The sequence below is a fragment of the Mesorhizobium sp. W067 genome, assembly GCF_054719525.1.
Genome location: NZ_JBTTII010000001.1, coordinates 785,830 through 1,241,166 on the forward strand (window position 1 = coordinate 785,830; position 455,337 = coordinate 1,241,166).

The 455,337-nt window shown below is 62.9% G+C and carries 435 protein-coding genes, 1 tRNA gene and 11 pseudogenes (1 of these 447 only partly in view); 252 read left to right on the forward strand and 195 right to left on the reverse strand.

Annotation, left to right across the window (positions count from 1 at the left end):
- The 6 genes in view from ACYG97_RS03840 to ACYG97_RS03865 are tightly spaced (at most 41 nt apart) and all read right to left on the reverse strand, a layout consistent with a single transcriptional unit that may run on beyond the window.
- Positions 1-757, reverse strand: the 5' portion of a protein-coding gene (locus ACYG97_RS03840) for a phosphatidate cytidylyltransferase (RefSeq protein WP_027048767.1). The gene continues 173 nt to the left of window position 1, outside the view; the window shows 757 of its 930 coding nt (coding positions 1-757); its start codon is at positions 755-757; its stop codon lies beyond the left edge, outside the window.
- A gap of 39 nt (positions 758-796) precedes the next feature.
- Complete coding sequence (locus tag ACYG97_RS03845; RefSeq protein ID WP_031262250.1) at positions 797-1,465, reverse strand: lysophospholipid acyltransferase family protein; 669 nt, start codon at positions 1,463-1,465, stop codon at positions 797-799.
- Positions 1,466-1,468: 3 nt separating this feature from the next.
- Positions 1,469-1,903 (reverse strand): hypothetical protein, encoded by a 435-nt coding sequence (locus tag ACYG97_RS03850; RefSeq protein WP_023693832.1) that lies wholly within the window; start codon positions 1,901-1,903, stop codon positions 1,469-1,471.
- Between the two features lie 10 nt (positions 1,904-1,913).
- Positions 1,914-3,263, reverse strand: a complete 1,350-nt coding sequence (locus ACYG97_RS03855) for a phosphatase PAP2/dual specificity phosphatase family protein (protein ID WP_050590393.1) — start codon at positions 3,261-3,263, stop codon at positions 1,914-1,916.
- 4 nt (positions 3,264-3,267) lie between these two features.
- Positions 3,268-5,049, reverse strand: coding sequence for a bifunctional alpha/beta hydrolase/class I SAM-dependent methyltransferase (locus ACYG97_RS03860; RefSeq protein WP_031262253.1), 1,782 nt, complete (start codon positions 5,047-5,049; stop codon positions 3,268-3,270).
- 41 nt (positions 5,050-5,090) lie between these two features.
- Positions 5,091-5,693, reverse strand: a complete 603-nt coding sequence (locus tag ACYG97_RS03865; RefSeq protein ID WP_023733961.1) for a CDP-alcohol phosphatidyltransferase family protein — start codon at positions 5,691-5,693, stop codon at positions 5,091-5,093.
- A gap of 238 nt (positions 5,694-5,931) precedes the next feature.
- On the opposite strand from ACYG97_RS03865, the gene ACYG97_RS03870 reads away from it, so the two are divergent.
- From ACYG97_RS03870 to ACYG97_RS03880, 3 genes are read left to right on the forward strand one after another with little or no spacing between them, the layout of a single operon-like run.
- Complete coding sequence (locus ACYG97_RS03870; protein WP_023733962.1) at positions 5,932-6,933, forward strand: sugar phosphate isomerase/epimerase family protein; 1,002 nt, start codon at positions 5,932-5,934, stop codon at positions 6,931-6,933.
- Positions 6,930-7,805: a MurR/RpiR family transcriptional regulator gene (locus ACYG97_RS03875; protein ID WP_023730361.1), complete on the forward strand. Its 876-nt coding sequence runs from the start codon at positions 6,930-6,932 to the stop codon at positions 7,803-7,805. The genes ACYG97_RS03870 and ACYG97_RS03875 overlap by 4 nt, the downstream gene beginning before the upstream one ends.
- On the forward strand, positions 7,802-8,692 hold the full coding sequence (locus tag ACYG97_RS03880; protein WP_023733963.1) for a ribokinase: 891 nt from the start codon (positions 7,802-7,804) through the stop codon (positions 8,690-8,692). Before ACYG97_RS03875 ends, ACYG97_RS03880 begins: the two co-directional genes overlap by 4 nt.
- 141 nt (positions 8,693-8,833) lie before the next feature.
- On the opposite strand, the gene ACYG97_RS03885 is transcribed toward ACYG97_RS03880, so the two are convergent.
- Together ACYG97_RS03885 and ACYG97_RS03890 are read right to left on the reverse strand one after the other, a co-directional pair.
- Positions 8,834-9,334, reverse strand: coding sequence for a hypothetical protein (locus ACYG97_RS03885; RefSeq protein WP_245260826.1), 501 nt, complete (start codon positions 9,332-9,334; stop codon positions 8,834-8,836).
- 95 nt (positions 9,335-9,429) lie between these two features.
- Complete coding sequence (locus ACYG97_RS03890; protein WP_023733964.1) at positions 9,430-10,377, reverse strand: LysR family transcriptional regulator; 948 nt, start codon at positions 10,375-10,377, stop codon at positions 9,430-9,432.
- A gap of 106 nt (positions 10,378-10,483) precedes the next feature.
- Here ACYG97_RS03890 and ACYG97_RS03895 point away from each other — a divergent pair, with 106 nt between their 5' ends.
- Entirely contained in the window at positions 10,484-11,494 is a 1,011-nt protein-coding gene (locus tag ACYG97_RS03895; protein WP_023733965.1) for a zinc-dependent alcohol dehydrogenase family protein, read from the forward strand.
- 184 nt (positions 11,495-11,678) lie between these two features.
- Here ACYG97_RS03895 and ACYG97_RS03900 read toward each other — a convergent pair.
- The 3 genes and pseudogenes from ACYG97_RS03900 to ACYG97_RS03910 all read right to left on the reverse strand — a co-directional run bounded on the left by ACYG97_RS03900 (position 11,679) and on the right by ACYG97_RS03910 (position 15,520).
- Positions 11,679-14,064, reverse strand: a pseudogene (locus ACYG97_RS03900) (xanthine dehydrogenase family protein molybdopterin-binding subunit).
- The gene (locus ACYG97_RS03905; RefSeq protein ID WP_023733966.1) at positions 14,061-15,044 is read right to left on the reverse strand and encodes an FAD binding domain-containing protein; all 984 of its coding nucleotides are present in this window, start codon (positions 15,042-15,044) and stop codon (positions 14,061-14,063) included. Before ACYG97_RS03905 ends, ACYG97_RS03900 begins: the two are co-directional and overlap by 4 nt.
- Complete coding sequence (locus ACYG97_RS03910) at positions 15,041-15,520, reverse strand: (2Fe-2S)-binding protein (RefSeq protein WP_023733967.1); 480 nt, start codon at positions 15,518-15,520, stop codon at positions 15,041-15,043. The genes ACYG97_RS03905 and ACYG97_RS03910 overlap by 4 nt, the downstream gene beginning before the upstream one ends.
- A 434-nt stretch (positions 15,521-15,954) precedes the next feature.
- On the opposite strand from ACYG97_RS03910, the gene ACYG97_RS03915 reads away from it, so the two are divergent.
- Positions 15,955-16,572 carry a TetR/AcrR family transcriptional regulator gene (locus ACYG97_RS03915; protein WP_023709407.1) on the forward strand — a complete coding sequence of 206 codons (618 nt, stop codon included), beginning with the start codon at positions 15,955-15,957 and terminating at the stop codon, positions 16,570-16,572.
- Positions 16,573-16,581: 9 nt separating this feature from the next.
- On the opposite strand, the gene ACYG97_RS03920 is transcribed toward ACYG97_RS03915, so the two are convergent.
- Positions 16,582-18,678 carry an alpha/beta fold hydrolase gene (locus tag ACYG97_RS03920; RefSeq protein ID WP_033004015.1) on the reverse strand — a complete coding sequence of 699 codons (2,097 nt, stop codon included), beginning with the start codon at positions 18,676-18,678 and terminating at the stop codon, positions 16,582-16,584.
- Positions 18,679-18,812: 134 nt separating this feature from the next.
- On the opposite strand from ACYG97_RS03920, the gene ACYG97_RS03925 reads away from it, so the two are divergent.
- On the forward strand, positions 18,813-19,175 hold the full coding sequence (locus ACYG97_RS03925; protein WP_023733969.1) for a hypothetical protein: 363 nt from the start codon (positions 18,813-18,815) through the stop codon (positions 19,173-19,175).
- Between the two features lie 24 nt (positions 19,176-19,199).
- On the opposite strand, the gene ACYG97_RS03930 is transcribed toward ACYG97_RS03925, so the two are convergent.
- From ACYG97_RS03930 to ACYG97_RS03940, 3 genes are all read right to left on the reverse strand, one after another.
- A complete protein-coding gene (locus ACYG97_RS03930; protein ID WP_023727043.1) occupies positions 19,200-19,505 on the reverse strand; it encodes a hypothetical protein in 306 nt (101 codons plus the stop codon).
- A gap of 14 nt (positions 19,506-19,519) precedes the next feature.
- The gene (locus ACYG97_RS03935) at positions 19,520-22,069 is read right to left on the reverse strand and encodes a caspase family protein (RefSeq protein ID WP_023733970.1); all 2,550 of its coding nucleotides are present in this window, start codon (positions 22,067-22,069) and stop codon (positions 19,520-19,522) included.
- Between the two features lie 242 nt (positions 22,070-22,311).
- Positions 22,312-23,547, reverse strand: a complete 1,236-nt coding sequence (locus tag ACYG97_RS03940; RefSeq protein WP_023733971.1) for an ROK family protein — start codon at positions 23,545-23,547, stop codon at positions 22,312-22,314.
- A gap of 166 nt (positions 23,548-23,713) precedes the next feature.
- Here ACYG97_RS03940 and ACYG97_RS03945 point away from each other — a divergent pair, with 166 nt between their 5' ends.
- The 3 genes from ACYG97_RS03945 to ACYG97_RS03955 all read left to right on the forward strand — a co-directional run bounded on the left by ACYG97_RS03945 (position 23,714) and on the right by ACYG97_RS03955 (position 27,604).
- Positions 23,714-24,370: an SGNH/GDSL hydrolase family protein gene (locus ACYG97_RS03945; RefSeq protein WP_023733972.1), complete on the forward strand. Its 657-nt coding sequence runs from the start codon at positions 23,714-23,716 to the stop codon at positions 24,368-24,370.
- A 158-nt stretch (positions 24,371-24,528) separates the two neighbouring features.
- Positions 24,529-25,674, forward strand: coding sequence for a sugar ABC transporter substrate-binding protein (locus ACYG97_RS03950; RefSeq protein ID WP_032905967.1), 1,146 nt, complete (start codon positions 24,529-24,531; stop codon positions 25,672-25,674).
- Positions 25,675-25,783: 109 nt separating this feature from the next.
- On the forward strand, positions 25,784-27,604 hold the full coding sequence (locus tag ACYG97_RS03955) for an ATP-binding cassette domain-containing protein (protein WP_198029703.1): 1,821 nt from the start codon (positions 25,784-25,786) through the stop codon (positions 27,602-27,604).
- 18 nt (positions 27,605-27,622) lie between these two features.
- Here the strand turns inward: ACYG97_RS03955 and ACYG97_RS03960 are convergent, their stop codons facing one another.
- From ACYG97_RS03960 to ACYG97_RS03970, 3 genes are all read right to left on the reverse strand, one after another.
- Positions 27,623-28,627: a zinc-dependent alcohol dehydrogenase family protein gene (locus tag ACYG97_RS03960; RefSeq protein WP_023733974.1), complete on the reverse strand. Its 1,005-nt coding sequence runs from the start codon at positions 28,625-28,627 to the stop codon at positions 27,623-27,625.
- Between the two features lie 48 nt (positions 28,628-28,675).
- On the reverse strand, positions 28,676-28,948 hold the full coding sequence (locus ACYG97_RS03965; protein ID WP_023695475.1) for a hypothetical protein: 273 nt from the start codon (positions 28,946-28,948) through the stop codon (positions 28,676-28,678).
- Positions 28,949-29,034: 86 nt separating this feature from the next.
- On the reverse strand, positions 29,035-29,787 hold the full coding sequence (locus ACYG97_RS03970) for a DUF899 domain-containing protein (RefSeq protein WP_023733975.1): 753 nt from the start codon (positions 29,785-29,787) through the stop codon (positions 29,035-29,037).
- 389 nt (positions 29,788-30,176) lie between these two features.
- Here ACYG97_RS03970 and ACYG97_RS03975 point away from each other — a divergent pair, with 389 nt between their 5' ends.
- Together ACYG97_RS03975 and ACYG97_RS03980 are read left to right on the forward strand one after the other, a co-directional pair.
- Positions 30,177-31,397, forward strand: a complete 1,221-nt coding sequence (locus ACYG97_RS03975; protein ID WP_023733976.1) for a hypothetical protein — start codon at positions 30,177-30,179, stop codon at positions 31,395-31,397.
- Positions 31,398-31,426: 29 nt separating this feature from the next.
- Entirely contained in the window at positions 31,427-32,059 is a 633-nt protein-coding gene (locus ACYG97_RS03980) for a Vgb family protein (RefSeq protein WP_023733977.1), read from the forward strand.
- Positions 32,060-32,111: 52 nt separating this feature from the next.
- Here ACYG97_RS03980 and ACYG97_RS03985 read toward each other — a convergent pair whose 3' ends face one another.
- Positions 32,112-32,417 carry a hypothetical protein gene (locus ACYG97_RS03985; protein WP_023689804.1) on the reverse strand — a complete coding sequence of 102 codons (306 nt, stop codon included), beginning with the start codon at positions 32,415-32,417 and terminating at the stop codon, positions 32,112-32,114.
- Positions 32,418-32,695: 278 nt separating this feature from the next.
- On the opposite strand from ACYG97_RS03985, the gene ACYG97_RS03990 reads away from it, so the two are divergent.
- Positions 32,696-33,040 (forward strand): hypothetical protein, encoded by a 345-nt coding sequence (locus tag ACYG97_RS03990; RefSeq protein ID WP_023733979.1) that lies wholly within the window; start codon positions 32,696-32,698, stop codon positions 33,038-33,040.
- Between the two features lie 37 nt (positions 33,041-33,077).
- Here ACYG97_RS03990 and ACYG97_RS03995 read toward each other — a convergent pair whose 3' ends face one another.
- Positions 33,078-33,809, reverse strand: coding sequence for a DUF2270 domain-containing protein (locus ACYG97_RS03995; RefSeq protein WP_023733980.1), 732 nt, complete (start codon positions 33,807-33,809; stop codon positions 33,078-33,080).
- 240 nt (positions 33,810-34,049) lie between these two features.
- On the opposite strand from ACYG97_RS03995, the gene ACYG97_RS04000 reads away from it, so the two are divergent.
- Complete coding sequence (locus ACYG97_RS04000) at positions 34,050-36,332, forward strand: cation:proton antiporter domain-containing protein (protein WP_023733981.1); 2,283 nt, start codon at positions 34,050-34,052, stop codon at positions 36,330-36,332.
- Positions 36,333-36,361: 29 nt separating this feature from the next.
- Here the strand turns inward: ACYG97_RS04000 and ACYG97_RS04005 are convergent, their stop codons facing one another.
- Positions 36,362-37,570 carry an MFS transporter gene (locus ACYG97_RS04005; RefSeq protein ID WP_023733982.1) on the reverse strand — a complete coding sequence of 403 codons (1,209 nt, stop codon included), beginning with the start codon at positions 37,568-37,570 and terminating at the stop codon, positions 36,362-36,364.
- Between the two features lie 247 nt (positions 37,571-37,817).
- On the opposite strand from ACYG97_RS04005, the gene ACYG97_RS04010 reads away from it, so the two are divergent.
- Positions 37,818-38,246 (forward strand): VOC family protein, encoded by a 429-nt coding sequence (locus ACYG97_RS04010; RefSeq protein WP_156936038.1) that lies wholly within the window; start codon positions 37,818-37,820, stop codon positions 38,244-38,246.
- A 95-nt stretch (positions 38,247-38,341) separates the two neighbouring features.
- On the opposite strand, the gene ACYG97_RS04015 is transcribed toward ACYG97_RS04010, so the two are convergent.
- Positions 38,342-38,929 (reverse strand): dihydrofolate reductase family protein, encoded by a 588-nt coding sequence (locus tag ACYG97_RS04015; protein ID WP_023685903.1) that lies wholly within the window; start codon positions 38,927-38,929, stop codon positions 38,342-38,344.
- A gap of 135 nt (positions 38,930-39,064) precedes the next feature.
- On the opposite strand from ACYG97_RS04015, the gene ACYG97_RS04020 reads away from it, so the two are divergent.
- Positions 39,065-39,481, forward strand: a complete 417-nt coding sequence (locus ACYG97_RS04020; protein ID WP_023685902.1) for a winged helix-turn-helix transcriptional regulator — start codon at positions 39,065-39,067, stop codon at positions 39,479-39,481.
- Between the two features lie 450 nt (positions 39,482-39,931).
- Positions 39,932-41,035, forward strand: coding sequence for a flavin-containing monooxygenase (locus ACYG97_RS04025; protein ID WP_023733983.1), 1,104 nt, complete (start codon positions 39,932-39,934; stop codon positions 41,033-41,035).
- Between the two features lie 20 nt (positions 41,036-41,055).
- On the opposite strand, the gene gcvA is transcribed toward ACYG97_RS04025, so the two are convergent.
- A complete protein-coding gene (gcvA, locus tag ACYG97_RS04030; protein ID WP_023733984.1) occupies positions 41,056-41,955 on the reverse strand; it encodes a transcriptional regulator GcvA in 900 nt (299 codons plus the stop codon).
- Between the two features lie 131 nt (positions 41,956-42,086).
- On the opposite strand from gcvA, the gene ACYG97_RS04035 reads away from it, so the two are divergent.
- Entirely contained in the window at positions 42,087-42,791 is a 705-nt protein-coding gene (locus ACYG97_RS04035; RefSeq protein WP_023705118.1) for an SDR family oxidoreductase, read from the forward strand.
- A gap of 31 nt (positions 42,792-42,822) precedes the next feature.
- Here the strand turns inward: ACYG97_RS04035 and ACYG97_RS04040 are convergent, their stop codons facing one another.
- The 7 genes and pseudogenes from ACYG97_RS04040 to ACYG97_RS04070 form a co-directional block, all read right to left on the reverse strand.
- Positions 42,823-43,725 (reverse strand): carbohydrate ABC transporter permease, encoded by a 903-nt coding sequence (locus tag ACYG97_RS04040; protein WP_023673469.1) that lies wholly within the window; start codon positions 43,723-43,725, stop codon positions 42,823-42,825.
- 1 nt (position 43,726) lies between these two features.
- A complete protein-coding gene (locus ACYG97_RS04045) occupies positions 43,727-44,626 on the reverse strand; it encodes a carbohydrate ABC transporter permease (RefSeq protein ID WP_444849008.1) in 900 nt (299 codons plus the stop codon).
- Between the two features lie 141 nt (positions 44,627-44,767).
- Positions 44,768-46,093: an ABC transporter substrate-binding protein gene (locus tag ACYG97_RS04050; protein ID WP_023693796.1), complete on the reverse strand. Its 1,326-nt coding sequence runs from the start codon at positions 46,091-46,093 to the stop codon at positions 44,768-44,770.
- A gap of 39 nt (positions 46,094-46,132) precedes the next feature.
- Positions 46,133-47,218 (reverse strand): annotated as a pseudogene (locus tag ACYG97_RS04055) (ABC transporter ATP-binding protein).
- A gap of 194 nt (positions 47,219-47,412) precedes the next feature.
- Complete coding sequence (locus ACYG97_RS04060; protein ID WP_023733985.1) at positions 47,413-48,003, reverse strand: DUF922 domain-containing Zn-dependent protease; 591 nt, start codon at positions 48,001-48,003, stop codon at positions 47,413-47,415.
- Between the two features lie 53 nt (positions 48,004-48,056).
- Positions 48,057-49,331, reverse strand: a complete 1,275-nt coding sequence (locus ACYG97_RS04065; RefSeq protein WP_023733986.1) for a D-tagatose-bisphosphate aldolase, class II, non-catalytic subunit — start codon at positions 49,329-49,331, stop codon at positions 48,057-48,059.
- Entirely contained in the window at positions 49,331-50,311 is a 981-nt protein-coding gene (locus ACYG97_RS04070) for a tagatose kinase (RefSeq protein ID WP_023689812.1), read from the reverse strand. Before ACYG97_RS04070 ends, ACYG97_RS04065 begins: the two co-directional genes overlap by 1 nt.
- A 210-nt stretch (positions 50,312-50,521) precedes the next feature.
- Here ACYG97_RS04070 and ACYG97_RS04075 point away from each other — a divergent pair, with 210 nt between their 5' ends.
- Positions 50,522-51,151 (forward strand): glutathione S-transferase family protein, encoded by a 630-nt coding sequence (locus tag ACYG97_RS04075; RefSeq protein ID WP_023733987.1) that lies wholly within the window; start codon positions 50,522-50,524, stop codon positions 51,149-51,151.
- A gap of 147 nt (positions 51,152-51,298) precedes the next feature.
- Positions 51,299-51,547: a hypothetical protein gene (locus ACYG97_RS04080; protein WP_031201948.1), complete on the forward strand. Its 249-nt coding sequence runs from the start codon at positions 51,299-51,301 to the stop codon at positions 51,545-51,547.
- 30 nt (positions 51,548-51,577) lie between these two features.
- Here the strand turns inward: ACYG97_RS04080 and ACYG97_RS04085 are convergent, their stop codons facing one another.
- From ACYG97_RS04085 to ACYG97_RS04110, 6 genes are all read right to left on the reverse strand, one after another.
- Positions 51,578-52,075 (reverse strand): GNAT family N-acetyltransferase, encoded by a 498-nt coding sequence (locus ACYG97_RS04085; RefSeq protein ID WP_023733988.1) that lies wholly within the window; start codon positions 52,073-52,075, stop codon positions 51,578-51,580.
- Positions 52,076-52,085: 10 nt separating this feature from the next.
- The gene (locus ACYG97_RS04090) at positions 52,086-53,102 is read right to left on the reverse strand and encodes an ABC transporter permease (RefSeq protein WP_023673479.1); all 1,017 of its coding nucleotides are present in this window, start codon (positions 53,100-53,102) and stop codon (positions 52,086-52,088) included.
- Positions 53,099-54,730, reverse strand: a complete 1,632-nt coding sequence (locus ACYG97_RS04095; RefSeq protein ID WP_460221556.1) for a sugar ABC transporter ATP-binding protein — start codon at positions 54,728-54,730, stop codon at positions 53,099-53,101. The genes ACYG97_RS04090 and ACYG97_RS04095 overlap by 4 nt, the downstream gene beginning before the upstream one ends.
- A gap of 166 nt (positions 54,731-54,896) precedes the next feature.
- Positions 54,897-55,844 carry a substrate-binding domain-containing protein gene (locus tag ACYG97_RS04100; RefSeq protein WP_023733990.1) on the reverse strand — a complete coding sequence of 316 codons (948 nt, stop codon included), beginning with the start codon at positions 55,842-55,844 and terminating at the stop codon, positions 54,897-54,899.
- A 404-nt stretch (positions 55,845-56,248) separates the two neighbouring features.
- The gene (locus tag ACYG97_RS04105; RefSeq protein WP_023733991.1) at positions 56,249-57,256 is read right to left on the reverse strand and encodes an aldo/keto reductase; all 1,008 of its coding nucleotides are present in this window, start codon (positions 57,254-57,256) and stop codon (positions 56,249-56,251) included.
- A complete protein-coding gene (locus tag ACYG97_RS04110) occupies positions 57,253-57,609 on the reverse strand; it encodes a hypothetical protein (RefSeq protein ID WP_156937200.1) in 357 nt (118 codons plus the stop codon). Before ACYG97_RS04110 ends, ACYG97_RS04105 begins: the two co-directional genes overlap by 4 nt.
- 45 nt (positions 57,610-57,654) lie before the next feature.
- On the opposite strand from ACYG97_RS04110, the gene ACYG97_RS04115 reads away from it, so the two are divergent.
- The 16 genes and pseudogenes from ACYG97_RS04115 (at position 57,655) to ACYG97_RS04190 (ending at position 76,051) form a co-directional block, all read left to right on the forward strand.
- A complete protein-coding gene (locus tag ACYG97_RS04115; RefSeq protein ID WP_023673483.1) occupies positions 57,655-57,879 on the forward strand; it encodes a hypothetical protein in 225 nt (74 codons plus the stop codon).
- A 117-nt stretch (positions 57,880-57,996) separates the two neighbouring features.
- Positions 57,997-60,483, forward strand: coding sequence for a DNA ligase D (gene ligD, locus ACYG97_RS04120; RefSeq protein WP_023733992.1), 2,487 nt, complete (start codon positions 57,997-57,999; stop codon positions 60,481-60,483).
- Between the two features lie 272 nt (positions 60,484-60,755).
- Positions 60,756-61,661 carry a non-homologous end joining protein Ku gene (gene ku, locus ACYG97_RS04125; RefSeq protein ID WP_023685883.1) on the forward strand — a complete coding sequence of 302 codons (906 nt, stop codon included), beginning with the start codon at positions 60,756-60,758 and terminating at the stop codon, positions 61,659-61,661.
- A complete protein-coding gene (locus tag ACYG97_RS04130; protein ID WP_023699156.1) occupies positions 61,658-62,785 on the forward strand; it encodes a tetratricopeptide repeat protein in 1,128 nt (375 codons plus the stop codon). The genes ku and ACYG97_RS04130 overlap by 4 nt, the downstream gene beginning before the upstream one ends.
- A 7-nt stretch (positions 62,786-62,792) precedes the next feature.
- Positions 62,793-63,155 carry a hypothetical protein gene (locus ACYG97_RS04135; RefSeq protein ID WP_155923794.1) on the forward strand — a complete coding sequence of 121 codons (363 nt, stop codon included), beginning with the start codon at positions 62,793-62,795 and terminating at the stop codon, positions 63,153-63,155.
- Positions 63,145-63,792, forward strand: coding sequence for an alpha/beta hydrolase family protein (locus tag ACYG97_RS04140; RefSeq protein WP_023689822.1), 648 nt, complete (start codon positions 63,145-63,147; stop codon positions 63,790-63,792). The genes ACYG97_RS04135 and ACYG97_RS04140 overlap by 11 nt, the downstream gene beginning before the upstream one ends.
- 7 nt (positions 63,793-63,799) lie before the next feature.
- Positions 63,800-64,570, forward strand: a complete 771-nt coding sequence (locus ACYG97_RS04145) for an exodeoxyribonuclease III (protein WP_023689823.1) — start codon at positions 63,800-63,802, stop codon at positions 64,568-64,570.
- Positions 64,571-64,676: 106 nt separating this feature from the next.
- The gene (locus ACYG97_RS04150; RefSeq protein WP_023733993.1) at positions 64,677-66,287 is read left to right on the forward strand and encodes a WD40 repeat domain-containing protein; all 1,611 of its coding nucleotides are present in this window, start codon (positions 64,677-64,679) and stop codon (positions 66,285-66,287) included.
- Between the two features lie 80 nt (positions 66,288-66,367).
- Positions 66,368-67,750, forward strand: coding sequence for an SEL1-like repeat protein (locus tag ACYG97_RS04155; protein ID WP_156936036.1), 1,383 nt, complete (start codon positions 66,368-66,370; stop codon positions 67,748-67,750).
- Positions 67,751-67,981: 231 nt separating this feature from the next.
- Entirely contained in the window at positions 67,982-69,988 is a 2,007-nt protein-coding gene (locus ACYG97_RS04160) for an amidase (protein WP_023733994.1), read from the forward strand.
- A gap of 79 nt (positions 69,989-70,067) precedes the next feature.
- The gene (locus ACYG97_RS04165; protein ID WP_023733995.1) at positions 70,068-70,604 is read left to right on the forward strand and encodes an isochorismatase family protein; all 537 of its coding nucleotides are present in this window, start codon (positions 70,068-70,070) and stop codon (positions 70,602-70,604) included.
- 32 nt (positions 70,605-70,636) lie between these two features.
- Positions 70,637-71,102: pseudogene (locus ACYG97_RS04170) on the forward strand (GFA family protein).
- Between the two features lie 266 nt (positions 71,103-71,368).
- Positions 71,369-72,382 (forward strand): LacI family DNA-binding transcriptional regulator, encoded by a 1,014-nt coding sequence (locus ACYG97_RS04175; protein ID WP_023733996.1) that lies wholly within the window; start codon positions 71,369-71,371, stop codon positions 72,380-72,382.
- Entirely contained in the window at positions 72,379-73,896 is a 1,518-nt protein-coding gene (locus tag ACYG97_RS04180) for a sugar ABC transporter ATP-binding protein (protein WP_023733997.1), read from the forward strand. The genes ACYG97_RS04175 and ACYG97_RS04180 overlap by 4 nt, the downstream gene beginning before the upstream one ends.
- Positions 73,896-74,948: an ABC transporter permease gene (locus ACYG97_RS04185; RefSeq protein WP_031199588.1), complete on the forward strand. Its 1,053-nt coding sequence runs from the start codon at positions 73,896-73,898 to the stop codon at positions 74,946-74,948. The genes ACYG97_RS04180 and ACYG97_RS04185 overlap by 1 nt, the downstream gene beginning before the upstream one ends.
- 119 nt (positions 74,949-75,067) lie before the next feature.
- Positions 75,068-76,051, forward strand: a complete 984-nt coding sequence (locus tag ACYG97_RS04190) for a substrate-binding domain-containing protein (protein WP_023689831.1) — start codon at positions 75,068-75,070, stop codon at positions 76,049-76,051.
- A gap of 226 nt (positions 76,052-76,277) precedes the next feature.
- Here the strand turns inward: ACYG97_RS04190 and ACYG97_RS04195 are convergent, their stop codons facing one another.
- From ACYG97_RS04195 to ACYG97_RS04205, 3 genes are all read right to left on the reverse strand, one after another.
- A complete protein-coding gene (locus tag ACYG97_RS04195) occupies positions 76,278-79,361 on the reverse strand; it encodes an ATP-binding protein (protein WP_156937201.1) in 3,084 nt (1,027 codons plus the stop codon).
- Between the two features lie 97 nt (positions 79,362-79,458).
- Positions 79,459-81,417 carry a hypothetical protein gene (locus ACYG97_RS04200; RefSeq protein WP_023734000.1) on the reverse strand — a complete coding sequence of 653 codons (1,959 nt, stop codon included), beginning with the start codon at positions 81,415-81,417 and terminating at the stop codon, positions 79,459-79,461.
- 48 nt (positions 81,418-81,465) lie between these two features.
- Positions 81,466-82,092: a nuclear transport factor 2 family protein gene (locus tag ACYG97_RS04205; RefSeq protein WP_023734001.1), complete on the reverse strand. Its 627-nt coding sequence runs from the start codon at positions 82,090-82,092 to the stop codon at positions 81,466-81,468.
- Between the two features lie 269 nt (positions 82,093-82,361).
- Here ACYG97_RS04205 and ACYG97_RS04210 point away from each other — a divergent pair, with 269 nt between their 5' ends.
- On the forward strand, positions 82,362-83,429 hold the full coding sequence (locus ACYG97_RS04210; protein ID WP_084023748.1) for a M35 family metallo-endopeptidase: 1,068 nt from the start codon (positions 82,362-82,364) through the stop codon (positions 83,427-83,429).
- 318 nt (positions 83,430-83,747) lie between these two features.
- On the opposite strand, the gene ACYG97_RS04215 is transcribed toward ACYG97_RS04210, so the two are convergent.
- Complete coding sequence (locus ACYG97_RS04215) at positions 83,748-84,584, reverse strand: SLC5/6 family protein (protein ID WP_023734003.1); 837 nt, start codon at positions 84,582-84,584, stop codon at positions 83,748-83,750.
- Positions 84,585-85,343: 759 nt separating this feature from the next.
- Here ACYG97_RS04215 and ACYG97_RS04220 point away from each other — a divergent pair.
- The 4 genes from ACYG97_RS04220 (at position 85,344) to ACYG97_RS04235 (ending at position 87,163) form a co-directional block, all read left to right on the forward strand.
- The gene (locus ACYG97_RS04220) at positions 85,344-85,499 is read left to right on the forward strand and encodes a DUF1127 domain-containing protein (RefSeq protein WP_023671409.1); all 156 of its coding nucleotides are present in this window, start codon (positions 85,344-85,346) and stop codon (positions 85,497-85,499) included.
- A 140-nt stretch (positions 85,500-85,639) separates the two neighbouring features.
- Positions 85,640-85,813 carry a hypothetical protein gene (locus tag ACYG97_RS04225; protein ID WP_023689840.1) on the forward strand — a complete coding sequence of 58 codons (174 nt, stop codon included), beginning with the start codon at positions 85,640-85,642 and terminating at the stop codon, positions 85,811-85,813.
- Between the two features lie 173 nt (positions 85,814-85,986).
- On the forward strand, positions 85,987-86,691 hold the full coding sequence (locus ACYG97_RS04230) for a Crp/Fnr family transcriptional regulator (RefSeq protein ID WP_023734004.1): 705 nt from the start codon (positions 85,987-85,989) through the stop codon (positions 86,689-86,691).
- A 283-nt stretch (positions 86,692-86,974) separates the two neighbouring features.
- Positions 86,975-87,163 carry a hypothetical protein gene (locus ACYG97_RS04235; RefSeq protein ID WP_023671412.1) on the forward strand — a complete coding sequence of 63 codons (189 nt, stop codon included), beginning with the start codon at positions 86,975-86,977 and terminating at the stop codon, positions 87,161-87,163.
- Between the two features lie 22 nt (positions 87,164-87,185).
- Here ACYG97_RS04235 and ACYG97_RS04240 read toward each other — a convergent pair whose 3' ends face one another.
- A complete protein-coding gene (locus ACYG97_RS04240; protein WP_023734005.1) occupies positions 87,186-87,926 on the reverse strand; it encodes a sulfotransferase family protein in 741 nt (246 codons plus the stop codon).
- Between the two features lie 267 nt (positions 87,927-88,193).
- Between ACYG97_RS04240 and ACYG97_RS04245 the strand changes: the two genes are divergently transcribed.
- Entirely contained in the window at positions 88,194-89,411 is a 1,218-nt protein-coding gene (locus tag ACYG97_RS04245; protein WP_031262270.1) for an aminotransferase-like domain-containing protein, read from the forward strand.
- A 49-nt stretch (positions 89,412-89,460) separates the two neighbouring features.
- On the opposite strand, the pseudogene ACYG97_RS04250 reads toward ACYG97_RS04245, so the two are convergent.
- Positions 89,461-90,537, reverse strand: a pseudogene (locus ACYG97_RS04250) (IS256 family transposase); the annotation flags it as partial.
- Positions 90,538-90,734: 197 nt separating this feature from the next.
- The gene (gene yghU / locus ACYG97_RS04255; protein ID WP_023730411.1) at positions 90,735-91,604 is read right to left on the reverse strand and encodes a glutathione-dependent disulfide-bond oxidoreductase; all 870 of its coding nucleotides are present in this window, start codon (positions 91,602-91,604) and stop codon (positions 90,735-90,737) included.
- Positions 91,605-92,035: 431 nt separating this feature from the next.
- On the opposite strand from yghU, the gene ACYG97_RS04260 reads away from it, so the two are divergent.
- Positions 92,036-92,947: a S1C family serine protease gene (locus ACYG97_RS04260; protein ID WP_023671416.1), complete on the forward strand. Its 912-nt coding sequence runs from the start codon at positions 92,036-92,038 to the stop codon at positions 92,945-92,947.
- Positions 92,948-93,135: 188 nt separating this feature from the next.
- Here ACYG97_RS04260 and ACYG97_RS04265 read toward each other — a convergent pair whose 3' ends face one another.
- Complete coding sequence (locus ACYG97_RS04265) at positions 93,136-93,750, reverse strand: hypothetical protein (protein WP_023730413.1); 615 nt, start codon at positions 93,748-93,750, stop codon at positions 93,136-93,138.
- Positions 93,751-93,918: 168 nt separating this feature from the next.
- Here ACYG97_RS04265 and ACYG97_RS04270 point away from each other — a divergent pair, with 168 nt between their 5' ends.
- From ACYG97_RS04270 to ACYG97_RS04295, 6 genes are all read left to right on the forward strand, one after another.
- A complete protein-coding gene (locus tag ACYG97_RS04270) occupies positions 93,919-94,509 on the forward strand; it encodes a YdeI/OmpD-associated family protein (protein ID WP_031262508.1) in 591 nt (196 codons plus the stop codon).
- Positions 94,510-94,935: 426 nt separating this feature from the next.
- Complete coding sequence (locus tag ACYG97_RS04275; RefSeq protein WP_023707116.1) at positions 94,936-96,144, forward strand: ABC transporter substrate-binding protein; 1,209 nt, start codon at positions 94,936-94,938, stop codon at positions 96,142-96,144.
- A gap of 2 nt (positions 96,145-96,146) precedes the next feature.
- Positions 96,147-96,950 carry an ABC transporter ATP-binding protein gene (locus ACYG97_RS04280; protein WP_352792485.1) on the forward strand — a complete coding sequence of 268 codons (804 nt, stop codon included), beginning with the start codon at positions 96,147-96,149 and terminating at the stop codon, positions 96,948-96,950.
- Positions 96,947-97,651 (forward strand): ABC transporter ATP-binding protein, encoded by a 705-nt coding sequence (locus ACYG97_RS04285; RefSeq protein WP_023734718.1) that lies wholly within the window; start codon positions 96,947-96,949, stop codon positions 97,649-97,651. The genes ACYG97_RS04280 and ACYG97_RS04285 overlap by 4 nt, the downstream gene beginning before the upstream one ends.
- Positions 97,652-97,826: 175 nt before the next feature.
- Positions 97,827-98,714 carry a branched-chain amino acid ABC transporter permease gene (locus ACYG97_RS04290; protein WP_023671423.1) on the forward strand — a complete coding sequence of 296 codons (888 nt, stop codon included), beginning with the start codon at positions 97,827-97,829 and terminating at the stop codon, positions 98,712-98,714.
- A gap of 1 nt (position 98,715) precedes the next feature.
- On the forward strand, positions 98,716-99,702 hold the full coding sequence (locus ACYG97_RS04295; RefSeq protein WP_023707120.1) for a branched-chain amino acid ABC transporter permease: 987 nt from the start codon (positions 98,716-98,718) through the stop codon (positions 99,700-99,702).
- Here ACYG97_RS04295 and ACYG97_RS04300 read toward each other — a convergent pair.
- Genes ACYG97_RS04300 through ACYG97_RS04315 form a run of 4 tightly spaced genes read right to left on the reverse strand, consistent with a single transcriptional unit; the run spans position 99,696 to position 104,278 of the window.
- The gene (locus ACYG97_RS04300; protein ID WP_023734719.1) at positions 99,696-100,640 is read right to left on the reverse strand and encodes a Csu type fimbrial protein; all 945 of its coding nucleotides are present in this window, start codon (positions 100,638-100,640) and stop codon (positions 99,696-99,698) included. The genes ACYG97_RS04295 and ACYG97_RS04300 overlap by 7 nt on opposite strands.
- A gap of 14 nt (positions 100,641-100,654) precedes the next feature.
- Positions 100,655-103,066 (reverse strand): fimbria/pilus outer membrane usher protein, encoded by a 2,412-nt coding sequence (locus tag ACYG97_RS04305; RefSeq protein WP_352914364.1) that lies wholly within the window; start codon positions 103,064-103,066, stop codon positions 100,655-100,657.
- A complete protein-coding gene (locus ACYG97_RS04310) occupies positions 103,038-103,760 on the reverse strand; it encodes a fimbrial biogenesis chaperone (RefSeq protein ID WP_031262512.1) in 723 nt (240 codons plus the stop codon). The genes ACYG97_RS04305 and ACYG97_RS04310 overlap by 29 nt, the downstream gene beginning before the upstream one ends.
- A 26-nt stretch (positions 103,761-103,786) precedes the next feature.
- Positions 103,787-104,278, reverse strand: a complete 492-nt coding sequence (locus ACYG97_RS04315; RefSeq protein ID WP_023734722.1) for a Csu type fimbrial protein — start codon at positions 104,276-104,278, stop codon at positions 103,787-103,789.
- A gap of 819 nt (positions 104,279-105,097) precedes the next feature.
- On the opposite strand from ACYG97_RS04315, the gene ACYG97_RS04320 reads away from it, so the two are divergent.
- The 3 genes from ACYG97_RS04320 to ACYG97_RS04330 all read left to right on the forward strand — a co-directional run bounded on the left by ACYG97_RS04320 (position 105,098) and on the right by ACYG97_RS04330 (position 108,455).
- Positions 105,098-105,487 (forward strand): DUF427 domain-containing protein, encoded by a 390-nt coding sequence (locus ACYG97_RS04320; RefSeq protein WP_023734723.1) that lies wholly within the window; start codon positions 105,098-105,100, stop codon positions 105,485-105,487.
- Between the two features lie 151 nt (positions 105,488-105,638).
- A complete protein-coding gene (locus tag ACYG97_RS04325) occupies positions 105,639-106,196 on the forward strand; it encodes an RNA polymerase sigma factor (protein WP_023734724.1) in 558 nt (185 codons plus the stop codon).
- A gap of 144 nt (positions 106,197-106,340) precedes the next feature.
- On the forward strand, positions 106,341-108,455 hold the full coding sequence (locus tag ACYG97_RS04330; RefSeq protein WP_023697759.1) for an EAL domain-containing protein: 2,115 nt from the start codon (positions 106,341-106,343) through the stop codon (positions 108,453-108,455).
- A gap of 37 nt (positions 108,456-108,492) precedes the next feature.
- Here the strand turns inward: ACYG97_RS04330 and ACYG97_RS04335 are convergent, their stop codons facing one another.
- Both ACYG97_RS04335 and ACYG97_RS04340 read right to left on the reverse strand, forming a co-directional pair.
- A complete protein-coding gene (locus ACYG97_RS04335; RefSeq protein ID WP_023685942.1) occupies positions 108,493-108,993 on the reverse strand; it encodes a hypothetical protein in 501 nt (166 codons plus the stop codon).
- Positions 108,994-109,099: 106 nt separating this feature from the next.
- The gene (locus ACYG97_RS04340) at positions 109,100-109,330 is read right to left on the reverse strand and encodes a DUF6894 family protein (RefSeq protein ID WP_023671435.1); all 231 of its coding nucleotides are present in this window, start codon (positions 109,328-109,330) and stop codon (positions 109,100-109,102) included.
- Between the two features lie 284 nt (positions 109,331-109,614).
- Between ACYG97_RS04340 and ACYG97_RS04345 the strand changes: the two genes are divergently transcribed.
- A complete protein-coding gene (locus tag ACYG97_RS04345) occupies positions 109,615-110,334 on the forward strand; it encodes a Crp/Fnr family transcriptional regulator (protein ID WP_023671436.1) in 720 nt (239 codons plus the stop codon).
- A 49-nt stretch (positions 110,335-110,383) separates the two neighbouring features.
- Here ACYG97_RS04345 and ACYG97_RS04350 read toward each other — a convergent pair whose 3' ends face one another.
- Together ACYG97_RS04350 and ACYG97_RS04355 are read right to left on the reverse strand one after the other, a co-directional pair.
- Positions 110,384-110,677 carry a DUF982 domain-containing protein gene (locus ACYG97_RS04350; RefSeq protein WP_023685943.1) on the reverse strand — a complete coding sequence of 98 codons (294 nt, stop codon included), beginning with the start codon at positions 110,675-110,677 and terminating at the stop codon, positions 110,384-110,386.
- A 114-nt stretch (positions 110,678-110,791) separates the two neighbouring features.
- Positions 110,792-110,968, reverse strand: a complete 177-nt coding sequence (locus tag ACYG97_RS04355; protein ID WP_023671438.1) for a hypothetical protein — start codon at positions 110,966-110,968, stop codon at positions 110,792-110,794.
- A gap of 241 nt (positions 110,969-111,209) precedes the next feature.
- On the opposite strand from ACYG97_RS04355, the gene ACYG97_RS04360 reads away from it, so the two are divergent.
- Positions 111,210-111,374 carry a hypothetical protein gene (locus tag ACYG97_RS04360; protein ID WP_023671439.1) on the forward strand — a complete coding sequence of 55 codons (165 nt, stop codon included), beginning with the start codon at positions 111,210-111,212 and terminating at the stop codon, positions 111,372-111,374.
- Here the strand turns inward: ACYG97_RS04360 and ACYG97_RS04365 are convergent.
- Together ACYG97_RS04365 and ACYG97_RS04370 are read right to left on the reverse strand one after the other, a co-directional pair.
- Positions 111,371-111,736 (reverse strand): VOC family protein, encoded by a 366-nt coding sequence (locus ACYG97_RS04365; protein WP_023727100.1) that lies wholly within the window; start codon positions 111,734-111,736, stop codon positions 111,371-111,373. The genes ACYG97_RS04360 and ACYG97_RS04365 overlap by 4 nt on opposite strands.
- 83 nt (positions 111,737-111,819) lie before the next feature.
- The gene (locus ACYG97_RS04370; RefSeq protein ID WP_023734725.1) at positions 111,820-112,377 is read right to left on the reverse strand and encodes an RBBP9/YdeN family alpha/beta hydrolase; all 558 of its coding nucleotides are present in this window, start codon (positions 112,375-112,377) and stop codon (positions 111,820-111,822) included.
- 114 nt (positions 112,378-112,491) lie between these two features.
- Between ACYG97_RS04370 and ACYG97_RS04375 the strand changes: the two genes are divergently transcribed.
- Positions 112,492-112,965 (forward strand): Lrp/AsnC family transcriptional regulator, encoded by a 474-nt coding sequence (locus ACYG97_RS04375; protein ID WP_031262516.1) that lies wholly within the window; start codon positions 112,492-112,494, stop codon positions 112,963-112,965.
- 145 nt (positions 112,966-113,110) lie between these two features.
- Positions 113,111-113,524, forward strand: coding sequence for a DoxX family protein (locus ACYG97_RS04380; protein ID WP_023734727.1), 414 nt, complete (start codon positions 113,111-113,113; stop codon positions 113,522-113,524).
- A gap of 22 nt (positions 113,525-113,546) precedes the next feature.
- On the opposite strand, the gene ACYG97_RS04385 is transcribed toward ACYG97_RS04380, so the two are convergent.
- The 5 genes from ACYG97_RS04385 to ACYG97_RS04405 all read right to left on the reverse strand — a co-directional run bounded on the left by ACYG97_RS04385 (position 113,547) and on the right by ACYG97_RS04405 (position 116,072).
- Positions 113,547-113,852, reverse strand: coding sequence for a hypothetical protein (locus tag ACYG97_RS04385; RefSeq protein ID WP_023671444.1), 306 nt, complete (start codon positions 113,850-113,852; stop codon positions 113,547-113,549).
- A 94-nt stretch (positions 113,853-113,946) separates the two neighbouring features.
- Entirely contained in the window at positions 113,947-114,216 is a 270-nt protein-coding gene (locus ACYG97_RS04390) for a hypothetical protein (RefSeq protein ID WP_023697755.1), read from the reverse strand.
- Positions 114,217-114,329: 113 nt separating this feature from the next.
- Positions 114,330-114,494: a hypothetical protein gene (locus tag ACYG97_RS04395; protein ID WP_023685951.1), complete on the reverse strand. Its 165-nt coding sequence runs from the start codon at positions 114,492-114,494 to the stop codon at positions 114,330-114,332.
- A 72-nt stretch (positions 114,495-114,566) separates the two neighbouring features.
- The gene (locus ACYG97_RS04400; protein WP_023671447.1) at positions 114,567-115,010 is read right to left on the reverse strand and encodes a Ros/MucR family transcriptional regulator; all 444 of its coding nucleotides are present in this window, start codon (positions 115,008-115,010) and stop codon (positions 114,567-114,569) included.
- A 246-nt stretch (positions 115,011-115,256) separates the two neighbouring features.
- Entirely contained in the window at positions 115,257-116,072 is an 816-nt protein-coding gene (locus tag ACYG97_RS04405; RefSeq protein ID WP_023734728.1) for a class I SAM-dependent methyltransferase, read from the reverse strand.
- A gap of 421 nt (positions 116,073-116,493) precedes the next feature.
- On the opposite strand from ACYG97_RS04405, the gene ACYG97_RS04410 reads away from it, so the two are divergent.
- From ACYG97_RS04410 to ACYG97_RS04420, 3 genes are read left to right on the forward strand one after another with little or no spacing between them, the layout of a single operon-like run.
- A complete protein-coding gene (locus ACYG97_RS04410) occupies positions 116,494-116,904 on the forward strand; it encodes a hypothetical protein (RefSeq protein WP_023734729.1) in 411 nt (136 codons plus the stop codon).
- The gene (locus ACYG97_RS04415) at positions 116,897-117,286 is read left to right on the forward strand and encodes a hypothetical protein (protein ID WP_023734730.1); all 390 of its coding nucleotides are present in this window, start codon (positions 116,897-116,899) and stop codon (positions 117,284-117,286) included. The genes ACYG97_RS04410 and ACYG97_RS04415 overlap by 8 nt, the downstream gene beginning before the upstream one ends.
- Entirely contained in the window at positions 117,213-117,923 is a 711-nt protein-coding gene (locus ACYG97_RS04420; RefSeq protein ID WP_023734731.1) for a terminase large subunit domain-containing protein, read from the forward strand. Before ACYG97_RS04415 ends, ACYG97_RS04420 begins: the two co-directional genes overlap by 74 nt.
- 322 nt (positions 117,924-118,245) lie before the next feature.
- On the opposite strand, the gene ACYG97_RS04425 is transcribed toward ACYG97_RS04420, so the two are convergent.
- A complete protein-coding gene (locus ACYG97_RS04425; protein WP_023734732.1) occupies positions 118,246-119,067 on the reverse strand; it encodes a HEAT repeat domain-containing protein in 822 nt (273 codons plus the stop codon).
- Positions 119,068-119,184: 117 nt separating this feature from the next.
- Between ACYG97_RS04425 and ACYG97_RS04430 the strand changes: the two genes are divergently transcribed.
- The 4 genes from ACYG97_RS04430 (at position 119,185) to ACYG97_RS04445 (ending at position 123,487) form a co-directional block, all read left to right on the forward strand.
- Entirely contained in the window at positions 119,185-119,817 is a 633-nt protein-coding gene (locus tag ACYG97_RS04430; RefSeq protein ID WP_156937244.1) for a hypothetical protein, read from the forward strand.
- Positions 119,818-120,190: 373 nt separating this feature from the next.
- Positions 120,191-120,946 (forward strand): phage terminase large subunit family protein, encoded by a 756-nt coding sequence (locus ACYG97_RS04435; RefSeq protein ID WP_023734734.1) that lies wholly within the window; start codon positions 120,191-120,193, stop codon positions 120,944-120,946.
- A 130-nt stretch (positions 120,947-121,076) separates the two neighbouring features.
- A complete protein-coding gene (locus ACYG97_RS04440; protein WP_023734735.1) occupies positions 121,077-121,862 on the forward strand; it encodes a hypothetical protein in 786 nt (261 codons plus the stop codon).
- Positions 121,862-123,487, forward strand: coding sequence for a glycoside hydrolase family 73 protein (locus ACYG97_RS04445; RefSeq protein WP_023734736.1), 1,626 nt, complete (start codon positions 121,862-121,864; stop codon positions 123,485-123,487). The genes ACYG97_RS04440 and ACYG97_RS04445 overlap by 1 nt, the downstream gene beginning before the upstream one ends.
- Before the next feature lie 90 nt (positions 123,488-123,577).
- Here the strand turns inward: ACYG97_RS04445 and ACYG97_RS04450 are convergent, their stop codons facing one another.
- The gene (locus ACYG97_RS04450) at positions 123,578-124,060 is read right to left on the reverse strand and encodes a hypothetical protein (protein WP_023734737.1); all 483 of its coding nucleotides are present in this window, start codon (positions 124,058-124,060) and stop codon (positions 123,578-123,580) included.
- A gap of 137 nt (positions 124,061-124,197) precedes the next feature.
- Between ACYG97_RS04450 and ACYG97_RS04455 the strand changes: the two genes are divergently transcribed.
- The 3 genes from ACYG97_RS04455 to ACYG97_RS04465 all read left to right on the forward strand — a co-directional run bounded on the left by ACYG97_RS04455 (position 124,198) and on the right by ACYG97_RS04465 (position 126,058).
- Positions 124,198-124,656 (forward strand): hypothetical protein, encoded by a 459-nt coding sequence (locus tag ACYG97_RS04455; RefSeq protein WP_156937245.1) that lies wholly within the window; start codon positions 124,198-124,200, stop codon positions 124,654-124,656.
- Positions 124,657-124,754: 98 nt separating this feature from the next.
- Positions 124,755-124,958: a hypothetical protein gene (locus ACYG97_RS04460; RefSeq protein ID WP_023734739.1), complete on the forward strand. Its 204-nt coding sequence runs from the start codon at positions 124,755-124,757 to the stop codon at positions 124,956-124,958.
- Positions 124,959-125,068: 110 nt separating this feature from the next.
- On the forward strand, positions 125,069-126,058 hold the full coding sequence (locus ACYG97_RS04465) for an IS1595 family transposase (RefSeq protein ID WP_023734740.1): 990 nt from the start codon (positions 125,069-125,071) through the stop codon (positions 126,056-126,058).
- Positions 126,059-126,109: 51 nt separating this feature from the next.
- Here ACYG97_RS04465 and ACYG97_RS04470 read toward each other — a convergent pair whose 3' ends face one another.
- Positions 126,110-126,253 (reverse strand): hypothetical protein, encoded by a 144-nt coding sequence (locus ACYG97_RS04470; RefSeq protein WP_023734741.1) that lies wholly within the window; start codon positions 126,251-126,253, stop codon positions 126,110-126,112.
- Here ACYG97_RS04470 and ACYG97_RS04475 point away from each other — a divergent pair.
- The 4 genes from ACYG97_RS04475 (at position 126,252) to ACYG97_RS04490 (ending at position 129,689) form a co-directional block, all read left to right on the forward strand.
- The gene (locus ACYG97_RS04475; RefSeq protein ID WP_023734742.1) at positions 126,252-127,127 is read left to right on the forward strand and encodes a hypothetical protein; all 876 of its coding nucleotides are present in this window, start codon (positions 126,252-126,254) and stop codon (positions 127,125-127,127) included. The two genes, ACYG97_RS04470 and ACYG97_RS04475, sit on opposite strands and share 2 nt — an antisense overlap.
- A 399-nt stretch (positions 127,128-127,526) precedes the next feature.
- The gene (locus ACYG97_RS04480; RefSeq protein WP_023734743.1) at positions 127,527-128,054 is read left to right on the forward strand and encodes a hypothetical protein; all 528 of its coding nucleotides are present in this window, start codon (positions 127,527-127,529) and stop codon (positions 128,052-128,054) included.
- The gene (locus ACYG97_RS04485; protein WP_155924219.1) at positions 127,996-128,190 is read left to right on the forward strand and encodes a hypothetical protein; all 195 of its coding nucleotides are present in this window, start codon (positions 127,996-127,998) and stop codon (positions 128,188-128,190) included. The genes ACYG97_RS04480 and ACYG97_RS04485 overlap by 59 nt, the downstream gene beginning before the upstream one ends.
- A gap of 311 nt (positions 128,191-128,501) precedes the next feature.
- Entirely contained in the window at positions 128,502-129,689 is a 1,188-nt protein-coding gene (locus tag ACYG97_RS04490) for an acyltransferase family protein (protein WP_031262525.1), read from the forward strand.
- A 216-nt stretch (positions 129,690-129,905) separates the two neighbouring features.
- Here ACYG97_RS04490 and ACYG97_RS04495 read toward each other — a convergent pair whose 3' ends face one another.
- Entirely contained in the window at positions 129,906-130,988 is a 1,083-nt protein-coding gene (locus ACYG97_RS04495; RefSeq protein ID WP_460221557.1) for a transposase, read from the reverse strand.
- 245 nt (positions 130,989-131,233) lie between these two features.
- Here ACYG97_RS04495 and ACYG97_RS04500 point away from each other — a divergent pair, with 245 nt between their 5' ends.
- The 5 genes from ACYG97_RS04500 (at position 131,234) to ACYG97_RS04520 (ending at position 137,395) form a co-directional block, all read left to right on the forward strand.
- Positions 131,234-133,042 (forward strand): portal protein, encoded by a 1,809-nt coding sequence (locus ACYG97_RS04500; protein WP_023734782.1) that lies wholly within the window; start codon positions 131,234-131,236, stop codon positions 133,040-133,042.
- A complete protein-coding gene (locus ACYG97_RS04505; protein WP_023734783.1) occupies positions 133,039-133,359 on the forward strand; it encodes a Bbp19 family protein in 321 nt (106 codons plus the stop codon). Before ACYG97_RS04500 ends, ACYG97_RS04505 begins: the two co-directional genes overlap by 4 nt.
- A 329-nt stretch (positions 133,360-133,688) precedes the next feature.
- Positions 133,689-136,295: a hypothetical protein gene (locus tag ACYG97_RS04510; RefSeq protein WP_023734784.1), complete on the forward strand. Its 2,607-nt coding sequence runs from the start codon at positions 133,689-133,691 to the stop codon at positions 136,293-136,295.
- A complete protein-coding gene (locus tag ACYG97_RS04515; RefSeq protein ID WP_460221558.1) occupies positions 136,258-136,872 on the forward strand; it encodes a T6SS immunity protein Tdi1 domain-containing protein in 615 nt (204 codons plus the stop codon). Before ACYG97_RS04510 ends, ACYG97_RS04515 begins: the two co-directional genes overlap by 38 nt.
- Positions 136,873-136,924: 52 nt before the next feature.
- Positions 136,925-137,395, forward strand: coding sequence for a hypothetical protein (locus ACYG97_RS04520; RefSeq protein ID WP_023734787.1), 471 nt, complete (start codon positions 136,925-136,927; stop codon positions 137,393-137,395).
- Positions 137,396-137,516: 121 nt separating this feature from the next.
- Here ACYG97_RS04520 and ACYG97_RS04525 read toward each other — a convergent pair whose 3' ends face one another.
- Entirely contained in the window at positions 137,517-137,834 is a 318-nt protein-coding gene (locus tag ACYG97_RS04525) for a YMGG-like glycine zipper-containing protein (protein WP_023695029.1), read from the reverse strand.
- A 260-nt stretch (positions 137,835-138,094) separates the two neighbouring features.
- On the opposite strand from ACYG97_RS04525, the gene ACYG97_RS04530 reads away from it, so the two are divergent.
- The 15 genes from ACYG97_RS04530 to ACYG97_RS04600 all read left to right on the forward strand — a co-directional run bounded on the left by ACYG97_RS04530 (position 138,095) and on the right by ACYG97_RS04600 (position 153,561).
- Positions 138,095-138,667 carry a hypothetical protein gene (locus ACYG97_RS04530; protein WP_023734789.1) on the forward strand — a complete coding sequence of 191 codons (573 nt, stop codon included), beginning with the start codon at positions 138,095-138,097 and terminating at the stop codon, positions 138,665-138,667.
- A gap of 270 nt (positions 138,668-138,937) precedes the next feature.
- The gene (locus ACYG97_RS04535) at positions 138,938-139,849 is read left to right on the forward strand and encodes a hypothetical protein (RefSeq protein ID WP_023734790.1); all 912 of its coding nucleotides are present in this window, start codon (positions 138,938-138,940) and stop codon (positions 139,847-139,849) included.
- A gap of 45 nt (positions 139,850-139,894) precedes the next feature.
- Positions 139,895-140,884, forward strand: a complete 990-nt coding sequence (locus tag ACYG97_RS04540; protein WP_023734791.1) for a hypothetical protein — start codon at positions 139,895-139,897, stop codon at positions 140,882-140,884.
- 189 nt (positions 140,885-141,073) lie between these two features.
- On the forward strand, positions 141,074-141,676 hold the full coding sequence (locus ACYG97_RS04545) for a phage connector family protein (RefSeq protein WP_023734792.1): 603 nt from the start codon (positions 141,074-141,076) through the stop codon (positions 141,674-141,676).
- A complete protein-coding gene (locus tag ACYG97_RS04550) occupies positions 141,673-144,153 on the forward strand; it encodes a phage tail protein (RefSeq protein ID WP_023734793.1) in 2,481 nt (826 codons plus the stop codon). Before ACYG97_RS04545 ends, ACYG97_RS04550 begins: the two co-directional genes overlap by 4 nt.
- A gap of 249 nt (positions 144,154-144,402) precedes the next feature.
- Complete coding sequence (locus tag ACYG97_RS04555; RefSeq protein WP_023734794.1) at positions 144,403-145,104, forward strand: hypothetical protein; 702 nt, start codon at positions 144,403-144,405, stop codon at positions 145,102-145,104.
- Between the two features lie 2 nt (positions 145,105-145,106).
- Positions 145,107-145,637, forward strand: coding sequence for a hypothetical protein (locus ACYG97_RS04560; protein WP_023734795.1), 531 nt, complete (start codon positions 145,107-145,109; stop codon positions 145,635-145,637).
- Positions 145,638-148,259, forward strand: coding sequence for a hypothetical protein (locus tag ACYG97_RS04565; RefSeq protein WP_023734796.1), 2,622 nt, complete (start codon positions 145,638-145,640; stop codon positions 148,257-148,259).
- 7 nt (positions 148,260-148,266) lie between these two features.
- Positions 148,267-148,581 (forward strand): hypothetical protein, encoded by a 315-nt coding sequence (locus ACYG97_RS04570; protein WP_023808301.1) that lies wholly within the window; start codon positions 148,267-148,269, stop codon positions 148,579-148,581.
- Positions 148,582-148,896: 315 nt separating this feature from the next.
- Positions 148,897-149,133, forward strand: coding sequence for a hypothetical protein (locus ACYG97_RS04575; protein WP_023734797.1), 237 nt, complete (start codon positions 148,897-148,899; stop codon positions 149,131-149,133).
- Positions 149,134-149,314: 181 nt separating this feature from the next.
- Complete coding sequence (locus ACYG97_RS04580; RefSeq protein WP_031262564.1) at positions 149,315-149,710, forward strand: SMI1/KNR4 family protein; 396 nt, start codon at positions 149,315-149,317, stop codon at positions 149,708-149,710.
- Positions 149,707-149,913: a hypothetical protein gene (locus ACYG97_RS04585; protein ID WP_023734799.1), complete on the forward strand. Its 207-nt coding sequence runs from the start codon at positions 149,707-149,709 to the stop codon at positions 149,911-149,913. The genes ACYG97_RS04580 and ACYG97_RS04585 overlap by 4 nt, the downstream gene beginning before the upstream one ends.
- A 453-nt stretch (positions 149,914-150,366) precedes the next feature.
- Positions 150,367-150,564 (forward strand): hypothetical protein, encoded by a 198-nt coding sequence (locus ACYG97_RS04590; protein WP_156937250.1) that lies wholly within the window; start codon positions 150,367-150,369, stop codon positions 150,562-150,564.
- Positions 150,565-151,289: 725 nt separating this feature from the next.
- Positions 151,290-151,442, forward strand: a complete 153-nt coding sequence (locus ACYG97_RS04595) for a hypothetical protein (RefSeq protein ID WP_023734801.1) — start codon at positions 151,290-151,292, stop codon at positions 151,440-151,442.
- Positions 151,443-151,551: 109 nt separating this feature from the next.
- Positions 151,552-153,561 (forward strand): pyocin knob domain-containing protein, encoded by a 2,010-nt coding sequence (locus ACYG97_RS04600; RefSeq protein ID WP_460221559.1) that lies wholly within the window; start codon positions 151,552-151,554, stop codon positions 153,559-153,561.
- Here ACYG97_RS04600 and ACYG97_RS04605 read toward each other — a convergent pair.
- On the reverse strand, positions 153,558-153,881 hold the full coding sequence (locus ACYG97_RS04605; protein WP_156937223.1) for an LbetaH domain-containing protein: 324 nt from the start codon (positions 153,879-153,881) through the stop codon (positions 153,558-153,560). The genes ACYG97_RS04600 and ACYG97_RS04605 overlap by 4 nt on opposite strands.
- Positions 153,882-153,932: 51 nt before the next feature.
- Here ACYG97_RS04605 and ACYG97_RS04610 point away from each other — a divergent pair, with 51 nt between their 5' ends.
- The 6 genes from ACYG97_RS04610 to msrA all read left to right on the forward strand — a co-directional run bounded on the left by ACYG97_RS04610 (position 153,933) and on the right by msrA (position 156,251).
- The gene (locus ACYG97_RS04610; RefSeq protein WP_023734291.1) at positions 153,933-154,625 is read left to right on the forward strand and encodes a glycoside hydrolase family 108 protein; all 693 of its coding nucleotides are present in this window, start codon (positions 153,933-153,935) and stop codon (positions 154,623-154,625) included.
- Entirely contained in the window at positions 154,622-154,825 is a 204-nt protein-coding gene (locus tag ACYG97_RS04615; RefSeq protein WP_023689878.1) for a hypothetical protein, read from the forward strand. Before ACYG97_RS04610 ends, ACYG97_RS04615 begins: the two co-directional genes overlap by 4 nt.
- Before the next feature lie 96 nt (positions 154,826-154,921).
- On the forward strand, positions 154,922-155,161 hold the full coding sequence (locus ACYG97_RS04620; RefSeq protein WP_023734290.1) for a hypothetical protein: 240 nt from the start codon (positions 154,922-154,924) through the stop codon (positions 155,159-155,161).
- Positions 155,146-155,337 (forward strand): hypothetical protein, encoded by a 192-nt coding sequence (locus tag ACYG97_RS04625; protein ID WP_023734289.1) that lies wholly within the window; start codon positions 155,146-155,148, stop codon positions 155,335-155,337. Before ACYG97_RS04620 ends, ACYG97_RS04625 begins: the two co-directional genes overlap by 16 nt.
- 3 nt (positions 155,338-155,340) lie before the next feature.
- Complete coding sequence (locus ACYG97_RS04630) at positions 155,341-155,664, forward strand: hypothetical protein (RefSeq protein WP_023734288.1); 324 nt, start codon at positions 155,341-155,343, stop codon at positions 155,662-155,664.
- A gap of 68 nt (positions 155,665-155,732) precedes the next feature.
- Entirely contained in the window at positions 155,733-156,251 is a 519-nt protein-coding gene (msrA, locus tag ACYG97_RS04635; RefSeq protein ID WP_023734287.1) for a peptide-methionine (S)-S-oxide reductase MsrA, read from the forward strand.
- 19 nt (positions 156,252-156,270) lie between these two features.
- On the opposite strand, the gene ACYG97_RS04640 is transcribed toward msrA, so the two are convergent.
- Both ACYG97_RS04640 and ACYG97_RS04645 read right to left on the reverse strand, forming a co-directional pair.
- Positions 156,271-156,465, reverse strand: coding sequence for a hypothetical protein (locus ACYG97_RS04640; RefSeq protein ID WP_050590411.1), 195 nt, complete (start codon positions 156,463-156,465; stop codon positions 156,271-156,273).
- Positions 156,466-156,521: 56 nt separating this feature from the next.
- On the reverse strand, positions 156,522-157,115 hold the full coding sequence (locus ACYG97_RS04645) for a glycosyltransferase family 25 protein (RefSeq protein ID WP_198029717.1): 594 nt from the start codon (positions 157,113-157,115) through the stop codon (positions 156,522-156,524).
- Between the two features lie 483 nt (positions 157,116-157,598).
- On the opposite strand from ACYG97_RS04645, the gene ACYG97_RS04650 reads away from it, so the two are divergent.
- Both ACYG97_RS04650 and waaF read left to right on the forward strand, forming a co-directional pair.
- A complete protein-coding gene (locus ACYG97_RS04650) occupies positions 157,599-158,540 on the forward strand; it encodes a glycosyltransferase (RefSeq protein ID WP_031262331.1) in 942 nt (313 codons plus the stop codon).
- On the forward strand, positions 158,537-159,559 hold the full coding sequence (gene waaF / locus ACYG97_RS04655; RefSeq protein ID WP_023734284.1) for a lipopolysaccharide heptosyltransferase II: 1,023 nt from the start codon (positions 158,537-158,539) through the stop codon (positions 159,557-159,559). The genes ACYG97_RS04650 and waaF overlap by 4 nt, the downstream gene beginning before the upstream one ends.
- A 70-nt stretch (positions 159,560-159,629) precedes the next feature.
- Here the strand turns inward: waaF and ACYG97_RS04660 are convergent, their stop codons facing one another.
- The 4 genes from ACYG97_RS04660 to ACYG97_RS04675 all read right to left on the reverse strand — a co-directional run bounded on the left by ACYG97_RS04660 (position 159,630) and on the right by ACYG97_RS04675 (position 161,498).
- Complete coding sequence (locus ACYG97_RS04660) at positions 159,630-159,824, reverse strand: hypothetical protein (protein WP_023684343.1); 195 nt, start codon at positions 159,822-159,824, stop codon at positions 159,630-159,632.
- A gap of 567 nt (positions 159,825-160,391) precedes the next feature.
- Entirely contained in the window at positions 160,392-160,862 is a 471-nt protein-coding gene (locus ACYG97_RS04665; RefSeq protein WP_023734283.1) for a GFA family protein, read from the reverse strand.
- Positions 160,863-161,023: 161 nt separating this feature from the next.
- Positions 161,024-161,317 carry a hypothetical protein gene (locus ACYG97_RS04670; protein ID WP_023734282.1) on the reverse strand — a complete coding sequence of 98 codons (294 nt, stop codon included), beginning with the start codon at positions 161,315-161,317 and terminating at the stop codon, positions 161,024-161,026.
- A 13-nt stretch (positions 161,318-161,330) separates the two neighbouring features.
- Entirely contained in the window at positions 161,331-161,498 is a 168-nt protein-coding gene (locus ACYG97_RS04675; protein WP_023734281.1) for a Thivi_2564 family membrane protein, read from the reverse strand.
- Positions 161,499-162,106: 608 nt separating this feature from the next.
- Between ACYG97_RS04675 and ACYG97_RS04680 the strand changes: the two genes are divergently transcribed.
- Positions 162,107-162,460: an HWE histidine kinase domain-containing protein gene (locus ACYG97_RS04680; protein WP_352914460.1), complete on the forward strand. Its 354-nt coding sequence runs from the start codon at positions 162,107-162,109 to the stop codon at positions 162,458-162,460.
- A 208-nt stretch (positions 162,461-162,668) separates the two neighbouring features.
- On the opposite strand, the gene ACYG97_RS04685 is transcribed toward ACYG97_RS04680, so the two are convergent.
- Positions 162,669-162,995, reverse strand: a complete 327-nt coding sequence (locus tag ACYG97_RS04685) for a hypothetical protein (protein ID WP_023727873.1) — start codon at positions 162,993-162,995, stop codon at positions 162,669-162,671.
- Positions 162,996-163,269: 274 nt separating this feature from the next.
- Between ACYG97_RS04685 and ACYG97_RS04690 the strand changes: the two genes are divergently transcribed.
- Positions 163,270-163,506 carry a hypothetical protein gene (locus tag ACYG97_RS04690; RefSeq protein ID WP_023684337.1) on the forward strand — a complete coding sequence of 79 codons (237 nt, stop codon included), beginning with the start codon at positions 163,270-163,272 and terminating at the stop codon, positions 163,504-163,506.
- A gap of 766 nt (positions 163,507-164,272) precedes the next feature.
- On the forward strand, positions 164,273-165,499 hold the full coding sequence (locus ACYG97_RS04695; protein WP_023709703.1) for an anion transporter: 1,227 nt from the start codon (positions 164,273-164,275) through the stop codon (positions 165,497-165,499).
- Between the two features lie 92 nt (positions 165,500-165,591).
- On the opposite strand, the gene ACYG97_RS04700 is transcribed toward ACYG97_RS04695, so the two are convergent.
- A complete protein-coding gene (locus ACYG97_RS04700; protein WP_023734280.1) occupies positions 165,592-166,182 on the reverse strand; it encodes a TetR/AcrR family transcriptional regulator in 591 nt (196 codons plus the stop codon).
- Positions 166,183-166,263: 81 nt separating this feature from the next.
- Here ACYG97_RS04700 and ACYG97_RS04705 point away from each other — a divergent pair, with 81 nt between their 5' ends.
- Positions 166,264-167,148: a crotonase/enoyl-CoA hydratase family protein gene (locus tag ACYG97_RS04705; protein WP_023734279.1), complete on the forward strand. Its 885-nt coding sequence runs from the start codon at positions 166,264-166,266 to the stop codon at positions 167,146-167,148.
- On the opposite strand, the gene ACYG97_RS04710 is transcribed toward ACYG97_RS04705, so the two are convergent.
- The 5 genes and pseudogenes from ACYG97_RS04710 to ACYG97_RS04730 form a co-directional block, all read right to left on the reverse strand.
- Positions 167,124-167,435 (reverse strand): cupredoxin domain-containing protein, encoded by a 312-nt coding sequence (locus ACYG97_RS04710; protein WP_023734278.1) that lies wholly within the window; start codon positions 167,433-167,435, stop codon positions 167,124-167,126. The genes ACYG97_RS04705 and ACYG97_RS04710 overlap by 25 nt on opposite strands.
- 10 nt (positions 167,436-167,445) lie before the next feature.
- Positions 167,446-167,970 (reverse strand): annotated as a pseudogene (locus ACYG97_RS04715) (DUF4142 domain-containing protein).
- Between the two features lie 115 nt (positions 167,971-168,085).
- Positions 168,086-168,754, reverse strand: coding sequence for an RNA polymerase sigma factor (locus ACYG97_RS04720; protein ID WP_023730437.1), 669 nt, complete (start codon positions 168,752-168,754; stop codon positions 168,086-168,088).
- Between the two features lie 103 nt (positions 168,755-168,857).
- Positions 168,858-169,946: an HPP family protein gene (locus ACYG97_RS04725; protein ID WP_023734277.1), complete on the reverse strand. Its 1,089-nt coding sequence runs from the start codon at positions 169,944-169,946 to the stop codon at positions 168,858-168,860.
- Positions 169,947-170,171: 225 nt separating this feature from the next.
- Entirely contained in the window at positions 170,172-171,341 is a 1,170-nt protein-coding gene (locus ACYG97_RS04730) for a cystathionine beta-lyase (protein WP_023734276.1), read from the reverse strand.
- Between the two features lie 458 nt (positions 171,342-171,799).
- Here ACYG97_RS04730 and ACYG97_RS04735 point away from each other — a divergent pair, with 458 nt between their 5' ends.
- The 5 genes from ACYG97_RS04735 to ACYG97_RS04755 all read left to right on the forward strand — a co-directional run bounded on the left by ACYG97_RS04735 (position 171,800) and on the right by ACYG97_RS04755 (position 176,899).
- Positions 171,800-172,828, forward strand: coding sequence for an amino acid ABC transporter substrate-binding protein (locus ACYG97_RS04735; protein WP_023671480.1), 1,029 nt, complete (start codon positions 171,800-171,802; stop codon positions 172,826-172,828).
- A gap of 62 nt (positions 172,829-172,890) precedes the next feature.
- Positions 172,891-174,078 (forward strand): amino acid ABC transporter permease, encoded by a 1,188-nt coding sequence (locus ACYG97_RS04740; protein ID WP_023671481.1) that lies wholly within the window; start codon positions 172,891-172,893, stop codon positions 174,076-174,078.
- 4 nt (positions 174,079-174,082) lie between these two features.
- Entirely contained in the window at positions 174,083-175,240 is a 1,158-nt protein-coding gene (locus tag ACYG97_RS04745; RefSeq protein WP_023705694.1) for an amino acid ABC transporter permease, read from the forward strand.
- An 84-nt stretch (positions 175,241-175,324) separates the two neighbouring features.
- A complete protein-coding gene (locus ACYG97_RS04750) occupies positions 175,325-176,128 on the forward strand; it encodes an amino acid ABC transporter ATP-binding protein (protein ID WP_023734275.1) in 804 nt (267 codons plus the stop codon).
- Positions 176,129-176,233: 105 nt separating this feature from the next.
- Positions 176,234-176,899, forward strand: a complete 666-nt coding sequence (locus tag ACYG97_RS04755; protein ID WP_023727880.1) for a TIGR02117 family protein — start codon at positions 176,234-176,236, stop codon at positions 176,897-176,899.
- A 221-nt stretch (positions 176,900-177,120) separates the two neighbouring features.
- Here ACYG97_RS04755 and ACYG97_RS04760 read toward each other — a convergent pair whose 3' ends face one another.
- Together ACYG97_RS04760 and ACYG97_RS04765 are read right to left on the reverse strand one after the other, a co-directional pair.
- Positions 177,121-178,359 (reverse strand): FAD-dependent monooxygenase, encoded by a 1,239-nt coding sequence (locus ACYG97_RS04760; protein ID WP_023734274.1) that lies wholly within the window; start codon positions 178,357-178,359, stop codon positions 177,121-177,123.
- Positions 178,360-178,378: 19 nt separating this feature from the next.
- Positions 178,379-178,624: a zinc-finger domain-containing protein gene (locus ACYG97_RS04765; protein ID WP_023705697.1), complete on the reverse strand. Its 246-nt coding sequence runs from the start codon at positions 178,622-178,624 to the stop codon at positions 178,379-178,381.
- 233 nt (positions 178,625-178,857) lie between these two features.
- Between ACYG97_RS04765 and ACYG97_RS04770 the strand changes: the two genes are divergently transcribed.
- Both ACYG97_RS04770 and ppx read left to right on the forward strand, forming a co-directional pair.
- On the forward strand, positions 178,858-181,050 hold the full coding sequence (locus ACYG97_RS04770) for an RNA degradosome polyphosphate kinase (protein WP_023734273.1): 2,193 nt from the start codon (positions 178,858-178,860) through the stop codon (positions 181,048-181,050).
- A complete protein-coding gene (gene ppx / locus ACYG97_RS04775; RefSeq protein WP_023697723.1) occupies positions 181,050-182,582 on the forward strand; it encodes an exopolyphosphatase in 1,533 nt (510 codons plus the stop codon). The genes ACYG97_RS04770 and ppx overlap by 1 nt, the downstream gene beginning before the upstream one ends.
- A 256-nt stretch (positions 182,583-182,838) precedes the next feature.
- Here ppx and ACYG97_RS04780 read toward each other — a convergent pair whose 3' ends face one another.
- From ACYG97_RS04780 to ACYG97_RS04805, 6 genes are all read right to left on the reverse strand, one after another.
- Positions 182,839-183,246 (reverse strand): DoxX family protein, encoded by a 408-nt coding sequence (locus tag ACYG97_RS04780; protein ID WP_023734272.1) that lies wholly within the window; start codon positions 183,244-183,246, stop codon positions 182,839-182,841.
- Positions 183,247-183,385: 139 nt separating this feature from the next.
- Complete coding sequence (locus ACYG97_RS04785) at positions 183,386-183,808, reverse strand: DoxX family protein (RefSeq protein WP_023697721.1); 423 nt, start codon at positions 183,806-183,808, stop codon at positions 183,386-183,388.
- 254 nt (positions 183,809-184,062) lie between these two features.
- Positions 184,063-185,460 (reverse strand): class II fumarate hydratase, encoded by a 1,398-nt coding sequence (gene fumC / locus ACYG97_RS04790; RefSeq protein WP_023697720.1) that lies wholly within the window; start codon positions 185,458-185,460, stop codon positions 184,063-184,065.
- A gap of 585 nt (positions 185,461-186,045) precedes the next feature.
- Positions 186,046-187,131, reverse strand: coding sequence for a glycosyltransferase family 10 domain-containing protein (locus ACYG97_RS04795; protein WP_245260853.1), 1,086 nt, complete (start codon positions 187,129-187,131; stop codon positions 186,046-186,048).
- Between the two features lie 4 nt (positions 187,132-187,135).
- On the reverse strand, positions 187,136-187,897 hold the full coding sequence (locus ACYG97_RS04800) for an SDR family NAD(P)-dependent oxidoreductase (RefSeq protein WP_023715188.1): 762 nt from the start codon (positions 187,895-187,897) through the stop codon (positions 187,136-187,138).
- Between the two features lie 130 nt (positions 187,898-188,027).
- On the reverse strand, positions 188,028-188,789 hold the full coding sequence (locus tag ACYG97_RS04805; protein WP_023715189.1) for an NIPSNAP family protein: 762 nt from the start codon (positions 188,787-188,789) through the stop codon (positions 188,028-188,030).
- Positions 188,790-188,874: 85 nt separating this feature from the next.
- Here ACYG97_RS04805 and ACYG97_RS04810 point away from each other — a divergent pair, with 85 nt between their 5' ends.
- Positions 188,875-189,561 (forward strand): TetR/AcrR family transcriptional regulator, encoded by a 687-nt coding sequence (locus ACYG97_RS04810; RefSeq protein ID WP_023715190.1) that lies wholly within the window; start codon positions 188,875-188,877, stop codon positions 189,559-189,561.
- A gap of 18 nt (positions 189,562-189,579) precedes the next feature.
- On the opposite strand, the gene ACYG97_RS04815 is transcribed toward ACYG97_RS04810, so the two are convergent.
- Entirely contained in the window at positions 189,580-190,173 is a 594-nt protein-coding gene (locus tag ACYG97_RS04815; protein WP_023715191.1) for a hypothetical protein, read from the reverse strand.
- A gap of 129 nt (positions 190,174-190,302) precedes the next feature.
- On the opposite strand from ACYG97_RS04815, the gene ACYG97_RS04820 reads away from it, so the two are divergent.
- Entirely contained in the window at positions 190,303-191,427 is a 1,125-nt protein-coding gene (locus tag ACYG97_RS04820) for a metallophosphoesterase (RefSeq protein WP_023734271.1), read from the forward strand.
- 50 nt (positions 191,428-191,477) lie between these two features.
- Here ACYG97_RS04820 and ACYG97_RS04825 read toward each other — a convergent pair whose 3' ends face one another.
- Positions 191,478-191,657, reverse strand: a complete 180-nt coding sequence (locus ACYG97_RS04825; protein WP_023694693.1) for a CsbD family protein — start codon at positions 191,655-191,657, stop codon at positions 191,478-191,480.
- Between the two features lie 171 nt (positions 191,658-191,828).
- Here ACYG97_RS04825 and ACYG97_RS04830 point away from each other — a divergent pair, with 171 nt between their 5' ends.
- The 8 genes from ACYG97_RS04830 to ACYG97_RS04865 all read left to right on the forward strand — a co-directional run bounded on the left by ACYG97_RS04830 (position 191,829) and on the right by ACYG97_RS04865 (position 195,673).
- Positions 191,829-192,482, forward strand: coding sequence for a glutathione S-transferase family protein (locus ACYG97_RS04830; protein WP_023684314.1), 654 nt, complete (start codon positions 191,829-191,831; stop codon positions 192,480-192,482).
- Positions 192,483-192,512: 30 nt separating this feature from the next.
- Positions 192,513-192,842 (forward strand): YciI family protein, encoded by a 330-nt coding sequence (locus ACYG97_RS04835; RefSeq protein WP_023723612.1) that lies wholly within the window; start codon positions 192,513-192,515, stop codon positions 192,840-192,842.
- A gap of 464 nt (positions 192,843-193,306) precedes the next feature.
- Positions 193,307-193,516, forward strand: coding sequence for a cold-shock protein (locus ACYG97_RS04840; protein ID WP_023671502.1), 210 nt, complete (start codon positions 193,307-193,309; stop codon positions 193,514-193,516).
- Positions 193,517-193,809: 293 nt separating this feature from the next.
- Complete coding sequence (locus ACYG97_RS04845; RefSeq protein WP_023671503.1) at positions 193,810-194,034, forward strand: hypothetical protein; 225 nt, start codon at positions 193,810-193,812, stop codon at positions 194,032-194,034.
- Positions 194,034-194,441, forward strand: coding sequence for a hypothetical protein (locus ACYG97_RS04850; protein WP_023671504.1), 408 nt, complete (start codon positions 194,034-194,036; stop codon positions 194,439-194,441). The genes ACYG97_RS04845 and ACYG97_RS04850 overlap by 1 nt, the downstream gene beginning before the upstream one ends.
- 1 nt (position 194,442) lies before the next feature.
- The gene (locus ACYG97_RS04855; RefSeq protein ID WP_023734269.1) at positions 194,443-194,604 is read left to right on the forward strand and encodes a hypothetical protein; all 162 of its coding nucleotides are present in this window, start codon (positions 194,443-194,445) and stop codon (positions 194,602-194,604) included.
- 4 nt (positions 194,605-194,608) lie between these two features.
- Positions 194,609-194,992 (forward strand): YkgJ family cysteine cluster protein, encoded by a 384-nt coding sequence (locus tag ACYG97_RS04860; RefSeq protein ID WP_023709379.1) that lies wholly within the window; start codon positions 194,609-194,611, stop codon positions 194,990-194,992.
- Between the two features lie 69 nt (positions 194,993-195,061).
- Positions 195,062-195,673: a LysE family translocator gene (locus ACYG97_RS04865; protein WP_023689918.1), complete on the forward strand. Its 612-nt coding sequence runs from the start codon at positions 195,062-195,064 to the stop codon at positions 195,671-195,673.
- A 23-nt stretch (positions 195,674-195,696) separates the two neighbouring features.
- On the opposite strand, the gene ACYG97_RS04870 is transcribed toward ACYG97_RS04865, so the two are convergent.
- Positions 195,697-196,689 carry an AraC family transcriptional regulator gene (locus ACYG97_RS04870; RefSeq protein ID WP_023734268.1) on the reverse strand — a complete coding sequence of 331 codons (993 nt, stop codon included), beginning with the start codon at positions 196,687-196,689 and terminating at the stop codon, positions 195,697-195,699.
- A gap of 182 nt (positions 196,690-196,871) precedes the next feature.
- Here ACYG97_RS04870 and ACYG97_RS04875 point away from each other — a divergent pair, with 182 nt between their 5' ends.
- Both ACYG97_RS04875 and ACYG97_RS04880 read left to right on the forward strand, forming a co-directional pair.
- Entirely contained in the window at positions 196,872-197,297 is a 426-nt protein-coding gene (locus ACYG97_RS04875) for a GFA family protein (protein WP_023734267.1), read from the forward strand.
- 56 nt (positions 197,298-197,353) lie between these two features.
- Positions 197,354-197,869: an OsmC family protein gene (locus tag ACYG97_RS04880; protein ID WP_023671510.1), complete on the forward strand. Its 516-nt coding sequence runs from the start codon at positions 197,354-197,356 to the stop codon at positions 197,867-197,869.
- Positions 197,870-197,940: 71 nt separating this feature from the next.
- Here ACYG97_RS04880 and ACYG97_RS04885 read toward each other — a convergent pair whose 3' ends face one another.
- From ACYG97_RS04885 to ACYG97_RS04895, 3 genes are read right to left on the reverse strand one after another with little or no spacing between them, the layout of a single operon-like run.
- Positions 197,941-198,327: a nuclear transport factor 2 family protein gene (locus ACYG97_RS04885; RefSeq protein WP_023697709.1), complete on the reverse strand. Its 387-nt coding sequence runs from the start codon at positions 198,325-198,327 to the stop codon at positions 197,941-197,943.
- Between the two features lie 17 nt (positions 198,328-198,344).
- The gene (locus tag ACYG97_RS04890) at positions 198,345-198,794 is read right to left on the reverse strand and encodes an OsmC family peroxiredoxin (RefSeq protein ID WP_023697708.1); all 450 of its coding nucleotides are present in this window, start codon (positions 198,792-198,794) and stop codon (positions 198,345-198,347) included.
- Between the two features lie 41 nt (positions 198,795-198,835).
- The gene (locus ACYG97_RS04895) at positions 198,836-199,846 is read right to left on the reverse strand and encodes a zinc-dependent alcohol dehydrogenase family protein (protein WP_023697707.1); all 1,011 of its coding nucleotides are present in this window, start codon (positions 199,844-199,846) and stop codon (positions 198,836-198,838) included.
- Between the two features lie 102 nt (positions 199,847-199,948).
- Here ACYG97_RS04895 and ACYG97_RS04900 point away from each other — a divergent pair, with 102 nt between their 5' ends.
- Complete coding sequence (locus tag ACYG97_RS04900) at positions 199,949-200,557, forward strand: TetR/AcrR family transcriptional regulator (RefSeq protein ID WP_023697706.1); 609 nt, start codon at positions 199,949-199,951, stop codon at positions 200,555-200,557.
- 71 nt (positions 200,558-200,628) lie between these two features.
- Here ACYG97_RS04900 and groL read toward each other — a convergent pair whose 3' ends face one another.
- The 4 genes from groL to ACYG97_RS04920 all read right to left on the reverse strand — a co-directional run bounded on the left by groL (position 200,629) and on the right by ACYG97_RS04920 (position 204,937).
- On the reverse strand, positions 200,629-202,284 hold the full coding sequence (gene groL / locus ACYG97_RS04905) for a chaperonin GroEL (RefSeq protein ID WP_023709705.1): 1,656 nt from the start codon (positions 202,282-202,284) through the stop codon (positions 200,629-200,631).
- A 64-nt stretch (positions 202,285-202,348) separates the two neighbouring features.
- Positions 202,349-202,645: a co-chaperone GroES gene (groES, locus tag ACYG97_RS04910; RefSeq protein WP_006203049.1), complete on the reverse strand. Its 297-nt coding sequence runs from the start codon at positions 202,643-202,645 to the stop codon at positions 202,349-202,351.
- 239 nt (positions 202,646-202,884) lie between these two features.
- A complete protein-coding gene (locus ACYG97_RS04915; RefSeq protein ID WP_023734266.1) occupies positions 202,885-203,808 on the reverse strand; it encodes a hypothetical protein in 924 nt (307 codons plus the stop codon).
- Between the two features lie 331 nt (positions 203,809-204,139).
- Positions 204,140-204,937, reverse strand: coding sequence for a class I SAM-dependent methyltransferase (locus ACYG97_RS04920; RefSeq protein WP_023734265.1), 798 nt, complete (start codon positions 204,935-204,937; stop codon positions 204,140-204,142).
- An 82-nt stretch (positions 204,938-205,019) separates the two neighbouring features.
- Between ACYG97_RS04920 and ACYG97_RS04925 the strand changes: the two genes are divergently transcribed.
- The gene (locus ACYG97_RS04925) at positions 205,020-205,889 is read left to right on the forward strand and encodes a hypothetical protein (protein WP_023734264.1); all 870 of its coding nucleotides are present in this window, start codon (positions 205,020-205,022) and stop codon (positions 205,887-205,889) included.
- Here ACYG97_RS04925 and ACYG97_RS04930 read toward each other — a convergent pair.
- The gene (locus ACYG97_RS04930; protein ID WP_023734263.1) at positions 205,886-206,512 is read right to left on the reverse strand and encodes a TetR family transcriptional regulator; all 627 of its coding nucleotides are present in this window, start codon (positions 206,510-206,512) and stop codon (positions 205,886-205,888) included. The two genes, ACYG97_RS04925 and ACYG97_RS04930, sit on opposite strands and share 4 nt — an antisense overlap.
- Positions 206,513-206,682: 170 nt before the next feature.
- Here ACYG97_RS04930 and ACYG97_RS04935 point away from each other — a divergent pair, with 170 nt between their 5' ends.
- Positions 206,683-207,870 (forward strand): MFS transporter, encoded by a 1,188-nt coding sequence (locus ACYG97_RS04935; RefSeq protein ID WP_023734262.1) that lies wholly within the window; start codon positions 206,683-206,685, stop codon positions 207,868-207,870.
- A gap of 79 nt (positions 207,871-207,949) precedes the next feature.
- The gene (locus ACYG97_RS04940) at positions 207,950-208,885 is read left to right on the forward strand and encodes a bifunctional helix-turn-helix transcriptional regulator/GNAT family N-acetyltransferase (protein WP_023734261.1); all 936 of its coding nucleotides are present in this window, start codon (positions 207,950-207,952) and stop codon (positions 208,883-208,885) included.
- A 42-nt stretch (positions 208,886-208,927) separates the two neighbouring features.
- Here ACYG97_RS04940 and ACYG97_RS04945 read toward each other — a convergent pair whose 3' ends face one another.
- On the reverse strand, positions 208,928-209,761 hold the full coding sequence (locus tag ACYG97_RS04945; protein WP_023734260.1) for an AraC family transcriptional regulator: 834 nt from the start codon (positions 209,759-209,761) through the stop codon (positions 208,928-208,930).
- A 129-nt stretch (positions 209,762-209,890) separates the two neighbouring features.
- Between ACYG97_RS04945 and ACYG97_RS04950 the strand changes: the two are divergent.
- The 5 genes and pseudogenes from ACYG97_RS04950 to ACYG97_RS04970 all read left to right on the forward strand — a co-directional run.
- A pseudogene (locus ACYG97_RS04950) lies at positions 209,891-210,099 on the forward strand (iron chelate uptake ABC transporter family permease subunit); the annotation flags it as partial.
- A gap of 126 nt (positions 210,100-210,225) precedes the next feature.
- Positions 210,226-210,696 carry a MarR family winged helix-turn-helix transcriptional regulator gene (locus ACYG97_RS04955; protein WP_023705728.1) on the forward strand — a complete coding sequence of 157 codons (471 nt, stop codon included), beginning with the start codon at positions 210,226-210,228 and terminating at the stop codon, positions 210,694-210,696.
- Positions 210,693-211,910, forward strand: coding sequence for an HlyD family secretion protein (locus tag ACYG97_RS04960; RefSeq protein WP_023734259.1), 1,218 nt, complete (start codon positions 210,693-210,695; stop codon positions 211,908-211,910). Before ACYG97_RS04955 ends, ACYG97_RS04960 begins: the two co-directional genes overlap by 4 nt.
- A gap of 349 nt (positions 211,911-212,259) precedes the next feature.
- Positions 212,260-213,795: a DHA2 family efflux MFS transporter permease subunit gene (locus ACYG97_RS04965; RefSeq protein ID WP_023734258.1), complete on the forward strand. Its 1,536-nt coding sequence runs from the start codon at positions 212,260-212,262 to the stop codon at positions 213,793-213,795.
- 333 nt (positions 213,796-214,128) lie between these two features.
- Positions 214,129-216,747: an EAL domain-containing protein gene (locus tag ACYG97_RS04970; protein ID WP_245260852.1), complete on the forward strand. Its 2,619-nt coding sequence runs from the start codon at positions 214,129-214,131 to the stop codon at positions 216,745-216,747.
- 29 nt (positions 216,748-216,776) lie between these two features.
- Here the strand turns inward: ACYG97_RS04970 and ACYG97_RS04975 are convergent, their stop codons facing one another.
- The 4 genes from ACYG97_RS04975 to ACYG97_RS04990 form a co-directional block, all read right to left on the reverse strand.
- Positions 216,777-217,307 carry a CAP domain-containing protein gene (locus tag ACYG97_RS04975; RefSeq protein ID WP_023671529.1) on the reverse strand — a complete coding sequence of 177 codons (531 nt, stop codon included), beginning with the start codon at positions 217,305-217,307 and terminating at the stop codon, positions 216,777-216,779.
- A gap of 146 nt (positions 217,308-217,453) precedes the next feature.
- The gene (locus tag ACYG97_RS04980; RefSeq protein WP_023734257.1) at positions 217,454-218,086 is read right to left on the reverse strand and encodes a LysE family translocator; all 633 of its coding nucleotides are present in this window, start codon (positions 218,084-218,086) and stop codon (positions 217,454-217,456) included.
- A 155-nt stretch (positions 218,087-218,241) separates the two neighbouring features.
- Positions 218,242-220,215, reverse strand: a complete 1,974-nt coding sequence (locus tag ACYG97_RS04985; protein WP_023734256.1) for a pilus assembly protein — start codon at positions 220,213-220,215, stop codon at positions 218,242-218,244.
- A gap of 187 nt (positions 220,216-220,402) precedes the next feature.
- Positions 220,403-222,292 (reverse strand): pilus assembly protein, encoded by a 1,890-nt coding sequence (locus tag ACYG97_RS04990; protein WP_023694757.1) that lies wholly within the window; start codon positions 222,290-222,292, stop codon positions 220,403-220,405.
- A gap of 337 nt (positions 222,293-222,629) precedes the next feature.
- On the opposite strand from ACYG97_RS04990, the gene ACYG97_RS04995 reads away from it, so the two are divergent.
- Both ACYG97_RS04995 and ACYG97_RS05000 read left to right on the forward strand, forming a co-directional pair.
- Entirely contained in the window at positions 222,630-223,490 is an 861-nt protein-coding gene (locus tag ACYG97_RS04995) for a TIGR01459 family HAD-type hydrolase (protein WP_023734255.1), read from the forward strand.
- Positions 223,491-223,499: 9 nt separating this feature from the next.
- Positions 223,500-224,483, forward strand: a complete 984-nt coding sequence (locus ACYG97_RS05000) for a bifunctional riboflavin kinase/FAD synthetase (protein ID WP_023734254.1) — start codon at positions 223,500-223,502, stop codon at positions 224,481-224,483.
- A gap of 29 nt (positions 224,484-224,512) precedes the next feature.
- Here the strand turns inward: ACYG97_RS05000 and ACYG97_RS05005 are convergent, their stop codons facing one another.
- The 4 genes from ACYG97_RS05005 to ACYG97_RS05020 all read right to left on the reverse strand — a co-directional run bounded on the left by ACYG97_RS05005 (position 224,513) and on the right by ACYG97_RS05020 (position 226,406).
- Positions 224,513-225,067, reverse strand: coding sequence for an HdeD family acid-resistance protein (locus tag ACYG97_RS05005; protein ID WP_023671535.1), 555 nt, complete (start codon positions 225,065-225,067; stop codon positions 224,513-224,515).
- A gap of 128 nt (positions 225,068-225,195) precedes the next feature.
- Positions 225,196-225,609 carry an MAPEG family protein gene (locus ACYG97_RS05010; RefSeq protein ID WP_023734253.1) on the reverse strand — a complete coding sequence of 138 codons (414 nt, stop codon included), beginning with the start codon at positions 225,607-225,609 and terminating at the stop codon, positions 225,196-225,198.
- Positions 225,610-225,621: 12 nt separating this feature from the next.
- The gene (locus tag ACYG97_RS05015; protein WP_023694759.1) at positions 225,622-226,104 is read right to left on the reverse strand and encodes an SRPBCC family protein; all 483 of its coding nucleotides are present in this window, start codon (positions 226,102-226,104) and stop codon (positions 225,622-225,624) included.
- Positions 226,101-226,406 carry an ArsR/SmtB family transcription factor gene (locus ACYG97_RS05020; protein WP_023689559.1) on the reverse strand — a complete coding sequence of 102 codons (306 nt, stop codon included), beginning with the start codon at positions 226,404-226,406 and terminating at the stop codon, positions 226,101-226,103. Before ACYG97_RS05020 ends, ACYG97_RS05015 begins: the two co-directional genes overlap by 4 nt.
- 212 nt (positions 226,407-226,618) lie before the next feature.
- On the opposite strand from ACYG97_RS05020, the gene ACYG97_RS05025 reads away from it, so the two are divergent.
- From ACYG97_RS05025 to ACYG97_RS05035, 3 genes are all read left to right on the forward strand, one after another.
- On the forward strand, positions 226,619-227,422 hold the full coding sequence (locus ACYG97_RS05025) for a MipA/OmpV family protein (protein WP_023734252.1): 804 nt from the start codon (positions 226,619-226,621) through the stop codon (positions 227,420-227,422).
- A 234-nt stretch (positions 227,423-227,656) separates the two neighbouring features.
- On the forward strand, positions 227,657-230,638 hold the full coding sequence (gene ileS, locus ACYG97_RS05030) for an isoleucine--tRNA ligase (RefSeq protein WP_023712763.1): 2,982 nt from the start codon (positions 227,657-227,659) through the stop codon (positions 230,636-230,638).
- A gap of 201 nt (positions 230,639-230,839) precedes the next feature.
- Positions 230,840-231,523: a hypothetical protein gene (locus tag ACYG97_RS05035; RefSeq protein WP_023682973.1), complete on the forward strand. Its 684-nt coding sequence runs from the start codon at positions 230,840-230,842 to the stop codon at positions 231,521-231,523.
- Positions 231,524-231,551: 28 nt separating this feature from the next.
- Here ACYG97_RS05035 and ACYG97_RS05040 read toward each other — a convergent pair whose 3' ends face one another.
- A complete protein-coding gene (locus tag ACYG97_RS05040) occupies positions 231,552-232,004 on the reverse strand; it encodes a nucleoside deaminase (protein WP_023724815.1) in 453 nt (150 codons plus the stop codon).
- 180 nt (positions 232,005-232,184) lie between these two features.
- Here ACYG97_RS05040 and ACYG97_RS05045 point away from each other — a divergent pair, with 180 nt between their 5' ends.
- The 5 genes from ACYG97_RS05045 to ACYG97_RS05065 all read left to right on the forward strand — a co-directional run bounded on the left by ACYG97_RS05045 (position 232,185) and on the right by ACYG97_RS05065 (position 238,844).
- Entirely contained in the window at positions 232,185-234,368 is a 2,184-nt protein-coding gene (locus ACYG97_RS05045) for a pseudouridine synthase (RefSeq protein ID WP_023734251.1), read from the forward strand.
- A gap of 47 nt (positions 234,369-234,415) precedes the next feature.
- Complete coding sequence (gene rsmD, locus ACYG97_RS05050) at positions 234,416-234,970, forward strand: 16S rRNA (guanine(966)-N(2))-methyltransferase RsmD (protein ID WP_023730465.1); 555 nt, start codon at positions 234,416-234,418, stop codon at positions 234,968-234,970.
- A gap of 96 nt (positions 234,971-235,066) precedes the next feature.
- On the forward strand, positions 235,067-236,422 hold the full coding sequence (locus ACYG97_RS05055; RefSeq protein ID WP_023715212.1) for a M16 family metallopeptidase: 1,356 nt from the start codon (positions 235,067-235,069) through the stop codon (positions 236,420-236,422).
- A gap of 188 nt (positions 236,423-236,610) precedes the next feature.
- Positions 236,611-237,987 (forward strand): M16 family metallopeptidase, encoded by a 1,377-nt coding sequence (locus tag ACYG97_RS05060; protein ID WP_031262321.1) that lies wholly within the window; start codon positions 236,611-236,613, stop codon positions 237,985-237,987.
- Complete coding sequence (locus ACYG97_RS05065; RefSeq protein WP_023694766.1) at positions 237,984-238,844, forward strand: patatin-like phospholipase family protein; 861 nt, start codon at positions 237,984-237,986, stop codon at positions 238,842-238,844. The genes ACYG97_RS05060 and ACYG97_RS05065 overlap by 4 nt, the downstream gene beginning before the upstream one ends.
- Before the next feature lie 167 nt (positions 238,845-239,011).
- On the opposite strand, the gene ACYG97_RS05070 is transcribed toward ACYG97_RS05065, so the two are convergent.
- From ACYG97_RS05070 to ACYG97_RS05115, 10 genes and pseudogenes are all read right to left on the reverse strand, one after another.
- The gene (locus ACYG97_RS05070; RefSeq protein WP_023715213.1) at positions 239,012-239,548 is read right to left on the reverse strand and encodes a dihydrofolate reductase family protein; all 537 of its coding nucleotides are present in this window, start codon (positions 239,546-239,548) and stop codon (positions 239,012-239,014) included.
- Positions 239,549-239,660: 112 nt separating this feature from the next.
- Positions 239,661-240,329 carry a 4'-phosphopantetheinyl transferase family protein gene (locus ACYG97_RS05075; protein ID WP_023734249.1) on the reverse strand — a complete coding sequence of 223 codons (669 nt, stop codon included), beginning with the start codon at positions 240,327-240,329 and terminating at the stop codon, positions 239,661-239,663.
- On the reverse strand, positions 240,326-240,784 hold the full coding sequence (locus ACYG97_RS05080) for a GNAT family N-acetyltransferase (protein ID WP_031262320.1): 459 nt from the start codon (positions 240,782-240,784) through the stop codon (positions 240,326-240,328). Before ACYG97_RS05080 ends, ACYG97_RS05075 begins: the two co-directional genes overlap by 4 nt.
- A complete protein-coding gene (locus ACYG97_RS05085) occupies positions 240,784-244,872 on the reverse strand; it encodes a Pls/PosA family non-ribosomal peptide synthetase (protein ID WP_023734247.1) in 4,089 nt (1,362 codons plus the stop codon). The genes ACYG97_RS05080 and ACYG97_RS05085 overlap by 1 nt, the downstream gene beginning before the upstream one ends.
- Before the next feature lie 308 nt (positions 244,873-245,180).
- The gene (locus tag ACYG97_RS05090) at positions 245,181-246,362 is read right to left on the reverse strand and encodes an arabinose transporter (protein WP_156937222.1); all 1,182 of its coding nucleotides are present in this window, start codon (positions 246,360-246,362) and stop codon (positions 245,181-245,183) included.
- A gap of 30 nt (positions 246,363-246,392) precedes the next feature.
- Entirely contained in the window at positions 246,393-246,827 is a 435-nt protein-coding gene (locus tag ACYG97_RS05095; protein ID WP_027049660.1) for a lipocalin-like domain-containing protein, read from the reverse strand.
- A gap of 57 nt (positions 246,828-246,884) precedes the next feature.
- On the reverse strand, positions 246,885-247,901 hold the full coding sequence (locus ACYG97_RS05100) for a zinc-dependent alcohol dehydrogenase family protein (RefSeq protein ID WP_023682961.1): 1,017 nt from the start codon (positions 247,899-247,901) through the stop codon (positions 246,885-246,887).
- Between the two features lie 25 nt (positions 247,902-247,926).
- Positions 247,927-248,322 (reverse strand): (R)-mandelonitrile lyase, encoded by a 396-nt coding sequence (locus ACYG97_RS05105; protein WP_023682960.1) that lies wholly within the window; start codon positions 248,320-248,322, stop codon positions 247,927-247,929.
- A 19-nt stretch (positions 248,323-248,341) separates the two neighbouring features.
- Positions 248,342-248,812, reverse strand: a complete 471-nt coding sequence (locus tag ACYG97_RS05110; RefSeq protein WP_023734245.1) for a cyclophilin-like fold protein — start codon at positions 248,810-248,812, stop codon at positions 248,342-248,344.
- Positions 248,809-249,998 (reverse strand): annotated as a pseudogene (locus ACYG97_RS05115) (MFS transporter). The gene ACYG97_RS05110 and the pseudogene ACYG97_RS05115 overlap by 4 nt, the downstream one beginning before the upstream one ends.
- A gap of 148 nt (positions 249,999-250,146) precedes the next feature.
- Here ACYG97_RS05115 and ACYG97_RS05120 point away from each other — a divergent pair.
- The 3 genes and pseudogenes from ACYG97_RS05120 to ACYG97_RS05130 form a co-directional block, all read left to right on the forward strand.
- Entirely contained in the window at positions 250,147-251,040 is an 894-nt protein-coding gene (locus ACYG97_RS05120; RefSeq protein ID WP_023734244.1) for a LysR family transcriptional regulator, read from the forward strand.
- 662 nt (positions 251,041-251,702) lie between these two features.
- Positions 251,703-253,064, forward strand: coding sequence for a hypothetical protein (locus ACYG97_RS05125; RefSeq protein WP_023734243.1), 1,362 nt, complete (start codon positions 251,703-251,705; stop codon positions 253,062-253,064).
- Positions 253,057-253,229, forward strand: a pseudogene (locus ACYG97_RS05130) (patatin-like phospholipase family protein); the annotation flags it as partial. The gene ACYG97_RS05125 and the pseudogene ACYG97_RS05130, both read left to right, overlap by 8 nt.
- A gap of 47 nt (positions 253,230-253,276) precedes the next feature.
- Here the strand turns inward: ACYG97_RS05130 and ACYG97_RS05135 are convergent.
- Positions 253,277-254,419, reverse strand: coding sequence for a beta family protein (locus ACYG97_RS05135; protein WP_031203010.1), 1,143 nt, complete (start codon positions 254,417-254,419; stop codon positions 253,277-253,279).
- A gap of 9 nt (positions 254,420-254,428) precedes the next feature.
- Entirely contained in the window at positions 254,429-255,715 is a 1,287-nt protein-coding gene (locus tag ACYG97_RS05140; protein ID WP_023734240.1) for an XRE family transcriptional regulator, read from the reverse strand.
- 261 nt (positions 255,716-255,976) lie between these two features.
- On the opposite strand from ACYG97_RS05140, the gene ACYG97_RS05145 reads away from it, so the two are divergent.
- The 5 genes from ACYG97_RS05145 (at position 255,977) to ACYG97_RS05165 (ending at position 262,457) form a co-directional block, all read left to right on the forward strand.
- Positions 255,977-257,035: a LacI family DNA-binding transcriptional regulator gene (locus ACYG97_RS05145; RefSeq protein WP_023734239.1), complete on the forward strand. Its 1,059-nt coding sequence runs from the start codon at positions 255,977-255,979 to the stop codon at positions 257,033-257,035.
- Positions 257,036-257,104: 69 nt separating this feature from the next.
- Entirely contained in the window at positions 257,105-258,343 is a 1,239-nt protein-coding gene (locus ACYG97_RS05150) for an ABC transporter substrate-binding protein (RefSeq protein WP_023689585.1), read from the forward strand.
- Between the two features lie 330 nt (positions 258,344-258,673).
- Positions 258,674-259,594 carry a carbohydrate ABC transporter permease gene (locus tag ACYG97_RS05155; RefSeq protein ID WP_023689586.1) on the forward strand — a complete coding sequence of 307 codons (921 nt, stop codon included), beginning with the start codon at positions 258,674-258,676 and terminating at the stop codon, positions 259,592-259,594.
- Positions 259,594-260,451 carry a carbohydrate ABC transporter permease gene (locus ACYG97_RS05160; protein WP_023734238.1) on the forward strand — a complete coding sequence of 286 codons (858 nt, stop codon included), beginning with the start codon at positions 259,594-259,596 and terminating at the stop codon, positions 260,449-260,451. Before ACYG97_RS05155 ends, ACYG97_RS05160 begins: the two co-directional genes overlap by 1 nt.
- A gap of 38 nt (positions 260,452-260,489) precedes the next feature.
- Entirely contained in the window at positions 260,490-262,457 is a 1,968-nt protein-coding gene (locus ACYG97_RS05165) for a glycoside hydrolase family 127 protein (RefSeq protein WP_023734237.1), read from the forward strand.
- A 1-nt stretch (position 262,458) separates the two neighbouring features.
- Here the strand turns inward: ACYG97_RS05165 and ACYG97_RS05170 are convergent, their stop codons facing one another.
- The 3 genes from ACYG97_RS05170 to efp all read right to left on the reverse strand — a co-directional run bounded on the left by ACYG97_RS05170 (position 262,459) and on the right by efp (position 265,460).
- Positions 262,459-263,259: an endonuclease/exonuclease/phosphatase family protein gene (locus tag ACYG97_RS05170; protein ID WP_023671569.1), complete on the reverse strand. Its 801-nt coding sequence runs from the start codon at positions 263,257-263,259 to the stop codon at positions 262,459-262,461.
- A gap of 81 nt (positions 263,260-263,340) precedes the next feature.
- Positions 263,341-264,801 carry a phospholipase D-like domain-containing protein gene (locus ACYG97_RS05175; RefSeq protein WP_023712778.1) on the reverse strand — a complete coding sequence of 487 codons (1,461 nt, stop codon included), beginning with the start codon at positions 264,799-264,801 and terminating at the stop codon, positions 263,341-263,343.
- An 89-nt stretch (positions 264,802-264,890) separates the two neighbouring features.
- Positions 264,891-265,460, reverse strand: a complete 570-nt coding sequence (gene efp, locus ACYG97_RS05180) for an elongation factor P (protein ID WP_023682947.1) — start codon at positions 265,458-265,460, stop codon at positions 264,891-264,893.
- Between the two features lie 129 nt (positions 265,461-265,589).
- On the opposite strand from efp, the gene epmA reads away from it, so the two are divergent.
- The 8 genes from epmA to ACYG97_RS05220 all read left to right on the forward strand — a co-directional run bounded on the left by epmA (position 265,590) and on the right by ACYG97_RS05220 (position 272,997).
- Entirely contained in the window at positions 265,590-266,636 is a 1,047-nt protein-coding gene (gene epmA / locus ACYG97_RS05185; RefSeq protein ID WP_023712779.1) for an EF-P lysine aminoacylase EpmA, read from the forward strand.
- Positions 266,637-266,838: 202 nt separating this feature from the next.
- Positions 266,839-268,182, forward strand: coding sequence for a TldD/PmbA family protein (locus tag ACYG97_RS05190; protein WP_023712780.1), 1,344 nt, complete (start codon positions 266,839-266,841; stop codon positions 268,180-268,182).
- Positions 268,169-268,975, forward strand: a complete 807-nt coding sequence (locus tag ACYG97_RS05195; RefSeq protein ID WP_023712781.1) for a 3'(2'),5'-bisphosphate nucleotidase CysQ — start codon at positions 268,169-268,171, stop codon at positions 268,973-268,975. Before ACYG97_RS05190 ends, ACYG97_RS05195 begins: the two co-directional genes overlap by 14 nt.
- A 68-nt stretch (positions 268,976-269,043) precedes the next feature.
- Positions 269,044-269,289, forward strand: coding sequence for a DUF4170 domain-containing protein (locus ACYG97_RS05200; RefSeq protein WP_023682943.1), 246 nt, complete (start codon positions 269,044-269,046; stop codon positions 269,287-269,289).
- Positions 269,290-269,294: 5 nt separating this feature from the next.
- Entirely contained in the window at positions 269,295-270,083 is a 789-nt protein-coding gene (locus ACYG97_RS05205) for a lysophospholipid acyltransferase family protein (protein ID WP_023682942.1), read from the forward strand.
- A complete protein-coding gene (gene waaA, locus ACYG97_RS05210) occupies positions 270,080-271,396 on the forward strand; it encodes a lipid IV(A) 3-deoxy-D-manno-octulosonic acid transferase (protein WP_023689593.1) in 1,317 nt (438 codons plus the stop codon). The genes ACYG97_RS05205 and waaA overlap by 4 nt, the downstream gene beginning before the upstream one ends.
- Complete coding sequence (lpxK, locus tag ACYG97_RS05215; protein WP_023734236.1) at positions 271,397-272,425, forward strand: tetraacyldisaccharide 4'-kinase; 1,029 nt, start codon at positions 271,397-271,399, stop codon at positions 272,423-272,425.
- Positions 272,426-272,514: 89 nt separating this feature from the next.
- A complete protein-coding gene (locus ACYG97_RS05220) occupies positions 272,515-272,997 on the forward strand; it encodes a hypothetical protein (protein WP_156933234.1) in 483 nt (160 codons plus the stop codon).
- 60 nt (positions 272,998-273,057) lie between these two features.
- Here ACYG97_RS05220 and ACYG97_RS05225 read toward each other — a convergent pair whose 3' ends face one another.
- Positions 273,058-273,291: a DUF2093 domain-containing protein gene (locus tag ACYG97_RS05225; RefSeq protein WP_023694434.1), complete on the reverse strand. Its 234-nt coding sequence runs from the start codon at positions 273,289-273,291 to the stop codon at positions 273,058-273,060.
- 112 nt (positions 273,292-273,403) lie between these two features.
- Between ACYG97_RS05225 and ACYG97_RS05230 the strand changes: the two genes are divergently transcribed.
- Entirely contained in the window at positions 273,404-274,003 is a 600-nt protein-coding gene (locus ACYG97_RS05230) for a hypothetical protein (RefSeq protein ID WP_023734234.1), read from the forward strand.
- Between the two features lie 17 nt (positions 274,004-274,020).
- Here the strand turns inward: ACYG97_RS05230 and ACYG97_RS05235 are convergent, their stop codons facing one another.
- The gene (locus ACYG97_RS05235) at positions 274,021-274,947 is read right to left on the reverse strand and encodes a LysR substrate-binding domain-containing protein (RefSeq protein WP_023734233.1); all 927 of its coding nucleotides are present in this window, start codon (positions 274,945-274,947) and stop codon (positions 274,021-274,023) included.
- Between the two features lie 91 nt (positions 274,948-275,038).
- Between ACYG97_RS05235 and ACYG97_RS05240 the strand changes: the two genes are divergently transcribed.
- Positions 275,039-275,932, forward strand: a complete 894-nt coding sequence (locus tag ACYG97_RS05240; RefSeq protein ID WP_023734232.1) for a DMT family transporter — start codon at positions 275,039-275,041, stop codon at positions 275,930-275,932.
- Between the two features lie 107 nt (positions 275,933-276,039).
- Positions 276,040-276,801 (forward strand): hypothetical protein, encoded by a 762-nt coding sequence (locus ACYG97_RS05245; protein ID WP_023734231.1) that lies wholly within the window; start codon positions 276,040-276,042, stop codon positions 276,799-276,801.
- 25 nt (positions 276,802-276,826) lie between these two features.
- Here ACYG97_RS05245 and mutL read toward each other — a convergent pair whose 3' ends face one another.
- Together mutL and ACYG97_RS05255 are read right to left on the reverse strand one after the other, a co-directional pair.
- Positions 276,827-278,680 (reverse strand): DNA mismatch repair endonuclease MutL, encoded by a 1,854-nt coding sequence (gene mutL, locus ACYG97_RS05250; RefSeq protein ID WP_023734230.1) that lies wholly within the window; start codon positions 278,678-278,680, stop codon positions 276,827-276,829.
- Positions 278,681-278,954: 274 nt separating this feature from the next.
- The gene (locus tag ACYG97_RS05255) at positions 278,955-279,857 is read right to left on the reverse strand and encodes a LysR substrate-binding domain-containing protein (protein ID WP_023724843.1); all 903 of its coding nucleotides are present in this window, start codon (positions 279,855-279,857) and stop codon (positions 278,955-278,957) included.
- 89 nt (positions 279,858-279,946) lie between these two features.
- Between ACYG97_RS05255 and ACYG97_RS05260 the strand changes: the two genes are divergently transcribed.
- The 7 genes from ACYG97_RS05260 (at position 279,947) to ACYG97_RS05290 (ending at position 287,341) form a co-directional block, all read left to right on the forward strand.
- A complete protein-coding gene (locus ACYG97_RS05260; RefSeq protein ID WP_023734229.1) occupies positions 279,947-281,497 on the forward strand; it encodes a trimethylamine methyltransferase family protein in 1,551 nt (516 codons plus the stop codon).
- 62 nt (positions 281,498-281,559) lie between these two features.
- Positions 281,560-283,209 carry an ABC transporter substrate-binding protein gene (locus ACYG97_RS05265; protein WP_023734228.1) on the forward strand — a complete coding sequence of 550 codons (1,650 nt, stop codon included), beginning with the start codon at positions 281,560-281,562 and terminating at the stop codon, positions 283,207-283,209.
- A 92-nt stretch (positions 283,210-283,301) separates the two neighbouring features.
- Entirely contained in the window at positions 283,302-283,781 is a 480-nt protein-coding gene (locus ACYG97_RS05270; protein ID WP_023734227.1) for a DUF3828 domain-containing protein, read from the forward strand.
- 97 nt (positions 283,782-283,878) lie between these two features.
- Positions 283,879-284,169: a hypothetical protein gene (locus ACYG97_RS05275; RefSeq protein WP_156937221.1), complete on the forward strand. Its 291-nt coding sequence runs from the start codon at positions 283,879-283,881 to the stop codon at positions 284,167-284,169.
- A gap of 75 nt (positions 284,170-284,244) precedes the next feature.
- Complete coding sequence (locus tag ACYG97_RS05280; RefSeq protein WP_050590409.1) at positions 284,245-285,162, forward strand: right-handed parallel beta-helix repeat-containing protein; 918 nt, start codon at positions 284,245-284,247, stop codon at positions 285,160-285,162.
- A gap of 498 nt (positions 285,163-285,660) precedes the next feature.
- The gene (locus ACYG97_RS05285) at positions 285,661-286,578 is read left to right on the forward strand and encodes a right-handed parallel beta-helix repeat-containing protein (protein WP_084023776.1); all 918 of its coding nucleotides are present in this window, start codon (positions 285,661-285,663) and stop codon (positions 286,576-286,578) included.
- A 160-nt stretch (positions 286,579-286,738) separates the two neighbouring features.
- The gene (locus tag ACYG97_RS05290; RefSeq protein WP_023734224.1) at positions 286,739-287,341 is read left to right on the forward strand and encodes a YqhG/Tai3 family protein; all 603 of its coding nucleotides are present in this window, start codon (positions 286,739-286,741) and stop codon (positions 287,339-287,341) included.
- On the opposite strand, the gene ACYG97_RS05295 is transcribed toward ACYG97_RS05290, so the two are convergent.
- Together ACYG97_RS05295 and queF are read right to left on the reverse strand one after the other, a co-directional pair.
- Complete coding sequence (locus ACYG97_RS05295) at positions 287,319-287,600, reverse strand: hypothetical protein (protein ID WP_023734223.1); 282 nt, start codon at positions 287,598-287,600, stop codon at positions 287,319-287,321. The genes ACYG97_RS05290 and ACYG97_RS05295 overlap by 23 nt on opposite strands.
- Before the next feature lie 36 nt (positions 287,601-287,636).
- On the reverse strand, positions 287,637-288,098 hold the full coding sequence (gene queF / locus ACYG97_RS05300; RefSeq protein WP_023682931.1) for a preQ(1) synthase: 462 nt from the start codon (positions 288,096-288,098) through the stop codon (positions 287,637-287,639).
- A gap of 140 nt (positions 288,099-288,238) precedes the next feature.
- On the opposite strand from queF, the gene ACYG97_RS05305 reads away from it, so the two are divergent.
- Complete coding sequence (locus ACYG97_RS05305) at positions 288,239-290,284, forward strand: oxidoreductase (protein ID WP_023734222.1); 2,046 nt, start codon at positions 288,239-288,241, stop codon at positions 290,282-290,284.
- A gap of 225 nt (positions 290,285-290,509) precedes the next feature.
- Here ACYG97_RS05305 and ACYG97_RS05310 read toward each other — a convergent pair whose 3' ends face one another.
- Positions 290,510-290,911, reverse strand: coding sequence for a hypothetical protein (locus ACYG97_RS05310; protein ID WP_245260851.1), 402 nt, complete (start codon positions 290,909-290,911; stop codon positions 290,510-290,512).
- Positions 290,912-291,103: 192 nt separating this feature from the next.
- Between ACYG97_RS05310 and ACYG97_RS05315 the strand changes: the two genes are divergently transcribed.
- Positions 291,104-291,508 carry a MarR family winged helix-turn-helix transcriptional regulator gene (locus tag ACYG97_RS05315; RefSeq protein WP_023672921.1) on the forward strand — a complete coding sequence of 135 codons (405 nt, stop codon included), beginning with the start codon at positions 291,104-291,106 and terminating at the stop codon, positions 291,506-291,508.
- 21 nt (positions 291,509-291,529) lie between these two features.
- Here the strand turns inward: ACYG97_RS05315 and ACYG97_RS05320 are convergent, their stop codons facing one another.
- Positions 291,530-293,596 carry a putative bifunctional diguanylate cyclase/phosphodiesterase gene (locus ACYG97_RS05320; protein ID WP_023724848.1) on the reverse strand — a complete coding sequence of 689 codons (2,067 nt, stop codon included), beginning with the start codon at positions 293,594-293,596 and terminating at the stop codon, positions 291,530-291,532.
- A gap of 311 nt (positions 293,597-293,907) precedes the next feature.
- Between ACYG97_RS05320 and ACYG97_RS05325 the strand changes: the two genes are divergently transcribed.
- The 3 genes from ACYG97_RS05325 (at position 293,908) to ACYG97_RS05335 (ending at position 296,941) form a co-directional block, all read left to right on the forward strand.
- Positions 293,908-295,095: a glycine C-acetyltransferase gene (locus ACYG97_RS05325; protein ID WP_023734221.1), complete on the forward strand. Its 1,188-nt coding sequence runs from the start codon at positions 293,908-293,910 to the stop codon at positions 295,093-295,095.
- 169 nt (positions 295,096-295,264) lie between these two features.
- Positions 295,265-296,299: an L-threonine 3-dehydrogenase gene (gene tdh, locus ACYG97_RS05330; RefSeq protein ID WP_023672918.1), complete on the forward strand. Its 1,035-nt coding sequence runs from the start codon at positions 295,265-295,267 to the stop codon at positions 296,297-296,299.
- Between the two features lie 18 nt (positions 296,300-296,317).
- Positions 296,318-296,941 carry a DUF4304 domain-containing protein gene (locus ACYG97_RS05335; protein ID WP_023694420.1) on the forward strand — a complete coding sequence of 208 codons (624 nt, stop codon included), beginning with the start codon at positions 296,318-296,320 and terminating at the stop codon, positions 296,939-296,941.
- 31 nt (positions 296,942-296,972) lie between these two features.
- On the opposite strand, the gene ACYG97_RS05340 is transcribed toward ACYG97_RS05335, so the two are convergent.
- Entirely contained in the window at positions 296,973-297,410 is a 438-nt protein-coding gene (locus tag ACYG97_RS05340) for a MarR family winged helix-turn-helix transcriptional regulator (protein WP_023734220.1), read from the reverse strand.
- Positions 297,411-297,534: 124 nt separating this feature from the next.
- On the opposite strand from ACYG97_RS05340, the gene hmgA reads away from it, so the two are divergent.
- Genes hmgA through ACYG97_RS05365 form a run of 5 tightly spaced genes read left to right on the forward strand, consistent with a single transcriptional unit; the run spans position 297,535 to position 301,600 of the window.
- On the forward strand, positions 297,535-298,848 hold the full coding sequence (gene hmgA, locus ACYG97_RS05345; protein ID WP_023730502.1) for a homogentisate 1,2-dioxygenase: 1,314 nt from the start codon (positions 297,535-297,537) through the stop codon (positions 298,846-298,848).
- 10 nt (positions 298,849-298,858) lie between these two features.
- The gene (locus ACYG97_RS05350; protein ID WP_023734219.1) at positions 298,859-299,746 is read left to right on the forward strand and encodes an MBL fold metallo-hydrolase; all 888 of its coding nucleotides are present in this window, start codon (positions 298,859-298,861) and stop codon (positions 299,744-299,746) included.
- A complete protein-coding gene (locus ACYG97_RS05355) occupies positions 299,743-300,756 on the forward strand; it encodes a fumarylacetoacetate hydrolase family protein (RefSeq protein WP_023734218.1) in 1,014 nt (337 codons plus the stop codon). Before ACYG97_RS05350 ends, ACYG97_RS05355 begins: the two co-directional genes overlap by 4 nt.
- 14 nt (positions 300,757-300,770) lie before the next feature.
- The gene (locus tag ACYG97_RS05360; protein WP_023734217.1) at positions 300,771-301,067 is read left to right on the forward strand and encodes a hypothetical protein; all 297 of its coding nucleotides are present in this window, start codon (positions 300,771-300,773) and stop codon (positions 301,065-301,067) included.
- Complete coding sequence (locus ACYG97_RS05365) at positions 301,064-301,600, forward strand: DinB family protein (protein ID WP_023734216.1); 537 nt, start codon at positions 301,064-301,066, stop codon at positions 301,598-301,600. The genes ACYG97_RS05360 and ACYG97_RS05365 overlap by 4 nt, the downstream gene beginning before the upstream one ends.
- A 49-nt stretch (positions 301,601-301,649) precedes the next feature.
- Here the strand turns inward: ACYG97_RS05365 and ACYG97_RS05370 are convergent.
- Together ACYG97_RS05370 and hppD are read right to left on the reverse strand one after the other, a co-directional pair.
- Positions 301,650-301,763, reverse strand: a pseudogene (locus tag ACYG97_RS05370) (hypothetical protein); the annotation flags it as partial.
- 122 nt (positions 301,764-301,885) lie between these two features.
- A complete protein-coding gene (gene hppD, locus ACYG97_RS05375) occupies positions 301,886-303,001 on the reverse strand; it encodes a 4-hydroxyphenylpyruvate dioxygenase (RefSeq protein ID WP_023711616.1) in 1,116 nt (371 codons plus the stop codon).
- A gap of 139 nt (positions 303,002-303,140) precedes the next feature.
- On the opposite strand from hppD, the gene ACYG97_RS05380 reads away from it, so the two are divergent.
- Complete coding sequence (locus ACYG97_RS05380) at positions 303,141-303,608, forward strand: Lrp/AsnC family transcriptional regulator (RefSeq protein WP_023734215.1); 468 nt, start codon at positions 303,141-303,143, stop codon at positions 303,606-303,608.
- 215 nt (positions 303,609-303,823) lie between these two features.
- Here ACYG97_RS05380 and ACYG97_RS05385 read toward each other — a convergent pair whose 3' ends face one another.
- Positions 303,824-304,162 carry a protein tyrosine phosphatase family protein gene (locus ACYG97_RS05385; protein ID WP_023672907.1) on the reverse strand — a complete coding sequence of 113 codons (339 nt, stop codon included), beginning with the start codon at positions 304,160-304,162 and terminating at the stop codon, positions 303,824-303,826.
- Positions 304,163-304,369: 207 nt separating this feature from the next.
- Between ACYG97_RS05385 and ACYG97_RS05390 the strand changes: the two genes are divergently transcribed.
- Positions 304,370-304,714, forward strand: a complete 345-nt coding sequence (locus ACYG97_RS05390) for a RidA family protein (RefSeq protein ID WP_023672906.1) — start codon at positions 304,370-304,372, stop codon at positions 304,712-304,714.
- Positions 304,715-304,836: 122 nt separating this feature from the next.
- Here the strand turns inward: ACYG97_RS05390 and hutC are convergent, their stop codons facing one another.
- Positions 304,837-305,577 (reverse strand): histidine utilization repressor, encoded by a 741-nt coding sequence (hutC, locus tag ACYG97_RS05395; RefSeq protein ID WP_023724862.1) that lies wholly within the window; start codon positions 305,575-305,577, stop codon positions 304,837-304,839.
- Positions 305,574-306,926, reverse strand: coding sequence for a formimidoylglutamate deiminase (locus ACYG97_RS05400; RefSeq protein ID WP_023734214.1), 1,353 nt, complete (start codon positions 306,924-306,926; stop codon positions 305,574-305,576). The genes hutC and ACYG97_RS05400 overlap by 4 nt, the downstream gene beginning before the upstream one ends.
- Positions 306,927-307,014: 88 nt before the next feature.
- Here ACYG97_RS05400 and hutI point away from each other — a divergent pair, with 88 nt between their 5' ends.
- The 10 genes from hutI (at position 307,015) to ACYG97_RS05450 (ending at position 327,361) form a co-directional block, all read left to right on the forward strand.
- Positions 307,015-308,250: an imidazolonepropionase gene (gene hutI / locus ACYG97_RS05405; RefSeq protein WP_023734213.1), complete on the forward strand. Its 1,236-nt coding sequence runs from the start codon at positions 307,015-307,017 to the stop codon at positions 308,248-308,250.
- Positions 308,247-309,785 (forward strand): histidine ammonia-lyase, encoded by a 1,539-nt coding sequence (hutH, locus tag ACYG97_RS05410; RefSeq protein ID WP_023734212.1) that lies wholly within the window; start codon positions 308,247-308,249, stop codon positions 309,783-309,785. Before hutI ends, hutH begins: the two co-directional genes overlap by 4 nt.
- Position 309,786: 1 nt before the next feature.
- Positions 309,787-310,599 (forward strand): N-formylglutamate deformylase, encoded by an 813-nt coding sequence (gene hutG, locus ACYG97_RS05415; RefSeq protein WP_023734211.1) that lies wholly within the window; start codon positions 309,787-309,789, stop codon positions 310,597-310,599.
- 25 nt (positions 310,600-310,624) lie between these two features.
- A complete protein-coding gene (hutU, locus tag ACYG97_RS05420) occupies positions 310,625-312,298 on the forward strand; it encodes a urocanate hydratase (protein WP_198020713.1) in 1,674 nt (557 codons plus the stop codon).
- 12 nt (positions 312,299-312,310) lie between these two features.
- The gene (locus tag ACYG97_RS05425; protein WP_023734209.1) at positions 312,311-312,910 is read left to right on the forward strand and encodes a HutD/Ves family protein; all 600 of its coding nucleotides are present in this window, start codon (positions 312,311-312,313) and stop codon (positions 312,908-312,910) included.
- Positions 312,911-313,199: 289 nt separating this feature from the next.
- Entirely contained in the window at positions 313,200-321,779 is an 8,580-nt protein-coding gene (locus ACYG97_RS05430; protein WP_023734208.1) for a GH36-type glycosyl hydrolase domain-containing protein, read from the forward strand.
- A 344-nt stretch (positions 321,780-322,123) separates the two neighbouring features.
- Positions 322,124-323,896, forward strand: a complete 1,773-nt coding sequence (locus ACYG97_RS05435) for a glucan ABC transporter ATP-binding protein/ permease (protein WP_023672897.1) — start codon at positions 322,124-322,126, stop codon at positions 323,894-323,896.
- 172 nt (positions 323,897-324,068) lie between these two features.
- A complete protein-coding gene (locus ACYG97_RS05440) occupies positions 324,069-324,830 on the forward strand; it encodes a heme ABC transporter permease (protein ID WP_023715243.1) in 762 nt (253 codons plus the stop codon).
- A gap of 192 nt (positions 324,831-325,022) precedes the next feature.
- The gene (locus ACYG97_RS05445; protein WP_023715244.1) at positions 325,023-325,694 is read left to right on the forward strand and encodes an outer membrane protein; all 672 of its coding nucleotides are present in this window, start codon (positions 325,023-325,025) and stop codon (positions 325,692-325,694) included.
- A gap of 35 nt (positions 325,695-325,729) precedes the next feature.
- Positions 325,730-327,361: a tetratricopeptide repeat-containing sulfotransferase family protein gene (locus tag ACYG97_RS05450; protein WP_023734206.1), complete on the forward strand. Its 1,632-nt coding sequence runs from the start codon at positions 325,730-325,732 to the stop codon at positions 327,359-327,361.
- A gap of 47 nt (positions 327,362-327,408) precedes the next feature.
- Here the strand turns inward: ACYG97_RS05450 and ACYG97_RS05455 are convergent, their stop codons facing one another.
- From ACYG97_RS05455 to ACYG97_RS05465, 3 genes and pseudogenes are all read right to left on the reverse strand, one after another.
- Positions 327,409-327,705 (reverse strand): addiction module antidote protein, encoded by a 297-nt coding sequence (locus tag ACYG97_RS05455; protein WP_023672893.1) that lies wholly within the window; start codon positions 327,703-327,705, stop codon positions 327,409-327,411.
- Positions 327,698-328,002, reverse strand: a pseudogene (locus ACYG97_RS05460) (type II toxin-antitoxin system RelE/ParE family toxin). Before ACYG97_RS05460 ends, ACYG97_RS05455 begins: the two are co-directional and overlap by 8 nt.
- Before the next feature lie 69 nt (positions 328,003-328,071).
- A complete protein-coding gene (locus ACYG97_RS05465; RefSeq protein ID WP_023734205.1) occupies positions 328,072-329,130 on the reverse strand; it encodes a D-TA family PLP-dependent enzyme in 1,059 nt (352 codons plus the stop codon).
- Positions 329,131-329,280: 150 nt separating this feature from the next.
- Between ACYG97_RS05465 and ACYG97_RS05470 the strand changes: the two genes are divergently transcribed.
- Positions 329,281-329,967 (forward strand): D-lyxose/D-mannose family sugar isomerase, encoded by a 687-nt coding sequence (locus ACYG97_RS05470; RefSeq protein ID WP_023734204.1) that lies wholly within the window; start codon positions 329,281-329,283, stop codon positions 329,965-329,967.
- A 15-nt stretch (positions 329,968-329,982) separates the two neighbouring features.
- Here ACYG97_RS05470 and ACYG97_RS05475 read toward each other — a convergent pair whose 3' ends face one another.
- The 8 genes from ACYG97_RS05475 to ACYG97_RS05510 all read right to left on the reverse strand — a co-directional run bounded on the left by ACYG97_RS05475 (position 329,983) and on the right by ACYG97_RS05510 (position 336,697).
- Complete coding sequence (locus ACYG97_RS05475; protein WP_023689648.1) at positions 329,983-330,159, reverse strand: hypothetical protein; 177 nt, start codon at positions 330,157-330,159, stop codon at positions 329,983-329,985.
- Positions 330,160-330,282: 123 nt separating this feature from the next.
- Positions 330,283-330,666, reverse strand: a complete 384-nt coding sequence (locus ACYG97_RS05480) for a hypothetical protein (RefSeq protein WP_023734203.1) — start codon at positions 330,664-330,666, stop codon at positions 330,283-330,285.
- 77 nt (positions 330,667-330,743) lie between these two features.
- Positions 330,744-331,610 (reverse strand): RDD family protein, encoded by an 867-nt coding sequence (locus ACYG97_RS05485; RefSeq protein ID WP_023734202.1) that lies wholly within the window; start codon positions 331,608-331,610, stop codon positions 330,744-330,746.
- Complete coding sequence (locus ACYG97_RS05490; RefSeq protein WP_023734201.1) at positions 331,597-332,616, reverse strand: stage II sporulation protein M; 1,020 nt, start codon at positions 332,614-332,616, stop codon at positions 331,597-331,599. Before ACYG97_RS05490 ends, ACYG97_RS05485 begins: the two co-directional genes overlap by 14 nt.
- Positions 332,613-333,923: a DUF58 domain-containing protein gene (locus ACYG97_RS05495; RefSeq protein ID WP_023734200.1), complete on the reverse strand. Its 1,311-nt coding sequence runs from the start codon at positions 333,921-333,923 to the stop codon at positions 332,613-332,615. The genes ACYG97_RS05490 and ACYG97_RS05495 overlap by 4 nt, the downstream gene beginning before the upstream one ends.
- A complete protein-coding gene (locus tag ACYG97_RS05500) occupies positions 333,920-334,876 on the reverse strand; it encodes an AAA family ATPase (RefSeq protein WP_023734199.1) in 957 nt (318 codons plus the stop codon). The genes ACYG97_RS05495 and ACYG97_RS05500 overlap by 4 nt, the downstream gene beginning before the upstream one ends.
- Positions 334,863-336,068, reverse strand: a complete 1,206-nt coding sequence (locus tag ACYG97_RS05505; RefSeq protein WP_023734198.1) for a hypothetical protein — start codon at positions 336,066-336,068, stop codon at positions 334,863-334,865. The genes ACYG97_RS05500 and ACYG97_RS05505 overlap by 14 nt, the downstream gene beginning before the upstream one ends.
- The gene (locus tag ACYG97_RS05510; RefSeq protein ID WP_023734197.1) at positions 336,065-336,697 is read right to left on the reverse strand and encodes a DUF4129 domain-containing protein; all 633 of its coding nucleotides are present in this window, start codon (positions 336,695-336,697) and stop codon (positions 336,065-336,067) included. The genes ACYG97_RS05505 and ACYG97_RS05510 overlap by 4 nt, the downstream gene beginning before the upstream one ends.
- Before the next feature lie 144 nt (positions 336,698-336,841).
- Here ACYG97_RS05510 and ACYG97_RS05515 point away from each other — a divergent pair, with 144 nt between their 5' ends.
- Positions 336,842-337,699: a hypothetical protein gene (locus ACYG97_RS05515; RefSeq protein ID WP_031262307.1), complete on the forward strand. Its 858-nt coding sequence runs from the start codon at positions 336,842-336,844 to the stop codon at positions 337,697-337,699.
- 77 nt (positions 337,700-337,776) lie between these two features.
- Complete coding sequence (locus tag ACYG97_RS05520) at positions 337,777-338,646, forward strand: hypothetical protein (protein ID WP_023734195.1); 870 nt, start codon at positions 337,777-337,779, stop codon at positions 338,644-338,646.
- Positions 338,647-338,684: 38 nt separating this feature from the next.
- Here the strand turns inward: ACYG97_RS05520 and ACYG97_RS05525 are convergent, their stop codons facing one another.
- From ACYG97_RS05525 to ACYG97_RS05555, 7 genes are all read right to left on the reverse strand, one after another.
- Positions 338,685-339,038 (reverse strand): hypothetical protein, encoded by a 354-nt coding sequence (locus tag ACYG97_RS05525; protein ID WP_023734194.1) that lies wholly within the window; start codon positions 339,036-339,038, stop codon positions 338,685-338,687.
- A gap of 66 nt (positions 339,039-339,104) precedes the next feature.
- Positions 339,105-339,509, reverse strand: a complete 405-nt coding sequence (locus ACYG97_RS05530) for a hypothetical protein (protein ID WP_023705790.1) — start codon at positions 339,507-339,509, stop codon at positions 339,105-339,107.
- Between the two features lie 173 nt (positions 339,510-339,682).
- Positions 339,683-341,323, reverse strand: coding sequence for an ABC transporter substrate-binding protein (locus ACYG97_RS05535; protein WP_023734193.1), 1,641 nt, complete (start codon positions 341,321-341,323; stop codon positions 339,683-339,685).
- Between the two features lie 268 nt (positions 341,324-341,591).
- Complete coding sequence (locus ACYG97_RS05540; protein ID WP_460221560.1) at positions 341,592-342,650, reverse strand: alpha/beta hydrolase; 1,059 nt, start codon at positions 342,648-342,650, stop codon at positions 341,592-341,594.
- Between the two features lie 3 nt (positions 342,651-342,653).
- Positions 342,654-343,331 (reverse strand): isochorismatase family protein, encoded by a 678-nt coding sequence (locus ACYG97_RS05545; protein ID WP_023734191.1) that lies wholly within the window; start codon positions 343,329-343,331, stop codon positions 342,654-342,656.
- A 337-nt stretch (positions 343,332-343,668) separates the two neighbouring features.
- Positions 343,669-344,973 carry a M24 family metallopeptidase gene (locus ACYG97_RS05550; protein WP_023734190.1) on the reverse strand — a complete coding sequence of 435 codons (1,305 nt, stop codon included), beginning with the start codon at positions 344,971-344,973 and terminating at the stop codon, positions 343,669-343,671.
- A gap of 323 nt (positions 344,974-345,296) precedes the next feature.
- Positions 345,297-346,193 (reverse strand): GlxA family transcriptional regulator, encoded by an 897-nt coding sequence (locus ACYG97_RS05555; RefSeq protein ID WP_352519331.1) that lies wholly within the window; start codon positions 346,191-346,193, stop codon positions 345,297-345,299.
- A gap of 183 nt (positions 346,194-346,376) precedes the next feature.
- On the opposite strand from ACYG97_RS05555, the gene ACYG97_RS05560 reads away from it, so the two are divergent.
- Positions 346,377-346,874 (forward strand): GAF domain-containing protein, encoded by a 498-nt coding sequence (locus ACYG97_RS05560; RefSeq protein ID WP_023698045.1) that lies wholly within the window; start codon positions 346,377-346,379, stop codon positions 346,872-346,874.
- Here ACYG97_RS05560 and ACYG97_RS05565 read toward each other — a convergent pair.
- Positions 346,871-347,905 (reverse strand): YeiH family protein, encoded by a 1,035-nt coding sequence (locus tag ACYG97_RS05565; protein WP_444848994.1) that lies wholly within the window; start codon positions 347,903-347,905, stop codon positions 346,871-346,873. The genes ACYG97_RS05560 and ACYG97_RS05565 overlap by 4 nt on opposite strands.
- A 246-nt stretch (positions 347,906-348,151) precedes the next feature.
- Complete coding sequence (locus tag ACYG97_RS05570) at positions 348,152-350,878, reverse strand: autotransporter domain-containing protein (protein WP_460221561.1); 2,727 nt, start codon at positions 350,876-350,878, stop codon at positions 348,152-348,154.
- A gap of 743 nt (positions 350,879-351,621) precedes the next feature.
- Between ACYG97_RS05570 and ACYG97_RS05575 the strand changes: the two genes are divergently transcribed.
- The 3 genes from ACYG97_RS05575 (at position 351,622) to ACYG97_RS05585 (ending at position 354,045) form a co-directional block, all read left to right on the forward strand.
- A complete protein-coding gene (locus tag ACYG97_RS05575) occupies positions 351,622-352,092 on the forward strand; it encodes a GNAT family N-acetyltransferase (RefSeq protein ID WP_023705797.1) in 471 nt (156 codons plus the stop codon).
- A 13-nt stretch (positions 352,093-352,105) separates the two neighbouring features.
- Positions 352,106-352,489 (forward strand): ACT domain-containing protein, encoded by a 384-nt coding sequence (locus ACYG97_RS05580; RefSeq protein WP_023734188.1) that lies wholly within the window; start codon positions 352,106-352,108, stop codon positions 352,487-352,489.
- A gap of 122 nt (positions 352,490-352,611) precedes the next feature.
- A complete protein-coding gene (locus tag ACYG97_RS05585; RefSeq protein WP_023734187.1) occupies positions 352,612-354,045 on the forward strand; it encodes an aldehyde dehydrogenase family protein in 1,434 nt (477 codons plus the stop codon).
- 62 nt (positions 354,046-354,107) lie between these two features.
- Here the strand turns inward: ACYG97_RS05585 and ACYG97_RS05590 are convergent, their stop codons facing one another.
- From ACYG97_RS05590 to ACYG97_RS05615, 6 genes are all read right to left on the reverse strand, one after another.
- Positions 354,108-355,418 carry an HlyD family type I secretion periplasmic adaptor subunit gene (locus tag ACYG97_RS05590; RefSeq protein WP_023689671.1) on the reverse strand — a complete coding sequence of 437 codons (1,311 nt, stop codon included), beginning with the start codon at positions 355,416-355,418 and terminating at the stop codon, positions 354,108-354,110.
- Positions 355,415-357,151 (reverse strand): type I secretion system permease/ATPase, encoded by a 1,737-nt coding sequence (locus tag ACYG97_RS05595; RefSeq protein WP_023698050.1) that lies wholly within the window; start codon positions 357,149-357,151, stop codon positions 355,415-355,417. Before ACYG97_RS05595 ends, ACYG97_RS05590 begins: the two co-directional genes overlap by 4 nt.
- Before the next feature lie 35 nt (positions 357,152-357,186).
- On the reverse strand, positions 357,187-357,609 hold the full coding sequence (locus tag ACYG97_RS05600) for a hypothetical protein (RefSeq protein WP_023734185.1): 423 nt from the start codon (positions 357,607-357,609) through the stop codon (positions 357,187-357,189).
- A gap of 72 nt (positions 357,610-357,681) precedes the next feature.
- Positions 357,682-361,023: a M10 family metallopeptidase C-terminal domain-containing protein gene (locus ACYG97_RS05605; protein ID WP_023734184.1), complete on the reverse strand. Its 3,342-nt coding sequence runs from the start codon at positions 361,021-361,023 to the stop codon at positions 357,682-357,684.
- Positions 361,024-361,619: 596 nt separating this feature from the next.
- Positions 361,620-361,880, reverse strand: coding sequence for a hypothetical protein (locus ACYG97_RS05610; RefSeq protein WP_245260849.1), 261 nt, complete (start codon positions 361,878-361,880; stop codon positions 361,620-361,622).
- 646 nt (positions 361,881-362,526) lie between these two features.
- On the reverse strand, positions 362,527-363,153 hold the full coding sequence (locus ACYG97_RS05615; protein WP_031262303.1) for a hypothetical protein: 627 nt from the start codon (positions 363,151-363,153) through the stop codon (positions 362,527-362,529).
- A gap of 352 nt (positions 363,154-363,505) precedes the next feature.
- On the opposite strand from ACYG97_RS05615, the gene ACYG97_RS05620 reads away from it, so the two are divergent.
- The 7 genes from ACYG97_RS05620 (at position 363,506) to ACYG97_RS05650 (ending at position 369,029) form a co-directional block, all read left to right on the forward strand.
- Positions 363,506-364,228, forward strand: coding sequence for a helix-turn-helix transcriptional regulator (locus tag ACYG97_RS05620; protein ID WP_023734183.1), 723 nt, complete (start codon positions 363,506-363,508; stop codon positions 364,226-364,228).
- Between the two features lie 83 nt (positions 364,229-364,311).
- Complete coding sequence (locus ACYG97_RS05625; protein ID WP_023734182.1) at positions 364,312-364,959, forward strand: acyl-homoserine-lactone synthase; 648 nt, start codon at positions 364,312-364,314, stop codon at positions 364,957-364,959.
- Positions 364,960-365,043: 84 nt separating this feature from the next.
- Entirely contained in the window at positions 365,044-365,361 is a 318-nt protein-coding gene (locus ACYG97_RS05630; protein ID WP_156937219.1) for a hypothetical protein, read from the forward strand.
- Between the two features lie 548 nt (positions 365,362-365,909).
- Positions 365,910-366,521 (forward strand): hypothetical protein, encoded by a 612-nt coding sequence (locus tag ACYG97_RS05635; protein WP_156937218.1) that lies wholly within the window; start codon positions 365,910-365,912, stop codon positions 366,519-366,521.
- 141 nt (positions 366,522-366,662) lie between these two features.
- Positions 366,663-366,992: a hypothetical protein gene (locus ACYG97_RS05640; protein WP_156937217.1), complete on the forward strand. Its 330-nt coding sequence runs from the start codon at positions 366,663-366,665 to the stop codon at positions 366,990-366,992.
- A 209-nt stretch (positions 366,993-367,201) separates the two neighbouring features.
- A complete protein-coding gene (locus tag ACYG97_RS05645; RefSeq protein ID WP_084023768.1) occupies positions 367,202-368,500 on the forward strand; it encodes a tyrosinase family protein in 1,299 nt (432 codons plus the stop codon).
- A gap of 214 nt (positions 368,501-368,714) precedes the next feature.
- Positions 368,715-369,029 (forward strand): hypothetical protein, encoded by a 315-nt coding sequence (locus ACYG97_RS05650; protein WP_198029715.1) that lies wholly within the window; start codon positions 368,715-368,717, stop codon positions 369,027-369,029.
- A gap of 171 nt (positions 369,030-369,200) precedes the next feature.
- Here the strand turns inward: ACYG97_RS05650 and ACYG97_RS05655 are convergent, their stop codons facing one another.
- The gene (locus tag ACYG97_RS05655) at positions 369,201-369,875 is read right to left on the reverse strand and encodes a hypothetical protein (RefSeq protein WP_156937215.1); all 675 of its coding nucleotides are present in this window, start codon (positions 369,873-369,875) and stop codon (positions 369,201-369,203) included.
- Positions 369,876-370,295: 420 nt separating this feature from the next.
- On the opposite strand from ACYG97_RS05655, the gene ACYG97_RS05660 reads away from it, so the two are divergent.
- A complete protein-coding gene (locus tag ACYG97_RS05660) occupies positions 370,296-370,475 on the forward strand; it encodes a hypothetical protein (protein WP_156937214.1) in 180 nt (59 codons plus the stop codon).
- A complete protein-coding gene (locus ACYG97_RS05665; protein WP_156937213.1) occupies positions 370,475-371,284 on the forward strand; it encodes a helix-turn-helix domain-containing protein in 810 nt (269 codons plus the stop codon). Before ACYG97_RS05660 ends, ACYG97_RS05665 begins: the two co-directional genes overlap by 1 nt.
- A gap of 194 nt (positions 371,285-371,478) precedes the next feature.
- Here the strand turns inward: ACYG97_RS05665 and ACYG97_RS05670 are convergent, their stop codons facing one another.
- From ACYG97_RS05670 to ACYG97_RS05685, 4 genes are all read right to left on the reverse strand, one after another.
- A complete protein-coding gene (locus tag ACYG97_RS05670; RefSeq protein ID WP_023734176.1) occupies positions 371,479-372,816 on the reverse strand; it encodes an HlyD family type I secretion periplasmic adaptor subunit in 1,338 nt (445 codons plus the stop codon).
- Positions 372,817-372,835: 19 nt separating this feature from the next.
- Positions 372,836-374,509: a type I secretion system permease/ATPase gene (locus tag ACYG97_RS05675; protein WP_245260848.1), complete on the reverse strand. Its 1,674-nt coding sequence runs from the start codon at positions 374,507-374,509 to the stop codon at positions 372,836-372,838.
- A gap of 200 nt (positions 374,510-374,709) precedes the next feature.
- On the reverse strand, positions 374,710-383,370 hold the full coding sequence (locus ACYG97_RS05680; RefSeq protein ID WP_460221562.1) for an Ig-like domain-containing protein: 8,661 nt from the start codon (positions 383,368-383,370) through the stop codon (positions 374,710-374,712).
- Positions 383,371-383,380: 10 nt separating this feature from the next.
- The gene (locus ACYG97_RS05685) at positions 383,381-383,917 is read right to left on the reverse strand and encodes a hypothetical protein (protein WP_198029713.1); all 537 of its coding nucleotides are present in this window, start codon (positions 383,915-383,917) and stop codon (positions 383,381-383,383) included.
- 386 nt (positions 383,918-384,303) lie between these two features.
- On the opposite strand from ACYG97_RS05685, the gene ACYG97_RS05690 reads away from it, so the two are divergent.
- The 5 genes from ACYG97_RS05690 to ACYG97_RS05710 all read left to right on the forward strand — a co-directional run bounded on the left by ACYG97_RS05690 (position 384,304) and on the right by ACYG97_RS05710 (position 387,176).
- Positions 384,304-384,849 carry a hypothetical protein gene (locus ACYG97_RS05690; RefSeq protein ID WP_023734171.1) on the forward strand — a complete coding sequence of 182 codons (546 nt, stop codon included), beginning with the start codon at positions 384,304-384,306 and terminating at the stop codon, positions 384,847-384,849.
- Between the two features lie 6 nt (positions 384,850-384,855).
- Entirely contained in the window at positions 384,856-385,053 is a 198-nt protein-coding gene (locus ACYG97_RS05695; RefSeq protein WP_023734170.1) for a hypothetical protein, read from the forward strand.
- Positions 385,037-385,348 carry a hypothetical protein gene (locus ACYG97_RS05700; protein WP_023734169.1) on the forward strand — a complete coding sequence of 104 codons (312 nt, stop codon included), beginning with the start codon at positions 385,037-385,039 and terminating at the stop codon, positions 385,346-385,348. The genes ACYG97_RS05695 and ACYG97_RS05700 overlap by 17 nt, the downstream gene beginning before the upstream one ends.
- A 26-nt stretch (positions 385,349-385,374) precedes the next feature.
- Positions 385,375-386,132 (forward strand): IS5 family transposase gene (locus ACYG97_RS05705; protein WP_155923506.1). Its coding sequence is split into 2 segments (ribosomal slippage): positions 385,375-385,702 and positions 385,702-386,132, totalling 759 coding nucleotides; the frame shifts between segments, so codons are not numbered across the junction.
- A gap of 252 nt (positions 386,133-386,384) precedes the next feature.
- Positions 386,385-387,176 (forward strand): tyrosine-type recombinase/integrase, encoded by a 792-nt coding sequence (locus ACYG97_RS05710; protein ID WP_023734167.1) that lies wholly within the window; start codon positions 386,385-386,387, stop codon positions 387,174-387,176.
- A gap of 47 nt (positions 387,177-387,223) precedes the next feature.
- Here the strand turns inward: ACYG97_RS05710 and ACYG97_RS05715 are convergent.
- Positions 387,224-387,297, reverse strand: a tRNA-Gln gene (locus ACYG97_RS05715).
- Between the two features lie 146 nt (positions 387,298-387,443).
- Positions 387,444-388,391: a lysylphosphatidylglycerol synthase domain-containing protein gene (locus ACYG97_RS05720; protein WP_023734166.1), complete on the reverse strand. Its 948-nt coding sequence runs from the start codon at positions 388,389-388,391 to the stop codon at positions 387,444-387,446.
- Positions 388,392-388,740: 349 nt separating this feature from the next.
- Between ACYG97_RS05720 and ACYG97_RS05725 the strand changes: the two genes are divergently transcribed.
- The gene (locus tag ACYG97_RS05725; RefSeq protein WP_023734165.1) at positions 388,741-390,084 is read left to right on the forward strand and encodes a Ppx/GppA phosphatase family protein; all 1,344 of its coding nucleotides are present in this window, start codon (positions 388,741-388,743) and stop codon (positions 390,082-390,084) included.
- Positions 390,081-390,803 (forward strand): RlmE family RNA methyltransferase, encoded by a 723-nt coding sequence (locus tag ACYG97_RS05730; RefSeq protein ID WP_023734164.1) that lies wholly within the window; start codon positions 390,081-390,083, stop codon positions 390,801-390,803. Before ACYG97_RS05725 ends, ACYG97_RS05730 begins: the two co-directional genes overlap by 4 nt.
- Before the next feature lie 35 nt (positions 390,804-390,838).
- On the opposite strand, the gene ACYG97_RS05735 is transcribed toward ACYG97_RS05730, so the two are convergent.
- Positions 390,839-391,852 (reverse strand): IS110 family transposase, encoded by a 1,014-nt coding sequence (locus ACYG97_RS05735; RefSeq protein WP_050590407.1) that lies wholly within the window; start codon positions 391,850-391,852, stop codon positions 390,839-390,841.
- A 256-nt stretch (positions 391,853-392,108) separates the two neighbouring features.
- Positions 392,109-393,530 (reverse strand): MFS transporter, encoded by a 1,422-nt coding sequence (locus ACYG97_RS05740; protein ID WP_023734162.1) that lies wholly within the window; start codon positions 393,528-393,530, stop codon positions 392,109-392,111.
- A gap of 242 nt (positions 393,531-393,772) precedes the next feature.
- On the opposite strand from ACYG97_RS05740, the gene ACYG97_RS05745 reads away from it, so the two are divergent.
- The 5 genes from ACYG97_RS05745 to ACYG97_RS05765 all read left to right on the forward strand — a co-directional run bounded on the left by ACYG97_RS05745 (position 393,773) and on the right by ACYG97_RS05765 (position 397,146).
- Positions 393,773-394,018: a type II toxin-antitoxin system Phd/YefM family antitoxin gene (locus ACYG97_RS05745; RefSeq protein ID WP_023673036.1), complete on the forward strand. Its 246-nt coding sequence runs from the start codon at positions 393,773-393,775 to the stop codon at positions 394,016-394,018.
- Positions 394,015-394,470 (forward strand): PIN domain-containing protein, encoded by a 456-nt coding sequence (locus ACYG97_RS05750; protein ID WP_023673035.1) that lies wholly within the window; start codon positions 394,015-394,017, stop codon positions 394,468-394,470. Before ACYG97_RS05745 ends, ACYG97_RS05750 begins: the two co-directional genes overlap by 4 nt.
- A gap of 142 nt (positions 394,471-394,612) precedes the next feature.
- Positions 394,613-396,115 (forward strand): IMP dehydrogenase, encoded by a 1,503-nt coding sequence (guaB, locus tag ACYG97_RS05755; protein ID WP_023734161.1) that lies wholly within the window; start codon positions 394,613-394,615, stop codon positions 396,113-396,115.
- 19 nt (positions 396,116-396,134) lie between these two features.
- On the forward strand, positions 396,135-396,704 hold the full coding sequence (locus tag ACYG97_RS05760) for a hypothetical protein (RefSeq protein ID WP_023749016.1): 570 nt from the start codon (positions 396,135-396,137) through the stop codon (positions 396,702-396,704).
- 22 nt (positions 396,705-396,726) lie between these two features.
- Positions 396,727-397,146 (forward strand): MAPEG family protein, encoded by a 420-nt coding sequence (locus ACYG97_RS05765; RefSeq protein ID WP_023673032.1) that lies wholly within the window; start codon positions 396,727-396,729, stop codon positions 397,144-397,146.
- A 63-nt stretch (positions 397,147-397,209) separates the two neighbouring features.
- Here the strand turns inward: ACYG97_RS05765 and rnd are convergent, their stop codons facing one another.
- The 3 genes from rnd to ACYG97_RS05780 form a co-directional block, all read right to left on the reverse strand.
- On the reverse strand, positions 397,210-398,361 hold the full coding sequence (gene rnd / locus ACYG97_RS05770) for a ribonuclease D (RefSeq protein WP_023682426.1): 1,152 nt from the start codon (positions 398,359-398,361) through the stop codon (positions 397,210-397,212).
- Between the two features lie 75 nt (positions 398,362-398,436).
- Positions 398,437-399,681, reverse strand: a complete 1,245-nt coding sequence (locus tag ACYG97_RS05775) for an MFS transporter (RefSeq protein WP_023750462.1) — start codon at positions 399,679-399,681, stop codon at positions 398,437-398,439.
- 104 nt (positions 399,682-399,785) lie between these two features.
- Complete coding sequence (locus ACYG97_RS05780) at positions 399,786-400,991, reverse strand: MFS transporter (protein WP_023734159.1); 1,206 nt, start codon at positions 400,989-400,991, stop codon at positions 399,786-399,788.
- 112 nt (positions 400,992-401,103) lie between these two features.
- Between ACYG97_RS05780 and ACYG97_RS05785 the strand changes: the two genes are divergently transcribed.
- Complete coding sequence (locus ACYG97_RS05785; RefSeq protein ID WP_023734158.1) at positions 401,104-401,862, forward strand: DeoR/GlpR family DNA-binding transcription regulator; 759 nt, start codon at positions 401,104-401,106, stop codon at positions 401,860-401,862.
- Here the strand turns inward: ACYG97_RS05785 and ACYG97_RS05790 are convergent.
- Entirely contained in the window at positions 401,859-402,278 is a 420-nt protein-coding gene (locus ACYG97_RS05790) for a hypothetical protein (RefSeq protein ID WP_023734157.1), read from the reverse strand. The genes ACYG97_RS05785 and ACYG97_RS05790 overlap by 4 nt on opposite strands.
- Before the next feature lie 223 nt (positions 402,279-402,501).
- Here ACYG97_RS05790 and aspS point away from each other — a divergent pair, with 223 nt between their 5' ends.
- On the forward strand, positions 402,502-404,289 hold the full coding sequence (gene aspS, locus ACYG97_RS05795; protein WP_023682421.1) for an aspartate--tRNA ligase: 1,788 nt from the start codon (positions 402,502-402,504) through the stop codon (positions 404,287-404,289).
- Between the two features lie 230 nt (positions 404,290-404,519).
- Here aspS and ACYG97_RS05800 read toward each other — a convergent pair whose 3' ends face one another.
- Positions 404,520-405,710, reverse strand: coding sequence for a hypothetical protein (locus ACYG97_RS05800; protein WP_023734156.1), 1,191 nt, complete (start codon positions 405,708-405,710; stop codon positions 404,520-404,522).
- Between the two features lie 403 nt (positions 405,711-406,113).
- Between ACYG97_RS05800 and parC the strand changes: the two genes are divergently transcribed.
- The gene (gene parC, locus ACYG97_RS05805; RefSeq protein WP_023715387.1) at positions 406,114-408,366 is read left to right on the forward strand and encodes a DNA topoisomerase IV subunit A; all 2,253 of its coding nucleotides are present in this window, start codon (positions 406,114-406,116) and stop codon (positions 408,364-408,366) included.
- A 271-nt stretch (positions 408,367-408,637) separates the two neighbouring features.
- Positions 408,638-409,852 carry an AI-2E family transporter gene (locus ACYG97_RS05810; RefSeq protein ID WP_023715388.1) on the forward strand — a complete coding sequence of 405 codons (1,215 nt, stop codon included), beginning with the start codon at positions 408,638-408,640 and terminating at the stop codon, positions 409,850-409,852.
- Here the strand turns inward: ACYG97_RS05810 and ACYG97_RS05815 are convergent.
- The 3 genes from ACYG97_RS05815 to ACYG97_RS05825 all read right to left on the reverse strand — a co-directional run bounded on the left by ACYG97_RS05815 (position 409,840) and on the right by ACYG97_RS05825 (position 412,232).
- Entirely contained in the window at positions 409,840-410,736 is an 897-nt protein-coding gene (locus ACYG97_RS05815) for a DMT family transporter (RefSeq protein WP_023689526.1), read from the reverse strand. The genes ACYG97_RS05810 and ACYG97_RS05815 overlap by 13 nt on opposite strands.
- 121 nt (positions 410,737-410,857) lie before the next feature.
- Positions 410,858-411,622 carry an arginyltransferase gene (locus ACYG97_RS05820; RefSeq protein ID WP_023673021.1) on the reverse strand — a complete coding sequence of 255 codons (765 nt, stop codon included), beginning with the start codon at positions 411,620-411,622 and terminating at the stop codon, positions 410,858-410,860.
- Positions 411,623-411,761: 139 nt separating this feature from the next.
- Entirely contained in the window at positions 411,762-412,232 is a 471-nt protein-coding gene (locus ACYG97_RS05825; RefSeq protein WP_023673020.1) for an RDD family protein, read from the reverse strand.
- 190 nt (positions 412,233-412,422) lie between these two features.
- Between ACYG97_RS05825 and sthA the strand changes: the two genes are divergently transcribed.
- Positions 412,423-413,811, forward strand: coding sequence for a Si-specific NAD(P)(+) transhydrogenase (gene sthA, locus ACYG97_RS05830; protein WP_023734155.1), 1,389 nt, complete (start codon positions 412,423-412,425; stop codon positions 413,809-413,811).
- A gap of 57 nt (positions 413,812-413,868) precedes the next feature.
- Here sthA and ACYG97_RS05835 read toward each other — a convergent pair whose 3' ends face one another.
- Positions 413,869-414,540, reverse strand: coding sequence for an alpha/beta hydrolase (locus tag ACYG97_RS05835; protein ID WP_245259901.1), 672 nt, complete (start codon positions 414,538-414,540; stop codon positions 413,869-413,871).
- 217 nt (positions 414,541-414,757) lie between these two features.
- Between ACYG97_RS05835 and ACYG97_RS05840 the strand changes: the two genes are divergently transcribed.
- Positions 414,758-415,972, forward strand: a complete 1,215-nt coding sequence (locus ACYG97_RS05840; RefSeq protein WP_023734154.1) for an OpgC family protein — start codon at positions 414,758-414,760, stop codon at positions 415,970-415,972.
- Positions 415,973-415,987: 15 nt separating this feature from the next.
- Here ACYG97_RS05840 and ACYG97_RS05845 read toward each other — a convergent pair whose 3' ends face one another.
- Entirely contained in the window at positions 415,988-417,070 is a 1,083-nt protein-coding gene (locus ACYG97_RS05845; RefSeq protein WP_023734153.1) for a LacI family DNA-binding transcriptional regulator, read from the reverse strand.
- Positions 417,071-417,216: 146 nt separating this feature from the next.
- Here ACYG97_RS05845 and ACYG97_RS05850 point away from each other — a divergent pair, with 146 nt between their 5' ends.
- Positions 417,217-417,360, forward strand: coding sequence for a hypothetical protein (locus tag ACYG97_RS05850; protein WP_023673015.1), 144 nt, complete (start codon positions 417,217-417,219; stop codon positions 417,358-417,360).
- 63 nt (positions 417,361-417,423) lie between these two features.
- A complete protein-coding gene (locus ACYG97_RS05855) occupies positions 417,424-417,567 on the forward strand; it encodes a hypothetical protein (RefSeq protein WP_023673014.1) in 144 nt (47 codons plus the stop codon).
- Positions 417,568-417,606: 39 nt separating this feature from the next.
- On the opposite strand, the gene ACYG97_RS05860 is transcribed toward ACYG97_RS05855, so the two are convergent.
- On the reverse strand, positions 417,607-417,981 hold the full coding sequence (locus tag ACYG97_RS05860; RefSeq protein WP_023673013.1) for a DUF423 domain-containing protein: 375 nt from the start codon (positions 417,979-417,981) through the stop codon (positions 417,607-417,609).
- A gap of 43 nt (positions 417,982-418,024) precedes the next feature.
- A complete protein-coding gene (locus ACYG97_RS05865; protein ID WP_023734152.1) occupies positions 418,025-419,290 on the reverse strand; it encodes a multidrug efflux MFS transporter in 1,266 nt (421 codons plus the stop codon).
- Positions 419,291-419,439: 149 nt separating this feature from the next.
- Between ACYG97_RS05865 and ACYG97_RS05870 the strand changes: the two genes are divergently transcribed.
- Together ACYG97_RS05870 and ACYG97_RS05875 are read left to right on the forward strand one after the other, a co-directional pair.
- On the forward strand, positions 419,440-420,105 hold the full coding sequence (locus ACYG97_RS05870) for a GntR family transcriptional regulator (protein WP_023689520.1): 666 nt from the start codon (positions 419,440-419,442) through the stop codon (positions 420,103-420,105).
- A gap of 109 nt (positions 420,106-420,214) precedes the next feature.
- Positions 420,215-420,448, forward strand: coding sequence for a DUF982 domain-containing protein (locus tag ACYG97_RS05875; RefSeq protein ID WP_245259900.1), 234 nt, complete (start codon positions 420,215-420,217; stop codon positions 420,446-420,448).
- 72 nt (positions 420,449-420,520) lie between these two features.
- Here the strand turns inward: ACYG97_RS05875 and ACYG97_RS05880 are convergent, their stop codons facing one another.
- Positions 420,521-420,679, reverse strand: coding sequence for a hypothetical protein (locus ACYG97_RS05880; RefSeq protein WP_023673009.1), 159 nt, complete (start codon positions 420,677-420,679; stop codon positions 420,521-420,523).
- 178 nt (positions 420,680-420,857) lie between these two features.
- Here ACYG97_RS05880 and ACYG97_RS05885 point away from each other — a divergent pair, with 178 nt between their 5' ends.
- On the forward strand, positions 420,858-421,829 hold the full coding sequence (locus ACYG97_RS05885) for a glycosyl transferase family 90 (RefSeq protein ID WP_023700560.1): 972 nt from the start codon (positions 420,858-420,860) through the stop codon (positions 421,827-421,829).
- A gap of 20 nt (positions 421,830-421,849) precedes the next feature.
- Here ACYG97_RS05885 and ACYG97_RS05890 read toward each other — a convergent pair whose 3' ends face one another.
- Positions 421,850-422,893, reverse strand: coding sequence for an aldo/keto reductase (locus ACYG97_RS05890; protein ID WP_023700559.1), 1,044 nt, complete (start codon positions 422,891-422,893; stop codon positions 421,850-421,852).
- 243 nt (positions 422,894-423,136) lie between these two features.
- Here ACYG97_RS05890 and ppk2 point away from each other — a divergent pair.
- Positions 423,137-424,041, forward strand: a pseudogene (gene ppk2, locus ACYG97_RS05895) (polyphosphate kinase 2).
- Positions 424,042-424,230: 189 nt separating this feature from the next.
- Here ppk2 and ACYG97_RS05900 read toward each other — a convergent pair.
- On the reverse strand, positions 424,231-424,875 hold the full coding sequence (locus ACYG97_RS05900; protein WP_023697456.1) for a dihydrofolate reductase family protein: 645 nt from the start codon (positions 424,873-424,875) through the stop codon (positions 424,231-424,233).
- 108 nt (positions 424,876-424,983) lie between these two features.
- The gene (locus ACYG97_RS05905) at positions 424,984-425,679 is read right to left on the reverse strand and encodes a winged helix-turn-helix transcriptional regulator (RefSeq protein WP_023682403.1); all 696 of its coding nucleotides are present in this window, start codon (positions 425,677-425,679) and stop codon (positions 424,984-424,986) included.
- A 176-nt stretch (positions 425,680-425,855) separates the two neighbouring features.
- On the opposite strand from ACYG97_RS05905, the gene ACYG97_RS05910 reads away from it, so the two are divergent.
- Positions 425,856-426,182, forward strand: a complete 327-nt coding sequence (locus tag ACYG97_RS05910; RefSeq protein WP_023673003.1) for a DUF1330 domain-containing protein — start codon at positions 425,856-425,858, stop codon at positions 426,180-426,182.
- A gap of 140 nt (positions 426,183-426,322) precedes the next feature.
- Positions 426,323-427,087, forward strand: coding sequence for an imm11 family protein (locus ACYG97_RS05915; protein WP_023693251.1), 765 nt, complete (start codon positions 426,323-426,325; stop codon positions 427,085-427,087).
- Between the two features lie 3 nt (positions 427,088-427,090).
- Here ACYG97_RS05915 and hemB read toward each other — a convergent pair whose 3' ends face one another.
- The 3 genes from hemB to ACYG97_RS05930 form a co-directional block, all read right to left on the reverse strand.
- Complete coding sequence (hemB, locus tag ACYG97_RS05920) at positions 427,091-428,146, reverse strand: porphobilinogen synthase (RefSeq protein WP_023693252.1); 1,056 nt, start codon at positions 428,144-428,146, stop codon at positions 427,091-427,093.
- An 88-nt stretch (positions 428,147-428,234) separates the two neighbouring features.
- The gene (locus tag ACYG97_RS05925; RefSeq protein ID WP_460221563.1) at positions 428,235-428,513 is read right to left on the reverse strand and encodes a hypothetical protein; all 279 of its coding nucleotides are present in this window, start codon (positions 428,511-428,513) and stop codon (positions 428,235-428,237) included.
- Positions 428,488-428,739 carry a pyridoxamine 5'-phosphate oxidase family protein gene (locus tag ACYG97_RS05930; RefSeq protein ID WP_245260846.1) on the reverse strand — a complete coding sequence of 84 codons (252 nt, stop codon included), beginning with the start codon at positions 428,737-428,739 and terminating at the stop codon, positions 428,488-428,490. Before ACYG97_RS05930 ends, ACYG97_RS05925 begins: the two co-directional genes overlap by 26 nt.
- Before the next feature lie 179 nt (positions 428,740-428,918).
- On the opposite strand from ACYG97_RS05930, the gene ACYG97_RS05935 reads away from it, so the two are divergent.
- The 3 genes from ACYG97_RS05935 (at position 428,919) to ldtR (ending at position 431,094) form a co-directional block, all read left to right on the forward strand.
- Entirely contained in the window at positions 428,919-429,956 is a 1,038-nt protein-coding gene (locus ACYG97_RS05935) for an enoyl-CoA hydratase/isomerase family protein (protein WP_023734151.1), read from the forward strand.
- On the forward strand, positions 429,953-430,375 hold the full coding sequence (locus tag ACYG97_RS05940; protein ID WP_023734150.1) for a DUF6163 family protein: 423 nt from the start codon (positions 429,953-429,955) through the stop codon (positions 430,373-430,375). Before ACYG97_RS05935 ends, ACYG97_RS05940 begins: the two co-directional genes overlap by 4 nt.
- A gap of 203 nt (positions 430,376-430,578) precedes the next feature.
- Complete coding sequence (gene ldtR, locus ACYG97_RS05945) at positions 430,579-431,094, forward strand: transcriptional regulator LdtR (RefSeq protein WP_023672997.1); 516 nt, start codon at positions 430,579-430,581, stop codon at positions 431,092-431,094.
- Here ldtR and ACYG97_RS05950 read toward each other — a convergent pair whose 3' ends face one another.
- Complete coding sequence (locus ACYG97_RS05950; protein WP_023711543.1) at positions 431,095-431,346, reverse strand: hypothetical protein; 252 nt, start codon at positions 431,344-431,346, stop codon at positions 431,095-431,097. It abuts the gene before it with no gap.
- A 127-nt stretch (positions 431,347-431,473) separates the two neighbouring features.
- Here ACYG97_RS05950 and ACYG97_RS05955 point away from each other — a divergent pair, with 127 nt between their 5' ends.
- From ACYG97_RS05955 to ACYG97_RS06025, 15 genes are all read left to right on the forward strand, one after another.
- Positions 431,474-432,727: a L,D-transpeptidase family protein gene (locus ACYG97_RS05955; protein WP_023711542.1), complete on the forward strand. Its 1,254-nt coding sequence runs from the start codon at positions 431,474-431,476 to the stop codon at positions 432,725-432,727.
- A 183-nt stretch (positions 432,728-432,910) separates the two neighbouring features.
- A complete protein-coding gene (locus tag ACYG97_RS05960) occupies positions 432,911-434,557 on the forward strand; it encodes a Na+/H+ antiporter (RefSeq protein WP_023734149.1) in 1,647 nt (548 codons plus the stop codon).
- A gap of 171 nt (positions 434,558-434,728) precedes the next feature.
- Entirely contained in the window at positions 434,729-436,042 is a 1,314-nt protein-coding gene (gene glyA / locus ACYG97_RS05965; protein WP_023669349.1) for a serine hydroxymethyltransferase, read from the forward strand.
- A gap of 80 nt (positions 436,043-436,122) precedes the next feature.
- Positions 436,123-436,707 (forward strand): invasion associated locus B family protein, encoded by a 585-nt coding sequence (locus tag ACYG97_RS05970; protein WP_023682395.1) that lies wholly within the window; start codon positions 436,123-436,125, stop codon positions 436,705-436,707.
- Positions 436,708-436,845: 138 nt separating this feature from the next.
- Complete coding sequence (nrdR, locus tag ACYG97_RS05975) at positions 436,846-437,340, forward strand: transcriptional regulator NrdR (RefSeq protein WP_023682394.1); 495 nt, start codon at positions 436,846-436,848, stop codon at positions 437,338-437,340.
- A 2-nt stretch (positions 437,341-437,342) separates the two neighbouring features.
- Positions 437,343-438,473 carry a bifunctional diaminohydroxyphosphoribosylaminopyrimidine deaminase/5-amino-6-(5-phosphoribosylamino)uracil reductase RibD gene (ribD, locus tag ACYG97_RS05980; RefSeq protein ID WP_023682393.1) on the forward strand — a complete coding sequence of 377 codons (1,131 nt, stop codon included), beginning with the start codon at positions 437,343-437,345 and terminating at the stop codon, positions 438,471-438,473.
- Positions 438,474-438,485: 12 nt separating this feature from the next.
- Entirely contained in the window at positions 438,486-439,103 is a 618-nt protein-coding gene (locus tag ACYG97_RS05985; protein WP_023682392.1) for a riboflavin synthase, read from the forward strand.
- Positions 439,104-439,345: 242 nt separating this feature from the next.
- Positions 439,346-439,840 carry a 6,7-dimethyl-8-ribityllumazine synthase gene (gene ribH / locus ACYG97_RS05990; protein ID WP_023682391.1) on the forward strand — a complete coding sequence of 165 codons (495 nt, stop codon included), beginning with the start codon at positions 439,346-439,348 and terminating at the stop codon, positions 439,838-439,840.
- Positions 439,837-440,337 carry a transcription antitermination factor NusB gene (nusB, locus tag ACYG97_RS05995; RefSeq protein ID WP_023682390.1) on the forward strand — a complete coding sequence of 167 codons (501 nt, stop codon included), beginning with the start codon at positions 439,837-439,839 and terminating at the stop codon, positions 440,335-440,337. The genes ribH and nusB overlap by 4 nt, the downstream gene beginning before the upstream one ends.
- Positions 440,334-441,551 carry an MFS transporter gene (locus ACYG97_RS06000; RefSeq protein ID WP_023682389.1) on the forward strand — a complete coding sequence of 406 codons (1,218 nt, stop codon included), beginning with the start codon at positions 440,334-440,336 and terminating at the stop codon, positions 441,549-441,551. Before nusB ends, ACYG97_RS06000 begins: the two co-directional genes overlap by 4 nt.
- Positions 441,552-441,729: 178 nt before the next feature.
- Entirely contained in the window at positions 441,730-442,641 is a 912-nt protein-coding gene (gene osmF / locus ACYG97_RS06005) for a glycine betaine ABC transporter substrate-binding protein OsmF (RefSeq protein ID WP_023682388.1), read from the forward strand.
- 316 nt (positions 442,642-442,957) lie between these two features.
- Entirely contained in the window at positions 442,958-444,121 is a 1,164-nt protein-coding gene (locus ACYG97_RS06010; protein ID WP_023682387.1) for an ABC transporter permease, read from the forward strand.
- Positions 444,118-445,056, forward strand: a complete 939-nt coding sequence (locus ACYG97_RS06015) for an ABC transporter ATP-binding protein (RefSeq protein WP_023682386.1) — start codon at positions 444,118-444,120, stop codon at positions 445,054-445,056. The genes ACYG97_RS06010 and ACYG97_RS06015 overlap by 4 nt, the downstream gene beginning before the upstream one ends.
- Positions 445,053-445,820 carry an ABC transporter permease gene (locus tag ACYG97_RS06020; protein ID WP_023682385.1) on the forward strand — a complete coding sequence of 256 codons (768 nt, stop codon included), beginning with the start codon at positions 445,053-445,055 and terminating at the stop codon, positions 445,818-445,820. The genes ACYG97_RS06015 and ACYG97_RS06020 overlap by 4 nt, the downstream gene beginning before the upstream one ends.
- A 260-nt stretch (positions 445,821-446,080) precedes the next feature.
- Positions 446,081-448,222: a sodium-translocating pyrophosphatase gene (locus tag ACYG97_RS06025; protein WP_023682384.1), complete on the forward strand. Its 2,142-nt coding sequence runs from the start codon at positions 446,081-446,083 to the stop codon at positions 448,220-448,222.
- A gap of 77 nt (positions 448,223-448,299) precedes the next feature.
- On the opposite strand, the gene ACYG97_RS06030 is transcribed toward ACYG97_RS06025, so the two are convergent.
- Together ACYG97_RS06030 and ACYG97_RS06035 are read right to left on the reverse strand one after the other, a co-directional pair.
- Positions 448,300-449,298 carry a glycosyltransferase family 2 protein gene (locus tag ACYG97_RS06030; protein WP_023734148.1) on the reverse strand — a complete coding sequence of 333 codons (999 nt, stop codon included), beginning with the start codon at positions 449,296-449,298 and terminating at the stop codon, positions 448,300-448,302.
- Between the two features lies 1 nt (position 449,299).
- Entirely contained in the window at positions 449,300-449,845 is a 546-nt protein-coding gene (locus ACYG97_RS06035) for a dTDP-4-dehydrorhamnose 3,5-epimerase family protein (protein ID WP_245260844.1), read from the reverse strand.
- Positions 449,846-450,145: 300 nt separating this feature from the next.
- On the opposite strand from ACYG97_RS06035, the gene ACYG97_RS06040 reads away from it, so the two are divergent.
- Both ACYG97_RS06040 and ACYG97_RS06045 read left to right on the forward strand, forming a co-directional pair.
- On the forward strand, positions 450,146-450,607 hold the full coding sequence (locus tag ACYG97_RS06040) for an anthrone oxygenase family protein (RefSeq protein WP_023669364.1): 462 nt from the start codon (positions 450,146-450,148) through the stop codon (positions 450,605-450,607).
- Between the two features lie 75 nt (positions 450,608-450,682).
- Positions 450,683-451,240, forward strand: a complete 558-nt coding sequence (locus tag ACYG97_RS06045) for a hypothetical protein (protein WP_023734147.1) — start codon at positions 450,683-450,685, stop codon at positions 451,238-451,240.
- 43 nt (positions 451,241-451,283) lie between these two features.
- Here the strand turns inward: ACYG97_RS06045 and ACYG97_RS06050 are convergent, their stop codons facing one another.
- Positions 451,284-452,198, reverse strand: a complete 915-nt coding sequence (locus ACYG97_RS06050; protein WP_023734146.1) for a LysR substrate-binding domain-containing protein — start codon at positions 452,196-452,198, stop codon at positions 451,284-451,286.
- Positions 452,199-452,406: 208 nt separating this feature from the next.
- Here ACYG97_RS06050 and ACYG97_RS06055 point away from each other — a divergent pair, with 208 nt between their 5' ends.
- Positions 452,407-453,447, forward strand: coding sequence for a helix-turn-helix domain-containing protein (locus ACYG97_RS06055; protein WP_198024959.1), 1,041 nt, complete (start codon positions 452,407-452,409; stop codon positions 453,445-453,447).
- Positions 453,448-453,547: 100 nt separating this feature from the next.
- Here ACYG97_RS06055 and ACYG97_RS06060 read toward each other — a convergent pair whose 3' ends face one another.
- A complete protein-coding gene (locus tag ACYG97_RS06060; RefSeq protein WP_023669368.1) occupies positions 453,548-454,060 on the reverse strand; it encodes an outer membrane protein assembly factor BamE in 513 nt (170 codons plus the stop codon).
- Between the two features lie 115 nt (positions 454,061-454,175).
- Between ACYG97_RS06060 and ACYG97_RS06065 the strand changes: the two genes are divergently transcribed.
- Both ACYG97_RS06065 and ACYG97_RS06070 read left to right on the forward strand, forming a co-directional pair.
- A complete protein-coding gene (locus ACYG97_RS06065) occupies positions 454,176-454,718 on the forward strand; it encodes a ubiquinol-cytochrome C chaperone family protein (RefSeq protein ID WP_023734144.1) in 543 nt (180 codons plus the stop codon).
- 14 nt (positions 454,719-454,732) lie between these two features.
- The gene (locus tag ACYG97_RS06070; RefSeq protein ID WP_023734143.1) at positions 454,733-455,281 is read left to right on the forward strand and encodes a YceD family protein; all 549 of its coding nucleotides are present in this window, start codon (positions 454,733-454,735) and stop codon (positions 455,279-455,281) included.
- The last annotated feature ends 56 nt before the right edge of the window (positions 455,282-455,337 follow it).

The following is a 455,337-nucleotide window of genomic DNA, read 5'->3' on the forward strand; positions in this document are numbered from 1 at the left end:
CGATGAAGGCGACGCCTGCCGCCGCCAGCGGCGAGAACGGCGTCAGGAACGACAGCAGCGCGCCCAGAAGGCTCGATGCCACCAGCCCGCCGACCAGCCCTTCCCAGGTCTTCGAGGGCGAGACGGAGGGCGACAGAAGATGCCTGCCGAACAGCTTGCCGAAAATGTATTGCAGCACGTCGCTGCCTTGCACGGTGATGATCAGGAAGGCGATGAGCAGGAGGTTGCGGCCCTCGAAACCGGGCACGTTGAGGGTCAGCAGCGCCGGCACATGGCTGACGCAGTAGACCGAGATCATGACCGCCCATTGCTGCGCGGACACGCGCTCGAGGAAGCGCTCGGTGTCGCCGTTGAGCGCGGTGACCGCCGGCATCAAGAGGAAGCAGTAGACGGGGATGAAAATGGTGAAGAGCCCGTACCAGGCGGTCCACACCAGCCAGTACTGGAAGGGAATGATGATGCCGAACATGCCGAGCAGCACCCAGTGGTCGCTGCGCCGGCTGTGCGTCAGCGTCACGAACTCGCGCAGCGCGGCAAACGAGATCAGCGCAAACAGGATGGTCATGCCGGTGCGGCCGAAGAAGAAGGCGACGGTGATCGCCAGCACCATCACCCACCAGGCGTTGATGCGCTGGTTCAAGTTGACGAGCGTCGAGGGCAGCGGCTTCGGCGCCCGCCATGAGAGGATACCGGCAACGATGCTCGCCATGGTCAGCACGCAGATCAGGCCGGCCAGCAGGATGACGGTTTCATGCATTGGCGGCAGTGTCATACGAAGTCTCTTTGCCTTGTCATGCTAGTGGTCCCGATCGGGACGCGGGTTGAGCGACAGCAGCGTCTGGCGGGCGCGCTCGAGGAAGGTGCGGCGTTCTTCGCCGGGCGCGATCGCCACCGGCGGACCGAAGACGACGCGGCACAGAAGCGGCACCGGCAGGAACTGGCCCTTGGGCAGCACGCGCGACATGTTCTCGATCCAGCACGGGATGAGTTCGACATCGGGCCGCGCCATCGACAGATTGTAGAGGCCGGAGCGGAACGGCAGCAGATCCGCCTCCGTCGTGTTGCGAGTGCCTTCGGGAAACAGGATCAGCGAGTGGCCGTCGTCGAGCACCGACAGCATGATCGAGATCGGGTGTTGCGTTTCGTCGGTCCACTGCCGGTGGATGAGCACGGACGACAGCATGTCCTGCGCGATGAAGCGGCGCAGCCACGACTTGCCCCAATATTCGGCCGCCGCGATCGCATGGGTCCGGGCGCGCACCTTCTCACTCAGACAGGCCGACAGCAGGATGAAATCACCATGGCTGGCATGGTTGGCGAAGTAGATGCGCTGCCGCTCCGACGGCTGGCTGCCGTTCCAGATTGGTCTGACGCCGGTTACCACCCAGGCCGCCGCCGACAGGCCGACCGACGTCACCGTCTGCAGCAAGGTGAAGGTGTTGGCGCGCAGGTGAAGTTTTGTCATGGCTCAAACAAATGCTGCGAAAAGGGATGCCGCAGCAAACATGGCGAGCGCCATGCGCTGCCTTGTCAGCAGGCGGCGCGTGCCTGCCATGCGATGGTCGAGCGAGCGGCCGCCGGCAGTGGTGGATTTCAGGCGCATGCGCGCCAGCACATCGTCGACCGCGGCACCCCCGGCGGCCTCGCTGGCGTGGCTTGCCATCAGCCGGAACAGCAGCGCATCGAACAAAAGCAAGGCCGAAAGAGCCAGCGTCGCCACGGCGCTCGCCGCCGCGACCAGCCAGGCCGCCGCGGACAGCGCTGTCGTCTGCGGTCCGGCCACCAGGCCGATGACCGGCGCTGCCATCACAGCCGCGACCACCAGCAGGATCGGCCACACCGCCTGCACCATCAGCCCGGCGGCGAATATTTCGGCCTTCTCGGGAAAATTGTCGCCACTCATGCCGGCCAACTCATGTCGGTTCTTCCAGCCCCGGTTCTTCCAGCCCCGGTTCATCCAGCCCGATCTGAAGGTGCACGGGCCTGCCCGACGCGGCGAGTTTCTTGCGCGCCTGTGCAGCTGTGTACGAGCGCCCCGTCACCACCAGCCAGTCGGCGACGACGGCTGCACTGCGCTGGAAGCCGAGCGCGCAGCAGACCAGGACGGTGCCGCGCCGGCGCGCCAGCTCGATCGCCGCCACCGCTCGCTCCAGCCTGTCGTGAGGCGGCGCCACGAGGTCGAGCATCGCGTAGCTGATCCAGCGGCAGGTCACGCCGCGCGGCCGTTCCATCTCGCCGGCAAGGTCGATCACTGTGCCGAAGCGGTTGGCCTCGTCGGCACTCGGAAACCGGCCGAGGAAAACACCGTCGGTGATCTCCGCTTGCGGCGCCAGTTGGCGGGTCCATACCCACACATTGATCCGGGCGCCAAGCCGGTAGGGCAGGAGCAGGATACGGTTGGCCAGTGAGACGCTACCATCGGCTGCCTTCTGGAACACTTTGGCGCCGGCCCCAGCATAGCCGAAGGCGACGATGGCCAGCGCCAATGCCGGCCACAACAGGATGAGAAAATCGGCGGAGACCAACGCGCCCTCGGCAGCGCCGGCCAGGGCAAGGGCCGCCCCCAGCCCGTAATAACCCGCCAGCCGCCGCGCCCTTGGGTCGGCGGTCAACCGAAAACCCCAGAATGGCAGCTCGCCCTTGGACGGAAACAGCCACAGCGCAAACAGGCCGAGCAGGGCGCCGGTCGGAATGTCGATGAAATGATGCTGCCAGGTCGTCAGCACCGAGGCGCCGATGAGAAAACACCAGACGTGCCAGACCGGGCGGAGAATGCCGCCGAGACGGTGACGTGCCAGAACGTGACGCCAATGGTCCCAGATGATCACCAGCAGCGCGATGTGCAGGGATGGCGCCTGGTTGAACGGCTTGTCGAAACCACCGAGCACCGCAAACAGAAAACCCGGCAGGCCGGTGGTTTCCGGCCGCACGAAGGTCGCCGTCAGCGGGAACGCGATGAAGCAGGCGACGGCAATGATCTGCGCCGAGAGATAGCGGCCGGCGAGCCGGTCGACGCCGCGCCTGGTCGTGTTGAGCAACAGCGACAGGCCGTAGAACAGATCGATAGACCAGTAGGGCACGATCGTCCAGGCGACGAACGGGATGGCGTGTTCCCAGGCAAACACGATGCTGCCGACATGGTCGCGCCGCGACGCCAGCCAGTTGGCAAAGCCATAGGTCGAATAGAAGAACGGCGCCAGCAGCGCCAGCCAAAGGGCGGCCCTCAGCACGATATCCAAATTGTGTTCCCGAGCCGGGGCCATGGTCTCAGACGCGCCGAGCGACCGAAACAGTGAAGATGCCCCATTGGTCGATGCGCTGGTCGATCTTCTCGAAACCGGCCGCCGTCACCAACTGGTCCATCTCGCCCTGCGAGCGCCGCCGCATCACCCATGCCTGGCCGCCGCGATGCGAGGTCAGGCTGCGCGCGATCATCTCCAACTGCGGATGCCATGGCTGGTTGGTGTAGACGAGCAGGCTGCCGGGTTGCATGGCGCTGGCCAGCCCGCCGAGCGAGCGGGAAATCATCGTGTTGTCGGCGAACAATTCGTAAAGCCCGGAGACGATGGCGAGGTCCGGCGCCGGCTTTTGCCCGGCCAGCATGTCGGCATCGAAGGCGTCGGCCTGATGGAAGGTGACGCTGGTCGGCAGCTGCCGCTCGGCGATCAGCTTCGAACCCAACCCGACATTGAGCTCGGAATAATCCTGCAGCCGCACGCTTGCTGGCGGTTCAGTGCATTTGGTGACGGCATCGAGCACATAGCGGCCGTGACCGGCGGCGATGTCGAGCATGTGGACGGGACGGCCGGCTGCCTTCAGGCTGGCGGCGGCGTTGCCGATCAGCTCTTCCAGATGCAGCTTGCGCTGGCGGATGCCGCGCCAGCCGATCGCGTCGAGGAAGGTGCGGTCGATCATGCGGCCGATGAAGCCGGTGCCGCGCGCGTCGTTCTCGTAGACATAGTCGAGCGTCGAGCCGGAATCGAAGCCGGTGGCGATGCCAATCTTCATGCCCGAAGACAGCCAGGCGCCCATGCGGATCGAGGCGCGACTCATCGCCCAGAAAATTCCCTTGGGCGACAACAGCGTCAGCGGCGAGGCGAGCCTCTCGGCCTCGTCGCGGGTGTAGCCGGCGCGGTCGGCCTGAAGCAAGTCGATGGTTTTCTCCGGCGTGGCAAATTGCTTTTCGAGGAACGGCCGGATCAAGTCCAGCGCCTGCTTGCGATCGCGCTCGCCCAGCGTGTCGTGGAAGAAGCCGGGCAGCACATGCCGCTCCTTGGCGCTGCTGCCGAGATTGACGAAGAATTCGTGCTGCGGTCCATGCCGCACCACCCAATCGCTGCCGGAGATCAAGAGCTGCGTCGGCACGGTGATGGCGCGCGCGTCCGAGACGATGCGGGCAGCGTGGTCGTAAAGCTCGACCAGGATGTTGGAGGCGATCGGTCGCGTGATCAGCGGATCGGCGTCGAAGGAAGCGATGCGCTCGGCATCATGCGTCAGGAACTTCGCCTTGACGTAGGAATTGACGAAGAAGCGGCCCTTGAGCTTCTGCCACAGCGCAATGCCCTCTTTGGCGAAGGGCACGTAGAGCTTGACCGAAAAGGCCGGTGAAGCCACCACCAGCGCGCGGATGTCGGGCGCATAGTCATGCACCCAGGCAGCGGCCAGCACGGCGCCGAAGGACTGCGCGATCAGCGCGATGTCGCGCTGGCCAAAACCATCCCGGCTGATCTCACGCACCAGGCAGTCGATGTCACGAACCAGGGCGGCAAAGGACGGCGCATAGCCGCGCTCGCCGGCCGAGCGGCCATTGCCGCGCGCGTCCCAGGCGTAGAAGGCATGATCGGGCATGGCGAGTTCGTCGACCAGATGCGCCATGCGGCCGCCATGCTCGTGGCCGCGATGGAACAGAAGGATCGCACCCTTTGGCGTCGACTCGGCGGCCGGCCAGTAGCGGTAGAAGATCTCGGTGCCGTCATGGCTCTTGAACGTGCGCTCCTGCGCGATGCGCTCGAGGCTCGCCGGTGCTCCGGCTGCAATGGTCTGGTGGATCATGGTTTCCCTCTGGCGGTCGGGTGCCTGACGCTTTGGCATCATGCGCCGCCCGCTCTAAGGCCGCCGCGTATCCGGTTGATGGCGGTTACGACTGACAGTGTAGCCATGACCGGAAACACAAACGGCGCGATCCCCGCCACCCACAGGCCGCAAGCGAGGAGAAAGCCGATGACGCCGAGCACCAGGGCTCGGTCGCTCTTGCCGAACGGCCCGGCATAGTTGCGCCCGCTGCCTGCGGCAACGCCAAGCACGCCGGCGAACTCGACAAGCATGGCGGTAATAGCGAAGGCGACGACACCCCAGGCCGGGAACAAGGTGGCAAAGGCCAGGATCAGCGCCAAGTCCGAGACGACGTCGCAGAGTTCGTTGAGATACATGCCGAGTTTTGATGCTTGCCCATGTTCCCTGGCCAGCATCCCGTCAATGGCGTTGAGCGCCATGCGCACGAACAGCACCACCGGCATCAAGAGGAAAACCAGGGGATGGAAGGCAAAGGCCGCGACCACCAGGCCTGTGGCGGTGGAGAGCGCGGCGGCGAGAAGCGTGATCTGGTTGGCGGTGACGCCGGCATCGGCCAGCCGGTCGGCCAGCGGCCGCAGCCTGGCCTGAAAGGCCGGTTTCAGTTGATAAAGCGTTGGCATGTGCGATCCCCCAACCGCGGCTCATGACAGTGTCGGCGAGATTGGTCAATCGGCAGGCAGGGCGCAAGGGCTCGCACCAGTATCCGCACCGTTGCGGGACTCGAAACTCCCGAAATGGATGCTGAGGCGGAGCCGAAGATCTCGGCCAAGCAGGATGTTGCGCGCTACAAACCGTCTCGCAAATGAGAACTTTACAAATATTCGTATTTGTGTGAAGTAAATCACTGAAAGGTCGATCATGACAAACAGTCGCTTCGCCACCCGCCTGAATTCCTTCGCCTCGCGGCCGCAAGCCGAATGGCCTGATCTCACCGGCAAGCCGTCCATGCTGCAGATGGCAGCCCGCGCGGCCAAGGTCGACGGGCTGACCGATCTTGATCTTAATTTCCCCGACCATGTCAGTGAAAAGCCGGCTGAAATCCCCCGAAGGCTCGGCGATCTCGGGCTTTCCATCAATGGCTTTGCCATGCGTTACTACTCCAATCCGGCCTTCAAGCTCGGCGCCTTCACCAATCCGGACCCAGCGGTGCGCCGCGAAGCCATCGACTTGACCAAGGCCGGTATCGATGCGGTGCGCGCGGCCGGCGCCAGTCTGATGACGCTGTGGCTGGGCCAGGATGGCTTCGACTATGCATTTCAAACTGACTATGCGACGCTCTGGCAGCACGAAATCGAGGGGGTTCGTGAAGTTGCCGCGCATGATCCCGGCTGCCAGATCAGCCTGGAGTACAAGCCTAACGAACCGCGCTCCTACTCGCTGATGCCGGATGCGGCGACCACCTTGCTGGCGATCCGCGAGGTCGGCCTACCCAATCTCGGCGTCACGCTCGATTTCGCCCATGTGCTCTATGCCGACGAACAGCCGGCCTTCGCCGCGGCGCTGATCGCTCGCCACAGCAAGCTGCTCGGCGTCCATCTCAACGATGGCTATGCCAAGCGCGACGACGGCCTGATGGTCGGCGCGGTGCACACGCTGCAGACCATCGAACTGCTGTGCCAGATCCGTCGCGACGGCTACGCCGGCGCCATCTACTTCGACACTTTCCCCGACATGACCGGGCTCGATCCGGTGCGCGAATGCGAAGTCAACATCGCCACCGTCAAGCGCCTGCTGCGCGTTGTCGACCGGCTGGAGAAGGATAACCGCCTGTCCGCCGCGATGGCCAGCCAGGACGCCGTGACGTCGCAGGCTATCGTCCAGGAAGCCATGCTCGGGCCGGAGACGAGGGGACGTGGATGACGTTGAGCAATCTCGATCTGAAAGCCGTGGGGCCGCGCATCCGCATGATGATGCCGCATCTCACCCCGCTTGAGGCCAAGGTGGTGGAAACCGTCTTCGGCCGGCGCGGTTTCGACGAGACCATTCCGCTCAAGCAGATCGCCGAGGAGGCCGGCGTGTCGGAGGCGATGGTGGTCAAGATCGCCAAGAAACTCGGCTTCTCCGGCTACCGCGACTTTCGCACCGCCGTCTATGAATACAGCCGCCTGCCGACCGCCGAGATGCACCAGGAACTGTCGGTCGACGACAGCTCGGCCGAGATCGTGCAGAAAGTGTTCCGCACCTCGATCCAGGCGCTGGAGGAGACGCTCGCGATCCTCGACATGGACGATTTCGACCGTGCCGCCGATCTGCTCTACCGCGCCAGGAACCGCGATTTTTATGGCGTCGGCGGCTCCGCCCAGATCGCCCGCGACGTCTCGCACAAATTCCTGCGCATCGGCATCCGCGCGTCTGTCTATGACGACTCGCACATGATGCTGATGTCGGCCTCGCTCCTCGGCGCCGACGACATCGCCGTCGGCTTCTCGCATTCCGGCAACACGTCGGCCGTCATCGACGCCATCCATCTTGCCCGCAAGAGCGGCGCCCGCACGCTGGCCATCACCAACTACGACAACTCGCCGCTGGCCCGGATTGCCGACATCGTGCTGTGCTCGACGGCGCAGGGATCGCCGCTGATGGGCGAGAACGCGGCGGCCCGCATCGCGCAGCTCAACATCCTCGACGCGCTGTTCGTGGCGGTGGCGCAGCGCGACTACCAGGCGGCGGAGCGCAATCTCGGCCGCACCATGTCGGCGGTCACCTCGAAGCGAAAAGACCGCGGCACATGACGGTTCCGCTGGTCACCGTCTTCGGCAGCCTGCACTACGACATTATGGTCGACGCGCCCGACCGTCCGCGCAAGGGCGAGACTGTGACCGGCCATGCCTGGCAGCCGAAATGCGGCGGCAAGGGCGGCAACCAGGCGGTCTCGGCGGCACGCGCCGGCGTGCGCGCGGCGATGATCGGCGCCGTCGGCGACGACGATTTCGGCACGGCGCTGCTGGCCAATCTCGATCGCGCCGGCGTCGATCGCCGCTTCGTGCGCGTGGCGGCAGGCGCAGGCTCCGGCATGAGCGTGGCGATCTTCGACAGCGATGGCGACTATGGTGCGGTGATCGTCTCCGGCAGCAATCTCATCCTGGGCGGTGATGACATCGCGGCTGCGGGCGAGGTGGTGGTACAGACGGCAGTGCTGTTGCTGCAGAACGAAGTGCCCGATGCCGCCAACATCGCTGCCGCGCGCGCGGTGAAGGCATCCGGCGGCCGCGTCGTGCTCAACGCCGCACCGGCGCGAACACTGTCGGCCGAATTGACCGCGCTGACAGACATCGTCATCGTCAACGCCATCGAAGCGGAATTTCTCGCCGGTGTTCCGGTCGTCGATACCCTCGCCGGCGCAGCCGAAGCCGCGCGGCGGCTGATCGATACCTACCCCTCGGCGATCGTCACCGCCGGCGGCGAAGGCGTCGCCTATTGCGACCGGACCGGCGCGGCCTTCGCGCTGGCGGCCGTCCCGGTCAAGGTCGTCAGCACCCATGGCGCCGGCGACGAATTCGTCGGCGCCTTCGCGGCAGGCCTCGCGCGTGGCCATCCGATGGAAGCGGCGATCGCCACGGCCAATGCCGCCGCCGCCTCGCTGGTGGCGACACCGGAGGGAAAGCGCAGCTCGCGTTGAAAACTCAGGCCGCATGTTGCGCCTCCAAAACCCGTGCCCCCGTCGATGAGCGAAACGGCAAACCGGGCGCGGCGAGAACCTGCTTGGCTTTGCCCTGACGGAGGCGCGGGACCAAGCTGCGTGGTCGAAAGTCGGGAGCCCTCAGTCCGCTTCGCCGGCCGAACCTTTGCCGCACTGCGCCAGCACCTTACCGATCGCAGCGCTCGAGCCCGTCAGCGGAAAGCTGTTCTCGCCATATTTGTCGGCCGTAACCGTGACGTCGCCCTTGCCGCGCAACAGGCCGAGCAGTGGATCGTCTTTGCTCAGCTCAGCCGTGAAGTAATTATACATGGCTTCGAGGTCGAGCTTTTTGGTCACGCTCTTGTCACCACCCTTGAAGGTGAAGGAAGCGCTGATGCCGGGCTCCAGCTGCTGGCCGGCCGCACCCAGATCGTAGCTCAGCACCGGCTTGTCGAAACAGACGAGCATCAGATGCGCATCGGCCTTCGGTCCGCCGCACACCGAAGCCGTCAGCACGCTGCCGCCTTCGTCTTCTTCCATCTTGGCTCTCCAGTTGCAGGACGCGGCAAAAGCCGGCTGCGCGGCTTGCAGCGCGGCCAGAACGGAACCTGCCATGATGAACTTCGCCAATGCACTTTGCATGATCCCCTCCCAAGCTACATTCAACGAGATCATACAGGACAAAAGGCCTGGTGACAGCGGCATATGCCGTCTTAGCCCCCGGCGCGCCCCATTGATCAAGCCTTTGAGACCGGCCTCGACGTCCAGGGCGGCTCCGGCGCGAAGCGCTTGCCGATCCACTCGGCGAAGGCGCGTGTCTTGGCGGCTTGTCCCTTGGCCGAGGGCATGACGACATAGACCGCGCCTTCGTCGGCCAGCGTCCAGTCCGCCAGCACCGGCACCAGCCGTCCGTCGGCGAGTTCGCGTCCGACCAGCCAGTCGGTGCTCATCATCAGGCCGAGGCCCTGCACCGCGGCTTCGACCAGCACCTCTGCATCGTCGCACACCATCGGCCCCGAGACGTCGACGTTGACGCGGCGTCCCGAACTGTCGGTCATCTCCCAGGTTGGAAAGGTCTGGAAGCCGGAGAAGCCGAGGCAGGCGTGTTCTGTGAGCGCTTCCGGCGCTTCCGGCGTGCCCCGGCGGGCGAGGTAGGAGGGAGCAGCGCACAGCAACCGCCGCCGTGTCGCGATCTTGCGCGCCACCAGGCGCGAGTCCTCCAGCGCGCCGAGACGGACGGCGACATCGAAGTTCTCTGCAACGAGATCGACGAACCGGTTGGAGAACTCGGCCTCGATGCGGACATCCGGGAACGTCGCTAGAAATTGCGGCAGCAGCGGCCCGATCCACATACGGCCAAAGGTTCCCGGCATCGCCAGCCGCAGCAAGCCCCGCGGAGCCCCGCTGGCATGCGCGGAAGCAGCTGCCTCGGCTTCGTCTACCGAGGCCAGGATGGCGCGAACGCGTACCAGGAACTCCGCTCCCGCCTCCGTCAACGATACGCTGCGGGTCGTGCGGTGCAGCAGCCGCACGCCGAGCCGCTCCTCCAGCGATTGCAGGCGGCGTGACAGGATCGTCGGGTCGCGCCCGACGCGCAACGCTGCCTTGGTGAAGGAGCGCGCTTCGGTGATGGCCGCAAAGGCGGCCATTTCGGCAAGGCTGGCGGGGTCGTGTGATTGCTGCATGAAACACAGGACTCATATGTAAAGATTCCGGATTATCTGCTTGTAGCGCAGCAGATAGCTTCACTCAATCCTGACGATCGACCCCTTCAACCGGAATGCGTGAGCCATGAAAGCCATCGAACTGACCGCCGCCAAGCTGGACGCCTTTCGCGCCACCACCATTGCCACGCCTGAACCGCAGCGCGGCGAAGTGCTGATCCGCCAGCGCGCCGCGAGCCTGAATTTCGTCGATGTGGCGGTGGCCAGCGGCAATTATCGTGTGCCCGGCTTTCCGCTCATTCCCGTCGCCGACGGCGCCGGCGAGATCGTCGCGCTGGGGGAGGGCGTTACGGATTTCGCCGTCGGCGATCGCGTCGTTGCCCATGCCAAGCCGCGCTGGATCGGCGGTCCGCCCCGGCCTAACGAGATGACGCAGATGCGCGGAATTTCGCTGCCGGGGTCGCTCGCCGAATATGTCGCGCTGCCGGCCAACTCGCTCGTGCCGGTACCGGCTCGTCTCTCTTTCGAGGCGGCGTCGACCCTGCCGACCGCCGCGACCACCGCTTGGAACGCCGTCCGCGCCGCCGATGTCGGGCCGGGCTCGGTCGTCGTGCTGCTCGGCACCGGCGGCGTCTCCATCTTCACCCTTCAACTGGCGAAAGCCGCCGGCGCAACCGTCATCATCACTTCTTCGTCGGACGAGAAGCTGGAGCGGGCGAAGGCACTCGGCGCCGATCATCTCATCAACTACCGCGTGATGCCCGACTGGGACGGCAAGGTGCTGGAACTGACCGGCGGCCTCGGCGCCGACCTCGTCGTCGAGACCGCCGGCACCGCCACCTTCGCCCGCGCCGTCAACGCCACCGCGCCTGGCGGCACGCTGTTCACCATCGGTTTCGTCACCGGCGCCGAGGCCACGGTCGACCTGCTGCCGATCATCATCAAGGCGCTGAAGGTGGTCGGCAACAACACCGGGTCGGTATCTGACCTTCGCGCCGCCGTCCGCGCCATCGCCGCCGCCCGGATCGACCCGGTCGTCGACAAGGTGTTCAGCCAGGAGCAGGCGGCCGAAGCCTACGCGCACATGGCGGCAGGCGGGCAGCATTTCGGTAAGCTTGTGTTCAAGCTCGACTGGTAGCCGAGGCGGTCGAGCTGCCAATCTCCCCCCTTGAGGGGGAGATGCCCGGCAGGGCAGAAGGGGTCGGTCCGACTGGGCTCGACCTACTGCGGCGGAAGGAGGTTGGCGCTCTACGAGAGGCGACCCCCTCTGTCGCCTTCGGCGACATCTCCCCCTCAAGGGGGGAGATTACGCACGCCGCTTCCTAGATCAACTTCTCCAGCGTGATCGGCAAGTCCCGCACTCTTTTTCCCGTCGCATGGAACACCGCATTGGCGATCGCCGGCGCTACGCCGACGATGGCCAGTTCGCCGACACCCTTGCCGCCGAGCACAGAGGAGTGCAGGTCGGGAATGCCGACCGAGATGACCTCGATATCGCAGATGTCGGCATTGGTCGGCACCAGATAGTCGCCGAGATTGTTGTTGACGATGCGGCCATGCCTGCGGTCGACAATGCCTTCTTCGAGCAGCGCCTGGCCGATGCCCATGATGATGCCGCCCTTCCACTGGCTTTCGGCCAGCTTGGGGTTGTAGAGCCGGCCCGAATCCAGCGCCGATACCACGCGCGACACGCGCACCGTGCCGAAATCCTCGTCGACGCGCACCTCGATGAAATGCGCGCACCAGGAGTGGCGCGAATAGTCGCCCTCGGTGTGCGGCAGTGCCGCCGCGATGGTGGTGTAGTTCTTGTAGCGATCGGCGGCCGTCGAGTTCGCCGGCATGGTGTCGCCTGTCGGTGTGCGGCAGTGCCGCCGCGATGGTGGTGTAGTTCTTGTAGCGATCGGCGGCCGTCGAGTTCGCCGGCATGGTGTCGCCTGTGGCCTCGATGCGGTCGCGGCCGACGCTGGCCAGCAGGTCGGCGATCGAGACATCGGGACCATCGCCGCGCGGCGACCTGATGCGGCCATTGGCGACGACCAGCGTGTTCGCCTGCAGCGCGTGGAAGGGCGAGCGCGAATCGCTGATCGCCAGACCGACCAGCTGGTCGAGCGCCGATGTCGCCGCCTTGTAGACCGCGCCCGTCATCACGCCGGCCAGCCGCGACCCACCGGCTACGCCGGCGCGGGGATACCGGGAATCACCGAGCTTCACCACGACCTGGTCGGCCGCCACGCCGACCGTTTCGGCCGCCGTCTGCGCCAGGATCGTGTAGGTGCCCTGGCCCATGTCGATCGAGGAGCTTTCGACCTCGACCGAGCCGTTGGCAAGGATACGCACGATGGCCTCGCCGTAAGCGCGCCGTACCGGATAGGTGCCGGCGGCGACGCCCCAGCCGATCAGCTGGTTGCCATCGCGCATCGAACGCGGTTTGGGCGTGCGCTGGGCCCAGCCGAAGCGTTCGGCGCCAGCCGCGAAAGCCTCGCGCAACTGCCGCGTCGACCAAGCCTTTTTTGCGTGCGGATCCTGCTCGGCGTAATTCCTCAGCCGGATCTCCAGCGGATCGATGCCGACCTCGTAGGCGAGCTCGTCAATGGCGCTTTCGATGCCGAAGGCGCTAGGGTTTTCGCCCGGCGCGCGCATGGCGCCAGGCACCACCGAATTCACCCGCACGACATTCTGCTTCGAGGAGAAGTTGGGCGTCGCATACATGATCGAGGTGACCACGCCCAACGGCTCGACCCACATGCCGTCGATCGACGTTTCATTGACGCCGCGATGCACGATCGACTGGATTTTTCCGTCACGGTCGGCGCCGATCGTCACCGTCTGGCGGGTCGCGGCGCGGCCGCCATAGCCGGTAAAAGTCTGCGGCCGAGTCATGACCACCCTCACGGGCCGTCCCAGCATCTTGGCTGCGGCAGCCGCTACCGCGCCGTGGCCGAGCGCCAGCGCCTTGGAGCCGAAGCCGCCACCGATATAGGGCGAGACCAGCCGTACATTTTCGAACGGCACGCCGAACCATTCGGCATAGGTGCGGGCCATACCGTCGAGCCACTGGCTCGGTTCCCACACGGTCAGCCGGTCGCCCTCCCAGCGGGCGATGAGGCCATGCGGCTCCATCGGCGCCTGGTATTCGCGCGGCGTGTTATAGGCGCCGCAGACGCGCACCGGGGCAGCGGCGAAAGCGGCCTGCGCATCGCCCCATTCCTTGGTCATGGCGGCGATCGGAATGCCGTCGCCCGCCTTGGCGTCGCTGAGGTCGACGATGGCCGGCGTCTCGTCATAGCTGACCTTGACCAGGGCTGCGGCCGCAACGGCCTGCTCGAAGGTCTCCGCGATGACCGCGGCGACATGCTGGCCCGAAAAGGTGATATCGCGCGCCAGCGGGCAGTAGGGCTTGTCCGGCGGCGGTGTGCCGAACCAGTCCGATGCAGTCTTCAGCGGCATGATGGTGTCCGGCGTCAGCACCTTGAGCACACCAGGTGCCGCCTCGGCGGCTGACGTGTCGATCGAGCGCACCTTGCCTGACGCGATCGTGCTTTCGACCAGAACGCCGTAGGTTAGCCCGTCGAGCTGCTGCTCGACGGCGTATTTTGCCGCACCGGTAATCTTGGCCGGGCCGTCGACGCGCGACAGCCGCCCGCCAACCTGATCGGCAGTGCCGTCCGAAGCGTCGCCGTGCCGTGCCCTCGGGTCGTGAATGGTCATGCCATGGCTCCCGTCTTGAGGATGGCGCGGGCGACGACGCGCGGCGCCAGTTCGATCTTGTAGTGGTTGGCGCCGTGGCCGATGGCCCCTTCCACGGCGAGCAAGCTGGCCGCCCGCACCCTGTCTTCGCTGAGCACCTTGCCCTTCAACGCCGCTTCCACGGCGTGCGCCCGCCACGGCTTCGTCGCGACGCCGCCCAGCGCGACGCGCAGGTCGCGAATGGTGCGGCCATCGGCTTCGAAGTCGATGCCGACCGCGGCGCTTGCAGCGGCGAACTCATAGGACTGCCGGTCGCGAACCTTGAGATAGGTCGACCGACGGGCGGCGGCTGAAGCCGGGATGCTGATGGCCGTGATCATCTCGCCCGGTTGGATGGCATGTTCCCTGTCGGGCGTGGCGCCGGGCAGGAGAAAGAAGTCGTCGACGGCAACCTGGCGTTCGCCAAGATGAACCACGGCGTCGAAGGCGACAAGCGCGGTGGTGAGATCACCGGGATACATGGCGATGCAGGCGTCGCTGGTGCCGAGCACGGCATGGCCGCGGGTGACGCCGCCGATCGCCGAGCAGCCGCTGCCGGGCGAGCGCTTGTTGCAGGCGGAAAAACTCGCGGGATCGCGGAAATAGGGGCAGCGCGTGCGCTGCATCAGATTGCCGCCGATGGTCGCCATGTTGCGCAGTTGCGCGGAAGCCGCCTGCCACAGCGCTTCGGAGACCGCGGGAAAGCGGGTCTTGATCTCGGCATTGTCGGCGACGAGGCTCATCTTGGCCAGCGCGCCGATCATGGCACTGTCAGCGTCGACCTTGATGGCGTCGAGCCCTTTGAGATGGGTGATGTCGACCAGGCTGTCGGGTTCGGCCACGCCGCATTTGGCGAGATCGACCAGCGTCGTACCGCCGGCAAGCAGCATGGCCCCGGGCAGGGCGGCAGCTTGGCGTGCGGCATCGATGCTATCGGCGCGAACGTAGGAAAAATCCCTCATGACGCCACCTCCAGTGCCGCCTGGCGTACGGCGGCAACGATGTGCGGATAGGCGCCGCAGCGGCACAGATTGCCGGCCATGTATTCGCGGATCTCGTCATCCGAGCCGGCATGGCCCTCGCGGATGCACGCCACCGCCGACATGATCTGTCCCGGCGTGCAGTAACCGCACTGGAAAGCATCCTGGTCGAGGAAAGCAGCCTGAACTGCGTTGAGCGTGCCGTCGTCGCCGGCCAATCCTTCGATGGTGGTGATCTCGCGGCCTTCGGCTTGAGCTGCAAGCGTCAGGCAGGCGAGCATGCGCTGTCCCTCGACATGCACCGTGCAGGCGCCGCACTGGCCCTGGTCGCAACCCTTCTTGGTGCCGGTCAGGTCGAGGCGATCACGCAACGTATCGAGCAGCGTGACGCGCGGCTCGATCTGCAGTTCATGGTCGTGCCCGTTGATGATGAGATGGATGGTGGTCAGGCTGGTCATGGGCGTCTGGCTCCAGTTGCTTGACGCCAGGGGAATGAAATGGCGTCCGGGTAGGAGAGGGCAAGGGCGGTGCGCCTAATCTCCCCCCTTGTGGGGGAGATGCCCGGCAGGGCAGAGGGGGGCGCGAAGGAATGCGACGTTCCCGATTTACATGCGTCGAAATAGACCTTTCCAAGCGGGTGTTGGTCGGCGGGACAGCGCTCCCTCTGTCCTGCCGGACATCTCCCCCACGAGTGGGGAGATTGGCAGCTCTGCCGCCCCAACTCTCCAGCGGGCAGGGGATGCTTCAGTCTTCACAATCTCAACACGTGACATACCGGCTCCCCTGATTATATGATAAGACTGCTCCACTAATACGGAGGCGCCTCCGTTTATCTAGTTGGGGGCTTACCCCTTTGGGTTCAAGCCCCCATATATCGACAGTGGAGAAAAAATTGACCGAGCAGTCGCAAGCAATTGCCGACGAGAAGCGCGAAGCCGCAGCGCCAAGGCCGCTGCGCGCCGATGCGCAGCGCAACCGCGACCGGCTGGTCGAGGTTGCGGCAGCGGCCTTTGCCGAGCACGGTGTCGATGCCTCGCTGGAGGAGATCGCGCGCCAGGCCGGCGTCGGCATCGGCACGCTCTACCGGCATTTCCCAACCCGCGAGCATCTGGTCGAAGTGGTCTACCGGCGTGAAGTCGAGGCGCTCTGTGCGGCGGCCGATGACCTCGCCAGCCACCATTCGGCCGACATGGCGCTGGAACAGTGGATGCAGCGCTTCGTCGACTACATCGCCACCAAGCGCGGCCTGGCGGCCAGCCTGCGCATCCTGTTCAACACCAATTCCGCCGTGTTCTCCGACATGTCGGGCCGGGTGTCGCTGGCCTTGCGGCAACTGGTCGAGGCGGCGGTGGCCGAAGGCTCGATCCGCAGCGACGTCGACGCCTCCGATGTGCTGCACGCACTCGGCGGCATCTACTCGGCCCCCGACACCAAGGACTGGCGCGACCGCTCGCGCCGGCTGGTCAAGCTGCTGATGGACGGGCTGCGGTTCGGGGCAGGGAAGAGGTGACCTAGCGGCTCAAGCCGAACCATCGACCGCATAGAACGGAAACGCGCCGGGCAGCCCGCTTGCCGCCATTTCGCCACGCTCCTCGAACCGCAGGCCGGAGCCGACCACGAGATCGCGCACCGTCCTTGATGCGATGATTTCGCCCGGCCGCGCATGGTCAAGCAGACGCGATGACAGTTCGATCGCCGCGCCTGAAAATTGATGGCCCCGCTGCTCGCACTCGCCGATATGCACCGCCGAGCGGACCTCGATACCGGATTGCCGCAAGCGATCGCGGATGGCGATCGCGCACTGGATCGACCGCGTTGGCCGCTGGAACACCGCGAGCACCTTGCCGTCCGATCGGCTGATCTCTCTGCCTTCGGCCGCGAGGAGTTCGCCACGGAGCGCTTCGGCGTGCCGCTCGGCCGGGTCGATGCCGAAAGGCGAGCCCGTCATATCGAGGGACAGCACCGACACAAGCAGCCGTTCGCCTGGGGCCGCCGGCAAGGCGCCGGTGACGAAAGCCTGGATCTCGTCGACGATCCGATCGGAATTCTCGCCCCAGATGACGTGGTCGCGGCCGGCGAACTCAATGTATCGGGCGCCCTCGATGTGCGTCGCCAGGTAACGTCCTTCTTCCCGCTTCACCCAGCCGTCGCCAGTCGTCTGCATGATCAGTGTCGGAACATGGACAGCAGGCAGAATGTCGCGAACATCGATTTCGGCTCCCCAGCGCCACAGGGCGATCGCGTCGGCGGGCGAGGCAGAATTCCTGAGATAGGCGGCGAACCATTCTGTCTCGAACGTGTCGCTCATCAGACTGGGCGCCGCGTTGCTCATATCCGCCGCCGCTCCCCATTCTTTCTCGACGATCGCCAGATCCTCTTCCACCTGCTCGCTTGTCTTCGCCCACGGATAGTCTTGTGACCACCTGCCGCGGGCGTAGGCCCCATTGAGCACGAGTGCCGCTGTGCGCTCGGGATAGGTCGCCGCGAACAGCATGCACATCGGGCCGCCCTCGGAGCTGCCGAAAAGCACCGTGCGCTTCGAGCCAACCGCATCCAGCACTGCCCGCACATCTTCCATCCGCTCTTCCAGGGTCGGCAGACCGACATTGCGGTCCGAGAGCCCGGTGCCGCGCTTGTCCATGCGGATTAGGCGCGAGAAAGTGCCGAGCCGCCGGTGCACATGCGAAAGCCGCGGCGAGCCCCAGGCGTGGTCGAGGTTGGAGACCCATCCCGGCACATGGATCAGGTCGACCGGACCGTCGCCGGTCACCTGATACGCGATGTTGATCCCGGCCGATTTGACATAGTGGGTCGGGGGGGCTGCGAGTTCGTGGCTGAAGCCGGTAGCGTCATCCGCATCGGTCGTGGGTGGCCGTGCCGGCGCCATTGTGCGGCGTGTGCGCAGCGTCTCAAACAATTGCCGCGTCTCCGGCTCCGGCTGCAGCTTGAGATCGCGTAGAAGCGCGGTGCGGCAGTGCTCATATTGCTTCAGCGCGAGATTGGTCCTGCCTTGCGCCGCATAGGCGCGCATCAGGGCACGGTGGACATCCTCCCTCAACGGGTCCATGGCCAGCAGGCGCGCCGCCGCGCGCACGCATGCGGCAGGATCGTTCGTCGCTGCATAATGCGCGACGAGCCTGTCGAGCGCCGCGACGGCCAATGCCCGCAGCCGCTCGCGTTCGATCCTCAGCCAGTCCTCGAATGGCTCCTCCTTCAGGCCGAAGCCGTCGAGCAGGTCGCCGCGGTAGACATTGAGCGCCAGTTCGAGGTCTTCGGGTGCCGGGCTGGCGACCAGCGCCTCGAACCGCGCGACGTCGAAATCAAGGCCGTCGAGATGCAGAGCGACGCTGTTGCCATCGGTGAGGAAGCGGCCGCCGCCGCACGTCTGCATGGCCTTCCTGACAGACGATACCGCTTGCCGCAGGCTCATTCGCGCCTGCGCCTCGCTGTTGATGCCCCAGAGCAGGGTCGCCAGCTTCTCGCGCGACTGCGAATGCCCCGACTGCAGCGCGAGATAGGCGACCATCGCACGCGCCTTGCGGCTGATGGCTGGAACCGTGGCCCCGACGCCGGCAAAGTCGAAACCACCCAGCAGGTGAAGATAAGGTCCGGTCATCGGATCCGCCACGGTCACAGCGCGACGACGATCCGCTCAAGCTCGGTCCATTTCAACACTTATTCCGCCGCCGAGGCGCTTTTCACGATTCCATCACGCAGGTTCCCACGCGTTGCTCACGGCGCTTGAGGAGATTGTTCGCACTGGATCTGTTTTCGCAGGAGGATACCGTGCATCACCCTAGCCCGACCGAGTGGCCCATCTGGCATGACGACCCCGGGCGCGACCGGCAGGAGCTTGGCGCACCATCGCGTCACGATGTTGCGCTGGCCCGCTATCTCGAAACACAACAGGCCCATCGGGCATTGGCGGCTCGCAGACTCGATCCGGCGGCGGTCGTGGCCTCTGCACTGGCAGCGTTCGTCCGCTGCCTTTTCCGTGCAGCGCTGCGCCGAATTGTCCGCTGGCCAACCGATGCCGCGACAGGGATGGACGATTTCGGCTTGACGTTGTCCAAGGCTCATGCGGATCTTAGCAAGACCCTTTGGGGCCGCTGAGTGCAGCGCCCTTGGTCGACGATCTCATCCCCAACCGCCGCCGCCGCCGCCAGCCCCACCGCCTCCGCCGCTACCGCCGAGAGCGGGAATGACGGGCGGCTTTTGCGGGATCTCCTCGGCCGGCTTGATCACTTTGCCGGTGGCCGCCTTCTTGAATCTGACCACCTTTGGCTGGGGTGCTGCGCGAACCACCTTGCGATGTTTCACCGGCGATGCCGGCTCAAACATCGGCGACACCGAGGTGCAGCCCATGAGCCCGGCCAGAACGCCGGATAGAATTATCCCGATGAATGCCTGCCCGAATGTCTGCTTGAATGCCTTGCCCACCATGGCCTCCTTATTGTTCAGAACAAATCCCGACGCGGATTGGCTTCTTCCCAGACCCCCCGGGCCGCATTGACCAGTTGCGTGTCCAGCGAACCGGACGCGGGAATCTTCGACTTGAGCTCTCGACGCAGGGCGTCCAAAGCTGCCGTTTTCGGCTTGGTGCCGAACTGCGCCAGGCCCTTTTTGGCGTCCGGCAGCTCCTTGCGCAGATCGAGCGCGACGGCGAATGCCAGGAAGCGCACCGCGACAGCCTGATCGGCCTTGTCGCCTTTCGCCATTTCAAGCGCCGCGCGATCATAGGCGCTCGACGGATCGCCGCGCGTGGTCGCCAGTTCGAACAGCCTTTGCGCTTCCGCCGGGTCCTGACGCACACCGGCGCCATCCCTGTACATGCGGGCGAGGCTGCCCGGAGCGTAGGGCTGGCCAAGATCGGTGGCCTGCTGGAACAGCGCCTGCGCCGTCTTCGGATCCTTGTCGATGCCCTGGCCGGCGAGGTAATTGCGGCCGAGCAGGTTCATCGAATACATGTCCTGGCGCTGCACCCCCGCTTGCAGGAAGGCGACGGCGCGGGCCGGATCGGCAGGCACGCCATTGCGGCCCTCGGTGAAGATGGCGGCAAGATCGTTCATGGCATAGGTGTGCCCCATGGCCGCCGCCTTGAGCAGCAGGTCGAGGCCCTTGGCCGTATCGCGGTTGACGCCATAACCATTGAACAGCGCGCGTCCCCACGAGGTCATGCCGTAAGGATCGCCCTTGTCGGCGGCAGCCTTGTAGAGAGCGTTGGCCTGGGTGCGGTCTATGGTCGTTCCGGTTCCGGTTGCGTTGAGATAGCCGAGTTCGAAGACGGCGCGCACATGGCCTTTCTTGGCGGCGTCCTCGATGGCTGTCCTGGCCTCTCTAACCTGGCCTGCCGCAAGCAGGGCGCGGCCGAGCTCGTAGTGGAAGCGGGCGACGTCTGGATAGGTTTTCACGGCCGCCTCGCAGGCTGCCACCGCACCGGCGCCGATCTCGTTCGGCAGCAGGCCGGGCACCACCCCTTGCAGGTCGAGAGGCTCGCCGGCGGCGGTATCGCAGGCATCGACCGTCGGCGACAGCTTCATCGTCGCCGGCTTGGCCGAGCTGCTGTCGGCCCGGATTTCGAAGCCGACCTCGACCGGCGCGCCGGCGCCGATCTGCGGCTCGTAACGGAGATGGTCGACTTCACCGGCCAGAAGGCTGGATTGCGGCGACAAGGTTCGATCAGGCAATGACAGCGTTCCCGTTGCCGGATACCCCGTGACCTTCAGGCTGACCGCCGGATCGTCGGTGGGGAAATCCAGATTGAGCGCGACCGGGCCGACGCCGACGGGAATATCAAGCTTGCGGTTCTCGATCGCTTCGGCAGCCCCGGTGATGTGGATGCCGCGATCCAGCACCTGCTGCTTCTGCTCGGCCTCGAGAGAAGCCATGATCTGCTGACCCGCCGCACCTTCGCCGCTCTTGACGCGGAACACGAGTATGCCCTGGCTCCCGCCGCCCCAATTGTCATGCGTGGCATAGGCCAGCATATCCACCTCGTCCTGCGTGGCGGCGCCTTTGGGGACATCCATTTGCAGGCGCGGCAGGTCCTTGCCGGCGATCGGTTCGCCCACCGCGACGTCTTTGCCGTCCAGCACCAGACGGCCCATTGCCGGCGGACGTTCGATGCTGACGCTGATAGCGCCGCCATCGACATCGACCGGCTCCGGCAGGCCGAGAGCGACAGGACCGACCCCCGAGAGCACTACCTTCTCCAGCACTGGCGGCAGCGAAGGCCGGTTGTTGCGGCGCACCAGCACCACGTCATCGATCAGCGAGGAATTTTCCCAGGGCACCTGCATGCCGTTGGTGGCCTGCACGACATCGCGGCGCACCGCCGACATGACCGTGCGGATCTCCTGGTTCGGCGCCAGCGCGCGCCGCGAAAAGGCCGATGAAAACGGGCTGAGGTCGCCGCTGCCGTCATAGGCGACCGCGCCTGGTTCGGTGGCGAAGGCAATCAGCGTGTTGAGCGAGCTTCGCACCTGCGCCAGCCCGGTATTGCCGGCGGTGACAAGCTGGTCGCGCAGCCAGTAATTGTTGCGCGGGAAGGGGTTGTTGCGGCAGGCATCGAGGATGATCACCTGGATCTTCGACTTCGAGCGCAACTGCTCCAGCACGTCGTTGAGCTTGATGGCCTGGACCTCGATATCGGCCGCCTTCTTCAACGAGGCGTCGACCGGTATCAGGAAATTCTCGCCACCGATCTGAAAGCCGTGCCCGGAATAGTAGACGACGGCGAGATCGGCGCCGTCGGCGGCGGCCAGATAGTCCCGGAACTGGCCTTCGAACTGCTGCTTGGTGAGATTCTCGGCGACGAAAACCTCGAAGCCCGCCAGCCGGAACGTGGCCGATACGTCCTGGGCATCCTTGGCCGGGTTCTTCAGCGCCGGAATGTTGCGGTATTCGGAATTGCCGATGACAAGCGCGACCCTTCGATCGGCGCAGGCCTCGAAGCTTGTGAGGCCGGCAAGGATGAAGGCCGCGATGAATCCGCAAAGTCGGAGCATGACAAAACTCCTGGTCGCGGCCTGACGCCGACGAGAACACCGCTTGCGGCATCAAGGTCCGTTGAGAGTATGCAACCTGCCACAGCATAAAGTGAAAGGCCCGTCACCGCCAGACCAGGGCAGGCGATTTCTTTCGGCGTCGACCGACCGCAGGGTGCAAGTAGCACGCGCTTCACGAGCAGGTATGTGACAAGTCTCACAGTTCGCTGTTTGGGGAATGCCTGGTGCCGGCGGCTGCGCGCCTATTCCTTGAAGAGCAGTTCCTTGTCGTTCGAATATTTCACCAGCAACGGAATGCTGGCGCCGCCGATAACGGGGCCGAGATGGCCAAACGTCCCCTCGATGACGGAGAACGGCTCGGGGCGATCGACAAGGATCCGTGCCAGCTTTCTGCGCATGGCCTTGGCGATCTCCTTGCGCACGCCATTCGGTATGGCGCCGTCGATCACCACATTGTCGATGTCGAGCAAGGCAACGGCACTGCGGGCGGCATAGGCAAGCCCGTCCGAAACCTCATCGATCCACGCGGTGAGCGGCTCTCCAAGGCCGCCCCAGTCGTCGGGCGACGACCAGATGCGGCCGGCGCCCTCATCCCCATTGTCCTGGTCGTTGAGCTTGCCGGCCAGCGAATGCAGCGAAGCGACGCGCAGCAACGGGGTCATCCGGTCGCCCTTGCGCCCCGGCGCGGGCACCGGCATGTCGCCCAGCGCCCCGGCCAGCTTGTTGCGGCCGGGGAACAAGTGATGATCGAGCACCAGGCCGCCGCCGATGAAGTGCCCGACATAGGCATAGAGAAAGTCGGCGCGCGATCCGCCGGCGCCAAACATCAGTTCGGCCGCGGCCGACACCGTGGCGTCGTTGTAGAGGAACACCGGCCAGTCGAACGCCCGGTCCAGTTCGGCGCGAATGTCGATTTCCCTCCAGGCATCCAGCCTGCTCGCCGGCACCGCGCCCTCTTCGCTCAGGTTCCACTGATGGAATGGCGAGGCGATGCCAAGACCCGCGATGCGGTCTTGCTCTATCGATCTGTGCTTGCGGCACATGCGCGCGATGGCGCCCTTGGCGAATTTCATCACCTCGACGGGCGTCGGATAGTCGAACAGTGTGCGTTCGAACGCCATCACGTTGCCGACGAAATTGACCAGGGCGACATCGGCGCTGCGATGGTCGACCTTGAGGCCGAAGGCGTACGCGGCTTTCGGGTTCAACGCATAGGGAACCGAGGGTTGCCCCAGCCGTCCGCGCAAAGGCTCCAGGCGCAGCAGCAGCTTGTTGTCGGCGGCGCGGTTGACGATGGTGGTGATGGTTTGCGCGGCCAGCCCGGTCAGCCGCGTCAAATCGGTCTTGGCCAGCTGGCCGTGCCGGCGGATCAGCGAGACGATCAGGCGTTCGTTGTAGACGCGGCTCTCGGCCTGCGTGGTTCCGCCGCTGCGGCCCTCGGCGATCTTTTCGAGACTGAAGAAGCTGGTGCCGGTCACGCTTTCCCCTGCGCAAGGAGGTTGGCCGCAAGGCGAGCCGATCAAAGCGCTGACGTAGCAATGCGGGCACGGCAAGGCAACACTTAAATCCACCCGATGGAAAAATGTAGTTGACGCCGGCCAGCCTGCTGGCGTTCAAAGTATGCAAGCCTGGAGGAGCAATGCCGTGACGCAGACCCGGACCATCATGTGCTTTGGCGATTCCAATACCTATGGCGCCATTCCCACCCTGGCCCGCGTCGGACGGCGCCGCTTCACGCCCGACCGGCGCTGGCCGGGCATCATGCGCCGCCAGCTCGGCAGCGGATGGGATGTGATCGAAGAAGGGCAGGGCGGGCGCACCACCGTGCACGACGATCCGATCGAAGGTCTCCACAAGAACGGGCTCAAATCGCTCCCGGTGTGCCTGGAAACGCATATGCCGCTCGACCTCGTCATCCTTATGCTCGGCACCAACGATCTCAAGCATAGGTTCTCGGTAACCCCGAACGACGTCGCTGATTCCATTGAGATTTTGGCCAGAATTGTCCTGCGCAGCGAAGCTGGCGCCGCGGGCGTGGCGCCCGCGGTCCTGATAGTAGCGCCGCCGCCGATGCTGGAGGTCGACTGGTTCGGCCAGATGTTCCTGGGCGGCGCCGCAAAGTCGATGCACTTTGCCGGCCTGTTCCGCGATGCGGCCCGGCGCGCCGGCGCCGCCTTCTTCAACGCCGGCGACGTCGTCGAATCGAGCGCGGTAGACGGCATTCACCTCGACAGCGACGCGCATCGCGTGCTCGGCACGGAATTGGCCAAAGCCGTCCAGTCGCTGATCGCCAAGGCGTGATCGCGTGGGCGAGCCACCCGACTATCTCTGATTAATTAATTCCACTGGAAAAACTTTTGACTTGCAAGCGGGAAGGTGGGTATCTGGGGAGACTGGGAAGAGTAGCGACCGCGAGGCTTACGAAGCGCGGCAACAATCAACGACAGGGAGGAAGTAAAATGCGATCTGACAGGAACATGATGCTGGCGACGCTGCTCGGCGTTGCCGCTGTGCTCGCGGGCGGTACCATTCTGGCAAGCGCGCAGGACGGCCCGGCCGGGCTCACCAAGCCGGCGGTATTTGCGCCGTTCGATCCGAAGGCGCCGGCCTGCAGCCCACCGCCCGGCCTGAACAAGGTGCTGGCCTTCGCGCAGGATAACGAGCGTGAATTCATGCAGGGCGTCGACCGCGGCCTGGCCGCCGCCGCCAAGGATCGCGGGCTGGAATATCGCCGCGCGCTTGCCAACAATGACGCCGCCAAGGGGGTCGAGCAGGTGCAATTGTTTCTCGCCTCCAAGATCGGCGGTCTGGTGGCGGCGCCCGTGGACCCGGCCTCGATGAGCCGCAGCCTGCAGGAGCTTATCTGGTCGGGCGCCTATGTCGGCACCATCGTGCCGCCGCCAGCCACGTCGCTGCTCAATGCGCCGCAATACGAGACCGGCAAGGTGCTGGCCGAAGCGGCCGCAGCCTACATAAAGGACAAGCTCGGCGGCAAGGCCAATGTCGTCATCCTGTCGCATGACAGCATGGAATTCCTGGCGCCGCGCTTTGCCGCCATGCGCGACATCTTCAAGGCAATGCCCGGTGTCACCATCGTCGCCGACATCTCACCCAATCCCGTCAACAAGGAAGGCGGCTTTGCCACGATGAGCACCATTCTCCAGGCCCATCCCGACGTCGATGTCGTGCTCGGCGCCGACACGGTCGTGCTCGGCGCGCTGGCTGCCCTGGAAGCGGCGGGCAAGGCGCGGCCGGACCAGTTCCTTGGCGGCATCGACGGCGAACCGGAGGCAGTCGCCGCGATCAAGAAAGGCGGCGGTCCCTACAAGGCAAGCATCAGCCTGGCGTCGCCGGTCTTCGCTTATGCCATGGGCCAGCACGCCGCCGACTGGCTGGAGGGCAAGAGCATCCCGCAGGCGATGGATATCCTCCCCGTGGCGCTGACCAGCGACTACATGGCCCAATACGAGGCCGACGTGGCCGATCCGGCCGCGGTCTACAAGGACCCGAAGCGCCGCGACATCTATCTCAGGATGTACGGCAACATCTGCTACGATACGCGCGACCAGTATGTGAATTTCCCCTGGTCATCCGAGGCAAAGTAGCGCCCAATGTGTTGCGCCGGCCGGATCCAGCCGTGGCTGGCCGGCCGGTTCTGATCCTTGAGTCCGGTTGGGCATGATGACAGACAATGTTCGATCCGAGCGGCTGCCGATGCAAGCAGCCTCATCCCTGCTGCCCGGCACCAAGCCGCCCGGCGAGGCCTCGGGCCGCGTCGGCCTTGCCCTGGTTGCGCTGGGGTTGATCGTCGCCTTCTCGCTGTTGAACAAATCGTTCTTCAGCCTCGACAATTTCGTCGTCATCGGCGTCAACTCGACCTCGATCCTGATTGCCGTGCTCGGCACCTCCGCGCTGCTGATCGCCGGCTATGTCGACCTCTCCATCGGCAGCATGGTCGCCTTGATCGGCATCATCACTGCCAAGGTTGCAGTGGCGACGCAGAGCACGCTGCTGGCGATCTGTGTCGGCCTGGGTCTGGGCCTTTTGCTCGGTCTGCTCAACGGTCTGCTGGTGCGCAGGCTGAGCATCTCGCCGTTGATCGTCACGCTGGCGATGCTGGCGCTCTATGGCGGCCTTGCCTTCGTCGTCTCCAGCACCGCGGTCTATGGTTTTCCCGAGGCTCTGCTCGAATTGGGGCGGGGCAAGATCTTCGGCATCCAGTACACCGTGGTGATCGCCGCGCTGGTCTTTGTCGCCGGAGCCTTTGTCCTGACCAGCACGGTCACGGGACTAAGAATCTATGCCATCGGCGGCGACCCACGCGCGGCCGAACTCTGCGGCATTCCTGTGGGACGCACGGTGGTTGGCCTCTACGCCGCCAATGGCTTGCTGATCGGTTTGGTCTCGGTTCTGATCGCCGGTCGTCTCGGCAGCATCACGCCGACCATCGGCGTTCGCTTCGAGCTCGACGTGCTCACCGCCGCGATCCTTGGCGGCGTCGCTTTTTCCGGCGGCTCCGGACGGCCGCTCGGCATCGCCATCGGCGTTGCCACCATCGGCATCCTCAATGCAGGACTGATCTTCGTCGGCCTGCAATCATGGTGGCAATCCATTTCGGTGGGAAGCATGCTGTTGCTGGCGTTGGTGGCCGATCAGGCTGCGATCGGTTTTCGCGGCCGGCGCGCTCGGGCGGCCGCGACCAACTTCACGGTGGCGGACAATGGTGCCGTCGCCTCGGCCGGCCCTGCCGTGACGGCGGGCAATGCAGAAGCCCCGCAAGGTCCGGCATTCTCGATTGCCGGCGCCCGCAAATCCTACGGCGCGCTGACGGCCGTGGAAGAGGCGAGCTTCACGGTCGGCAAAGGCGAGATCGTCTGTCTGCTCGGCGACAATGGCGCCGGCAAGTCGACGCTGGTGAAGATTATTTCGGGCGCCATCCAGCCCGATGCCGGCGCGATGACCCTTGAGAGCCAGCCGATTTCCTTCAGGAGCCCGCAGGATGCACGCGGCGCCGGCCTGGAGACGGTCTACCAGGATTTGGCGCTCTGCCCAAACCTCAGCGTCGCCCACAACATGATCCTCGGGCGTGAGGAAACGCGGCGTTGGCTCGGTGTCTTCCCGGTTCGCGACGACCGAAAGGCCGCCGAGCAGTGTTGTGCCCGGCTTGCCGCGCTGGGCGTCACGCTTCGCGACGAAAACGTTCTGGTGCGCTCGCTGTCGGGCGGCCAGCGGCAGTCCATCGCCATTGCCCGCGCGCTTGCCGATCACGTCAAGCTGATCTGCCTCGACGAGCCCACCGCCGCGCTCGGCGTCAAGCAGACCGCGCAGGTCGTCAAGCTGATCCGTTCGATCGCCGCCAGCGGCACCGGCGTCATCCTGGTCACGCACGACCTGTCGACGGTCAGGGCGCTGGCCGACAGGATCGTCGTGCTCAGCCTCGGCAGGGTGGCTTACGACGGCTCGGCCAGACAGCTGACCGCCGATCAGCTCTGGGGCCTGATGGCAAGCGGGACGCTGGCGCCGGCCGCTGGGTAGGAATGCCGATCGCAGGATCTAAAGCTCGAGGCAGACCTTGCCGAAATGCCTTTGCGCTTCGTAGTGCCTGAAGGCGGCGGCGATATCCTGCAGTGGAAAGCTGCTGTCGATGACGGGCTTCAGGCGGTTGACCTCTATGGCACGGATCATGTCCTGCTGGTCGGCTTTGCTGCCGATGGAAATTCCGCTGATGCGGATCTGGTTCGAAAACAGCGCCGGGATCGAAACTTCTGCAGCAAAGCCGGTCAGGACGCCGATGAGTGCGATATGCCCGCCTGTCCGGCAGGCCGTTATCGACTGCGCCAGCGTCGCCGGTCCGCCGACCTCGATCACATGATCGACGCCGCGTCCGTCCGTCAGTTCCCTGGCCCTGCCGCCCCACTGCGGCACCGCCTTGTAGTTGATGACGCTCTCGGCCCCGAGCCGTCTGAGCTTCTCCAGCTTCTCTTCATCGGACGACGTGGCGATGACCCTTGCGCCGGCGGCCTTGGCAAATTGCAGCGCAAACAATGACACGCTGCCGGTGCCAAGGATCAGCACGGTGTCGCCGGGCTTTACCTTGCCGCATGTCACCAGGCCGCGCCAGGCCGTGACGCCCGTGCAGGTCAGCGTTGCCGCCTCGAGATGCGTATAGCCCGCCGGCGCCCTGGTGAAGGCCTGCGCCGGCATGCACACATACTCGCTGGCGAAGCCGTCGAAACTGTCTCCGGGAATGTCGCGGCTTGTATCGGATCTCATGTCGCCGGCCAGCCACCAGGGGTAGAAAACACTGACGACGCTGTCGCCCGGCTTGAACGTGTCGACGCCGTCGCCGATGGCGATCACCTCGCCGGCGCCATCCGACAGCGGCACGCGGCCGTCGGCGAGCGGCACCTTGCCTTGTACGGCGAAATCGTCGCGCATGTTCAGCGCGCAGGCGCGAATCCTGACCAGCATTTCGCCCGGCCCAGGCCGGGGCTGATCCTCCTCGACCAGGTCGAGCTTGTCCAACCCGCCCGGCGCTCTCAGCCTGACCAGCTTCATTGTCTCTCTCCGACGTAAAGAGCGGTAGAATGGCGGCGGCGGTCCAGCCTATCGCCGGACCGGCCGGCCGGAAATCACGCGCAGCCAGGGCGCCAGATGGACGGCGCTCATCAAGAGATACATCACCGGCATGCCGGTGAGCGGGGAGGCATCGGCCCCCAGGCACGACATGACGCCGTCGCCAGCGTGAATGCAGGTGAGCAGCGCCATCACGGCGAAAACAGGGGCCGCGGCGAGGCATAGCCACTCGGCGGTGCGGAGAGAAACTGCATCGGAGCGTTGAGGGACCTCACTGCCGGTGCCTGTGCCGATATCGCTCATGGTCATAATCCCTTGATGATCAATGCCCGGGTTTCCTGTCCCGTGAGGGACAGGAAACCAAGCTGGATGGGCGCCGCTCCAGGTCCTTACTTGCCGTCCTTGTTGCGGAACGCGGCTTCGCCGGCCGCCGACACTTCCTCCCACGTCTTGTCGGGTGCGGCGTCGTAATTGTCGTGCCAGTTCCACCAGCTGTAGAGCTCGGTCTGCGGATAGCCTTCGGGCGAATCCTCCCAGATTTCCTGGCGGCCGAGCGGCGTTGCGTCGAGGTAGCTCCAGACCGTGCCCATCTGCTCGTCGCCGCGGTTGTTGATGAAGTAGGTGCGATACACTTTCTTGCCGTCCTGGATGAACACGTTGTGGCCGTGCCATTCGTCGACGCCGAAATCCTTGTCGAAACTGTCGGTGATTGTGTACCAGGGCATCTCCCAACCCATCCGCCGCTTCAAGTTGACAATGTCGGCCTGCGGCGCGCGCGAGGCATAGGCAAGGGTGGTGTTGCGGGCGTTCAGATGGGCGAGATGGCCGACCTGGTCGGCGCCGAGCGAACAGCCGCGGCAGGCATGTTCGGGCCAGCCGTGGACGCCGGGTTCGTAGAAGGCGCGGTAGACGATCAACTGCCGCCGGCCCTCGAACAAATCGAGCAGGCTCGCTTTGCCGTTGGGACCTTCAAACACATAGGCCTTGTCTACTTCCATCCATGGCATGCGCCGGCGCTCGGCCGACAGCGCGTCCCTGGCGCGCATCGTTGCCTTTTCCTTCACCAGCATCTTTTCGCGCTCGGCTTCCCATTCCTGCCTTGAAACGACCGGTGGGGTCTTCATTGCCACGTGCTTGGTCATTGCTTGTTTCCTTTGCCAGTTGTTGAGCCGTTGTGGCTTGTCGTTGACTGTTGATCGTGAGGCAGGCTAGGGCCGCGAGGCGGCGAGGGCGGAGTTACAAATGTGACGGCATTTGCAGGCGGGCCACCGCAGCAGGGGTGGCGAGGCCGCACGGTGGGCTCGAAGTCCTCGGAAGCAGGCATGGTCGGATTTTCCCTATTGAGAAGCTTAATACGACTGTCTGAGATGCTCAGGCTAGCGAATGCGAATATTGCCGTCAACGCAGGCCTGGGCGTCTTCAACCAGTCCAGATGGCTAGGTCGCCGTCCGCGGCTTGCTGCTTGGCGGTGGTGACTTAAGTTAGGGCCGGTAAGGGGAGCGGTGGGAGTTACAAATGTGACGGGATTTGCATGGACTCGCTGATCACCGCGGCAGGGCTGGCGCTGGCGGCGGGCAATCCGCTGGCGGCACTCGACCGCGTCGCCTTGCGCGAGGATGCCCCGGCGCTGGCGTTGCGCGGCATTGCCATGGCGCAGCTCGGCGATTTCGATCGCGCCAAAGTACTGTTGCGTAGGGCCGGCCGTGCCTTCGGTCCAAAGGAGGCGGTGGCGCGCGCCAGATGCGTTGTCGCCGAAGCCGAGATCGCGCTTGTTTCGCGTGATCTCGGCTGGCCATCCAAGGCGCTCGACGCGGCGCGGTCGACATTGGAAAAGCATGGCGACCGGCTGAACGCGGCGCATGCCGGGCATCTCAAGGTGCGCCGCCTGCTTCTGATCGGCCGCCTCGACGAGGCTGAAGACGTGCTGGTTGGGCTCGATCCGTCGCCGCTTCCGCCGGCCTCACGCGCTGCGCATGAACTCGCGGTTGCCGGCATCGCCATGCGGCGCCTGAAGACGAAGGCCGCGCGCGCAGCCCTTGAGTGGGCGCGCTATGCCGCCCGCCGGGCCGGCATTCCGGGTCTCATGGCGGAGGTCGACAGCGCCTTCCTGGCACTGGAGACGCCGGCGGCGCGGCTGATCGCAGGCGGCGAGGAGCGCCCGCTGCTGCTCAAGGAGGTCGAGGCACTGCAGGCGTCGCCGGCCTTGGTCGTCGATACGTTCCGCTATATCGTGCACGAGCAGGAAACAACGATATCCCTGGCAACGCGCCCGGTGCTGTTTGCGCTGGCGCGCGCGCTTGCCGAAGCCTGGCCGGCGGATGTGCCGAGGGCGACGCTGATTGCCCGCGCCTTTGGCGGCCGGCATGCCGATGAATCGCATCGCGCCAGGCTGCGGGTCGAGATCGGCCGCCTGCGCGCCGAATTGCGCCCGCTGGCCGGCATCGGCGCGACCAGCCAGGGCTTTGCGCTAAAGCCGCGCGAAGCAGGCTCCGTGGCGGTGCTGGCGCGGCCGATCGAGGAGCGGCACGCCGCGGTGCTGGCCTTCCTGGCTGATGGTGAATCCTGGGCCAGCTCGGCGTTGGCGCTGGCGCTGGGCGCCGGACAGCGCAGCGTACAGCGGGCGCTCGAGCAGTTGGCCGAGACCGGCAAAGTGCAGTCCTTCGGCCACGGCCGGGCGCGGCGCTGGATGACGCCACCGGTCGCTGGTTTCACGACCACCTTGTTACTCCCGTCGCCGCTGCCGAACGGCTAGGAAAGGTGACCATGATCGAGGACCAGGACATGAAACATTCAGCAGCGGAAATCCTGCGCGAATACGGGCCCTTTCCTGATGTCGACACCGTGCACGGCGTGAGCTTCGACGGACAGAATGTCTGGTTTGCGACGGGCGAGCGGCTGACCGCCTTCGATCCGGCAAGCGGTGAGACGCTGCGCTCGATCGATGTCGCCGCCCATGCCGGCACCGCCTATGACGGCCGACATCTGTTTCAGCTCGCCGGGGACCGCATCCAGAAGATCGACCCGGATACCGGCAAGGTGCTCTCCACCATCCCGGCGCCCGGCGACGGCCGCGATTCCGGCATGACCTGGGCCGAGGGCACGCTCTGGGTGGGGCAGAACCGGGAGCGCAAGATCCACCAGATCGATCCCGAGACCGGGAAAATCCTGCGGACCATCGACTCAAACCGCTTCGTCACCGGAGTGACCTGGGTCGATGGCGAGCTCTGGCACGGCACCTGGGAAGGCGACCAGAGTGATGTCCGGCGCGTCGACCCACAGACCGGAAAGGTGCTGCAACGGCTCGACATGCCGGCGGGGCAGGGCGTGTCGGGGCTCGAATCCGACGGCGGAGACCGCTTCTTCTGCGGCAGCGGCCCCGGCGGCATGGTGCGATCGGTGCGTCGGCCGAAGTAAGGCCGTCAAGTATTGGGCCGGCAGCGTATTTCCTGCGGTCATCCCGCCGAGATCATATCCCGGAGCCGTCGAGCAGCGGGACGTCTTCGCCTTGCCACGGACTTGGCATTGAAGCACGGCTCAGATTGGCCGTCGGCAGCGGCATCCAGCATTTCAACTCCGGTTCGGGGTATTCGATCACCCGTCCTGGCGACGAATCGGAAGAGCGCCAGCCCTCCGTGCCGAACTGGTCTGCGCGCGACCAGTAAGCGAGGTCGACCTCGGCCGGCCCCTGTTCCGATGGCCTGACCGTGACCAGGATGCGGCTGCCGTCCTTGGGCGCGCTCGCCATGTGCCGCCAGCGATCGGGTTCGTCCATTCTCATGTCCTCCTGCACGTTGCAGGGATAGTCGCCGCGCTCTTGGCAGCGGTCAACCCGAACTTTGCACGAGATCTGTTTAGTACTCCCGCGCCGTCGGCCGAAACAAGATCTGGTTCATGTCGACCTCGTCGGGCTGGCTCACGGCGAACGCCCCCATGGCGAAAGAATCCGGATGCCGGGCCGCAACAGGAAAATCGAAGCCGGCATGTGAACGGGCTCACATGCCGCCACTGCAAGGAACGCTATGGGACGTCCGGCCATGACAGGGGTTTCGGATGACACTTGCTGATCTGTCTTTTTGTCTCTTCACTATTTTCAATGGCTTGCGCGTGGTGTCCTACCTGCCGCAGATCGTGCGGGTGGCCCGGGACAGGCACGGGGCGTCGGCGATTTCCTACGCGACCTGGCTGTTGTGGACAGGCGCCAACGCCACGACGGGACTCTACGCCCACATCAATCTGAACGATCCCGCTCTGGCGGCGATCAACTGGCTGAACGCCGTATGCTGCGTGCTGGTCATCGCGCTCACCGCCTACAAGCGCCATCGCGCACGGCTTCCAGTTGAGGAAGCCGCAAGCCGGTCGGAAGCGACCGCTCTGATGGTCGACAATGTTTGTTGAAGATCACCGCGGCAGATTGCGCTTTTCGAGGCCGCTCTCAGACATGCACGGTGCCATGCGAAAGCTCGCCCTCGGCGCTTGAGATGAGGAAAGCGGCTGCGAGTAGGCCGACATAGAACAGCCCGACCATGCACACGACATAGATGCCTGGAACCGGGCCGAGCTGCGCCACGCGCGCGGCGTCGAGAAACGACGCGCCCAAGCCTATCGGCGACCCTTCGCGCTGCAGACTGGGCGTCGTGATCTTCAGCACCCACGCCAGCATCAGGATCGTGTACATGAAAATGTAGTTGCGGCGCAGCCGGCGCACCAACGCCGCGCGTTGCGAGATCAGGAAGCGCGGCGAACGCAGGCCTTCGCCGACGATGGCCAGCCAGTTGGAGGCGTAGTCGGGCTGCGGCGAGAAGATCTGCGCGAAATAATAGCGCTCGAACTGGCGCACCCTGGCCCGGTAGACATCGAAGAAACGATAGCGCCGCGCCTCGATCCATAGCAGCAGCGTGGTCAGCAGCATGGCAAAGAGCAGCACCCCGTGATGGGCGCTGGGCGTCGAGAGTGAGACTGAGAGCATGGCGGCGACGACAGTAATCGCCCAGTTGCTGGTACGGTCCAGCCGGTCGCGCCAGCCGGCCATGCGGGCGATTTCGGCGCGGTGGAAATGCGACATGGTGGCCACGAATTCCGATGAGGTGAGCTTCAGCGCGAACGCATCAGAGGCCCGCGGCGCTGCAGCCGCTTCGTCGGTTTTCACGGTCTTGACCTGGGACATCCCTTGCCACGCGCCTCCCAACGCCATGGCCGGCCGAAACGACGCCGGTCATCCCCATCTGCGCAACGCGCAATCGGTTGAAAATGTTCCGTCGCCGGCCCGGGTCTCGGCGGTTTATCCGCAGTCAGATAGGCCCGTTATGCGATTCAGGTAAGGAGGGACCTGCGGCGCGCTAAGGGAGCGTGGCGTGCAACCGATCTCGCCCTCAAAACGTTAATACCGGGCACAATGAGGGGGTGCATGTCCTTCGTGATCAACCGGCGCCGGTCGGTCGCGCTTGCCGCGGCAGCTTTCGCATTCATGCCGGCCGCATCGTTGGCAGCCGAAAAGACCGGCATGTCCAGCGAGGGCATTTTCGTTCTCGAAATCCTCCTTCTGCTTCTCGTCGGCCGCGGCATCGGCGAGTTGCTGGAGCGTCTCGGCCAGCCGGCGGTGATGGGTCAGCTCATCGGCGGCATCCTGCTCGGGCCATCGCTGCTCGGCTGGCTATTGCCGGAAGCAGAACGCGTGATCTTTTCAGGCGACGCCACCCAAAAGAGCATGATCAGCGCCATCGCCCAGCTCGGCGTTTTGATGCTTCTGTTGCTCACCGGGATGGAGACGGATCTGCGGCTGGTGCGCAGGGTCGGCCGTGCGTGCTTTTCCATCTCCGCCGCGGGCGTCGCCGTGCCTTTCGCGCTCGGCTTCACCGCCGCACAGTTCATGCCGGCCTCGCTGCTGGCCGACGGAACCGAGCGCATTGTCGCCGGCCTCTTCCTCGGCACGGCGCTGTCGATCTCCTCGGTCAAGATCGTCGCCATGGTGGTGCGCGAGATGAACTTCATGCGCCGCGATCTCGGTCAGATCATCGTCTCGTCGGCCATCATCGAGGACACGATCGGCTGGGTGATCATCGCCATCACCATCGGCATCGCCACCAAGGGGCGCATCGAGCTCGGCAGCCTTGCCTTCACCATTGTCGGCGTCGCCGCCTTCATGGGGTTTTCCTTCACGATTGGCCGCCGCATCGTCTTCGACGCCATCCGCTGGACCAACGATACGTTCCGCAGCGAATACGCCGTCGTCACCGTCATTCTCGCCATCATGGGCGCAATGGCGCTGATCACCGATCTGATCGGCGTCCACACCGTGCTCGGCGCCTTCGTCGCCGGCATACTGGTTGGGGAATCGCCGATCCTGTCGCGTCATATCGAAGGGCAATTGCGCGGCGTCATCATGGCGCTGTTCATGCCGGTTTTCTTCGGCGTCGCCGGCCTTTCGGCGGATCTCACCGTGCTTGTCGACCACGAGCTTGCGCTACTCACGGCCGCTTTGGTGCTGATCGCCAGCTTCGGCAAATTCGCCGGCGCCTTCATCGGCGCCGAGCTTGCCGGCATGAGCCGCAAGGAAGGCATCGCCGTCGGTTGCGGCATGAACGCGCGCGGCTCGACCGAAGTCATCGTCGCCTCGATTGGCCTGTCGATCGGCGTTCTGTCGCACAATCTTTTCACCATGATCGTGACCATGGCCGTCATCACCACGCTCGCCATGCCGCCGACCTTGCGTTGGGCACTCGGCCGCTTGCCGATGGGCGAGAACGAGAAGAAGCGTCTGGAGCGCGAGGAGATCGACCAACGCGGCTTCATCGCCAATCTGGAACGACTGCTGGTGGTGACCGATGAGGGCGTTGTCGGCCGCTTTGCTGCTTACCTCGCCGGAGTCGTGGGCGCCGGCAGGCCGACGACGGTGCTGCATGCCCGAGGCGAGGGGGAGGAGGCCGAGCCCGGCACGGATGCGAAGCTCGAGCCGATCGAAAAGGGTGCCGAGGACAGCCGCGAGGCCGCCAGGAGTTCGGACGAGGAGCTGGCCCGCGCGGCGCCTGTCACGCGGCGCCACGAGGCCGAGCTTTCGGCCGAAACGGTTGCCAAGGAGGCGCGCAAAGGCTATGGGCTGCTGCTGATCGGGCTCGGCCGCGCGGTCACGTCGAAAGGTGGGTTTGCCCGCCGCATCAACGAGATCGCCGGCGCCTTCGAGGGCCCGCTATGCCTGGTGCTGAAGGCGACCGGCGCCGGCCGCCAGATGCCTGAAGGCGGGAAGATTCTGGTTCCGGTCAACGGCACCGCGATCGCCCGCCGGGGTGCCGAAATGGCACTGGCGATTGCAGCGGTCACGGGTGCGCGGGTCAAGATACTTTATGTCGCGCGCGTCGGCCGCGACGAACCGCGCGACACTGTCTCGCATCGCCGCAGGGAGGCGGTGCTGAAGGATACCGTCGCACTAGCCGACCGCTATGGCGTCGAGATCGAGACGGCCATCCGCAGCCGGGCTGCCGCCGCCGATGCCATTGCCCGCCAGGCCGGCAGGGGGGCGGCGCTGATCGTCATGGGCGTGGCGCGGCGCCCTGGCGAGGAACTCTTCTTCGGCGAGACGACCACCGGCGTGCTGCAGCGCTGCCAATGCCCGGTGGTGCTGATCTCGGACGCCAGGCTCAGCCGCGACGACGAGGGCAGGGAAGAGCTGCGCTCGGGAACGGGGACAGGGTGATGAGTATTTCCCCTCGAGGGAAATTTCGCTCACGTCGCCTGCAGCCTCTCTCGGCCGGGCTGCGGCGGGAAGGCGATGGCGATGCCGGCAGCACCGAGGCCGATCAGCGCCGAGCCGATGAACAGCCAGGAATAGCTGGCATAGGCGTCGAAGATCATGCCGCCGGCGAGCGGGCCGAACGACATGCCGAGGCTGGACAACAGGGTCGCGGCGCCAAGTATCGTGCCGATGATGCGTGGCCCGAAATAGTCGCGCGCCAGAACCGCATAGAGCGGCATGACGCCGCCATATGTGGCGCCGAAGATGATCGCCAGGAGATAGAACTGCTCGAGATTGCCGACGGCGAGATAGGCGGCGATCACCACCGCCTGGATGGCGAGGCCCACGATCAGCACCGGCTTGGCGCCCAACCTGTCGCCGAGCACGCCGTAGAGCACGCGCCCGCCAAGGCCGGCAAGGCCCTCGACGCTGTAGATCGACACGGCTGCCATCGGCGCCACGCCGCACGACATGGCATAGCTCACCATGTGGAAGATCGGCCCCGAATGCGCCGCGCAACAGGCGAAGAAGGTCATGCCCAGCACCAGGAATTGCGGCGAGCGCAGCGCCTGGCCGACTGACATGCCGGGGGCCGCGGCAGGCGCGGGCGCGCTGCCATCCGCTGCCGCGACCGCCGCCGACGGCTGGCGCACCAGGAAGACGGCCGGCAGCAACAGCACCCAGGCCATGATCCCGATGTCGAACATGGCGGTACGCCAGTCATAGGCCGTGATCAGCCAGCGCGCGAAGGGCGAAATGGTCATCGGCGCCACGCCCATGCCGGCCGAGACCAGCGACACGGCCAGGCTGCGATGGGTCTCGAACCAGGCGGTGGTCAGCGCGATCATCGGCGCGAAGAAGGCGCTGGCCGCCAGCCCGACGATGACGCCATAGCTCAGCTGGAAGACCAGCAGCGATTGGGCTCGGCTCGCCACCACCAGCGACAGGCCGAGCAGCACCGCGCCGGCAAAAACCACCGGGCGGGCGCCGACACGGTCATAGATGGCGCCCCAGGCGAAACCGCCTGCACCCATCACCAAGAAATTCAGCGTCATGGCGCTGGAAATGCCGGTTCGCGACCAGTTGGTGTCGAGCGCCATCGGCTCGAGAAAGATCGCCAGCGAAAACATCGCGCCGAGCGCCACACAGGTCATCAGCGCGCCGCACGCGACGATCACCCAACGGTAGGAACTGTTCATGCTCTTCTCCCGAGATCGGTTTCGATGCGGCGCCACTCGCTCCAGCTCCGTTGCGCCGCTTGCGTCCGAAGGACGTTGGCGGGATTTCGAATCCGACAATCCGGTTGCATTTTTTATCCGGTCTGCGTGGAAGTCCATCCGGATATGACAAAAGCAGGGGTGTAAGGCTGCCAAGCGCGCCGACAAGATAGACTGCCGAATTGACGAGCCGCTCCGCGGCACTAGCTTTGTGGTCTCGCGACGGGAGATATCGCTCATGGAACTGCATCGCGGCCGCCTCATCGACCACGTCCAGCTGGTGGTCAGGGACCTCAAGGCGAGCCGGCGCTTCTATGAAGCCGTCTTCAAGGTGCTCGGCATTCCGATCGGCGGCGAGGCCGAGGACTATTTCTGGGCCGACGAGCTGTTCATCTCAAGCCTCGACAGCCGGGCGGCGAAGGGACAGCTGACCGGGCGCCATCATCTGGCCCTCCAGGCCAGGGACAAGGCCATGGTCGATGCCTTCTACAAGGCCGGCCTCGATGCCGGCGGCGCCGACAATGGCGCGCCGGGTGAGCGGCCCTACCACCCCGGCTACTACGCCGCCTTCCTGCTCGACCCCGACGGCAACAACATCGAGGCGGTGTTTCACGGGCCGGCAAAGCGAAGTGCCGCTTCGGTCGAGATCAATTTCTAGCGCAGGTTCACGAGGAGCGGGTTGCGGTGATCCGTCCGGAGTTCTCGTAAAAACAAAGAGTTGAAGCGGTCCACGGATTCAATCGCTGAACTGCTTCACATTGCCGGCGCGTAGCGGTTCACCACCATTCCGCAGGCATAGGCTTTAGAGCCGAGCAGGCGCAATTTCCGGAAGCCGCCACGGTCGAAAATCCGCTCGCCGTCGCCCAGCGCGGCCGGATTGATGAACAGCTGGAACTCATCGACCAACCCCGCTGCAATCAGCGCCGAGGCAAAGCCGGCGCCGCCGAATACCGCCATGTCGCCTTCACCTTCAGCTTTCAGGGCCTTGACCTCGCGCGGCAGGTCGCCGCTGGCAAGCGTCGTGCGCTCCCACCGCGATGCCGCGAGCTTGTCGCTCAGCACCACCTTGCGCGCCTCGACGATGCGCTGCGCAAAGGCGTAGAAGGGATCGCGCTGATAGTTTTTTGCCGCATTGCCCCAATGGGTTAGATAGCCTTCTTCGGCCATCTTGCGGCTGAGCAGAATGGTATCGATGCCGGCGAACACCGCGTTGAAATCCTGCTTCAAGTCGTCGTCCCACGGGCAGTTGGCGCCCCATTCCCAGAGCTGCCAGTGCTCATCGCCGGCCGCGCCGACAAAACCGTCGACCGACATCTGCATCTGCAGGATCAGTTTTCTCATCGTCGTTCTCCTGATTGAGCTCTGGTGTCACCAGCGCCAGGTCAGGCGGCGTTGGTTATTGCTTTACTTTCGGAACCATTGACACGAGAGAAAAATGATGTCAATAGTAAAGTGATTTAGAATGGAAGCATTGAAATGTCGACCAGGGAAAGATCCGGCTGCCCCATCAGCCTGTCGCTCGAACTGCTGGGTGACCGCTGGACGCTGCTGATCATCCGCGACATGATTTTCGCGGGAAAAAGGCACTTCAGGGAGTTCCTGCTATCAGGCGAAGGCATCTCGTCGCGCACGCTGGCCGAGCGGCTGCAGAACTTGCAGGATGAGGGCATCGTCACCAGAAGCGACGACCCCACGCACAAGCTCAAGGCGATCTACAGGCTGACCGAGGCCGGCATCGACCTGTTGCCGGTGCTGGCGACGCTCGGCGCCTGGGGCAGCAAATACCGCAACGCCGACGACAAGCTGGCCAGGATCGCCGACGAACTGGCGGCCGGCGGCGAGGCAGCGCTCGAGCAGATAAAGAAGAAGCTGCGCGCCGAGCATGTCGGCTAGGGAGGAACGCCTCCCTTCGCGCTGGTGGCGGGCTAGATCGACACGACATCGCGCAGCCTCACCCTTCCCATCCCGCAAATCGCTGTGGCCGGAGCCATGTCTGCTTCGGATTGCCATCGCCCGAACCACGGCCTCCTCCAGCCAGCGCGCGGTGGCGGGGGCGGCATGCATGCCGATTGGGCCTATGCCGCCATGCACGTAGAGCTCTTCGACCGCGGTGCGGCCGGCGACAGGCAGCCCGTCCGACAGCATGGGGCGATTGCCGGGATAGACATTCGTCACCGGGGTGAGCCGAGACCGGACAGGATGCGTAGCGTGCGCGCCGCGATGCGAAGGCGTCTCGGCGCTAGCGCGCCGTCCACCTTCTCCAACAAGGGGAGAAGGTGAGGCGCGCCTTGTCCCGCCTGCGCTTCTACGCGTAGCCTAAGGAGCTAGCGGGAGGAGAATCGCTTGGACACCACTGTCGTTATTGTCGGCGCCGGGCCCGCCGGCCTTGCGGTCGGTGCCTGCCTGAAGCGGGCAGGAGTGGATTTCATCCTGCTCGAAAAATCGCAGGAGATCGCGCCCGCCTGGCGGCGGCACTATCGGCGGCTGCATCTGCATACGGTGAAGTCGTTCTCGTCGCTGCCGTTCCTGCCATTTCCCAGGGACTATCCGCGCTACGTGCCGCGCGAACTGGTGGTCCGTTACCTCGACGACTATGCGGAAAAATTCGACCTGCGCCCGCGCTTCGGCGTGACGGTGAAAGCCATTCGCCTCGGGGACGGCGGTTTTCTGGTCGAGACAGAATCGGACAACCTCAAGGCGCGCCATGTCGTCATCGCCAGCGGTAACAATGCCGAGCCGATCGTCCCCCGGCTCCCTGCTATCGAGGCTTTCAAGGGCGAGGTGCTGCACAGCGCCGACTATACGCAAGCGGCGCCCTTTGCCGGCCGCTCGGTGCTGATCGTCGGCATGGGCAACACCGGCGCCGAGATCGCGCTCGACTTGGCGGAAAGTGGCGCGCGTCCGACCATTTCGGTGCGCAAGGGCGTCCACATCGTGCCGCGCCAGCTGTTCGGCGTGCCGATCCAGATGGTCGGCATCGCCAGCCGGCCGATGCCGCAGGCGCTGAACGACTGGATGTTCCCGATCATCCTCGATTTCGCGCTGGGCAAGCTCGAGAAATACGGCATCGTCAGGCCGAAGCAGGGCATCCTGCAGCAGATCGACGAAGTCGGCCGCATCCCGGTCATCGACGTCGGCACGGTCGACGCCATCACCAAAGGCGCCATCAAGATCGCACCCGACATAGCGGGCTTCACCGAGCGCGGCGCTGCGTTCACCGACGGCAGGCAGGAAAATTTCGACGCCGTCATCCTCGCCACCGGCTATCGCCCGGGCTACGAAAAGTTTCTGCCCGTGGAATTGCAGCCGGAGCGCAGTGGCGTCAACGCCCGCGCCTCTCAACTCGGCCTCTACCTCGTCGGCTTCTACAATCCGGTCACCGGTCTGCTACGAGAAATCGGCAGGGAGGCGAAGGCGGTGGCGGCCGACATTGCGCGGCGGCGGTAAAAGGGGAGATCGGCTATCCATCACAGCCGCGCCGCATCGCCCTCATCCAGCAGCCATCGCCGCACGGCTTGCGTCGGTTCTGGGTGCCGTTGCTTGCGCGGCATCACGACATAGAAATCGTGCGTCCCACGCATCTCCGCGTTGATCGGCTGCACCAGCCGGCCGGCGGCAATGTCGGCGGATACGAGAAACCGGCTGGCCAGCGCGATGCCCTGGCCGGCAATGGCGGCGTCGATCGCGAGGCCTGTCTGGTTGAAGCGCATGCGTTTGGCCTCGGCGGCCATCCTCAGGCCGAGCGCCTTTTCCATGAATTCCGGCCATAGATTGTGCGCGTCGTGCAGCAGGACGTGGTGCTGGATGTCGGTCGGCGCGATCTCGTTCGCGCCGGTCGGCAGCAGGGCAGGGCTGCAGATGGCGACGATCTGCTGTGGAAACAAAAGATCCACCATCAGGCCGGCGCCGAAGGGCAGGCGGCCTTGCCTGACCGCAATGTCGACGCCGTCGGCCTGAAAACTCGACAGGCTTTCGCTGGCCAGGATTCGCAAATCGACCAGCGGGTTGTGGGCGACGAACTCCGGCAGTTTGGGGATCAGCCATTTGGTGGCAAAGCTCGGCGTGACGCTGATCGTCAGCCGCGCCGGTTCGGGCCGCAGCAGCAAGGTGGCCTCCGAGATCAGCTCGAAGGCGCGGCGGATGTTGGGCATATAGGCGCGGCCCTCATCGGTCAGCGCCAGGCCGCGCGGCAGCCGGTCGAAGAGTTTTGTGCCGAGATCGGCCTCCAGCCCGCGTATATGCTGCGCCACCGCCCCTTGCGTCACGTTCAGCTCTTCGGCGGCGATGCGGAAGTTGAGATGACGCGCGGCGGCTTCGAAGGCACGCAGCGCATTCAATGGTGGCAGGCTCAGGAAGGCTTCAGGCATGCAGGAGTTTTTCTACAGCTTGATTTCAGGCTTTCTGGTTCGAACCAGATGGCAACACCGTTTATAGCATTGCTCGAAGGTCGGAAACATGGGCTTCAGAGTCCCGCCAACCCGTGCGAAGGAAAATCAAGATGAATGTAGAAAAAGTGGCAGTGGTCGTCGCCGGTGGCAGCGGCATGGGTGCGGCGGCGGCCAAGCGGCTGGCGGCGGACGGGTTCAAGGTCGCGATCCTGTCGTCCTCAGGTAAGGGCGAGGCCTTGGCGAAAGAGCTTGGTGGCCTCGGCGTCACCGGCTCCAACCAGTCGAATGACGATCTGCAGCGGCTCGCCGACCTCACGCTCGAGCGCTACGGCCGCATCGACGTGCTGGTCAACAGCGGCGGCCACGGGCCACGCGCGCCGATCCTCGAAATCACCGACGAGCAGTGGCACACCGGTCTCGACGTCTATCTGATGAACGTCATCCGGCCGGTGCGCATCGTGGCGCCGCAGATGGTCAAGCAGAGGGCCGGCGCCATCATCAACATCTCGACCGCCTGGGTGGTCGAGCCGAGCCCGATGTTCCCGACATCCGCCGTGTTCCGCGCCGGGCTTGCCGCCTACACCAAGATCTTCGCCAACACCTACGCCGCCGACAATGTGCGCATGAACAATGTGCTGCCCGGCTGGATCGACAGCCTGCCGGCCACCGAGGAGCGCCGCGACAGCGTGCCGATGCAGCGCTACGGCACGTCGGAGGAGATCGCCGCGACCATCGCCTTCCTCGCTTCCGAAGGTGCGGGCTACATCACCGGCCAGAACATCCGCGTCGACGGCGGCATCATCGGCGCGATCTGACCGCGCCGGTCGCCTTGCGTGAGCCGGCGCGTCACTCCTTCACCGCGCCGGTCATCGACGAGACATAGTGCTCGACGAAGAACGAATAGAGCACCACCACCGGCAGCGAGCCGATCAGCGCTCCCGCCATCAGCGCCCCCCATTCGTAGACGTCGGAGCGCACCAACTCGGTCAGCACACCCACCGGCACGGTCTTGTTTTCCGAGGACTGGATGAATGTCAGCGCATAGATGAACTCGTTCCATGACAGGGTGAAGGCGAATATGCCGGCGGAGATCAGGCCCGGCACCGACAGCGGCAGCACGATCTTGGTGAGGATCTGCCACCGGCTCGCTCCGTCTATCAGCGCGCATTCTTCCAGTTCGAACGGGATGGAGCGGAAGTAGCCCATCAACAGCCACGTGCAGAACGGCACCAGGAAGGTCGGATAGGTAAGGATGAGCGCGAAGGGCGTGTCGTAGAGCCCGAGGTTGAACACCATCACCGACAGCGGAATGAACAGGATCGAGGGCGGCACCAGATAGGCGAGGAAGATGCCGAGGCCGACCTGCCGCGCCCCGGAAAAGCGCAACCGCTCGATCGCATAGGCGGCGAACACCGACGCCAGCAGCGACAGGAACGTAGCGGCGGTCGAGATGATGATCGTGTTGAGCAGCCAGCCCGGATAGGAGGTCTCGAACAGGAGATAGCGGATGTGCTCCAATGTCGGATGCACCACCCAGAACGGATTGAACTGCGCATAGTCGGTCATTTCGAGATTGGGTTTAACCGCCGTGATCGTCATCCAGTAAAACGGAAACAAAAGCACGAAGACGAACACCAGCAGCGGCAGATAGACCGTCACCACGCGGCGCGGCAGGCTCTGCAGGTAGCCCATGCCGCCTTCGTCGATATCCCCACGTTTCGCCTTCCTTGTCGCGGCCGTCTTGACCATGTCAGTCTCCGCCGCCTTGTTGCCATTTGCGGCGTTGCAGGCCGAAATAGCTGAACAGGATCGCCGCCAGCAGGAACGGGATCATGGCCACCGCGATGGCCGCGCCCTCGCCAAGCTGGCCGCCGGAAATGCCGCGCTGGAAAGACAATGTCGCCATCAGATGCGTGGCATTCACCGGTCCGCCCCGGGTCAGCACGTAGATCAGCTGGAAATCGGTGAAAGTGAACAGCACCGAGAAGGTCATGGTGATGGCGATGATCGGCGTCAGCAGCGGCAGAGTCACATAACGAAACAACTGCCAGCGACTGGCGCCGTCGAGCGTGGCCGCCTCGTAGAGCGACTGCGGAATGGTCTGCAGGCCGGCGAGCAGCGTGATGGCGACGAAAGGAATGCCGCGCCAGACGTTGGCGGCGATAACCGAAGCGCGCGCATTCTCCGGATCGCCGAGGAAATTGATGCGGTGGTCGATCAGGCCCATTTGCTGCAGCGCCCAGGACAGGATGGAGAACTGCGAATCGTAGATCCACCAGAAGGCGATGGCTGACAGTACGGTGGGCACCACCCAAGGCAGCAGGACTATCGCGCGGAAGAACGATTTGAACGGCAGGTTTTCATTGAGAATGAGCGCCAGCCACAGGCCGAGCACGAACTTCAGGATCGAGGCGCTGACCGTGTAGAGCAAGGTGTTGAAGACGGACAGCCAGAAGACGGCGTCACTCCACAGATACTGATAGTTCTCGGTGCCAATGAAGATGCCGGGGCGGCCGATACGGGCATCGGTGAAGCCGAGCCAGACGCCCAGCCCGAGCGGATAGGTCAGGAAGACCAGCAGCAGCGCCGCCGCCGGCAGCATGAAGCCGAAGCCCAGCGCGTTGCGGCTTTCGGAGATCCGCGAAAGCATCGACGGACGCGGCTGGGCGGCAACGGACGGCACGGCCATGGAGGGCTCCTCATCGGGGAATCAGGTCACGGCGTCAATGGCCGCCATGGGATTGTGCGACGGGCCGGGCAGCGCACTAGACGCTGCCCGGCGGTGCCGTGATCAAACGCGGTAGTAGCGGTTGGCGCGCTTCTCCGCCTCCTCCATCGCCTCCTGCGGCGTCGCCTGGCCGGTCACCGCCTTGGCAAACATGTCGACCAGGACATAGTCGGCCATGGTCGCCGCCGAGGCATAGCCGAGCGGCCCGGCATAGCCGTTGGGGCGCAGCGTCGCCGAGGCCTTGGCATAGGCGGCATTGTTCGGGTCGGCCGTCCACACTGGATTGTTGTCGAAGGCCTTCAGCGTCTGGCAGCAATAGCCCGCCGAGGAGGTGATCCAGTCGGTCATCTGCGGATCCTCGAACATGAACTGCAGATAGGCCTTGGCCGCATTGGGGTAGGGCGTGTAGTTGAAGATGACGGCGGTGGTCACCTGGAACAGTTCGACCGATTTCCCGACGGGACCGATCGGCAGGTTGGTGGTGCGGATGTCCTTGGCGATCTCAGCCAGCTTCGGATCGTTGTCCTTGTTGATCTTGGCCGTATTGTAGGCGGAAATGCCGTTGGCGATGACGCCGAGTTCGCCGGCCAGGAAGGCGCGGTTGTTATTGACGTCGAGCCAGCTTTCGGTCCCGGGAATGAAGGTCTTGTAGAGTTCCTGCGCGTATCCGATCGCCTTTAGCGTCTCGGGGCTGTTGATCGCCACCTTGCCGCTCTCGTCGACCATCTGGCCGCCATGGCTCCACAGCAGCCAGTGCGCGTAATTGTTGCCGTCGCCGACGCCGTGGCCGTGCGTGAAGCCGGCCGGATGTCCCTTCGCCTGCAACGCCTTGCAAAGCTCGAGGAAGCCTGCCGTGTCCTTCGGAAATTCGGAGAAGCCGGCCTCCTTCACCCAGCTTTCGCGATAGACGATGGCATTGCCGATCGTGGCCAGCGGCAGGCCGACGAACTTGCCGTCCCGCGTCGCATATTGCTTTGGTCCGTCGTGCCAGCCGCCATATTTCGAGCCCAGATACTCGCCGAGCTCGGTCACGTCGTGCAGCTTGTCGGGATATTGATGCGGGTCGTCGAACCAGACGAACATGAGGTCCGGGCCGGAACCGACATTGGCGGCGACCGCTGCCTTGGGGCGAATGTCCTCCCAGCTTTCCTTGTCGACACGAACCTCGACACCTGTCGCCTCGGTGAAGCGCTTGGTGTTGGCCAGCCATTGATCCTCATCGCCCTTGACGAAGGGCGACCAGCGCAGCAGCCGCAGCTTTGCGCCTTCCTCGGGCTTGTATTTCAAGCCCTCCTGGGCAAAAGCCGGCGAGCCGACGAACCGGCTTCCCAGAGCTCCCGCCGCGGCACCTGCGGTCGTGCGGATTACATCGCGTCTCGTGAATTTCATGGTCGTCTCCTCCGGTTTATCTTCCTTGCTATGCGGTCCTTACCATCCGTTACGCGTTTCAAATCGTGTTCCGGTCTTGCCGTCAAAGAGATGAATCAGGCCAGGCGCGGCAGAGAGCCGTATGGATTCGCCCGGTGTGAAGGCATGGCGTTCGCGGAAATTGGCGACGATCTCGTCGCCGCCGGCGGTGCGGCCGATGATCTGCACTTCCGACCCGGTCGGCTCGACCACCGCGACGGTGACTGGAATGCCTTGGTCTGACGATAGCCGCAAATGCTCGGGCCGTATTCCCAGCACCACCGGATGACCGTTGCCAACCGCCGGCGCGCCGGCCAGCGGCACGGAAATTCCCCCGGCGCCGCGAAAGGACGGAGACCCGTCGGTGACGATCTCGCCCTTGATCAGGTTCATGGCGGGCGAGCCGATGAAACTGGCGACGAAGAGATTGTTGGGCCTGTCGTAGAGCTCCAGCGGCGGTCCGATCTGTTCGACGATGCCGTCATGCATGACGACGATCTTGTCGGCCATGGTCATGGCCTCGATCTGGTCGTGGGTGACATAGACTGTCGTCGTCTTGAGCCGCTGGTGCAGTTCCTTGATCTCGGCGCGCATCTGCACCCTGAGCTTGGCGTCGAGATTGGAGAGCGGTTCGTCGAACAGGAAAACCTGTGGATCGCGCACGATCGCCCGGCCCATGGCGACGCGCTGGCGCTGGCCGCCGGAAAGCTGGCGCGGATATCGCGTCAGCAATGGCACCAGCCCGAGGATTTCGGCGGCGCGCTGAATGCTGGTAGCGCAATCGGCCTTCGAAACACCTTTGAGCATGAGCGAGAACGCCATGTTCTCGGCGACCGTCATGTGCGGGTAGAGCGCCTAGTTCTGGAACACCATGGCAACGTCGCGCTCTTTCGGCGCAACGTTGTTGACGACCCGATCCCCGATCGCGATCTCGCCCCGAGAAATCTTTTCCAGGCCGGCGATCATCCTGAGAAGGGTCGATTTTCCGCAACCCGACGGGCCGACCAGCGTGACGAATTCGCCGTCGTCGATATCCACACTGACGCCATGCAGGACCTCGACGGTCCCGAACGATTTGTAAACATCGCCGATCGCGACAGACGCCATCGATCTCCTCCCGAATGCTTCTTGCGACGCCCCGAAGGAAACCGCTCCTCTCCCGCCTCGCGACCGTCTCCCATTCCCCCAACAGGTCGCGTGACGATCAGACGGTAGCGCTACCAAGCCTGCCTGTAAAGCGGCCATGCGGCCGGTGCTCTTGTCATTCGGAACACCGGGGCAATGACCGGTTCGCCGGCAAACTACCCCCCATTCACAAAAGCCAGCACCAGCTTCTGCAGGTTTCCGCCGGGGCCGAATTCGACCCGGTCGAAGTCGCGGCTCGCCTGCCGCTGAGCCAGCGAGATCTGGGCGAGTTGCCTCGTCAGCTCGGTTCTGATCTTGCTGCAGGCGGGGTCATCAGTAACGGTCAGGCCGACGCTCACCGCCTCGATCTTGCGCACCATCTCGGCGATGGCTGCGCCATGCACTCTCTCGTGGGCGGCGAGCCCGGCGATGAACACCGTCCAGTTCTTCTGGACGGAAGCCGGCAACGGTTCGGCCGGCTTCGGCAAGGTGTAGGTGATGATCAGTTTCGGGCGCGCCGATTTGAGCACGCAAGCGTCGCCTTGCGGCCTGTAGTCCCTGGTCCAGGTCAGCTTGAAATTGGTGTGCGCAATGACCCGACCCTTGCCGAGCAAGGGGCCGGCTTCGCCGATCGCGGCATAGAGTTCCGGGCCGGTCCGCCCTGCGATGGCGTAGGTCTCGACCTTTTCGACCGGCTTCCAGTCGGCGCGTGCCGGCGACGCCAGCAGAGAGGCCGCGAACAGGAGAAAGAACATGACTGGTTTCATGGAAACGTCAGAGACACTGGGCTGAGGCAAAGATCAACCCGGCGCAAATGCACTCAGGTCCCACGGCAGGCCGCGTCATAATCGGCCAGCACCTGATCGACAGCTTCGAGAAGAATAGCCTCGGGATTGCCCGCCGGCCCGAGTTCGGCCGGCAGCGCCGGCAGGAATTGCCGAATCAGCGTTTCGGGAATGGCAACGCCGTCCAGCGCCTTGCGCAGGCGCTCGACGGCCGCGACAGCGGTGGGGTTGCTCCAATAATAGCGGATGCGGTCGCTGTAGCTGTAATGCCGCTGCACATAGAGCTCTGCTTCGTTGCCGTGATAGTGGCTGTGCCAATGGCCGGGTGCTGCCAGCATCGCGCTTTCCATGGTCCGGGCGAGCGACCGGTCGCCATAGTCCCTGGCCATTTCGGAGGCGATCAGGTCGAGCCCGTAAAGCGCCTCGCGCAAGGCGAAGGTCAGGCCGGGGCCGACCTTGAGGATAGGAAAGCCGTTTGCGACCAGCGCGGTCAAAGCCGCACGGGTCTGGTAGTCGGTCGAATGCGCCTCGTAGACGAGCGACGGCTGCTCATCGAGCAAGCCGGTCAGGCCCTTGGATTTTTCGGGCGCGTAGGCGACGACATTCTGGCTGCCGAATTCCACGCCCGGCTGCACCACCACGGCCATGACGCGGCCGAACGCCTCGGTCAGGCCTTCGCGGGCAAAGATCTCCCGGTGAACCTCGATCGTGCGCCGCGCCGCCGCCGCCTCGGTCGGCTTCAACTCGCTGATCGCATGGTCGACTCCGCCGGGGGCGGGGACTTCGGTGCCGATGATGTAGACCGGCAAGGTGCTGCCTGCGGCGTGCGCGGCCGTTTCGGCCGCCTTTGCCAGCCGCGCCGCCCGGGTGGCGATGGTCTCGTCGTCCAGGGCCGCCGGCTCGCCGGCGCAGCCCATCGATGCGTCGAGATGGATCTTGGTGAAGCCGGCCGCGATATAGGCGCCGACCATGGCCTCGGCCTTGTCCATCGCGTGCGCCGCCGGCTCGGCGCGCCACGGGTTCGGTCCCAGATGATCGCCGCCGAAGATGATGCGCGAGGCTTCCAGCCCCTCGCGGCAGGCGATCTCCAGCACGAAGGCGACGAACAGCGCCGGGGTCATTCCGGTATAGCCGCCGAACTGGTTGACCTGATTGCAGGTTGCCTCGATCAGCAGGTTTTTCTCCCTGTCGGCAACGGCGCGCCGTATCGCTGTCTGGATCACCAGCGGATGAGCCGAACAGATGGACGTGATGCCGTAGGGTGCTCCGTTCCGGCGGGCCGCCGCGAGACCGGCAAGGGGATTGGCCATCATCTCGCTGTTCCCTTGATGAATTGATCGAGTCCGTCGAAGCTGGTGACGCCCTCCATCGGGCCGCGCCGGGTGACGTTGCGGGCGCCGGCGGCATTGGCATAAAGCAGCGCCTTGCCGGGCTCCATCCCCTGGCGGCGGCAGGTCAGGTAGGTGGCGCCGAAACAATCGCCGGCGCCCGTGGGGTCGACTTCCTCGACCTGAAAACCGGCGCAGTCGATCCTGGCGCCGTCGGCGCCGAACCAGGAAGAGCCGTCAGCACCGCGCTTCAGCACGATCTCGCCGACGCCCCTGGCAAACAGCGCCGCCACCGCCCGGTGCTCGTCATCGACGCCCGCCGTAGCGAGCAATTCGTCGCCGGACGGCAGCAGCAGGTCGGCATCGTCGATGAGTGCGGAAAACAGTGCGCCGTCGGAGCCGTCGATCAGCTCCTTGCGCACATTCGGGTCGAATGAGGTCGAGCCGCCGCGGGCACGAACCGCCTGCACTGCGTAGCTGACGATCTCCTTCAGCCCTGCCACCGACAGCGTCGATCCCATGATATGCAGATGGCCGGCCCTGTCCGCCAGCAGGCGCGCAGCAGTGGTCAGGTGGATCTGCCCGGCGGCGGATTCGGCGATGTTGTAGACGAAGTCCCTGATACCATCGGGCCGGTAGCGCACGAAGGCGCATCCCGTCGGGAAGCGGTCGCTGATATCGACGGCTGAGACGTCGACGCCGTCGCGCTCCAGCCTGTCCAAGTTGAGCGTGCCGAAATCGTCGCGGCCGACGCAGCCGATAATGCCGGCGCCGCCTCCCAGCCGGGCGACCTGATCGATGAAGATCGCCGGCGCGCCGCTGGGGAATGGCCCGACAAGCGATTGCGGCTCGAGGAAGCCGAAACCCCGTTCCGTCGCCATGATCTCGACCAGGATTTCGCCGGCGACAATCGTTGGCCCCACGGCCTCGGCGGCGATCTCGCTTCGGCGCGAAAGGCTCATGCTTGCGATTCCTCTCACACGCAAACTGATTGCTTGCCCGCGCAGTTATCCGACGCAAGTGTTTATCGGGTAAATCGCACATACAGCGAAGTCAATAAAACTCTACATGCGTATAGTTTATCTGTTTCCGCGCGTACACATTGCAGGATTCGGGTGGCTGGTATCGTGGCACCGTGCAAATCAGGCGTCGACCGCAGCGAAAGGACAGCCATGCTCACGCTTCATGATTATTTGCCGTCGCAAAACGGTTGGAAGGCGAGGGTCGTGCTCGGCCTGCTCAACATTCCCTATGAAAGCCGCCTGGTGTCGATTTTCGAGGGCGAGAGCCACACCGACGCCTTCCTGAAGCTCAACCCGGCCGGCGCCGTTCCTGTGCTCGAACTCGAGGATGGCCGTGCGATCGCCGAATCGAATGCGATCCTCATTTATCTCGCCGAAGGCACGCCCTTGCTGCCGGCGGATCGCTATGTCAGCGCGAAAGTTCTGCAATGGCTGTTCTTCGAACAGTACCATGTCGAGCCGGTCATCGGCTCCCTGCGCTTCTGGACGCTGGCCGGAAGGCTGGAGCGCAACCAGGCGACGCTTCCGGCCAAGCGCGAAGCCGGCGCCCGCACGCTGGCAGCGCTGGAGCGCAGCCTGAACGACACGCCGTTCCTTGTCGGCGACATGCTCACCATCGCCGACATTGCTGTCTATGCCTACGGCCACCGTGCCGAAGATTGCGGCTTTGCGCTGGCGGCTTATCCGGCGGTTCGTGCCTGGACGGGCCGGGTACGCGACGCCATCGGTCCCGGCTATCCCGTGCATCTCTACAGCATCGATCGGCATTCGGCTGCTTGACGGCAAAAGGCGCGCGTTCACCTTGCTTAGTCGAAAAGAAGACCCAGATTCTGCTTTGTCGGCGGCTTTCGCTCGCAATCCGTTGACTGGATGGCCGGATCCCGGCATCAACTCGACGACCTGCCGGCACTTAGCATGGAGGTGACCATGACACGCGACGACATCATTTCGGTGTTGGGGCCGGTAGACGAGGCGGTCATAGCCGACATCGCGCTGACCGGCGCCACCCTTCAAGAACTGCGCGAGGCGTTCGCCTGGCTCGGTGCCGACGAGGCGCTGGTCAACGAGGGCCGCCCCTTGCCGGGAACGAAGGTGGCGCGGCTGATCGAACTCCTCGATATGCCGGACGACGAGGACGGTCCACAGGCGGTGGCGGCGCAGGGGTTAGGGCAGTAGGGCCCTGACTACTGCGGTTTCCCATTCACTTCACGCCCTCGACAGCAGCCGGCGCATGATCAGCGAGGCATGGCCGGCGACGCCGTGCGCGGCCGGGCGGTGTTCGACCACCTCGAAACCGTGCTTGCGATAGAAGGCGATCGCCTGGTCGTTGCCCTCGATCACTTCCAGCGCAATGCTGGGGATGCCGGCATGCGCGACAAGCACCGCGTGCAGCAGGTCGGTGGCGAGCCCGCTGCCGAACTCTGACTTGTCGATGTGCAGCCGGTCGAGCAGGACATCGCCACGATCGTCCATCGCCGCCATCGCGTAGCCGGCGATCGAACCGTCCGGCCGTTCGGCCACGAACGACATCTTGTTGTCGTCCAGAAGTTCGGCTGCCAGCCGCTCGGGCGCATGCTTGTCGTCCGAGAGGCGTGCCGTGGTCTCGGGTCCCAGGATCGGCGAATAGGTGCGCCGCCAGGAGTCTCCCAGCAGCCGCGATACCGACGCTACATCGTTCTCTGTCATCGCCCTGATCTGAACCATGGCCGATCCCTCACCGCCTCACCCGCGACTTCAGCCAACGATCGAAGGCCACGGCCAGGATCAGGATCAGGCCGATGACGATGCTTTGTGTGTAGGAAGAGACATTGTTGAACTGTAGCCCGTTCTGCAGCACGCCGATCAGTGCTGCGCCCACCACCGTGCCGCCGACCGAGCCGATGCCGCCGAATAGCGAGGTGCCGCCGATGACCACGGCCGAAATCACCGTAAGCTCGTAGCCGATGCCGGCCACGGCTTCGGAGGAGTTGAGCCGTGCTGACAAAACGAAGGCGGCCAGCCCGGCGAAGAAGCCGACGATGACATAGACCGAGATCAGAATGCGGTCGACGCGCAGGCCCGAAAGGCGCGCGGCCTCGGCATTGCCGCCGACGGCATAGACGGCGCGGCCATAGCGCGTATAGCGCAGCACGATGTGGCACAGGATGGCCGCCACCGCGAAGATGATCGCCGGCACCGGCACCGGTCCGATGAGCCCGGTGCCGAACCAGCGCATCGAGGCGTCGAAGCCGGAGATCGGTCCGCCATTGGAGATGGTCAGCGTCAGGCCGCGAAACACGGTGAGCCCACCCAGCGTGACGACGAAGGGCGGCACTTTCAGCCGGGTGATGGCAAAGCCCTGGACGCCGCCGGCCAGCGCCCCGACGATGACGGCGGCAAGCAAGGCGGCGAACCAGCCATATCCTTGCGTGCCCGTGGTCGACAGCGACAGCGTGTTGGCGGTGCCGCCCTTGGCCACCACCGCCGCCACCATGCCGCAGAAGGCGAGCAGCGAGCCGACCGACAGGTCGATGCCGGCAGTGAGGATGACGAAAGTCATGCCAAGCGCGATCAGCCCGGTGATCGAGATCTGCCTCAAAATGTTGAACAGGTTGATTGGATCGATGAAGCTCGGCTTCAGCACGGTGAAGATGACGATCAACACCGCCAGGAACATCAGCGGCCCAAAACTCATCAGAAGCCGCGCGATGTTGATGCCGCTGCGCTGGGTCTGTTCGGTGGTGCTGGTCATTGCATCGCGTCCTGCTTGCGGTCGAGCGCCATCAGTTCCATCAGTTTTTCCTCGGTCGCTTCGATGCCCGGCATTTCGCCGGTGATACGGCCGCGCCGCATGGTGACGATGCGATCCGACACCGCCAGCACTTCCGGCAGCTCCGACGAGATCATCATGATGGCGATGCCGCGTGCGGCAAGCTGCACCAGGATCTGGTGCACTTCGGCCTTGGCGCCGACATCGACGCCGCGCGTTGGCTCGTCGACGATCAGTACTTTCGGGTCGCGCGCCAGCCAGCGGGCCAGGATCACCTTTTGCTGATTGCCGCCGGACAGGCCCTCGATGGCCTGCTCGGGCGAGGCCACGCGGATCGACAGTGCCTTGCGATACCCGGCCAGCGCCTCGCGCTCGCGCCGTTCGGCCATGAAGCCGGCCCCATTGCTGTAGCGGCCGAGCGAGGCGATGGAGAAATTGTTGAGAATGCCAAGTGCTGCAAAAATCGCCTGGTGCTTGCGGTCTTCCGGCACCAGCCCGATGCCGAGTTTGATGGCGTCGGCGGGCGAAGCCGGGGCGATCGGCTTGCCGTCGAGCGCAATCGTGCCGGCCGCGATGCGGTCGGCGCCGAAAATGGCGCGGGCAAGCTCGGTGCGGCCGGAACCGACGAGGCCGGCAACGCCGAGGATTTCACCGGCCTTCAGATCGAGGTTGACGCCTTCGAGCACGATGGCATGCGGCGCCAGCGGGTCGCGCACCGTCCGCAGCCCGCGCACCGAGAGCCTGACCTCGCCGGCGACATCGCGCTGCGTCGGCCGCGCGTAGAGTTCGGAGGCGGCGCGGCCGACCATCTTCTCGATGATCTTCGGAATCTGGATCGGCCGGCCGTCGCGGTCGAGATGACCGGCCAGCCTGCCGTCCCGCAGCACGGTCATGCGGTCGCAAATGGCGGACGCTTCCTCCAGCCGGTGGGTGACGAACATGATGGCGACACCGTCCTTGCGCAGCCTGTCCATGATCGACATCAGTTTCTGCACCTCGGTCTCGGTCAGCGCCGAGGTCGGCTCGTCCATGATGATCAGGCGGCTTTCCAGCGACAGAGCGCGGGCGATTTCGACCAGCTGCTGTTCGGCTACCGACAGCGAGGACACCGGCGTCGCCGGATCGATGTCTAGACCGACGCGGGCGATGATCGCGCGCGAGGCGTCCTCCATCCTGCGCCAGCTGACCAGCCCGAGCGGACCGAGCAGCGCGCGGCCGATGAAGATGTTTTCCGCCACCGTCAGCGTCGGGATCAGGCTGAGTTCCTGGTAGATGGTGACGATGCCGTGCCGCTTGGCGTCCTGTGGGCTGGACGGTGCGTAGTCGGCCCCGTCGAAGACGATGCGACCGCTCGACGGCGGCATCACGCCGGACAGGATTTTCAACAGCGTCGACTTGCCGGCGCCGTTCTCGCCGAGCAGGCCAAGGATCTCACTGGGCCGCACCTCGAGCGAAACGTCGATGAGCGCGGTGACGCCGGAAAAATGCTTGGTCACGCCTTCGACGGAAAGGAGCGGGGGCGATGATGCGGTGGGTTCAACGGCGGACAAGCATTGCTCCCGGATTGCGATAGGCAGCGGGACAGCGCCCCCCTCTGTCCTGCCGGACATCTCCCCCACACGGGGGGAGATCAGCAGTTTTGCCGGCAGCACTATTTCTATAACGTTGGCGATTGGCGAAAGCAGACGTGACGGCCAATCTCCCCCCAAGTGGGGGAGATGTCCGGCAGGACAGAGGGGGGCGCGACAGAGCGCGACCTCCACCCGGGCCCTACTCTCACTTCGTCTCGTTCAGCCTCTCTGCCTTGTCGAGATTGTCCTTGCCGATGACGATCGGCGTCAACAGCACCAGCTTCTCCTTCGGCTCGGTCTTGTCCCTGGCGAAGGCGACCGCGATCTGCACCGCCTTGCGCGACTGTTCGCCGGGGAACTGCTCGACCGTGCCGGCGAGCTTGCCGTCGCGCACGGCGACCAGCGCTTCCGGCAGCGCGTCGAAGCCGTAGATCTTGACGTCGGTGAAGTTGCGCGCGGCACAGGCTTCGAGCGCGCCGAGCGCCATGTCGTCATTGGCGCAGATGATGGCGTCCGGCTTGCCGTTGGCGGCAAGCCCGGCCTCGGTCACCGACAGCGCTTCGGCGCGGGCGAAATTAGCGGTCTGCTCGAAGATGATCTGGTACTTGTCCTTGAGCGGATCGAGCACATTGTGGACGCCTTTGTTGCGGTCGATCGCGGGCCCGGCACCCGGCTGGCCCTGCAAATGGAACAGCTTGGCGCCGTTCGGGAACGCCGCCACCATGGCCTGCGCCTCGGCCTCGCCGCCCTTGACATTGTCGGCGCCGACATGGGCGAGAATGCCCTCGACGCCGTCGACGCGGCGGTCGATCGTGACCACGGGAACCCCGGCCTTGACCGCTTCCTCGATCGCCGGCGCCAGCGCGTTGACGTCAAGCGGCGAAATCACGATGGCGTTGACCTTCTGCACAAGTGCGGCCTCGATGTCGGCGGTCTGCTTCGGCGCCGAGTTCTGGCCGTCGCTCTCGGCCAGATTGACGCCTTGCGCCTGCGCCTCCGCCTTGATCTCGTTCAGCATGTGCACAAAGAACGGAAAGCCGAGATTGGGCACCGAGCCCAATATGGTCAGTTTGTCGGCGGCAAAGGCCATGGGCGCGGCCAGCGCCATGGCGCCTGTCGCCACGGTCGACAGCAGGAATTCGCGTCTGTTCATCAGATATCCTCCACATGGATGCAGGAGCCCGAAACCGTTAGCGGCTCGGGATTTTCCTGCGTCGATTCAAAAATGGAGTGTCCTGTGAGCGCCCGAAGGGACGCGACGGCGCTCCAGCCGGTCCACCGCAACGTCTCCTCCGCTCGGCGCCGACCCAGGGATGCTAGCCAAGGAAAATCGATTACGCAAGGTGAGGCGAGGGGCTGAAACTGCTAATCTCCCCCCTGCGGGGGAGATGTCCGGCAGGACAGAGGGGGGCGCTGTCCCGCCGACATTGGCCAATTTCACTTACATCTTTGAGCTAACCTCTACGTAGAATACTTGATGCGGGCGATCCTTCGCGCCCCCCTCTGCCTTGCCAGGCATCTCCCCCACGAGGGGGGAGATTGGCAGCTTAGACGCCTCTACCGATCGATCGTCGTCATCACCCGCTCATTGTAGCGCGGCCCTGAGACCTTGCCCGGCGCAAGGGCCGCGTCGAGCGCAGCTATCTCGGCCGCGTCGAGCGTGATCGCGGCCGCAGCAACATTTTCTTCGAGATACTTGCGCCGCTTTGTCCCCGGGATCGGCACGATGTCGATGCCGAAACCGTCGCCCTTGCCGAGCACCCAGGCCAGCGCGATCTGTGCGGGCTTTGCCCCTTTGGCCGCGGCCACCTCCTGCACCGCAGCCGCAGCCGCGACATTAGCGTCGTAGTTGGCGCCCTGGTAGCGGGGGTCGCCGCGGCGGAAATCGCCTTCCGGATAATCCTCGGCGCGCTTGACGTCGCCGGCGAGGAAACCGCGGCCGAGCGGCGCGAACGGCACCAGGCCGATGCCGAGCTTCTTGAGCAGCGGGATGATCTCCGGCTCCAGATTGCGCTCCCAAAGCGAATACTCGCTCTGCAGCGCCGAGACAGGGTGCACGGCATGCGCACGGCCGATATTCGCCGCGCCCGCTTCCGACAGGCCGAAGAAGCGCACCTTGCCATCGGCAACCAGCCGGCCGACCGAGCCGGCGACGTCTTCCATCGGCACCGCCGGATCGACGCGATGCTGGTAGTAAAGGTCGATATGGTCGGTGCCGAGCCGCTTCAGCGAGCCCTCCAGCGCCTCGCGGATATGGTCGGGCCGGCTGTCACGCTCCGTGCCGACCTGTCTGCCGTTTTCGATGCGGAAGCCGAATTTGGTGGCAAGGGTCACCTCATCGCGCCGGCCCTTCAGCGCCCGCCCGAGCAGTTCTTCATTGGCATAGGCGCCGTAGACTTCCGCCGTGTCGAGGAAGGTACAGCCGAGTTCGATGGCTCGGTGCAGGGTGGCGATCGATTCCGCCTCGTCGGCAGGGCCGTAGGACTGGCTCATGCCCATGCAGCCGAGGCCGATCACCGAGACCTGCAGCCCCTGGCTGCCGAGTTTGCGGGTGCTGAGGGTCATTGCCGTTCTCCTTGGGGCTGAGGAAAACTATAGCGGCCGCTCCTCCAGTTTCCATAGCTGTTCGGCGGAAGAACAGCGCTTCCCTTGACAAAACCCAGCCGCAAGCGCCTTTGCCGGCGGCCATTGGGGGCCATGGGATACCAATGAAGAAGATCTACGAGAAGCCAACGCTGAACCGGCGCCAGCAGCTCTCGCGCGTCACCGCGCTCATAATTCCTTCGGACCACTAACCGAATATTGTCGTCGCCATTGCAAAGTCCGCTGCCGAGGCGCAGCGGTTTTTTGCTGCCGTCGGATCGTAGCGCTGCCAGAAGCAGGCGGTCAAAATTGACAGAGCGGCCGATCTCCAGCATCCTTATGCCGCCGCCATGTCTTGCGGTCTTGTGTATGAGTGAGCCATGGCCAGTTCCGTCACCAGCCAGAATTCCAAGCGCGCCGCGGTGCGCAAGGCGCTCGACCGCCACAAGGTCTACGTCACCGCGCAAAGCTTTTCCGGCGGCGTCTACTCGGCCCGCGTGCTGGTCGACGGCGAGGCCTACTGGGTCGACGAGTTCCGGCTGAGCCAGCTCCAGCAAGGGCTGTCCCCGGCCGAGCTAGACCTGACGCCCGCCTCAGACGATTGAGCGTGATCTCCACATTCTTCGCACCGCGCTGGGAAATTTGAAATGTTGGCGGGACAGCACTGTGCAGGAACGCGGCGCAGGGAAGGTTCGTCCGCCGCCGCCGCTCCCGCCTGACCCATGCCAACCCCGCCAACACTCAAGGCCTATCGCGCCAAGCGCGAATTTACGAAGACGCCGGAACCGGCGGGCGGGCTCATTTCAGGCGACGGCAACCGCTTCGTCGTCCACAAGCATCACGCCACCGCCGACCATTACGATTTGCGCCTGCAGGTCGGCGGCGTGCTGAAAAGCTGGGCGGTGCCGCGCGGGCCCTCGCTCAACCCGGCCGACAAGCGGCTCGCAGTTGAGACCGAGGACCATCCGCTCGAATATATCGACTTCGAAGGCGTCATTCCCGAAGGCGAATATGGTGGCGGTCCGATGATCGTCTGGGACACCGGCACCTGGGCGCCGATGGACGATGTCGACAAGAGTCTGCGCACCGGCGCGTTCAAGTTTCGGCTGGCCGGCGACAAGTTGAATGGCGGCTGGATGCTGACCCGTCTGAAGCCCAAGCCCGGCGAAGACAGCGAGAAGAAAAACTGGCTGCTGTTCAAGGAGCGCGATCTCGCCGCCGATACCGGCCTCGACATCCTGGAAGCGCGGCCGGAAAGCGTGAAGTCCGGCAAGCGGATCGAGGAGCTGGTGGCGCCGCCGAAGAAGCCGGCCCGCCTGCCGCCCAAACCCGGCGCGCTGAAACCCGGCGCGCTGCCCGGCGCTGTCAGGGGCGATCCGCCGTCGCGCATCGAGCCGCAGCTCGCCACGCAGGTGCCGAAGCCGCCGGGTGGGCCAGTGGAAGACACAGGTGAACTCTGGTTGCACGAAATAAAATTCGACGGCTACCGCACCATGGCGCATATCGCCGATGGCGAGGTCAGGCTGATCACCCGCGGCGGCATCGACTGGACGAAGCGTTACGGCGACCTGCCGCAGGCATTCGCCCGGCTGCCCCTCAGCAAGGCGATCATCGACGGCGAAATCATGGTACTCGACGAGAAGGGCATCTCGCGTTTCGCGCTGCTGCAGGATGCGCTGTCGGCGGGTGCGGGCAGCAAGCTCCATTTCTATGCCTTCGACCTGCTGCATCTCGACGGCTGGGACCTCCGCAAGGCGCCGCTCGCAAGACGCAAGGCCTTGCTCGCCGAACTGCTAGCCGGGCAGGGCGCCAACTCCGCCATCCAGCTGAGCGACCATGTCGAAGGCGACGGGCAGGGGCTTTACGATCAGGCCTCGATCCTTGGGCTGGAAGGCGTCGTCTCCAAGCGCGCCAACGCCATCTACCAGAGCGGCCGCACCAAGACCTGGACCAAGGTCAAGGCGCTGGAGACCGGCGATTTCATCATCGCCGGCTACACCGTTTCCGGCGCGGCCGAAGGACTGGCGGCACTCGGCATGGCTGAATTCGCGGATGGCGAACTGCACTATCGCGGCAAGGTTGGCACCGGCTTCGATGCCGCTACGGCGGGCGACTTGCTGGCCCGGCTGCAGCCGCTGCGCGACGGCGCGACAGCCCCCGAGGGTGTGCCGCGCGAGATCATGCGCGAGATGAAATGGGTGCGGCCGATGCTGTCGGCCCGCATCCACTACGCCAACCGAACGGCGGACAATTCGCTGCGCCACGGTGTGTTTCGGGGCCTCCGGGATGTCGGCCTGTCGACGCCGGTGTCGCCGAAGCGCAAGCGGCTGATCGCCGAAGCCGATCTCGCCACCATCTGGGTGACCAATCCGGAGCGGCGGCTGTTCGGCAAGACCGGGCCGACCAAACTCGACATCGCCGTCTATTACGCGCTGGTCGGCGATTTCATGCTGCCGCACATTATGGGCCGCCCGGTGTCGCTGGTGCGCTGCCCGACGGGCCTGCCGAAGGACTGTTTCTTCCAGCGCCACGCCTTCACCGGCATGCCGCCGTCGGTGGTCACTTTTGACGCCACCAACTCCGAAGGTGAAACCAAATCCTATCTGTCGGTCGAGGGAGCAAAAGGCTATCTGGCGCTGGCGCAGTTCGGCGTCGTCGAGTTCCACACCTGGGGCACGCATCGCTTGAGCCTCGACAAGCCCGACCAGATCGTTTTCGATCTCGATCCGGGTGAGGGCATCGCCTGGCGCGAGGTGGTCGAGGCCGCCGTCCACATCAAGGGCGAATTGGAACGGCTCGGCCTGGTGCCGTTCGCCAAGACATCCGGCGGCAGCGGCATCCACATAACCGTGCCGGTGACGCAAAAGCAGAACTGGAAGAAGCTGCACCAGGCGACCAGCGCCATCTCCACGCACCTAGCGGCCACCGCGCCCGACACTTTCACCACCACAATGGGCAAGGAAAACCGCAAGCGCCGCATCTTCATCGACTATCACCGCAACGCGCGCGGCCACACCTCCGCGGCGCCTTATTCGCTGCGCGCCCGCACCAACCTGCCGGCGTCGACGCCGGTGAGCTGGAGCGACCTTGAGACGATCGATGCGCCGCAGGATCTGAACTATTCCTCGCTGCCGGGGTTGTTGGCGACCTCGGGCGACCCCTGGGCGGACATGGAGGATTTCGCGAGGGATTTGCCGGCCTTCAAATAAGGTTTTTCTCCCCATTTCATGGGGGCGAGGAACCCAAGTCCATCGACGCTTCGGACAATTTGAATTATTCTCGGCCTTGGACCTTCAGGGCGACTGGAAGATTTCGCTAGGGATTTGCCTGTATCGTGCCCGGTCGGTGTAGGATTTCCGCAGCACCATTCGTCCTTTGGACGAAGCGCTGCAGTAAGCATGATCCCGAAAAGTGGCAACCGGTTGTCGGTAAGATCATGCTCAGTCTGAAATGTCAGTGCGTGGCCGCGTAGGAGAGTATCATGGCGCCCAGGGCAAGTTGGAAAGGTTACCTCAAGCTCAGCCTCGTCAGCTGTCCGGTCCGGCTCTATCCGGCAACGACGACCAGCGAGCGCATATCGTTCAACCAATTGCACAAGAAGACCCACAACCGCATCAACATGAAGCCGGTCGACCCTGAACTCGGCCTCGTCGAGCGCGCGGACTTGGTCAAGGGTTACGAATACGAGGACAAGCAGTACATCATCATCGATGAGGCCGACCTCGAAGCAGTGCGCATCGAATCCAATCACACGATGAACATCGAGGCCTTCGTCGACGAAGACGAGGTCGACGTCATTTATCAGGATGCGCCGTACTACATGGCGCCGGATGGCGCCATGGCGGAGGAAACCTTCGCCGTGCTGCGCGAGGCAATGCGCAAATCCGGCAAGCTGGCCATTGCCCGCCTTGTCCTGTCCAGCCGCGAGCGCGTGGTGACGATCGGCGCGCGCGAGAACGGCATGTTCGTGTGTACGTTGAGGAACCCGAACGAAGTGCGCGGCACGGCTGAATATTTCGGCAACATCCCGGCTGGCAAGCCGGATCCCGAAATGCTGCAATTGGCCGAAGCGCTGATCAAGCAGAAGGAAACCACCTTCGATCCGAAGAATTATGAGGACCGCTACGAGATCGCGCTGATGACGATGATCCGCGAGAAACTGAAGGGCCATAAGCCGATCATTGCGGCGGCGCCCGAGCGTGGCAATGTCATCAACCTCATGGACGCGTTGAAGGCGAGCCTGTCGCAATCAGCCAAGCCGCCGGCCAAGTCGAAGAGCAAGGCCGACGACGCTGAAAAACCTGCCGCCAAGGGTAAGGCGGGTGCGGCCAAGGAAAACCCGTTGAAGGCCAATCTGCTCAAGGCCGTCGGCAAGAGCAAGGGGTGACGGCGCCGACCGGTATAATCCCGGGCGCCGTCTTCGGCGCCATCGGCGCGCTGGCGGCATTTCCGCTGCGGCTCGCGGCCCGTGAGGTGGAGCGTCAGCACGGCCAGTTGCGGCGCGGCGTCACCAGGCGCACCAGCCATGTTGTGTTCGGCCGAACGCTTATCGCCAAGGCCGGCACGGCGAAGGGCGGCGATGCCGAGATCGAGCGCCGGGTTGCAGCCGAGGGCTCCGCTGGCCGAACACTCCTTAGCGAAAATGGCTTCCTGCGCCTGCTTGGTCTGATGAAGGCGCCGGAGGCGTCTTCGCTGTCCAGGCAGTCTCTCGTCGACCAGTCCAGACTGTCCGGTGCCGACCTCGACCTGCTCAGCCTGTTCGACGCCTTCGAGCACGATTGTGAACCCTACTCGTTCCGCGATCTGATCCTTGCCCGCAAATATGCGGGGCTGGTTGCCGGCGGTGCATCCTGGGGCGCGATCGCGCGCTCCGTGCATCGCTCCGGTCCGGTCGCTTCGCTCACCGCCAAATCGCTCAATGTCGGCTCGCAGCATGGCCGGCCCGATCAGATCTATCTCGAGGATGGCCAGAGCGAACTCGACGGCCAGCTGCTGTTCGATCTCGGCAGCGCAAGCGCCGCCGGCGACGACACGCTGGAAGAATTGTTCGCCGAGGCTGAAAGCGCGGAAGAGGAGGGCCGGCACGACGATGCCGCGGCGCTCTACCAACGCTGCCTCAGCATCGATCCGAGCGACGCCATCGCCGCGTTCAACCGCGCCAATTGCTTGCGTGGCGCCGGTCGCGTGGCCGACGCGGCGCACGACTATGCAAGAGCGATCAAGCTCGATCCGGCGTTCGTCGAGGCCTGGTTCAACCTCGCCGGGCTGATGAGCGACGAAGGCAAGATCGCCTCGGCGCGCCGGCATCTGGTCAAGGCCATCGCGCTCGACAAGAGCTACGCCGATCCGGTGTTCAACCTTGCCCGGCTGGAGTTCGACGCCGGCAATCTGACCGAAGCCCGCCGCCACTGGGTGCGCTATCTCGAACTCGATGCTGACAGCGAATGGGCGCGCACTGCGCAAAAGGGGATACAGTTCGTCGATCTGCAGCTGGCGCGGACGGCGGGGTGAGGCTGCCGTGGATAATCTTGTTCAGATTTCGAGTATGGGATTAACCGCGTGCTTCATCGTTTTGGCGGTGCAGGAGGCCCGCGAGCTGCTCTTCTACTGGAGCAATGGCTGGAATTTTTTCGAAGACAGCAAAATCAATTGGGCCACATATTACAACCGCAGAACTTGGCCATTTCCCCAGCGCCCCGAGGACCGTATGTCGAACAAACAGCGCGTTTGCTTCGGCCGGCCATTCTTCATCGTGCTCGTGGGGTTTTTTGCAGCCATTTTCACCCATGTTACCCTGCATCCGGAGCAGTGGCGTAAGGAAGTTCACGGTTCCAAAACCACCTACCACTATATCGGGGTCCCGCAGCCTGATGCCCACTAGCTTCCTCTTCGACGGCTTTGACACAGCCCCGGTCACCATCGTGCTGGCCCACGGCGCCGGCGCGTCGATGGATTCCCCCTCGATGACCGACACCGCCAAGGCGCTCGCCACAGCCGGCTTCCAGGTTGCGCGCTTCGAATTCCACTATATGGCGGCGCGACGCTATGGCCAGCGCAAGCCGCCGCCGCGCGCCGAGACGGTCAACCCGGAATACATCAAGGCCATCGCCGATCTGAGGGCGAGGGGCGTCGCTGGTCCGCTCATCATCGGCGGCAAGTCGATGGGCGGGCGCGTCGCCTCGATGGTCGCCGACGAGATGTTCGCCAAGGGCGAGATTTCGGGCCTCGTCTGCCTCGGCTATCCCTTTCATCCGCCGGCCAAGCCCGAGCAACTCAGGACAAAACATCTCGCCGACCTCAAGACGCCGACGCTGATCTTCCAGGGCACCCGCGACGAGTTCGGCACGAAAGAAGAGGTCGCGACCTACGGCCTTTCCAAAGCCATCGAGGTGATCTGGCTGGAGGATGGCGACCACGACCTGAAGCCGCGCAAGAGCGTGTCGGGGTTTTCGACCGCCGATCATTTGAAGACGCTGGCCGGGACGGTGAAGGCGTGGACAGGGCGGATCGTTTCCTGATCGCCAAATGAAAATCGCCACCTTCAATATCAACAACGTCAACAGCCGGCTGCAAAACCTGCTGGCGTGGCTGGCGGCAGCCAAGCCCGATGTCGTCTGCCTGCAGGAGCTGAAGGCGCGCGACCTGCAGTTTCCGCGCACGGCACTGGCCGACGCCGGCTATGGCGCGGTGTGGAAGGGCGAGCCGACCTGGAACGGCGTAGCCATACTGGCGCGAGGAGCCGAGCCGGTGCTGACCCGTGACGAACTGCCCGGCGATACCGCCGACAAGCAGAGCCGCTACATCGAGGCGGCGGTGTCGGGCGTCGTCATCGCCTGTTTCTACGCGCCCAACGGTAACCCGCAGCCGGGGCCGAAATTCCAGTACAAGCTGGCGTGGCACGCGCGGCTGGAGGCGCATGCCGCAGAACTGTTCGACACCGGCCTGCCGGTGGCGCTGGTCGGCGACTACAACATCGTGCCCGAGCCGCGCGACATCTACGCCACCCGCTCCTATGACGACAACGCGCTGGTGCAGCCGGAAAGCCGGGCGTCGTTCCAGCGTCTGCTCGAGCAGGGCTGGACCGATGCGCTGCGCAAGAAGCATCCGAAGGAAACGCTCTACACATTCTGGGATTATCGCCGCAACCGCTGGCCGCGCGATGCCGGGCTGCGGCTCGACCACATCTTGCTGTCGAAGAAACTGGCGCGCCGCCTCACCGCTGCCGGCATCGACCGCGATGTCAGAGGTGAGGACGGCGCCAGCGACCACGCGCCGGTATGGGTCGAATTGAAGTGAATTTGGCTGCGTGATCGCGCCCACTTTCGTGGGCGCAGTTTTGCGCTACTTGTTTCGCTGCGGCGGCCGCATGATGAGCAAGGTGCGGCACCGGAGGGGGAGTCCGATGGACAGGTTGGCCGAAAGGCTGTTTGCGCTTCCGCTGCTGGCGGCCGCTTTGGCTTGTCTGGTGCGGGCGTATCTGCTGCTCGGCGACAGAGATTTCAGCTGGAGCGGGATCGACCACATGCTGCACGGCCCAGCCACGCTGCGACCGGTGGTGTTCCTGACCGTCGGCGGGCTTTGCCTGCTTGGCGCCCTGTTGTTCTGGGCCGGACTGCTGCCGGGTCGGCGAAGCCAGCCTGCTGGAACGCCGCTTTTTGGCCGCGACGCCGAGATCGAATCTAAGGGTCGCCCGGGCTGGCGGCGCGCCTTCCTCATGTTGCCGGTGCTCGCCGTTCTGGCGCTGCTGGCCGACCACTTCCCTTGGGCGCGTGACGCCGGCCCGGGCGCTGAGGTCGTCGCCCCGAAGGAGCCCAAAGCCGAGCCGAAGGGCCAGGATATCGCCGGCGTCCCACCGGACTTGGCGACGCCGGCGGTTCCACCGAGTTCCCCGCCGCTCGCCACGCCTCCCGAGCCAACCCCGCCTGAGCAGGCTGCCAAACCGCCGGAACCGGCGCAGCCTACGCCTCCGGCTGCTCCCCCTCGGCCGCCACAAGTCGCAGTCGCTCCGGCGACACCGCCACCGGAGACTGCTCCACCGCCGGCTCCGGCGACACCGCCACCGCAAACCGTCGCGCCGTTGCCGCCGCCTCCGCCGGCGCTGCCGACCGAGCCCGACGGCCATCGCGACGCCGTCGTCTGGCTCGCCGTCTCGGCCGATGGCCGCGACATCATGAGCGCCAGCACCGACCATATGATCAAGCTCTGGGACATCGCCGGCAAGCGGCTGATCCGCAACCTTGGTGAACACAAGGACATGGCGCGCACGGCGCTGTTCATGCCCGACGGCGCAACCGCGCTGACCGCCGGCGACGATGGCGAGATCGTGCTGCGAAAGCTTGCCGACGGCGCGGTGCTGCATGTCTTCTCGTCGGGCGCGAATGGCGGCGTGCGCAAGCTGGCGATCAGCCCGGACGGCAAGCGCGCCGTCAGTGGCCACGACACCGGCAACGTCATCGTCTGGGATCTCGTCAACAAATCGGTGCTGCATGTGATGACCGGACATGACTGGCCGATCAGCACGGTCGCAATCTCGCCCGACGGCACGCGCGCGCTCAGCGGCTCCATCGACGGCACGCTGAAATTCTGGGACGTCGAAAGCGGCAAGCAATTGCGAAGCTGGCACGGCCACGAGCAGGGCACTTACGGCGCTGTCTTCACCGCCGACGGCCATCATGTCGTCACCGGCAGCGGCGACTACACGATCAAGCTCTGGGACCTCGACACGTTTAGGGAATTGCGCCGCTTCGAGGGCCACGAAGGCACCGTCTATACGCTGGCCCTGTCGGCCGACGGCGAGCGCCTGGTCTCCGGCTCGCTCGACGGCACGGCGCGGCTGTGGGATGTCGGCACCGGCGACCAGATCGCCATGTTCGACAGCCGCACCGGCCCGATCTACGCCGTTGCCTTCGCCGCCGACGGCACACTGCTCACCGGCGGCAACGATCGCACCATCAGGGATTGGCCGGCGGCTGGCGGCGATGGCGAGATCCTCTTTGCCGGCGCGGCGCAGTAGCGATATCAAATGCTTTGGATATTCCAGAACAGCCTGGCTTGCGCTATGGATTACTGGTGGCTGCAAATGGATTGGGGACGGTGAGCAACAACGACTGGGCGCCCAAAGTGGATACACCTGTCTACAGCCCGCCCAAGTCGCGTCGCCGAGGGGTCCTTACCGTCGTTCTGGTGTTGCTGGCGGCTTTTGTGCTGCTCGGTCCTGGCCGAAATTGCTATGTGCAGTGGTCGGCCATTAAGAAGATTCAAGCGGCTGTCCTGGCAAAGGATTATCGCGAGCAATTCCATCAGATCTCCGTGCTGGCCGACCTGGGAAATGCTGACGCACAGTACAATCTGGGATTAATGTACTGGCGTGGCCAGGGTATTGCCCAAAATGACAGGCAGGCGACCTACTGGTGGGGCAAAGCAGCCGAGCAAGGAAATGCAGATGCGGCATCCTTGCTCGCCCAGGCCTATTCCCATGGCCGAGGTGTCGAAAGAAACGACCAGCTGGCGTTAAAATTTGCCACACAGTCGGCCGACAAGGGCAACGCGAATGGTTACTATGCCATCGGCACCCTGTACGCGCAGGGCCAAGGTGTTCCGCAAAGCTATGAGCAAGCTCTCTCCTGGTGGCGCAAGGCAGCCGATGGCGGCAGTACCGAAGCTGCCTACTGCATCGGTCGATCCTATTATCTCGGTGAAGGTGTTGAGAAGGACGATCAGCTCGCCGTGACGTGGGTGCGAAAGGCGGTCGACAAGGGTGAGCCGAATGCCCAGTCTCTGTTGGGCACGCTGTATTCGCTTGGCCACGGCGTCGGTCAGGATGACCGCCTGGCCTTCGAATGGTGGATGAAGGCCGCGGTCGCCGGTGTGCCGGAAGCGCAATACTCATTAGCAAATGCGTATGAATTGGGAAAAGGCATCGGCAAGGACGACGCCCAGTCGTTCGCCTGGTTGGTCAAGGCGGCGGAACAGGACAATGTCCGGGCGCAGTCTGCGCTGGCCTATGCCTATGCTACGGGCAAGGGCACTGCCAAAAGTGATGCCGAAGCATCGTCCTGGTGGCTGAAGGCGGCGAGCCAGGGAGACGCTTATGCGCAGGCGAACCTCGGCCTTGCATATTGGACGGGCGTCGGACTGACCCAGAGCGACGCTGATGCCGTTTCGTGGTGGCTCAAGGCCGCAAAGCAGGGGGACGTTTCGTCTGAACTGTACCTGGCTGTTGCCTATGCCCGCGGCAGAGGGATAGCCAAGGATGACAAATCCGCCGAATTCTGGTTGCTGGAGGCAGCCAAGGTGGGAAATGTCGAAGCAGAACTCAACCTTGGCAAGCTTTATTACACCGGGATCGGCGGCAAGCCGAACTATCCGGAATCTGCCAAGTGGTTTTCCACATCGGCAAGCCACGGAAATGCGGAGGCCAGGACCTTCCTCGAAATGATGAAGGAAAAAGGCCAGTTCGACAGCAAGACGCTGTGAGCTCAGGGTCAGGCAACGCCGATGACGTCGGTGAGGTCGTGTCCATAATGGACATCGGCAGCGGATACCAAAACTGTCTTTCATCAGTCAATTTCGGAGGCCACTTATGCCTGCCGGCCATCTCCCCACTTGGGGGAAATCAGCAGCGTCGCCGTCACGCCTTTCGTTTGCGGCGTGACACTCGCATCGCACGATGCGAAGACTCATTTGCCGCTGCATCTCGAGAATCCCATGCCCAACCTCCAGCTCGTCGAAGCCACGATCGCCGACCTGCGCCGGGCGCTGGAGGCCGGCACCGTCACCAGCGTCGAGCTGGTGGGCGCTTATCTCAGGCGCATCGCGCATTACGACCGCCATGGCATCGCGCTCAATGCCGTGCCGGTGCTTAACCCGGCAATGTTCGAGGAGGCGGCGGCGTCCGACCTGCGGCGGCGCAATGGTGCCACCCTCGGGCCGCTCGACGGCATCCCCTACACCGCCAAGGACAGCTATAAGGTGAAGGGCCTGACGGTGGCCGCAGGCTCGCCCGCCTTCGAGCATCTCGTCGCCAATGAGGACGCTTTCACCATTGCCAGGCTGAGGGCCGGTGGTGCTGTGCTGATCGGGCTGACCAACATGCCGCCAATGGCCAATGGCGGCATGCAGCGTGGCGTCTATGGCCGCGCCGAGAGCCCCTACAATGCCGACTATTTGACCGCCGCCTTCGCTTCCGGCTCGTCCAACGGCTCAGGCACGGCCACCGCCGCCAGCTTCGCCGCCTTCGGGCTGGGCGAGGAAACATGGTCTTCCGGCCGCGCGCCGGCGTCCAACAATGCGCTTGTCGCCTACACGCCGTCGCGCGGCGTCATTTCGGTCAGGGGCAACTGGCCGCTGGTGCCGACCATGGATGTGGTGGTGCCGCACACGCGCGGCATTGCCGACATGCTGGAGTTGCTGGATGTGATCGTCGCCGACGATGCGGAGACGCGCGGCGATTTCTGGCGTGTGCAGCCTTGGGTGTCGATCGCGAAAAGCGCTGATCTCAGGCCGCCAAGCTACACTACACTCGCGTTGGAGGGCTCATTACAAGGCAAACGCCTCGGCGTGCCGAAAATGTATATCGGCAGGGATAGCGGCGCTGAACGCCCGATCGAGACCCGCGCCTCGGTGCTCGACCTCTGGCGGCAGGCAGCGCGTGACCTGGAAAAGCTCGGCGCGGAGGTGGTCGAGGTCGATTTCCCCGTCGTCTCGAACTATGAGCGCGACCGTCCGGGCACAAAAACCATGGTCGAACGCGGGCTGGTGCCGGAAGCCTTCGCCGAGCGCGAAATCTGGGATCTCTGCATCTGGGGCTGGGACGATTTCCTGCGCGCCAATGCCGATCCGGCGATCCCCGATCTGGCTGCGGTCGACGGCCCAAAGATTTTCCCGCAGCCGCCGGGCGCGCTGCCGGACCGCTATGGCGATGACGGTTTCGATCTGGCGGACTATGTCACACGCGCCAAACAGGGCGTGACGCCATTGCTGGATATTCCAACGCTGGCGGAAGGTCTGAAGGGATTGGAGGCGACGCGGCGCATCGACTTCGAGGACTGGCTGGACGCGAACCGGCTCGACGCCGTCGTGCTGCCGGCGGTCGCCGATGTCGGCCCGGCCGATGCCGACGTCAACGAGACCTCTGCAGCAATCGCCTGGTGCAACGGCACCTGGGTTGCCAACGGCAATCTGGTGTGGCGTCATCTCGGCATTCCGACCGTCACCGTGCCTATGGGAACGATGGCCGATATCGGCATGCCGGTCGGGCTGACCTTTGCGGGCAAGGCCTATGATGATGCGGAGTTGCTGCGGCTCGCCGGCGATTACGAGCGCGCCACCCAACGCCGCACGGCCCCGCCGCGCACGCCGGCGCTGGTGGGCGATGTCTTTGCGGAACGCGGTGATTTGCGGGTCGGCGCCGCGCCGCCGCCGGCGCTCCGGCTTGTCGCTGAGACGAGACAACAGGGAGACCACGCCGAGATCCTCGTAACGGTCGAACTCGATGCGGATACCGCTGATCTCAAAGTTCACGTCAATGGCGAAGCCATTGTCATGGAGCGAAGCGGCCCAAGCTTTCACGGTCGCATCCTGGTGCCGGCCGGCGAGCACGAAAGAATGCACAGTGTGTGGCGAGGCGCTTACGGCTCGATCGTTACGGCCGTCATCCGGCTGGAGGATGGACGCACGGCTGGTGCTTACGTGGTCGCGGGTGGAATCGGGTGAGGTACATGTAATCTCCCCAAGGGGGAGATCAGCAGCTTCGCCGTCTTGACCCTCCCATCGCCCGCGTTATCTTCGCGCCATGCCAAACCTCGCTCCCCTCATCGTCATCGACCTCCAGACCAACATGTTCGACGGGCGCGTCGAGCCGCCGATCCATGATGCGCCGGGCATCGCCGAGCGTACCCGCTCGCTGATCGGCTGGGCGCGGCGCGAGGGGTGCAAGGTCGCTTTCGTCAGGCATGACGGGCCGGCCGGCGATTCGCTGGCGCCGGGCGAGCCGGGTTGGCCAGTGTGGCCGGAACTCGGCCAGGCCAAGGACGAGCCGACATTCTCCAAGACCGTCCGCAACGCCTTCTCGAATGCCGAGCTTGGCGCCTGGGTGGCCGGGCAGGGGGCCGGCGAAGTCGTGCTCGCCGGAGCGCAGACCGATTTCTGCATCGCCGGCACCGTCAAGGGCGCCCTGGCCGAGGGCCTCGGCGTTACCGTCGTTTCCGATGCCCATTCCACGCTGGACACTGAAGGCGAGACCGCGACCGAGATCATCGCCCGGTACAATGCGGACTTCACCGATGCCGGCGTCACGCTGGTGACGACGAAGGCGCTGACCGGCGACTGAAGCGCCGGCGCTTCGAATACTGGGAGACTGCCGTGCCAACCCTGAAATTGCCGGCCGAAGGCGGGTGCCGCTGCGGACGTGTGCGGCTCAAGATTTCCGCAAAACCGCTTTTGACCATGGCTTGCCATTGCACCGGCTGCCAGCGCATGTCGGCCAGCGCCTATTCACTGAGCGCCGCCATTCCCTCGGACGGCTTCGAAATCATGCAAGGCGAGCCGGTGATCGGCGGGCTGCACGGCGCCTCGCGTCATTACTTCTGCCCGTATTGCATGAGCTGGATTTTCACGCGCCCCGAAGGGCTCGACTGGTTCGTCAATCTGCGCCCCACCATGCTCGACGAGCCCGGCTGGTTCACGCCGTTTCATCGAGACATGGACCAGCGAGAAACTGCCCTGGGTGACGACGCCTGCGGTGCACAGTTACGAGGCGCTGCCGGCCTTCGAGGAATATGAGGGGCTGGTGGCGGAGTTTGCTGAAACCGCGAGTCTCCCCACTTGAGGGAGATGGCCGGCAGGCCAGAGGGGGTCGGTGCGACTGGGCTCGACGTCCTTGCTGCAGATGGAAGGTTGGCGCTTCACGCGCGGCGACCCCCTCTGTCGCCTTCGGCGACATCTCCCCCTCGAGGGGGGAGATAAGCCCCGCTAAAAATTTCCATCGAATCGATTGCGCAAACGTTTCGATCGCCCTAAGCTCCCTTGAAATCCGCCATCAGAGCGGATGGGAAACGCATACTAGGGAGGAGCGCTTGCAGGCGCTGATATGTCTTGCCGACAATGGCTGAAGTGGCGCGGCGCGCCGGCGTGTCGGTGTCGACCGTCTCGCATGTCGTCAACAACACGCGCTTCGTTTCGCTGGAAAAGACGAGGCTGATCAACGACGCCATTGCCGCCATGGGCTACCAGCCCAACGAGCTGGCGCGCTCGCTGAAGGCCTCGACCACCAACAGCGTCGGCCTGGCGATCTCGGCGATCTCCAACCCTTATTTCACCGACATCATCTGCGCGGTCGAGGCCGAATGCGCACGGCTTGGGCTGATGGTGTTTCTGTCGGACACCCAGGAGGATCCCGACCGCGAACTGCAGGTGGTGCGCGCTTTCCATCAGCGCCGCGTCGACGGCGTCATCCTGGCCCCGTCGGGCTCGCCGCAGCGCGCCATCGATTACCTCGCCGACAAGAAGATGCCATGCGTTCTGATCGACCGTTTCGCCGACCAGCGCTTCGATCAGATCGGCGTCGAGAACGAAACGTCGATGCGCGCGCTGATCGACCATGTCGCCTCCTTCGGCCACAAGCGCATCGGCTATATCGCCGGACAGCCGGGCCTGACGACGACGCGCGAGCGCATCGAGGCGTTCCAGGCTTCGCTCGCCGCCAATGGACTTGAAAGCGTGCCGCACTATCTCTCGGCCGAGAATGTCGACACGGCGGCGGCGACCGCATCCACCCACGCCATCCTGTCGCTGCCGTCGCCACCAACCGCACTGGTCACCGGCAACAACATGACGACGATCGGAGCCGTCCGCGCCATCCGCGAAAAAGGCCTCACCATTCCGGGCGATCTGTCGCTGGCCGGCTTCGACGATTTCGAATGGGCCGATTGTTTCGAACCGCGCCTGACGCTGGTCGCGCAGCCCTGCACCGAGATAGGCAGGCAGGCCGCGGCCCTGCTCAGCGCCCGCATCGCGGCGACCGGTTCCGCGCCGCGTTCGGTGCGGCTGCAGGCGACGCTGCGGGCGCGCGCCTCCTGCGGGAGGCCGACCCACACGAGGCTAACATGACCGCGCCGCTGCTGGTGATGACCGGCGCCGTCAAACGCTTCGGCGGCGTGCAGGCGCTGCGCGGCGTCGACTTCGACCTCAAGGCGGGCGAGATCCACGCGCTGCTCGGCGAGAACGGCGCCGGCAAGTCGACCCTGATGAACCTGTTGTCGGGCGTCTACACGCCGGACGAAGGCACGATCGAGATCGACGGCAAACCCGTGCGTTTCAACAACCCGCGTGAGGCGCAAGCGGCCGGCATCGCCACCATCTTCCAGGAGCTCGACCTGGTGCCGTCGCTGGATGTCGCCGCCAATCTGTTCCTCGGCCGCGAACTGATGCGTCCGGGCGGCTTCCTCGACGTGCCGGCAATGCGCCGCGAGGCCAAGAAGCGGCTGGAAGCCATCGAGATCGCCATCGATCCGGCCGCCATGGTGGCGGATCTGTCGATCGGCCAGCGCCAGGTGGTGGCGATCGTCAAGGCGCTGTCTTACGCCTCCCGCGTGCTGATCATGGACGAGCCGACGGCCGCACTCACCGTCGGCGAAGTCAAGCGGCTGTTCGATATCATGCGCAAGCTCGCCGCCACCGGCGTCGGCATCGTCTACATCTCGCACCGGCTGGAGGAAGTGCCCGGCATTGCCGACCGGGTGACGGTAATGCGCGACGGCCGTGTCGCCGGCATCACCGAGCCGCACGCGCCGCAGGCCGAGCTGGTCAGGCTGCTGGTCGGACGTCCGCTGGACGAACTCTATCCGCAACGCGCCAAGGCCGCGGGCAAGCCGCTGCTCAGCCTGAGGAACGCCAGCTTCAAGCTCGCCCGCGACAGCGCCGGCTGGCAGGCGCCGCAAGGCGTTTCGCTCGATGTCCATGAAGGCGAGATCGTCGGCCTGGCCGGCATTATGGGGGCAGGGCGCACCGAACTGTTGTCCGCGCTCTACGGCACCGGCCTGTCCGGCCGCTGGGAGGGCGAGGTCGCTGTCGGCGGCAAGCCGGTGAAACTGGATTCGGTCAGCGCTGCCCGCCACGCCGGCATCGCCTTCGTCACCGACGACCGCCGGGGCTCGGGCCTGATGCTGCGCATGGCCGTCGGCCTCAATCTGGTGATGTCGGTCATATCCCGAATCTCGCCGAACTGGCTGGTCTCGCCGCGCCGCCAGGCCGAGGCGGTGAAGGAATCCTTCGGTCAGTTCGATATCCGGCCGAAGAACCCCGATATCGCCGTCGGCGCGCTCTCGGGCGGCAACCAGCAGAAGGTGGTGCTGGCCAAGGAAATCCTCGGCAACCCGCGCCTGTTGCTTCTCGACGAGCCGACACGCGGCGTCGATGTCGGCGCCAAGGGCGAGATCTACCAGCGGCTCAGGGCACTCGCCGCGCAAGGGCTGGGCATTCTGGTGGCGTCCAGCGAGATGCCGGAGCTGATCGGTCTGTGCGACCGCATCGTGGTGCTGCGCCAGGGGCGCAATGTGGCGGAATTTTTGGGCGGCGTCGACGAGCACACGGTGCTTGCCGCGGCTAACGGCAGGGAGGCCTGATGTCTGACGAGAAGATTTCCGTGGCAGCAAGCCCAGTCACAGCAGCAGCGCAAAAGCATCGCGACCCGCTGGCGCTGATCGTGCGCTTCCAGAGCCTGATCGGCCTGGTGCTGGTGGCGATCGGCGGCATCATCTTCTCGCCGCGCCGCCACGGCGAGATCCTGTTCCTCAACCCCGACAACATCGCCAACATCGTGCGCGCCGTGTCGGAGACCGGCATCATCGCCATCGGCATGACCTTCGTCATCATCACCGCCGGCATCGACCTGTCGGTCGGCGCGGTGCTTGGCCTGTCCAGCGTCGTCACCGCCTCGATGATGATCTCCGGCGGCTTCGGCCTGATCCCCACCATCCTCGCCGTGCTCGCTTTGGGCATCGTCTTCGGCGCCATCCAGGGCACCATCTCGACCCGTTTCCGGCTGGAACCGTTCATCGTCACGCTGGCTGGCCTGCAGGCCGCGCGCGGCTTGGCGCTGGTCGTCTCCGGCAACCAGTACATCAACATTTCCTATGGCGAAGGGCCGGGCCTGGCGCCGCCGGTGTTCGCCGTGCTGGGCGAGCGGCTGTTCAACAACACCGTGCCGGTGGCGACGCTTGTGTTCGTCGTCTTTGCCGCGATCGCCACCATCGTGCTCAACACCACGCGCTTCGGCCGCTATGTCTTTGCCGTCGGCGGCAATGAGCGCGCCGCGCGCATATCCGGCGTGCCGGTGTCGATGGTGAAAATCTCGGTCTACGCCATCACCGGCTTTGCCGCCGCCCTTGCCGGCATCGTCCATGCCGGCCAGTTCAATTTCGGCAGCGCCAATGACGGCATGGGCTATGAGCTGACGGCCATCGCCGCCGTGGTCATCGGCGGCACCAGCCTGTTCGGCGGCGCCGGCTCGATGGTCGGCACCGTTGCCGGCACTATCATGCTGGGCGCACTCGCCAACATCCTGCAGCTCAACAACATCACGCCCGCCATGCAGCTGCTCGCGACCGCCGCGATCATCGTTTTGGCGGCAGTGCTTCAGTCCCTCGTTCGCCGCCGCGAGGGGTTGGGTCGTTAGTGCATGTCGCGCAAAAGGTTTTGCGATGACGACATGCACAAACAAACAAGGAGGAGACGGCAACACGTGAACGTCAAACCAAGGTCTGGCCCCCGGCCGGACGAGGAGGAGAGTGAGTTATGAAAACGACACTAAGAGGATCGACCCTCAAGGCCGTGCTGCTGGCAGGCGCCGGCCTGTGCATTGCAGGCTCCGCTTACGCCGCCGAGCCGCTGGTGAAAGCCTGCGCCAAGGACGGCCAGTTCGTCATCGGCTTTTCGCAGGCCAACAATGCCGAGCCCTACCGCCAGCACGTCAATGACGAGCTGGAGGCGGCGGCCAAGGAAGTGCCCGGCTTCACGCTGCAGATTGCCGACGGCGCCGGCAACGTCAACACGCAGACCTCGCAGGTCGACAATTTCATCACCCAGAAGGTCGACATCCTGCTGATCTCGCCCTTCGAGGCGGCACCGCTGACGCCGGCGGTGAAGCGCGCCATGGATGCCGGCATCCCGGTAATCGAGCTTGACCGCAAGACGGTCGGCGACCCCGGCAAGGACTACACCGCCTTCATCGGCGGCGACAATTTCAAGATCGCCGAGGAAGCCGGAAAGTACACCGCCAAGACGCTGCTGCCCGATGGCGGCGAGGCGGCGGTGCTGCAAGGCCTGCCGAGCTCGACGCCGGCGGTGGAGCGCCTCAACGGCTTCAAGGAAGGCGTGAAAGGCAACCCGAAGGTCCAGATCGTCGCCGAGCAGGCCGCCGACTGGGTGCCGGACAAGGCGCAGGTCGCCTTCGCCGCCATGCTGCAGGCGCACCCTGACATCAAGGTACTCTACGCCTCCAACGACATGATGGCCGCCGGCGCGCTGCTTGCCGCCAAGGGCGCGGGCAAGGACGTCAAGATCATCGGCACCGACGGCCTGCCAGGCCCGGCCGGCGGCATCGAAGCCGTCGCCAAGGGCGACTGGGTCGCAACCTTCACCTACCCGACGGGCGCCAAGGAAGCGATCGAAATGTCGAAAAAGATCCTGCTCGATTGCGCCACCGAGGTGGACAAGACGGTGACGGTGGAGACCACCGCGATCACGGCCGAGAATGCCAAGCAGCTGATGGGGAAGTGAGGGGCGACGCTCAGCACTGAGGTTGAAAGCAAGGCCCCGGGAGGGGCCTTGTTGCGTTGCGGCGAGCTACGGGTGAATGGCCGCTGCCGGCTTTCAGATCAATGCCATCGCTACCCGTAAGCGGACGTTGGTCTGCTTTAAACCGTAAGTTGCGGCTGCGCGGGGATCGTGATGTTGCCGAATCCGCGCTCGTCGAGATTGCCGGCAGAACGTGATGCGTCGTTAATCACTCAATGTCTGCTGCGATGAACCAATCGTTGATCTCCCGCAATTCCGCACGCGCCTCTTCGAATCTACCCTGTGACCGCAATAGCTTTGCCAGACTATTGGTCGCCTGCAACTCCCAACTCCTAGCGCGCTGCTGCCGCGCAAAGGCAATAGCCTCGCGGAAAGAAGCCTCTGCCGCTCTGTCTCCGACTCCATTTGCAAGTTCGATCTCGCCGCGAATGCGAAGCAAGGCAGCTGTAAAGTAATGCTCCCCAATCTTTTCGGCCTCGCGCAGACCTTTCTCGACGGTCTCTGCCGCTATATCGAATTGTCCAGAGTTAATGAAAGCTTTGGCCAGTAAGCCTAAATAACACGATTTGTCGACTTCCTGATCTTCAAGGTCACTCTCGGTCAATGCCATCATATGGCTTCCCACCAGACTGTCATCGAGGCTTGATGCAGCCAAGCCACCAAAAAAGCGCGCCACCCGTGTCCAGAGATTGAAACCGTTTTCCTGCGCTAATGGCAGAAGTTCATCCGCCAGCCGAGCGATATCCCTGCTCTCTTCGCGGAAGGCGAACAACACACACCCGTTTCCCAAGCAGGCGGCCAAGCGATAGGCGGATTGCTGCCGAACGGTCGCCTCCGCCTCGAGGTAGAGTTTCAGCGCTTGACGGCGATACCCCAGAATATGCAAGGTCCACGAAAGGTAGATCATGGCCATACTCGGAAAGTCGCTGCCGACCTCGTCTGCACTGCCCTTGTGGCTGAGAGCGCGCTCAAGATATTGCCGAGCCTCCGCCAACTCACCCTGACAGAACAGACTCATGCCCTTAAACTGCAGACCTATAACGAGCGCGTTTAGGTAGCCGCCCTCCTCGCCGACTCGAATTAATTCATCACTGGCCGCGAGGGCCTTACCAAACTGGCCCGAGTTGAAATGGGTACCGAAAAGCCCGTCGAGTGCCCTAATCGTCGCCTCCAGTTCGCCAAGCTTCCCGCTCAGCGCTATGGCCCGCTGATACGCGGCACTGCCTTCGCCCGTCACGTAGCCGAGCGCAGCGTACAGAACGTCGCCCAGTTCCAGTTCGAAGCGAAGCAACCTGCGGCTACGATCGTCGGAGTCAGGCAAGAGTTTCGCGGCTTCAAGCCCTTTCCTGAAGATACGCACTGCGTCAACTTTCGCCCAAGTCTTGGCGGCCTTCAGCCCTGCCTGCAGCCAGTAGTCAGCGGCGCGATCGAACAGACCGGCGTCGGCGAAATGCTCAGCGAGCACTTCGGGATAGGCAAAGCCCGCGTTGGGGTCGCGCAGCTCGATGCATTCGGCAATCGATTTGTGAATCTGTTGCGCACGTTCGTGCAGCATCGTGCCTCTAGCGGCCTGCTGTAGCAGCACGTGGGTGAACGAAAAGCCTGCTCCGGCCGTCCCTCGCTCGGCTACGATCAGCCCTGTGCGCATCAGCTCACCAACCGCAGCGCGCAACTCCGCTTCAGGCCAATCACAAATTTCGCGCAGCATGTCGAAATCGAATTCGCGGCCGATCGCCGCCGCGACCTGCGCGACTTCCTTGGCGGTCCCCAGCCTGTCGAGACGGGCAAGCAACGAGAACTGCAGAGAGTTTGGAATGTTGTTCGTGAGTGACAGACGCTTGGGCTGCGATACGTCTAGGCGCAACCCTGTTTCGACCACGCTTCGAGTAAGCTCTTCGATATAGAGCGGGACGCCTTCACCGCGATCGAGCACCGCTGCTACGTCAGCAGCGAGCGCATTCGGACTAATGTCATGGACAATCGCTTCAGCGTCCGCTCGGCTGAGCGCTTCAAGCCTGATATGGTGCCCGTCAGGACCGTCGACCCATGGAACGCTTGCGTTGTTCCTGCTCGACACAAGCAAGAGGGCGGGTGTCGAAGCCAGGCTGGCGACGATTTTTTCGAGAAGGTCGCGCGAGGTCGCATCGGCCCATTGCTCATCCTCGAACAAGATCAGGATCGGGGTAGTTCGCGCCAAATAACTGACCAGATCGATGAATGCTTGCTCGGCAATGTTGCGCTGTCGTTCGGCACTTATCCCTTCAAGCCTGTCCGGCATTGTCGTCGGCATCCCGAGCAGGCCTGAGAAGATCGCCAGCGCGATGTCGCTGGACACCGAGCCTATCGACAATCCGTTGCGGAGCTTTCGAAGCTTTTCTTCCGTTGAGTCACCGTCCTCGATCGTTGCAATCCTCTGCAACTCTGCAAGGAATGGATAAAGGGTGCTGTTCTCAAAGGTCGGAGAACATTGCATGGTCAGTTGCGGAAAGCTGCGCAGACGCTGCTGGATTTCGTTGAGCAACCGGGACTTGCCGATTCCCGACTCCCCCGAGACCAACACGGCATTGCCACGCCTGTCGCGCACGACAGTCTCCCAGTGCTCCATCAGCAGTCGCAATTCGGCGTTGCGGCCGCACAGCTTGGTCATACGCGCCCGCTTTGCAAAGCGGGTCGGCACCATGCGCGCCCTTTGCACCTGCCAAACCTGGACTGGCGCGGCGAATCCCTTCAGTTCATGTTTGCCGAACCCGGTGAAATCAACCGCACCGCTTGCGGCCTCGAAGGTCGCCGCGTCGACAAGGATCGTATTCGGCTTGGCCAGTACCTGCAGCCGTGCCGCTAGATGCGCGACGTGACCGAAGGCGACGGTGGATACACCGCTCGGTGCGCCGACGAACTCACCCACCACGACTTGGCCGCTCGCGATACCCATCCTCACTTGCAACGGATATCCCTGATTTGCGGAGATGGTGGCCACCGCATCAACGATCTCGAGCGCGGCCAGCACCGCGAACTCGCTGTCGTCCTCACCAGCTGTTGGATAGCCGAAATAGGCCTGAATAGCATCGCCGATGTAACTAGCCGTCACGCCCTTGCGGCGCCGGACGACGCTGCTGCAGGTCTGTAGAAAGCTCTCAATCAGGTGTTGGAAATCCTCGGGATCCAGGCGGTCGGCATATTCGGTTGACCCCACCATGTCGCAGAACAGGATGGTGAGATAACGCCGTTCCGCAACAGGTTTCGCCGGATTGCCGGGCAAAATGGGGCTAGCCAATGGAACCGGCGTGGTCACGCTCCGGGACCCTCCTTAGTGCGGCGACCATGTAGCACCCAGTCATGTTATCGCAAATCCCGGTGCTCACCAGTCGCTTTCGATCGCGTCAGGTGGTTCATTGAAGCTCGCCACACTGAACATCGGCGTAGATCAAATGGTCTGCCTCGCTAAATGCCGCTTGGCTCTGGTCGAAGCAGAACCGTTTGGGCACCAAACGAACTAAGGTGCGTCGGTTGCATTCACCGGGCAGATCGATCTGGAAGGTGCGCGGCGACATCGACGGCGCCGGATCGCTCCATTTCTTGTGACCAGCAAACGAAACGTTCTCGATCCACAAGCTGGAGCCGGCTGAACCGACTGGACCGGAGATAGCCTCGACGCTGATGCCCTTTGCCTGCTCGATGCTTGGATACTCGCCACTTTGCGGCGGATCCCCGTTTGCCGGAATCGTGCCCGCGCTGACTGCCACATTGATCCTGATATCGTCGCGCTCGGGAACACCACCGTAGCTGTTGCGAAAGGTCCAGCTTAAGCGAAGGACACGCGTCCTGACGTCCTCTCCGGGCGGTGGAGGCAAAACCCGAATCTCGGCATCGGCAAGCGAAGAGCCTTCATCCTGCGCTTCTGGCGCCGGGCAGCGCGTGTAGAGTGGGCGGTAGCCACACTCAGGACCGCCGGCTCCCCACAGACAGTCGCTCAGCTTGCGCCAGTCTTCCAAGCTCAATCGAGGCGTTCCTGAGGACAGGTCATTGCCGGACCCCGGCACCATCCAGGGATGGATGCCGCTGCTGCCGATCGCCCAGTCCGTGCGATGTGCTTCTATGCCGGCGTAGACGGTCTGTTCCTCGTGCAGCTCGAGCAATTGGACCCAGGTTGGCGATGTGACCGCCGGTTCGTACCCGACTGCGTCCGCGGCAAAACGGCGGCCGGTGATTTGTGTGGTAAGCGTGTGGCAGCTTGTGCAGTTTCCGGTCGGATCTTCGACCGTCCTGGCTTGGCTAAGTTCATTGGGATAGGTGCCGGTGTAACCGGAGCCGACCACGCGGAACGGCGCGCCCGGCAACCGCGGTCGGCGCGGTAGAAAATCTCCCAGGCTGAAGGCGGTCGATTTGGAATCGCGGGCTGAACGGAAACCGACCCTGCTCTGTTCAATGTGCGGATCTATCACATAGGGGCTTTTGTTGTCATGGCATGCATGGCACGAGATCTGGAACGTCGGGTCATATATTTTCTCCGCCGCAACCCTTCCGATGTCATCGGAATAGTTGCGCCCGCCTGGCGGAACGAAGGGCTTTGACCAATCGAACTCGCTCCGGTCCTTGCGGCCGTCGAAGAAGATGATTTCTCCGGATTTCCGATTGAACCCGATGGTGCCGAAGACGGAAAATCTCGGATCCGACCGTGTCCAGTAGGGATCGGTGCTGACCTCGTGGCTGATATTGGACTTTCTGCAGAGGAACAGCCATTCCACGTTGCCGCGCACGACCCTTACTGCACGTGAGTTCAGCCCACAGTAGGTTGAGCTGCCAGTTAGCGAAGGCTTGTCGCATCTGGGCAATGTCGCCGTCCATTTCACCACCTCTCCGTTCTCATTGCTGTGCTCGAACTCCAGCGGAGAGCCCGGTTTTGTCGGATTGGGCTTGAGGTCGACGACATTGCCATCAACTTCCAGTGGGATGACCTTCATCTGTGGGCTGCCGCAATCGCCCTCTGGAATAGGACCGAACACCGCCCGCGCTTCATCGCCAGACCTCGTTATGACGTCGGTGCTCTTTGAGGCTGGCGCCCAAAAGATGTCAGGGTTCCATCGCGTAACGGCTTCGGCGAACGCCTTCCCATCGAGTTCAGCGGGAGCGAAAGCGACGCTGCGAGGGCGCAGCGGCTCGAAAGCGGAACTGCCTGGCAATGGTGACGCCGCGCAGTTGCCCGCCTTGCTGCAAATCATGTCGGCCTGATTGGAGCCTTGCCTCTCGCCGGCTCGCGGCGTCGACACGAAAGCTTCATGTCCGATCGTCCCGGACAACAGGAGAAACGCAACGCCGAGGACAGCAGCGATCAGCGCAACAGCACGCATCTCAGCCCACTGGAGCGTGCCAGTGAACCCATGGCCGATCTCTGGGCGTCATCGCTTCTTCGCTGCGACAGAGCCAGCGTCATAGTCAGCGTGGACAGTAAGCGATTGAAATCGCCACATGCCGTCATCGCCCTTTACAACAGACGCGCGGGCATCCGCCGAATAGTCAAGACTCGGTGCCGAAGAGTGGAAGTCCTGCATTGTCACAAGGACTATCGATTTGGTGTTCACCGTCTTGTCGTCAACCACGTCGAACAAGGTGTTGGTCACGAGATGCCGGGTCTGGAGTTTATCGGTTTCCAGTTTCTTAACTATTATTTTCATTTGCACGAGAAGATCATGTGCCGACTCTGGGCCAAGGTCGAGTGTCAGCTCGAGGACACTGCTGCCTGCATCGCAAATCTCATAGTAAGACGATTTAGGTTCCGCAAAGAGGGTGGCGAACGCGGCTGCATTTTTTTCGTCGATCGTCCAGGCGTAGCGGGACAAAAGATCTTGGATTGCCTGACGGTCTTCGGCCGGAGGATTATTATTGACGTTCCAGCCATGAGTAGCCTCTGTTCCACATGAATCAGCCAAAGCAGTGCCGCTGAAAGCAAAACAGAACCCATACGCCAGGGCAAAATACCTCAAAATCGCGCAGACTGTTATTAAGCCTTTCCAACGCTCGCTCATAATGGCCCCCTCGGATGGAGCTTGATGGGAAAGTAGCGGTTCATCTTATACCACGCCAAAAAAGGCGCCAGTGAAAATCGATGTCATTGGAGGCCGGGGATGTCGTATTCCTGAATTTGTGAATTTGTGGTAAGTTGTACTCCCCTGTCTGCAGCAATTTTATTCCTGATTGCCAGATCAGCTGTGGGTGATCCTGGTATGCGTTAGCAAAATAAAAGCTCACGTAGGCGAAACAATAGATTCTAATCGTGGTTACACAGGAGCAAAAAATGCCAAACATTGTTCGAAATATGGTGTTTCTAATTTCAGCTTTTTTTAGTATAGTCCCTTGGGCGTTTGCGCAGCAGAATCAGGAAATTGAGATAGTTCTGCAATCGCGCCTGACTTCTTTTGGAAACGATACCCCACTAATTATTGACTTTACTCTCACGAACCGGTCACGCAGCCCGATCAGACTGCTCAGGTGGACCACGCCGATCGACGGCGTCTCGGGCGAAATTTTTTCAGTAGCGAGAGGGTCGCAGCCAATTCAGTATATTGGCCCTTTGGTGAAGCGAGCAGAACCGACCGAGGCTGACTTTATCAATATCGAACCCGGACAATCGATTTCGGTACCCGTCGATCTGTCATTGTACTACGCCATCTATGAAGCAGGGATCTATGCGGTTACCTATGATACAGAGAGAGTGGGTCTGCTGGTTGGCCCTCAAGGTGCCCTGAGACGCGCCCAGGTTCTGAGCAACGCCGTCACGTTCAGGCTTCTATCCGGTCGAATTCCTCCGGAACGGATACCGCTCTCGGCACCCAAATTCGACCAGTGTGACAGCTCTCAACAGGACGATATTGGCGCTGCGCTGGCGGAAGCAAACAACATAGCCTCGGCTGCGCTGCAGGTTTTGCAGGGCACGCCTTCTGCCCAGCAACCGAATTCCCAACGATATCTGACATGGTTTGGGGCGCATACCGTAGGACTGTACGCGAAGGCCACTGGAAATTTCTCGATGATTGCGGATGCTCTTGCAAACAAAGCAATATCGTTTGGATGTCACGGCAGCCTCTGCGGACCGGGAGTTTATGCGTATGTGTTCCGTGGTCAACCTTATAATATCTTTGTTTGTCAAAAGTTCTGGTCAGCCGCTCTGAAAGGAACGGATTCAAGATCTGGAACGATTGTACACGAAATTAGTCACTTTGAGGTCGTCGTCTTCACAGATGACTATTCCTCTGGTGGTCAAAATACCGCCAAGCTACTCGCGGTTGAAAACCCCCCGCAAGCCACAGAAAATGCCGATAGTCATGAATACTTTGCGGAGAACAACCCGGATCTTCCGATGTGAGGGACACCCAGGCAACTGATCCAGCGTGGATACGGGTGCCGTATTGCCATCAGAAACGAGAAAAGATCACCGAGGGCCGGACACATTGCGATCGCATGGTGAATGTCCGCTATCGCTCCCGCACACCGAAAGCGGTCCGGTCGCTCTCGGCCAAAATGCGACATTCAACTTTCGTCTCGTCCTGTCAGGATTGGGCAAGCCGCCCGCCGGCTGGCTCCGAAATGTAGGATCGAAGTCCTGGGCGCGCATGCTAATGCGGACAACACGAACTGGACCGGTTTGGCAGTGATCCACTGCGCGCGCCAAACCCTGGCCGATTCACGGCGCAGCCGTAAACCCGCACTGCTTCTGTTCCATCTCGATCTGCTTGGTGATGCGGATGGCGTTCTGGGCGTAGGCTTCGGTCACCGAGCCGCTGTTGACGGTCTTGTCCTTCAGCGGGCTGACGGCTGCGCAGAGGTGGAAGACATGCTCGGTGTCGGACTTGGCGGCGCCGTTTTCCGGCGCGATCCAGTAGACGATATCCTGGCCATTGGGGTGTGCCGCGTCCTTCGTCGCCGCGGCCACCGTGGTGGAGTCGGTGGCGATCGCCTGCGCCTGGGCGGCGACTTCGGGCGAACAGGCCGTGGTCGGCTGCCCCGCCTTGATCTGTTCCGCGCAGGTGTTCATGTCATGCGTGTACTGCTCGACCGACGGCGGCTGGTAGCTGACCCCGATCAGCGTCGCCAGCACGGCCAGCACGGCGCCGATGCCGCCGGCGACCTTCTTGCTCTTCGGGTCCATGTTCTTGTCGTTGAGGATCAGGAGAACCAGCGGCAGGAAGGCAATCAGCGTGATGATCGCGCCGAGCTGGTTCTGGACGAAGAACCGGAACGTGTCGGATTCGCGGGCCGGGTCCTTCCTGTTGGCCGCCTTCCAGAGCAGGCTGCCGGCGATGGCGAAGATCGCGATCCCGACCAGGATGCCGATCAGCAGCGGCAGGTTGCCCTGGTCGAATTTGTGCTTGTAGAGCAGTACGATCCCGGCGATCTCGCCGCCAATGGCGATGACCCACGACAGCACGGCGAACAGGCGCAGCCGCGTGGCCCCGGACTTCTGGCCCTGCGTTGCCTGCCAGTCCTTGGTAACGTCTACGGTCGGCTTGTTGTCGGTCATGACCAGATCCCCCGGTATCGACACTTTTGCGGGGCGGCGTCAAAGGCGCCCGGCGCAGCGTCATTGAACGAACGTCGCCTGCCTCGGCGCGAAAGCGCCACGGCAGACCCCATCCTTATTGCGCATGATGGGATTCGTCCATAGCCGAGCGGGCGGACGAGGATGCCGGCGATGGCGCGGAGGAGGGCAGGGCAATCGCATAAGGCGGCGCCAGCCCCACTCCGTCCGCCGCGGCCACCTCCCCCATGTCCATGGGGAGAGGAAAGCCAAGCCCATCAAGGCCGCGACCTCGGTGATTGGCATTTCCTCTCCCTCCGCGGAGCGAGGCAATCGCATATGACAGGTTTGCGCTCTACGAACACCCACCCTTAATCCCTCCCCACAAGGGGGAGGGAGACTTGGTAGGCGCCGATCGCCGCAAATCGCCTGGGTTCCACGCCAGAAAGGGTGGCTTGCGGCAGCGTTCCCTCCCCCTTGTGGGGAGGGTTAGGGTGGGGGTCCTCTTCGTAAGAACTCATATGTGATCGCCTTGCGCCGACGAAGGGAAGGTGGGTCGCCGAACCCGAGGGAGCGCCATATGCGATCGCCCTGCCATAGGTCGGATCACGCCACCGCGGGAACGCAACTAATTTGTATACAAATGTTTCTGGGCGGCATCGGTTTGTGAAGCGCTTCACCGTTGCCGCGCAATCGATCGGTTACAGAGGCGGCGCAAGAGCGGGCCTGAGGCAGCGCTCTGCTGCTGCATGGAGGTAACCGATGTTTGAAAGTCTCAGCAGAATTCGTGCTGCCCTGGCGCGCGCCAGCAAGCACAGGAAGACCGTGCGCGCACTGAACGCGCTGCCGACGGAGATCCAGAAGGACATTGGCTGGACGGAGTCGAGGTCGATCGATGAGATAAGGCTGCCGTTCTAGCGCCGCATCCAGCGTCGCTAATATATCGCTCGCCATCGATTGTCCGGAAGCGTACAGTAAAGCATCGTCGGCCACATCAATGGGCGCTGACGCTTGGGAGCGACCATCGCACTCCTGCCCCGACAGGAGGCATTGGAGCCATGGCGGAGCAACCGAGACAGTCCGGTCTGAGCGCCGAGGCGCTCGCGGCCTTGGCGCGGGAAACCGGCGCCTCCGAGCAGCAGATACAAGAGATCGCATCGCTGATCGGCAACGATCGCTCGTCCATCGTGCGCGAAGCGCGCATGGTTGCGGCTGACCGCCCGAAGCGCTGATCCAGGAAAAAGCTGCTGGATTGATTGATGGGGCGTCGCCCCTGATTTGTCGGTTTTGTACGAAGTACAATGGCTGAATCCGAGTCAGCTATCGTCCAATGACCGTTTGCATTTGGGCAGGGCGCCGACGGCTGGGAGATGACATGTGCTCTTGCCCTTGACGGGAGAGAGCGATGGACCAGTCGGTCAGCAAGGAGAAAAGCGGCCTCTTGCGCCGCATGAACCCGGCCGACTTCGCACTGCTTGCGCCGCATTTGCACCATCGTGTGCTCGATCTCAAAGCCCCGCTCGAAATGGCGGGCGAGCCGGTCGCCTCGGCCTGCTTCCTGGAAAGCGGCCTGGCCTCGGTGGTGGCGAGGAACCGGCCGGGGCTCGACACCGAGGTCGGCATCATCGGCCACGAAGGCATGTCGGGCTCCGCCTTGGTGATGGGCGCCGACTGGGCGCCCCATGATTGCTACATGCAGATGCCGGGCGAGGCGGTGTGCATCGATTCCGAGCCGTTCAAGGCAGCGTTGCAGAAAAGCCCGACGCTTCGCGCCTTCCTGCTGCGCTATGCCCACTACCTGCACGGCCAGACCAAATCCACGGCGCTGAGCAATGCCCGCGCCAAGCTCGAGGATCGGCTGGCCCGATGGCTCCTGATGTGTGACGACAGGGTGGTCGGCCATCAGATCCAGATCACGCATGAGTTCCTGTCCGTCATGCTCGGCGTCAGGCGTCCGGGCGTCACCATCGGCCTGCAGATCCTGGAAGGGCGCGGCCTGATCCGGTCGAGGCGCGGCGAGATCGTCATTCGCGACCGCGATGGCCTGGTCGCCGTCGCCGACGGCTTCTATGGCCAGGCCGAGGCCGAATACGAACGCCTGCTGGGCTGAGCCTGGCACGGGCTGGAAATGGCCGACGCGAATGCCGGTGAAAGCATGTTGCCAGAGCCGCGCCGGCCATTTGCGCCCGTCTGGGGAGAGGCCGCCCGGCAAATCTAGCATCGGCGCAAAAGCGGGCAACGAACCGCAATGGCTTGGTAAAAACCGTACAATCGAATTGTGTTGAACCTTGGTTCGGCAAGAGTATGAATCTGCTGTCGTGACCATGTATAGGGGGCGCTGGCGCCTGAGGCTTCGACAGGCCCGCCAGCCGATGTGAACGGGGAAAACCGAAATGGCAGAACTGCTTTTCGATGTATCCGCCTTCGATTGCGCCATCCTGCGCGCCGCCTTCATCAAATCGGTGATGGAAGACAATGTCCCGGAAAAGCGGTGGCGCGCGCTCGCCGCTTCCCTGGTTCGCGACCTGACCGACCACGAAGACGTCGAGCCGGATCTGCTCGGCTGGATCACGCGCAAGTAGCAATATTCTGACGGTCCGGCGGCTACCCCAGCCACCACCACAGCGCCGCGATCGCCGCAAGCACCGCCGCCACCGACAGCCCCAGCATGATGTAGCTGCCCTTGATGATGTCTCGGATGATCTTCTTCACGCTTTCGCGGTCGTTGAGGTTGGGGAAGGGCTCGTTGGGCAGCGCCACGCCGAGGAAGCCGCAGAGCGGCGCCCAGCCATCGCTGACCTTGAACACCAGAAGCTTCTCCGGCGGCACGGCCGCTATCACCTCCTCGGTGTAGGCGTTGTAGCGCGCCACCGCCTTGGCGCGGTCGTCCATCACGCCGGCAAGCGTGCGGCCCCAGATCAGCCTATGCGACATGTCGCCGAATTTGCGGCCGAACGGCGTCAGCCATTCCAGCACCTTGAACTGCCACAATGTCTCGGTGAAGTGGATGGTGTCGATGGTGCTGTCGTACCAGGCCTCGGCGCCGCGCGGATGCAGCGTCAAAAGCACCTTGGCGTCGGGATAGGCGGCCATCAATTCGCGCCACACGCAGCATCCCGGATTGTCGACCGTCGCCTTGTAGTTGGCAAAGACTTTGGTCCAGTCGTGCTGGGTGCCGGGCGGGCTGTTGGCCACCTTGCGCCAGAAGTCGAGATGGCCCTTGTTGGCCTTGTTGAGGATGACTTCCTGCATGTGATAGCTGGGAAGGCCCAGCCTGTTCAGCGCGGCAAAGGTCGACCATGTGCCGGTGCGGCCGAATCCGGCACCGATGAGCTCAAGCGTCATTTTAACCCCCCTTGTTGAGACCGCTTTTCTTTTTATGCCGGTCCGCTCGGAATGAGGTTGCATCCGCGCCCCTCGGCGCGCAACAATTTTCCCTGTGCAGCGGCCAAAATGTGTTTGCTTTTTCGTCTGGGCCACGCGGAATGAGGGTCTGGCTATTCCAGCGGGTGGGGGAGCCTGATAATAGGTCAGCCAGATTGACCTAATTCGCATGGCCGGAACGGTCATGCTGGACCAGATGCCGTATCCCGGGAGGGGCTCGTGAGTTTGATGGACCTGTTGGCGTCGCGCGCCTCGCGCATGAAGGCGTCGGAAATCCGCGAGCTGCTCAAACTGCTCGACCAGCCCGACATCATCTCCTTCGCCGGCGGCATCCCCGATCCGGCTTTGTTTCCGGCGCAGGCGATCGCCGATGCTTACGCCTCGGTGCTGGGCGGCGCGGAGGCGAGCGCAGCACTTCAGTATCAGGTCTCCGAAGGCTATCTGCCGCTCAGAAAATGGCTGGCCGGCCAGATGGGCAAGCTTGGCATCGCCTGCGACGAGCACAACATCTTCATCACCTCCGGCTCGCAGCAGGCGCTGGATTATCTGGGCAAGCTGTTCCTGTCGCCCGGCGACACAGCGCTCGTGACGTGGCCGACCTATCTCGGCGCGCTCCAGGCCTTCAACGCCTATGAGCCGCGCTACGACCGGCTGACGCCGGATGGCGGCAACATGACGCCGGCCGCCTACCAGGCGGCGGCTGCTGCCCCCTCTACTTTTGCAAAAGAGGGCGGCAAGGTGAAATTCGCCTATCTGGTGCCCGATTTCGCCAACCCGACCGGCGAGACGCTGAACCGCCAGCAGCGCGAGGCGGTGCTCGACCTCGCCGGCGAGCTCGACATTGCCGTCATCGAGGACGCCGCCTATCGCGCGCTGCGCTATGACGGCGAGGGCCAGCCGCCGATCCTGGCGCTCGACTGCGAACGCTCCGGCGGCATCGAAAACGCCCGCACGCTCTATTGCGGCTCGTTCTCGAAAATCCTGTCACCGGGCATGCGCGTCGGCTGGGTCTGCGCGCCGCGCCGCGTCGTCGAGCGGCTGGTGCTGATGAAGCAGGCGTCGGACCTACACAGCCCGTCGATCAACCAGCTGGTCATGCACCGCGTCTCCGAGGCCGTGTATGGCGGCCAGGTGGAAAAGCTGATCGGCGCCTATCGCCAGCGCCGCGACGGCTTGCTTGCGGCACTCGAAGCGGAAATGCCGGATGGCGTCAGCTGGAGCCGACCGGAAGGCGGCATGTTCGTTTGGCTGACGCTGCCCGAGGGTGCGGACGCCACGGCACTGCTCGCCCGCTCGGTCAAGGAAGCCCGCGTCGCCTTCGTGCCGGGCAACGCATTCTACGCCGACGGTTCGGGCCGCAACACGATGCGGATGAGCTTTACGCTCGCAGATGAACGCGCCGTGGGTGAAGGCGTGCCGAGGCTGGCGAAATTGATGAAGAGCTAGGCGCCCTACCTCCCCCTTGTGGGGAGGTCGGTTGTGTGCGTCAAGTTCTGCAAAATGGGGCGGCCATGAAGATGCGCACGACATAGGTGCGCCGGCGGATTTCCTCGTTGAGCCGCTCCAGCATGTTGGTGGACTTGAGGTGCTTGTGATGCTGACGCGGCAGCCGGAAGAAGGTCAGGGTTTGTTCGATGGCATCCTCGGCCCAGCCTGTCAGGCGCGGATAGCGTGCCGACCATTTGGCAAGCCATGCGGCAAGATCAGCCCTGGCCTCTGCGAGATCGCGCCGGTCGTAGAGCCAGCGCAATTCCTGCAGGCAGTCGTCGCCGTGCTTCCTCGGCAGATGATCGAGCGCGTTCCTGAGGAAGTGCACGTAGCAGCGTTGCCAGGCGGCTTCGGGGATCACCTCGCCGATCGCTGCCACCAGGCCGGCGTGATCGTCGGACACAACCAACTCGACGCCCTTGAGGCCGCGCGCCTTGAGGCCGACGAGGAAGTCCCTCCAGGCCGAGCGGCTCTCGCGATTGGCCATCTCCACGGCCAGGATCTGGCGCCTTCCGTCCCAGTCGATACCGACCGCGATCAGCACCGCCTGGCTCATGACAACACCGGCTTCACGCACCTTCTCGTAGCGCGCATCGAGGATGAGGTAAGGAAACGGCTCTTGAAGGGGGCGCCTGGCAAAGGCAGCGAGGCTCTCGTCCAGCCGCTTGTTGATGGCCGAGATCGACGAGGCCGAGAAGGCATGGCCGCACAGTTCTTCCGTGATCGCCTTCACCTTGGGGGTCGACACGCCCTGGACATACATCTCCGCCAGTGTCGCCACCAAGGCCCGCTCGGAACGCTGGTAGCGCTCGAACAGCTCGGTGGAGAAGCGCCCGGCCCGGTCCTGCGGAACCCGCAGCTCGAGCTTGCCGACCCGCGTCACAAGGGTACGGCCGTAATAGCCCGAGCGATAGCCAAGCCGTTCGGGCGTGCGCTCGCTCTTCGAGGCACCCAGCGCCTCGTCCATCTCGGCCTCAAGCACCTCCTGCATCACCGCACGGAGCACTTCGTGCAATCCATCCGGGTTCGAAAGCAAAATGTCTTTGACGGCAGCGCTGGCGGTCTTAACTTCAGTCTTGGTCATGGTGGCGTTCCTTCGCGGGAATCAGGTGACGTGAACAATCACCAGCCTGCCATGACCGCCCCCTCTCAGCGAATTTGCAGAACTCTCAGCACACTACCGGGAGGTCGACCGAAGGTCGGGTGGGGGTGCTTGGCGCCGACCCCCACCCCGATCCGCTTTGCGGATCGACCCTCCCCACAAGGGGGAGGGTAAAAAAGTCACTCCGCCACCACCAATTTATCCTGCGTCTTCGTCTCGAAATCGCTGGCGTCGTGGCGCTCGTGCAGTTGCATGGCGGGGTCGCCGAAGGCGCGGTTGACCATGCGGCCGCGTTGCACGGTCGGGCGGGCGTCGATCGCCTTGGCCCAGCGTTGTACGTGCTCGTAGTCCTGTACCGACAGGAACTCGGCGGAATCATTGTACATGCGGCCGAGCGCCAGGCCGCCATACCAGGGCCATACCGCCATGTCGGCGATCGAATAGAAGGCGCCGCCGAGATATTCGGTCTCTGCCAGCCGCCGGTCGAGCACGTCGAGCTGGCGCTTGGTCTCCATGGCGAAGCGGTCGATGGCGTATTCGAACTTTTCCGGCGCATAGGCGTAGAAATGGCCGAAGCCGCCGCCGAGATAGGGCGCCGAACCCATCTGCCAGAACAGCCACGACAAGGTTTCCGCGCGCGCCGGCTGTTCGGTCGGCAGGAACTCGCCGAACTTTTCCGCGAGATAAAGCAGGATCGAACCGGACTCGAAGACGCGGACAGGCGTCTTGCCGCTGCGGTCGAGCAGCGCCGGGATCTTGGAGTTGGGGTTGACCTCGACAAACCCCGAGCCGAACTGGTCGCCATCGTTGATGCGGATCAGCCAGGCGTCGTATTCGGCGCCCTTGTGGCCGAGCGCCAGAAGCTCCTCCAGCATGACAGTCACTTTGACCCCATTCGGCGTCGCCAGCGAATAGAGCTGCAGCGGATGCTTGCCGACCGGCAGCACCTTGTCATGCGTCGGACCGGCAATAGGCCGGTTGATGCTGGCGAACGTGCCGCCATTGGCTTTCTTCCAGCTCCAGACTTTCGGCGGGGTGTATTCGGTCATGCGGGAAATTCCTTGGGTTTGGCGGGGCGAAAACGACTTGCGCGAGGGCGCGAGACTGATGGCGGAAAAGTCGGCGGAACCTAGATACGGGAACACATAGGTGCAATTCAGAAAGGTTCAACTTGTGTTGAACTATTATCGATGTCGGCGCCGCCCCTCATGGCCCTGCCGGGCACTTCTCCCCGTATAGTGACGGCGAGAAGGACGCTGTCGCCTACTGATTTCGCCAATTGCCAGCGTTGCCAAGAGCGCCGATGTTGCGGCCATCTCCCTTCTCCCCGTCGCTATACGGGGGAGAAGGTGCCGGCAGGCGGACGAGGAGCAGCGCCAGCCTCTGAAATGATTGCCTTGTTGCCTAAGCCCTTGCGCCCTGTGCAGCGCGGCATACCTATAGAGGATACTGCCCACGCATAATCTGCCAGGATGAAAGCATGCCCATCGATCCCGTTTCCCCGCTCTTGCGCTCCGTCGTTGGCGTGCGCGCCATGGTTCCCGACGATGCCTTCACGGCCAATGCCCTGGGCACGCGCCGGGAAGGCAGCGGCGTCGTCATCCGCGGCGACGGGCTGGTGCTCACCATAGGCTATCTCATCACCGAGGCCGAGGAAGTCTGGCTGACCGACCAGGACGGCCGCGTCGTGCCGGCGCATGCGCTGGCCTATGACCAGGAGACAGGCTTCGGCCTGGTGCAGGCGCTGGCGCCGCTCGGCCTGCCGGCGGTGGCGCTGGGTGACGCCTCGAAGGCCAAGATCGGCGACCCCGTGGTGTTTGCCGACGGCACCGGCCGCTCGGTCAAGGCACACATCGTCACCAAGCAGGAATTCGCCGGCTATTGGGAATATCTGCTCGACGAGGCGATCTTCATTGCCCCGGCGCATCCGTCCTGGGGCGGCGCGGCGCTCATCGGCCAGGATGGCAGCCTGCTCGGCATCGGTTCGCTGCTTTTGCAGATGAGCCGCAACGGCGAGGTCGCTGACATCAACATGGTCGTGCCGATCAACCTTCTGACCCCGATCCTCGACGATCTGCTGACGCGCGGCCAGGTGGCGAAGCCGCCACGTCCATGGCTCGGCGCCTTCTCGGCCGAGAGCAACGGTGCGGTCGTGGTGATGAGCGTCGCCGAAGGCGGCCCCGCCGCCAAGGCCGGCCTGCGCCAGGGCGACATCATCTCCGACGTGCGCGATGGCGAGGTCGACGGGCTCGCCGATTTCTACCGCAAGCTATGGCAGAATCCGGCGGGTTCGGAGATTCCTCTCAGGGTCGTGCGTGACGGTCGTGAGACTTGGCTGCGAGTGAAATCCGCCGACCGAAACAGCTTTTTGAAGAAACCGCATCTGCAGTGAAGCCAATCTCCCCCCAAGTGGGGGAGATGCCCGGCAGGGCAGAGGGGGGGCGCGAAGAATCGCGACCTCTCGATCTATTTTCTGACAAGAATCGCGGGATAAACGTGGCTGACACTGGCCGGTGCGTTGGCGGGACAGCGGCCCCCCTGCCGGCCATCTCCCCACGAGGGGGGAGATTGGCTGCCCCCTCAATCCCCGCATACCCTAAAAGGCGTCCCCGTGTCCCACTCCGCGAAGGGCACGACCTGGCCTTCGACAGACACGATACTGTTCACCTTGCTGTCATCATCCTGCGTCTGCATACTTTTGCCCTTGCCGGTCAGCACGTCGTAGTCGCAGCTGCTGTAGACGACAACGGACTGGTATTTGTAATGGTCATAGGCAACGCCGGCGACGACGAAGGCTTCGTTGCGCCAGGCGATGGTCAGCGTCATGTCGGTCCGCTCGCCGGGGCCGATCAGCCCCGGCAGATAGATCTTGATCGAGCCGTTGGGCAGCAAGGTCAACTCCGGTTCGATGCCGGAGCCCTCATAATGCGGCTGGTCGTAGTCGTTCCATTCGCCGTAGACCTGCTCATGCACGACGCCGGCGGGTTTCAGAAAATTGTACTTTTTGTCCCTCAGGAAGAAATGCATGTCCATGGTATCGTCTTCGGGCTCGGTCTCGACGATCATCGCCAGATCGGCGGCGCCGTCGCCATTGAAGTCGCCGGTCAGCGCGGTGATGATTTTCTGGGTTTCGATCGGTTCGGCCAGTGCCGAGGCCGGCAGCAGAAGGATGAGGCCGAGTAACATCGCTCGCATGGCATTTCCCCCGAATTGCAGTCTGCCTTGCCCGGCTGACCAGCAGGAAACTGCCACGGGCGTCGGCTGCGGCGCAAGCCAGTGCGGAATAGTTAGGGATTATCGACGCAGCTGACGGAAACTGGCATCGACAGCCGATACAGCCGGCCCGGCAACAACGAGGTGATGATGGCGCCGTTCAAGGTCGATCCCGACAAGGTTCATGAATTCCCCGATCCCGACAGTTTTTACGCCTGGCTGCGCGAAAATCATGCCGGCGAGAGCGAGGTCTGGATCAAGGTCCACAAGGTCGGCTCGGGCCTCGCCTCGATCACGCCGAAGCAGGCCATCGACGTGGCGCTGTGCTTCGGCTGGATCGACGCGGTACGCAAAGGGCTCGACGACAAGAGCTTTCTGCAGCGCTACACGCCGCGCGGCAAGAAGAGCATCTGGAGCAAGATCAACATCGACAATGTTGCCCGCCTGGTCGCGGAGGGCCGCATGACCGAACACGGGCTGAAACAGGTCGAGGCGGCCAAGGCCGACGGCCGCTGGGACCGTGCCTATGGCTCAGCCATGGAAATCCCCGCCGATCTGCAGGCCGCCATCGATGCCGAGCCAAAGGCGAAAGAGATGCTGGCGAAGCTTTCCGCCCAAAACCGCTTCGCGCTCGCCTTCCGCACCCACAACATGAAGACGGAGGCGGGGCGCAAGAAGAAGATCGAGGCTTTCGTCGCGATGCTGAAGCGCGGCGAGACGATCTATCCGCAGAATCGGTGAGGCGTTCGCTCCTAGTCACTCATAAGCTAGCGCTTGAACACCCCCCTCTGGCCTGCCGGACATCTCCCCCGCAAGGGGGGAGATCAGCAGCTTCGCTGACGGCGCCACCCTGCAACGTCGGCGACTGGCAACGGCGGCAGTGACAACCAATCTCCCCCCTTGAGGGGGAGATGTCCGGCAGGACAGAGGGGGGTGAAGGAACTCGGCCTCCAAGGCTTGTCGTTATGCCTGCACGCCTGCTACGAAAATAGCATTCTCGCCTCGCGAAATGTGATGCTACGGTTCCCGGCGCACCCAGGGCGGAGGGGTTGCCAAGAGGAGAAGTGACGGGCGCTGGCCCGGATTTCAGCGAGAACCGGACGGAACTGTTGAACCATTGCAAGGCCGCCGCGTTTCCCGGCGTCGGCCACAAGGGAGGAACCACCTGTGAAAGCATCCTATCTCGTCTCAGCCGCGCTGCTTGCGGCGACTGCGATGCCGGCGGCGGCCGGCGAAATTTCCGACGGCAAGGTCAAGATCGGCATCCTCAACGACCAGTCGGGCGTCTATGCCGATTTCGGCGGCGAATGGTCGGTCGAGGCCGCCAGGATGGCGGTCGAGGATTTTGGCGGCAAGGTGCAGGGCGCGCCGATCGAGATCGTCAACGCCGATCACCAGAACAAGCCCGACATTGCCTCCAACATTGCGCGCCAGTGGTACGACACCGAGCAGGTCGACGCGATCATGGAACTGACGACATCCTCAGTGGCGCTCGCCGTCCAGGGGTTGTCCAAGGAAAAGAAGAAGATCGACATCGTCACCGGAGCGGCATCGGCCGACCTGACCGGCAAGCAATGCTCGCCCTACGGTTTCCACTGGGCTTACGATACCCACTCGCAGGCGGTCGGCACCGGCGGCGCGCTGGTGCAGCAGGGCGGAGACAGCTGGTATTTCATCACCGTCGACTATGCCTTCGGCTATTCGCTGAAGGAGCAGACCTCAAAGGTTGTTGAGGCAAGCGGCGGCAAAGTGCTGGGCGAGGTGCGTTACCCCTTGGGATCGACGGATTATTCCTCCTTCCTGCTGCAGGCGCAGTCCTCCGGCGCCAAGGTTATCGGCCTTGCCAATGCCGGCCTCGACACCTCCAATACCATCAAGCAGGCGGCCGAGTTCGGCATCGTCGCCGGCGGCCAGCGGCTGGCAGCACTTCTGTTCACGCTTGCCGAGGTGCACGGCCTCGGACTGCAGGCGGCGCAGGGCGTGGTGCTCACCGAAGGGTTTTACTGGGACCGCGACGACAAGAGTCGCGACTTCGCCGGGCGCTTCTTCAAGCGCACCAACCGCATGCCCAACATGATCCAGGCCGGCACCTATTCGGCGGTGCTGCAATATCTCAAGGCCATCGACAAGGCCGGCACCGACGAGACCGAGGCGGTCGCCAAGCAACTCCATGAAATGCCCGTCGACGACATCATCAACGCCAACGGCAAGGTACAGGCCGACGGCTCGATGGTGCACGACATGTATCTCTACCAGGTCAAGAAGCCCGAGGAGTCGAAGAAGGACTGGGATTACTACACCTACCTTGCGACCATTCCGGGCGACAAGGCCTTCATCAAGGCCGAAGACAGCGGCTGCCCGCTCGTCACCAAGTGACGATGGTGCAAGCCGTGGCCGTCCAGCAGGACGGTGCCGAAATCCAGCCGCGGGTGGTGCTTTCCGCCCGCGGCCTGCGGCGCGACTTTGCCGGTTTCGTCGCCGTCAACAATGTCGACCTCGACGTCCATCACGGCCAGATCCATGCGCTGATCGGGCCGAACGGCGCCGGCAAGACGACGATCTTCAACCTCTTGACCAAGTTCCTGCAGCCGAGCAGCGGTAGGATCAAACTGTTGGGCAACGACATCACCCGCACCGCGCCGGCCAGGGTGGCCCGCATGGGTCTCGTCCGCTCGTTCCAGATATCGGCGATCTTTCCGCATCTGAGCGTGCTCGACAATGTCCGCGTCGCCTTGCAGCGGCCGAGCGGGCTCGGCTTCCAGTTCTGGCGCTCGCTGGCCGCGCTTGACCAACTGACTCCACGGGCGCGCGAACTGCTTGCCGTCGTCGGTCTCGACGATGTCGCGCATCGTCCGGCCGGCGATCTCTCCTATGGCAGGAAGCGCGTGCTCGAGATCGCCACCACGCTGGCGCTCGACCCGAAAGTGCTGCTGCTCGACGAGCCGATGGCCGGCATGGGGCACGAGGATGTCGGTGTCATTTCCGGCATCATCCGCTCGCTGGCAACGGACCGCGCCGTGCTGATGGTCGAGCACAATCTCACCGTCGTCGCCGACCTCTGCGACTGGATCACCGTCATGCAGCGCGGCCAGGTGCTCGCCGCCGGCGACTACGCGACGGTGAGCAACGATGAGCGCGTCAGGGTCGCCTACATGGGGACCGAGCAGGGGGACCGAGCATGAGTGAGCCGCTGCTTGCCGTGCGCGATCTCCATGCCTGGTATGGCGAGGGCCATGCGCTGCATGGCGTCAACCTCGACGTTTTTCGCGGTGAGACCGTGACGCTGCTCGGCCGCAACGGCGTCGGCAAGACCACAACGCTGCGCGCCATCATGGGGCTGGTCCGCAAGCGCAGCGGCAGCGTCGCGTTCGACGGCAGCGACCTGATGCGCCTGCCGCTGCATCGTGTTGCCCATCGCGGCATCGGCTTCGTGCCGGAGGAGCGCGGCATCTTCGCCACGCTCACCGTCGACGAAAACCTGATCCTGCCGCCGGTGGTGGCCAAGGGCGGCATGAGCGTCGAGGAAATCTTCGATCTCTTTCCCAACCTCAAGGAGCGCCGCAACAGCCCCGGCACCAAACTCTCCGGCGGCGAACAGCAGATGCTGGCCATGGCCCGCATCCTGCGGACGGGCGTGCAGATGCTGCTGCTCGACGAGCCGACCGAGGGCCTGGCGCCGGTCATCGTCCAGCTCATCGGCGAACTGCTGGCGACCTTGAAAAAGCGCGGCATGACCATCCTGCTCGTCGAGCAGAATTTCCGCTTCGCCGCGCGCATCGCCGACCGCTTCTATCTGATGGAGCATGGCAAGGTGGTGGAGGGTTTTGCCGCAAGCGAGCTTGCCGCTCACACGCAACAGCTGCACGAGGTGTTGGGGGTATGATGACGACAGCCCACGGCAGTACCCCCACCCCGCTGCTGCGCAGCGACCCTCCCCACAAGGGGGAGGGTGGAGGGCCACCGCCCTACCTCCCCCTTGTAGGGAGGTCGGACCGAAGGTCCGGGTGGGGGTACGTGCCGCACAGACGCATCCCGCTTGCAACACCCTCGGTGACGCCATGACCATGATCTTCGGCATCCCCGTCCAGGCCTTGCTCGGCCAGATGCTGGTCGGGCTGATCAACGGCTCCTTCTACGCCATGCTGAGCCTCGGCCTGGCCGTCATCTTCGGCCTGCTGCGGATCATCAATTTCGCCCATGGCGCACTCTATATGCTCGGCGCCTTCATCGGTTACCTGCTGCTCGTCCATCTCGGCATCGGCTACTGGCCGGCGCTGCTCCTGGTTCCGCTCATCGTCGGCGTCTTCGGCATGGCGGTCGAGCGCGTGGCGCTGTCGCGGCTCTACCGCCTGGATCCGCTCTACGGGCTGCTGTTCACCTTCGGACTGGCGCTGGTCATCGAAGGCGTGTTCCGTTTCTACTACGGTGTGTCAGGCAACCCATATGCCGTTCCGGCGCAGCTTGCCGGCGGCACCAATCTCGGCTTCATGTTCCTGCCCAACTATCGCGGCTGGGTGGTGGTGGCCTCGCTCATTATCTGCATCGGCACCTGGCTCCTGATCGAAAAGACCAGGCTCGGCTCCTATCTGCGCGCCGCGACCGAAAATCCCGAGCTGGTGCAGGCCTTCGGCGTCAACGTGCCGCTGCTGCTGACGCTCACCTATGGGCTCGGCGCGGCGCTCGCCGGCCTTGCCGGTATTCTCGCCGCGCCCGTCTACCAAGTCAGTCCGCTGATGGGCTCCGATATCATCATCGTCGTCTTTGCCGTCGTCGTGGTCGGCGGCATGGGTTCGATCCTCGGGGCCATCGTCACCGGCTATATGCTTGGCCTCGCCGAGGGCCTGACCAAGGTGTTCTATCCCGAGGCGTCGAACCTCGTCGTCTTCGTCATCATGGCGGTCGTGCTGCTCCTGCGCCCCGCCGGCCTGTTCGGAAGGGACGCCTGAGATGAGCGAGGCAACCCTTCACCAACAGCGCACCGCCGCCTCCGTGCGGCTGGAGCGGGTATTGCTGGCATTGGCCATACTGGCGCTGATAGCCGCGCCCTTCTTCGTCTATCCGATCTTCCTGATGAAGATGCTGTGCTTCGCGCTGTTTGCCTGCGCCTTCAACCTGCTGCTCGGCTACACCGGGCTGTTGTCGTTCGGCCACGCCACCTTCTACGGCGCCGCCGCCTATTTCTGCGCCTACGCCGTCAAGGCATGGGGCTGGCCGCCCGAGGCCGGCATCCTGCTCGGCACCGCCGGAGCGGCCGTGCTCGGCCTGGTCATGGGCTTCCTCGCCATCCGCCGGCAAGGCATCTATTTCTCGATGATCACGCTGGCGCTGGCGCAGATGTTTTATTTCTTCTGTGTCCAGGCGCCGTTCACCGAAGGCGAGGACGGCATACAGGGCGTGCCGCGCGGGCATCTGTTCGGCATCGTCGATCTCAACGTCACGCTCAACATGTATTTCGTCGTGCTTGCCGTCTTCCTCATCGGCGTCTTCGCCGTCTGGCGCATCGTCAACTCGCCCTTCGGCATGATCCTGCGTTCGATCCGCGAGAACGAGAACCGCGCCATCTCGCTGGGCTATTCGGTCGGCCGCTACAAGCTCGCCGCCTTCGTCATGTCGGCAGCCCTTGCTGGGCTTGCCGGCGCCACCAAGGCGATCGTCTTCCAGTTCGCGACGCTGACCGATGTCACCTGGCAGATGTCGGGCGAGGTGATCCTGATGACACTGCTCGGCGGCATCGGCACCATGGTCGGTCCTGTAGTCGGCGCCGGCCTGGTAGTCGGGCTGGAAAACACCCTCGCCACCTCCGGCTTCCCGGTGACCATCGCCACCGGCCTGATCTTCATGATCTGCGTGCTGGTCTTTCGCCGCGGCATCGTCGGCGAGATTTACGCGCGCTGGCTGGCGCCGGCCAACGGCGAGGAGGCCCGCGATCAATAGGTGATGGTCACCACCACCGTGTCGGTGTAGACGCCGGCCGAGGGCGTCGTCTGCGGCGGCACGCGGCCATAGACGGTGAGCGCCTGGGCCGTACCGGTTCCGGTGCCGGCCACCGTGCTTCCCGGCGTTCCGGCATCACCCCAGGGCTGCGCGCGCGCAATGTCCTTGTAGAGGCCGTAGGTGACCCGCTCGGCCCCCTTCGACATCTTGCGGTTGGTCGGCGTGCCGCCTGTCGTGCCGCCATCCAGGGAAACCGTATAGGCGGTCGACGGCGTGCAGGTCACCGAGACCTGGCCGGTGGCATCGGCATTAGCGGTGAGCACGCCCTTTGAGCCAAAATCGATGTTCTGGGTGGTGACCAGGCAGTTTGCCTGGACCGTGGCGTTGATGGTGAAGGTCGGATCGGGCGCCGTCAGACCGAAGCCGGTGTTGCAGCTGTTGCCGAGCAGGTCGTTCTGGTAGCGAAACTCGACGTGGATGCCCGAAAATATCGACTGATAGGTGCCCGGCGGAACCGCTGACTGGCCGCCGGTCACCCGAGCGTAGATCGTGGCGCTGCCGGATGCATTGCCGATGAGAATGGGCACCAGCACCTGCGGCGGCGGGCGCGATGCATAGGCCCAGGCATAGGAACCCCACACGACGCTCATTCCGGGGTCCGAATAGAGCTGGTAGTTAAGGCTGTTGGCGCCGCTCGCCATCTGCCTGGCTGCCGCCGAGGTAGCACCCCCACTGCCGGCGCCGATATTCGGACAGAACAGGATGCGCACCACGCCGCCGGTGCAATTCATGTTGAGTGTCGCCGTCGCGGTGGCTGCGGTGGCCGACAGCGTGTCGATGAGACCGAAATTCATGTCGGTGACGGTACCGGTGCAGCTCTGCGCCCGGGCCAGCGACGGCAGCAGTACGAGGATTATAACGACTGCAGCGCGCATCATTTGGCCTGGGATTTTCATTGGCACACCACATCCTTGATCGTCACTTGCCGGCCTCGCACCGCTTCGAACGGGAAATCCGCTCGGCACGAGCTGCCGTCCGCCAGACCGACCACCACCGCATTCTGCTTGCCGAGGCCCTTGATGTAGGCCTGCCCATCATAGCCGACGACGAAATCTTCCGTGCCGCCGTCGACGCGGCCGGCAAGCCCGGCTTCGAGCGGCGTGCCGCTCGGGTCGACCAGCGTCACCAGCGCGGCCTGCGCCGCCTCCGACACGCCGAACTTCAGCACGACGCCGTTGCGGTCGGCCGGAACGACAGTCTCCTTGGTGGTCGGAATATCGGCGTCGACGGGCAGGTTCTTCGGGTCTATCGACACCGTGTTCGGCTCATAGGAATTCAGCCCGGTGACCAGGATGCGGCCTTTGCTGTCGGTCTTCCCGACCGGCCGGTTCTGATGCAACACCTCCACGTCCGGCGTGCCGACATCGACGACGGCAAAGGCGTCGTCGATGCGATTGGTGGCGAACACGCCGCCGCCGGCCACGGCGATGGCGCCGTCCATCTGCCCGGTCACGCGAAAATCATTGTCGAACTGCTGGGCGCCGGCCGCGAGGCGCGCAAACGGCGCCCGGTAGCTCACCGCTGCCGAGCGGTTGGGAACCTCGCCTTCGGAGGTGCGCAGCCGCCAGCCGATGCTGCCGTCCTCGGCCCGCTCCGCCTTGGCGAGGTCGGCAGTGACATTGAGGCCGTCAGGGCCTTGCTCGACGCCTGTCGAGGCCGAGATGTCGTCGTTGAACGGGATCGAAATCCCGGCGAACACGCCATAGCTGCTGTCGTCATCGAGATCGGCGAAGGCCGTGGCATAGAGCGTGCTGCGCTTGAAGAATGCCTGGCTGTAGGACAGGCCGACGATCTGGCTGCTTTCGCCCTTGGCGCTCTTCAAATGCGTATAGGACAGGTTGAGGCTGGAGAAATCGATCGGCATCGGCACGCTGAGTGTCACCTGGTCGACAGCGCGCGGCACGCCGGCGCTGAAACGGGTGAAGTCGTCGGGGTCGAGAACCGGCTGCGCCGTCACCGAGGCGATGTCATCATAGCCGCCAAAGGCCCGCTGCATGTGAGCGTTGATCGCCCAGCCATCATAGCCGAATTCGACACTGGCATCGACCAGCGAGCCGGTGCGCCCCTCATGATGGCTGCCGGCCACCGCCACCGACGCCGCGCCATAAGGCCCGAGCGGGAAGGCAGCACCTATGCCGCCATTGATCAGCTCGGCGCCGCCCTCGGCATGGGCTTCCAATGTCAGCCGGTCGGTCACGCCGTAGCGCGCGCTGGCGACGCCCATGACGCGGCCATCATAGTCGTCGGAAGAGATGCCGAAATTGCGCCGCGCCATGCCCGCCTCGACGGAAAAATCGAGCAGTCCCTGACGCAGCATCATGCTGGAGGCATAGAACGGCAAGGTGGCGGTGGTCTCGCGCCCCAGGCTGTCGCGCAGCACCACCTGGGCCTGTCCGGCGCCGGTGAACACCGGCAAATTGGTGACCTGGAATGGCCCGGGCTGGATGTCGCCGGAATAGGTACGCACGTTTTGCGTATAGACCTCGAGCGTCGACGGCACCGCCGCCGTGCCGCCGAAGGACGGCAGCGGCAGCGTCACCAGGTCCGATCGCAGGTGGAAGTTGCGTTGCGCCTGGACGCCGCCGAGATAGACCGGCCGCGTCCACGACAAGCCGCCGGAGACGAAGTCGCCGGCGCGGTAGGTCATCAGCCGGTCGGGGTCGGAATAGCTCCAGGTCGTGTTGAGCCGCGTAAAGCCGCCCAGCTTGCCATCGGAATAGCCGGCGATGAACGACTGGCTGAGCGTGCCATAGGGGCTGAACACGCGCGCATCGAAGCCGCCGGAAACGCCTTGGAACAGCTCGACGTCCTTGTCGAACAATGTGTTGGAGCTGGCAAACAGCGAATAGTTGAGAACCGCGCCCAAGCCCGATTGCGGCGCCGGCCGGTCCTGCAAGCGCAAGCCGAGATCGACCATGCGCGCCTCGCGGCTGTCATCGGCGGCGGTGACGTAGAGGCGCTGGGCTACCTCATCGATCCGAAACGAAACGTCGGCCAACTGGTCGAGCCTGACCAGGCCGCCGGCGTCGGCTATGTCCTCCGGCGGTTTCAGGCCGACCTCCTTCAGCTCTTGCGGCGTCGATGCCAGGCCGCCATCCGGCATCTGGGTGAAGCTGCCGATCAGTTTGGTCGAGACGTCGTTGATGAACACCTCTAGATAAAGGCTGCGGCCGGCTTGCTGGCCAGGGTCTTCAGGGTTCGTCACGGCCGGCAATTCTTGCGCGTTCACCGCCGAGAAAGGTGTGAAAATCGCGAGCGCGACGACTAGCGCGATCCTATTTGCCCTTGACGGCAACTTTGGCATCGAAGGGTCCAAGATCGCTCTGTGCCTTCAAAAGCACGGAGCCAGCGGACAAGGATTTGCTGCTGCCGATCGGCCACTGCATGGTCGCGCCGCCCAGCACATAGCCGACGAGCCCGTTTCGGTTGCCGAGCTTTTTGCCGTTCTGGGTCAGGGATAGGTTGGACAAGCGGAGACGACTTTCACCGGTATTGCTGGCTGTCAGCACAAGACTGCCGCCCTTGCGCGAAACACTCCAGGCGACTGCCGGCGCGGCGGCATCGGCGTCGCGGAAAAACACCGGGACCGAATAGCGCAGCGCGAGCGCGACCGTACCGGCCTTCTTGCGCGACGGGTCGGGTAACTCGTCGACGATGACGCGGTAGCTTTCCTCGGCCCGCACCGGCGCCTTGCTGACGCGCACGACGCGAACCACGTATTGGGCATTGGGTCCGAGTTTGGTCGATGGTGGGCTGGCGACGACGTCCGTAGTCGGCGTCAGCGTCTCGATCCCGCCAGCCTGGCTCCAGGCGAAGACGCGTATCTGCACATTGATCGGCCGCTTGGGGTCATCGTTGCTGAGGTTGAGAACCGCCGAGGCGTCGGGCGAGATCAGCTCGAGACCTGTCGGCGCCACCCTGAGCGAAGCGGCTTGTGAGAGACCGGCGCACAGCAACAGAACAGCCGTGGCTCCGATGCATGAAAGCATGGATCGCATGATCGTCCTCGTGTTGGTATCGATTGTCAGTACGTTATGGTGATCGCAACGGTGTCGGTGTAGAGGCCCGCCGCCGGTGTCGTCTGCGGTGGAACACGCCCGTAGACCGTCAGCGGCTGAATGGCGCCGTTGCCGGTTCCGCCGACCGTGTCGGTGGGGATCGTGGTGCCCCAAAGCTGCGTCCGGGTGCTTTCCCTGTAGATGGTGTAGTCGATCGTCGCCGACGCCGGCCCGGTCATCTTGCGAACAGCAACCGTTGCGCCCGCGCCCGCTCCGGCGCTCAGACCAACATTGTAGGACTTGCCGGTCGTGCATTGCACGTTGATGGTGCTGGTCTGGTCGACATTCGCATCAATGACACCGTGCGAGCCGAAATCGAGATCGCTCGCCGTCTGCACCTTGCATTCGTCGGTAATCGTGATGCGGACATTCATGCTGCCCGTCGCGGTCGCGGCGATCGCGGGCAGGATGGGAAGCAGCGACGCTCCCGTCAGCAGCGCATATTTCAGCAATCTCATGCGTGTTTCCTCCGTCGGGCAGACCGTTCCTCGCAACACAGTCTTGACCCGGATTTCACTCCTACAGCTCCTCCGTTGCATGCTTCGCAAGACATCAACGATACAGTAATGTCAGAAGCGAACTGTGCAATGATTATTACAACTTAGACTCGGATTACGACAGCGAATAACTTCGGTATGTATCGGATAATTTTGGTTAATATTTGGTTAACAGAGATGAAATGGACATTTTTCCGAAGTGAAAGTTCGTCTGTCGAAAATTTATTTTGCTTCTCGTGCCGAAAAGGCGAAAATATCTGGCAAATCATCTTGATTTTGTAGAGTCTCACCTGTCGCCCTTTATTATCGATATTTCGCGGCGTGCACCGGCGCCAAGCAGCCATCGCCATAGCCGCGCCGGTAGCTGTTCGCGCCTGTCCAAGCCTTGCGGTCGTGCTGACAGGGCCGCATTCGCCAAAACCGTGTTCCGCCCGGCCCAAGCATGGCCGTCCCGGCTGAGATAAATCCACCGCCGTCGGATCGCGGCGAAACACATGCGAATCGTTCTTGCCACGCTGGCCCGGATTTCCTTCGGCGGCGCATCGGCCGGACGGGAGATGCGCCTGTTGTCCCTTGGGGCCATGATCCACGGCCGGCAGCCGCGCGGACCGGCTGCCAGACGTCAGAAAAGGAAGAACGATGAAGAAGACCTATGAAAAGCCACAGCTCGAAAAGCGCCAGAAGCTGTCGCGTGTGACCGCTGTCGCCGGCCCATCAGTGACCAGTGAGAGCTGACGCCGTCGACCGGCATCGAACCACCAGCGGACAAGGAGAGCAGTCATGGATCAGCATGCGAACCCGTCACCCGGCTTCAGGCGCAATCCGGGCAAGGTGATCACCGTCGAGCCCTTCAACGGGCGTGTCGTCGTGTTTGCAAACGGCACCATCATCGCTTCCTCGGCAAAAGCCAAAATGGTGACCGAGCCGCCCCATCCCTTCTCCTTCTACATCCCGTTCGAGGACATCGACTTCCGCAAGCTCAGGAAGACGGAGCGGTCGACGCTGTGCCCCTACAAGGGCGACTCCAGCTACTGGAACGTGCTGCCGGCGAGTGAAACCGGCAACGACGCGATGTGGGCCTATGAGCAGCCCTTCGACGAGATGGCCGAGATTCGCGCCCACGGCGCCTTCTATCCCGACCGGGTCACCATCGACGCCACGCCGCGCTAGCGCGTCATGCCTGTCGCCCAAAAGTGCCCAGCGTTTTTGGAGCCGACGACAGGCATGAACAGAGGAATTTTTTCAGATCAGCCAAAGCTGTCCTCACCCGGGGGCGCAGCGGTTTTGCGGCAACGGCATGCCGAAACGAAGACAAAAGGTCATGGACGAAAAGCAGAGAGCAATTCTCGACGAAATCCCGCGCCTGCGCCGCTATGCGCGCTCGCTGCTGCGCGACCGCGATTCCGCCGAGGATCTCGTCCAGGACTGCCTGGAGCGGGCGCTGCTGCGGCTGGACAACTGGCAGACGGGAGAGAGCCCGCGAAAATGGCTGTTCACGATCATGCATCATCTGTTCATTGACCAGATGCGCAAGGTGAACCGGCGTGGCGAGGCCTCGATGCTGCCGCTGGAGGCCGGCGAGGTGCAGGCCTCTCCCGCCGACCAGCTGGAGAACGTCGCCGCGCGCGAGATCATCGACGCGCTGCAGGCGATCAGCCCGGACCGCCGTGCCGCGCTGACCATGGTCGCCATCGAGGGCTTCTCCTATGCCGAGGCCGCCGAGATGCTCGGCGTGCCGGCCGGGACGCTGATGTCGCGCATCGCGCGCGGCCGTGAGGAACTGCGCGGCCTGCTCGAGGACAATGCGCGCCGCCGCGCGATAAGGATCGTCGAGCCAGGCCCGGCCAGGGCGGTTCCAATCAGGGCGCCAATGGCATGACGAGCCCCAATCGCATGATGATGCCTTACGGCATGGTCCGGCACGATTGCAGGCCTTGTCCGCACTGTGGGCGCGGCCACCCGGTAACGCTTTCTTCTCTGCTTGCGTGCATAGTGGCGGCGACGGAGTGAGCGAAACCAGGGCATGGCTGAAGAGAAAATACGCAACGGCGAATTCTGGGCGCTTGCGCTCGAACGCGCTCATCTCGGCGTATGGGATTGGGATATTTTGAGCGGCGACTGTTTCTATTCGCCGACCTGGTCGCACATGCTGGGTTATGAGGATGGCGAGCTTGCCAACAGCGACGACCTCTGGCTGAAGCTGACGCATCCCGACGACCGCCAGCGGGCGCTGGCCAGCGGCGAGCGGCACATTTCCGGCCTGACCGCCTCGATCGAGACCGAGCTGCGCCTCAAGCACAAGGACGGCCACTGGATCTGGGTGCTGGACCGCGGCGGCATTGTCGAGCGTGACGAGACGGGCAAGCCGGTCAGGCTGATGGGCGTGCAGACCGACATCAGCCGGCAGAAAGAGGCGGAAGCCGAACTGGAGCGGGTCAATGTGCGCTTTCGCCTGGCGCTGGCGGCCAGCGGCACCGGCATCTGGCATCACGATATCGACGCCAACAAGAGCTATTGGGACGCCCGCACCAGGGAGATATTCGGTCTGGTCGCCGACACCGACGAGGTGGCCGCCGACCTCTGGCATTCCTATCTGCACCCCGACGACAAGGATGCCGCAGAGCGCGCCCATCTGGCGCCGCTTTCGACCGACGGCGTCGTCGCCGCGCAATACCGCATCGTCAGGCGCGACGGCGAAATCCGTCATGTCGAATCGCTGGTGCGCTTCATCGCGGCGCCCGAGACGGCGGGCCAGATTCTCGGCACCGTGCGCGACATCACCGAGGACAAGAAACGCGAGCGGGAACTCGCCTACGCCGCTCACCACGATGCGCTGACCGGCCTGTTGAACCGTGCCGCCTTCGACCGGCTGCTGGCCGTGCATATCGCCACCGAGCGGGCTTTGCCGCTGGCGGTGTTCTATGTCGATCTCGACTACTTCAAGGCGCTCAACGACTTTGCCGGCCACGCCGCCGGCGACCTGGCGCTGAGGGGTGTCGCCGCCGGTATTCTGGGCTGCCTGCCGGCATCGGCACGTGCCGCGCGCCTCGGCGGCGACGAGTTCGCGCTGCTGGTGCCCAATTGCCAATCGGCCAAGGCCGAGGCGCTGGCGGGCGCCATCCTTGCGGCGGTCCGTGACGCCGACCTCGGACTGCCGGCGACCTCGCGAAAGCTCGCGGCCAGCATCGGCATCGCCTTCGTCGAGGACACCACCACCACGGTTGCCGATGCGTTGGCCTGCGCCGACGACGCCTGCTATGCCGCCAAGGCGGCCGGGCGCAATCGCTTCGCGGTGTTTTCGGCGGACGCGGCGTCGGGCTCCGGCGGCCTCAACGCGGCGCGTGTCGCCGCCGACACGGTCGACGCCATGGATGACGGGCGGCTGAAACTGTTCGGCCAGGAGATCCATCTTCTGGGCCAGCCTTGGCAGGAGAGCCGCCATGTCGAGGTGCTGGCGCGGCTTGCCGGGCGCAATGGCAAGCTGATCCCGCCCAACGAATTCATTCCGGTCGCCGAGCGCTTCGGCATTGCCTCGCGGCTGGACCGCTGGATCATCAGGACAGCGCTTTCGCAGCATGGCGCGGCGATGCGGTCAGGCGCCATCATGCTCGGCTTCAACCTGTCGGCGCAGACGCTGAGCGATCCGCTGCTGTGGGATTTCGTCGACGCCGTCATCGCCGAGACTGGGGCGCCGCATTCCGGCATCGGTTTCGAGATCACCGAGACCGCGGCCGTCACCAACTTCGACGCCGCCGAGCAGTTCGTGCGCAAGGCGCGCGAGCGGCAATGCCGCGTCAGCCTCGACGATTTCGGCGCCGGCATGAGCTCGTTCGAATATTTGCGGCGCTTTCCGGTCGATCAAATCAAGATCGACGGCTCGTTCATCGAGAATATCGCGGAAAGCCGTTTCGACCGCGAGATCGTCTCGGCCATAGCGGGCATCGCCAAAAGTCTCGGCTGCGCGGTGGTGGCCGAAAAGATCGAACAGCAGGAAGCGCTCGACATTTTGCGCGGCATGGGCGTGGCCTATGGCCAGGGTTTTCTGCTTCACCGGCCGGAGCCGCTCGAGGCGATCGTCGCGCGGGCCGGCGAACAGTCACCATCCAGCGGACAGTCACCGGAAAAGCGCTTCGGCTGACGGCTTCTCATCGCCCGAGCTGGCGCGACTTGTCCGGCTAACCGGCGTCGGCCTTTTCCTGCTTTCGCTGCGCCGCCTCCTTCTTGCGGCGCAACACCTCGTCGGTGCCGACAAGGTCCTTCGAGCCGCCGGAAATGGCGGTCGAGACGACGGCGGGCGGATCGCTGGCCGGAAAACTGTCTTCGAGGCCTGATTGCAACTGCTCCTCGAGCGTCTGCGGGTTCTCGGAGCGGCCTTCGGCGCGGCGCTCGCCAACGGCTTCGACATCGCTCTTGGTGTCGGGGTGAGCGCGGGCTTCCGATATCGTCGACACCACCAGCTCGATGGCGAACTCTTTCATCGCCTCGGCTTGCGGCCCATCGACATCAGAGTCTTCGATCAGGCGGATGAGCGACTTTTCCAGGGCGCCCAGTTCCTTGACGCCCTGACACCGCGCCAGACGCTTGGTGAGCGAACCGATCAGCGCCGGGGCAAAGGTCGAATAGGCAAGCCTGCGTGTGTCGTCGACCTGCTCGGGATGAAGCTTTTGCAAGGACATAGATGCCTCCAGTCAATCAGCCGTGCAGCTTCTGCCGCTGGCCCCTCCTTAGGAAACAGAGGGGAGGGCAAGAGGTTCCATACAGTCCTCGACAGGGTCGACGAGTTCAACTCCACAGCGACGCCATGGTCAGTGACGCTTCGAATATCTGCTCCCTGTTCTCGTTCAGCATCTTGACGGTGATCCGCCGGTGGTCGCCCTCCGGTATCTCGTCGCGCGCCACATCGTGCAATATGCGCAGCGCTTCGGCTCCCGCACGCTCCCGGCTGGGAAAAAGCTGCCCCTCTTCATCAATCTGGGTCTCGGCGTTGTACAAGTCGAAGTAGAACCGTTCCATGTGTGCAAGGATCCCTGCGTGAGAACGCTAAGGCGCATCGCGGTTGAAAGGACGCAGGCGACGCGCTTCAGGTCTGTGTTTTTATGCATGTCGTTGTCTCAAAATCGGGGCCATTTTTGAGCGACATGGATTAAATCCCAACCCGCACCCATGGTTCCATGCGACTGTGTCCTGAGCAGATTTCCTGCCAGGAGCCGTCGCCGTGCCGGCCGATTGCAACCGCACCCGATCTCCGGCGTTTGGCTAGGCCACGAATGTCCACGAAATCTCGAATTGGATCCTCGATGCTAGAACCGCTTTATCTCAACCTTGGCCAGCATGACGCTTTGTCCGAGCAGGAAAAGGGGCTGCTGGCCGCCGCCATGACCATCGAGATGGATTTTGCCACCGGTCAGGACATCGTTTCCGAGGGATCGAGGCCAGGCTACAGCACGCTCATCATCGAGGGTCTGGCGGCGCGCTACAAGGTGCTGGAGGATGGCGGCCGCCAGTTCACCTCGTTGCAGGTGCCCGGCGATTTTGTCGATTTGCACGCCTTCCTGCTCAAGACAATGGACCATGGCATTATAGCTTTGTCGCCATGCCGGGTGATCGCCGCCGACCACAGTCGGCTAAGGACGATCACCGAACAGGCGCCTCATCTGAGCCGCTTGCTGTGGCTGGACACGCTCGTCGATGGCGCCATTCACCGGGAATGGATCGTGGCCATGGGCCGGCGGTCCAAGACCTCGCACCTGGCGCATCTTGTGTGCGAGCTGTTCGTGCGGCTCCAAGTGGTCAAGCAGACCAACGGCATGAGTTTCCGGCTTCCTCTGTCGCAGGCGGAACTGGCCGATGTGCTTGGGCTTTCGGTGGTCCACATGAACCGGGTCATCGGCGCGTTGCGCAAGATCGGTGTGATCGGCTGGGCAAATTACATGGTGACCATTCTGGACTGGCAGCAGCTGGTGGAAATCGCCGAGTTCGACCCGACTTATCTCAGCATGAACCGCGAGCCGAGATAGGCTATCCGGCGTTCGCCATGACATCGCAGGCAATCCGTCAGCCGGTCTTTCAACGATGCCCATCCAGCGACGCCAATTCGTCGAGCATGGCAAGGGCGGCACTTGGCTTGGCCGGCTTCAGCAAGCCCTGTTGGGCGGCGGCATTCTGGAAAGCGGCAAAGGCGATGTCCGGGCGGCAAATGCCGTTCAACGCGTCGTCCACCAGCCTGTCGGCCGCCTTGTAGGCCGCCGTCTGCTTGTTCTTCCAAGTTCCGCCTAGCGCCCTCCTGGCGTCGGCGATCGACGACACCGTCATCGCGCTGCCGTCCACGAATCTGATCGTCAGGGGCAGAAAACGGCTCATGCGCTCACCATCCAAACCATTCGCGTCTCGCCCGGATCGATCTCATCACTTGCCTCCTTGAAAACGGGATCGCCATAAACGAGGAAATCACAAACTGGTTGCAGGCCTGGCGAGCTACATGTTGCTTGCCGGCCAGATCGGCCGATGCGGACGATAAGGCGGCCGCGGCGCCGGCTTCAACGGGATGTCGGCGAGCGAGTTGCGGATCGGCCTGAACAGTATCGGCGAAGACGCGGCGCGGCGGTGCAATACCGCGGCCGACAGTTTGGCAATCAGATTTCGAACGTCCATGGGACACCTCGAGCGCGTTGAGAGTCCCCCCATCGGGATCACCTACCACCTCACGCCCAGCATCCGCATTTAACTTTGATATAGGCCGGACGAATACGCGCCGCGCGCAATGTCTGCCGCCGAGATTCTGCCGATCCTCGGCGGCGGCTATTGAGGGCGGCGCCAGGCTGGCGGTCACGCATCCCAGCAGCGACGTCGCAGACGCTGCTGCAACCGGATGAATTTTCGTGCATTCTTGTGCATGGCCACAATGCTTCGAACCGACACGCCGGCAAAATGCTGCTCCTATTGCGGTTCGCGAGAGCATGACTACGAGGATTGTCCGAAGCGCAAAGCAGAGGCGGAGCGGCAGTGGGAAGGCCAGGCAAAGCCCGGCGCCGAATCCGAGGCGACGGCCGAAGCCTAGCTGGGCTCGAACAGCTCGATCACGTTGCCGGACGGGTCTTCACAAAGAATCTGTCGCCCGCCCGGACCTTCGACGATCTGGTTGCGGAACCGCACGCCGGCCTCGCCCATCTCAGTCACGATTGACGGCAATTGCTCGACTTCGAGCACGAAGCGGTTCCATCCGCCCGGCTCGGGTGTCCGGCCGTCCGGCATCGGCCTGGCTGCCGACGCCAGGGGGCCGGCGAGCCAGAGCGAAAGGTCGCCGCGCGTCAGGATGGCCATCGCCGGACCGAATTGCTGCTTCAGCGCGAAGCCCAGATGGCTCGTATAAAACGCGATGGACAGATCGACATCGCGGACCAGATATCGGACGGACACCATTCGCAGGCTCCCTCACAAACGCCCCTCCCGAGAGATAGCTGGCGGGACAAGTCGGGGCAAGCCCGCGCGCACGCTTCGGGCGCCTACGGTGCGATTGCGTGGTCGGCCTGTCTCTCTCTCACGAAGGCCGTCAGCAGCTCCATTCCCGCCGGCCAGTCGCCCAGCCCGCTATTGCTGTTGATGTGACCAAGCGGCCCGGCGATGTGCAGTTCGCTGCCCCATTGTGTGGCTTTCTCACCGGCATAGCCGTTCGGATCATAGGGATCGTCGGTGCTGGCCACGATCAGCGAGGGGAAGCGAAGCGGCCCGCGCGGCGTATCGGCGAAGGGAATTCCGTAAGCGGGATAGACCGGCGAGGCCGGGTCGGGAACCGCAACCAGAAACGCCCCGCCGATCCGACTGCTCGACACCGCCTGCCAATGCGCGACCAGCAGGCAGCTGAGACTGTGGGCGACGAGCACCGGCGGGGTCTGTGCCTGTGACACCGCGACGTCCAGCGCCGCCACCCAGTCGTCGAAATCCGGCAGCTCCCAGCTTGCCGGGCTGAAGCGGCGCATCGCCGGGTCGGCCTGTTGCCAGCGTGTCTGCCAGTGGGCCTCGCCCGATCCGCCGCTGCCCGGCAGAATGATGAAGTCGGTCATGGAAAATCCTGTTTCTTCGCCGCAGATGATGTCCCAATCCTAGGGCTTCTCCTTGTTCGCGGAATGAGAGATCATCGGAAAGCGACGAAGAATTCCGATGGATTGAAGGTGTTCATGGCAAACGGCGATTACCGGCCACGGCTCGACCCCACCGACATGGCAATCATCGAGATCATGCAGGAGGATGGCCGCATCGGCATTTCCGAACTCGGCCGCCGCGTCGGCCTGTCCCAGCCCGCGACGTCGGAGCGGGTGAAGCGGCTGGAGGAGCGCGGCATCATCGCCGGCTACCGGGCCGCGATCGATCCCACCGCCCTCGGTCTCGGCACCATGGCCATGATCCGCCTGCGCACCACGCATGAGCACATCCAGACCTGCCTGAAGAAATTCGCGGCCATGCCGGAAGTGGTTGAGGTGCTGCGGGTGACCGGCGAGGATTGTTTTCTGGTCAAGGTCGTCGTCCCGTCGCCGCCCGACCTCGAAAGCATCGTCGACGCCATCGGCCGCTACGGCGCGGTGACGACCGATGTGGTGCTGCGCGCCGAGCCGCCGAAGCGGTTGGGGCGGGAGCTGATGGCGAAGCTCTGAGCGGGCGGCAATCAGGCTTGCCCGCAAGCGGCGGCCTTTTCAGAAGTTCTGCTTCGCCGGGAAAGAATTTTGCGGGACGATGTCGGATCGGCGGCGTCGCGCCCGTCCTTGGGATGAAACCCGTTGCAAACCTTTGGAGCACATCATGGAAGCCGTTCAATCGCCGTGGCAGACCGCGGCCATTCTCATCGCCCGCCTGACCCTGGCCGCCATGTTCGCGATGGGAGCAGCGTTCAAGTTCATGGATATGAACATGACCGCCGGCTACATCGCCGCCGCCAGCTTCCCGTTCCCGCTGTTTCTGGCCTGGTGCGCCGCGATCCTCGAAACGCTGCTGGTGATCGCCCTCCTGACCGGAGCATTCTTCACACCGGCCGCCCTGGTCGCCGCCGTCTACGTGGTCTTCCTCGGCTTTGCCTTCCACGGTCCGTCGCACTGGACCGGCAACCAGGCCGAGTTCGGCGCCTTCATGTCCCATTTCCCGTTCGCCGCCGGCCTGCTGTTCGCCGGCGTGCATGGACCGGGCAGCGTGCTGGCCTCGAAGCTCGGCCGAGGGTGAGGCCCCGCGTCGGCAGACCGCCTCACATCTGGTCGTTGTAGGGTTCCTTCATCTGGCCGACCATGCGGGCCAGTTTCGAGAAGGACGGCATGTCCGCCTCCGGCTGGCATTGATTGGCCAGTTCCAGCAGTCGGATCGGAAAGTTGACGGCGTCGCGGTTGGACTCCGACATGCCGTCGGACCGCTCCTCGCCGGTTTCGATGGCCTCGGCCTTGCGCAGCGCAATGTCGATATCCTCCACCGTGAGCAGGCCCTTGCGCACCAGTACCTGATTGATCGAGGCGACGGCCATCAGCAGGCCTTCGAGTTGCAGATTGGCGACGTTCATGGCTGTTGCTCCCATTTGGCTCACGCTCAACGCATGAGCCGCTGTTACGATCCGGACGGGGATGCAAGCGATAGGCGTCGGCCGATGGCCTGCGCTACTCTTCCATCCAGCGGCGGCCATATTCGGCCCACAGCGCCTTGACCTCCCGGCTGCCGAGGCGCGGGGCCGAGCCGTCGCCATAGGCGATCGAAACGCCGCTGATGTCGTAATGGGGATGGGCGTCGATGACGAAGCGGATCGCCTCGCCGAGCGGCCTTCTGCCGATGACCGGATCGGCCTGGCCTTGGCCGACGCTGCGAACGCCCGAAACAGTGGCTGGCGCTTGCCGCATCCTGAACACGGATGCCATGGCTGGTTTGTCCATCCCGCTCTCCCCCGATTGGAGTGGAATGATTCCATAAGAGCCAGCTAATGACCAGTCGCTAGACGGCCTGTCGAAGGCTGCGTCTTGTATCCTGCAGCCCGTTGAAGGACTGTTCAGGCCAGCGGATCCGCCGCCGGCGGCCTGGCGGGAAGGCCGAGCCTTGTCCGCTCGCCGTCGGCAAACTCCTCGGCCGCTTCCTGGGCCATGAACAGATGCTGGGTCACCGTGCCATTCTCGGCAACCAGCACCGCCCATTGGCGGCGGTCCACACGTTCCACGCGAACGTCATTGGGCTCTCCGGCCACCACGATCGTCCTCCAGCAGGCGTACGGCACGGAGGGGGCGTGCCTTTACGCCTTGGTCTTGCTCTTGGCCGGCGCCTTGGCGGCCGGGGCCTCGGGTGTCCTGATGCCGAGCCCGAACTCCTTTGCCAGCTCCGAGCGCTTGGCGGCGTAGCTGGGCGCCGTCATCGGATAGTCACCGGGCAGGTCCCATTTGGCGCGATAGGCTTCCGGCGTCATGCCATGGGCGGAGCCGAGATGACGCCGCAGCGACCTGAACTTCTTGCCATCCTCGAGGCAGTAAATGAAATTCGGCGTTACCGAGCGCTTGCGGTTGACCGCGGGCTCAGGCGCAGGTTGCGGCGGAGCAACGGGATTGTCCACGGCCGCGAGCGCTGCATTGACGCTCTCGATCAACGCCGGCAGGCTATCCGGAGGCACTGAATTGTTGCGCACGAATGCCGCGACGATGTCGGCGGTCAGATTTATATTTCGGATTTTGTCCTCAGACATGGCTTCTTTTGCCCCCTTGATGCCAAAGGGCAAATTATCAGACAACATCCGCCGACGGCATGGCACTTTAGAACATATGCATATGACTTGACGCCGGATGTGGTAGCGCTAGCATCGCCGAGTCTCCGATCGATGTCGATGTAGGAATTATTTCCTGACATATCTTGACCGGTGAGGGCAGCTATGCTATAATTTTTTCATGGTGCTGATTTGCGCCAGCAACCCGCCGCGAGGCGGGTTTTTGTTTCATGCCGGCTTGGAAACAATAACGGCCAGTGAGGCGAGTTTTCCCTCGCTCAGGCTGCTTATGTAGTTTTTTCGCCGACGCACGAACTCGGCGCCGAGCACGATCTCATTGGCCTGCTGCTGGGCGGGCGAGGGCACGATGCCGGAATTTGCCCGTTTCAACGCCAGCTCGACATGATCGCCGGTTTCGTCGATGACATCGTCGACCCGGAATCCGGCTGAAGCAAACAGACCCTTCAGGGTCTCGCCGTCGACAAGATGGCTGGCCGCCGACGACACCGCCCAAGGCAAGGGATAGTAAGGCTCGCCGTCCGCCAGCACCGCCTCGGTCCAGACAAGCCTGGCTTTCGGCTTCAGCACGCGCCACGCTTGCCCGATGACCGCCGCCTTGTCAGCGATATTCATGCCGACATAGAAGCAGATTGCCGCGTCGAATGTGTCGTCTGCAAAAGGCAGCCTTGTCGCATCGGCCTCATGGAAACGCACTTTGTCACTGAGGCCGCAGAACTCGGTCAATCGGCGGGATGCCTCGACGAACGCTTGCGTCAGGTCGACGCCGTCGACGCTGCATCCATAGGTCTCGGCAAGGAACCGGGCTGGGCCGCCAATGCCGCTGCCGATGTCCAGAACCCGATCGCCGGCGGAGGGCGCAAGACGCGCGGCATGGTCCTGCGTGGCGATCAGCTCGCGGCCATGAAGCTGGTCGAACGGATAGAGTTGTTCGGCCGCGAGGCTGCCGGCCCTGGCGTCCGGCACAGCCGACAGGATGCGCTCGACGATGCCGCCGCTGCCATAGTGACTGGTCACATTGCTCATTGCGCTCTCCGACGAGACGCAGCATCCCATCGATGCTGCCCTTGCGCAATGCGCGGCCGCGCCAAGACGCGGCTTTGACCGAAGTAGGAATTATTTCCTTTTTTGCATTGACGGGTGAGGGCAGCTTTGCTATGATTTGTCCACCGACCCGCCCACGAGGCGGGTTTTGTTTTCCTGATGCCCACAACGTGCGGATATCGGATGTCGGCGGGCAGCACCCCCCTCTGGCCTGCCGGCCATCTCCCCCTCAAAGGGGGAGATCGGACTGCCGCCTTGCTTTCGCCAATCGTCGGCGCTGCAAATTGGTCGCGACCCTGGAGCTGCCAATCTCCCCCCTTGAGGGGGAGATGTCCGGCAGGACAGAGGGGGGCGTGAAGGAACGCTATCCTCGGTTCATTCTGCCTTATCCGCGAGGCCTCCCTTGTCCAACCGCTATGCCACCATCATCACCGACGATGACGGCCGCGAGGTCGTCAGCGCCATTGGCGTGTTCGAGGGCGCTGCCCCGCAGGCGCGCATCGGCCGTATGGAGCCGGTCGTGCCGGGCGTGCTGATCGGCATGGTTCGCGGTGGTCCCGTCGATGCCATCGGCGGCTTCGGCTTTCCGCGCGGCGCGCACGACGCAAGGGCGATCGCCAGGGCAAGCCTGAAAGCCGCGTCTGCCGGAAAGCGCCACGCGCCGGCCGCTGATGCAGCCCGCAAGGCCGCCCCAAAACGGTCAGGGCCAAAATCGGCACGGCGCAAGTCCGGCAAGATCAAGTCCGGCAAGATCAAGCGGCCGGCGAAGCAGGCAGCGACTGCCGAGCCCGCCGGGATCTCGGATCATGGCTGACCGGACGGCGCCGCGTGCGCGCCCTGACCGCAAGGCGCCTGCCGCCGCCGCTGCCAAGCCGAAGCGGACGAAGAAGACGCTTGGCGATGATTTCCTCGACGCGGTGCGCGCCGACTTCCGCGCCCATGGAGCCGGCGTCATTGCCGCGGTCCGGGCCGACAAGCCCGACCAGTATCTGAAGATCGTGCAATCGGTGCTGCCCAAGGATCTGGCCAAGGATTTGCATGTTTCATCTGACAATCTGGAAGCCCTGAGCGATGACGAGATCCGCCGCCGCATCCGCGGCCTCGAAGCCGTCCTCGGGCCGTTTGGCGACCAGCCTGAAGGCGAGCCGCCACTATCTGGCGCTGCTGCAGGAACTGGACCGCAGGCGCAGGACTAACCAGCTTGCCGCCTACCGGCCTTATCCCAGGCAGGCGCAGTTTCACGCCGCCGGCGCGCAGAACCGGGAACGTCTGTTCATAGCCGGCAACCAGCTCGGCAAGACCAGGGCCGGCGGCGCCGAATGGGCCATGCATCTCACCGGCCGCTACCCCGCGTGGTGGCAGGGCAAGACCTTCGACACCCCCGTCAGGCTATGGGCTGCCGGCGTGACGGGCGAGGGCACGCGCGACAACCCGCAGCGCGTGCTGGTCGGCCCGCCGCAGCAGCAGGCGGCATGGGGCACCGGCATGATCCCGGCCAACGCCATCCTGCACACGACCATGGGCCGCGGCGCCCCGGGCGCGCTCGACAGCATCGTGGTGCGCTGGGGCGGCGGCGGCGACGTGCAGGCCGATGAATCGGTGCTTTCGTTCAAGAGCTATGAGAAGGGCCGCGAAAAGTGGCAGGGCGAAACCCTGCACGGCGTCTGGTTCGACGAGGAGCCGCCGCTCGATATCTATTCCGAAGGCCTGACCCGCACCAACGCCACCGGCGGCATCACCATCGTGACGTTCACGCCGCTGCTGGGCATGAGCGACGTGGTGTTGCGGTTTTTAACGGCGCAGGAGGTTCTCCCTTCCCCCCTTGTGGGGTGAGCAGCTGGTTCGCGAAGCGAATTCGTCGTGCCAGTGGCACGACGAAAGGCCGGCGAACGCCGGGACGCTGCGGAGCAGCGGGGACCCGGCAGGTTGGATCGGCCACCATCCGGCCCCTCGCAGGCTCAGGGCGTTCGAAGCTCGAAAAGCCAAGCAATTGGCTTTTCGTCCGCCACGCGGACCGCTTCTCACCCCACAAGGGGAGAAGGTAAGAGCCGCCACGCCCGGCGCAAATATCGTGCGCGGACAACATCATACGACATTACTTTGAATCAGTTCGGCAGGCTCTACGTCATGTCACGTCCCCGAGATCAGCGGTGCCTCAGGCGATTGCCGGCAATGATGATTGCCATACGGCGTGGTGCGATATCTGGTTGTGCTCGATGCAATCGGTTGCCAGTTTGCTGATTTCAGGATCGGCGGACGCCTGCGCCCATTCGACGAACGCGTCAACAACGACCAACCTCGCCCGGCTGGCCAGCCCCAGGCCGTAACGGCGCACTACCGGCTCTGAATGGTCGAGCATCGCACGGATCATGCCTGATGCATCATCTCGCCATTGCCCGGAGATATCGGCGATCGCCGAAAACGGCGTTTGCGGCCTGAGCAACGCGGCGTGCTGACGCGCAAGCTTTAACTGCCAGTCTTTTGCAAAGCGCACAAATTTGACGGCTCCCATGCGTACACCATGGTGATAATCATCAAGGGCAAACAACGCGTGCGCGAGATGCTGACCATCGTTCCGCGTACTGCATCGCAAGATAGACTCCACGGCATCGAAGCGCGTGCGCGGGTTGCTGTCCCTAAGCAGCGCGGCCAGCTCACCCACCATCGAACTTATGTTCTGGTTTTGAAAGGTGGCAATAAACGCACCCGCCGCTCGCGTCTCAGCATTGGCAGAGGTCAGCAGGAGACGAAGGCTTTCCAACGGCACCGTCTTGCCGAGCTCGCCGAGAAGGTCGTTGGCAAGCGCGCCATCGTCATCATGCGGGGACGACAGCAGCCGCTCCAGCATCTCCTGACCTGTCATGGCATTTGTCGATTTGCCGAGTGGCAGCAGGATCTTACCGCCTTCGCTGAAAAAAAGATGAGCAACCTCGCTGTCCTCGGCGGACAGGCGCATCGCCTCGAATAGATCTGTCATGGCAAAGAGTGGCTGTCCCACCCGCGTAGAGTACAGGCCGCGCAGAATGCACCAGCCAGACGCATCGATGTCGCCGATGCACGGCAAGACCTACCGCATAAAGCGATAAAGGAAAAGATGAGAGCGAAGCTTTCCCGTTTCGGCGCGTTGCGGAATCGCGAACCGCGACTAGACTGGTGGCCAGGTTGTCGAGGAACCAAGTCCATGAACAGGCGGCAGGTATTGACAGGCGGTTTGTCGTCGCTTGTCGTGTCGCCGGCGGGTGGTGCTGAGGTATCAAAGCCCCAGGTGCCCAAATGGCGACCCTCGTTTTCACAACCCATCGATCGCATCGAGGAACGGTTCGGCTATTACTTCGACAGAGGCCGTGACTTTGCCATCCTTGAAAACGGCACCTGCGTGCTGACGGAAGCCGGCCTGTCCGATGAGGCGGCAGCCATGGCCGCCATCCAGACGCTTGCCATGATTTACAACTATCACCCGGACATGAAGCCGTCCGACATGGATGATGGCAACGTGCTGGTCAGCTACAATCATCCAGCCTTCAATGTCGTGCTTTCCGACGTTGCGAATGCGCATTGGCAAGAGATCGAGGCCCGCCACCAGGATGGGCTGGCTACGGGCGAGGTGCTGATCACGCCGCTGGGGCAGAATGTGTTCGATGAGCTCGGCAAAAAGGCGCTGCTCGGCAGGTGCTACATGTTCATGGATGCGCAGGCGCCAAAGGTGATCCGCATCAAACCCAGTTGATAAGTCGAATCAGGGATATTTGGTGCCCGCAAGCTGCCTGGCACGACCCTCGGCGGTTGGCGATTTGCGCGTTAATGGGCCGCACAATATTTTCTCTCGACCGGTATACTGATATATATAGAGCATACAGGATTGATTGGGAGTGTCGGGGACGCAGACCTCGCGTTTGAACCCTGTTCCTGGATCGGTACGGGTTCTGCAGATTTTTTTACTCGTATCGTAAGGAACATTCGCCTGGCTGGTGCATGCCGATGCACTGGCGGCAATGGCGACAACGATTGCAATCCGAATCATGTGTTCCCCCAAGTCTTGGGTCAGCTTCGCATTGATGAGCGGTGGTATCAATGGCCACACTCTATTGGAGCATGCTTGCATGACCCGTCACGTCACCTTCATGACCATAGACGACGTCGAACACTATTCGCCTGACGAGCGCGCCGCGATCGTCGCCGCCTATCCCGAGCATGAGCGCGAGGCGCGGGCGCGCGGCGTTCCGGTGCTGGGCTCCGGCCGCATCTTTCCGATTGCCGAGGAGCTGATCGCCTGCGAGCCGTTCCGGCTGCCGCGCTACTGGCCGCGGATCGGCGCGCTCGATTTCGGATGGGACCATCCCTCGGCCGCCGTCGAACTCGCCTGGGATACGGAAGCTGATATCGTTTACGTCACCAAAGCAGCCAGGGCCTCGCAGCAGACGCCGGCCATGCAGGTACTGGCCCTGAAGCCGTGGGGCGAGTGGCTGCCCTGGGCCTGGCCGCGCGACGGCCGCCGCGAGACGCTGGAAGGGGCGGGCACCGCACTTGCCAGACAATATTCCGCGCATGGGCTGAACATGCTGTCGGGCCACGCCCGCTTCGCCGACGGCTCGGTCTCGGTCGAGGCCGGGCTGATGGAGATGCTCGACCGCATGCAATCCGGCCGCTTCAAGGTGTTTTCGACCTTGCTGCCCTGGTTCGAGGAGTTTCGCCTCTACCACCGCAAGGACGGCCATGTGGTCAAGCTGCGCGACGATTTGATGGCGGCGACGCGCTACGGCTTGATGATGCTGCGGGAAGCGGTCGTCGATCCGGCGGAGTTCAAGAGTGCCCGCAAGCCGGTAGGGCAGAGCGATCCGCTGCAGGCGTTTCGGTAGCGGCATTTCGGCAATTCTCCGCCCTTGAGGCGGCATACCGGCCGGTTTCTCCAGGCATCTGGAAGCCGCTGCCCCAGATCGTGCGTGCGATCTCGTCCTTTTTTCAAATCCAGCCAGGCAGGAAAAACAAATGGTTCACATCATTCCTTTGTCCGTCGGTCGGCGCAGGAAAGCCTCCGGCAACGAGCAGCAGCACCCGGCCGGTGCGCAGGCGGGCGGTGCTGTGCAGCCGCTCGACGAATACTGGCAGGCAATCGCGGACCGTTACGAGCAGCGCCTGGCGCAGCAGAATGCTTTCGACACGGAAATCGCTACGCGCGCACTGGACGGCGAGCTTGCCAAAGCGGAAGCCGACGCCGTTGCCAATGCGTCCGCGGACGGGGCGGGCCTGCATGATGGAATGTACGGCCAGGTCGATCCGCATACCGGGCGGGTTTTGCAGACGGGCCGCTTCGATACGCTGTTCGACAATTTTGTGAAGCAGGCGCCGGCGGAGATTCGTCCCGATCTTGCAAGCCGTAAGACAACGCTGCGCGAGGCCGGCGCCCTACGGATGGCACAGCAGCAACTTGATCGCCGCAGGCAGTACGAGCAAGACCAACTGGCCGGCGTCCAGGCTGCCGGGCTCAACACGATCAAGCTAAGCGATCCGAACGACCAGCCCACTTTCGACGCAGCCCGCCGGACCGGCCTCGATCTTATCTCCAATCTTATCTCCAAGATGTATCTCGATCCGCAGGCCAGGCTGCGGGCCGAAGCCTCATGGCGAGAGAGCACGGCAAAGGCGCGGATGGAAACGCTGATCGTGCAGGACCCCAGGCGCGCGCTGGATATGTTGAGTGCCGCGCTCGGCCAACGGGGCAAAGCGCCGCCGGCTGCTCAGCAGACATCAGGGGAAAATGGAGGGCAGGAATAATGGAGACCGGCAAAGGCATGATTCTTGACGGCGCCGATGAGCAAACCGATGACACCGGCGAACTGCCCGGCGCTCAGGACCAGTCCGCCGCGCTTGCGCCGCTCTATGAAAAGATAGAGCGGGCGCTGGATGGGGATCGGCCCGTCGCTGCCCTGCTTGCCGACCTTTCACCCGAGACCACCGACGGTCTTCTGCGGCAGGCGCATGCGGCCAACGCATCCCAACTGATCGGGGCCGGCGCCGACATTTCTCTTGCTTCTCAACACGGGCCGAAGGCCTTTGCCAGCGACGGCAACTATGCCGGCGTCTTGCCGGGGCCGGAAGCGTTCGTGTCGGTCTATGGAGCGAAGGAGGGCGGCCGGCAATTCGCGAAATTCGACCAGGAGGTAAAAGCAGGCAAGCAGGCTTTTGACATGCGTGCCATGCCGGACCGGCAGATAAAGGCTCAGCTTCTCGAAGCGGCGGCTAACGTAGGACATTCCCCTGATGGCCAGTCGCGATATCAGGTGACCGCTGCCGCGGCTCAGCAAGCGTTGGAGGCCAGAAGGAACGATCCGGCCGGCCAGGCCAGCAAAGCCTTTCCGCAAGTGAATGCGGCCTGGCGCGCGCTGCTTGGTCAAGGCGAATACAGCCCCGCGGCCGCCCAAGAGGCGATTGCACTCAGTCTCGCGGCCCAGCAGTATCTCGGCATCGAGAAAGTCCAGCCCGTGCCAAGGTCCGTGCTGAAAGGTCTTGGAGGCCTGGCCCCGCAAGACATGAAGACAAAAGTGGGTGATCTGCTTGCGGGAACCGCCGATCCGTACGTCAGGCTGGCGATGTCGCGGCAATTCGTCGAAGCCGGCTTGCTCGAAAGACCGATGTACTTTGGGCAGCCGTTTAGTTCCGATGGGTTGACCGAGAAAAGCAGTGGCGCCCCCCAACTCACGCCAGATGAACGAATAAAGCAGCCGTTTCAGGATGATCTGCCAATAGATGTTCAGCTTGCCAATCGCGCGCCCGATGTTTTTGGCAACCGTAACCAAGCGGCGAGCGAGCCCGACGCGGAAAGTCCAATCAGCGCGGGCGTCGACCCGGGGACGGCATTCAACTCGAAGACCGGCGCCGAGCCGTTCATCGCTGCTTTTGGTGTTGACGAGGGTATCAAGCAGTTCGAGAAAGGGAATGGCAACTTTAGCGCGGAAATTCTCGCCGCCAAAGGCAGCCGCAAGAAATTCGTCAACGTTTTCTATCAGGCTGGCAAGAGCCTTGGCCTAACCGACACGCAAGCCCGCCTGATGGCCGCTCAAGCCGCGCACGAAACTGGCAACGGCAGGAGTGTCCCCGGTTTCAACTATTTTGGCATCAAGGCCAACAGTTCATGGAAGGGTGCTACGCAACTTCTTTGGACCCACGAGGAAAGAAATGGCCAACGTGTGAAAGTTAAACTACCTTTTCGCAAATACGCCACCCTTGAAGACGCCATTCGCGACCGCATTGCAGTCATGAAACAATCTTGGCCCAAAGCTAACGATGCCACGGATATAGATAGCGCGATTGCCGAACTTCGGCACGGTACTTATGGGGTATATGCGACAGCTTCGGACTACGCCGATCTGTTAAAGCCTTATCTGAAGGAACTACCCTAGTGGCCTTACCCGCCATCGCAGCAAAGCGGCCATCCGAGCCCGACAAGTGATTGGTTCTGAGATTTGCATACCGAACTGTATGTGCGCCGATTACCCATTTTTGCGAAATGACCTGGCAATGCGCTCAACAATTGGATCAAGCACCGCCTGTTTCTTCTTGTCATATGCAATGTCAAAGCAAGTGACGATAATCCGCTTTTGGCACATACCGTAGAAGACCCTTGTACCATCCGGCGTGGTGCCGGAAATTACACCAAGCGATGGCTTGTCAATTGTATATGTTGCCTTGCCCTCGCTTGAGGTCTTTTCCTTAATGTATTCGAACGGACGCTTGTCCGGCTCGTCAAATATTCTGTATTGACGAAGATAGACTCCATACTCTTTCGAGGAAAACGTTGTGCCGTGGCTTACGCCGTCCGTCAAAAGCTCTCGACCATCGTCGTCCTTGAAGAAGACGGGGATCTCGATTTCGCTCCCGCCGCTTACTGAAACGGTCCATTTGATTGGCTCTTTGGCTACCGCAGGCAGCGCCGACAGCGCCAGGAGGCCGAAGGCGAAGCCAAATGCTCTCATGACGTTGGCTCTTGGAGCGACAACTGGGGCGAGAATGAGTGATCGCAAGGGTGCTCTCTTAAATTGTATGTTGCAAGCTATAGCGCCATCTTGGTTGTAGCAAGTGCTGACATCGCTGGGAAGGATATGGGATAGGATTGAAAAAAGCGCGCACTATGGGTAATCCAGAGGTGGCAGCAAACTTTGTCATAGATGAGTGCCCGACGCCGGACCTGGTTATTGGCCCGCTTGATGAGGGAGAGCGGTTTGAAATGCATCGGAACCGGCTGCGGGGACGGCGAGTGAGGGAGCAATCTGGGAGTTTGTGGAAGGCACGTTCAGTCCTGCTCGCGAGCCTTTCCCTTGGCCTTGTCTACGCCGTGCCCGCGTCGGCAATCACCCTTTCAAAGAAAGAATGGAAGGCATTCTCCTGCGTTCTAAGCAAGGCACGCGATCAGGGTAACCCGGACGTCGCTGCCGGCTACGCTATCGACGAGTGTCCCACGGAGGGCCTGAGTGATGCGCAGAAGGAGCGGATCAGGGATTTGGTCACCCGCCGGCTGATGAAAGAATATGGCTTGACGTGCATCGGAACCGGCTGCGGGGGAGGCGAGTGAGGCGAGAGCCTCTGTACTGTTCACCGTGGCTCGCCAATCATCGGTTTTTGCGGAATGACCTTACGATGCGTTCGGCATCAGCAAACTGAGGCATCATCATGGAAGCGGAAACCAGCATTCTCGCATACATTATTTCCTACCTGCCATTGCTGGTTTATCTGGTGGCGCAGCTCTGGGTGAGCATCTGGCTCACATTCAAACTCATCCGCGTTCAGCAGCAGATGGTGCGCGCGCAGGAAGGCATCCTAGCCAAGTTGAGCGAGATCGACAGCCGGATGGCGGCGAAACCGAACAAGGACTGAGCATTCACCAGGGCGATGCCTCCTGTCGACGGGCAGTAGGATTTTATTCCTAATTATATACTTGACAAAAGTAGCCCTTTGGACGATAACAAATCCAAGGAGTTACCCAAATGACCGACCTTCAGAACCCAATCTTTCACGACGAGGACAAGGCCCGCGAGGCTCTTGAAGCCATCCGTTGGCCGCACGGTCCGTATTGCCCCCATTGCGGCAATGCCAATCCTGAAAAGATTGCGCTGATCGAAGGCAAGAAGCAGTCGCACCGTCCCGGCCTGCGCTACTGTAACGAGTGCAAAGGCCAGTTCACCGTGACTGTCGGCACCGTGTTCGAGCGCTCCAAGATCAAGCTGTCCAAGTGGTGGCTAGCTACGCATCTGCTTGGCGCATCCAAGAAGGGCATGTCCGCGCATCAGCTGCACCGTATGCTTGGCGTCACCTACAAGACCGCTTGGTTTATGGCTCACCGCATTCGTGAAGCCATGAAGGAAGACGTTAAGTCTGCCGGTCCGCTTGGCGGCGAAGGCAAGACCGTTGAAGCCGACGAGACCTATATCGGCAAGCGTGAGACGCCACGCGTTTCAGAACAGCGCAAGGGCCGCCCCTTCACCAAGAAGGGCAAGGGCGGCGGCGCACAGAAGCGCATTGTGGTTGGTCTGGTCGAGCGCGGCGGCAAAGCTCGCATGTTCCACTTGAACGACGCCACGGCCTCTACCGTCCGCGATGTGCTGGTCCGCAACGTGTCTCGCGACACAACGCTCTATACCGACTCGTCGCGCCTCTACACGCGCACTGGCGAGGAATATGCATCGCACAAGACGACCAATCACGCCGCTGGCGAATACGTGCGCTACGAAGGCGAAGAGACGATCCACTCCAATACCATCGAAGGCGTGTTCTCAGTCTTCAAGCGCGGCATGGTCGGCGTCTATCAGCATTGCGGCGAAGCCCACTTGCACCGCTACCTTGCCGAATTCGATTTCCGCTACAATCGCCGCACCAAACTTGGCTTCACTGACAAGATGCGCGTTGACGAAATTATGGAAGGCATCGAAGGCAAGCGGCTGACCTATCGAAGTGCTAACCAAGCCAATCACGCCTAAGCAAAAGGCGCGAGCGTTCTTTCGATGGCGTAAGAAACGCCAGAAGCCCGGCTAGTCGTCGGGCTTCTCTTTCTTTTCCTGACTCTTGTCCTGCTTGTCGCTATCGTGCGGTTTCGGCGGCGACTTTACCAAGCGCTCCATGATTCGCTTGGCTTCCGACAGATCGTTTTGAGCATCGTGTTCGGGCTTTTGCATGAAACTAAAACCGTTAGCTAGCGCCTATTCACAGATCGAACGGGCCGAAACCCATATCCACGATCTCAACCAAAGGATCGAATCGTTCTTCGAAGGAAACCCGTACAAAATCTCCTCCCACGTTGACCCGAAGAGAGACGAGGAAATCTGGCAGATCCAGGTCAACCAACCGATCCCCTCCGAAATCTATAGCATCATCGAGGATGCCGTTCACAATATTCGAACACCGCTCGACAAGATGCTTTCGGCCTATATCTCCCAAGGTGGCCGATCCCCCAAGGGCGTTTGGTTCCCGGTGGCGGATACCTTGCGGGCTCTTAAGGAACCGAAAGGCCATCCGCAAAGAGGAATAAAAAAGCTTTCCGTCGACATGCGGCGCTTCTTGATGGCGACCAAGCCATACAAACGAGGGAACCCGCTGTTGTGGGCTATCCACGAGATCGACATTGGTCACAAACATTGGGACCGGCTCGTCGACGTCCGACCGCACCCCAAATTTAAGGTGAAGCGGATCGAAATCCTTTACGGTTTCGGTCTGGTGCTGGGTTCGGTCAAAGGACAACATCTCCTCCAGCCCCGTAGACCTACGGCGCTCCAATTGCTCCGGCAGGCCGGACAACCCATGGGCCTCTACGAAATGCCTGGCAACGAAGTGATCGAATTCTCCATAGCGCCCAAGTTCACCAAAGAAGGCTATGAATTCTTGACCACTACGCCGGGCGCGAAACCCAAGGTACGCTTCTATCCGTCCTTCGACATAACGTTTGGCCAAGTCCCTGGATTTGAGAGTGAGCCTGTCGTTAGCACGCTCTACCAGATGCGTGATCTGGTTAAGGGCATCCTGTTGGCGTTTGAAGAGCGCTTCTTCAGTTAGTGCCGGCCTGTCCGACATAGGAAATATTCCTAACTGTGACTTTTGTCACGTATATAATTAGGATTTTATTCTTAAATCCGTTGACGGGTGAGGGCAGCAATGGTATACTTCTATCCATGGTGCTGATTTGCGCCAGTGACCCGCCATCAGGCGGGTTTTTGTTTGCGCGATAGCCGGTGCGGATGCCGCGACGATTGCGAGAGAATGCGGCGCCTCAGAATTCTGCACCGCTGCACCGCTCGCAGGTCACGGCATGGATCCCTTGGGCTGCGGAGCAGCTCCAGGGGTCTGCGCCGCGTCGCTTCGCTCCTTGCTTCGCCATAGGATGACGAAGGATGGGGGACGTCTCGCTTCCTTCACTGACGATGGCTTCGCTTCTCGACTGACGAAGGTCCATCCATGACCCTCCGCATCATCCCCGCCACGCTGCGCGATCTCTCCTACATCGCCGCCAATCTGCGTGCCGAGGACCGGGCCGAGATCGACTGCCAGCTTGACCATTGGTCGCCGGCCCTGCTGGCGGTCACCGCGCTGCAGGGCTTTGCCTATGTTGCCGAGCTAGACGGCAATCCGGAGGCCGGCTTCGGCGCTGCCGAACAGCGCGGCGGGCTGTGGATCGCCTGGAGCTGGGGCACGCGCCGCATGAAGCGCTGCGTGCCTGGCATCACCGGCCACTTCCATGCGGTGCTTGGGCCGAAGGTTGCGGCGCGGGGCGCCTGGCGGGTCGAGGCGCGGGCGCTCGCCGCCAATCATCTCGCGCTGCGCTGGCTCGGCCGGCTCGGCGCCACGCAACGCTGCCTGCTGCCGGGCTATGGCCGCAACGGCGAAGATTTTTTCCTCCACGACTGGACAAGAGAAGGCTGGAACCATGTGTCTCTTTCAAAAGCCGCCGGCGCTGAAGCCGCTGCCACCGACCCCGACCATTGAAGACAAGGACGTGCAGGCGCGCGAGGCAGCCTTGCGGGCTGAACTCGAACAGCGCCAGGGCACGGCGGCGACGGTGAAAACCGACCTCGCGCCCGGCGACCTCACCGGCCAGCGCCGCGTTTTGCTGGGGGTATGACCATGACCGCGATGAAACGCAGTTTCAGCAAGCGCGTGCTGGCGTGGTGGTACTGGCGACGGCATGCCAGGCTGGTGAAGCGGAGGTGACGCATCTTACCCTCCCCGTTGTGGGGAGGGTCGTAGGCTGAGCCGCACGGTACGTGCGGTTCAGCCTGCGGGGTGGGGTCTGCGCTGCACCCCCACCCCGTCTCCCTCGCTTTGTTTTGCAAAGCGAACTCGCCGACCCTCCCCACAAGGGGGAGGGCGTAGCAATTCGTCATCTCTCAGCGGCTTGACAATCGCTCCTCAGGCGCCATGCTGCAGTGCAACATGGCTAGCTACGAAACCAGCATCATCAAGTCGTCGCGCATCGAATGCCTGGACGGGCTTCGCGCGCTTGCGGCGATCTGGGTGCTGGTCGGGCACTGCATGCTTTTGACCGGCTGGCAAATTCCGATCGTCGGCGAGCCGGATCTCGGCGTCGACCTGTTCATCATGCTGTCCGGCTTCCTGATGGTGTTCCACTATCAGCTGCGCCAGGAAAAGGAGCCTTGGCAAAGACCGGAAACCTGGCTGAAATTCTGGACGCGCCGCTATTTCAGGATCGCGCCGCTGTTCTATGTCATGCTTTTCCTGGCGCTGGCGCTTGGCCCCTATCTCTACGATTGCAGGATCATCATCGACGATTTCCTCTCCAGATCGCACCAGGCGCCGGAACGCTACCTCGACGGCAGCCTGAAAAACATCGTCGCTCATCTCACGTTCCTGTTTGGGCTGGTGCCGAACCTCGCCTATCGCACGCCGCTGCCTGACTGGAGCCTGGGGCTGGAGATGCAGTTCTATGCCGTGTTCCCGGCCGTCATGCTGCTGGTGCGCAGGCTGGACTGGATGAGGAGCGCCCTTGTGGTCGCGGCGGCCGGCTGCGTCATCGTGTTTGCGATGCGGCTGTTGTCGATCCATTTTCCGATGCCGTCCTTTCTGCCGCTCAAGATACAGATATTCCTGTGCGGGATGCTGCTGGCCGGAGTCGTGCATCAGAGCCAGCCGCGATCTATCCTGTACTTGGCACTGGCGCTGCTGCTGGCGGCGCTGCCCTTTGGCGGCGACCAGGGGCTGGGCAAGCTTCTGGTGCGTGAAGCGCTGGTGGCGGGCTTCTTTGCGCTGGTTCTCTACCGCATGCTGCCTGGAAGGGCGGGAACGCTGGCGCGAGCGATCGCCGTGACGCTCAGCAACCGGTTCTTCCACCTGATGGGCGAGCTTTCCTTCAGCATCTACCTGATCCATCTGCTGGTGCTGCAGCCCGTCGCGGCGTTCGTCATCAGTGAGTTCGGCCACCAATTGTCGGCGCCGCTGCGCTTCGCCATCGTCGTTGCCGTTGTGCTGCCGACGGTGACGTTGCTGTCCTGGATCACCTATACTTTGATCGAGGTCCCCGGCCAGAAGGCGGGCCGCTTCGTCGTCCAGCGCTTTGGCCGGAAAACTGCGCCGGTGCTCGAGGGCATCAAGCGCAGCGCGTAGTCGGCTGACGCTGCCGATCTCCCCCCTCGAGGCATAGGCGCTAAGATAGCTTTGGCATGGACTGAAATTTGCGCTTTCGTGGTGGTTCGCGCCAGCGATATCGCAAGGCATGGAGATTTTGGCGCAGGGCCGCCAAGGAAGGTTGAGTAAAGATGGTCGCGATCAGAGAGGCGACGATCTGGCGGGTTGCGCGCCACAGCAGCGGGCGCCCGTCGCTCAAGGGGGAGAGACACCCAACTCCTGCGAGAGGGGTTCGGTCACAAGCGCGATGAGGAAGTGTGCAAGGATCCAAGGCCTTGCGATCCTTGGGTCTTTGGCGGGAGGAGAGCGCAGCCCGATCAGGCTCTTCAGGCGCTTGAAGGCGAGCTCGATGCGCCAGCGCATGCGGTAGAGCTTGAGGACCGTATCGGCGGGAAACTCCTCCCGGTCAAGCGAGGTCACAAGCAGGACGAAGCCGGCCGCAATCAGCGTCTGCGGTTGAACCTTGTTGCCCTTGGCCCTGGCTTCCTTGTTGATTTTGCGCCGCGCTTCTTGTGCCGCGGCCTCGGATTTGCGCAAGGCGATCAGGCGCATCTTCACAGGCTCGCCCTTCTTGAGTGCCAGCCGGGCAGGCGTTTCGCAGACTTCCTCCCGGCAGCTCTCCAGGTAGCCGATGAGATCGAACGCCCTGCCGTTGGCGTCGAGCCATCGCGCGTTTTTCCACGACGCGCGCACAACAACATCGCCGCCTTGCGCCATCACCTTGGCGATCCGCTCGGCCTGCAGATAGGCGCGGTCACCGATGCGGATCTCGCCCGCCACCACCGGCACGCGGTCGATCAGCTCGGCCTCGCTCTGGTCGGTGATCTCGATGAAGTCGAACTGCTCGCGCTCAAGCTCGAAGGCGCAGTGCATGCGCCAAAGACCATTGTTCTTCTTCTCATACGCACCGGCCTTGGCAACCGCTGTCGCATCGAGGATGCGAACCAGTCGGCCTTTGGCCAAACCTGCATCCTCGCGCTTCAAAAGGTGCCCAATCAACTGCTGCAGCCATGGTCCTGCATTGCGCAGCCGGCCAAGCAACGCCACGTCCGAAATGTCGGCAATCCCGCTCGCCGCCGCCCAGGCCACGACGCCCCGCATGCCAACCTTGCCAAGGCAGTAAGCCAGTGTCAGGCGCAACAGGTCGCTCGCCGACCTGACGCCGCGCGGGCGCAGGAACGCCTTTGTCTCGCGGGCGCTTCCTGCGATCAACTCTTCGCCGCCCAGAAGCTCAATCGTCTCGGCCCAGCCGTCATCAACAAGCGATTCGTGTGTCATCGCAGTGTAGAATCACACCCGATTCCGCAGGGCAATACCTATCTTAGCGCCTATGCCCTCGAGGGGGAGATGTCGCCGAAGGCGACAGAGGGGGTCGGTGCGACCGGACGCGACCTCCCGCCACCGACAGATGACGCTAGCGCTCCACGCGCGGCGACCCCCTCTGGCCTGCCGGCCATCTCCCCCCTCAAGTGGGGAGAAGCGCCGCTTCGCCGTCCATTCACATCCTACCCAGCGAGCCCCTCATGACCGATTCCCGTGCCCGCGATATCCTGTCCCGCCAATCCGAGCTCGAGACCGAGCGCTCTCAGTACGAGGCGGTGTGGGAGCAGGTGGCGGAATTTTGCGATCCCGATGCGCCCGATGTCTGGAGCGGGCGCAGGAGCGGCGGACCGGATTCGCAGGCCGAGCGGCAGGAGCGGCGCGGTGCCCGCGTCTATGCCAACACCATCAACTCGGCCGCCAATCGCCTCGCCGCCGGGCTCGAAAGCCTGATCATCCCGCAGTCGGAAAAATGGCACGGGCTGACCACCGCAGAAATGAACGACGAGGAGACCGACGAGGAGAAGGAATGGGCGGAAGGCTTGCGCGATTTCCTGTTTGCGCTGCGCTATTCCGCCAACTCCAACTTCGTGCCGGCGACGCAGGCCTGCCTGCGCAATGTCGTGCGTTATGGTCCTGCCTATCTCTATGCCGAGGAAGGCTTTGGCGGCACGCTGATCCGCTATGCCTCGATCCCCGTGGTCGAAGGCTATCTCGCCCGCAACCGCTGGGGCCAGGTCGACATTTTCCACCGCCGCTATGAGCGCACGGCAAGACAGGCGGCGCAGCTGATGGGTTATGAAAAACTGCCGGCGCGGATCAAGATGCTGGTCGACGACCCCGCCAAATGCGAGACGAGGATTTCGCTGATCCAGTGCATCCAGCCGCGCGACGAGCGCAAGATGTATCGGCTGTCGGGCGACTATCAGTATCTCGACACCGCCTTCGCCTCCTATCACGTCATCGAGGACGAGGAGGAGATCGTCAGGGAAAGCGGTTTTCGTTCCTTCCCGGTGTCGACCTTCAACTGGCGCCGCTACGAGGGCGACCCCTATGGCATTTCGCCGACCATAGAGGCGCTGACGACGGTGCGCGAGGAAAACGCCGTGCGCCGCTCCGGCTTGCGCGCGCTGCAGCAGATCACCGATCCGGCGACCGCGTCCAAGGCCAGGCTCGACTATGTCCCGGTGCTCAATCCCGGCGAGAATTATCCGGGCCTGATCGACGACAATGGACGGCCGCTGATCCAGCCGATCGCGACCGGACAGAACCCGACCTACGCCTTCAACTATGCCGCGAGCCGGGCGGAGGAAATCCGCGACATGATGTTCGTCAACTTGTTCCAGACGCTGGTGCAGAACCCGCAGATGACGGCGACCGAAGCGCTGATACGGCAGGAGGAGAAGGGCGCGCTGCTCGGCCCCTCCGGCTCGATCATCCAGGCCGGCTTTGCCAGCAATCTCGACCGCGAGCTCGGCATTCTGGAAGACAAGGGCCTTTATGACGAGGACAGCCGCTTCGCGCCGCCGGATAGCCTCGCCGGCAAGGCGGTGCGGCCGACCTTCACCGGCCCGCTCGATGTGCTCAGGCGCTCGGCCGAAGCGCGCGACACCATCCAGGTGGTGACGACGGCCATGCAGATGGCGCAGTTCGATCCCGGCATCATGGACAATATCGACGGCGACGAAGCGCTGAAGATCGTGCAAAGCGCCGGCCGCAGCCCGCAGCGCATCTTTCGCCGCAAGGACGAGGTCGATGGCATGCGCAGCGCAAGGGCCCAGGCCCAACAGGCGCAGGCCGGCATGGCGGCGATCGCCTCCGCCGGCAAGGTCGCCAAGGATGCCGTGCCGGCAGCCGTCCAGGCGCGCGACAGCGGCCTGCTCGACGGGCTGCAAGGGCTGCTCGGCGGGCAGGGGCCAACTGGTGAAGCCGGCGGGCAGGCGACGGCCGTTCCGGCCGCGCAGGCGACGGCCGGAACGGCCGGAACGGCCGCGCCGGAGCAGCGCGCATGAGCGGCAAACGCTTCGCTCGTTCGGGACAAGTCGGCGGTCCCGCCAAGGCGCGCGACGCGCTGGCCAAGGCCTATCTCCGGGTGTTTTCCGGCGAAGACGGCGAAATGGTGCTCGCAGATCTCGCCGCAACCGTTGGCTACTACCGCCGCCCGTCCTATGGCGAATGGATGGCCAGGACCAGGACGCCCACCGGCTTCGAACTGCACAGCGCGCTCAGCAATGCGCGGGCCGAAGTGGTGCAGCACATTATGGGGTTTCTGACGCTGGACGAGGCGCAACTCACGGCGCTGGAGAAGGCGGCGCGGGCTGAGGGGTAGCGGACGTAGAAGCTGCGTCCCTCGCCCCGTTTACGGGGAGAGGATGCCGGCAGGCAGGTGAGGGGCGGCTCCAGCATCTCAGAGGTTCGCGCTGCCCCTCATCCGCCCTTCGGGCACCTTCTCCCCGTGAACGGGGAGAAGGACTAATCGCGGTCGCTGGCCGCGCTCCCGGCGAGGTTCATTGACCTGCTTAGGCAGCGCGCTGCCCCAGGGTTCCTGCAAAAGCCAATCCGACAAACCCCGCAAACGCCGGCGACCGAACGCGTGCGCCATGGCCCTGCCGTGACCGCCAGCGCAGCGCGCCTTTGCTCCAAGCCAGGGAACAGCCAATGGTCCACATCATCCCACCCTCCGTGGCTAAACGGCGGCGCGATGCCGATCCCTCGCCGGTGAGCGGAGCGGCGCAGCAGCTCGACAGCTACTGGCAGGAGATTGCCGAGCATTACGAGCGGCGCATGGCGCAGCAGCGGGCCTTCGACACCGAGATCGCGGCCCGCAGGCTGAACGGCGAGATTGCCCAGGCCGAGGCCGATGCGGTAGCCAGCGCGCCGTCCGACGGCGCCGGCCTGCACGAAGGCATGTATGGCCAGGTTGACCCACACACGGGGCGTGTGTTGCAGACGGGTCGGTTCGACACCCTGTTCAAGGGTTTCTTGAAGCAGGTGCCGCCCGAGCTGCACTCCGGCTTGGTTGCGCGCAAGGAGACGCTGCGCGAGGCGGGGTCGCTGCGGGTGGCGACGCAGCAACTCCAGCGCCGCAGGCAATATGAACAGGACCAGGTGTCGGAGGTACATACCGCCGAACTCAACAAAATCGCGCAGGGCGACCCTGACGACACCGTCGCCTTCGATGCCGCCCGCCAGACCGGTCTTAGTCTCCTCGCCAAGATGGATCTCGACCCGCAGATAAGGCTGCAGGCCGAAGCCGCCTGGCGCGCCAGTACCGCGAAAGCTCGAATGCAAGCGCTGATCGCGCAGGACCCGCGCCGCGCCGCCGAGATGCTGAGCGCAATGCCGGTTGCAAGCGACGGCATGGGCGAGACAGTGCGCTCACAACTCGCTGCCGCCCATGTATTTGGCGAGACCGCTTCGCCGAACAGCAAGGCCGCCCTCGACGCCATCACCTACCTGAAGCCCAGCGATCTTGCGGCACTGAAGGGGCAGGCTAACACCGCGACCGCAGCCCAGATAGTTGGTGCAAATGCGAGGGTCATGCTTGCCGAGCAGAACGCGCCGGCCGTCATTGCCGCCACAGGTAAGTATCCAGAGTGGGAAGAGCCGACGGCGCAGGACTTCTTCAACGTTTACGGGGCCGACGAGGGCTCAAACCGTTTCGAGCAGTTCCGGATTACCGCCGGCATCGCCAAAGCATATTCCGACATGCATGCGGCGTCGAACCACGCCATCCACGCAGAGCTTCGCGATTTCGAACCTGGACCCGACGGCTCGCCGGAAGCGCGTGAGCGCTACGAGATCAAGGCCGGCGCCGTCCAGTTGATCATGGCCGCCCGCGACGCCGATCCCGTCGCCTATGTCAGCAAAGTGTTTCGCGGCGACGCGCCGGACTGGAGCAAAGTCTCAACGCCCGAGAAATTTCAGGTAGCCATCACCTGGGCCAGGGCCGCTGAACAGCAACTGGGTTTCACCAAAGCCCTGGCCGTTCCGGAGGAAATCGCGGACGGCCTGGGCAGAATGTACGTCGATGAAAGCGCGCCGTTGCAGCAGCGCATCATCGAACTGAGCGAGAAGCTCAAGGCGGTGCGCGACCCCGAGGCGCGCTTCGTTTTAGCCGGACAGGTTTTCAAGTCCGCCTTGGCTCGTTTGAGCCAAAACGCGGCGAACAACCCAAAAATCACACCGGCGGAGTTGGAAGCCCAGGGAAAAGCTCTTGAGGCCGATTTGATCGAGATGGCCCAGCATCCCGCTCGGGTGCGGTTCAACGCCGGCTCGTGGTGGCAAAAGCCATTTGCGGCCGCGAACGATCAGGTAAGAATTATTGCCAACAGCGCGACATTCGAGCAGGCCGACAGGTTCGCCGCCGGGATGAATTCGCTCTTTTCCGACAAAAGCTACAACGAACTGCTGGCAGCTGAACAAGCGGAAACCGAGGACGCCGAGGATCGCGCCGGGTCGGCTGGCGTTGCCGCGAAACTACTCGGCGCCTTCGCCACCGGCCACGGCTTTCAAAGCGCCGGCCTTACCTTCACCGGAAAACTCGGGGCTGGGGCTCTGGAGGGACTGCCGGGCCTGTTAGCCCGAAGTGCTGGCACTGCTGCCGACGGTGCAGTCTTCGGTGGCGTCGATGCCGCACTGAACGGCCGGGACATCGCGCGCGAGATGGGCGCTGGAGCCCTTTTCGGTGCAGGTGGCAACGCTCTCGCCGAGGGGCTCGGTGCGATTGGCCAGCGGGTGGTGGCAAAGCTCACAGGAGGCCAGCCCGAGGTTCAGCCTGTTGTGGCTTTGGAAGCTCCGAATCCCCCAGTTCCCGAAGGCATGCCCGCGCCTTCGGTGGCCGAGAACGGAGGTAGCAAAGGCGGCGTCGATGAAGCGTCTGTTGGCCACGACCTGCATCTAAACTATATGCCGGAGTGGGACGACGCGCAGCGGGCTGCGGCAGATCTCAAGGTCAAGATATTGACTGAAGCGAACACCGTCGTTAGCCGTTCTGTGCGTTTATTTGGGTCGGCTCGCAGGAGGTTTGTAGCCGCAGGTAACAAGGTCATCGCTGGTAGCCATGTCGACCACAGAGTTGATTTGCAACTTGGCGGCTCAGACACGATAGGCAACATGGCCCTACTGGACGCCAGTGTTAACACTAGTCTCGGTTCCCAGATAAATCACCTGATTAAGAATCTGCCTCGTGGAACCAGAATTAATAAAGTAACGATAGGAGACCGCGGTGTTCGAGACATTCCAAAAAAACTTTCCGGTGGATAGCAAGATGCCGGGGGATGCAGGTAACTTCTCCCTTGATGCGAAGGTGCCCGGGCTAAACGAATTGCTCGCGAGTTTCGGTGGCGCGACCTTCCGTCATGGCTTGTATCGGATAGTTCGGGCGCAGGATGTCGCACGATGGAACGCAAGGGTGCTGCTGGGCTTTCCTGAGTTTACAGGGCGGATAACCTGCTTTGGCTATGATTGGCAGGGCTCGGCCTTTGCAGTTGATACCGGCAGGCTTGAGCAGGGCGAGCCAGGCGTTCTGATGTTCGAGCCGCATACGGCGGAAGCATTGCAGATACCGTCCAATATTCGGACTTTCCATGACGTCGAACTCATGGAGGACGACGGTGCCGCATTGGTTCCTGACGGCTACGCAGCATGGCGTGAGAGCGGTGGCGCCCAACCGAGTTACCAACAATGCGTGGGTTATAAGAAACCGCTGTTTCTCGGAGGTGAGGACACAATCGAGAACTTCGAATTGTCGGACTTGGATGTCTATTGGCACATCATGGGCCAAATCATCGCCAAGGTGAAAGGATTGCCACCTGGCACACCAGTGCGCATGTCACCTTGAGCTGAGGGAGGCAACTGCGTGACCGTTTAGTCGACCCACCAACAAGATCGTAGTGGAAAACAGTGCACAACCAGACTTAAGCAGCGTTATCCGTCTGCCTCCGGCCGACATCAGCACCGCCGATGACGATCTTGATGCCGCCCGGATCGAGGCACGGCAGTATCTGGAATTCTACACCTGGGTCTTATCCATCAAAGGCGAATATTTCGGATATGGCGCCGAAGGAATAATCTATATTTTCCTGTTCGAGATAGAGCCGCGACCGGATGTGAACCGATGGATCTGGGTGATCGTTGGCGACGTACCGCCGACATATATCCCTGCAGACGACGCCAGGACGCCTTTCGAGGCTCTTGATGGCTATATCGGTGCCCTTGAGGACTGGGTTGAGGCAGCGCGACAAGGAAAGTCGGTGGCGAAATTGATACCGGTCAATGTAGACGCAAATCCCGCTAACGCCGAAATGCTGGCTGGCCGCCTCAAATTTCTCGACGAAAAAATCTTGCCGGAGCTTAAACGGTAATTCGGACGATTGAGGACGCCGGTAGGCAGGTGAGGCGCCGGCCTCTCAGAGGATCGCGCTGCCCCTCATCCGCCCTTCGGGCACCTTCTCCCCGTGAACGGGGAGAAGGGGGAGCCGGTCCTCAATAATCGCCGTTGTAGTACCGGTCGTCGCAGGGCGCGGTGTAGATCCGGCCGTAGCGATCCTGATAGCGGCAGAGCTGTTCGCCGCGGCGCTGCGGCGTGGTGGCCTGGCCGATGACGGCGCCGAGCAAGGCGCCGCCGGCGGCGCCGATCACGGTGCTCTTGGTGTTGCCGCCCAGCGCCTGGCCGGCAAGTGCGCCGACACCGCCGCCGATGAGCGCGCCGTTGGTTGCCCTCTGCTGCTGTTCGGTCTGCGTCGCGCAGCCTGCCAGAGCGGCAGTCATGAGCACGGCGGCAATGGCTTGTCTGATGATCATCTTGGAACTCCTTTGAAGCCCCAAACGCGGATTGGAGCGAATGGTTGCCAGTTGCTGGCGCATTGCGGCCAAACGGCGGCACGCCCGCTCACGAAATGCGACATGGTTTCTCAGGCCTTGAAGATGATGGTGGCCAAAGCGGAAACGCCTTGCGCGAACAGGGCGATAGCGCCTCGGTTTGAATCGATACGCCAGCGTTGATCCGACGCTTTCTGAATAACGTCCTTTCCGGAAAATTCCCCCCAAGAATGGAGATACCAATGACCCGAGGTCTTCCCCGGACGCTGTCGCGCGCCGCCGCTCGCGAGGCTGGACTTGCCCCGCCCAAATTCGGCCTCAAGGCCGTCACCACGGGGCAGGGCGGCTCGTACCGCACCGTCTTCACCCTCGCCGGCATGCAGGTGCCGGTGGCTGACGCGCTGGCCTATGCCAGCCAGAAACTGTTCGACTTCGCCGACGGCAAGGTGCGCATCAAGGGCGGCACGGCCAGGCTGCAGTTCGCCGTGCCGACGCCGCGTGCGTCGACCGTCAACGACAATGCGGCGCTGACCTGGTCGTTGGGTTCGAGCGCGGCTTCGAGTGCGACCTTGGTAGGCACCATGGTGAATGTGCTGGCCTCCACCGCCCGCACGCTGGACGGTGTGGGCACCGCGCTCTCAACCGCCTCGATTGCCGATGTCGCTGCCGCCGCGACGCTGGACGGCACGGTGACGCCGGTGGATCTCTATCTGAACCTGGCGTTTGCCACGGGCACCGATATCGATGCCGATGGGACGGTGGCCGTGACGGGAACGATCACACTGCTGTGGGAGAACTGGGGCGACAACGCGTAGGCGCTAATCTCCCCCCTTGAGGGGGAGATGTCGCCGAAGGCGACAGAGGGGGGCGGTGCGACCGGGCGCGACCTCGTTCTGCGACGGAGGATGTCGGCGCTTCACGCGCGGCGACCCCCCTCTGGCCTGCCGGCCATCTCCCCCTCGAGGGGGGAGGTCAGCAGTTCGCCAGCGCCTCATTTCTTCCAACACCCCTCAACCGTCTCGGCGCTGCGCGCCGATCCACCTTCTCCCACAAGGGGAGAAGGGAGAAGAAAAGGAAAACATCTCATGACAGATCTGGCAGATTCCGGGTCCGTGGCGGCGCGTGCGCAGCCGGCGGGCAACCCAGTACGGCCACCGGCAGGCGCGGAGAACGGGTCCGCCGCGCCTCCGGTCAAAAGTTGGTTTGACGGTCTTTCCGAAGGCAACCGCAAGCTCGCTGAAGCCAAGGGCTGGACCAAGGCCGAAAACCTCGATCGGGTTTTCACATCCTATGCGGAGCTGGAGCGGCAGCAGGGTGAGAGCCTGCGCGTTCCCGCACCGGACGCATCCCCGGAAGACTGGCAGAAATTTCATGCCCGGCTGCCCGAGACCATGCGTCCGCTGACATCGCCCGACAAGGTCGAGTACAGGCGGCCCGACGGTCTGCCGGAAAACTTCGCCTATTCGGACGAGCTTGCCCAGGCGTCCAAGGCCTGGGCGGTCGAGGCCGGCGCCACGCCGAAGGTGGCGCAAGCCTATCACGACCGCTTCGTCGGCTACATGGCCGAGCAGGCCGCGCGCCAGGACATCGCGCTTGCCCGCTCGGTCGAAGCCACGCACGACGATCTCGTGCGCGACTGGGGACCGACCGACAGCGATGGCTTTCGCCAGAAACTTGAGGTCGCCAACCGGGCGATGAAGAAGCTCGGCCTGGTCGACGCCTACAAGTCCAAGGGCATCCTTTTGCCGGACGGCGCATTGACCGATCCACAGATCGCCAAGGCGTTTCATGCCGTCGGTGAGGCGATGTTCCGGGAAGACACGATCGACGGCGGCGCGGCCGTGAGCGGTGGCAATCCGTTCAAGCGCAACGCCACCGGTGAACGCAACATTTCGGCGATTTCAGCCCTTGTCAAAAGCGACCCCGCCCGCGCCCGGCGGCTCGCGCGGGAAGCGGGCGAAAACCCGGATCTATGGATGCCGAACAACCCGCTCTGATCCCGAGCTACCCGCCGCCACATCAAACCTCAAAGGAAGTGAAAAATGGCAGACGCCTATACCCGTATCGCAGACGCGATCGTTCCATCCGTTTATGCCCAGTACTCGTTCGAGGAGCACGTCCAGTCGCTGGAAATCTTCCAGGCCGGCATCCTCTTCAACGACCCGGCCATCACCGCCAAGCTCTCGATGGGCGGCCGCTCCGTCGACATGCCCGGCTGGAAGGATCTCGGCAACGATCCGTCCGAACCGGTCAATGACGATCCGGCCGATTCCATCGAGATGAAGAAGATCGGCGCCCGCCGCGAGGTCGCCGCCCGCAATGTCCGCGCCCAGGCCTGGGGCGTGCCGGACCTGACCTCGATCCTGGCCGGCGACGATCCGCAAAAGCTGATCGTCAAGCGCCAGACCGAGTACTGGCAGCGCGCCAACAAGCTGACCCTGCTCGGCATCCTGAAAGGGGTCGTCGCCGACAACATCGCCAATGACGGCAGCGACCTGGTGCGCGTCACCGGCGCCTCCATCGTCGACACCGACATCATCGAGGCCGCCTATCTGATGGGCGACCGCGCGGACAAGTTCAAGACGATCTGGATGCACTCCAAGCAGATGAAGGCGCTGAAGCTCGCCGACCTCATCGACTATGTGCCGTCCTCGGAGCAGGGCGGGCCGCTCATCCCCTACTATATGGGGCTGCGCTGCGTGGTCGATGACGACATTCCGGTGGCGGCCGGCGTCTACACCGCCTTCATGTTCAAGGACAAGGCGATCCTGTGGAACGAGCTGCCGGTCAACACCGAGGGCGGGCCGCTCGAGTTCGACCGCAAGCCGCGCCAGGGCCATGGTGGCGGCGTCACCGAAATGGTCGGACGAAGGCACTTCGTGCCGCACGTGCCCGGCACCCGCTTCCTCGATGCGTCGTCGGCGGGCGAATTCGCCACCGATGCCGAACTCGCGCTGGCGGCAAACTGGGACCGCACCGCGTCGAGCGTCAAGGCAATGACGTTCATCGCGCTGAAGACGACCGAGGCCTAAGCCCACGAGAGCGCCCCTCTCCCCGTTCTACGGGGAGAGGATGCCGGCAGGCAGGCGAGGGGCGGCGTCAACGTCTCAAGGCTTGAAGCCAACGCTGGCGCTGCCCCTCATTGCCCTGCCGGGCATTTCTCCCCGTGAACGGGGAGAAAGACGCAGCTTCACCCACCCATCACCACGAGGCGCTGATCCATGGCCATCACCCCGCTCGACATCGCCAATATGGCGCTCGCCGTCCTCGACGAGGCGCCGATCGACAGTCTCGACCAGGACGTCAAGGCGGCGCGTCTCTTGAACCTGCATTTCGACCTGACGCGGGAGGCGGAACTCACCAGGCACGCCTGGGTGTTCGCTATCCTCGCCGCCAGCGTCGCCGGCGCCGATACCGGCAGCGGCGACGGCACCTTGAACTTCGCCTATGAACTGCCCGCCGACTGCCTGCGGCCGCTGCCGCTGACCGCAAATGGCGAACCCGGCGGCGTACCGATCTCCTGGCGCCAGGAAGCAGGGCTGATTTACTGCGACCGGTCCGGTCCATTGATCATCCGCTACATCGCCAATCTCACCGACCCCAACGACTGGGATGCGCTGTTCACCGAAGTGCTGGTGGCAGCCCTTGCCATCAAGATCGCGCATCCCTTGACCCACAAGGCCGGCATGATCGACATCGCCCGCTCGGCCTATGACCGCGCGCTCGACGCGGCCTTTGCCGCAAACGCCATCCAGCGCGGCGGCCGGCTTTACACCGCCTCCTGGGCGCAGCAGCGCGGCGACTTCAGGGTGTCTGCCCGATGACCGCGCTCTACCCCATCCAGGATGTCTTCACCCGCGGCGAGATATCGCCCAGGCTGCACGCGCGCGCCTCGCTCGATCTCTATCGTGCGGCGCTGGCGAAATGCGAGAACTTCGTCACTTTGCCGCATGGCGGTATCCGCGCCCGCGGCGGCAGCTATTTCGTCAACGAGGTGAAGAATTCGGCCAGGAAGACGCGCGCCATCCCCTTCATCTTCTCCTCCGAGCAGGCCTACTGCCTGGAGTTCGGCGACCTCTACATCAGGGTCTATGCCTATGGCGCCCGCGTCGGCACCGTCGAGGTGGCCTCGCCCTATCTGGAAGCCGATCTGTTCGACCTCGCCTATGTCCAGTCGGCCGACCAGATGTGGATCACCCACAAAAACTATCCGCCCAAAGTGCTGACACGCACCGCGCACACGGCATGGACGCTGGCAGGCTACGAGTTCCTCGACGGCCCTTACGATCCAATCAACACGACCGGCACCACGATGACGCCGGCCAGTTATGGCTCGTACGTGCCGAAGATGACAGGCTTGACGGCACCGGCCGGAACGGTTTTGGCCAGCAACGGTTCCGCGTCGGCGTGGGCGATTTTCGACAAGGACAGCAGAACAGGTGCGGAGATCGGTGCCGGCACCAATGGTTGGGTCCAATATCGGCAGGCGAGCGGAGCGAAGAAGGTTTGCAACGCCTACTGGGTGCAAGCCATGAACAGCGCGTCGGAAGCAGAAAACATGCCGACCCAATGGGAAATCCAGGGCTCGAACGACGGATCGACATGGACAACCATCGACTCGCGGATTGGGCAGATAGGGTGGGGTAACTCGGAGCGTCGGTTCTTCGAATTCTTCAACAAGGCCGCCTTTGAATATCTGCGCATGGACATGGACGGTGGCGGCGGGTCTGACAGTACGAGAACCGACTTTGCCGAATGGGCGCCGAACGAGGACGGCGACTTGATGACGCCGTTCAATCTGACGGCGTCATCGGTCATCGGCATCAACGATGATACCGGGTTCCAGACATCGGACATTGGCCGCGCCATCCGGCTGCTCGGTTCGGATGGGCGGTGGCGCTGGGCCAAGATTGCAGCGCGCACGAGCGCGACAGTCGTTACCGTTCGTCTGTATGGCCATGCCTTGCCGGATCTCAGTCCGATCAGTCGCTGGCGGCTTGGCACCTTCGTGCCCGGAAAATATGTCGAGGCGGGCTCGCTCTACGAGGAGCGGTTGGCCTTCAGTCGAAAATTCTCGGTCTATGCATCGGCGACCGGTGACTTCGACAATTTCGCGCTCGGCGAGGAAGATGACGACGCGCTGGAATTCGTCCAGGCCGGCGGCGGCCAGGCCAATGACATCGTCTGGATCGCCGATTCCGATGGTGCGCTGCTGATCGGAACCTCGGGCGGCATCCGCGCGCTGTCCGGCTCCGGCATCGACGAGGCGCTCACCCCGTCTTCGTTCAAGAACCGCCGTTCGCGCACCTTCGGCTGCGCCCGCATCCGCCCGGTCGATGCGGGGCAGTCCTTCCTCTATGTCACCCGCTCGCGCAAATCGATTGCCGAGCTGACGCAGAGTTCTACAGCCAAATTCACCTCCGATGACATCGGCCAGATCTCGGAACATATCCCCAAGCAAGGCGTGGTCGAACTCGCCTTCCAGACCGACCCCGACCCGATGCTGTGGTTCCCGCTCGAAAATGGCGAACTTGGCGGCTACACCCACCAGCCGAGCCAGGAGGTGCGCGGCATGCACCGCCATCGCTTCGGCGGCAGCTTCGCTGGATCCGCCCCCGGTCAACCCACTTGGGCGGTCGTTGAAAGCGCCGTGGTGACGCCTGGCCAGAACGGCGTCGACGACATCTGGCTGATCGTCAAGCGCACCATTGGCGGGGTGACCAGGCGCTACATCGAAATCATGACCACGCCATTCGAATACGGCATGCTGGAGGATGCCTTTCAGGTCGATTGCGGACTGACCTATTCGGGTGCACCCGTCAACGTCGTCTCCGGGCTCGGCCATCTCAACGGCCAGCTGGTCGACGTGCTGGCCGGAGGCAAGGTCTATCGCGGCCTGCCGGTTGCCTCCGGCCAGGTGACGCTGCCCGCCGGCGCCACAGCTGGGAAGTGGCAGGTCGGGCTGCCCTTCCAGTCCGAGGCCAACACGCTGGAACTCGACGTCGGCGGCCAGGACGGTTCCGTCATCGGCCGCCGCAAGAAGGTGGCGAAAGTCATCCTGTCGCTGCTCGAGACCGACACCACCGGGCTGCAGGTGCAGTCCTTCCTCCGCGGCCGCTGGGAGAGCGTGCGCATGCCGAGCATCGTCGCACCCGACGACAATGCGAAACTCTACACCGGCAATGTCGATGTACCGGTCGACGACAGCTGGGAAGGGCAGGGCAGGGTCCGCATCCGCCACGTCAACCCGACGCCCTGCACGATCCGGGCGTTTACGCCGGTATTCGACGCCGAGCCGTAGAAAATTTGATGCGGCAATAGTCAACGCCGAGTTCCCGCCCACCCCCTCTGGCCTGCCGGCCATCTCCCCCGCAAGGGGGGAGATCAACGGCATCTTTGCCTTCGCTAATCGCTGACGTAGCAAGACTGGCGAGCCTGCTCGAGCTGCCAATCTCCCCCCATGCGGGGGAGATGTCCGGCAGGACAGAGGGGGGTGCTGTCCCGCCGACGTCACCATTCTCGCACCATTCCCACCAAGGAACCCACCCCAATGACCCCCCATGCCGAGACCCTCGGCAAGGCGCGGACGGCTGCCGATTTCGCGGCCGTCATCGCCTTGCTCGACACCGACATTAACGACGCCGTCGTCCGCAGGCGCGCGCTGGAGCAGGCCGAGGACCGGGCGGTCTTCGGCGACGGCGACCTGGCCGCGGCGCGCGCCGCGCTCGATGCCTGCAACGACGTCATCGCTGTGCTGGAAAAGACCATCTGCGTCGCCGACACGCGCCGCATCGAAGCCGCGGAGAGCGAAGCCCGCGCCGACATTGCCGCTCTTGGCGACGAGATTGCGGCCAAAGCCGCCACCCTGACCGAGCGCTGGCGCAACGCTGCCCGGCTGGTCGAGCTGCTGCGCCAGGAACTGTTCGAGGCCGATGCGCTCGTCCGTGCCATCGCCACCGCCAATGGCCTGTTCGACGCCGCCAGCGTCGCCGAGCTGAAGATAAACCTCACCGCTGCCCGCCGCGCTGCCATGGCCGGCGCACGGGCAGCCGCACCCGCTCGCCTCAGCCGCGCCGGGCTGCAGGCCGACCGGCTGCTTTTGTCCCTGCTCGCCACCGGCGGTGCGCTCGACCCGCGCCCGCAGCTTGGCGCGCCGGTCGCCGGCGTCAAAAGCAAGTTCATTCCCGCAATCAAACCCATTCCCGCGAGAAAACCCATTCCTGCAATCAAACCCCTAGGCAAACGAGGCTGACCATGTGCACACTTGCCCTTCTCGGCACCGTTCTTTCCGTCGGCGGCGCGCTGGCCGAGGGCCAGCAGTCGAAGCAGATGGCCGACTATCAGGCCAAGGCCTATGAGCAGCAGGCGCAGGCGGATGCTCAAGCCGCCGCCTTCGAGCAAGGCCAGGAGCGCCACAAGCAGGACCTGCTGCAGGCGCAGGCGCGCGCCCAGGCCGGCGCGTCCGGCGTCGGCATAGCCGGCTCGCCGACCGAGGTGCTGGCGGCGAATGCCAGGCAGGGCCAGGCGGATCTCGGCGCGCTGCTGTACGGCTCGAAGCTGCGCCAGAACAATCTCAACAGCCAAGCCGCCATCTCGCGCTTCCAAGGCAAGCAGGCGGTGACGGCGTCAATCTTCAACGCCGGCAGCGCGCTCGTTGGCGGCCTCTCCAAAATCAACGACCCGACGAAAGCGGCAGCGTCAAGCGCTGCGGCCGCCGCTGTGCCGGGCCGCTCCGTGATCTTCGGCAGTGCGGCCCTCAGGGCTCCGTGGGCGGGGAACACCTAGATGGTACACATCATCCCCCTTTCCGTCGGCCAGCGCCGGCTCGATACCGGCAACGCCGTGCAATATCCCCAGGGGTCGCCGATCGGCGGCGCCAAGCAAGGTTTCGGCGACCACCTTTCCGCTCTTGCCGAACGCTACCAGCAGATGAAGGACCAGCAGGACGCGTTCGACGCCGAGCTGGCGCGTCGCGGCTTCGACGCGCGGATCGCGCAGGCCGAAGATGAAGTGGCGGCGAACGCGCCGGCGGATGGCGCAGGCATGCATGAAGCCATGTATGGCGAGGTCGACCTGCGCGCCGGCCGGGCGGTGAAACCAGGCCTGTACGATACGCTGTTCGACGATGCGAAACGGACGATGCCCGAAAGCCAGCGCGCCGCTTTCGCAGGTCAGAAGGAAAACAAGCGCGTCGTTGGCGCATACCGCGTGGCGCTGCGGCAAAAGACCAAACGCGACGACTACGAGAAGGCCACCGTCGACACGACACTGACGACCAATGCCATCGCCATCGCAAAAGGCGACCCGAACGACACCGCGACCTTCGAGGCGATCCGGCAGAGCGGGCTCGACCTGATCGCCAAGATCGGCAACCCGCTTGCCAGGCAAGCGGCGGAAGCCGCCTGGCGCACCAACTCGGCCAAGGCGCTGGTTCAGGCGATGATCGCCACGGACCCGAAGCGCGCTGCTGAAATGCTGGGGGCGGTGCCGGTGGGAGGGCGGGTACGAAATGATACGGCGGCCGTAGGCGGCTCGAATGTTTCAGGTGAATCCAATGCGACCGCGGTGACGCAGGAACAGTCGGGCAAACTATCGCTGGACGAAAACAGGGCACAGGCTAGCGAAACTGCTGCGCCGAATGGCGAAGCGGATATTCCACTGGAAGCTATCACCTACCTTAAGTCCAGCGATATTGCCACACTGAAGAATGAGGCGAACTCCGCCACCGCGGCTCGATTGATCGACGGGCATGCGAGGGTGCGGCTTGCCGAGCAAAACGCGCCCGCTGTCATCGCCTTCACAGGCAATTACCCGGAAGAGGAAGAGCCAGCCGCTCAGGATTTCGTCAGTACCTACGGCGCCACAGACGGGCAGACGCGTTTCGATGAGTTCAGGGCGACGGTTGATGCCGCCAACTCATTTCACAATTTCTACCGCGCATCGAACCGCGAGATACATGCCGAGCTTCGTGATTTCGAACCCGGCCCGAAGGGTACGCCAGAAGAGCACAAACGCTACGACATAAGGGCCGGCGCCGCCGAGATGATCATGGCCGCCCGCCGCGAGGATCCCGTGGCCTATGTCACCCAACTGTTCCCCGGCGAAGCTCCGGACTGGAGCAAGGTTTCAACGCCACAGGATTTCCAGAAAGCGGTGACCTGGGCCAGGGCCGCTCAAGAGCAGATGGGCTTCGACACGAGACTGCCGCTGCCCTGGGCTGTAGCTGACCAGTGGGCTGCGAAATACATCGACCCAAGTTTGCCATTCAACACCCGTCTCGCGGAGTTGAGTTCGATTGTCCTCGCAGTTCGCGATCCGGAAGCGCGCGAGGCAGTAGCCAAACAAATCTTGCTGGCAGCGGAAGCCCGGTGGCGAGCCAAGGCCGCCCAAGATCCGACCATGACGCCGGAGGTATTGGAACTCCAACTTGCAGCGCTGAAGAATGGTCTGACGTGGATTGGGGAAAATCCGGCTCAGGCCCAATACAGCACCATGTCGTCGTTACAGCAGTTCGGCATGGCATTCGGGGATATCGGCAGGACCATAGCCAAGGGCGCAACCGCTGGCGGCGCGGACGCAATCGTCGCCAAGCTCGCATCCTCGGCGTCAGGTGAAAGCTACCAGAACCGTCTGGCTTTCGAACAGGAGCAGACGGAGGATGCCGAGGACCGGGCCAGTTCCGCCGGCTGGGTGGCAGAGGGTCTTGGTGCCGGCCTGTCAGGATACGGCGCCGCGGTCGGTGTGTACGGTTTGCTAGGTCGGGCAGGGATTGGCGCGGCAGCGGAGGGCGGGTTGACCGGTCTAGGCGTCCGAACCGGCGTAGGCGCCGCGACTGGCGGTGCTTATGGCGGAGCATATGCCTACAATGTCGGCGAGAGTGTTCCCCGCGGTGTTCTCAACGGCGCGCTTTGGGGGGCCGGCGGCAATGTTCTTGCCGAAGGACTAAGTGCGATTGGCAGCCAAGTGGTGGCTCGGCTTGCGAAACGCGCGGCAGTTGCTAAGCCCACGACCGTCCCAGATAATGATCCAACCCCGGTTCCTCCTGTCAAAGCGGAAGAGATTCCTATCTCAACCGACCAGGCACCCGAAATAAGGAGGCCCTATGCACATTTGGAAGATCCTCCTAACGTTGCGCCTGGCAAGAAGCCAACGAAGAAGCAAATAGCGACTCTTCATAAAGAAAATATTAGGATGAACGGTGGGGTTTTACGATCAGATGAGAGTGGAATAGACATAATTCCGGCAAAGCAAAGTAAGAGGGGCGTGACTCCTCCGATGAATGAAGCTCACGTCGATCATATAGATCCAATCCATCCTCGTGATATTACGAAGATCCCAGGGTCAAATAGTTATAAGAATCTTCGTCTCATTGCCGGCTTTGAAAATGTCGAAAAGTCAAATAAATAGGTGCGACATGGAAAAGTGGAAGTTTGCGGATCCAAAAAATCTAGCCGTTGTCTCGACTCGCAAGATATTTAGGGGCGGCGGCTGGATTGCATACGCGTCACATGATGCTGACGACGAGTCGTGGCAGTTCTACGGAAATGAAGCTGAAGTCGATCAGAACGACTTGATTTTGGTAGGCTTGGTTGAGGTGGTGGAGCTTGATGAAACAGTTGCACAGCTGGCGGATTTGCCATTGGGCTGGCATGCTTGGCGCGATGCAAAAACCTCGCCATGGAAGCGAGCCAAAATGCCTGACGAGGTTCCAGGGTCGACGCTGAGTTAGTTCCATCATCCCGAATGGGATAGGTTCGAATGGGGACGGATTTTATAATTTGAAGCTCAACGCGTGAGTGAAGGCGCGGGAGAGAAATGAACAACGCAATTCCGGACCTGTCCACCGTTGTAAGGTTGCCTCCAGCCAATGTCGGCACCGGTGAAAGCGAACTTGACTCTGCCCGCGTCGAGGCTCACGAACACCTCGAATTCTTCGATTGGGTTTTGTCCATCAAGGGCGAGTTCTCGGCTACGGCGCCGAAGGCATCATATCTTTCTGTTCGAGATCGAGCCTGGAAGGCCGGACATACCAAGATGGATTTGGGTGATCGTCGGCGATGTGCCAACGACATATAACCCGGCTGACGACACCAAAACCCCTTTCGAGGCTCTGGATGGCTACATCGGTGCGCTTGAAGATTGGGTTGAGGCCGCGCGTCAGGGAAAATCCGTGGCGAAGTTGATACCAGTCAATGTCGATGCGACTCCTGCCAATGCCGAGATGCTGGCAAGTCGCCTCGAGTTCCTCGATGAGAGGATTCTGCCGTTGCTTCAAGGGTGATGCCAAGAAGCGTGCAGCGAGGCCTTGTCGGCCAGCCCGTGGATGTGCATGAAATTAAGCCAGTGAAGTTTGGCGGGAGTCCGACCGATCCGTCCAACAAGGTCATTCTGCCCCGAGAAGTTCATCAGCAGCAGGTTACGCCCTGGTGGAACAAATTACTAAAAGACATTGGAGAATAGCAGTGGGATATGCACTAACTAAGGGACGTTTCGACCCACCGGCTCAAGCTGCAGTTGTCGATGGCCTGCCCGCAAGCCTGGGAGTGACGTTGCCGAAGGATTACGCCAATTTCCTTAGGGAGCATAATGGAGGTGAAGGCTTCATCGGCGACAGCTATATAATTTTTTTCAAGGCTGAAGAGTTGGTAGACTTCAATCGAGAATATGAGGTTGAGAAATACGCACCAGGCATCCTCTTGTTTGCGTCGAATGGAGGAGGGGAAGCCTATGGCTTCGACACCCACGATGTGGAAATGCCGATCGTGCGCATCCCATTCATATTTATGGAACGGAAATCCGCCGAGACGATAGCGCGTGACCTCGCCGGTCTATTTGCTGCGTTGGAGGACTTGAAATGAGCGTCCAAGGTACAGATTCGCGTTCCAAAGGCATGGAATTGTTCGAGATCAAACCGGTAGCGGTTGGCGGCGATCCAGTTAGCATGGAGAACAAGATCTGGTTGACCAGGCAAGAGCATTTTCAAGTGGTGCGCTTTTGGAATCGAACTATCGAAGTTCAGCGTAAGGCGGCACTGGAAAAGGCGGGACGAAACGGGGAATAGAGTGCAAGGAGCACGAGCCATGACCAGCGTCGGACGATCATTTGCAAATCCACCGAACCGCCGGCGCAAGCAACTCGTCCCTAGATCCCAACATAATAATGGTACCATCTTCCAGGAGGTTTTGCATCCGAATCGTGGCGGAGGGTTTCTCTTTGGGGCAAGTAGGCAGGCTGATAGACATAGTTGCAAGGCTGTCGGAGTTTGACGAGTACGACACGATTTATGCGTCGGAGCCTTGGACCGAGGATTCCGATGCGATGGTTGCTACCGGGCTGGACACGGGAAGATCGCCACCGGAGGCCGTCGAAGCCGGTTTGGAATATTTTCTTGAGATACATATCTGTCGAGAAGTCATCGAGGGTTGGCTTGCCTCAATAAAAGAAAAACCTAGCCTAGCGGGGGTTTGTCAAAGGCTTATCGAATACGCCATCAATGACGCATAGGAGAGATAGAGTGGAACATAACCCGCGCTATGACGGAAAGCCGCTGCTTAAACTATTGGAATTTTATGTTTTGTGGGTAATTGGTGAGCTGCCCGAAGAGGTGGATAAATCCTTGAAGGCGATAGCTCCCAAACTGCACACTCTCTATGGCGGCGATGGACAGTGGCAGGGCGCAATTGCCGCATCTGTTCATTTTTCCGAGGAATAACGGCGGAAATCCGGGGTCTATGGGCGAGGAACCTCGAAATCGCTCGCGACAACGACGTAACGCTTTCGCCTCAGAAATTTGCCGAGATGTTCGTAGATGAAAATTTCGAGAATGATGGATTACGGTGACAGCGTATTTCTAGAGGTCCGCACCAGTGCGAGGTAGAGCGAAAGCTCTAAAGCTGACAAATTGAAAAGAGTGCACTGTCACCGTAATTCCGAAGCATTGAGACGCATAATTCAGCTGGACAGCCTGATCGTGGGCGTTGGAGGAACTGCCGGGTTATACTTGTCCAGCGGACAAAGTGGCTCCAGTATGGACGGACCCGTTGAGGAGAACAGCAATGTCTATTAGATTCGCTGCGCTGGCGCCCACTTACATCTGAAGGGCTGGCCAGCGGTCACCTTGAAAATCGCATGGGACGGCGGCCTTGGCTCGCCGCAATGAACATGGGCAGGAAGATACTTCTCGGTGGAACGTTTCCTATGACGACGACATCGAACTGAACAAGCGGCGGCAACACCCGACCAATAGGCCTGGTTGTGGCGGCTGGAGACATGTGATCCTTCGGAAAGGCCAGAGCTACTGGCCAAATACGAAGAATGGAATCAACTCCACGAAGAGAAAAAGCGGAATGCCAAGGGTTGGGAACACCGCAGCTTTTACCCCTTGCTGGATTTTGATGACATCGGTCGCACAGTCATGCAGAGGGCGACGCCGAGGCAATGGCGCTGAGGATCGAGCTTGGGCTGCCGGCTGAACCGGAGAAAGTGCCGACCGAAGAAGAGCGTATTCTGGCCGAGGCCGGGGATGGCTATGTGACGCCTGCGCAGCGCAAGCGGCTGCGCTACCTGCGCAAGCACCCTGAGGAGGGGTGATGCGCCGCGTCTAACTCTTCGGCCTTCATCACAGCGCTGATCGTCGCGCACCAAATTGGAACTTCTTTCAAGCCTCGCTTCGCGGGGTTTTTTTCATGGAGCAAGCCTTATGGCCCGACCTGCAACTGCCGCCGTTCGTCTGTTGACCGGCGAACGCGAACCCGTGCGCCTGGCGACGACGGGCAACATCACCCTTTACGGCCTGCAGACCATCGACGGCGTGCCGGCCGAGGTGGGCGACCGCGTGCTGGTCAAGAACCAGGCCGACGCCCGCGACAACGGCATTTATACCGCCAGCGAAGGCCAATGGTTCCGTGCCGCCGATGCCCGCACCAGCCGCACCATGCAGAAGGGCACGACGGTGCATGTGCAGCAGGGGGCGGTCTCGGCAGACTTCGTCTATGTTTTCGAAACGTTCGACCCGGTGATCGGCACCGACGCGGTCACGATCGCCTTTTACCTGTCGGAGGACACGCTGGGCGATGCGGTGGGCGCGGCCAGCGCTGCTGCCGCCAGTGCCGCTGCGGCGCTCACCTCAAAGAACGCTGCCGCCACCAGCGCCACCAACGCCGGCACCTCGGCCGGCGCCGCCGCGGGTTCGGCCACGGCCGCCGCCGGCTCCGCCACAACAGCCGCGACCAGCGCCACCAATGCCGGCAATTCGGCAACGGCGGCTTCCGGCTCGGCATCGGGCGCGGCGACCAGCGCCACCAACGCAGGCAACTCGGCTACAGCTGCAGCCGGTTCGGCGAGCGCTGCCTCGGGCTCGGCAACCGCGGCTTCCACCTCAGCCACCAATGCCGCGACCTCCGCTTCCAATGCGGCGGCCAGCGCTGCGGCGGCATCAACCTCGGTGGCGGCGCTCGGCTACACCTTTTCCACGACCACAGCCGACGCCGATCCGGGCAACGGCACCTTGCGGCTGAACAATGCGAGCGCCGCCTTGGTGACCGCGGCCTATATCGATAATCTCGATGCCGGCGGCGCCACCGTGAGTGGCATCCTCGATGGCTTTGATGACAGCACGAACCCCATCAAGGGCCAGTTGACCCTGCGCTCGAAAGCCTCCACCGCTATCTACTATGTCTATAACGTCAGTGGCGCAGTTGTGGATGGTAGCGGCTACCGCAAACTGACGCTCGCCTATGTCAGTGGCGCCGGCACTTTGCCGACGGTGGCCAACGGCATCTGGTTGATGTTCGACCGCGCCGGCGACAGAGGCGCCGACGGGACGGGAGTAGGAGATTTTTTGGGGCCTGCGTCTTCGGCAACCGACAATATTGTCACTTTCGCGGGCACCACGGGCAAGGTGGGGAAGGATAGTGGGATCGCGGTGTCCAGCCTGGCGCCGAAGGCCAGCCCGACATTTACCGGGACGCCAACGGGGCCGACCGCAGCGCCTGGAACGAATACCACGCAATTGGCTACAACGGGGTTCGTCAAGGCTGGGTTTGATCTGAAACTTGATAGCCGACCTAACCTCGGTGTCGTCGCGCAGACGATCACCGATTGGAACAACGCCCTGGACAACGGCTGGTATATGGCCTCGGCGGCGGCTAATGCGCCAGACGGCGTAAATTGGTTCCTGGGGTTTGTGGAAGCGCACGGAAGCACTGGCTACCGGACGCAGACGGTGCATGATTTCGTCAACGACACTATGGCGGCAGACCAAAAGCTATGGCGGCGCAGGCAGGCTGGCGGTGCCTGGGGAGGATGGATCAAGCTGCAATGGTCGCAGGCCGAACAGGATGCACGCTATGTCCAGTCGTCCACGGCGTTGCTTCAGAAGTTTTATGAAAGCCCGCAACAGACCATCACATCCGGCGGGTCGCTGACGTTGGCTCATGGGCTGGGGGTGAAGCCGAAAAATTACCTTGCATTCTTACAGTGCACCACTGCTGAGGGTGGCTATTCTATTGGAGACGAAGAACCTGTCTCGATTGGATCGCACGAAGCAAGCACCAATCGAGGCCTAAGTGTCGTTCCCGATACTACAAACATGGTCGTTAGATTTGGGTCGCAGGCTTCTAGTGCCGTTCAGATTACACGCAAAGACACTGGTGGATTTCTAAATATTACCAATGCAAGCTGGCGGCTTGTCATTAGGGCATGGGCCTAACATAAATTCGAGTGAATCTTCAAAAGAAAGATCAAAAGGCCGCTCTCTCTTTCCGAGATATGGCGTCTGCCCAATCCACCACCGAATCTCAATAAGCCTCGGCTATTTTCGTCGTCGAAGCGCTTCTTGATCACCTTTGCCGGAATTCTTCCTAACACTGCATACGGAGGTGCATCTTCGATCACCATCGCAGCGGCGACGACGGCAATGGTGCCGTCGCTCGATTCGCCGTTCCGATCTCCTTTCCGGCCGACGCCACCAAATACCGCCCCGCCAAGGTCTCCAGCGACGTTGTCTCGATGATCGACGCCTAACCGCAAGCAGCTTCGCAAATCGACAACCTGCCTTTCGCGGGCAGAAAGGAAAACCCCATGGACCGCAACTTCGCGCGGGCGCTTGCGCTCGTCCTCAAATCGGAAGGCGGCTGGTCCGACAATCCGGCTGATCCCGGCGGCGCAACCATGAAGGGCGTGACGCTGGCCAATTTCCGCCGCTACGTGAAGGCGGTTGCGACGAAGGACGACCTTCGCCATATCACGGATGCTCAGGTGGCGACGGTCTATCGCCGCTTCTATTGGGATGCCGCTGCGGGCGCCGAGCTTCCCGGCGGTGTCGACTATGCCGTCTTCGACTTCGCCGTGAACAGTGGGCCGGGCAGGGCGGCTAAATATCTGCAGGCGGCAGTTGGCACCGCACAGGACGGCAGGATCGGCCCGGCCACGCTCAAAGCTGTCGGCGCCAGGCCACCGGGCGCAGTCATCGACGATCTTTGCGATGCCCGCCTGGCATTCCTGCGGCGGCTGCCGACCTGGCCGGTTTTCGGCAAGGGTTGGAGCGATCGCATCCGGTCGGTCCGTTCCCAGGCGCTGTTGATGTCGGCACTACAGCCCGCTCCGGCACCTTTGCCGGGCACCCCGCCCCAGCCATCAGCGCTCTCGCCGAAGCCCGGCAGTGCGATGCCGCCGGTGTCTACCGGCGGGCGCGTCAGCCCCGTCGAACGCCTGCCGTTCTGGCGTGCGCTGCTTCAAATCCTGAAATCGATTTTCGCAAGGAGTTCGACATGATCGCCGTCTTCATCCGCATCGGCTTGCGTTACGGCGCCGGTGTTCTGGTCGCGCGTGGCCTGCTCGGCGCCGACGACGCGGCGGCATTTTCTTCCGACCCCGACATTCAAGCTGGTCTGGAGATCGCCGCCGGTCTCGCCATCGCCTCGGTCACGGAGACCTGGCACTGGCTGGCCCGCAAATCCGGCTGGGAGCACTGACATGGAAGGGTTTCAACAACTGCTCATCGCCTATCTCGAAGCCGCGAAACCCTATGCTATCGGCTTTGCCGCCGGGCTTGTCGCCGGGTGGCTGCTGTGAGCGCGCTCCTCGCCGTCCTGCTTGGCAACAAGGCGCTGCTGGGCTTCCTGGCATCGGTCATCGCCGCCCTTTGCTGGGGCGTTCACCAGCGGCTGGCCGGCGCCAGGGCCGAGCGCAGCAAACTGGCGGCCGCTGAGGCCGCGGCGCGCGCGGTCGCCGAGCAGGTGCAGAACGACGTCGGCGCACTGCCGGCGGACGCTGTTCGAAAGGAGCTGAAATCATGGGCAAGGGACTGATGCTTGCGCTGCTTGTGGCGCTTGCCGGGTGCACGACTGCTTCGGGCGGCTTCTGCGCGATTTCGAGCCCGCTGCGCCATTCGGCCGAAGCCGTCGACGTCCTGTCGGACGCCGAGGCGAGAGCGCTCCTGGCGCACAACCGCAAGGGACAAAAGCTCTGCGGATGGAGGCCTTAGCCGATGCACGACCTCTTCGACATGCTCGGCATCAAGGGGCCGGTCGTCGCCGCCGGGCTAGCCGGCGGCGTGCTGCGAGCACTGTCGCGCCATCGCTACAAGCTGCGCGAGATGATTGCCTCGCCGATCTGCGGGGCGCTGGCGGCTGCGTATCTGACGCTGCCTGCCGTCGCCTGGTTCAGGGCAACCGGCGTGCCTATCCCCGATCCGGCCGACGATACCACGACGCTCGCCGCCGCCTTTTTGATCGGCGTCTCGGCCATGTGGATTTCCGACATCGTCTTCGAGGTCATCGTGCGGCGGTTCGGCTCGGCCGGCAACGAGTGATGCACTTGAGATGCTGGAAGAAGCCAGCGACAATGCCTACCTAAGGAGCAATCCAATGGAGGTATGATATGGCGACGTCCATCGAACGTGCAGTCCTTGCCGGCGGCTGTTTCTGGGGCATGCAGGATCTGATCCGGCGCTATCCCGGCGTGATCTCTACCCGCGTCGGCTATAGCGGTGGCGATGTGCCAAACGCCACGTATCGCAACCACGGCAGCCATGCCGAAGCCATCGAGATCGTTTTCGATCCGGCCAGGATCAGCTTTCGCACATTGCTCGAATCCTTTTTCCAGATCCACGATCCGACCACCAGGAACCGCCAGGGCAACGATGTCGGAATGAGCTATCGCTCTGCGATCTTCTACACCAGCGACGAGCAGAAGCGCGTCGCCGAAGACACCATCGCCGATGTCGATGCCTCTGGACTGTGGCCGGGCAAGGTCGTCACCGAGCTTGCGCCGGCGGGCGACTTCTGGGAGGCGGAGCCAGAGCATCAGGACTATCTCGAGAAATACCCCAACGGCTATACCTGCCACTTTGTCAGGCCGGGCTGGAAGCTTCCGGTCCGCGAAAAGGCTGTTTCGTAACGCAGCCGCTATCGTCTGCTTATCTGGCGGTCGAACTATTCTTCCGCGCGATCGGTATGCCGGCCGCCTCGTAGAGGTGGCCGTGCTCGGGCTGCCCATAGACGAACGCGCCGTGGACGGGTTTGCCGTCGACCTCAGAGCCTGAGAACGCGACGGCCTCGATCTTCTTTGTTCCGGTCAGGCTCTGGTTTCGAAGATAGGCGAAGGTTCGCACCGCTTCTCCAACAATTCGATCGAGAAACGGTTTTGGCCGCCTCCCGGGCCGTCGCACTAGGCTTGGAAAGCGCTCTCGTCCGAAACAAAATGGTGCTGTGCGCAAAGCGCCGGCATGATCTGATAGATTCGGTTGAGCGAGCAGGTCATGAATCCTGGGTGAAAAAGAACGAAGTCGACCTCTCCTCTCAGATGCATGGTCCCGCGCAGCAATCTTTGCGCTGCCGATCTGGAGAGGACATAGCCTGCGGCGCCCGCGTGCAGGCCATAAAGTCTGGCAAGCGAAAACCCATCATCGAGAGCGACTTCCTTGCGTCCGACCCTCACTTTGGCAAAATGCGTTTCCAGCTTGATCACATCGGCATCGCGTGGCACCCATCGATCGGAAGCAAGCAGCGAGCCGGCGCCAGCGCCGAAAACGACGTCGTCTTCGAAAACCGCGCCATATTGATCCGCGCCGTCCGCAACGATCTCCCAACACGAGCGGTGGCTCAGGAAACAGCAAACCTCAGCAGCGCTCAGCGGGCTTTTGGCGACAGAGCAGCAATCGGGGCAATCAATGGCGGAGACACGCTCAAATGGTACTCCGATCCGGCCGAACTCGGACGCGACATGCGCCAGCCGATCGCGAGAACGATCAAGATTGATCACCAGACACCTCATCAGCGCCCCCTTTGTCCGGTGATCAGTGAATATCACGTTCCCGTGATTGCACAAAATTTGCTTACGTGCGGGGCAGTAGCGGCGTACGTGCCGCCGGTTGATTTTGGAGGTTGGGTGGACATTGACTGCATCCCCGGCGAGGCGCGAGGCTTAACCGTGCGCGGGTAGACGAGTCGAGTCGCCCTAGAAGCCGAAGAATTGCCGGCCGATCATGTATCCAAGCGCGACGACCACAAGGGGAAACAGGGCGGGCGCCAGCCGACCAAGAGCGGAGGTCTTTGGCTGTTGCCTGGAGATGGTCGTGGGCGCATTGCCGAGATTCTTGGTCATCCGGCATAGTAGCAAGCGCTGATTAACGATTCCGTAACCCAGTCGAGGCCGCCGCGGCTTTTTGCGTTGCTGGCGCGACCTTGACAATGCCCAGCCCGTGACGCAACTGGGCCGTCTTGAGAGCATTGTGAGGCAAGGTCAATGCGGGTGACGCTCGTTTTGAAGGGCGTAATACCCTGCCGAGGTTACGGTGGGATTCAGCGTCAGGTCGAATGGCTGGCCACGGAGATGGTTCGTCTCGGACACGAAGTCGTGGTGATCGCTGGCCCTGGCTCCAGCCACCTGCTCTTCGAAGTCCGGCACGCTTCGACCGATGCCGAATGCCGGGCAGCCATTCCGCGCGACACTCAAATCGTCCACACCCATAGTTGGCCCGTCGAGGTGCCATTTCCAACGCTGAATACGCAGCGCGGCTTTATGCCGGACCAGCCCATGCCAGTTGCGAACTGGAGCTTTATCAGCGCCAATCATGCCCGCCAGCATGGGCGCGAGACATTCGTCTACAATGGCTTTCCGGTGGACGCCTATCGTTTGTCGGCTGCAAAGGGCGACCGCCTGCTATTTCTCGCCGGCATTGCACGATCAAGCAAAGGCCTCAACCGCGCTGTCGATCTCGCCAAAAAATTCGATTTCGGTCTCGATATCGCCGGTGGCTCGCGTTGGAAACTGCTGGGCCGAAGTCAGACCCGCCGCGAAGGGTTGTTTTTCAAGAGCCTTGGCAGGCGATACCGTTTCCACGGAATCGTTGACGGCGAGCCGAAGCTTCGCCTTCTCGGCGAAGCGCGAGCCTTCCTCAACCCCATCGCCTGGGAGGAGCCGTTCGGCAACGCACCGGTCGAAGCCATGTTGTGCGGCACTCCGGTGCTGACGACGACGCGAGGCGCATTGCCCGAGACGGTCGATGCCGACAGCGGGCGCTTCTTTGAGACCGATGAAGAATTTGCGGCCGCTTTCGAGGCCGTCGCCGACCTTACGCCTCAGCAATGCCGCGAATCGGCCGCGACGAGATTTCCCATCCAAAAAGCGGCGCGCGGTTATCTGGATCTCTATGCCCGCATCCTTGACGGCGAAGCGCTTCCTTGACGACCGGCGATCCAATCCTCTTCGTCGGCTTCCCCGCGGTCGGCGACTTCGTCCGTTGCCATTCCGCCATCCAGATCATCGCTGCGCGATTTCCTGATCGCCCCATAGATGTCGTCACCTCGCCTGTCGCAGCGCCGCTGGCGCGCCTGATGCCGCATGTCAGGAAGGGCTGGGCGCTTGCCAAGCGTCATCAGCGCCCCGGTTTTGGCGAGCGCAGCCGCCTGGTTGGCGAGTTGCGCAAGGAAAATTACCGTACGGCCTATCTGATGACCAGCAGCACCAAGGCGGCGCTGATGGCGTTCATGGCCGGAATAGAGGAGCGCATCGGCTATCCGCAGGAGTTGCAATTCGGCCTCCTCAATCGCTTCCCCGCCGGCTGGTTGGCCCATCTATGGGCCTTCGGAGCCCGCAAGACGCGGCTCTTCGAGGAGGTCTGCTCGATTGCCTCGCTTGGCGAAAAGCCGGCTGCGGGCGCAGAGTGGCCGGCGCCCCGGCTTGTGGTCGATCCGGCCGAGTTGGACGATTGGCGCCAGCACAAGAAGATCGATGCCGGCCGACCGGCCCTGGCGCTCTATACTGCCGACATTGAGAATTTCCGCTCATGGCCCGTCGAGCGCTTCATTTCGATCGCCAGAGACCATCATGATCGCGGCTGGGCAATCTGGATTGTAGGCGGACCGCGCGAGCACGCCGGTGCCGCAAAAATCCGCGCCGCCATTCCTGAGGCAATCGACTTCACCTCGACCCCGTCGATTGCTGACGCGATGTGCCAGATCGCTGCGTCAACCATGTTCCTCGGGGTTGATGGCGGGATTTCCCACGCCGCCGCTGCCCTGAACGTCCCATGCGCGCTCATCTACGGGCTGAATCGCCCCTATGTGCATGGGCCCGTAAACAACCATGTTCGCTTTATCGAACCACCGCTTTCGACGCCCAGCTGGGTCAAGGACACGCGGGGCATCAGCGAAACTCGGGTGAGGGAGGCTCTGGCTGACATCTCAGCCGGTATCGCCAACTGACCAATGGTCTCGCCGGCCCCAGGCGTCTGGTTAAAAACGCCCCGTGGGGGCAACCATCGCTGCGTTTCGGTTACCCCATGGCCCTGCGGCTTTCGGGCTCGTGATTGCCGACCCAATGTGCACGGATGCGGTCGCTGGCTTCAAGGTAGGCCATGTCGATGAGATAAGTCAGAAGCTTCTCGCCGTCGGCTTCGGCTTTCTGCCTAAGCTCCCGCAGTATCCCTTGCGCGAACTGCAGGTTCTCCATTTTGCTCGGCTGGTCCATCGGTGCCCCCCAACGTCTGCGTATGAACTTTGCGCTGGCTATGCTGCATGAAGATTGCCGTGAAGTGGATATTGCACGTGCGGACCGCGATCCTGCGAAGGCGCTGCCTGCACGAAAATCGCCCCATCCGGCTTCAAGATTCGCTACACTATGTGACGGAAAGAAAATAAACAAAGCGTTCTTTTGTACAAGACAGGAAGATTCCTTCAGTTCACACCACGAGATACTTGGACAGCATAGTTGACGTAACGATATTGCGTGGTCTTAAGCTCTCGTTCCCAAACAAACGTAGCATCGTTGCAACCACAAGACGAATTCCAGCTGACCGGGGCCGCTCCGTAGTCAATCGCCGGTTACAAACGGCATGGGTCTCAGCCCAGGGCTTTGGCCAACCCATCGTTCCACGGCAGCGCAGGCCGGATGATCTACCGCCCGCCTTGGATTGACGCCAAGGCGGGCTTTTTGCGTTTGGCTTCTGCCGGGTGAAATGTTGTCGGACCCGGTTCTGTCGGCATCGGGCGGTTTCGAGAACGATTTCCTGCCTGCCGGCTGTCTGCGCCGCTCGCGCTAGGCCGACTTGCGTTGCGGCAAGCTAGACGGCGTCTCGACACCGTCAGAAATCGGTTCGGCTGTACGGTTTGTCGGCTCGTCATCGACCCGGTCGTGCTCGAATTGCCGGGCGGCAGGCAAGGGTTGCAACCAGTGCTCACGGCGATTGACCCAGAGTTCATAGCTGGGCTCCAGCCCTTCGGTGGGCACCTCATCGAGGCTGCCAATCGTCACTTCCACCTCATTCTCACGAACCAAAGGGACCCGGCCGCCGCAGGTGGGACAAAAACTTCTGTCGCCGTAGCTGCTGACGATACCCGTCGTTTCGAATGCCTCGAGCGGCCACACTGCAAACGCCGAAAAAGCCGACCCGCTAGCCTTGCGGCAGTCCTTGCAATGGCAAAGGCCAATCCGAAAGGGATCTCCCGTCACCGAAAACTGGATGCCGCCGCACAGGCAGCTGCCGCTCCGCCTTGTATCATTGGGCATGACCGCTCCTCCATCTGGTTGGGCATCACACCGCTACATCTTGCAGCGCCATGCGCACAATCAATTCACGCGCAGCGCAAGGGTTCCATGTCGCCTCGCGCAATGCATCGTCTGAACCCGGGAGCGCCATAGCAACGACCGCCGCAAGGCTGCTGGATATGTCAGTTCGGGAAATCGAACACCGGTTCCCGGCACCAATAGACACGGCACTGGCCATCACGTGTCGGAACGGAGGCAGCGACCGGCACCTCCGGCCAGTCGCACTCGTTGCCGTATTGGCGGACATAGCGATCGTAAGTATTCCGGCCGGTCGTCAACACCGCCGAGTGATGGCTCTGGATCAGGCGCTGCGTCTCCTCGCAGGTCATCGAACGCGTGTCGGGTCGGGCGTACGCCGTGCTTGTCGCGACAAACAACGCCGTTCCGATGATCCCTGCGATTGCTTGTGATGTCATGGCGATCCATATCCTAAAATACTGCCAGGTATTTCAACAGCGAAATAATGCCGATAATGATGACAACGATCTGCGCGATCTGCCTCGTGCGGCCATCGAGCGGCAGACGCTGGACGAGATAGAGCACCAGCACGATCACCAGGAAGGTGATCAGAATGCCGATAAGTGCCGATGAAGCCATGTCCCTCACTCCGATTGGCTATGTCTGAAAAGAGTACGCAGCGGCAAACGCTCTGACCGTTGATTGGTTCCTGTCGATGCGAAGCCGCCGGCGCAACGTAAAGGCTGCGAAACAGCGTTCCGCGGCCTTTGAAGCTGAACGCCGATCAGGGCCTGTTTGCCGCAATGGTTGTCGTTTGCCATCGGCGACACAGTTCCAGGCAACTTGTTGCTGGCCTCAGGCGGGGCTAACGGGAGAACCGCCTCGGGTTGACGAGCTTCCGACAAAGACGGCCGCATCACGTTCTACAACGAGGCCGCTGCCGACGTTTGGGGCATCGTCCGGTCATTGGCCGAGACCTGTGGTGCGGTGCGTGAAAACTCCGTCACCTCGATGGTCGGCCGATGGCGCATGCTGAGTGCCCGATGGCCGTTTCCATGGTTGAAGGAAGCGATATCCCGTGGGACCAGGCCATTGCAGAGCGGCCGGATGGCGAACTTATTCCGTTTAGAGCCCAACCACGCCTGCTCCGCGACGAATCGGCGAAATTGTCGGCGCCATCAACAGCTGCTTGATCTGCGCACGCAAACGCAAGCTGACGAAGCCCGGATCCGGTCATCATTTCGATAATCGGTGAGACGAGCAAATCGGCGGGCAGCCCGGCGACATTCCTCGAACAGGTGCGAAAGCGCATCTCGGCGCTTTCGCAATCGCACGATCTCCTGGTCGACGCCGAATGGCGCGGCGCCAGCATCGGCGACCTGATCAAGGCGCAACTCAAAGCTTTCGCGGCGCAGGACCGTTTGTCGGTGGCCGGGCCTTTGATCACACTCGCCCGAATGCCGTGCAGTATCTCGGCATCGCTTTCCACGAACTGGCCACCAATTCGGCAAAGCATGGAGCACTGTCACGTCACGGCGGACGAGTCGAAATCGACTGGGATACGGCGCCGGCAACCGACGGCACCGATACCTTTAGCTTGACCTGGCGTGAATTGGATGGGCCGAACCTGAGTGGGACGACGCGCCGCGGTTTTGGCTCCGTCGTCCTCCAGCGGGTTGCGCCACAAGCGCTTAGCGGCACCGGACAACTGGAATTTGGGGACAAGGCGTCGTCTGGACGCTCAAAGCGCCGCCGAGTTCGGTCCAAATCTCTCTCGCGGATTTTGTCGATTGAAAGAGAGGGTCGCGCTTAGGACAATCCCAGCAGGGGAGCGGTTTGACCGCCTGTGGTGTCGGAATTGCCGATGCCAGACAGTTCGTGCTTATCGTCGGCAAGCGAAGTCAATCTCCCCGCCTCGACGGAGGTCAGTCCGTCCAATTCCATCACCGCGCCGTAGAGTTGGGCCGTCTGCATCACAAGCCGCTCGACGTCTTCAAGGGCGACGTTCTCGTCCAGGTTACGCAATCGTATGTCCTCGGCAACCACCGCAATATTGACCATTCCGCGCGAGCGCAGCGCGCCCAGGACCCGTGAATTGAGATCCTCCCGTAGCCGAGCCGAATATCCGTAGCGCATGGAAACCTTCCTTTCAGGAGCCGGTTGTCCCGTCGTGATCAAGATGCGCTAACGACCTTCAGATGGCAAGAAGAATATAAGATATTCTCAACCAAATCAAATAGTTAGAAGACTACACTGGTTGTGCTATCGGCGTATCTCCCTCATCGTTGGTCTTGTATGTGAGTCACCCATCAGCCTCTCTTGACGCGCTGCACGGGGACCCCTAGCTATACTGCAATTGAGGCACATACTAACTCACCATATTTTTTGGTCTTGACGGTTGGAGGCGCGAATGGCCGACCTGGAACGACCCGAGCGACTGCAGATCATGCTGACAGCCGAGGAATTGGCTGCCTTGGAAAACTGGCGCTTCGAAAAGCGCATGCCAAGCCGGTCCGCGGCAGTGCGGGAACTGCTGCGGCGCGGCCTGGATGCGGATGGATTCCTGACTGCGGGACAAGGAACAAAGTCTCAGGACTTTGGAATTCTGGGCAGCAGTGTGACTGGCGACGGCCAGTCGGGCGAGTAATCCGACGGCGGTTAGCCAACAATCGCTTTTTCTGGAAGTGCCGCTACCAATTTATTGCGGTGGCGGAAACGCAAAGCGGGTCGGCTCTCGGCAGGGTACTGGTCTCAGCAGGGTACTCTTGGCGTATGGTTGCAAAGCCCGCTCCGGTTCGCCGGAGCGGGCTTTTTGCGTTTTCCCAACAGGAAATAGTCGCGATCGCTTCAGACACGCTCAAGGTTCTCTTCGCACTCCATGCACGCGACGCTGTGACCGGGGCAACTGAGCCGGTGTGTTCCTCCGGGGCAGCAATGGCCGTTCGAGCTCGCCCACCGGGCACAGACAAACACCTTGCGGGTTCCGTGGCATTGTGGACATTCCATCGGGCGGGCCAGCAAAGCCTCGTTTTCCGAGACACGGCATTCCCTCTCAAGAACCTGGACCATCTGAAACCCCAAGGCCGAAACATGGCTAAGCTATCCATACCCGGAAAGCCTAAATTAGAATTTAATTACATACGCCACGAGAGCCTTCCGAGGGGAAGTTCGCGGATGGCAATCTCAGGCCACCGGCAGTCCGCCGCGCGTGTCTCATTCCCAATCACGGCCGTCTCAAGATCAAGCTCCGGTTGCTCCCGGCATCGGTCAACCCGCGATTTTGCCCACCGATTTTCGCATTCGGATCGTTATAGGCTTTCGCTTTGCTGGAGCGGCGTTAAAGCTGCCCGGCAAATGCCTGAGCGGGAACAGTCCGTTCCTGCGTCGGTTCGTTTGGACAAGGATGTCTGCCAATGACATTGATGGGCGCAGCGGCACTTTTGATCCTTGTCCTGACTTATGCCGGCGTCGCAATCGGGCGTATTCCAGGCCTCCGTCTCGACCGGGCAGGGATCGCCTTGCTGGGGGGTGCGGCGATGATCGCCATCGGCGCACTCAGTATGGAAGATGCCTATCGCGCCATCAATTTCGACACCATTACGCTGCTGCTCGGGATGATGATCGTGGTGGCGCATCTGAAGGTGTCCGGCGCCTTCCGGGCGCTTGGCGCCTACGCTATCGAGCATGCGCACGCGCCTTTCGTGCTGCTGGTGATGGTGACGCTGTTGACCGGCGTGCTGTCGGCGTTCCTGGTCAACGACGCCATCTGCCTGGTCATGGCGCCGATCGTCGTCCACGTCACCCGTGTCATCAATCGCAATCCCATTCCCTATCTGATCGCCACCGCCACCGCGTCCAACTGCGGCAGCGTCGCCACCATCACCGGCAACCCGCAGAACATGGTCATCGGCGCGCTGTCGGGAATTTCCTACCCAGCTTTTTCGGCCGCCCTGGCGCCGGTTGCCCTCTTCGGCCTCGTCGCGGTCGTCGTCATCGTGCGCATCGTCTACCGCGCCGAATTCGCCCGCACCGCCGATCTCAACCCGGAAGTCTATCGCGGCCGCATGCTGCCGGGACAGGTGCTGAAGGCGGTGGTTGTCTGCATTGGCCTGGCCATCGCCTTCTTCGCCGGCGTTCCGGTTGCCAAGGCAGCGCTCATCGGCGGCGCCATCCTGCTGCTCACCCGCGCCATCAAGCCGGCACGCATCTACCGCGAGATCGACGGTCCGCTGCTGTTCATGTTCGCCGGCCTGTTCATCGTTGTCGCCGGCGCCGAAAAGACGCTGCTGACGCCCGACATCATCGCCTCGGCCAAGAACCTCGGGCTGGACGACGTCTGGCGTCTATCGGGCTTCACCGCGGTGCTCTCCAACATCATGAGCAATGTTCCGGCCGTGCTGGCGCTGCGGCCATTCATACCCGGCCTTGAGAACCCCGGGCGTGCCTGGCTGGTGGTGGCGATGAGCTCGACGCTGGCCGGCAACTTCACCTTGCTTGGCTCGGTCGCCAACCTGATCGTCGCCGAACAGGCGCGGGCGGCCGGCACGCAGCTGTCCTTCTCAGCCTTCTTCAAGGTCGGCCTGCCACTGACGCTGCTGACCCTTGCCGTCGGCACGGCATGGCTGGCGGCTGGATTCTAGAGCAACTCCACGAAAAGTGTGAAGTGGTTCTCCGTCCGGAATTGCGTCAAAGAGATAGCGTGTTTCGCCGTCTCCATTAAACGGTGAACGCTCTAGCGGATAGTCGCCGATCCTGACCTTGCTCGAACCAGCGTTGCAGCGGCATGTCCGGCGGCCTCGACATAGTCGGGGTTGCGGTGGATCAGCATGATCGAGAACGCGCCGTCCATCAAAAGCACGATTTCGCGCGCCAGGGTCTGCGGCTCGTCGACGCCGTGGCCTGTGAGTTCGCCGGCCAGCCAGGTCTCGAAATTCTGCTTATGCCGCGCCCCCGCTTTAACGGCCGGGTGTCCGGGCATGGAAGCGAGTTCGGCTGCCGTGCGCAGAAAGCCGCAGCCTCTCCATTTCGGGTGCTTCGCCACGCGCGCCAGATTGGTGAAAATCGCCTCGACCTTGCGCTCGACATCGCCTTCGGCCATCTCGAACCAGCCGGCTATCTGCTTGAGGTTCGGCTGGTCGCGACCGTCGAGATAGGCCGCGATCAAATCGTCCTTGCTCTTGAAATGATAGTAGAGCGTGCGCTTGGTCAGCCCGGCTTTTTCCGCCACTGCATCGACGCTGACGCGGCCGATCCCCTCGGCATAGAACAGCTTCGTTGCGGCATCGACAATGCGTTTGCGGGTAGGGCTTGGTGCTTGGCTCATACGCAAGTATACCGACTAGTGAATATACATACAACCGAAAGCCTGATCCTCTCCGTCGACAAACACAGGGAAGGAAAAGACATGACCGAGCTTGTGCTCACCGGGGCCCGCAACGGGATCGCCATCCTCACACTTAATCGGCCGGAGAAGCTCAACGCCTTGAACTATGCGCTGATTGATCGCCTGCTTGCGCTCCTCGATGCCGCCGAGACCGACGATGCCATCCGCGCCGTCATCCTCACTGGAGCAGGAGAGCGCGCCTTCTCCGCCGGCGGCGACATCCATGAATTCTCAGGCAGCGTGGCCATCGGCGTCGACGTTGCCCTGCGCGACTTCGTCATGCGCGGACAGCGGCTGACGGCAAGGCTGGAGGCATTCCGCAAGCCCGTCATCGCCGCCGTCAACGGCATCGCCTTCGGCGGCGGCTGCGAGATCACCGAAGCCGTGCCGCTCGCTATCGCCAGCGACCGCGCCTTGTTCGCCAAGCCTGAGATCAACCTTGCAATGCCGCCTGCTTTCGGCGGCACGCAGCGGCTTCCGAGACTGGCAGGGCGCAAGAGGGCGCTCGAGCTGCTGTTGACCGGCGATTGGTTCCCGCCGCCGCGCGCCCTCGAACTCGGCCTCGTCAATCAGGTGGTGCCGCATGAGGAGCTGATGCCCGCCGCAATTGATCTCGCCCGGCGCATGACCAGGCATTCTCCTGCAGCAATTGCCTCGATCCTCACAGCAGTGGCGCGGGGCCTGAACCAGAGCATCGCGGAAGGCTTGGCTGTCGAGGCCGAGCAGTTCGCCCGCATGGCTCCGACCGCTGATCTGCGCGAAGGGCTGGATGCCTGGATCGCACGGCGCCAGCCGGGCTGTGACGGCTCGTGGACGCACATCACCCGGCCGGATGAAGCCAGGCGAGCCTCAACGCAGCAGGACGGGCTTGCGGACCGGGATCAAGGCGCCGTCACGGCCACATGACCTTTCATGTTGGGGTGGAAGCGGCAGAAATATTCGACCGCTTCCGCCTTCCGCAGGGTCAGGCTCGCTGTTGCCTTCGGCGGGATCATCACTTCCCAGCCACCCTTGACGGTAGCCGTATGTGCGAACACGTCCTTGTTCACCCACTTGATCGTGTCGCCGACCTTCGCCTCGACGGTGGCCGTCGAAAAGACAAGCTTGTCGATGGTGACCTGGATGGTTTCGGCCTGCACGGGTGAGGTCCCGAAGACCAGCGCCAGTGCAATCCATAGCAGCCGTTTCGACATGGCCTGGTCCTTACTTCAGCATACCTGCAACAAGCTCGGCGTGCTGTTCATGGCCCTGGAAAATCTTCAGGCCGGTCTCCAGCAGGCTCTTCAACTCGGTATTACTGGCCGATGGGATCAAAAGGGTTTCAAGCGCGCCGTCGACCTGTTTGTGGTAGGCGATCTCGTTGTCGACATAGGCTTTGTCAAAGGCTGCGCCGTCGAGTTTGGCGAGCTTCGCCCGCTCCTCGGCCGCAGCCTTGGTCAGCGCCTAGCTGGTTGCGTTGTCTTCCGGCGTCACCTTCAGCTTCTTTACCAGTTCCAGTGCCTGCGCGTTGACCGCTTCGTGGTCGCGCACCATGTCGTTGGCGAAATCCACGACCTCCTTGGTCTTCGATTTCTTGATCGCCTGCTTGGCGGCTTCCACATCGATGACGCCTGCCGTGTAGGCGATGTGGGCGATCTGCGGGTCCGTCGGCTTGTCGGCGGCTTGCGCGAGCGGGGCAGCGCCAAGCAGCAGCAAGGCAGCGAGGGCGGCGGTGTGTCGGGTAACCATGGCATCTCCTTCGCCCGGACGCGGGATCGCGCCGGGCCGTGTTTTTCAGTTGACGGTCATTGGATGCGCAGCGGCGGCAAACGTTCCCGGGGAAATCGGCCAAATCAGCCGATGATCAGCTCTCCAGGCCGAGCCGCTGCATGACGGCGCTGGTCAGCCTGTCGCAGCGCCGGCCGGCAAACGGGAAGGCGTCGAGCAGCACCGGCCCGATCTGGTCGTCGAGTGCCTTGCGTACCAGGGCGCGGGCGCGGTGTAGCCTTGTCTTGACGGTTTCCGGCCGCACGCCAAGCAGCTCGGCGGTCTCCTCGATACTGAGCCCCTCGATAACCCGCGCCACGAACACCGTCCGATAAACATCGGGTAGGCTGTCGGTCGCCCGTTCCACCAACTCGAGGATCTGCCGCTGCGCCATCGTCCGCTCCGGATCGTCGCTGGGATTGAGGGGGAACTGGATGATTTCGGCTTGCGGGTTTTTCGCCACCGTCCGCCGCCTTTTGCGCAGACGACCGAGCGCCTCGTTGATGACGATGCGCGACAGCCAGGTGGCCAATGAGGACTCCCCGCGAAAGGCATCGAGATGGGCAAAGGCTCTGACATAGGCCTCCTGGACGATGTCCTCGGCTTCGGCATCGTTGCGCACCACCCCGCGAGCGATGCGATAGAGCCGCTGATTATGGGTCTTCATGATGATGCAGAAGGCGTTGCCTTCGCGTGCCAGCGCGCGGCGCACGAGAAGCATCTCGCTTGAAGCAGCCGTGGGCATTGGTACAGACATAGCAGGCATGGCCAGTTCCTCGATCCAATCCCCGTCCGAAACCTCGATCAAGACATTGGATGACATCGCCGGCAAAAGGTTCCCGGCCATTTTCGCCCGGCTCCGACGGCGCCTAGAATACTGCTTCCGCCAGCGGCTTGTCAGCAGCCTGCACTCGCGCCGTGGCCGCAAGCAGGTCGGTCTGCGTGATCAGGCCAAGGATGCGGCTGTCCCCGTCCACGATGATGACTGCATGGGTGCGGCCGTCGGTGAGCACCGGTAGCAGGGCCATGGCGGGCGTACCGGCGGCGGCGGTCGACGCTGTCGACGTAACGCTTCCGACGGCTTCGTCGGCTCGCGCCAATTCCCTCAATCCAACGGTGCCGACCAGCCTGGCGTCCTTGTCTACAACCGGCAGCGTGCGGATATTGTGGTCGAGCAGCAGATGACGCGCCCGATCGGCGGACGCGTGTTCATCGACCGAAATCACGTCGCACGACATGATGTCCTCGCACAACATGGTTCGGTGTGCGCGCATCGTCGCTTGCAGTTCGACCTGTCGCAGCAGTTGTTCGAGATCGTTGCGGTCGATGTCGAAGGTCTCGTCGAGCGCAGCCAGCGCGGCATCGATGTCCTCGGCCCGGAAGCCGATGCGCTCCTGAGCCGGCGGATCGCTGGTTCCGTGCGTGCTTTTCGGGGCAGGGGCCGGCACATGCGGGTAGCTGCGTCGCGACAGCCTGTGGAAAGCATAGCCGAGCGCGACCAGCATCATGGAGTTCAGCGCCACCGGCACGAACGGAAACAGGAAGCCCGCACCGATCACGGCCGGCCCGCCGAGCACGGCGGTCAGTGCGGCGGCTCCGCCCGGCGGATGCAGGCAGCGCGAGAACGACATGGCGGCGATCGCCATCGCCACGGCAATGCCCGTGGCGAGAACGGGCTGATGGACGAAATGGGCCACGATCACGCCGACCAGCGCCGATATTGTATTGCCGCCGATGATCGACCATGGCTGCGCCAGCGGGCTTGCAGGCACCGCGAACAGCAGCACCGCCGACGCCCCCATCGGCGCCACCAGCAGCGGCACATGCGGGCCATTGCCAAGCACCAGCGCGCCGATCGCGCCGGTCAGCGCAATGCCGATCATCGCCCCGATGCAGGCGATGAGGCGCTCGCGCAGCGTCGCGCCGGCGAGAATGGGGACAAAGAGACGAAAGGCCATGGCAAGCTCAGTCCGGCTGGAATTGTGCGCGCAGCGCCTGCAATGGCGTTGGCCCGACGATTTTGAAAGTCAAACCGATCCGAAAAAGCGCGCGTTGGGGAAATAACATTGCGCTTGGTTGACCGACGAGCGGCTTTGCGAGGTCAATCGCCTGCGAAAGTCGCTCGCCAATCCTTTCAACGGGTTAAGCCGGCTAGCGGAATCAGCTTGGCAAGTTTGCTGGTGTCATGCCGCAGCGGCCGCTTCCAGCCCGCGCAGGATATCGGCCTTGAGGTCCTCGACATCCTCAAGCCCGATCTGCAGCCGGATCAGCGGGCCGTCATAGGGGCCCTTGGCGACGGTACGGTCGCCGAGGAAGACCGGCACGGCAAGGCTCTCATAGCCGCCCCAGGAATAGCCGAGACCGAAGATTTTCAACGCATCGAGGAAGGCATGCTGCTGTCTCTGGCCGCCGCCTTTGAGCACGATGGAAAAGATGCCGCTCGAGCCGGAAAAATCACGCTTCCACACCGCGTGGTCGGGGTGGCTGGGGAGCGCCGGGTGCAGCACGCGGGCCACGCCGGGCTGGCCTTCAAGCCAGACGGCAATGGCAAGCGCGCTCTTTTGATGGTGATCCAGCCGAACGCCCATCGTGCGCAGGCCGCGCAGGACTTGGTAGACGTCGTCGGGGCCCGCGCAGCAGCCCATCGTGTAGAACGTCTCGCAAAGCTGCTTCCAGCAGTTGGCATTGGCAGACACTGTGCCCAGCAGCACGTCCGAATGCCCGGCCGGATATTTCGTCGCCGCATGGATCGAGATATCGACGCCGTGGTCGAGCGGACGGAAATAGAGCGGCGTTGCCCAGGTGTTGTCCATCATGACGATGGCGCCCGTTTCATGCGCCGCCTTGGCGATCGCCGGCACATCCTGCACCTCGAAGGTGTTGGAGGCCGGTGATTCCGTAAACACGACTTTGGTGTTCGGCTTGATCAAGCTGGCGATGCCGGCGCCGACATGCGGATCGTAATACTCGACCTCGACACCCAGCCGCTTCAGCATCGTGTCGGCGAAATTGCGGGTCGGATGGTAGACGGAATCGACAATCAGGATGTGATCGCCTGCCGAGAGAAACGCCAGAAACGGGACGGTCACCGCCGCCAGGCCCGACGGCACGATTATGGTGCCGGCGGAGCCTTCCAGCGCGTCGATCGCATGCGCCAACGCATCGGTGGTCGGCGTGCCGCGTGTGCCATAGGTGTATTTCTGGCTGCGCGCCGCCATCGCCGACGCATTGGGATAGAGCACGGTCGAGGCATGCACGATCGGCGGATTGACGAAGCCGAAATAGTCGTGCGGGTTGTTGCCCGAATGGGCAAGCCGCGTGTTGATACCCATTTCGTTGCCGTCAGTCGCCATTGCTCTTCGCCTCGTGGTGAAAGCGCTAGCCATAGAGCGGCGGCATTGGCCGTGCAACAGCGGGCGCCCGCCAGGCGGTGCCCTTTGCATAGGCCAATTCCCCCATGAATAGTCTGGAATGCGTGGCGATCCAGAGCCGCGGATTTCATGAGTGGATGTGGATTAGCGTCGACGGACTTTGCCGGTTTTATTTGCGGGGCTTGCTGCCTTCCTGATGCTGTTGTCTGCAATTCAGGCATTTGCGGCAATTGGTTTTCAAAGCTGTCGTGAAACGGTCATTTCCCTTGACCTCACAGAGATAATCGCCTTCGATGCAGTTCGTGAATGGGAGGGGCCGGGCGTCGGTTACGACGCGAGGTTCCGGAATGAGCCGGATGGGAGCCGGGTTCACGCGGGAAAAGATCAGGATTTGCCTGAGGATCAGGGTTTACCTGAAAACAGAAAAGGGTCTGTGGGTTATGAAACATATTGCAATTGGCATTCTCGGTGCCGCTGCGCTTGGATGGATGGCTTCGGCCGCGTCGGCGACAACGCTCGATACCGTCAAGGCGAAGGGCTTCATCCAGTGCGGTGTCTCGACGGGCCTGGCCGGCTTCTCGGCGCCTGACGACAAAGGCGATTGGAAAGGCATCGACGCGGATTTCTGCCGCGCTGTCGCTGGTGCAGTCTTCGGCGATGCCTCCAAGGTCAAGTTCACGCCGCTCAGCGCCAAGGAGCGCTTCACCGCGTTGCAGTCGGGCGAGATCGATCTCCTGTCGCGCAACACCACATGGACCATCAATCGCGATACCGCGCTTGGCCTGAACTTCATCGGCGTCACCTATTATGACGGCCAGGGTTTCATGATCAACGCCAAGAAACTGCCTGGCGTCAATTCGGCGCTGCAGCTTTCAGGTGCGGCAGTCTGCGTGCAGAGCGGCACCACCACCGAGCTCAACCTCGCCGATTACTTCAAGGCGAACAAGATGGAGTACAACCCGGTCGTCTTCGAAAAGCTGGAAGAGGTCAACGCTGCCTATGACGCCGGCCGCTGCGACGTCTACACCACCGACCAATCCGGCCTCTATGGCATCCGCCTGACGCTGAGTGCGCCGGCCGACCATGTCGTGCTGCCCGAGATCATCTCCAAAGAGCCGCTCGGCCCCGCCGTACGCCAGGGGGACGACCAGTGGTACCACATCGTCAAGTGGACCTACTTCGCCCTGTTGCAGGCAGAGGAACTGGGCATCACCCAGGCCAATGTCGAAGAGATGAAGACCTCGGATAATCCGGAGATCAAGCGCGTGCTCGGTCAGGAAGCCGAAACCAAGATCGGAACCGACCTTGGCGTGAGCAATGACTGGGTCGTCAACATCGTCAAGGCAGTCGGCAATTACGGTGAGATGTTCGAGCGCAATGTCGGCACCGGCAGCCCGCTGAAGATCGCGCGCGGCATCAATGCGCTGTGGACCAAGGGCGGCCTGCAATACGCACCGCCGATCCGCTGATCGAAATGTGATCCGGAAGGCAGATCATCTGCCTTCCGGTTTCTCTTTCCAGGGGATGAGCAATGGCGTCGCAGGAAGTTCTTCGCGAGGAGCCGAGCCGCGGTTCCTTCATCAACGATCCGAAAGTCCGCGGGTTTTTCTTTCAGGCGGTGGTTGTCATCTTGCTGGTGGCGGGCGTCTGGTGGATCGTCCACAACGTCATCGTCAACCTGCAGCGCTTGCATATTACTTCCGGTTTTGGCTTCCTGAACAACCGAGCAGGCTTTGACATTCCAGTCAGGCCCATCGCTTATGATTCCGACTCGACCTATGGCCAGGCCATTGTCGTCGGGCTTATCAACACCATTATCGTCGCCGTTGCCGGCATTATCACCGCGACCATCATTGGCTTCATTGTCGGCGTCGGCCGGTTATCGCGCAACTGGCTGGTTCGCAAGATTTGCACGGTCTATGTCGAGGTGTTCCGCAACATCCCGCCGCTGCTGGTGATCTTCTTCTGGTATTCAGGCGTGCTCGCGGTACTGCCGGCGCCTCGCGACAGTTTCAATTTGCCGTTCGGCTCTTTCCTCAACCAACGCGGTTTCTATTTTCCGCGCGCTATCTGGGGCGACGGCTCCTGGCTGATGTTTGTCGCCTTGCTTGTCGGCATCGCCATGGCTTTTTTTGTCGCGCGCACGGCACGCCAGCGGCAAATGGCAACGGGCCAGCAGTTTCCCGTATTCTGGACTTCGGCGGCGCTGATCGTCGGCCTTCCGCTCCTGGCCTATGCGCTGAGCGGCTTTCCCTTGAGCTTCGACTTTCCAAAACAATCGACCTTCAACCTGACCGGAGGCTTTCAGATCGGGCCGGAGTTCCTGTCTCTCTATTTGGCGCTGTCCTGTTACACGGCCTCCTTCATCGCCGAGATCGTGCGCGCCGGCATTCTCGGCGTCAGCAAGGGTCAGACCGAAGCGGCTGGCGCCCTGGGGCTGCGGCCGGGATCTATCCTGCGGCTTGTCGTCGTTCCCCAAGCCATGCGGATCGTCATCCCGCCGCTGACCAGCCAGTATCTCAACCTGACCAAGAACTCGTCGCTGGCCATTGCCATCGGTTACCCCGACCTGACGGCGATCGCCGGCACAGTGCTGAACCAGACCGGTCAAGCGGTCGAGGGTGTGCTGATCATGATGGTCGTCTATCTCATCATCAGCCTGGTGACGTCGGCGGTGATGAATGTGGTCAACGCCAGGATGGCGCTGGTGGAGAGGTAAGGCCATGCAGGAACATGATACCTCCTGGGTGCGGACCGAAATGGCACTCGCTCAACAAGCCCCGGCCGGCGTGCGAGGGCCTTTGGCCTGGGTTCGCAAGAACCTGATCGGTTCGGTGGGCGACGTCATCCTGACTGTAGTGGCTATTGCGCTGGTGGTGATGATCGTGCCGCCCATCGTCAACTGGGCCTTCATCAACGCCCAGTGGACGGGGCCGGACCGGACTGTATGCGCCACGGTGGCGCAAGGCGGCATCCAGCCGGACGGTTGGTCAGGCGCCTGCTGGGCCTTCGTCAACGCGAAGTTCGGCCAGTTGATGCTTGGCCGCTATCCCCTGGAAGAGCGCTGGCGGCCGATCCTGGTCGCCGTCCTGTTCGTGGCGCTGCTGGTGCCGTTGCTGATGCCACGCGTGCCGCGCAAGGGGTTGAACGCCATTCTTCTATTCCTGGCATTGCCGATCATCGCGTTCGTGCTCCTGGTCGGCGGCATCTTCGGCCTGCCGCATGTGGAGACCCAGCTATGGGGCGGGCTGCTGGTGACGCTGAGCCTGTCCTTTGTCGGCATTGCCGTGTCGCTGCCGATGGGCATCGTGCTGGCGCTTGGCCGGCGCTCCAAGATGCCGATCGTCAAGACACTGTGCGTGGTCTTCATCGAGTTCGTTCGCGGCATCCCGCTGATCACCGTTTTGTTCTTTGCCAGCGTCATGCTGCCGTTGTTTCTGCCCGCCGGGGTTTCGTTCGACAAATATCTCAGGGCGCTGATCGGCGTCTCGCTGTTTGCCGCCGCCTATATGGCCGAAGTGGTGCGCGGCGGCCTGCAGGCGATCCCCAAGGGCCAGTATGAGGGTGCGGATTCGCTTGGCCTGGGCTACTGGCAGAAGATGGTGCTGATCGTGCTGCCGCAGGCACTGAAGCTGGTCATCCCCGGCATCGTCAATACCTTCATCGGTATGTTCAAGGACACAAGCCTCGTCATCATCATCTCGATGTTTGACCTGCTTGGCGTCGTCAAGCAGAACTTCTCGGACGCCAATTGGGCGACGCCACAGACCGCGAGATCCGGTCTCATCTTTGCAGCCTTCGTCTTCTGGCTGTTCTGCTTCGGCATGTCGCGGTATTCGATGTACACGGAACGCCGGCTCGACACCGGCCACAAACGTTGATGCATGTCGCCCAAAAGTGTTTAGCGGTTTTGGGACAACGACATGCATCATAGCTAAAAGACAGAACAAAAAGGGGAACCTGCCATGGTCATAGAAAACGCCGTCAGCGCCGAAGAGATCAAGGTCGATGCCAAGAAGATGCACATTTCGACCACCGATGTCGCAATCGACATCATCGGCATGCACAAATGGTATGGCGAGTTCCATGTGCTGAAGGACATCAACCTCAAGGTGATGCGCGGCGAGCGCATCGTCATCTGCGGTCCTTCGGGCTCGGGCAAGTCGACCATGATCCGCTGCATCAACCGGCTGGAAGAGCACCAGAAGGGCAAGATCATCGTCGACGGCAAGGAACTCACCAACGATCTCAAGAAGATCGACGAGGTGCGCCGCGAGGTCGGCATGGTGTTCCAGCACTTCAACCTGTTTCCGCATCTGACCATCCTGGAGAACTGCACATTGGCACCGATCTGGGTGCGCAAGACGCCGAAGAAGCAGGCCGAGGAAATGGCCATGCACTTCCTCAAGCGCGTCAAGATCCCCGAACAGGCCAACAAATATCCGGGCCAGCTGTCGGGCGGCCAGCAGCAGCGCGTGGCGATAGCGCGTTCGCTGTGCATGAACCCGCGCATCATGCTGTTCGATGAGCCGACCTCGGCGCTCGATCCCGAAATGATCAAGGAAGTGCTGGAGACGATGGTGGGCCTGGCCGAGGAAGGCATGACCATGCTGTGCGTCACTCACGAAATGGGCTTTGCCCGCAAAGTCGCCAACCGGGTGATCTTCATGGATCAGGGCCAGATCGTCGAACAGAACACGCCGGCCGAGTTCTTCGACCATCCGCGCCACGAGCGCACGAAGCTGTTTCTGTCGCAGATCCTGCACTGAGCATTTTCATGCGAACCAAAAGAGCCCGGCCGTAATGCGGCCGGGCTCTTTTGCTATCTGGGGTCGGGGTTGATCTTCTCCATTGAAACACAAAGCCGCCGCCGCATGAGAAAAGCCCTGCGTTTCGTGGCCATGCTGATTATCGTGGTCGCGCTCGCTGCCACGCTCGGCACGCTGGTGCCGCGTCCGCTGTGGCCGGCGTCAGCGGCGGGTGAGGGCACGCGCCATATTCTGGTGCTGGAGAATCCGATCCACACCGACATCGCCATTCCCGTCGATGACGAAGTGCGCCGGCGCTTCCATTTCCTGGTCGCTGCCGGCATCCCTGTCGACGCCCCGGAAGTGCGCTACATCGTCTTTGGCTGGGGCGGCCGGGCCTTCTATCTGGAGACGCCGAGCTGGTCGCAGCTGAAAGCAGTGCCCGTCCTCAAGGCGCTGACACTGGACGCCTCGGTCATGCATGTCGATATCGCCGGGGCCATCGCCGAGCCGCACCCTGCTGTCACCGGTTTCGACATCGATGAGGAACGTTTTGCAGCGCTGCTCGACTATATCGACGCGAGTTTCCAGCAAGGGCCGCATGGTCCGGTCGTCATCGAGAACGCCGCCTATTCCAGCTTCGACCGCTTCTTCGAGGCGAACGGCCATTTCAACGCGCTTGTCGGCTGTAACACCTGGACAGCCGCCGGCCTGCGCACCGCCGGCCTGCGCACCGGCTGGTGGAACCCGCTGCCGGCCTCGCTGGGCTTGTCGATGCGGTTTTATAACTAGCAGTCCTTCATCGCACCGCGACAGTGTTGGATCTTTTGAAGTCAGCGGGACAGCACCCCCCTCTGGCCTGCCGGCCATCGCCCCCGCAAGGGGGGAGAGCAGCCGTTTGCCCGCGGCGCTCCTGCTGCAACGCCGGCGATTTTGGCGAAGGCGACGGCGACATCCAATCTCCCCCCTTGCGGGGGAGATGTCCGGCAGGACAGAGGGGGTGGGAAGGATCGCTAAGTCGACGATCTAGACTGCCGAGCGTCCGCTCGCCATCCATAGAGCCAGTCGAGGTCGGCGGCGAGCTTGTCGGGCGAGCGCATGGCCAGGAACAGATTGCGGGCGATCGCCACCGGGCCGGCAGCATGCCAGGCGAGGCGGTTTACGGCCCCACGACGCGCGGCCTTGGCGACACGCGGTCGCCGAAGATTTTCCCAGATTTGAAAACTTCTGGGCAGATCGCCAGGGAAATCGGCGATAGCATCGGCAAGCGTGATGGCATCCTCGATCGCCATTGCCGCGCCCTGCGCGGCAAACGGCGTCATCGCGTGCGCGGCGTCGCCGATCAGCGCGATGCCCTGCGGGCTCGTCCACCGCTTCTGTTCGACGGTGTGGATCGGAAAGGCCGTCCATGGGCCGGCCAGTGCCACAAGCTTCGTCAGGCCCGGCGCGGTGCCGCGCAGGGCAGCCGTGAGGATCGCGGGATCGGCATGGCCCGACCAACCTTTGGCTATGCGCTCACCCTTGGTGAAGGCGGCGAGATTGAAGGCCCGGCCTTTGCTGACGGGGTAGGCGACCATGTGGAAGCCAGGATGCAGGAACGTGGTGACGCAGTCGGCGGCGCCGATCGCGACAAAGGCTTCTCCGGCCGCACCGTCGGCCGCGATCGTGACTCGCCAGGCGAGTTCGCCCGAAAAACGGCTTTTGACGAAGTCCTCGCCTGCGAGTTGCGCCCTGACTGCCGACCAGACGCCGTCGGCGCCGACCAGCAGTTTGCCGCGTGCCTCGATCTCGCGGCCGTCCACTTCGGCGGTCACGGCGACATATTGCGCGTCTTTGACGATGCCGGTCACGCGGGCGCCGGTGATGAGCTCAATCTCCGGCCGTTCGGCCATTTGCGCCAGCAGCGCTGCCTGCAGATCGGCGCGGTGAGCGACGAGATAAGGCGCCTGCCAGCGCGCTTCGGCGGCTTGCCCAAGCGGTACCCGCGCCAGTTCGCGCAGCGTCCCGGCGTCCTTGAGCACGACCGCTTCCGGCCGCAACGCTGCGGGCAGCAGTCGGTCGAGCACGCCGAGTTTTCCAAGAATGCGTGTTGCGTTGGGCGAAAGCTGGATGCCGGCGCCGGCCGCTTCTAGGTGCTGTGCCTGTTCGATCAGCTTTACCGGATAACCCCGTCCGGCGAAGGCAAGGGCAGCGGTCAGCCCGGCGATGCCGGCCCCGGCGATTATGACCTGCCGGGACCTGATGTCTTCCATCGGGCTTGTCGCGGAAGGATCAGGCGGCCTGGTCGATATAAAGGCAACCGGCCGGCAGCGTTTCCGTCGCCCTCAGCTTCGCCGAATAGCGGTAGAGCGTCGAGCAATAGGGGCAGACCTTTTCATTGTCGTCGCCCATGTCGAGGAACACGTGTGGATGGTCGAAGGGCGGGTTGGCGCCGGTGCACATGAATTCCTTGACGCCGATGTCGATTGCCGGATGGCCCGCATCGTTCTGGAAGTGGGGAATGGAACCGCCTGCCATCGTCGTCTCCTTGATCTCGTCGAAAAGCATCTGGAACATAACAGGCCTGTTTGCAAGATCGATGAAATGAAACTGTCGCAAAAGCCTGTCAGAGGATACGGTGAGCCGGTTAAGTGCATGTCCCTGAAATCGGAATGGTTTTCGCCGAAGGGCCATGCGTCACAAAAGCGTGTTAGAGGCATGGCACGTCCAGCGGCGCTCCAAGGGACGGTTGGCGGGGAAGAGCAGGAACCATGAACGAACTGAAGCCGGTGCAGAGCGAATTCATCAATGTCGAGGTGGCGAGCCCCGAGGGCGGCAACCCCGATCGGTTCGTCAACCGTGAGTTCTCCTGGCTGCAGTTCAACCGGCGTGTGCTCGAGGAATCACAGAACGAGCACCATCCGCTGCTCGAACGCGTCCGTTTCCTGTCGATTTCGGCCGCCAATCTCGATGAATTCTTCATGGTCCGCGTCGCCGGCCTTGCGGGCCAGGTGCGCGAACGCATTGCGCTCAAGAGCCCCGACGGCCGCACGCCGGAGCAGCAGCTGGAACAATTGCTGCGCGAGGTCGAGCGGCTGCAGGAGGACCAGCAGAACAGCCTTTCGGCGCTGATGTTGCTGCTCAACAAGGAAGGCATTGAGAGCATCACCCGCGATGCACTGACCAAGGATGAAAAAGTCTGGCTGGAAGACCATTTCCAGGACCAGGTTTTCCCGGTGCTGACTCCACTGTCGATCGACCCGGCGCATCCGTTTCCGTTCATTCCCAATCTCGGCTTCTCGATGGCGCTGCAATTGCGCCATCGCAAGAATGGCGAGGAGATGAGCGCGCTTCTGCGCCTGCCGGTGGCGCTGAAGCGCTTCATCCGTCTGCCCGACCGCAAGCAGCACGTTCGCTTCATTCCACTGGAGGAGGCTGTCGGCCTCTATATCGGCAAGCTGTTCCCCGGCTATGAGGTCAAGGGTTCCGGCACCTTCCGCATCATCCGGGACAGCGATATCGAGGTCGAGGAAGAGTCGGAAGATCTCGTGCGCCTGTTCGAGACGGCGCTGAAGCGGCGCCGCCGCGGTTCGGTCATCCGCATCGAATTCGACAAGTCGATGCCCGGTGAATTGCGCGAGTTCGTCGCCGGCGAGCTTGGCGTCTCTTCGAGCCGCATCAGCGTTCTGACCGGCCCGCTGGCGCTCAGCCAGATTTCCGAGATCGTCGCCGTGCCGCGCGACGACCTAAAGTTCACCCCCTACAATCCGCGCTTTCCCGAGCGCATCCGCGAGCATGGCGGCGATTGTTTCGCGGCCATCCGCGAGAAGGACATCGTCGTCCACCACCCCTATGAATCCTTTGACGTGGTGGTCCAATTCCTGCGCCAGGCGATGGCCGACCCGGAGGTGGTGGCGATCAAGCAGACGCTCTACCGCACCTCCAACGACAGCCCGATCGTGCGCGCCTTGGTCGACGCGGCCGAGGCCGGCAAGTCGGTAACCGCCCTGGTCGAGCTCAAGGCGCGCTTCGACGAGGAAGCCAACATCCGCTGGGCGCGCGACCTCGAACGCGCCGGCGTCCAGGTCGTGTTCGGCTTCCTTGAACTCAAAACCCATGCGAAAATGTCGCTGGTGGTGCGGCGCGAGGACGGCAAGCTGCGTAACTATGTGCATCTCGGCACCGGCAACTACCATCCGGTGACCGCGCGCATCTACACCGACCTGTCCTTCTTCACCACCGATCCGACGATCGCGCGCGATGTCGCCCAGCTGTTCAACTTCATCACCGGCTATGCCGAGCCGACGGATGAGATGCGGATCGCCATCTCGCCGTTTACGCTGCGCAGCCGTATCCTCAAGCACATTGCCGACGAGGTCGCCTACGCGCTGGCTGGCCGTCCGGCGCGCATCTGGATGAAGATGAACGCGCTCGTCGATCCCAACATCATCGACGCGCTCTATGACGCCAGCCGTGCCGGCGTCGAGATCGATCTCGTCGTGCGCGGCATCTGCTGCCTGCGGCCACAGGTGCCCGGCCTGTCGGAAAACATCAGGGTCAAGTCGATCGTCGGCCGCTTCCTCGAACACAGCCGCATCTACTGCTTCGGCAACGGCCATGGCCTGCCGTCGGACGAGGCGATCGTCTACATCGCCTCGGCCGACTTGATGCCACGTAATCTCGACCGCCGCGTCGAGACCATGGTGCCGATCACCAACCCGACGGTGCATGAACAGATCCTTGGCCAGATCATGCTGGGCAACATCATGGACAACCAGCAAAGTTTCGACGTATTGGCTGACGGAACCTCCCGGCGCGTCGTGCTGGAGGAGGGTGAGGAACCGTTCAACGCGCAGGAATATTTCATGACCAATCCGAGCCTGTCGGGACGGGGTGACGCGCTGAAGTCGCATGCGCCCAAGCGCATCGCGCAGTTCAAGCGTCGCAAGAAGAACACCGGCTGATGATTTCAACGTCCCAAGGCCGGCTGCAGGATCGCCGGCCGCTGTCCATCATCGACATCGGCTCGAACTCGATCCGCCTTGTCGTCTATGAAGGGTTGGCGCGCTCGCCGACCTTGCTGTTCAACGAAAAGATGCTGGCCGGCCTCGGCCGCGGCATCGTTTCGACCGGCAAGCTCGATCCCGAGGCGGTGACGCGCTCGATGGAGGAGTTCCGCCGTTTCCGCGCGCTCTCCGACCAGGCGGGTGCGGAGCACATGTTTGTGCTGGCAACGGCCGCGGCCCGCGAAGCGATCAACGGACCCGATTTCATCCACCGCGCCCAGGATGTGCTCAAGACCGAGATCCGCGTGCTCACTGGCCGGCAGGAGGCGCATTATTCGGCGCTTGGCGTCATTTCGGGCTTCCACCCCGCCAATGGCATTGCCGGTGATCTTGGCGGCGGCAGCCTGGAGCTTATCGACATCAATGGCGAGGCGATCGGCGACGGTATCACGCTGCCGCTGGGTGGCCTGCGGCTGCAGGACATGGCCAGGAATTCGCTCGCCCAGGCGGCAAAGATCACCCGCGACGAACTGGCGCGCGCCAAATTGTTGAAGGGCGGGCTGGGACGGCCCTTTTACGCCGTTGGCGGCACCTGGCGAAACCTTGCCCGGCTGCACATGGAAATGACCAACTACCCGCTTGGCGTCATGCACCACTATGAGATCGGTGTCGAAAGCGCCGCCAATTTCCTGAAGCAGGTGGCGAAAGGCGAGATCGAGAAGGTCAAGGGCATCGAAGGTGTGTCGAAGAACCGCCGTTCGCTGCTGCCCTATGGCGCGGTCGTGCTGCAGGAGATCATGGCGGCGATGCAGCCGTCGAAGATCATCGTCTCGGCATTGGGCGTGCGCGAAGGGTTTCTCTATTCGCTGCTCGACCCTGCCGAGCAGAAGGCCGATCCGCTGGTCTCCGCTTCGGAGGAACTGGCGCGGCTGCGGTCGCGCTCGGTCACCCATGCGCATGAGCTTGTCGAATGGACGGACAAGACCTTTGCCGCCTTCGGCATCGACGAGACGGAGGATGAGGCGCGCTATCGCCACGCTGCCTGTCTGCTGGCCGATATAGGCTGGCGCGCGCACCCGGAATATCGCGGCAAGCAGTCGCTCAACATCATTGCCCACGCCTCCTTCATTGGCGTCGATCACCCCGGCCGTGCCTTCCTGGCGCTGGTCGGCCTGTTCCGCCACGAAGGCGTGTTCAACGATGCGGCGCCGGAAATCCGCGGCCTGGCGACGCCGCGCTATCTCGAGCGCGCCCGCATCCTGGCGGCGGTGCTGCGCGTCGTCTATCTGCTGACTGCGGCCATGCCCGGCGTCATGCCGCGGCTGAAATGGGAAAACCGCGGCAATGGCACGTTGGCGCTGGTGCTGCCGGCCTCACTTTCCGATCTTTACGGCGAACGCCCGGCCGGACGGCTGGCGCAACTGGCGCGGATCACCAACCGCCGGCTGGTGCTGGCGGTCGAGGGTGGGCAGAGCGTGTCGGTGAAGTAGGCGCGGCCTGACAGCAAAACCATGTCGTCGTCGGCCTCGCGTTCGAGGACCGGCTTCCTCTATCCGTCGCTGCTTCGCACCGCCACCTTCCCCCTCCGGAGGGAAAGGAAGGGAGCCTCGTTGGAAAGCGTTGGCGGCAATAGGCTCGCGCACTTCCTCTACCCCGTCGATCGGGGGAGAGGTGGCTCGACGAAGCCGAGACGGAGTGGGGGTCGACCTGGCACGGATGGTTCAACCGGGACGATATTTGACGATATCAGACCGCGGCGCGGCGCCCGTCGATCGACCAGGCCCCGGCGCCGGCCATGGCTAGCGCCAGGAATCCACCGGCGATGGCAATATCCTTCATCAGCATCTGCTGGTGCAGGAAGGTGAGCATCGGGTCATCGCCGCCCTGGCCGTAGTGGCCGATGGAGCCTGCAACGATGCAGAAAGCGGCAAGAAGTATCGCAACGACCGGCGTCTGAAAGCCGACCAGTATCAAGAGACCGGCAATCAACTCGAACAGCCCGGTGCCCCAGGCGGCAAGCGTCGGCAATGGCATGCCGAGGCCGGCGAAATAGCCGGTCGTCCCGGCAATGTCGGCGAGCGCGTGGTAGCCGGAGGGAACGAGCAGGACGGCGAGCAGCAGCCGGGAAATCAGAAGCAATGCATCGCGGGGCATGGTCATCTCCGATGTCTGTCCGCCGGCTGTTTCGAGACCGATCCTAGCAGGGATGGGTCGAGCGTGCGCTTGGGCAGACAACGAAAAAGCGGCGTGGAAAATTCCACGCCGCTTTTTTTCAGGCTTGGGAAGGGAAAGCTCAGCCGCGCTTGGCGTCGATCGAGTAGGTGCCAGGGCCTGAGGAAGCCAGCAGCAGGAAGCCGCCGGTGATGGCGACGTTCTTCAGGAAATGGATCATCTGGTTCTGGTCGGCCCAGCCGGTATGGGCGACAAAGGCCGAGGCGATGGTGAAGACCGCGAGCACCCAGGCGGCGATGCGGGTCTGAAAGCCAACGAGCACGGCAAGGCCGCCGAGCAATTCGATCAGGCCGACGACAATGGCCGTTACGGTCGGCACCGGCAGGCCCATGGCGCCGAAATAGCCGGCGGTGCCGGAAATGGCGGTGAGCTTGCCGAAGCCGGAAAGCAGGAAGATGGCGGCGAGCAGGATGCGGCCGAGCAGGATGGTGGTGGAGCTGTTGGACGCGATGCCGGCGCCGGCAGCGGAAGTGTTGATGGACATGGTGGCTCTCCGAAAAGGGTTGATGTCCCGTCAGATAGACCAAGCCGACTGTTCACCAAAGCCGCCAGTCCGGCGACACATTGTTCACAGGACGTACATTTCGGGATCGTTCGACCGACGCAAAATTCTTGTCGCGGCCAGCAGCGGCGGGAGCAAATTGTCCCGCCACAAATTCGGATTTCTAGTTGACGCAATCCCCAAGAAGAGGGCTGCGCGCTTCCCGAGGAAACGCAAGGCACTTTCCCTGGAATCGCTTAACCCGGATGCGTCATGTCCTCCGGCCGCACCAGCCGGTCGTAGTCTGCCTCGCTGACCAGCCCAGTGGCCAGTGCTTCCTCGCGCAAGGTGGTGCCCTTCTTGTGCGCGGTCTTGGCGATTTTGGCGGCATTGTCGTACCCGATCGTCGGCGCCAGCGCGGTCACCAGCATCAGCGAGCGGTCGAGCGCGGCTTTGATGTTGTCTTCGCGAGCCTCGATGCCGACGACGCAATTGTCGGTGAAGGAGATCGAGGCGTCGGCCAACAACTGCACCGACTGCAGGAAGTTGTAGGCCATCAGCGGGTTGTAGACGTTGAGCTCGAAATGGCCCTGGCTGCCGGCGAAGGTCAGCGAGGCGTTGTTGCCGAACACCTGCACGCAGACCTGCGTCAGAGCCTCGCATTGGGTCGGGTTGACCTTGCCCGGCATGATCGAGGAACCCGGCTCGTTTTCCGGCAGCGACAGTTCGCCGAGGCCCGAGCGCGGGCCGGAGCCGAGGAAGCGGATGTCGTTGGCGATCTTGAAGAGGGCGGCGGCCGCCGCGTTGATGGCGCCATGCGAGAACACCATGGAATCATGCGCGGCGAGCGCCTCGAACTTGTTCGGCGCGGTGACGAAGGCGATGCCGGTGATTTCGGCGATGCGCGCCGCCACCGTTTCGGCAAAGCCCACCGGCGCGTTGAGGCCGGTGCCGACGGCGGTGCCGCCCTGCGCCAGTTCCTGCAGGCCGGGCAGCGTCATCTCGATGCGCTTGATCGAAGAGGCCACCTGCGCGGCGTAGCCGGAAAATTCCTGGCCCAGCGTGAGGGGTGTCGCGTCCTGCGTATGGGTGCGGCCGATCTTGATGATGTGGGCGAAGGCCTTCGTCTTGACCTCGAGCGCCGCGTGCAGATGCTTCAGCGCCGGCAGCAGATCGTGCACGATGCGCTCGGCGCACGCGATGTGCATGGCTGTCGGGTAGGTGTCGTTCGACGACTGGCTCATATTGACGTGGTCGTTAGGGTGCACCGGCTTCTTCGAGCCCATGACGCCGCCCAGAAGTTCGATCGCCCGGTTGGAGATCACCTCGTTGGCGTTCATGTTGGACTGCGTGCCCGAGCCGGTCTGCCAGACGACCAGCGGGAAATGATCGTTCAGCTTGCCGTCGATCACCTCTTGCGCCGCCTCGATGATCGCCTTGCCGACTGCCGGATCGAGCCGCTTCAACTCCATATTGGCTTCCGCCGCCGCTCGCTTGACGATGCCGAGCGCACGCACGATCGAGGCCGGCTGCTTTTCCCAGCCTATCCTGAAATTGCCGAGGGAACGCTGCGCCTGCGCGCCCCAGTAACGGTCGGCGGCAACCTCGATGGGGCCGAACGTGTCGGTTTCGGTTCTGGTCCTGGCAGCGGTCACTTGTCTCTCCGACGATCGAATTCGGCAACGGCGTATCGCGTTGCACAATGGCCTTCAAGCAGAGATTGCGGCCGGCAGGCAGTAAATCGGTTGAAGCGGTAGCGCCGCCCTTCGGGATCCTGCACCCTCCACTTTCGTGTGAAGGAAATTGCTCCTCAGTGCGGCTTGATCCCATAAAGTGCACGGAAACTTGCGGATTTAGCTCGATAGATCATGTCGAGCTGGCGGATTGCTCTACGCAAACTTCCCCCAGGATCAGCAATGCGCAATTCATGTCTACTTACTCTACCTACGAGCGACGCTGCCACACAAACTACCATCCGTGCCGGCGTCTCACTGGCAACAGCAGCGATGAGGTAGCTTATGCACTTGTCCTTCTGTTCAGTTTCCGACCAAAATCCGGCATCGCATCCGGATCGAGCTTCGGATCGCGAAGCCGAGAATTTCAAGTCCACCCTGGGAGCGCCTCCACATAGCCTCGGAGTTTTCCAAGATGCATGGCGGCAAGGTCAAAGCCGTCTCGACGTCGCAAGAGACGCTCTTTGTCCTCCGTATTTTGCTGAAAGCGCGCCTGATCGCGGACCGTCAGCTCGGAACCTTTTTCCTCCAACGGCGCAGCTTTGTCCTGAGATAGGATCTATAGCCGAACGGAAGTGTTCGCCGTCCGGAAGGCTTGCTTGTCCGCGCCTCCAGACGCTGGCGCACGACGCTCATCAGTCTGCAGAACGCGGGTGTTTCCAATGATTGCACCCGTTTGACGAGATTGTCGGGCAATGGCTTTGAGCGCCAGTCGAAATAAGCCTCGTAGTCTTGCGGCGTTGCGATCAGGTGCTGGAGATAGGCTGCAAGATCGCTGGCGCTGGCGAAGGCACTGGCGTCAATAAAGGAGTGCTCCGGAACGAACTCGTCCACATTGGGAGCGCCAAGGTAGATCGGCACCGTGCCGGCCATGAACGCGTCATAGATTTTCTCGGTGACATAGTCGGCCTCGATCGAGTTCTCCATGGCCAGGCAGAATTTGTGCCGCGCAATGGTTTCGATCTTGGTCTTCGAGCCCAGATCGGGGCCAGAGACCGATCGGTTGTTGCGATATCGGCCATAGGAATCGATCTTGATGTGGCGCGCCAGTTCGTTCGCCAAATCGACACGGCCGCTATAATTCAGGCCGGCCGACTGGAAGAGTGCGACCGGCGCTTCTTCCGTTTTCGGCACGATTGGTCTGGCCAGCGCATCTTTCCACCACACCGCACGCGGAAGGTAGGGTACCCAGACATCGGACCGGGATTCATGCGTCATGATGATATCGAAGTGCCGCATGATTTTGGGGTCGGCAAGTCGCTTGTAGTTTTGGCCGCATTCCATCGACCAGGCGACCCAATATTGACCAGGGTATTTGTAGGCATCGCCCACTTCGCGAAAGTTCGGAATATGGAAGACGACTGCCGCGGCCTCGGAAATCCGTCGTTTGTCCAGTGTCCACCGCCCGGGCATTTCGCACTGTATCGACGCGATATCGACGGGTTTGCTGAAGAACGTTGTGTAGAAGAGGATCAGTGGATCGATAGACGGCATGGCACCACGAATGTCTGAAGCATTGCTCAATCTGCAGACAGACGCGGTATCGGAAGTTTGGTCAAGTGCTCCGCTTGTTCGAGGCCGAGGGCCGTCCAAACGGTCACCCCGCCGTATACCCGCCATCGATCGCGAAAATGCCGCCGCTGGTCCACGCCGCCTCGTCGCTGGCCAGATAGACGGCGATGCCGGCAAGATCGCTGGTTTGGCCGATGCGGCCGAGCGGGTAGCTGCGCTCGACATAGGTTTTCAGCTCGGCCTGCGCTGCCGCCGGCAGGTTGTCGATCGACTTGCGCCGCATGGCGGTGTCGACCGTGCCGGGCGCAATCGCATTGACCCTGATGCCGCGCGGACCAAGCTCGAAGGCCAGCGACTTGGTCAGCGAATTCAGCGCGCCCTTGGACAAGGAATACAGGCTCGACGGCCGCTTCGGGATCATCTTGTCGGCGAAGTAGGACGAGATGTTGATGACGGAGGCGTTGGCGCCGAGATGCGGCAGCAGCCGCTGGGTAAGGAAGAACGCCGCCGTCACATTGAGCGCGAAGGATTGCTGGAATTGGTGCTCGGTGACGGACTCGAACGGCACCAGATAAGCGACCCCAGCATTGTTGACGAGGATGTCGAGTGGGCCGGTTGCTTTCGCGCGATCGACCACGGCATCGATGCCGGAAGAGGTCGAGAGATCGGCCGACTGGGTGCCGACGTTGCCCGCCGCCGCAAGTGTCTCGTGGGCGGTCTCGAGCTTGCTGGTGTCGCGGCCGACGATCAGCACGTCGGCGCCCTCGCGCAAGAAAGCTTCCGATATCGCCAGGCCGATGCCGTCCGAGCCGCCGGTCACCAGTGCTCGTTTGCCAGAAAGTCTCATTGAAGGCCAAGTCGCATCGAATGCTCTTGCTGTATTGCCCGCGTCACGAAGGCAATGCCGATCGGCGAGGGCGGTCAAGCCGCCGGCCTATCGCTCAGTATGAACTTCGGTTGGCCGCGTGCCGATCCGGTTACCGCAGCAGCGACTGCGACGTCGGCGTCAGGCGCAAGGTTTCGGTCCGCCAGGTCACATCGGCCGCTTGCCATTGGGGCGAAGCGGCAACTGCGGCTTCGTAACTGGCATGCGCCTCGGGACTGTCGAAACCCGTCACCGCGATAAAGACGTTTTCGCTCAAGCGCACCGGCAGGCGGGGAAAGCTGTTTTCGGCGTGCTCGGTGATGAAGGCGCCAAGCAACCGTCCGCCGGCGCCGATAAGGACCGGAACGGCATCCGTTTCGAAATTGCCGGCGAAATCGGCTTCGGCGCCAGACCGCAGATGATGAATCTGGATGACAACAACACCGGTCAAGCCATTGTCTGCGCTTGGCTTTCCATCCGCCGGCATGGCGCCTCGCTGCGCGCCTGACAGATCGAAGCCGGCGCCTGGCCATGCCGGCTTCAAGAGCAGTACATCGTCGGAATCGATCATCGTCGCATTGGCGGCGTCGCGGTGCGCCGTCCACACCGGCCCGTCATAGAAGGCGGTGAGCGCCTGCTTCCGCGCTTCCATGCCATCGAAGCCGCGCAGCCAGACGAATATGTCGGGGCGGTCGAGGTCGCGGAACTGTCCGATGATGGTCATGCCGGCGTGTTCCTGGCCTTCGATGAACCGACTGTCGAAGATGTCGATCAGCGTCTCGCGCCGGCCCGGCTTCAGCGTGTACTGCCGCAACTCGACGACAGGCGAAGCGAGCAGTTTTGCCGCCGCAGGCGCATTCAGGGGTACGGTCATTGTGTCGTCTCCAAAAAACAGGATGATCATCCGGTTTATAAAACGGACCGGTTGTCCTGTTTTGTCAATCTGCTATCGTTGGCAAATGTCAGCAGAGATTGCTCGGGCTCCGAAAGGGCCGCCGCGAAAACGCACCAACGATCCCGAAGGGCTGCGCAACAAGGTGCTCGATATCGCCGAAGCGTCGTTCCAGGCGCGTGGCTATCATGCATCCGCTCTTGGCGAGTTGATGACGACCGCAGGCGTCAGCGGCGGCGCGCTGCATCATCATTTCCCGACCAAGAAGGCGCTCGCTCTGGCGGTGATCGAGGAGCGCGTGGCAGCGGCCCTCGATGAAACCTGGATCAACCCTGTACGGGCGGCAGGCTCGGCGCGCGAAGGCGTGCGCGCGGTGTTCGAGGCGGTGGCGACCGAGCTTGAGCAGCAAGGCTTCGTGCGCGGCTGTCCGCTCAACAATCTGGCGCATGAACTGTCGCTCGCTGACCCGCATTTCCGCGCCGCTTTGGCCGGCATCTTTGCCGGATGGCGTCAGGCGGTTGCCGACAAGGTGCGAGCCGACCAGCAGTCGGGGAGGGAGCAGGGCACCGACCCCGAGCGCTTTGCGGCACTCGCCATCGCCGCCTATTCCGGCGCCATGTCGATGGCCAAGGCGGCACAGGATGCCAGCGTGCTGCGCGATTGTCTGGCCGAACTTCAGGGCAGCTCAACGCCGCCATTCCCGAGCAGAGCGAAGCGGCGTCGCAGGATCCTGCTGCGGCCGGGAAAAGCTTGAGGCCGGAACTGCGCTGTTCTAGTCGGAAAGCGGCTTGATCGTCTCGTAACCGTTCACCGATTCCGCGCTGGTCCCTTCGTCGTAGCGCCGGGCGAGGGACGCTTGCAGATCGGGCGCATAAAGCGCGGTAAATGTGTCCAGCGTTTCGCCGGCGCCGTTCTTGAAGGTCTCCGTGACCGCCAGCACGTTGTATTTGCAGCCGCCGACACTGAACGTCTCCTTGCCCTTGACGACCAGGCTCAGCGTCTTGGTGCTCTTCGGCTGCTTGTTCGGCGACAGCTCGACGAATTCGATCGTGCTCTTGGCTCCAGTCTTCAGCGGAAACAGTTTTCGCAGATCGGAAAACGGGATCGTCGCCACCCGTCCGGTATCGCTGTCGCGAAACACTTCGACCAGGCCGGCAAACAGGAACTGTGTCTGCGGCGATTGCGATTCGTAGGTGTTGGCGACGGACACCATGCCGCCGGCCACCGACCGAAACTCGCTGCGGACGCCAGGCATTTCCAGAACGAAGCCGGCCTTGGCCGTTTTTGCGTCGACACAATCGGCGGCATGCACCGCAGCCGCCGGCAGCAACCCAGCCAGCACCACGCCTATCGAAACGGCTCTCATGAAATCCCCCTGTGCTTGTATTTGCCGCGCGCCAGCATGACCCAAGAAATGCCAGAGCCAGTGTACCGTGTCGACCTGCCATTCCTGGCAACTGGACGGTGGGGCGCCGGCTGTGCTGAATTTCAGGTCATGAATCGCGAGCTCGTCCTCTCCCGTCGCAATTTACTCGCACAGGCAGCCGGCCTTGCCATGGCTGGTATGCTGCCGCGCGCCGCGCTTGGCCAGACCGGCAAGCGCATCCAGCCCATCGACGCCACCTTTCTGTTCATCGCCGATGTCCATGCCTGCCGCATGTCGAGCGGCCTCAGCCCCAACTGCCTGGAGGAAGGCAAGAGCGATGCCGCGCTGTTGCGCAATGTCGCTGTTCTCAATGGCTTGGCCGGCCGGCAATGGCCAGTCGAGATCGATGGCGTTGCAACCCGCCTGCGTTCGGCCGGCAGCCGCATCGATGCGCCGCTCGGCCTCGTTGTCGGCGGCGACATCACCGACGATGGCGGCGGCCAGATCACCGAGCCCAGCGAAGGCACGCAACTGTTGCAGTTCAGCCAGCGCTATCAACAGGGCGTCGGCCCCGACCGCGTGCACATGCCGGTCTATGTCGGCCTCGGCAACCACGATCTCGACCAGAACGGCTCGCCGCCCCATATCGACTGGTATCGGCGTGAACTGCGCGACTATGTCGAGGTCAACCACCGCCCCGGCGTGTTCTTCAAGCCGCCGGTGCCGGCCACCGAATACGATGTCGACACCGACTGCTATTCCTGGGACTGGGGCGGCCTGCATCTCGTCCAGACCCACCGCTTTGCCGGCGACACCGGCCATGGCGCGGTGAGCAGCCTGCCGTGGCTGAAGCAGGATCTGGCGACCTACGCGGCGGATGGCCGTCCCGTCATCCTGTTCCAGCACTATGGCTGGGACACTTTCTCGGTCGAGCGCTGGGACCCGGCCAAGCGCACCTATGACGATGACGGCGCAGGCGCGCCGCACTGGTGGAGCGAGGCCGACCGCCAGGCGATGCTGGCGGCGCTGAAGGGCTACAATGTCATCGCCATCTTCCATGGCCATCAGCACGAAGTGCCTATGATCTACAAAAGCGATGGCCTCGACCTGTTCAAGCCGAAGGCTGCCTATATGGGTGGCTTCGCGCTGGTGAGGGTAACCGGGGACGGCATGGACGTGGTGCTGGGCGAGGCGGCGGGCGACCGGGGCGGGGTCAAGTTCACCAGCGCCTTCAGCAAGAGCCTCAGCCTCTGACAAGAAAAAGGCGGCCTTGAGCCGCCTTCCTCATTGCCTGCAAGATCGAATCAGAGCGCCTTTTTGATCTTGTCCTTCACGTCGCCATAGACCTTCTGCACCTTGCCGGCGGTCTTGTCGGCCGTGCCTTCGGCCTGGGTCTGCCTGTTGCCGGTCGCCTTGCCGCCGACCTCCTTGACCGAGCCCTTGACCTGCTTGGCCACGCCGGCAACCTGATCCTTGTTCACCATCTTTGCATCTCCTGGGATTCCGGGGATTCATTCGCAGGAGGCAAACGGGCCGGCTTGGCTTAGGTTCCCTGGGCGGCGATCATCGTCGCATCTGGTCGCTTATATGGTCGCCGAAACGCTTTGCCGCGTCGTATCGTGTGACTAGTGTGACGAAATTTTGGGGAGACCGCCTTGGCTGAATTTACGCTCATCATCGCCAACAAGTGCTTTTCGTCCTGGTCGCTGAGGCCATGGGTGGCGATGAAGCATCTGGAGATCCCGTTCGAGGAAGGTTTCGTGCGCCTGCGCACGCCCGAGACTTTTGCCGCTCTGGCGAAAGTCTCGCCCACCGGCCTTGTGCCAGTGTTGAATCACAATGGCAGGATTGTCTGGGAAACCCTTGCCATCCTTGAATATCTGGCCGACCTGTTTCCGGAGAAAAAACTTTGGCCGCAGGATATCGGCGCCCGCGCCTTGGCTCGCTCGGTGGCGACCGAGATGCATTCCGGCTTTCGCGAGGTGCGCTATGGCTGGCCGATGAATTTGCGCCGGCCGAAGGGCCACAAGCCGCTCGACGCCGAAGGCGAAATGCAGCGCGCGCGCATCGAAACGATCTGGCGCCAGTGCCGGGAACAATACGGCAAAGGCGGCCCCTTCCTGTTCGGTCATTTCACCGCGGCCGATGCCATGTATGCACCTGTCGTCACCCGCTTCGACACCTATGGCGGCAAGCTCGCGCCCGACACGCGCGCCTACGTCGACGCCGTGTTGGCAACGCCGGCGATGCGGCACTGGTATGCGGAAGCAGCGAAGGAGACTTGGCCGGAACCCGGCCCGGACGAATAGGACCACTAATGACATCACGGTGAGTGACCGATGGCCAGCAATGATGGACCGCGTGAGACTACCGCGCCAACAATCTTCCACTGCCGGCTGATCCCGCCTCGGCCGGACTTCGCCTTCACCCTGACGGAGGAGGAGAGGGAGTTGATGGGCCGGCATGCCGACTATCTGCGCGGCAAGCTTGCCGAGGGCACCATGATCCTCGCCGGGCCGGTCGCCGACCCGGCCGGCCCTTGGGGTCTGCTGATCCTGCGTGTCGGCAGCGAAGCCGAGGCAAGAGCGGTCACCGACGGCGATCCGGTGTCGAGCTCCGGCCGCGGTTTCCGCTACGAGATCCTGCCGCTGATCAGCGCGATCCTGTAGGCGAGCGTAAGTTTAAGGAAAAGTGTGAAACGGTTTTCCCTTGGGAATTGTGTCAGACAACGGCACATACAAGAACGCCTCTCGCACCGTTCAATGTGCGGGAGGCGTCCTTTTGCCAGCATTACTGAGATTGCTCTCTGAATTGCTGACACCATGGAAACGCGCCGGCTTGCGATTGGTTCCGGGGCGTGGAATATTTTTGGGAACGCGTTGCGCTCCGCCACCTCGTCAGTTGAGGCTTATGCCTCAGGCATCCTCAGGTTGAATTTGGGCTGTGGCCAAACCAGAAATTGACTCGGCGCTAAGAGAAGTCTATAAGAAATATGTCGATATTTGTTTGACCGACTTTTGTTATCCGCGCATGATGCGCGCCTTTGACGAACTTCCCCATCAAAAATCGAGACAAAACGCTGTTGTGCAGTCGCACGATGGTGAACGAATATTTGCCAGGGAAAGGGTTCTTCATGGCCACCGGCACAGTGAAATGGTTCAACGCCACCAAAGGTTTTGGTTTTATTCAGCCTGACGACGGCTCCGCCGACGTTTTCGTCCACATCTCGGCCGTAGAGCGCGCCGGCATGCGTGACATCGTCGAGGGTCAGAAGCTCGGCTACGAGATGACCCGCGACAACAAGTCGGGCAAGATGTCCGCCGACCAGTTGAAGGCGGCCTGATAAGGAATTCGGCCTTCCGGTGACCACGGATGTACTGGCACCGATGAAAGGCTGAAAGGAGCGCCTTGCGCATCCAACTGGATGCGCGGCGCTTTCATGGAAGGTCAGGCGGTGCCTGGCCTTTTTCATTTTGTGCGTCGTGCCGCTAAAAGTGCGCCGCACGCCGGCCGGAACGTGCTAAGGGACGCTCCAGCAATCTGAACCGCCCATACTGCCCCGCTGCCGTATTGCTTTGGTCGTAATCGAAGACCGCTCTCGCTTTATCGGCACCAGGCTCCCGACAGGAGAAAGTTTTGACCACTCAATCCAAGACCGCCGACCAGGCCGGCTCGCTGTTCAGCAAGACGCAAACCCAGTCGATGTCACTCAACCGCATCCTGTCCGAGCGTGATGCCGTCAGCGAGGCGCGCGAAGCCAAGACCGCGCGCTTGCGCGAACTGCGCAAGGAAAAGGAAGCCGACGACATGGCAGCGGCCGCAGCCCTTGCGGCGCTGCCGAAGCGGGCAGGCAAACGCTGATGGCCACCAAGCGCGTACCGCCGACGCCGATCGATGCCGATGCGACCATAGCGTCCATGGTCCCGGGCCTGGACAAGCCGGTCGAATATGTCCGCCGTGTGCTGGAAAAGCTCGAGCGCTGCAAGCGCGCGCATGGCGATGCCCAGGTGCGCGTCGGCGTGCGCGGCCGTGCCGAAGCCCCGAACTATCTGGTCGAATATGTCCGCGAGGACAAAAAGACCCAGGAGCGCGTGACCTACCAGGATGCCGCCTATAGCGGCAGCACGCATCGCGAACTGGCGGCGCACCACATTGCCGAGGCGAGGAACTGGTCGCCCGAGGAAATGAACATCACAGCGGTCTCGGCGCTGATCGGCCGCTTGCGCAATCCGCGCGCACCATCATCCCGCTTTTCCGACGAGGACTGACATGGCCATAAAGTTTTCCACCAAGGACCAGCCGGCAGTGCCGGCTGCCGCTGCAAAGCCGGCCAAGCCCGCTGCCGCGCCAAAGGCCGCCGAGGCCACCGAGGCTGCGACCGACCTGTTCAAGTCGCCGGCGGACGCGCCGAAGGGCAAGAAGAAGAAATAGCGCCTTGCCGCAAGATGCCGGTCGTCGGTCCATAGCGCCTGCCGGCCTGGCTGGCGCCACCGACTTTTTGTCTGGCGACGAGGACGCCGGCGCGGCCGCAATCTTCGATTGCCAGAGCTGCGGCGCCTGCTGCTCCTACTCGGCCGAATGGCCGCGCTTCTCGACCGAGGACGATGCGCAACTTGACCGGATTCCGGAAAAGTTCGTGTCCGCCGACCTGTCCGGCATGCGCTGCGAGGGCGTGCGCTGTTCGGCGCTTACGGGCGAGATCGGCAAGCACACGGCCTGCGGCATCTACGAGATCCGCCCGGACGTCTGCCACGCCTGCATGCCTGGCGGCGACGATTGCCTGATGGCGCGCAAGGCGCACGGGATGCCAACGATCTAGCCGACGCCCACCTTGCCTCATCCCACATCCCCCGATAGCTTCGACCACGGGCAGGGTGTCGGAGGAACCATGAGCATCGAATTTCTGTTGACGTCGCTGATCGTTGTGGCTTCGCCCGGCACCGGCGTTCTCTACACGCTGAGCGCCGGGCTTTCGCGAGGCGCGCGCGCCTCGATCACTGCTGCATTCGGCTGCACGCTTGGCATCATCCCGCATATGGCCGCCGCCATCACCGGCCTGGCGGCGCTGCTGCACACAAGTGCTGTCGCCTTCGAGACGCTGAAATATCTCGGCGTCGCCTATCTCCTCTACATGGCCTGGAACACGCTGAAGGAGAAGGGCGGCCTGAGCGTCGATGAAAACGCGGCACCCCGCTCGGCAGCCAAGGTCATCACCTCCGGTATCCTGATCAACATCCTGAACCCGAAGCTGTCGATCTTCTTCTTTGCCTTCCTGCCGCAATTCGTCAGCACGACCGAACCGAACGCATTTGCCAAGATGCTGGAGCTCTCGAGCGTCTTCATGCTGCTGACCTTCGTCGTCTTCGTCGCTTACGGCATCTTTGCCGCCTCGATCCGCAGCCATGTCGTGTCGCGGCCGATGGTGCTGACCTGGATGCGCCGCACCTTCGCCGGCGCCTTTGTCATGCTTGGGGCCAAGCTGGCGCTTGCTGATCGATAGAACAGGATCTGGCAGGCATCGGCCTACTCTTCGTCGGTTCCGGATCCGGTCCGGATGCCTAGACGCCAGGCGGAGGGCGGAAGGCCGATCATCTTCTTGAAGGCGCGGCTGAACGCTGCCTCGGATTCGTATCCGATTTCAGCGGCGATGCTGGCCATGTTGCTGGAGCCGACGCTGAGCAGCTCCGAGGCGATCTGCATGCGCCATTTGGCGAGATAATGCATTGGCGGCATGCCGACCAGCCTGGTGAAGCGTTCGGCGAGCACGCTGCGCGACAGCGCGGAGTCCTTCGCCAGCGCCTCCACCGTCCAGTTATGCGCCGGCCGGTCGTGGATCAGCGCCAGTGCCCTCGCCAGGTGCGGATCGCGCAGGCCAGCCAGCCATCCCGTGGTTTGTGGCGGCAGCGATTCCAAGTAACGGCGCAACACGTCGACAAACATCAGTTCGCTCAGTTTGGTGAGCACCGTTTCACTGCCTGCGCGCTTTTGCGCCACCTCCGTGACAGCCAGGTTGATGAACTGGCTGAGCCAGCCGCCATCGCCTTTGGCAGCTCCGGCCTTGATCACCGGCGGCAAAGCCTCGAGCAGTGGATTGAAAGGCTGTGCATCACAGGCGAGATAGCCGCAAACCAGCCTGGCCGAGGTCGCGCCGTCGCCGGCGCAGTTGATGTAAAACGGCATCCGGCCGGCTGTTGCGATGTCGAGAACGTCGGCTGTCGGCGGATCGGCGCGCAGCGCCGGATTGCTGGACATAATATGCGGGTCGCTCCTGGTGAAGACGACGACTTCGCCGGCCTCCAGCGCGATCGCTTCCTGGCCGACGATGCGCGCGAAGCAGCGACCGGCCGTTACCACATGGTAGGAGATCAGATGGTCCGCACCGGGCAGGATCTTCGGCAGGATGGACGATGGCGCCGGCGAGCAGACGGCCCACGGCTCGTGGCCCTCAATGTCAAAAAACGTCGCGCCGGTAAGGCGTACCGTCCTCAACAGGTCAGACAGAGCATCCCCGGCCATTCCGTTTCGTCCCGCACCCGGCTAGCCGGTCAGCCATCCCTTTCGAGTTCCGGACGCGCTGTCAAGCGAGGCGGACGCCGTATCATTCAGTTCGCGGCCAGAACTCCTAAACCTGCACCGGTGCTCAAGCGCTGCCGAGAGAGGGCGCTGAGTGCTGTCGAAACCAACCAGGGACAAATGTCATGACGGTACATAAGGGCGGGTGTTTTTGCGGCGCCGTGGAAATCGAAGTGCACGGAGCCGCCGAGGCAATGGGCTATTGCCATTGCGGTTCGTGTCGATCGTGGTCGGCGTCTCCCGTGAACGCCTTCACGCTGTGGAAGCCTCAGAACGTCAAGGTCACCAGGGGCGCGGAGTTCCTGTCCGGGTTCGAGAAGACCGAAATGAGCGATCGCCAGTTCTGCACGAAATGCGGTGGTCATCTGATGACCGTTCATCCGCCGCTCGGCCTGGTCGATGTCTATGCGGCAACCATACCAGGCGTGAAATTCACGCCTGGGGTTCACGTCAACTACGCTGAGACCGTGCTGCCGATGAAGGATGGGCTGCCCAAGCTCAGGGACTTTCCGGCTGAGCTCGGCGGCTCCGGCATCGCGGTGCCGGAATAAGGCCCGGCCACTGCTCGCCATTTTTGACAACGACAATTCAAGACAGGAGATTGTTCATGGAAATCGCAACATTTCGCGCCACGCAGGAGCCGATCAAGGATCTCTATCGCAGGGATGCGAAGGCCGCGTTCCTCACCTTGAAGGCCAAAGGCGTCGCCGACGCGTCCACCGTGACCTGCAAGGTCGAGACCGGACGCGGGCTGGCGCTTGCCGGCATTCATCCGATGGCCGGGGGCAGCGGCCAGGAACTGTGCTCCGGCGACATGCTGCTGGAGGCGCTGATCGCATGCGCCGGTGTCTCGATGCGCGCGGCGGCGGCCGTGCTCGAAATTCCGATCAGGTCCGCCGAAGTTTCCGCGGAAGGTGACGTCGATCTTCGCGGCACGCTCGGCGTGACTGCGGGTGTTCCAGTCGGCTTCAAGGAAATCCGCTTGCGCTTCGACATCGACACCGACGCTCCCCAAAGTCAGCTCGACCAACTGCTCGAACTCACGGATCGCTATTGCGTGATCTTCCAGACCATCCAGAACAGTCCCAGCACCACGGTGAAGCTGCACCGCGTCATCCAGTGACCAGAAAACCGGCCCGGAAACTCGACTTGAGCGAGATTCCGGGCTGGGAACGGGAGTGCCGGGCAACGCTTCTATCCTTTGACGTAACCCATCGCCTCGACGATCAGCTCGTCCGCGACACGCATCAGGTTGACGCCGCGGATGGAGTTGCCGTCGGCCATGAAGTAGCGCCAGCGGATCGTCGCCCGTTCACCGGCGACGAAGGTTTCCTCGAGGTCGAAGCGCGTGCCGGGCTGGGTGGCGATCGCCGACCATAGGTCAATGCATGCCTCTTTGCCGGCATGGCGGGCGCCGTCCGGCGCCGGCACGGTGTTTTCGATAACGCAATCCTGCGCCACCAACTCGGCAAGCGCGGACGGATCGTGCAACTGGAACACATCGTTGAAGCGACGCATGATCTCGGCCGTCTGGCTAGAGTGGTCGCCCGGATGAATGCTCGTGATGCTGTCCTGGCTCATCTCATACCTCCTGGTTTTCATTGTTCCGTGGCAGTGGTGGCGGCCAGCTCGGCCTTGAGGGTGATGGTTGTAACGCCGGCCAAAGCGCGAGAGACAAGGCAGGTCGTCTTCGCCGTCTCCGCCATACGCTGGAATTCGGCAGGCTGAAGGCCGGGAATCTCTGCTTCCGTTTCGAGCTCGATGCGGGTGATCGTCGGCCCGGCGGCGGTCGCGCCGAGATGCACCTTGGCGACGGTGCGGATGGTGCGGGCGACGTGGCCTTCCTGGCCGAGGATGAAGGTCAGCGCCATCGAGAAGCAGCCGGCATGTGCTGCCCCGATCAGCTCTTCGGGATTGGTGCCCGGACCGTCCTCGAACCGCGACGGAAAGGAATAGGCGCCTTCGAAGACGCCGCTGCCAAGCCGCAGACGGCCGCCGCCTTCCTTCAGCGTGCCTTGCCATTCTGCGGAAGCTTCACGGATGGTCATGGTCGTTCTCCTGATTCGGGGTTGAAAAGCGGGCAATTGGGTCAGGCGCAGTCGATGACAACCTTCCCGAACACGTCGCCCTGCTGGAAGTGGCGGTACGCTTCGGGGGCTTCGGCAAAGGGGAAGACCCTGTCGACAACGGGCTTGAGGCGATGCTGCGACACGGCGCGCAGCATGGCCTCAAGATTGCTGCGGCTGCCGACGAACAGGCGGCTGATGGTGGCGAGGCTGCGCTGATAAAGCGCTGCCGGCATCTCGATCGATCTGCCACTGGCGTCCTGCAGCGTCAGCAGCACGATGTGTCCATAAAGCGTGCTGGCAATCAGCGACTGCGCGAAGGTGGCCGGGCCGCCGGTTTCGACGACGAGGTCGACTCCGCCTGTCTGCTCGCGCGCCCAGCCGCCCCATTCCGGTATGTCGGTGCTGGAGACAACGAGGTCGGCGCCCAGCGCCCGCAGCCTGTCGGCCTTCTCCGCGCGCGATGTGATGGCGACAACCCGGCAGCCGAGCAACTTGGCGAACTGCAGAGCAAACAGCGAAACGCCACCCGAACCGATGGTGAGAACCCATTGACCAGGCTTCGGAATCCGGGTCCCGGTCACCGCGTTCCAGGCCGTCACGCCGGCGCAGGTCAGCGTCGCCGCTTCGTGCCAGCTCAGATGATCGGGCAGTCGCGCCGCCCATTGTTCGTCGAGCACGGCAAACTCAGTCAGCATGCCGTCAAGCGTACAGCCGAGCTGGTCGATCAGACCGGCATTGATGCGGCCATCGATCCAGCGGGCGAAGTAGCTGCCGGTGACGCGGTCGCCGACGGCAAAACGGGTGACGGCATCGCCGATTGCGACGACGTCACCGGCTCCGTCGCTCAGCGGCACGATGCCTTGCCGCGCCGGCAAGGGATAGGTGCCGCCAAGGATCATCGTGTCGCGCCGATTGAGCGAGGCGGCGCGGACTCGCACCACGATCTCATGCGGTTTCGGTTCCGTCCGCGCCTCGTCGCGCATCGCCAGGGATTCGGTTCCACCAAACCCTTCGAGACGGTAGCTGCGCATGTCACTCTCCTTAATAGTATATAGACTGATCCACATATTATATAGACCGATTGTCATATTCTTGGCAAGGCCTATAATGCGTCACTGCTGACAGAGGTTGACATGGCCAACGACACCCGCACCCGCATACTCGAGACCACAGGCCTGTTGCTCAGGCAGCGCGGCTATCACGGCACCTCGCTCAACGACATTCTGGGCGCCAGCGGGGCGCCGCGCGGCTCGCTCTATTTTCATTTCCCAGGCGGCAAGGACCAACTGGTCATCGAGGTGACGCGCAACAGCGTTGCCGACGTCACGAAAAGGCTGGGCGAAGCACTGGCAGCCGAGAGCGATCCTGCAGTGGCCGTCCATCACATCTACCAGTCGGTCGGGCGCATGCTGGAGGACAATGATTTTTCGCTGGGTTGCCCCATCGCGCCGGTGGTGCTGGATTCACCCACCGATGTGCCGGAACTGGCGGAACTCTGCCGATCGGCTTTCGAGCAATGGATCGGCTTGCTGCGACAGGCCTTTGTCAGGGCAGGAGTGCCCGAACGCCGGGCGCATGCCCTGGCACTGCTGGTCGAATCCTCGCTGGAAGGGCTGATGGTGATTGCGAGGGCCACCCGCGATCGTGGCCCGGTGCTGGTGGTGGCCGACGAGGTCGCGGCGCTTGTCGAGCAGGCGGTGCTTGCAGGCAAGGTTGCGCGGCAGGCGGACAGCGCCGCCTAACCATCCGCTTTCCAAAACAAAAAGGGCGCCTCTCGGCGCCCTTTCCGTATGCATAAGCCAGATAGCTTGGATTAGAAATCCATGCCGCCCATGCCGCCCATGCCGCCGCCGCCCATGCCGCCAGGCATGCCGCCGCCAGCAGACTCCTTCTTGGGGGCCTCCGCGATCATGGCTTCGGTGGTGACGAGCAGGCCGGCGACCGAAGCCGCGTCCTGGAGAGCGGTGCGAACGACCTTGACCGGGTCGACGATGCCCATGGCGATCATGTCGCCATACTCGCCGGTCTGGGCGTTGTAGCCGTAGGTCGCGCCCTTGTTGTCGAGGATCTTGCCGGCAACGATCGAAGCTTCAGCACCTGCGTTCGAAGCGATCTGACGGGCCGGAGCCTGCAGTGCACGACGAACGATGTTGATGCCGGCAGCCTGGTCGGCATTGACGCCGGTGACCTTGATGTTGGCCGAAGCGCGCAGCAGTGCGACGCCGCCGCCTGCAACGATGCCTTCTTCCACGGCCGCGCGGGTCGCGTTGAGGGCGTCATCGACGCGGTCCTTCTTTTCCTTGACTTCGACTTCCGTCGCGCCGCCGACACGGATCACCGCAACGCCGCCGGCGAGCTTCGCCAGACGTTCCTGCAGCTTCTCCTTGTCGTAGTCCGACGTGGTCTCTTCGATCTGCTGCTTGATCTGGGCAACGCGGCCCTGGATCTCGGCCTTCTTGCCGGCGCCGTCGACGATGGTGGTGTTCTCCTTGGAGATCGACACCTTCTTGGCGCGGCCGAGCATGTTGAGGCCGACGTTCTCGAGCTTGATGCCGAGGTCTTCCGAGATGACCTGGCCACCGGTCAGGATGGCGATGTCTTCCAGCATGGCCTTGCGGCGATCACCGAAGCCCGGCGCCTTGACGGCGGCGATCTTCAGGCCGCCACGCAGCTTGTTGACGACCAGCGTGGCCAGAGCCTCGCCTTCGACGTCTTCCGAGATGATGAGCAGCGGCTTGGAGGTCTGCACGACGGCTTCGAGAACCGGCAGCATGGCCTGGAGGTTGGACAGCTTCTTCTCGTGCAGTAGGATGTAGACGTCCTCGAGCTCGGCAACCATCTTGTCGGCGTTGGTGACGAAGTAGGGCGAGAGATAGCCGCGGTCGAACTGCATGCCTTCGACGACTTCCAGCTCGGTCTCGGCGGTCTTGGCTTCTTCAACCGTGATGACGCCTTCATTGCCGACCTTCTGCATCGCTTCGGCGATCATGGCGCCGACCGACTCGTCGCCATTGGCCGAGATCGTGCCGACCTGGGCAACTTCCTCGGAGGTCTTGATCTTCTTGGCAGCCTTGCCGAGAGCCGCGACGACTTCGGTCACGGCCAGGTCGATGCCGCGCTTCAGATCCATCGGGTTCATGCCGGCGGCAACGGCCTTGTGGCCTTCCTGGACGATCGACTGCGCCAGAACGGTCGCGGTCGTGGTGCCGTCGCCGGCAATGTCGTTGGTCTTCGAAGCAACTTCGCGGACCATCTGCGCGCCCATGTTTTCGAACTTGTCTTCAAGCTCGATTTCCTTCGCGACGGTGACGCCGTCCTTGGTGATGCGTGGTGCGCCGAACGATTTGTCGATGACGACGTTGCGGCCCTTGGGGCCGAGCGTGACCTTCACCGCGTCGGCGAGGATGTTGACGCCGCGCAGCATGCGCTCGCGGGCGTCGCGGGAGAATTTTACGTCTTTAGCAGCCATTTTTTAGCTCCTGGCAGGGGGCTTGCGATCAAGCCCGAAATTCAGTTGACGGTGAGGCCGATAATCAGCCGATGATGCCCATAATGTCGGATTCCTTCATGATCAGAAGGTCTTCGCCATTGAGCTTGACTTCGGTGCCCGACCACTTGCCGAACAGGATGCGGTCGCCGGCCTTGACGTCCAGCGGGACCAGCTTGCCGGCTTCGTCGCGAGCGCCGGAGCCGACGGCGATGATCTCGCCTTCCTGCGGCTTTTCCTTTGCCGTATCCGGGATGATGATCCCGCCGGCGGTCTTGGATTCGGATTCGACCCGGCGTACGACCACGCGGTCATGAAGCGGGCGGAACTTCGACTTTGCCATTTTTTCTTCCTCGAATGAGAACGGTGAGAGCTGTTCCTCGATCCGGCGGTGCCGGATGTGCGTTAGCACTCACCTGGGGAGAGTGCTAACGTCGCGCTGAAATAAGCGCGTGGCTTTCGAGAGTCAAGGCGCGCGGGAAGGGGCAATAGCGCGAAATTTATCCAAAGTTGCCTCACGATTCCGGAAAACCCGGCTCGCTGCCTGAACGCAGGCCCGAATGCCGTCCTGTCGATGGGAACTCAATGTCCGAGGCGCAGGCCGATCTCGCGCGTTTCAAAATCCAGCAACATGCTATTCTTCTCGAAGTAGCGGATGCCGACGATGTTATGCTCAAGCCCGGGAACGATCTCCACCTCGGGATTGTAGGTGGTCTTGAAATTCCAATCGTCCTGTCCGTCGGCTTTTACCAGGACTTTCGTGCCTCGGTTCAGCGACGAATACGGCGCCGAGGCGTCGGTGGGGACCATGATCGTTGAGTTGCCCGTATCGTAAAGCGTTGGCCGGCACGTCGGTTCAAATCCCCATGAGATACAGGCGTCGGTCGTGGGAAAATTGTATCGCAAGCTGGCCACTTTCCAGCTTTGCACCCTGAAGTCCTTTTTTACGTCTTTCGGCACGCCAATATGGAGCCCTTCCACTTGCGGGCAGTTGCCGTCCTCGTTTGTGCAGACCTTCCATTTGGCGCCGATCGGCGAGAGGTAATAGCCTTTGTGGAGGCCGGGCCCAAAGTTCACATAGGCAAGCGGAGATTTGATGACCCGGTCTGGTCCGCCTCCGCCAACGGGAGAGATACCGAAAGTGCCTTTGGCCCAAAGCGGGCCACCAACGATTTCGCCGGTACTTCGCCTGACTACTTTGTAGCGGATGAGGAACGGGATTGCAGTGATGGTGGCGACCGGGGATTTCGGCGACCCGAAAGCCACGCGAGCATAGGCAACGTTGCCGTACTCATCGTAAGTTCCATACGTCATCACCGCTTGTTGCGTGGTCACCATGATGCCGTCGATCTGCTGATCCTTCGTGATCTTTATTCCTGTGTCCGAACAGAGTTCGGCCGACAGCACCGATTGGCACTCGATCGTCATTCCGCTCGATCCGGTATCGAGCAGCAAAGGCTGGTTTACTGTGTGATCGCCGAGCGAAAGGATTTTCACATAAAGCATGCGAATGTTCCTTGGCTCTCCGGGATACTCCAATTTGATCAAAGGCACGATCAACGAGTGTGCATCTTCGCATTGGGCCGGTGGCAATGTGGCCCCGAGTGCCGCGGCAATTGCCATCAGGCGTGCAAACCATTGAAAGCGAATCCCCAATGCATCCCTCCCGCAGAGCTGAACTACTGGAGGAAAGTCTAGTTTCCGCATGCCAAAGTAAAGCTCTGAAGCTGGCCGACTCCGCAAATTGCGGCGAACCAAGGCCAGATGGTCATGCCGCCCTAGACTTCGACAGGCTTCGCCCACCGAGTGTCATGCGGCAACAGCGTGCCGAAGAAATCTACCGGCGCCGCGGCGATTCAAGCACCAGAAGCGGGCATCGTTCCGCCAGCCCATAACCCCCTGTCGGCGCGAGGCGGACACTGTCAAAAAACCGGCTCGCCTCTTCGACCAGCGTCGCCGCCGGGGCGAAACTGTAGACAGTCTGCGAATTCGCATAGACATCGATGGTGCCGATGACCGGCATCTCCCATCCGGTCGTCGCGGCAAGGGCCTCCCGGTCGGCAAACAGCGCATCGAAGGCGTCGAGGATCGCCCGCACCGGAATGGCGCGGTCGGGATCGCCGCCGGCACAAGCCATGGCAATGCGCCATTTGAGTTCGTGGAAGGTCGCGACACCACCGGACAGCGTCAGCGCCCGGACCTCCTGCAGATCGTCCGGCACCTGAGGGCTTGCATAGGCGCGCAATGCAGCCCGCCCACCGGACTTCAGCACACGCGCGATCTCGGCAAGCAGCGCCTGCCGTGCAACCGAGGAGTCCAGCGCCGACAGGCAGCCGTCGCCGATCACCGCCCCGGCGCTTTCGTCGCCCAGCGGCAACTCCAGCCAGTTGCCGATCACCGCCTTGCGTGAGGCGGTATCGCCCGGCCAGATGCCCGATATCATGGCAGTGGACTCGTCGATCGCGAGCATGGTCCTTCCGAGGCCGGCAAGCTCCGGCGTGACCCCGAGCAGCACCACATCGACTGATTGCAGGCTAAGTTCGCGCTCATAGGCGGCGACAGCTTCCGGGGGCGGACACAGCGGCGACCCGAGAAGCCGCCAATGACGGCGAATTGCGTCCCAATGCTCAGTCATGCGGAACGGTTTGGGGAAAGGCTGGACATATTTCCTTCCAGGCTGTTGGTTGCCTTGCGAGTTACCTCATGCAGGAAAGGCCATGGCCCGCATTGCCGTCATAACGCATGAATTTGACCGCTTCCAGAGCCGGCGGGGCCTCCTGCTGCGCCAGGACAGCCCCTACATGCTGTTCGACGTCCTGGCGGAGCTGAAACGGCGCGGTCACTCCGTGCAGATCATGCGTGGACCTTCGGCAAGTCATAACGCCGATATTGCCGTCCTGCATGTCGACGCGACAGTGACGCCATCGGACTATGTCGACTACGCGCGCGGATTTCCGATTTGTCTCAATCTTGGTGCAACCGACATTTCCAAGCGCCGCATCAGCGGTGCGATCCTCGAGGAGGGTGCCAACTGGAGCGGCCAGGTCATCGTCAAGAGCAACCTCAATCATTGGGGGACGCCCGAGGAGCAGCTCAACCGAAAATCCGTTCGCGCCGGCAAGGCAGTGCCTTTCCCGGGCGCGCAGACCTTCGATCGTTATCAGGTGCATGCCTCGCTGGCCGATGTGGCGCCGGAGATTTTCAGGCGTGCCGACCTGATCGTGGAAAAATTCATTCCCGAAATCGAGCCCGACGGGTTTGCGGCGCGGTTCTGGATATTCTGCGGCGATCGGGAGCGCTGCACCCGCTATGTCTCGCCGCAGCGCCTGGTCAAGGGCGACAACACCGTCCGCCGGCAGCCGGTTGCGGTTCCCGACGAACTGCGCGCCCTGCGTCGGAAGCTGGGCTTCGACTATGGCAAATTCGACTTTGTCGTGCATGAGGGCAGGGCCGTGCTGCTCGATGCCAACAAGACCCCAGGTCGCGCCAGGAACCTGTCGAAGATTGTTGCCGCCGGCACAGCCAACCTGGCCGACGGCTTCGAAAACCTCATCCACCAGACCGGACGGGGTCGAATCGGGCGCTAGAGAAACAGTCCCAACTGCGTATGGATGATCGACCGGTAGTCCTCGATGGTGTGGCGGCTTTCCTCCTGGTTCTGGGTCAGCGCCATGCGCACGACGCCGCCGGCCAGCTGGAAGATCAGGAAAACCATACGGCCGAACTCATTGCGTCGCTCTGGCGCGAGAAAGGGGCCGACATGGTCGCAGAACATCGTCGCCTGGCGCCGGGTTTCGGCGATGTCGAGATTCTTCAGCGCCTTGTCAGCCTGGATGGCGTTTTGCAGGTCCTGAATGGCGGGGTCGCCGGCGACGCGCTCATAGTAGTCGTCGAGCAGCCGGTCGGCCGCCGCGATGACGTCGCCCAGCCCGCCAATGTCGGCGACGATCGCGGCAAGCCGAGAGCGGCTCACTTCGGAGAACCGCTCGTAGAGCATCGCCAGGATCGCCGACTTGTTGGGGAAGTAATGATAGACGGTGGCGATCGGCCCGCCGGCCTGTGCGCCGACTTCCTTCATGGTGACGGCGTCGATGCCTTTCTCGCCGATCAGCCGCATGGTCGTCGACAGGATGGCGTCGATGCGCTCGCGGCTGCGCTCCTGTTTGGGCCTGCGCCTCGGTTCGGTCGTCATCTGCACTGCTTCGTTCATGCCGCCATCCTCTCGATCGCCCAGACCATTCGATCGCCAAGACCATCCCCAGCCTTGTTGGTGCCAAGTCCCGCTACTGATTGACAAACGAATATGATCGAGTATCAGTTTCTAAATGCTGACAGACTGTCAGTTTTTTTGCCGTCAGGCAAGGACGTTGGGAGGCGACCGTGACTTCTGCTGGTAACGCGGATGCCGGGAACGGCGACTGGCTGGTCGGCAACCCCACTGGGGCGCAACTCGCCTCGGCATTGTGGATCGGCTCGGTCGGGCTGCTCATTCTCGGGCTGCAGCCGGTGCTTCTCGGCGCGCTCTACACCGAAGGGCATGTCAGCGGTGACGAACTCGCGCTGGTCGCCACGGCGGAGATGATCGCCATCGGCATCGGATCGGCGGCCATCGCCATGATGCTGTCCGCCCACAATATGCGCTTGAAAAGTGCCGTCCTTCTGCTCTTGCTGGCGCTGGCTAACTGCGCGACCGCCTATGCGCTGACCTCGACCTCGCTGATTGCCGCCCGCGCGGTGGCCGGCCTCGCCGAGGGTGGGCTGGTGGCGGTCGCCACGGAACTGATCGCCCGTTCACGCCGGGCCGAGCGCATCGGCGGCTTCTTCGTCACCCTTCAGACCCTGGCGCAATGCGCCCTTGCCCTGCTGCTGGCGCTTTACGTCATCCCGGCCGCCGGATCGGCGGGCGGCTTCATCGTTCTTGCCGTCGTCTGCATCGCCTCGGTGGCCGTCGCCTTCATCGTCCCGGATAGCTATGCCGACCTGCCCAAGGAGGAACAGTTCAGCAATGTGCTGACCGTTCCTTCGCTTGCCGCTTTGCTGTGCGTCTTCTGCTACTTCATGTTCTTCGGCTCGGTCTGGGCGTTTCTCGAGCCGCTTGGCGCACAATACGGCATCGATGGCCGCAGCGTCGGCCTGATCGTCTCGGCCAGCCTGGCATTGCAGGTGCTGGGCGCAATGACGGCTACCGTCTTCGAGGCGCGTATCGACTACCGCTTCGCCATCGTGGCGATCGGCGTGGTCGCCGTCGCCAGTTCCGTGGTGCTCGCCGGCAGCCCCGGCCTGACGGTTTTCTGGGTCGCGGCCTTGATCATGGGCTTCATCCTTCTGTTCATCGTGCCCTATCAGATCCGGCTGGCGATCACCGCCGACGAGACGCGCACGGCCGTGCTTCTGGTGCCGGCGGCCCAGCTTTTCGGTCTGGCGATCGGCCCGGTCGCGGCATCGCTGCTGATCGACGGCAAGGATTTTCGGCCGGTGCCGGAATTTGCCGCCGCCAGTGCTGCGGCCAGCGTCGTGCTGCTCGGCCTGTTCGTCCTGATCGCACGGCGCCGCCGCGCCATCGCCTGAGACACGACCGGGGGAGCATCTCCTCGATACTTGACTAAGTCAAATAAATGACCGATCGTTGATGGGCAGGAGGCTTCCCATGACGATCCATCATCAACCCGGCAAGGAACGCATCGACGCGGTGCGGGCTTTCAACCGCTTCTACACCCGCCAGATAGGTCTGCTCGACGAAGGCCTGCTGAAAAGCGCCTTCTCGCTGACCAAGGCGCGGGTGCTCTACGAACTGGCGCATCGCGATGGCCTGACCGCCAGCGATCTCATCCGCGATCTCGGCCTCGACGCCGGTTATGTCAGCCGGCTCCTGAAGAAGTTCGAGCACCTGCAGCTGATTGCGCGCGCGCCGCTGGCGTCGGATGCGCGGCAGTCGTCGATCACGCTGACGCCGGTGGGCCGGCAGGCCTTCGCGCCGCTGAACCGGGCTTCGCACGACCAGGTCGCGGCCTTGCTGGAGCGGCTTCCTGCTGCCGAACAGGACCGGCTGGTCAAGGCCATGCAGACGGTGCAGCAACTCCTGGGCGACAGCCCGGAGTCCAAAGTGCCGTATATGCTGCGCCCCTTGCAGGTCGGCGACATCGGCTGGGTGGTGCGCCGCCAAGGACAGATCTACGCACAGGACTATGGCTGGGACGAAACCTACGAGGCGCTGGTCGCCGAAATCCTCGGCGCCTTCGTAAAATCCTTCGATCCAGAATGGGAACGCAGCTGGATTGCCGAACGGCAAGGGGAGGTGGTCGGCTCGGTCTTCGTCGTGCGCAAATCCGACGCGGTGGCGAAGCTGCGCCTGCTCTATGTCGAACCATCGGCGCGCGGCCTCGGCATCGGCAAGCGGCTGGTTCAGGAGTGCATCGGCTTCGCCCGCGCCAGGGGCTACAAGACGCTGACCCTGTGGACCAACGACATTTTGACCGCCGCCCGGCACATCTATGAGAGTGCGGGCTTCAGGCTGGTGGACGAAGAGCGCCATCACGCCTTCGGCAAGGATCTGGTCGGCCAGAACTGGAACCTGGAGCTGTAGCGCCTTTTCACCGGAAGAAGGCAAGATCGCGCGCAAACGCTCTCACACTCTAACCGGAATCCATATCTCCAGCCCGCCATTGCCACTGCGCGGATGGAACTCCGGGCCGTAGCGTTCGAATTCGGGGCCGTCGGCTATATCGTGCCCCGAGGCCGGCAGCCATTTGTTCCAGATCGTGTTGACGGTGCGGCGGATCGTGGAGATGTGCTCGGCATGGGTGAACACGGCGTATTTCTGCGCCGGCACCCGCACCCGCGAAAGCTCCTTCGGCAGGTCCGAGAAATCCGAAACTTCGACGCCGGCGATATAGTCGAAATTGCCGGCATCGTCGCCGTTGACGCAGACGCCATAGGCGACGTCGCCGGTCTCGCCCGGAATGTTGCCGATATAGGGACCGAAGCGCTGCCACTGCATCGGAATGGCCGCGCTGGTTTCGCAGCTGTAGCGCTCGCCGAGGCCGGCAATGAGGAAGGGACGGCCGGTCTCGAAGCGCGGCGGCGGCAGTGAGGCGAGGAAGGACTGGTCCATCAGGATCGGCTCCACCAGGTCGAGATTGCTGAGGCTGCCCTGCGCGCGCACCAGTTCCGGCGTCGTGCCGAACTGATCGCGGAAGGCGCGGGTGAAGGCTTCGTGCGAGGCGTAGCCGGCATCGAGCGCGACCGCGAGGATGTCGGGCGCGCCGGAAGCCAGCTTGCGCGCCGCTTCGGTCAGCCGGCGCGCGCGCATATAGCCCATCACCGAACGGCCGGTGGCGGCGCCAAAGGCGCGCGTCACATGAAAGCGCGAGACGCCGCTGCTTTGCGCGACATCCTCAAGCGAGATCGCTTCCGGCAAATGGCTCTCGACAAACCACAGCGCTTTCTCGGTCGGGTTCATGAGTCTCCTCGCATTTGGCCACACCATGCTGCCGGCTTTTTGCGAGGCCAGTTTGATCGAAATTGCGCCTGTCGTAAAATCGAAGGGCGCTGGTCGACTGTGGCAGGTCACCATCGTGGAAAGCCGCTGCTGGGCGGCCTCGGCCTGGCTCGCTGGGACAATATCCGGGCGCGCTGGGTGCGGGCACCATCCTTGCCTTTGCCCTGTGGAACCACCGCCGGCTCGATGCCTTCCCCGCCGGCGAAAATGCCGCCGAAAGCCTAGATGTGCCGGTGGCGAGGACGCGCAAGACGACCTTTCTCCTCGCGGCGTTCTCGACGGCAATTCACGTCTCGGTCGGGAGGTCATCCGCAACCGTCATTGCCTGTGCCGTGACCGCATCTGCATGGCTGCCATCCCTCTTTTTCGGCTCTGGTGCAATGCGGCGCCTTGAATGGTAAGCACGCTTATAATATATACCGCTCATGGTTTCCGACGGCATAGATAGATTGGGCTTTTTGATCCACGACGTGCAGCGCCTTATGCGCAAGCGCTTCGAGGCGCGCGCCAGCGGTCTTGGCCTTTCCTCGGCACAATGGCGGCTTCTGGTTCGCGTCGCCAAGGAGGCCGGCGTCGCCCAGGCTCGCCTCGCCGAACTTCTCGAAATCGAGCCGATCAGCGTTTCACGCCTCGTCGACCGGATGGAGGAGGGCGGCTGGATCGAACGGCGCTCCGATGCAACTGACCGGCGCGTGCGCATGATCTTCCCGACAGCCAAGGCGAACGCGGCCTATGCCGAGGTCAAAAGCCTTGCCGGCGAAGTTTATGAGGAATCGCTGGTCGGCGTTTCGCCGGACGACCGCCGCGTCCTGATCCGGGCGCTGGACACCATCGTGCAAAACCTGGCGGACGGCGAGACGTCGTCCTTGAAGAGTACGGAAGGGGCAGCAGCATGAACGCGGCAGCCAAACTAGACGAGAATGTTACCAAGATCGAGACGCCGGCACAGCCGGCTGCCGAAGCGCCGGCACAGCCGGCTGCCGAAGCGCCTGCACAGCCGGCCGCAGCACCTGTCGCGGTGGCTCCCCCGGTTCAACCCGCTCCGGCTCCGGTCAAGAAGCGCCGCATCGGCCGCTTGCTGCTGATGGTCGCCCTGCCGGCCGCGCTGGCCATTGGCGGGGGCTACGTCTGGGTGACCGGCGGCCGCTATCAGGAAACCGAGAACGCCAATTTGCAGCAGGCCAAGGTGTCGATCGCCTCGGACACCGCCGGCCGCATCGTTCAGGTCGGCATCTCGGACAATCAGCAGGTCAAGCAGGGCGATGTGCTGTTTGCCGTCGACCCCGAGCCCTACCGGATTGCATTGGCGCAGGCCGACGCGGCGGTCGCAGTCGCACGCGTCGGTATCGAACAGCTGCGCGCCGCCTACAGCCAGGCGCTGGCGCAGGAAAAGTCCGATGCCAGCCAGGTCGACTACGCGCAGTCGCAGTACGACCGCGCCGCCGACCTTGCCCAGAAGGGCATCAACGCCAAATCGTCGCTGGACGAGGCCAAGAACGATCTCGACAAGGCCAGGCAGCAACTGGCCGTTGCCGAGCAAGGCATCATCAGCGCCAAGGCGGCTCTCGCCGGCAATCCCGATATCGAGACCGACAAGCATCCGACGGTGATGGCCGCACTCGCCGCGCGCGACAAGGCCGCCTACGATCTGGCGCAGACCACGGTCAAGGCGCCGGCCGACGGCGTCATCAGCCAGGCCTCCTCGTTCAAGATCGGCCAGTATGTCGGTTCCGGCACGCCGCTGTTTGCGTTGGTCGAGACCGGCGACACCTGGATCGATGCCAATTTCAAGGAAACCCAGCTTACCCACATGGAGCCTGGCCAGAAGGCCGAGATCGTCGTCGACACCTATCCGGGCAGAACTTTCGAGGCCACCGTCAAGGCGATCGGCGCCGGCACCGGCGCGGAGTTTTCGCTGCTGCCAGCTCAAAACGCCACCGGCAACTGGGTCAAGGTCACGCAGCGCATTCCGGTGCGCCTGGAACTGACCGATGCCGACGCCAAAATGGCGCTGCGCACCGGCATGAGCGCCTCGGTTACGGTGGATACCGGCGTTGCTCGCGGGTTCCCCGCTATCTTCGGCCACGCCACCGCAGGCGAAGCACAATAGACTGTGAATGGACCGTGATCTCGAAAAGCAGGATCACGGCCCGGCAGAACGCCCGCCGCAGGCGAGGTGAAGTTGAGATGACAGGATCGGTCCGACGGCAGGTTGAACGAGGGGTGGATTGGACCGGGCCGCATCGCGGCCTGCCCAGAACCTGGACCATCTCGGCGCCCATCCTTCGGACCTTGGATTTCCGGGCGGCAAGCGCCTGATGTGTCGAGACCTTCGATCGATGTAACCCCCACATCGATAGATCGCGTCCCACCGCGATGAGGGTCTCTTCACCAGAGAAGGCCTCGCCGCCCGGAAACCTAGTGTATACGTTTTTGTTACCTGTCGGAAGTTCCGCATCATGACCACACCAGAACCTTTCAAGGAAGTGCCGCATCGCGGCCTGATCACCGTGGCGCTGATGCTGGCGACGGTCATGCAGGCGCTCGACACCACGATCGCCAATGTCGCGCTGCCGACCATGACCGGCGACCTCGGCGCGTCGCCCGACAACATCAACTGGGTGTTGACCTCCTACATCGTTGCCGCCGCGATCATGACGCCGGTGACCGGCTGGCTGGCCGACCGCTTCGGCCGCAAGGAACTGTTCCTGGCGGCGGTTGTCGGCTTCACCGTGTTCTCGATGCTGTGCGGCATTGCCTGGAGCCTGGAGAGCATTGTGTTCTTCCGGCTGATGCAGGGCGTGTTCGGCGCAGCCATCGTGCCGCTGTCGCAGACCTTCCTGCTCGACATCAACCCCAGGGAACGCCACGGCCAGGCGATGGCCATCTGGGGCGCCGGCATCATGCTGGGGCCGATCCTGGGTCCGACGCTGGGCGGTTGGCTGACCGAGAATTTCAACTGGCGCTGGGTGTTCTTCATCAATTTGCCGGTCGGCATCATCGCCTTCCTCGGCATGGCAGCCTATTTGCCGGTCGTTGCCCGGCGGATCCGCAGCTTCGATTTCTTCGGTTTCGCCATGATTTCGCTCGGCGTCGGCGCACTGCAGCTGCTGCTCGACCGCGGCGGCGAGGTCGACTGGTTTTCCTCGGTCGAAATCTGGATCGAGCTTGCTCTTTCGATCACCGGCTTCTGGGTGTTCATCATCCACACACTGACGGCGGAACGTCCTTTCATCGACCCCAAGATCTTCCTCGACCGCAATTTCGTCACCGGTCTGGCCTTCATCTTCGTTATGGGCGTGCTGATCCTGGCCTCGATGTCGCTGCTGCCGCCGATGCTGTCGACCATCTTCGGCTATCCGACCGTCACCATCGGCGTCGTCCTGGGGCCGCGCGGTGTCGGCACGATGATTTCGATGCTTGTCGTTGGGCGGCTCATGAGCAGGATCGACGCCCGCATCCTCGTCGTCGTCGGCTTTCTGCTCACCGCGCAGTCGCTCTACACCATGTCCTCCTTCACGCCGCAAATGGACAATTGGCTGATCCTCAGCTCCGGCGTCATCCAGGGCCTGGGCATGGGCATGGTGTTCGTGCCGCTGTCCACGGTGGCCTTCGCCACGCTCGACGTGCGCTTTCGCACCGACGCCACGGCTCTGTTCAGCCTGGTTCGAAATCTCGGTTCATCGATCGGCGTGTCGGTGGTGACGGTTCTCATGGTGCGCAACACGCAGGTCAATCACACCGAACTGTCGGCTTTCATCAATCCGTTCAACCCCAATTTGTGGGCGGCCTCGCCGGCGGCAGCAGGCGGCGATCCGACGGCACTTTCGCAGGTGGACCGCATGGTCAACATCCAGGCGATGATGATCTCCTACGTCAACGACTTCAAACTGCTGATGGTGATGACGCTGGTTGCCATTCCGTTTGTCTTCCTGCTGCGCAAGCCGAAGACCGCTCCGGCCGGCGCGGCCGCTCCTGCCGCGCATATGGATTGAGGCGGGCGCCGGTAGCGCTGGCAGCAAGCTGGTTGCCCCTGATGATTGTTGCTCGGATGATCGTCAAAACCCGCGTGTGCAAAAGAATATCGATAATGAGCCGTTGGAAGTTGATTTGAAATGACATTTGCACCTTTGGTATCTGGTTGCTGACGCCTCCAATTCCGTTACAGTTCATCTTGAATTAGCACATCTGTAACATTGTCAGTCGACTTTCGTCTGGCACGACAGAGGCCCTTTCTTGTTTCAGGTGCCAAACCGGAGGAGGTCTGTTTGGTCACGAAGTCATCCAGAAGATCCGTCGGGGCGCGCGGGCCGGTGGGCGTAGCCGCATTGGCAAGACTGGCTGACGTTTCCTACGATACGCTCGAGGGAGAACTTCGCACGACCATTGCGGGTCTCGAAGGGCAGACCCTGCGCTTCGAGACTGCGATCGAGAATATTTCGCAAGGCATCTGCTTTTTCGATGCCGATGAACGCCTGATCCTGAGCAACCGGCGCTATGCGGAAATCTACCGCATTGCGCCCGAGGAATTGCGGCCTGGCGTGACACTGAGCGAAATCGTCGAACGCCGCGTCGCCGCCGGCACGGCGGCGACGGCCGCCGACACCTATCTCGCAACGGCTCGCTCGATCAATTCGGGCAAGGCTTCGCGGCTCTGGACCGCCAAACTTGTCGATGGTCGCACAATCCAGATCCGTAACCAGCCCATGCCCGATGGCAGTTGGATCGCCACGCATGAGGACATCACTGAACTTCTCGCCAATCGGCAGATCGTCGACGAGCGCATTTCGCTGCAGGCGCTGATCGACTGGGTGCCGGATTATCTCTGGGTCAAGGATACGCAAAGCCGTTTCGTCGTGGTCAACAGCGCCCTTGCGACCGATAGCGGGCGCAACAAGACCAGCGACATGATCGGTTTGACCGATTTTGATCTCCACGCCCCGGAAGTTGCGCGGAAATTTCGCCTGGTCGAGCAGCGCCTGCTCAAGAGCGGACAACCAGTGATCGACGCGGAAGAGTTTGTCGTCGATGCGTCGGGGAACGGCAAATGGCTTTCGTCGACGAAGGTGCCGTTGCGCAATCGCCAAAATGAAATCTTCGGCCTGGTTGGCATTGCCCACGACATCACCGCCCGCAAGCAGGCGGATGTCCTTCGCAGCGGGCAGGCGCAGATCCTCGAAATGATTGCCACGAGCGCGCCGCTGGAGGACGTGCTCGACCGCCTCATGCGCTTCGTCGAGGCTCAGTTGAAGGGAATATTCGGTTCCGTCCTGCTGCTCGACAAGGACGGCATTCATTTGCGTCACGGTGCGGCGCCGGGCCTGGCGAAAGCCTATACGAGCGCCATCGATGGGGCGGCCATCGGTCCCAAGGTGGGATCCTGCGGAACCGCCATCTACCGGCGGGAACCGGTCATTGTTACCGATATTCTGCAGGATCCGCTTTGGGACGATTACCGCGAACTGGCGGCACCCCATGGCTATCGTTCGTGCTGGTCAACCCCGATCCTGTCGCATCGGGGCGTCGTGTTGGGCGCCTTTGCCATGTATTCGATGACCGTGCGCGAACCCACCCATGCCGAGACCCGCCTGATCGAATTCACCACACACATTGCCGGCATCGCGATCGAGCGCAAACTGGCGGAAGACCAGATCCACTTCATGGCCAACCATGATGCGCTGACCGGCCTGCCCAATCGCGCTTTGCTGGAGGATCGGCTTTCCCAGGCGGTCCTCTACGCGCAGCGATACAATCGCTGGATGACGGTGGTGTTCATCGATCTCGACAATTTCAAACTGGTGAACGATACGTTTGGCCACAATGCCGGCGACGAACTCCTCAAGACCGTCGCCAGCCGTTTGGTTGGATGCGTGAAGGCCACCGACACCGTCGTGCGGCTTGGCGGCGACGAATTTGTCATCGTCCTGTTCGACCAAACCACCAATGTCGATGTGGTCTCGGAAACCCTGCAGACGATCAGGGATGCGATCGCGGAACCGGTTCTTGTCGGAGAGCATCGGCTGAGAACGACGGCCAGCATCGGCATCGCAAATTACCCGAAGGACGGGACCAGCCCGGATACGCTGTTGGCCAATGCCGACGCCGCCATGTATCGCGCCAAGGAATTCGGCCGCGACAATTTCCAGTTCTATGCCCCGGAGTTCAACTCAACGGCACATGAAAAATTCCTGCTTCAGGAGGAATTGCGAAACGCGCTCGCCCGGTCGGAATTCGCTCTGCATTATCAGCCACAGGTGGATCTGCGATCGGGGCAGGTTTTCGCCGTCGAAGCGCTGGTGCGCTGGAACCACCCGACGCGAGGCCTGGTTTCGCCGGCGATGTTCATCCCGACCGCCGAGGAGACCGGGCTGATCGTGCCGCTCGGCGACTGGATCCTGCACGAAGCCTGCCGGCAGAACAAAGCCTGGCAGCGCGCCGGTCTGTCGCCCGTAACCGTCTGCGTCAACGTGTCGGCGCGGCAGTTCCGGGAGAAGAACCTGATCGACCGCGTCGTCAACGCATTGAAGGAAAGCGGCCTGGAGGCGAGGTATCTCGAGCTCGAAGTGACGGAAAGCCTGATCATGCAGGATTTCGAGCTGGCGGTCGCAACGATGAACGGACTGCAAAAGCTCGGCGTGCAGATATCGATCGACGATTTCGGAACAGGCTATTCCAGTCTCAGCGCCCTCAAGACGTTTCCGGTGGCGCGGCTGAAGATCGACAAGTCCTTCATCAACGATCTCGCGACCGACGAGAACGATCAGGCGGTCACTGGCGCCGTGATTTCCCTGGGGCAGAAGTTGAACCTTCGGGTGCTGGCCGAAGGTGTCGAAACGGAAGACCAGGTCGCCTTCCTGCGCAAGAACAATTGTGACGAGGTGCAGGGCAATTATTTCAGCGAACCCCTGTCGGCCGGGGATATCGGCGAGCTGATCGCGAAAGGCTGACGGCTGGCTCGCGCCGTAACCGCTGGCTGCTATTTTCCGAGCACCAGGCTCCAGTAGCGGATGGCGCTGTCGCGTCCGTCGCGTACATAGGCGAGGCCGAAGCGGCTGAAATCCGGATCGAGCATGTTGCGGCGGTGGCCAGCCGAATGCATCCATATGTCGAACAGTTTCTGCTGGTCGAAGCGGCCCTCGGCGATGTTCTCGGCGGCGGCGCCCCGCACGCCATTGTCCTTCATCCGCGACGCGAAATCCTTTCCCCAGCCCGTCGTGTGGCTCATGCGCTCGCGTGAGGCCATATAGCCGGCCTGCTGCCGAGCGGCCTGCTCGAGCTGGGCGTCCGGCACCAGCGCCGGCAGTCCGGCCGAAGCTCGGATGCCGGCCAGCGTCGCGGTGGCCGAGGACGACACACCGGCGCCTTCGCCGGTCGGCACCGAGACCGTGCTGCAAGCAGCGAGGCCGGCCATGGCTGCAAGGCCGATCAGCAGCAGGCGCCTGTTTGGTTTTGGACTTGCTGCGCCAGAGCGGGTTTGCGCGAGCGGGTGATTGGTGGTGCAGATCATTGTCATGCCTGCCTGACTTAGCGGCGATCATGGCTTTTGCCGGGCAGGGCTGCGAAAATCTCAATCGCTGGCCTCCGTGCAGGTTCGGCCGGCCGATTCGAATGGGAAGGTCGGCGGCCGATGTAGTCTCGGCGCGCTGCGTCCGATCAGCGTTGCGCGTCGGTCGCCATTTTAAGCGCCAGCCCAGCAAGCACCGTGCCCATCATCCAGCGCTGGATGACCATCCATAGCGGCCGTCCGGCAAGGAAGGTGGCGATCGAACCGGCCGTTACCGCGACGATGGCATTGACGGTCAGGCTGATCGAGATCTGCGTGGCGCCGAGCACCAGAAGCTGCGACAGCACATGGCCCTTGCCCAGCGAGATGAACTGCGGCAGCAGCGACAGATAAAGCACCGCCACCTTGGGGTTGAGGAGATTGGTCATCAGGCCCATCGCGAACAGCTTGCGCGGCCTGTCCTTCGGCAGTTCGCGCACCTGGAATGGTGAGCGCCCGCCGGGCCGCACCGCTTGCCAGGCGAGCCATAGCAGATAGAGCGCGCCGGCAATGCGCAGTGCGTCATAGGCAAACGGCACGGCAAGCAGCAGCGCGGTGATGCCCAGCGCAGCCGATACGACATAGAACAGAAAGCCGGCCGCCACGCCGCCGAGCGAGATCAGCCCGGCCTTGGGGCCTTGCGACAGCGAGCGCGAGATCAGGTAGATCATGTTCGGCCCGGGCGTCAGCACCATGCCCAGGCAGACCAGCGCGAAGGCTAGATGGTTGGCGGTTTCGGGCACGGGCAATCTCCGGGAAGCGGTGACGATACCGAGCACGCGTTTTGACTCACCGCAAGAGCATGATGGCCGGAGACTTTGCGCCAGCGTCGAAAATTGGCGAAAGCGGCGAAGCCGCCAATTTCCCCCGCAAGGGGGAAGATCAGCAGCTTCAACCCTCAGCTCACCACGCGCAGGTTCGAGAGCTCGTTGGCGATTTCCTTGAAATTGTCGGACAGCGTGGCGCCGGTCGCGTTCCAGAACAGTTTTGCAGGCTTGCTCGGGTCGGCCGGATCCTTGCGGAAGCGCGAGTCCGACGAGCACGTCTTCAGTGCCTCCATCGCGCTCTTGTCGCCGGCGTCGGTCGTCGACATGTCGAGCGCCACCGTCATCACCATGATGTTGGCCGCCTTGGCGTTGTTGCACAGCGTCGCCATCTGCTCGTTGAGCGCGGCGGTGTAGTTGCTCGACGAATAGTTGAGCTGGCCGATGGCGCTCGACGTGCCGCCGAACAGGCGGGTGACCGCAGTGCCGTTGTAGCCGACGCCGGTATAGCCATAGCCGGCATAGGTCGACTTGTTGCCGGCGGGGTCGGAACTCACCGTCGAATAGGTGTTCTCGCCGTCGGTGAGCACGATGACCACCTTGTCATTGCCTCGTTCCGTCTCAGGACGTCCTCCTGTGAAAGGCTCCGTGCTGGAGACGGTGCGCCAGCCCCAGGCCATGCCTTCCGGCACATTGGTGTTGCCGTTGGGCGCCATCAGGTCGATTGCTGCCTTGATCTTGGTCAGCCCGGCGGCGTTGGCGACGTCGGTCAGCGGTGTGATCGGCGTGGTGGTGCAGCTGTAATTCGGACCTGCACCCGTCCCCAGCACCGGAGCATTGATCGGCCGTGGCTGGAAATACTTGGCCATGTTGGACTGCCTGGTCTTGCCGGTGGTGCTCGCCGGATCGTCGTTCCACCAGCTGTTGGCTGCGCCATAGGTCTTGGGGGCCACCTCGTCGGGGTCCTGCGTTATGTACCAATGATTGCCCGGCTCGTCCGGCGCGAACATCGGCACGAACATGGTCGCGGGATCGCCGACGCCGGTGCCGGTGTTGTTCGGTCCGCCGGAGGCCGGCGCGTCGGTGACATTATAGGGGTAGGGACGGACCTCGACGCAGCCCTGCCAGCTGGCGAACGGTCCGTATGTGTCGTTGTAGTCGTATTCGTTGTGGCTGTCCGAGCATGTATGATTGGCACGATATTTGTCGCAGACCACGCGTTTGCTGCCGACGATGCGCTCGTGGCTGGTGACCACCTTCATGTCGCGGTAGAGCGAGAAGCGGGTCAGCATCTGCCCCTCCTGCTCACCCCAGCCAGTGCCTTTCTTGTACCAGATGCCGCCGATCTTCTGGGCATATTTGTCGGCTGCGTTAAGGGTGGACCAGGCGAAATTCTCATTGTGGATGGGCGACAGCCCGTAGGCGTCGATCCACGACGCGTTGTCGTTGCTGGCGCCGACATTGACCGAGGCGGCGAACGGCACAAGGCTGAACTGGACCGGCTTGTCGATCTGCTTGATCATCGCGGCCTGCAAGGCAAGCGTGTCGACGAGCTGCTTGGCGGCTTGCTTGAGAAGGTCGATGCGCTTTTGTCCGGCACCCGTGCCCGTGTTCGACATCGACCCCGAATTGTCGAGCACCATGGCCACTTCCAGCGTGTTCTTCAGCCGGACTTGCGAACACACGGAGTAGGTGACGTTTTCCGACGTCCTGCCGATCAGCATCGCCGCTGCCGGCAGGAAATAGGGCTTGTAGACCAGGCTGGCGCACAGCTTGACGATGCCGCCGCCGGTCGTGCTGCTGGGCAGCGTAACGCTGAGCGTCGTGTCGGCGGGATCGACGTCGTTGAGGTTTGCCTTGAAGAAGTCGAGCGCATAGGCCCGCAACTGGTCGTCGGTGGCGCCTTCCACCAGCCGGCGCGCGGTGGCGAAGTTGGCGGCGTCGAGCGCGTTGACCACCCTCTGCTTCTCGCTGACCACGCCGGTGTAGTCGACGGCCATGGCCACGCCGCCCATCAGTGGCACCATCGCCACAACGGTCATCAGAGCGTAATTGCCGCGGCGGTCACGCCAGAAGTCACGCCGGAATGTGCGCCAGAGTTCACGCATGTGATGTAAGCGGCCCCGCCTGCGGATTCTTCAATGCCGCCACAGTTTCACAAAACGTTGAAGGACGGGTTTGGGAAACTGCTCGATTGCGCGGATAGCGCTTCACCAGGCGCTAACCAAATGCGCCAGCTGCCGAACGCAAAACGCCCCGCCGAGGCGGAGCGCCTTGTTCGAAAGATCGCGCCGATCAGCTGACGATGCGCAGGTTCGACAGTTCGTCGGCGATTTCCTTGAAACTTTGCGACAAGGTGGCGCCGGTCGCGTTCCAGTACAGCTTCGCCGGTTTGCTCGGGTCGGTCGGATCCTTGCGGAAGCGCGAATCCGAGGAGCATTTCTTGAGCGCATCTATGGCAGTCTTTTCCGCCGGCTTGGAACTAACAAGGTCGAGCGAGACGGTCATCAAGAGAATGTTCGAATTCTTCGCATTGGCGCAAAGGGTTTGCATCTGCTCGTCAAGCGCGGCCGTGTAGTTGGTCGCCGTATAGGTTGTCTTGGCGACGGTCGTGTTGACGAACAGGCGGGTCGCAGGCTCCACTGGCTTCGGAAAATTAGGACCGGTGTAGCCATAGGCGGCGTAGGTCGATCCATTCTTGGCGTAGTTGCTGGTCATGTCGTTGCTGGGGCCGATGCTATAGGTGTTTGCGCCGTCGGTCAGGACGATGACCACTTTGTCGTTGCCTCTTTCGGTGTTCGGCCGGCCTTGCGTAAAAGGCTCGTTGCTCGACACCGTCCGCCAGCCCCAGGCCAGCCCTTCCGGCACGTTGGTGTTGCCCGTCGGGGCCATGGCATTGATGGCATCGGTCAGGATTTTCTTGCCATCGGTGGTGGTTATGTCCTGCAACGGCGTGATCGCGGCGGTCGTGCATGCCGAATTGGGTCCATCATCGGCCGCAGCGGCTGCTGCGTCCCAGGGCTTTGTCAGAAAATACTTGCGCATATCCGCCTGGCGTTTGGGGACAGTCAGCGTGTCGGAATAATCGATCCACCAATTGTTGGCGTAACCCCACGTCGATGTGCTGGTGCGAGTTGTGTCGGTCCAGAAATTGCCAGCTTCGTCCGGCGCGAACATCGGCACGAACATGGTGGCGGGCGTGCCAGTGGTCGGCGACGTGTCGTCGTCATTATAGGGATACGGCCTCGCCTCCACGCAGCCCTTCCAGGCTTCGTATTTGGCGACGACGGAGGTCTTGCAAGTGCCGTTCGAGTTTTTCTTCGTACAGGTCGTTGCCATCATGTCCTGATAGAGGGTGAAACGCGTCATCTCCTTGTCTTTGTCAGTGCCCCAGCCCGTGCCGCGCTGGTAGTAAACGCTGCCTACTTTTTCGATCCATTTGGTGGCATTTGCCGCCGCTGTCATCGTCGACCAATCGAAGTTCTGATGATGGATCGGGGAAATGCCGGTCGTGTCCAGCCACGTCGGCAATGGAGCCGGGGGGATCGGAGCGCCGACATTGACCGACGCAGAAAACGGGACCAGCGAGAACTGCACCGGCTTGGTCACCTGCTTCATTTGTGCGGCCTGGAGCGCCATTGTATTGACAAGCTCGGTCGCGGCCTTCTTGAGCAAATCTATTCGCGGCTGGCCGGTGCCGGAGCCGTTGATGCTCATAGAGCCGGAATTGTCGAGCACGAGAGACACTTCCAGCGTGTTTTTGAGGCGGATCTCCGAGCATGCCGATGTTGTGACGTCGGCGGCGGTTCTTCCGATCATCATGGCCGCTGCCGGCAGGAAATAGGGGTGGTACGTCAATTCGGCGCACAGCTTCAGCGTGCCACCACCTGCGTTGTTGTTGGGAAGCGTCACCGTCAGGGCCGTATTGGCTGCTTTGACGCGGCCGAGATTGGCTTCGAAGAAATCCTTCGCATAGGCCTTGACTGCCGTGTCGGTCGCCCCGGTGACGATCTGCTGTGCCGTGGCGATCCCGGCGGCATCCAGCGCATTCAGCATGTTCTGCTTTTGACGCAGGAGGTCGGTGTAGTCGATGGCAAGCGCCAGCGCGCCCATCAAGGGCACCATGGTGATCACTGTCATCAAGGCATAGTTGCCGCGTCTGTCGTTCAGAAATCTGCGGATCATGCCTTCAGCACCCCTGCCAGGACCCCAATATCGGTCCGAAGATGCCCACAAAATCGTTAAATTTCAGGTTGCTGAACTGCGTTCAACATAGGGCCATCTTTTCAAGGCTCGTTAACCACTCGGCCCTGGTGATCAGCGGTGCGACATTGTTTCGATCGACCGAAGCTCGGAGAAGGGTGGTTCCTGCCTGTTGCAACCTTCGATCAGCCCGTTGCGCAACAGCCTCGCAAGTGCCGAAAAGCTGGTGACAGGATGAAACGCTTCGGTTAATGCGGGGCCGGTTGCGGCGGACCGTCGGCTGCAGCTCTCGCAATGATCGTCACAGCAGGTAAACGGCATGGCGGATTCGCCTGATATCATCGGCTCGCTCGCGGATTTGTCGGGCGCCTACTCGGCCATCCTGTGCGATGTCTGGGGCGTGATCCACAATGGCGAATGGCATTTTCCGGCGGCTGCCCAAGCGCTTGCCGCCGCGCGTGCGGCGAAGGTCCCGGTCGTCCTGATCACCAACTCGCCGCGCCGCAATGCCGATGTGGTGGCGCAGATGAATGCGATCGGCGTTCCCGCCGCCGCCTACGATCGCGTCGTCACCTCAGGCGATGTGACCCGCGACCTTATCGCCGAAGGTCCACGAAAAATCTTCCATATCGGCGCCGACCGCGATTTCACCCTCTATGACGGTCTCGACGTCGAGCTCGTCGAGGAGTTCGAGGCTTCCGGCGTGGTCTGCACCGGGCTGTTCGATGACGAGGTGGAAACGCCTGAGGACTACGCCGATATGCTGCGCCGGCTGCGCGCCAGGAACCTGCCTTTCATCTGCGCCAATCCCGACATCGTGGTCGAACGCGGCGAGCGCATGATCTGGTGCGCCGGCGCCTTGGCGCGCGACTATGCCCAGCTTGGCGGCCGCACGCTGATCGCCGGAAAACCCTATGCGCCGGTCTATGACGTAGCGCTGCGGGAGGTCGCCGTGCTTCTCGGCCGAGACGTCGCGCGCACCGAGGTGCTGGCCATCGGCGACGGCATGATGACCGACGTCAAGGGCGCCGCCGACAACGGCATCGACGTGCTTTACGTCTCGGGCGGCATTCACGCGCGCGACTATGGCGATCCCATGCAGCCGGACCCCGCCAGGCTTGCAGCCTTTCTGCAAAAGCACGGCTACCGGCCGGTCGCCGTCATTCCGAGACTGCGGTAGGGTTGCTGCATGAGCGCAGCTTTCGAACACATTTCAGCAACCGCGCCGCTGCCGCCGCATTTGCGCGGCGGCGTGGTGGCGATCGGCAATTTCGACGGCGTCCATCGCGGCCACCAGGCGGTGCTCGATCGCGCGCTTGCCGAAGCCGGGCGGCGCGGCGTGCCGGCGCTAGTGCTGACCTTCGACCCGCATCCGCGCAAGGTGTTCAGGCCGGATATGCCGCTGTTCGTGTTGACGCCGCCGCCGATGAAGGCGCGGCTGTTGTCGCATCTGGGCTTTGCCGCACTCGTCGAACAGCCGTTCACGCGCGCCTTTGCCGGCCTGTCGGCCGAGGCTTTCGTGACCGATGTACTGGAGTCGAACCTCGGCATCACCCATGCCGTGACCGGCTTCGATTTCCACTTCGGCAAGGACCGGCAGGGCGGTCCTGCGTTTCTGATGGCGGCAGGCGAGCGCCATGGTTTCGGCGTCACCCTGGTCGACGCCTTTCGCGACGAGGGCGCCGAGGTCGTGTCGTCGAGCCGTATCCGCGAGCTGCTCTGCGAGGGAGAGGTCGCCGAGGCCGCAGGCCTGCTCGGCTACCGCTTCACCGTCGAAAGCGAAGTGATCGGCGGCCAGCAGCTCGGCCGCACGCTCGGCTTCCCGACAGCCAACATGAGGCTTTCGCCGGAAACGACTCTGAAGGAAGGGATTTATGCCGTCCGCTTTCGCCGCGCCGACGGCACGCTCTATGATGGTGTCGCCAGCTTCGGGCGTCGCCCGACTGTCGACGACAATGGCGCGCCGCTGCTCGAAACCTTCGTCTTCGACTTTGCCGGCGATCTCTATGGTGAGATCTGCGACGTATCGTTCTTCGGCTTTTTGCGCCCCGAGGTGAAGTTCGATGGGCTCGATGGGCTGGTGGCACAAATGAAGCGCGACGAGGCGGAGGCGCGCGCGCTGCTGGCCGGCGTCAGGCCGCTTTCGGATCTGGACGGCGCCATCGCTTTTTGAGCCTTCCGGCCGCTTACCTCTTCAAGCCCCTACTTCTTCAACGCCAGTCCGAGAGCGATGAAGCTCCAGCCCTGGAAGATCAGGTCGATGGCCAGGAACAGGCCGAGCACCCACAGGCTGTTGACCGGCCAGCCCATGGCGATGGTCAGCCCCGCCAGCACGCTGATCAGGCCCGCCGCGACGACCCAGCCCCAGCCCTTTTCCGGTCGGTGGCTATAGCCGACCCAGGCCCTGAGCGCGCCTGAAGCGACCAGCGCCACCGCCAGCAGCAAGGTCAGCACCGTCGAGGCCAGCAGCGGATTGTCGAAGGCAAAGAAACCGGCAACGGCATAAAGTAGGCCGCTGAGCAGCCAATAGAAGAAGCGACTCCAGGTCTTCACGCCGAAGGCATGCACGATCTCGATGATGCCGGCCATCAGCATCAGCCAGCCCACGACATAGACCGAGGCGACGGTGGCGATGAACAGATTGCCGAAGGCAATGCCGCCGAAGATGAGCAGCAGCACGCCGAGCGCGACGAACCACCCCCATTTGTCCCGTGTCCGGCCGATCGCATCTTTCAGGGTATCACCGTGCAGGGTCATGGCTGCATCTCCTCGAAATCGCCTGGCACCTTGCCGGGAGGTTAGCCCCGGCTGTAGCGGACGTCCAGCCGATGGCGACGGCTAGCAAACAAACAAAGCGTCGGTGGCTTGAGGTTCGCGCGTACGTGTCAATTTATGGCAGCCCACCCAGTCACAAGGACGAGGACAAGCGTGACGATCGCTCCAGAGACGTAGACGATCGTTCTGACACTGCCACCCTTGGCGGCATTGCCGCCGCGTAGGTAAACCCCCAGGTGAAGCAGGCGTATCGCCACATGAACCCAGACAATGGTCGCCAACGTGGCCGACCCAACGCCAACCATCATGGCCAGCACCGCCGGGACGACAAAAGGCGCCAGCGCCTCGACCGAGTTCATATGCATGCGGTCGATCCTGTAGAGGAGATTGGCGTCGTCGGCCGGGATCACCGGACCGGAAAGCGCTCCGGCAAATCCCTTGGACGAACCCGAGTAAACCGCCAGCGCGACTGACAAAAGACAGAGGATCAGTACACCGAGGATGCTTAGCCAATAGGGTTCCATAATTGTGCTCCTTCAGGTCACCTTGCTGGCAAAAAGATCTTGGAATCGCCTGAGATACAGCGGCCAGCCTTGATCACCGTCAATCCCAAAGCGCACGCCTTCCCAGCCTTCGCCATGACGTTCGAGATTGCGATGCTCGATCTCGACGCAGGTCCGGCTATTCGTCTCCGCCGTAAACCGGACTTCCCACTCGCTGGTCCTGTCCGGATTGGTCTCGATCTGCCATTGAGGGCTGATATCCCAACTCAGAAGCAGTCGGTTCGGCGGCTCGTAGGCCAGCACCCGTGCCCAGCGGCACTCGCTGCCATCCACACCGCGGTCGTAGACGTGACCGCCAACGCGGGGTTCGAAGATCGTCTCCGCGATCGGCACCGCAAGCAGGTTATGCTCTTTGGGTTTGAAACTGCCGAAGTCCTCGGTGAAGACCTTGAAGGCATGTGCGATCGTAGCCTCGACAAGGATGGAGTGCCTCACGGGCGGTTGATGCGTGCTCATTCCTGCTCCTTCAAGGGCTGTTCGACGACCACTTTGTAGGCCGCCAAGGTCTTGCTCCAGAACCGGTCGAGTTCGGCGCGCAGGCTGGCCAAGCCTTCCGGTTCGACCCGGTAGATGCGTTGCTTGCCTAGCCGTGTGTTGGCCACGAGGCCGGCGTCCTTGAGCACCTTCAGGTGCTGCGAGACCGCCGGCCGGGTGACAGGAAGCGCACGAGCCAATTCCCCGACCGAACAGGGTTGTTCGACCAGCAGTTCGAAGATCGTCCGCCTGGTCGGGTCGCCAAGCGCTGTCCATCTGTTCATGTTAGTCTGCACTAACGCGAATTTAGGCAACCTCGCTATTTCTGTCAACTCGCCACAGGCCCGGCGGCGCCCTGTTCAAATGGGCCACAGCGCAAAAAACAGGGTCGCAGTTGCCGCCACTGCTGTAGATTTTAAGTCAAATTTTACCGAACCGGCGCCATGGCTTTGGCTGCCGGGTGTTCTCTCCGTTTTGTTTCGCGTATGGGGTGATGATGCGTATTGTCTGGACGATTCCGCTGTTTCTCGCCTCGGCGCTGCTCACTGTGTCCACCGCCAATGCGGGCGAGGGTGCCTTCGGCTGGATGTCCGGCGACTGGTACCTGACGCTTGGCGCCACCGGCATGGTCGCGCCGAAATTCGAGGGCTCCAACAGCTATCTGCTCAGCGCATCGCCGATCATCTCGCTGGGCAAGGCCGGCCCGGCCGCACGCTTTAGCTCGCGCAACGACAACATCTCGCTGGCGCTGGTCGACGATGGCGGCGTCCGCGCCGGCCTGACCGGAAAATTCCTGTTTTCCCGCGACAGCAAGGATGAGCTCAAGGGCCTCGACCCGGTGCGCTGGGGCGGTGAGGTCGGCGGCTTCTTCGAAATCTATCCGACGGACTGGCTGCGCGCCCGCGCCGAACTGCGCCATGGCATTCGTGCCCATGATGGCTTTGTCGCCGACATCGCCGCCGATGCTTTCTACGACGTGACGCCGACTGTCAGAATTTCGGGCGGACCACGCGTGTCCTTTGCCTCGTCGGGCTATTTCGACTCTTATTATGGTGTCAACGCCAAGGAGGCTGCGGCCTCGGGCCTGAGCGAATACCATCCTGGCGGCGGCCTGAAATCGACCGGCCTTGGTGGCGCCATCACCTGGAAGGTGACCGATCCGATGACCGCCAGCCTGTTCGGCGAATATGCGCGCCTGACGGGCCCGGCCGCCGATTCCAGCCTGGTCAAGGAGCGCGGCGACCGTAACCAGTTCACGGTCGGCGTCTCGACCACCTATCGCTTCGACTTCGCGATGTAAGTGAATCGAACAAGAGACGCTTTATTCCTGCGGCTTTCTCGGCTAAAAGCCCGGCAATGACGAGCTTTTCGCGCCTTCGCGCGCTGACGATACGAATTACAGGCCCGGTGTTCCGGGCGGCCTGAGCGCCGCCGGAGCCGCCGGGAGTTTTGCGCGCGCCCTCGCGCTTTTTCCAAATCATGATAGTTCACGCCCGAGCTTTTACGCCCGCCGGGCAATGCACATGGCAGACCAATGACCGACACTGTTGAAACGATCGACTATTCCAAGACGCTTTACCTGCCGCAGACGGATTTCCCGATGCGCGCCGGCTTGCCTGAAAAAGAGCCGCTGCTGGTCAAGCGCTGGCAGGATATGGACCTTTACGCCAAGCTGCGCGAGGCGGCCGCCGGCCGCGAAAAATACGTGCTGCATGACGGCCCGCCCTACGCCAACGGCAACATCCATATCGGCCACGCGCTGAACAAGATCCTTAAGGACGTCATCACCCGCTCGTTCCAGATGCGCGGCTATGACTCCAATTACGTGCCCGGCTGGGACTGCCACGGCCTGCCGATCGAATGGAAGATCGAGGAACAGTACCGCGCCAAGGGCAAGAACAAGGACGAGGTGCCGGTCAACGAGTTTCGCAAGGAATGCCGCGACTTCGCCGCGAACTGGATCACGGTGCAGGGTGGCGAGTTCCAGCGGCTCGGCGTCGTCGGCGACTTCAAGAACCCCTATACGACGATGGCTTTCCACTCGGAGTCGCGCATCGCCGGGGAGTTGTTGAAGTTCGCCATGTCGGGCCAGCTCTATCGCGGCTCCAAGCCGGTAATGTGGAGCGTCGTCGAGCGCACCGCACTGGCCGAGGCCGAGATCGAATACCATGATTATGAGAGCGACACGATCTGGGTGAAGTTTCCAGTTGTGTCAGGATTTTGGAGCGTTGAGCACTTTGTATCAGACGCTGCACCGTCCATGCGCGTTCCGGAAAGCGTTGCACTTTTGGACAACGCCCACGTCGTCATCTGGACGACAACCCCGTGGACGATCCCCGGCAACCGTGCCGTCAATTATTCGTCACGGATCGGCTACGGCCTTTATGAAGTTACCGCAGCCGAAAATTCGTTCGGTCCACAGCCCGGTGAAAAGCTGATCTTTGCAGATGCGCTTGCCGAAGACTCCTCGGCCAAGGCCAAGGTCACCTTGAATCGGCTTCGCAGCGTTTCGGTCGAAGAGCTTGGAAGCCTTACACTTTCACATCCCTTCAAAGGTCTCGGCGGCGGCTACGAATTCGCCGTGCCGATGCTGGCCGGCGAGCATGTCACCGACGACGCCGGCACCGGCTTCGTCCACACCGCGCCCGGCCATGGCCGCGAGGACTTTGATGCCTGGATGGATGCGGCATCGGATTTGCGCGCACGTGGCATCGACCCTGCCATCCCCTTCACTGTAGATGATGCCGGCTTCTTCACCAGGGACGCGCCGGGTTTTGGCCCGGATCGCGAAGGCGGGGCGGCGCGCGTCATCGACGACAACGGCAAGAAGGGCAATGCCAACCAGGCGGTCATCGACGAACTGATCAAGCGCAACGCGCTGTTCGCGCGCGGCCGGCTGAAGCACAGCTATCCGCACTCGTGGCGGTCGAAGAAGCCGATCATCTTCCGCAACACGCCGCAATGGTTCGTCTATATGGACAAGGACCTCGGCGACGGCACGACGCTGCGCAGCCGTGCGCTGAAGGCGATCGACGACACACGCTTCGTGCCGGCGGCCGGCCAGAACCGCATCCGCGCCATGATCGAGGAGCGCCCGGATTGGGTCTTGTCGCGCCAGCGCGCCTGGGGCGTGCCGATCGCCGTCTTTGCCGACGAGGACGGCAATGTGCTGAAGGACGAATCCGTCAACCAGCGCATCATGGACGCATTCGAGAAGGAAGGCGCCGACGCCTGGTTCGCTGCCGGCGCCAAGGAGCGTTTCCTCGGCAATCACGATGCCTCTAAATGGAAGCAGGTGATGGACATCCTCGACGTCTGGTTCGATTCGGGCTCGACGCATGTCTTCACGCTGGAAGACCGTCCGGACCTGAAATGGCCGGCCGACGTCTATCTCGAAGGCTCCGACCAGCATCGCGGCTGGTTCCACTCCTCGCTGCTCGAAAGCTGCGGCACCAGGGGCAGGGCACCTTACGACACCGTCGTCACCCATGGCTTCACCATGGATGAGGAGGGGCGCAAGATGTCGAAATCGCTCGGCAACACCGTCGTGCCGCAGGACGTCATCAAGCAGTCCGGCGCCGACATTCTGCGGCTATGGGTGGTGACGACCGACTATTGGGAAGACCAGCGTCTCGGCAAGAACGTGCTGCAGACCAACATCGATGCCTATCGCAAGCTCAGGAACACCATCCGCTGGATGCTGGGCACGCTCGCCCATGACGATGGCGAGGAAGTGCCGCTCGAAAAGATGCCGGAGCTGGAGCGGCTGATGCTGCATCGGCTGGCCGAGCTCGATGAGGTCGTGCGCTCGGGCTACGACGCGTTCGAGTTCAAACGCATCACCCGCACTTTGCTGGACTTTATGGTGGTCGAGCTGTCGGCCTTCTATTTCGACATCAGGAAGGACGCGCTCTATTGCGAGGGGCCCGCCAGCGTGAAGCGCAAGGGCTCGGTGCAAGTGGTGCGCCACCTCTTCGACTGCCTGGTGAAATGGCTGGCCCCGATGCTGCCCTTCACTACGGAAGAAGCCTGGCTCGACCGTCATCCGGATGCTGTCTCGCTGCATCTCGACCAGTTCCCCGAGATTCCGGCCGACTGGAAGAACGAGGCGCTGGCGGAAAAATGGCGCAAGGTGCGGCAGGTTCGCCGTGTCGTCACCGGCGCGCTCGAGATCGCACGCGCTCAGAAGGTCATCGGTGCCTCGCTGGAAGCCGTGCCGGTCGTGACCCTCGACGATGCCGCGCTTGAAGCCGCGATCGCCGATGTCGACATGGCCGAAATGGCGATCACCAGCGATCTCGTCATCGCCCATGGCAAGGCGCCGGAAGGCGCCTTTGCGCTCGACGACGTCAAGGGTGTCGCGGTGGTGGTCGAAAAAGCCGAGGACCGCGGCTTGGTCAAATGCGCGCGTTCGTGGCGCTATACCGCCGATGTCGGGCAGGACGTGGAATTCCCCGACGTGTCTGCCCGCGATGCCGCCGTCCTGCATGAACTCAAGGCTCTGGGACGTTTGTGACTGCTCATAAGCCGGTGCACAAATGCCACGCCGCGTGGGCGAAAACCGCCCGCGCGTTGCCCTTAACGAGTGGTTGAGATAAACACGCGAAACTCCGGAAGACAAATTGTCGCCGGAATTCCGTCGCAAGAGCGTGGACGATGGGGACCGGGCCTTTGGCCGGTGACGATCGAGAGGCTGTCTAGAGTGGGACTTTTTGGCATGATCGACAGAACTTCCGTGCGCGTTGCGCTGCTGGCGCCGCTTGTCGCGTCCGGCCTCGCTCTGTCCGGTTGCATGGGCTCGCCTACCTACGGCACCGACAAGACGGCTGGCGAGCAGCTTGCCGGAGACCTTTCCGGCGCCTTCGCGATCACGCCCAAGCACAAGGAACAGATCGACTACAGGCCGCGTCCGGAGCTGGTAAAGCCGGCGCCGGGGCAGAAGGAAGTGCTGCCGCCGCCGCAGGAAAGCATCGAGACGGCGAGCACCGATTGGCCCGAATCGCCCGAGCAGCGCCGCGCCCGCCTGCGTGCCGACGCCACTGCCCACCAGGACGACCCGTCCTATCAGTCGGGGATCGTCGATGACGTGCAGACCGATCCGGCTTCCGTGAAGAAGGCGCTGGCGGATTCGGGCTCCAGCCACCCGCCGGCCTGGTCGCCGAAGGATTCAGACAAGGGCCGCGCCGCCGAGATCCAGCGCCGCACCGCAGAGCAAAAGCAGGGCGACCCCAACACTCGCAGATATCTGAGCGAGCCGCCTCTGGCCTATCGAGCTGCCTCCGACACGGCGCCGCAGGGCGAACTCGGCGAGGATGAATACAAGAAGGAACGCCGCCTCAAGAAGGAAGCGGCCGCCAAGGGCAAGAGCGGCGGGCTCTTCGACTGGCTGCCCTCCTGGTAGGAACCGTCGCCTTCGGTAGCTGAAGGCTCTACGTTTCGCGTCTTTCCCGAAAGAATTCCCTGAGCAGCAGCGCCGCGTCGGCCTCGGCCATGCCCGGATAGATGTCGGGCGTATGGTGGCAGGTCGGCGAGGCGAAGAAGCGCACGCCGTTGACCACCGCGCCGCCCTTCTCGTCGGCCGCGCCGAAATAGAGCCGGCGCAGCCTGGCGAAGGAAATGGCGCCTGCGCACATGGCGCAGGGTTCCAGCGTCACATAGAGGTCGTGGCCGGTCAGCCGCTCCCTGGAGAGCGTTTGGCAGGCCGCGCGGATGGCCAGCATTTCGGCATGCGCCGTCGGATCGGCAAGTTCGCGGGTGCGGTTACCGGCGGATGCCACCACCGTGTCGCCGCTGGCGATGACGGCGCCAACTGGAACTTCTCCACGCAAGGCGGCGGCTTGCGCCTCTTTCAGCGCCAGCGCCATGAAATCCGGCCGCTTCACGCGGTTTCCATTCCGATTATCTCCTCGCCACTTGGCGGTGATCCTGTTATGGAGCGCGTCAACCCGAATATCGGAACAGATTTTCGGAAATGATCATGCGCCAAATCAAAGTGCTATAGCGTCCTTTGCGCGTCCGAAAGGATGCGCCACGCTGTAGCAGCGCAACAAGGCAAAGGCCACATGGACGACAACGACAAGAAATCTCCGCGCCACAAAGGCCCGGGCAAAAGCGGCCCTGGAGCCGCGGGGCCGCGCCGCGATGGCGCCGCCGGCAAAAGCGGCAAACCCTCCTTCGGGGCCAAGAAACCCTATTCACCGCGAGGCGCCCGGCCCGCAGCGGCTGAGGGCGAGCGGCCCAAGCGCGATTTCAAAAGTGGCGACCGGCCATTCAGCAAAGGTCCGCGTTCCGAAGGCAAGCCCTTCGAAAAGCGCGAGGGACCGCGCAAGCCATATGCACCACGCGGTGACCGGCCGATGGCAGCCGAAGGCGAGCGCAAGCCGTATGAAAAGCGCGAAGGGCCGCGCAAACCCTATGCGCCGCGTGGGGATCGCCCTATGGCGGCCGAGGGTGAACGCAAGCCGTATGAAAAGCGCGAGGGGCCGCGCAAGCCTTATGCACCGCGCGGCGATCGGCCGGTTGCGGCCGATGGCGAGCGGCCAAAGCGCGATTTCAAGGGCGGCGATCGGCCGTTCAGCAAGGGGCCGCGTCCCGAAGGCAAGCCTTTCGAAAAGCGTGAAGGGCCTCGCAAGCCCTACGCACCGCGTGGCGATCGGCCTGCTTCCGCCGAGGGCGAAAAGCGTTTTGACCGGCCAAAGCGCGATTTTGGCGATCGCCCGCAGCGCGACGCCGGAGATCGTCCCAAGCGTGACTTCAGCGATCGCCCCAAGCGCGATTTCGGTGGTGACCGGCCGCAAGCATCTGGCGGCGCCTTCAAGCCGCGCCCGCGTCCGGCAGATGCGGAAGAAGCCGGCGAGCGTATCGCCAAGCGGTTGGCCCGCGCCGGCCTGGCGTCGCGCCGCGACGCCGAAGACCTGATCGCGGCGGGCCGTGTCAAGGTCAACAACCGGGCTTTGACCTCGCCGGCCTTCAACGTCATGCCGGGCGACATCATCCATCTCGACGGCATGGAGATCCCGCCGATCGAGCGCACCCGCCTGTTCCTGTTTCACAAGCCTGCCGGCGTCGTTACCACCAACCGCGACCCCGAGGGCCGCAAGACCGTGTTCGACGTGCTGCCGGCCGAATTGCCACGGCTGATGACCATCGGCCGCCTCGACATCAACACCGAAGGCCTGCTGCTGCTCACCAACGATGGCGGTCTGTCGCGCGTGCTCGAACTGCCTGCCACTGGCTGGCTGCGCCGTTACCGCGTGCGCGTTCATGGCAAGGTCGAGGAAAGCATGCTCGCAGGCCTGCGTGAAGGCATTGCCGTCGACGGCGTCTTCTACGGCGCCATCGAGGCGACGCTCGATCGTGAACAAGGCACCAACGCCTGGCTGACGATCGGCCTGCGCGAAGGCAAGAACCGCGAAGTGAAGAACATCCTTGGATCGCTCGGCCTCGACGTGACGCGGCTGATCCGTATCTCCTACGGACCGTTCCAGCTCGACGATCTCGCCGAAGGCCATGTGCTGGAGATCAAGGGCCGCGTCTTGCGCGACCAGCTCGGCGAGCGGCTGGTCGAGGAATCCGGCGCCAATTTCGACGCCGAGATCATCAAGCCGTTTTCCAACCAGCCGGTGCGGCGAGAGCGTGACGCGGAGCCGGAACGGCCGAAAGTCACCCGCGAGGGCGACCATCGGCCGATCGGCGAGGGCGGTCTGATCAAGAACCGCAAGCGCCGCGAAGGCAGCCGCGACGAAGCGCTCGGCAAGCTGTCGACCAGTCCCGAAAGGGGCGCGAGGCCGGAAAAGAGCTTTGGCGAACGCGGCCCGAGACCCGAGCGCAGCGAGTTTTCGGACAAGCCGCGCAGCGAGTTTCGCGAAAAGCCGCGCGGCGATTTTGGCGACAAGCCCCGTGGGGGCTTCGGCGACAAGCCGCGCGGCGCCTTTGGTGACAAACCGCGCGGCGGCAAGAAGCCCGAGCGCGAGCAGCGGCCGATCGATCCGCCGGGCCAGCGCAAGGCTAATGTCTGGATGGCGCCGGGCGCGCGTCCGATCGGCAAGGGCAGGGCGGAAGCCGATGCCGCCAAGGCGGCCGAGGCCAAGGCGCGCAAGGCGTCGTTCAAGCCGTCCTATGGCAAGCCGTCCTATGGCAAGCCGGGCGGAGCCAAGCCGTTCGGCAAGCCGGGTGGCGAGCGTCCGGATGGCGGTCGGGGCGGCGAGCGGCCACGCAACGGTCCCAAGGGCCCGAGGACCAGATGATGCCGGGACTTAAATGAGATCCGGCCTTAAATGAGACCCGGGCATAAATGAGAATCGTCGGCGGCCAATTTCGCGGGCGTCCGCTGGCGACGCCGCGCGACCATGCCATCCGCCCGACGACCGACCGCGCCCGCGAGGCCGTCTTCAACGTGTTGGCGCACCGCTTTGCCGACAAGCTCGACGGCGCGCGTGTGCTCGACCTTTTCGCCGGCACCGGCGCTCTCGGCCTCGAAGCGCTGTCGCGCGGCGCTTCCTATGGCGTCTTTATCGAAGAATCGGCCGAAGGGCGCGGCCTGATCCGCACCAATGTCGAAGCTTTTGGCCTTACCGGCCGCACCAAGATCTTCCGCCGCGACGCGACCGCCCTGGGTGAGGCCGGTACGCTTGCGGCATTCGGCCTGGTCTTCGCCGATCCGCCCTATGGCAAGGGCCTTGGCGAGCGCGCCCTGCGCTCGGCCAGGGATGGCGGCTGGCTGCTGCCAGGCGCGCTGTGCGTGGTCGAGGAAGCCGCCTCGGCGCCCTTCGAGATTGGGCCGGAATTCTCGGTGCTTGATGAACGAAACTACGGCGAGACGGTGATCCGGTTCGTCGAGCTTGCGTAAGGGTGGGGCGATCGGCGCCTTCAAAATGACGCACAATTCACTTTGCCTCCCCGGCTAACCTTGCCTATCGTCGCGCGATAACAACCGGAGCCATCAATGACATTTCATACTGAATGGCTGCGGAGAGCCTTGCTCGCCACCGCGCTGACCATGGCCGGCCCCGCCCTGGCCGCGGATGATGGCAAGGTGGCCAACTTCCTGCTCGACAATGGCATGGAGGTGGTGGTCATTCCCGATCATCGCGCCCCCATCGTCACCCATATGGTGTGGTACAAGATCGGCAGCGCCGACGAGCCCCCAGGCAAGTCCGGCATAGCGCACTTCTTCGAACACCTGATGTTCAAGGCCACGACCAACCACGCCGCGGGCGAGTTCGACCGCGCCATATCGGCCATCGGCGGCTCCAACAACGCCTTCACCTCATATGACTACACTGCCTTCCACGAGACGGTGGCGCCCTCGGCACTTGGTGAGATGATGAGCTTCGAGGCCGATCGCATGCGCAACCTCATCTTGACCGACGAGGTCATCAAGACCGAGCGCGACGTGATCCTGGAAGAGCGCCGCTCGCGCATCGACAGCAATCCGCAGGCGGTGCTCGACGAAGAGGTCGACGCGACGCTCTGGCAGAACCAGCCCTACCGCATTCCGGTGATCGGCTGGATGCAGGAGATGGAGCAGTTGAACCGCACCGATGCGGTTGCCTTCTATGACAAATACTACCGCCCCAATAATGCGGTGCTGATCGTGGCCGGCGATGTCGAGCCGGAGGTCGTGAAGGCGCTGGCCGAAAAAACCTATGGCAAGGTCGCGCGCGGTCCCGACCTGCCCCCGCGCATCCGCCCGGTCGAGCCGGAGCAGAACACCAAGCGCACGGTGACGCTCACCGATGGGCGCGTTTCGGTGCCGAGCTTTTCGACGCAATGGGTGGTTCCGTCCTACCACACGGCAAAACCCGGCGAGGCCGAGGCGCTCGACCTGCTGGGAGAGATCCTTGGCGGCGGCAGCCGCAGCAGGCTCTACCAGCAACTCGTGGTCAAGCAAGGCATCGCATCGGCGACCGGCGCCTTCTTCCAGGGTACGATGCTCGACGCCACCAATTTCACCGTCTATGGCGCGCCGCGCGGCGACGCCAAGCTGAGCGACGTCGAGGCGGCCGTCGACGCCGAGATCGCCCGCATCGTCAAGGACGGCGTCACCGCGGACGAGCTGGAGAAGGCCAAGGCCCGCTATATCAGGGCCATGATCTTCGCCCGCGACAAGCAGGACGAGATGGCCAATCTCTACGGCGCCGAGCTCGCCACCGGCGGCAACGTCAGGGATATCGAGGAATGGCCGGACCGCATTCGCAAGGTCACCGCCGATGAGATCAAGGCGGTCGCCGCACGCTATCTGCTGCTCGACCGTACGACGACCGGCTATCTCTTGCCGCAGCAACAGGCGGGGAATTGATGATGACGAGATTGAGCGTTAGCGCTGCCCCTCACCTGCCTGCCGGCATCCTCTCCCCCTATAGTGACGGGGAGAGGGGCGCTGTCATCGTCGATTTCGCCAACCATCAGCGTCGTAAGAAGAGCGCCAGCGTCGCGGCGAGACCCCTTCTCCCCGTCACTATACGGGGAGAAGTGCCCGGCAGCGCGATGAGGGGCGGAGCTGACCTTGGTGATCAATGGCCTGATGCGATTACTCATAGGCGCATCGCGGTTCTCCACGTCTTCGCCACACTGTTCCTCGGCATCTTCTTCCTCATCCTGCCGGCGCTTGCCGCGCACGCGATGGACATTCAGCCGGTGACCTCATCGAAAGGCGTCAACGCCTGGCTGGTCGAGGACCACTCCATTCCGATCGTCGCCATCCGCTTCGTCTTCGATGGCGGCTCGACGCAGGATCCGGCGGGGCGGGAAGGGCTGGTCAATCTGATGACCGGCCTATTCGACGAGGGCGCCGGCGACCTCGACAGCGAGGCCTTCCAGATCAAGCTTGACGATGCCGGCGCCGAAATGGGCTTCGAAGCGGCGCGCGACGGCACCTATGGCGCGATGCGGATGCTGGCCGAGCAGAAGGATGCGGCCTTCGACCTGCTCAGGCTGGCGGTCACCAGCCCGCGCTTCGACCAGGCGCCGATCGACCGTATCCGCGCCCAGATCCTGTCCGGCATCATCGCCAATGAGCGTGACCCCAACACCGTCGCGCAAACCAAATGGCTGCGCGCCATCTATGGCGACCATCCGTATTCCAGGCCCGACCAGGGCACCAAGGACAGCATCGCCACCATCACGGCAGCGGATCTGGCTGCCTTCCACAAGGCCAATTTCGCCCGCAGCGGCCTGCATGTTGCGGTGGTCGGCGACATAGATGCCGCGACGCTGAAACGGAAGCTCGATGAGGTCTTCGGCGATCTGCCGGAAAAGCAGGTGCTGCTACCGGTTGCCGATACCGAGCTGAAGCTCGGCCAGCAGCTCGAGGTCGACTACGACCTGCCGCAGACCTCGCTGCAGTTTGCCTACCCCGGTGTGAAGCGCGATGCGCCGGATTTCTTCCCCGCGGTGCTGATGAACCAGATTCTCGGCGGCGGCACCTTCACCTCGCGCCTCTATGACGAGGTGCGGGAAAAGCGCGGCTTGGCCTACTCCGTCGATTCCAACCTGGTCGACCACCAGCATTCCAATGCGCTGATCATCACCACGGCGACGCGTTCCGACCGCGCCGCCGAGACGCTCGCCATCGTCAAGGAGGTGGTCAAGAAGATGGCGCAGGAGGGGCCGACCGAGGCCGAGCTGGACGCGACCAAGAAATACATGGTCGGCTCCTATGCTATCAGCAATCTGGATTCTTCCAGCGCCATTGCCGCGACCCTGGTGGAATTGCAGCTCGACAATCTCGGCATCGACTACGTGCAGCGCCGCGCGGCGCTCATCAACGGCGTGACGCTCGATCAGGTCAAGGCAGCGGCGAAGAAGCTGCTGACGCCGGCGCCCGCGATCATGAGCATCGGGCCGAAGCTGGAGGCCAAATGACAGGTCCGACTTTCGGTATCGCCTTTGGCGGCGGCGGCGCGCGCGGCCTCGCCCATATCCACATCGTCGAGGCGCTGGACGAGCTCGGCATCAAGCCCGTGGCCATCGCCGGCTCCTCGATCGGCGCCATCATGGGCGCCGGCATGGCCTCGGGCATGAGCGGAAAGGACATCGAGGACTACGCCCGCTCGATCCTCGGCCGCCGCGCCGAGGTGGCGGCGCGCATGTGGCGCTCGCGTCCCGGCACCATCGCCGAGGCGATGCAGGGCGGCATCCGCGTCAGCCAGTTCAACATAGAGCGCATCTTGAAGGCGTTCCTGCCGGAAGCCATCCCGGAAACCTTCGCCGAGCTGATGATCCCGCTCAAGGTGACGGCGACGGACTATTTCGGTCACAAGCTGGCCGTCTTCGACGAGGGCGACCTGCATTCGGCGCTCGCCGCCTCGGCTGCCATTCCCGCCGTGTTCCGCCCGGTGACGCGCGACGACCGCGTGCTGATCGACGGCGGCATCTACAATCCGGTGCCGTTCGACCTCATCGAAGACGCCGCCGACATCATCATCGCGATCGACGTCGTCGGTGCGCCGAGCGAGGCCGAGCGCAAGCACCCGACCACCGTCGATCTGATGTACGGCGCCACGCAATTGATGATGCAGTCGATCATCGCCCACAAGCTGAACCAGCGCCCCCCCGACATACTGATCCGCCCGCCAGTGTCAAAATACCGCGTGCTCGATTTCATGAAGATCGACACGCTGCTGGCCGAGACGCAGGAGGTCAAGGACGAACTGAAGCGCGAGGTGGAAAGAGTGGTCGAGGCGCATGCCAAGGGCAAGCGGGGGAAGAAAGCAGGGTGAGCTGCCGATCTCCCCCCTCGAGGGGGAGATGGCCGGCGGACCAGAGGGGGTCGTCTCGCGTGAAGCTCGACCTCCTACGGTCGATAGGAGGTTGCGTCAGGACGGACCGACCGCCTCTGTCGCCTTCGGCGACATCTCCCCTCAAGGGGAGATTACCCACCAGCGTCTCACACCCTCCCAGCCGCATATTCCAGCGCCACCACGCCATTGCTGAACTGTACGGTCGAGATCGGCTCCAACGCCACCGGCATATCGGGCGGGAACAGCTTCTTGCCCTCCCCGACGGAGCCAGGGTAGCTCAGCAGCCTGACGCGATCGACCAGACCATGGCGCAGCAATTCCCGCGCGACGCTCAGGCTGCCATGCACATAGATGTTGCCGCCGCTGCCTTGCTTCAGCGCCCGAACCGCTTCCGGCAACACACCCTTCAGCAACTCGGCCGGTTTCCAGTCGAGTGCCTTCGGGCTTGACGACGCGACATATTTCGGCAGCGCATTGAACCGGTCGGCGAAGTCTCCGGTTTCCTTGGGCCAAGAGCCGGCAAAAATCTCGTAGGTCGTGCGCCCCAGAAGCATGGCCCCGCTGTCGGCAAGCTCGTCCTCCTTGAACCTTTGCATCTCATCGTTCCAGGTCACGCTGGGCAGCTTCTCGACCTCGGCGATGCCATCGATGCTGATGAACTCGGTGATAATAAGGTTTCTCATGGCGCTCTCCTTCTTCTGTCAAAGGACGAACCGTGTGAGCCTTTTGCGACCGCTCTGCGAAAAAAAGCGCTTTGTTGAGCAGGCGTTGCTGTCGGGCGCTAGCCCATCGCGCTTAAAGGGGGGCGCTTCGGACACCATCGACAAACGCCAGAACGACCACACACGGAGCAACGCAGTAAACCAGTCTCGCTCTGCGGCCCGTCTTCGTCACAGCGTCGCTTGCGTCGAGATCGACGGTGATGTCCTCATAGCCCAGCACTTCGCCATCAAGCGGGTAGGCGGCCTTGTAGACAGCTTCCTTGGCGGCAAAAAGGATGCGACCGGCAAGATACGGGTCGGTTGCGTCGATCCGGTCAGCGGGGACTGCAACCAGCGCGAAGATGTCGTCGGGCAGGGGCAAAGCGGGCTCGATATCGATGCCGAGCGAGGCGACGTGGGAGAGCGGCGCGATGGCCGCTACGGCTATCTCGTCGTCGTGAGCCAGCGACCCCGTTACTCCATGAGGCCATACCGGTGCGCCGGAGGAGCCGCGGAGGATAGCGACGTCGTTCAAGCCCATATCCGCCAGCAACTCGTGCGCGATCCACCGCGCCGCGCCACTCGCCCGCCGCATCAGCGGCAGGCGTGACGGGATGGAGCGTGCTTCCTGCGGCAGCAAATGGTTCTCATCGCCTTCGCGGATCGTGCGGCATCCGATCCGAACGCCGGCCGGTGCCATGGCGGCCATCGCCGCCAGCAGATGCGCCGACAGGCTGGCGCCGGCATCGAGCGACCGTGTCATGGCTGGCCGCCCGGCAGAGCGAGTTCGGCGATCATTTCCCCGTCCTCGTCCAGTCCCTCTTCGACGAAACCGGCAGCGCGATAGAGGCGGCGTGCCGCTTCATTCCCAGGTTCGTAGCAGATCGAAACGTGGCTGATGTGGCCGAGCCCCATGATTTCATCCAGCACTTCGCGCAAAGCGGCCTTGCCGAAGCCTTGGCCCTGATGAACGCGATCGATCATGAAGCGGTAGATCCGCGCCTCGTCGTCGTCCTCTGGCGCCTCATACATCAGGAAACCGACGACGCGATCCCCTGCCATGACGACGCGCGGCCGTGCGTCCCCGTCGGTTTCGGCTTCGTCCAGCGACTCCGCATTGCTGGCGACAAAATCCATCTGATCCGCGGCCAGTTGCAGGGCCGCGACTAGGGCCCGGTTGGCCGCAGTCACCGAAACGAGGCGGATGTCTGCGCCCATCAAGCCGTTGCCTTGACGCTATCCTCCGGCACCGGCGTGACGAAGCGATGCAGCTTGGCCGGGTTGCCCCGCCAGATCGAGTTGGGCTCCAGCTCTTCGCCCTTCATCACGAAGGAGTCCGCATCGACCATCGAGCCTTTGCCCATCACGACGCCGTAGTGGACAAAGGCGGAAGGCCCGAGCGTGCAGCCATCGCCGATGCGGATGAAATCGGACTTGAACGCGCCTTCTTCCAGCGAATGGGCCTGAATGACGCAGCCCTCGTTGAGCGTGACGTCGTCGCCGATCTCGACCAGCGAACGCTCGGTCAAATTGCTGCCGCCGTCATAGACCCGCTTGCCGACCTTGACGCCGAGCAGGCGCAGGATCATCGGCCGGAACGGCGTGCCGGCAAACAGGCGCACGATGGGCGAATCCGCCAGCTTCCAGTGGCGTTCGTGGCGCCAGAAGGCGACGTCGTAGATCGTCGTCATCTGCGGCTTCAGCCGGCCAAAGCCAAGGCTTGCCCGCTCGACCAGAATGTAGAACGGAATGGTGATCGCCGAGGTCAAAAGCACGGCGGCGAACAGGGCGACCTCCGCCCATTCCGTATAGTAGTTCAGCGCCCGGTCCCAGATCGCCAGCGTGACGAACAGCATGACCCATTGCGTTGCCAGGAACAGAAGAATGGTCACCAGGTTGTGGCGGTTCTTGTGCGGGATGCGCCGGCGCCGGTCGGCCTCGTCGACGCCGGCGATAAGCTCCTTGTCGCGGTTCACCATGCGCGGGATTTCAAAGGCGGGCGAACCGAGAAGGCCGACATTCTGGCGCACCGGCCCGTCGATGGGGATCATCACCTTGGTGCCGAGCAGCACGTTGTCGCCGGTGCGGCCGTCCGGGGGATAATAGATGTTGTTGCCGAGATAGTTGCGTTCGCCGATGCGCGTCGGCTCGAGCCTGAAGGCCGAGGCGGATTTGTGCATGTTGATCATGAACAGCCCGTCCGAGACCATGGTCTCGGTGCCGATCTCGCACAGAAGCGGATTTTCGTGCTGCTGGTTGGAGCCGAAATTGGAACCGGTCTGCACCACTCTGTTGAGGTTCCAGCCGATGGCGCGCATGTAGTGCACGATCGCCGAGCTGTCGCCGGCCAGGAGCCCGAGCACGCGGGAATTGCTGGCGAATTCGGCGACGGTCTGCAGCCAGTAGCGGAAACCGTAAAGCGTGTAGGTGCGGCCCGGCTTCAAGATCAGGCTCGTCAGGCGCGGCACCAGCGTCGCTGCCAGGAAAGCCGCCGCGATATAGCCGAAAAGCGTGACCGTGGTGCCGATTGCGACAAGGCCGATCGTCTCCTGATAGTCGTCGCCGACATATTCCCAGTAGCTGTGGAACAGGAGCGGCAGCGGGGTGACGAGGCCAAACAGGCCGATCAGCTGCAGCGCTTCATAGAGGAAGCGCCGGACCTGGTAAGGATTGACATTGCGCACCTTGCAATAGTCCGCCGTGGTCGGCACTGCCGGCGATCCATGCCAGTGCTCGCCGTCCGGAATGCTTTGCCCGCGATGCAGCGAGGACGAATGGCCGAGCTGGGCGCCGTTGCCGATGCTGGTGTCGATGTCGAGCGTGGAGCCGACGCCGACGAAGGCATCGCGGCCGATGGTCAGCGGCCCGGTGTGGATATAACCGGACTGGGCCCTGAAGCCGAGGATCATCGATTCCTTGCGCAGGATGGTGTTGGCGCCGATGGAAATAAGATCCGTGCAGACGGGCACGGACTTTGATTCGATGACGGCGTTTTTCCCGAGTTTGGTGCCGAGCAGCTGCAGATAGAGGCTGTAGAGCGGGCTGCCGCGGAACAGCACGACGGGTGCGGTGCGGATCAACGTCTTGACCACCCAGAAGCGGAAGTAGCGCACGCCCCAGATCGGAAACGCCTCGGCCTTCCAGCGGCCGATGAGCACCCATTTCGCCAGGACTGCAAAGCCCGACATGCCGAAGAACACGGCGGCCGAGAGCGCCACGCACCGGATATAGAGCTGCAGCGGATCGTCGAGCGCGTCATACATCCAGTTGAGGCCGTCATTGATCGCCCAGAGCGCCACGTAGCTGTAGAGGCCGTAGAACGAAAGCTGCGCCGCGCCGCAGGTCCAGTAGGCGAAATTCGAGGCCCGGCGGGTGAGGACCGGCTCGTTGGTTGCCGTCGTCATCTCCTCCGCTACCCCCAGATGCAGCGCCAGGCGCGCCACTGTGGGATAGAGATAGATGTCGCGCATCGACGTCGTCGCCCATTCCTTCCTGGTGCGCACGCGCGCGCAGAAATGCGCCATCAGCAAGGAGTTGGCGCCGAGATCGTCGAAGAAGTGATCCTCGACCGACACCGCGTCGAATTTCAGCACCGTGGCCAGCGCTTCCGCCAGGAAACGCTCGTCCTCATTGGCGGGCGGCACCATCGTGCGATCGGCCGAAAGCCGGATGCTCGTCGGCTTCGGCAGCTGGCGCAGGTCTACCTTGTTGGAGACGGTCATCGGGATGGCAGGCAGTTCCTCCAGATAGGCGGGCACCATGTAGTCGGGCAGCCGCCGCTTCATCGTCTGGGCGAGATCCGCACGGGAAACCGCCGCTACGCCGGTTTTAAGCGCGTAATAGGCAACGAGTTCGACGCGGCCGGGCTCGATCTCCCAGGTGGTCACGGCGGCCTGGGCGATCTCGGGCTGGTCGAGCAGCACCGCCTCGATCTCGCCGAGTTCGATGCGATATCCGCGAATCTTCACCTGCGTGTCGATGCGCCCGGCATACTCGATCTCGCCGCTATCGTTGATCCGGCCAAGATCGCCGGTGCGGTAGATGCGCTGCGACGGGTTGTTCGGCAGGCCGACGAAATCGGCGATGAATTTCTGGTCGGTCAGGTCCGGCCGGTTCAGATAACCGACGGCGAGCCCGATGCCGGCAATGCCGATCTCGCCCAGTTCACCGGGCTCGGCAAGTTGCGGCAGCGAAGCGTCGAGAATGACGATCGAGTAAGTCGGCAACGGCGCGCCGATTGTGACGGGACGGTCCGGCGTCAGCGCCCCCATCGTTGCGGTGACGGTCGCCTCGGTCGGCCCGTAGGTGTTGAGGATCTGCCGGCCCGGCTTCGACCAGCGCACCACCAGATTGTGCGGGCAGGCCTCGCCGCCCACCAAAAGCGTGCGCAGGCTGGGAACGTCCGATGTCATCGATGACAACAATGTCGGGCTGCAGGCCATGCAGGTGATGTCATGGAGGCGCAGGAAATCCGCCAGTTCCTCGCCCACCAGCGGCATCTGGCCAGGTGCCGGCACCACCGTCGCGCCGGCGACGAACGGCACCCAGATCTCTTCGGAGGAAAAGTCGAAGGCAATGGTCATGCCCTGATACGCCCGGTCGCCCGGCCGGTAGCCGTAGGAGGCGGCCGCGACGTGTATGAAATTGACGAAGCTCTGGTGCGTGATGACCACGCCCTTGGGCTTGCCAGTGGTGCCCGAGGTATAGAGGATGTAGCAAATGTCGTCGGCCGCCTGCGGCTTCAGCGGCGCGGGCGACTGCGCGGAAATCTCGGCGGCGGCGCTGTCGATCAGCACATGCGGAACGGGCAGTTGACCGGCGCGCGACGCATAGGCGGCGATGGTGACGATCATGCTGACGGCGGCGTCTTCGATGATCAGCGCCATCCGCTCCTGCGGAAACGCGGTGGCCAGCGGCACGAAGGCAGCCCCCGCCTTCATCACCGCCAGCAACGCGACATAGGTTTCCGCCGATCGGTCGAGAATGAGCCCGACCCGGTGGCCCGGCCGCACGCCGTGCTTGATCAGCATGCGGGCGAACTGGTTGGCGCGGCTGTTCAGCTCCTGATAGGTCCACACGCGCCCTTCGGAGATCACCGCCGGCAGTGCGGCAAACGTTACGGCGAGCTGCTCGAACACCGTATCGAGCCGCTCACCCGGCTGCCGGGCAAAGTCGGCGCCCGTCAGGACCTGGCCGTTCCTTGTCGGGCCGCGAGCGATCCGTGCCAGCGCATCGATGCCTGGCAGGCCGCCGATCGGTGTTGCCGCGTCGCTGTCCAGTTCGGCGATATCGTAGTCCATGTCCATACTTTCTCGTCCTCGCCGGGCATCGCCCGGCTGTTCGTGCCGCCGCTGGAGGAGGCACTGCGCCGCCGCTGCGATTTTGTTGGTGGAGGGCTTCCAAAAAGGAAGTGCCCGGAATCCCGACGGGGAAGCTTATGCCACCCGATCTTTTCGCCGGTTTTTCCGAACTGTTGAATTTTGTTTCTGGAGTGTGTCTGGGCGGGGAGCTTGGCCGGCCGCTCGCTGCACCTTGCGGGGGAGGGCTTCAGCGTTGGTGGCAGCCCGGAAAGAGACTATGAGCGAACCTCATGCGGACGGCGCCGGCGAGCTGTCTATCTTGGAGCGCTACGGCGACCCAGCAGCAGAGCGATGCCCAACGCCGGAAGCGTCGCCGCCGCGACGGCCAAGAAGACGAATTGCAGCCCGGTCGACGCGGCGACCAAGCCGAGCGCCGGACTGCCGAAGCCGAGCGCCACGTCGAGGAAGACGGTGTAGAGTCCCATGGCCAGGCCGCGGCTGCGCGACGGAAGACGGCCTACGGCCTCGGCGCCGAGGCCGGGATAGACCAGCGAGTAGCCGAGGCCAGTCAGGCCCGCTCCGATCGCGGCGACGACAGGCCCGGTCGCAAGCCAGATCAGCATCAGCCCTGCCGCCTCGACCGCGACGAAGATCACAGCGACGCGTGCGCCCCCAAGCCTGTCGGGCAGGTGGCCGAAGCACAGCCTTGCCACGATCAGCGACGCGGCATAGGCCGTGAAGGGAAGCCAGACCGGCTGCCAGCCCCGCTCGGCGAAGAGCAGGGCGCCGAAGCCCAGAATAGCACCATAGCCGAGGCTGCTGAAAGCAGCTCCGACGCCAGGAAGCCAGACCGCTTTCGCCACGCTCCTCCATGACTGCGGCGCGCTGCCCGCGACGGCGCCGGTGCCGCGCATCGGCAGGATGGCAAGCAGCGTCGCCAGCGGCAGGACGATCGTCGCGAGTGCGATCGCGGTGAAACCGCTCGCTGCATAGAGCGCAGATCCGACCGGCGCTCCTAGCGCGAGCGCCGCAAACATCGCCGTGCCCACCCAGGCTATGACTTTTCCGGAGTTCTGTCCGCCCGCAACGGAGAGGCCCCAGGCGACGCCGCCGGTGATGATGAAGCTCTCGGACGCGCCCAGTACCGCCCGTCCGGCGAACAGCGCGGATGCGGACGCTACCGGCCGGTCGAGCAATGCCAGCGAGCCGAGGTAAAATAGCCCGGCAAGGGCAGCGGCAATGAGGCCGATGACGACGGCGCGCTTGCCGCCGCGTCCATCGGCATAGTTTCCAGCCCCGATGCGCGACAGCATCGAGGCGACGAACTGGCTGCCCGTCACCAGTCCCACTGCGAAGGGGCCGAAGCCAAGCTGCTGGTGAAGATGCAGCGGCAGGACGGGTAGCGCCAGGCCGATCAGCAGGAAGCCGGCGAAGACAGCCGCCATGATCGGCACCAGTTCCGCCATGACGCCATTTCGGTCTGACATCCGCGCCATTTTGGTCAATCGGCAGCCCAACTGTTCGGATCAGTAGCGTTCGTAGGTTACGCGCCAGCCTTCGGCCGGGTTGTCAGGCGTGAGGACGAGTTTGTTGTCCGAGACCTCGAATTTGCGTTTCATGCTCTTCCCGACAAGGTTGCGGACCAGGGAGGACTCGATGGTGATGACGAAGGTCTTGTCCTGGTCGTTGATGGCGACCGGCCCGTAATAGGCTTCGTAGCCATTCGCCGTGTAAGGCGTGTCCGGCGCCTTGGGGTCGGGGTTCTGCGCCTGCACCGAGAGGGTGCCGGCCTCGGTGAAGATGACCTGGCCGGAATAGGACACGGGCTTCAGGTTTCCCTCGGAGCCGGCCTCGAGCGAAATCATGCGCCATGCGCCGATGATCGCGGATTCTTGCGAGAGAGCCGGCGTGGCGACCGAAAGGGCAAGCGCAAGGGCGGCAATCTTTAATCTCATAGTCATATGTCGTTGTTCCTTTTCTGAGTTGTGGGTGCGCACAGGCCGTCCGGCCGATCTTGCTCACACCGAAAGCATGACCTTGATGGCGCGACGCTCGTCCATGGCGCGATAGCCTTCAGCGACCTCGGCCAACGGCAGCTTGAGGTCGAAGACCTTGCCGGGCATGATCCGACCTTGCAGCACACGGTCCATCAGGTCGGGCAGGAAGCGGCGCACCGGCGCCGGGCCGCCCAGCATGCGTTTCTGGCCGAAGAATAGTTTTTGGCCGTCGAAGTTCACGCCGTGCGGCACGCCGACATAGCCGATGGTGCCGCCGGGGCGGGAGCAGGCCAGCGCCTGGTCGAAGGATTCTCCCGTGCCGACGCATTCCAGCACGGAGTCCGCGCCGACGCCCTTGGTGAGTTCCTTGATGAGGGCCACGCCTTCCTCGCCGCGCTCAGCGACGATGTCGGTGGCGCCGAACTCGCGGGCGAGCTTTTGGCGGCTGGCGTGCCGGCTCATGGCGATGATGCGCTCGGCGCCCATCTCCTTGGCCGCAAGCACGCCCATCAGGCCGACCGCACCGTCGCCGACCACCACCACCGTCGATCCTTCGCGGACCTCGGCTGCGTCGGCCGCATACCAGCCGGTGCCGAGCACATCGGACACCGCCAGCAGGTCAGGGATGAGGTCGGCCGGCGGCACCTCGGCGGTGGCGACCAGTGTGCCATCGGCCAAGGGTACGCGAGCGTAAGGCGCCTGCGCGCCCGACATGAACTCGCGCTGCACGCAAGACGACTGGAAGCCGAAGCGGCAATGCGGGCAGGTATTGTCCGAGAGGCAGAATGACCCGACGACGAACTGGCCGGGGCGGACCGTGCGCACCTCTGCGCCGACCTCGACGACGATGCCGCAATATTCGTGGCCCATATGCATCGGCCCGGCGACCGGCTGCAGCCCGCGATAGGGCCACAGGTCCGAGCCGCAGATGCAGCTTGCCGACAGCTTGATGATGGCGTCCGTCGGCCGCATGATTTTCGGATCGGCGATTTCCTCGCAGCGTATGTCGCCCGGTTTGTGAAGAACGGTTGCAAGCATGTTGGTTCCTTCCGAGGGGAGAAGATCAGCCGCCGTAGTCGGCGTCGCTGACATGTTCCAGCCAGTCCACGACCTTGCCGTCCTTGACCTCCTGGAGGGCGATGTGGGTCATGGCGGTCCGAGGCGACGCGCCGTGCCAGTGCTTTTCGCCGGGAGCGAACCAGACGACATCGCCCGGATGGATTTCCTCGACCGGGCCACCTTCGCGCTGCACGCGACCGAGGCCGGAGACGACGATCAGCGTCTGGCCGAGCGGATGCGTGTGCCAGGCGGTGCGGGCGCCGGGCTCGAAGGTCACCTGTGCGCCTTGAACCCGCTCGGCGTCGAAGGGATTGAAGAGCGGATCGATCCGCACCGTTCCGGTGAACCAGTCAGGCGGTCCCTTGCCGGAAGGCCTGGTGCCGGCGCGAAGAATGTCCATGGTGATCTCCTTTGCGTCCTCAAATGCGTTCGATGCGAAGCGGGAATTTGCCGCGAATGTGCAGGGCCTGCTCGCCCTCGTCGAAGCGGCCAAGCCTGATCAGCCCCGGATGGCGGTAGTCGGCGTAGAACATGGCCAGGTTGCCCCACGGCATGAAATAGCACAGGTCATAGGGCTGCTCGTCGGCGAACGGACCGCTTCCCTCCTCGGTCAGCTTGCGCGGCAGATAGGCGATCTTCTCGTTATGGGCGTAGTCCTCGATTTCGAGGTCGAGCGGCAGCATGGAGAAGAAGTCGTGCGCCGACGGATTGTCGTAGAGCGTGGCGGTCATGGTGCGGCCGTTGAAAACCATCCTGATCTTCATGTCGGTGGGCTCCTGGCTGACGGGAGATTGGCCTTCCTGGCCGGCGGCTGTGCGAGGCAGGGCCGCCGCCGCGAGCGCGGCGCCGAGCAATGTCCGGCGGCTGAGCGGCGCATGTTCGTTCGTCACGGCAAAGACCTCCGGGCCATATGCGCTGCGGCAAGGGCGGCGAGCGCCGATCCGCAGAGCAGCACCGCGCCCAGAGTGAACGGTCCCCGCCAGCCGACCGTATCGAAGAGCGTGCCGCCGATCGCGGCGCCGCCGGTGATGGCGAGCTGGATGACGGCAACCTGCAACCCGCCGCCGGCCTCCGCGTCGTTCGGCAACGTTCGGCTGAGCCACGTGCCCCAACCAACCGGCGCGGCCATGCCGAAGAAGCCCCAGGCAACGAGCAGCAGCGCTGTGGGACCTGGGAGTGCACCGAAGGCGATGAGCGCGGCGGCCAGCGCAGCCATGACCAGCGGGATGACGGTGAGGATGCTGAACAGACGCGTGCGCAAAAGCCGGCCGACGCACCATGTGCCGAGCACCCCGGCCAGCCCCATCGCCAGCAGGACCGCCGAGAGGGCGGCGATGTCGAGCCGGGTGACGTTCTCGAGGAAGGGCCGCAGATAGGTGAAGAGCGCGAACTGACCCATGAACAGCATCATGATCGACGCCATGCCGGTGGCAACGGAAGACGGCCGAGCAGCGTCAGCGGATTGCCGGCACGCTTCCTGCGGCGCGGCGGCAGCGCCGGCAGGCTTGTCCATTGCCAGGCCAGCGCCAGGAGGCCAAACGGCACGACGAGGAAGAAAGCGCCGCGCCAGCCGACATAGGCGCCAAGAAAACTGCCCAGCGGCGCGGCGATGGTGGCCGCAATGGCATTGCCGGCGTTCAGCATGGCGAGACCCTTCGGAACCATGTCTTGCGGCACGAGGCGCATGACGATCGCGGTCGACATCGACCAGAACCCGCCGATCGCGATGCCGAGCAGCGCCCGGCCGACCATGAGGAAGGCGTAGTTCGGCGCGAAGGTGACAGCCAGCCCCGACACGATGAGGAGGAGGGTGAAGCCGGTCACGACCAGTCGGCGGTCGATGTGGCGCGTGAGGCCGGCGACCAGCAGGCTGGTCACCACGGCGAAAGCGCCCGAAATCGAGATCGCCTGTCCCGCGCGGCCCTCGGTGATGCCGAGATCGGCCGCTAGCGGCGACAGCAGGCTGACCGGCATGAATTCCGACGCGATGAGCACGAAAACACACAGCGCCATCGACAACACCGCGCCCCATGCGGCGCGGTCTTCGACAAGCCTTGTGTCGTATGTGGTTTCCATGATTGGCATCCTGGCAAAGCGACCGGACGGATCAGCCGCAAATTCCCGTCGCTGCCAGAAGATATTGCAGGGGAACCCATTTAAGTAGACTAAGCAATCCGCATGGACTTATCTGCTCATGATATGAATGTCCGATGGGAGGTGCCCTATGCAGCGCGATGGCATGAAGGATCTGCTCTGGTTCGTGGCGGTCGCCCGGGAGCGCAGTTTCACCAGGGCGGCGGCCAAGCTCGGCACCTCGCAGTCGACCCTGAGTTCGACAATCAAGGAGCTTGAAGCTCGTCTTGGCGTCCGCCTGCTGACGCGTACGACGCGGAGCGTCTCTCCGACCGAGGCCGGCGAGCGACTTTTTCAATCTCTCGTTCCCCGCTTCGAGGAAATCGAATCCGACCTCGCAAGCCTGGTGGCCTTTCGCGACAAGCCCTCCGGAACGGTCCGCATCACCCTGTCCGACCATGCGCTCCAGACGACCGTCTGGCCGAAGCTCCAGCTCTTGCTCAGCGACAATCCAGACGTGCGCGTCGAGCTCTACAGCGACAACGGCATGAAGAACATTGTGGAGGAGCGCTTCGACGCAGGCGTGCGGCTTGGCGAGAGCATCGACAGGGATATGATCGCAGTGCGCATCGGGCCCGATTGGAGGCTCGTGGCCGTGGCTTCGCCGGACTACTTTTCCCGCCATCCGGTTCCGACCGCGCCCCAGGACCTGGTCGATCACGACTGCATCAATATGCGGCAGGCGACGTTCGGCGGATTGTATGCCTGGGAATTCGCCAGGGATGGCCGCGACCTTCGTGTGCGGGTGGAAGGCCAACTCACCTTCAATTCGTCCATTCCCATGATCGAGGCTGCGACAAGCGGCTTCGGCATCGCCTATGTCCCGGAAAACCTCGTCAGCCACCACATCGCCGATGGACGCCTCAGGCTCGTGCTTGACGACTGGAGCCCGCCTTTTGCCGGCTATCACCTCTATTATCCGAGCAGGCGACAGCTCTCCCCTGCCATGGCGGTGATCATCGACGCGCTCCGCCATCGCATATGACACCTGTTTGGATCATGAAGCTGAGCTTGGTAAATGGCAGGTTCTGCCCGGCGATATCGTAGTCCATGTCCATACTCTCTCGCCCTCGCCCGGCATCGCCCGGCTGTTCATGCCGCCGCTGGAGCAGGCTTGTGCCGCCGCTGCGATTTAACCGTTGTTTGTGGAGGACCGACGCTGCCAAAAAGGAAGAACCCGGAATCCCGACCGGGAAGCTTATGCCACCCAATCTTTTCGCCGGTTTTTCCGAACTGTTGAATTTTGTTTCTGGAGTGTGTCTGGGTGGGGCGGGGATTTGCCCGGCCCGCCTTGGCTCTTGCGGGGGGCTTCAGCCTCCGTGGTATCAAGGGAGAGAGAGCGCCGCCCTTGGCGTTCCAGATTTTCAATCGCTGGCGCGAAGGTCGGCGCTGCCACTGATGACCTGTGTTTTGAGGGGAGGTGCGGCGTTTCGGTGTCGAACAAGGCTTGCTCGATTTCATCAAGATAGGTGCCTTGATGAGCAACCGGTCAGCAGCGCTCTAAAGCGAAGGCGAGCGATTGGTGATGTCGGCATAGACCCTCGCTCAATAGCGACAAATCCGCCAGATGGCCAATCTTCATACGTTGAGATAGATATTGGCAGCCAACGTCTCGCATACTGCTTGACTGAAACGAATTGTGCTTGAATGCAGACGATCGATCCAGATTGGACCGCGCCCCCCACCGGTCAGGACTGGCGCGACGATGAATTGATGCTTGCTGTTACCTGGCTCAAGTCATTCGTGCCACGCAGTGACATGGAGCGTCGGATCGACGCTGTGAAGGCCTATCTCGCATCGTCGCGAGAGCGCATGCGTGAAGGGGTGCAGGCACCCCTCTACGATCCGGCAGATACGGTGGCATGGTATATCCTTCAGGCGGAAACCTATGCTACCGACCGCGCCTATTGGAGCCCGGAGGGCGTGATGCGGGTGGTGCCTTTTCTCACCCGGATAGGTAAGGAGCTCCCGCTTTTACTCACCGTGAAAGGTGTTGAGGAACGGGCGGATCGCACAATGTTGGCAGAACGACGCCAGCCTGATGGCAGCATATTCGAGTTGCTAGTCGCGCTCGCGTACCGTCGCGGCGGATGGGAACGAGTCGAGTTCGTACAGGAAACTCCGGGGCGTGGACGAACTCCGGACCTGCATGTCTTCCGGCCAAGGAGTCGATGGGCAGTGGAGTGTAAGCGGCTCGCACCGTCGCCGTACGCGGCGCGGGAAAAGCTGCGTGGGATGAAGTTGGCCGATCCAGTCCATGCCCTCTCATTAGAGATGGGTATATCTGTCGTGGTTGAAGTGATGTACAAGATCGAACTTGCTGACGTACCTGAAGATTATCTTGTTGTGCTCGTACAAGGCGCGATTAAGAAGATATCTGCGAGCAATTGGGACGATGAAATTTCCAAAGGTCGCGTCAAACCCGTTAACTGGCCATTGGCGCGAAAGGTGCTGGCCAAGGACGATGTATACTTTGGCGCTAGTCGCATGATCGAACTTTTGGTTGGCTACTATGTCCACGAGGCAGATCACAGTATGGCTGCCAAATGGCGACCAGCTCCGTCTAGACCGTCGTATGCACAAGCTGTCTACCAAGCGAGCGTTGTCAGTTGGCGAAGCCAGTCAAGGGCGGCTGTTCGTCAAAAGGCGCGGCACTTCCGCAGTACTCTCGCAAATGCTGAGGGCCAGTTACCACCCGATCGGCCGGGCGTGATCCATATTGGTGTCGAAACCTACGCCGGCGCAAATGTTGATCTCGCACGGCACATTTTCAATACTTTTGAAGCGCGCTCTTTCGCCCCAAGTAAGTCCCGTCTGCGATGGGTTTATGGGAACTATTTCGTACCTGAGGCGACAACTCGGAAGGACGAAAGTTGGGCTATTACTGAGACGATGGTGCCGTATAGGATCGGCTCTCATCGCACGCGCTGGCCACTGCCTGGACATATGCTTGTTTCACCCGAAGGCGAAGGGCGGCAAGGTGTGCACTGGAGTGAGGAATCTGATTGACGGCGGCATCGATGACCCGATGCCTTTCGACCTGATCGAGCACGACGCCGACGCCATTATCGTCATCGATGTGGTCGGCGCGCCGACCGAGGTCGAGTGTAACGAACCTCGGTCGACTTGATGTTCGCCACCCAGCTGATGATGCAGTCGATCATTGCCAACAAGCCAACAGTGCCCCGCCTTACTGCAAAGTCCCAGAACCGTGCCGCCTGCTATACAAATAGCAGCATTTGGTCGCCGAGAGGCTCGACGACCGATCGCTTGAACTGAACGCCGCGTATGGTTCCAATATCGGCCACCACGCGGGTGATGTGATGGGTGGTGTTGATAGCTCGCCATTCTTTTGCGCCGCCCGGTCCGCCTGCATTGTTAGCCGTTCGAAAGATGTATTCGTCGGCCGACGAGAATGTGCGCCCCGCGAATTCTCCACTTGCCAAAATCTCTTTGCAGACGGCTCTCATGATTGCTGTGTGAGTTCCATGATCTGTACCGCGTTGGACAAGCCACGCATCCGGCGTGGCATAGCGATAATGCCGAATGGCAGGTGCGCCACCGCCGGTCGTGAAGACCATCTTGGCGCAGTCAGCAGCGTAGTCGCCGAAGATCATATAGTCGGCGGTCTGCGGATCGAAGCGGATGGCTCGTTTCCAAGCGATCCATTCATTGCGTGGCACGATCGCGCGTGATCCAGGAGCTGCGGGATTTTTCTCGGGGAAGTTTGTGCCTTGAAAAACGATCTGCTGCCAAAGTGCCGACGATTGGAGGGTGTCAAGGACACCGGTGATAACGGGCGCCACGTATTCGGCGTTTGAGAAATCGGAGTCGCTGAAATCCGCGATGACCAGGCAATCTTTCGGATCAAGCCCCAGCTTGTCGATGGCGCCCAACACCTGCTTGAGAAGTTCGTTGTCGGCTAGATCCCCGGACGAGAAGACGATGCCAAACTTCAACGTGGCGAGTGTGTCGATGGCTGCCTTGTAGGCTGTTAGATCATCTTTCAAGAGGTCATTGATTTTAACCAGCGGAATGGGGCGCGCATTTGCCTTGCGGGCATCCTCGAACATCTTCGGGAGCCAAAGGCCCATACGATTCCGGCCGAATTCATCAAGCAGATGCGTCGCTTCCACCAATACGTCGCGACGCCAATGTGCAGCCAAAGCATTGCTGATGTCAGGGAACGTAGCGTCAGTGAATAGCCTAGCCTGGAGTTCATTGTCGCGCTCGCTCCGAGGCGGCACGATCATCCTTGGCGTGATGCAGTCGGCCACGTCCGCCGCAAGATCCCGAACGCCCATGAGCTCTCCGGATTTCATGCGTAGGGCAGGGACATAGAGAGGTTTGCTGATTGCAGCCATTCTTGGCTCCTAACTCTGATTCAGAAGCTGCTTGCGCACCGTGCCTCTGCCAATCTTGTTTGAGAAAATGCTGTAGTCGTTGCGCTCCATACGAATCCTGCCGAACACGATTGCAGGATTGATCTTGAGCTGATTCGCAAGCTTTTCAATCGGCTCGGCTGTCTTCGAGATTCTGGCAGGCGAGCGTACCCAGATTTCTTCGGGGATTAGAAGATTCTCGGCAAATCGGTTTGCCTCTTTCTCAAACTCGTCAGCCTCTGGCGATGTAACGTCGTCAAAGAAGCCGGCGGAGAGTCCGGTCCGATAGTGGAGAATGATGTGTGCGATCTCGTGAAGAAGCGTGAACCAGAAATTATCGACAGTATCACGCAGTAACGTCAAGCCGATGACCGGAACGTCGTCTGCAAGAAATGCAGCGCCGTCCACGGACATTCCGGGAATCTGAGGCTCCGCGATCAACACAATCCCGTTTTCCAACAGGAGGTCTCTAACGCGCTTCGGACCATCTTCAAACTGACTGAGCCGGGCTACATCAACAAGCCACGAGACGTTGATCGGCCGGTATCTAGGTTTGGCGTGGATGATAACTACCTCAGCGCGACGGGTGACTTGGGCTTTCCACGAAAGAAGGGACCAGTCCTGAGAATGATCGACTGCATTCAGTCCAGTTCTCAGAAGCGAAGGAGTCCCATAGCGATTGACGTGATCACCTACATATCGAACGAGGGTTGCGATGGCGTTTTCATCTGAGGTGTCAGCAGCATCCAGCCAGCCCTTATCTCGGGCATGCCGAAGGACTTTGCTCAGATCGTCCCGTGTTACGTCATAGAGAGGCGACCATTGGCTATCGTTGGGGACAATATCGCTCATCTGCCAACGCACGCCGAGTGTCTGTGCCACTTTTTGATAATTCGACAGGCTAATCGAGCGGTACTTTTCAGCCTCCCAGCGTTGAATGGCCTGTTCACGCAGACCAAGCTTTCGGGCAAGATCCTTTTGGGACAGCTTCCTAATTATCCGCGCCACGATAAGGAACGTGCCAGGGTCGTTTCCTGCCTGCTCCCTTAGGATCGAAAAATCCCCAGCACGTGCCTTCTGATAAGCTAGTAGGAGGTGAGCGCGCTCGCGACGGTCGGTTGCCAAAGAGCGGCGAACACCGTTGATGACCTCCTGAGGGAGTCCTTCTACTATCGACTTCAGGACATGCTCTGACGATAACGCACGATCCAATTCTGCGATCGCGTCTTCTGCGTCCCGTGCTTGGCGTTCTGTTGATATGAATGTCCCAGCAATCATTGCTCCATGGCATGACACAACAAATTTGTTGTGTCAATCGCAACCGCTTTGGGCCCCTGTAATATCAACTGGAAAGATTTCGTAGAAACCCTGCCGGTCATCTGATCTTCCAACCCAACCCCTTGCCATCCCCAAATTCTCATCCTAGTCTCCCGCAGAGAAAACCTTTTCCCAACTCCCGCAGCATCCGCCACCCACCTATATCGACACAGGGGCCAGTAAGAGAAAACCTTTTCCCAACCGAGGATCGACACCCGAACAATGGCCTCCGAAACCTCGCCACCACCCACCAAACAACCCGTCACCCTGCGTGAAGTGGCGGCGACGGCTGGCGTCAGTGTGGCCACGGCGTCGAAGGCGCTGAACGGGCAGGGGCGGATGACCGCCGAGACGCGGCTGCGCATTCGCGAGACGGCGCAGCGGCTCGGCTTTCGCCCCAACAGCCTGGCGCAGAGCCTGCTGCGGCGGCGCTCCTTTACCGTCGGCCTGTTGACCAACGATACCTATGGCCGCTTTTCGCTGCCGGTCATGTCGGGCATTTCGGACGCGCTGGTCGATGCCGGCGTGTCGGTGTTCCTGTGCAATGTCGAGGACGACCCGCGGCTGGCGCAGCTGCATGTCGAGGCGATGCTGGACAAGCGCATCGACGGCATAATCGCCAGCGGCAAGCGCATCGACCGCCATTTGCCGGTCGACCTCGCCAATCTCGGCGTGCCCGTGATCTACGCCTTCAGCCAGCCCGATCCCGATGCCATCGCCTTCGTCTCCGACGATGCCGGCGGAGCGCGGCTGGCGGTCGAGCATTTTTGCCGGCTCGGGCGTCGGCGCATCGCCCATGTCAGCGGTCCCGAAAGTTTTGCCGTGGTGAATGAGCGGGCACAGGCTTTTCGCGATGTGCTGGCCGCCCACGGCCTGCCTGTGAGCGAGCCCTTGCTCGGTTCGTGGTCGGAAGCCTGGGGGCATGAAGCCGTCGGAAAGCTGTTCGACGGCCCAACGCTCTTCAACAAGAAGGGAGAGAAACCCGACGCCGTGTTCTGCGGCAACGACCAGATCGCGCGCGGCGTCATCGATGCGCTGCGCGAGCGCGGCTTAGGCGTGCCTGGCGACGTCGGCGTCGTCGGCTTCGACAATTGGGAGATCGTGGCCGAGGCAACCCGCCCGCCGCTGACCTCGGTCGACATGAACCTGGCGGCGCTCGGCCGCGAGGCCGGCCTCACACTGCTTTCGCTCGTCGGCGGCCAACCCGCCGCGCCGGGCATTCGAAAACTGCCGTGCCGGCTGGTGGTGCGTCAGTCATGCGGCCGTCCGCCGGGCGGCTAGGAGAACGTGCGGCGCCATCTAAGGGAGCGCCGCAACAGGGAGGAGAACAGAACCATGAGGAGGAAAACCATGAAGACCGTGATTACCGGGTTCGCGCTCGCCGCGAGCATCATTGCCTTGCCTGCAATGGCCGCCGACACCGCCAACATCTGGGTTCGCGCCGACGGCTCGAACTTCATGCCGCGCATCGTCGATGCCTTCAACAAGGGCCATGAGAACCAGGTCAAGCTGGACATCATTCCCAATGCCGAGATCATCCCGAAATATGGCGCCGCCGCCGCCGGCGGCACGGCGCCCGACGCGCTGTCGCTCGACCTGATCTACACGCCGTCCTTTGCCGCCGCCGGCCAGCTTGAGGACATCACCGACTGGGCGAAATCGCTGCCCTATTTCGCCAGCCTGTCGCCGGCGCATGTCAAGACCGGCACCTACAAGGACCACATTTATGGGCTGCCGTTCTCGGCCGACGCCTCGGTGCTGATCTGGAACAAGAAGCTGTTCAAGCAGGCGGGGCTCGATCCCGACAAGGGGCCGGCCAACTGGGCCGAGATCGAGGCCGATGCCGAAAAGGTCAATGCGCTTGGCGGCGACATCAAGGGCTTCTACTTCTCCGGCAATTGCGGCGGCTGCAACATCTTTACCTTCACGCCGCTGATCTGGGCCTCGGGCGGCGACATCCTCTCCGAGGACGGCTCGAAGGCGACGCTGGACAGCCCGCAACTGCGTGGCGCCATCGACCTCTACCGCTCTATGGTCAAGAAGGATCTGGTGCCGGCCGGCGCGCAGACCGACACCGGCGCCAACTTCTTTGCCGCCTTCGCCACCGGCAATATCGGCATTTCGCCGTCCGGCGCCTTCGCCATCGGCGCACTCAACACGCAGTATCCGGATATCGACTATGGCGTCACCTTCCTGCCGGGCAAGGACAGCGGCTGGTCTTCGTTTGCCGGCGGCGACAATTTCGTCGTCACCAAGGGCACCAAGAAGCTCGCTGTGGTGAAGGAGTTTCTCGACTTCGCCTATTCGCTCGAAGGCCAGACCATCCTGGCCAAATACGGCAGCCTGCCGGTGCGCGGCGACATCGCCAAGGAGGCGCTGAAGGATCTCGATCCGCGCTACCAGATCGCCGCCGAAGCCATGGCCAAGGGCCGCACGCCCTATTCCGTGGTGTTCAACGACCTGATCAACTCGGCCAACGGTCCGTGGACGCAGATGATCAACGAGGTCGTCTTCGGCGACGACGTCGATGGCGCCATCGCCAATGCACAAGAGACCATGCAGTCGATCATCGACCAGGCGCAGAAATAAGGACTGGCCGGCGGCGAGGGCGGTGCAACGCCCCTGCCGTCGCGGGTCCTGATCCGGCCGCCCGGTCCGTCTCCCTGGACGGGCGGCCGGCGCTCCTTACCCTCCCACTTGTGGGGAGGGTCGCTGCGCAGCAGCGGGGTGGGGGAGGTGTGTCCCACCGCCCTACGAGATCCAACGGAAGAGCAGCATGACCTCTGGCATTCTCAATCATCGCACCGACGCCCTACCTCTCCCCTGCGGGGAAGTCGGACCGCAGGTTCGGGTGGGGGGCCGGCGCCGCACCCCCACCCCGCTGCTGCGCAGCGACCCTCCCCACAAGGGGGAGGGTAAATGACCGCCATCACCACCACCCCGCCACGCGCCAGAAAACTGGTCGGTGCCGGCCGCCGGCAGTGGATCGGCCTGCTCTATGTCGCGCCGGCGGTGGCGCTGGTCGTCGTATTCTTCATCATCCCGCTCGGCATGACGGCGTGGATGTCGCTGCACAACTGGCCGCTGATGGGCGAGCATTTTTACATCGGCTTCGACAATTACCGGGCGATCCTGCGCGACAATCGCTTCTGGAACGCGCTGAGCTTCACCGCCTACTACACCGTGATCGTCACCATCGTGATCTTCGCCGTCGCCTTTCCGCTGGCGCTGTTCATCGAAAAGCCCAGGCAGCTGACCGGCTTTTACCGGACGTCCTTCTTCATGCCGGCGGTCGTCGGCTTCGCCTCGGCCAGCCTGCTGTGGTCGTGGCTGCTCAATGTCGATTCCGGCCTGTTCAGCCCGGCCGCCTACGACCTCGGCCTGACCGCGAAAAAGTTCAACCTGCTGGCGACGTTCCAGCCGGCCTTCTGGTCGATCATCGCCATGGTCGTCTGGAAGGTCGCGGGCTTCACCATGATCATCCTGATGACCGGCCTGCAGTCGATCCCGACCGATCTGCAGGAAGCGGCGATGATCGACGGGGCAGGGCCGTTCGCGCGCTTTCGCGCCATCACCCTGCCGCTGATGCGCCGCACGCTGGCGCTGGCGCTGATCCTGTCGATCGCCGGCTCGATCCTCGCCTTCGACCAGTTCTACATCATCCTGCGCGGCGGCCCGCGCAACCAGACGCTGACCGCCGTCTACTGGATCTTCAACCAGTCCTTCGTCTCGTTCAAGCTCGGCTATGGCGCCGCTTTGTCGATGATACTGCTCGCCATCCTGGTGGCGCTCAGCCTGGTTCAGCTGTGGCTGCTGCGCAAGCCGGAGGGCATCGACTGATGGCGCAGGCAAGAAGCCGCAGCAGCCGCCTCTGGCTCAGGATCGCCGAGCATTCGACCGGCATGATCGCGTCCGCGCTGTTCATCGCGCCGATCGTCTGGGCCGTGCTGTCGACCTTCAAGCCGGCGCAGGAGGCGCGCCAGCCGCCGCTGCCGCCATGGCCGACGACAGGGTTTTCGGTCGAGAACTACCGCACGCTCAACACCTTTGGCGACGGCCTCTGGCTGCCGGCGCAAAACAGCCTCTATGTCGCGTCGATGACGGTGATCCTGTCGGTCATCGTCAGCGTGCTCGCCGGCTACGGCTTTTCGCGCTTCCGCTTTCCCATGAAGGACACGCTGTTCATCGTCATCCTGTCGACGATCATGATCCCGTTCCAGTCGATCCTGACGCCGATCTTCCTGGTGCTGACCAAGGTCGGTCTGCACAACACGCTGACCGGGCTGGTCCTGGTCTACACCACGCTGCAGCTGCCGTTCTCGATCTTCATGATGCGCAACGCCTTCGACGCGGTGCCGCGCGAGATCGAGGAAGCCGCGCGCATGGACGGCGCCAACAACGTCACCATGCTGTTGAAGGTGATGTTGCCGCTGGTCTGGCCGGGCATCGTCACCATCGCGCTGTTCGCCTTCCTCGGCGCCTGGAACGAGTTCCTGGCAGCACTCGTGCTGATGACCGACCAGTCCAAATTCACGCTGCCGATCATGATGACCGCACTTCAGTCCGGTCGCTTCGGCGCCATCGACTGGGGCGCGGTGCAGGCGGGCGTCACCGTGATGATGGTGCCGTGCCTGGTGCTCTTCCTGTTGCTGCAGCGCTTCTACATCCGCGGCCTGATGGCCGGCGCGGTGAAATGACCCGCCGTGAAATGACCAATATCCAACGGAGTGACACGATGACCGTTCAACCATCCGCCAAGCCCGGCAAACTCGCCTTCCGCCCACTGCCGGTGCCGCAGGTCGATGTCCGCGGCTTCTGGGGCGACCGTGTCGATGCCGTGGCGTCGCGCACCGCCGACATCCTCTACGAGCGCTGCGTCGAGGCGCGCATGCTGGAGCAGATCGACCCGGACCGGCCCTCGCCGGGCGTCGTCATTCCGTTCCATTCGCCGTCGCCCGACGAGGCTGCCAGCCCCGGCTTCACCGGCTCGACGGTGACGACGCAGATGTTCTGGGACTCCGATTGGGGCAAAACCATCGAGACCGCGGCCTATTCGCTCTACCGGCGCAAGAATGCGGCACTCGAGACGAAGATCGATGCCGTCATCGACCTCTACGGCAGACTGCAGCAGGAAGACGGTTATCTCTCCAGCTGGTACCAGCGCATCCAGCCCGGCAAGCGCTGGACCAATCTGCGCGACTGCCACGAGCTCTATTGCGCCGGCCATCTGATCGAAGGCGCGGTCGCCTACTACCAGGCCACCGGCAAGCGCAAGCTGCTGGATATCATGTGCCGCTATGTCGACCATATCGCCGACACCTTCGGTCCGGAGCCGGGCAAGAAGAAGGGCTATTGCGGCCATGAGGAGATCGAGCTGGCGCTGGTCAAGCTGGCGCGGGCGACCGGCGAGCAGAAATACATGGACCTGGCCAGGTATTTCATCGACCAGCGCGGGCAGCAGCCGCATTATTTCGACGAGGAGGCGCGTGCGCGCGGCGCCGATCCGAAGGCCTATCATTTCAAGACTTATGAGTACAACCAGTCGCACAAGCCGGTGCGCGAGCAGGACAAGGTCGTCGGCCATGCGGTCAGGGCGATGTACCTCTATTCCGGCATGGCCGACATCGCCACCGAATATGGCGACGACACGCTCAGGGTAGCGCTCGACCGTCTGTGGAACGATCTCACCACCAAAAACCTCTATATCACCGGCGGCCTCGGGCCATCGGCGCACAATGAGGGCTTTACCAGCGACTACGACCTGCCCAACGAAACCGCCTATGCCGAGACCTGTGCCTCGGTCGGCCTCGTGTTCTGGGCCAGTCGCATGCTCGGCATGGGTCCCAACGCCCGCTACGCCGACATGATGGAGCGGGCACTCTACAACGGCTCGATCTCCGGCCTGTCGCTCGACGGCTCGCTGTTCTTCTACGAGAACCCGTTGGAGAGCCGGGGCAGGCACAATCGCTGGAAATGGCATCGCTGCCCCTGTTGCCCGCCCAATATCGGCCGCATGGTCGCCTCCATCGGCAGCTATTTCTACTCCCTGTCGGATGATGCGCTGGCCGTCCATCTCTACGGCGACAGCACCGCGCGCTTCGATATATCGAACCGGGCGGTCAGTCTGATTCAGACCAGCAATTATCCTTGGGATGGCGCGGTCTCGATCCGGATCGAAGCCGAAGCGCCGGTCGAGTTCACCTTGCACCTGCGCGTCCCCTCCTGGTGCGGCAAGGCGGCGCTCAAGATCAACGGCGCCGCGGTCGATCTGGACGGCATCACCAGCGACGGCTATGCCGCGATCCGGCGCGAGTGGCGCCAGGGCGACCGGGTCGAACTCGATCTCGAAATGTCGATCGCTCGTCTGTTCGCCAATCCGGAGGTGCGTCAGGACATCGGCCGCGTCGCACTTGCGCGCGGTCCGCTGATCTATTGCGTCGAGGAGACCGACAATGCCGGCCAGTTGCATCGGATCGCTCTGCCGCGAACGGCAAAAATCCAGGCGCATGCCGAGCCGAACCTGCTCGGCGGCATCGTCACGCTTTCGGCACTTGCCAGCAAGGAAGCCCAGGAAAACTGGGAAACCGGGCTCTATCGCACCGATCCGCCGGCGGTGAGCGAGACGAAAATCACCGCCGTTCCTTACTACGCCTGGGACAACCGTGAACCCGGCGAGATGCTGGTCTGGCTGCGGGACGGATGAGTTAGAGGCTGACAAACGCCGTCAGCGGCAAATGATCCGACGCAACCCGCGACAGCGGCGTGTCATGGGCTTCCACCGACGAGACCATGCCGTGCCGGTTGGCCATGATCCGGTCGAGCGCCAGCACCGGCAGGCCTGAGGGAAAAGTCGGCACCGCCGCCGGCGTGAAACCAAAGGTGGCGTGCAGCGTCTTGAGCGCCGAGCGGTTGCCCAGCCGCCATTCGTTGAGGTCGCCGAGCAGCAGGGTCGGCCTTTCATCCTGGTTGCTCATGATGTCGAGCACGACGCGGGCCTGCTCCGAACGCGAGCGGCGCAACAGGCCGAGATGCGCGGCGATGACGCGCAGAGTGCGCGTTTCGTCGAGGTCGATCTCGGCAACCAGCGCGCCGCGGGGCTCCAGTCCCGGAAGCTTGATCTGATGGACGTCGCGCACGGTGCCGCGCTTGAACAAAAGCACATTGCCGCGCCAGCCATGGCCCTTGCCGCTTCCGGAAACCGGCACCGGCACAAGCCCGGTTTCGTGTTCGATCCGGGCAAGATCGAGCAGCCCGGCGCGATCGCCGAAGCGGTTGTCGGCCTCCTGCAGCGCGATGACGTCGGGGCCGATCTCGCGGATGACGCGGGCGGTCCGTTCGGGGTCGAACCTGCGGTCGGTGCCGATGCATTTGTGGACGTTGTAGGAGGCGACCACCATCTGGGCGCCTTCAATGTGCTTGCGCGGCGTCGCGTTCGCCTTGCGCGCTTTCCTGCCGCGGATCGACAGGAGCACTGTTTCAGGAAGGCTGCGTCCGTTTATGTCCATAGGCCTGCTATTCGATGTCCTGATTCTTTGTTCTATGCATATCGTTCTCTCACAACCGGGACCACTTCGAGGCGGTATGCATTAGAGATAGGGCGATCCCAGCCATAACAACCGGTCAAAAACCCGGATGAGAAATGGCCGCGCTTTCAAGGTTGCGAGTGTGACGGGTTTGGCGGAAGCGATTGCCGCTCCGATGCGCCCTTCGATCTCGGCGGCAAAGCCGGTATCCAGCACCTCCAGGTCGATTTCGAAATTCAGCCGCAGCGACCGGGCGTCGAGGTTGGAAGAGCCGACATAGGCCCAGACGCCATCGACCGACAACAGCTTCGAATGGTCGAACGACCCCTCATGCCGCCAGACGCGGCAATAGTGCTTCAGCACCTGGTCGTACTGCGCCGTCATGGCGCGGCCGACCAGGAAGAGATTGTTGACCGCGGGCACGACGATGTCGATCTCGACGCCGCGCCGGGCCGCCGTGACCAGCGCGCTGACAAATTCCCGGTCCGGCAGGAAATAGGGCGACATGATGCGGATCGATTTGCGGGCGACGGAAAATGCCCCCATCAGCAATTTATGGTTGGTTTCGATGCTGGCGTCAGGCCCCGAGGCCACCGCCCGCACCAGGATCGGTTGACCGGGAGGCGGCGAGGGCTTTTCCACGTGCCAGACCTCGTCCTTGAGGGCCTCGTTGCCGGCAAAACGCCAGTCTTCGGCGGCAACCGCGAAAAGGTCGGCCACGACGGGCCCCGTGACCTGGAAATGCGTATCCGCCGAACTGGCGCTGCCGGCGAATTCGGCCGAAAATCCCTTGCGGATGTTCATGCCTCCCGTGAACGCCACCACACCGTCGACGATCAGGATTTTCCTGTGCGTCCTCAAATTCGCATAGGGAAGTCTCAGGCCCATGACGATGTTGCCGTTGAACAGATCGACGGTGACGCCGGCTTCCCGGAGTGTCCCAAGGATGCTGGGCACGGAATAGCGCACGCCGACCGCATCGATCAGCACGCGAACCGTCACACCGCGCCGGACCGCGCCGGCCAGCGATTCCACAAAACGTCGTCCGATCTCGTCATTGTCGAAGATGTAGGTCTCGAGCAGAATGCTGCGCTGTGCGCTGTCTATCGCCCGGCACATTGCTGCGTAAGCTTCGTCGCCGGTCCTGAGGATCGTGATCGCGTTTGCCGACGTCAGTGCGCGCCGCGCCACCCTGTCGCCTAGCGTCTTCAGGCCGGCAAAGCGCTGGCCGAATTCGGCTGAGATGAGTGTTTCGAGCGCAATGTCGTGGTCGTGTTTGGCTGTCTCGGCTTCACCGGCGACGGGCCGCATGGCGCTGATCGTGGCGCGGCGGATGCGGTTGATGCCGGCAATGGCATAGATGATCGCGCCAAGGAACGGCGACAAGATCATCACGCCGACCCAGCCGGTGGCGGCGCGCACGTCTTCCTTGGTCATGATTGCGTGGACGATGCCGATGGCGGCCATCAGCATCGGAATGATCACAAGGATCAGAGGCCAGTAGGTCACAAAGGTCTGCCACATCGGCAGGACTATCGAGCCAGCGGCCGCAGAAGGCAATGTGGGGGATTAGTACCGGGCAAGGGATTAACCAGGACGGAGGCGCTCGCGCCTCAGTCCTTCGCCCGCTCCACATAGGCCCCGTCAGCCGTCATCACCACCACGCGGGTACCCGGCGCGATGTGCGGCGGCACCAGCGTGCGCACGCCGTTGGAAAGCACGGCCGGCTTGTATGACGAGGATGCCGTCTGGCCTTTGGTCGTCGGCTCCGTCTCGACCACTTCGAAAGTAGCGCGCTGCGGCAGCACCAGGGCTATGGCGATGCCGTTGAACTGCGAAATCTGCACCGCCATGCCTTCGAGCAGGTAGGGCGCCATGTCGCCGACCACGCTTTCCGGCACCGCGACCTGGTCGTAGCTTTCCGGGTTCATGAAGTGATACCCCTCGGCGTCGGCGTAGAGGAAGGTGTGCTCGCGCTCCTCGACATAGGCGCGCTCGACCTGCTCGGTGGTGCGGTAGCGCTCCGAAACCTTCACCCCGTCGGAGATGCGGCGCATGTCGAGCTGGGTGACCGGCGTACCCTTGCCAGGGTGGATGTTTTCGGCAAAGAGGATCACGTAAAGCTTGCCGTCCTTGTCGACGACATTGCCTTTACGGAGCGAACTGGCGATGACCTTCACCACGGTTTTCAATCCTAGACTTCGTTGGCCTGAAACGATCGTTCGGCGCAAATCGGCTGCGAGAGCCGTCGCCGTAGCGCATCTTGGCCCGAACCGCCAGCCCTGTCAGCAATTCCGTTGCCCGGCAAACCCATGACTGGCGCTTCGCCCTGGTGGACGCCGGATGTTCACGCCGACCGCCGGCCGCGGCTGATGGCCCGCAACGCCATAGCTGCCGCAATGCGCGGCTGGTTTGGCGAGCGGGACTTCATCGAGGTCGAGACGGCGGCATTGCAGATTTCGCCCGGCAACGAGGCGCATCTCTCAGCCTTCGCCACCGAGGCGATCGGCGCCGACGGCGCGCGCCGGCCGCTTTATCTCCACACCTCGCCGGAGTTCGCCTGCAAGAAGCTGCTGGCCGCCGGTGAGCGGCGCATCTTCAGCCTGGGCGCCGTCTGGCGCAACCGCGAGCGCGGCCCCTTGCACCATCCCGAATTCACCATGCTGGAATGGTATCGGGTCGGCGAAACCTATGACAGCCTGATGGCCGATTGCGCCGAACTGCTGAAGCTGGCAGCCGAGCGGGCCGGCGCCAAAACCTTCCGCTTTCGCGGCCGCGAGGCCGATCCGTTCGCCGAGCCGGAACGCGTGAGCGTGGCGGAAGCTTTTGCGCGTTACGCCGGCATCGATCTTCTTGCCACCGTTTCTGCCGATGGCGGCACAGACCGCGCCGCACTCCATGATGCTCTGATCAAGGCCGGCCTGCGCACGGCCGGCGATGACAACTGGGCCGATTTGTTCAGCCGGGTAATGGTCGAGAAGGTCGAACCGGTGCTGGGGCAGGGGCGGGCCACCATCTTGTACGGCTATCCGATCTCGGAAGCGGCGCTCGCCCGGCCGAGCGCGGAGGACCAGCGCGTGGCCGAGCGCTTCGAGCTCTATTGCTGCGGCGTCGAGCTCGCCAATGCTTTTGGCGAACTGACCGATCCGGCCGAGCAGCGCCGGCGCTTTGCCGCCGAGATGGACGAGAAGGAGCGCGTCTATGGCGAGCGCTATCCGCTGGATGAGGATTTTCTCGCCGCCCTCGCCATCATGCCGCAAGCCAGCGGCTCGGCGCTCGGCTTCGACCGGCTGGTGATGCTGGCAACGGGCGCGACGAGGATCGATGACGTGATCTGGACGCCGGCCGCCACTCCTTGACGGAAATCGGCCTCGGTTAAACTCACAAACCGGTCAAGCCGCGCGTCTCTGGCGGCCGCCGCCGCGGATAGCTTTCGCGCTCCGCTCGGGCGCTATGCCGCAGCGGGACAATTGTCCGTGCGCCATTGCACAAGCCGCATTGGGACAATAGATGGTGCAACAGCCGCTACCGCCCGGCGCGGCTTCAGCCAGGACCACGCGCATGACCGATACATCAGAGGCAGCGAAATTGACCGACCGCGTCGCGGCACTGGTCGAGGCTGCCAAGCGGGCCGGCGCCGACGCCGCCGACGCGGTTGCCGTGCGCGGCCGTTCGATCGGCGTGTCGGTGCGGCTGGGAAAGGTCGAGAACACCGAAGCGTCCGAGGGCGACGATGTCTCGCTGCGCGTCTTCGTCGGCAACCGGGTGGCGAGCGTCTCGGCGACGGCGGCATCGGACCCCAAGGCGCTGGCTGAGCGCGCCGTGGCCATGGCCAAAGTCTCGCCCGAGGACCCCTATCAGGGTCTCGCCGATCCGGCTTTGCTGGTTGGCAAGGTGCGCGACCTCGATCTGTTCGACGCCACCGAGGTTTCGGCCGATCAGTTGAAGGAAGCGGCCCTTGCCGCCGAGGAAGCGGCCCTTGCAGTCAAGGGTGTCACCAATTCGGCCGGCAGCGGCGCCAGCGCAGGCCTCGGCGGGCTGGTGCTTGCCACGTCGGACGGCTTCGTCGGCCACTATGTCGCGTCGCGCTTTTCGCGTTCGGCCAGCGTGATTGCGGGTGAGGGCACCGGCATGGAGCGCGACTACGAATACTCCTCGAACCAGCATTTTTCCGATCTCGACGCGCCGGAGCTGATCGGCCGCAAGGCCGGCGAGCGCGCCGTGCGCCGCCTCGGCGCCCGCAAGGCGGCGACCGGTCCGGTCAACGTGGTGTTCGATCCGCGCGTCGCGCGCGGCATTGCCGGCCATCTCGCCGGCGCCATCAACGGCGCTTCGGTGGCGCGCAAGACCAGTTTTTTGCGCGAGATGATGGGCAAGCAGGTTGCGTCGGCTGCCATCACCGTCACCGACGAACCGCTGCGGCGTCGCGGTCAGGCCTCGCGCCCGTTCGACGGCGAAGGCGTCGAGGGCGAAAAGCTGTTGATGGTCGAGAACGGCGTGCTGAAGCACTGGTTCCTGTCGACGTCCGCCGCGCGGGAATTGGGGCTGACCACCAACGGACGCGGCGCGCGCAGCGGCTCGTCGGTATCGCCGTCTTCGACCAATCTCGCCATCGAGCCGGGCGACAGGACGCCGGAAGACCTGATCAGGTCGCTAAAATCCGGCTTTTATGTCACTGAAGTGTTCGGCCAGGGCGTCGACATGGTGACCGGCGAATACAGCCGTGGCGCATCCGGCTTCTGGATCGACAATGGTGAGCTTGCCTATCCGGTGGCCGAGGTGACCATCGCCTCGAATTTGAAGACGATGTTCCTCAACATGGTTCCGGCGAGCGATCTTGACCGCGATTTCGGCACTGCCGCACCGACGCTGCTGATCGAAGGAATGACCCTTGCCGGAGCGTGACCCGGTCATATCGGCCGGGGCCTCGGAAGACCTCGATCTGCTGCGCGACGCCGCCCGCGAGGCGGGCGCGATCGCCATGCGCTATTTCGGCAAAAACCCGCAAGTGTGGATGAAGGGCGGCACCTCGCCGGTCAGCGAAGCCGACCACGCGGCGGACGCCTATCTGCGCGATACCCTGCTGGCGGCCCGGCCGGACTATGGCTGGCTGTCGGAGGAAACGACTGACGATCCGGCGCGGCTTCTGGCGCGGCGCACCTTTGTCGTCGACCCCATAGACGGCACCCGCGGCTTCCTCGAAGGTCTGCGCTCGTGGTGCGTCAGCGTCGCGGTGGTCGAGAATGGCCGCACGCTCACCGGTGTGCTCGAATGTCCGGCCAAGGGCGAAACCTATTGGGCGCTGCCTGGCCATGGAGCTTTCCGCAACGGCAAGCCGATTGCCGTGCGCGGCCTGGGCAAGACGGTCGAGATCGGCGGGCTGAAGCAGTTGATCGACCTGATGCCGGCGCAATGGCAGGGCCGGGTGCGGCGGGCGGCGCACATTCCCTCTCTCGCCTACCGGCTGGCGATGGTCGCCAACGGCACGCTCGACGCAACCTTCGTCAAGCCCAACGCGCATGACTGGGATATCGCCGCCGCCGATCTCATCTTGCGCGAGGCTGGCGGCGCCGTGCTCGACGGCCATGGCCGCGCGCCGCTTTATGCCGGGGAGATCATCCGTCACGGCGCGCTGGTCGCCGGCAGCGGCCAGTTGCTGACCGTGCTTGCCGGCGTCATTGCCGATACGGAGGCGTGATCGAAGGTTCCAAAGTCGGCAGCTTTGGGCTAGACCTGTCGCAAACTCACAATATGTGAAGGACCGAAATGGCCGCGGAAGACGGAAAGAAACAGCTTTTGCACCTGGTGTTCGGCGGCGAGCTGAAGAAGCTGGGAGGCACCGAGTTCCGCGATCTCGACGCGCTCGACATCGTTGGCGTTTATCCGGACTATCAAACCGCGCACACCGCGTGGAAGGCAAAGGCGCAAGCCAGCGTGGACAATGCCCATATGCGCTATTTCGTCGTCCATCTGCACCGGCTGCTCGACCCTGAAAGCAAGGCCGCCGGTTGACAGCGATGGAGCATGAAGCGGTGAAAGGGCAGCCCACCGGCGCCGCGGTCCGAAGAAGACGCGGCGGCAGTTCGAAGACATTCTGGCGCAAGATCCGCGAGCCGTTGGCGCAGTCGCGAATCGTCAAGAGCATGATCGTCAGCCTGCTCGCCCAGTTCGTCCGCCTGGTGCGCCTGACCAACCGCGTGGTCGAAGGCTCGGCTAAATTTTCAGGCGGCGACTACGCCGAATTCGAACCCGGCATCATCGCGCTCTGGCATGGCCAGCATCTGCTGACCCCAGCCTATTATCCCAAGGGACGGCCGCTGGTCGCCATGGTCTCGCGCAGCGCCGATGCCGAACTCAACGCGCTGATGATCGAAAAATTCGGCATCGAGGCGGTGCGCGGCTCCGGCGGGCGTGAAAGCACGAAGCATCTCGACAAGGGCGGCGCCAAGGCGCTCATCGCCCTGAAAAAGTCACTCGTGGCCGGCAAGAACGTCGCCATGATCGCCGACATTCCCCACGGCACGCCGCGCGACGCGGGGCTTGGTATCGTTCTGCTGGCACGCCTTTCCGGCCGGCCGATCATGCCTGCCGCCATCGCCACCAGCCGCCGCAAGGTGCTGGAAAGGAGCTGGGACAAAACCACCATCAACCTGCCGTTCGGCCGCTCCTCGATCGTCATCGGAACGCCGGTTTTCGTGCCGGCCAATGCCGACGAGGCCGAAATGGAGCGCAAGCGCCAGGAAGTCACGGCCGCGCTCAATGCCGCAACCGCCGAGGCCTATCGGCTCGTGGACGGCAGGCCATGAGCGTCGGCTGGGCGCGCGCCTTCCTGGCGGCCTACCGCCTTGCCGGTGCAGCCGCCTATCCGCTGATGGGTCCCTATGTCGCCTGGCGCACATCGCAGGGCAAGGAAGACCGCAGCCGCAGCCGTGAGCGCTACGGCGTTGCCGGGCGGCCGCGCCCCGAAGGGCCGGTGATCTGGATCCATGCGGCAAGCGTCGGCGAGACCCTTGCGGTCGTGCCGCTGGTGCAAAGCATCCTCGACTACGGTGTCAACATCGTGCTGACGACGGGAACAGTGACCTCGGCGCAGGTTGCCGACGAACGGCTGGGCGACCGCATCATCCACCAATATGTTCCGCTCGACCTCAAGCCGGCCGTCAGCCGCTTTCTCGATCACTGGCGGCCGGACCTGGCTATCATCGCCGAATCCGAGATATGGCCGATGACGATCCTCGAGCTCGGCGCCCGCCACGTGCCGCAGGTGCTGGTCAACGGCCGGCTCTCCGACCGTTCGTTCAAATCCTGGAAGAAGCGCGCCAACATCGCCGAGGCGCTGTTCGAGAACCTTGCACATGTCGTTGCCCAGTCGGATGTCGACGGCGAACGGTTTCGCGCGCTTGGCGCCCGGCCGGTCACCGTGTCCGGCAACCTCAAGGTCGACACCTTGCCGCCGCCCGTCGACGAACGGGCGCTGGCGACGCTGAAGCGCCAGATCGCCGGCCGCCCGACCTGGGCGGCAATTTCGACCCATGACGGCGAGGAGGTGGTCGCGGCGGAAGTCCACGCCACGCTCTACAAGCGCCACCATGGCCTGCTGACGATCATCGTCCCGCGCCATCCCGACCGCGCCGAAGCGCTGGCCGCACAGATTTCCGGCATGGGCCTGAAGCTGGCGCGGCGCAGCAAGGGCGACCGGATCACCGCCGACAGCGATATCCTGCTCGGCGATACGATCGGCGAGATGGGGCTTTATCTCCGGCTGACGGAAATCGCCTTTGTCGGCCGCTCGCTGACCTCGGAAGGCGGCCAGAATCCGCTGGAGCCGGCCATGCTCGACACCGCTGTGCTGGCCGGCCGCAACGTCCAGAATTTTCGCGAGGCCTATCAGCGCCTGCTCGACAGCGGCGGCGCCAAGCTGGTGCGCGACCGCGACATGCTGGCAGGCGCCGTCAATTTCCTGCTGAGCAATGAAGTTGCGCGCCACGAGATGATGGCGGCCGGTGCCGCCACAGTCGACCAGATGCGCGGTGCGCTGGCGCACACGCTGAAGTCGCTCGAGCCTTATATCCAGCCATTGATCGTCAAGTCGCGCCTGAAGGGCGCCGACGGGCGATAGGTGGCGTCGGAAGCACCACCTTTCTGGTGGGAAGCGCCGGACTGGCGGGTCTTTGCGCTGTCGCCGCTATCAGCCGTCTATGGCATCGTCGCCGGCCGCCGCATGCATCGGGCGGTACGTGAAAAGATCGACGCGCCAGTGCTTTGCGTCGGCAACTTCACCGTCGGCGGCAGCGGCAAGACGCCGGTCGCCATCGCGCTGGCAAAGCAGGCCAGGCGCATGCAACTCAATCCCGGATTCCTGTCGCGCGGCCATGGCGGCTCGTTCGCGCAGCCGCATGTCGTCGATGCCGGTCACGACGCTGCCAAGCATGTCGGCGACGAGCCGCTGCTTTTGGCCGAGCACGCGCCGGTTGCGGTGAGCCCCAACCGCGCTGCCGGCGCCAAGCTGCTCCTGGAAGCCCATGGTTGCGATTTCCTGATCATGGATGACGGTTTTCAGAGCGCGCGCATCCATATCGATTATGCGCTGGTCGTCGTCGACGCCCGTTACGGCATCGGCAACGGCCGGGTCATTCCGGGCGGTCCGCTGAGAGCCAACATCGTCGACCAACTGGTGTTCACCGACGGGCTGTTGAAGATGGGCGAGGGCGCTGCCGCCGACCAGGTCGTGCGCCAAGCGGCGCGCGCCGGCCGGCCGATCTTCGAGGCGCATGCCGAGCCCGCGGCCAAGGAGCGGTTCGCCGGCCGGCGGTTCCTCGCCTTTGCCGGCATCGGCCACCCCGAAAAATTCTTCGACACGCTGCGCGGCACTGGTGCGGAAGTGGCGCTGAGCCGGTCGTTTCCGGACCATCACTTCTATGCCCCTGATGAACTCGCGGAACTGGCGGCAACGGCGCGCCGCGATGGACTGGGCCTCGTCACCACCGCCAAGGACGCCGCCCGGCTGCGCCACGGCGCTGCCCCGGCCGATTTCCTCGCTGAACTCGCCGTGCTGGAGATCGACGCCACGTTCGAACTCGACACTGTGCCGGAGCGCATCATCGACGAGACGCTGGATGCCTGGAGACAGCGCCGGCTGCGAGGGTAGGGCGCTCCCGCGTTGACACAGGATATTTCTCGCCGCTTATCACTATTATAAGTCAGACCGGCTTCAGCGCGGGGGGTGGAATGGTTAGGTTGCGGGCACTCTTTGTGGGCTTTGTTCTTGTGGCGATAGCGAACCCATCTTCGGCGCAGGCACCCACCGCGACCGACAGCGAATTTCTGGTCTCGGTCACCGAAGCGGACGGTGCTACCCACGTTCGGCCCTCAAACATTGTACCGCTTATCCCCGATAGCGCCTGCTTTGAATGGCGCGTACGTCTGGCGCAAGGCGACAGACTGGTATCGGTCACCGAGGTGTTCGCGCTTCCCGCGGAGCCCAGGCAGTGGGGTGGTATCGACGGAAACGAATACAGCTTGAGCAAGCTATCGGGCGATCGAAGGGTCTCCGAGACCACCATGTTCTACAAACCGCAGGACGGATGGATCTCGCATGGCTGGTGCATGGCCGAGGGTGATCCGATCGGGCCGTATTCCATCAAAGTGCTTGTCGGAGATCGGCTTGTTCATAAATTCGACTTTTCGGTCGAAAACGCGCCGGCATCCTCAAAGCCATAGTCCTGCAGGCGTTCCAGGAAAATCAGATCGACGGTGAGCCTTGCTTTCCGGTGTGCCGATCTAACCCCGGCTGCGCAGGTCCGGATGCATCTCGATCTCGCGGCGCAGCGAGGCGGCGGCGCTGACATAGGGCTCCTGCCTGGCGACGCTCCAATATTTGAGCTCGTCCAGCGGAATGCTCTCGCCGGTCACCGCGCAGCGCACGAAGGCGCCGGGGCTGGTGACCTGGAAGTCGCCGTCGAGATAGCGGATACGGGCTTCCTTGCCGCCGGGGCCTTCGAAGCGGTTCATGATGGAGTGGTGCCAAGGTTCATGCTGATTTCATCGCCATAAATTGCCGGCAAGGTCAAGCTTGACGCAATGCTGAGGCGCTATTGTCGCTCCAAACCATTCTTATGGGACCGGCATGGACATTTCATCCGCCCGCCTGACCGCGCTGCTGCGTGAGGCCATGATGTTGGCAGCGTTGCCGTCGGCGAAGGCCGATCCGGCGAAAGCAGCACTTATAAAGGCGCTGGTGCAGCCGCCGACGCCGTCCGGCGCGCCTTTGCAGCCGGCAGCGGCGCCGGCGCTGCAGGCGCTGTTGTCCGCAGCCACCGCAAAGGGGCAGCAGACGGGTTCTGCCGAGGTCCTGCAAGCCTATCTGGCCCTTGCTGAACCTGGCGTCGAGGCGCCAGACAAGGTCGCGCCGACAAGGGTCGTTGCGGTCTCGCCGGCAAATGACGACACACGGCGCGGTCTGCCGCTGCCGTCGGCCAAGGCCGAAGATGGCGCTGCCGCAAAGCCCGCAGGACTGCCTTGGTTTGCGCTTCTCGCACCCGTGGTTTCGCCGCAGCGCCGCGCTGCCACCACCGATATGCCAATGAAGCGGGAGCAGGCGACGTCTGGGCCGAATGATGCGGCCCAGCCGCAAGGCCGACAGCAGACGCGTGTCGGTCTGATGGCGCTGGCAACCGGGTTTCTGGCCGTCGCCATTGTCGGGCTAGCCCTGCTGGTGCTTCGCTGAGCACCGAACGACCGCCGCTATCGCTCGGCTTCGAGGAATGCTTCCATCTTGTCCATCGCCAGCCCCGCCTCGACAGCGATACGGCGTGAAAGTTCGGCGGCAGCCGTGCGTGGCCGCCCCAGCGGCCGGTCGAGCCAGTACGACACCGGGTTCAGCGCCGTGCGCTCGTCGACGGCGACGATGCGGCCTGCCTCCAACTGGTGTCCGGTCAGCGGCGGCCGCGCCAGCGCGATGCCGAGCCCGTAAGCTGCGGCGTCGAGCACCAGATTGTAGTCCTCGAAGCGGCGATCCTGCGGGCGCGGGCGGTAGTCCATCCCTTGCGCGGCAAACCAGGCACGCCAACCCGAAGCGTCGGAATCGTTGATCAGTGGAAACCTCAGCAGCCGGGCCGGGTCGCCGCGGCCGATCTCGCGGGCAAGGCCGGGCGCGGCGACGGGAAAGACATGTTCCTCGAACAGCTTCACCGAGATGCGGCCCGGAATGCCCCCGCGGCCGCAGCGGACCGACAGGTCGATGCCTTCATCGGCAAGGTCGGCCTGGCGGATGTCGACGTCGAGCACGATGCGCAGCTTGGTTGGATTGTTCTCCAGCGCCGCCATGCGTGGCATCAGCCACAGCCCGCTGACGGAGGGTATCGAGGTCAGCCGCACCACGGCGGTGCCGCGCGGCTCGACCCAGCGGTCGGAATGACTGGAGATCAGCGCAAAGGCTTCCGCCGTGCGCAGATGCAGGCGGTTGCCCTCGATGGTCAGCGAGACGCCGCGGGCCCCGCGGTCGAACACTTTCAGGCCCAGCCAGTCCTCCAGCTTGGCGATCTGCCGGCTGACGGCGCCATGGGTGATGTTGAGCTTCTCGGCCGCGGCCGAAAAGCTCCCCGTGCGCGCCGCCGCATCGAAAGCACGCAGTGTCTCGAGCGGCACCATTGTGTCTGAGCTGTGATCCATAGTCACAGGTGATCCTCGATTTGATCGTTTGTCAACGGCGCCGAAAAGGCGCTTTCTGCGGTTCATGACTGAAAAACGCGAGGACAGTGGAATGAGCGCAGTAACCGGCACATCGAATCAGACACAGCGGATGGACACCACGGCAGCCATCGCCGTGGCTCTGACGGTGGTCGGCTGGGCATCGGCCTTTCCAGCGATTCGTGCGGGTCTCGCCGCCTTCGGGCCGCTGGAACTCGGTTCGCTGCGCTTTGCCATTGCCGCGGTGCCGGCGGCGATCTTTCTTGCCGTCAAGCGCCCGGCACTGCCGAGGCTCGATGAAGTGTGGCGCCTCGGCTTTGGCGGCGCCATTTTCGTCGCGCTCTACACCGTCATGCTTAATTACGGCGAACTGACCGTGTCGGCTGGCGCCGCCGGTTTCATCATCAATGTCAGCCCGATCTTCACCGCCATCATGGCAATGGCATTGCTGGGCGAGCGTTTCTCAACGTGGGCCTGGTTTGGCACGGCCATTTCTTTCGCCGGCATCGGCATCATTGCGGTCGCCGACGGCAATGGCTTGAGTTTCGACACCGGCGCGCTGCTGGTTCTTGGCTCCGCGCTGTGCTCGGCCGTCAACACGATCGTCCAGAAGCCGCTCTTTGCCCGCCATCACCCGCTGACCATTTCGGCCTCGAACATGATCCTTGGCGCACTTTGCCTGGCGCCCTTTTTGCCAAGCGGCTTTGCGCAGGCAGCGGTCGCCAACACGGCCGGGATCGGCGCCGTGATCTTTCTTGGCATCGTGCCCAGCCTGATCGCCTATGCCGCCTGGGCAACCGCTCTGTCGCGTCTCCCGGCCGCCCGTGCCTCGAACTTCCTTTATCTGGTCTCGCCCATGTCTGCCCTGATCGGTTTCTTCTGGCTGGGCGAAGTGCCGACACTGCTCGGTCTCCTCGGCGGCGCGCTGGCGCTCGGCGGTGTGATCGTGGTGAATTTGAAGCGTTAAAACAAAAAGTTGGAACCGTTTCCGGACTCAAACCGGGAGCCGTATCCCCAGCATGCAGACACCCGGAGGAAGGACCGTTATGGTGAGTTGCCTGGCTGGGGGATGGAATGGGAAAACTGTTCATATCGGCAATCTTTTGCGTTTTGCTGCTGACCGGGAAAGCCTTCGCTGGCTGGTACCAGGTCGAAAACTACGAAGGGTCCATCGGGCCTAATCCAGTCCATCTGTCACTGCAGAGATATGACAGTTTCGGCAGCGGGATTACGGTCGAAGGAAGCTATTTCTACGACGCGAAGCAAAGCCCGATAGCGGTGTACGGCAAGATCACCGGTACCAGCGTCTCCCTTTGCGAGATTGCGGACGACAAGGAATTCGACCGGGTCCTGGTCATTGGATCGAAAACGCCGGTCGACACCGCCCGATGTCCGTTTTCTCTCGACCTTGGCGAAAGCGGCGCAACGGGGACCTGGAACAGAGGCCTGGACAAGTTCCCGATCGTGCTGAAGAAGGTCGCAAGCCTCGACGATACCGGTGAGGCGAAGGTTGACGGGACCGTCGAGATCCCCTTCTGGGCGCAGACAGCCACCCACAGATTTGCCGGGGACTACGAGAAAGCCGGCTTTCTCGTCTGCATGAGTAAGCTGCGGGTCATCGACAAGAAGAAAAAGAAGGTCGTTCAGGAGATCGTTTTCGATGACGACGATTGCGATGCCGGCATGCTGATGACTCCCATCTACATGAATGTTCAAAAACAGGTTGGGGGAAGCTTCGAGATAATCTCCGTGAATTTTCGCGGCGGTGGCGCCGGTTACTCAAGGGATTACGTTTTCTCTCATAGGTTCAAGGATTATCGCCTGTTGGTGAATTGAGCGTGTGGCCTGACCTGGCTTGTGCTCACCGCCTTCCGAACAACCGCTCGATATCGGCGAGCTTGAGTTCGATATAGGTCGGGCGGCCGTGGTTGCAGGTGCCGGAGGCGGGAGTCGCCTCCATCTGTCGCAGCAGTGCGTTCATCTCCTCGGCCTTGAGCAGCCGGCCGGAGCGCACCGAGCCATGGCAGGCCATGGTGGCGGCGATCTTGTCCAGCCGCTCTTTCAGCGTCTCGACGGTATCGTTGTCGGCGATCTCATCGGCAAGGTCGCGCACCAATTGCTGGACATTGGTTTCGCCGAGCATGGACGGCGTCTCGCGCACCGCCACCGCACCGGGGCCGAAGCGCTCGATGCCGAGACCGAACCGGGCAAGTGTCTCCGAATGCATGGCCAGCCGCTCGGCGTCTTCTTCCGGCAGGTCGACGATCTCCGGCAAAAGCAGCATCTGCGAGGGCACCGCGCGCGAGTGCAGGGCATTCTTCAGCGCCTCGTAGACCAGCCGCTCATGCGCCGCGTGCTGGTCGACGATGACAAGCGAATCCCTGGTCTGGGCGACGATGTAGTTCTCGTGGACCTGCGCGCGGGCGGCGCCCAGCGCGGTGCCGAGCAGCGTCTCGGCCGGCTCGGCTAAGCCGGCACGCGCATCGGCGCTGGCGAGCGGACCGGCGTCGAATGCAGCCTGGTCGTTTTCGCGGAAGCCGGCGCCGTCAAATCCCATATCCAGCGGCCGCTGTGGCGAGCGGTCAAAGCCCGAAAAGCCCGAGGCCCGGTAGGCCGCGTCATAACTGCGATGACCGTTGGCAGGACCCGCATGGGCGTAGGAGGCGGCTCCCGGCCGGAACGCCGCCACCATCCCGGCGGCCCCGCTGGTGGCGGCGCGGATGCCGGCATTGGCCAGCGCCTCGCGAATGGCGCCGACGATCAGCCCGCGCACCAGGCCGGGGTCGCGAAAGCGCACATCGGCCTTGGCTGGGTGGACGTTGACGTCGACGGTCGCCGGATCGAGCGTCAGGAACAGCACGGTCACCGCGTGCCGGTCGCGCGGCAGCACATCGGCGAAAGCGCCGCGAATGGCGCCGGCAATCAGCTTGTCGCGCACTGGCCGGCCGTTGACATAGGCATATTGCTGTAGCGCGTTGGCGCGGGTGAAGGACGGGATCGAGACGTGGCCGGTCAGGTGCACGCCGTCCCGGCTGGCGTCGATAGCGATGGAATTGTCGGGAAACTCGGCGCCCATCGCCTGAGCGACGCGGCGCAGGCTGCCCTCGGTACTGTCATCGGTCGCCGGCAATTCCAGCGTCGAGCGGTCCGAGCCGGCCAGCGTGAAGCGCACGGCGGGGAAGGCGATGGCGATGCGCTTGAGCACGTCGCTGGTGGCGGAGCTTTCGGCGCGCTCGCCCTTCATGAACTTGAGCCGGGCCGGCGTGGCGAAGAACAGGTCGCGCACCTCGACCGTGGTGCCGCGGTTGGCCGCCGCCGGTTTGACCGCCGAAACGCGGCCGCCTTCGATGGCGATCTCGGCTGCAGCGTCGCCTGCGGCCGTGCGCGAGCGAACCGACAGTCGCGACACCGAACCAATTGACGGCAATGCCTCGCCACGGAACCCGAGCGAGCGGATATCATGAATGTTGTCGGCTAGTTTCGAGGTGCAGTGGCGCGCAATGGCCAGCGCCAGTTCCTGTTCGGGGATACCGGAGCCGTCATCGGTGACGCGGATCAGGTTCAGCCCGCCGCCGGCAGTGACGACCTCGACGCGGGAGGCGCCGGCGTCGAGCGCGTTTTCGACCAGTTCCTTCACCACGCTCGCCGGACGCTCGATGACTTCGCCGGCGGCGATCTGGTTGATCATCGTTTCGGAAAGCTGGCGAATGGGCATGGGGGTATTATAGGCGGATTCGAAGGGTGTGCGGAAGGCTTCAATGAATGCCGGACATTGGAGACGCCAGCGGGACAGCACCCCCCTCTGGCCTGCCGGCCATCTCCCCCGCAAGGAGGGAGATCAGATGTCACGACGGCTTTCGCCAATCTCCAATGCTTGAAGGGTGACGCGACATATGAACTGCCAATCTCCCCCCTTGCGGGGGAGATGTCCGGCAGGACAGAGGGGGGTGTGAAGGAACTCCGCGATAGTGACTACGCTGCAACCGATTTCAAGCCTGCGTTGCCAGCCAGTCCCTGACTTTCCGCGCATTCTCGCTCAGCTCACGGTTCTTAGGCCAAACCACATAGAACGCCTTGCCGGTCTTCAGCACATGATCGGTCACCGGCACCAGCAGCCCCGACGCCAGGAGCCGTTCGGCCAGATGCCGCCAGCCAAGCGCGATGCCCTGGCCTTCCATGACGCCCTGGATCACGAGGCCGTAATCGTTGATGCGCAGGCCGCGCGCGGTGTTGTCGAGGCTGCCGCCCGCCGACTGGAACCATTCGTCCCAGCTAGCCGCCTCGCGGTAGGGCTCCTCGAGGTGGATCAGGCGATGCGTCGCCAGCTCCGCGACGCTCCTTGGCATGCCGAATTTCGCGAGATAGCTGGCGCCAACCACCGGAAAAATCTCCTCGTCGGCCAGCGGCAGCGAGTGATAATCGGCCCAGTCGCGCGGTTCGCCGCCGCGAACTGCGAGCGGGATGCCCTCGGCGATGATGTCGAGATCACGGTCGGCGGTCTGGATGCGCAAGTCGATGCCCGGCAGTTCGTCGCGGAACTGCTGCAGCCGCGGCATCATCCAGAACGAGCCGAAGGCGGTCGACGCCGCCAGCGTGACATGACCGCCGGTCGCCTGCAGGCGCAGATCCTCCGCCGATTTGCGGATATGCGACAGGCCGAGCGAGACGTCAGCATGGAAGCGTTCGCCCGCTTCTGTCAGGACGACCTGGCGGTGGCGGCGCTGGAACAACTGCGCGCCAAGCTGTTCCTCCAACCCGCGCACCGCATAGGAGACGGCGGCCTGCGTCATGCCGAGCTCGCGCCCGGCGGCAGTGAAGCTCGACAGCCGGCCCGCCGCCTCGAAGACGATCAGGCTGCCGGCCGAGGGTAGGAGATGGCGCAGGCTTCGCATAAGTTGAGCTTATACAAGAGATCAGGATTTTCCAGCATCACATCCATATTTCCTCTCGCTAACTTGGTTGGACGGAATGAGGAGGCTTCATGAACGCACCGGCCGCTGAACTGACCGAGCAAACCCACCGCCGCGGCGGCGGTCGCCTCGGACGCAAGGCGCTGAGGAGCGCCCCCGTCGCCTCGTTCCCGACGCTGGTCCGCGAGATCCCCACCTACCAGATGGTCCCGGACGAGGCGATGGAACTGATCCACCAGGAGTCACTCGCTATCCTCGAAGAGGTCGGTTGCGAGTTCCGCGACGACGAGGCGATCGCCATGTGGAAGGCGGCGGGCGCCGACGTGTCCGAGACACGCGTCCGCATCGACCGCGGCCTCCTGATGGAACTGGTCGCGAAGGTTCCATCCGAGTTCACTCTCAATGCGCGCAATCCCGAGCGCACCGTGCGCGTCGGCGGCAAGAACTCCATCTTCGCGCCGATGTATGGCGCGCCTTACGTGCGCGACCTCGACAACAACCGGCGTTATGGCACGCTTGAAGACCTCAACAATTTTCACAAGCTCGCCTACATGGCCCCGGCTCTGCATTCGTCGAGTTCGATCATCTGCGAGCCGATGGAGATCGCGGTGCCGAAACGGCATCTCCACATCATCCATTCGGCGCTGAAGCATTCCGACAAGCCGTTCATGGGCATCGTTACTTCCAAAGACCGCGCCGAAGACACGATGGCGATGGCGGGCATCGTCTTTGGCGAAGATTTCGTTCGCGACAACCCGGTGCTGGTGTCGATTACCAACTGCAACTCGCCGCTGGTGTGGGACGCCACCATGCTGGACGCGATGAAGGTCTATGCGCGCAGCAATCAGCCGCTGATCCTGGCTCCCTTTGCGCTGTGCGGCGCATCGACTTCGGCCTCGGCCGTCGGCGCGGTGGCGCAGGTCAATGCCGAAGCACTGGCCGGCGTCGCTTTCACCCAACTGCTGCGCCCGGGTTCGCCGCAAATCTACGGCCAGTTCATGGTGACGGTCGACATGAAGACCGGCGCGCCGATGGGCGGCACGCCGGAAGCCGCCCAGATGATGTATCTGATGGGCGCGCTGGCCCGGAAATACAAACTGCCCTGGCGAACCTCCGGCTTCCATGTCGGCTCCAAGCTCAACGACGCCCAGGCCGGCTATGAATCCAACATGCTGATGCATGCCGCCATCCTCGCCGGCGCCAATTATATCTGGCACTCCGCCGGCTGGTTGGAGGCCGGGCTGACCTGCGGCTATTCGAAATTCGCCACCGACTGCGAGCAGCTTGTCGGCTGGTACAAATATGCCGGCGGCCTGCCGTTCGACGACTTCAAGGAGGCCATGGCGGCGATCCGCGAGGTCGGGCCGCAGGGCCATTTCCTCGGCACCCAGCACACGCTCGATCATTACGAGTCGGCATTCTTCATGCCCACCATCATGGATTTCAACTCCTACGAACAATGGAAGGCCGGAGGGGCGAAGGATCACGATACGCGCGGCCGCGAGAAAGCCCGCAACATGCTGGCCGACTATGAAGAGCCGAAGCTCGATGAGGGCATTGCCGAGGGCCTCAGGGACTTTATCGCGCAGCGCGAAGAGAGGCTGCCCGACAGCGTTAGCTAAGAGAACGACGAATGAGTTGATAAACGGGCGAAGACCCGATGGGAACCGCAAGGGAGAAAGACATGACACTTTTCAAAAGCAATGGCGATCGCGTGCCAACCGCCATCGAGGCGCTGGCGCAAGAGACGCGTGCTGGCCGCATGGACCGGCGCGAGTTTCTAGCATTGGCAAGTGCGTTCGGCGCATCGACGGCGCTGGCCTACGGCATGATCGGCCTTGCCGCGCCGGGACAGGCTTTTGCCGAGGAGCCGAAGAAGGGCGGCACGCTGCACATATCGATGTCGGTCAAGGCCCAAAAAGATCCGCGCACCTATGACTGGGTGGAACTCGCCAACATCTCGCGCTGCTGGCTGGAGCCGCTGGTCCGCTACACCAGGGAATTCACCTTCGAGCCAGTGCTGCTCGAAAGCTGGGACATCAATGACGACGCCACGGAATACACGTTGCATGTGCGCAAGGGCATCACCTGGAACAATGGCGATGCTTTCAACGCCGATGACGTGGTCTTCAATGTTACCCGCTGGTGCGAGAAGAAGGTCGCCGGCAACTCCATGGCCGCTCGCGTCGGCGGGCTGATCGACGAAAAGTCGGGCAAGGCTAGGGAAGGCGCGATCGCCAAGGTCGACGACAATACGGTCAAGCTGACGCTCAGCGCGCCCGACATTTCGCTGATCCCGAACCTCACCGATTATCCCGCGCTCGTCGTCCACCGCAATTTCGACGCCGAAGGCGCCGACCCGGTCAAGAAGCCGATCGGCACGGGCCCGTTCGAACTGGTCTCCTACGATGTCGGCCAGAAGGCGGTGGTCAAGCGTCGTGAAAACGGCAAGTGGTGGGGTGGTGAAGCGCCGCTCGACAGCGTCGAGTTCATCGACTACGGCACCGACTTCAACGCTTCGATCAACGCCTTCGAATCCGGCGAGATAGACCTCAATTTCGAGACGCCGGCCGACTTCATCGACATCCTGGATAAGATGGGGCTGGAGAAGTCCGAGGTTGCGACGGCAACCACGCTGGTTGCCCGCACGAACGTTACCCACAAGCCCTATGACGACCAGCGGGTGCGCAACGCGCTGCAGATGGCGGTCGACAACAATGCGGTGCTGGAACTCGGCTATGCCGGGCGAGGGACGGTCGGTGAAAACCACCATGTCAGCCCTATCCATCCTGAATATTTCGCGCTGCCCAAGAAGACGCGCGACGCGGCCGGCGCCAAGAAGCTGATGGCGGACGCAGGGCAGGCCGATTTCGAGCACGAGCTGATCACCGTCGAGGACGATTGGCAGAAGAACACCGGCGACGCGATTGCGGGCCAGCTGCGCGACGCCGGCATCAAGGTGAAGCGCACGGTGCTGCCGGGCTCGACCTTCTGGAACGACTGGACGAAGTATCCCTATTCGATGACCATCTGGTACATGCGCCCGCTTGGCGTCCAGGTGCTGGCGCTTGGCTATCGCACCGGCGAAGCCTGGAATGAATCGGCCTATTCCAACCCGGACTTCGACGCCAAGCTGAAGCAGGCGCTGTCGCTGATCGATGTGGAGAAGCGGCGTGAGGTGATGAAGGATGTCGAGCAGATCCTGCAGGATTCCGGCGTCATCATTCAACCCTTCTGGCAGAAGCTCTACAGCCACATGAACAAGAAGGTGAAGAACTACGGCGTCCACCAGACCTTCGAGATGGACCTGCAGAACGTCTGGCTTGATGGCTGAGACGGTGCAGCCGGGGCTTCATGAGCCGCAAAAAAACCGATATGCAGGATGTCTGGTATTGCACCTTGCCGCCAAACGTCCGGAGATCCTGCATGAAACCGATAGTGCTTGCCGCTGTCTTTTCTATTGCCTTGCCAGCGACAGTGCTGGCCGGGCCGGCTTCCAACGCCGTCAAGTTCTTTTATGTGCCTGAAGTGAAATTCGAGGGAGACGCAAAGAACCGCGACCGCTTCACCGAGCCGGTGACCAAGCTGTTCGATCTCAACGACCAGGCAACGAAGAACAAGCCCGACGAAGTCGCCTGCCTCGACTTCGATCCCGGCCTTGACGCCCAGGATTTCGACCAGAAGTCGATTGCCAAGACATTGAAGCTGGCCGAGACCGTCAATGGCGATACGGCCGAAGTCACCGCCACCTTCAGCCTTTTTGCGGAAGGCGATGATTCCAAACGCGAAATGCTGTGGTCGCTGAAGAAAATCGACGGCAAATGGAAGGTCGCCGACATTACCTCCAAGACCAGCAGCTGGACGCTGAGCGCGCTGGAATGCATGCCCGACAAAGCGCCGGAGTGATCCCGACGCGCTGTTCCGGCGTCGCGGCTCGCCAGCATATTGGCAGCATTCAGACATAATCGCCGCCGCCGGGTCCAGGCGAGGGTGTATTCGGCCCATGACAGCCGGAATTGTCGCGGCTTGCCGAATCGTGCAACGGTCAGCACCCTGGGTCAGTGATTGTTTTCATGCTGTAACGGCGGTTTCTCAGCGCGACAGCCATAAAATTGCTAAGCAAAATATCGTAACATCCTTTGTGATGGTCGCTATATTCTACGGCGATTCAGCAATATTTCCCGGTTGCAGAAAAGCCGGATTTGGAACAGTTGCATCCGCAGGGCTGGTCACATCAGTAGTTGCTTTTTTAGATGTAGCGGGGTATGTTTCCTTGCTCGGCTGCAAGTATTAACTTGCTCAAAATTTGGAGGGTGGGCATATGAAATCGATCACATATCTATTGTCATCAATTCTAGTTGCAATTGTAGTGGCTTGTCTTGCCACGCCGGCGTCCGCACAGGCGACCCGGACATGGGTTTCCGGTGTTGGCGACGACGCCAATCCGTGCAGCCGTACCGCACCTTGCAAGACCTTCGCCGGTGCGATCTCGAAAACCGCCGCCGGCGGCGAAATCAATTGCATCGATCCAGGCGGCTTCGGCGGGGTGACCATCACCAAATCCATGACGATCGCCTGCGAGGACGTTGAGGCGGGCGTGTTGAATGCGTCGGTGAATGGCATCATCGTCAACGCGTTGGCGACCGACATCATCGTTCTGCGCGGTCTCGATATCGACAGCGCGACGGCTGGGCCAGGTCTCAATGGAATCCGGTTTCTTGCCGGCGCCGCCTTGCATGTCGAGGATTGCGTCATTCGCGACAACACGGCTGCGGCGCCGAACGGCAACGGCATTTTGTTCGCACCGTCGGGCACAGCCGAACTTTATGTCAGCAACTCGTTCATCACCGGCAACAATGACGGCATTCATATCCAGCCGACCGCCGGCGGCGTTGCCAAGGTCATCATTGAGAACTCGACCATTGAGAACAACAACCTGGCCGGTGTGAAGGCTGACGGCACAAGCAACACGGGCGGCTCCAACACGACGATCGTGAACAGCAGCGTGTCGGGCAACACCAACGCCGGCATCAGCATATTCAATCCGGCTGGCGGGCCGGTGATCAGCATGATGGTTGACGGCGTTGCCGTCGCCAATAACGGCGTGGTCGGCGGGCTGCGTGTCGATGGCGCCAACGCAACCATCCGCGTCGGCCGCTCGACGATCTCCGGCAATGGCACCGGCACGGTCATCGTCAACGGCGGGTTGATCTCGTCTTACGGCACCAACCAGCTCAACGGCAACACTGCTGACGGCCCCAATCCGCCAACCATCGCGCTGAAATAGCTGCAGGGGTTAACTGTTGATAGCAACGCTTGGCGCGGCAACACCGCGCCAAGTGCATTTTATGGCTGGACGCGCAACCAGCTTGAATGACCGGGCGGGTCCCGGAGTACTGCCACCAGTCCTCTCTGTCGTTGTCGACTGCCAGTCCTGATGACATGATCTCGAGGCAGGACCACGCGAAGTAGGGCGTGGCTGACAGCCAGATTACAAGACGACCGAAATCGATGTCTTGCAAATCGATGTCTTGCCAAGGGCGCCCGATTTGTCGGTCCGCTCCACCGGGCTGTCAGTGAGACCATCGCAATCTTCGCGGGGATCGCTTTTGCCGGCTGAGAAACAGAGCCGATTTCAGATTGAATTGTGTTCTAGTTGCTCTTTTGGCTGTAGCGTGTTAGATTTCTATTGCATATATGCAATAGTTCCTAGTTTTCCATTGGGGGGTGTGAGAAGATGATTAAAATTGTATACATGGTATCTTCTATTTTAGTCGCCATGGTGATGGCTTGTCTTGCGACGCCGGCGTCCGCGCAGGCGCCCCGGACGTGGGTTTCCGGCGTTGGCGACGACGTCAATCCGTGCAGCCGCACCGCACCTTGCAAGACTTTCGCCGGCGCGATCTCGAAAACGGCTGCCGGCGGCGAAATCAATTGCGTCGACCCGGGCGGCTTTGGCGCGGTGACGATCACCAAGTCGATAACGATCGCTTGCGAGGACGTCGAGGCAGGCATATCGAATGCGGGGACGCAAGTGACCATCAACGCGCTAGCGACCGACGTCGTCGTTCTGCGCGGTCTCGATATCGACACAGCGACGGCATCGCCTGGAATCAATGGCGTCCGCTTTCTCGTCGGCGCCGCCTTGCACATCGAGGATTGCGTCATTCGTGGCAACAGCTCTGCGGCGCCGAACGGCAACGGCATCCTGTTCGCACCGTCGGGCGCGTCCGAACTCTATATCACCAACAGCTTCATCACCGGCAACGGCGCGGACGGCGTTCATATCCAGCCGACCGCAGCCGGCGTTGCCAAGGTCATCATCGAGAACTCGACCATCGAGAACAACAACCTGGCCGGCGTGAAGGCTGACGGCACCAGCAACACGGGCGGCTCCAACACGACGATCGTGGATAGCAGCGTGTCGGGCAACACGAATGCCGGCATCAGCATCCTGAATCCGGTCGGCGGGCCTGCGATCAACATCATGGTTGACGGCGTTGCCGTGGCCAACAACGGAGCGGCAGGCGGCCTGCGTGCCGACGGCGCCAACGCGACCATCCGGGTCGGCAGATCGACGATCTCCGGTAATACGACGGGCACGGCCATCGTTAATGGCGGTGCCATATCGTCCTATGGCACCAATCAGCTCAACGGCAACACGGCTGACGGTTCGAACCCGCCAACCATTGCGCAGAAATAGGTTTGCGGATTGCAGCGCTTCGCGCGGGAACCACCAGGGCGAAGCAAGCAATCGAGGGCTTGTTAGCTTCGTCAAAGTCTGCATCTTTGCCGCCAGGCGCCGATGACATGGCTGAACGTTTCGGCCGGTATGTGACTGATCGGGCCTGGAGTGATGCGTGATGGCCCATAGCCGTCTTCCGACTTTGCTGACTGTAAGCCTGCTGGCAGGATTGAACACGGCTGCCGCTCAAGGGCTGCTCGGTTCGCCACCTGCAAATGCCCCGGCCGAGACAGTGCCGGGCGGCGCAGCACCGCCCGCAAATCCACCCGGGACAGCGGTGGAACCGGCGACACCGCCGGTTGGGTGGTCGCCGGCCGAGCCGGCCGCGCCCGTCCTGGCGGGCTCGCCGACGGCTGTGGTCAAGCCGTTCTACGAACATCTCGGACTGGAGCTCGATCCGACCCAGCGCAAGAACTTCGTCGACCCGGCCAAGACCGTACTCGACAAGAGCGACGCGTTGCGCAAATCCGGGCAGGGCGAATGCCTCGACCCCAACATGGCGCTCGACAATGCCGATTACGACAAGCTTGCAATCGACAAGAGCCTGAAGAGCATCGAGGCCGTCAATGGTGATCAGGCCAAGGTGGTGGTCGCCTTCGTCGTCGAAGGCAACCAGCACCGGCTGGAGTGGAAGCTGAAGAAGGTCGACGGCGACTGGAAGATATCCGATCTGCTTTCGGTGACCGGTGAATGGGCGCTCAGCCAGTATCAGTGCGAATAAGCCGCCGATTGTTTCCGGGTGGTCGGCAATGAAGCTTCGCGTTTTGCTCGCGATCGCGCTGGTCGGGTTGGGCGCTGCCGGCTGCGGCCTCGACTCGCACATCGGCACGATGCTGATCGCCCGCGCGCCTTGGCAAGCTTTGGCGGCTCCCGGCGATTTGCCCGTCGAGCGCGTCGTGCTCGACCAGCCCGGCGCTCCTGATCTGGTCGGCTGGGCGGCTGATCGAAAGGGCAGCTGCGGCGCGGTCGTACTGCTGCATGGGCGCGGCGCCAAGCCGCCTATGGCTGACGTCAGTTCAGCCACGGCCGCGATAGGGGGCAACGCCGGTGTCGGGCAACCAGGCGCCTTCGGGCGGAGCGCCGGTCTGCCAGAAGACATCGATCGGAATGCCGCCGCGCGGATACCAATAGCCGCCTATGCGCAACCACAGCGGCTTCGTTGCCGCCACAATGCGGCGGCCGATCATCACCGTGCAGTCTTCATGGAAAGCGCCATGGTTGCGAAACGAGGTCATGAACAGTTTGAGCGACTTCGATTCCACGAGCGTGGCATCGGGTGCGTAGTCGATGACGATATGAGCGAAATCCGGCTGTCCGGTTACCGGGCAGAGCGAGGTGAATTCCGGGCAGGTGAAGCGCACGATCGCCGGCGGTCCGTCGCCGCGCTGGAACGGCACGGTCTCCAGGACCGCGGTCTCCGGGCTCTGTGGCGTCTCGACGTGGGCGCCGAGCTGGGTGAGGGTTTTGGTATCGATCATCGTGGTTTTCCTGGGGATTTTCCGCGCTCATTAGCATCGGATCAAAAAGTGTGCAGCGATTTTCGGATAAATTCGATGCTCAAGACAAGAACTGGAGCAGCGCGCGCTGCTCCGACACAAACTGGAATGGCAGGAAGATGATGACCAGCAACGACCCGCTTCTCCAGCCTTACCAGCTCAAACACCTGACGCTGAAGAACAGGGTGATGTCGACCAGCCACGAGCCGGCCTATTCCGAGGACGGCATGCCGAAACAGCGCTACCGGCTCTACCACGCCGAAAAGGCCAAGGGCGGCATGGCGCTGACCATGACGGCGGGCTCGGCGATCGTCTCGCGCGACAGCCCGGCCGCCTTTGGCAATCTGCATGTCTATGACGACCGCATCGTGCCGTGGCTGGCCGAACTGGCGGACGCCTGCCACGAGCATGACTGCAAGGTGATGATCCAGATCACCCATCTTGGTCGCCGCACCGGCTGGAACAAGGCCGACTGGCTGCCGGTGCTGTCGGCTTCGCCGGTGCGTGAGCCGGCGCACCGCGCGTTCCCCAAAACCATCGAGGACTGGGACATCGAGCGCATCGTCGCCGACTATGCGTCGGCTGCGCAGCGCTGCCAGGCCGCCGGCCTCGACGGCATCGAGTTCGAATCCTACGGCCATCTGATGGACGGCTTCTGGTCGCCGGCCACAAACCATCGCGACGACGAGTTCGGCGGTTCGCTCGACAACCGGCTGCGCTTCACCGACATGGTGCTGGATGCCGTGCGGGCGGCGGTCGGCGAAAAATTCGTCGTCGGCATCCGTATGGTCGCCGACGAGGATTTTGACAAAGGCCTGTCGAAGGAGGAGGGCGTTGAGATCGCCCGGCGGTTGGCCGGTTCCGGCAAGGTCGATTTCCTCAACATCATTCGCGGCTCGATCGAGAGCGATGCGGCACTAACCAAGGTCATCCCGGTCGCCGGCATGCGCTCTTCGCCGCATCTCGATTTTGCCGGCGAGGTGAGGGCGGCGACGAAGTTCCCGACCTTCCATGCGGCGCGGATTTCCGATGTCGCCACGGCGCGCCACGCCATCGCCACCGGCAAGCTCGACATGGTCGGCATGACCCGCGCCCATATCGCCGATCCGCACATCATCAAGAAGGTCATGGAAGGCCGCGAGCACGAGATCCGGCCTTGCGTCGGCGCCACCTATTGCCTCGATCGTATCTATGAAGGCGGCGAGGCGCTGTGCGTCCACAATGCCGCGACCGGCCGCGAGGCCGAGATTCCGCATATCATCGTGAAGACCGAAGGGCCCAGGCGGAACGTCGTTGTCGTTGGCGCTGGCGCTGGCGGGCTCGAGGCAGCTCGCGTGATGGCCGAACGCGGCCATCATGTCACGGTGCTTGAAGCCTCCGGTCAGGCCGGCGGCCAGGTTCGGCTGGCGACGCAGAACCCGCGCCGCAAGGAGTTGATCGGCATCATCGACTGGCGGCTGGCCGAACTCGACCGGCTCGGCGTCGGGATCCGCTACGACACCTGGGCCGAGCAGGACGAAGTGCTGGCGCTGTCGCCCGACGTGGTGGTGATCGCCACCGGCGGCCTGCCACAGAACCCGCCGCTGACATCAGGCGACAATCTCGTCACGTCGAGTTGGGACATCATGGCCGGCAGCATCAAGCCGGCGGAGAACGTGCTGCTCTTCGACGACAATGGTGGCCACCAGGGCATGGGCGCGGCGGAGCTGATCGCCAATGCAGGGTCAAAACTGGAGCTGGTTTCGCCGGAGCGCTTCTTCGCCCCCGAAATGGGCGGCATGAACCACGTGCCCTATATGCGCGCCTTCCAGGAGAAGGGCGTCACCATCACCATCAACACCAGGCTGCGCTCGGTACGGCGCGAGGGCAACCAGCTGGTCGCCGAACTCGCCTCCGACTTTGCCGACGGCTGGCGCGGCGAGAGGCGGGTCGACCAGGTGGTGGTCGAGCACGGCACGGCGCCGCTCGACGATCTCTATCTTCAGCTGAAACCGCTGTCGAAGAATGGTGGCGCGGTCGACTATGAGCGGCTGGTCGGCGGCGGCGATATTTTTCCTTCACGCAATCCCGAAGGCGGCTTCGTGCTGTTGCGCATCGGCGATGCAGTCGCCTCGCGCAACATCCATGCCGCCATCTATGACGGCATCAGGTTCGGCTTGCGGGTTTGAGCCTACAAGCCGGCCTACGGCTTGTTCCAAAGTTCGATCTCACCCTTCCGGCGGGCGCAACTCGATCGATCAAAGTGATGGGTGGCGCGCAGCCAAACCTCTGTGCGGAGAGCCACCTTGCACATCCGTCCGAACTGCGCGCCGCGTACGCCATCAGCCGAGAGCCAGGCGACGCACGATGCGGAATGCTTTTCAACCGGGAGGCAACGCGCGGCAGGGCTCAAATCATCCTGGCCGTCGCCATGCAAAGTACGGTGAGTACCAGAAGCCAGGCGGCGATGCGCTCGCCGCGGGCCATTTTGGTGCGCAGCGCCGCTTCCGTTGCGGCGTCCGCGCCGGCAAGCTGCCGGCTGGTCTTGCGGACGACGACGCTGAGAACGCCGGCAGCGGCGAAGGCGGCCAGGATGCCCGCGCCAGCACCATTTCCATCGAGCCGAAATAGGCGCCGTGGAAGAAATACCAGAGCAGGGCGCCGGTCACGAACACCATGCCGGCCGAGCCCATTTGCGGTCCGATAAAGCGCTCCGCCCTGATCTCGGGGTCGCGGGCAAGCGTGATGGTGGTGCCGGCCCAGAACACACCGGCCATGACGTGAAGGCCGATAACGACGATGTAGACATATTGCATGACCGCTTCCTCCTTGCCCGCCGCCCGTCCTCGGATCCCTGTCGAATGCAGGATGATACGAACTCGGCAGATCGACACGCATGATAGTTAGGTATCAAATGGTTCGATGTCAATGTATAATGCCGCGTTCCATCGCTCGGCGCCTTGTTCTACTGTCGGCGCATGACTCCCTTTGACCGTCCGCCAATCGGCATGAATCTCGCGCGCACCTCCAAGCTGGTGGCGCAGGCATTTGACGCCGCTTTGGTCGAGGCCGGGGGCACGCTGCCGGTGTGGCTGACCTTGCTTTCGGTCAAGTCGAGCGAGCTTGCCAACCAACGCGAACTTGCCGGCATGATCGGCATCCAGGGCGCCACGCTCACCCACCATCTCAACGCCATGGAGGCGCAAGGCTTGCTGACGCGCCGCCGCGATCCGGACAACCGCCGGGTTCATCTGGTCGAACTGACGCAGGCGGGCGAAACGATGTTCCTGAAGCTGCGGGCGGCGGCTCTCATCTTCGACAAGCGGCTGCGCGCGGGATTGCCGGACGACAGGCTGGCGGAGTTCGCCGAGGTGCTGGCGGCATTGCGGGCGAATGTCGCGCCGGCCAAATGACCGGCACCGGTGGGCAATAGTCTAGGCTAAATTGCCCTGAAGCACCTTCAGCTTGGCTTTCTTCGGGCTGCGCGCCAGCAGCCATTCGCGCGCTTTGTCCTGCGGCATCGGGAAGGCGATGGAATAGCCCTGCACCTGGTCGCAGCCGATTGCCATCAGCGAATCGAGCTCGGCTTCGGTTTCCGCGCCCTCGGCGACGATCGAAATGCCGAGACCGCGCGCCAGCTCGGTGATGGCGCGCACGATCTTGGTGTTGTCGCCATTCTCGTTGATGTTCTGGACGAAGCGGCGGTCGATCTTCAGCCGGTCGATCTCGTTGGGATTGACGTGGCTGAGCGAGGCATAGCCGGTGCCGAAATCGTCGAGCTCAAGATGGACGCCAGCAGCGCGGATGTGGCGCAGCTTCGCCGCGATGCCCGTCTTCTCGTCGTCGAGAATGACGGATTCGACGATTTCAAGCGACAGTTTCTGCGGCGCCAGGCCGGCCTTTTCCAGCGTCGCGAACAGGAAGCGGTCGAAGTCGGGTTCGCGCAGCTCGGTGCCGGACACGTTGACGGCGAGCCGGCCGAAGGCAATGCCGGCGCGATCCCATTCGGCTGCTTGCTCGATCGCCTTCGTAAAGACTATGCGGCCGATCTCGGGCATGAAGCCGCATTTTTCGGCGACCGGAATGAACTCGCCCGGCGCAATCATGCCGCGCTCGGCATGCTTCCAGCGCACCAGCGCCTCGATGCCGCTGATGGCGCCGTTGCTCAGCGACACCTGCGGCTGGAAATAGACCTGGAAGGCGTTCTCCGAAATGGCGACCTTGATGTCGTGCTCGAGCTGCTTGCGGTAATCGAGTTCGCGCCTGAGTTCCTCGGAGAAGAACGAGAAGCTGCCGCCGCCGAGCTTCTTGGCGGAATAGAGCGCGAGGTCGGCGTGGACGAGCAGATCCTCGGCATTGTCGGCGTCGATGGGATAGACGGCAATGCCGGCGCTGGCCCCCGGAAGGATGGTCGTGCCCTGGAAGGTAATCGGCTCGTTGATCTCCTCCAGGATGCGACGGGCCAGCATGTTGATGTCCTCGGGGCCGCCGGCGCCATTGAGGATCATCACGAATTCGTCGCCGCCAAGGCGCGCGCACAGATCCGACGCGCGGCAGGAATCACGCATGCGCTGCGCGGTGACGACCAGAACATAGTCGCCTGCGGCGTGGCCGAGCGTGTCGTTGATCTGCTTGAACCGGTCGAGGTCGAGCTGGATGACCGCCAGCCTCTCACGCCGGCGATGCGCGCCCTTGATCAGCGTTTCGAAGTGGTCGGTCAGGAAGGTGCGGTTGTGCAGGCCGGTCAGCCCGTCATGTACGGCGATGAAGGCCATCGAGTTGCGGGCATCGACAAGCTCATGGGTCTTGCGCAGGATCGCCTTCGACATCGGCCGGAAGATGAAAAGCGCCACCAGCACGATGACGCCGATGGTGGCGTAGAACAAGGTGCGGTGGAGATCGAGGAGCTTTTCCGACCGCTCGTCGGCAAATGCGGCGATGCGTTGGCCGAGCGCGGCATAACCCGACAGCGTCGCATTGGCGACGGAAGCATCGAGATTGACGCGCTCGCCGCCGCCCTTGTAGGCGGCATTGCCGGAGAGCTGGGATTCGAAGGACGAGATCAGCCTTTCGCCATTGGCGACCAGCCCGACCGAGAAATAGTCGAGGTGGAACGGCTTGCCGTAGAGCACGCTCTCGATCGACCTTGGGTCGGACAATGCCGGCGACAGCGGGTCGGCTCCCGTCTGTTTGAGGAGCAGGTCGTAGTTGGTCTCGAACTCGGCGGTCGCCTGTTTCAGCGCGGCAACCAGGGCCGGCTGCTTGTCACGCGCGGCGGAGCCGGTTGCGCTGGTCAAAAAGACGATGCGCTGCGACAGCGCCTTCTGGGTGCTGACGATGTCGAGCAGAGTATGGTTGTGCTGTTGCGCCGCCATCATCTGCTGCAGCAGGATGAAGGAGGCCATCACCATGGCGGCGATGATCAGCAGCGCCAGCCAGTAGCCGCTCTTGATCAGCAGGATGAGTTTGCCCGAGACGGTTTGCGCCGGCTGCTGCGACATATTCTAGGTGACCCCTCGGTCGACGGATTTCTGCCACCGATTCGTGGCAAGAACACCATTGCCTTGAAAGGGTTAACAGGGTCTGGAAGCCGGCGGAACTGTTGCTTCGGCAGTAAACGAAAGCTGCCGAGATGGTTATCATGTTCTTTCGCGGCATAGCCGTATTCGCGTGCCTGCTACTCCAGCATGCGGGCCATGCGATCGGGTCGCGCCAGGGTTGAGCCCGCCGTGCCACCGAAACGGTCGCTTTTGCGATGGATTTTTAGTGCGCGTAGCGCGACAGTCGCGCCAATCTCAACAGGACCTGATCCATGAGCGCGGCATTCCTCTCCCATATCGACAACGAACTGCAAGGGCTGAAATCCGCCGGGCTCTACAAATCCGAGCGGGTGATCACCTCGACCCAGTCGGCTGAGATCGAAGTCGGCGGCGACAAGGTGCTGAATTTCTGCGCCAACAACTATCTCGGCCTCGCCGACAGCTCAGAATTGCGCGATGCAGCCAAAGGCGCGCTGGACCGCTACGGCTACGGCATGGCCTCGGTGCGCTTCATCTGCGGCACGCAGGAAGAGCACAAGCAGCTTGAATCAACGATTTCATCCTTCCTCGGCCTGGACGACACCATCCTTTACGGCTCCTGCTTCGACGCCAATGGCGGCCTGTTCGAAACGCTGCTCGGCGAGGAGGATGCGATCATCTCCGATGCGCTGAACCATGCCTCGATCATCGACGGCGTGCGGCTGTCGAAGGCCAAGCGTTTCCGCTATGCCAACAACGACATGGCCGACCTCGAAGCGCGGCTGAAAGAGGCGAAAGACTGCCGCTTCCGCCTGATCGCCACCGACGGCGTGTTCTCCATGGACGGCATCATCGCCAATCTGAAAGGCGTCTGCGACCTCGCGGAAAAGTACGGCGCCATGGTGATGGTCGACGACAGCCATGCCGTCGGCTTCGTCGGCAAGAACGGCCGCGGCTCGGCCGAGCATTGCGGCGTCGAGGGCAGGGTGGATATCATCACCGGCACGCTCGGCAAGGCGCTCGGCGGCGCCTCCGGCGGCTACACCTCCGGCAAAAGCCAGGTCGTGGACTGGCTGCGCCAGCGTTCGCGGCCTTATCTCTTCTCCAACACGCTGATGCCGGCAATTGCCGGCGCTTCCATCAAGGTGTTCGAGCTGATCCGCAATGGCGACGCCCTGCGCGAACGCCTCTATGCCAATGCGGCGCGCTTTCGCTCCGAAATGGGCAAGCTCGGCTTCACGCTGGCCGGCGCCGATCATCCGATCATTCCGGTGATGCTGGGCGATGCCAGCCTGGCGCAGGAAGTGGCGGCGCGCATGCTGAAGCGCGGCATCTATGTCATCGGCTTTTCCTTCCCGGTGGTGCCGAAAGGCCAGGCGCGCATCCGCACGCAGATGTCGGCGGCGCATTCCAGCGCCGACATCGACCGCGCCGTGGCAGCGTTCGCGGCGGTCGGCAAGGAACTGGGCGTGATTGGCTGAGAGTTTTACCCTCCCCCTTTGTGGGGAGGGTCGACTTTCGACCGCTTGCGAAGCAAGCGGGCGGGAGGCGGGGTGGGGGTCTGCAGGGTCACGACCTCCGCCAGTTTTTGACCCCCACGCGGCCCTTCGGGCCACCCTCCCCACAAGGGGGAGGGTAAGGAGTTGTAGCATGTCGAACATGATGAAGGCGCTGGTGAAGGCCAAGGCTGAACCGGGCATCTGGATGGAAGAGGTGCCGGTGCCGGAGATCGGCCCCAACGACGTGCTGATCAAGGTCAAGAAGACGGCGATCTGCGGCACCGACGTCCACATCTACAATTGGGACCAGTGGGCGCAGAAGACCGTGCCGGTGCCGATGGTGACCGGCCATGAATTCGTCGGCACGGTGGCCGATTTCGGCGCTGCGGTCACCGAATACAAGGTCGGCCAGCGTGTCTCCGGCGAAGGTCACATCGTCTGCGGCCATTGCCGCAATTGCCGCGCCGGCAGGGGGCATCTCTGCCGTAACACGCTCGGCGTCGGCGTCAACCGCCCCGGCGCCTTCGGCGAATATCTGGCGATCCCGCAGCACAATGTCGTGCCGATCCCCGACGATGTGCCCGACGAGATCGCCGCGATCTTCGATCCCCTGGGCAATGCCGTCCACACCGCTCTGTCCTTCGACCTGGTCGGTGAAGACGTTCTGGTCACCGGCGCCGGGCCGATCGGCATCATGGGCGCGCTCGTTGCCCAATGTGTGGGGGCGCGAAAAGTCGTCATCACCGACATCAACCCGGTGCGGCTGGCGCTGGCCAAAAAGCTCGGCGTCCAGCATGTCGTCGATGCCTCGAAGGAAAAACTGCGCGACGTTATGCCGGCGCTGGGCATGACCGAGGGTTTTGACGTCGGCCTCGAAATGTCGGGCGCCGCGCCCGCCTTTCGCGACATGATCGACACCATGAACAATGGCGGCAAGATCGCCATTCTGGGCATCGCGCCGACCGGCTTCGAAATCGACTGGAACAAGGTCATCTTCAAGATGCTGCACTTGAAGGGCATCTACGGCCGCGAAATGTTCGAGACTTGGTACAAGATGATCGCCCTGGTGCAGGGGCCGCTGGATGTGTCGGGTCTGATTACGCACCGCATTGGGATCGACGATTTCCAGACGGGGTTTGACGCGATGCGGAGCGGCAGTTCGGGCAAGGTGGTGATGGATTGGTGAGGCACGTGTGGGTGCAAGATGGCGGACAATGAGCACGGTCGTATCATTGCCTCGCAGGCAAAGCTCGTACTGAAGCCGGCCGGATTTCGACGCAAAGGGCAGTCCCGAATCTGGATCGCCGATCGCGGCTTCTGGCTAAGTGTAGTCGAGTTCCAGCCCAGTTCCTGGTCCAAGGGCACTTACCTTAACGTAGCAGTCCACTGGCTCTGGGGTTCGCTTCCGGAAACGATTACCTTCGATCGCGTTGAGCGCATTGGACAGTTCGTTCCGTTCGAGAGCCCGCCACAGTTTCTTCTCGCGGTTGATCAAATGGCCAAGAAGGTCGTCGAAATCGATCAGGTTCACCGATCGATGTTCCCTTCCGTCCAGGCGACAGCGAAAATCCTCGTGAGTGAATTGCAGCCGGGCGCCTACGGCGAGTGGGCGGCCTTCCACGCCGGGGTGGCGGCTGGTTTGGCCGGTGATTTTGAAACGGCAAGGCGACTGTTTGAAAGCGCTCAAAGACACGCGGCTTCGCAAGCGCAGGCGCTTCTAGCCTACATTGATGATCCGGCGGCATTTCGAAGCCGTGTCAGAGGCTTCATTGAAGCCGAACGCGCCTATTACGGTCTAGGGGCGTTGCCTGCCGCATTCGCGATCTGATTTCAGCGACGGTCGAACTTATGGGAAGATCTCAACCCAAGGTGAGTTTTGCCTCCAGCGCCGCCACCCCATTCACAATCGCCGCCCGCTCTTCCGTACCAAGCCTCGCCAGCAACTGCCGTTCAAACGCCTTCGCCAGCGGCACCATTTCGCCATAGGCCGCCAGCCCCGCCTTCGTCAGCGCCAGATGCTCCACACGCCGATCATTCTCGTCCGGCGTGCGCGTCAGCCAGCGCCGCCGCTCAAGCTCCGCCACCGCCCGCGAAACCTTGGTCTTGTGCATGGCCGACTGTTCGCCGAGCGCCGTCGCGGTCATCGTGCCGCGCTGTCCGAGCCCAGAGAGTGTGCGCCATTCCGGCCGCGTCAGACCGTGACGGTCGCGGTAGATTTTTGAAAATTCTCGGCTGACAGCGTCGGCCAGCCGGTAAAGCCGGTAGGGCAGGAAATTTTCGAGTTCGAGGGTTTCCATATGCGCACCGTGGATGCGGCATCAGCCGTTGATAGTTACATTTTCGATGGTTACAAATGAAACCAGTTTGGTCAACATCGCCGGCAGGCCGCGCTTCGCGGCGGTCGGGATCAGGGAGGATCGGATGGAATTTTCCTACATGCCGGGCTTCGGCAATGATTTTGAGACCGAAACGCTGCCCGGCTCGCTGCCGCAAGGGCGCAATTCCCCGCAGCGGCCGGCTTACGGACTTTATGCCGAGCAGCTCTCGGGCTCGCCCTTCACCGCCCCGCGCGGCACCAATGAGCGCTCCTGGCTCTACCGCATCCGGCCGAGCGTCAAACACACCGGCCGCTTCAAGGCGGCGAGCTATCCCCTGTGGAAGACCGCTCCCAATGTCGGCGACCACGAGCTGGCGCTCGGCCAGTACCGCTGGAACCCGGTGCCGATGCCGAAGGAGCCGACCGATTTCATTCAAGGGATGCGCACCATCACCACCGCCGGCGACGTGCTGGGCCAAAGCGGCATGGCGGCGCATGTCTATGTCGCCAACCGCTCGATGGTCGACGACCATTTCTTCAACGCCGACGGCGAGTTACTGATTGTCCCCCAGGTCGGTGCCTTGCGCTTTGTCACCGAGATGGGCGTCATCGAGCTTCGGCCCGGCGAGATCGCCGTGCTGCCGCGCGGTCTGGTGTTCAAGGTCGAGCTCGCCGACAAGGAAGTGCGCGGCTATGTCTGCGAGAATTACGGCGCCAAGCTGACGCTGCCCGACCGCGGCCCGATTGGCGCCAACTGCCTGGCCAACCCACGCGACTTCAAGACGCCCAGCGCCTGGTTCGAGGAGAAGGAGACGCCGTGCCGGCTGACGGTGAAATGGTGCGGCAATTTCAACGTCACCGAGATCGGCCATTCGCCGCTCGACGTCGTCGCCTGGCACGGCAACTATGCGCCCTACAAATATGATCTGGCGACGTTTTCGCCGGTCGGCGCCATCCTGTTCGACCATCCCGATCCGTCGATCTTCACCGTGCTGACGGCGCCGAGCGGCGAGGAAGGCACCGCCAACATCGACTTCGTCATCTTCCCGCCGCGCTGGCTGGTGGCGGAAGATACGTTCCGGCCGCCCTGGTACCACCGCAACATCATGAGCGAGTTCATGGGCCTGATCCAAGGCCAGTATGACGCCAAGGAGGAAGGTTTTGTCCCGGGCGGCATCAGCCTGCACAATCTGATGCTGGCCCACGGCCCCGACGCGCCTGGCTTCGAAAAGGCCTCGCGCTCCGAGCTGAAACCGGTCAAGCTCGACAATACGATGGCGTTCATGTTCGAGACCCGATTCCCGCAAATGCTGACCCGCTACGGCGCCGAGCTTGAAACAAGGCAGGACAATTACATCGACTGCTGGTCCGATCTGAAGAAGCGCTTCAACGGCACTGTGGAGGGCGACTGGTCTTGAGATCAGCCCGATGAGCGACCGGCTGCTGCTTCTCGGCTCGAAAGGCGGCCCGGCATTGCGGCCGGGCGGGCCGTGGCCGAGTTCGTCGCTGCTGGAACTGGGCGGGCGAACCATTGTCGTCGATTGCGGGCTCGGCGTCACGCGCGGTCTGGTCGATTCCGCCGTCAGCCTGAAGGCGCTCGACCTGGTCTTCATCACCCATCTGCATTCCGACCATGTGCTGGAACTGGGCCCGTTGCTCCACACCGCCTGGACCGCCGGGCTCGCCAGCCCGGTGACGCTGTTCGGACCGCCCGGCACCGACCAATACTGGCGCCGTTTCTGCCAGGCGATGGAGTTCGACATCGAAATTCGCATCGTCGATGAGGGCAGGCCGGACATTCGCGATCTGGTTTCGATCGTCGAATTCGGCGAGGGCGAGATTCTCTCGAAGGGCGGCCTGAAGGTCTCGGCACTGCGCGTCGACCATCCGCCGGTGACCGACTGTTTCGCGCTGCGCTTCGAGCATGGTGCGAATAGCGTCGTGTTCTCGGCCGACACAGCCTTCTTTCCGCCGCTCGCAGGCTTTGCCCGAAATGCCGACATTCTCGTCCATGAGGCCATGCTACAAGAAGGCATCGAGGGGCTGGTCGCCAGGACCGGCAATGGCGCGCGGCTGAAAGAGCATCTGCTTGCCAGCCACTCATTTGCCGAGCAGGCAGGTCGCATCGCCAGCGATGCTGGGGTGAAGAGGCTGGTGCTCAACCACCTCATTCCGGCCGATGATCCCGAGATCGGCGAGGCCGACTGGGAGGCTGCTGTCAGGAAATCGTGGGTGGGTGACTTGACGATTGCCCGCGACGGCCTTGTTGTGAACTTAGACGGCGCCAAAGCCGCATCAGGAGAGGAAACCGCATGAAGCTTGCCACATTGAGGGACGGGACGCGCGACGGAAAGCTTGTCGTCGTCTCGCGCGACCTGACGCGCTTCACCGACGCCTCGTTCCTGGCGCGCACGCTGCAGGCCGCACTCGACGACTGGCAGCGGATTTCGCCGCACCTGGCGACGATCGCCGAATCGCTGGAGAACAATGCGGTGCCGTCGGCACGCTTCCATGAGCATGACGCCCATTCGCCGCTGCCGCGCGCCTATCAATGGGCCGATGGTTCTGCCTATGTGAACCATGTCGAACTGGTGCGCAAAGCCCGCGGCGCCGAGATGCCGGCAAGCTTCTGGACCGATCCGCTGATCTATCAGGGTGGCTCGGATTCCTTTATCGCGCCGCGCGAGCCGATCCGCGCGGCGGACGAAGCCTTCGGCATCGACATGGAGGCGGAGGTCGCCGTCGTCGTCGACGATGTGCCGATAGGCGCCAGCCTCGACCAGGCGCGCGCTGCGATCCGGCTGGTCATGCTGGTCAATGATGTGACGCTGCGCGCGCTCACCGGACCCGAACTCGCCAAGGGGTTTGGCTTCTTCCAGTCGAAGCCGTCCTCGGCTTTTTCGCCGGTGGCGGTGACGCCGGACGAACTCGGCGACGCCTGGGATGGCGGCAAGGTCAACCTGCCTCTGCTCGCCGACGTCAACGGCAAGCCGTTCGGCCGTGCCAATGCCGGCGTCGACATGACCTTCGACTTCCCGGCGCTGATTGCCCATGCCGCAAAGACACGGCCGCTGGTTGCCGGCACCATCATCGGCTCCGGCACCGTCTCCAACAAGCTGGATGGCGGGTCGGGCAAACCGGTGGCGGCCGGCGGCGCCGGCTATTCCTGCATCGCTGAACTGCGCATGATCGAGACCATTGAGTCTGGCGAGCCCAAGACGCCGTTCCTGCGCTTTGGCGATACAGTGCGTATCGAGATGAAGAATAAAAGCGGAAACTCGATCTTCGGCGCCATCGAGCAGAAGGTCGAGAAGTCCCAGGCATAAGAGGGGGCAATGCAATGACGGGCGAGGCGTTCTACCTGCTGGCCGGCGTCTGGGCGTTGGCCATTCTGGTGGTCTTCATCCAGGCGATCCGGCTGAGCTACCGCATCGAGGCGCGCTCGCCCGATCTGACCAACCGCAGCGGCTACCCGCGCAAGGCGATGATGTTCCACACCATCACCAACACCAATGTGGCGCGGGACGAGGAGACGCAGGCGACGCGGCGGCGCATGAACCGGCTGCTGCTGATCGTTGTCGCCGGCTTCGCGGTGATGGCGGCTGGCATTGGCCTGATCAGACGAATGAACGCGTGACCCTGCTCGAGCATTTCATCCGCATGGCCGGCAACAATCTCTGGTCGAACGACCGGCTCTATCGCGCCGTGCTGCAGCTAAAGCCCGGCGAATTCGAAGCCGAGCGCACCAGCTTCTTCCCGTCGATCAAGGCAACGCTCAACCACATCCTCGCGGTCGATCATCTCTATCTCGATTTTCTCGAAGAAGGCGGAGTCGGTGCGGCCGCTTATGACGACTACGTGCCGTTCGATGTGCCGCAGGCGCTGTTTGCCGCCCAGGTCGCAGCAGATCGACGCCTAATCGCCTTTTGCGAGAAGCTGTCGGAGGCGGATCTCGACCGTCAGGTCATCACGGACCGGCGCGAGGACGGCATGATCCCCGAAAAGATCGGCGACATTCTCGCCCATGTCTTCCTGCACGACATCCACCATCGCGGCCAGGTTCACGCGATGCTCTCGGGCAGCTCGGTCGCGCCGCCGCAGCTGGACGAGTTTTTGCTCGATTATGATTTGAAGGTGAGGAAGGAGGAGGTCGAGCGGCTGGGCCTCTGACCTTTATCTGGTGTACTCGTTCCATTCAGGGCCGAGTTTGTCGAAATCGTCAGAAATCCAAATCTTGCCCTTCAGGGCACCTATGCGCGACAACAAGTCTTCTCGAACTTGGTGCCACGAGCCGCGCCGCGATCTTGCCGTGACGAGTGATGACTATCTCCTCGCCGGCCTCCGCGCGGCCGACGAGTTCCGATAGTTGGCCTTTGCTTCGGTTATGGAGACGTTCACGGCTTGACCCTTTTGATCGAAACTTAGATCAAGGCCGATCGAGCCGAAAACGGGGGTTCACGCCGCCTTGCCATCGACCTTGATTACGCCGCGCTTGATCTGGTCCTGCTCGATCGACTCGAACAGCGCGCGGAAATTGCCTTCGCCAAAACCTTCGTCGCCCTTCCTCTGGATGAATTCGAAGAAGATCGGGCCGATCACGGTTTTGGAGAATATCTGCAGCAGGATCTTGGTCATGCCGCCGTCGACCACGCCTTCGCCGTCGATCAGGATGCCGTGCTTCTTCATCCGCTCGATCGGCTCGTCATGCCCGTTCACCCTGTTGTACGACATGTCGTAGTAGGTCTCCGGCGGACCGGGCATGAACTTCAGCCCGTTGTCGGCAAGCTTGTCGGTGGCGGCGTAGATGTCGTCGGTGCCGACGGCGATATGCTGGATGCCTTCGCCATTGTACTTCTTCAGGTATTCGGCGATCTGGCTGGTGTCGTCCTTGGATTCATTTAGCGGAATGCGGATCTTGCCGCAGGGCGAGGTGATGGCGCGGCTGACCAGGCCGGTGATCTTGCCGTCGATGTCGAAGAAATGGATCTGCTTGAAGCCGAACAGCTCGCGATAAAAGTCCCACCATTTGTCCATCTGGCCGCGATAGACATTGTGGGTGAGGTGGTCGAGGAAATAGAAGCCGACGCCTTGCGGCCGCGGGTCGCGTTCGCCCAGCCACTCGAACTCGGCATCATAGGCCGAGCCCTTCTTGCCATAGGCTTCGATGAAATAGAGCAGCGAGCCGCCAATGCCGACAATGGCCGGCACGTCGAGCGCCTTGTCGTTGCCGTCGTAGGGCGTGGCGCCTTTCGATACCGCATGCTCGAATGCGTGCTTGGCATCGACAACACGCCAGGCCATCGAGGCGGCGCAAGGGCCGTGTTTGTCGACGAACTTCATCGCATGCGAGCCCGGTTCGGCATTGACGACATAGTTGATATCGCCCTGGCGCCAGACGGTGATGTCCTTCGTGCGGTGCTTGGCCATCGCGACATAGCCCATGCGGGTGAACAGTTCTGCTAGCTTCTGCGGCTCCGCATGCGCGAACTCGACGAACTCGAAACCGTCGGTGCCGGCGGGGTTTTCCTTGCTGATCTTTGCGGGCGGGGCGTCGTGCGGGAAGGGACCCATGGCATTCCTCCAAACGGATGGTGGCCGCATCGGACCACGAGATGACGCATGATAGTGCGAAGTGACCGCACAGTGCTTGCATTCAAACGCTTGAAATGATCATCTCGTGCGTAATTAATGCATGATTGGAGATGAATCGATGAATGAAGCGCGCATCGATCAATTTGACCGCAAGATAATGGCTCTCTTGCAGGGCGACGCGCGGCTCACCAACAACGATCTCTCGGAGCGCGTGAACCTGTCGGCATCGCAATGCTCACGCCGCCGCCAGCGGCTGGAGGAAGACGGCTACATCAAGGGCTATCGCGCCGTGCTCGACCGCGACAAGCTCGGCTTCTCGCTGGTCAACGTCATCTCGGTGACGCTCGCCACCCATAACCGCGACAATGCCAGGCGCTTCGGCGAGCTGCTGGCGCGGCTGCCGGAGGTGCAGGAGGCGCACGCGCTGACCGGCGAGATGGATTATATCTTGAAGGTGGTGACGCCCGATCTGAAATCATTGTCGGAATTCGTCAACGGTGTGCTCCTGCCGCACGAATCCGTGCAGCATGTGAAGACGGCGATCGTGTTGGAGACGCTGAAGGAGACCGGCGCGCTGCCGATCTAGTTTGAGAGAGTTTCAGTTGATACGTCGGCGAGACAGCACCCCTCTCTGGCCTGCCGGCCATCTCCCCCGCAAGGAGGAGATCAGCAGCTTTGTCCAGCGCTCATCCTGCAACGTCGGCGATTGGCGAAGAGCGAAGGCGACATCCGATCTCCCCCCGGGGGAGATGTCCGGCAGGACAGAGGGGGGTGTGAGGGATCGCCAGCGCCTCAGGATGCTCACCCCTTGGACTGCTGAATCAGCCCGTAGAGATTGGTGCAGCGCGCGCCGGAGCGGCAATAAGCAAATACCGGGCCTTCGAGCGCGTCGAGCGCTTCGGCCTGATCTTCGACATTCTCGGCTGTGATCTGGCCGCTGATTACCGGGATGTAGCGGAAGGCCAGCCCCGCGGCTTCGACCGCCGCCTTGACGCTGTCGGCCGAAGGCTGGTCGGGCTGCTCGTCATCCGGCCGGTTGCAGATCACGCTCTTGAAACCGGCTTCCTTGATGGCGGCGGCATCTTCGGGCTGGATCTGGCCCGAGACCGAATAGTCCTCGCTGATTTCTCGATATTCCATGGCTCTCATCCTCTCAACCTGGTTTGGCGCGAAGTCTTGCCACTCTCACACGAGGTCGGCAATCCGCGCCGGAAAGAAATACCTCGGCGCAGATAGACATTTGCGGTCTAAGATCCAACCCAGGCTCAAGAGGTTTCGCGCTGTTGGCCTTGCCCGAAGCCGGCAGCGACTCTAAACAGGCGCACCGACAAACGAAGGAACCATCCCATGAGCATTCGTCGCATCGATGTTGGCCCGCGCATGAGCCAGATCGTCATCCACGGCAACACCGTCTATCTCGCCGGCCAGGTCGGAACGCCCGGCGCCAGCGTTGGCGAACAGACGAGGTCGATCCTCGCATCTATCGACGAACTGCTGGCCAAGGCCGGCACTGACAAGACCAAGATCCTGCAGGCGATCATCTGGCTGGCCGATATGGGCACCTTCGCCGAGATGAACAAGGAATGGGACAAGTGGGTCCCGCAAGGCAACACGCCCGCCCGCGCCACGGGTGAGGCCAAGCTTGCAGGGCCGGAATACACTGTCGAGATTATCGTTACGGCGGCGATTTAAAGTGCAGCCTTCTACCTCCCCCTTGTGGGGAGGTCGGACCGAAGGTCCGGGCGGGGGGCTGGCGCCGACCCCCACCCCGCTGCTTCGCAGCGACCCTCCCCACAAGGGGGAGGGTAAAGGAGCTACCCCTGCGAAGGCCTGAACCGCGCCACCAGCGTGTGGCTCTCCGCGGCATAAGTGAACCTCACCTGCGTCACCGGGTGCTCGGCGCTCCAGGTTCGGCGCTCGACCACCAGGCAGGGCGCGCCGGTTGCGATGTCGAGCGCTTCGGCAATATGTCTGTCGGCCGCGACCGCGCGGATACGGTGCTCTGCCTCGCTCCATGGCACGCGGCCGATCAGCCAAGGGCCGGGGGCGATGTCGAGAAACTCCTCCTCGGCGGCTTCCGCGACGGCGGCGAGATTGATCAGCCGCTGTTCGTGCGCGAATGGCCGCTTGCCGGCGAAATGCCGGCATTCAAGCGCCAGCACCTGTCCGGCTGCGTCCAGTTCCAGCAAGGCGCGATCCTCGGCGCTGCTGCGCCTTTTCTGCCGCGCCAAGCGCTCGTAACGATAAGCCAGGCCAAGCGACTCAACCTCGATCCTGATGTCGTGGATTTCCAGCACCGCGGCCTGCGACTGCGGCTGGCGGACAAAGCTGCCCGAACGGCGGCGGCGCTCTATCAGCCCGGCCTTGGCCAGTTGCGACAGCGCCTTGTTCACTGTCATGCGCGAGCAATTGTATTCGGCCGTCAACTCGTGCTCGAACGGGATGCGGTGACCCGGCGCCCAGGCGCCGGACATTATTTTCTCGCTGATGTCGGACAGGATGCGCTGGTGCAGCGAACCGCCGCCTTCCACCGCCGCTGTCTCTGATATGCTCATGCCGAAAGCGCCGTCATCACATGGCGAAAGCGCTCGGCGATCGTCTCACGCGCTGCATGCCGGCCGCCGCTGACTTGTTTTTTTCCGTGCACCCAGACGCAATCGACCTTGCCGCCATTGGCAAAGATCCAGGCGTCGAGGATCGCATCGCCACTTTTTCCGGCCAGCGAAGGATGATTTTCGTCGAGTGAGACGAAATCGGCTGCGGCACCGGCGGCGATCCGCGACGGGCCGGCGCCGAGTGCAGTGCTGCCGCCATCGCGGGCCGCGTCGAACAGAGCCCGCCCGGTCGAGCCGCCGGCCACCGCCAGCACATTGCGGGCGCGGTGTGCGAGGCGCTGCGAATATTCGAGCTGGCGCAATTCATCCGGCAGGCCGATCAGCACGTTGGAATCCGAGCCGACGCCGAAGCGGCCGCCATGTTCGATGAACAGAGGTGCTGAAAAGGTGCCGTCGCCGAGATTGGCCTCGGTGATCGGGCAAAGCCCGGCAATGGCGCCGCTTCTGGCCATGCCGGTTGTCTCATCCTCGGTCATGTGGGTGGCGTGGATCAGGCACCAACGCTTGTCGATCCCGGCATTGGCGAGCAGCCATTCGACCGGTCGCGCACCCGACCACGCCAGGCAATCCTCGACCTCCTTCACCTGCTCGGCGACGTGGATGTGGATCGGTCCGTCCGGCGCAATGGCGGCAACAGCGCTGAGTTCCTCCGGCGTCGCGGCGCGCAGGCTGTGCGGGGCGACGCCAACGACAGCCTGATTCAACGCACGAACCGATTCGCGGCTTTTCTCAAGCAAGCGTTCGAACCGATTCACATTGTTGATGAATCGCCGCTGGCCTTCGTTGGGCGCAGCGCCGCTGAAGGACGAATGGGCATAAAACACCGGCAGCAGCGTCAGGCCGATCCCGGTTTCGCCGGCGGCCGCGGCAATACGTTCGGCCATCTCGGCAAGGTTGGCATATGGTTTTCCGTCGCGATCGTGGTGGAGATAATGAAATTCGCCGACGCGCGAGAATCCGGCCTCCAGCATTTCGACATAAAGCTGGGCGGCGACCGCCTCGACCTGGTCCGGCGTCATCGACAGCGCGAAGCGGTACATCACCTCGCGCCAGCTCCAGAAGCTGTCGGCGGAGGGACCGCGCAGTTCGGCAAGCCCGGCCATGCCGCGCTGGAAGGCGTGGCTGTGCAGGTTCGGCATGCCGGGCACCAGAATGGCGTGGCGTTCGTCACCGCTCCGCGGTGAAGAACCTGGCTCCACCTTCGCGATCTGACCGCCGCTCAGCGAGATCCGCACCTTGTCATGCCAGCCATCGGCCAGCAGCACCTGTTCCGCAAAGATCGCCGTCACGTTTTTCTCCGCATTCCATCAACAATGCACTTGCAGCGCGTTTCAATATGTATATACATAATCGCCATCCAAGCAACGGAAAAAGATGATGGCGGCACAAGACAAAAGCCGGGCAGGGGGCCTTCAGCTTTGGCGTAATGCGCGCCTGGCGACCATGGCCGAAGGCGTTGCCGGACTGGGCATTGTCGACAAGGGCGCGATCATCGCCCGTGACGGCGTCATCGTCTATGCCGGTCCGGAAGCCGAGATGCCGTCAGCGTTGGCTCAGGGCGGCGAGACTACCGATTGCGAAGGCCGCTGGATTACGCCCGGCCTGATCGACTGCCACACCCATCTCATCCATGCCGGCAACCGTGCCAACGAGTTCGAGATGCGGCTGGCCGGCGCCAGCTATGAGGAAGTCGCCCGTGCCGGCGGCGGCATCGTCTCCTCGGTCAAATCCCTGCGTGCCGCGAGCGAAGACGAACTGGTTGCGCAGACGCTGCCACGCCTCGATGCGCTGATGGCCGAGGGCGTCACCACGGTAGAGGTAAAGTCGGGTTACGGGCTCGATCTCGAAAATGAACAGAAGTCGCTTCGCGCCGCGCGGCAGCTGGACAAGCAACGCCCGGTCACGGTCCGCACCACCTTCCTCGGCGCGCATGCGCTGCCGCCGGAAGCAAAAGGCGACAAGGACGCTTTTGTCGATCTCGTCGCCAACACGATCCTGCCCGCAATCGCCGCCGGGGGCCTGGCTGACGCCGTAGACGGCTTTTGCGAAGGCATTGCCTTCTCGCCGGAGCAAATCGCCCGCGTGTTCGACAAGGCCAAGGCGCTTGGCCTGCCGGTAAAGCTCCATGCCGACCAGCTGTCGAACCTGCATGGCGCCGAACTCGCCGCCCGCTATGGCGCGCTGTCGGCCGACCATCTCGAATACACCGACGAGGCCGGCGCCGCAGCGATGGCCAAGGCCGGCACCGTGGCGGCCATCCTGCCCGGCGCCTACTATTTCATCCGCGAAACCAGGAAGCCGCCGGTCGGCCTGTTCCGCCGGCACGGCGTCAAGATGGCGGTCGCCACCGACAACAATCCCGGGACGTCGCCGCTGACCTCGCTGCTTCTGACCATGAACATGGCCGCGACGCTTTTCGGCCTGACCGTCGAGGAATGCCTGGCCGGCACCACTCGCGAGGCTGCCCGCGCGCTGGGATTGCTCGGCCAGACCGGCACGCTGGAGGCAGGAAAATCCGCCGACCTGGCGATCTGGGACATCGAGCGTCCGGCCGAACTCGTCTACCGCATGGGCTTCAACCCGCTCCATGCCCGCATCTGGAGAGGACAATGACCGAACTTAACCTGAAGCCCGGCAATGCGACGCTGGCCGACTGGCGCGCTATCTATCGCGGCGCCGTGCCGAAGCTCGACGCCTCCTGCCGGCCAAAAATCAAGGCCAGCGGCGAGGCAGTCGCCCGCATCGTCGCCAAGGGCGAGCCGGTCTATGGTATCAATACCGGCTTCGGCAAACTGGCCAGCGTCCGCATTCCGGCCGAGGATCTAGAGGCCTTGCAGCGCAACATCGTTTTGTCGCATGCCGCCGGCGTCGGCGAGCCGATGCCGGTCGCTGTGGTTCGGTTGATGATGGCGCTGAAGCTCGCCAGCCTTGCGCAGGGCGCGTCGGGCGTACGGCCGCAAACCATCGAGTTGCTGGAAGCGATGCTGGCCAACGACGTCATCCCCATGGTGCCGGCGCAGGGCTCGGTCGGCGCCTCCGGCGATCTCGCGCCGCTGTCGCACATGACGGCGGTGATGATCGGCGTCGGCGAATGCTTTACACCGCATGGCCGCTTCCCGGCCAAGGTCGCTTTCGTCTCGCACGGCCTGGAGCCCGTGACGCTCGGCGCCAAGGAAGGTCTGGCGCTGCTCAACGGCACGCAGTTTTCCACCGCCTACGCGCTGGCCGCTCTGTTCGAGGCCGAAGTGCTGTATCAGTCGGCGCTGGTCGCCGGGGCGCTGTCGACCGACGCTGCCAAGGGCTCGGACGCGCCCTTCGATCGGCGCATCCATCTCCTGCGCAAACATCCCGGCCAGATCGAGACGGCGGAAGCGCTGCGCAACCTGATGGCCGGCAGCGCCATTCGTGAATCGCACCGCGTCGGCGATGAGCGCGTGCAGGATCCGTACTGCCTGCGCTGCCAGCCGCAGGTGATGGGTGCGGCGCTCAACGTGCTGCGCCAGGTCGCCGATACGCTCGGCACCGAGGCCAATGGCGTCACCGACAATCCGCTGATCTTCGCCGAGGACGATACTGCGCTGTCCGGCGGCAATTTCCACGCCGAGCCGGTGGCTTTCGCTGCCGACATGATCGCGCTTGCCGTCTGCGAGATCGGCTCGCTGTCGGAGCGCCGCATCGCCATGCTGGTAGACCCCGCGCTGTCCGGCATGCCGGCCTTCCTGACGCCGAAGCCCGGCCTGAACTCCGGCTTCATGATCCCGCAGGTGACGGCGGCGGCGCTCGTCTCTGAGAACAAGCAGAAGGCCTATCCGGCAAGTGTCGATTCCATCCCGACCTCGGCCAACCAGGAAGACCATGTCTCGATGGCCGCACACGGCGCTCGCCGGCTGATCGGCATGATCGAAAACGCCACGGCCGTCATCGGCATCGAACTCCTGGCCGCCGCGCAAGGCTGCGATTTCCATGCGCCGCTGGCGTCGAGTGCAGCTCTGGAAGCGGTTCGCAAGCTGGTCCGCGCCGAGGTGCCGCATCTCGACAATGACCGGCATTTCCACCCTGACATGGAAAAAGCCATCGCCTTGGTGCGCAGCGGCGCTGCCATCAAGGCTGCGAGCGCGGTGACATTGCCTTCGATCTCGGGAGTCTGACATGACCGACTGGCTGACAGCGACGGAAGGCACGGCACCCCTGTTGGTGTCCATCCCGCACACGGGTATCGATCTCGCCGGCATCGACAATCGGCTGGTCTCGCCCTGGCTCGGCCGCCGCGATTGCGACTGGTGGATCGACAATCTCTACGATTTTGCCGCCGGCCTTGGCGCGACTGTCGTGCACACGTCGATCTCGCGCACCGTCATCGATGTCAACCGCGATCCTTCCGGCGCCTCGCTCTATCCCGGGCAGACGACAACGACGCTATGCCCGACCGAGACCTTCGACGGCGATCCGCTGTATCTGCCCGGCGCGGAACCGACGCCATCGGAGATAGACCAGCGCCGCATAGCGTATTTCGTGCCCTACCATGAAATGCTGGCGGCTCAGTCCGTCAGGCTGCGCGGCCTGCATGAGAAGGTCGTCATTTACGATTGCCACTCGATCCGGTCGGTGCTGCCGCGCCTGTTCTACGGCACGCTGCCGGTGTTCAATCTCGGCACCAATGACGGCCAGACCGCGGATCCTACGCTGCAGGCGCTGGTTGGCCAGATCATGGCCGAGAGCGGTGAAAGCAATGTCATCAACGGCCGTTTCAAGGGTGGCTGGATCACCCGCTATTTCGGCAATCCGCAAGGCGGCTACCATGCGCTGCAGATGGAACTTGCCGATCGCGGCTATTTGCGCGAGCCCAAGGGCAAGGGCGAACCGGACAATTGGCCGGTGCCTTATGATGCCGAGTTCGCCGCGCCGATGCGCGCCACACTGACGAAAATCCTCCAATCCGCCATTGACTGGGCCGGGCGCTGAGACGCCGCCTTACTCCAAAGGGACAATGATGAACAATCCTCGCCACAACATCCGCGAAGTGCGCGCGCCCCGCGGCGACAAGCTCAACGCCAAATACTGGACGACCGAAGCGCCGCTGCGCATGCTGATGAACAACCTCGATCCCGATGTCGCCGAAAACCCCAATGAGCTCGTCGTCTATGGCGGCATCGGCCGGGCCGCGCGCACCTGGAACGATTTCGACAGCATCGTCGCCTCGTTGAAGACCCTCAATGAAGACGAGACGCTGCTGGTCCAGTCCGGCAAGCCGGTCGGCGTCTTCCGGACGCACACCGATGCGCCGCGCGTGCTGATCGCCAACTCCAACATCGTGCCGCATTGGGCGACCTGGGATAAATTCAACGAGCTCGATAAAAAAGGCCTGATGATGTACGGCCAGATGACGGCCGGCTCCTGGATCTATATCGGCACGCAAGGCATCGTGCAGGGCACCTACGAGACCTTCGTCGAGGCCGGCCGCCAGCACTACAATGGCAACCTTACGGGCAAATGGATCCTGACCGGCGGCCTCGGCGGCATGGGCGGCGCCCAGCCGCTTGCCGCCGTCATGGCCGGCGCCTGCTGCCTCGCCATCGAATGCAATCCGGACTCGATCGATTTCCGGCTGCGCACCCGCTATGTCGACGAGAAGGCCGAGACGCTCGACGAAGCGATGGAAATGATCGAGCGCTGGACCAAGGCCGGCGAGGCGAAGTCGGTCGGCCTGCTCGGCAATGCGGCCGACATCGTGCCGGAAATGTTCAAGCGGGGCATCCGCCCCGACATGGTCACCGACCAGACCTCGGCGCATGACCCGATTAACGGCTATCTGCCCAAGGGCTGGACGATGGCTGAGTGGCGCGAGAAGCGCGTCTCCGATCCCAAGGCTGTCGAGAAGGCCGCCCGCGCCTCAATGCGCGAGCATGTCGAGGCGATGGTCGCGTTCTGGAATGCCGGCGTGCCGACGCTCGACTATGGCAACAACATCCGCCAGGTCGCCAAGGACGAAGGCTTCGAGAACGCCTTTGCTTTCCCGGGTTTCGTGCCGGCCTATATAAGGCCGCTGTTCTGCCGTGGCATCGGCCCGTTCCGCTGGGCTGCTCTTTCGGGCGATCCCAAGGATATCTACAAGACGGACGCCAAGGTGCGCGAACTCACCCCCGGCAACACCCATCTGCACAACTGGCTGGACATGGCACGTGAGCGCATCGCCTTCCAGGGCCTGCCGGCGCGCATCTGCTGGGTCGGCCTCGGCGACCGCCACAGGCTGGGCCTCGCCTTCAACGAAATGGTGGCCAGGGGCGAACTGAAGGCGCCCGTCGTCATCGGCCGCGACCACCTCGATTCCGGCTCGGTCGCTTCGCCGAACCGCGAGACGGAAGCGATGAAGGACGGCTCCGACGCCGTCTCCGACTGGCCGCTGCTCAATGCGTTGCTCAACACCGCGTCGGGCGCGACCTGGGTGTCGCTGCATCATGGCGGCGGCGTCGGCATGGGCTTCTCGCAGCATGCCGGCATGGTCATCGTCGCCGACGGCACGCCGGACGCCGCAAGGCGCCTGGAGCGCGTGTTGTGGAACGATCCGGCGACCGGCGTCATGCGCCACGCCGATGCCGGCTACGACATCGCCATCGAGTGCGCGAAGGAGCACCAGCTCAATCTGCCCGGTATTTTAGGCTGATTGGCTTAAATGATGCGCATCCTACGGGCCGCCGACTACCGCGTCATGCCGTGGAAGAATGGCGGCGGCACGACCACCGAGATCGCCGTCTCGCCGGACGGCGTCGGGCTGGACGATTTCGACTGGCGCGTTTCCATGGCGCGAGTCGAGGGCAGCGGCCCGTTCTCGGGGTTTGCCGGCGTCGACCGCACGCTTGCCGTGCTGGAAGGCGAGGGTATCGTGCTTGATATTGCCGGCCGTCCGCCGGCCGAAGTGACGGCGGCTTCCGCCCCGCTGTCCTTCCCGGCCGATGTGCCGACCTCGGCGGCGCTGATCTCCGGTCCGATCACCGATCTCAACGTCATGACCCGCCGCGGGCGGGCCACGCACTCGGTCGAGCGTCTGATGGTTTCGGTTCCGACCGATATCCGGCCGACCAGCGCTATGACCCTGATCCTGCCGTTCGACGGCGAGGTCGGCCTCAGCGGCCCGACATCGTCTCGTCTTGGACCCCTCGACACGCTGTTGCTCGGTCCGCAGGCGAAACTACGGGTTGAACCGGTACGGCCGACGACCGTGTTCGTCGTCCGGATAGCCAGGCTGGGCCAGCCGCACCGCCAGCACAACGATTAACGCCTGTTGCCAAACATGATCGCACGCCGGAGAAATCTGGCGTAAGCTGTTGTCTGGATCACGAAAAAGCCCGAATCCTTCCGTCGTTCCAAGGCGGACGGGAGGGCAGGGGTGCTCGTCCTTGAGTTGTCGAAAGCCCCACTTAAAATGTCGAAGGGATAACGCCTCTGGCGTGGTGCGAAGCAAAACTTTCGGCCAGTGTAATCATGCAACCAATTGCATTTGAATCGGTTTTAGGGACATTGCCGTGGCGGTGGCGCCGCATCGCGTCCCCCATGCGGAATTTTCAATGAATATCCAGACAAATCCTGCCCATATCGAAAAGTCCAGCGCCGGCTTCCCGGTCATCACCGAAGAGCCGATACGCTCCAATTTCCTGCCCGAAGAGCGGCTGCGCGCGCTGGGCGAAAGCCTTGCCAAGGGCGACATCAAGGACCTGTTCGGCCTGACGCCGTTCGATTTCCAGGCCCGCATCCGCGACAGCGCCAAGAAAATCCTCGAAGTCTACCGCTCGACCAATGCCGCCCAGGCCAAGGGCGAAACCATCACGCCTGCCGCCCAATGGCTGCTCGACAACAATTATCTCGTCGAGGAGACCATTTTTCAGGTGAAGCGCGACCTGCCGCGCCGTTTCTACCGGCAGTTGCCGACCCTGAAAGTGGCCGATCGCGCCGCGGTGCCGCGCGCGCTGGCCCTGGCCTGGAGCTATGTCGCCCATTCCGACAGTTCGGTTTCGGCGACCATGTTCAAATCCATCGTCGAGGGTTTTCAGTCGGTCGAGCCGCTCAAGATCGGCGAGCTCTGGGCGCTGCCGTCGCTGCTGCGCTTCGTTTTGATCGAGAATCTGCGCCGCATCGCCGTGCGCGTCGACCGCACCAGGCAGATGCGCCATATCGCCAACGAGGTCGCCGACCGCGTGCTGGCGACCGACGACAATGCAGACCGCCGGAAGATCCTGTCGGGCTACGGCGCGCATGCGCAGGACACCACCTTCGCCACCCAGTTGCTCTACCGCCTGCGCGACGGCTCGCAGAATGCCGGCAGGGCGCTGGAATGGCTGGAGGTCGAGCTCGAGAAAACCGGCTCCGACGCCGAGGAAATCATCATTTCCGAGCATCGCACGCTGTCCAGCGGCAATGTCACCACCGGCAATATCATCCGCGGCCTGCGCCTCATCAACGACGTCGACTGGACGGTGTGGTTCGAGGGCGTCAGCCGCATCGACACGCTGTTGCGCGAGCGCACCGATTTCGCCGCGCTCGATTTCTTTTCGCGCGACCAGTACCGCACGTCGATCGAGCAACTGGCGCGGCGCTCCGACCTGTCCGAATTCCGTGTCGCCGAAAAGGCCATCGAGCTGGCCAGCCATGTTCCCGGGGTCACCGATGCCTCCGGCGTGCCGGATGCATCAGCCGATCCGGCCATGCATACCGATGTCGGCTTCTTCCTGGTCGGCCCGCGCCGGCCGGATCTGGAAAAGGCGATCGGCTATCGGCCGCCCTTCCATGTGACTTTCAAGCGCGCCTTCACCGCCACGGGCTGGCTCGGCATCGTTGTGCCGGTCTTCCTGCTGACGGTGCTGCTGCTGGTTGTCTCCGGCAATGCGCTTGCCCATCTCGGACTGTCGGTGGAATCCATCACGCTGATGCTGGCGCTGTTTGCGGTGCCTGCCAGCGAAGGCGCGCTCGCCTTCTTCAACACCGTTGTTTCACTGTTCCTGAAGCCGACGCGGCTCGTCGGCTATGATTACAAGCACGGCATTCCGGCGGCATCACGCACCTTGGTCGTGGTGCCGTCGCTGATCGGCTCGCGCGATGATGTCGAGGAAAACATCCGCAACATCGAGGTGCATCACCTCGCCAACACGGCCGAAGAAATCCATTTCGCGCTGCTGTCCGACTGGCCGGATTCCAAGACCGAGATCGACGCCGCCGACATCGAGATCCTGCAATATGCGCGCGACGAGATCGCCAGGCTCAATGCCCGTTATCCCTCGGAAGGCGCGCCGCGTTTCTATATCCTGCATCGCCGCCGGCTCTACAACCAGGCGCAGGGCGCCTGGATGGGCTGGGAGCGCAAGCGCGGCAAGCTGCATGAGCTGAACCTTCTCTTGCGCGGCGACAGCGACACCACCTTCCTGCCGCTCGACGTGCCGCTGCCGGAAAAGGTCGTCTATGTCATGACGCTCGACGCCGACACGCGCACCACGCGCGACGCCGTGTCGTCACTGGTCGGCAAGCTCGCCCATCCGCTCAACCGCCCGCATTTTGACGCGACAAAGCGCGTCGTTACCGCCGGCTACACCATTCTGCAGCCGCGCATCACAGCCTCGCTCACCAGCGGCGACGACGCTTCTTTCTTCCAGCGCGTCTTCTCGTCCAACAGCGGTCTCGATCCTTACGTCTTTGCCGTCTCGGATCTCTACCAGGACGTCTTCAGCGACGGCTCCTTCACCGGCAAGGGCCTTTATCACGTCGACGCTTTCGAGGCGGCGCTGCAGGGCCGCATCGAGGAAAACACCGTCCTCAGCCACGATCTGCTCGAAGGTGCGCTGGCGCGCGCAGCACTTGTCACCGACGTCGAACTGGTCGAGGACTATCCTACCCGCTACTCGGTCGACGCCTCGCGCCACCACCGCTGGGCGCGCGGCGACTGGCAGCTGCTGCGCTTCATCTTCTCGCCGCGTTCCGGCGTGCCGGCGCTGTCGCGCTGGAAGATGGTCGACAATCTGCGCCGCTCGCTGACCCCGATCTTCTGGGTGATGGCGGCGATCGCCGGCTGGACGCTGCTGCCCTTCACGCAGGCCGCGCAGTGGCAGGCGCTGCTGATCCTGTCGCTGTTCATGGCGCCGACCTTCGATGTCGTCAACGCCATCCTGCCCAAGAGCGGCGACCAGACGCCGCGCGGCCATTTCTCCGCACTGGCGCACGACACCGTCTTCGGCACGGCCCTTGTGGCGCTGAAAGTGCTGTTGATGGCGCACAATGCCTGGATGATGGGCGACGCCATCGTGCGCACGCTCTACCGCCTGTTCGTCAGCCGCCAGAACCTGCTGGAATGGCGCACCGCGTCGCAGGCGCACAAGGGCGGCGACAACGATATCGGCTCCTATTACAGCATGATGTATGGCGCCGTGATCATCGGCGTCGTCGGTCTCGCTATCCCCGTGCTGGCCGATTCCACCGGTGCCTTCGTCGCCTTCTTCTTCGCTCTGTTCTGGATCGGTTCGCCGGCGGTTGCCTGCTGGATCAGCCGCTCGGCCGAGACCGAGGACCGCCTGCGCATATCGCAAGCCGACATCCACGCGCTGCGCACCGTGGCGCGCCGCACCTGGCATTATTTCGAAACCTTCGTCACGGCCGAGCACCACAATCTGCCGCCCGACAATTTCCAGGAAAGCCCGGCGCCGGTTGTGGCGCCGCGGACGTCGCCGACCAATATCGGCGTCTACCTGCTGTCGGTGGTGTCGGCACGCGATTTCGGCTGGATTGCGCTCTCCGACGCCATCACTCGCATCGACGCCACGATGACGACCATCGAGAGCATGCCGCGCAACCGCGGCCACCTCTTCAACTGGTACGACACCACGACGCTCAAGCCGCTCTATCCGCTCTACATCTCGGCCGTCGACAGCGGCAATCTGGCCGGACATCTGGTCGCGGTGGCGGCGGCCTGTGCCGAGTGGGCGGAAGCCCCGTCCGTTCACCTGCAGGGCGATTTCGAAGGCGTCCTCGACACGGTGAGTATCCTCGACGAGAGCCTCGAGGAATTGCCTGACGACCGCCGGCAACTGCGGCCGTTGCGCCAGCGTCTGGCCGATCGCCTCGATGGCATGCGGCGCGCCGTCATGACCATCAAGGCGCAGCCGGAGATGGCCTCGATCCGCACGATTAACCTGGCCGTGCTTGCCGGCGAGATCCGCAAGCTCGCCACCGCCATCCACACCGAGGCCGGATCGCAGCGGAGCGACATTATCGCCGACTGGGCGGCACGGCTGGAAGCGACCTGCGAGGCGCATGTGCATGACTCGCACAGCGACGAAAACGCCGTCGAAGCCTTGCGCGCCAAGCTGCTGGCGCTGCGCGAACGCTGCCGCCGCTATGCCTTCGAGATGGATTTCTCTTTCCTGATGCGTCAGGAGCGCAAACTGCTGTCAATCGGCTACCGGGTCGAGGAGCATCAGCTCGATGAGAGCTGCTACGATCTGCTCGCCTCCGAGGCGCGGCTGACCAGCCTGTTCGCCATCGCCAAGGGTGACCTGCCCACGGAGCATTGGTTCCGGCTTGGAAGGCCGATCGTCGAGATCGGCTTCCAGGGTGCGCTGATGTCCTGGTCGGGCTCGATGTTCGAGTATCTGATGCCGCCTTTGGTGATGAAGGAGCCGCAGGGATCGATCCTCAACCAGACCAGCAAGCTGATCATCAAGCGCCAGATCCAGTACGCGCGTTCGAAGAACGTGCCCTGGGGTATTTCGGAAGCGGCCTACAATGCCCGCGACCGCGAACTGACCTACCAGTATACCAATTTCGGCGTGCCCGGACTTGGTCTCAAGCGCGGCCTTGGCCAGAACACGGTGATCGCGCCTTACGCCACGATCCTCGCGGCGCAGTTCACACCGCGCGAATCCGTCCAGAATCTGGCCAGGCTGCGCTCCATCGGCGCGCTCGGCCGGCATGGCTTTTATGACGCCGTCGACTTCACGCCGCAGCGCGTGCCGGAAGGCACCGACCATGCCGTTGTCCTGAACTACATGGCGCATCACTCCGGCATGTCGATCGCCGCCGTTGCCGACGCCATCTTCGAGGGCAGGCTGCGCGACCGCTTCCACAGCGATCCGGTGATCGAGTCTGCCGAACTCCTGCTTCAGGAGAGGGCGCCGCGCGACATCCCGACCGCCACGGTCAGGACCGAAGCCGACGAGCGCTCGAAGGACGAGACCGAGGTCGAGAGCCCGGATTCGCGCATCGTCCTCGACCCGCTGAGGGCGTTGCGCGCCACCAGCGTCATGTCCAATGGCCGCTACTCCGTCATGGTCTCGGCCACCGGTTCCGGTTACAGCCGCTGGGGCGAACTCGCCGTCACCCGTTGGCAGCCCGACCCGACCGAAGACCGGCTCGGCTCCTACATCTTCCTGCGCGACGCCGGCAGCGGCGACTGGTGGTCGGCCACCGCGGAGCCGAAGCAGGCGACCGGCGAGAGAGTGCAGACGCTGTTTTCCGACGACAAGGCGAGCTTCGTCAAAACAGTGGGCTCGCTGCGTTCGGAGGTCGAATGCATCGTCATCTCGGAAGGCAATGGCGAGGGACGGCGCGTCACGCTCTACAACGACGGCGCCACTGACCGGCATATCGAGGTGACCTCCTTTGCCGAGCTGGTGCTGGGCAACGAAGCCTCCGACAATGCCCATCCTGCGTTCTCGAAAATGTTTATCGAGACCGAGATCGCTGCCAACAACGGCGCCATCTTTGCCACCAGGCGCAAGCGCGAGAAGAACGAGCCTGACGTCACCATGGTGCATTTCGTCACCGATCCGTCCGGGTCGGCGCGCGATGCCGAGGCCGAAACCGACCGCCGTGCCTTCATCGGCCGTGGCCGTACCATCGCGGAAGCGGCGGCCTTCGATCCCGGCGCCAAGCTTGGCGGTCACCACGGCTTCACCCTCGATCCGGTAGCGGCCCTGCGCCGCCAGGTGCGGGTGCCGGCCAACAAGAAGATATCGCTGACCTTCTGGACCGCCGTCGGCGCCAACCGCGCCGAACTGGACGAGGCCATCGCCAGGCTCGACCATCCCGAAAGTTTTGCCCGCCAGGCGATGCTTGCCTGGACGCGTTCGCAGGTGCAGACCCGCCATCTTGGTCTCAGCCTGACCGACGCCGCCAACGTGCAGAAGCTGGCGCGCTTCCTGATCTATCCCGATCCGTTCCTGCGCCTGCCCGGCGAATCCATCGCTTCGGGGCTGGGCAAGCAGTCCAGCCTGTGGCCGACCAGCATTTCGGGCGATTTCCCGATCTTCCTGGTCCGCATCGGCGACGTGGCCGACCTCGAAATTGTCGCCCAGGCGCTGCGCTTCCAGGAGTATATGCGCGCCCGCGGCATGATGATCGACTTCGTGGTCGTCAACGAGCAGGCATCGTCCTATGTCCAGGATCTGCAGCGCGCGGTCGAGACGCTGTGCGAAAACAGCCGCCTGCGCGGCAAGGAACTCGGGCCGCGCCAGCACATCTTCGCCGTGCGCCGCGACCTCATGGACGAGGCGACGTACAAGACGCTGCTGGCGGTTGCCCGCGTGGTTCTGCACACGCGCAACGGCACCATCTTCGACCAGATCGAACGCGCCGAGGCGGCAGCCTTGCAAGCACGCGATGCCCTGCAGCCGGCGCCCCCCGCGTCACTGCGCGAGCCGTCTCTGCCGGTGCCGGCGGCGCCTGCATACCATGCCGCGTCCGACAGCAGCGCCGACGGCAGCGGCCTCAGCCAGTGGAACGGCTTTGGCGGTTTCGAGGGCGACGGCCGCCACTATGTCACCCGCCTTGCAGGCCGGCGCTCGACGCCGCAGCCCTGGATCAACGTCGTCTCGAACGCCTCGTTCGGATTCCATGTCTCGGCCGAAGGCGCTGCTTTCACCTGGAGCCGCAACAGCCGCGATTACCAGCTGACGCCATGGTCGAACGATCCGGTCACCAACCGGCCGGGCGAGGGCATCTACATCTACGACCAGACCAGCGGCAAGGCATTCTCGCCACTGGCTGCCGTGGTCCGCGATCCCTTGATGACCTATGAGACATGGCACGGCCAGGGCTTCTCGACCTTCCGGTCCAAACGCGGCCCGCTGTCGATGGATCTGACGCACGTCGTCGATCCCGTCGATCCAGTGAAGATCACGCGGCTGCGCATCCAGAACTCAGGCCCGGCGCCGGCGCGGCTGCGCGTCTATGCCTATGCCGAATGGGTCCTCGGCAGCCATCGCTCGAGCACGGCTGCGACCATCATCCCGTCCAGGGATCCAGCGACTGGCGCGCTTCTGGCGCAAAACCCCTACGGTCTCGATTTCGGCGACCGGGTGGCCTTCCTGGCCGCCACTGGTCCGGTGCATTCGGTGACAGCCGATCGCGGCGAGTTCATCGGCAGGCACGGCACCAGCGCCTTCCCGCACGCCGTCGTCAGCGGCGCCGGCCTGTCGGGCCGCGTCGAGGCCGGCGACGATCCGTGCGCAGCTGTCGCCAGCGAAATCGATATCCCTGCCGGCGGCGACGTCACGCTGGTCTGGCTGCTTGGCGACGCCGCCACATCAGCCGAGGCGAGCGCGTTGGTGCAGACTCATTCGGGCAAGGATTTCGACCAGCGGCTGGCCGACAATGAACGCGTCTGGCGCGGCTTCCTCGACACCATCCAGGTCGAGACGCCCGACAAGGCGCTCGACGCCATGGTCAATCACTGGCTGCCCTATCAGAGCCTGGCCTGCCGCATCCGCGCCCGCTCGGCCTTTTATCAGGCAAGCGGCGCCTTCGGCTTCCGCGACCAGCTGCAGGACACGCTGGCCCTGCTTGCGCATGATCCGAAACTGGCGCGCGACCAGATCCTCAATGCGGCGCGCCGGCAGTTCCCCGAAGGCGATGTCCAGCATTGGTGGTTGCCGCGCACCGACGCCGGCGTGCGCACCATGATCTCCGACGATGTGGTCTGGCTGGCGCATGCCACCAATCGCTACATCGAGGTGACCGGCGATACAGGGATCCTGAAGGAGCAGCTGCCTTTCATCGACGGGCAGGTGCTGGGCGAGGGCGAGCACGACGCCTTCTTCACGCCGGAAATCTCCAAGACGAACGCTTCGCTCTACGACCATTGCGCGCGTGCGCTCGACCTTGCGATCAAGCGCAGCAGCCCGGCCGGGCTGCCGCTGATCCTCGGCGGCGACTGGAACGACGGCATGAACCGTGTCGGCGAAGCCGGCAAGGGGGAGAGTGTCTGGCTCGGCTGGTTCCTTTTGAAGACGCTGGGCGACTTTACCACCGTGGCCAAGGGGCAGGGCGACACCAAGCGGGCGCAGGCCTGGACAAAACACGCCGATGTGCTGAAGCGGGCGCTGGAAAGCACCGCCTGGGACGGCCAGTGGTATCGCCGCGGCAGCTACGACGACGGCACGCCGCTTGGCTCGCACAATTCGGACGAGTGCAAGATCGACTCCATCGCGCAGTCGTGGAGCGTGCTCTCCGGCGAGGGCGACCCCGCGCGCTCGACCACGGCGATGCAGCAGGCGACGAACCTGCTGGTCGACGACAAGCTCAAGATCGTCAAACTGTTTACCCCGGCCTTCCAGAACACGAGAAAGGACCCTGGTTACATCAAGAGTTATCCGCCGGGCGTGCGCGAGAACGGCGGCCAGTACACCCATGCGGCGACCTGGTTCGTGATCGCGCTCGCCGAAATGGGCCGCACCGACGATGCCTATCGCTGCTTCTCGATGCTGAACCCGGTCAACCATGCGCTCGACGATGCATCGGCCGAGCATTATCGCGTCGAGCCGTACGTCGTCGCCGCCGACATCTATTCCGGTGAGGACAAGGGCGGTCGCGGCGGCTGGACCTGGTATACGGGCTCAGCGGGATGGCTCTACCGTGCTGCGGTCGAAGGAATTCTGGGCATTGAGCGGCGGGGCAAGCAGATCACGTTCCGGCCGAAACTGCCCAGCCATTGGGACGGCTATTCTGCAACGCTGAAGATGCTGGGGGCGGAGGTCAAGGTTCGCGTCATCCGCGACAAAAAGGCCAAATCCATCTCGCTCGAAGTCAATGGAACCAAGACAAAGTCTTCCGGTTTTCAGCCGAAGGCCGGCGACAAGACCGAGGTGGTCGTCAAGATACCCGCGTAAAATCAAGGGCTTCAGATTGTTGACGCGCGCCTTTCGAGGCGCGCGTTTTCTACTTGGGCATGCTCCTGGCGCAGTACGGCGTGCCTTCCCGGATACCGGCGGGCCAAGCGTGCAGTGATTAAAAATGTGGCAGCGCCAGCTGCTGCCATGATTTTGCCGCAAGACTGACATTTCACCTTTTATCTCAAACCGTTAGGTGATCACGGCAGATTTCGCAACGTCGTCATCTTTTGTTCGCAGAATGGGAACGGAAGAGGTAGACGGGCATTGTTTTGCGACCCGTTAACCGGTACGTGTCAAGAAATGGTGCGGTGCACAATAATGTTTTGGGCGGAGTAGCTGAAGTGTCACTTCTGCAAATCTACTGGAGAGCGCTGGGTTATCTCGCAGCCGACAGGAAGCGCGTTGCGTTTATCTGCGGTGCGAATGTCGCGCTCGCCATTATCGCCATCCTCGAGCCGATCATGTTCGGCCGGGTAATCGACGCCATCTCCGATAAGGGTTCGGTGTTTTCGACGCTGGCGCTGTGGGCCGGTCTCGGCGCCTTTAACATCGTCGCCTTCGTGCTGGTGGCGCGCGGCGCCGACCGTTTTGCTCACAAGCGGCGCAGCGAGGTGCTGTGCCAGTCGTTCGAGCGCGTGATCACCATGCCGCTCGCCTGGCACCACCAGCGCGGCACCTCCAACGCGCTGCACACGCTGCTGCGCGCCGTCGAGACGCTGTTCAGCCTGTGGCTTGAATTCATGCGCCAGCATCTGTCGACGGCGGTTGCGCTGGCTCTGCTGATTCCGACCGCGATAAGCATGGATCTTCGCATGTCGCTGGTGCTAATGGCGCTGGGCGTTCTCTATGTCGGCATCGGCCGGCTTGTGATGAAGCGCACCAAGGCGGGCCAGGCCGCGGTCGAGCGCCACTACCATCAGGTCTTCGCGCATGTGACCGACTCGGTCAGCAATGTCGCCGTGCTGCAGAGCTACAACCGTCTCGGTCACGAGGCCGATACGCTGCGCCGCTATGTCAAGAACCTGCTCGACGCGCAGAACCCGGTGCTCGACTGGTGGGCGATGGCCAATGCGTTGCACCGCCTGTCGTCGACCATTTCGATGATGGTTGTGCTTTTGATCGGCGCCTATCTGGTCACCCATGGCCAGCTCAAGATCGGCGACGTCATCGCCTTCACCGGCTTTGCCACGCTGCTGATTGCCCGCCTCGACCAGATGTCGGCTTTCGCCAACCAGATTTCGGAAGCCCGCGCCAAGCTCGAGGACTTCTATCACCTCGAGGATTCGGCCGCCGACTCCGCCGAGCCGGACGGCTTGCGCGACCTCACCAACGTCACCGGCCACGTCCGCTTCGAGAATGTCGGCTTCGAGTTTGCCAATTCGAGGCAGGGCGTCGACGACGTCTCCTTCGAGGTCCAGGCCGGGCAGACGGTTGCCATCGTCGGCCCGACCGGCGCCGGCAAGACGACGCTGATCAACCTCTTGCAGCGCGTCTTCTCGCCGTCTCATGGCCGTATCCTGATCGACGGCATCGACACCCGCACGGTGACCCGCAAGTCGCTGCGTCATTCGATCGCCACCGTCTTCCAGGATGCCGGCCTGCTCAACCGCTCGATCGAGGACAACATCCGCGTCGGTCGTGCCGAGGCGACTTATGACGAGGTTCACGCCGCCGCCAATGCGGCTGCCGCGCAGGATTTTATCCTTGCCAAGAGCGCCGGCTATGACACCGTCGTTGGCGAGCGCGGCGGCCAGCTTTCGGGCGGCGAGCGTCAGCGCATCGCCATTGCCCGCGCCGTGCTCAAGGACGCACCGATTCTGGTGCTCGACGAGGCGACCAGCGCGCTCGATGTCGAGACCGAGGACCGCGTCAAGGAAGCCATCGACGAACTGAGGCGCAACCGCACCACCTTCATCATCGCCCACCGCCTGACCACCGTCCGCGACGCCGACCTGGTCGTGTTCATGGACAAGGGCAAGGTGGTCGAGATGGGCGGCTTCGCCGAACTGTCGCTGCGCAATGGCCGTTTCGCCAGCCTGCTGCGCGCCGGCGGCCTGCTCAACGACGAGGAAGTCCGCCGCCTCAGCCGCACCGTGAATATCGAAGCGGCGTAGCTTTTTTACCTCCCCCTTGTGGGGAGGTCGGACCCGTAGGGTCCGGGTGGGGGTAGTGCCCCACCACCCCCACCCGGCTGCTTCGCAGCGACCCTCCCCACGAGGGGAGGGTAAATAAGACTGCGACACTCGCTCGATTGCCCCGAACGCGCCGCCGGTCTATCTAGACCTTATGAGCGATACCTCCTCACGCCTCGCCGGCTGGACCGACCTCGCCAACCCCACGCGCTTTGTCGGGCTGGCCGATAGGCTGGTGCCGTGGCTGGCGTCGATCGCCGCGATCCTGCTCGCCATCGGTCTCTATATGAGCTTTGCCGCGCCTGAGGATTTCCAGCAGGGCATCACGGTGCGCATCATGTATATCCACGTGCCTTTCGCCTGGCTCGCCATGATGTGCTACACGGTGATGGCCGTCGCCGCGCTCGGCACGCTGGTCTGGCGCCATCCCTTGGCCGATGTCGCGCTGAAGTCGGCAGCCCCGATCGGCGCCACCTTCACCGCGCTTGCGCTGGTCACCGGCTCGATCTGGGGCAAGCCGATGTGGGGCACCTGGTGGGTCTGGGACGCCCGTCTGACCTCGGTCTTCATCCTGTTCCTGATGTATCTCGGCATCATCGCGCTGACGCGTGCGCTGGATGACGCCAGCCGCGCCGCCTGGGCCGCCGCCATCATCACGCTCGTCGGCTTCATCAACATCCCGATCATCAAATTCTCGGTCGACTGGTGGAACACGCTGCACCAGCCGGCCTCGGTGTTCCGGCTCGGCGGGCCGACGATCGATCCCAGCCTGCTATGGCCGCTGCTGGTGATGGCGCTCGGCTTCACCGTGCTGTTCTTCGCGCTGCATTTGACGGCGATGCGCACCGAGATCCGCCGCCGGCGGGTCATTGCCATGCGGCGCATCGCGGCGCGGCAGGCAGAGCAACGCGACTAGGCGGTTCTCTTTTCCGGCACTCGAATGACAACCGAAACAGCAGCCTTTGCCTGTCTCCGTCTAAATTAGAGTATGCTGCTATGTTGCTGCATAGCAACGAGGATTCCTGAAAGAGTGCCCTGACTGCGTCTGCTTATTGACAGCTCCAACCGCAGGCGAGCAAGTAGCTGGAAGGCTACGAGGGAATCGACGATGAAACTGCTTCTACTAGCTGGTGTGTCGACAACGGCATTGGTGCTTGGCTGGAGTTCGGCCTACGCCGCCGACGCGATCGTCGACGTTCCGAGGGCAGAGGATCTCTGGTACGTCACGCTCTTCGGCGGCGCCAGTTTCCCGAACCATGTGAAAACGGACTACAATGGTACTGGGTATTCAGTCGATCTTGATACCGGGTTCGTAATCGGCGGCGCTGTCGGTCGGCGCATCAACGATGTGTTTCGTGTCGAAGGCGAACTGTCCTACGCGCGCTACAAGGCAAGCGAATACAGCTACACGGGCGTCGGCAACTATCCGGCTTCCGGCAATCTGTCGGCCACCTATCTTCTCGCCAACGTCTGGGCCGATGTTGCGCATTTTGGTGATGCCAAACTCTATGTCGGCGGCGGTCTCGGCGCGGCGTATGTTACCGCCGATACTCACTTTGATGGCCACGCCTATGGATACGGGCCTGGCGGCTGGGGTTTCGCCGGCCAGGTGGGCGCCGGTGTTACCTACGCGGTAACGCAGAATGTCGACCTCGATTTTGGTTACCGCTTCAAGGCCGTGACAAGCGTGGATCTAGACGACAATGATGGCGGCGGCACATACGAGAACGCCAAATTGTACTCCCACAATCTCCAGCTTGGCGTTACCCTGAAGTTCTGATTGGTTCGTCGCAGGCCGCGACCGGGATTTGACGGATGCCGCTCTTGCCACGCCGGCAACCCCTGGGCCTGCCGGCAATGATCCCAGCCTCGCTGCCGACCGCCGGTGAGCCGGCGGAAAAGACATTGCAGCGCGGCATCGACCTGCAACGGCGCAAGCGTTTTCGCGAGGCCGAGTTCTGCTACCAGACGGTGCTTCGCACGCAGCCCAAAAATGCCATGGCGCTGAACCTGATGGGCACGCTCGCCATCGAGGCCGAGCATCATGACGCCGCCATTGCCTATATGGAAAGGGCGGTCAAGCTCGAACCGGACAACGCCATCTTCCGCAACAATCTCGGCAATGCCTACAATGTCACCGGCAACGTCGACAAGGCGCGCAGACATCTGAGAAAGGCGATCGAGCTCGACGGAGGGCTCATCGAAGCGCTGTGCAATCTCGGCCGCTCCTACCGCAGCCAGCTCGAGGGCGACATTGCCGAAGGGTTCTATCGCCAGGCGCTGGCTATCGACGGCCAGTCGGTGATGGCACTTGCCGGTATGGGCGATTTGCTCACCGACATTGGCCGGCCGGCCGAGGCGGTCGAATGCTTCAGCAAGGCCCTTGCCATCGACCCGGGCAATGTCGAGGCGCTGGCTGGAATGGCGCTTGCGCGCCGGGCGGTCAAGGACGATCCGACGTTGCCTTTGGTGCTGAAACGCCTGGAATTGCCGACAACCACCGATCGCGAGCGGGTAGTGCTGCACCACGCCGCCGGCAAGATGCTCAATGATCAGCGCGAGTATGGCCCGGCCATCCGCCATTTCGCGAGGGCCAAGGCGATTTCCGGCAATGATTTCGACATCGACCGGCACACCCAGCTTTACGACAGCTTCATCGACACCTTCGACGCTGGCTTCTTCAAGACGCGAGCCAGTTTGGGAAATCCATCCAGGCGCCCGGTCTTCATCGTCGGCATGCCCCGGTCGGGAACGACGCTGACCGAGCAGATATGCGCCAGTCATCGCGATATCCATGGCGCCGGCGAGTTGTCGACCATTCGTTCACTTGCAGGCGAACTTGGGTTCGACAAGCTCGACCCAGCCATTTTCACCAAGGCCATGGCGGCGCTCACTGCGGCCAAGGCCAAGGAGCTTGGATCGAAGTATCTCGACGATCTCAACAGACGCAACAGCAAGGCGCGGCTTGTCGTCGACAAGATGCCGCATAATTTCGAGCTGCTGGCCTTCATCAGCCTGATCTTGCCGAATGCCCGCATCATCCATTGCCGGCGTGACCCGATGGACAATTGCGCGTCCTGTTTCATGCATAACTTTTCCGAGGCGCACGGCTATAATGCCGATCTGACCAAGCTTGGGCAGTATTACCGGCAGTATGACCGCCTGATGCGCCATTGGACCAAGGTCATCCCGCTGAATATCCACGACATGCCCTACGAAGAAACGGTCGCCGATTTCGAAAATCGCGCCCGCGGATTGATCGGATTCCTCGGCGTTGAGTGGGACGATGCCTGCCTGCGTTTCAACGAGACCGAGCGCACCGTGCGGACGCCGAGCCGCTGGCAGGTGCGCCAGCCGATCTATTCATCCTCGGTCGAGCGCTGGAAGCTGTATGGCGACGCGCTGGATCCGCTGAAGGCGGCGCTGGGTCCGGTTTATCAGTCCTGATTTCAGTTGGCCCGAACAACCTCGCGCTCGACGCGCGCTGGCGTAGATTAGACCTGAGTTGCATCGTGCTTTGGGGCCAAATGAAAGCCGAATGCTTTCATGACCGCCAGTGTGGTTTCCAGCGTAGGATTACCGTTTTCGCTGAGCGAGGTATAAAGATGCTCGCGAGCCAAGCCGGTCTTTCTGGCAATGTTGCTCATCCCCTTGGCGCGGGCAACGACACCGAGGGCGGACGCGACGAATTTGGCGTCTCCGGTTTCCATTGCCTCTGCCAGAAACGCCTCGATTGCCGTATCGGAATCGAGCATTTCGGCGGGATCGAAATCATAGATTTTTTCAACCATTGTCGTCACTCCATTCTACGGCCAGGCGCTTTGCTGTCCGTATGTCGGTTTCTTGTGAACTTTTATCCCCGCCGCACAGGAGCAGGATGACCGTTTCACCGCGCTTGTGAAATAAACGCGATAGCCGGGCCCATAGTGAATGCGCAATTCACTGATGCCTTCACCCACTGGGGCCACGTCGCCGGGATTTCCTACAATCAAACGTTGCAGCCGAACGGCAATTGCCGCCTTGGCTCTTCCGTCTTTCAGCTTTTGGTGCCACCTCCGAAAGGTGGCTGTCTGCTTCAGGATTGCCATGGGGACTAGTAAGTTATAAATTACAATTCGTCAATGTCGAAATAGGGCGAGCCTCCAAAACGAAAAGCCTCACCCCATCCGCCCACGCGCTTCCACCTTCAGCGTTTCCAGCACCTTGTCACCGTCGATCAGATGCACCTGGTCGAACAGGTTGGTCACGACGCAGCAATGATCAGGCACCACGCGAACGCGTTCGCCGATGCGCAGGCTCGCGCCATTCGCAAGCGTGACCGTGCCATGTTCCTCGCTCAAGCTGGTGACGCGGGCGCCGGGCATGCCGAGCAGCTCGCCAAAATCGGCGAGCCCCAGCGTGTCGCTGGACAGCGCCTTGCTGCCGCTGTCCAGGATGGCGCGGGCCGGCGTCGGATGGCTGACCACGGTGGCGAGCACCGTCAGCGCACAATCGTCGAGCGTGCCGACGCCTTTGGCGACCTGATACCGGTCGAGGTAGATGTAGGTGCCGGGGCGGTATTCGGTAACCAAGCTGTCCTCGCCCGAGCGCCACATGTCAGGCGTGCCGCCGCTTGAAATGCGATCACAGGCGAGACCCGAGGCCGCGAGCGTTTGCTTGGCGCCGGCCAGCCAGGATTCAGCCTCGGCGGCGCGGCCGGCCGCGGGGTAGGTCATCAGCCCGCCGAAAGTGAGCCCCTTGGCTTGGTCGATCAACTTCGCCAGTGCCAGCGCCTCGGCGGCGCTCTGCACGCCGCAACGGCCCATGCCGGTGTCGCATTCGACCAGAACGGGCAGGGGGTGCCCGGTATCGGTGAAGGTGGCGGCGAGCCCATCCAGCGTTTCGAGGCTGTCCACGGTCACTGACAGTGTCACACGGCCATGCAGCGCCTTGAGGCGCTCCAGCTTGGCGCGGCCAAGGATGTTGTAGGGCAGAAAAATATCGGTCAGCCCGGCATCGGCCATCACTTCCGCCTCGCCGATCTTCTGGCAGGTGATGCCGACCGCGCCGGCCGCCATCTGCTTCTTCGCCCAATAAGGCAGCTTGTGCGTCTTGATGTGCGGCCTGAGTTTCAGCCCGTGGCGGTCGGCATGCGCCTGCGCTCGTGCGATGTTGGCTTCGGCGCGGGCCGCGTCGATGAGGATCGCCGGCGTGTCGAGGTCGTCTATGCCTTGCATGAAATATCACCCTGGGAAATCTGGCTGACTTATGGCCCCGATCCGCACGGATGTCATGGGGCCAGCACGCAGTTTGCGTCGACACCGCAGCGCTGTTCGGCTATGCGCTTCAGATAACTCCAGGGAACGCGACGCGAAGGGATCACAATCATGAAACGCTCCACCGTCAACGACATCATCCGCGATGCAGACGCCTTCATCCGCTCGTTCGGCTACATCATGCCGCCCTTCGCCTACTGGAGCCCGGAAGAGATGAAGGCGCGCAAGGCCGACTCCGCCGCCATTTTCAGCTCGCGGCTCGGTTGGGACATCACCGATTACGGCCAGGAAAAATTCGACGAACTTGGCCTGTTCCTGTTCACCGTTCGCAACGGCGTCTATGCCGACATGAAGAAGGGCATGGGCATGCTTTATGCCGAGAAGATCATGATCTCGCGCAAGGATCAGCTGTCGCCGATGCACCGCCACAACGTCAAGGCCGAGGACATCATCAACCGCGGCGGCGGTAAGCTCGTGCTTGAACTGTTCATGCACGATCGCGACGGCGGCATCGATCCGAAGGCCGAAGTGACGGTGCCGGTCGACGGCACCATCCACAGGCTGCCGGCAGGCGGGCTCCTGAAGCTCGACCCGGGCCAGAGCGTCACGCTGCTGCCCGGCGTCTGGCACGCCTTCTGGGCCGAGGGCAAGGATGTGCTGATCGGCGAGGTCTCGACCGTCAATGACGATCTCACCGACAACGTCTTCCGCGAACCGATCGGCCGCTTCTCCAACATCCACGAGGACGTTGCGCCGGTGCACCTGCTGGTGTCCGACTATGAAAAGTGGGTGGGGTAGGCGGCCTCGCCGCTTTTACTTCGTTTGATTGAGAAGTGCGCCCAGCCTGCGCACTTCGGCGATCAGGCGAGGCATGTCCTGCCGCGCCGCAGCCATGAAATCCTGGTCTTCGGCCGTGGCGCTGGCCATTTCGATATCGTCGCCGCGATCCGCGCCTTCGTCGGTTTGAATGAAATTCGATCTGCTCAGCAAATCCCGACCCTCGACCCATGATTTCCATGGGCCTGGCTGAGCTGCGGCAGCACGCGCGCCTCCATTTCCTGGAGTTCGAGCTCGGATGGAGAGGTGTTCATGGTGACCGATTACTCGACGCTGTTAACGACAAAGCGCAATGCACTCTCGAACAGCACGCCCGAGATCCTCTGGCGTATCTGTTGAAGACAAGATCGTGTCCAGCGGCACGGCACTCTCTCTGTTGACTTTGGCATAGGGGGTAAGTGTGAATTTGTCGTCCCTTCCCTGGTCGACCGACATCTGACGGGATTTCCGAAGGAGGGAGTTGTACGACTTGAAGCCGAACCGCGAAGCCGAGCTGTCAAGAAGAACCGTGTGTAGGATGTCGTCGGGCACATCGCTGGCATAAGCACCAAGCGCGTTGAGTGTTGCTAGACCGATCTCTTTGTCGGAGACCGAAGGTAGCTCGCCAATCAAAATGACGGGACCTGCGAACTTCTCCCAGCCGTCGCGGGTGGTAGCCATCGGAATTGCAAACACACTTTTATTAACTATGTTCAGGAAGCAATGTCTCATGTATCGACTCCCATCTGAGGCACGGCTCACCGCTGATACTTATCCGCCTTGCGGTTGCCCAACAGCAGCTTGCGCTCAAGCTGTGCCCGCAGCTCGCCGTAATAGGCGGTGAGGAAGGCCCTGGAATCGACCGGCTCGATCGTCATGCCGATCTTGCGTCCGATCGTTTCGGCCACGGCTTTCAGCGCGAAATAGTCGTCGCGGCGCAGCACTTCCTCCAGCTTGTGCAGTTCGGCGATGCCATAGGCATCGAGCTGTGCCTGGGTGAAGCGGAATGCGCGGGTGGTGGTGTCCTGGCGTTGCGACAGGTCTTCGACCAGCGCCAGTTTCGGCGCCTCGACAACCCACGTTCCGGCCAAAAGGTCGCCGATGCGCATGCGGTCGCGGTTGAACAGCGGGAAGAGCGCAAACAGCAGCGTCCACACCAGTCCGAAGATCGTCGTCAGCGTGTCGGCGAGCCCCATCTCGCTGCGGCCGAGGATGATCGACAGCGGCAGGAAGATCTCGATCTCGCGCATCAGGTTGCGGGCAATGACCTGATCGACTGACAGGCCGGCGCCCCTGCGCGACGCCACCCGGATGCCGAGCATCCGTTTGCCGGGCGTGGCGGCGCGGCGGCCGGCTTCGAAGACGATGAAATAGGCGTTGCGCAGGAAGAAGATCAGGATGATCCAGACGATGAACAGCGGCTGCGCGCCTTCGCCTTTGAGGCCGGCCAGCCCGAACAGTGCAACGATCGAGATCACGATCGCCGTGACGATGATGATGACAAAGTCGAGCAGGAAGGCGGCGGCGCGGGTGCCGGCATCGGCGAGCTTGATCCGGAGATCGACCCCTTCCGGCGTGATCAGCGGCCGTATCGTCGAGACGGCAGCGCGCCTAGCGGTCGCCATGCCGCACCACCCTGAACACATAGAAATAGCAAAGCCACAGCGTCAGCATGACGCCGCCAATGGCATAGCGTGTCACGTCGCTGGTGATCACCTGCCTGCCGATGCCTTCGAGCAGGCCGGCAAACAAAAGCATGATCGTCACCCCGACCATGGTGGTGGCGGCCACGCGCCCGGCATCGGCAGCAGCCGTCATCCGCGTCAGTTCGCCGGGGAAGGCGATGCGCGTGCCGATGCGCATGCCGGCGGCGCCCGCCAAGGCGATCGCGAACATCTCGGTGGTGCCATGGATGGACAGCCATCCGCCCAGCCCCAGCCCGAGCCCCTTGGCGACGTAGATCTGGAACATCGCGCCAAGCAGGCAGCCATTCATCAGGATCAAGAGCACGCTCGGCACCGCGAAGGCAAAGCCGAGCGCGAAGGCCAGGATCGCCACCTGGACATTGTGCGTGAACAGATAGGCGGCGAAGCCCGACAGGAAATTGCTGTCGGCGCCGTCATAAAGCACCTGTCGCAGGACTTCGACTGAGGCGTCCGGGTTGCGCCCGCCGGCCAGGCTCGGCGGAATGATGGCGTCGAACCAGCCCTTGTCTTTGGCCACCAGCCAGTAGCCGGCGCCGGCGCCGACAAAGGTCAGGACGACCGACAGCAAGGTCTCGCGCCACAAATCGCGAATGGCATGCGGCCAGTCATGCAGGAAGAAGTCGCCGATGCGCTGCCGCAAGCCGCGACGTGCGCCATAGAGGTAGAAGTAGCCGCGCAGGCAAAGCGCTTCGAGATAGCTGACCAGCGCATTGTCGAGCGACGTCGCCCGCGCCACCGAAAGCGAGGACAGCGCCGAGCGGTAGAGCAGCGGCAGCGACAAAAGCTCGTCTTCCGACAGCGTGCGCGGCGCACGTTTCTCGACCCGGGCAAGCAGCGCCTCGAACGCCTTCCAGTCGGCCTCGCGCTCCGAACGGAAGCTCGCCAGCGACTGCCGCACCGCATCCTTGCCGACCAGCGCGTTCACAACAGATCCTCTCGCTTGAGTTCGAGATAGCGCTCGACCAGTGCCGGCCCGAGCCTCTGATGGTCGGCTTCGATGACATGCGCGCCGAGCAGCCTGAGCCTGCCGATGACGACCTGCCTTTCGCGCAGCAGCCCGCCGGCGACGACCGAGCGCGCCACATCCTCCGGTGCGTCCGGCGGCATGTCGGCCAGTGTCTCCAGTTCGACATCCTTCATCATCATGAACAGCACCAGATGCCGTTCGGTGAGCCGGCCGACGGTGCGCAGCATCAGTTCGGCGCTGATCGGATCGACGAAGTCGGTGAAGATGATCACCAGCGAGCGCCGGTCGAGCCGCGCCGCCAGCGTCGTCAGCGCCAGGGTGAAATTGGTCTCTTCGGTGGAATAGTCGATTTCCGCCGCCCGCTTCTGGATCATGGCGAAGCTGGCGGAGCCGCGCACGGCGCCGCTGGAAACGCGCGGCCGCGCGTCGAAGCCGAACAGGGAGACCATGTCACCGCCCTTCAGTGCGATGAACGCCGACAGCAAGGCGGCGGTGACCGCGCGGTCGACCTTCGGCACGCCGTCGACGGGCTCGCACATCAGCCGGCCGCTATCGATGGCCAGCACGATGTTGTTGTTCTCCTCGATACGGAATTCGCGCGCCAGAAGCCTGCCGTGGCGGGCGCTGCGCTTCCAGTCGATCATGCGCCGGCCCATGCCGGGCTGGTAGTCCTTGAGCGCCTCGAATTCGCGGCCCTGGCCGGCGCGGCGCTGCGCATGTCCGTCGGGCAGCGCCTGGCGCTGCAGAAGCGTGATCGCCTCGTCGCGGGCGCTGCGGATATCGGGCAGTATCGCGACCTTGTTGTCCATTGGCAGGACGACCTGGTTCCAGACCAGGCCGAACGGCCCGCGCCAGCGCAGCCACAGGCGATCGAACCTGGCAATGCCGCGCCGCAGCGCCTGAAATCTGAGATCGAGCGATGCGCTGCCGGCCTCGGCGGTCGATGCGCCGCCGGTGCCGCCCAGCGGTTGCAGCCGCTCGTCATGGCCAAGACGCGCCTGCACGGCGCGCGGCCGTCCGCCGAGCCTGGCGGTGACATTGACGGTGAGCTGGCCGCCGACGCTGACCTGCGGCGGGGCGTGGATGCTGGCGTTCAGAGAAGCCCGTCCGCGCCCGGCGGCCGCGTCCACGGCCAGGAAAGCAAGCAGCGCGCAGATCCACAACAGGCCGAGATACCACATCGACGGCAGCGCGAGCGCGATCAGGAAGGCCGGTATTGCACCGGCCGCACCTGCCCAGACTGCCCGGCCGCTCGGATAAATCAACGTGGCGCTTCCGTCTGGTCTACAAGGTCGGTCACGATCTGTTCGACCAGGCGGCCGTCGATCTGCGCCGCCGGCGACAGGATAACGCGATGGCGCAGCGCCGGCACGGCAAGCGCCTTGACGTCGTCGGGGATGACATAGGCACGCCCGTCGAGCGCTGCCCGAGCCCGTGCAGCTCTCGCCAGCATGGCGCCCGCGCGCGGGCTGGCGCCGACCTCGAGGTCAGGGCTTTCGCGCGTGGCCCGCACCAGCTTGGCGATATAGTCGACGACATCATCGACCAGCGTAACCTCGCCGACGGTCGCCAACCCCTTTTCCAGCGTCTTGCGGTCGGCCTGGGCCTTGATGCCGTACTGCTTGATGTCGTGCGAGGCGGTGCCGCCGCCATGGTGGATGATGATCGCCTTTTCCTCTTCCGGGCCGGGGTAGCTCACCCGGTGCTTGAACAGGAAACGGTCGAGCTGGGCTTCGGGCAGGGGATAGACGCCCTGGTGCTCGATTGGGTTCTGCGTCGCGACCACCATGAAGTTCGGGCCGAGCGCATAGGTGGTGCCGTCGAAGGTGACGGCATGCTCCTGCATCGCCTCCAGCAGGGCTGCCTGGGTCTTCGGCGGCGTTCGGTTGATTTCGTCGGCGAGCAGCAGATCGCAGAAGATCGGGCCGCGCGTCAGCGTGAACTGCCCGGTCTGGAAATTGTAGATGTTGGAACCGACGATATCGCCGGGCATCAGGTCGGGCGTGAACTGGATCCTGCCATAGGCGACGCCCAGCGCCTGGGCAAAGCAGCGCGCCGTCATCGTCTTGGCCGTGCCCGGCGGTCCCTCGAGCAATATATGCCCGCCGGCGAACAATGCCGTGAGCATCAGATCGACCGTATCGTGTTGCCCGGTGATGGCCTTGGCCACCTCTTCCCTGATCTGTGTCGCCAGGGCCTTCACATCATCGACGTTCACCGAGCCTCCTTGCCGTCCAGTCGTGCAGCTTTTCGGCTGCATCATGCATTTGTGTCAGGGTCTTTGCCGCGTTCGCAGCTTGCAGGCGGGTCGTGAACCCGCCGGCTTCGTCCTTATCGCGGGAATCGAGCCAGCGGTCGAGCGCTTCGCCCTGCAAACCGTGCGGCGCGCCGAGCAGCGCGCCGGCGCGTACGCGTGCCAGTGCTCCATAGCGGTCGCCCAGTTCTTCCAGCCGGCCGGCGCGGCGCAACAGCATCGCCGTGGTGTCGACCAGCGCGCGTTTGCCGAAGGCGATGGCGCGCTGATCGGCCCGTGGCGGCCCGAACCGGCCAAGGCCATGCAGGAAGGCAAGTGCCGCCGCCGCCAGGATGGTCAGCGTCAGCGCCAGGAAAGGCGGTTCGACCAGAAGCTTGGCGAGATCGTATTTTCGCCCGACGCCATGCAGCGTCAGGTCGAACATGACGGCACCCTCTTCGGGCTGGAGGAGCTCGATCAGCTTGAGCGCCGCCGCCGCCTTGTCGGGATCTTTCAAGCCAGCGTTGTTGATGAGATCGGGGTCCGTCAGAATGTAGAACCGCTCGTCTTCGACCTCGGTCAGCACGGCCTTGCCGTTGCCGGCGGCAATCAGCGGGTGTTCGTCGGCCACCCATTGCAACTGGTCGGGAACGCTGACCATTTGCCCTGAGACGTCGAGTTGCTTGGCCGTGCTTTCGCCTTCGCCGAGCTTGGCCTTGGCGATGCGGCCGAGCCAGTCGTTGACCACCACATCCGGCAGTCGCTGGATCTTCATCTCCCAGCCTTCGTGCAAGGCCAGCGGCAAGGTCGCCCATTTGGGCAGAACGAACAGCGTATCCAGGCCCTTGCGAAGCTTGATGATGTTGGCGAGCGCATCTGGGTCGCTGTCGGGCGAAATGGTGACGATCAGCAGCATCTCGGTCTCGAGATCGCTGTCGGACCGCGCCATATCGGGCGCCTTGCCGGTCAGCTTCAGCCATTGCGCCAAGCCGGCATAGCCGATGCCGCTCTTCGACAGCGGCGTTGCGCCACCGGCGCTCGGCTGGCGAAAGTCGGGCGCATAGGTGGACAACAGGAAGAAGCCCGCGGCCGCGAGTAGGCTGGCGAAAATGCCCCAGAACAGCGTCCTGCGGCTGAACGGTTCCTGCTGGGCGATGTCGGCTGTCGCGTCACTCACGTCCAGGCATCCCTGAAGACGAATCGCTCATAGGCGCTGCGCGCCTCCTGCCAGCCTTCCGGCCCGACCGGCCGGCGCGCGAACAACGCTGCCTCGACGATGCGCGCGATCTGGGTAAAGGCGCTGCGCGCCCGCGTTGGCAGCGACGCCGCTCCCGCGATATCGCGCGCGGTCAGCGACGGGCGAAGGAAGTCGGGCAGGCGGCCGGCAATGTCGGCAACGCTGCGGCGAAGCAGGAGATGCACCGCCTCGTCGTAATTGCCCCGGGCGGCGAGCGCATCGGCTTCCGACAGCAGGACCTGCGCGGCGCCAACGTCGGGGTGCCATGTCGCTTCCGCCTCGGTCACGCTCTTTTTGCGCCACCAAGGCAGGCGCCAGGCGACGCCTTTCACCTCAAGCAAAATCAGCAGCAGAATGATTGCGGCACCTGTGATCACCGCGCCCCAGAACAGGTAGATCATGTACGGGCCGAGCCATTTCAGGAACTCGCCCAGCGGTTTCAGCCATTCGGGTGTCTCGGGTGGTCTGTAGGCCGGCAGGTCGAACTGGATCGAATCGTCCGACAGCAACTGCTTGTGCAGTTTGGCCAGCCATTCGGCTTGCGCAGCGTCCGGCTGTGCAGCAGTCACCTTCTCGCCCCCCTGCAACCTGCGGTTCGCGAGCCGACACTGGCAATACGCCAAGGCAATTGCAAGCGGCGGCAACCGCAAGTATCAATATCGGTGATTTATACTTTCTGATTTCGGGTAACCATTAGTCGGGGGGAATGTAACATGACGTCAATCGCGAGCGAGCGGCCGGAACGGTTCAGCGTCGGCAGGGCTTTCAGCAATACGTTTTCGGTAATCGGACGCAGCTTCGTCCCACTTGCCGCCATCGTCGGCCTTTTTTCGACGCTGCCTGCGCTGCTGTACAACATCTGGAGCTTTAGACAGATTGCAAAGATAGCAGTACCTGGGGTGAGCTTCGAGCAATCGGCTATGGCGGGCTATGGTGCCGTTTCGATGATTGCCGGCCTGGTGCTCCTGATCTTGGCCTTTCTGGCGCAGGCGGCGCTGGTACGAGCGACAATCGAAGATTTGAACGGCAAGCGCCCGTCGATTGGCGATTGCATTCAGATAGCCCTGCGCAGCTTCCTCCCCACGCTCGGAATTGGTCTTGTGATCATCGTGGCAATGTTTCTGATGGCGATGATATTAACGGTCATCACCATGGCCATCCCCATCGTCGGCGGTGTGATTGCACTTCTGTCGCTCATCCCCATAGCCATGTGGCTGATCAGCATATCGGTGGCTGTGCCCGTCGCAGTTCAGGAAAGGCCTGGCGTCTTCGCCTCGATTTCGCGAAGCAGGGCGCTGACGAAGGGAAGCCGCTGGCGGATATTCGCGCTGTTTCTGGTCCTCGGCATTGTTGCGATAGGGCTACAAGTGGTTTTCACCTTGCTGTTTCAGGCTGCTATTGCGAGCGGCGGGATCAGCACGACCGGTCTCGTTGCCGCTGCCATCGGAAGCAGCCTGCTGTCGACAATCGTTTCGGCGGTGATTTCGGTGGCGATTGCCGTCACCTATGTCGAGCTGCGCCAGGTCAGGGAAGGCACCAGCGTCGACGAACTGGCGGAGATCTTCTCGTAACGAAGGTTTTGGCCCGAGAACAGCCAGTCATGTTGGCGCGATTGGCCGGGATCTAGCTCGGGCCGGAAGGGGTAATCGTGGCATCGACGGCGTCGGCGCGGCTTGAGAAGTTCCAGATCGGCAGGGTTTTCAACAACACCTTCGCCGTGATCGACCGCAATCCCGGTCTGATGATTGCTTTGGCGGCGCTTTTCCTGGTCCTCCCAGCAGTTGCGCTCAATCTGTCGAACCACTGGAATGGCGGCCCCAGCGGCTACATCGCCACACCTCCACTCGGCGCGAAGTGGGTCATTATGAGCAGCTCGTTCTTATCGCTCGTTTTAAGCCTGATCTATTTCGTTTGCGCGCTGTTGTTCCAGTCCTCGCTGGTGCAAGCGACGATAGAGGACCTGAACGGCAAGCGCCCGGCGATCGGCGACTGCATCCAGATAGCCTTGCGCAGCATATTCCCGACGCTGGGGGTGGGGCTGATTGTCTTTTTGGCCATGATCCTTGGCCTCATCGTGATGGGCATCGCCGGAATGTTGGTGCCGATCTTCGGAGCGATCATTGCCTTCGTGGTGTTGCTCGTTGCCGGCATCAGGTGGCTGCTCGGCATATCGGTTTCCGTGCCGGTGCTGATGCAGGAGCGGCTTGGCATGTTTGGCGCGATGTCGCGCAGCCGTGCTCTGACAAAGGGCAGCCGCTGGCCGATGTTCGGTGTCTTGCTAATCCTGTGTTTGGCGGCGCTTGCCTTCCAGATGATGTTTGCCTTGCTGATCGGCCTGATTTTCGCTTTCTTCAGCGGCCTCTCGACGGTCGCCCTGATTTTCGGCGCTATCGGAAGCGTCCTTATCGCGACGGTCGTGTCCACGGTGGCATCGGTGGCCATTGCGGTCGCCTATGTTGAACTGCGCCAGGTTAGGGAAGGCACCAGCGTAGACGAACTGGCGGAGATTTTCTCTTAGAAGGCGAAGCCAACTCGGCTGGTCGGGCGGCGGGGATTTCAGTGACAACAGCTTGGCCCCGCCTCCGCGCTCGTCCGACACAGGCACGACGAGGTGATCGCCACATCCCGCGCGAGCTGGACATGGTCGAAGCAGCGTTTGGCCGCACGGTCTGCCTCGTCCTTGCCGTGCTCCTTCCAGGTGAGGTTGTAAAAAGGCTCGGCGGCATAGGCGATGCCCCAATACACGAAGGCGCAATCAGGATCGGTCTCCAGCGCCTTTTCGAAGCACTTTGTGTCTTCCTCATGGTTGAAGCCGTAGCACCAGTTCAGCCCGATATCGAACCAGCGCTGTGTTTCAGCCGAAGAGGTGGAGATGGGGCGGCGGTAGGTGCCGAGGTCGAAATGATCCATGCGTTCTCGTGCAAAATATCGCGGCCAAAGTCTATCAGGCCTTGAACTCAATGTTGGGGTGCTGACCTAGGTAAAGTGCGAAGCAATCTGTTCGACAGGGTCCTTGTCTGGGCGCACCAAAAGCCAGAAGATCAGCCCTGTAGCGCCACCGAGTATCCCTATGAAGGAGCATGCATAGAGAACTCCGCCGATTCCCAATGGAGGACTCCACTTAATGAGGCCGAAGACAAACGCTGGAACAAAAACTGCCAGAAAGCCAACGACGACGTATACCCAAAAAAACTGCCAGCGCCGTCGGGTGAGGACATAGAAGGCCGGAATTCCTACCATCGCCTCCACAACATAGAAAACAAGGGTTACGAAGATGAAGCCCGACAATGGCCCCGTCTCAGGGTGGTTCGCATGCCAATTGTAGCCGGGCAGGATCGCCGGAATAATGGGTGCAAGAATGAAAGCCCAACGGGCGCGCATGTGTATTCTCCGGAATGACGCGAGCCCACAGCGGCGCCTCGTCGACACACCAGACCGATCCACGATCGCCGCGTCAAGACAGACACCGTCGTAAATGCTCGGAGTGCGCTGCAGGTATCTACCTGAGCGACATACCGCTCAGGTGCCAGCCGGTATGCGGCGTCCCCGAAGGATCACCCCTCCAGCCACACCTTCTCAAAATGCTGCTCCAGCGACTGGTGCTGTTCGCAGCCCTGCACGCCTTTGCGATAGGTGCGGTAGACCGAGCGCCAGTAGGGCTGGATGATGATGCCGGCATCGCGCAGATTCTGCTCGATCCTGGCCATGATCTCCTTGCGCTGGGCGGCGTCCGGCGTTGCCAGCGCCTTGTCGAGAAGCGTGTCGAATTCCTTGTCGGCATAGGCGCTTTCGTTCCAGGCGGCGCCCGATTTGTAGGCGAGCGCCAACACCTGGACGCCGAGCGGGCGGCCCAGCCATTCGGTTGTGGAGAAGGGGTATTTGCTCCAGTCGTTCCAGAAGGTCGCGGCCGGCAGCACGGTGCGCTTCATCTTCAGGCCGGCCTCGCGCATCTGCGCGGCGATCGCATCGCCGGTGCTCTTTTGCCATTCGACGTCGACCGAGATCAACTCGAATTCGTGGTCCGTCTTGCCGGCCTCGGCGAGTAATTTCTTGGCCTGTTCCGTGTCGCGCTTGGCCGGGCCGATATCGGCAAATTCCGGGTGCATCGGGCCGACATGGTGATTGTCGGCAGGCTTGCCGCGGCCGCCGAGGCCGAGCGCCAGCACGGCCGAATTGTCGACCGCAAGCTGGGCGGCGCGGCGCACCTTGACGTCGTCATAGGGCGCGTTGCCGACATTGAAGCGGGCAACGATGGTCGAGCCGGTGGCGATCTCGGAATTCAACAAGCCCATTTGCTCGGTCTGCGACACGGCGTCGGACGCGGTCTCGTGGTCGGTGTCGATTTCGCCGGATTCGAACGCCGACAGCATGGCGTTGGGGTCGGAGCCGTAATCGACCCATTTGATGCCGTCGAGGTAGAAGTCGCCCTTCCACCAGGGCTTGTCCTTGCGCTTCACCTCCGCACTGGTCTCGGCATTCCAGCTGACCAGTTCGCAGGGGCCGGTGGTGATCGCCAGCGCCTTCATCGGATCGTCGCCGCCCTCATAGGTGCGATGCATGATCAGCGCGGGATAGTCGGCCATGCCGGCGATCAGCGAAATGTCGGGTTTCGGCAGATTGAGCTTTACGGTGAAGTCGTCGACCTTCTCGATGCCGCCATCGACCGGCTTCTTGGTGTCGGCATTGACCAGCGCGCCCATGCGCGCGGCGACCGAATTGCCGGCGACGGAAGCGTCGCACCAGCGGTTGAGATTGTGGATGACGTCGTCGGCGTTGAAGGTGTCGCCGTTCGACCAGGCGATGCCCTTGCGCACATGCAGCGTCAGCGTCCTGGCGTCGTCGCTGGTTTCCCAGCTTTCGAGCAGCCACGGCTCGAAGGTGAAGTCGCGGTTCCAGCGCACCAGATATTCGTTGCAGTGGCGCGCCACATTGGACATCTCGACACCGTCGAAGGTGCGCGGATCCTTGAAACCCTTGACGTTCATGGCGACGCGCAAGGTGCCGCCGCGCTTCGGCTCCTCTGCCCGGGCGGGCGACGCGCTGAGGCCGCCCAATGCCAGTGCTCCGGCCGCGCTGACGCCGAAGCCGGCCATGATGGCGAGATATTCGCGCCGGTTGACGCCGCCCTTTGTGAAATCTTGGGCGACGGGTTTGGCCTGCGGGTGCAAATTGCGGTCGGTCAGCATGAATTTCATCGTCGTTCCCTCTTTTGTTGGGCGCCCCGACGGTCCGCCTCCGCTGGGGCGGATGCGATCATCGGGCGCCGTTGCCTGAGCAGGTGATGATAAAGCGGGCCGACCCCGGGAAATGTTCTCTTTTCCGCAATTCTTGTGCGCCACTCCGCAGAGGTAGACGGCCAATCTCCCCCCTTGTGGGGGAGATGTCCGGCAGGACAGAGGGGGGCGCTGTCCCGCCATCCCGTCTGCCGACTGGAGTATCTTCACAGATAATCGTTGCGTTGATTTAGGATACTGAAGGGCCGCGATCCTTCGCGCCCCCCTCTGGCCTGCCGGCCATCTCCCCCACGAGGGGGGAGATCAGCGCTTCATCGTTCTTGCCGAGCACGGCGACGGCGGCGATGGCTGCAAGCGTGCACACGAACGCCTCGCCGGCGCGCTGAACACTTTTGCGGGCGCGCAGAAAACTGTGCACCAGCCGCGGCTCCTCATACCACCAGGCGCGGCCGCCGGCGGCAACGATGCGGTCGCGATAGGTCTCGCCGTCCGATGACAGCGGATCGCACTGGGCGGTGATGATGACAGTCGGCGGCAGGCCGGAGAAGTCATTGTCTTTCAGCGGAGAAAAAGTCGGGTCGTCGGGCGACTGTGCCGGGGCAGCGCGAATGGTGCGGTAGAACGCGATGTCGCGCAGCGTCAGCAACGGTGCCTCGGCATGTTCGACATAGGAGCCGGCACTCTCGTCGCCGCCGAGGCCGGGATAGATCAGCACCTGGCCGACCGCCCGGCGCAGGTGGCGGCGCGAGGCGTGCGCGACCGCGGCGGCAAGGTTGCCGCCGGCGCTTTCGCCAACGAGCACGATCGGCAGGTCCGTTGTCACCGCCGCCCATTCGAACACGGTCAGCGCGTCGTCGAAGGCGGCCGGGTGCGGATGCTCCGGCGCCAACCGGTAGTCGGCCGAGACAACGTCGAAACCGGTGCCGGCGCAGATCTCGGCGCAGATGTCGTCATGGCTGTCGAGCCCGCCAAGCACAAAGCCGCCGCCATGATAGTAGACGATGACGGCGCGCACGGGCTTGCCCGCCATCCGGTAGTAGCGAATCGGGATGGCGTGCCCTGCATCGGCGGCGATGATGCCGCCGCTGGCCGAAACCCCTTTGGGATAACCCTGATGGAAGGCGCGGCACATCGCATCATAGACCGACCTTTGCTCGGCGATCGGAAGTTCGGCGATTTCTGGCGGGAACCAGTCATTGACCAGGTCGATATACTCCCACAGCGCCGGATCGAGCAGGGTGGCGTATTTCCCCCGCCTGGCGATCTTGAGCTTGTGGACCGTGCCCATCTGTCAGAGCTCGCCGTAGAGCCGTTCGGCGTTTTCAAAGGTGAAGCGCAGCGGCACCGAGCCCTCGACCCGCCATGCATCGACGGTGTCGCCCGCCATCAGCCGGCACGCGTCTATCGTGTTGGTGACGGCGCCGCCATAGAGCCGGTTGGCAAGGTTGAGGATGGCGGTCTGGTGCATGGCGGCACTGCCGCTGCCGCAGGCATCCTTGACCAGAAGCACACGAAAGCCGGATGCGACCGCGTCCTTCACGGTGGCGTCGATGCAGGCCTCGGTCCAGACGCCGGCGACGATCAGCCATTCGATGCCGCGCGCCTTGAGTTCGGTTGCGCCAGGTCCGGCGCCGAAGGCGCTGGCCTGCGTTTTGACCAGCATCGTCTCGCCGGCCGCGGGCGCCACCTCATGGCAAATCTCCGTCAGCGGATCGGTCTTGTCGGAAAAGGCAGACTTGCCGTCGGCGTCGAGCGGATGGAACGGACGCGCCTTGGCGGTATCGACGACATAGGCCCAGTGATAGAGCGGCACGAAGTTGCGCCGCGCCGCCGCCTGCAGGCGCTGGACGTTGGCCAGCACCTCGCCAAAACCCTCGACCAGATAGCGCTTGTCCTGCCGATGCTCTTCCTGGAGGTCGATGAACGCCGCGGCGACCGTGCCGCGTTTGATGGAGATGGGGCTTTTCATGCGGATAGGCCTTGGTTCGCGACCAACGCCATTCCGTTCAGCGAAGTCGCGCAAACAGTGGTGATTGGCCGGTGCCTCCCCACCTTCGTCATCCACGGGCGAAGTAGGAGCGAAGCTCCGTCGCGGAGACCCGAGGATCCATGCCGTGACACTGGTCGGAGAGTGCGGCGGAGCAGAACTTGCACCGTTGGGGCGCGGATGAGTCCCGGCATGGATCCTAGGGTCTGCGCCGCGTCGCTGCGCTCCTTGCTTCGCCCTAGGATGACGAAGGCATAGCTGCCGCGACTATTCCCGAAGGTTTGCGATACCGCGCTGACGTTAGTGAGGGACGCTGCGATCAAACCTGCTTCTCCAGAAATTCATCCTCGTAGGGAAAGCGCGACAGAAGCTCGGTGCCGGTGTCGGTGATCAGGATCTCGTCCTCCAGCTTGACGCCCTCGCGGCCGCCTTTCTCGCCGATATAGCTTTCCACGCTCACCACCATGCCGGGCACGACAAAACCGTCGCGGCCATAGGTCTCATAGTCCATGGCATGCGCTATGAACGGCGTCTCGCCATGCATGCCGACGCCGTGCATCACCGAGGTATAGCGCTGGTCGACGAAACGGTCCGGGATTTTCCACGCCTTTTCGGCGATTTCGCGAAACGCCATGCCCGGCCTGACGATCGAAATGTTGTGCTGAACCTGGTCGTGCGCCATGCGGTAAAGCGATTTCTGATAGTCGGTCGGCTTGCCCGGCCCGCAGCGGAAGGTGCGCGAAAAATCGGAATAATAGCCATAGCAGCCGATCGTGTCGGTATCGAGCGCCAGAAGCTCGCCCGGCCGGATTTTGCGGCCGCTGGCCTCGTTGAACCACGGATTGGTGCGCTGGCCCGAGGTGAGCAACCGCGTCTCGATGAACTCGCCGCCCTGGCGGATCACCTCGCCATACATGATGGCGAACAGCTCGTTTTCGGAGACGCCGGGCTTGATCGCCTCGCGCACGGCATAAACAGCGGCTTCCGCGCCAGCCATCGATACCTGCAGGCATTTGACCTCCTCAGGCGTCTTGACCGCGCGCACCGCCAAAATCTCGCCCTGGCAATCCTTGACCTCGCAGCCGCGCTTTTCCAGCGCCAGCGCCTGCAAATGGCTGCAGCGGTCGAGCCCGAGCTTCATCGAGCCGCCGCCATGTTTCTTCAAAAGCTCGGCGATCTCGTCGGCGAAGGGGCCGGCGGTTTCGTCGTCGCGGCCCGACACCGAAGACCATACCAGCTTGGACGGGCGCGCCTCGTCGATCGTGTCGAGCACCATCGAGACATGGTAGCTCTGCGGGTATTCGAACAGCACGATCGGCCCGTCGGTGGGGATGAAGAAATAGCGCGTCGAGTTGCGCAGGAAATAGCCGAACATGTTGCGCGAGCCGGTGGCATAGCGCTGGTTGTAGGGGTCGAACAAAACGACGCCCCCATAGCCCGCCTCGCGCATCCAGCCGCGCAGTTTCGCCAGCCGACCCTTGCGCAGCGCGTCGGCATCGATGAAGGACGGCTCGGTGTCCGACAGCCACATGCCACCGGCCGAGTCGGCCGCGACCGGGTGGCGCATGCGGTCCTTGAAATCCACATCCTCGGTGCTGTCCGGGTCGAAAACGACGATGCTCATGGGTGCGCCTCCTGAAGGGCTAGACCATAGCCATGCGCCGAAAAATGTCTGTGCGAGAATCCGCAGATGTCGTGCGAAATGCCGCAAGAAGGGCATGGATACAAAGGGCAATGTTGCGATCCTTCGCCCCCCCTCTGTCCTGCCGGACATCTCCCCCACAAGGAGGGAGATTAGCAGCTTTCGCGTCCCGCTCGCCCTGCAACGTTGGTGATTGGCGAAAGCGGAGGCGACATCTGATCTCCCCCCGTGTGGGGGAGATGTCCGGCAGGACAGAGGGGGGCGCTGTCCCGCCAGCATCTCACCGCGTTAGCGCGCAGCGCCCTCTAATGCCGCCGCATCGCCTTCGGCGCGTGCCCATGCTCCTCGCGAAACGCTCGGGCAAAACTTGACATGGACGCGAAGCCGCAGGCCAGCGCCACGTCTCGCACCATCAGCGTCGAATGGGCCAACAGGTCGGCGGCGCGCCGTAGCCTGAGGCGCCGGTAATAGCCGTTGGGCGAAATGCTGAGCTCGGTGCGGAAATTGCGCTCCAGCTTGTCGGAGGAGACACCGAGCCTTGCCGCCAGCTCCGTCATGCCAAGCCGCTCTTCCACCGCATCCTCCATGATGGCGATGGCCGACAGCACCAGTTCGTTCTGGACGCCGGTGCGCAGCCTGAGCGGCATCAGCTTGCGGTCGACGCTCGAACGCAAGGGGCTGTGCACGAACCATTCGGCAACGCCCGCCGCGAGCTCGCCGCCATAATCGTTGGTGATGATCTCCAGCATCATGTCGAGGCTGCCGACGCCACCGGCCGAGGTGAAGCGTTTGCGGTCGATGACATAGAGATCGCGCCGAAGCTCGATATCCGGGAAGGCCTCCGTGAAGGCCGCCTGGCTGGTCCAGTGCAAGGTGCAAGCATGGCCGTCGAGCAAGCCGGCCCTGGCGAGGAAGAAGGCGGCGTCGGCCACCGCGCCGATATGGGCGCCGGCGCGCAGGCTCCTGCGGATCCAGGCAACCGCATCGTCCGCGACAAGCAAGTCCGCATTGCCGCCGGAGCAGACGACGATGCGGTCGACCTTCGGTGCGCTCGAGGCTGAGAATCCCGGTTGTATGACAACCCCATTGGACGCCTCGACCGTGCCCTGGTCGGCGCCGACGATCACCCAGCGGTAACAATCGCGCTTGGCCAGCACATTGGCGGCGCGCAGCGGCTCGATCACCGAACTGAACGCCATCATCGGAAAGCCGGGAAAGACCAGCACAGCGAAGGTGAGGGGACCTTCGCTCGCTGCGGGTTGCGCCCGGTCGTGTGTTTGGCTGGCACGGTCGGTATTCACAATTGTGTATTTCCTGGGAGCGTCATTGGTGGCAGACAGGAAATGTAACGGGCTTTTTGGCCCGCCGGCAATGGAGACGACGCCATGTTTGCGGCCCAGACCATCGACAGCACCGACAAGCCGGCCTTCTACCGCGAACTGGCCACCCAGTTGAAGGCGCTGCTGGAAGGCGAGAGCGACTCCGTCGCCAACGCCGCCAACACATCGGCGCTGATCTTCCAGATGGTGCCCGATCTCAACTGGGCCGGCTTCTATTTCCTGGCCTCCGACGAGGAGCTGGTGCTCGGACCGTTCCAGGGCAAGCCGGCCTGCGTGCGCATCGCCGTCGGCAAGGGCGTGTGCGGCACCGCCATCGATCTCGAAATGTCGATGCTGGTCAAGGATGTGCATGAATTTGCCGGCCACATCGCTTGCGACGCCGACTCGCGCTCGGAACTCGTCGTGCTGCTGAGGGACAATGACGGCGTCTTCGGCCTGATCGACCTCGACAGCCCGGCGCCCGGCCGCTTCGACAAGGACGACCAGGCGGGCATCGAGGCGCTTGCCGCGATCTATGTCGCGGCGAGTTCGTTCGAGGATTAAGCGAACTTCACCAGCATCAGGCTGAAGCAGCCGATGAACAGGAAGGCGCAGGAGGCGAGCGCCAGCGGGCGAAGGCCGCGCGAGCGCAGCTGCGAAATGTTGGCCTGCAGACCCATGGCGGCGAGCCCCATGGTCAGCATGATGGTGGTGGCGAACGCCATGGCCGACTTCACTTCGGCCGGCACGGCAACCAGGCTGTTCAGCGCCACGACGGCGATGAAAGCGGCGACGAACCACGGCATCGGCGGCCGCGCACCGGATTGGTCGCTTGGGCGATCGCCATTGCTCTTGCGGCGCGCCATCAGGCCGAGCGCGATGACCATCGGCGCCAGCAGGGCGACGCGGGTCAGCTTGGCGACGGTGGCGATCTCGCCGGACTGGGCGCCGTTCTGGAAGCCGGCGCCGATGACCTGTGCCACCTCGTGGATCGAGGCGCCGGCCCACAGGCCGAATGCGTGCTGGTCGAGGCCGAGCACCGGCGCCAGCAGCGGAAAGCCGAGCATGGCGACGGTGCCGAACAGCGTGATCGAGGCGACGGCATAAGTGACGTCCTCGTCGCGCGCATCGGTGACGATGTTGGTGGCAACGATCGCCGAAGCGCCGCAGATCGAGGTGCCGGCGGCAATCAGCTGCGCCAGCTTGGCGTCGACGCCGATCAGCCGGCCAAGCGTAATGGTGAAGACGAAGGTCGCTCCAAGGGTCAGCGCCACGATGCCGACGCCGCCGGCGCCGATGGAGACAACCTGGCCGAGCGTCAGCTGAAAGCCGAGCAGCACGATGGCAAAGCGCAGCAGGCGCTTCTGCGAGAATGCAATGCCGGCCTTGGCGTGGGCGGGCGTGCCGAGCACGTTGGAATAGATCATGCCGGCGACGACGGCGAGGATCATCGGGCTGAACAGCGCGAAGCCGGAGACATTATGGGCCGAGAAGGCCACCCCCGTGATCATCGCCACCAGCACGATCCCGGGGATGACGCCATTCCACACGGAACCGAGCCGCTTCCGGCCCACGGCCAGATCGGCGGAAATCATGCTGATCGGAATATCGTTCGCTAGCTGGGCGGCGGAAGACAATGCATTCTCCACGCAAGTACCTCAGGAGAATGTCATTCCAGAATCGATCTTTCCAACGAATTGTTTTTGTTGAAATGATCGATTTTTGTGAACGTTTAGGGCGGCCGAGGTCAGAATGAGAAAGAGCGGCCGGGCGAAACCTGGAGCCGCCCTAGATCATGATGAATTCCCTCACGATCTAACCCCACTTTTTGGGATCATGCCCTAGTATTTCATCCCAATTCGCGCGGCGATCGTATGGTCCTGGCTGTCGCCGTTGCTGCCGACCGCGGTGCTGTAGTTCAGCCCGAAGGCAATACCGCCGATTTGCGCATCGACGCCGAGCCCGATTGACAAATAGTCGTTGGAAAAGGCATCTGCGTCCAGCGCGTAGGGCGTGGTGCCGATATCGGCATAGCCGAGGCTGACGCGGCTGGAGCCGGCAAAGTCGTGCGTATACTCAAAGCGCGCGCGCGGTGTGAGCAGACCCCAGCTGGTAGGAATGTTGTTCTCGATGCGCAGGCCAAGGGTGCCCGACAGCGTGTCGACGGTCTGCTTGCCGAAGGTCAGATTATAGATGTCGCCACCCGTCTCGGTGAAGCCGTCAAGCGTGGAGTGGGACCCCGACAGACGTCCATAGGGTGATATCAGAGAGTCCGGCCGGCGAAATTCGTAGCCCGCCGTCAGCGACCCGAAGACCTGGCTTCCGTCGCGCGTTCCAGACGCGAAATCGCCGGTATCGGTCACATAGCGCTCACTGTCGAAATTGAGGGCGCCATAGCCGGCAAGGCCATCGACAAAAAAACTTGGCGCCGGGCGGTAGCTGCTATAGGCGGCGACCGAGATGGCATGGGCGCGGCTTTCGGTGCCGTTGCTCCCGACGTCGGTGACGTCATGGCCATAGCCAAACCCGAGACCGGCGGTGAAGGTCGGGGAAAAGCGGTAGTCGGCACCGACGCTCACGCCGACCAGCGTATGGTCGAGCTTGATGGCTCCATCGTCATCGGTGCCGAAATTGACGTAGCCGCCGCTCCAGAAGGCCAGTTCGCCAAATGGGTTCTCGGCCGGCAGTGACGACGTCTGGGTGTCCACGTCCGTGCCAGTTGAAGACTGTCCGGTCTTGATCGGCGACGCGCCGGTCGAAGTCCTGTCCTGCTTTGCGTTGGCGTTGGGCTGAATGCGCTCCGGATTGGGCGCTCCGTAAGTGGACTGCGACGATGCCGTGGCGATTGCGGCGAGCGCCGGATCGTTCGCCGCATTCTGCTGCTGAGCGTATGCGTCGGGATTGTCCGACGATTGCTGGACGGCAACGCTGAGGCCTATCGAATTGTGGCGCTGGTCGCCCTCATTGTGGAGCTGTTCCAGCCTCTGTCCAAATCCCTGGATCTGAATGTCGGCGAAGTGCTTTGCCGCCTCCACCTGTGCCCGAATCAGGCCGATCACTTCCGGATCGCGGGAGGGGTCGGGCCGTGCCGTGACGTTGATGGTCACGGTTGCCGGAGGTGACGTTCCGTCGGCATTCGAGAGCGTGTAGGTCAGGCTGGTTGTGCCGACAAAGGTGGCTGCCGCGGCAAACTGCAGGATATAAGCGCCGCCATCGGGCACAATGGAAGCCGTGCCCGCTTCGCTCGGCGGCGGCGAGGCAATCGTGGCGCTGGTAAACGGCCCATTCGTAGCCCCTTGCGTCAGGTCGAGGGACCCGGTCGTTCCGGCCATCACGTCCAGCGTGTGGTCCTGTGCCGACGGCAAGTGGATCTCGACGACCACAGTGTAGTCACGTTGGCCGGTAAAGCCGTTGCTGTCCGTGGCCCGCACCGTAAAATCGTAATTGGCCGCGACAGTGGGTGTGCCAGCCAGCGTACCTCCAGGCGAGAGCGCGAGGCCGGGAGGCACTGAGCCGGAAACCACGGTGAAGGTGTAGGGTGCGGCGCCGCCATTGGGGCTGCTTGCGGTGATGGTCTGGCTGTACGGCGTGCCAATATGTGCATTCGGCAATGTTGCCGGCGAAAACTCCACCGTCACCGTGGTGCAGGACAGGACAAGATTGGTCACGTCGGCTCCCGCCACCGTGCCCGAGGCCGTCGTGACCGTGCATGTCTGGTCGGCCGGCTTGGCAGTAACCTCAACGCTCCAGTTGGAGCCGGTCAGCAGGCCATCCGCAAAGGCAAAGGTGGTATCGCCGACATTCACGTCCCTGGTTTGCGTCCCTGCCGGCGAGCTTGATGTCAATTTCAAACTCACCGTCCCGGTCTGACCGCTCGCCGTGCCGCTGATCACATAGAGCGGCTCATCAAAACAGATCAATGCGGACCCATCGCCTGAATTGACGCCTTCCGCCACCGCAGCCGATTGCAGCGAGCCGGCATCCGATGATCCGCCGCCGCCGCCGCCGCCGGCGCCGTTCCAGTTCTGCTGGCACGAGGTCGTGCCGACGCCTGCGCCGCCACCACCGCCGCCGACAGTAGCCCCGCCACCGCCGCCACCAGCATATCCGGCGCCCAGGAAAGACCCTGAGAAATTTCGTGCAGTTCCGCCTTGGCCATTTGTCTGACCGGCCGTGCCAGGAAAACTATCGCACCCAGCGCCGATCGCGCCACCGGCACCTACAGTGCCACCTTCACCGCCAAAGGGGCCAAGGCCGCCCGAAACATCGGTTCCTGCCGAGCCGGACCCCCCGCTCTTGCCACCGGCGCCACCAGCTATCGAATTTGTAGTGTGCCAGCCCCCGTTGCCACCGCCGCCACCGCCGCCAGCAATTGCCAGGCGGGTTCCGCCCAGCCGCAGGTCGGTCGCCCCGCCACCATTGCCGCCGTCGGGAGTACCGCTCGCGCCACCGGGATTGACCGCGAGCGAGCCACGGCCGCCAACGCCGACAGAAAGGATGTCACCCGGCGCGACAGTCAAGGAACCGCTCACCTGGCCGCCGAGCCCGCCGGCGCCGCCTGGGCTCAATGGGCTGCCCCCGATGGTGCCGGCGCCGCTCTTGCCAACCCCGCCTTGCGCTCCCTTGAGGTATACTGTGGCGGAATGGGTGTTGCCAGGAACCGAGATGGACTGGTCGCCGCCAGTAAAGCTAAAAGCATGAGCTGTCTGTGTGGGACTACAAGACTGCCCGAGCGCTGACGTCGTGCCCGCGAGCGCGTAGACGACCGTCATCGCGCCTAACAAACGTGAGATTGTACGCTTTGCCAGCCCTCGATGCATGGCGCCCCCCCCGTCAGCCCGTCCAGTGCTTCTCCGCTTATATTATGATGCCAAGATTAGATCAAATAGAAATTTGAACCAATGGTAGGTTGAATGTCCAACAATATTAGCTGTTGCTGTTTTTTTTGTACGCGTACGAGAGCCCTACTCGACGGCGCAGCAGTTTAGGCGAGCAACCACCGCGCAAGGTGAAGACTGGCGTTGCCTGGCAGTACACTTATGGCCTTGCCGGCGCCGCCCGCTCTAGCCGCGCGGGTCAACTCGGAGGCTGGGCCAACGCCAAAATCTTGACAGCGCCGCGCTTCCTGCTCCAGCGTGGCGTCATGTTCGTTTTCTCGTTCGCCATCGCCAAGCGACGCCGTTCCTGCACCACGCAGCGCGGCAAGCTGTTTGCGCGACGAAAAGGACCGGCCCAATAAAATTCCGGTTCGTTCGTTCCAGCCCCGCCCGCGACGTCTGCCGGCGGGGTTTTCATGTCTGGAGCCTTTGCCATGTCCAATTCTTCCATCCTGTTTCGGCCGGCCCAACCGGCGGACGCTGCCGCCATCAGGGACATTGTGCGTGCCGCCTATGCCAAATGGGTGCCTCTGATCGGCCGCGAGCCGCTGCCGATGCGCGCCGACTATGACAAGGCGGTCGCCGAACATCCGTTCGATCTCGCCATCGAAAATGGCCGCATCGTCGGCATGATCGAGACCATCCTGGCCGACGATCATCTCTGGATCGAGAATGTCTGCGTCGCGCCACAGGCGCAGGGCAGGGGCATCGGCCGGCTGTTGCTGGAACGGGCGGAGCAGAAGGCGCTGGAGGCCAGCTGCTTCGAGCTGCGCCTGCTGACCAACGGCGCCTTCATGGCCAATGTGTTGTTGTACAAACGGCATGGCTATACGATCGACCGGGAGGAGCCGTTCATGAACGGCATGACGGTCTATATGAGCAAGAAACTGGGTGATGGCCGATAACAGGGAGGATCGGATGGCAGTCAGGGTCCGGTTGAAGCCGCTCACGGGGCGGTATGCGGTTTCGCGCCTCGAAGCAAAAGACAGCATTCCCGGCTGGGCGGACGGGCCGGGCTTCGTCAGCATCACCAGGACAGAGGACGAGCTTTCGGTCGTCTGCCTGCAGGATCGGGTGCCGGACGGGGTGAAGCATGACAGGGAATGGGTCGCCCTGAAACTCCAAGGTCCCTTTGCCTTCGACGAAACCGGCATCGTCCTGTCGGTGATAAAGCCATTGTCGGAAAGCGAACTCGGCATTTTTCTGGTATCCACCTTCGATGGTGACCATCTGCTCGTCAAAGCCAAGGATGAAGCCGCGGCAAGGGGGCTTCTGGTCGCGGCGGGGCACACGCTTCTGTAGCCGTAGGCTCAATCGCCCGCCCTTGCGTTTGACATCGCTCTTGCCCCATCGTTATCCCTGAACCGTTACGACGATCTGGCGATCGCCCCCCATCAATTCAGAAATCCCCCGAGGAGGAGCCCATGTCACACAATCTGCAGTTCTATATTGACGGCGTGTGGGTCGATCCTGTCGTGCCCAGCACACTCGACGTCATCGACCCGTCAAACGAAGATGCTTTCGCGCAGATTTCGCTCGGCTCCAAGGCCGATGTCGACAAGGCGGTCGCCGCCGCCAAGCGCGCCTTCGGCACGTTCGGCTTCACCTCGGCCGAAGAGCGGCTCGATATCCTCACCCGCATAATCGAGGTCTACAAGAAGCGCAGCGCCGATCTGGCGCTGGCCGTATCGCGCGAGATGGGCGCGCCGCGCCAGATGGCACTCGACAGCCAGGTCGGCATTGGCCTGGCACATCTGCGGAAGATGGCCGAGGTGCTGAAGTCGTTCGAATTCCGCCACGTCAAGGGCTCGTCGCTGATCGTCAAGGAGCCGATCGGGGTCGTCGGCCTGATCACGCCGTGGAACTGGCCGCTGAACCAGATCACCTGCAAGGTCGGTCCTGCGCTCGCCGCCGGCTGCACCATGGTGCTGAAGCCCTCGGAAATCGCGCCGCTCGACGCCATCATCTTTGCCGAAATCATCGACGAGGCCGGCGTTCCCAAGGGCGTCTTCAACCTCGTCAATGGCGACGGCCCGAGCGTCGGCCAGGCGCTGTCCAGCCATCCCGATGTCGACATGATGTCGTTCACCGGTTCGACCCGCGCCGGCATCCTGGTCGCCAAGGCGGCCGCCGACACGGTCAAGCGCGTGCATCAGGAGCTTGGCGGCAAGTCGGCCAACATCCTGTTTCCCGATGTCGATCTTGAAAAGGCCGTCAGCAAGGGCGTCGCCGGCTGCTTCAGCAACTCGGGCCAGTCCTGCAACGCGCCGACCCGCATGTTCGTGCCGCGCGACCGCCACGACGAGGCGACCGGCTACGCCAAGACGGCGGCCGAAAAATTGACCGTCGGCCCGGCCGATGCGGCCGGCACCAAGCTCGGCCCGGTGGTCAGCCAGATCCAGTTCGACAAGATCCAGGACCTGATTCAGGCCGGCATAGATGAAGGCGCCACGCTGGTCGCGGGTGGACCGGGGCGTCCGGCCGAGCTCAACCGCGGCTACTATGTCCGCCCCACCGTGTTCGCCGACGTCACATCAGATATGCGCATCGCGCGCGAGGAAATCTTCGGGCCGGTGCTGGCGATCATGCCTTACGACACCGTGGAAGAGGCGATCGGCACCGCCAACGACACTGTCTATGGGCTGGCGTCCTACATCCAGGCCAAGGATATCGAGAAGGCCCGCGAAGTCGCCGCCCGCATGCGCACCGGCAATGTCTACATCAACTATCCGCAATGGGACGCCGGCCTGCCATTCGGCGGCTACAAGCAATCCGGCAACGGCCGCGAATACGCCGAATACGGGCTGGAGGATTTCCTCGAGATCAAGGGCATCGCCGGCTATGAGGCGGCGGAGTAGGCCTAACCCTTGGGGACCGGCAACCAGCCGGTCTCGAGGCTTCAGCTCTTAAAGGTGCGGCTTCATTCTTCGCGGAAGGCTTTCTGGATCTGATCCGACAGCGGCTTCACCAGATAGGAAAGCATCGTCCGGTCGCCCGTCGGGAAGAACACCTCGGCCGGCATGCCCGGCGCCAGCGCCAGCCCGCGCAGCTTGGCGACCTCGGTTTTGGGCAGCGTCACCCGCGCCACATAGAAGGCTGCTCCGGTGCGCTCTTCGATGGTGAGATCCGCCGAGATCCGCGACAGCGTCCCGGTCAGCTCCGGCGTGGTTTGCCGATTGAAGGCCGACAGGCGCAAAATCGCATTCTGGCCCATCGTCACCTGGTCGATATCCTGCGGTGCGATATGCGCTTCAACGGTCAGGTCGTCCGTCACCGGTACGATCTGCATCACCTGTTCGCCGGGGGTGATGACCCCGCCGATCGTATGCACCGCCAACTGCAGCACCACGCCATCCTGCGGGCTGCGCAGATCGATGCGCTTCAACTGGTCCTCGGCCGCTACCTTGCGTTCGACGAACTCGGAGATCTTTCCCTGGGTATCGCGTAAATCGGTCGCGACCTCGCTGCGAAGATCCTGGTCGATCTGGATGATCTGCAGTTCGATCTCGGACGCCTTGCCTTTCACCTGGGCAATTCCCGCGGTCAACTGGCCATGCTCGCCTTCGAGCCGCACCGCGTCCCGTTCCAGCGACGTCATGCGGTCGATTCCTATCAGCTTGCGATGCCAGAGCGACCGCACACCTTCCAGCTCGATCTGGATCAGCTCGATCTCGCGGCGTTTCGCCTGCAGCTGCTCGGTCAGGCCGGCACTCTCCTGCTTCAACTGCGCGATCCGTTCGCGCAATTGCGATCGCTGGCCAGACCGCGCCTGGTGCCGGAAATCGAACAGCGATTGTTCTCCGGCCATCGATGCGGCGACACCGGCTTCGTCGCGCCGCGATGTCAAAACGTCCGGAAAGCTGATCGTGTCCTTGCCGTCACGCTCCGCCTCCAGGCGCGCCAACCGTGCATAAAACTCATCCAGACCTTTTGAGACGATCGCCAGATTGGCGCGTGTTGTCGTTTCATCCAGCCGCACCAGAATATCGCCCGCCTTGACCCGGTCGCCTTCACGCACCCTGATCTCGCCGACCACGCCGCCCGTCGGATGCTGAACTTTCTTTACATTGGAATCGACCACCAGCCGGCCAGCTGCGATCACCGCACCCGACATCTTGGTCACTGCCGCCAGGCCGCCAACACCTCCGACAAGCAGCAGACAGGTAGCAACGCCAGCCACGAGATAGCGGCGGACCTGCCGATGATGCAAAGCGGATCTGTCCTCGCTCATGCAGGAACGCCTCTCTCCGTGGCGGCAACGACCTTGAGCGGTGCCGCCGATCGGAAGACCTTGTTCAGCACCTCATCCTTCGGACCGAAGGCCTGCACATGGCCATTGGCCATCACCAGCACGGTGTCGACATTGGCCAGCACACTGGATCGGTGCGCGACGACGATAACGATGCCGCCGCGGTCCCTGATGCCCTGGATGGCGGCGGACAAGGCCACTTCACCCTCTGAGTCGAGATTGGAATTCGGCTCGTCCAGGATGACTAGGAAGGGATCGCCATAAAGAGAGCGGGCAAGGGCGACACGCTGGCGTTGCCCCGCCGACAGCGAGGCGCCGGCTTCGCCAACCTTTGTGTCGTAACCGTCGGCCAGATGCACGACGAGATCATGCACGCCGGCGGCCTTGGCTGCCGCAAGCACCATGTCGGACGACGCATCCGGGTCGAAGCGGGCGATGTTCTGCGCAATCGTGCCGTCGAACAACTGCACATCCTGCGGCAGATAGCCGATATGTTTACCCAGCTCGTCGGCCGGCCACTGGTCAAGCGTCGCGCCGTCCAGCCGCACGGCGCCGCGCGCCGGAAGCCAGACACCTGCAAGCGTACGCACCAGCGATGATTTGCCGGAAGCACTCGGGCCGATGACCCCCAGGCCCGCTCCCCTGGCCAGTGAAAAACTTGCATCCCACACCACCGGCGTGCGTTCGCCCGGCGGCGCGACACTGACATTCTCGACCGCCAGCGCGCTGACAGGCGCGGGCAGGGTCACGCCGGTTGCGCCTTCCGGCAGCGCGGACAGAAGCTGCTTCAGGCGTGCCCAGCTTTGCCGCGCTGAAATGAAACCCTTCCAATGCGCTATCGCCAGTTCGATCGGAGCCAGCGCCCTGCCCATCATGATCGAGCTTGCGATCATGATGCCGCCGGTCGCCTCTTGCTGGATGACCAGATAAGCGCCGATCGCCAGCATTGCCGATTGCAGCATCAACCGCAGGATCTTGGAAATCGTGCCAAGCGTTCCCGCGACATCGCTGGCCGCCGCATGGGCGTTCAGGTACTCGGCATTGACGGCAGACCACCGCTCGGCGATACGCCCGCCAAAACCCATGGCCTGCATGGCTTCGGCATTGCGCCTTGTCGCCTCGGCCAACGTGCTGCGAACGGCCGCGTGCTGTCCGGCGATCCTTGTCGGGCCGCGGGTCCGGAATTCGGCCAGAAGCGTCAGTGCAAACAGGACAACGGCGCCGGCAAGCGCGGTAACGCCGATCCAGAAATGAAAAATGAAACAGATGCCGATATAGAGCGGCATCCATGGCAGGTCGAACAAAGCGGTCGGTCCGGCACTGCCGATAAAGGAGCGGACCTGATCGAGATCCCGTAGGGGTTGCAGCCCGTCGCCGGAAGGCTTGGCGCGCAGCGGCAGGCGCATCAGCGCCGAATAGACCGACGGGCTCAGCTTTGCGTCCAACCCCTGTCCCAGCCGCACCATGAGGCGAGAGCGGATCAGCTCCAGCACTCCCTGAAACACGAACAATGTTCCCGCAAGCACCGCCAGGCCGACCAGCGTCGGCACGCTGCGACCCGGAACGACGCGGTCATAGACTTGCAACATGAAGAACGAGCCGGTCAGGGTCAGCACGTTGACGACCCCGCTCATCAGGACGATGCCCGAAAACGCACGTCGAAAGGACGCCAGGATTCCGACCAGCGTAAGCGGCGTCGATGGCGTCAGCTGCATGCTGGCTCGCAATCAGGATATGGCATCTCGTCCCTTCAATAGATAACTGCCTTGAGTGTGACATGGACGGGCAAGCCGGCCTGGAACTGCGCGCTGCCCCGCGCCACCAGCCAGCCGTCCGCACGCTCCAGGCGCGCAACGACCTGCAGCGTTGGTGAAGCGGTCGAGCTTGCGGGCAGGGGCAAGGAAAATTCTATGGTCTTTGAGCCGCCCTCGCTCTTGAGGCTGGTTTTGGCGGCGCGGCGTCGCCCACTGTCCTGAATGGCGGGATCCTCAAGATAGATCTCGAGATGACCTTCCGGGATAGCCTTGCCCCCCACAAAGGTGACGGCGCCGCGAATATCTGTTGCGCGAATATCTAGCGCGCGAATATCTGGCGATTGCGCTGCCGCTGCCCCGGTGGCCGCGGCGACTGCCGCAACTCCGGCGGCCATTAACACCGTGCGGCGGTCAGTCATCGCGTCCTCTCCCTTTTCACTGCGCTGGGGTATGCGGGAGGGCAGCCTGACGGCACCCCTCCCGGCAACGCGTTAGATGACGATGAAGTCTGCAGCCGAAAGATCCAGATTTGTGTTCAGGTGTGCAAACTGAACGGCTGCTCCCTGTCCGGAACCATCGGCGTCGTAAGACAATATTCCACTGTCGGTGTCGTAGATGATGCGGTCGTCGGCATCATGAGCAACACCGGCTGCGCTCTTGTAGAATGAGCCCAAAGCGAGGGCGCCGTCGCCGCCAACGCTGGCAAAGATGAGGTTGTCCAGCAGGATCGTATCGTCGGCGACCTTGAAGTCCTTGATCCAGTCGATATTGCCGTTCCCGAGTTCTGTCGAGAAGCGGAAATAGTCGCCGCCGGCGCCGCCGGTCAGCGTATCGGCAGCCAGCCCGCCATCCAAAAGGTCGCTGCCGCCGCCGCCATTGAGCGCATCGGCGCCCGCAACGCCCGGCTGAGCTGGTGCCGGCGGGAATTCGACCGATACGTTCAGCTTGTAAGTCGAGCCCTCCGGCACGGATTCCACCCAGCCATCGCCGGGAGCGGAGTCCGACCATTCGCCCTCCACAATATAGTAGGTTCCGGTTTCCTGAACGATGAAGCTGGTGCTCGAATCGCGGCCGTTGTTGGAGCCGGGGTCGTTGCCGCCATCGTCGTTCTGGGCGACGATATTGCCATCGCTGTCCAGCACCCTGACGATGCTGTCATGGACATTGGGGTCGGCAATGCCATCGATGTCGATGGTGATGATCGTGCCGGCGGCCAGGTTGATGCTGTAATATCCGCCGAGGCCGTTTCCGGTGGCATTGACGGTGGTGTGAAGGGTGGTCGTCGAATCGAAGATGTCGGGGTCAGCCGTCAGCGAGAAGTTGTTCGAGATGTCGAAGGCGGTCGAGACCGAATTGTTGGTCGCGTCCGGTCCGAGCGTGGCGTAGCCGGTGCCCATGCCCGGGCGTGGCGGAGCATCGCCCTGATAGGCGAAATCGCCGAGCAGGGTGTCATCGCCGCCGCCGCCGTCGATCTTGTCGGCGCCGCCCTGGCCGGTCAGCACATTGGCCGCGCCATCGCCGGTCAGGTGATCGTTGAAGCCCGAGCCAGCCAGATTTTCGATCGAGATATAGGTGTCGCCGCCGGATTTGCCGCCACCCAGCTTGAGGTTTTGCCCGATGGCCGCGTCGGCGTAGTCCGCCGTGTCGCTGCCGGCGCCGCCATTCAATATATCGGCACCGCCACCGCCGGTCAGCGTGTCGTTGCCGGCGCCGCCGGAAAGTTTGTTGGCCTGGGCGTTGCCGATGAGATGGTCGTCGAAGAACGACCCGACGGCGTTTTCGAATCCGACCAGGATGTCGTGCCGGATAACGGTGCCGCGCCCGACGATCTGCACCGGGCCATCGCCATCGCCGCCATTGGCCGTGCCATTGGCGAGGTCGATCGTCACGCTGGCGGAGCTGCCTTCGTAGACGACCGTATCGATGCCGGCGCCGCCATCCAGATAGTCCTGGCCGGCGCCGCCGATGATCGTGTCGTTGCCGGCTTCTCCGTACAGGATGTCGCCGTCATTGCCGCCATCCAGTATGTCGTTGCCGCCGCCGCCGTTGAAATAGTCGCCGCCGCCCCGGCCCCAGAAATGATTGGCCGCCGACGTACCGATGAAACGGTCGATGCGGTCATCGGAGCCGATCAGGTTCTCGATGCTGTAGAAGGTGTCGCCCGTGGCGGTTCCGCCGCTGGCCACGTTCGTCTCGAGGTTGACGAGCAGTTGGAAGGGGCTCTCCTTGCTGAAGTCTACCGTGTCGACGCCGGCGCCGCCCCTGAATATATCGACGCCATCCTGGCCGCTCAGCGTATCGTCGCCGTCGCCGCCGTCGAGGATGTCGTTGCCCTGGCCGCCGAGGATCGTGTCGTTGCCGCGGCCGCCATAGAGCGTGTCATTGCCGTCGTCGCTCTCGGTCTGGTCTGGAAGGTCGGCGACATCGATGGTGTTGTTGATGTCGCGGCTGGCGAGCGAGTCGCGGCCGCCGATGATGAGATCATCGCCGCCCTGGCCGAAGATCGTGTCGTCGCCGGCGCCGCCGTCGAGCGTATTGTTGCCATTGTCGCCGAAGATGACGCTGGTCAGCGTGTTGTCGCCGATGATCGGCAGGGTTTCGGTGCCGCCGTCTCCAGGCTGGAGTGTCGACTCGTCGGCGTAGATGATGTGTTCGACGTTGGCGATTTTCCGGATATTCAAGTTCCGGTTCAGCAGAACGACCGTGTCATTCCCGCCATTCGCTTCCTCGCGCACGATGTCGTCGAGAGAATCGACGAAGTAGGTGTCGTCGCCGCCATTGCCGGCCATGCGGTCGCCGCCGCCGCGGCCATCCAGCACGTTGGCTCCGTCATTGCCGATCAGGACGTCGTCATAGCTGCTGCCGATGCCGTTCTCGATGTAATAATCGGTGCCGTCGGCGTTGTGCCCGGCAAAGATCGACACATTGTTGCTGTGGCCGTTGACGCTGGAGAACTGTCCGGCGCGCAAATCGAGGATCGTGCCGGCCGTCGAGCCGGAGAAGTCGATCGTGTCGGTTCCGTCGGTGTCATGGATGACAAAACCGATATCGTGCTGCATGCCCGAGGAGGTCAGCCGGTAGCCGTCCACGGCACTGCCGAAGCCGTAGACGTTGTCGCCCGTGTTGAGATCGATATGCTGATAGGTGCGCACGCCGTTCTCGTCGACGGTGGAGAAAAAGCGGCGGATGACCGCCTCGATGTCGGCCATCATCGGCGTTGACGCCGACCAGCGGCTGGTTTCACCGACATCGATCCCGTCGAAATAGGACATGACGCTGTATTGCTGACGGTCGTAGGTCCAGGTCGCATTGTTCAGATAATTGATCTGTACGCCGCCGGGGCCGCTGTAATTGTAGAGCCCGGGGTGGTTCAGCCCGAACTCATGACCGAATTCATGGATGAAGGAATCGAAGACATAGCCGCCAATATCTGTCTTGTTGACCTCGGTGTCGTGGAAACGCTGGCCGATGCTGACATAGCGGTCGTTGGAATAGGCGCTGCCGTCGTCCTCTTCGCCCAGTTCGGGGCTGACAACCTGCATCCAGTCCGTTGCACTGTTGTAAGGCGCATTGTCGACGATTTCGAACTTCAAAGGGGTGACACTGGCCCACATCTGCAAGGCGCCGATCGCGGCGGCCTTGTATTCGGGATGGTCATTGAGCTCGGAGACATTGATCCTCAGCGTTCCCGCCGCGATCGCCGGCGTTATCGACCGGTCCAGCGCTCCAAGGTAGGTCAGGAAGGCCCCGTAATCTTCGCTTTTGCCGTACGGGTTGTCCGGCGTCTGGTCGTTGACCCACCATTGATCGCTGGTTTGGCTTGGGTTCGGCATCCTTGGGACTCCTTGGTCTCGCAGCCGTGGCAATTACGGCTGTACTTAGCAGTTGCCAACCACCGACAAGCATCGTTTGCGCTTGCCGGTCGAGCCCCGTCCCAGTGCCAACAATGCTATTGGAATCTTCGCTTGTCTAGCCTCTGTTCGCGCTCAGTACATGTGAAGGTTCTTGGGCGCGCTTGTACCGGCGGGTTTTGAGATACTCGTTTGGTGTTAATTGAGCTATCGCTAATCTATGGTCGTACCTCGCCCGCCATGCGCACCACAATGTCTGCATCAACCATCCCGGCTGGCGCAGGCTGCCGGTCGGGCGGCGCAAAGCAATCCGGCAACGGCCGAATACGCCGGATACAGGCTCGAGGATTTCCTCTCGATCAGGGGCATCGCAGGCTACGAAAGCGGCGGAGTAAGCTTCCGTCTTTCGCTCAAACGCCGGTATGCGCGCTGTTGCCTTTCGCGGGCGGGGCAGGCGGCGGGACCACCGCCTTCGTGCTCTCGCCGGGGGCGTCGACCGGGACGAGGGTTATCGCGCCGGTTGGGGAAATGATCGAGCGTTGCGCAAGGACACGAGGGGCTGAATGCAAAGGCGTGCTTCAGAATCCCGTCCGGCGCGCGAAATGTTCATATGTCACGCGCCAGGGGTCGCTCTCCGCGCGTCTCTCCTCGCCGATCCAGTGAAAGCTGTCGGCGGTGATCTCGGTGAACCGCCACCGGGCTTGCAGCCCGCGCGAGTACTCGCCGATCTGGACGATGTCCTTGCCTTCGGCCCGCCCGATCTGGCGCGAATAGTCCTGGTTGAGCGGATCACTCCAGATGATGTGCCAGCCACCGATCCCGGGATCGAAGACGCGCAAGGTCGTGCCATACATGGTGGACGGGGCAGGGCGCCTGGGCCTGATCCAGATGTCCTGAATGGCGCGGCCTTCGAGCACCCAACCAAAGTGACACTCGCCATCCCATTTCTGAATTGTGCCGTCGTTGCGGTGGTGAGTGTCTCCATGTCCCAGCTGCCGATCAACCAGCCATAGAGGTCCATGTCTTTCGCCCGGTCGGCTGGCGGGCCTTCGGATGCGAGAGCGGTGAGAAACGTCGTCATGATTGTCTCCAGGGCAAGCCGCGCCGAAACACTGGGCGTTCAACCATCGCAGCGTTGCGGGTTCGGGGTCTTGGGAAAAATTGCGGAATGCTGCTGTGAAGGCAGCCGTCCTTCCGTGTTCGCGCCATACCGAATCTATGCGCGAATGCTAATGTAGCATCGGCGGGTACCCCAATGCCCGCCTGGCCGGCGCCTCCTCAGGCAAGCTCTTGAATGAGCGGCGCCGGCCGCTGGCCTGGGCCGCGTCCAAGTTCCTGCCGGGGAAATATGAGGCTTGGCGGGAGGGTTATCGCTGGGCGGTTTTGGCCGGCATTTGGATATCGGTCTGTATTCCCAGAACGTCCGCTGCCCAATCGCGCAGTTCCGGAGAAGCATCGCCCGATTTCATGATCATTGGAACCCAATCAATTCTCGGGTGGCGCTTCATCTTCCCAGCCGGCCAGCTCCGGCAGGTCGTCAAGCCAGCTTTTCTCTGTGATCGAGGCTTCGCCGGCCTGCGGCACAGCCTCAGTCGCGTTTTGAATGAGCCAGTCCATCCACTTGCGATAGGCAGGCGGGGCCAATTCCGGCGGAAGCACCTTGGCCTTGGCCAGCATGCGTTTGCGGAAACTGACTTGACGGCGCAGTTTGGTCGTCGTGAACTTGATGGCCTTGCCCTGGTACTCGACCGACCAACGCCCATCGCCGTGGCTGGTCAGCCTGTCGAGGGCAAAACCGGCGTCGACCGGCCTGTCGCGCCAGGGAAGCTCGATGGCGTTCCGCCTCAGATCGAGAGCCCATCGCCGGTAGTCGGCCCCGGCACGCTGCGGCGGCAGCACGCCAGCCTGTTCGAGGATTTTCCTGCGAAAGGTCGGCTGCTTCTGGATCTGGCCGGTCGTCAGTTCGATGCGGTGCCCACGCAATTCGACATGCCAGCGGATCCTGCCGTTGCCGACATACTTGACTAACCTGTCGATGACGAACTCGTCATCGGCAAGCGTCACGCATCCCTGCCTGATGCGTTCGAGAATGTACTGGCTATCGGTGGGCATGAAGGGCCTTGCGCATGAGTCTTGCATCAAGCTTAGCGAGTGGCTCGCGCCAGCGCGCCACCAATCTTTTCGCTTCGCAAAGGCGCACTGGTGTCGCAATGGGAAGAAGTCGTCGTCACAGCCTGGTTTCGGGACAATGGGACTGTGCAGCCCAATGGCGCTGCGCTCTGCGCCAGCTCAATGCCTGGAACGACCTTGAAGGGCGGCCAGACATGCTCTGCTACGCGAACTGCCCTGAGTCGTAGCCTGAGCTCCGTGTTCAGAAGAACTCTGCTTCGGCCGTGCTTATTTTTATATTCAAAATTATCGTATAAATTCGTAGTATTTACGGCTTGGAGGTGGGGCCTCTGTCATGATCGATTCAGACGTGTTCGACTTTGTCGAACGCTGCAGGAGGCACACGTCGACAGGTCCGCTTCTGGGTGACCTGCTCGAAACCGTAAGGAATCTGGGCTTCGAGCACCTTATCCTGAGCGGTGTGCCGCTCGGTGGGCAGAAGCTGGCCCCTATGGTTGAACTGAACGGCTGGCCCGCGGGCTGGTTTGAACGCTATGTCGAGGCCGAGCATGCCGCTGTCGACGGCGTCTGCATTTATTCAGCCAAGACGCTGAAGCCGTTTCTTTGGGCCGATGTGCCGGCAAAATGGTCCAGTACAGAAGGCTCCCGGCGCGTCGCGGGCGAAGCGACGGAGTTCGGCATCTCAAGCGGTTTTGCTGTGCCCATGCTCAGCGTTCACCATTGGCAATCCGTGCTGTCGTTTGCCTCTTCCGCAAAATCCTGCACGCTCTCGCCGCGGCAACAGGTTCAGCTGGTGACGATGGCAGTCTATGCCGGCGTGTCGATCCAGGCCTTATCCAATGACGATGGCGGCGACGAAGGTCTGCTGACAGATCGGGAGAAGGAAGTACTGTTGTGGGCGGCGGCCGGCAAGAGTTCGTCGGAAACATCCCAGATTCTTGGTTTGACCGAGCGCACGGTCAAATGGCACTCGACGCGGGCCCGCGAGGCTTTTGGCGTCGCTACAACCACGCAAGCAGTCGTTGAAGCAGTGCGCAGGCGTTTGATTCACCCTTAAATGCGTCAACTGTCCGATCGGACAGGTGACGTACTTTAGCATGACTGCAACTATTCCTCCGAGAACGGTCGGGGGATCGCGCTATGATAGCTGCTCATGTCGTCAATGCGCAGAACAAACATCTATATGAAAACGAATTTGATGAGTTTTTGCGCCGACGTCACGACTTTTTCGTGCATCAAAAAAGATGGCGCCCTCCGAGCCCGGACGGTCGAGAGCTAGACCAATTCGATACGGACGCAGCGACTTATCTGCTGGGCATCGAAGACGGTCGCGTGGTGACTTCGGCTCGACTGATCCCAACAAGCGAGCCGCACATGGTCTCGGAGGTCTTTCCTCACATGTGCGAAAAATCGGGCGTCCCGCGGCGTCCCAATTGGGCCGAATGGACGCGCACCTTCGTCGTTCCCGACAAGCGCTCAACCGGGCTGAGGGGCACGCTGACGCAGCTCTGCTGCGCGGTGATGGAATACGCACTCGATGAAGGCCTTAGCGCCGTCGGCGGTATCCAGGAAACCTACTTCATGCCCCACCACGGTGCGCTGAAGTGGCGGGCCGAGCCGATGGGCATGGCCAGGGAAGAAAACGGCGAATGGTACATCGTTGCGTATATCGAGGTGAATGAAGCGGCACTGGCGAGTGTGCGAAAGATTCTTGGGATTGGGCATTCGCTGCTGGTTCGGAGCGGCAAGCAATTACCGTTTATCGATGTCCAAAAGTTGGTCGCATAGGGAAAACTAGCAGGGTCACGACCAGTCGCGGCGCCAGAACAATAGTACACTTCCCAAAAGAACGACAAAATGGAGAGATCTGTCATGAATACGCGCAATTGGTATGCCTGGATAAACACGATGCCTCCGAAACCGGATGATCTCCACGTCATTGGTGAGGTATATGTAGGGAATCCGGGGGTAGAGGCCTTCCTCGTCGTCAGAGAACCTCAGGGGATCAATCCCAAAATATTGCTCCTTGACCTGCATCTTGTGCAACGACCTGGAATGTGGCCGCAGATGATGACGTGGATACAGGCACGCTACGACTCCGTCATTCGTCCAGGTGGACAAGAATACACAGGCATAGAAATATTCGCGGAGTCTAAGGTTACCGCGAAAATAACAGTAGAAATCGCATAATAGGTCTAAAAATGTCCACAAGTGCCTCCATGGCTGCACTCTGGAATAGGTGTTATTGCCCAAATGGAAAGGTGTTTTTGACGTTTCTCGCTTTCTCCATCAGCTTCGTTTCGAATGAAGCAAATCCAGTAACAACGAAGGCAGTCAGGACTTTATCGCAAATTGCGGTCCCTGTCACTCGCTTGCGGAGGGCGTGCATTTATTTGGACCGTCGCTCTTTCAAGTCTATTGGGCGTGTCGTTGGAGAAGCGCAGGGGTATAACTATTCTGATTCTTACAAAAGGGCGCGCGTGAAGGGATTGACCTGGGATAGAGAAAATTTAGACAGCTTCCTCGATGATCCGCCAAGTTTTCTGAAATCCAGGGTAGGGCTTCCAGTATGTAACCAGATGCCGACTCGGTATCCAGATCAGCATATCAGAAACTTAATAATAGAATATTTGAAAAGAACTTCTGAATAGAGGTTAAAATGAAGCTCTCATCAAAAAAAGGTTATACTTCTAATTTCGATAATAGGGGCGAACTCCGCTCAGGCGGCTGGCCCGGACGTGATCGTCGGTTTCATTGAAGGAGGATCACAACAATCAATCCTGCCGACTGGAGAGCTGTCTCTTTCTGCCGGAACCAACTCTTGCAACGCAGGGAACCAGAATCTCGCCTGGCTCAGGCTGCCTAACAGTCGACACCCGGTGATTTCACTTAACATCTATCAAATCCGAGATGGCCAAATCCGACAGATCGCGGCGTCTTGGGTTAAGCACGGATTCTTTGCTACAAATCAGGATGCCTGCCGTGACATCAAGGGCGTTCCTGCCTGTGTTCCCGCTGCCTCTGACCACCTCGGACCAGGTTGTTCTGATCCATATGGCGAATCTCTCAATGCCAATCCGAGCATGCTGGGTCCGAGGAGTAGAATTAATCCTGCTACCGGCGCGTTCGACGGAGCGACGGCACGAGATCCAGAAGCGCAGCCTATCGACGACGCCCTGAAAGCGCTAGTTGTGTCTAGCGACACGCTGTCGGTACCTGATGCAAAATACTTCGTGGAAGCACACTATATTACGGAGGATGACGCCACGGCCGGAAACTATCGTAACAACATGACTACAAGGAGTTTGCGCCACTCCAAGGGACGGGCTTTTTCACCTTTCAGTATCTAGGAGCCGAAGTGAGGGGAAATCCCGCCGTTATGTCATGGGCAGGGGCGAAGTTTAGTGAAGTCCATTCGCAGGAGTACAAGTTAGAAACCGCTATCATAGTGAAGCACGGGCGACTTTCGTTACGATTATGCCGTTTATAACATGAACAGTGACCGAGCGATCCGCTCGTTCGAGCTCTTAAACGTCTCGGGTGCTCGCGAACTGAGTTTCTACGCTCCCAAAATTTACGGCGAACCTTGGGATCAATCGCCGTGGCCTTCAAGTGTCGAAGGCAGCTCATTGGCTTGGAAAGGCCCAACGGCCGAAGACAATCCAAATGGAAACGCGATCCGCTGGGGTACCACATATAGCTTTTCATTTGTCGCCGATGCTGGGCCAGGAGTCGGTTCCGCCAAGGTCGTAAAATTCAAGCCAGGTGACGCAGGTCAAGCAAACGAATTAACGTTTGATATTGTTGCGCCGGTTCAATAAGGGACAACAGCGATGATTACTAGACGTGAAGTCGTGAGTGGTGGGGTCGCTGCAATTGCTCTCTCCGCCGTATTGCCCGTGGCGAGTACGGCACAAACGGCAGTGGTTCGACGCTCAGTCACCCAAATTGGGGCCGATGATCCAGATCTTCTTGCGTACAAAGCCGCCGTGCAAGCGATGAAAGGTCTCCCGGAATCAGATCCAAGAAATTGGGTCAACAGGCTGAAATACATCAGAACCATTGTCCGCACGGTAACTGGTACTTTCTGCCTTGGCACCGAGCTTATTTATACGCCTTCGAGCAAATTTGTCGGGAATTGTCAGGCAAGCCAGACTTTGCGCTTCCGTATTGGGATTGGTTCATAGATCGTCAATTGCCGGTCCCTTTCCGACCGGTTGCTGCCTCAAGCAACGTTCTGGACCACCCGAGACCCGGATTTCCTGAAAATGCTTTTCTGCCGGCTGATATATACAGCCAAGTGGTTCTTACGCGGGTCTTAAAAGCCGCTACATTCGAGGAATTCGGGAGCACGCGTCCCCAAGGTCAGGACAGCGCAGGGCCTGAATGGCAACGGCGCAGAGGCAACGCTACTGAACTCGAATTCAGTCCGCATAACAACGTTCACACAATCCTGAGCGGCGATATGGCGTCGTTTATGTCGCCTTTGGATCCCATATTCTGGCTCCATCATTGCAATCTTGACCGCGTGTGGACTTTGTGGGCGGGGTCACACCCAGATGTCGCCCTAGATCCGTTGTTTCTGAACATGAAGTTCAATGGGCAATTTGCGCTACCACAAGGCGCGCCATTTTCTCCGTCAGTCGCAGATCTAGTTAGTACCGAGCAACTCGGCTATCGCTACGAGCAACCCGCCGTTATTGTTAGCATAAGTGATCCCGGCTTGCTCGAGCGCATCCAGGTCTGGCATGAACTGCCAAAAGACAGTCTAAAAGGAGTAGAAGCGAAGTTTCAAGATCTCCAGGTTAAAGTGCCGAACCCGCCTAACGGAGAGCGACAAATACTGTTTGCGTTTTCGGATGCAGGTGGACGTGTTGATAGTAAAACGCCAGTAACAATTCCATTGACCGCCAGCAAGCCAATTATATCGTTGATTGGGGATCTTGGTCTGGTGGAATCCGGAGTGCAGGAATTTCTGGCAAAGCCAAACGATGTAAAGGTGTATGCTATAATAATGAATATATCTCCACCAAACGAACTATCAACTACACTTAGGATATTTGTAAATTGCGCATATATTAGCCAAACGACGGGGTCGGAGGACCCTCATTATGTAACGACTGTTTCATTCTTTGGTGTTAATCACCACGATGGTGACCATGGATTGTCGATTTCTGTGGATTTGACCGCTGCCTTGGGCACGCTGCGGCGAAATGGTGATCTCGCCGAGGACCAATTGCTGGTGCAGCTGCAGGTTGCGCCTGCAGGCGACGTGCCCCCGGCCACTACCGAAATGAAATTTGGTAGGGTCGAGGCCGCGATCCTTTGAAACGCCACGATTCTCTGCCTAAACTTGCGCGCTGAATCGGACGGACCATATGAATGAGATCCTACTATTCCTGAAGGTTGGGCTCGTTTGCTGTCTGGCCGGCATTGTCCGGGACGGCCATACGGACCGTTTGCAAAATGTGACCGAAACTAATCCTAGCCCCGTGATAGTGTCCCAGCCGCCTGAACTGTGGAAGGACGGAGACATATATGTGTTGAACATCGAAGTTCGGCAGGTGCAGCCTGTCGATCCGAATATCCCCGTGGCTGGAGTAGTCGAAGTTAAGTCGTTGTTGAACGATGACGTAGTCAGAATTGGCCAATTTTCCATTTTCCCCCCAGAGAATTCTGAGGAGACTCACAGCTTCAATTTTGATCTTTCGACTTTCAAGGACGCGTTGTCAGCTTTGGGGCCTCGGTATGAAGTGGAGGTTGTGTCTGTAAATGTCCTGGCGGGCACACCTACCAAAACTCCTTACTACGAGATTGTCGGCGCCACTCTTAAGAGGCCGGAATCTGAAATCAAATGATGGCTCGGCATTCTTGCAGATTTTGACCCACGACGGACATCCGCTTTGCGGTACGCCCTGAGGTAAATAGGTCGGTCTCCTGTGTCGAACGCTGGAACCCTATCAGGGCTGTTTCCGACGGTTCGAATGACCGACAGTGTGTGGCGATCCGCGTATGGCTACGCAAACCAGTCATTGCTTTTGATTGTCAGTTCTTGTGATTAGGTTATTGAGATATACATCGTTCTTTGCCTTGTCTTCCGGGGTTGGCCCTGCCTTTTTAGGCTTCACCCCGTGCTCCGGTTTCTTCGGGGGCGAATTCTCTGTGTAAGCGATCGTCATATTCTGCACGTCGCTGCGACTAGCCGTAAGAGATAGCCCTGATCCAAGCACAGAGTCACCAACTGGAACCAGAGAAATCGCCGGGCCACCTGACCCGCTATCGGCTATGCTGAATTCCAAGATGTATCCGACTTTGTCGGCCTTAATGCCGGTTCTAGAGATTGTCTTGTCCATATTCGCGAGCCACGACTGGATGCCAAGATTTCCCCGCAAGCGTCGTCCATTCGAGGCTCCAGTGATTGGCTCGCCACATTGAATCTTCTCCGGATGCCCAAGATCAACCTGAAATGAAAAGGTGCTCTGGCGATCTGCCTTGCCAGAATGTGTCGCAGAGGCAGTAACAAGCAACCCCTGCGGCACCAGAGGCACCCCAAGATTCGCGTCGGCTGTGCCGCCGGCCTCATTTATAACCTGAAGAGTCATATCAACTCCAGCAAGCCACCCATTGGTACTTTTCTTGACAAACGGGACGTTAGTTGCTGCCGCCTGGAGTTCACAGCTTATATTGTTCACGATGTCTTTCACGCTAACTGCGTAGTCAGAGTGCGGCGTTGGCACGGACCCACACCCATAAAGAATCGTCAGAGCGCATATCGAAGTACATTTAGGTTTTGTCACAAGCGTACCCCTCCCACTCTCTGCAAGGAGCACAAATCTTGGAATTGGTCTAGTAGTGCGGCTTCAAAACGAAATCCGTATGTCAAATTTTTGGCGAGCGTCACCTGGCGCTAGATTGGAGCTTGGCGATTTCGGCAAATTCCAACATTCGCGGAGGATATGCTCTCTCTTCTGTTTCGCCACCGGCCAGATCCCAACGAGGCTATGACCCGATTTGATAATCATTGGCTGGGGAACCTGGATTCGAACCAGGACTAACGGAGTCAGAGTCCCCGTTCGCTCGTTGATTATTAAGCAGTTTTTCCCGACTTCAGGGAAAAACGCCGCATGTCAAATCAATGCGTTACTGGCGAATTGCCGACTGGGGCGATCGGCATTTCGCAGCAGCACTGCGCGTCGATCGAGAATGCTGCTCCTGATTTTCCCGCATTGCGCCGCCGCTTCGGCCTGGCACCTCATGACACTGTCATTGCCATTCGCGAGGCCAATGGCGAGCGAACTGACTGATGGCGGTTCGTCTTCAGAGACAAGATATTTTGTTCGCACACTTAGCGCTGAACATCGCGCAGGGGCTATCAGGAACGACACGCCAGGTTGGTGCCGCCATTGTTGACCATTTCAACAAAAAAACAGGCCGTTGTAATTCTAGCCTCGAGCGCATTGCCACGTTGCTAGGGCTCAGCAAGACGACGGTTCACGAGGCAACCGCGGCACTTGATCGAGAGGCATTGATCAAAAAGGAAAGTCACGGCGGCCGACATCATTCCGCATCGTATATTCCCAATTGGGACAAGTTCCGGGCGATTGTCGCCGACTGGAATATCCGTATGAGAGTTCTGGCGCCACCTCCGAAGAGGGAATCTCCTAGGTTCGCCAAACGGCGAAGTTTAAGTTCGCCAAATGGCGAAAGCGACGTTCGCCAAACGGCGAAACAAACCTTCCGAAAGAACCTTCCGAAAGAACCGGGCGTGGTTGAAGGGTTGGACTCGAAGTCGGGAATGAAGTCGTGGAAGGGGGTTGCAAGCCCGCTAACACAGTATGACGTCGTTCATGCATTGGAGAGAACAAAACGGGACAGCTCTCGCAGTGCGGCAGCGCAAGCGGCGGCCGACCGCAAGCTCGCTCGAGGCATTAATTCGATTGCCAATCCGAAGCTGCGAGAGGCCGCGTGGCTGCGCGAAATGGGCGAAACGATAGTAGTTAGCGAAGAGGTCGAGCTAAGCGGCACATCCCGCCGTTGTGCTCGGAAAGTCGCGGGTCCTTCCGGCTCCAAAACCGTATGCGGGCGAGCTAAGCCCGATAAGTCACCAGCCTGACAGCAAAATACAAGCCTAAACTTTAGCCTAAACAAAAGGCTCTAACTCGCAGAAAGCGAGGCATCGAAATAAGCTCCCAGACGGGTTGAGCCGCCTTGGAGACGGCGCAGACCATCGCAATAAGATGGGTCTCGCCAACTACTTTGGACCGCGATCCGCAATTGCAAACGCGAATATGTTTGGCGCGAAGCTCGTTACTTCTGCCGAAACGCGGAGTGGAACGACACAACCAGCGGGCCCAAAATGTAGTCGAGTGCGGTGCGTTCCTCGGTGACGATCATGACTGACGCCGGCATGCCCGGATAAAGCGCAATCTGTGGGGCCGCTGCCAATTCCACCGGATCGACAGCCACGTCGGCGAGGTAGTAGGGAAACCCAGTCTTGCTGTCGGTAATGCGATCCGCCGAAATGCGGGCGACGCGTCCATGAATTATGGGTATCGAACGCTGCTTGTAGGAGGTGAAACGGACTTCGGCGGCCATGTTGGGTCGCAGGTTCGATATGTCCTCGACGCGAACTTGTGCCTGGACGATCAGCGAATTCTCGGTCGGCACGATGTCGAGGATTGTCTGGCCCGGCGCCACGATCGCACCGATCGAGAAGACGCTGAGATCCATCACCTGGCCATCATAGGGCGCGCGCACTTCGGCCCGGTCCATGGCAGCCTGGGCGGCAAACATCTTGGGCACAAGGTCAGCAAGGTTCGATTGCGTATCGATCAGCATGGCCGACAGCTTGGCCCGGCGCTCGTGGGTCAATTGCGCGATCTGGCTCTCGAGTTCAGCTTTGCTCTGTTGGCTGCCGCCAATTGCGCCGAGGTTCTCGTCGATCAGACCCTGCAGATCCGAGGCTGACCGTTCCAGTTCCAGGATGCGCGAGCGGGTCGTCAATCCGGCCTTGAGCAGCTTCGACAGACTGGCCTTCTCGTCAATCGTCGATTGCAGCTGGGCCTGGTAGGATTCGACCCGAGACTGCTTGCCCTTTATCTGCTCCTCGAGCTCGGCAATGCGCCGCTCGAGGATCTGCGTGGCGCCAGCCATCGAGGCGCGCTGGCTTTCCAGGTCGGCGATCTGGTTTGCCATCGCATCCCTGAGATAGTCCTCATGCTCCTTGAGAATGTCCTTGGGAAAGGCAACAGCCTCGCTGCCGTCCAGCTCGGCCCGGATCCTGGCATCGGTTGCGCGCAATAGCGCATATTGCTGGGCATAGAGATTGAACTCGGACCGGATTCTGGTGTCGTCCAGCTTCAGCATTATGTCGCCCTTCCTGACGACGTCGCCATCCTTGACGCGGATCTCCTTCACCGTGCCGCCGTCGAAGTGCTGTACGCTCTTTCGATTGCCTTCCACCTTAACGATGGCGTCCGCGAGCACGGCACCGTTCAGTGGGGCGAAGGCTGCCCAGCCGCCGAAAATGCCGAAAAAGGCGACGATGATCAGCAGACCGACACAGGCCGGCACCCGGATCGAATCCGGGGCCATGATGCCGACCTCGCCGGGCAGGCTCCGGTAGGTGAGGGCGCCGTCGCTCATCGATCTCTCCGGCCACGGCTCATTGGGTTGCCACCGCCATTGGAGCCGCGCGCTGGTTGAGCAGCGCCACGATCTCGTTTCTCATCCCGAAGGCCTCGACGGCGCCATCGCGCAACAGAAGGATCTTGTCGACATTGGCCAAGGTCGAAGGCCGGTGCGAGACGATGATCACTGTGCTGCCGCGGCGCTTGAGCTCGATCGCGCACTCGCTCAGCGCGCGGTCGCCATCGGCGTCGAGATTGGAACTCGGCTCATCGAGAATGATCAGGTTCGGCGTTCCGAATACCGCACGGGCAAGAGCAATCCGCTGCCGATATCCTCCTGACAGCACTGCGCCGCCTTCGCCGATGTGGGTCTCATAACCCTGGGGCAGGCGGATGATCATCTCATGCACGCCGGCGAGCCGCGCGGCCTCGATCACCTCCTGGTCGACATTGGTCTTGAAGCGGCCGATGTTGGCGGCGACCGTATCGGAGAAGAGTTCGATATCCTGCGGCAGGTAGCCGATGTGGTCACCGAGCGCGTCGTGTCCCCATTGCGACAGGTCGGCCCCGTCCAGCCTGACGGTGCCGCGGCTGGGTTGCATGACGCCCGCGAGATGACGCGCCAGCGTCGATTTGCCGGCGCCGGAAGGCCCGACGATTCCCAGCGCCTCGCCTGCGTTCAGCCGGAATGATACGTCCCGGAGAAGCACTTTCTGCTGGCTGGCAATTGCAAAGCTGACCTGTTCGACCGAAATCTTGCCGGTGGGCTTCGGCAGGTTGAACGATCGTTCGTTCTGCGCGCCCCCGTCGACCAGCTTCTCGACCCTTGCCAACGCCGCCCGCGCCAGGATCAGGCTGCGCCAAAGGCCGACGATCTGCTCGACCGGCTGTAGCCCCCGGCCCAGCAGGAGGCTCGCCGCAAACATGGTGCCGCCGGTGATCTGCCGCTCGATCACCAGATAGGCGCCGAGGCCGAGGATCAGCGACTGCATGGTTAGCCGCAGGAAACGGATCAGGCCGGACATCAGTGCGGCGCGATCGCTTGCCTCCGCTTGGCGCCGCAGCGCCAGGTTGCGGTCGCGCCCCCAGCGGCGGATGAGACCGTCGATCATCCCCATGGCGCGAACGACTTCCGAGTTTCTGAGGCTCATTTCGGTAAAGTTATAGTTGGTCGTCGCCAGATCGTTGGCCTGCTTCAGCGGCGAACGCACGAGATACTCGTTGAGCACGGCCATGGCGATCAAGAGCAGCGAGCAGCCCAGTGCGAAGAAGCCGAGCCACGGATGCAGCAGGAAGATGATGCCGATGTAGATGGGTGACCATGGCAGGTCGAACAGGGCATGGATGCCGCTGCCGGTGATCACCTGCCTGAACGTGTCGAAATCGCGGATCGGCTGGCTTTGCGAGGAGCCCGGCGATGGGGTCTCGACCGACGCGGCGAGGACTTTTGCCGACAGCAACCGGTCGAGCCGCGCGCTGGCACGCGTCAGGATGGAGGCGCGCACCAGATCGAGGCCGGCCAACGAAAGGAAGGCCGCCAGCAACACCAGGGTCAACATCACCAGCGTGGTTTCGCTGCCGCTGGTGACGACCCTGTCGTAAATCTGCAGCATGTAGAGGGGGGAGGCGAGGTAGAGCAGATTGATCGCCAGGCTGAATGCCGCCGCAACCAGGAAATAGCGGCGGCATGCCCGAAGCGCATCCTTCACAATCTTGGATTTGTTGTCGAGACTCAAATACCCAGCGGAAAACCGCCCCCCTGTCCACGCCCGGAACCGATACTACTCCTGATCGTCCAACCGGCCATGTGGTTCCCTTCCTATTCCTGCCGTAAACCTTAATTCGTAAGCTGAATCAGGAACCGGCAGCATGAAGAGAGCCGCGCTTTGTCCCCGCGGCTCTCTTTTGTTCACATCACAAAGTCGCTCACTTGCACCACCGTCCTGCCGGTGCCGTCGTCGGCAAGTGTGAAGCTGTGGGCATCGTAGACGCCGAGCAGGTGGAGCGTGGCGTTGTGCGTGCCGTCCGAGACGGTCAACGTTCCTCCGGTGCCGTCGAGGTCCGCCTGATAGGCAGCGGACGTTCCCGTGCCGAACAGGATGTCTTCGAGGTTCACCTTGTCGTCATTGGTGATGCCGGCGATGCTTCCGCTGAAATCGAAGGAATCGTCCAGCTGCAATGTGCCGGCGGCATCCGCCGCGAACGTGACGTCGGTTGAAGAGGCCGCACCGAATTCCAGCTTCGACAGGTTGCCGATCGTGGCGTCGCCGTCGCCAGTGACCTGGCCGTTGATGTCAATGTTACCGCCATTGGCCCACAGCATGCCGGAATTCGCCAGCCCACCGGTGATCGTAAGGCCACCGGAGCCGGTTGCCTCCAGCGTTCCCGAATTGACGACGACGCTGCCTCCAGTATCGATGACCAGCGCATTCGAGCCGGTGGCGATGATGGTGCCCCTGTTGTCGAGGCTGAGCATCCCGCCGCCCAACTGGCCGGCGCCCGAGATCGTGTTGTCGACATTGACCAGAGTGACGTCGGCAGCAGTGCCGGAGATGACGTTGGCGGCGCTGTCGGACAGCAGGATATGCCCGCCACCCTGCAGGGTCACGCCATGCTGGATGACCTGCAGCAGCGTATCGCCGCCCGCCGAGTCGAGCGAGATGAGACCGCTGTTGTTGATAATGCCGCTGAGCGGCAGCAACGCGCCGTCGCCGATCGTCATGGTTCCGGCATTGTTGACCACCGGCGTCTGGTCGAAGACGAAATTGCCGTCCGTGAGCGCACTCGAATGCACGCCGTCGAGCAGGATCGACTGCCCGTCGCCAAGCGTGATCACCGCGTTGCCGTTGGCGTCGTCGGCCATATGCGCCTGGATGTCGGCGAAGCTCTGGACGCCGGAATAACCGATCAGGTCGATCTGGTCAGCGGCCGCGTCGAAGCTGTGCACCGTGTCGTTGCCGATCGGCTGTGAGAAGACGAACAGGTCGTTGCCGCTCGATCCGGTCAGCACGTCGTCACCGGACCAGGCGAAGATCGGCGAGCCCGGCGCGTAGGCTTCGACATTGTCGGCGATCGACATGTTTCCCGTCGTGCCGTCTGCGTTGGTCCAGTTCATCGAGACGTCGAGCACCACCGCCCCCGCGAAATCGGCAGGCGTTGTGACCGTCAGCCCGTGCAGGTCGTTGGTCTGAACCGTCCAGCTCCCGTTGGCGTTGTGGGTTGCACCGTCGATGGTCCATCCCGAAGGCACGTCCTTCACCGTGACGGTGATGAGCGCACCCTCATGCGATGGATCGGTGAGGGCGAGATTGATTGGCTCGCCGGAGGTGCCGGCGGGAGCTGCATGCGTCATCGAGAACGTGTTCCCGGCTGGATCCGTAGCAGTTACGGTCAACGTGTGGTTTTGGAGCTGCGCCCCATTTGCGATATCTGTAAAGGTCCAAGTGGAACCGTTCTTGACTATCGAAGCCCACGTGAGCGGTGTTCCGGCATCGGTAATGGTAAAGCTAGAGACCGCGTCGGAAACGCCTGTCACAACAATCCTTTTGCCCGATCCGCCGGATGTCTCGTAAGTCCAAGCCGTAAATGTAGGATTCTCCCTGTCGATCGCGACCGTGTCGGAGCCCGCACTACCGGTGTTGCCGGCGGTGTCGGTGTAGCTGCCGGCCGTCACCGAGACCGAGCCCTGGCCGGCGAAGCCGTCGTCGGCCGTGAAGGTGGCGGTGAAGACCAGCGGGTCGGCCGTGGCGGTGAGGCCGGTGACCGTGCCGTGCGTGGCGGTAATGTCGGCTATGGTGAAGCTGGCGCCTGGCGCCTCGGAGAAGGCGAAGGTGACGACCGAGCTGGTGTCGCTGTCGCTGAGCGAGGTGTCGACGATGTTGACGGTCACCGTCGGGTTGAGCCTGTCGATCGCGACCGTGTCGGAGCCCGCACTACCGGTGTTGCCGGCGGTGTCGGTGTAGCTGCCGGCCGTCACCGAGACCGAGCCCTGGCCGGCGAAGCCGTCGTCGGCCGTGAAGGTGGCGGTGAAGACCAGCGGGTCGGCCGTGGCGGTGAGGCCGGTGACCGTGCCGTGCGTGGCGGTAATGTCGGCTATGGTGAAGCTGGCGCCTGGCGCCTCGGAGAAGGCGAAGGTGACGACCGAGCTGGTGTCGCTGTCGCTGAGCGAGGTGTCGACGATGTTGACGGTCACCGTCGGGTTGAGCCTGTCGATCGCGACCGTGTCGGAGCCCGCACTACCGGTGTTGCCGGCGGTGTCGGTGTAGCTGCCGGCCGTCACCGAGACCGAGCCCTGGCCGGCGAAGCCGTCGTCGGCCGTGAAGGTGGCGGTGAAGACCAGCGGGTCGGCCGTGGCGGTGAGGCCGGTGACCGTGCCGTGCGTGGCGGTAATGTCGGCTATGGTGAAGCTGGCGCCTGGCGCCTCGGAGAAGGCGAAGGTGACGACCGAGCTGGTGTCGCTGTCGCTGAGCGAGGTGTCGACGATGTTGACGGTCACCGTCGGGTTGAGCCTGTCGATCGCGACCGTGTCGGAGCCCGCACTACCGGTGTTGCCGGCGGTATCGGTGTAGCTGCCGGCGGCCAGCGAAACCGTGCCGGTGCCGGTGAAGCCGTCTGTTGCCGTGACCGTCGCGGTGTAATGGGTGGCGTCGACCATGATCAGCGACCCGACATCCAGCGTGAGACCGGTCGACACAGCAATGTCGGATTCGGTGAAGCTGGCGCCTGGCGCCTCGGAGAAGGCGAAGGTGACGACCGAGCTGTTGTTGCCGTCGCTGAGCGCGCCGTCGACGATGTCGACCACAACGGTCGGGTTCTCGGTGTCGATGGTGACGGTGTCGGAGCCGGTGCCGCCGATGTTGAGGGCGGCGTCGGTGTAGCTGCCGGCGGCCAGCGAAACCGTGCCGGTGCCGGTGAAGCCGTCTGTTGCCGTGACCGTCGCGGTGTAATGGGTGGCGTCGACCATGATCAGCGACCCGACATCCAGCGTGAGACCGGTCGACACAGCAATGTCGGATTCGGTGAAGCTGGCGCCTGGCGCCTCGGAGAAGGCGAAGGTGACGACCGAGCTGTTGTTGCCGTCGCTGAGCGCGCCGTCGACGATGTCGACCACAACGGTCGGGTTCTCGGTGTCGATGGTGACGGTGTCGGAGCCGGTGCCGCCGATGTTGAGGGCGGCGTCGGTGTAGCTGCCGGCGGCCAGCGAAACCGTGCCGGTGCCGGTGAAGCCGTCTGTTGCCGTGACCGTCGCGGTGTAATGGGTGGCGTCGACCATGATCAGCGACCCGACATCCAGCGTGAGACCGGTCGACACAGCAATGTCGGATTCGGTGAAGCTGGCGCCTGGCGCCTCGGAGAAGGCGAAGGTGACGACCGAGCTGTTGTTGCCGTCGCTGAGCGCGCCGTCGACGATGTCGACCACAACGGTCGGGTTCTCGGTGTCGATGGTGACGGTGTCGGAGCCGGTGCCGCCGATGTTGAGGGCGGCGTCGGTGTAGCTGCCGGCGGCCAGCGAAACCGTGCCGGTGCCGGTGAAGCCGTCTGTTGCCGTGACCGTCGCGGTGTAATGGGTGGCGTCGACCATGATCAGCGACCCGACATCCAGCGTGAGACCGGTCGACACAGCAATGTCGGATTCGGTGAAGCTGGCGCCTGGCGCCTCGGAGAAGGCGAAGGTGACGACCGAGCTGTTGTTGCCGTCGCTGAGCGCGCCGTCGACGATGTCGACCACAACGGTCGGGTTCTCGGTGTCGATGGTGACGGTGTCGGAGCCGGTGCCGCCGATGTTGAGGGCGGCGTCGGTGTAGCTGCCGGCGGCCAGCGAAACCGTGCCGGTGCCGGTGAAGCCGTCTGTTGCCGTGACCGTCGCGGTGTAATGGGTGGCGTCGACCATGATCAGCGACCCGACATCCAGCGTGAGACCGGTCGACACAGCAATGTCGGATTCGGTGAAGCTGGCGCCTGGCGCCTCGGAGAAGGCGAAGGTGACGACCGAGCTGTTGTTGCCGTCGCTGAGCGCGCCGTCGACGATGTCGACCACAACGGTCGGGTTCTCGGTGTCGATGGTGACGGTGTCGGAGCCGGTGCCGCCGATGTTGAGGGCGGCGTCGGTGTAGCTGCCGGCGGCCAGCGAAACCGTGCCGGTGCCGGTGAAGCCGTCTGTTGCCGTGACCGTCGCGGTGTAATGGGTGGCGTCGACCATGATCAGCGACCCGACATCCAGCGTGAGACCGGTCGACACAGCAATGTCGGATTCGGTGAAGCTGGCGCCTGGCGCCTCGGAGAAGGCGAAGGTGACGACCGAGCTGTTGTTGCCGTCGCTGAGCGCGCCGTCGACGATGTCGACCACAACGGTCGGGTTCTCGGTGTCGATGGTGACGGTGTCGGAGCCGGTGCCGCCGATGTTGAGGGCGGCGTCGGTGTAGCTGCCGGCGGCCAGCGAAACCGTGCCGGTGCCGGTGAAGCCGTCTGTTGCCGTGACCGTCGCGGTGTAATGGGTGGCGTCGACCATGATCAGCGACCCGACATCCAGCGTGAGACCGGTCGACACAGCAATGTCGGATTCGGTGAAGCTGGCGCCTGGCGCCTCGGAGAAGGCGAAGGTGACGACCGAGCTGTTGTTGCCGTCGCTGAGCGCGCCGTCGACGATGTCGACCACAACGGTCGGGTTCTCGGTGTCGATCGCGACCGTGTCGGAGCCCGCACTACCGGTGTTGCCGGCGGTATCGGTGTAGCTGCCGGCGGCCAGCGAAACCGTGCCGGTGCCGGTGAAGCCGTCTGTTGCCGTGACCGTCGCGGTGTAATGGGTGGCGTCGACCATGATCAGCGACCCGACATCCAGCGTGAGACCGGTCGACACAGCAATGTCGGATTCGGTGAAGCTGGCGCCTGGCGCCTCGGAGAAGGCGAAGGTGACGACCGAGCTGTTGTTGCCGTCGCTGAGCGCGCCGTCGACGATGTCGACCACAACGGTCGGGTTCTCGGTGTCGATGGTGACGGTGTCGGAGCCGGTGCCGCCGATGTTGAGGGCGGCGTCGGTGTAGCTGCCGGCGGCCAGCGAAACCGTGCCGGTGCCGGTGAAGCCGTCTGTTGCCGTGACCGTCGCGGTGTAATGGGTGGCGTCGACCATGATCAGCGACCCGACATCCAGCGTGAGACCGGTCGACACAGCAATGTCGGATTCGGTGAAGCTGGCGCCTGGCGCCTCGGAGAAGGCGAAGGTGACGACCGAGCTGTTGTTGCCGTCGCTGAGCGCGCCGTCGACGATGTCGACCACAACGGTCGGGTTCTCGGTGTCGATCGCGACCGTGTCGGAGCCCGCACTACCGGTGTTGCCGGCGGTATCGGTGTAGCTGCCGGCGGCCAGCGAAACCGTGCCGGTGCCGGTGAAGCCGTCTGTTGCCGTGACCGTCGCGGTGTAATGGGTGGCGTCGACCATGATCAGCGACCCGACATCCAGCGTGAGACCGGTCGACACAGCAATGTCGGATTCGGTGAAGCTGGCGCCTGGCGCCTCGGAGAAGGCGAAGGTGACGACCGAGCTGTTGTTGCCGTCGCTGAGCGCGCCGTCGACGATGTCGACCACAACGGTCGGGTTCTCGGTGTCGATGGTGACGGTGTCGGAGCCGGTGCCGCCGATGTTGAGGGCGGCGTCGGTGTAGCTGCCGGCGGCCAGCGAAACCGTGCCGGTGCCGGTGAAGCCGTCTGTTGCCGTGACCGTCGCGGTGTAATGGGTGGCGTCGACCATGATCAGCGACCCGACATCCAGCGTGAGACCGGTCGACACAGCAATGTCGGATTCGGTGAAGCTGGCGCCTGGCGCCTCGGAGAAGGCGAAGGTGACGACCGAGCTGTTGTTGCCGTCGCTGAGCGCGCCGTCGACGATGTCGACCACAACGGTCGGGTTCTCGGTGTCGATGGTGACGGTGTCGGAGCCGGTGCCGCCGATGTTGAGGGCGGCGTCGGTGTAGCTGCCGGCGGCCAGCGAAACCGTGCCGGTGCCGGTGAAGCCGTCTGTTGCCGTGACCGTCGCGGTGTAATGGGTGGCGTCGACCATGATCAGCGACCCGACATCCAGCGTGAGACCGGTCGACACAGCAATGTCGGATTCGGTGAAGCTGGCGCCTGGCGCCTCGGAGAAGGCGAAGGTGACGACCGAGCTGTTGTTGCCGTCGCTGAGCGCGCCGTCGACGATGTCGACCACAACGGTCGGGTTCTCGGTGTCGATGGTGACGGTGTCGGAGCCGGTGCCGCCGATGTTGAGGGCGGCGTCGGTGTAGCTGCCGGCGGCCAGCGAAACCGTGCCGGTGCCGGTGAAGCCGTCTGTTGCCGTGACCGTCGCGGTGTAATGGGTGGCGTCGACCATGATCAGCGACCCGACATCCAGCGTGAGACCGGTCGACACAGCAATGTCGGATTCGGTGAAGCTGGCGCCTGGCGCCTCGGAGAAGGCGAAGGTGACGACCGAGCTGTTGTTGCCGTCGCTGAGCGCGCCGTCGACGATGTCGACCACAACGGTCGGGTTCTCGGTGTCGATCGCGACCGTGTCGGAGCCCGCACTACCGGTGTTGCCGGCGGTATCGGTGTAGCTGCCGGCGGCCAGCGAAACCGTGCCGGTGCCGGTGAAGCCGTCTGTTGCCGTGACCGTCGCGGTGTAATGGGTGGCGTCGACCATGATCAGCGACCCGACATCCAGCGTGAGACCGGTCGACACAGCAATGTCGGATTCGGTGAAGCTGGCGCCTGGCGCCTCGGAGAAGGCGAAGGTGACGACCGAGCTGTTGTTGCCGTCGCTGAGCGCGCCGTCGACGATGTCGACCACAACGGTCGGGTTCTCGGTGTCGATGGTGACGGTGTCGGAGCCGGTGCCGCCGATGTTGAGGGCGGCGTCGGTGTAGCTGCCGGCGGCCAGCGAAACCGTGCCGGTGCCGGTGAAGCCGTCTGTTGCCGTGACCGTCGCGGTGTAATGGGTGGCGTCGACCATGATCAGCGACCCGACATCCAGCGTGAGACCGGTCGACACAGCAATGTCGGATTCGGTGAAGCTGGCGCCTGGCGCCTCGGAGAAGGCGAAGGTGACGACCGAGCTGTTGTTGCCGTCGCTGAGCGCGCCGTCGACGATGTCGACCACAACGGTCGGGTTCTCGGTGTCGATGGTGACGGTGTCGGAGCCGGTGCCGCCGATGTTGAGGGCGGCGTCGGTGTAGCTGCCGGCGGCCAGCGAAACCGTGCCGGTGCCGGTGAAGCCGTCTGTTGCCGTGACCGTCGCGGTGTAATGGGTGGCGTCGACCATGATCAGCGACCCGACATCCAGCGTGAGACCGGTCGACACAGCAATGTCGGATTCGGTGAAGCTGGCGCCTGGCGCCTCGGAGAAGGCGAAGGTGACGACCGAGCTGTTGTTGCCGTCGCTGAGCGCGCCGTCGACGATGTCGACCACAACGGTCGGGTTCTCGGTGTCGATGGTGACGGTGTCGGAGCCGGTGCCGCCGATGTTGAGGGCGGCGTCGGTGTAGCTGCCGGCGGCCAGCGAAACTGATCCCGTTCCAGAAACCCCGTCGGTCCCGGTAAAGGTGGCGTGATAAGTGGTCGCGGTGTCCTGCGTGAAGCCGCTGATCGTGCCGTTAGTCGCGGTGATATCGGCAGCTGTGAAGCTGGCGCCCGGGGCCTCGCTGAAGGTAAAGGTGACAACGGAGCTGTTGTCGCCGTCGTTGAGGGCGCTGTCGACGATGTCGACCACGACGGTTGGGTTGAGCCTGTCGATCGCAACCGTGTCGGAACCAGCACTACCGGCGTTGCCGGCAGAGTCGGTGTAGCTGCCCGCCGTCACCGACACCGAGCCGGTGCCGGCGAAGCCGTCTGCTGCTGTAAACTTCGCCGTATAATGTGAAGCGTCAATCATCACAAAATCAGTCAACGTGCCGTGGGTTGCCGTAACGTCGGCTAAAGTGAAACCCGCCACAGGGCCAACAAAAGTGAACGTTACGACCGAGTTATTGTCGCCATCACTTAAGGCCGAATCGACAATATTGACGTATACGGGAACATGGCCGTCACTATCGAGAACGGTAACTTGCTCGATCGCGGAAACTTTAAGGTTGATCGTAGTGAACGCAAATTCTGCCTGACCTGCTTGGCCGGTATTCGTGTTCGAGTTCGCGGCAATGAAGGCACGAAACTGAGCAATCTCAGTGTTAAACGCTGTCATAAATGACGCATTGGCTAGTTGATCATTGCTTAGATAGATAGCGAGCGTATCGATCTCGGCAGTGCCTTTCGCAGCATTGCCGTTGCCGCCGTCATAGATGTCGTAGCCGGAAAAGGTTGTTTGTCCACCGGTTGTCCCGGTGCCGTATACTAGGCCACCCATCTTGTACTGATTTTCCCACGCACGGTAGATAAGCGTGTCGGCTCCCGATCCGCCCAGGACCGTATCGAACCCACTGCCTCCATCGAGCGTATCGGCGCCTGAACCGCCATTCAGGCGATCGCTTCCGGCACCGCCCAAAAGCACGTCGTCTCCACTACCGCCGACCAGATTGTCGTTGCCGCTTGTACCAGTTGTCGTTGCCATACCCCGTCCCCTATATCGCTAGTTGTTCTTGTCGATCATGAAGTGTCGACATCGACCTGCCGCTTGCGGCGGGGTCGCTCAAAAATTGTGAATCTGTGAGGGCAAGTTCGCCTTCGCCAACTAACGGCTTGATCCTGGTAGAGAGCGCCGGACCAAATGAGTTCGCATTCAGACCAATGGCACGTGTACCAATGCCAAACGCCCACGCCCACACGTCCGGCAAACACAGCTTGATGCCTGCTGAATCTTCGTAGGCAACAGCGGGCTTCTTCGGATCGGTCGAGGCGGAAAACCCATCATCGATAGAGCAAAGTGCGATTCCGGCTAGATCGTTGCTCAGCACATCAAGAGAAATAATGGTCAGGGGGGTGGAAATGGGGAGGAGCGTATCTTCGGCAAAACGGTGGGCGTCGTGTCCGGCCTGTGGCGCATCGGGAAGCGACGTCGACATTCCGTCGGCGTCTATGATCTGAGAAGAAGCCATAATACCCCCTTTGCCCATACACAGATGCCCCCACATCCGTTTGCCGACCGCACTGAAAGACAAGCCACTCCTGTCAAAAACTCGTAGACGTCCATTGTCAGCAACTCGTAGACGTCTATTGTCCGCGCATCCAACCCGCCGCAACGTTGCGGCCTTAGGAACAGCCTGGCTCAGCAAGGCCGTTTACAGACGGATGGCAGCTCGATGTTGATTCTGCGACGACATTGGTCGTCGCACTGCGTCTCCCCAACCCAACTCCGTCGGCTAACTCGTTGGTTGCCGATCATAAGTTTAAGAAAATACTTATATTAGGAGATCATTAACTCTGACGAAGGGGAAGCGTCAACGTCCAACTTGGCGGAACAGTTAATAGTCGAAGTCAAAATATTCGCGAGCGGGGGCTTGCTACACTTGTAGCACCTTCGCTCGTGTGCTACAAATGTATCGTGATGTACGCCACCGACCGAATCTTCCCCGCTGCCAAAGTCTGTGTAGTCGCAGGCTGCAAAGACGTGACGTTTCGCGCATGGCGCCGCAGAAATGGACTGTTCCCTGAGCTGTGGGGCGGCAGGACCGTCAACCATTTTTCGATCCTCGATATCTGCATGGTGCGGCTAGTGGTCGTTCTTACGCGCCACGGCTTGGGGGCCGACGACGCAGTCGCATTCGTCCAGGGCAAGGATCTGCTGTTCGGCCTCAAGCTGTATCTCAGCGGCATGCTCGATGACAGCCGCGGCGAAGAGATCGTCGGGTTCAGCTTCAGCGAGGAGACCACCGCCGACACGAAGGTGATGTTGATGGAAGGCGAGGGAACCATCGTCGCGGCGGGCGATGTTCCACCGCCGCGCATAACGTATTTTCATGAAGGCGCCGGTCAGGCCACGTTGAGCGAAGCAATGAAGAACAACAGAGGCGTGGCTACATTCTTGAGTGTTCGCGCGATAGTTGACCATGTGCTCGACAGGCTCGGCGTTATTGCCTCGGTAGAGGAGTAACGGACTATGGTCGGCACGCCCGTTTCCTTCAAGGCGGCCGACATTGCACGCGCCATCAAGGGCGCGCGAAAGGGCAACATGGAGCCGGGCAGGGTAGAAATCGATCCCGTTACCGGCAAGATCGTCGTCATCGCGGCCACACAGACCACCGAGTCGGAAAATGCCCTAGACAAATGGGTGAAGAACCATGCGCGTTCGCCTTAAGGGACTGAACAGCCGCACCAAAACGCTCGCCGATGGCAGGGTCGTCACTTACTATTGGGCATGGAAGGGTGGACCGAGCCTGCCGGGCAAACCGGGAGATCTGGAATTCATGGCGGCTTATTACGCCGCCGTCGCCCGCAAGGCCAAGCCTCGCCAGGGCGTGCTGTTTTGGATCTTGAACGCGTTTCAGGCTAGCTCGGATTGGGATGACCTAGCGCCACGAACCCAGGCTGACTACGTCAAATTGATTAGGGTCCGGACCCATAAACCGCTTTCATTGATGCGGCTGCCGTGATTCAAGGTCACCGACTGGAGGCTTCGATGGATCGGGACTATTTCTGGCTGACGGGCGAACAATTCTCGAAGCTCAAGCCGCATCTTCCAACTGACACGCGGGGCAAGGCTCGCGTGGATGATCGGCGGGTTATCAGCGGTATCATCCACGTCATCAAGAGCGGTGGACGCTGGGTGGACGCACCTGCCGCCTACGGTCCGAGGAAGACGCTCTACAATCGCTTCCATCGCTGGGCTAACAAGGGCATCTGGACCGGCATATTCCAAGCCTTGGCCAGTGCTGGTGGGCCACCGGCACAACTGCTTATCGATTCCTCGGCTGTTCGTGCCCATCGCAGTGCGGCGGGCGGAAAAAGGGGGAACTCAACCAGGCAATTGGCAGATCACGCGGCGGGCGCACCACCAAGATCCACGCCCTGACTGATGGAATGTGCAGGCCAGTCGCCTTCCTTTTGACCGGCGGCAACGTTGCCGACTGCAAGGCGGGCGAGGTGCTGATCGATCAGATGCCGACGACAACCCTGCTGAACGCCGACAAAGGCTACGACAGCGACGCAATTCGTCGCCAGGTCAAGCAGCGCGGCGCTTTCGCCAATATTCCACCGAAGGCAAACAGGAAGTGGAAGAACTGCTTCTCGCCCTACCTCTACCGCGACCGCAACGCCATCGAGCGCATGTTCTGCAGGCTTAAGGACTTCCGCCGCATCGCCACCCGATATGATCGATTGGCTACCAACTTCCTCGCTGCGGTCTGCATCGCAGCGACAATCAGCTATTGGCTCTAACGCCGAACCCGAACTACTTGCAAAATTGTGGGATCATAGGCAAACAGTAGTCTGGCGTGATGTCGACGCTCAGTGCGGAAGGACAGGTCGCTCCTGTAGGGCCCGCAGCGGCATTTCGGGCTTAGATAGTCGGGGTAACCCGTTTCGGTGCGAATCCGAACCCGGTCAGGGTCGCCCCCTGATCGCCTCATAACAATTCAAGCACAATGTTGCCGAGACTGACGACAGCGCTGCAGCGCTCGCACCACAATTATGAGTCTTGGCCCTAAGATCATCGAGAAGAAATTTGGCGAATTCCCGCTGTCAGGCATGAGCGATAGGCGCACGCGCGGCATCTTCATGGAATGGCGCGACGACCGTGCCAAGGCGTCTCGCCGCCAGGCTGACTACGGCTGGCAGGTTCTCGCCCGGATCCTATCGTGGGCGCTCGGTCGCGGCCTTGTGTCAGCCAATCCATGCGAGAAGGGCGGGCGACTCTATCGCGGCACGCGAGCCGCGAACGTCTGGACCGCAGTCGACGAGGCAGCATTCTATGCCAGCGCTCCCGCGCATCTTCATTTGCCGCTCACGCTCGCTTTGTGGACGGGGCAGCGCCAGGGTGACCTACTGCGCCTGACCTGGCAGCAGTATGACGGCAAGCTGATCCGCCTTCAGCAATCCAAGACGGGAACCCGCGTGGTCATCCCAGTCGGCGCGCCGCTGAAAACTGCGCTCGATGCGCTGCGTGGCAAGGCCGGCCAGATATTGCTCAACAGCGACAGCGTTCCGTGGACAGCCGACGGCTTCCGGTCGTCCTGGCGCAAGGCATGCGCCGCCGCCGGCGTGGTCGGCGTCACCTTCAATGATATACGCGGAACGGCTGTGACGCGCCTGGCGATCGCCAGCGCGACGGTGCCTGAGATTGCGACGATCACCGGTCACAGCCTGCGCGATGTCAACGCGATCCTCGATTCCAATTACCTCAATCGCGATCCGGCGCTCGGCGAAAGCGCCATCCGCAAGCTCGAAACGGGAACAAAAATTCCCGACCGTGCGTCCGACTGACACGAAATCTTCTAATTATGAAACGGGAAAACCGCTCTAAAATCAAATGGCTGGGGAACCTGGATTCGAACCAGGACTAACGGAGTCAGAGTCCGTGGGTCTACCGTTAACCTATTCCCCAGCAGGCGCTGTCGCGCTGGTGGGCCGCCGAAGCAGCCGCGCGTGCCTTGTAGCCGCCGCCGGAAAATAGTCAAGCCTGCGTTGCATTTCAATCTCGGTGTTTCATCAGCCAATTGCGCCAGGCTGGCGCTGTCGCCCGGCGCGACCTCAACTGTCCGTCCGGCTGTATTGCGAGTGCTCGAAGAACAGCACCACGCCGAGCGCGATCAGCAGCGGGATGATCAGGTAGAACAGGCGAAACACCAAAAGTGCCGCCAGCACGCCGACCGGGTCCATATCAGACAGTCCGGCGAGGAACACGACCTCGAACACGCCGAGCCCGCCCGGCGCGTGCGAGATCTGCGCAACCGAGAACGACACCAGGAACACGCCGAGGATGACGAAATAGCCGGGATTGCCGGCAACGGGCAGGGCAAAGAAGATGATCGCCGCCGCCGCCAGAAGCTCGATCGGGCCGATCAGCAATTGCCGCGCCACGATCGGCAGCGCCGGGTAGTGCAACTGGAAGCCGGCGATTTTCAGCGGCTTCAGATGCAGCCAGCTGCCGAAGATGTAGGCGCCGACCAGGATCAGCAAAGCGATGCCGGCGGCGATCGCCAGCCCATGGTGGGGCGCGCCGGAGAAGCGGCCGATGATCTGCGGCTCGAACACCAGCACCAGGCCGCCGACCAGCAGGCTGGAGAGCACGAAAGTGATCCAGCAGATCGCCACCAATATGCCGACATCCTGGCCGGTGAGCCCCCTGGTGCCATAAGCGCGGTAGCGGATCACCGCGCCCGAAAGCACCGAGCCGCCAATGTTGTGCGACAGCGCATAGGTGGTGAAGGAGCAGAAGGTGACGAACAGCCACGACACCTTCTTGCCGATATGTAGAAGGGCAATGTGGTCGTAGCCGGCAAGCGAGGCGTAGGCGACCACCGAGCTCAGCGCCGCCAGCACCCAGCCGCGCGTCGGGATGGCTGATATGCCGTCCCAGACATCGTCGATCGAGATGCCGCGCAGTTCATGCCACAGCAACAACAGCGACCCGATGACCGCCGCGACACCGATGACCGGCCACAGATAGCGCTTCCAATTCGTGGCCCCCCAATTCATGGAGTTGTCGTCATGTGTTGCTGCCCATCGCCCAGGCGGGCGTTAAAACGTCCGCGATTCACCAATTCCCCCTCATTTCAGAAATGCCTCATTGAAGCCGGCTATTCAACCGGCAAGGGTGAGCAGCCGGTTCGCCAACGGCGAATTCGTCGTGCCAGTGGCAAGATGAAAGGCTAGCGAACGCCGGGACGCTGCAAAGCAGCGGGGATCTGGCAGGACGCAGCCGGCAAAATTTGAGTCCTTGCTCTTGGTGATCCGGCCCGGCGCTGCTACTCTGGCGGCAACTTAAAAGATTGAAGCGCCTGCTGCGTCCGGTTTTCCGGTTCGCGCGGCGCCGGAAGGAACTGAAGTGGAAGACCACGACACCGGCGCTGGCGCGCCGGAAGTGGGCGTGTCCAGGGCTTCGCCGCCGTCAGGCGGGCCAAGCCCATCCGCCGGGTGGCCCCGCCAGGCGGGGCCTCAGTCCGGTAACGGACAGGCCGGCGAAGCCCAGCATCAGCGAGGCAAGGCGAGAAAGCGGCGCAAGCGCCGGCGTGGGCGCAAGGTTTTTGCGCGCGACGACAGCCCTCTCGCAACGGCGGCAGCGGTTGGTGCGCCGGCCTCCGTCGGCCCGGCCGCTCCAGCGCCGGTGCCTTTGCCCTCGGCGCCACAATCCCGACCGGAACAGCCAATGCATCGTCCGCCGATGCAGGAACTGCCGGTGTTTGCCGCGCTCGATCTCGGCACCAACAATTGCCGGCTCTTGGTCGCGGTGCCGCAGCGCCATGGCCAGTTCCGCGTCATCGACGCCTTCTCGCGCATCGTCAGGCTGGGCGAGGGGCTGACGGCGAATGGGCACCTGAGCCAGGCGGCGATGGACCGCGCCGTCGAGGCGCTGAAGATCTGCGGCGACAAATTGCGCAACCGCAAGATCCGCAAGGCACGGCTGATCGCCACCGAGGCCTGCCGCACCGCCGACAATGGCGTGGAATTCCTGCAGCGCGTCGAACGAGAGGCGGGGTTGAAGCTGGAAATCATCGATCGCCAGACCGAGGCGCGTCTGGCTGTATCCGGCTGCGGCTCGCTGATCGAGCGCGACACGCAAGGCGTGGTGCTGTTCGACATTGGCGGTGGCTCGTCCGAAATCGCGCTGATCGACCTCACCGGCCAGCGCTCGCCGCGGCTGGCCAACCACATCGTGTCGTGGACCTCGCTGCCGGTCGGCGTCGTCTCTCTGGCCGAACGCTTTGGCGGCCGCACGGTGACGCGCGAGATCTTTGCCGCCATGGTCGACGACGTCGCGGTGCGGCTGAAAGCCTTCGACGGCCGCGACCGGCTGAGCCATGTGCTGGCCAGTCCGAAATTCCATCTGCTGGGCACATCCGGCACGGTGACGACGCTGGCCGGCGTCCATCTCGATCTCGAACGCTACGACCGCCGCCGCGTCGATGGGCTGTGGATGGACCGCGACAGCGTCGACCGCATGGTCGAAAAACTGGTCGGCTGGGACTTCCAGCAGCGCTGCGCCAACCCTTGCATCGGCGCCGACCGTGCCGATCTTGTGCTGGCCGGCTGTGCTATCCTGGAAGCCATCCGTGCGGTGTGGCCGTCGGAGCGGCTGCGCGTCGCCGACCGGGGCTTACGCGAAGGCATTTTGAGCGAGCTGATGGCCGATGACGGCGTCTGGCGCAACAGTGGGCGGGGCCGACAGTGACCAAGAAGCCGGAAAAGCCGGGCTCCGCCAGCATTCGCGTCCTCAAAACACGAATCAAGAAGAAGTCGGGCCTCAAAGAATCGTCGCGCCGCTGGCTGCAGCGCCACATCAACGATCCCTATGTCCAGAGGTCAAAAGCCGACGGCTATCGCTCGCGCGCGGCCTACAAGCTGATCGAGATCGATGACAAGCATCATCTGCTGAAACCTGGCATGAAGGTCATCGATCTCGGTGCGGCCCCCGGCGGCTGGTGCCAGGTGGCGGCCGCGAGGACCAAGTCGACGGCGGAAAATCCGCATGTCATCGGCATCGACTATCTCGAAATGGATGCGGTGCCGGGTGCGCCGGTGCTGCTGATGGATTTCCTCGACCCGGAAGCGCCGCAAAAGCTCGCCGAGGCGCTGGGCGGCGACCCCGATATCGTGTTGTCCGACATGGCCGCGCCGACCACCGGCCACAAGCGAACCGACCACATCCGCACCATGCATCTGTGCGAGGTGGCCGCCGATTTCGCACTGTCGGTGCTGAAGCCGGGCGGGCACTTTTTGGCCAAGACGTTTCAAGGCGGCGCCGAAAACGAGCTGCTGTCGATGCTCAAGAAGAACTTCCGCTCGGTGCACCACGTGAAGCCGCCGGCGTCGCGGGATGAGTCGGTGGAACTGTATTTGCTGGCGAAGGATTTTAAGGGCAGAGAGCCACCAGTGGCATCGTCATCCTAGGGCGAAGCAAGGAGCGAAGCGACGCAGCGCAGACCCTAGGATCCATGCCGTGACGTTAACGCGTTGAAAACGCTGCACAATTCTGTGTCGCTGCATCCTTCGATCAAGATCACGGCATGGCAACTGTGTTCATGCGAATGCTTTTTTATCGCGAATGATGGCGTTGAGGACGACGAGAAGCTTTCTTGCGACGGCGATGATGGCGAGTTTCTTGGAACCTGAGCGGGCTGCGATGGCGGTGTAGAAAGTTCTGAAGCGCTCACAAGCCCCGATGGCGCCGAGCGCTGCCATGTAGAGTGCGCGACATACGCGTGATCGACCACCCTGGATCTGGCTCCTGCGATTGAGCTTGCCCTCTTGTTGTCGAAGGGAGCAAGGCCGGCGAGTGCCGCGATCGACTTGGGTGAGCGTTGGCCGAGCTCGGGCAGGTGCGCCAGCAGCGAGAACGAAGTGATCTTGGAGACGCCGGGTACGGAGATCATCAGCGCGTTGTCGCGGGCCATGTCCTCGGCTTGGGCAATGGCTTGGGCGATCTGCCCCTCGATACCCTTGATGCGGACATTGAAGGTAGCGATCAGCTCTTCGATTTCGGCGATGACAATCGCGCCGAAGGCTTCGCTGCGCTGTTTCTTCAACGTTGCCCTGATCTCGACCATTTGGTCGCGAAGGCGGGCAAGCGATTGAAGGTGTTCGCCTTCTTCGCGCGGTGCCGGCTCGGCTTCCGGGTGATAGCGGCGGCCATAGTCGCTCAGCATTCTGGCATCGAGACGGTCGGTCTTGGCGCGCCGTCTCGTCGACTTCGCATAGTGGTGGGTGTGCGCCGGATTGTGCCGCGAGAACGGCACGCCGGCCTTGGCCAGCACATGACGCAGCAGGCGGTCATGAACGCCTGTCGCCTCCATGACGACGAAGTCTCGACTGGGATGCAGGCCTGCCACATAGGCAGCGATCGCATCGGCCTGATTGTCGATGCGATGGTATTGACCGCTTGCCTCATCAAAAAAGTCCAACCACGCCTTTGAGATGTCGCAGCCGACATAGTTCTGCATTATCATGTCCACGCCTCTTCCTGTGGTGCGGGGTCTGCTTGGAACAGCCCCGTGCAACTGTTCAGGTTGATGGTTCACCGGTGGGAAGGGACCGAGCCATGCCACGGCCTGTCCTCAAAAAGGACGACCAGGATCCTGTCGGTCTCCTTCCCACCCCAAACATAGCATGGGAACAACACACAGGATCCCAGGGTCTGCGCGACGCTTTGAGTCGCTTCGCCCTAGGATGAACGAAGTGATGAGGGGCGCTCGCCCCTTACTTCCCAGCCGTGCTCACCGGCTCCAGCGTCTTCGGCGTCGTCAGCCGGCCATGTCCCGACACGGCATTGCCGGCATCCGGCGCCAGCCGCATGAATGACACGGACGCTGCCGCCGACACCGCCGCCACGATGAAGAAGGCGATGTGGAAATCGCCGAGCGCCAGCGGTCCGCCATGGATCGAGGTCGAGACTTCCAGGATGCCGCCGGCCAGCGCCACGCCGAGCGCGATCGACAGTTGCTGGAACACCGCCGTGATCGGCGTTGCCTTGCTGGTGTCTTCAGCCGTCACCTCGGCATAGGAGAGCGCGTTGACGCCGGTGAAGAACATCGAGCGGATGAAGCCGCCGACCAGCAATATCGCCAGCATCAGCGCGTAAGGCGTCTCCGGCGTGAACAGGCCGTATATGGCGATCGATGCCGCGGCGATCAGCGAGCCCCAGATCAGCACCCGGCGGAACCCCGCAAGCCGGAAGATCAGCGCGGTAACGAATTTCATGCCAATGGCGCCGATGGCCGAGACGAAGGTGATCATGCCCGACTGGAACGGCGTCAGCCCGAAGCCGATCTGGAACATCAGGGGCAACAGGAACGGCACCGCGCCGATGCCGATGCGAAACAGCGAGCCGCCGAGCACCGAGGAGCGGAACACCTGGTTGCGGAACAGTTCCAGCGCCAGCAGCGGGTTCTTGGCGCGCCGCGCATGCAGCAGATAGAGCACGCCGGAAATCAGCCCGACCGCCACGGTGATGAGGCCGGTCGCCGGCGGCAGATAGGGCAGGCTGACCACCGACAGGCCAAAGACGACGCCGGAGGCCGCCAGCCCGCTCAGCACGAAACCGACGAAATCGAGCGGCGGCGTCTCCATCGAGTCGGTTTGCGGCAGGAAGCGCGTCGCCAGCCAGATGCCGATCAGGCCGATCGGCACGTTGATCAGAAAGATCCAGTGCCAGGTGAAATAAGTGGTGATGAAGCCGCCGATCGGTGGTCCGACGAGCGGTCCGACCAGCGCCGGCACCGTCAGCCACGACATGGCGGCAACCAGCTCGCTCTTCGGCGTCGCGCGCACCAGGACCAGCCGGCCGACCGGCGTCATCATGGCGCCGCCTATGCCTTGCAGGAAGCGCGAGACGACAAAGGCCGGCAGCGAGTTGGAGACGGCGCAGCAGACCGAGCCGACGATGAACACGCCGATCGCGGCGCGAAAAATGGTCTTGGCGCCAAACCGGTCGGCCATCCAGCCGCTGATCGGAATGAAGATGGCCAGCGACACCAGATAGGCGGTCAGCGCCAGCTTGAGCGCGATCGGGCTGGTGTGGATGTCGACGGCGATCGCCGGCAGCGATGTCGCAATGACGGTCGAATCCATGTTTTCCATGAACAAGGCGACCGCCAGAATGAGCGGAATGATGCGGTTCAACGAACGCGTCCGAATTGGCCAAAATTGCGTGCCGGCCAATCCAGGCAATGAAAAGGCGGGGCAAGCGATACGAACCGGCGGTTATCACGCCTCAGGCGCGATGTCGCATTAATTTGCTGTCACTTTTGTGCGACCGTGGGCGGACAAGAGGCGTCGCTGCGTTTCGCCACATTGAATGAACTTGCGAAAATTGACCGGGTTCACTATGCTGTAGTGAATATAACTACTATATGGACAATGCCATGGAAGAAGCCGTTTCCGCAGCCGACGCCAACCGCAAATTCTCGCTCCTCCTGCGCGGTGTCCGCGAAGGACAGAGCTATGTCGTGACCAGCCATGGGCGTCCCGTGGCGCGGATCGTGCCTGCAGGGCAGCCCGACCCTGCGGCGTCTCGTTCGCGCACAGCGCTGCTGTCGCGCCTCGAACGCCAGCCTGTTGTAGAAGCCGGGCGCTGGAGCCGCGACGAGCTTTACGAGGACGAGCGGTGAAGGTCGCGCTCGATACCAACATCCTTGTTTATGCCGAGGGGATCAACGGAGCCGAGAAGCGCGACATCGTTTTCGGCCTGCTGCACGACATTGCGCAAGAGGCAGCCGTCATTCCAGTCCAAGTGCTCGGCGAATTGTTCACCGTTCTCACACGCAAGGCCGGACGATCACGTGCACAAGCGCGCGACGCCCTGTTGAGCTGGCGCGACGCGTTTCCGGTTGTCGGCACGACGCCGGAGGTGATGACGGTCGCGGCTGATCTTGCGACCGATCACCATTTCGGCATCTGGGATGCGACCATCCTGTCTGTTGCCTCGCAAACCGGTTGCCGGCTGCTGCTGTCGGAAGATCTGCAGGACGGCTTCACCTGGGGCGGCGTAACGGTCGTCAATCCTTTCGCGTCACCGCGCCATGTCTTGCTCGATGCCCTGTTGGGCAAGTCCGCCGAATAGGCCACGACCGGCTTTTCAACCACGCCGCGACGTGTTACCAGCCAGCGCCAATCCTGAAAGGGAAGAAACGAGTCGGCGCTGTCCATTTCGGTCCAGCGCTTTTTTGTATTCTCCCAGCGCTTTTCGTATCCGAGGACTGGCCATGGCAAAAATCATCGAAACGTCCACCGGCGCGCTGGCGCTGACCTTTGACGACGTGCTGTTGCAGCCCGGTCATTCCGAGGTCATGCCCGGTGAGACCGACATCCGCACCCGCATCGCCACCGACATCGACCTCAACGTGCCGATCCTGTCGGCCGCCATGGACACCGTCACCGAGGCGCGGCTCGCCATCGCCATGGCGCAGGCCGGCGGCATCGGCGTCATCCACCGCAATTTCTCGCCGGCCGAACAGGCCGAGCAGGTTCGCCAGGTCAAGAAGTTCGAATCGGGCATGGTCATCAATCCGGTCACCATCGGCCCCGACGCCACGCTCGCCGACGCGCTGGCGCTGATGCGCACCTATTCCATCTCGGGCATTCCGGTTGTCGAGAATGGCGGCACCGGCGGCCAGAAGATCGGCCGCCTGGTTGGTATCCTGACCAACCGCGACGTGCGCTTCGCCTCCGATCCGGGGCAGAAAGTTTACGAATTGATGACCCGTGAGAACCTGATCACGGTCAAGGAGAATGTCGACCAGGACGAGGCCAAGCGGCTGCTGCACCAGCACCGCATCGAAAAGCTCGTCGTCGTGGACAAGTCCGGCAATTGCGTCGGCCTGATCACCGTCAAGGACATCGAGAAGTCGCAGCTCAACCCGCACGCCACCAAGGATGCGCAGGGGCGCCTGCGGGCGGCGGCCGCCACCAGCGTCGGCGATGACGGCTTCGAGCGCGCCGAGCGGTTGATCGATGCCGGTGTCGACCTCCTGGTCATCGACACCGCGCATGGCCATTCGCAGCGCGTGCTCGATGCGGTGACGCGGGCCAAGAAGCTTTCCAATTCCGTCCGCATCCTGGCCGGCAACGTCGCCACCGCCGAAGGCACGCAGGCGCTGATCGACGCCGGCGCCGATGCCGTCAAGGTCGGCATCGGCCCGGGCTCGATCTGCACCACGCGCATCGTCGCCGGCGTCGGCGTGCCGCAGCTTTCGGCGATCATGTCGGCGGTCGAGACGGCGCATAGATCAGGCGTGTCGGTCATCGCCGACGGCGGCATCAAATATTCGGGTGACCTGGCCAAGGCGCTTGCCGCGGGCGCCAGTGCGGCCATGATCGGTTCGCTGCTGGCCGGCACCGACGAAAGCCCGGGCGAGGTCTATCTGCATCAGGGCCGCTCCTTCAAGGCCTATCGCGGCATGGGCTCTGTCGGCGCCATGGCGCGCGGCTCGGCCGATCGCTACTTCCAGGCCGAGGTTCGCGACACGCTGAAACTGGTCCCGGAAGGCATTGAAGGGCAGGTGCCCTACAAGGGACCTGTGTCTGGCGTGCTGCACCAGCTTGCGGGAGGGCTAAAAGCCGCTATGGGTTATGTCGGTGGCCGCGACCTTGCCGATTTTCGCGAACGCGCCACCTTTGTGCGCATATCCAACGCCGGACTTCGTGAAAGCCACGCCCATGACGTCACGATTACCCGCGAAAGCCCGAACTATCCTGGCGGAGCCTGACCGGCAGCCAGAGCGGTACATGCTCTGGCGCCACCAGGCGACGATCGTGCTGCGGCTGGCGCGCCATGCCGGCGCGCTGTGCTTTGCCGCCGCGGCGGTTTTCATCATCATGACGCTGCTGGAATTCTTCTATTTCCGCCGGCTGAGCGGTGGCCTGCCGTCGCTCGACGTGCGCCTTGGCGGGTTCACGCCCGATGAGGGCATGGCCTGGCTGACGGCACTCGGCCGACGCGGCAGCGAGATCATCCTGGTCTGGCACTATTTGACTTTCGACCTTCTCTTCCCGGCGCTGCTGTCGCTGACCATGGTCAGCCTGATCCTGGCAACGGGGCGGCGGCTGAAGAATTTTCGTGCCATGCCGGTGCAGCTTCAGGCGCTGTTCGCGCTGGTCATCGTGCTGCCCTACACATGCGCCGACTACGCCCAGAACATTGCGGTGGCGCGGCTCTTGTCCGATGCGCTGTCGGCCAACCCGGATTCTCTGTCTTTCGCCTCGTCGCTGATCGTCACCAAATTCGCGCTGCTGGCGATCCCCGTCATCGTCATCGCGTTTTTGATCCTTGCCGCCCAGCGGCGTCCACAGGCATGAACGACAGAGCAGGGGCAACGCCATGAGCCAGACCGCGATTTTCTGGCCGATGCTGGCGCAGGTGTTGCTCGTCTATATCGTCTATGTCGTGATGGGCCGGCGCCGCTACGGCGCGGTCAAATCGGGCGAGGCCAAGGTCGGTCAATACAAGGTGCGCACGACCGAGCCCGGGTCGAGCGTCACGGTTGCCAACAATCTCATCAACCAGTTCGAACTGCCGGTGCTGTTCTATGTGCTGTGCCTGGCGCTGCACGCGACCAATGGCGTCAATTATCTGACCCTGGCGTTGATGTGGATTTTCGTTATTTCCCGCTATGGCCACGCCTGGGTCCACCTCACCAGCAACAATCTGCGGTTTCGCAGCCGCGCCTTCTACGTCGGCGCGATCATTCTCTTGTTGGCATGGATCTGGTTCGCGCTACACCTGCTCGGAGCGGTGTAGGGCAGTCGTTTACCCTCCCCCTTGTGGGGAGGGTCGCTCCGCGCAGCGGAGCGGGGTGGGGGTCTACAAATCGAACACCGCGATCTTGCGCTTGTCGAACTTGATGCCGATTTCGCCGCGCACCAGCTTCAGTGCGGCTTCGCCGAACACGGCGCGTCGCCAGCCCTGCAGGGCCGGCACGTCGGCATCCTCGCCCTCGGCGGCGATGCGGTCGATGTCGTCGCTGGACGCCAGCACTTTCGAGGCGACGCCTTCCTTCTCGGCGACGATCCGCAACAGCACTTTCAACAGCTCGGAGGCGGCATTGGAGCCCTCGGGCGGCTGAAAGCTCTTGGGCAGCTTCGGCATTTCTTCGCGGGGCAAAGCGAGCGCCGTGTTGACCGCGCCGAGCAGCGCCGTTGCCGTCGATGACCGTTCCCAGCCTTTCGGCGTGGTGCGCAGCTTGCCAAGGGCTGCCGCATCGCGCGGCGCCTGCTGGGCGACCTCGTATATGGCGTCGTCCTTGAGCACCCGGCCGCGCGGCACGTCACGCTCGCGCGCCTCGCGTTCGCGCCATGCCGCCACCGTCTGCACGATCGCCAGCTCCTGCGGCTTGCGCAGCCGCATCTTCAGCCGCTTCCAAGCGTCTTCGGGGTGCGGATCGTAGGTCTCGCGCGAAGTCAGCACCTCCATTTCCTCGTTTAGCCAATGGGCGCGGTTTTCCCGCTCCAGTTCGGCGCTGAGATGCTTGTAGACGTCGATCAGATGGGTGACGTCGGCCAAGGCATAGTCGAGTTGCTTGTCCGACAGCGGCCGGTGGCGCCAGTCGGTGAAACGCGAGGATTTGTCGAGCCGTGCGCCGGTGATGCGCTGCACCAGCTGATCGTAGGAGACGCTGTCGCCGAAGCCGCAGACCATGGCCGCGACCTGGGTGTCGAACACCGGATGGGGCACCAGATCGCCGAGATGGACGATGATTTCAATGTCCTGGCGCGCGGCATGGAAAACCTTGACCACCGCCTCATTGGCCATCAGCCGGAAGAACGGGGCGAGGTTGATGTCGGGCGCCAGCGGGTCGATCAGCGCGGTGACGCCGGGCGCCGCCATCTGGATCAGGCACAGAATCGGCCAGAATGTCGTTTCGCGGATGAATTCGGTGTCGACGGTGACGAAATCCGACTTTTCAAAAGCGGCGAGAACGGACTCGAGCTCATTTTGGGTGGTGATGACGTGCATCAAATCGCTTTTTAGTAACGGGTAAGGTTCTCTTTCAATTTCAGCCATGGGCGCTTTCGTCAAGCCGCCCTTCGGTCAAGTATCAGCCGATCCGTCGGAATCGCCATTCCTGCGCGCCAGCCGCGCGAAGACGGTTGATGTGCGCAGCAGCGCCGTGAAGCGGCTGCGCTTGCCCGCCGGCACGCTGCCGCGCACCTGCATGCGGTAGAGAATGACGGCGATGAGGGTGGCGTAGACGACTGCGCTGAAGACAAACAGGGCGCCCGGTCCGAAATGTTGCATCACTGCGGACGCCGCGAAGGGGCCACCAATGGCGCCGAAGGAATAGAACAGCATCAAGGCGGCGTTGATCAGCACGAACTCGCCCTTGTCGGCGCGGTCGTTGGAATGCGCCGCCGACAGCGAATAGAGCGGCATGGCGAAGCTGCCGAAGATGAAGACGATGATCAAATTGAGGGTCGGATCGGCGCCGGCGACGAAGACCAGCGCCAGCGCGGCGAACATGGCGCCGCATGTCGTGGCCAAAAGCACCGCGCGCCGATCCCAGCGGTCGGAGAGGTAGCCCAGCGGATACTGGATGAGGGCGCCGCCGAAGATGCCGACGCTGACGAAGGTGACGACATCGGCCACCGACATGCCGATCTGTTCGGCATAGACTGGCGACAGCGTGCGGAACGCGCTGTTGGTGACGCCGACGCAGATGCAGCCGAAGCAGCCGAGCGGCGAAATCCGCCAGACGCGGGCGAGATCGAGCTTGACGTCTTCCGGCGGCGTCGGGTTGGAGCGGTCGCCGAGCGACACCGGAACCAGCGACAGCGTGATCATCATCGACATGATGGCGAAGATGGCAAAGCCGCCGGGGCCGAAGATCGGGATCAGGAACTGTGCGCCGGTCACCGAGCCGATATCGACCATGCGGTAGATGGCCAGCACGCGCGCACGATCCTTGTTTTCGACGCCGGAGTTCAGCCAGGCTTCCATGACGGTGAACAGGCCGGCAAAGCAGAAACCGCCGGCAAAGCGCACCGCGCACCACATCACCGGATCGATCACCAGCACCAGGAGCAGCGTACTGGCCGCGGCGATGGCGGCCAGTGCTGAAAACGTCCGGACATGGCCGACTGCCTTGAGGATACGGGTGACGGCCAGGCACCCCAACAGGAAGCCGGCGAAATAGAACGTGCCCATCAGGCCGATGTCGGAGGCCGAAAATCCTTCCTGCGCGCCGCGCAGCGCGATCAGCGTGCCCTGCAGCCCGTTGCCGCCAAGCAGGATGCCGGCGGCGATGAGGAGCGGGATCAGCGGGCGGATGGAGGACATACGGAACCGTTGCTTAGGTGGCTCCACAGTTCTGAACCATCGGTGTGGCCAATGCCAGTGGCTTGTCCCGCCGCCAACAGGTGTGTGGCTTCAAGTGCGGCCGTTCAAGCTCCGTCGGCCCTCGCCAAAGCTTCGCTCGCCGGCGCAGGCTTGCCCCGGGCAGCCCTTCGGCCAAGCGAGCCGGCGGTCAGCAGGCTGAGCATGATGAACGGGATGCCGATACCGAAGGCCGAGCGGATGCCCCAATGGTCGGAGACGAAACCGAGCAGCGGCGGGCCGAGCAGGAAGGCGACGAAGGAAATCTGCGACAGCGCCGCGACATTGATCGTCGCGGAGCGGTCCGTCCGCTGGGCTGCCGCCGAGATCGCCAGCGGAAAGAGCACGCTGCTGCCAATGCCAAGTAGCGCAAAGCCCAGCATCGATACGAGCGGGGCAGGCGAGAAGAAGACGAGCAGCACGCCCACCGCCATCGTCGCCAGCAGCACCCGCGCCACGACGCTCGGCGAGTGGCGGTCGACAAAGGAGTCGGCAAAGAAGCGCGTGCTCGCTTGCGAGAATGCAAACAGCGCCACGGTGAAGCCGGCGACGAAAGGGCCCGCATCGAACACGGTGCGCATGTAGATTGCCGACCAGTCGATGCTGGCGCCTTCCATCAGCATCGCCGACAGTGTCACCGCGACGAGGACGAGGATCGGCAGCGTCGGCCGCGCCAGCCTTGGCGCCGTCTCGTCATTGCCGGCGAAGCGGCTCGGCGCCGGTTCGTAACCGCCGAGAAACAGCGCGATTCCTGTCGCCACCATCGGTACGACAATCGCCAGGTGCAGTTGCGGCGAAATGCCGAGATGCGCAAGCGCGGCGCCGAACAGGCCGGCGCCGAAAAAGCCGATGCTCCAGAACGAATGCGCCCGGTTCATGATCCGGCGCTTGAGCAGGAATTCGGTTCTATCGGCCTCGACATTGAGAATGATCTCGACGCTGCCGATCATCAGGCCGACCGGAAACAGCATCAGGAACAGCGCAAGCGGCCCAGGCGCATGCACGGCAATGGCAAAGACAACCGACAAAAGCGGCACCAGCCCGAGCAGCGCGCGGCGGAAGCCGATGCGCTCCAGGATCGGCGCCGCCAGCGTCAGCGCGGTCAAGGTGCCGATCGGCGTCCCGATCAGGCTTAGCCCGAGCGTGCCGTCCCCGATGCCCATGGCGTGCTTGATGTCGGGCAGCCGCGGGAAGATTTGGCCCATGGCGAACGAATAGATCGCAAAGCCGGCGTAGACCCGGTGTTGCGGAGCGAGGCGGAGGCCAAAGGTCATGACGATGCTTTCGGGGAAGAGAGTCGACGGTTGTCACTGTTTGATATGCCTACATCTTGCACAAACATGCAAATCGTGCAAGAACGTGCATGGAAAAAAACAGGATCATGCAATGCTGACCGATGAGCGGCATCAAATTATTCGCGATCGCCTGGCCGTCGAGGGAAGGGTGCTGGCCGGCGAGCTGGCAGGCCGCTTCGGCGTTTCGGAAGACACGGTTCGGCGCGACCTCAGGGAGTTGGCCAAGGCCGGGCAGTGCCGCCGCGTCTATGGCGGCGCGGTCGCGGCCGCACCCTTCGCGGCCACGCCGGTCGGCCTGCGCGCCGGCCATGCGGTCGAAGAAAAGACGCGGCTGGCCCGCGCGACCGTGGCACTGCTTTCGCGCGGACAGACCCTGTTCATCGACAGCGGCTCGACCAATGCCGCGATCGCCAGGGCCATCCCGCGCGACATCGATCTGACCGTCGCCACCAATTCGCTCGAAATTGCCTCCGTCCTGTCAGACCACGCTTTGGTCGAACTGATTGTGCTGGGCGGGCGGTTCGACCGCCATCTCGGCGCCTGCGTCGGCGCCGACACGCTTGCCGCTGTCGCGCAACTTGGCGCGGACCTGTTTGTTCTCGGCTCCTGCGGTCTCGATGCGTCGCGCGGCGTCACGGCCTTCGATTCGGCTGAGGCCGAGGTAAAGCGGGCCATGGCCAAGAACAGCGCAGGCATCGTCATCGCTGTAACCAACGACAAGCTGGCCACAGCCGCACCCTACCGGGTTGCCAGGCCAGAGGCGATCCGCCACCTCGTGGTCGAAAAGACCGCGCCGGCCGCAATCCTCGCCGACTTCGAACGCCAGGGCGCCGAAATCCATTTGGCTTAAACGGAGCTCGGCGCGCGGGCAGTCCGGGACGCAGCATGGGCGACGAACACTTCGACATCTTCCTTTGAATAGCCGAGAAGGGCTCCTTCAAGCCTCGCCAGATCATTCGATGTGAAGATGTCAAAGGCCTCTCCGCTGCGGCACATTCTGGAGATCAACAAGCTCAGTTTGCAGCGCCATTCTTCTGTCGGCAGGCAGTAGCAGCGCTCTTCCACTGAGGTTTTAGGAACAATCTGGGTGAACTTCAGGATGCGACCTTCGTCGACAAACGGTGCAAAACCTGCATCGCCAATATCGTCGGCGTCCATACCCGGTTCCGCCGCGAACAAGGCCATTGATTTGTCGCCCTGAAGCATCAGCTCCAATTCGCGGCCATTATGTGGCCCGACACCCGGCGGGACTGTGGGTTCTGGCATGAAGTATCTCCAGATCATTCGATGACTGCACTGTCGCGAGAAACACTTCTGGCGGCAATGCGCCAAGCCTGGCAAAGACTTCAACACTGACTAGCGGATAGAGAGACGACCCAAACCCGGCTTGCCTTGACAAATCGGGCCTCCCATGCGCTTTTCGCGCAAATTTTGGACCGGGCTTTGATGCTCGACCCACAACCCAGCACCCCGGAATTTTGACATGACAATGCATCGTTACCGCAGCCACACCTGTGCCCAGTTGAGAAAGAGCGATGTCGGCTCTTCGGTTCGCCTGTCGGGCTGGGTGCATCGCGTGCGCGACCATGGCGGCCTGCTGTTCATCGATCTGCGCGACCATTACGGCCTGACCCAGATCGTCGCCGATCCGGATTCGCCCGCCTTCAAGGTGGCCGAGACGCTGCGTGGCGAATGGGTGATCCGCGTCGACGGCGAGGTCAAGGCGCGCCTGCCGGACACCACCAACGCCAACCTGCCGACCGGCGAGATCGAGATCTTTGCCCGCGAGATCGAGGTGCTGTCGGCAGCCAAGGAATTGCCGCTGCCGGTGTTCGGCGAGCCCGACTATCCCGAAGACATCCGCCTGAAGTACCGTTTTCTCGACCTGCGCCGCGAGACGCTGCACAGGAACATCGTGGCGCGCACGAAAATCATCGCCGAGATGCGCAAGCGTATGACCGATGTCGGCTTCACCGAATTCTCGACGCCGATCCTGACGGCCTCGTCGCCGGAAGGCGCGCGCGACTTCCTGGTGCCGTCGCGCATCCATCCCGGCACCTTTTACGCGCTGCCGCAGGCGCCGCAGCAGTACAAGCAACTGATCATGGTTTCGGGCTTCGACCGCTATTTCCAGATCGCGCCCTGCTTCCGCGACGAGGACCCGCGCGCCGACCGTCTGCCCGGCGAATTCTACCAGCTCGACCTCGAAATGAGCTTCGTCGAGCAGGACGACGTGCTGTCGACCATGGAACCGGTGATGCGCGGCGTCTTCGAGACCTTCGCCAACGGCAAGCCGGTGACGCAGACATTCCAGCGCATTCCTTACGATGTCGCCATGCGCAAATATGGCTCCGACAAGCCGGACCTGCGCAACCCGATCGAGATGCAGGCCGTCTCCGACCATTTTCGCGATTCCGGCTTCAAGGTCTTCGCCAACATCCTGGCCAACGATCCGAAGGCCGAAGTGTGGGGCATTCCGGCCAAGACCGGCGGCAGCCGCGCCTTCTGCGACCGCATGAACTCGTGGGCGCAGGGCGAGGGCCAGCCGGGACTGGGTTACATCTTCTGGCGCAAGGAAGGCGACAAGCTTGAAGGCGCCGGTCCGCTGGCCAAGAACATCGGCGAGGAGCGCACCGAGGCGATCCGCCAGCAGCTCGGCCTTGCCGATGGCGACGCCGCCTTCTTCGTCGCCGGCGATCCGAAGAAGTTCGTTACCTTCGCCGGTGCCGCGCGTACGCGTGCCGGCGAAGAACTGAACCTTGTCGACCGCGAGCGCTTCGAATTGTGCTGGATCGTCGACTTCCCGTTCTTCGAATGGAGCGAGGAGGAGAAGAAGATCGACTTCGCCCACAACCCGTTCTCGATGCCGCAAGGCGGTATCGACGCGCTCAACGGCGACGACCTGCTCGGCATCAAGGCCTTCCAGTACGACATGGTCTGCAACGGCTTCGAGATCGCCTCTGGCGGTATCCGCAACCATTTGCCGGAAACCATGGTCAAGGCGTTCGAGACGGTTGGCCTCGACCGCGCCACGGTGGAAGAACGCTTTGGTGGCCTCTACCGCGCCTTCCAGTATGGCGCCCCGCCGCATGGCGGCATGGCGGCCGGCGTCGACCGTGTCGTCATGCTGCTGGTCGGCGCCAAGAACCTGCGAGAGATCACCATGTTCCCGATGAACCAGCAGGCCTACGATTTGTTGATGAACGCGCCTTCGGAAGCCTCGCCGCAGCAGTTGCGTGATCTGTCGCTGCGTGTCGCGGCAGTGAAGAAGGACTGACGGCAGCGTTGCAGCTGCCCTTTCTCCCCGTCTCTATACGGGGAGAAATGTCCGGCAGGACAATGAGGGGCAGCACGCATGCAGGCGATTGGCGAACGGCCTTAGCAGTTGGCGCCTTCTGACAATCGGTTCAGCATCGAACTACAATTTGCACGCGTTGGCGCCGCCCCTCATCTGCCTGCCGGCACCTTCTCCCCGTATAGTGACGGGGAGAAGGGAGCGAACTTCGATCAGTCTTCGTTGGCCTTGACGTGGACGCCCAGCGTCTTGGTCAGGTCGGCCGGGTTGGACATGGCGCCGGCCATGATCAGCGCGAACGGCACCGCTGCCGGCGGCTCGGCCGAAATCTCGAGGCTCTTCGGATCGTCGAGGTACTTGCTCACCGCGGCCGTCACTTCGGCGGTCAGTTCGGGATTGTTGAGCTGCGCCATGCCGAACGGCACGATCGCCTTGGCCTGGTTGGCGATGTCCTTGCCCGACATGCCCTGCTGCTTGCCGACATATTCAAGCACCTTGCCGGTCAGCGAATCGTCGTCGAAGCGGATCGAGGCGCTGTTGAAGGAAAGCTGCTGCAAAAGGCCGAGCAGGGCCATGCCTTGCGCCGAATTGTCGGCGCCTTCGGGCTGCGCCGCCATCTTTTTCTGCATCTCCTGCAGCGACTTGACGAAGTCGACCGTGTAGCCGCCGAGGCCGAAGGTCATGCCGAGCGTGCCGGCATTCTCGACCGAGATATCGTATTTCGACAGGTCCATCTTGCCGTCGCTCGGCTGCCAGGTGCCGCCGATCTCGATATTGCCCGTTATGTTCTGGTAGCCGAGGGCCTCGATGGCTTCCTTGGACTTCGCATCGTCGACCAGGGTCAGGTCGGCGTTGAACTTTTCCGTGGTGGCGGAAAACTCCATCGCCTTGCCGTCGGCCGGCGGCGTGATCTGGACAGCAAGCCCATCCACCGAGAAGGCGGTCTTGTCGGCAACCTTGACCGTCAGGTTTTCGAGTTCGGCCGACTTGTAGATCATCATCGAGCCGAGCGGGCCTGTAGCGCCCTCGGCCGGGATGTTGGCGTCGTGGATGACGAAGGGGGTGAGGTTGAGCGTGACGCCGTCCTTGCTGTGCTCGAAGGCCGAAGTCGTGATGGTGGCGACATCGAAGCCGCCATTGGCTTCGGTCACGCCCTCGAGCTTGACGTCGCCGATCGGCAGCGCCTCCTTTTCGGCCGCCGGTTTGACCGACACGCCCTGCAGCACCATGCTGGAATTGTCGCCGGTAACGCCGGTCCAGGTGATATCGACGCCCTGGACGGCAAGTGCGGCCTTCAGTCGGTCGGCAACCGCCGTGTCTTGCGCAAAGGCGGCATTCAGCGGCAGCGTCAGCAAAAAGGTCGAAAAAGCAAGTTTCTTGAGTGTCGAACGTTGGATTGTCATCGCGAGTTCCCTGAGAGAGTCCTGAAAAAGTGTTTTCTCAATTCTACGCCATCACTATTCCGTGACGAACTGGACGGGAAAAAGGCGCTTTCCCGCAGAGTTGTCGAAAATCACGGCGAAAGGCAAATCGGAGCGGGAGCCTTCGCTCGATGCGGTGAATATGTCATGAAGGTCGGGCTCCCCTGCGTACCGTCTCCTGCCTTAGAGAGGGCGTGTAACAGATTGATGTTGGTTGGCAACAGCGCTGCTACCGGTGCTGTTGCACAGGGACGGCAAGCTGGAACATGAAGTTCGTCACATCCATCGTCGGACCTTGAGCCGCCCTCGTAAGCCAAAGGCTGCAAAGTGCGGATTTCCGCAGCCCCGCCTTGCCGCGAATCACCCGCTCGGCTAGTCCAGCCGCATGGGAAAAAGGATTTTGCCGCCTGAAAATGGCGGCGGTGACCACATCGAACCGGTGGATCTGAAGAAGGCGCTGGAAGAGCGCTATCTCGCCTATGCGCTGTCGACCATCATGCACCGGGCGCTGCCTGACGTGCGCGACGGGCTGAAGCCTGTGCATCGTCGCATCATGCATGCCATGCGACTGCTCAGGCTCAACCCCGACCAGGGCTTTGCCAAATGCGCCCGCATTGTCGGCGACGTGATGGGCAAGTTCCATCCGCACGGCGACCAGTCGATCTACGACGCGCTGGTGCGCCTGGCGCAGGATTTCTCCATGCGCTATCCCCTCGTCGACGGGCAGGGCAATTTCGGCAATATCGACGGCGATAACGCCGCCGCCATGCGCTATACCGAGGCGCGCATGACCGAGGTGGCGAGCGATTTGCTTGCCGGCATCACCGAGGACGCCGTCGATTTCCGGCCAACCTACAATGAGGAGGACGAGGAGCCCGTAGTGCTTCCCGGCGCCTTCCCGAATCTGCTCGCCAACGGTTCCTCCGGCATTGCGGTCGGCATGGCCACGTCCATCCCGCCGCACAATGCCGCCGAGCTTTGCAACGCAGCGCTGCAGTTGATCGAGCAGCCGGACGCGCCGGTGACAAAGCTGATGGAGTTCGTTCAGGGGCCGGATTTCCCGACCGGCGGCATCATCGTCGACAGCCGCGCATCCATCCTGGAGGCCTATGAGACCGGCCGCGGCGGTTTTCGCGTGCGCGCCAAATGGGGCCAGGAGGATCAGGGCAGGGGCACCTGGAGCATCGTCGTCACCGAAATCCCCTACGGCATCCAGAAGGCCAGGCTGATCGAGAAGATCGCCGAGCTTTTGATCGCGCGCAAATTGCCGCTGCTTGAGGATGTCAGGGATGAAAGCGCCGAGGACGTCCGCATTGTGCTCGTACCGAAGAGCCGTTCGGTCGATCCCGGCATTCTGATGGAATCGCTGTTCAAGCTGACCGAGCTCGAAAGCCGATTTCCCCTCAACATGAACGTTTTGTCGCGCGGCAAGGTGCCTAACGTCCTGTCGCTGAAGGGCGTGCTGAAGGAGTGGCTCGACCATCGGCGCGATGTGCTGATCCGCCGCTCGAAGCATCGGCTTGGCGAGATCGAGAAGCGGCTGGAAATCCTTGCCGGCTACCTGATCGCCTACCTCAACATCGACGAGGTCATCAGGATCATCCGCGAGGAGGATGAGCCCAAGCAGGTGATGATGGCCCGTTGGTCGCTCACCGACACCCAGGCCGAAGCCATCCTCAACATGCGGCTGCGGGCCTTGCGCAAGCTGGAAGAGTTCGAGATCCGCAAGGAGTTCGACGGTCTCACCACCGAGAAGAAGCAGATCGAGGCATTGCTCGCATCCGACGCCAAGCAATGGTCGACGATCAAATGGGAAGTCACGCAGGTTCGCGACAAGTTCGGCCCCGAGACCGAACTCGGCAAGCGCCGCACCCAGTTCGCCGACGCGCCGGAGCATGATCTGACCGACATTGCGCACGCCATGATCGAGCGCGAGCCGGTCACCGTGGTGGTCTCGGAAAAGGGCTGGCTGCGGGCGATGAAAGGCCATTTGGCGGACCATTCCACGCTCACCTTCAAGGAAGGCGACAGCCTCAAGCTCACCTTCCATGCCCAGACCACCGACAAGATCCTGGTCTTCACCACCGGCGGAAAATTCTACACCATCGGCGCCGACCGGCTGCCGGGCGGCCGCGGCCATGGCGAACCGATCCGCATCATCGTCGACATGGACAACGACCAGGACATCGTCACCGCCTTCGTCCACGACCCGAAGCGCAAGCTGCTGCTCGTCTCCTACGATGCCAATGGTTTCATCGTGCCGGAGGAGGAGGTCGTCGCCAACACCCGAAAGGGCAAGCAGGTGATGAACGTCAAGGCGCCCGACGAGGCCAAGGCCTGCATCCCGGTTTCCGGCGATCATCTCGCCATTGTCGGCGAGAACCGCAAGATGCTGGTGTTTGCGCTCTCCGAAATTCCGGAGATGGGCCGCGGCAAGGGCGTTCGCCTGCAGAAATACAAGGATGGCGGTCTGCTCGACCTGAAACCTTTCACGCTGGAGAGCGGCCTGTCCTGGCAGGATTCCGCTGACCGCACCTTCGTCAGGTCGCGCGAAGAGCTGGCCGAGTGGATCGGCGCGAGAGCGTCGGCCGGACGGATGGTGCCGAAGGGATTCCCGCGGACGGGGAAATTTGGTTGAAGCTGCTGATCTCCCCCCAAGTGGGGGAGATGGCCGGCAGGCCAGAGGGGGGCGCTGTCCCGCCAGCGCATCAAATGGTCATGGCTCGCCACTCGGTCGCAACTCTTGGGTCTTCAATGTCGGGTGCCAGGCTGGCGATCCTTCGCGCCCCCCTCTGTCCTGCCGGACATCTCCCCCACAAGGGGGGAGATCCCAAGGCATTTGGACTATCGTCACGATTGCGGCGCTATGACAGTGCATAAACGCTGTGTAGGCCGGGAGAATTGACCGTTTGAAGGAAGCGAAGATCCAGAAGCCGGAACGTCAGCAGCGCCTGTTCGGCCTGTCGACACCGCTCAGAGCCGCCGTCATTCCGCCGCTGTCGGCGGCGCGCTGGCTGTTGGTGCTGATCGTTGCCGCCGGCGTCTATTTCTTCCACGGGTTCCTGTTTCCCGTGCTGGCAGCCCTCGTCATTGCTTTTGCCAGCTGGCCGCTCTACCGCCGGCTGCTTGCCGGTGTCGGAGGCAACCGCACGGTCGCCGCGACGCTCGCCATCCTGTTCATCCTCGCCTTCCTGGTGGTGCCGATAGCGCTTGCCGGCACCTACGCCATCAACGAGGTCCGCGAATGGGTCGGCTGGGCGATCGAAACCAACAGGCACGGTGCGGTCACACCGCACTGGATCACCTCGCTGCCGGTCGTCGGCGAGTGGCTGAACCAACAGTGGACGGACAATTTCGGCCATCCCGGCGGCATCGGCGAACTGATCCAACTGGTCAGCGGCGCCAATATCGGCAGCATCTATCGCGGCGTGCTGGCGGCCGGCGGCAGCGCCTTCGGCCTGTTGCTGACGCTGCTGTTCATGATGATCGCGCTGTTCTTCGCCTATCGCGACGGCGCACACTTTGCCGGTCAGATCGACCGCCTCGGCGAACGCATCCTGCCGGCACGCTGGGAGCGGATTTCGCGCGTCGTACCGGCAACGATCTCGTCCACCGTCACCGGCATGACCGTGATCGCCATCGGCGAGGGGCTGGTGCTGGGCATCGCCTACTGGCTGGCCGGCGTGCCGTCGCCGGTGACGCTGGGCGCATTGACCGGCGTGATGGCGCTGATCCCCGGTGGCGCGCCGCTGTCGTTTACGCTTGTGTCGATCTACCTCGCCGCCAGCGGCTCGCCGATGGCGGGTCTGGCGCTGTTCATCTGGGGCGCAGTGGAACTGTTCATCGTCGACAAGACCTTGCGCCCGAAGCTGGTCGGCGGGCCGATCAAGCTGCCCTTCCTGCCGACCTTTTTCGGCCTGATCGGCGGCGTAAAGACAATGGGCTTTCTCGGCCTGTTCATCGGCCCGGTGCTGATGGCGCTGCTCGTCGCGATCTGGCGCGAATGGCTGCGCGAGGTGGAACTGGCCGAAGACACCGTTCCCGACGCGGCGGCCGAGCTCGAAGGCGGGCCGCCGCAGATCGAGATTGTCGCCGGCCCGGCGAAGAAAAGTCAGGCTGGGTAAGCGACGGCGAGCGCTGCCCGGCGCTTGCGCCCTTCATGCAACTGCCACAGGGAATGGGCAACCAGCGTGACGATCAGGATCACGCCGCCGATCAAGCTGTTGCGCGACGGCGTCTCGGCAAAGATCATCCATATCCAGACCGGCGCCAAAACCGTTTCCAGGAGATAGAACATCGCCACTTCCGGGCCTGAAATGTATTTCGGCCCGTTGGCTAGGCAGAAGAAGGCGAACGGCATGATGACGGCGCCGTTGAAAACGATCCACCATGGCGCTTCCACCTGGAAACCGGTCCTGGAGACCATGAGCGCCGCCAGCCCGAACGGCAGCAGGACGCCGGTCAGCGCGGTGAATCCCATATCCCTGCCGCTGGCGCGTGAAACGGTGATGGCGCAGGCAATCGCCAAGGCCGAACACAGCGCCATCACATCGCCGAACAGATTTCCCGTGCCGACGGAATCGCCGACGATGATCGCGATGCCGACGATCATCAGCGCCATTGCCGCAAGCGTCAGCGGCTGTGGTCGCTCCTTCAGGAACAGCCACGACAGCAGCGCCGAGAACATGGTGGAGAAGGCCAGGATGAAAACCAGATTGGCGGTCGAGGTGTTGTAGACGGCAGTGATGAAGGCGATTGCGCCGAGCCCGTAGAGGGTGGCGACGACGAGCCCCGACCAGCCGGGTATCAGCTGCGGAGCATTCTTGCTGAACGAGCGCCAGATGGCCCATACGATCAGCCCTGCCACGAAGGTGCAGCCGGTGCGCAGCAAAAGGATCGTCCAGGCTTCGCCATGGGCGAGCCGGATCAGGGGAATGTCGATGGTCAGCGCCAGCCCGCCAAGCGCGGTGAGCAGAAGTCCTTTGGTGTGGGCATTGTGAGAGGACATGCAACGGCTTTCGCAATGATTTGAGCAGATGCCGGTCGGCGCAATCGCCCCGCCAACGGGCGGAAAGACCAGCATCGTCTCGGCTGAAAATGTTTAGATCAGGATTTGGTAAGAAGAAAAATCAGCTCGTGACCGCTTCGTGGTCGTAGCGTTCCCAGCCCTTTGGGCCGAGATGCTCCTGCGGCATGAAGCGCATTTTATAGTTCATCTTGCGCGAGCCGTTGACCCAGTAGCCGAGATAGACATGGGGCAAGCCCATGGCCCGGGCGCGGGCGATATGGTCGAGGATCATGAAGGTGCCGAGCGAACGGTCCTCGAACTCGGGATTGAAGTAGGAATAGACCATCGACAGGCCATCGGCCATCTTGTCGGTCAGCGCCACGGCGATCAGCTCGCCCTGGCCCTTGCCGGTGATGAATGTGTCGGGGCCGCGGCGCCGGTATTCGATCACCTTGGTGTCGACATGGGTATCCTCGACCATCATGGCGTAGTCGAGCACCGTCATGTCGGACATGCCGCCGCGGCGATGGCGAGCGTCGAGATAGCCGCGAAACAGCGAATACTGCTCGGTCGACGGCTGCGCGTCGTGCATGGCGCCGATCAGATCGGAATTGCGCTGGATCACCCGCTTCATGTTGCGGCTGGCGGTGAACTCCTGCGCCAGGATGCGCACCGAGACGCAGGCGCGGCAGGTCTCGCAGGCGGGACGGTAAGCGATGTTCTGCGAGCGCCGGAAACCGCCTTGCGTCAACAGATCGTTCATCTCCGGCGCCTTGTCGCCGACCAGATGCGTGAACACCTTGCGTTCGAACTGGCCCTCGAGATACGGGCACGGCGATGGCGCGGTCAGGAAGAACTGCGGCGACTGGGTCGGATGGTGCGTCATCGAACCTTGGGAACACTCCTGCGAATCGCTCTACCTTTGGCTTGGCTGGCGAAAAATTCAACAGGATTGTGAAGGCGGGGTTGAACGGACCCCTTCACATTTGCGCACAAATGCCTGTTGGCGTCGGTTGGACGCCGGTTCAACGGTCGCTGCGGCTGACGACCGTGCCAAGCAGCAGGTCGTGCAGTGTGCGCTTGCGATCGGAAAACAGCGTCACCAGGAGGACGAGCGGCGTCAGGATGACCGTGCTCGCCCAGAACAGCACCGAATGGACAACGGCGGTGAGGCCGTCGATACGGCTGCCGTCGAGACGATCGAGCCGAATGCCCATCATCTTCATGCCTGATGTGGCCTGGTTGCGACCGCCCAGCGTGTTCCAGATGTAGAGAATGGCGACCGCCGGCACGAGGATGGAATACAGCGCCCAGCCAAGACCGAATGTCAAAAGGCCAAGCACGGCCACCAGGATCGCGAACGGAATGGTGAGCAGCGCCACGATGCAATAGTCGATTATGAAGGCCAGGATGCGCCGCGTGCGCACACCGTCATAGGCCCTGACGTCGTCGAGCCTGCTGGTGATGATTTCGCCGTCAAGTACGCGCGCGTTCATGTCATGTCCTCGTAACAGGCGCCACGCTAGGGTGCGCCGCCACTGAAATGGTGAAGACCGCGGGCGGAATCAAGATCGGTTCGTCCATCGGTCCGGGTCGGCAGTGTGGCGCGGTTGAGCCGATTGAATTTGGTGGACGGATGGCGTTAGCTTGCTGCGGCGCAACAAGACGCCGAGGGGACGGGGTTACATGGATTACGACATGCTGGTCATCGGCAGCGGCCCTTCCGGGCGCCGCGCCGCGGTGCAATCGGCAAAGCTCGGCAAATCGGTGCTGGTGGTCGACAGGGGCCGGCGCCTCGGCGGCGTCTCGGTGCACACCGGCACCATCCCGTCGAAGACGCTGCGCGAGACGGTGCTGAACCTGTCCGGCTGGCGCGAGCGGGGCTTTTACGGCCGCGGCTACCGGGTCAAGCAGGACATCTCCATCGCCGACCTGGTCGAGCGGCTGCACAAGACGCTCGACCACGAGGTCGAGGTGCTGCAGCACCAGTTTATGCGCAACGCCGTCAAAAGCGTCCGCGCCATGGCGAAATTCGTCGGCCCAAACAAGGTCAGCCTGACGGCAGACAATGGCGACTACTCGGAGGTTGGTTTCACCAATGCGCTGATCGCGGTCGGCACCAGGCCGCACCGGCCGCGCGACTTGCCTTTCGACAAGATCCGCGTCTTCGACAGCGATGAGATGCTGGAACTCGACCATCTGCCGCGCACGCTGACGGTGATCGGCGCCGGCGTCATCGGCGTTGAATATGCGACGATCTTTTCGGCGCTCGACGTACCGGTGACGCTGGTGGAGCCGCGCAACACCATCCTCGATTTCGTCGACCGCGAGATCGTCGACGACTTCATCCACCAGATGCGCGACCGCGGCATGACCATTCGCCTCGGCAGTACGGTCAAGGAAATCGTCTCAAAACCCGACTATGCCGAAGTGACGCTCGCCGATGGCCGCACCATCCGCTCCGAGATCGTGCTTTACGCCGCCGGCCGCAGCGGCAATCTCGGCAGCCTCGGCCTCGACGTGGTCGGCATCGAGGCCGATTCCCGGGGCCGCATCAAGGTCGATCCGCAGACCTTCCAGACCAGTGCGCCCAACATCTATGCCACCGGCGACGTCATCGGTTTCCCCAGCCTTGCCTCGACATCGATGGAGCAGGGCAGGGTGGCCGCCTGCCACGCCTTCGGCGTGCAACTGCCACCGCCGCCGGAAACCTTCCCCTATGGCATCTACGCCGTGCCGGAAATCTCCACCGTTGGTCAGTCGGAGGAGCAGGTGCGCGAGAGCGGCGCTGCTTATGAAGTCGGTCTGGCGCGGTTCCGCGAAACCTCGCGCGGCCACATAATGGGCGTCAACTCCGGCTTTCTGAAACTGCTGTTCTCGGTCGAAACGCGCCGCCTGCTCGGCGCCCACATCGTCGGTGAAGGCGCCACCGAACTGATCCATATCGGCCAGGCGGTGATCAACCTCGGCGGCACGGTTGATTTCTTCGTCAACAACACCTTCAACTATCCGACGCTGGCCGAAGCCTACAAGATCGCCGGGCTCGATGCCTGGAACCGGATGGGACAGGGCTAGGCGACGAGCATCTGCTCAGCCGTTCCGCCGGGCGCCGATGCGGTCTACCAAGGTCTCTTAGCCTGCCTGGCGTGCGACCAATGCTGGTCCCGCCAGCCATTGCCGGACGATGGCGGCATCCGGGTCGCCGATTTCGTGACCTGAAGGCACGATGCGCGCATCGACCTCGGCGCCATGTTTGTTGAGCAGCCTCACCAGTGGCGGCGCAAACGGCCCGTAGGTCTCGTCCGCGGCACCAGCGACAATCAGGACGCGCCTTCCTGTCAGATCGGTTGCCGGCGCATCGTCAAGCACGGGCATTGCTCTCAGCAACGCCGCTTTTCGGACGAGGCCGGAGTTGAGCAGCATCAGGCTGGAAACCAGATTGGCGCCGTTGGAATAGCCGAGGAAAGTCGCCCGGGCGAGGTCGAGCCCGTGGCGCTTTGCGGCCTCGCTTGCGAAGGCGGCAAAGTACGATGTTTCGGCACGGATGCTCGCCTGTTCGAAACTGGTCGGCGTGATCCGCTCGAACCAGCGGAAGCCGTCTTCTTGGCGGATGCGGCCACGCACCGCGACCAGCGTGGCGTTAGGGGCGATCTGCCTCGCAATCGGGACCATCGTCGTTTCGTCGACACCCGATCCGTGCAGTAAAAACAGGCTCTCGCCGCCGGCATTCTCCGGCTTGAGGAGGCGGTAGGGAAAGGCCAGATCCTGATGCAGAAAGGCGTTCTCGTCGCTATATCGATGCACGCTCATATCTCGTTGTTTTCACGGAGACATTGGTCCTTTGCCAGCTTCAAAACGGAATATTTTCACGCTCCGCCAAATGTGATTGCAACAGGCTCATTTCAGACCGTTTCTGCGCCGATATGCTCCCTGCGGGAGGAATCGAAGCGGTGTGCGCCGATGGTCGCATCCCGGCATGAACAACGCGAGCATCCTTGCTCTCCTTTGAGGCCTTTTGTCGATGACCCTGCCAGTCCCGCCCGATCGCGCCCCGCGTATCGCCGATCGCGCTCCGCGTATCCCCGATCGCGACACGCGCATTGACGTGTTCCGTGCGCTCGCACTCCTGACCATCTATATCGACCACGTGCCGGGCACCGTCTTCGAAACGCTGACCTACAAGAATTTCGGATTCTCGGACGCGGCGGAAGCCTTCGTGCTGATTTCCGGCATGTCGGTCGCACTCGCATATGGCAACAAGTTCCAGCCGGGCGGCCGGCTGCTGGCGATGTTGAAGATGTGGCGCCGGGCCGGCGTGCTTTACAGTGCCCACATCGTCACCACCATGGTTGTGATGGCGTTGTTCTGCGCCGCGGCGGTGTACGGCCGGCGGCCGGAACTGCTCAAGCTGATCAACATCGAGCCGCTGATGAAGAACACGCCGGAGGTCATGATCGGCATTGTCACGCTCGGCCACCAGCTTGGCTACAACAACATCCTGCCGGTCTATGCGGCGCTGCTGTTGATGGCGCCGCTTTTCCTGCTCTTCGTCAGCTACCGGCCGCTGCCGGCGCTGGTCTTTTCCGGCGCGCTGTGGCTTGCCGCCGGCCTCTGGCAGATCGCGCCGCCGAACTATCCCGAGCCCGGCTTCTGGTTCCTCAACCCGCTGTCCTGGCAATTCCTGTTCAACATCGGCCTTGCCGGCATGCTGCATGTCAGGCGCGGCGGCACAATTCCCGTCAATCGTTGGCTGGTGGGCGCCGCGGCGACCTATGTCGCGGCAGCGGCGGTCTGGGTGCACAGCCCGCTCTGGGGCGAGATAACGTGGTTTAACCTGCCCGTGGTGATCGGCGGCTTCGACAAGACGTTCCTGTCGCTGCCGCGGCTCCTGCACATATTGGCGGTGAGCTATCTGATCGTCGCCCTGCCGGCTTTCTCGAACCTGTTCCGTCTTAGCCCGGATCATCCGCTAGCACTGCTCGGCAAGCGCTCCTTGCCGGTGTTCCTCGCCGGCACGCTGATCGCCATGGCGGCGCAGGTGATGAAGCTGATCAATCCGGGCGGCTTTGCCTATGACGTCTTGCTGATTTCGGCCGGCATCGCCATGCAATTCGCGCTCGCCTTCTATCTTGAGTGGCTGTCCGGCATCGGCTTGGGCAAAAAGCCGGTTCGCAAAGAAGCGCCAGCCGTTCACCAGACCTTCGGCATGCCCGCGATGCCAAGGCTAAGCCGATGATCCCACATCAGCCGCCTAGCTAGCAGGCGAGGGGCCGGACGACCCCCGCACCACAAGATCAACCGGCAGCAATTGCCGGTGCTGCGAGCCGTCATTTTCGAGGATCGCCTTGACGGCCAGCCGGCCCATCTCGGCGATCGGCTGGGCGACAGTGGTTAGTGGCGGCTCGGAGTCGGCGCCTTCCGGCACGCCGTCGAAGCCGACGATTGACACATCGCCCGGCACGGCAATGTTACGCTCGCGCAGCCAGTCGAGCGCATGCAGCGCGATCTTGTCCGACATGGCCAGGATTGCCGTCGGCGTCTGCGGCAGCGCGAAAATATGATCGAGGCCGGCCCGCACGCTCGCCTCGTCATTGAGGGTTTCGTAGATTGGCACTTGCGAGACGTCGATGCCGAAGCGGGAGAGCTCGCCGAAATAGCCACGCAGACGGTCGCGTGTGCCCGAGTAGAGGGATGTCGTCTCGACTTGCTCCTGCGTGACGGGACCAAAGCCAGCGTCGGCAGATTCCAGGGCGAGTACGGCAAAGCTGCGATGGCCGAACTCGGCCAGATGGCGCGCCGCCAGACCTGCGCCGGCGACGTTGTCGACGCCGATCGCAGCGACCGCCTCATTTTCCGAATCGAGATCAAGCGCCACGAAAGGCAGTTTGCGTTCGCGCGCCAGTTCGACCAGCCGCGACCCACCCTCGATGCAGAACACGATGAAGCCGTCGACTAGGGCGCTCTGGATGTTCCAGGCGAGCTGCTCGCTGTTGGCGGCCGAGACCAGCGAAATTCCGGCGCCGGTGGCGTCGCAGGCCTGCGAAATGCTGGCCATCATGACGCGGGCAAAGGGATCGTCGAAGAAATAGGACAATGGTTCTGCCGTTGCCACGCCGATGGCGTTGGCCTTGCCGGCGCGCAGCAGCCGGCCCTTGGGATCCGGGCCGGCATAGCCCATCGCTTCCGCCGCCGCCTTGACCCGCTCGCGGACCTCTTCGCGCACGATCTCCGGGCGAGCGAACACGTTGGACGCGGTACCGTGCGAGACCCCGGCCGCCTTGGCGATGTCGGCAAGCCGCACTGGTCTCGTCTTGCCGGAGGTCAATGCCGTCATTTTCGTCTCCTGAACCGGAGCCTGTTTAGCACTTTCGTTGGATCGGTTCAAATTTTCCCTTGATCGGACGGCGGAGAGGGTCTATATTTGAATCGATCCAAGGGATTCACCAAGTATAACTTGGATCGATTCAAGAGGAGGGTGCCGTGCATCCCGTGAATTATCTGTTCGAAGACATCTACGGCAATGATTGGGGCATAGTCTCCGACGCCGCCACCCGCAGGCGCCGCGACAAGGTCGGGCCGTGGAGGCGTGACCTGCAATACCTTGTGAAACGCAAGCGCAGCTGATCGGCCCCGGCATTTTCGTGCCAGCTGATTGGATCGATTCAAGTTCTTGAAGAGGAGACGAACATGCATCCCGTGAAGCATCTGTTCGAAGACATTTATCGCAATTACTGGGGTATCTCGCCTGCCACGGAGCAGCCGGAAAGGCGGCGGCCGACCAAGTCTGCCAAGCGCAACCGCGACCTGCTGCCGCAAAACCGGCAGGATTAAGCCTCGTGTGATATCTGATGGGACAGGGTTCTTGGCTCGTCAGGACCGTTGCCGCACGAGCGCCGAGGCCGCGATCACCAGCCAGCCCGCGATGAGCAAGGTGCCGCCGATCGGCGCCGACATCGGGAACAGCCGCGATCCCACGAAATCCCGTGCCAGCAGATCGCCGCAGAACAGAACAAGCCCGACGAGCAGCACCAGGCTGCCGATCCGCAAGATCCGGTTTGCGCCGGCGAGGCCGACGGCCAAAAACACCGGCGCATGCATGAGCAGGAAGGATGCGGCCGTGCCGACGAAGGCGCCGCCGAGATGCGCTGATGCCGCCGACAGCGCCACGCCCGCCGCGCCGGCAATGCCGCCGGCGAAAACGAGGATGCGCGCGCTGTTTGCTGGTGCTGACTCGGCGATGCTCATGTCTCGGGCTCCGTGATTGACGATAGGCGGCGCGACCTGTCTGTCAGGATTTTTCCGATATCGCCAGCATGTCGCGCGTGCGGCGCGCCTGGGCCAGCCAATTATACGCGGCACCGCCCGCCATCAGCAACGACGTGCCGAGAAACACCGCGCGCATGCCGAAATGGCCGCCGACGAAGCCGCCCAGCAGCGGCCCCGCAACCTGGCCGACATATTGCGCCGAGATTGCCAGGCCCAGCACATTGCCGCCGACCCCATCGGGAACATTGTGGCGGATGACGCTGGTGATGCAGGGCAACAGCCCGCCCAGCACCAGACCCATAAGGAACCGCAGCCCGACCAACTGCCAGCTCTCGGTGACGAAGGCCTGCGGTATCAACAGCAGCGCCGAGACGGCCAGCGATGCGACGATGACGTTCCAGTGGCCGATGCGGTCGGCGAGTTTGCCCAGCCGTGACGCCGACAGGATGGCGCCCAGCGCCGCCGCCGACATGACGACACCTGAGACCAGGGTCACCCGGCTTGCCTCCGCGACCAGTTGCTGGACGTAAACGGTGATGATCGGCTCGATCGACATGTTGGCGAAGGTGAACAGCATGCCGGTCGCCAGCATGGCCACGACAGGGCGTTTGTCGGGGATCTGCGCCCAACTTCCCTTTGGTTTCTCCTCGCGTTTTGCCTGTACTGGCGGGCGAGGCATCTCCTTTATCAGGAACGTCGTCGCCAGCGCCGCCAGGAAAATGACGCCGCCCGCGATGAGGAAGGTGGCGCGAATACCGATCAATGGCGGCAGCGCGCCGCCAAGCAACGGGCCGACCAGGGAGCCTGCGGTGATGCCGGCCGACAGCACGCCAAGCGCCCAGCCGGAGCGCTCCTTCGGCGTCTGCATGGCGACAAGGATCGTCGAGCCTGAGGAATAACCGCCGGCAAAGCCGATCAACAGGCGCAAAAGCACCAATTGCCAGACGGTCTGCACCATGCCGGTCAGCGACATGCAGATCGCCATGCCGAAACTGGCGCGCACCAGCATCACCTTGCGGCCGTAGCGGTCGCCGAGCCGCCCCCACAGCGGTGCGACAAGGGCCGCGGCAAGGAAGGTGGCGCCGAAGGCGATGCCGGACCATTGCACGATCGCCGCGTGGCCCAGGGCGCCCAGCTGTTCGACATAGAGCGGCAGGAACGGCAGCAACAGCGTCATCGCCACAAGCGTGCTGAACGATCCGGCAAAGCACACGAGCAGGTTGCGCCGCCAATGAATGTTGTAGGTGGAAGGCGCTTCGGCGGCCTGCGCTGCACTGTCCTGCGGCATGTCCTGTCCTGTCCGCTTGCTGCGGATACCATTTTGGGATACCAACTTGGTACCTCATGGACGCAAAGCCCGGCTGCTGTCAATCAGGCGCTCTCAATGTGATCGGCAAGACCAACGGGCAAGGCCGATCGCCAGCAATGGAAGCAACTATGTCGCAGATGCAGATCGTCGAAAAAGCGCTTCGCGAGATGATCCTTGGCCTCGAGGTCGGTCCTGGCGAGCGGCTGACGGAGCGCTGGATCGAGAGCCGCTTCGGCGCCTCGCGCACGCCGGTCAGGGCAGCCCTGCTGCGGCTGGAGACGGAAGGGCTGATCTGCCGTGACGGGCGCGGCTGGACCGTGTCGCCGATCAACCTTGCCGAACTGGAACAGATCGCGGTGTACCGCGAAGCGGTCGAGGTCGCGGCGGTCAGGCTGACTTCGGCGCTGGCCGACAGGAGCGCAGCCGATGTCATCGAGGCGATGCTGGACTCCTGCGACACTGCCACGCCGCGCGAGGAATGGCACCGCGTCGGCATGGATTTCCATATCGAACTGGCGCGGCTCTCCGGCAACGAGTTCCTGTTTCGGGCCGTGCGCGATGCCATGACGCGGCTGTCGCGGGCGCGCTGGCTGGAGGTGCGCGACGAGGCGGCCCTTGGCCGCGCCTGGAGCGAGCATCACGCCATTCTGGCGGCGGTGCGGGCCGGCGATGCCGATGCGGCGGCGGCGCGACTTTCCGCCCATATCGCCGGCAGCCGCGCTCGCCTGGTGACGTCGTTGCACAATGACCGGCGCGGCCTGCGCGCCAGGGGTTTTGCCGTCGTCGCCGCTTGATACTGGTCACGAAAACGAAAGAACGCCGTCGCGATCCGCTTTCGGCCTCGCTTCGCGGACGCCGATGGCGTAAGAGGCGCCCATGGAAAACAACCGATTTGAAACACCCGTGACCGTTAAGTCGGGCACGGAGGGAAGCACTCAGCTCTTGCGTACGGTGCGCGAGGCTTCCGATTACCTGCTCAACAGCTGGCCCGGCAAGCGCAGCCCCAAGCACCGCGAAGCGCTGCAGGCCTGCCATGACGCGCTGGCCGGCGACAAGCCGGCGATGATCGCAAGACGCGCCTTCATCGCCGCCGCGCGCGAGGTCAACGTCTTCGTCAGCGACAAGGCCCCGGCCTGATCACATCGGCCTGATCAGACCGGCATTTTGCCAGGATCCGGCCCGTTTCGTGGGCCGGTGATCCTGTCTTGCCTATTTTTCTGTTTCGGTGTCGGTTTTCGAACTTGCCTCGTTCTCAGGCTCGGCGCGCTCCTTGGCCGCGACCTTGGCGGCGAGCTTCTCCGCCTTCTTGGCGGCCTTCTGCCGGTCGCGCTCTTTGCGTTCCTGACCGTAATTCGGTGGTCGAGCCATATCGTTTCCTTTCGCTGTGCCTGATCCTGCCTAGAAGCATTGGCCGGCAAACACAACAGCGCCGCGAGGGCAGATGCCAGCGGTTCTGGACTTGCGTGATGGCGAACACAATGGTTTAGAAAAGGCTGCGGGACAGTTGCTGGAGCCGCCGCCGACCGATTTCGAATCAAAACGACCGATGGCCACGCTTCAAAGAAACGCACAGAAGCTGATCTACTATGCGCGCAACGCCATGCGCGACATCGCGCCGCCGGTTCTTTTCCGGCGCCGGCTCGGCCGGCTGCTCGATCAGGCCAGGCTTTCCGACGCATCGGTCCGCCAGCGGCTCAATTACTACAACACGCTGCGGGAGCCTTTTAGCCCCAGCCCCGAGGCCGTGCCGGTCAGCCGGCTGCCGTCGGACCGCAGCATGTACTATTACGATCTGAAGGAGTTCACCCGTTATTTCGACCCAGATCTGCGCATCGACCTGGAATTCGGCGACGTCATCGAAGTGCCGAAGATGCCGTCGATCGTCAAGGACCGGCCGATAGCCGGCGACAACGGCAACGGCGTCCTGTTCAAGCTGAACAAGTTCCGTCATTTCTACATGCCGGCCGACGATGTCGCCTTCGCCGACAAGCATCCGCTCGTCGTTTGGCGCGGCGAACTCAACAATCCGATCCGCACCTTGTTGCTGGATGCAGCCCGCAATCTGCCGTTCTGCGATGTCGGCACGCCGAGGGCGACAGCACCTGCGGAATACCGCAAGCCCTATCTCAGCATCGATCAGCAGCGCCGCTACCGCTACATCATCTCGCTCGAAGGCAATGATGTCGCGACCAATCTGAAATGGATCATGAGCTCGAACTCGCTCTGCCTGATGCCGCCGCCGACTTACGAGACCTGGTTCGCCGAGGGGCAGCTCGAGCCCGATGTCCATTATGTGCCGCTGGCGCCCGACTTCAGCGATCTGGCCGAGCGGGTGCATCATCTCGAGCAGCATCCGGCCGAGGCCCAGCGCATCGTTGCGGCGGCCAACGCCTATTGCCGCAAATTCGCCGACGAGCGGGCCGAGCAGGCGATCTGCCTGCTCGTGCTCTACAAATATTTCGTGCTCAGCGGCCAGATCGAGCCCGATCCGCAGGTCTGGCGGTTTATCGCGGGCTAGCGGCTTCCGGCGCCCTTAAGTCAGATGACGCTGCGGTCCATAACCAGATCGGCCGGGCCGAAGCGGTCCTTCGCCGTAAACTGCTGGTGCCAGTAGGGATAGAGCACCGGCGGCCGGCTGACGGCATCGAGACGCTGGCGTTCATCAAAGGACAGCGTCAGGCTTGCCGCGGCGAGATTGTCTTTCAACTGGGCCTCGTTGCGTGCGCCAATCACCAGCGAACTGACGGCCGGCCGGCCAAGCAGCCAGGCCAGCGCCACCTGGGCCGCCGAGACGCCGCGAGTGGCGCCGATGTCGACCAGCACGTCGACGATCCGCCACAGCCGGCCCTCGTCGCGGATCGGCGGTTCCGACCAGCCGCCGATCTGGCGCGCCGTCGGACTGTCGCGGCGGTATTTGCCCGACAGCAGGCCGCCGGCGAGCGGGCTCCACACCAGCACGCCAAGGCCCTGGTCGACCGAAATCGGCAAGAGCTCATACTCGGCCTCGCGTGCTTCCAGCGTGTAGTGGATCTGCTGGGTGACGAAACGCGGCTGGTGCTGGCTGTCGCTGATGCCGAGCGCCTTCATGACCTGCCAGCCGGAATAGTTGGAGCAGCCGACATAGCGGATTTTGCCCTGGGCAACCAGCGTGTCGAGCGCGGAGATGGTTTCCTCGAGCGGCGTCGCGCCGTCCCATTCGTGCAGGAAATAGATGTCGATGACATCGGTCCTGAGGCGCTTCAGGCTCTTCTCGCATTCGCGGATCAGATGATGGCGCGACAGGCCTTCGTCATTGGGGCCCTTGCCGATCCGCATGCGCGCCTTGGAGGCGATCAGCACGTCGTTCTTGCGCTTGCCGCCGAGCGCCTCGCCGATGATCTCTTCCGACAGACCGTTGGAATAGACATTGGCGGTGTCGATGAGATTGATGCCGGCATCGATGCAAGTGTCGATGATGCGCGAGGCCTCCGCGAGATCGGAATTGCCGACGGCGGCGAACGGCCCGCTGCCGCCGAAGGTCATGGTTCCCAAGGTCAGCGCCGAAACTTTCAAGCCGGAACGGCCAAGCGTGCGGTATTCCATGTCAGATCCTCGTAGTTTTGGTGGGGAGGCGGTTTTAGCAGGAAAGGGCGGGGAAGCCCGAAGGGGTCCGCCAATTGTAGGACAATTTGAGCGGCTTGTCGCCATCCCAGGGCGATGGATCGGCAATGCTCGCTGGTTTGCAGTGATGACCGGCTGGCCGGCGGCTTGCAATAAAACCGTCATTGGCGGCCTATATCGAGTCGGCTCAGGGTTTCATGCCAGCCGGCAAGCGGAGCAGTGGAAATGACCGAGTTGAAGCAGAATTCTCCGGCCAGGGATTGGCTGGAAGCCGAACTCGCCGACATGCTCGACGAGGACTATGAGCTTGAAATGTCGGAGCCGGCGCTGTCGCTGGAGATCTCCAAGATCTACAAGAACGCGCATCCGCCGTCGATCGACCGCATGCAGTATTTCCGCGACCTGATCGGCTTGCAGTCGGAACTGATCAAGCTGCAGTCCTGGGTCGCCTACCACAAGAAGAAGCTGGTGGTGGTTTTCGAAGGACGCGATTCCGCCGGCAAGGGCGGCGTCATCAAGTCAACCCGCGCATCTGCCGCGTCGTGGCGCTGCCGGCGCCGACCGAGCGCGAAAAATCGCAGTGGTATTTCCAGCGCTACGTGCCGCATCTGCCGGCCGGCGGCGAGATCGTGCTGTTCGACCGCTCCTGGTACAACCGCTCCGGCGTCGAGCGGGTGATGGGCTTTGCCGAACCCGATCAGGTCGAAGAGTTCTTCCGCGACGTGCCGGAGTTCGAGCGCATGCTGGTCCGCTCCGGCGTCACGCTGGTCAAATACTGGTTCTCGATCACCGACGAGGAACAGCAGATGCGCTTCATGATGCGCATCCACGACCCGATGAAGCAGTGGAAGCTGTCGCCGATGGACCTGCAGTCGCGCGTGCGCTGGGAGCAGTACACCAAGGCCAAGGAAGAGACGTTTGCCCGCACCAACATCCCAGAGGCACCGTGGTACATCGTCGAAGGCAACGACAAGAAGCGGGCGCGGCTGAACTGCATCGACCATCTCCTCAAACAGCTGCCCTATGAGGACGTGCCGCACGAAGAAATCACGCTGCCCGAGCGGGTGTTCAACCCGGAGTACGAGCGCCAGGTCCTGCCGCGCGAGCTTTACGTGCCGGAGAAGTATTGAGCACTTTTCCTTCTCCCCGTTTCACGGGGAGAAGGTGCCCGAAGGGCGGATGAGGGGCAGCGCCGGCATCGACGAATTCACAGCCGTCGGACGCTGCTAACCTCCAAAAGCAGCGCTGCCCCTCATTGCCTGCCGGGCATTTCTCCCCGTAGAACGGGGAGAAAGAAGCCTGCGCCTATCACTTCGCCACTACACCCGCTTGATCGTCACATGCGTGGCGAGCGCTGTCGCCACCTGCTCGGTGCACTGGTAACCCAGCTTCAGCATATCCAGCCCGGCAAACAGGCTCTCGCCCCTCCCGAGCAACACCGGCGACACCGCCAGATGCAACTCGTCGATGAGCTTCTCTTGCAGATATTGCCGGATGGTGGAAACGCCGCCGCCGACGCGGACATCCTTGCCGCCGGCCGCGGCCTTTGCTTGTTCGAGCGCGGCGTGGATGCCGCCGGCAACGAAGTGGAAAACGGTGCCGCCTTCCATCACAATGGGGTCGCGCTTGTAGTGGGTCAGCACGAAGGTCGGCACGTGATAGGGCGGGTTGTCGCCCCACCAGCCTTTCCAGCTCTCGTCTGGCCATTCGCCACGGATCGGGCCGAACATGTTGCGGCCGAGGATCCAGGCCCCGACATTGTCGAAGCTGCGGACAGTGAACCGGTCGTCCACATCGGTGGTGCCGCCATCCTTGCCGACCATCTCATGGAAGGTGCGGGTGCCGGTCATCCATTTGTGCAGATATTCGCCACCAACGCCGAGCGGATTTTGCAGGTCCTGGTCAGGACCGGCGCCGAAACCGTCGAGCGACAAGGTGAAGGCATTGACGCGAAGTTTGGACATGGAGACTCCCTTTCGGTGACCAGTTGTGATTTGCAATCAGTATTCAAACTGATCATTTTGCAACTAGTATTTTTAGAGGCAAGCCGATCTGTGGAATGCGCAGGGACCTCAAGCCGCCACGCGCTTCGGCATCACCGCAAACGGGCTGAGCCCAAGCCAGATCTGCATCTTGCCGGCGACGTCGAGATCGCCGGTCAGGCTGATCTTGTCGCGTTCCTTGTGAACTGTCGTCAGCCCCATCCAGATCGAGGTCATGGTGCACAGATCGGTCGAGACGTAGAGATCGACGTCGAAGCCCGGATCGTACCAGCAAAGATCGACCTCGCCCTGCTTTTCGACGATCAGCCACCACGATCGTTTTGACGCCGGCAGGTCATGGTACAGGAATTGTATCACGGTGCGCCCGTCCGGCAGCGGACTGGGGTTCAGATTGCGCCGCATGTCCCACATCAGCAGCGACGGATCGAGGTTTTTGAGCGACAGCCTGGCCTCGACCCATTTCTGGCCCCAAAACCCCATCGCCTCGACAACCGGGCGCAAATCCCGGCCCGCCTCGGTCAGCCGGTATTCGAACACGCCCTTCTCGGTCGCGATCTCGGTCCGCTCGACGATGCCGCCGGCCTCGAGGTCCTTGAGCCGTTGCGACAGAAGGGTTGGCGACATTTTCGGCACGCCGCGGCGCAAATCGTTGAAGCGGGTCGATCCCGCCACCAGTTCGCGCAGCAGCACCATGGTCCAGCGTGTGCAGAGCAGCTCGGCGGCCATGGAGAGCGGGCAGAATTGCTTGTAACCGGCTTGTGTCATGTGGTGAGCTCCAAAAGATGTTGCCGGACCTTATTCAGAAAACCTGAGTTCAGCCAGTACAGAAGCTGTACTGGCACCCCCGGTACAGTTCTGTGACTGGAGCGGTCCGGCGCCGCCATGCGAGGCAGCGGTCACGTCACCGGGCAGTCCGGTGCCGATCCATGAGGAGTTGGACAATGACCGCTTACGTGATCGCAGACATCAAGGTGAAGGACGACAAATGGGTGCCGGCCTATGCCGCTTCGGTGCATGACCTCGTCCACAAGCATGGCGGCAAGTATCTCGCCCGCAGCGGCAATGTGAAGACGCTGGAGGGCAAGCCGCTCGACACCAGCCTGATCGCCATCATGGCGTTTCCGTCGGCAAAGGCAGCCGAAGCCTTCACCAACGATCCGCAATACGCTCCGTTTGTGGCGGAGCGCCGGAAGGGCAGCGACAGCCGCTTCCAACTGATCGACGATACCGATCTCGCTGGAACGATCCCTTATTTGCCGAAGGCGTGAGGAAAAGCCGGAACCCGGTGTATCAGGGTTCCGGCTAACCCTTCAGCATTTGCGCCACTTCGGGCGCGAAGCAGGTGGACGGGTACTCTCACGCGATTTAGTCTTGAACTCGAAAGTCGGTAAACTGAGCAGGCGCGCACGTGACCATTATTTCACTCATTGCAAAACTGTTTGCCAACCGGAACCGCCCGCAGAATAGGCCAGCTCAAGTCCCAGAGCGGGTTTTCCGCAAAGAGGCGAAATTCAAGAAACATGGAAAATTCTTCCAGATCGGACCGACATATCGCGGCGGGTCCCATTGTCTTCAGCTGGAAAACGCCCAAGCTTTGGTGCCGCCATCCCGCATACTGCTCGGGCCGACGGAGTTTGGGGGATACGGCTTTCCTGAGTACCCGGAGACGCCCAGGCTACGGCCTGAAGCGACAGACTATTGCAGGCCACCAAAAGACTTAGAAGATTTTCATTGTTACTGGCTTGTATCCGAGCGCCTGAAGGACGTTCTGCAGTCAGTCGACCCCGATGGGGTCGTGTTTAACGACTGCGACGTATTCTATTTGAGCGGAAAGCCGATCGAACCAAAGCACTACCTTTGCGACATCGTTCGCAAGATTGATGCCGTGGATCTCGAATCGTCGAAGTTTAGGCTTTTGATCGGCGAGAATGGAGGCGTCCACTACGACCGCGCCGGAGGCGCCTGCTTCTATTTCAAGGAGGAGATTGTTGGCGATGCGCATATCTTCAAACAGAAGAACATGGGCATTGTCATTTGCACCCCCAAATTGAGAGAAGCCTGTGTTGAAGCAGGCATCAAGAATCCCGACTTGTTCCAAGACATGTCGGTTTACGGGAGCGGTCGGCTGGATTTCGAAACAAGAAATGTCAAAGAGAGTTATGTGCTGGAGTGAAATTTATCCCTTCAGCATCTGCGCCACTTCCGGCGCGAAGTAAGTCAGGATGCCGTCGCAGCCGGCGCGCTTGAAGGCGAGCAGCGATTCCAGCATCGCTTTCTCGCCGTCGATCCAGCCATTGGCAGCCGCCGCCTTGATCATCGAATATTCGCCCGAAACCTGGTAGGCGAAGGTCGGCATCTGGAACTCATCCTTCAACCGCCGGATGATGTCGAGATAGGGCAGACCGGGCTTGACCATCAGCATGTCGGCGCCCTCGGCGATGTCCTGCTCGGCCTCGCGCACCGCTTCGTCGGAATTGGCGTGGTCGAGATAGTAGGTCTTCTTGTCACCCTTGAGCAGGCCGGCGGTGCCGACCGCCTCGCGGTAGGGGCCGTAGAAGGCGGAGGCGAATTTCGTCGCATAGGACATGATCGCCACATCCTGAAAACCATTGGCGTCGAGCGCGTCGCGGATGGCGCCGATGCGGCCGTCCATCATGTCGGACGGCGCGATGATGTCGGCGCCGGCCGCCGCCTGGATGACGGCCGCGGCGGTCACCTGTTCCACCGTCTCGTCATTGACGATGATGCCGTCGCGCAAGATGCCGTCATGGCCGTGCGAGGTGAACGGGTCGAGCGCCGCATCGGTGATGATGCCGATCTCCGGCACCGCGTCCTTGATGGCGCGGGTGGCGCGGTTGATGATGTTTTCCGGGTCGAGGATGTGCGATCCCGTCTGGTCGCGCAGGCTGAGTTCAACATTGGGGAAGGTGGCGATCGCCGGAATGCCGAGCTTAGCGGCCCGCTCGGCCTCCTTGACGGCGAGGTCCAGCGACAGGCGGAAGACGCCGGGCATGGCGGCGATCGGCTCGCGCGTGTTCTTGCCGTCGATCACGAAGATCGGCCAGATCAGATCGTTCACCGTAAGCCGGTTTTCCTGCACCAGGCGGCGCGACCAGTCGGCCTTGCGCATGCGCCGCAAGCGGCGGCTGCCGGTGATCTCGTCGACGCTGCGCGCACCGGCGGGCTTTGCCGGTGCGAATTTGTTGCTCGTCGCGGGGGTGAATTTGTTCATCGCAAAAACTCCGGGTCGGGGCGGCTTTTACCACGAGGCCTTGCCGCTGACCAATGCGACACGATTGTGCCAGTCGATAACGCGCTGCTTACGGCTTCGGCGGCCACGCCAGCTCGGGGCCGGTTTTGAAGAACGACACATTGTTGGTGAAGATGCTCTCCGGGGCGAGCCGGATCAGGCGCCCGTCCGGATGGTCGATGTCGGCCACATTGTCGATGAACCAGCGGTTCCAGGTCGCCTCCGGGCCGAGATATTTGTGCAGCAGCCGTTTGAAGCGGTTCGGCGCCATCGCTTCGATGGTGGCGACGCCGCGCAGGCCGAGATGCAGCAGGATGCCGGCCTCACTGTCGAAATGGACGATCTCCACGGCGCAGCGGGTCACGTTCGAGGTGTTTGACAGCACTTGCCCCGGTCGAGCCGAGCAGCCAGATCGCAGCGTCCTCCCAGATGAACCACATCGGCGCGTTGCGCGGCGCGCCGTCAGCGGTCACGGTCGCCAGATTGGCCATCAGCGGGCGGCTGAGAACATCATCCGGGTCGAACTTTTTCGGCATCTCCCAGCCATGGCTCGGCGCTGCGGTTTCAAGCGTCATGCGTTTGTCCCTGCATCAGAAGAAAGGCTGTTTCGCCGGCAATTCTGCGCGCATTTCTGCCCGGGGCAAAGCACGGTCGCGTTGCATTGCGAAAATCCAAACCGCGCCCGCCGGTTGACGCACCCATGCGCCACCTTTAGCACTTCAGTCCCGCAGGCGCGGGGAGGGATTCTCTGACGATGGACTTTGGCGGCGGCGACGAGATCCGCTTCGAACGGTTGGGCAAGGCAGGCGTCGTCACGCTGACGCGGCCGCAGGCGCTCAATGCGCTGACACATCGCATGATCAAGGCGCTGGACAAGGCGCTCGACGCTTTTGAACGCGATACCGGCGTCGATGTCGTCGTCGTCAAGGCCGAGGGCAGAGCGTTTTGCGCCGGCGGCGACATCATGCACGTCTACGAGGCCCGCGCCGGGAAGCCGCCGGTCGAGTTCTTCGCCGACGAATACCGGCTCAACGCCCGCATCAACAGTTACAAAAAGCCCTATGTCGCGCTGATCGACGGGATCGTGATGGGCGGGGGCGTCGGCATCTCTTTCCACGGCTCGCAGCGCGTGCTGACCGAGAACGCCCAGTTCGCCATGCCCGAAGTCGGCATCGGTTTCTTCCCCGACGTGGGCGGCAGCCATCTGCTGCCCGACCTTGGCGGCAGCTACGGCATGTATCTGGCGCTGACCGGCAACCGCATTCGCTATGGCGATGCGCTGTGGTCGGGCCTGGCCACCCACACCATCAAGGCCGCCGACCAGGCTGCCTTTCTCGACCGGCTTTGCGCCAATGGCGATCCGGAATCGGTGCTGCGCGGCTTCTTCGTGCCGGCCCGGCGCGAAACCGCCCAGCCGGTGCTGGAAGCCATCGCCCGGCATTTTTCCCAACCGTCGCTCGCCGAAATCCTCGAGAGCCTGGAGCGGGCGGCAGGCGCCGACGAGTTTGCCGCCAAGACGCTGGCCACCATCCGCACCCGCTCGCCGACCAGCCTCAATGTCGCGTGGCGCCAGATCAGCGCCGGGCTGACGCTGTCGATGGAAGCCTGCATGAAGATGGAGTTCCGCATCCTCAACCGCATGCTGGCCGGGCACGACTTCTATGAAGGCATCCGCGCCGTCCTCGTCGACAAGGGTTCGACGCCGCAGTGGCGGCCGGCAAGCCTGGCCGAGGTCGACGCTGCTTCGGTGGACGCCTATTTCGCGCCGCTCGAACGGGAGCTCGAACTGTGAGCGAGGTCACGTCGCGGCGCATCGTGCTGCAGCCCTCGGGCGTCGAGATCATCTTCGCCTGGTTCCTGCGCGTCATAGCGGGCTATTGCCTGCTGTTCGGCATCCTGTACTGGATCCGGCTGATCGGTTTTTATCCCGGCCCGCTGTGGCGCTTCGACCTGATGCCGGTGCACTGGCAGGTCGTGGCGGTGATGCTGGCCGTGTTCTTCCCCTTCGCCGCCGCCGGCCTGTGGATGCTGGCGTCGTGGGGCCCGGTGATCTGGTTCATCTGTGCTGTCACCGAGACCATCATGTATGCCGGCTTCCCCGATCTCTACGGCCACCGGCCGCTGATCGTCTTCTCGCATGCCGCGGTCGCGCTGCTCTACATCGCCTTCCGCGTCGTCATCTGGATGCGCAAGCGCCCTGCGCGCGCCTGAAACGCCGCCCCGCAGCCATTGGGTAAATCTTTAGGTTAATTATCCTTGCTCGGGTGACCGTTCGTTAAGCGTCTTGCGAAACCTATTACCGGTAAGCTCTTGTTAGCCCTAGCGTTTAAGTCGAATTTTATGAGTATTCGATAGTGTCGCAATCAAGGTGAAAAACAAAAAATCACCAGGGCGACAAACGAGAGGCAAAGACAATGATCAATTCGCGTCCGGCGGCGAAGACCGCCAACGTATCCGACGATCGCCGCGAGGCTATCCGTTCGCTTTACATGGAATCGCTGCAGCTGGTGGAGCGTCTGCATCGCCGTCTGCTTGACGTGATCAAGGACGAGTTCGACCGCAACGGCCGTTCCGACATCAATGCCATCCAGGCGCTGCTTCTGTTCAATATCGGCAATTCCGAACTGACCGCCGGCGAGCTGCGCTCGCGTGGCTACTATCTCGGCTCGAACGTCTCCTACAATCTGAAGAAGCTGGTCGATCTCGGCTTCATCAACCACCAGCGCTCGCGCATCGACCGCCGTTCGGTCCGCGTTTCGCTGACGCCGAAGGGCAATGAAGTGGCGGAAGTCGTCGCCGGTCTCTATGAGCGCCATGTCGGCTCGATCGAACAGGTCGGTGGCATCAACAGCGAAGAGTTCAAGCAGATGAACCGCGCGCTGCAGCGCCTCGACCGCTTCTGGAACGACACGATTGCCTACAGGATGTAATCAGCGGGCCATTGAATAGCAGCTGCGCCGGAAGAAGCGCGGCCGGAGGCAAGTCTCAGCCAACAGGCCGGTGCCGAAAAGCACCGGCCTTTTCTTTTTCGAGCCGCCTGCGCTTCCAATTCGGCGCAAAGCCACGTTGCCGCCATATTCGCGGTGGAAGCGAGGGGTGTGGGTATGCGGCGGCGAAAGCTGTTCGCGCGCCTGTAAGGTCGCATCGCCGTCCGCTTTTGACGGCCAGGTGACGCAGGTCATGGTTGGCTAATTGTTAACAGTGCCAACTTTAAAGTGCGGGCGATATCGCCCAACATCGAGCACGTAGCCGAACGCTGCAACAGCCAAACGCTACAAGCCAAACACGACAAGAATGTCTGGAACGTCCATGAGAACCAGCCGCCGCTTTTTCCTTTCTGGAGCCTCCGCGCTAGCCGTCGCCATGGTTGCCAATGCCGCCAGCGCGCAGGATGTCATCGACGATATCCTGAAATCTTCGGCCCGCGGCAATTGGGACGACCAGTTCGACGCCCGCGCCTCGGAAGGCGGCAAGGTCGCCTCGACGCTGCCGATCTTCAGCCTGCAGACGGTCGCCTTCACCGAACAGGCGGTGGCGCAGTATCAGAACATCGTCGCCCAGGGCGGCTGGGGCGAGGTGCCGGCGACCAAGAAGCTGCAGCTTGGCGTCGACGATCCGGACGTGGTGCCGCTGCGCAAGCGGCTGATGATTTCGGGCGACCTGGCGCAGAGCGCCGGCATTTCGACGTCGTTCGATTCCTACGTCGACGCCGCGGTCAAGCGCTTCCAGGCGCGCCATGGCCTGCCGGCCGACGGCGCCATGGGCAAATACACTTATGCGGCGATGAACGTTTCGGCGCAGATCCGCCTCGGTCAGCTGCAGACCAACCTGGAGCGCCTGCGCGAAAAGGCCGGCACGCTGGGCAGCCGTTATGTGCTGGTCGATATCCCGGCGGCACAGATCGAGGCGGTCGAGAACGATCGCGTCGTGCTGCGCCACACCGCAATCGTCGGCAAGATCGACCGCCAGACCCCGGTGGTCAATTCCAAGATCAACGAGATCATCGTCAATCCTTACTGGAACGCGCCGGTCTCGATCGTGCGCAAGGACATCATTCCGCTGATGCGGAAGAACCCCGACTATCTCAAGGACAGCCACATCCGGCTGTTTGCGCCTGATGGCAGCGAAGTCGATCCGATGACTGTCGACTGGTCGACGGATGATGCCGCAAAATACCGCTTCCGCCAGGATCCGGGTTCCGGCAACGCCATGGCCTCGGTGAAGATCAACTTCCCCAGCCCCGACGGCGTCTACATGCACGATACGCCGCAGCAAAGCCTGTTCGGCAAGATGATGCGCTTCGATTCCTCGGGCTGCGTGCGTGTCCAGAACGTGCGCGACCTCGTCACATGGGTCCTGCGCGACACACCCGGCTGGGACCGCCAGCATTTCGAGGCGACCATCAAGACCGGCGAGAACACGCCGGTGCAGGTCGTCAACCCGGTTCCGGTCCACTTCCTCTATGTGTCGGCCTGGTCGACGGGTCCGGGCGTCGTGCAGTTCCGCGACGACGTCTACGCGCTCGATGGCGCCAGCGAACTGCAGATCACCTCTTCGCTCTAAGCTGCTGATCTCCTTCAGGAAAGGCCACCGCAAGGTGGCCTTTTCCGTTCGACATCCCAACAGAAGAAGACTGGTGGCCGCCAGCCATGCAGGCCATGAACACTGCCGGACGTTGCGCCGCAGGCCCATCTGGACGGACTAACGGCAATTGCGCATGGTCCTCAAAACAGCCGGAATCGCGCCATGCAGGTCGCAATCTTCATCCTCGCCGTGCTGGTCTTCGTCGCTCTTTCCGGCGCACTGGTGCGGTTGGTTCGGGTGCCGCTGCCGGTGCTGCAGATTGCCATCGGCGCCGCGCTCGCCTGGCCGGTGAAAGGCATCCATGTCGAGATCGACCCCGAACTCTTCCTGCTGGTGTTCATTCCGCCGCTTTTGTTCGGCGATGCCTATGGAGCGCCCAAACGCGAGCTGATCGCGCTGCGCGGACCGATCCTCGATCTGGCCATCGGGCTGGTCTTCTTTGCCATTGTCGGCTTCGGTTATGCCTTGCACTGGTTGGTGCCGAGCATCCCGCTGGTCGTCGCCTTCGCGCTCGCCGCCGTGCTGTCCCCGACCGACGCCGTGGCGGTGTCCTCGATCGTCGACAGAAGCCTGGTGCCGGCGCGGCTGATGCATATTCTGGAAGGCGAGGCGCTGCTCAACGACGCCTCGGGCCTGGTCATGTTCCGCTTCGCCGTCGCCGCCGCCGTGACCGGCAGCTTTTCCTTCGCCGATGCATCGCTGTCCTTCGTCTATGCCGTCGCCATCGGCATCCTGGCCGGCATCGCCGCGTTGTTCATCGCCGCCAGGCTGCTGCAGCTTCTGAATCGCATCGGGGGCGTTCCGGCCGAGGCGCAGGTTCTGGTCATGGTCCTGCTGCCCTTCATTGCCTATCTCGTCGCCGAACATCTGCATGCCTCAGGCATTCTGGCGGCGGTCACCGCCGGGCTTTTGACCGGCGGCTCCGGCGTCTTCCGCTTCCTCGGCGTCTCGGCGCGCATGCAGACGATCTCGCTGTGGACGACCTTGTCCTTCGTCTACAATGGCGCGCTGTTCATCGTGCTCGGCATGCAGCTTCCCGAAATCATCCACCGCGTGCCGCCCGAACTGACCGGCCATTACCCGATCATCCAGCCGGTCGCGACGGTGATAGCGCTGACGCTGTGCCTGATCGCGCTGCGCTTCCTCTGGATCTGGGTCGGCGATATCGCGGCAGGCCTCAAGGCAAAATGGGGAAAGCGCAAGGCCGAGCCGTTTGGCATCCGTGTGCGGCTTGCCGGCTCGGTGGCGGGCGTGCGCGGCGCGATCACGCTGGCCGGCATCCTCTCGCTGCCGGTTGCCATGCCGGACGGCTCGTCTTTTCCGGCGCGCGACCTGGTGATCTTCCTGGCCGCCGGCGTCATCATCTGTTCGCTCGCCATCGCCAGCGTGGCGCTGCCGAAGATAGCGCACGGACTCGTCGAGGCGGGCGAGGATGGCAGCGCCATCGAGGAGCGTCTCGCCCGCATCGGCGCCGCCAAGGCGGCCATCGCCCGCATCGAAAGCATGGCGGGCGCCAGCGACGACGACCAGGGCGAGGTGCCCGGCGCCAGGCTTGCCGCCGCCGAAAACATCGTCGCCGGCTACCGGCGCCGCATCGCCACTTCGGACGAGGCCGACGACGCCCGGGCAGAGGCCCGCGAAGCCGGGCGGCTGGAGCTCGAAATGCGGCTTGCCGGCATCGAGGCCGAGCGCATCGCCGTGCGCGACATGTTAAGCAGCGGCGCGATCAACGACCATACGGCGCGGGCGCTGTTTACCGAGATCACGCTCACCGAAGCCTTGCTGCAGGGGCGGCAGGAGCGAAAATAGCGGTTCAGGGCCGCTCTGGCGCAATCCGGCCAGCAAATTTCGCGCTGCAAACGTGGCGAGGCGAAAACAACTGTGTTAATGGCGCGGCAATGCATGTCGCCCGGAACCGTGCAGCGGTTTCGGGGCAACGATATGCATAGATAAATGCCCCGAACCGAAGGATTTCAGGCCATGGCAACTGCAGCGGCAGCGTCGAACAAGTTCGAATCCTTCTTCGAAACCACGCTGGAAGATGCCGATCCGGAGATCTTCGGCTCGATCCGCAACGAGCTTGGCCGCCAGCGTCACGAGATCGAGCTGATCGCCTCGGAAAACATCGTTTCGCGCGCCGTGCTCGAGGCGCAGGGCTCGATCATGACCAACAAATACGCCGAGGGTTATCCGGGCAAGCGCTATTATGGCGGCTGCCAGTTCGTCGACGTCGCCGAGGAACTCGCCATCGAGCGCGCCAAAAAGCTGTTCGGCTGCAACTTCGCCAATGTCCAGCCGAATTCCGGCAGCCAGATGAACCAGGCGGTCTTCCTGGCGCTCTTGCAGCCCGGCGACACCTTCATGGGCCTCGACCTGAATTCCGGCGGCCACCTGACGCACGGCTCGCCCGTCAACATGAGCGGCAAATGGTTCAAGGTCGTTTCCTACGGCGTGCGCAAGGACGACCATCTGCTCGACATGGACGCGATCGAAAAGACCGCGCATGAGACCAAGCCGAAGCTGATCCTGGCCGGCGGCACCGCCTATTCGCGCATCTGGGACTGGAAGCGCTTTCGCGAGATCGCCGATGCGGTCGGCGCCTATCTGATGGTCGACATGGCCCATATCGCCGGCCTGGTTGCCGGCGGCGTGCATCCGTCACCGCTGCCGCACGCCCATGTCGTGACCACGACCACGCACAAATCGTTGCGAGGCCCGCGCGGCGGCATGATCCTGTGCAATGACGAGGACATCGCCAAGAAGATGAACTCGGCGGTTTTCCCCGGCCTGCAGGGCGGCCCGCTGATGCATGTCATCGCCGCCAAGGCGGTCGCCTTCGGCGAGGCGCTGAAGCCGAGCTTCAAGCTCTATGCCGAGAGTGTCGCCGCCAACGCGAAGGCGCTGGCGTCGAGCCTCAAGGAAACCGGCCTCGACATCGTCTCCGGCGGCACCGACAACCATCTGATGCTCGTCGATCTCAGGCCCAAGAACGCCACCGGCAAGCGCGCCGAGGCAGCGCTCGGCCGCGCCAACATCACCTGCAACAAGAACGGCATCCCGTTCGATCCGGAAAAGCCTTTCGTCACCTCGGGCGTGCGTCTGGGCACGCCGGCCGGCACCACGCGCGGCTTCGGCCAGGCCGAGTTCCGCGAGATCGGCAAGCTGATCGCCGAAGTGCTGGACGGGCTGAAGGTCGCCAATTCCGACGAAGGCAATGCGGCGGTCGAGGCGGCGGTGAAGGCAAAGGTCGTGGCGCTGACCGATCGTTTCCCGCTCTATCCCTATCTCGGTTGACCACCAGCGGCGCTTCGTCTTTTATCCCGCGCTCTGCGCGTCTTGCTGTCCGGGCGGCGCGGCCTGTTGGAGATCTGACGATGCGCATATTCCGTCCTGCCGTTCTGGCCTTCATCGGCTCGCTTGCCGCTTTCACCGCGTCAGGCGCGATAGCCCAGGAGCAGACGCAGCCGGGCACGGATATCCCGGCCACCAACACCTTTGGCAGGTGGACTACCATCATCGATGAGCTCGACACCGGCCAGGATTCGCACAAGACGTGTGCGGCCTCGACAGCCTTTGTCGACGGCAACGGCAATGCCGGCACGCTGACGCTTTCGATCTCGACTGGCGACGCCCTGCCGCCCGATGCCTATCCGGCGATCATGTTCACGATCGCCAACAAGGAGCTGCCGACCGGCAAGAAGATCGCCGCGACCTTTGGCGACCCCGGCGTCAAGGTTTCCGCGACCGTCTATTCCAATGATGCCGGCCGCCCGAGCTGGACCGTCGACAACCAGGCCAAGACCAGTCTCGCTTTGTTGCGTGCCATGCGCCAGGTCATCTCGCTCGATGTGACGTTCGGCAAGCAGGCTGTCGCCAGCATCCCGATGGATGGCTTCACCAAGGCCTACCGCAACCTCGGAACGTCCTGCGGCTTCCCGACCAAGGACGTCGCCCCCTGACATATCTGGCGCGGCTGGCAATTTTCCTCCCGCCTCGCTATCTCTGAGGGCGCGAGCGGCCGTTGCCGAACCTTTGCCGTCCCGGCAAAAACCTCTAAGCCTATCGTTCCGCCAGAATCGCCAACCCGAAGGCTCTCCATGCGCTGTCCCTATTGCCAGTCCGAAGATACGCAGGTGAAGGATTCGCGCCCCGCCGAGGATGGCGCCGCGATCCGCCGGCGGCGCGTTTGCCCCGATTGCGGTGGCCGTTTCACCACCTTCGAGCGCGTCCAGTTGCGCGACCTCGTGGTGGTCAAGAAGTCCGGCAGAAAGGTGCCGTTCGACCGCGACAAGCTCTTGCGTTCGGTGGAGATCGCGGTGCGCAAGCGCAATGTCGATCCCGAGCGCATCGACCGCGCCGTCACCGGCATCGTGCGCCAGCTCGAAAGCTCCGGCGAGACTGAAATCGCCTCGGGCGAGGTCGGCCGGCTCGTCATGGAAGCGCTGAAGTCGCTCGACGACGTCGCCTATGTCCGCTTCGCCTCTGTCTATCGCAATTTCCGTGAGGCCAAGGATTTCCACGATGTGCTGGGTGAGCTCAAAGGCGACGAGTTCAAGGGCGACGAGCTGAAGAGCGAAGAGGACGCCGGCTGAGCATGGCAACCCAAACGTCAGGGAAGGCCGATCAGCAGGCTCTCGATCGCGGTTTCATGGCGGCAGCGCTGAGACTCTCGCGCCGAAATGCCGGCCGCACCTCGACCAACCCTTCGGTCGGCACCATCATCGTTCGCGACGATGGCGCCGGGCCGATGATCGTCGGCACCGGCGTCACCGCTGTTGGCGGCCGGCCGCATGCCGAGACCGAGGCGCTGGCTCAAGCCGGCGAGTTGGCCCGCGGTGCCACCGCCTATGTCACGCTGGAGCCCTGCGCCCACCATGGCCGCACCCCGCCTTGCGCCAACGCGCTGGTCAATGCCGGAGTGGCGCGGGTCGTCGGCGCCGCCAGCGATCCCGATCCGCGCGTCTCCGGCAAAGGCTATGCCATCCTGCGCGCCGCCGGCATCGAAGTGGTCGAAAAGGTGCTGGCCGAGGAAGCCGCCGAGCAGATGGCCGGCTATTTGATTCGGTCCCTGAAAAAGCGCCCGGAAGTGATTCTGAAGCTTGCGCTTTCCAGCGACGGCAAGATCGGCAGGCACGGCGCCGGCCAGGTCGCGATCACCGGCGATATCGCCCGCCGCGAAGTCTATCTGATGCGCGCCGAAGCCGATGGCATACTGGTCGGCATCGGCACGGCGCTGGAGGATGATCCGGCGCTCACCGTGCGGCTGCCGGGGCTGGAGAACCGCTCGCCGGCGCGCATCGTGCTCGACCGCCAGATCAGGCTGCCGGAAGCCTCGAAGCTGGTCTCCGGCACCGACCGAGTGCCGCTCTATGTCGCCGCGAGCCTGGGGGCCGATCCGCTACGGCGGTCGGTGCTGGAGCGTGCCGGTGTGCGCTTCATCGGCACCGAAACCCATGAAGGCGGCGTGGCCTTGCCGGAACTGCTCGAGGATCTCGGCGCGCTCGGCATGGCCAGCGTTCTGGTCGAAGGCGGCGCCAAGGTGGCCAGCGCCTTCCTCGCCGAAGGACTGATCGACCGCATCGTGCTGTTCCAGGGGCCGGAAGCGATCGGCGAGGGCGGCATTGTATCGCCCGTCGACGCCAACCATATCCCGGCAGGCTTCCGCAAATTGCGCGAGATGCGCTTCGGGGAAGATGTCTATGCGGAATGGATAAGGGACCTCTAGGGATCAGCATCGATGTTTACCGGAATTGTCACCGATATCGGCACCGTCGCGGCCGTCAAGCCGCTGAGCGAAGGTGTCGGCCTGCGCATCGACACTGCCTATGATCCCGCGACCATCGCCATTGGCGCCTCGATCTCTTGCGGCGGCGTCTGCCTGACGGTCACGGCTTTGCCCGACGATGGCTCGAACGCCCGCTGGTTCGAGGTCGAAGCCTGGGAAGAGGCACTGAGGTTGACCACGGCGTCGGGCTGGAAATCAGGCACCAGGGTCAATCTGGAGCGGGCGCTGAAGATCGGCGACGAGCTCGGCGGCCACATCGTCTCCGGCCATGTCGATGGCATGGCCGAAATCGTCGAACGCAAGGACGAGGGCGATGCGGTGCGCTTTACGCTGGAGGCGCCGCGCGAACTGGCGAGATTCATCGCGCCAAAAGGCTCGGTCGCACTTGATGGCACCTCGCTTACCGTCAACAAGGTCGAAGGCACCCGTTTCGACGTGCTTTTGATCCATCATTCGCTGACCGTGACCACTTGGGGCGAGCGCAAGGTCGGCGACAAGGTCAACCTCGAGATCGACACCATGGCCCGCTACGCCGCGCGCCTAGTCGAGGCGGCGAAAGAGGGGCTTTGATGGCCGCAAGACTCACAATCGAACAGAAAAAGCGGCTTACGCGCAAAGCAATGGCCGATGTAGACGGGGGTCGTGTAGTGGATCACGAAGCTGTTCTCGTCTGGGCTGAAAGCCTCTGCAGCGAGTGCCCGCTACCGACGCCCAGCCCAAAGACGCGCTAGGCCAGGCTTCGCCTCCAGCAATCTTCCGCTTGCGATCAAACCGGCTTCGGCCTAAGTCACCGGCTACCCCCGGAGACATTTATGGCTGGCACATCCCAACACGGCAAAGCGTTCATTCGCCCGAAGAAGAAGGCCCACCTTCTGATCATCGAGGCGCGCTTTCATGACGATCTTGCCGACGCGCTGCTCGACGGCGCGACGAGCGCGCTCGACGAAGCTAGCGCGACCTATGACGTCGTCACCGTTCCCGGTTCGCTGGAAATTCCAGCCGTGATCACTTTTGCGCTCGACGGCATGGGCGAGGGCGGCAAGGACTATGATGGTTTTGTCGCGCTCGGCACCATCATCCGCGGCGACACTTATCATTTCGACATCGTCGCCAATGAATCGAGTCGCGCGCTGATGGATCTCTCGGTCCAGGAAGCGATTGCGATCGGCAACGGCATCCTGACCACCGAGAACGACGCGCAGGCCTGGACGCGCGCCAAGCGCTCGGAGGGTGACAAGGGCGGCTTTGCCGCGCGCGCGGCGCTGACCATGATCGCGCTCAAAGAGAAGCTGGGAGCGCAATCGTGAGCGAACCCGCTTCGCCCGGCCAGCCCGCGATACGCCACGCCAACAAGCGTGGCGCCGCCCGTCTGGCCGCCGTGCAGGCGCTTTACCAGATGGACGTGGCCGGCAGCGGCGTCTTCGAGATCACCGCCGAATACGAGGCGTTCCGGCTCGGCAAGGAAGTCGACGGCGCGCTTTATCGCGAGGCCGACGCGCAGTGGTTCCGCGCCATCCTGGCCGGCGTCGTCGAGAACCAGACGACCATCGATCCGATTATACGCCAGGCGCTGACGGAAGACTGGCCGCTGTCCAGACTCGATTCGACGTTGCGCGCAATCCTGCGCGCTGGCGTCTACGAACTGATGAAGCGCGACGACGTGCCGGTGGCCGTCATCGTTTCGGAATATGTCGACATCGCCAAGGCCTTCTACGAGGAAGACGAGCCGAAGCTGACCAACGCCGTGCTCGACCGTGTGTCGCGCCGGGTGCGGGGCGAGGGGCGCGGCAAGGACGCATTGTGACCGGCACCGTCCCCGGCGCAGCAAGGGAAGCGCGCCGCACGGCGATCATCCTGGCGACGTCGCAGGCGATTATCGGTTCGGCCGCGCCGATTGCCATTTCCATGGGCGGGCTGGCCGGGCAATATCTGCTTGGCCCCGATAAGTCGCTGGCAACGGCGCCAATCACCGGCTTCAACATCGGCGTGGCGCTCGGCGCGTTGCCGGCCGCGGCCATCATCCGCTGGCTCGGCCAGCGCGGCGGCTTCATGACCGGCACCATCGTGACCGCGCTTGGCGGCGTCATCTCCACGCTGGCACTGTTCCACGCCAGCTTCTGGCTGTTCGCTTTCGCGCTGCTGGTGATCGGCGTCGGCGGCGCCTTCGTCCAGCAGTTCCGCTTCGCCGCCGCCGATAATGCTCCGCCCGAATTCAAGGCGCGCGCCATTTCCTTCGTGCTGGCCGGCGGCGTCATCACCGCGATCCTCGGGCCGCAGATCGTCATCTTCACCCGCGAATTGCTGGCGCCGGTGATGTTTGCCGGCTCGTTCGTGGCCATTCCGGTTCTGGCGGCGGCCGGCGCCATCATCCTGTCATTCCTGCGCATCCCGGCCAAGGCTCCCGGCCACGCGGAAGTCGCGTCAAGCGACGCCCGGCCGCTGTCCGATATCGTCACCCGGCCGCGTTTTGTCGCGGCGCTGTTTTGCGCCGTCGGCAGCTATGCGCTGATGAGTTTCGTCATGACCGGCGCGCCGCTGGCCATGGTCGGCTGCGGCCTGTCGACAGACGACGCCACGCTCGGCATTTCCTGGCATGTGATGGCGATGTTTGCGCCGAGCTTCTTCACCGGATCGCTGATCCATCGCTTCGGCGCCGAACGCATCGTCGCCACCGGCCTGGTCCTGCTCATCGGCTGCGCCGCGGTGGCATTGTCCGGCCTGCATTTGTGGCAGTTCTGGACGGCGCTGATCCTGCTTGGCCTCGGCTGGAATTTTGCCTTCATCGGCGCCACCTCCATGGTCGCCGACAGCTACCATCCGTCCGAAAAGAGCAAGGTGCAGGGCTTCCACGACTTCGTCCTGTTCGGCTCCGTCGCCTTCGCCTCGCTAATGTCGGGCGCCATCTATAATGCCTGGGGCTGGGAGATGCTGAACTGGCTGGTTTTCCCGGTCGTCGCCCTCTGCTTCGTCGCCCTTGGCGCGCTCAAACTGACCGGATCGCGCAAAGCCCGCGCCTGATCCGGTTCTATCTTTGGCTTGGCACGACGTGTCAGCATGGCGGCGGCCGAAATCGCGGCGACCGCACAAAATTATTGCGTCTGTACCCATTGTTATGAAACCGTGTGCCCCGACGGGGCGTTGAAGCCATGCTCATATGCGGCCACCGCATTTCGGTCCAAAGCAAGGGGTTTTCACAATGTTTTCAGTCAAGATTCTGACCGGCGCGGCGTTGGCGCTCGGCATCACGGCCGCCTCCGCCAATGCCCAGGTGGTCGTCTCCTCGAAGATCGACACCGAGGGCGGCGTGCTCGGCAACATCATCCAGCTTGTGCTCAACGCCAACAACATCAAGACCACCGACCGCATCCAGCTCGGCGGCACGCCGGTGGTACGCAAGGCGATCACTGCCGGCGAGATCGACATCTATCCCGAGTACACCGGCAATGCCGCTTTCTTCTTCGAGAAGGCCGACGATCCGGTCTGGAAGGATGCCGCCAAGGCCTATGAGACCGCCAAGAAGCTCGACTATGACGCCAACAAGATCGTCTGGCTGTCGCCGTCACCGGCCAACAACACCTGGGCGATCGCGCTGCGCAAGGAGGTTGCCGAGACCAACAAGCTGGCGACCCTGACCGACTTCGGCAAATACGTCGCCGGCGGCGGCACGGTGGTTTTGGCGGCGTCGGCTGAGTTCGTCAATTCGGCGGCAGCCCTGCCGGCGTTCCAGACCACTTACGGCTTCACGCTGAAGCCCGAGCAGTTGATCACGCTTTCGGGCGGCGACACCGCCGCGACAATAGGTGCTGCCGCCAACCAGACCAACGGCGCCAACGCCGCCATGGTCTACGGCACCGACGGCGGCATCGCGCCGTCCGGCCTGGTCGTGCTCGCCGACGACAAGGGCGTGCAGCCGGTCTACCAGCCGGCGCCGATCATCCGCGAAGCGGTGCTGAAAGAGCATCCGGAGATCGAGACGCTGTTGAAGCCGGTGTTCGCCAAGCTCGACCTCGTCACGCTGCAGGAACTCAACGGCCGCGTCCAGGTCGGCGGCGAGCCGGTCAAGGGTGTCGCCGAGGACTTTTTGAAGAAGAACGGGTTTTTGAAGTAGTCAGCGCATAGCTGATCGTGACGCTGGTGCGAGACACCCCTCTCTGGAAGCTGCTGATCTCCCCCCTTGCGGGGGAGATGTCCGGCAGGACAGAGGGGGGTGCTGTCCCGCCGACCTCACAACCGGTAGCAGGTGCGTGCCTCGACAGGGTTGCTTCTGAACAGGCCGACGCTCGAAAGCTGGCGATCCTTCACACCCCCCTCTGGCCTGCCGGCCATCTCCCCCGCAAAGGGGGAGATCGGATTTCGCGTCGGCTTTCGCCGATCACCAGCGTAGTCTGCGCAACGTGGAAAATCGCTCCTCATGAGGGGCATCCATGACCCTGCGTTTCGACAAGCTCGGCATGGTTATCGCGGCGATCGTTGCCTATGCGGCGTTTCTGGCCCCGTTCGCCACCTTCCGCGCCAATCGTATCGTCCCCGGTCAGGCGCGCTCGATGCTGGAGGCTTTGCCCGCAACGATCGGGCCGCTGCTGCTGGCAGTCGTCGTCGTGGCCGCAATTGTTGCCTTGCTGAAGACCCCGCTTGTCCTGCGCCTGGCCGCAAGCGTCGTGGCGCTCGCCGCCCTTGCCATCCTGATCGGTGTCGCCGGGACCTTCCTGATGCCGGCCGGCAACACCTTCGCCCGCATCTCGCCGGCTTCCGGGTTCTGGCTGTTGATCTTCGCCTTCACATTGTTGCTCGCCGACGTGCTGACCAGGCTCAACCTGTCGCCACCGGCCCGCGTCGGCGTGCTCGTCGTCGCGGCGCTGGCCATCGGCTTGTTGCTGATATCGGGGCAGTGGGACAGCCTGTCGATCCTCAAGGAATATGCAAACCGCGCCGATAGTTTCTGGGCGGAAGGCTCCAAGCACATCACACTGGCGCTGGGGTCGCTGGCGGCGGCGGTGATCGTCGGCCTGCCGCTCGGCATCCTGTGCCACCGCGTCGAACGGGTGCGGGCCGGCGTGCTCAATGTGCTCAACATCGTCCAGACCATACCCTCGATCGCGCTGTTCGGCCTGCTGATCGCGCCGCTCGGCTGGGTCGCCGCGCATGTTCCGGGTGCCGCAGCGCTCGGTATCAGAGGCATCGGCACCGCGCCGGCCTTCGTGGCTTTGTTCCTCTATTCGCTGCTGCCGGTGGTGGCCAACACCGTGGTCGGGCTTGCCGGCGTACCCCGCGCGGCCAATGATGCAGCGCGCGGCATGGGCATGACCGATGGCCAGCGCCTGTTCGGCGTCGAGTTTCCGTTGGCCTTTCCGGTGATCCTCGCCGGCATCCGCATCGTGCTGGTGCAGAACATCGGCCTTGCCACCATCGCAGCACTCATCGGCGGCGGCGGCTTCGGTGTGTTTGTGTTTCAGGGCGTTGGCCAGACGGCGATGGACCTGGTGCTGCTTGGCGCCGTGCCGACGGTGGCGTTGGCCTTCGCCGCGGCCATCATCCTCGACGCAGTAATCGAAATGACCGCCACCAGGCGCAGGGTTGAAACGGCATGATCGAGATCGAAGGCATTACCAAGCGCTATGACGCGACGACCGTGGTCGACGACGTGTCCATGGTCGTCGAGCCGCGCACGGTTTGCGTCATTGTCGGTACCTCCGGTTCCGGTAAGACGACGCTGCTGCGAATGATCAACCGGCTGGTCGAGCCGACCGCCGGCGTCATCAAGCTCGACGGCAACGACAACCGCTCGCTGCCCGGCTACGAGCTGCGCCGCAGCATCGGCTACGCCATCCAGGGCCACGGCCTGTTCCCGCACCGCACCGTTGCGCAGAACATCGCCACCGTGCCGGTCCTGCTCGGCTGGGACAGCGCCCGTATCAAATCCCGCGTCGCCGAGCTGATGACGCTCTACCAGCTCGACCCCGAGGCCTATGGCCCGCGCTACCCGCACGAACTGTCCGGCGGGCAACAGCAGCGTGTCGGCGTCGCCCGCGCGCTCGCCGCCGAGCCCAATGTGCTTCTGATGGACGAACCGTTCGGCGCACTCGACCCGATCATCCGCACCAAGGCGCAGGAGGACCTGCTGGCAATCCAGAAGCGCTTCGGCACCACCATCATCCTCGTTACCCACGACATGGAGGAGGCGGTCCACATGGGCGACAAGATCGCCGTCATGGATGCCGGAAAGCTGGTGCAATACGCCAAGCCGGAAGAGATCCTGGCGCGGCCGGCGAACGCCTTCGTCGAAACCCTGGTCGGCGCCAGCGAAAAGCCGTTCCGGCTCTTGTCGCTCGGCCGCGTGCGCGACGCCGTGGAAAAGGGGACTGCCGAAGGCGAGGCGATCCCAGGCGACGCCAGCCAGCGCGACGCGCTGGCCGAGCTTCTGTGGTCGGGCCGGCCGGCGCTGCCGGTCAAGGGCGAAGACGGCAAGCTGCTCGGCCGCGTCACCGTCGACGGGCTGGTGAAGCGCGCGGCGAGGCCGGCATGAAAGGGGCCGGTCTAAAAGCCTGGCTGCCTTCGCTGCTCAGGCTTGCCCTGGTGGTGCTTCTCATAGCCTTCGTCACCAATCCCGGCTGGTTCGAGCCGCTGTTGAAGCCGCTGACCGAAAACAATGCGCCGGCGATCTACAATCAGGGCAGCCTGCTGACGCTGACCCTGCTGCATCTCAGGACCGTGCTGATCGCTACCGTCGCCGCAACCATCGTTGCCGTGGCGCTTGCCATCCTGGTGACCAGGCCGGCGGGCGCCGAATTCCTGCCGCTGTCGCGCAGTCTGGTCAATATCGGCCAGACCTTTCCGCCGGTGGCGGTGCTGGCGCTGGCGGTGCCCGCCGTCGGTTTCGGCGAGAAGCCGACGCTGATTGCGCTGTTTCTCTACGGCCTGCTGCCGATCTTCGAGAACGCGCTGACCGGCCTCACAACGCTGCCGGGCAACATCATGGAGGCCGCGCGCGGCGCCGGCATGACGGGCTGGCAAAGACTGGTCAAGGTCGAATTGCCGCTGAGCGCGCCGATCATTCTGGGAGGAATAAGGCTGTCGGTGGTGATCAGCCTGGCCACGGCGACGATCGGCTCGACGGTTGCCGCCAAGACGCTGGGCGAGGTGATCATCGCCGGCCTGCTGTCCAACAATCTCGCCTTCGTCCTGCAAGGCGGCCTGATCGTCGCGGCGCTGGCGGTGCTGATCTATGACGGACTGTCCGCCATCGAGCGCTATACGGCGCGCAAGATGGGGCAGGAGACTGGCGACTGACCTTCGCTGGACTGCGGGCAAAGCATTGACTGACGCAGCGTCATTTCAACCGATCTAATAGCAAGGCATCGGCCACGGGAATGTTCTGGCCTAAACCTTTTGGCTGAAAGCGGGGCAAAAACCGAACAATATCTTGACGTTCCGAGCCCTGTTTCGCATACACCGCTGCGAAGGACGGATTCCGCCTAGGCTTATCCGCTCCCCGCACCAACGGCCCAGGGAGGGGTTCTTTTGGGCCATCAATCGAGGAAAATTCGGCAATGACCATCATTTCTGCCGTCATCGCCTGCGGCTTGCTTTCAATCCTTTACGCCATCTGGGCGACACGATCGGTTCTTGCAGCCGATCAGGGCAACGCACGCATGCAGGAAATCTCCGCCGCCATCCGCGAAGGCGCGCAAGCCTATCTGGCGCGCCAGTACACCACCATCGCCATCGTCGGCGTGGTCGTGCTTGTGCTCGCCTGGTGGCTGCTCTCGATCACCGCCGCGGTCGGCTTCCTGATCGGCGCCGTGCTCTCTGGCGCCGCCGGTTTCATCGGCATGCACGTCTCGGTGCGCGCCAATGTGCGCACCGCGCAGGCGGCGTCCAACAGCCTCGCCGCCGGTCTCGACATCGCCTTCAAGTCGGGCGCCATCACCGGTATGCTGGTGGCTGGCCTCGCGCTGCTCGGCGTGTCGATTTACTACTATATCCTGACCGGCCCGATGGGCCTGCAGCCCAATGACCGCATCGTCATCGATGCGCTGGTTTCGCTCGGCTTCGGCGCATCGCTGATCTCGATCTTCGCCCGTCTGGGCGGCGGCATCTTCACCAAGGGCGCCGACGTCGGCGGCGATCTCGTAGGCAAGGTCGAAGCCGGTATTCCCGAAGACGATCCCCGCAACCCGGCCACCATCGCCGACAATGTCGGCGACAATGTCGGTGACTGCGCCGGCATGGCCGCCGACCTCTTCGAGACCTATGCGGTGACCGTCGTTGCCACCATGGTGCTGGCTGCCATCTTCTTCGGCGGCACCGCCGCTCTGGGTGCGGCGATGCTCTATCCGCTCGCTATCTGCGGTGCCTGCATCCTGACCTCGATCGTCGGCACCTTCTTCGTCAAGCTCGGTTCCAACGGCTCGATCATGGGCGCCCTCTACAAAGGCCTGATCGTCACCGGCCTGCTGTCGGTCGTCGGTCTCGGCGTCGCTACCTCGGCAACCGTCGGCTGGGGCGAGGTCGGCACCGTCGCCGGCATGACCATCATCGGCAAGAACCTGTTCATCTGCGGCCTGATCGGTCTCGTTGTGACCGGTCTCATCGTGGTGATCACCGAATACTATACCGGCACCAACAAGCGCCCGGTGAACTCCATCGCCCAGGCCTCGGTGACCGGTCACGGCACCAACGTCATCCAGGGACTTGCGGTGTCGCTCGAATCGACCGCACTGCCGGCAATCGTCATCGTCGGCGGCATCATCTCGACCTACCAGCTCGCCGGCCTGTTCGGCACGGCGATCGCGGTCACCACCATGCTCGGCCTTGCCGGCATGATCGTCGCCCTCGACGCCTTCGGCCCGGTCACCGACAATGCCGGCGGCATTGCCGAAATGGCCGGCCTGCCCAAGGAAGTGCGCCACTCCACCGACGCGCTCGACGCGGTCGGCAACACCACCAAGGCGGTGACCAAGGGCTATGCCATCGGTTCGGCCGGCCTCGGCGCGCTGGTGCTGTTTGCGGCCTATTCGAACGATTTGAAGTTCTTTGCCGCCAATGGCGACAAATATCCGTACTTCCAGGGCATGGGCGATGTCTCCTTCGACCTCTCCAATCCCTACGTGGTCGCCGGCCTGATCTTCGGCGGTCTGATCCCGTATCTGTTCGGCGGCATCGCCATGACGGCCGTCGGCCGTGCGGCCGGCGCCATCGTCGAGGAAGTGCGCAAGCAGTTCCGCGAGGATCCGGGCATCATGGCCGGCACCTCCAAGCCAAACTATGCGCGCGCCGTCGACCTTCTGACCAAGGCGGCGATCCGGGAAATGATCATCCCCTCGCTGCTGCCGGTGCTGGCGCCGCTCGTCGTCTATTTCGGCGTGCAGCTGATCTCGGGCTCCAAGGCGTCCGCCTTTGCGGCACTCGGCGCCTCGTTGCTCGGCGTCATCGTCAACGGCCTGTTCGTCGCCATCTCGATGACTTCGGGCGGCGGCGCCTGGGACAATGCCAAGAAGTCGTTCGAGGACGGTTTTGTCGACAAGGACGGCGTCAAGCACCTCAAGGGGTCCGAAGCGCACAAGGCTTCGGTCACCGGCGACACGGTTGGCGATCCCTACAAGGACACCGCCGGCCCGGCGGTCAACCCGGCAATCAAGATCACCAACATCGTGGCGCTTCTGCTGCTGGCCGTGCTCGCGCACGGCTGAGGCAAAGCCACTGATTCAAGAAAAAACCCGCGGAGCGATCCCGCGGGTTTTTGTTTGAGATTCATGCGGGGGTCTGTTCAGACCTCACCCGGCTCGCTGCCGGCATCGCCACGCTTGCTGTAGCGATCGAGCAATTCGCTCACGCCAGGCTCGCGCTCAGGCATCGGCGCCAGGCCACGCAGGCGCCGCAGCTTGGCGACGAAAGCGCCTCGCTTGTACTTGCGGCGGAAGGCGCGGGCGCGGGGATGGATGCCAAGAGCCGCCATCAGCCTGCGCCTGAGATAACTCGATGCCGCCAGGCGAATGGGTTCGCCCGCGCAGCCAAGGATTTTCACGCGCAAGGCGTCCGGCGTCTGCATGGCGTCCAGAAGATCCTTCTGTTCCTGCGCATTGTCGCCGAGATAGGAGCCCTTGCGTATGCCGGAATGCAGCTTGATCACGGTGAGGTGCGGCATCGTCGCGATCACCGCGCCCTTTCGCCATGCCCGAAACAGCCAGTCCTGCGAGCTTTCGCAAAAGCACTGGCTGGCGGGTCGCCAAGGTCCGAGCAGGCTGAACGAAGCGCGGCGAAACATGTGTGCCGAGCCAAATCCTTCCGTCGTGACGGGGTCGTAAAAACCATCCTTGCCGATCCCGAAGATCGAATTGACAGGATTGCCGGCCGCCGACGGCGGCTGGATGACGGCACCGCGCGCCAGCACCACGTCGGCGCCCGAGGCGTCGATCCAGCCGGTCATCGCCGCCAAATGGTCGGGAAACCACAGATCGTCGTGGTTGAGCAAGGCGACGAAGCGGCCACGCGCCCTGGCAAAGCCGATATTGTTGGGACCGGACTGTTCGCCGAAATTGACAGGAAGATCGATGTAGACGATGCGGGCATCGTCAAATTCAGCGACAACGGCCGCCGTATCCGGCCTGCAACCGTCGCCAATGACCAAGGCTTCCCAGTCTTGCAACGTCTGGCGCATGACGCTGGTCAATGCCTGCCGCAGTGCTGCCGGCCGGTTGTGCGTCGCGATCACGATCGAAACCAGCGGTTCGCCGCCGGCCTGATCGCGCTGCGCCGATGCTTCCACGCTACACCAGTCTGTAGGGAATGTGGTCGGTGTCTGGCGGCAGGCGCCAATGGTCGGGCTGATCGTAGGCATAGGCCTTGTCGACGAGGTTGAGCAGCACCGCCGTCTCCGCTCCGAGCGAAACAACACCGTGCCATATTCCGGGTGGAATGATGACGACCGCCGGGCGCAACGGGCCGATAATCTTGTGCCAGACGGCGCCGAAGGTCGGCGAGGCCTTGCGTCCGTCAAACAGCGAAATGCGAACGCTGCCGACGCAGCAGAACAGCCGGTCGGTCGTCACCGCATGGGCATGCCAGCCCGTCACCGCGCCGGGATACAAGGTGCGTTGGAAGACCTGGCCGACCGGCTCCGAATCGAGCTCCCACTCCTGGCGAAAGATCTCGGTCAGATAGCCGGTGGAGGTTGCGACCGGCCTGATCTCCTTGACCCTCACGCCATCGATCGTCACCGGCTCGATGGGCATCCAGTCAGGCGTGACCACTTGGCTGTCAGCCGTTCCGGTCGCCATCCAGCCTGTCGGTTTTGTCCGGGTTTTTTCCGGCACGGATGCTCCTCCCAATTCAGCGTGATGCGCCATTGGCCAGCACGGTCTGATACGAATTTGACCGGTCGCTGGCAAGTACGCGTCAAGATTGCTGATGGGTTTCGACCTCACGGCACTTGATGTTTCCGACGCAATCGGAGGGCCGCATTGCCCAAAACATCGTTCCATCCTACCCAAGCCCGGACCGTCCGCCTGCTTTAATACCCCGGCCATTGGCCAGGACATTGCAATAGGCGCGGTGTCGGGCTCGCCTCTGCGGCGATTTTGGCCAGGGAAACGACATTCGGGCAGGGAAAAGACATGGACATTTTCTTGATGGCGGCTTCGCTTGCGCTGGCTGGAATTATTGCCGGCATCTACGTCTCGGGCGTAATCCACGATTTTCGCATCGATGATCTTACCGCCGGCCAGTACATGGCCATGCATCAGATGCGCGACCGGACGTTTACCCGGGTGATGCCGTTCGTCAGGCTGACGACGCTGGTGCTGATCGCGGCGATGGCGATGTTTGCGGTCGATGCCGGCCTGCCGCGCATCCTGACCATCGTCGCCGCGGCGCTGGTGGTGATCGACATTGGCTTCACCGTCAGCCGTCAGGTGCCGCTCAACAAACAGGTGCAGAGCTGGACGCCGGTGACCATCCCCGATGATTGGGCGCAGACGCGCGACAGCTGGGCGGCCAACCACAATTTGCGCCTAGTGCTTGGACTGGCCGAATACGCCTGCCTGTTTGCCGCGGTCATCCTGACGCTCAGCCGGTGATTCAGTTTTTACGGAACGCCGCGGCATGGGTCGGCACTTCTGCCGGCCGCCGCCGTTGAAAACAGGAGTATTGCCATGCTGCATCACGCTTCATTCAACGCCCGCGATCCGCAGGCCGTCGCCAGCGTCCTTGCCGAAATGCTTGTCGCCACCGCGGTTCGTGCGCCGTCGCCGCCATTTCCTGAGGGGGCATGGTTTGTCTGCCTCGGCGACGATTTCGGCTCGCTGATCGAAATCCTGCCGTGCGGCACGGTTCTGGACCAGCAAGCGCCGCTCGGCATCGGCTTCGACCCGAACATGCGCCTGCGCTCCGGCTCGCATGTGCTGCTCAGCACGCCCAATTCGACCGAAACCATCCAGGGCATTGCCGCCCGCATGGGCTGGCATAGCGAGCTGATCGATGCCCGCCTGTTCAAGGTGCTCAAGGTCTGGGTCGAGGACGAAACCCTGGTCGAATTCCTGACGCCCGAGGTCGCACCGCTATACCGCGCGACATTCGCCTGGGGCGGCATGGCGACACTCGACGCCAAGCTGCGCGAGCTGGAGAGCCAGATGGCGGCAGCGCTTGCCGCCAAGGCGGCGAACCAGTCGGGCCGCAAGGATGAGCAACTGGCCGATACGATGAGTCCGTGAGCCCCGACGCCTTCCGATGAGAGCTCCTGGACGGCCGCCGAGGTCAACCGTCGCCGGTGTTGTCGCCGGCTTCCGCCTTCAGCCAGTTGATGAACGATCTGGCAGGCTCCCAGGCGGAGATGGACGGGTGGACGACGACGTAGTGGTTCCAGTTCGTCGGTATGTCCGTCGTCAGGAGGCGCACGAGCCTGCCGGTCCGCAAATCGCTCTCGACCAGCGACTTCCTCGCGATAGCGACGCCCAGACCGCTCGCCGCCGCTTCGACCGCCAACAAGGTGCCATTCAGATTCATGCCGTCGCCAACCGTATCCAGCGGCAGATTGTTTCTCTCGAACCAGTGGCGCCAATTGGCGCCGCTCTCGTCATTTTCGGCCGTCGTGTCGAGGATGCGGAACAGTCGCAGCACATCGTGCTGGTCTCTGACCGGGCCGTTGGCGGCGAGATAGTCGGGACTGACGACAGGAAAGATCGCATCTGCCATCAGCCATTCGGTCTCGACGGCCGGATAGTGTCCGCCGCCGAAACGCAATGCGATGTCGACTGTTCGCTGCGAAAGGTCGACGACTGCAAGATCCGCATTGATGTCGATCTCTGTTTCGGGATGCTTTTTGCGAAACCTGTGCAGGCGCGGGGCCAGCCAGCGTACGGCATGCGAAGGAATGGCAGTGACCCTCAGCCTCGTGCGCTCGTTGCGCGCGACACTCGCGACCGTGCTCTGGATTTCCAGCAATGCGCGTCGCACGCCCGCGGACAATCGTTCGCCTTCAAGCGTTAGTTCGACGCGGCGGACATGGCGGGTGAACAGAAGCACGCCGAGATCGGCTTCGAGATCGGCGATGCGGTGGCTGAGCGCGCTTGGCGTAACATTCAGCTCATCGCCGGCGCGCTTGAAGCTGCCCAGCCGGGCAATGACCTCGAAAGCACGAATGGATTCCAGTTGTGGAAGCCGTCTTGTCATTTGCCGTTACCCGATCCTGCCCATGGGTTCCTTAGCATGAATGAACAAAGCTCATCCATAGCTTCGTAAATAGTCTTTTGTCCAAGTGCGCAAATCATTGTAGCCATCCAGTGCCCCCCGATTGCCGCCGTCGGATGAGAGGCCGTTCATGGAACGAGCCTCGACTACGAACGACAGTGAAATGAAGACAATCGCTTGGGAGTACCCCATGACTATTCGACCCCCCGAGTTTGCGTATGCGCGCTTTTCGACCGCCATGTGGCCGCGAGCGGAATGGCGAAACGTCTATTGCGACCTGTTGCGCCGGATGGTGACCGACATGGATTTTAACGTCACGGAGGAAAAGCTCTCCGTCGACGCGACCATCCTGCGGCTGCCGGGCGTCGGCATTGCCGATTCGAGGACCACCGCCTTCCGCACCATCCGTTCCAGCGCCATGGCCAAGGGGACCGATGACTACATTTTCTTCATGTGTCTGGAGGGCGCTGCCACCTTCTCGCATCTCGGCCGCGAGGCCAGCATCGAGGCCGGCCAGGCAATCCTTCTGTCCTCCTCTGATCCGCATGTGATCGAGCGGGCGATGTCGCATCATCTCTTCATCACCATCCCCAAGGCAGCGCTCGGGCCCATGGCTGCGAATGCGGATGCCGCCCTGATGACGCCGATGTCATGCGTGGGCGAAAAGTTCTTGCTGCTGACCAGCTATGTCCGTCTGCTGATGCAGGAGCCGAACCTGGCCGCGTCCGAATTGCGCTGGCTTGCCGCCAAGCACATACAGGACCTTGTCGCGGTCGTGGTCGGGGCAACGCAGGACGCCACCGAGGTCGCCGCAGGCCGCGGCATACGCGCCGCGCGGCTGCGCGCCATCAAAGCCGATATCGAAAGCAATCTGGCTTCCGGCGATGTCGGGTCCGACGCGCTGGCCGGGCGCCACCGCGTCAGCGCGCGCTATATCAGAAAGCTGTTCGAGGGTGAGGGTACCTCGCTGTCGCAGTTCGTGCTTGGCCGGCGGCTGGCGCTGGTTTGCAGCAAGCTATCCGACCTGCGCCTGGCACACCGCACCATCGGCGCCATCGCCTTCGACGCCGGCTTCGGCGATCTCTCGACCTTCAACCACGCCTTCCGCCGGCATTTCGGCATGACGCCTTCGGAAGCGCGGCAGAGTGCGGCTGTGCACCGCGCCTCGCTGGAGCCCGGTGGCCGAACAGGCCACGCGCGGCAAAGCGCGACGGGTGTTGCGGCCGCATGACCTCAAAACAAAAGCCCGCAGGATCGCTCCCGCGGGCTTTTGGTCGCCTGAGATGGTGTCGCTTCGGGGGAAGCAAAAATCTGAGGAAGGCGGTCGCTTCTTAGGCGCCGCCGCCAGGAATGGGGGGCGCCAGCTTGCTGGCGCCTTTGATGATCTGGCTGAGGAAGTTCTGGTCCTTGCCGCCGGTCGGCGTGGTGCGCGAGATGAAGTCGAAAATCTTGCCGTCCTTCAGACCGTAATTGGCAATCTGGGTGACGCGCCCGTCCTCGCCAAAATAGACCGCGAGCACTTTCTGGTCGACCAGGCGCGGCTTGTCGAAAGCGACATAGCGCTTGCGCGTTTGCGAAATGTAATAGAACGCCTCATTGTCGAAGGTGGCTTTCGTCGATGGCGTGCCGAGCGCCAGAAGCACCTGTTCGCGGCTGGAGCCCACCGGCACTGAATCGACCGCCTGCTGGTCGATAACATAGCCCTGCGTCAGCGTCTCGCTAGGGTTAAGGTCGCCGAACATCTTGGACGAATTGCAGCCCGACAGCGCGGAAGCCACCAGCACCAGCGAAACCGCGGCGGTGGCCCCGGGCAGAAAAGTCGACTTGAATTTCAGCGCGCGCAACAACAACTCCATTAGCTGGCCGCAACTTGCGCTGGGCGGCAAAACCGGTAAACCAGCTTGCTTGCCGATGCAACAAGGCCCATTCAAACAATCGGTCCCCAGGAGACCACCCTCAATGTTCCAGCGCCTTTTTGGCCGCGAACGCAAGGCCAACCGCGCTATCACCGAGGCGCTTTACGCACAAATCGTGGCGGCGGCGCGGCAGATCGTGTTTTATTCCCACTGGAATGTGCCGGATACGCCACTCGGCCGTTTCGAGATGCTTTCGCTGCATATGTTCCTGTTTCAGCACCGGCTGCGCGGCGAAGAGGGCGTCGCGCAAGAGGTCGCGCAGGTGCTGATCGACGAGTTCTTTCTCGATGTCGAGCATTCGCTGCGGGAACTGGGCATTGGCGATGTCGGCGTGCCCAAGCGCATGAAGAGGCTGGCCAAAATGTTCTACGGCCGTACCGCCGCCTATGACGACGCGCTGGGACGCAGCGACCCCGACGCGCTTGCTGCCGCCCTGGCGCGCAATGTCAGGCCCGATGCCGGCGCCTGGCCGCAAGCCTTGCCGCTGGCGTCCTATGTAATCGATGCAGCAAGGCAGCTTGAAGCACAGCCGTCCGAATCGATCGTTTCCGGTGCCGTGGCGTTTCCGGTCGCGAAAGCGGAGTGAGGAGGGAGACCAAGATGAAACATCTGGACACGCCTAGCCCGGTCTCATTCGCGGCCAATGTCGGCCGCCTGCCGCACAAAGGTTTGCAGGTGGTGATCGACGCCGACGCCGCGCAGCGCGCAACGCTTGCGCGCGAGCACGAGCTGCTTTCGGTCGAAAACTACCGTGCTGAGCTTTTGGTGGCGCCGTGGAAGCGCAATGGCGTCAAGGTCAGCGGCCGCGTCGAGGCTGATATCACCCAGGCCTGCATCGTCACCCTTGAGCCGGTCGCGGCCCATATCGACGAGGAGGTCGAGGCGCTGTTCCTGCCGGAGCAATCCAAGCTCGGACGGCAAGGGTTCGAAGGCGGCGGCGAGATCCTGCTCGACGCCGACGGGCCAGACGGCCCGGAAACATTCTCCGGCGACACGATCGACGTCGGCGCGCTCGCCGAACAGTTCTTCGGGCTGGCGATCGATCCCTATCCGCGCAAGGCAGGCGCCTCTCTCGATGCCGCCGGCCCGGACGAGCCCGTCGAGAATGAATTCCAGCAAAAGCTGCGATCCTTGCTTGGAAAATCCTAAAACACGAAGCGATCGGAGAAAAGCCGGTTGTGCGGCAGCCCAAAACCGCTATTTTC

Coding starts and splice junctions, on each gene's coding strand:
- ACYG97_RS03845 (WP_031262250.1), bottom strand. CDS start 1,465: ATGACAAAACTTCACCTGCGCGCCAACACCTTCACCTTGCTGCAGACG.
- ACYG97_RS03850 (WP_023693832.1), bottom strand. CDS start 1,903: ATGAGTGGCGACAATTTTCCCGAGAAGGCCGAAATATTCGCCGCCGGG.
- ACYG97_RS03855 (WP_050590393.1), bottom strand. CDS start 3,263: ATGGCCCCGGCTCGGGAACACAATTTGGATATCGTGCTGAGGGCCGCC.
- ACYG97_RS03865 (WP_023733961.1), bottom strand. CDS start 5,693: ATGCCAACGCTTTATCAACTGAAACCGGCCTTTCAGGCCAGGCTGCGG.
- ACYG97_RS03870 (WP_023733962.1), top strand. CDS start 5,932: ATGACAAACAGTCGCTTCGCCACCCGCCTGAATTCCTTCGCCTCGCGG.
- ACYG97_RS03875 (WP_023730361.1), top strand. CDS start 6,930: ATGACGTTGAGCAATCTCGATCTGAAAGCCGTGGGGCCGCGCATCCGC.
- ACYG97_RS03880 (WP_023733963.1), top strand. CDS start 7,802: ATGACGGTTCCGCTGGTCACCGTCTTCGGCAGCCTGCACTACGACATT.
- ACYG97_RS03885 (WP_245260826.1), bottom strand. CDS start 9,334: ATGCAAAGTGCATTGGCGAAGTTCATCATGGCAGGTTCCGTTCTGGCC.
- ACYG97_RS03890 (WP_023733964.1), bottom strand. CDS start 10,377: ATGCAGCAATCACACGACCCCGCCAGCCTTGCCGAAATGGCCGCCTTT.
- ACYG97_RS03895 (WP_023733965.1), top strand. CDS start 10,484: ATGAAAGCCATCGAACTGACCGCCGCCAAGCTGGACGCCTTTCGCGCC.
- ACYG97_RS03905 (WP_023733966.1), bottom strand. CDS start 15,044: ATGAGGGATTTTTCCTACGTTCGCGCCGATAGCATCGATGCCGCACGC.
- ACYG97_RS03910 (WP_023733967.1), bottom strand. CDS start 15,520: ATGACCAGCCTGACCACCATCCATCTCATCATCAACGGGCACGACCAT.
- ACYG97_RS03920 (WP_033004015.1), bottom strand. CDS start 18,678: ATGACCGGACCTTATCTTCACCTGCTGGGTGGTTTCGACTTTGCCGGC.
- ACYG97_RS03930 (WP_023727043.1), bottom strand. CDS start 19,505: ATGGTGGGCAAGGCATTCAAGCAGACATTCGGGCAGGCATTCATCGGG.
- ACYG97_RS03935 (WP_023733970.1), bottom strand. CDS start 22,069: ATGCTCCGACTTTGCGGATTCATCGCGGCCTTCATCCTTGCCGGCCTC.
- ACYG97_RS03950 (WP_032905967.1), top strand. CDS start 24,529: ATGCGATCTGACAGGAACATGATGCTGGCGACGCTGCTCGGCGTTGCC.
- ACYG97_RS03955 (WP_198029703.1), top strand. CDS start 25,784: ATGCAAGCAGCCTCATCCCTGCTGCCCGGCACCAAGCCGCCCGGCGAG.
- ACYG97_RS03960 (WP_023733974.1), bottom strand. CDS start 28,627: ATGAAGCTGGTCAGGCTGAGAGCGCCGGGCGGGTTGGACAAGCTCGAC.
- ACYG97_RS03965 (WP_023695475.1), bottom strand. CDS start 28,948: ATGAGCGATATCGGCACAGGCACCGGCAGTGAGGTCCCTCAACGCTCC.
- ACYG97_RS03970 (WP_023733975.1), bottom strand. CDS start 29,787: ATGACCAAGCACGTGGCAATGAAGACCCCACCGGTCGTTTCAAGGCAG.
- ACYG97_RS03975 (WP_023733976.1), top strand. CDS start 30,177: ATGGACTCGCTGATCACCGCGGCAGGGCTGGCGCTGGCGGCGGGCAAT.
- ACYG97_RS03980 (WP_023733977.1), top strand. CDS start 31,427: ATGAAACATTCAGCAGCGGAAATCCTGCGCGAATACGGGCCCTTTCCT.
- ACYG97_RS03985 (WP_023689804.1), bottom strand. CDS start 32,417: ATGGACGAACCCGATCGCTGGCGGCACATGGCGAGCGCGCCCAAGGAC.
- ACYG97_RS03990 (WP_023733979.1), top strand. CDS start 32,696: ATGACACTTGCTGATCTGTCTTTTTGTCTCTTCACTATTTTCAATGGC.
- ACYG97_RS03995 (WP_023733980.1), bottom strand. CDS start 33,809: ATGTCCCAGGTCAAGACCGTGAAAACCGACGAAGCGGCTGCAGCGCCG.
- ACYG97_RS04000 (WP_023733981.1), top strand. CDS start 34,050: ATGTCCTTCGTGATCAACCGGCGCCGGTCGGTCGCGCTTGCCGCGGCA.
- ACYG97_RS04005 (WP_023733982.1), bottom strand. CDS start 37,570: ATGAACAGTTCCTACCGTTGGGTGATCGTCGCGTGCGGCGCGCTGATG.
- ACYG97_RS04015 (WP_023685903.1), bottom strand. CDS start 38,929: ATGAGAAAACTGATCCTGCAGATGCAGATGTCGGTCGACGGTTTTGTC.
- ACYG97_RS04020 (WP_023685902.1), top strand. CDS start 39,065: ATGTCGACCAGGGAAAGATCCGGCTGCCCCATCAGCCTGTCGCTCGAA.
- gcvA (WP_023733984.1), bottom strand. CDS start 41,955: ATGCCTGAAGCCTTCCTGAGCCTGCCACCATTGAATGCGCTGCGTGCC.
- ACYG97_RS04035 (WP_023705118.1), top strand. CDS start 42,087: ATGAATGTAGAAAAAGTGGCAGTGGTCGTCGCCGGTGGCAGCGGCATG.
- ACYG97_RS04040 (WP_023673469.1), bottom strand. CDS start 43,725: ATGGTCAAGACGGCCGCGACAAGGAAGGCGAAACGTGGGGATATCGAC.
- ACYG97_RS04045 (WP_444849008.1), bottom strand. CDS start 44,626: ATGCTTTCGCGGATCTCCGAAAGCCGCAACGCGCTGGGCTTCGGCTTC.
- ACYG97_RS04050 (WP_023693796.1), bottom strand. CDS start 46,093: ATGAAATTCACGAGACGCGATGTAATCCGCACGACCGCAGGTGCCGCG.
- ACYG97_RS04060 (WP_023733985.1), bottom strand. CDS start 48,003: ATGAAACCAGTCATGTTCTTTCTCCTGTTCGCGGCCTCTCTGCTGGCG.
- ACYG97_RS04065 (WP_023733986.1), bottom strand. CDS start 49,331: ATGGCCAATCCCCTTGCCGGTCTCGCGGCGGCCCGCCGGAACGGAGCA.
- ACYG97_RS04070 (WP_023689812.1), bottom strand. CDS start 50,311: ATGAGCCTTTCGCGCCGAAGCGAGATCGCCGCCGAGGCCGTGGGGCCA.
- ACYG97_RS04075 (WP_023733987.1), top strand. CDS start 50,522: ATGCTCACGCTTCATGATTATTTGCCGTCGCAAAACGGTTGGAAGGCG.
- ACYG97_RS04080 (WP_031201948.1), top strand. CDS start 51,299: ATGACACGCGACGACATCATTTCGGTGTTGGGGCCGGTAGACGAGGCG.
- ACYG97_RS04085 (WP_023733988.1), bottom strand. CDS start 52,075: ATGGTTCAGATCAGGGCGATGACAGAGAACGATGTAGCGTCGGTATCG.
- ACYG97_RS04090 (WP_023673479.1), bottom strand. CDS start 53,102: ATGACCAGCACCACCGAACAGACCCAGCGCAGCGGCATCAACATCGCG.
- ACYG97_RS04095 (WP_460221556.1), bottom strand. CDS start 54,730: ATGTCCGGCAGGACAGAGGGGGGCGCTGTCCCGCTGCCTATCGCAATC.
- ACYG97_RS04100 (WP_023733990.1), bottom strand. CDS start 55,844: ATGAACAGACGCGAATTCCTGCTGTCGACCGTGGCGACAGGCGCCATG.
- ACYG97_RS04105 (WP_023733991.1), bottom strand. CDS start 57,256: ATGACCCTCAGCACCCGCAAACTCGGCAGCCAGGGGCTGCAGGTCTCG.
- ACYG97_RS04110 (WP_156937200.1), bottom strand. CDS start 57,609: ATGCTGGAGATCGGCCGCTCTGTCAATTTTGACCGCCTGCTTCTGGCA.
- ACYG97_RS04115 (WP_023673483.1), top strand. CDS start 57,655: ATGGCCAGTTCCGTCACCAGCCAGAATTCCAAGCGCGCCGCGGTGCGC.
- ligD (WP_023733992.1), top strand. CDS start 57,997: ATGCCAACCCCGCCAACACTCAAGGCCTATCGCGCCAAGCGCGAATTT.
- ku (WP_023685883.1), top strand. CDS start 60,756: ATGGCGCCCAGGGCAAGTTGGAAAGGTTACCTCAAGCTCAGCCTCGTC.
- ACYG97_RS04140 (WP_023689822.1), top strand. CDS start 63,145: ATGCCCACTAGCTTCCTCTTCGACGGCTTTGACACAGCCCCGGTCACC.
- ACYG97_RS04145 (WP_023689823.1), top strand. CDS start 63,800: ATGAAAATCGCCACCTTCAATATCAACAACGTCAACAGCCGGCTGCAA.
- ACYG97_RS04150 (WP_023733993.1), top strand. CDS start 64,677: ATGGACAGGTTGGCCGAAAGGCTGTTTGCGCTTCCGCTGCTGGCGGCC.
- ACYG97_RS04160 (WP_023733994.1), top strand. CDS start 67,982: ATGCCCAACCTCCAGCTCGTCGAAGCCACGATCGCCGACCTGCGCCGG.
- ACYG97_RS04165 (WP_023733995.1), top strand. CDS start 70,068: ATGCCAAACCTCGCTCCCCTCATCGTCATCGACCTCCAGACCAACATG.
- ACYG97_RS04180 (WP_023733997.1), top strand. CDS start 72,379: ATGACCGCGCCGCTGCTGGTGATGACCGGCGCCGTCAAACGCTTCGGC.
- ACYG97_RS04185 (WP_031199588.1), top strand. CDS start 73,896: ATGTCTGACGAGAAGATTTCCGTGGCAGCAAGCCCAGTCACAGCAGCA.
- ACYG97_RS04190 (WP_023689831.1), top strand. CDS start 75,068: ATGAAAACGACACTAAGAGGATCGACCCTCAAGGCCGTGCTGCTGGCA.
- ACYG97_RS04200 (WP_023734000.1), bottom strand. CDS start 81,417: ATGCGTGCTGTTGCGCTGATCGCTGCTGTCCTCGGCGTTGCGTTTCTC.
- ACYG97_RS04205 (WP_023734001.1), bottom strand. CDS start 82,092: ATGAGCGAGCGTTGGAAAGGCTTAATAACAGTCTGCGCGATTTTGAGG.
- ACYG97_RS04210 (WP_084023748.1), top strand. CDS start 82,362: ATGCCAAACATTGTTCGAAATATGGTGTTTCTAATTTCAGCTTTTTTT.
- ACYG97_RS04215 (WP_023734003.1), bottom strand. CDS start 84,584: ATGACCGACAACAAGCCGACCGTAGACGTTACCAAGGACTGGCAGGCA.
- ACYG97_RS04220 (WP_023671409.1), top strand. CDS start 85,344: ATGTTTGAAAGTCTCAGCAGAATTCGTGCTGCCCTGGCGCGCGCCAGC.
- ACYG97_RS04225 (WP_023689840.1), top strand. CDS start 85,640: ATGGCGGAGCAACCGAGACAGTCCGGTCTGAGCGCCGAGGCGCTCGCG.
- ACYG97_RS04230 (WP_023734004.1), top strand. CDS start 85,987: ATGGACCAGTCGGTCAGCAAGGAGAAAAGCGGCCTCTTGCGCCGCATG.
- ACYG97_RS04235 (WP_023671412.1), top strand. CDS start 86,975: ATGGCAGAACTGCTTTTCGATGTATCCGCCTTCGATTGCGCCATCCTG.
- ACYG97_RS04240 (WP_023734005.1), bottom strand. CDS start 87,926: ATGACGCTTGAGCTCATCGGTGCCGGATTCGGCCGCACCGGCACATGG.
- ACYG97_RS04245 (WP_031262270.1), top strand. CDS start 88,194: ATGGACCTGTTGGCGTCGCGCGCCTCGCGCATGAAGGCGTCGGAAATC.
- yghU (WP_023730411.1), bottom strand. CDS start 91,604: ATGACCGAATACACCCCGCCGAAAGTCTGGAGCTGGAAGAAAGCCAAT.
- ACYG97_RS04260 (WP_023671416.1), top strand. CDS start 92,036: ATGCCCATCGATCCCGTTTCCCCGCTCTTGCGCTCCGTCGTTGGCGTG.
- ACYG97_RS04265 (WP_023730413.1), bottom strand. CDS start 93,750: ATGCGAGCGATGTTACTCGGCCTCATCCTTCTGCTGCCGGCCTCGGCA.
- ACYG97_RS04270 (WP_031262508.1), top strand. CDS start 93,919: ATGGCGCCGTTCAAGGTCGATCCCGACAAGGTTCATGAATTCCCCGAT.
- ACYG97_RS04280 (WP_352792485.1), top strand. CDS start 96,147: ATGGTGCAAGCCGTGGCCGTCCAGCAGGACGGTGCCGAAATCCAGCCG.
- ACYG97_RS04285 (WP_023734718.1), top strand. CDS start 96,947: ATGAGTGAGCCGCTGCTTGCCGTGCGCGATCTCCATGCCTGGTATGGC.
- ACYG97_RS04290 (WP_023671423.1), top strand. CDS start 97,827: ATGACCATGATCTTCGGCATCCCCGTCCAGGCCTTGCTCGGCCAGATG.
- ACYG97_RS04295 (WP_023707120.1), top strand. CDS start 98,716: ATGAGCGAGGCAACCCTTCACCAACAGCGCACCGCCGCCTCCGTGCGG.
- ACYG97_RS04300 (WP_023734719.1), bottom strand. CDS start 100,640: ATGATGCGCGCTGCAGTCGTTATAATCCTCGTACTGCTGCCGTCGCTG.
- ACYG97_RS04305 (WP_352914364.1), bottom strand. CDS start 103,066: ATGCCAAAGTTGCCGTCAAGGGCAAATAGGATCGCGCTAGTCGTCGCG.
- ACYG97_RS04310 (WP_031262512.1), bottom strand. CDS start 103,760: ATGCGATCCATGCTTTCATGCATCGGAGCCACGGCTGTTCTGTTGCTG.
- ACYG97_RS04315 (WP_023734722.1), bottom strand. CDS start 104,278: ATGAGATTGCTGAAATATGCGCTGCTGACGGGAGCGTCGCTGCTTCCC.
- ACYG97_RS04320 (WP_023734723.1), top strand. CDS start 105,098: ATGGATCAGCATGCGAACCCGTCACCCGGCTTCAGGCGCAATCCGGGC.
- ACYG97_RS04325 (WP_023734724.1), top strand. CDS start 105,639: ATGGACGAAAAGCAGAGAGCAATTCTCGACGAAATCCCGCGCCTGCGC.
- ACYG97_RS04330 (WP_023697759.1), top strand. CDS start 106,341: ATGGCTGAAGAGAAAATACGCAACGGCGAATTCTGGGCGCTTGCGCTC.
- ACYG97_RS04335 (WP_023685942.1), bottom strand. CDS start 108,993: ATGTCCTTGCAAAAGCTTCATCCCGAGCAGGTCGACGACACACGCAGG.
- ACYG97_RS04340 (WP_023671435.1), bottom strand. CDS start 109,330: ATGGAACGGTTCTACTTCGACTTGTACAACGCCGAGACCCAGATTGAT.
- ACYG97_RS04345 (WP_023671436.1), top strand. CDS start 109,615: ATGCTAGAACCGCTTTATCTCAACCTTGGCCAGCATGACGCTTTGTCC.
- ACYG97_RS04350 (WP_023685943.1), bottom strand. CDS start 110,677: ATGAGCCGTTTTCTGCCCCTGACGATCAGATTCGTGGACGGCAGCGCG.
- ACYG97_RS04355 (WP_023671438.1), bottom strand. CDS start 110,968: ATGGACGTTCGAAATCTGATTGCCAAACTGTCGGCCGCGGTATTGCAC.
- ACYG97_RS04360 (WP_023671439.1), top strand. CDS start 111,210: ATGGCCACAATGCTTCGAACCGACACGCCGGCAAAATGCTGCTCCTAT.
- ACYG97_RS04365 (WP_023727100.1), bottom strand. CDS start 111,736: ATGGTGTCCGTCCGATATCTGGTCCGCGATGTCGATCTGTCCATCGCG.
- ACYG97_RS04370 (WP_023734725.1), bottom strand. CDS start 112,377: ATGACCGACTTCATCATTCTGCCGGGCAGCGGCGGATCGGGCGAGGCC.
- ACYG97_RS04375 (WP_031262516.1), top strand. CDS start 112,492: ATGGCAAACGGCGATTACCGGCCACGGCTCGACCCCACCGACATGGCA.
- ACYG97_RS04380 (WP_023734727.1), top strand. CDS start 113,111: ATGGAAGCCGTTCAATCGCCGTGGCAGACCGCGGCCATTCTCATCGCC.
- ACYG97_RS04385 (WP_023671444.1), bottom strand. CDS start 113,852: ATGAACGTCGCCAATCTGCAACTCGAAGGCCTGCTGATGGCCGTCGCC.
- ACYG97_RS04390 (WP_023697755.1), bottom strand. CDS start 114,216: ATGGACAAACCAGCCATGGCATCCGTGTTCAGGATGCGGCAAGCGCCA.
- ACYG97_RS04400 (WP_023671447.1), bottom strand. CDS start 115,010: ATGTCTGAGGACAAAATCCGAAATATAAATCTGACCGCCGACATCGTC.
- ACYG97_RS04405 (WP_023734728.1), bottom strand. CDS start 116,072: ATGAGCAATGTGACCAGTCACTATGGCAGCGGCGGCATCGTCGAGCGC.
- ACYG97_RS04415 (WP_023734730.1), top strand. CDS start 116,897: ATGGCTGACCGGACGGCGCCGCGTGCGCGCCCTGACCGCAAGGCGCCT.
- ACYG97_RS04425 (WP_023734732.1), bottom strand. CDS start 119,067: ATGACAGATCTATTCGAGGCGATGCGCCTGTCCGCCGAGGACAGCGAG.
- ACYG97_RS04430 (WP_156937244.1), top strand. CDS start 119,185: ATGAGAGCGAAGCTTTCCCGTTTCGGCGCGTTGCGGAATCGCGAACCG.
- ACYG97_RS04435 (WP_023734734.1), top strand. CDS start 120,191: ATGACCCGTCACGTCACCTTCATGACCATAGACGACGTCGAACACTAT.
- ACYG97_RS04440 (WP_023734735.1), top strand. CDS start 121,077: ATGGTTCACATCATTCCTTTGTCCGTCGGTCGGCGCAGGAAAGCCTCC.
- ACYG97_RS04445 (WP_023734736.1), top strand. CDS start 121,862: ATGGAGACCGGCAAAGGCATGATTCTTGACGGCGCCGATGAGCAAACC.
- ACYG97_RS04450 (WP_023734737.1), bottom strand. CDS start 124,060: ATGAGAGCATTTGGCTTCGCCTTCGGCCTCCTGGCGCTGTCGGCGCTG.
- ACYG97_RS04460 (WP_023734739.1), top strand. CDS start 124,755: ATGGAAGCGGAAACCAGCATTCTCGCATACATTATTTCCTACCTGCCA.
- ACYG97_RS04465 (WP_023734740.1), top strand. CDS start 125,069: ATGACCGACCTTCAGAACCCAATCTTTCACGACGAGGACAAGGCCCGC.
- ACYG97_RS04475 (WP_023734742.1), top strand. CDS start 126,252: ATGAAACTAAAACCGTTAGCTAGCGCCTATTCACAGATCGAACGGGCC.
- ACYG97_RS04470 (WP_023734741.1), bottom strand. CDS start 126,253: ATGCAAAAGCCCGAACACGATGCTCAAAACGATCTGTCGGAAGCCAAG.
- ACYG97_RS04480 (WP_023734743.1), top strand. CDS start 127,527: ATGACCCTCCGCATCATCCCCGCCACGCTGCGCGATCTCTCCTACATC.
- ACYG97_RS04485 (WP_155924219.1), top strand. CDS start 127,996: ATGTGTCTCTTTCAAAAGCCGCCGGCGCTGAAGCCGCTGCCACCGACC.
- ACYG97_RS04490 (WP_031262525.1), top strand. CDS start 128,502: ATGGCTAGCTACGAAACCAGCATCATCAAGTCGTCGCGCATCGAATGC.
- ACYG97_RS04495 (WP_460221557.1), bottom strand. CDS start 130,988: ATGACACACGAATCGCTTGTTGATGACGGCTGGGCCGAGACGATTGAG.
- ACYG97_RS04500 (WP_023734782.1), top strand. CDS start 131,234: ATGACCGATTCCCGTGCCCGCGATATCCTGTCCCGCCAATCCGAGCTC.
- ACYG97_RS04505 (WP_023734783.1), top strand. CDS start 133,039: ATGAGCGGCAAACGCTTCGCTCGTTCGGGACAAGTCGGCGGTCCCGCC.
- ACYG97_RS04510 (WP_023734784.1), top strand. CDS start 133,689: ATGGTCCACATCATCCCACCCTCCGTGGCTAAACGGCGGCGCGATGCC.
- ACYG97_RS04525 (WP_023695029.1), bottom strand. CDS start 137,834: ATGATCATCAGACAAGCCATTGCCGCCGTGCTCATGACTGCCGCTCTG.
- ACYG97_RS04530 (WP_023734789.1), top strand. CDS start 138,095: ATGACCCGAGGTCTTCCCCGGACGCTGTCGCGCGCCGCCGCTCGCGAG.
- ACYG97_RS04535 (WP_023734790.1), top strand. CDS start 138,938: ATGACAGATCTGGCAGATTCCGGGTCCGTGGCGGCGCGTGCGCAGCCG.
- ACYG97_RS04540 (WP_023734791.1), top strand. CDS start 139,895: ATGGCAGACGCCTATACCCGTATCGCAGACGCGATCGTTCCATCCGTT.
- ACYG97_RS04545 (WP_023734792.1), top strand. CDS start 141,074: ATGGCCATCACCCCGCTCGACATCGCCAATATGGCGCTCGCCGTCCTC.
- ACYG97_RS04550 (WP_023734793.1), top strand. CDS start 141,673: ATGACCGCGCTCTACCCCATCCAGGATGTCTTCACCCGCGGCGAGATA.
- ACYG97_RS04555 (WP_023734794.1), top strand. CDS start 144,403: ATGACCCCCCATGCCGAGACCCTCGGCAAGGCGCGGACGGCTGCCGAT.
- ACYG97_RS04560 (WP_023734795.1), top strand. CDS start 145,107: ATGTGCACACTTGCCCTTCTCGGCACCGTTCTTTCCGTCGGCGGCGCG.
- ACYG97_RS04565 (WP_023734796.1), top strand. CDS start 145,638: ATGGTACACATCATCCCCCTTTCCGTCGGCCAGCGCCGGCTCGATACC.
- ACYG97_RS04570 (WP_023808301.1), top strand. CDS start 148,267: ATGGAAAAGTGGAAGTTTGCGGATCCAAAAAATCTAGCCGTTGTCTCG.
- ACYG97_RS04585 (WP_023734799.1), top strand. CDS start 149,707: ATGAGCGTCCAAGGTACAGATTCGCGTTCCAAAGGCATGGAATTGTTC.
- ACYG97_RS04595 (WP_023734801.1), top strand. CDS start 151,290: ATGGCGCTGAGGATCGAGCTTGGGCTGCCGGCTGAACCGGAGAAAGTG.
- ACYG97_RS04600 (WP_460221559.1), top strand. CDS start 151,552: ATGGCCCGACCTGCAACTGCCGCCGTTCGTCTGTTGACCGGCGAACGC.
- ACYG97_RS04610 (WP_023734291.1), top strand. CDS start 153,933: ATGGACCGCAACTTCGCGCGGGCGCTTGCGCTCGTCCTCAAATCGGAA.
- ACYG97_RS04615 (WP_023689878.1), top strand. CDS start 154,622: ATGATCGCCGTCTTCATCCGCATCGGCTTGCGTTACGGCGCCGGTGTT.
- ACYG97_RS04625 (WP_023734289.1), top strand. CDS start 155,146: ATGGGCAAGGGACTGATGCTTGCGCTGCTTGTGGCGCTTGCCGGGTGC.
- ACYG97_RS04630 (WP_023734288.1), top strand. CDS start 155,341: ATGCACGACCTCTTCGACATGCTCGGCATCAAGGGGCCGGTCGTCGCC.
- msrA (WP_023734287.1), top strand. CDS start 155,733: ATGGCGACGTCCATCGAACGTGCAGTCCTTGCCGGCGGCTGTTTCTGG.
- ACYG97_RS04650 (WP_031262331.1), top strand. CDS start 157,599: ATGCGGGTGACGCTCGTTTTGAAGGGCGTAATACCCTGCCGAGGTTAC.
- ACYG97_RS04660 (WP_023684343.1), bottom strand. CDS start 159,824: ATGGACCAGCCGAGCAAAATGGAGAACCTGCAGTTCGCGCAAGGGATA.
- ACYG97_RS04665 (WP_023734283.1), bottom strand. CDS start 160,862: ATGCCCAATGATACAAGGCGGAGCGGCAGCTGCCTGTGCGGCGGCATC.
- ACYG97_RS04670 (WP_023734282.1), bottom strand. CDS start 161,317: ATGACATCACAAGCAATCGCAGGGATCATCGGAACGGCGTTGTTTGTC.
- ACYG97_RS04675 (WP_023734281.1), bottom strand. CDS start 161,498: ATGGCTTCATCGGCACTTATCGGCATTCTGATCACCTTCCTGGTGATC.
- ACYG97_RS04685 (WP_023727873.1), bottom strand. CDS start 162,995: ATGCGCTACGGATATTCGGCTCGGCTACGGGAGGATCTCAATTCACGG.
- ACYG97_RS04690 (WP_023684337.1), top strand. CDS start 163,270: ATGGCCGACCTGGAACGACCCGAGCGACTGCAGATCATGCTGACAGCC.
- ACYG97_RS04695 (WP_023709703.1), top strand. CDS start 164,273: ATGACATTGATGGGCGCAGCGGCACTTTTGATCCTTGTCCTGACTTAT.
- ACYG97_RS04700 (WP_023734280.1), bottom strand. CDS start 166,182: ATGAGCCAAGCACCAAGCCCTACCCGCAAACGCATTGTCGATGCCGCA.
- ACYG97_RS04705 (WP_023734279.1), top strand. CDS start 166,264: ATGACCGAGCTTGTGCTCACCGGGGCCCGCAACGGGATCGCCATCCTC.
- ACYG97_RS04710 (WP_023734278.1), bottom strand. CDS start 167,435: ATGTCGAAACGGCTGCTATGGATTGCACTGGCGCTGGTCTTCGGGACC.
- ACYG97_RS04720 (WP_023730437.1), bottom strand. CDS start 168,754: ATGCCTGCTATGTCTGTACCAATGCCCACGGCTGCTTCAAGCGAGATG.
- ACYG97_RS04725 (WP_023734277.1), bottom strand. CDS start 169,946: ATGGCCTTTCGTCTCTTTGTCCCCATTCTCGCCGGCGCGACGCTGCGC.
- ACYG97_RS04730 (WP_023734276.1), bottom strand. CDS start 171,341: ATGGCGACTGACGGCAACGAAATGGGTATCAACACGCGGCTTGCCCAT.
- ACYG97_RS04735 (WP_023671480.1), top strand. CDS start 171,800: ATGAAACATATTGCAATTGGCATTCTCGGTGCCGCTGCGCTTGGATGG.
- ACYG97_RS04740 (WP_023671481.1), top strand. CDS start 172,891: ATGGCGTCGCAGGAAGTTCTTCGCGAGGAGCCGAGCCGCGGTTCCTTC.
- ACYG97_RS04745 (WP_023705694.1), top strand. CDS start 174,083: ATGCAGGAACATGATACCTCCTGGGTGCGGACCGAAATGGCACTCGCT.
- ACYG97_RS04750 (WP_023734275.1), top strand. CDS start 175,325: ATGGTCATAGAAAACGCCGTCAGCGCCGAAGAGATCAAGGTCGATGCC.
- ACYG97_RS04755 (WP_023727880.1), top strand. CDS start 176,234: ATGAGAAAAGCCCTGCGTTTCGTGGCCATGCTGATTATCGTGGTCGCG.
- ACYG97_RS04760 (WP_023734274.1), bottom strand. CDS start 178,359: ATGGAAGACATCAGGTCCCGGCAGGTCATAATCGCCGGGGCCGGCATC.
- ACYG97_RS04765 (WP_023705697.1), bottom strand. CDS start 178,624: ATGGCAGGCGGTTCCATTCCCCACTTCCAGAACGATGCGGGCCATCCG.
- ACYG97_RS04770 (WP_023734273.1), top strand. CDS start 178,858: ATGAACGAACTGAAGCCGGTGCAGAGCGAATTCATCAATGTCGAGGTG.
- ppx (WP_023697723.1), top strand. CDS start 181,050: ATGATTTCAACGTCCCAAGGCCGGCTGCAGGATCGCCGGCCGCTGTCC.
- ACYG97_RS04780 (WP_023734272.1), bottom strand. CDS start 183,246: ATGCCCCGCGATGCATTGCTTCTGATTTCCCGGCTGCTGCTCGCCGTC.
- ACYG97_RS04785 (WP_023697721.1), bottom strand. CDS start 183,808: ATGTCCATCAACACTTCCGCTGCCGGCGCCGGCATCGCGTCCAACAGC.
- ACYG97_RS04800 (WP_023715188.1), bottom strand. CDS start 187,897: ATGAGACTTTCTGGCAAACGAGCACTGGTGACCGGCGGCTCGGACGGC.
- ACYG97_RS04805 (WP_023715189.1), bottom strand. CDS start 188,789: ATGACCGTACCCCTGAATGCGCCTGCGGCGGCAAAACTGCTCGCTTCG.
- ACYG97_RS04810 (WP_023715190.1), top strand. CDS start 188,875: ATGTCAGCAGAGATTGCTCGGGCTCCGAAAGGGCCGCCGCGAAAACGC.
- ACYG97_RS04815 (WP_023715191.1), bottom strand. CDS start 190,173: ATGAGAGCCGTTTCGATAGGCGTGGTGCTGGCTGGGTTGCTGCCGGCG.
- ACYG97_RS04820 (WP_023734271.1), top strand. CDS start 190,303: ATGAATCGCGAGCTCGTCCTCTCCCGTCGCAATTTACTCGCACAGGCA.
- ACYG97_RS04825 (WP_023694693.1), bottom strand. CDS start 191,657: ATGGTGAACAAGGATCAGGTTGCCGGCGTGGCCAAGCAGGTCAAGGGC.
- ACYG97_RS04835 (WP_023723612.1), top strand. CDS start 192,513: ATGGCCAGCAATGATGGACCGCGTGAGACTACCGCGCCAACAATCTTC.
- ACYG97_RS04840 (WP_023671502.1), top strand. CDS start 193,307: ATGGCCACCGGCACAGTGAAATGGTTCAACGCCACCAAAGGTTTTGGT.
- ACYG97_RS04850 (WP_023671504.1), top strand. CDS start 194,034: ATGGCCACCAAGCGCGTACCGCCGACGCCGATCGATGCCGATGCGACC.
- ACYG97_RS04855 (WP_023734269.1), top strand. CDS start 194,443: ATGGCCATAAAGTTTTCCACCAAGGACCAGCCGGCAGTGCCGGCTGCC.
- ACYG97_RS04865 (WP_023689918.1), top strand. CDS start 195,062: ATGAGCATCGAATTTCTGTTGACGTCGCTGATCGTTGTGGCTTCGCCC.
- ACYG97_RS04870 (WP_023734268.1), bottom strand. CDS start 196,689: ATGGCCGGGGATGCTCTGTCTGACCTGTTGAGGACGGTACGCCTTACC.
- ACYG97_RS04875 (WP_023734267.1), top strand. CDS start 196,872: ATGACGGTACATAAGGGCGGGTGTTTTTGCGGCGCCGTGGAAATCGAA.
- ACYG97_RS04880 (WP_023671510.1), top strand. CDS start 197,354: ATGGAAATCGCAACATTTCGCGCCACGCAGGAGCCGATCAAGGATCTC.
- ACYG97_RS04885 (WP_023697709.1), bottom strand. CDS start 198,327: ATGAGCCAGGACAGCATCACGAGCATTCATCCGGGCGACCACTCTAGC.
- ACYG97_RS04890 (WP_023697708.1), bottom strand. CDS start 198,794: ATGACCATCCGTGAAGCTTCCGCAGAATGGCAAGGCACGCTGAAGGAA.
- ACYG97_RS04895 (WP_023697707.1), bottom strand. CDS start 199,846: ATGCGCAGCTACCGTCTCGAAGGGTTTGGTGGAACCGAATCCCTGGCG.
- ACYG97_RS04900 (WP_023697706.1), top strand. CDS start 199,949: ATGGCCAACGACACCCGCACCCGCATACTCGAGACCACAGGCCTGTTG.
- groL (WP_023709705.1), bottom strand. CDS start 202,284: ATGGCTGCTAAAGACGTAAAATTCTCCCGCGACGCCCGCGAGCGCATG.
- groES (WP_006203049.1), bottom strand. CDS start 202,645: ATGGCAAAGTCGAAGTTCCGCCCGCTTCATGACCGCGTGGTCGTACGC.
- ACYG97_RS04915 (WP_023734266.1), bottom strand. CDS start 203,808: ATGCTTTATGTGAAAATCCTTTCGCTCGGCGATCACACAGTAAACCAG.
- ACYG97_RS04920 (WP_023734265.1), bottom strand. CDS start 204,937: ATGACTGAGCATTGGGACGCAATTCGCCGTCATTGGCGGCTTCTCGGG.
- ACYG97_RS04925 (WP_023734264.1), top strand. CDS start 205,020: ATGGCCCGCATTGCCGTCATAACGCATGAATTTGACCGCTTCCAGAGC.
- ACYG97_RS04930 (WP_023734263.1), bottom strand. CDS start 206,512: ATGAACGAAGCAGTGCAGATGACGACCGAACCGAGGCGCAGGCCCAAA.
- ACYG97_RS04940 (WP_023734261.1), top strand. CDS start 207,950: ATGACGATCCATCATCAACCCGGCAAGGAACGCATCGACGCGGTGCGG.
- ACYG97_RS04945 (WP_023734260.1), bottom strand. CDS start 209,761: ATGAACCCGACCGAGAAAGCGCTGTGGTTTGTCGAGAGCCATTTGCCG.
- ACYG97_RS04955 (WP_023705728.1), top strand. CDS start 210,226: ATGGTTTCCGACGGCATAGATAGATTGGGCTTTTTGATCCACGACGTG.
- ACYG97_RS04960 (WP_023734259.1), top strand. CDS start 210,693: ATGAACGCGGCAGCCAAACTAGACGAGAATGTTACCAAGATCGAGACG.
- ACYG97_RS04965 (WP_023734258.1), top strand. CDS start 212,260: ATGACCACACCAGAACCTTTCAAGGAAGTGCCGCATCGCGGCCTGATC.
- ACYG97_RS04975 (WP_023671529.1), bottom strand. CDS start 217,307: ATGATCTGCACCACCAATCACCCGCTCGCGCAAACCCGCTCTGGCGCA.
- ACYG97_RS04985 (WP_023734256.1), bottom strand. CDS start 220,215: ATGCGTGAACTCTGGCGCACATTCCGGCGTGACTTCTGGCGTGACCGC.
- ACYG97_RS04990 (WP_023694757.1), bottom strand. CDS start 222,292: ATGATCCGCAGATTTCTGAACGACAGACGCGGCAACTATGCCTTGATG.
- ACYG97_RS04995 (WP_023734255.1), top strand. CDS start 222,630: ATGGCGGATTCGCCTGATATCATCGGCTCGCTCGCGGATTTGTCGGGC.
- ACYG97_RS05000 (WP_023734254.1), top strand. CDS start 223,500: ATGAGCGCAGCTTTCGAACACATTTCAGCAACCGCGCCGCTGCCGCCG.
- ACYG97_RS05005 (WP_023671535.1), bottom strand. CDS start 225,067: ATGACCCTGCACGGTGATACCCTGAAAGATGCGATCGGCCGGACACGG.
- ACYG97_RS05010 (WP_023734253.1), bottom strand. CDS start 225,609: ATGGAACCCTATTGGCTAAGCATCCTCGGTGTACTGATCCTCTGTCTT.
- ACYG97_RS05015 (WP_023694759.1), bottom strand. CDS start 226,104: ATGAGCACGCATCAACCGCCCGTGAGGCACTCCATCCTTGTCGAGGCT.
- ACYG97_RS05020 (WP_023689559.1), bottom strand. CDS start 226,406: ATGAACAGATGGACAGCGCTTGGCGACCCGACCAGGCGGACGATCTTC.
- ACYG97_RS05025 (WP_023734252.1), top strand. CDS start 226,619: ATGCGTATTGTCTGGACGATTCCGCTGTTTCTCGCCTCGGCGCTGCTC.
- ileS (WP_023712763.1), top strand. CDS start 227,657: ATGACCGACACTGTTGAAACGATCGACTATTCCAAGACGCTTTACCTG.
- ACYG97_RS05035 (WP_023682973.1), top strand. CDS start 230,840: ATGATCGACAGAACTTCCGTGCGCGTTGCGCTGCTGGCGCCGCTTGTC.
- ACYG97_RS05045 (WP_023734251.1), top strand. CDS start 232,185: ATGGACGACAACGACAAGAAATCTCCGCGCCACAAAGGCCCGGGCAAA.
- rsmD (WP_023730465.1), top strand. CDS start 234,416: ATGAGAATCGTCGGCGGCCAATTTCGCGGGCGTCCGCTGGCGACGCCG.
- ACYG97_RS05055 (WP_023715212.1), top strand. CDS start 235,067: ATGACATTTCATACTGAATGGCTGCGGAGAGCCTTGCTCGCCACCGCG.
- ACYG97_RS05060 (WP_031262321.1), top strand. CDS start 236,611: ATGAGGGGCGGAGCTGACCTTGGTGATCAATGGCCTGATGCGATTACT.
- ACYG97_RS05065 (WP_023694766.1), top strand. CDS start 237,984: ATGACAGGTCCGACTTTCGGTATCGCCTTTGGCGGCGGCGGCGCGCGC.
- ACYG97_RS05070 (WP_023715213.1), bottom strand. CDS start 239,548: ATGAGAAACCTTATTATCACCGAGTTCATCAGCATCGATGGCATCGCC.
- ACYG97_RS05075 (WP_023734249.1), bottom strand. CDS start 240,329: ATGACACGGTCGCTCGATGCCGGCGCCAGCCTGTCGGCGCATCTGCTG.
- ACYG97_RS05080 (WP_031262320.1), bottom strand. CDS start 240,784: ATGGGCGCAGACATCCGCCTCGTTTCGGTGACTGCGGCCAACCGGGCC.
- ACYG97_RS05085 (WP_023734247.1), bottom strand. CDS start 244,872: ATGGACATGGACTACGATATCGCCGAACTGGACAGCGACGCGGCAACA.
- ACYG97_RS05090 (WP_156937222.1), bottom strand. CDS start 246,362: ATGGCGCGGATGTCAGACCGAAATGGCGTCATGGCGGAACTGGTGCCG.
- ACYG97_RS05095 (WP_027049660.1), bottom strand. CDS start 246,827: ATGACTATGAGATTAAAGATTGCCGCCCTTGCGCTTGCCCTTTCGGTC.
- ACYG97_RS05100 (WP_023682961.1), bottom strand. CDS start 247,901: ATGCTTGCAACCGTTCTTCACAAACCGGGCGACATACGCTGCGAGGAA.
- ACYG97_RS05105 (WP_023682960.1), bottom strand. CDS start 248,322: ATGGACATTCTTCGCGCCGGCACCAGGCCTTCCGGCAAGGGACCGCCT.
- ACYG97_RS05120 (WP_023734244.1), top strand. CDS start 250,147: ATGCAGCGCGATGGCATGAAGGATCTGCTCTGGTTCGTGGCGGTCGCC.
- ACYG97_RS05125 (WP_023734243.1), top strand. CDS start 251,703: ATGCAGACGATCGATCCAGATTGGACCGCGCCCCCCACCGGTCAGGAC.
- ACYG97_RS05135 (WP_031203010.1), bottom strand. CDS start 254,419: ATGGCTGCAATCAGCAAACCTCTCTATGTCCCTGCCCTACGCATGAAA.
- ACYG97_RS05140 (WP_023734240.1), bottom strand. CDS start 255,715: ATGATTGCTGGGACATTCATATCAACAGAACGCCAAGCACGGGACGCA.
- ACYG97_RS05145 (WP_023734239.1), top strand. CDS start 255,977: ATGGCCTCCGAAACCTCGCCACCACCCACCAAACAACCCGTCACCCTG.
- ACYG97_RS05150 (WP_023689585.1), top strand. CDS start 257,105: ATGAAGACCGTGATTACCGGGTTCGCGCTCGCCGCGAGCATCATTGCC.
- ACYG97_RS05155 (WP_023689586.1), top strand. CDS start 258,674: ATGACCGCCATCACCACCACCCCGCCACGCGCCAGAAAACTGGTCGGT.
- ACYG97_RS05160 (WP_023734238.1), top strand. CDS start 259,594: ATGGCGCAGGCAAGAAGCCGCAGCAGCCGCCTCTGGCTCAGGATCGCC.
- ACYG97_RS05165 (WP_023734237.1), top strand. CDS start 260,490: ATGACCGTTCAACCATCCGCCAAGCCCGGCAAACTCGCCTTCCGCCCA.
- ACYG97_RS05170 (WP_023671569.1), bottom strand. CDS start 263,259: ATGGACATAAACGGACGCAGCCTTCCTGAAACAGTGCTCCTGTCGATC.
- ACYG97_RS05175 (WP_023712778.1), bottom strand. CDS start 264,801: ATGTGGCAGACCTTTGTGACCTACTGGCCTCTGATCCTTGTGATCATT.
- epmA (WP_023712779.1), top strand. CDS start 265,590: ATGACTGGCGCTTCGCCCTGGTGGACGCCGGATGTTCACGCCGACCGC.
- ACYG97_RS05190 (WP_023712780.1), top strand. CDS start 266,839: ATGACCGATACATCAGAGGCAGCGAAATTGACCGACCGCGTCGCGGCA.
- ACYG97_RS05200 (WP_023682943.1), top strand. CDS start 269,044: ATGGCCGCGGAAGACGGAAAGAAACAGCTTTTGCACCTGGTGTTCGGC.
- ACYG97_RS05205 (WP_023682942.1), top strand. CDS start 269,295: ATGGAGCATGAAGCGGTGAAAGGGCAGCCCACCGGCGCCGCGGTCCGA.
- waaA (WP_023689593.1), top strand. CDS start 270,080: ATGAGCGTCGGCTGGGCGCGCGCCTTCCTGGCGGCCTACCGCCTTGCC.
- ACYG97_RS05230 (WP_023734234.1), top strand. CDS start 273,404: ATGGACATTTCATCCGCCCGCCTGACCGCGCTGCTGCGTGAGGCCATG.
- ACYG97_RS05235 (WP_023734233.1), bottom strand. CDS start 274,947: ATGGATCACAGCTCAGACACAATGGTGCCGCTCGAGACACTGCGTGCT.
- ACYG97_RS05240 (WP_023734232.1), top strand. CDS start 275,039: ATGAGCGCAGTAACCGGCACATCGAATCAGACACAGCGGATGGACACC.
- ACYG97_RS05245 (WP_023734231.1), top strand. CDS start 276,040: ATGGGAAAACTGTTCATATCGGCAATCTTTTGCGTTTTGCTGCTGACC.
- mutL (WP_023734230.1), bottom strand. CDS start 278,680: ATGCCCATTCGCCAGCTTTCCGAAACGATGATCAACCAGATCGCCGCC.
- ACYG97_RS05255 (WP_023724843.1), bottom strand. CDS start 279,857: ATGCGAAGCCTGCGCCATCTCCTACCCTCGGCCGGCAGCCTGATCGTC.
- ACYG97_RS05260 (WP_023734229.1), top strand. CDS start 279,947: ATGAACGCACCGGCCGCTGAACTGACCGAGCAAACCCACCGCCGCGGC.
- ACYG97_RS05265 (WP_023734228.1), top strand. CDS start 281,560: ATGACACTTTTCAAAAGCAATGGCGATCGCGTGCCAACCGCCATCGAG.
- ACYG97_RS05270 (WP_023734227.1), top strand. CDS start 283,302: ATGAAACCGATAGTGCTTGCCGCTGTCTTTTCTATTGCCTTGCCAGCG.
- ACYG97_RS05275 (WP_156937221.1), top strand. CDS start 283,879: ATGACAGCCGGAATTGTCGCGGCTTGCCGAATCGTGCAACGGTCAGCA.
- ACYG97_RS05285 (WP_084023776.1), top strand. CDS start 285,661: ATGGCTTGTCTTGCGACGCCGGCGTCCGCGCAGGCGCCCCGGACGTGG.
- ACYG97_RS05290 (WP_023734224.1), top strand. CDS start 286,739: ATGGCCCATAGCCGTCTTCCGACTTTGCTGACTGTAAGCCTGCTGGCA.
- ACYG97_RS05295 (WP_023734223.1), bottom strand. CDS start 287,600: ATGCAGCAGTACGACCGCGCCGCAGCTGCCCTTTCGATCAGCCGCCCA.
- queF (WP_023682931.1), bottom strand. CDS start 288,098: ATGATCGATACCAAAACCCTCACCCAGCTCGGCGCCCACGTCGAGACG.
- ACYG97_RS05305 (WP_023734222.1), top strand. CDS start 288,239: ATGACCAGCAACGACCCGCTTCTCCAGCCTTACCAGCTCAAACACCTG.
- ACYG97_RS05310 (WP_245260851.1), bottom strand. CDS start 290,911: ATGCAATATGTCTACATCGTCGTTATCGGCCTTCACGTCATGGCCGGT.
- ACYG97_RS05315 (WP_023672921.1), top strand. CDS start 291,104: ATGAATCTCGCGCGCACCTCCAAGCTGGTGGCGCAGGCATTTGACGCC.
- ACYG97_RS05320 (WP_023724848.1), bottom strand. CDS start 293,596: ATGTCGCAGCAGCCGGCGCAAACCGTCTCGGGCAAACTCATCCTGCTG.
- ACYG97_RS05325 (WP_023734221.1), top strand. CDS start 293,908: ATGAGCGCGGCATTCCTCTCCCATATCGACAACGAACTGCAAGGGCTG.
- tdh (WP_023672918.1), top strand. CDS start 295,265: ATGTCGAACATGATGAAGGCGCTGGTGAAGGCCAAGGCTGAACCGGGC.
- ACYG97_RS05335 (WP_023694420.1), top strand. CDS start 296,318: ATGGCGGACAATGAGCACGGTCGTATCATTGCCTCGCAGGCAAAGCTC.
- ACYG97_RS05340 (WP_023734220.1), bottom strand. CDS start 297,410: ATGGAAACCCTCGAACTCGAAAATTTCCTGCCCTACCGGCTTTACCGG.
- hmgA (WP_023730502.1), top strand. CDS start 297,535: ATGGAATTTTCCTACATGCCGGGCTTCGGCAATGATTTTGAGACCGAA.
- ACYG97_RS05350 (WP_023734219.1), top strand. CDS start 298,859: ATGAGCGACCGGCTGCTGCTTCTCGGCTCGAAAGGCGGCCCGGCATTG.
- ACYG97_RS05355 (WP_023734218.1), top strand. CDS start 299,743: ATGAAGCTTGCCACATTGAGGGACGGGACGCGCGACGGAAAGCTTGTC.
- ACYG97_RS05360 (WP_023734217.1), top strand. CDS start 300,771: ATGACGGGCGAGGCGTTCTACCTGCTGGCCGGCGTCTGGGCGTTGGCC.
- hppD (WP_023711616.1), bottom strand. CDS start 303,001: ATGGGTCCCTTCCCGCACGACGCCCCGCCCGCAAAGATCAGCAAGGAA.
- ACYG97_RS05380 (WP_023734215.1), top strand. CDS start 303,141: ATGAATGAAGCGCGCATCGATCAATTTGACCGCAAGATAATGGCTCTC.
- ACYG97_RS05385 (WP_023672907.1), bottom strand. CDS start 304,162: ATGGAATATCGAGAAATCAGCGAGGACTATTCGGTCTCGGGCCAGATC.
- ACYG97_RS05390 (WP_023672906.1), top strand. CDS start 304,370: ATGAGCATTCGTCGCATCGATGTTGGCCCGCGCATGAGCCAGATCGTC.
- hutC (WP_023724862.1), bottom strand. CDS start 305,577: ATGAGCATATCAGAGACAGCGGCGGTGGAAGGCGGCGGTTCGCTGCAC.
- hutI (WP_023734213.1), top strand. CDS start 307,015: ATGGCGGCACAAGACAAAAGCCGGGCAGGGGGCCTTCAGCTTTGGCGT.
- hutH (WP_023734212.1), top strand. CDS start 308,247: ATGACCGAACTTAACCTGAAGCCCGGCAATGCGACGCTGGCCGACTGG.
- hutG (WP_023734211.1), top strand. CDS start 309,787: ATGACCGACTGGCTGACAGCGACGGAAGGCACGGCACCCCTGTTGGTG.
- hutU (WP_198020713.1), top strand. CDS start 310,625: ATGATGAACAATCCTCGCCACAACATCCGCGAAGTGCGCGCGCCCCGC.
- ACYG97_RS05425 (WP_023734209.1), top strand. CDS start 312,311: ATGCGCATCCTACGGGCCGCCGACTACCGCGTCATGCCGTGGAAGAAT.
- ACYG97_RS05430 (WP_023734208.1), top strand. CDS start 313,200: ATGAATATCCAGACAAATCCTGCCCATATCGAAAAGTCCAGCGCCGGC.
- ACYG97_RS05440 (WP_023715243.1), top strand. CDS start 324,069: ATGAGCGATACCTCCTCACGCCTCGCCGGCTGGACCGACCTCGCCAAC.
- ACYG97_RS05445 (WP_023715244.1), top strand. CDS start 325,023: ATGAAACTGCTTCTACTAGCTGGTGTGTCGACAACGGCATTGGTGCTT.
- ACYG97_RS05450 (WP_023734206.1), top strand. CDS start 325,730: ATGCCGCTCTTGCCACGCCGGCAACCCCTGGGCCTGCCGGCAATGATC.
- ACYG97_RS05455 (WP_023672893.1), bottom strand. CDS start 327,705: ATGGTTGAAAAAATCTATGATTTCGATCCCGCCGAAATGCTCGATTCC.
- ACYG97_RS05465 (WP_023734205.1), bottom strand. CDS start 329,130: ATGCAAGGCATAGACGACCTCGACACGCCGGCGATCCTCATCGACGCG.
- ACYG97_RS05470 (WP_023734204.1), top strand. CDS start 329,281: ATGAAACGCTCCACCGTCAACGACATCATCCGCGATGCAGACGCCTTC.
- ACYG97_RS05480 (WP_023734203.1), bottom strand. CDS start 330,666: ATGGCTACCACCCGCGACGGCTGGGAGAAGTTCGCAGGTCCCGTCATT.
- ACYG97_RS05485 (WP_023734202.1), bottom strand. CDS start 331,610: ATGGCGACCGCTAGGCGCGCTGCCGTCTCGACGATACGGCCGCTGATC.
- ACYG97_RS05515 (WP_031262307.1), top strand. CDS start 336,842: ATGACGTCAATCGCGAGCGAGCGGCCGGAACGGTTCAGCGTCGGCAGG.
- ACYG97_RS05525 (WP_023734194.1), bottom strand. CDS start 339,038: ATGGATCATTTCGACCTCGGCACCTACCGCCGCCCCATCTCCACCTCT.
- ACYG97_RS05530 (WP_023705790.1), bottom strand. CDS start 339,509: ATGCGCGCCCGTTGGGCTTTCATTCTTGCACCCATTATTCCGGCGATC.
- ACYG97_RS05535 (WP_023734193.1), bottom strand. CDS start 341,323: ATGAAATTCATGCTGACCGACCGCAATTTGCACCCGCAGGCCAAACCC.
- ACYG97_RS05540 (WP_460221560.1), bottom strand. CDS start 342,650: ATGGGCACGGTCCACAAGCTCAAGATCGCCAGGCGGGGGAAATACGCC.
- ACYG97_RS05545 (WP_023734191.1), bottom strand. CDS start 343,331: ATGAAAAGCCCCATCTCCATCAAACGCGGCACGGTCGCCGCGGCGTTC.
- ACYG97_RS05550 (WP_023734190.1), bottom strand. CDS start 344,973: ATGAGCATCGTCGTTTTCGACCCGGACAGCACCGAGGATGTGGATTTC.
- ACYG97_RS05555 (WP_352519331.1), bottom strand. CDS start 346,193: ATGATGGCGTTCAGTTCGGTGATCGAGCCGCTGCGCGCCGCCAATGTG.
- ACYG97_RS05560 (WP_023698045.1), top strand. CDS start 346,377: ATGTTTGCGGCCCAGACCATCGACAGCACCGACAAGCCGGCCTTCTAC.
- ACYG97_RS05565 (WP_444848994.1), bottom strand. CDS start 347,905: ATGATTTCCGCCGATCTGGCCGTGGGCCGGAAGCGGCTCGGTTCCGTG.
- ACYG97_RS05575 (WP_023705797.1), top strand. CDS start 351,622: ATGTCCAATTCTTCCATCCTGTTTCGGCCGGCCCAACCGGCGGACGCT.
- ACYG97_RS05580 (WP_023734188.1), top strand. CDS start 352,106: ATGGCAGTCAGGGTCCGGTTGAAGCCGCTCACGGGGCGGTATGCGGTT.
- ACYG97_RS05585 (WP_023734187.1), top strand. CDS start 352,612: ATGTCACACAATCTGCAGTTCTATATTGACGGCGTGTGGGTCGATCCT.
- ACYG97_RS05590 (WP_023689671.1), bottom strand. CDS start 355,418: ATGAGCGAGGACAGATCCGCTTTGCATCATCGGCAGGTCCGCCGCTAT.
- ACYG97_RS05595 (WP_023698050.1), bottom strand. CDS start 357,151: ATGCAGCTGACGCCATCGACGCCGCTTACGCTGGTCGGAATCCTGGCG.
- ACYG97_RS05600 (WP_023734185.1), bottom strand. CDS start 357,609: ATGACTGACCGCCGCACGGTGTTAATGGCCGCCGGAGTTGCGGCAGTC.
- ACYG97_RS05605 (WP_023734184.1), bottom strand. CDS start 361,023: ATGCCGAACCCAAGCCAAACCAGCGATCAATGGTGGGTCAACGACCAG.
- ACYG97_RS05615 (WP_031262303.1), bottom strand. CDS start 363,153: ATGCCCACCGATAGCCAGTACATTCTCGAACGCATCAGGCAGGGATGC.
- ACYG97_RS05620 (WP_023734183.1), top strand. CDS start 363,506: ATGATCGATTCAGACGTGTTCGACTTTGTCGAACGCTGCAGGAGGCAC.
- ACYG97_RS05625 (WP_023734182.1), top strand. CDS start 364,312: ATGATAGCTGCTCATGTCGTCAATGCGCAGAACAAACATCTATATGAA.
- ACYG97_RS05630 (WP_156937219.1), top strand. CDS start 365,044: ATGAATACGCGCAATTGGTATGCCTGGATAAACACGATGCCTCCGAAA.
- ACYG97_RS05640 (WP_156937217.1), top strand. CDS start 366,663: ATGAACAGTGACCGAGCGATCCGCTCGTTCGAGCTCTTAAACGTCTCG.
- ACYG97_RS05660 (WP_156937214.1), top strand. CDS start 370,296: ATGTCAAATCAATGCGTTACTGGCGAATTGCCGACTGGGGCGATCGGC.
- ACYG97_RS05665 (WP_156937213.1), top strand. CDS start 370,475: ATGGCGGTTCGTCTTCAGAGACAAGATATTTTGTTCGCACACTTAGCG.
- ACYG97_RS05670 (WP_023734176.1), bottom strand. CDS start 372,816: ATGAGCGACGGCGCCCTCACCTACCGGAGCCTGCCCGGCGAGGTCGGC.
- ACYG97_RS05680 (WP_460221562.1), bottom strand. CDS start 383,370: ATGGCAACGACAACTGGTACAAGCGGCAACGACAATCTGGTCGGCGGT.
- ACYG97_RS05690 (WP_023734171.1), top strand. CDS start 384,304: ATGTACGCCACCGACCGAATCTTCCCCGCTGCCAAAGTCTGTGTAGTC.
- ACYG97_RS05695 (WP_023734170.1), top strand. CDS start 384,856: ATGGTCGGCACGCCCGTTTCCTTCAAGGCGGCCGACATTGCACGCGCC.
- ACYG97_RS05700 (WP_023734169.1), top strand. CDS start 385,037: ATGCGCGTTCGCCTTAAGGGACTGAACAGCCGCACCAAAACGCTCGCC.
- ACYG97_RS05710 (WP_023734167.1), top strand. CDS start 386,385: ATGAGTCTTGGCCCTAAGATCATCGAGAAGAAATTTGGCGAATTCCCG.
- ACYG97_RS05720 (WP_023734166.1), bottom strand. CDS start 388,391: ATGAATTGGGGGGCCACGAATTGGAAGCGCTATCTGTGGCCGGTCATC.
- ACYG97_RS05735 (WP_050590407.1), bottom strand. CDS start 391,852: ATGCAGAACTATGTCGGCTGCGACATCTCAAAGGCGTGGTTGGACTTT.
- ACYG97_RS05745 (WP_023673036.1), top strand. CDS start 393,773: ATGGAAGAAGCCGTTTCCGCAGCCGACGCCAACCGCAAATTCTCGCTC.
- guaB (WP_023734161.1), top strand. CDS start 394,613: ATGGCAAAAATCATCGAAACGTCCACCGGCGCGCTGGCGCTGACCTTT.
- ACYG97_RS05760 (WP_023749016.1), top strand. CDS start 396,135: ATGCTCTGGCGCCACCAGGCGACGATCGTGCTGCGGCTGGCGCGCCAT.
- ACYG97_RS05765 (WP_023673032.1), top strand. CDS start 396,727: ATGAGCCAGACCGCGATTTTCTGGCCGATGCTGGCGCAGGTGTTGCTC.
- rnd (WP_023682426.1), bottom strand. CDS start 398,361: ATGCACGTCATCACCACCCAAAATGAGCTCGAGTCCGTTCTCGCCGCT.
- ACYG97_RS05775 (WP_023750462.1), bottom strand. CDS start 399,681: ATGTCCTCCATCCGCCCGCTGATCCCGCTCCTCATCGCCGCCGGCATC.
- ACYG97_RS05780 (WP_023734159.1), bottom strand. CDS start 400,991: ATGACCTTTGGCCTCCGCCTCGCTCCGCAACACCGGGTCTACGCCGGC.
- ACYG97_RS05785 (WP_023734158.1), top strand. CDS start 401,104: ATGCTGACCGATGAGCGGCATCAAATTATTCGCGATCGCCTGGCCGTC.
- ACYG97_RS05790 (WP_023734157.1), bottom strand. CDS start 402,278: ATGCCAGAACCCACAGTCCCGCCGGGTGTCGGGCCACATAATGGCCGC.
- aspS (WP_023682421.1), top strand. CDS start 402,502: ATGCATCGTTACCGCAGCCACACCTGTGCCCAGTTGAGAAAGAGCGAT.
- ACYG97_RS05800 (WP_023734156.1), bottom strand. CDS start 405,710: ATGACAATCCAACGTTCGACACTCAAGAAACTTGCTTTTTCGACCTTT.
- parC (WP_023715387.1), top strand. CDS start 406,114: ATGGGAAAAAGGATTTTGCCGCCTGAAAATGGCGGCGGTGACCACATC.
- ACYG97_RS05815 (WP_023689526.1), bottom strand. CDS start 410,736: ATGTCCTCTCACAATGCCCACACCAAAGGACTTCTGCTCACCGCGCTT.
- ACYG97_RS05820 (WP_023673021.1), bottom strand. CDS start 411,622: ATGACGCACCATCCGACCCAGTCGCCGCAGTTCTTCCTGACCGCGCCA.
- ACYG97_RS05825 (WP_023673020.1), bottom strand. CDS start 412,232: ATGAACGCGCGCGTACTTGACGGCGAAATCATCACCAGCAGGCTCGAC.
- sthA (WP_023734155.1), top strand. CDS start 412,423: ATGGATTACGACATGCTGGTCATCGGCAGCGGCCCTTCCGGGCGCCGC.
- ACYG97_RS05840 (WP_023734154.1), top strand. CDS start 414,758: ATGACCCTGCCAGTCCCGCCCGATCGCGCCCCGCGTATCGCCGATCGC.
- ACYG97_RS05845 (WP_023734153.1), bottom strand. CDS start 417,070: ATGACGGCATTGACCTCCGGCAAGACGAGACCAGTGCGGCTTGCCGAC.
- ACYG97_RS05855 (WP_023673014.1), top strand. CDS start 417,424: ATGCATCCCGTGAAGCATCTGTTCGAAGACATTTATCGCAATTACTGG.
- ACYG97_RS05860 (WP_023673013.1), bottom strand. CDS start 417,981: ATGAGCATCGCCGAGTCAGCACCAGCAAACAGCGCGCGCATCCTCGTT.
- ACYG97_RS05865 (WP_023734152.1), bottom strand. CDS start 419,290: ATGCCGCAGGACAGTGCAGCGCAGGCCGCCGAAGCGCCTTCCACCTAC.
- ACYG97_RS05870 (WP_023689520.1), top strand. CDS start 419,440: ATGTCGCAGATGCAGATCGTCGAAAAAGCGCTTCGCGAGATGATCCTT.
- ACYG97_RS05880 (WP_023673009.1), bottom strand. CDS start 420,679: ATGGCTCGACCACCGAATTACGGTCAGGAACGCAAAGAGCGCGACCGG.
- ACYG97_RS05885 (WP_023700560.1), top strand. CDS start 420,858: ATGGCCACGCTTCAAAGAAACGCACAGAAGCTGATCTACTATGCGCGC.
- ACYG97_RS05890 (WP_023700559.1), bottom strand. CDS start 422,893: ATGGAATACCGCACGCTTGGCCGTTCCGGCTTGAAAGTTTCGGCGCTG.
- ACYG97_RS05900 (WP_023697456.1), bottom strand. CDS start 424,875: ATGTCCAAACTTCGCGTCAATGCCTTCACCTTGTCGCTCGACGGTTTC.
- ACYG97_RS05905 (WP_023682403.1), bottom strand. CDS start 425,679: ATGACACAAGCCGGTTACAAGCAATTCTGCCCGCTCTCCATGGCCGCC.
- ACYG97_RS05910 (WP_023673003.1), top strand. CDS start 425,856: ATGACCGCTTACGTGATCGCAGACATCAAGGTGAAGGACGACAAATGG.
- hemB (WP_023693252.1), bottom strand. CDS start 428,146: ATGAACAAATTCACCCCCGCGACGAGCAACAAATTCGCACCGGCAAAG.
- ACYG97_RS05930 (WP_245260846.1), bottom strand. CDS start 428,739: ATGACGCTTGAAACCGCAGCGCCGAGCCATGGCTGGGAGATGCCGAAA.
- ACYG97_RS05935 (WP_023734151.1), top strand. CDS start 428,919: ATGGACTTTGGCGGCGGCGACGAGATCCGCTTCGAACGGTTGGGCAAG.
- ldtR (WP_023672997.1), top strand. CDS start 430,579: ATGATCAATTCGCGTCCGGCGGCGAAGACCGCCAACGTATCCGACGAT.
- ACYG97_RS05950 (WP_023711543.1), bottom strand. CDS start 431,346: ATGACCTGCGTCACCTGGCCGTCAAAAGCGGACGGCGATGCGACCTTA.
- ACYG97_RS05955 (WP_023711542.1), top strand. CDS start 431,474: ATGAGAACCAGCCGCCGCTTTTTCCTTTCTGGAGCCTCCGCGCTAGCC.
- ACYG97_RS05960 (WP_023734149.1), top strand. CDS start 432,911: ATGCAGGTCGCAATCTTCATCCTCGCCGTGCTGGTCTTCGTCGCTCTT.
- glyA (WP_023669349.1), top strand. CDS start 434,729: ATGGCAACTGCAGCGGCAGCGTCGAACAAGTTCGAATCCTTCTTCGAA.
- ACYG97_RS05970 (WP_023682395.1), top strand. CDS start 436,123: ATGCGCATATTCCGTCCTGCCGTTCTGGCCTTCATCGGCTCGCTTGCC.
- nrdR (WP_023682394.1), top strand. CDS start 436,846: ATGCGCTGTCCCTATTGCCAGTCCGAAGATACGCAGGTGAAGGATTCG.
- ribD (WP_023682393.1), top strand. CDS start 437,343: ATGGCAACCCAAACGTCAGGGAAGGCCGATCAGCAGGCTCTCGATCGC.
- ACYG97_RS05985 (WP_023682392.1), top strand. CDS start 438,486: ATGTTTACCGGAATTGTCACCGATATCGGCACCGTCGCGGCCGTCAAG.
- ribH (WP_023682391.1), top strand. CDS start 439,346: ATGGCTGGCACATCCCAACACGGCAAAGCGTTCATTCGCCCGAAGAAG.
- osmF (WP_023682388.1), top strand. CDS start 441,730: ATGTTTTCAGTCAAGATTCTGACCGGCGCGGCGTTGGCGCTCGGCATC.
- ACYG97_RS06010 (WP_023682387.1), top strand. CDS start 442,958: ATGACCCTGCGTTTCGACAAGCTCGGCATGGTTATCGCGGCGATCGTT.
- ACYG97_RS06015 (WP_023682386.1), top strand. CDS start 444,118: ATGATCGAGATCGAAGGCATTACCAAGCGCTATGACGCGACGACCGTG.
- ACYG97_RS06020 (WP_023682385.1), top strand. CDS start 445,053: ATGAAAGGGGCCGGTCTAAAAGCCTGGCTGCCTTCGCTGCTCAGGCTT.
- ACYG97_RS06025 (WP_023682384.1), top strand. CDS start 446,081: ATGACCATCATTTCTGCCGTCATCGCCTGCGGCTTGCTTTCAATCCTT.
- ACYG97_RS06040 (WP_023669364.1), top strand. CDS start 450,146: ATGGACATTTTCTTGATGGCGGCTTCGCTTGCGCTGGCTGGAATTATT.
- ACYG97_RS06045 (WP_023734147.1), top strand. CDS start 450,683: ATGCTGCATCACGCTTCATTCAACGCCCGCGATCCGCAGGCCGTCGCC.
- ACYG97_RS06050 (WP_023734146.1), bottom strand. CDS start 452,198: ATGACAAGACGGCTTCCACAACTGGAATCCATTCGTGCTTTCGAGGTC.
- ACYG97_RS06055 (WP_198024959.1), top strand. CDS start 452,407: ATGACTATTCGACCCCCCGAGTTTGCGTATGCGCGCTTTTCGACCGCC.
- ACYG97_RS06065 (WP_023734144.1), top strand. CDS start 454,176: ATGTTCCAGCGCCTTTTTGGCCGCGAACGCAAGGCCAACCGCGCTATC.
- ACYG97_RS06070 (WP_023734143.1), top strand. CDS start 454,733: ATGAAACATCTGGACACGCCTAGCCCGGTCTCATTCGCGGCCAATGTC.